Raw genomic sequence first — 461,373 nt, 5'->3', positions numbered from 1 at the left:
ATGGCGCTGGGCGCGCCGCGGGCGATGCCGCCCTGGGCCGTGAGCGCGCGACCGATGAGGCTGTTGATCTGGCCGTTCTCGGCGGCCTCATCGGCCTGCTCGCGGATCTTGTTTACTTCTTCCGGGAACGCTTCCGACACGGCCGTGCCCAGCCGCTGGAGCGCCCCGAAGGTGCGGCCCAGCCGGTCGATGACCAGGGCCTCGCCGTCGCTCTCGGTCCACACCAGTTCGCTCAGGCGGCGGGCGTTGCCGTCGACCACCATCTGGCGGGCCGAGTCGACCAGGGCCTCGGGGCTCTCCTGGCTGTAGTCCTGCTCGCAGCCGGTCAGCAGGGCCAGGGCAGGCAGGAGAACGATCAGAGCGATGCGATAGCCGGTGTTGGGGCTCATACGTATACCGTACGCGTCGGGGCAAGAGGGCGTAACCAGCCGCGTAGCATCAGCCATGGCACAGGCGACCGACACGATGCGGCTGGACGTCAACGGCGAGCCCCGAGAGGTGCCGCACGGCACGACCATCGCCGGGCTCTTGGAGCAACTGGAGCTGGCCAAGACGGCCTGCGCGGTGGAGGTCAACCGCGAGCTGGCCCCCAAGGCCACCCACCAGGAGCGGACGCTGGCCGATGGCGACCAGATCGAGATCGTGACGCTGGTGGGCGGTGGGTGAGTACCCGGTGCAACCAGGGCTGGCGCGGTCGGTACCAGCCCCGGGAGGATCATGCTCATGCGTGCATCAATCATCGTTGCGTGTGGCTTCGCCGCGTCGGCGTGCCATGCCCAGGTGTTACCGGATGTAATCTCGATGGAGGTCGAGGCGTCTTCGAGGGCCGCGGTCCAGAAGCCCTTCGACCCGCTCATTGCGTTCGAGTCCGACTTCGACGACCAGTTGCCATTTCCCAGCGCCGAAGCCGAAGCCGACGTGGGCGGCAGGCTGGGCGAGCCGCGTGTGCTGAGCACAGCGAACTGCTCGGGCCGCGGCGCGGGCTCGACGGTCCTCCGCCTCGACGCGGAGCTCTTCTTCCAGATCGAGGAACCCGCATTCGGGACACGCACCCGCGTGGCCGTCGGGTCGTGGCGGCACCACGTGGTATTCGATCTCGATCGACCCGCTCTACTCCACCTGAACGTGCAGCCAAACCTGTTCGACGACATCGGGCTCATGGCGTACGAGCCGGGCATGCTCACAGGTCCCGATGGCGTGATCGTGAGCGGCGCGCCCGAGCCCGGTCTGCCGAGTTGGATATGGCTCATCGACCTGGGACCCGGTCGTTATACGTTCGAGTCCTTCGGCGACTATCAGGTTTCGTTCGAAGCCGACGAGAGCCTGAGCGATCGGGCGAGCCACGACGTGTCGCTCCAGTTCCAACCCCCGCACTGCCAAGCCGACTTGGACGGCGACGGCTCGCTCACGATCTTCGACTTCCTCGCCTTCCAGAACCTCTTCAACGCGGGTGACGATCGTGCCGATTTCGACGGTGATGGCGAGTTCACGATCTTCGACTTGCTGGCGTTCCAGAATGCCTTCGATTCGGGCTGCGAGTAGGCGTCTGGCCAGCCCGCGGCGGGCTTTGCCTACACTGCTCCGATGCCCCAGACGACGGCCGCCAACCCGCTCGAAAGCCTGCCGCTGAGCGGCGATCCGCGATTCATCCCGGGCCAGCAGGCCGACCCGGGCGATACCTCCCAGGCGGTGAGCTACAACCCGACGACCGGCCAGCCGCTGGCTGGCGTCAGGCTCGAGGGTGCGACCCAGCTCGAGGCCGCCATCGTCCGGGCCCGGGCCGCCTTCCTCAAGTGGCGGCTCGTGCCGGCCCCCGAGCGTGGCGAGGTCGTCCGCCGCATCGGCCACGCCCTGCGAGAGCACAAGGACGTCCTGGGCGCGTTGGTGTCAATGGAGGTCGGCAAGATCGCCAGCGAGGGCCTGGGCGAGGTCCAGGAGACCATCGACATCGCCGATTACGCCGTGGGGCTCTCGCGCATGCTCGGCGGTCGGACCATGCCCAGCGAGCGGGCCGACCACCGCCTGTTCGAGCAGTGGCAGCCCATCGGCCCCATCGGCGTCATCACCGCCTTCAACTTCCCCAACGCCGTCTGGGGCTGGAACGCCATGGTCGCGGCCGTCTGCGGCGACACCGTAGTGTGGAAGCCCAGCCTCATGGCCCCGCTGACCGCGATGGCCACCAACGCCATCGCCGACAAGGTCGCAACGGAGATGGGCCACGAGGGGCTGTTCAACCTCGTCATCGGCAACGACGAGACCGTGGGCAAGCCCATGGTCGCCGACGCCCGATTGCCGCTCATCAGCGCGACTGGCTCGACGGCGATGGGGCGTGCGGTCGGGCAGGTCGTCGCCGGTCGCTTGGGCAAGTGCCTGCTCGAACTGGGCGGCAACAACGCCGTGATCGTCGAGCCCGACGCCGACCTCGATCTGGCGGTGCCCGCATTGCTGTTCGCCGCGGTTGGCACCGCCGGCCAGCGATGCACCAGCACCCGCCGGCTCATCGCCCACGAATCGATCGTCGAGCCGTTGCTCGAGAAGCTCGTGGATGCGTACGAGCGTGCCCCCATCGGCGATCCGCTCGACGACAAGACGCTCGTTGGTCCGCTGATCCACGATCAGGCCGGCGAAGCGTTTGATGCGGCGATCGTTGAGGCCAAGGCACAGGGCGGCACGGTTCTGGTGGGTGGCGAGCGGGCGGATGTCTCGCTGGGCGGGTGCTATGTGCGGCCCACGATCATCCGGGCACCATCGAACAACACCCTGCCCATAGCGCAGGAAGAGACCTTCGCGCCCATCATGTACGCGTTCGGCTATCGTGACCTCGACGAGGCTATCGCCATCAACAACGGCGTGGCCCATGGCCTGAGCAGCGCCATCATGACCGCTGGCGTGCGAGCGAGCGAGCGATTCCTTTCACCCGCGGGCAGCGACTGCGGCATCGCCAACGTCAACATCGGCACCAGCGGGGCCGAGATCGGCGGGGCCTTCGGCGGCGAGAAGGACACCGGTGGCGGCCGAGAGGCCGGCAGCGACTCGTGGAAGGCCTACATGCGCCGCCAGACCTGCACGATCAACTACGGGGCCTCGCTCCGCCTTGCCCAGGGGGTGCAATTTGGCTGAGTCGACGAATCCCCAATCTGGCCCCCAAGCGAGCCCGGCCGATGCCGCACGCCTTGCCGCCACGGAAACCAGCCACGACGCCCTCGCTCGCGCCGCAGTTGCCGACATCCAGCCGGGCATGATCGTGGGCATCGGCACGGGCCGTACGGCTCGCCGCGCCATCGCCGCGCTGGCCGGCCGCGTGGTCGCAGAAAACCTCGACATCACGTGCGTCTCGACCAGTGAGGCCAGCAGCGCGTATGCCATGGAGCTTGGCATCAAGGTCCGCGAGTTCGCGACCATCGAGCACGTCGACTACCTGTTCGACGGCGCCGACGAGATCGACGGCCACCTGCGCATGCTCAAGGGCGCGGGCGGCGCGATGACGCGCGAGCGGCTGGTCGCGACCGCTGCTGCCCGGCGGGTATATCTGGTCGAAGAAGAGAAGCTCGTCGACCACCTGGGCGAGCGCACGCCGCTGGCCGTCGCGGTCATGGCCTTCGGGCTGGCATCCATCCGTGCCAACCTGCGCACGCTTGGCCTCTCGGGCGTGCTCCGCCGCAGCATGGACGGCACGCTCTATGTCACCGACAACGGCAACCTGATCCTCGACGTCCAACTCCACGGCGGTCGCAGCGGCAGCGACGAGGACCACAACTACGAGCGCCTGGCCGCCGCGCTCGACCACACCCCGGGCGTCATCGAGCACGGCCTGTTCTTGACCGAGGCCACCGAGGCCCTGGTCCGCCGCGACGACGGCAGCATCGAGCGGTTGCTGAGGCCGGCCGAGGCGGAGTGATCTGATATCCAACCGAGCCGCGTGCGTGAGCACGCAGACCCACGCCAGCGTGCGAACAATGCTTCCGTGAAGCGGCTGCTGCAAGCGATGGTGACCGACGAACGCGGGCGCGACGTGCCGGTGGTGCGGGAACTGCGTTCGCTGCCGGGGCCCATCGCGGTGTGGCGCAAGCGGACCTCCACGCCACCGCGCGTTGCAGGTATCTATCAGTGCCTGTGGATTGGCACGGTCTACATTCTCGTGAAGGGATCGCTCTACACCGGATTCCTGGCTTATGCCACCATATCAACGATCGGCATCAGCGTGGGCGAAGCCGTCGAGCAGATGCTGTTCATACCACTGAGCATGCTCGGCATGGTGGCGGTGCTCGTGCTGACCATGCGATGCGTCTGGGCGTTCTGGGGTCGGAGTGTATCGGCGCGGCTCATGGCCTCGCGTGGTCGCTGCCCATCGTGCGGCTCGTCGCTGGTGGCAGGTGGATCGGATGACGGCGGTGTGACGACGTGCGAGTCATGTAGCGCCGCTTGGCATGTCGGTGCGCCCGAGGCGTGTCCGGGTTGTGGCTACGACTTGGGCGGGCTCCCGGGCGCGACAGGCGGGAACATGACCTGTCCGGAGTGCTCGGCGACTTGGCCGACCGCGACGGCCGCGCGTGTGCAAACCGAACGACTGATATTTCATGGGGCCATGCGCGATGATGCCGGTAGTCTGGTGGCCCGGCAATCAAAAGCAAAGATCCGACGCGCTGTCGTACGGAGCAGGGCCAAAGGCGAACAGGAGCGGGCGAGGCTGCCCGGCATTTTTCTATGGCTTGCTACCGTGGCCGCGGTGTTTCTGGTTATACCCGTCATCGGCATGTCGACAACATGGCTTGCCGGGCTTGTTCTTCCCGAGAGGGGCTCGGAGTTCGCTGGTGGTGTCATGGTTCTCGCGGGTGCTGCATTGTGCGTCGCCATCATGTTACGGTACAAAGCGTGGGCGCAACGGTACGAATGCCGCCGCCTGGCCATCTGCCCCGCCTGCGACGCCGACATGCGCGGCCTCGTGCCAAACGCCAATGGCCTCACTCCCTGCCCCAACTGCGACGCGGAGTGGAAGCTGCCGCCTCAATCCACCGACTGACTTAGCTCCCCATCCAGCCACTCGGCCGGGTGCACTGCTCGCACGCCGGCCCCATCGTGCATCTGGTGCCGGCAGCTCGTGCCCGCGGCCAGCACGGGGCGGCCCTCAGCCTGGGCGTCCCGTGCGTGCGGGAGCGCACCGAGCTCGCCGATCTTCATGGAGAGGTCGTAGCGGTCCTTCGTGAAGCCGAACGAGCCGGCCATGCCGCAGCAGGTGGTGTCGGCGGTGCGCACGTGGGCGAATCGGTCGAGGAGCTTGTGGGCGTCGCCCATGCCACGCAGGGCCTTCTCATGGCAGTGGCCGTGGAGGTAGACCTCGGGTTTGTCGGTGGTCTCGGGCCGCGTCGGGTGCTCGTCCCAGTTATTCTCCAGGAACGCTTCGAGCGAGTGTGTGCGTGCCGCCAGGGCCCTGCGCTCGGCGAGCGGGATGGCACTCTTGAGCTGCACCCAGTCGTCGATGATCGCCGAGAGGCAGCTCGGTTCGAGCACGACCATCGGGGCGCTCGCATCGATGCCAACCAGCCGCGTGTACGTTGCGGTGATCGTGCGAACCGCGTCGTCGAGCAGGCCGGTGGAGATCATCGATCGGCCGCAGCAGCCCGCGTCGACCAGCACCGGGGTGTAGCCGAAGGCCTCTAATACGCGTCCCGCCGCGAGGCCGATGGCCGGTTCGTTGTACATCGTGAAACAGTCGCAGAAGACCAGCACCTCCGGTCGATCCTCGTGCAGGCCCAGGCCCGCACGCTTCCACTGGCCCGCGAGCGACCGCGCGAATGGCGGAAGGCTGCGACGTTCGTCGAGGTCCAACAGCTTCCCGGTCGCCCACTTGGCGAGCGAAGTGCGGTTCATCGCGTTGGCCAGGCCCGGGGTCAGCGAGCCGAGCTTGTTCAATGTGCGCACATGCCCGAAAACCGCCGCTTGGAGCGTCGGCCTTCCCTTGGAAGCGAACCGCTGGGCGGTGTACTCGGCCTTGAGCCGCGCGATATCAACATTGCTGGGGCACTCGCTCTTGCACGCCTTGCAGCTCAGGCAGAGGTTGAGCGTCTCGATCGTGCCGGGGTCGTTCCACGGGTCCGACTCACCCGATTCAAGCTGCCCGGTCGTTGCTAGACGCAGGGCGTTGCCCCGGCCGCGCGTGCTGTGACGTTCGTCGAGTGTGGCCATGTAGCTCGGGCACATGACCCCGCCGCTGCGCTTGCGGCACACGCCCGCGCCGTTGCACATCTCGACCGCGCCGCGGAAGTCGTGCTGGTCGGCGTAGTCGAAGTACGTCGCCACGGGCAGGACATCGGTGTAGTCGCCTTCGGGTTTGATACGCGTCTTCTGCGTGATCGCCTTGATCGCGGTGGGGGTACCGACGATATTGCCCGGGTTCAGCAAGCCACTCGGATCGAACACCGCCTTCACGCGTGCGAATGCCGCCATGAGTTCGGGCCCGTAGAACCGCTCCAACAACGGCCCGCGCACACGCCCATCGCCGTGCTCACCGCTCATGACGCCGCCGAGTTCCTTGGCCAGGTCGGCGATCTCGATGGCGATGGCGTGCATCTTCTTCTCGTCCGCTGCACGACGGGGAGCGAGCATCGGCCGAACATGCAGCACGCCAACCGACGCGTGCGCATAGAACGCCGCGTATGTATCGTGCTTCTGGACAATCGCCCGGAACCTGCGGACGAACTCACCCAATCGATCGACTGGTACGGCGTTGTCTTCCACGAACGTTATGGGCTTGCGTTCGCTCACAATGCCATGCAGCAACGGCTCCCCGGCCTTTCGCAGCGCCCACGCGTCGCCCATCTCTCGCGGGTTGTCGATGGGCTGGACGCCCACCGTTGCGTCAATCGCTTCGGCGACACGCTGCCCTTTCTCCAGGCGTTCACGGATACCGTCGAGATCCTCGGCGAAATATTCGACGTAGAGCACGCCCCGCAGCTTCCCATCGCTGGGCATCGGCATCGCCCTAGCCGAGTCGCGATGCGTGCGGTTGGCCAGGGCGAGATCGATGATCATGTCATCGACCAGTTCGATCGCGGCGGGTTTGGTCTCCAGCAATGGCCCGACCGCCGCGATCGCCGCGTCCAGGCCGTTGAATCCCAACAGGAGCAGCCCCTTGGCCTTGGGCAACGGGTGCAAGACGAGCTGGGCGCTCAGCGTGATCGCAAGCGTGCCCTCACTGCCGCAGAGTAACTTGGCGAGGTTGACCACATCCAGTGGATCCAAGCCCTCGCGTTCGGCCAACTCGATGTCGTCCAGCACCATATCCAACGCGTACCCGGCGTTGCGCCGCAACGTCTTCGGATACCGCTCGCGGATGGCGTCCCGATGTTCCTGCACGATCTCGATCACGCCCGCCGCGATCCGGCGTGCGGCCGGATCGCGGGCCCCTGCCTCGAACCGCGTCACCGTTCCATCGGCCAGGCACGCCTCAATCGCCTCCACGCTCTCGGCCATGCGCCCGTATAGCACCGACCGCGATCCCGCTGCGTTGTTGCCGATGCTGCCGCCGATGTTTGCCTGGCGGGCTGTGGAGGGATCGGGCGCGAAGAACAGTCCCGTCTCCGCGAGCTTTGCGTTCAGATCGTCGATCGTGATCCCCGGCTCGACCGTGCATCGTCTCGCCTTCGCATCAATCGAGCGGATCGCCGTCATGTACGGGCTCGAGTCGATCACGAGGGCTCGGTTCACGCACTGCCCCGCCAGGCTGGTCCCCCCACCCCGCGGCAGCGTCGGTAGGCCGTGGTCGCTGGCCAGCCGGGCGGCCCGAACGACGTCGCGGGCGTTCTTTGGGATCACCACGCCCAATGGCTCCACCTGGTAGCTCGACGCGTCGGTGGCATAAAGCATGCGATCGTGGTATCCGCTGCGGACCTCGCCCTCGATGGCGTTTGCCAGGGCGCTGAGGATGTTCGCGGGCAAAGCACCTGCGGCGAGGGAAAGCTGTGGAAGGCTGAGGGGAGGCATCGGTGCAGGGTATGGGTCACGGGACTGTCACAAGCACGGTTCCGCTGGACGGGAACCCCCCGCTCGGTCGATCCAAAGGTGCCGGTGTCCGTACAGGCCCGTACGGAACCGTCGCACTGATTCCATGGAGGAAGACCCATGCCCGCCACCCGCACCTGCCTCAGCCTCGCCCTGTTCGCCGGCCTTGCCATGCCGGCCTCGCTGGCCCTCGGCCAGGACGAGGCCCAGGACCTGCCCATCACCGCCATTACGCTGTACCGATCGGGCGTGGGCAGCTTCGAGCGCGTGGGCGAGATCAACGGCGACGCCAACGTCTACCTCCGCGTCGATCAGGGCCAACTCAACGACCTGCTCAAGAGCTTGGTCGTCCTCGATGGCGGCGGCGGCACGGTTGGGGCCATCAGCTATGGCTCGCGCGAGCCCATCGAACGCCGCCTGGCCAGCTTCGGCGTGAACCTGGCCGACAACCCCTCGATGGCCGAACTGCTCGGCCGCCTGCGAGGCGCACGGGTCAAGGTCCAGACCGCTGACAGCACCGCCAGCGGCACCATCACCAGCGTCGAGACCGTGCAGCGGGCCGAGGGCGACAAGGCCGTACAGACCTACGCCGTCACGATCTTCACCGGCGCGGGCATCAAGCGCATCGACCTGGACGACATCATCAACCTCGAGTTCCTCGACGAGCGGCTCAAGGACGACATCGAGCGTGCGCTCGAGATCCTCGCCCAGGAGCGCGACGAGAACATCCGCACCGTCGAGGTCTCGACCACCGGCGATGGCGAGCGTGAGCTGCTGGTCAGCTACGTCCACGAGATGCCCGTGTGGAAACCGGCGTATCGCCTCGTGCTGAACCAACGCAACGAGCCGATCCTCCAGGCGTGGGCCATCGTCGAGAATACGACCGAGGAGGACTGGCGCGGCATCGACCTGTCGCTGGTCGCCAGCCAGCCGGTGGGTTTCACGATGGACCTGCAGACGCCACTGTTCGCGGAGCGGCCGGAGATTCCCGTGCCCGCCGGAGCAATGGCAAGGCCGAAGTTGTACGCTGGTGGCGAGATGTTGCGGTTGGAACAACGCGAGATGAGGGATTCGGTCAGAGGCCGTGGGCTGCCTACACCGTCGTCTCCAGCAGCCGAATCTCGACGGAGCGGGCAAAGCAGCCTGGGGCTCTCGATGGACACGGCGGAAGCCTTCTTCGCCTCCGCTTCCAGCATGGCCTCCGCCGTCCAGGTGGGCGAATCGGTCGTGCTCCGCATCGAGAACCCCATCGACCTCGACCGCCAGCAGAGCGCGATGATCCCGATGCTCACCGAGCGGGTCGACGCTCGCAAGATCAGCATCTACACCCCCAGCGAGGGCGGCCAGCCCATGCTGGGCGTCGAGCTGACCAACACCACCAGCGCCCCGCTTATCAGCGGGCCGGTGGCGGTATACGACGGTGCCTACGCCGGTGATGCGATGGTCGGTTTCGTGCCCATGAAGGCCGAGCGGATGCTGGCCTACGCGATCGATATGGATCTCAAGGCCCAGCAGGCCCAGAACTCCAGCAGCTCGCGCGCGACGTACCGCATCACCAACGGCTACCTCCACACCAGCTATGTCCGCACCATCACCAACACCTACACCCTGCGGAATGAAGCCCAGAAGCAGCGGACCGTCATCATCGAGCACCAGCCGATGGGTGGGTGGGATCTGGTCGAGCCGACCAACGGCGCCAAGAGCGACGACGGCAAGGTCCGCTTCGAGCGTACCGTCGACGCGGGCAAGAAGCTTGAGCTCAAGGTCGTCGAGCGGCGCACCGAATCATCACGCTACGGCCTGATCGACAGCGACCTGCCCAACCTCATCGAGCAGGTGACCCGCGGCGGCGGGCAGGCCAGCGACGCGTTGATCGAGGCGTTGCGCATGGGCGCGAAGCTCAACAAGAACGTGGCCGACCTACGCGGCAAGCTCAACCGCATCACCCAGCAGGTCAGCGCTATCCAGAGCGACCAGGGCCGCATCCGCCAGAACATGCAGGCCATCGACAAGACCACCGATCTCTACCGTCGCTACCTCAATACGCTGACCGAGCAGGAGGACCAACTGGCCTCGCTCAATACCGAAGCCGAGCAAACGCGCAAGGCCATCGAGCAGGCCGAAGCCGAGCGGCGGGCGTACTTCGAGAAGCTGAGTGTGGAGTAAGCCTGTGACGTCCCAACGAGTGGTCGGCTCGGGCTGCGGTATACTCGAGGTATGAAGAGAACTCGTACCCTACCGCTGCTCGCCGGCTTCCTTGTTTTAGGGATCCAGTCCGCGTCCGGGCGTGTCCAGGACCAAGAGCGACCGGCACCGGCCCAGTCTCAGGAGGTCGAGATCGCCGTCGAGGACCAGGACGTGGTGCTGGCCGGGACGATATTGCTCCCCGCGGGGGCCACGCCCGAGAGGCCCGTGGCCGGCGTGGTCCTGATTACCGGCTCGGGGCCGCAGGACCGCGACGAGTCGCTCATGGGCAAGAAGCCCTTCAAGGTGCTGGCCGAGGGCCTCGTCGAGCATGGCTACGCCGTGCTTCGATACGACGATCGCGGCACGCTGGGCATTGGTATCGGCAAGAGCACCGGATCGTTCGCGGGATCGACCACAGTCGACTTCGCCATCGATGCCGCAGCCGCAGTGGATTACCTGGCTGCGCATCCAGCCGTCGACGCGTCCAAGATCATCGTGTGCGGCCATAGCACTGGCGGCCTGGTGACGGCCAAACTGCTGGGCCAGAACAAGGTGCCCGCCGCTGCGGTGCTGCTCGCGTCGCCCTCTGTCATCGGCTGGGAGTTGCTTGCCTACCAGTCCGACAAGATCCTCCGCGTGACCGACGAGCACCAGCCAACCGGTCTAACGCCCGAACAGATCGACGAGATGGACCAACTCCAGACCGAGATGATCAGATCGGTCGCCGTAGGCACCGAAGCGCAACAACGTGACGCGGCTCGTGCCGCGATCGAGTTCAACGTGCGTCTATCAGGAACCGACCCCGCCGCACTGACGGACGAGATCATGGATACCGCCATTGCCCAAGCGCTCGCGCCCATGCAAGAGACATGGATGGCTTACTTCATGCGCTACGACCCGGCCGAGGATCTTGGTTCTGCCAGGGTTCCCGTACTCGCAATCTTCGGCGGGCGTGACCTGCAGGTTGCGCCTGAGCAGAACATGCAGCCGATGTCTGAGCACATCCGCGCGGCAAACGACAACCATTCAGCCGTGATGGTGTTGGAGACCTCGAATCACCTGTTCCAACACGCCGAGACTGGGTTGCTCACCGAATACGCCACAGCGGGAGATCCGATGGAGCCCTTGCTCATTGATCTCGTGGCGGCGTGGTTAAATCGAGTGCTTGCCGAGTAAGCCGGGGAGGCTTAGTTGCCACCCTCGGGCTTCTCTTCGGCCGGCTTGGCCGGGGCTGTGCCTTGCACAACCTCTGCCCGTTTCTGCAAGCGGCCAAAGTAGGCCTGCAGCGATTCCTGCCACTCGATGGGCACGACGTTATCTTCGATAGCCTCGGCCACGCCGGTGCTGGCGGCCTGCACGGCGCTGGAAAACTGGGCGACCGACTCGCCCTTGACCAGCTCACCATACACGAGGCGCTCGGCCACGATCGGGCCCTGCCCCAGGTGCGTGGGCGTGCGCTGGGCCTGGCGGTCGACCTCGACCGGAGCGGTCTCATCACCCGTGGCGTGGTTCGAGCCGACGCCGGCCATCGGCCCGGTGCCGGTCTTGCTGCCCTGCAACGCGGCGAGCGCGCCGCCCTGGCACATGGACTGCATCTGGCTCTGCGTCTGGGCGAGCATGGCCTGAGCGGCCATCTGCTCCATCTGCATCATTTCCATCTGGCTCAGCATGCCGGCCGAGGCCTCGCCCGCGCCGCCCTGGCCGGGCTGCATCGCGGCCTGGGCCATCTGGCCCATCTTGTCTCCCATGCCCTGGCAGGCCTGGCATGCCAGGGCCATCTGCTGGGCCTGCTGCATGAGTTGCTGCTTCTGGGCGGGCGTCAGGTTCTGCATGTTCTGCATCGCCTGCTGCATGGCTTGCTGCATCTGCTGGGGGTTGTTGGCGTTCTGGGCCATCTGCTGGGCGAGTTGCTGCGCCTGCTGCTTGTCCATGCCCGCCTGCTGGAGCGCCTGCTCGAGCGAAGACTTGTCCTTGGCGATCTGCTCGAGCTGGGCCTGCATGTTCTTGAGCTGCTCGGCCAACTGTTGTTGTGTGGCCTCGTCGAGTTCGCCGCTATCGATCTGCTTGGCGAGTTCGTCGAGCTCCTTCTGGGCGGCCTTGAAGTCGCCCTTGGCCAGCTCACGCGCCATGTTCTCGGCCGGGCCGGGGCCTGGCTGCTTCATGCGGCTGAGCTCGCGGCGCATGGCCTCAAGCTTCATGGCGGCATCGCCCTTCTCGACCTCGTCCTTCAGGGCCTTCTCGGCCTGGGTCAGCTTGTCGAGGGCCGCCATGCGCATGGCTTGGGGCGTTTGGAGCTCGGGGTTCTGCTCGGGGTTGAATTGGTCGAGGGGCTGGCCGGTCGCTTCGGCTACCTTCTGGGCGATCTCTTCGGCGACCTTGATGGCGACCTGGGCCTCTTCCATTTCCTGGTCGGCCTTGGCCTGCTGCTCTTCCTTCTCGAGCCAGCCGAAGATGTCGGGGCTGGTGGCTGGCAGCACGAACCAGATGATCGCAACGGCGACCGCAGCGATGGGCGGTGCCTTCCACAGCTTGGTGAGGGTGAGCGGCAGCGCGGCGCGCACGTCGACCCCGGTCGCGCGGCGGTCGGCATCGGTGCGGACGGCGGCCGACCAGGGATCGGTCTGGGTCTCGTAGAGCCACGCGGTGCTCAGGCTCTCGCGAAGACCGGCGGCTTCGTCGATGGCCCGGGCGACGGCAACGCCGCGTGGGCGGGTGATGAGCGACCAGATCGCGGCGGAAGCAACAGCGGCACCGGCGGCGATGGCAATCGTGGCCACCACGTCGAGCCCTATGCCGGCCATCCAGAAGCCGATCTTTGCGGCCAGCACGCCCAGCACGGCGAGGAAGGTCGTGACCGCCAGCCGCTGCAGGAACAGGCGGACGAACAGCCGGAGCGAGGCCTTGCGGACGACGCGGTGGACGGCTTGCATGATCGATGCCTCCTTCGCTGGGATGCGACCACAGCCCGACAGAACAGTCGGCCGGCGAGGATCCCCCGATGCACTATTGTACGAACAACGGCTGGGTTCGTTGCATTCCGGCAGGTTATGGCCCCGAGATGACGCGGCGGCGTGGTCAAATAAAGGAATACCCTTGGCGGCATCCATAAGTTTGACCGAACGCCTGGTTCTGGGGTTCTTCTCCAAGGACTACGCCCGCGATGCCCTGGAGCGTGCCCGGGGCGGGCCGCGGTGGTTGTGGTGGATCCACCTGCTCGGGGCGCTGGGGTGGATGGTCTGCGTGAGCGGGCGGACGACGTACGTTGAGGCCGGCGGCGCGTTGCTCTGGATTATGACCTTTGTGCGCTTGCCTTGGATCTGGCGGGCGGTCGTGATGGGGCTTGCCCACCCGCTATTCCTGGCATTGGTCGCGTGGACGGCGTGGCGGGCGCTCTCCCTCATCTGGTCGCCCGATCTTGCTGCCGGTGTGGATCGGATCGATAAGCTGCGGTTCATCTGGAACATCCCGTTCCTGCTGCCACTCGCGCCGATGGTCGGGACGCTCGCGGTCGGTGTCGTTGGTGGCTTCTTCGTGTACAACCTGTCACAAGTCAGCCACGGGCTGAGTCGGGCGGGGATGGAGTGGCTGCCGCAGTGGGACCGCATGCCAAACCGCAACGCGGGCTGGAACGAGCCGGTGGCCGGGGGCACGAATCTGTGCGCGGCCCTTGGACTACACCTTGCGGCGATGCTGTATGGTCGGCGCCATTGGGTGGTGATGGGGGCGGTCGGGACGCTCATTACCCTGGCGGCGATCCTGGCGACAGGCACGCGCGGGGCGTGGATCGCGGCGGCGGGGCTGGTGCTGCTGGCGTGCGCCGTAGGCGTGTGGAAAGTGCGATGGACGGCCAGGCGCGCGGTTGTGGCCTCGGTGGTTTCCGTCGTGGTGCTCGGAGCCGGTGCCGCAGCCGGCTGGAAGGTTGCGGCGCCGCGGGCGATGGAAGCCCGCGAGGAGTTGCGGCAGGTGTTCGAGGAGAAGGACTTCTCCTCGTTCACGGGCACGAGGCTCTTGCTCATGTGGTGGGCCGTGCAGGCGTTCGCGGACCATCCTGTTGGTGGCACGGGCGAGGGCGGCTACCAGCCCTGGGTGGAAGCGAACCTTGAGAAGCGCGGGATCGATCCGGCCGATCGGACCCATACCGGGCCGCACCCGCACAACACGCTGCTCCAGCCGCTGGCCAATACCGGCATCATCGGTTTCGGGTTGTACGCGGCGGTGCTGCTGATGCTGGCCCGAATCGCGTGGGTGATGCGGCGGCACCAGCACCCGTATGCCGCCGCCGTGCCGTGGGCGCTCCTGGGGTTGTTTGTGGCGTGCACGTTCGAGGTCATGCACATGAACACGCACGTGCTGGCGATGTGGATGCTGCTGATGGGGCTGGCCGTCGCGGGGTCAGTCGATTACGTCGTCCGGCATGATCGCACGATCGGCGGCGACGGGGAACTCGAGCGGCTTGCCGAGGAGTAGGTCGGCCTGCCAGGGTTCGAGGCCGCCGCCGGGGCGCTTAAAGGCGAGGTCGTCCAGCGTGAGGACGTGCCCGGCGGGCAGATCTCGCGCGGCAACGATGCTGCGGCGGGCGACCTGGCGGACGTCGGCCTCGATGGGCAGCAGGAATTTCGTGGGCGGGCCAAGGCGTTCGTCGTCGGGCTTGGCGTTCCATGAGCCATCGAATGCGGCTCGTGCGAGGCGGACGTACTCGGTGAGCCCATCGGGCTCGATCGAGGCGGCGTGGTCAGGGCCGGGCAACGTGCGGTCGAGGCTGAGGTGCTTTTCGAGAACGCGAGCGCCGAGCGAGACGGCCAGCGCGCCGGTGTCGATGGCCGTGGTGTGGTCGCTGTACCCAACCGGGCCCATGAAGATGTCGGCTATGTCTTGCACGGCGGCGACCGCGGCGTGCTCGGGTGGCGTGGGATAGCTGCTGACGCATTGGAGCAGGGCCGTGCGCTGCCGGACGGGGGCGAGCCAGCCGACGGCGCGCTGGACTTCTTCTCGTGAAGCAGCGCCCGTGCTGATGATGAGCGGCTTGTTCGTAGCGATCAGGGCCTCGAGTAGCGGCATATGGACGAGGTCCGGCGAGGCGGTCTTGTAGGCGTCGAGGGGGAGTCGGTCGGCGATCGGTACGAGTGGCAGATCGAAGACGGTGGCGATGGCGTGCAAGCCAAGGTCATGCGCGAGGTCGATGGCTTGGTTGGCAATCTCGATTGAAAGTTCGAGCCGGCGGAGCATCGCACGTGGGTCGTGTTCGCCGGCGTCTTTCTGGTATTCGGCCAGCGAGGCGGCATCGGAGAGCAGGTCGCCGGCGGTGAAGAGCTGGAGCTTGATGGCGTCCGCTTTGGCAGCCGCAGCGGCGTGTACGAGGGCCATAAGCTGGTCGGGTGAGCCGTCGTGGTTGACGCCCAGTTCGGCGATGACGTAGGGCGGGTGCTCCAGATCGATCGTGCGGTCGCCGATGCGCATCGATCAGGCGTCCTGCTCGTTCATCTCTGCCAGCGCGGCGGCGTGGGCCTTCTGCGTGGTGCGCATGAGCGTGGCAAACGTGCCCTGGCCGGTACGTTCGCGGCGCTGGTAGGTGCCGTCGGGCTGGAGGTCCCACGCGTACGCCTTGTCATCGAGATTGGCTCGCATGGCCTCGTGCAGGCGTTTGCGTGCCGTGGTGTCGTAGATCGGGCTGATCGCTTCGAGGCGGTTGTTGAGGTTGCGGTACATCCAGTCGGCGCTGCCGAAGTACCAGTGGCCCTTGAGCGGGTCGTCGTAGCCGCCAGCAAAGTAGAAGACGCGGGAGTGCTCGAGGAAGCGGCCCACAACCGAGACCACGCGGATGTTCTCGCTCAAGCCCGGCACGCCCGGCCGCAGGCAGCAGAAGCCGCGCACGCACAGGTCGACCTGGACGCCCGCCTGCGATGCCTCGTAGAGCTTCGTGGTGATCTTGCGATCTTCCATCGAGTTGAGCTTCGCGAAGATGCGCGCGGGCTTGCCGGCTTTGGCGTTCTCGATCTCTGCGTCGATGAGTTCCTCGAAGCGCGGCCGCATGGTGGTGGGGGCGATCAGAAGGTGCTCGTAGTCTGCCTTGAGCGAGTAGCCGGTCATGGCGTTGAAGAGTTCGAGGACCTCTCCGGTGATCCGCGGATCGCAGGTGAGCAGCGAGAGATCGGTGTAGAGCTGGGCGGTGTGGGGGTGGTAGTTGCCCGTGCCCACGTGGGCGTACGCGCGGAGGCCGTCCTTCTCGCGCCGCACGACCAGCGAGCACTTGGCGTGGGTCTTGAGCCCGACGATGCCGTAGGCGACATGGACGCCCGCGTGTTCGAGTCGGCGGGCGTAGCTCACGTTGCGATTCTCGTCGAAGCGGGCACGCAACTCGACCATGCAGGCGACCTGCTTGCCGTGCTCGGCGGCGCGGACGAGCGAGCGGACGAAGGGCGAGTCGCGGCTGGTGCGGTAGATGGTCTGCTTGATGGCCAGCACGTCGGGATCGCGCGAGGCGGCGCTCACGAATGCACGCACCGAGTCGTCGAAGCTCTCGTAGGGGTGGTGGGCCAGGATGTCTCGTTCGCGGATGGCCGCGAAGATGTCGCCCCGGCCGCTGCGCACGTCGACGCCCAGCAGGCGCGGGGGCGTGAGCGGCTTCCATCGCTTGTCCTTGAGGTGGGGCAGGTCGAGGGAGGCCAATTCCATCAGGTCGCCATACTCCAGCGGGCCCCGGCGGACGTAGATGTCGCCCTGTTGCAGGCCCAGGCTGGTGGCGAAGAACGACGTGAGTTCCTCGTGGGGTTCTTCGGCCATCTCCATGCGCACGGGCCGGGCGAAGCGGCGGCGGCGCAGCTCTTCCTGCACGCTCTCGAGCAGGTCGCCGGCCTCGTCCTCGACCTCGACGCTGGCCGATCGCGTGATGCGGAAGGCGTTGGTGGCCAGGATGGACACGCCGGGGAAGAGCATGCCCAGGTTGGCGCGCATGACCTGTTCGAGGGGCGTGACGCGGAGGTTGCCCGCGAGCGCCATCGCGGTAGCCGACTCGCCGATCCCCTGCGGGTCGTCGCAGCGGACCAGGCGGGTGACGCCGTCGGGGATCTTGAGGCGGCAGTAGCGGCCGTTCGAGGGGCTTTCCGACTCGGCTGGCCCGCCGTCGCTCGACAGCAGGATGCCCAGGCTCTCCGACAGGTTGCTGATGAAGGGGAAGCGGTGGCCCGGGTCGATCGACAGCGGCGTGAGGATGGGGAACACCTCGTCCTCGAACCACGCGTCGAGCCGGGCACGCTCGGCGTCTTCGAGCTTGTCGTAGTCGACGAGCGCGACGCCGTTGGCTTCGAGGGCGGGGCGGAGCGCGTCCTCCCAGCAGATCGCCTGGCGATCTTGCAAGCCCTCGACCATCTCGCGCACGGCGGCGAGCTGCTGGCGGGGGCTCAGGCCGTCTGGCGAGGGGGCCTCGATGCCCGCGTCGACCTGGCGGCGGATGAGCCCGACGCGCTTCATGAAGAACTCGTCAAGATTGCTCGCGAAGATGCCCAGGAACTTCACACGCTCCAGGAGCGGCGTCGATTCGTCCTCGGCCAGTTCCAGCACGCGCTGGTTGAAGGCCAGCCACGAGAGGTCGCGGTTGATGAAACGATTGGGCCCAGCGATGGATTCGCCCGCTTCCGGCGGGGCGGTCTGTGTCGGTCGATCGTTCATGGCGTCCTTGCCCCGGCCTTGGGATCCGCTGCGGTCGGGGGAATGTACGTCGCCACGCAATCGGGCGCCTCGGTCACGCTCACCCGGGCCACCCGCGCGTCCGTTGGCAGGGTCTCGCCGAGGGCCGAAGCGAGCTCGGTGGCGATGACCATCGCGACGTTCTCGGCGGTGGGCTCGATCTTCCGGCCCCGGAACGCCTCGCTGTGGTTGAGGTTGTCGTGGTTCCAGGGGTCGACGATGAGCCTCAACGCCGCCTCGACGGCGTGGAAGTCGCACAGCAGGCCCTCCCCATCCAGCGTGGGCCCGGCGATGGTCGCCCTGACGAGCCAATCGTGGCCGTGCAGGGGCTCCCGCTCACCCTTGATGAGGATGGCGTGCTGGGCGTTGAAGCGGGTCTGGGCGGTGATCTCGAACATGAATGGGAAGGGTAGTGGGCCCGCCTACGGCCTGGCGGCGACGGGGATGAGGGCCGCCCGCAGGGCCCGGACGAGGGTGTGGTACTGCACGGCCCAGGCCAACACGGCGATGCCAGCGAGCGTCCAGGCGATCGGCTCGAGCAGCCACCACCAGCCTTGGAGAGTGAACCAGCCGAACTGCACGGCCACGATGACGAGCCCGAAGGCCACCCAGCCCGTGGCCGTGAGCCCTCGCGAGCGGTCGGCCAGATCCCCCTCAAGCAACCGCCTGCCCAGCTTGGAGAACTCCGCGGCGATCGGGCCGGAGAGCGCCAGCATCGGCAGGCAAGCCAAGGCTGTCAACAGAATTGGGACTGGCGGCCCCGGCGGAGGCGTGCCCCGAGTGCGGGCGAGGCCGTCCAGCGCGAACCACAGCAGGGCCATGATGGGCCCAAGGTAGCCCAAGCCCCAGGCGTACAGCCGGAGCACGAACCGCTGCATCCATCGCCCGGTGCCATCGCCGATGCGATCGGGGTCGGCAGCGGTCAGCCGCAGCCACCCCTGCCCGCTGGCCAGCAGCGAGAGCGACACCACGAGTGCGACCGGACCGCCCACCGTCATGATGGCCAGGTCTGGGCCGAGCGACTGCACGAGCAGCGCGTACACGGGTAACAGTGCCACCGACACCCACCCCGCCCACACGCCGGTGAGCGCGAACCCCGCCCCGCTGGCCAGCTTCCGCCGGTGCGCCTTCGAGCTGGCAACCAGATGGTCCCCGCTGATCGACCGCCCGATCGGCACCCCGCACTCGGGGCAGGGGCCGTCCTCGGCCAGCCCCACCAAGTCGTAGCCGCAGCCCACGCAGGGGAGGGGGGCCGCGACGGTGGGGGTGGGGGTTGGGGTGGGGGTGCCGGGGGGCATGGGGCAGGGTAGAGGGAACAGGGCACCGGGCATCAGGCACCGGGCATCGGGAAGACGCGTGCCTTCAGGCGTCTTCCCGATGCCGGATGCCTAGTGCCCGATGCCTCCTCTTCCCTACGGGCACCCCGCGTCGAAGGCGTTCTGGAAGGCCAGGAAGTCGAAGATGGTGAAGTCGCCGTCGCCATCGAAGTCGGCGGCGGGGTCCATCGCGTCGAAGAGGTTCTGGAAGGCCAGGAAGTCGAAGATGGTCAACTCGCCGTCGCCGTCGAGGTCGGCGGGGCAGGCTGCGACATCGCGTCCGTAGACGATGTAGCTGGTACCTGACAACACGCTTCCGACCGTTGAAACCTGCGGCCCTCCCACAATGATGTCTTCCTGGCCGTCGCCATTGACGTCGCCGGCCGCCGCAACCGAGGCTCCAACATAGTCTGAACCATCAGTCCTGGAGAACCGAAACCCATTGGTCCCGTCCAGGTTCGTCAAGGAGATCGCCTCGGGGAACGGACCGGCGTCGCTCGTCTTGCGCCCGAAAATGATCGAGCACGATCCGGGCGAGCCAGGAGGAATCGCTCCGACCAGAACATCATCCACGCCATCGCCGTTGATGTCGCCGGCACCGGACACCGAGGTTCCGGAGTAGCGATCGTCCCCGCCAGCATCGAGACGGAACCCCGTCAGTCCATCCAAGTCGCTGAGCTGCTCGATGGCCGCGAACGGACCCGTAACCGCGGTATCCCTGCCAAAAACAACGAAGCTGGAACCGAACGACCGTCCATCGCGCTGGACGCCCGTGGCCCCGATGATGACGTCGTCGACGCCGTCGCCGTTGACGTCACCGGCATCCGCAACGGAGGTCCCGCTCAGATCGGCGTGATCCACGCCCTCGAAACGCACGCCATTGGCTCCATCGAGGTCGGCCAAGTTGAGGATGGCCGGAAAAGCGCCCGCAGCCGCGGTGTCCCGCCCGAACACGACGTAGCTCGCTCCGAAGTTGAACCCGTACCGCGTCGAGTGACCGGCGAAGATGGCTCCGATGATGACGTCGCCGATTCCATCACCGTTGAAGTCGCCCGCCGACGAAACGGAGTGGCCACTCCGCTCGGACTGCTCGACCCCGACGATGCCGAAGCCATCGGCGCCATCCAACTCGTCGAGCATCACCACGGCCGGGAACGAGCCGGAGACAGACGTATCGCGGCCAAGGACGACGTAAGAAATGCCGGTGTAATCGACGCCGCCGGGTGAGAGGTAGGCACGCGGAGCCCCAACGATCACGTCGTCGAACCCATCGCCGTTGATATCTCCGGCGCCGGCGACCGAAGCACCAGCAAAGTTAAAGCCATCGGCGCCCTGCAGGCGGAAGCCGACGTCGACGCCCAGCCCAGCCAGGTCGATGGACTCTGGGAACGTGGCGCCGGACAGCGAGTCCCGCCCGAAGATGACGTAGGCCGCGCCGGTGTGGGTGCTGGGTCGACCATACTTGGGGGCTCCAACGATGAGATCGGAGATACCATCGCCATTGAGGTCGCCGGCCGCCGCGACCGAGCTGCCGAGTTCGCCCTCGCTGTCCGCGCCAAGGATGCGGAATCCGTCGCTGCCATCGAGGTCGGCAAGCCGCACGCCGGCCGGAAACGGATTCCCCGCCGAGGCTTGCCTGCCAAAGATGACATAGGCATTGCCATCATCGCCAGCCGGGAACCGGCTGGCGCGCAGAGCACCGATGACGAAGTCGTCGATTCCGTCGCCGTTCAGGTCTCCGGCGGCGGCAACGGAAGATCCACTCAGATCGCCGGTGCTCACCCCTTCGACCCGAAAGCCGATCTGGCCGTCCAGGTCAAGGTGTGTCAGTACCGCCGGGAATGGTTCTAGAAGCGGGTCGCCCTGGGCCAGGGCGTGGGGCGTGGTTCCGGCGATGGCCAAACCGCAAGCGGCGATCGGCGCAACGGGGCGAGGTGTTGTGGGCATGGGATTGTCCTCCGATCCATAGCATACCAGGATCGGCCGCCCGACACAACCCCAATGTGCATTGCCGGGCATGCTCCGCCGCCCGGCCATCGCGATCGGGTGCTCGACCGCCGCGCACGGGTGACCGGGCCTTCCAACCGGCCGGTCAAACACGACCGCCGCCCGCCCGGTCACCACATCCGACGCGCCGGTGATGACCGCCGGCCGCTCGGTCGTGACCTCCGCCGTGCTTTTGGTGACCACCGGCGTCGGTTCTGGGACGGTTTGGCGCCGTTCTGGGACGAAGACGCGCCGTTCTGGGACCGGCAGTGTGGTTTTTCGCGTTCGTGATGGATCCGGCGCTCGATCCGGCTGGACGAACCGGCGATGCAAGAACCGGACGCGTCCGACCGTCGGCCGCGTGCACGGATGCATCGCAACCTATGGGGTTTGTCATGAATGCACGAATCGCAGTCGTTCTTTCTCCGTCCGCACCCAGCACGCCCATCTTCAGTGGGCCGTGCGCACTCGAAGGGGGTGCGTCATGAGCGTCATCCCAGACGGCCGCAGCGAGGCCATCGACTTCTTCACCAACCGCCTGGCGGCCTGGACCGCCGACCCCGCGTCGATCGGCCTCACGTTGGAGCTCGTCAACGAGCTGGCCGCCGCCACGAGCGCTGCCTCGACGGCGCGCCAGGACGCCCAGCAGGCCGCCGACGCCAAGCTGGCGGCCAGCCAGACCTTCCGCACGCAGACCGACGCCATGCGCACGATTGGTGTCGGCCTGGTGCAGAAGATCCGCGGCTACGCCAAGGCAACGGGCGACGAGTCGGTCTACGCCACCGCGCTGCTGCCCGACCCGGCCACGCCCGAGCCCACGCCGGCCCCGGGCACGCCCTACGAGTTCGCCATCGACCTGCGCCAGGACGGCTCGGTCGAGCTGGCCTTTAAGTGCGACAACCCCGGGGCCCAGGGCGGCTCGGCGGGGGGCGTGACCTACGACGTGTGGCGCCAGGACGAGGCCGAGGGCGGCTTCGTGTACCTGCTGAACACCGGCGAGCGCCGCTTCACCGACGCCAGCGTGCCCGCGGGCACGGCCGTGGCGACGTACCGCGTGGTCGCGCGGCGGTCGACTTTGGCCGGCGACCCGGCCCTGTTCGCCGTCCGCTTCGGTGTGGGCGGCAACGGGATGGCGATGGCCGAGGCGGCGTAGGCGCTGGCTCGATTCGGTATCTTGTGTGTGTTTGTGAAGGGGTTCGGCGGAGGCCGGGCCCCTTTGTTGTTTGGGGGTGCTGTTGGAGGGGTCTTGGGTGTTTGGGTTGTGGTGTTGGGTGGTTCTTGCACGCCCGACGCTCTGGCGGAGCCGAAGACCGCTGCGCCAGAGCTGCGCGAAGTTGGTTGTTCTTGGGCGCTCGCGTTGCTCGCTTGCGGCCGCATGAGCGGCCGGGCCCTTGCGGGCCGCGCCGGGGCATGCGCCCTGCGCCGAAGACGGCTGGTGCGGATGCCCCGGCGTTGTTGTGTCGCCTCGGCGGCGGGCCCAGGCGCCGGGGACATGCGCGGAAGACCGCGGATGCCCCGTCGCCGAGTGCCTTGTGTGGCCGCACGCGTTGGGCTCCTGACGCCGAAGCATCCGCCGAGCGAGTCTTCGAGCGAAAGCGCATGCGAGAGGCGCGGCCGCTGAGCGGCCCGGCCGATAGGCCGCAAGCGACCGAAGGGAGCGCTCAAGAACAACCAAACGGAGCGCAGCGCAGGCGCGGCCGTCCTCGGCCCCGCCGAGCGGCGAAGTGCCAAGAACGCCCGTTCAGCACAACACGGACACTCCGATGCGCCCGAACCCCCGGGCGCTGGTCCGCGTGCTCACGCACGCGGCTCGGAAGGAGGGATCACACCCGGATCGTCGTCCACGTCCCCTGCCCGAACCGCACGGCGAAGACCACGCCGCGGACGACCAGCTCGCCGCACATGCCGATCCACAGGCGGGTGAGGCTGGGCTCCCAGCCGAAGAGCTCGCCCATGGGGTTGGGCAGCTCGCCGCCGCCGAGGAAGTCGGGCAAGGGGATGCGCACGCCGCTGGCGAGGTATGCGGCGGGCAGGCGGACGCCGTAGGTCGTGATCCAGGTGAGGGCCATGACCACCCGCACGTCGCCCACGCCGCGCAACGCCTGGCGGAAGACGATGGCCATCGCGAAGGGGATCTGCACGACGCCGCAGATCATGAGCAGCTGCGGCACGATCTCGCGGTGCTCGGGCACGGGGGTCAGGGCGTTGGTGATCTGCGTGGGGAAGACGAACAGGAGGACACCGAGCGAGCCCATGAGGGCCGTGGCGAAGGCGGCGCAGATGAGCACGCCGCGGATGGCGTGGCGTGGGGCGCCGGCACCAAGGTACTGCCCCGCCAGCGTGGCGGCGGCGATGCCCATCGCGAAGCCCGGCAGGAAGCTGAGGGCCTCGATGCGGATGGCCCACATGTGCGAGCCGAGCAGGCCCGCCGACTGGCCGGGTGTTGTCTCGGCCAGGGCCTGCATCGCGTCCTTCGCGGCCAGGTGGGCGACGAAGAAGACGATGGCGAAGTTACCCACCCACATGCCCAGGGTCTCGAAGTAGTTGGGCAGGCCCAGGCGGACCAGGCGGCGGATGGTGTGCCAGTGGGGCTTGAGGCGGCGCAGGCGGAGCTTGACGCCCGACCGGCCGACCAGGCAGTAGAAGAGGATCATGGCCGCGCCGATGGCGTCGCCCGCGACCGTGCCGATGGCGATGCCGACGATGCCCATGTCGAAGGCGAAGGGGTTGGCCAGGAAGGGCAGGTCGACGCCGCTGAGGGCGAAGCTGACGGCGATGTTCACCACGTTGCGCGCGATCATGGCCCAGAGCGGGCGGACCGAGTCTCCCGCGCCGCGCAGGCACGCGATGCCGCCGAAGAGGACGCCGGCCACGGGCGTGGCGCTGGCGATGATGAGCATGTAGCTGCGGAAGGCGGTGGTGCCCGCATCGCTCAGGCCCATGAAACCGGGGATCCAGATGGTGCTGATGGCGACGAGCCCGCCGACGAGCGTTGCCAGCACAACCCCCAGCAGCAGGCACTGGCCCATCGCTGCCCCGGCCACGCCCATGCGGCCCTTGCCCACCGAGCGGCTGATGAGGCTGGTGGCCCCCATGCCCAGGGCCATGAAGGTGAGCCCGATGAACCACATGATGTAGCTGGCGGCGCTGATGGCGTCGACCGCGTCGACGGCGGACACGCCCAGCGGGCCCAAACCGTCGTCCGCCCCCGCGCCGATCTGGCTGGCCAGGACGGTGTCGGTCAGGCCCACGAAGGCGTTCAGGGCGCTCTCGACCAGGATGGGCCAGCTCAGCACCCAGATGGCCATGGCCATCGAGAGGCCCTTGAGGCGGCCCGAGCGGAGCCGGCCGCGGTCGTCCAGGCCCTGCGCGGGCCCCGGAGGCCCGCGCAGGATCTCCACCACGCCCATGGCGTTACGCCAGTCGAGGGCGCAGGCGATCCGAGCAAGAGTTTGGGAGCGATTGGTGGGCATGGGCGAACCGGCGACGGGGAACAGCGAAAGGGAACCCAGACGATAGGTTGCCTCGGAGGCCCGGCTGGCCCGTTGTGTGGGTGCGTCCGGGTATCTGGGGCGGGCACTGGGGAGTGCGATGAAACATCACACGGCGATGGCGTGGCTCCTGCTCGCGAGCGTGGGCCTGGGAAGCTGGGCAGGCCAGGCTCTGGCGACTGGAATCGATCAGGCGCCCCTTGAGCCACGCCAGCCGTTCGCCAAGGCCGACCTGCCCGCCCGGCCGGCCCACGAGCATCGGCTGACGGTCAAGTTCCACGACCGCGTGCGGGCCCGCGTGGGGGCCGATGAGCGGCTCGTCAGCGAGAACGGCGTCGATCTGACGGAACTCCAAGCCGAACTTGCTGGCGCTGCCCCCGGCGACGCGGCGGTCGGGTTCCGGCCCTTGATCGACATGCCCCGTGCCGACTTGGAGCAGATGCTGCAAGAGGCCGCCGGCCGGAGCGGCCGCGCCCAGCCAGACTTAGGCGGCATGATGGCCGTCGTGGTCGACGATGGGGCGATGGAGGCTGTCGCCCGTGTGCTCCACGCCAGCGACCTGGTCGAGGTGGTGTACTACGAGGCGTTGAGGCCGGCGTTGCCGGGCTGGTGGCAAGGCGGGCCGGACGGGTGCGTCGACATCGCGCCCATCACCGCCGAGTTCTTCGCACGCCAGGGCTACCACAATGCGAGCGTTGGTATCGGCATGGCCGCCGCGTGGGACCACCCCGGCGGTCGGGGCCAGGGCGTGAACGTGGCCGACTGCGAGTACTGGTTCGACGGCGACCACGAGGACATCTGCGGGGTGATCCCCGAGCCCGGGCAGACGCCCGCCCAGTGGATTATCGATGAACGCTGGTTCGAGCACGGCACGGCGGTGCTGGGCGAGATGATCGGCGGCGACAACGGGTACGGGGTGACCGGGCTCGTGCCCGACGCGCAGGCGTACTTCTTCCCCGAGTGGACCATCGAGGCCGGCGGCGGCCGCCGTGTCGCGGCGATCTCGCGGGCCGTTGGCACGATGGGCGAGGGCGACGTGATCCTGCTCGAGATGCAGGACTTCGGGCCCGGCGGCGACTACGCACCGGCCGAGATCAACCCGCTGGTGTGGCAGATCACCAGGGTGGGAACCGACCGCGGTGTCACGATCGTGGCCGCGGCCGGCAACGGCGACCAAGACCTGGATTCGGGTCCTTACGCCGAGTATCGCTCCCGGGGTGACAGCGGGGCCATCATCGTCGGTGCTGGGAGTTCATCGGGCAGCCGGAGCCGGCTTGGATTCAGTACGTATGGCAGCCGGGTGAACGTCCAGGCCTGGGGCCAGAATGTGTTTACGGCTGGTTACGGCGATTTCATCCGGGTGGGTGGGGACGAACTCCAGTCGTACACCCAATTCTTCAGCGGCACCAGTTCGGCATCGCCCATTGTGGCGTCGGCGGCGGTGAGCTTGCAGGGCATCCACCGGGCGGCCACCGGCCAGGCAATGGCTCCGGACGACCTGCGGCAGCTCCTGATCGACTCTGGGAGGCCCCAGGGCGGCGGTCAGCACATCGGTCCGTTGCCCGACATGGCGGCGGCCGTGGATGCCCTCCTCGGCGGCCTGTGCCCGGCGGACATCGATGGGGATGGCTCCCTGACGCTGTTCGACTTCCTGGCCTTCCAGACCGCATTTGACGCTGGAGAGCCCGTGGCCGACTTCGATGGGGACGGCTCTCTGACCATCTTCGACTTCCTGGCCTTCCAGACGGCATTCGATGCTGGGTGCGGCTGAGAGGGGTCTGGGCAAGATCTTGGTAATTATTTTTCGCCGATAGGCCCGAAATTGGCTTCCATCGGGCACGAGAATCTGGTATATCTATACCCATGAAGAGGTCGCACGCTGCCCCCAGGGGTGGGGCCGGTGTTGGCCGCTGTTTGGGATATTCGAGGCCGCCATCTGATCGGCTTGGGATATCTACTACCGAGGCTGTTTGCAGACAAGCCAAAGGAGAGGTGATATGAATCGCATCGCTTCGACCGTTTCCGTTGTTTCGGTACTCGCCGCGTGCGGCATGGCGTTCGGTCAGGCCAACGAGGGCGACTCGAACTCCACCACAATTTCCCAGCCGTCCACGCCAATCGGCGGGGTGGATGCCTTGGGCGACAGCATCGGATGTGCTGTGGACATCAACACGCTCACGGGTGATCCGGCTAACCTGGGCATCGAGTTCGCGTGGGGCTACTACTTTGTCAGCCGCCGTGCGGATGGCGTCACCGGTGGGCAGTTCATCTCGCAGTTTGACGAGGACTGGAACCTTGTCGAAGATTACGTCCAAGCGACCCTTGCGGTTCCGTGGGGTGGTCGCGATGGCGCGTCCATCGAGAGCGAGAACGCGTTGTTCTTCGGTGCGGACAACGGTGAACTGATCGAGTATCGTTGGGATCCGACCACCGAGCGGCTCGACCTGACCCAGACGACGATCATGAACGGCGCGATCAATACTGTTCGCGCGCTCGCTTGGGATCCGAACAACGAGGTGTTCTACACCAAGAGCTTTGGTGGCACGATCGAGATCATGGATCGCAATGGCAACACGCTGGACATTGTGGCTGCGGATAGCATCTCGGCGTATGGCGCGGCCTATGACCAGGTGAACCAGACGGTGTGGTTCCATGCCTATCGCACCGGCACCACCGGTTCATCGGACGCCCCCAAGACCCGCCTGGTCGAATGGGATCCGGCCACTCGTGACGTGACGGGTCGTGAGTTCGACACCGACGCCGTGGGCGGCGATCCCCTCATTGGCTACATCCCAGGCGGCGCGGACATCGAGTCGGACGGTACCAACGTGACCGCGATCGTGCTGGCGCAGGGAGACCCCTATGATTTCGTCCAGCGGTATGCCATCATCGGCGACGGCTCGCCTTGCGGCAGTGATTGCCGCGCCGACATCGACGGTGACGGCGCTCTGACGATCTTCGACTTCCTGGCCTTCCAGAACGCGTTTGATGCCGGCGACTTGCTTGCCGACTTCGACGGCGACGGCGCTCTGACGATCTTCGACTTCCTGGCCTTCCAGAACGAGTTCGACGCCGGTTGCCCGTAATCTGACAGTTTCGACTTGAATCCAATAACATCTGAAGCCCCCGAATCTCTTGCAGATTCGGGGGCTTCTGCTATCAGATAATAGTTTTATCTCTCAGCTTCCTGCTTGCAGGCTCGGTACGGCACCGATTCATGCAACCCATGGCTGCTTGTCGGCTAAGAACTGTATCGTCCGCGATGCCCCTGCCTCGGCATCGCACCGGGGAGTGACGTGGGAGGCTTATCTCGTATCCCATGAGGGAGGATTTTTAGATGAAGAAGCAGATTGCTAACGTTGCCGCGCTGTCCACCATCCTGGCAGCTGGCGTGGCCAGTGCCGACCCCGTGCGCCTGTCGCACAGCACCGAAGAGTTCCTCGTCACCACGGGTACCATCGCGTGCGCCTCGACCGGTGCGCCACAAACCACGGCTGAGAATGGTTTTTGGCGTTCGTTTACTCTGGCGGACTTCGGCGTGACCGAAGCTGTCACCATCTCGGACGTTGAAGTGGGTATCGAGAACCTCTTGCTGCCGACGTCGATCGAAACCGACATCACGGTCAACCTTTATCAGGCTCCGGCGGGTTCGGCTCCGGCTTTCGGTCTCGATCTCGTCGGTTCGGCCACTCTGACTTCGGGCGATCGGGCTCTTGAAGTGGTGACCATCGACGTCGACGGTACCGTTGACGCTGGCACCGCCCTGATCGTCGAAGTGTTCGCCCCTGATTTTACGATCGACGGCCTGACCGGCGATGTGTTCTTCCCGGGCTCCAACGCGTTCGGCCAGACCGGCCCGAGCTACATCGATGCCCCGACTTGTGGCGCTGTGGATCCGACCGATTACAACGACATCGGCTTCCCGGATGTCCACCTGATCATCATCGCCAACGGCGAGACCGGTGCGGTGGGCTGCCGTGCCGACATCGATGGCGATGGCACGCTGACGATCTTCGACTTCCTGGCATTCCAAAACGCGTTCGACGCCGGCGACCTCGCTGTTGCCGACTTTGACGATGATGGCGTGCTCACGATCTTCGATTTCCTCGAGTTCCAGAACCAGTTCGACGCTGGTTGCCCGTAATTTACTCGGGCCGATACTGGCCTGATTCAGATTCGTAGAACAAAGCCGTGGTCAGCCTCAAACCTCCCCGAGGTTGATCATCGAACGGGCCCATCACGATGGGCCCGTTCGGCTTTGTTGTTTCATGCCCCTCGACCGAGCCGGGAGATCAAGACCGCGAGCAGCTTGCATCGCTCGACGAGGCTCGAGAGTTCGATCCACTCTGTTGGCGTGTGCAAGCCGCCCCCGCGCACGCCCAGCGTGTCGATCGTGGGCAGCCCCGCGTCTTGCAGGATGTTGCCGTCGCACACGCCGCCGGTGCTTGCGAAGGGGAGCTGCTGCCCCAGAACTTCGGCGACCGCACGTGCGCTGAGCGCGAGACTCTCGGTCGCCGGCGTGAGCGGCTTGGCCGGACGATTGAATGACCTTCGAATAATCACCGCGGCCTTTGTCCCCTCGCAGGCTTGGTTTTTCGTCCCCAGGGCATCGAGGGCCTTGCCCATCTCTTCGGCGATGCCATTGTCCCTGTACCGAGCATTCCCCCACGCGGCGGCATGATCGGGTACGGCGTTGGTGGCGGTTCCACCCTGCAGCGGCCCGATGCTCATGATGTATGAGCCCTCTTTGGTGGGGTCGGCCATCTCCCCGATCGCGGCGATAGCGCGCGCAAGCGCGGTCACCGCGCTCACGCCACCGCGGAAGTCTCTCCCGACGTGCGAAGATCGGCCCAGAGACTCGATCATAAACTGCCCGCTTCCCATGCGTTCGACGGCGAGTTCACCACCGGGCAACGCGGGTTCGAGCGCAAGGCCGAAGTCGTGCAGCGTTGCCTGATCTCGCAGCGCGGCCTCGCTGTGGTAGCTTCCGGTCTCCTCGTCCGCGTTGAGCATGAACGTCCAACTCGCCGGCGCGCCCGCTTCTTCAAGGCATTCGAGTGCGCACGCCGCTATCACGAGCCCGCCCTTCATGTCGACGCAGCCAGGGCCGAGGGCTGTCTTGTTATCCTCGGAGATCGTCAATTCGCGGAACGGACTATCGATGGGATGCACGGTATCGAGGTGGCCGGCGATGAGCACCTTCTGCATGCCAGGACGCAGGCGTTCGAGTACGGCGGTGGGTGGAATGCCGTCCGCCGCTCCACCCTTGAGCCAGGCCGGCCTGGGCTGGCCCTCAACGATGGAGTCGTTCGCCCCCAGCTTCTTCATGCGTTCGGTGAAGATGGCGCGCGTGGCCTTGATTCCCTCTCCACCGCCCGGACCGGTAGGTGTCTCCACGTGGCGTTTGAGGTCTTCGAGCAAGAGGCTCGCGCGAGACTCGATGAGATCGCAGGTGCGGCGTTCTTCGTTGGTCAATTCGATCGTCAAGCCATGATCCTCTCGCGCGCTACGCTCCAATGCCCATCGAACACAAACTCCGCCGGTCCCGCCTGCCGGACGATGCCGTCGCCGCCGAGCGAAGATGGAGCCCAGGATACCAACAGATCGCCCCCGGGGAGCATCAGGGTTGCTTCAGGCTCGAGTCGCCCGGCGAGAACCGCGGCAACCAGCACCGCGCACGCGCCGGTGCCACACGCACGTGTCGGGCCCGCGCCGCGTTCCCAGGTATGAACAGTTGCGTGCGATGGCGTGTCGACACGGACAAGGTGGGCGTTCACTCGATTCGCGAACGCGGGATGCCGTTCGATCAAGGGCCCGAGCGTCGATGCTTCCATGGCCAGGTGCTCGCCCAACCACGGGTTGTCCGATGCGAACGCGACCGCGTGTGGGTTGCCCATCGAGACGGCGCTGAATCTGAGGTGATGCCCGGCAATCTCGATGCACATCGGATCGCCAGACACCAGCGCACGTGGGTTGATGTCGCAGTCATCGAGTGCCAATCCGGGCGCGCCCATGGAAACCCGTACGATGCCGCCTTCAAGTGGCTTGCACTCCAGCACACGGGTGCCGGACTCGATATGGAGTATCGAGGCTGATACCCCCAAGCGATCTCGGACAAACCGGGCTACACACCGTGTTCCGTTGCCGCACGCGTCTGCTTCGCTGCCATCGGCGTTGAAGGTGCGCATGAGGGCGTGGTTCGTCGTGTCGCGTGGCCGGCAGATCAGGATGACACCGTCACTGCCGATTCCGGTGTGCCGATCGCTCATGCGGGCGCTCAGCTCTTGCCAGTCCAAGCTCTCGAGGTTGGGCTCGGTCATGGCGTCGATGTAGACATAATCGTTGCCGAGCCCGTGCATCTTGGTGAATCGCATATCGCCCTCCCGGGCAAACGAGCTATCTACCACTGGAGCCAGCCAAGGCTGAGGCCAACGAGCAGGAATCCGCCCATGCCCGCGATCCCGAGAACCGTAGCCCATCGCAGAACCCGGATTCTTCGGTCGATTGGGAGCGAGGCAACGGGCAGCCCGGGCAGCTTGGCGAGTGCACGCTGACGCTGCGCGACCGAGCCGTGGCGGAAGCCCCATCGCTTAGGGTCGACGCCATTGAGCGCGCACACGCGGTCGAGTGCGGCGGCCATCGAGGCGGGGCCACCCGGATGGACGTGGGTGGTGCTCTCGTATTGGGTCGTCGCGATCTCTTGCCCGATCGCGACCGCCGCCCGCGCATCGGCGTGGCGTTCGATCGTGCGGCTGATGGCCCCGAAACCCAAGATCGCCACGGCCAGGACTGCCAGAAGCGACACGACCTCGGCAATACCGGGAAGCACTCCAACACGCATGATTCCGGCCGTGACTGCCGGTTGGCCGAAACTCAGGGCGGTAACCATCGCGAGCATCGAGAGCACGATCCACAGGACGTGGTGCTGGCGGACGTGGGCGAGCTCGTGGGCGACCACGGCGTCGAGTTCGTGCCTGGGCATGCCGCGAAGCAGTGGTTCGGTGACGAGCATGTAGCGAGCCCAGGGCAGAAGCCCAAGGATGGCGGCGTTCGCCGAGGGGTTAGTCCACAGGCGAACACCACGGATACGCGCCCCCATGTGTTGGCAGAGATCATCGATGCGTTCGCGGAATTCGCCCGAGTCCAGCGACTTCGTGCCCAGCACGCGCACGACGATGGCCGGGGCGATCGTGATGATGGCCACCGTGCCGCCGATGTCGATGGTTCGCGTGAGCCATTCGGGAAGGCCGGTCAATGTCTCGGTTGTCTCATGCCAGCAGACGAGCAGCAGGATCGGCGCGAGCGGCATCGCCAGCATGGCGCGGGCGTGGCCGACCGTGGCTTCGAACCGAGTTGGCGGCCGCTCCATGGCGACACCCTCGTCGAGCTGGCGCACCATCATGGCCTGACGCATGCGATCGTGCAACGGGTGCTCGGCCCAGGCGATGGCGAGCAAGGCCAGCAGCGGTGGCGTGGCCGCGAGAGCTTCGTCCAACCCGATCCAGGACCCGATGAGCGCCTCAACCGCGCCCACGCCATCCGATGTGATGCACCACGTCGCGAACGGGAGGACGGCGAGCCAGCGGAGCTTCTGGGCGAGGCCCAGCCCCCGGTTGAGCATCCGCCACGAGCCCCGGTGGGCCGCGGCGCGAGCGCACGCTGGCAGCGCGATCGTTGCGACCACGGCAATGAGCACGGTCCATCCGCTGGCGATCAGGAACTGTCCGGGCGTGCCGATGAACGCATCGCCGCGGGCCTTGGCCAGGTCTCGGCCAACCAGCAAGCCAACCAGGATGATAAGGACATGGATGCTGGGCACGTTCGCTCAGGGGCTGGTGTCGGTCAGTTGTCCATGAAGGCCGGCACGCGCGGGAGAGCGCCCAAGTCGACCGCTGCTGGCGCGTCGATGAATGCGTCAACGTTGAGCTCGTCTTCGTTGATCGAGGTGATCACGACGCCCATGCGGCCTTGCGTACTTGCCTGGACGAAGTCTTCGACGCTCGGGCCTGCGAACCTGCTGTTGCGTTCGCGCATGACGTGGAAATGGTACATCGCCAGGGCGCGGACGCTCTGCTCGACCATGTCCGAGGAGGCCACAAACGTGTCGTCGCCCTGGCGGTGCTGGGGACGCGGCGGGTAGAGCTGCGCGATGAAGCGGCCCGAGCTATCGACGAACAGCAGGCCGCCGTACTCGGTGGTCTCGTCCTCGCGGTCCATCTCGACCTGCTCGAAGATGCGCTTCATGACTTCGGGATCGTGCAGCGCCACATCGACGGCGAGCATGCCCATGAGGTCGCCCCAACTGAGGCGGCCCGAGGCCTCCTCAAGGAGTTGTGGCACGCCCTTGAGCTCGCTGCGGTCTGCCCGGCGGGGCGTCGTCTCGCGATCGCCAATGCGTGCCCGCAGGCGTCCTTCGAGTTGGGCCCGATCGTCGCGCATCCAGGCTTCGCGGTAGATCGAAGCCCAACGTACAGCTTCCAGGTTGCGGAGCTTGAGGCCGTGGGCCTGCCCATCGGACAATCCGGCGACGGCCGCGGCCGCCTGGTTCCACCACTGGCTGCCGCGATCCTCCGAGAGGGCGACCAGCCAGCGGAGTTCCTCGCCGTTGCGGGGGACGACGCCCAGCTCGCTCAGGCCGCGACGGATCGTGGTCAGCGTGCGCGCCCCCATCTGGTCGGTGGGCAGGTCGTCGCGTCGCAGGACTTCCCGGCGGGCCTCGCCGCTGGGGTCGAGCCTGGCCAACAGATCCCACGCGGCTTCCCGCGCTCGGGCGTCGAGGTCGATGGTGCCCAGCGTGCCCTGCTGGGGGTTCAGGAACACCCGGGTGGCGATGAGTTCCATGGATTGGTTGGGGTTCAGCGCTTCCAGGATGACCCTCTCAACGCGATCCTGGTCGCCGATCGCGGCGTCCTCGATGGCGTAGGAGCGAACGAAGGCGGGGGACAGATCGCTCCAGCCGCGGCTGACGGCCTGGCGGCCCATGCGACGGATGACCTCGTAGTCGCGCTCGGTGGGTACGCGGGCCCGGATGAAGCTCTGTGAGTCACGCAGGCCAGACCAGGAATCGTCGCTCATCAGCAGGTCGATGGCCGCGTGGCGGAGTTCCTGGGGGGTTAGGTCCGACCAGAGCATGGACTTCAGGGGCGGCCTGAGCTGGGAGCGATCGGCGCTGTTCGCTTCCCACGCGGCCCGCATGGCGGCGATGCGATCGGGCGTGCGGAGTTCGGGGTTCTGGAAGTCGGTCAGCGGGTCGCCGCTGGGCTTGTGGCCGCCGCCGGCGCAGCCCTGGATGGCCAGGGCCATCAGGGCGGCGAAAGCGAGCAGAAAGACGGTACGGTTCGCTGCGGGTCCATGCATAGGGCAATACTATCGGTAGACGAACCCAGATGTTCGCACATCGATCGCACGCCAGATGCCCCCCGAGGATCCCACCGTGGCCAAGGAACACAGCCTGCCCCAAGCCGACGAGACGGCCGCACGCGGCCCCCAGGGCGTCGCTGCGACCACCGGATCGGCGGAAGAGCGGCTCCAGCCAGCGGTGCGGGTCCAGGAGGTGATCGAGCAGCTCCGGCCCAGCATCCAGGCCGATGGTGGCGACGTGGAATTCCTGGAGTTTACCGAGCAGGGAGTCGTCCGCATCCGGCTCCACGGGGCCTGCGTGGGCTGCCCCAGCAGCAGCCTGACGCTGCAGGTCGGGCTCGAGCGGAACCTGCGGGAGCACGTGCCCGAGTTCACGTCTGTCGAGGCCGTCGAATAAGCCTCCAGCGGCCGGTCGCCAAGATGAAATCGGCTCCGCCGAAGATTCCCTATTTTGACTTGATCGCTGGTTGGACTCCGGCCAAGTGCCTTGGGGCCATAGATTTGCGCGTTATCGGTGGCCGTTTGGCTCCCGAGACTCAAATTTAGCGCCGGTTCGGGCCCCTGTCGGTTACACTCCTCGTGGTGGGCCCGTAGGGACATGAGAGTCGGTGAGAATCCGAGAAGAGAGGGGCGGCCCATGGTGGGGCCGCGAAGAGCGGGCACTCGGCGCCCGCGCGACACATGGTGGTGGCACATGCTGGTGATTACGAGGCGTGAGGGCGAAGAAGTAGTGGTCGGCGACCCCAAGAACCCCATCGGGGTGGTGCGGATCGCGTCGATCAAGGGCGATCGCATCCGGCTGGCGTTCGATTTTCCGAGGACGATCGACGTGCACCGTCGGGAGGTCGCCGAGCAGATCGCGGCCGAGGGTGAGACGCCCAATGGCAACGGCCAGGCCGAGAAGCCCGTGCCCGAGGTCGAGGTACGCGTGAAGGACGCGGCGGCGCCGGCGTAAGAGAAATAACGAAATAAGCAAATGGGCAGATGCGCAAATCCGGATTTGCGCATCTTCCCATTTGCTTATTTGCTTATTTGCTTATTTGCTTATTTGCCGATTTCATACTCTACGGGCACCCGGCGTCGAACGCGTTCTGAAACGTCAGGAAATCGAAGATCGTAAAGTCGCCGTCGCCGTCTAAGTCGGCGGCGGGGTCCATCAGGTCGAACAGGTTGCCGAACGCCAGGAAGTCGAAGATGGTCAGCGCGCCGTCGCCGTCCAGGTCGGCCGGGCAGCCGTAGGGCCCGCACCGGTTGAGCAGCACGCCCACGTTGGCATCCCCGGGAAGATCCCCTCTGTTTGCCGTGGCGAGATCGGGGTCTCCGTCGCCATCCAGATCGCCGATCGCCACAGACGTGGGGCGGGAGCCCGAAACGTAAAGCACCTCGGGTGCGAAGGTGCCATCGCTGTTGTTGATCAGCACGCTCAGGTTGCTGGCTTGGCCGTCTGCTACCGCGAGGTCGGCGTCGCCATCGCCGTCCAGGTCACCAATGACCACCGAGCTGCCGAACGCGCCCGCGACATAGCCCACCTGGGATGCGAAGGTGCCATCGCCATTGTTGAGCAGCACGCTCACGCCGCCCAGTGCCGTGGTCCCGGTGGTGCTCACGGCAAGGTCGGGGGCACCATCCCCGTCGAGGTCTCCGATCGCCACGGACTGGCCCCCGAACGGAAGGTCATAGAGGACATCGGAAGCGAAGGTGCCATCGCCATTGTTCATCAGCACGCTGGCGTCTTGGCTGAAGGTGTTCGCCACGGCGAGGTCCGCGTCGCCGTCGCCGTCCAGATCGCCGATTGCTACGGACCTTGGCCCATTGCCCGCGCCATAGGACACCTGGGGCCCAAACGTCCCATCGCCGTTGTTGAGCAGTACGCTGACATCACGGTCGAACCCGTTCGTTACAGCCAGATCGGCGTCGCCGTCGCCGTCCAAGTCGCCGATGGCCGCCGAACGCGGGCCGATACCCCCCGCGTAGCGCACCTGCGGCGCGAACGTGCCGTCGCCGCGGTTGAGCAGCACGCTGATGTCATTGCCATTCGTATTTGCAACAACAAGGTCAGCGTCTCCATCGCCGTCCACGTCGCCGATCGCGACCGCCCTGGGGTAGTCGCCAGCGGCATAAAGCACGTCGGAGGCGAAGGTGCCGTCGCCGTTGTTCAGCAGCACGCTGGCGTCGCCGCTCACCGCGTTCGCCACGGCCAGGTCCGCGTCGCCGTCGCCGTCCAGGTCGCCGATTGCGACGGCGTCGGCACGGTCGCCTACGCCGTAGGCCACCTGGGGCGCGAAGATCTCGGCGGGGTCGCAGTCCTGGGCCAGCACGGCCGGGGCCATCAGGGCGGCAGCGGCCGGCACGGCCACGAGGTCACGGATTCGGGGCATGGATGTTCTCCTCTGGGCCCAAGCATACCGAAATCCGGCCGCGCGTGCAAGAGCACAACGGCGGCATCGGTCGGCTGCCATCGGGCTATCGGGCGTGCGGGCCACGCGGGGCCGGTGGGGCGGGCGGGGTGGGCGGCTGGTGGCGCGGCGGCCGGGGCCGCGTGCCCGATGGTCGCACGCCGACGGCGGGCACTCGATGATCGATCGCGGGCACCCGACCGACCAGGATCGGCGTTCGAGCCCCGGGAGCGGCCGATCGATCGTGCGGTGCCGCGCCTCGATCCAGAGCGGCCCGCGTTCGATGTTCGGCGACGCGCACTCGACCATCAAGGACCGGCAGTCGATGATCAACGATCGATCATCGCGCTTCTCGGGCGTCGGCGTGCAACGCGATGGGGGAGCGTTGGGGGGGCGTCGAGCGTCCGTGCGGCCGCGCGACCGGTACGACCGGCACAACCGGACCGGTTTTCTGCGATTTCGAGCCTTGCGACCGTTGCGGCCCGCGCGATCGGGCGATCCAGGGGCATCGGCCCGGGCACGGTGCTCGGGCCGGACACGAAGACCCGCGGCGAGCGCCGCAAACCCAGACGCAGGCGGCGAGCGCCGCTGCATAGAAAGGAACCGATCATGGGTACCAACATGCCCCAGAACCGGCGCGAAGCGCTGCTCTGGGTCGAGAGCCACGCCGCCGCCTGGAACGACAACGCCGCGGCGATCGGGCTAGATCCGCAAACCGTCGCGACCGTGATCTCCGCCGCGGCTTCCGCCCGCCAGGATCTGACCACCTCGCTGGCCGTCCGCGACGCCAGCAAGGGGGCTACCCAGACCTGGTACGGCACCGCCGACGGCATGAAGGACCTGGCCAGCGACGCCGTGCTGGCCATCAAGGCCTTCGCCGAGGCCAGCGAGAACCCCCAGGCGGTCTACGACCTGGCCGACATCAGCGGGGCCAGCGCGCCCAGCCCGGCCGAGCCGCCCGCCGAGCCCACCGGCCTGAGCGCCACGCTCAACAACAACGGCCAGGTCGAGCTCAGCTGGAAGGGCAAGGGCCCCGCGGGCACCTTCTACTTGGTGACCCGCCAGCTCGCTGGGGAAACCTCCTTCGCGTTCCTCGGCGACACCACCAGCAAGGCCTTCACCGACACCACCGTGCCCGCGGGCACGGCGAGCGCGAGCTACCAGGTCACCGCGCGGCACACGGTCAACACCGTGCCGGGCGAGCCGATCCTGGTGCGCTTCGGTGTGGGCGGCCAGGGGCTGGCCAGCGTCGCGGCGTAGGCCCGGCCAATTCGATATGTTGATCTTGGTATGCGAGCGAGGGGGCGCGGCGGAGGCCGGGGCCCCTCGCTCTTTGTTTTGTGCTGTTGGGGCGGGCTTGGACGTTCGACGCTCAGGCGGAGCCGAAGACGGCTGCGCCTGAGCTGCGCGAACTTGGTTTGTTTTGAGCGCTCGCGTTGCTCGCTTGCGGCCGCATGAGCGGCCGGGCGGCCGGGGGCCGCCGCGCCGGGGCATGCGCCGAAGACGGCGGATGCCCCGGCGCGAAGTGCCTTGTGTGAACCTGCGCAGCGGGCTCTTGCGACGGAGCATCCGCCGAACGAGTCTTCGAGCGAGAGCGCATGCGGAGGCGCGGCCGCTTCTGCGGCCCGGCCGTCAGGCCGTCAAGGGAGCGAAGCGACCGCTCAAAAGCAACCCCGTTGGGCGAGCGAAGGCGCGGCGGTCTTCCGCCCCGCCGCAGCGGCGAACCGCCAGAAACGCGCGATCGACGCCCTACTCCGGCGACCCGCTCGAATAGTCGTACACCCACTGGCTCATGGCCCGCTCGTAGTCGAGGACCTCGCCGTCGTTGAAGAACAGGCCCAGTTCGCGCTGGGCGGCCTCGGGGCTGTCGCTGCCGTGGATGAGGTTGAAGCTGTTCGAGACGCCGAAGTCGCCCCGGATCGTCCCGGCGTCGGCCTTGGAGCCGAACGTCGCGCCCATCATCGAGCGGCTGATGGCGATGGCGCCGATGCCGCGGATGGCCATGACCAGCACCGGGGCGCCGGTCATGAAGCGGACGAGGCCGTCGTAGAACGGCTTGCCGGCGTGGTCCTTGTAGTGCTCGGCGGCCAGCTGCGGGCTGATCTTCATGAGCTTGCAGCCGACGACCTGGAGGCCCTTGTCCTCGAAGCGGCTGATGATGCGGCCCATGAGGCCCCGCTGGACGGCGTCGGGCTTGAGGATGATGAGGGTGGTTTCCATCTTGGGAAGGCTCCTTGGGGGCTTGTGGGGTTGGGCCGCAAGGGTAGGGGGGAGCAGGCCCAATGGGCAGACGGCAGGCAAGCAAATGGAGGGCGCGTCAGTGAGTAGAACAGGCCGCCAGGGGCCTTGCGGGGCCCCGGGCGGCGGATGATGGGAACAGGGTTCGTGTGTGTGGGGGGGAAGGGGCCTACTTGGCCGCCTTGCCCAGGAAGCCGGCGACGGTGGCCAGGCGGGCGGCGGTTGCGGCCCCCTTGATGATGGCTCCCGGGCCGACGACTAGGGCGACCACGCCGATGCCGGTGGCCAGGGCGGCGGGGTGGTCCTTGGCGAAGCGGATCGCGCTCGAGGCGAGATCGCCGGCGAGCGAGCCCGAGTCGCCCCCCGACGCGCTGCCGCTGCGGCTGGCGGCGGCAACCCGGAGGTTGAGCTTGGCTTCCTCGATCGTTTGCGGCCGGGGTCGATTGCCGAGCCGGGCCTGCGCGTCATCGTGCTTGGCGGGCGGGAGCGCGGCGGGATGGCGGCGGTGGCGGGTATGGGGGTGGCGGGGTGCTGGCGTGCTCATGGCGCGCTCCCTCCGGCGGCCCGCATGCGTTGCCGGCCATGGGCGGCGAGCCCGACCCCCAGCAGCGTCGCCGCCGCGCCCATGATCGCCAGCGACCCCGCCACGCCGACCGATTGTGCCAGAATCCACGCCAGGCCGACCAGCAAGGCCGTGACGCCGACCACCGAGATGGTCGCCGAGCCGACCACGACAACGCCCCAGAATGTGAGGTCGGCCCCGGTGCGGCGGAGTTGCCGGCCCTCGGCCTCCATGAGGTCGACGGCGGCGATAAAGGTGTCGGCGGCTTTCTCGAGCATCGATCGTTCCCCCCTTGGAAACTCTGTGCGTGGTGGTGGCCAGTACACTTGGATCGCCCCCCGCTGGCAGGGGGCGAACAAGAGAGACGAGCCGCTCGTTAGCGTCGCACACCGCGGGCGATGAGCGCACCAGCCACGGCGGCTCCAGCGAGCCACAGGAGTGGACGCTGGCTGACCTCGCTGGCCAAACGATCGTGAGCCTCGGTGGCTTGATCCCGGGCGGCGCTCCCGAGCTCTTGGGCCTTGTCGGTGGCTGTCTGAGCCATGCTGGATGCGCCATCGGCACCGCGATGGGCGATGTCGGTAATGAGCGAGGCAACGTCGGTCTTGAGCGAAGCAAGATCTTCGCGGATGGCCTCAACGTCGGCCGCGGGACTGTCGGTGGTTTTACTGGTCGCCATTGGATATCTCCTGCTTCGGTGATGGAACAGGAGTATCTTGCCGCGTGTGTCTGACAGCACCATGAATCATGCGTAAAAACACGTTCATATCACGCGAGGCCGGGCTACTGCAGGATGACGGCGGCTTCGATGGCGTCCTCGAGTTCTTCGGTCAGGCCGGGGCCGGCTCCCACTTTTCGCTTGATGATCATGCCATTGGGATCGACGATGACCATCGTCGGGATGCTGCCAACTTGGTAGTCGGCGGCGACCTGGTCGCCGTTGAGCAGGAGGAGGTAATCCCAGCCACGGGCGTCCATGAGGGCCTTGGGATCGCCGTTCTCCCAGGCGTTGACGCCCATGACGACGACGCCCTTGTCCTTGTGCTTCTGGTGGATGGCCTGGAGCTCGGGCATGACCTGGAGGCACGGGCCGCACCAGGTCGCCCAGAAGTCGATGATCACGGTCTTGCCCTGGTAATCGCTGAGTGTGTGCTCGTTGCCCTCAGGGTCGAGCAGGGTGAAGTCGGGGGCGGGGATGTTCAGCGGGGGCTCGGCGGGGGCTCGGGCCTGGCGTTGGTCCACGGGCGGCTCGTAGGCGACGGCTTCGAAGCCCTCCGGCATGGGCAGCGTGAAGGGGTTGGCCAGATCGATGAGGTCAGAGAGCGGCGTCTCGTCGTTCTCGCGCCAGTTGGTCTCGTCGAGGATCTTGGCGGCGTGTTTCACGGCCGCCGCGATGTCGGTGGGGTTGTCCAACGCCTCGACGTTGGAGATGGTCAGGCGTGAGATGCCATCGCCCATGCTCTCGTTGTCGTCGCCGCGAACGTCGTAGTAAACCAGTTCGAAGCCGCGGGGCAGGTTATCTTCGACACCAAGGTACCACCAGGCACCGAAGGCGTGCGTGTTTGGGAACTCGGCGAGGTCGACGTAGATCGCGTTGGTTGGGTTTTCGCCCAAGAGGACGTTGCCGTCGAAGCGGGGATGCTCGCGTGGGGTGTCATCGATAATCGGCTTACCAACGAGCGTCTCCCACTCGCTGAGCCAGTGCATGGCCGTCCACGCGCCCGAGTCGTCGATGAGATTCTGGGCGTGCTCGGGCTCGCTATCGACCAGTGCACCCTGGAACGCGTCGAGGTACCGCGCGTGTTCCTGGTCCATCGAAAAAGCGAACGGGATGGGATCGTCCTTGCCGTCGGCGCTGCTGATGATTCCGAAGGTGGCGACCTGCCACTGCGGGGCCAAGTCGGCATCGAGCAAGCCGGCACGGGTGGCTTCATTGCGGCGGGAAATGACCACGCGGGCCTTGGTATAGGGCTCGCGCGTCGCTTGGGCACCCGAACCGTCGCGGCGGATGGTGAAGGCCAAGCCCTGGGTGTTGCGGAGTTGTTCGTCGGCGGCGCGGAGGAGGTCGAGGCCGCTGGGGAGCTCGTCTTCCCGGGCTCGTTGGAGGCCATCTTGTGCCCGGGCGACCTGGCAGACTCCCGCGACCAGGGGGCCGCCGATCATGATGACAAGCGAAATCGTGGTAGCTATCGAACCGTGCGCCGGCATGATGCGATCCTCCATGATGCCCAGTTGGAGGCTACCGGGCACCAGATTCTACGTTCGATGACTCTTGGGCGTTCGGCGCGGCGAGACGGCCGCTCAGGATTGAATCCCTGAACGGCCGCCTACTGGGGGGTTTGTTGTGTTGAGACGGTGTTCGGCGTGTCAGGCCCGGGCGTCTCGCATATCACGGATCGTGTCGTGCGTTTCCTTCACCGCGGCGTACTGGTCGGTCAGCATGGCGTTGAGCGGGCTGCCCGCGGTGCTCTTGAGCACTTCCTCGTACTTGCCCTTGATGGCGTCCTCGCCTCGCTCGGCCTCGGCGAGCACGGCATGTTCATCACCGTTCTGAACGGTGCCACGAATGTTCACCCACCAGCGGTGGATTGCCCCCTTGGCGGTGCCCGAATCGGGCGAATCGACACCGTTGACGTCGACCACTCGGCTCAGTTGGTCGGCAAACTGGGCACGGCGAGCCGAACACTGGCGGAAATAGCCTGCGATGTCGGAATTCTCGATGTTCTCGGCGGCCGTCTCAAACCCCTTGCTCGCGTCGATGTTGATCTCGATAATTGACTTAACGCCGCTGAGGGTATTCTTGTCAAGATTGGTGATGGACTCCATGGTATATCCTCCTCGGATAGAGGGTGCAGTGGTTCGTGATTCGGGCGTGCGGGCCTAAGCGATGCTCAGCCGCCCATGTCGTCGACGGCATCGTCGACCGCATCGCCAGCGTCGTCGACGGCGTCATCAACCGCATCGCCGGTTTCTTCGAGTGCGTCGCCCGTCTCGTCGGCGGCATCCTCGCAGCCGGTGAGCGAGGCGGTCAGGGCAAACAGGGTAATGGCGCTGGCGGTGGTAAGGCTCTTAGCGAGATTGCGAGCGTTCATTCGAGTGGTCATGTGGGGACTCCTTTTCGGGTGTTCGAGCAGAAATAGAACAACGAAGTGTAGTCTATCGGTTGGATGGCTCAGACGCTGACATTGGTCTTGCCACGACGGACCAGCCCGAAGATCAGCGAGAGCACGAACAGGATGAGGAAAATGACGAATAGAATCTTGGCGATCGAGGCGGCGCCGGCGGCGATGCCGCCGAATCCAAAAACGGCCGCGATGATGGCGATGATAAAGAATGCGATTGCCCAACCCAACATATCAAGTCTCCCATGCGTACCCGTACTCGAATCTCGGCCCCCCCTCCCGTTCGTACGCTCCGGGCAAATGGGCCATTACTTCTCACGTATGTACTGTTGCCCCCGCGCATGAAACCCCCCTTGGAAGGCGATGAATCGGGATTCATATTGCATCGACCGTGTTCGGTCGATGGGGCCATCCCAAAACAGACTGGCTGACGAGGAACGGCATCCGGCGCGGTGATCGACGGCTTGGAACGGCTCGGCCGGTTCACACACGCCGGACGCCGGTTGATGGCGTGGCAGAGTGTGGACATGCCAGTGATACCGCAAAACACCTCTTGCCCAGATGAAAGCTGGATGAAATCCGTGTCATATTGGGACTTGAGCGTCGCTTGACCGGCATTGGAGGCTTGCTATCCTCCAAACGACATGCATCAAGAGTCCCGGGATGCCTCACAAGGTTCCGGGCGGCAACCGAGCGGGTCATCCAGACCATGCCACGGTGCCGAGGCCAGCCCCGGCGTGGGGAGCGATGCGGTCGAGGTCGTCTAGAAGACGACACTCGGCAAACCGGTGGCGATGTTCGCCGCGTCCACGCCAGCACTGGAAGCTCTCGATGCTGTGAAGGAGTTCACAGCATGGGACACGTTGCCAATTTCGAGATCACGGACGCGTCCGCCTTTTGCCCGGGCATTGGCCGGGGTGGAGGCGATGGCGAGCCGCTGACGGCGTCGATCACCCAGAGCACCACGTTCCGGCGTGATGGCGTGGGGAGCAACCCAACCCACCAGTATTCACGCGTCAGCAACCCCACCGTAGCCGTGCTGGAAGACGCTCTCGGCCAGCTCGAGAACGCCCTGCCGGCAGCGTGTTTTGGCTCCGGGCTGGCCGCCGAGACGGCGTTGTTCCTGGCGGTGCTGCGGGCGGGGGATCACGTCGTGTGCGGCCGGTCGGTGTACGGCGGGACCGTGCGGTTGCTCCGAGAGGTGCTCCCCGGGCTGGGCATCGAGGCGACGTTTGTCGACACAACGGACGTGGCAGACGTGCGACGGGCGGTTCGCGAGAACACCAAGCTGGTCTTTGTAGAGACGCCCAGCAACCCGGTGCTTGAGGTTAGTGATATCCGGGCGATCGCCGTCGTGGCACGTCAGGCTGGGGCATTGCTCGCGGTCGACAACACGTTCCAGACGGCGGTGCTCCAGCGGCCGTTGGACCTTGGTGCGGACATCTCGGTGTACTCCACGACGAAGTTCATCGATGGGCACTCGCTGGCGCTCGGCGGCGCGCTCGTTTCGCGTGATGCGAAGCTGCTCGAACGCATCCGATTCATCCGAAAGTGTACCGGAGCGATCCAGAGCCCGTTCAACGCGTGGGCCACCATCAACGGACTCAAGACGCTGCCGCTGCGGCTGGCGCGGCAGAGCGAGACTGCACTCACCATCGCGAGGTGGCTGCACGACCACCACGCCGTGGACGTCGTGAATTATGCCGGCTTAGCGACGGGGGCGACCCGGGAACTGGCCGAGAGCCAGCACCTGCCGGCGCTCGGCGGACGCACGCCCTGCCACGGGGCGGTGCTGAGCTTCGAGGTTCGCGGGGGCGTCGAAGCGGCGCGGCTGGTGGCCGAGACCCTCCAGCTTTGCACCCTGGTGGAGCACGTGGGCTCGGTCGAGACCCTGGTCACCCATCCGGCCACGATGACCCACGCGGATGTGCCAGCCGGACACAGGCGTTCGTGCGGTATCGCAGACGGATTGCTACGGCTGAGCGTGGGGCTCGAGCCATCCGAGGCGATCATCGCCGATCTCGAGCGGGCGATCTCGATCGCGACCAACAAGGCGGGCAGCGCCCAGGGGGTGGCCGAATGTGCCCGGGTGTGATTGTTCTGAAGTTTGGCGGATCGGTGCTCACCGATGAGGATCGGCTGCGGATCGCCGTGCATGAGATCTACCGCTGGCGCCGTGAGGGCTGGCAGGTCGTTGCTGTCGTGTCGGCGTTTGCTGGGCGCACCGACGAGTTGCTCGCCTCGTGTCAATGTGGTGGTCTGGAAGCCACCGGACACGCGACGGCAACGGTTCTGGCGTGCGGTGAGCGTGAAAGTGCTGCAAAGCTGGTCGGGTGCCTCGATAGGGTTGGCGTAGCGGCGGCGTTGCTCGATCCGGCTGCCATCGGCTTGCGAGCCCACGGGCCGGCGCTCGATGCGCAGCCTATGGGCCTTGATGCAAATCGTGTGCGATCGTCTCTGGATACAACTGGCGTAGTCGTCGTGCCCGGGTTCCTGGCCATCGACGACCAGGGGCGCACGGTCACGCTAGGACGGGGCGGGTCCGATCTGACCGCTCTTGTACTGGCCGATGGGCTGAAAGCCAAGAAGTGCCGGTTGCTGAAGGACGTGGACGGCCTGTACGAGCGTGATCCGGCCAGCAGCGGGCCGCCACCCGAGCGGTTCGAGCGGGCATCGTTCGACGATGCCTTGCGGCTGGATGGATCCATCCTGCAGCACAAGGCCGTACGTTTCGCTCGGGAGCGGAATCTGGCATTCGAGGTTGGCCGGGTCAACGCGACACGGGCCACTAGGGTGGGAACTCACCCGTCTGTGCTCGCAGGGTGCAACAGAAGCCCTCTCCCGCTGCGCGTCGCGTTGCTTGGCGTTGGTGTTGTCGGCGGGGGTGTGCTGGAACTGCTCACCCAGATGCCCGAGCGGTTCGAGGTGGTTGGGGCGGCGGTGCGGGATGCCGAGAAGCATGGCGACCTGCTGAGTCGGCTGGCGGCAGGCACGGTCTCGACCAACCCGCTCGAAGTAGCCCGGTGCGGGGCCGACATGGTGGTCGAGGCGATAGGCGGTGTCGAGCCGGCGCGTGAGGCTATTGCAACGGCGTTGCGGTCGGGGTCCCACGTTGTGACGGCGAACAAGGCGGTGCTGGCTAAGCATGGGAGAACGTTGTTCGATCTGGCCGAGGCGTGCGATCGGCGGCTGCTGTCTTCGGCTTCGGTGGGTGGGGGGGCGCCGGTGCTCGAAGCGGCAACCCGGCTCGGGGCTACGCGAGTGCGGGGAGTGCTCAACGGCACGGCGAACTTCGTGCTATCCAGGCTTGCCGAAGGCGTGCTCGTGGAAGACGCGATCGCCGAAGCTCGGCGCCTGGGGCTTGCCGAGGCCGATCCGTCGCGGGACTTGGATGGCCGCGACAGCCTTGACAAGTTGCGGGTGCTCGCGATGTGCTGCGGCATCGATGCCCCGGGATCGATCGACTTGGGTTGCGCCAACGTGCGTCTGGCCCCACGCGGCTGGTGCCAGCGTCAGGTCGCGACGGTTGGCGTCGACGGCACGATGTCGGTCGCTGTCGAGGCCGTCGAGACGGGGGATCCGTTGTTCGAGCTTCCGGGTGAGTGTAACGCCGCAGAGATCACCGGAGCCGATGGCGAGGTCACGGTCGTTCGTGGGCGAGGGGCTGGGCGGTGGCCGACGGCGGAGGCGGTGGTGGCGGATGTGCTGGCCTTGGAGCGTGAAGCCTTGTTCACGCGAGTGGCGGCGGGCGTACTGGTTTAGCAGCGCAACTCGGCTTCGGTCCTACCCTTGCCAACACACCAAGGAGGCTCCATGCTTACCCGCAAGATCGGCAAACTCGTCCGAGGCAAGGTCACCCCCGTCCAGGTTGGCATGGCGTGCGTGCTGGGGGCCATGATCGGCTTCGTGCCCAGCGTCAGCACGTCTCCCGCGTTGTTGTTGGCACTGCTCATGCTGCTGATGGTGCTCAATGCCAACCTGTTCGTGGCGACCATCATGGCGGCGGGCAGCAAGCTGTTGAGCCTGCTCATCATGCCGGTGCAGTTCGGTGTCGGGCGGGCGGTGCTCGACGGGCCTCTCGGCGGGCCTATGGGTGCGCTCATCAACGCGCCCGTGCTGGCGTGGTTCGGGTTCGAGTACTACGCAACCACCGGCGGCATCGTTCTGGGCGTGGTCGTGGGAGCCGTAGCGACCGCGTTGCTGGTGATCGCCATCGGCAAGCTCCGTCGCAAGCTGGCCGGCATGGAGGAGGGCTCGGAACGGTACAAGAAGGCCACGAGCAAGAAGTGGGTGCGGTCGCTCCTATGGATCTTCTTCGGCGGGCACAAGAAGAGCTATGCCGAGCTCTCAGCCAAGCGGGTTGGGCTGCCAATCCGGCCCTTAGGCGCGGTCGTTGCTTTGCTGATGGTCGCCCTGGTGTGGGTGGGCACGATGTTCCTGACCGAGCCGGTCGTGACATACGCGATGAAGGCGGGCCTGGAGCGGGCCAACGGCGCGACGGTCGACGTGGGCAGCGCCGACATCGACCTCTCCAGCGGCCAACTCGTGGTCACGTCGTTGGCGATGGCGGACCCCGAGGACCTTGGCACCGACATTTTCCGGGCTGGGAAGCTCGAGGGCAATGTCAGCAACGCCGACCTCCTGCGCAAGCGGTTCGCGATCGATCGGCTGGTGGCCAGCGAGGCATCGACCGGCGAGGCACGAAAGGTGCCCGGCGTGCTGGTCGGCCCGCGTCGGAAGCCACCCGAGCCGACGGGCGAGGGCAAGACACTCGAAGACTATCTCAAGGAAGCCGAGAAGTGGAAGGGCCGCCTGAAGCAGGCCCGCGAGTGGCTCGAAAGAGTCAACAACAAGAAGCCGGGCGAGGAGGAGACCGGCCCCGGTGCGCCACCGGAGGGCAAGAAGGAGACCCTGCGCGAGCGGCTCGCGCGGGAGGTCGCCGAAAAGGGCTACGCGTTCGTGGCGGCCGACCACTTGGTCGACGATGCACCCAAGGTGCTGGTGCGCGAGGTGATCGTTGAGGGCATGACCGCGGCCAACGCGCCGGGTGAAGTGTTCGACGCGCGGGGTGAGAACTTGTCGACCCAGCCGTGGCTGGTCGAGGGCGCGCCAAAAGTGACCGTGAGCAGCCGGTCGGGCTTGTACCAGGCCGACGTGACGCTGGGCTCGCTTGCTGCGGGAGATGGCAACTCGACGCTGCTGCTGGCGCGTCGCGGCATCCCGGCCGACCGTGTGTCGAGCGCTCTCAGTGCTGGAGGAGATCAGCCGCTGCTGGCCGGCGGCACGGTCGATGCCGTGATCGAGGGGGTGTTCCGGGCAGAGTGGATCGACCTGCCGCTGAACGTGCTGGTGAGGGACTCGACCGTCACACTGCCGGGCGCGGGGTCGGCCAAAGTGAGCGAACTACGGCTGCCCATCGGTGTGAAGGGGCCGATCGACGCGCCCGGGCTGAATATCGACGCCGAGGCTTGGGGGCAGGCGTTCGCGCAGGCCGGAGCAACGCAATTGGCCAATGAGTTGCGTGGCGAGGTGCATGAGGAGATCGATCGGGCCCGGGACAAGGTTCTCGATAAGATCGACGACGAGGTCGGCGACAAAGTACGCGAGGGACTCGGCGGGCTGCTGCCCGGCCGCAAGCCCAAGGAAGATGGTGGGGGCTGATGGCCGAAGAGTGTACGAGCCCGCTGGCCGGCGCGACGATCGCGGTCGTTGGCGCGTACGGCCTGGTCGGGCGTGAGGCTTTGTCGATCTTGGCCGATCGCGGCGTGCCGATTGAACGCGTGCGTGTATTCGGCTCGGCGCGATCGGCGGGGACAGTTGTCCCGTATCGTGGCGGCGAACTCACGATCACTGAGCTTCGAGACGACTCGTTGCCCGGCTGCGACGTGGCGCTCTTCTGTACCGATGCCGACACAGCCAAGGCGTACATCCCCCCGGCCAATGACGTGGGCGTGCGGGTGGTGGACAACTCATCGGCGTATCGGCTCGACCCAGAGACGCCCCTTGTCGTGCCGGAGGTCAACGGGGAGTTGCTCGACGACGGGCCGATGCTGGTGGCCAACCCCAACTGCTCGACAATCCTGCTGCTCCTTGCGATCGAGCCCGTCCGTCGAGCCTTTGGCGTGCGGTCGGTGATCGCCTCGACGTACCAGGCCATCTCCGGCGCGGGGCGGGCGGCGCTCGAAGAGTTGTTTACACAGACCCGCGACGTGCTCGACGGCAAGGCCGCCGAACCCTCGGTGTTCCCGGTGCCGTGCGCGCTCAACGTGTTCCCGCATGAGTCTGCGGTCGATGCAGAGACCGGGATGAACGCCGAAGAAGCCAAGATCGTCGCCGAGAGCAGGAAGATCCTGGCCGTTCCCGACCTGGACATATCTCCCACGTGCGTGCGGGTGCCGGTGGAGCGCTGCCACAGCCAGTCGTTGACGATCGAGTTCGAGCGCACGGCGACGCTGGGGGCGGTGGCCGGGGTGTTTGGTGCGTTCCCGGGCGTGGCATTCAATGCCGACCCGGAGGCGCTGATCACTCCGAGGGACATCTCGGGAAGTGACTTGATCTCGGTCTCGCGTCCCCGGCTATCGCGCAACGGCCAGCGTCTCTCGCTGTGGACGTGCGGCGATCAGCTCCGCAAGGGTGCCGCGCTCAACGCGGTGCAGATCGCCGAGCGGCTGGCCGCCGTCGCGGCCGGCTGAGGGTGAATGAAAAGCCCGACCTGATGGGCCGGGCTTGGTGATCCTGGGATTGCTGGAGCGAGCGCTAGTAGGGCTTGGGCTCACGGGTCAGGCGGCTGGGGCGGTCGACGTACCAGACGCGGCGCCAGTCGCCCCGCAGCATGCGAGTGTTCTCGGAGTTCATGATGGCATACTCGTTGTCGGTGTCGACCCAGCGCTGGTCAAGCGTCTCGAGCTCTGGGGCCACGTTCCAGCGGAGGTAGGTGTGGCGGCCCGCGCTGCCGCAGCCGGTCAGCATGGCACCGGTCATCGTCAGCAGGAGGGCCGGGACAAGGACGCGGCGGGTGGTCTGGCTGCGGGTCATGGTGGCCTTCCTTTGCGGTCTCGGGCGGTCTGTCATGGCGGCCAAACGGGCCGCTTGGAATTCTCAGACGATTCTATCGGCTCGCCAGCCCTGGGTTGCTCCCGGGGCGCGGGTTTCTGGCCGCTGTTGTACGGCTTTGGGACAGCCCGGTCAAGCGCGACGGGCAACGGTTCGCGGACCGGGGCCCGCCGGTTCTGGTGCCCCAAGGGCGATTTTCTTGATACGATGCCCGAATCGTTCGGAATATGATTGGATGGTTGGTGATATCGCTTCAGGTCGGGCCCGCAATGGCCGATGGAGGGAGCATGACGAGCCCAAGCCTGAGCAACGTGAACGTGGCCAACTCCGTGAGCATCGCGGTGGCCAGCAAGCAACTGGACCAGGCCCGGGCCGAGGGGCGGGCGATCAACAGCCTGATCGAGAACGCCGCCGACGTGGCCCAGTCGAGCCGCGGAGCCGTCTCGGCGAGCCCGGGAGCCGGCGAAGTCGGCGGTCGGGTTGACCTGAGCGGCTAAACCACGGCCCGTACACTGCGCCCGTGGAGGGTGCCCCCGAAAGTCAAAAGATGGTCGAGGCCTTCGTCCGGGGTCGGGACGTCGCGTGCCCTACGTGCAAGTACAACCTGCGTGATCTGACTTCTGGTGTGTGCCCCGAGTGCGGGGAGACTCCAGTGCTGAGGCTGCAAGCCGAGAAGCCGCAGGTCGGGTTGCTTGTGCTGGGGCTGCTTCCGCTGGCGATGGGGCTGGGGTTCTTTGGCATCGCCGGTGTGGTCTTTATCCTGCTCTCATTGTACTTTGGGGACTGGGCACCGGGGTTCTATTGGATCGCTCCACTCATTATCGCAAGCGTGTGCGGGCTGGGCACCCGGCTGTGGGTTGCCAGGTGGACTCGGGTAAGGCGGTGGGGCACCGGGAAGCGTGTGGCGTTGCTGGTGCCGCTTTGGCTCGGCTTGTTCGCGATGGTGGCCGCGTACTTGTACTTTGCGATCGCGATCAACTGGTAGCGACTGCCAGAGAGGCAGTGCGATCCGCTCTGGTGTCGTACTCGACGCCACCAACCCGGCTTCCAGACCCTCCCAGCCCGATTTCGAGCCCCGGCGCGCCCTTTGTAACTGGTTCTGCCGGATCACTCGGAGGACAAGACCATGACACCCGACAAACTCACCACCGCCGCCCAGCAGGTGCTCGCCGCCGCCCAGGCCTCGGCCATGGGGGCGGGGCACGCCGAGGTTGGCTCTTTGCACGTGCTCGCCGCCATGCTGGACGACCCCAGCGGGCCGGCCGGTTCGATTCTGGCCAAGGCCGGGGCGCGGGCCGATCGCGTGCTGCAGGTTGCTCAGGCCGAGATGAAGAGCCTGCCGACCACGTCGTCGGCCGTGGGGCAGACCGGCCGCGAGGTGATGGCCGTGCTGCAGAAGGCCGACGCGAAGGCCAAGGCGATGGGGGATTCGTACATCGCCACCGAGCACCTGCTGCTGGCGTGCGCCCAGGAGGGCGGGGCCAAGCGCGTGCTCGAGACGGTGGGCGCGAAGCCCAAGGACATCGAGGAAGCGGTCAAGCAGATCCGCGCGTCCAGCGGCGTGCAGAACGTGACCGATCAGAACGCCGAGACGACCTACGAGGCCCTCAAGAAGTACGCCGTCGACCTGACTGAGAAGGCCCAGCAGGGCAAGCTCGACCCGGTGATCGGCCGCGACGAGGAAATCCGCCGCACCATGCAGGTGCTCAGCCGGCGGACCAAGAACAACCCCGTGCTCATCGGCGAGCCGGGCGTGGGCAAGACCGCCATCGCCGAGGGGCTGGCGCTGCGGATCGTGAACGGCGACTGCCCCGAGGGCATGCGCGACAAGCGGATCATGGCGCTCGACGTCGGCCAGTTGCTGGCGGGCGCGAAGTACCGCGGCGAGTTCGAGGAGCGCCTGAAGGCCGTTCTGCGAGAAGTCACCGCGAGCGACGGCGAGGTGATCCTGTTCATCGACGAGCTGCACACCATCATCGGGGCCGGCGCGGCCGAAGGCGCGGTCAGCGCGGGCAACCTGCTCAAGCCCGCCCTGGCGCGCGGGGAGCTTCGGTGCATCGGCGCGACCACGCTGGACGAGTACCGCAAGCACATCGAGAAGGACGCGGCCTTTGAGCGTCGCTTCCAGCCCATACTCGTCGGCGAGCCGAGCGTGGAAGAGACCGTCGCCATCCTGCGCGGGCTCAAGGAACGCTACGAGGCGCACCACGGCGTACGCATCCAGGACGGCGCGATCCTGGCGGCGGCGCAGCTCAGCCAGCGGTATATCGCCGATCGCTTCCTGCCCGACAAGGCCATCGATCTGATCGACGAGGCCGCCAGCAGGCTGCGCATCGAGAACGATTCGATGCCCACCGAACTCGACGAGCTTCGGCGGCGGATCATGCAGTTGGAGATCGAGCGTGAAGCGTTGAAGCTGGAAGAGAAGAGCGATGGCAGTGCGAAGGAACTGGGTCGCATCGAGAAGGAACTGGCCGAGCTCCAGGAAAAGAACCGCGCACTAACAAGCGAGTGGGAGGCCGAGAAAGCCGAGCTCGACCAGGTGAAGTCGATCAAGGAGCAGATCGATGCGAAGCGGGTTGAGCAGGAGCAGGCCCAGCGGCGGGGCGAACTCGAGACCGTCGCACGCATCCAGTACGGCGAGATCCGCGAGCTTGAGAGCGAGCTTGCCCAGGCCGACGCGGCCCTGCGAGAGAAGGCCAAGCAGGGCGATCTGCTTGTGAAGGAAGAGGTCGACGCCGAGCAGGTGGCCGAGATCGTGGGCCGGTGGACGGGCATCCCTGTGTCGCGCCTCATCGAGAGCGAGCGAGACAAGCTGACGCGGATGGAAGACCACCTCCGCGAGCGCGTCATTGGCCAAGACGACTCGTTGCGGCTCGTGGCCGACGCCGTGCGGCGTAGCCGGGCTGGCCTCGGAGATCCCGATCGCCCCATCGGTAGCTTCCTGTTCCTTGGGCCCACCGGCGTGGGCAAGACCGAGACGTGCAAGGCGCTGGCACGGTTCTTGTTCGATACCGAGGACGCGCTCGTGCGCATCGACATGAGCGAGTACATGGAGAAGCACTCGGTGAGCCGGCTCATCGGCGCGCCCCCGGGCTACGTCGGTTACGACGAGGGCGGGGCGTTGACTGAGGCCGTACGGCGGCGGCCGTACTGCGTGATCCTGCTCGACGAGGTCGAGAAAGCGCACCCGGACGTGTTCAACGTTCTCTTGCAATTGCTCGATGATGGGCGGCTGACCGACGGCCAGGGGCGGACGGTCGACTTCCGCAACACGATCGTGGTGATGACCAGCAATCTGGGTAGCCAGAAGATCCAGCAGATGACCGAACAAGGCGCGGAAGACTGGGAGGTCGAGGCCGCCGTGCGCGATCTGATTCGTCATGGACCCGGCGTGGACGTCGCGGGCAAGGGTCTGAACCCCGACATGGAGAGCGGGGAGATGAACGCGCGCCTCAACGTCGACATGCGCGGCACGTTCTTCAAACCAGAGCTTCTCAACCGCATCGACGAGATCGCCGTGTTCCACCAGCTCAAGAAGGACCAGCTCGGCGCGATCGCCGAGATCCAGCTCGAGCGTCTGCACCAGCGGCTGGCCAATCGCGACATGAAGCTGAAGCTGACCGACGCGGCCAAGGCCCAGCTTGCGAGCGAGGGCTGGGATCCGGCGTACGGCGCCAGGCCCCTCAAGCGAGCGATCCAGCAACGGATCGAGAACCCCCTGGCGAGCCGGATCCTGGCGGGCGAGTTTGGGGCGGGTGACACCGTGCACGTGGATGTTCAGGGCACGACGTTCACCTTCACGAAGGCGGCTGCTGCGGTCTCCGCGGCTGAGCGTTGATCGCACGCACGACGGCGTCTCGCACAACGTCGGGACGCTGCCACGGGATGAAGTGGTTGCCATCCTCGATCGTGATCACTTCGATGCTGGCCGCGTTCGTGAAGGCGTGTCGCATGTATTCCACGTTGGCGTATGGCACGAGCCGGTCCCTGGTCCCGTGCACGATGACGACCGGGCAGCGGATGTGTTCGAGCACATCGGCGAGCAGCTCGGTCTGCTCACGAGCAGCGAAGATCTCCTTGTTACTCACACGCAGCGGCCGGGGCAATGCGGGGCTGAGCAAAACACCCGCGTAATTGAACCAGCGCGGGCCTTCCAGTTCTGGGTCGAGCGAGCCCGCGATGATCACGATGGCGGCGACACGATCGGGGTAGTCGGCAGCCGCTCTTGCAACGATCGGCCCGCCGAGCGAGTGTCCGACCAAGACGGGCCATCGTCCATCGCGTTCGACGAGCAGGGGCTCGAACGCCGCTGCTTGGGCCTCGAACGAGCGGACGATATCGCCGCCGGTCTGGCCGAAGCCTGGTCGATCAATACTGATGGATCCAACACCCTTGAGGCCGTCACGAACGTACATGGCGAACGCGCCAGCATCGCCAGGTGTGCCGTGGACGTAGATGACCCGGGTGGAAGTGTGATCTCCGCTGTGGACGTAAGACACGGCGTTGCCGCCTACGGGTTGCGTCAGGGCGCGGTCGAGATCGGCCGTCGACATGTTGGCATCACCGAACGGTGAGCAGGCAGCCAGGAACGGGAACAGGGCGAGCCATAGCAGCAGACGACTTAGGTCCAAAACACCAGAATTGGAACAGGGGCGAGTTGATTTATGTCGGTCGAGCATCATGGTGAGGCCAAGAATAGGGCCGAACCCGTTCCACCACACGTCGTACGCCATGAATGCCGACGACGCGAGATGCCTCGGAAACACGGTCTGACTCTAAGCTTCACCATAGCTGGCTAGGCGCAGGGCGGGCAGTGGCGACGGTATTGTGGGCGGCGGCGATCATCGTCCCAGTATCGTTGCTGGCAGCGCGAGTCGTGGAGTGGGTGGGGTCGGAGTCGTTGGCCTTCTCGTTCCTGGCTCTCATAGTCCAGACCTTCGCCTTCCATGCGGGGCTGGTGGCGGGAGGAATGCTGCTGATCGCCTTTGCGTTGCGGCGGTGGCGGCTGGGGCTGGTGTTGCTGGCGAGTGTGCTTGTGACGGTTGGCCCGCTCGGGCTGCGCGTAGCCCAGCGAGCGCCCGTGCGTGCTACCGATGATGACTCGACCCTAACGGTCCTGAGTTGCAATCTGCTGTATGGCACGGCCGATGCCGAGCCGTTGCTTGCCTGGATCACCGAAATCGACCCGGACGTCATCATGTTTCAAGAGTACGCCGATCCCTGGCCCGGGATTGTGGCGCGTAATCTGCAAGATCGCTACCCGCATGTCTGGCAAGAACCCGGGGGCGCCCATGGGCAGGCGACACTCAGCCGGATGCCATTTGTAGACGTGGTACCAGACATCTGGGAGCGGGTATGGAAGGTTCCATCGCCTCGCGTCGGGATCCGGCATGAGGGCAAGCGGGTCGATATCACGAACGTCCACGTATACCCGCCAATGCGTTTCGTGCTCTTGCAAGCGCAGCTGGACCAGATCCAACGCGTCGCCGATGACGCGTTCGAGCGATTGGGTGGAATGAGCGGTGAGCCGCGGGCCGACGGTGTACTCTACGTTGGCGACTTCAATGCACCGTGGAACTCTAACCATCTGCGACCGCTTGCGCGGGTCGGCTTGTGGGAGGCCCACGCCCGCGTCGGCACGGATCGCGGCGTGACCTGGGGACCGCCCGATGGCTTGCTGTCGTACGCCCCAGGTATCCGGATCGACAACGCGGTCTACGGAGGTGAGCTCAAGCCGGTGTGGTCGGTTGTTGGACCGGATGCGGGAAGCGATCATCGGCCGATCGCGGTGGGGTTTAGGTGGCGCGATGACGATTAGCCGTCGCCCAGAGGATCCATCTCGAACTCGGGTGCTCGCGTGATCACCGTGCCGCAGCTTTTACAAGTACGGCCTTCTTCCGGCCCGTTCCAGAAGTCATCCATCACCACGTGCAGGTCGCGGTCGATGTGCTTGAGCAGGAACTGGGCCTCATGAACGAACGTGTCGCACTTGGGGCAGTACCAGCGCAGGCCGTCCTTGTTGGGGTTCCCGTCCTTATCGAGCCCACGTGGGAATTCGACGATCAGGCCGATGGTGCCCTCGGGCCGCTGGGGGCGGTGGGGCACCCAGCGCGGGAGCAAGAACAACTCGCCCTCGCGCACGATCACGTTGTGCGGCTCGCCGCCATCGAGCGGCCGGACGCGGACGGCGATGTCGCCCTTGAGCTGGTAGAAGAGCTCCTCGGTCGCGTTGACGTGGTAGTCATTGCGTGTGTTGGGGCCCACCGACACAAAGATGATCGCGTCGTTGCTCTCGTGGAAGAACTGGTTGTTCATCACCGGCGGCGTGAACGCCTCGGGATGCTCGTCGATCCACTTGAGGAGGTTGATGGTGGGGAACGAGGTGGAAGTGGCTTGCGTCATGTGAACCTCCTGACCGACGAGTGATGCCACACTATTTTAGGCCCGATGGGTTTCGAGCCTCAACCGCACCAGCAGGCCATTGAGCTCCTGTCGCGCCGCTTCGGGCGGGGTCTCGGGCAGTCCGCACTTCTCCGCCGCCGATTCCAATCGTTCATTGAGCTGCTCGAATTGCTCGCGATGGAAGCCGAGGTCCGCCTGGCCCAGCAGTTGCGTCTCGGCACCACTCACCTTGCGCTCGATCAGATCGTCGATAAACGGCAGGCCGAACTTCTCGTTGAGCGTGCGCAGGTTGCTCTCCATCGCCTTCTCTTCGAGCAAGTAGATGCCAGCCATCAGCGGGCGATAGCTGTACAGCAGGCCCTTGACCGTGCCCCGGCTCGGCCCGGCGACGCGGTCCCACTGGTTGGTCGCGAAGCTGCGGAAGTGGTGGCGGTGGTGGCGGGTGAGGCAGCGCATGGCGATGTCGCGCAGCTCGGCGAAGCCCTCGCCGGCGTGCACCACCAAGGGCGAGCAGATCTGTTCGAGCACGTAGCCGTTGCGGCCCAGCAGCATCGTGAAGAATTTTCGTGCGTCGTGGGTCACCAGGTCCATCTCGACCTCCGCGTCCCGGTCGAGAATCTCGTACGTCTCGCGCGGGCGGTCGAGGCCGATCATGCTGGGCAGGTCGATCACGTGGGCCCCCCGCAAGTCGTAGTCGCTGTCGGGCGAGGCGAAGCCGTAGAGGTGGGCCCCGCTCACGGTGACGAACAGCACGCGATGGGGGTGGGCTTCAAGGTACGGATCGATGAGGTCCTGGCGGAGGGGGTGATCCGGGACGATGCGGTGCGGCTCGCTCGTGGGCATCCATGACACTATGGGACCGGACGAAATCCCGGCACCGGGCACGCCTGCGATAACCCGAACAATGACGGATTTCGTCGGTGCGACGCCGATTCTGTGCCGGGGGCGGACCAGGATAACGTCCGGCCAGAATCATTCTGGCAGCTGACAGAATGATTCTGGCTATCGCCCGAATGGCTCTGTCGATCGCCCGAGGCATCCTGGCCATCGCCCGAGGCATCCTGGCCATCGCCCGAATGGCTCTGTCTTTCGCCCGAGATCCCCGGGCGATAGACGCAACTCCTCGGGAAGCAGCCAGATCTCCTCGGTCGATGGCCAGGGCCGCTCGGGCCGGGTTCGGGAACGGCCCGCGAGCGGTCTCTACCCTGCCGCTCGGAGGAGGCCCCGCCCATGCCCGCGACCGACCCACGCTTCGATCCGGCCGCCATCGCCAGCCGCCTGCACACGTTCCCGGATCTGCTCGCGGCCATCCTCGCGGACCTGCCCGAGGCCGACTGGCGGTTCAAGCCCGGGCCCGACGACTGGGCCATCGCCGAGATCATGGGCCACCTGGCCCGCGAGGAGCGCGAGGACTTCCGGCCTCGGCTCGAGCGGACACTGCGTGACCCGACCGAGGCGTGGCCGACGATGGACCCACAGGGCGATGTCACGAAGTTCAAGGACCTCGACGGTGATCCGCGTCGCTTCCTGCATGAATTCACGAGGCTACGACACGAGAACCTGGCATGGCTTGCCTCGCTCGGCCCGCTCGATTCGATCGACTGGACCAGGGCGCACCACCACCCCAAGGGCTTCACGATCCGCGCCGGCGACCTGCTGGCGAGCTGGGCCGACCACGACACGCTGCACGCCCGCCAGCTCATCAAGCGGCGGCACCAACTCATCGAACTGGCGGCGGGGGAGTTCGGGTGTGAGTATGCGGGGGAGTGGTAGATGAACCCATACTTCATCGGCTGGATCGCAGGTGTCGCCACCGTGTTATTCCCGATGGTTGGAATCTGGTTTATCCTGCCGTGGATCCGTTGCTTCGTCAGCGACTGCCCGATGAACCCTGGGCGCGTCGTGGGCATGCGCCTGCGCCGGACACCGGTCATGCTGGTGTGCGATGCCTACATCGCGTTGCGAAAGAGCGGTGTGGATGTTGGCCCGTACACGTTGGACCAACTCGAAACGGTGTGGCTGGCTCACCCTGGGCTGTACACCACTCCCGAGGCATTGATTGCGGCCTATGAGCAACAGCACACCAGTGCGTAACCATAAAAAAGGGCGACCGATCGGCCGCCCTCGTGTGTTTTGCCTTCTTCAAGCTGGGGGCAAGCGTTATGCCTTCGCCGCCATCTTCTCGGCCTTCGCCCGCGCATCGTCGAGCGTACCCACATACATGAAGGCGCTCTCGGGCAGGTCGTCGCCCTCGCCGGCCACCAGACGCTCGAAGCTGTCGATGGTGTCCTCGAGGCTGGTGTAGATGCCCGGGAAGCCGGTGAACACCTCGGCCACGTAGAACGGCTGGCTGAGGAAGCGCTCCATCTTGCGGGCGCGGCCCACGATGAGCTTGTCCTCTTCGCTCAGCTCGTCGACGCCCAGAATCGCGATGATGTCCTGCAGGTCCTTGTACCGCTGCAGGATGCGCTGCACCTGGAGGCTGACGCTGTAGTGACGCTCGCCCAGCACGCTGGGGTCGAGGATCGTCGAGGTACTGGCCAGCGGATCCACGGCGGGGAAGATGCCCTTCTCGGCGATCGAACGTTCGAGCACGACAAACGCGTCCAAGTGGGCGAAGGCCGTCGCGGGGGCGGGGTCGGTGAGGTCGTCGGCCGGCACGTAGATGGCCTGCACACTGGTGATAGCGCCCTTGGCCGTCGAGGTGATGCGCTCCTGGAGCTGGCCCATCTCGGTGGACAGCGTCGGCTGGTAGCCCACGGCCGACGGCATGCGGCCCAGCAGGGCGGACACCTCGGAACCGGCCTGGGTAAATCGGAAGATGTTGTCCACGAACATCATCGTCTCCTTACCCGACGCGTCGCGGAACTCCTCGGCCATGGTCAGGCCGCTCAGCGCCACGCGGAGGCGGGCGCCGGGGGGCTCGTTCATCTGGCCGAACACCATGGCCACCTTGTCGATGACGTGGGCGGTCTGCCCGTCGGCGTCGGTGTACTCGGCCTCCTGCATTTCACGCCAGAGGTCGTTTCCTTCACGAGTTCTCTCGCCCACGCCGCAGAACACGCTGTAGCCGCCGAACTCGCGGGCCACGCGGGCGATCATCTCCTGGATGATGACCGTCTTGCCCACGCCCGCACCGCCGAACAAGCCGATCTTGCCACCACGCACGAAGGGGCACAGCAGGTCGACGACCTTGATGCCCGTGGGCAGGATCTCGGTGTTGGGGTTCAGGGCCGTGAACTCGGGGCTGTGGCGGTGGATCGGGCGGCGCTCTGTTGTGTTGGCCGGCCCGCGGTTGTCGATGGGCTCGCCCAGCAGGTTGAACACGCGGCCCAGCACGCCCTCGCCCACGGGCACGGTCACGGGCTCGCCAGTGTCGGTGCATTCCATCGAGCGGCGGAGGCCGTCGGTGGAGCCCAGTGCCACGCAGCGGACGCGGCCGCCGCCGAGGTGCTGCTGCACCTCGCCAACCAGCTTGAGCTTGCCGGCGGGCGTCTCGGCCTCGACGGTGACGGCGTTGTAGATCTCGGGCAGGTCGCTCTCGGCGAACTGCGCGTCGAAGGTGGAGCCGATGACCTGCGTGATGGTGCCCTGCGCCATGTGGTGCTGTTCCTCGAAATGGACCCCGCCAGAGCGCCGGCGGGCAGTGCGAACTTCAACCAAACATAGCCGGAGGCGGTGGGGGGCCACTCGGTCCTTCGGCGTGTGAGGCGGAGGGTAGGCTCACTCCGGCCAAATGGCAGCTATCTCTAAGATGCGATCAGACCCTCATGCTTGGCCGCGTGTATCCAGGCACGCAATTGCCCGCCGTGGTTGCCCTCGTGCCAGACGTTGTAGATCAGATTGTGCCCCACGGTGGGGAAGTACGCTCTGGCGGCCTCGCTGGGGTGGGGGGCCGCGAGCAACTCGGGCGACGCGGCGGCGATCGCCTCCAGCAGCGCCCGATGCGACATCTCGGCGGCTTCGATCGCGCCGGTCCAGGTGCCGAAATGCGTCCGCATTGCCTCGCCCGCCCGGGTGACGTCCGAGCCCGGCCCGACGCCCTCGAACAGCTTCTGCATGTCCCCGGGTACCACGCCGAGGTTCTGGCTCAGCAGGTTGTCGGCGAGATAGAAGTGGCAGACGATCCAGGCCGGAGACTGAGCCAGGCCGCCCGCTTGGGCCGCGCAGTGCTGTTCTGGGATGGATCGGGCGATCTTGATGGCCTCGGCCCGCTCATGTCGAAGCGTCTCGATGATGAGTTCGCGGAACGCAGGTGCTGCAGAATTTGCCATGCTCTTTCACCCTTTCAAGCCAGAATGTGGCGATGAGACAAGAAGTTCGGCTGTCAGTCCGTGAGTAACCCCCGACGGCAACGCTCAGTACCGTACGTAGTCCTCTCGCGCGACCGGAGTTTTCTGGGTCGGGCCGGGTGGCTCACCAAAGGAGACTGAGATCATGCAGCGCAGGACCCAACTTGCCTATCCCGCCATTATTTCGATCCTGGCCGTTGGAACTACCGCCACCCAGGCCCAGGAGTGCGGCTGGCAGGCCATGGGCGGCGGCATGGACGACCGCATCATCTGCCTGGCCACCCACGACGATGGCACCGGCGATTCGCTGTACGCGGGCGGGACATTCACCAGTGCTGGCGGCTGGGATGCCAACTACCTCGCCAGGTGGGACGGCTGCGGCTGGCAGCCCGTCGGCGGCGACCTGGACAGTTGGGTGGTCGCGATGGAAACGTTCAACGATGGTACCGGCGACGCGCTGTACGCCTGCGGGTTCTTCACGGCCGCCGACGGCAATCCGGTTGGCGGCATCGCGAAGTGGGACGGCTCGCAGTGGTCCGACCTCGACGGTGGCATGAACATCGGTGGCGTGCGCACGCTTACGGTGTTCGATGATGGCACTGGCCCGGCGCTCTACGCCGGCGGCGACTTCAGCACGGCTGGCGGTGTGGCTGCCAGCAACGTCGCGAAGTGGGATGGCTCGTCGTGGTCGCCGCTTGGCAGCGGAGTAGCAGGGGGGCCGGGAGGCGTGTACAACCTGCACGTTTACGACGATGGCTCTGGCCCCGCCCTGTACGCGGGCGGGTGGTTCGCGACCGCCGGGGGTATCCCAGCCAACGGCATCGCCAAGTGGGACGGTACGTCCTGGTCCACTGTTGGTACCGGTGTGGGCGTACTCGCCGACGAAGCTGTCATCTGGTTCGAGGTCTTCGATGATGGCTCGGGCCCAGCGCTGTACGCCGGCGGCGAGTTCGCCTCGATGAACGGCCAGCCGGCGACCGGCTTGGCGAAGTGGGATGGCTCCACCTGGACAAACTTCACCGGCCTCATCGACGACGAACGCCAGGTCGTGTGGGGCATGACGACGCTTGGCGACGATCTTTACGTATCCGGCAAGTTTCACACCGCTGGTGGGGTTTCAGTCGGCAACATCGCCCGATGGGACGGCACAACATGGTCTGCCGTGGGTGACGGCATGGACAGCTTCGTCGAGGTCGTGACGACGTTCATAGACGATGGACGCGAACGTCTTGCCGCCGCGGGCTGGTTTACACAAGCCGACGGCAAGCCGGCGAACCGGATCGCGTCCTGGGCTTGCGTCGGAGAGCCGGTGTTCGAGGTGCAACCACAGAACGTGCTGCTCGATGCCGGGCCCGCTGCCGTGGAATTCGAAGTTGTCGTCACCGGCGCAGCCACGATCGAGTACCAATGGCGCATGGATGGTGTCGCCCTCGTCGATGGGGGAGCTATCAACGGTGCCACGACACCAACACTCGAACTGACCGCTGAACTCGACCACGTCGGCGTGTACGACTGCGTAGCGACGAACGATCTTGGCGAAGCCACGAGCGACTCGGTCTTGCTCGCGTTCAGGACCAACCCCTGCGCCGCCGACTTCGACGGCGACGGCTCGCTCACGATCTTCGACTTCCTCGCCTTCCAGAACGCATTCGCGGCCGGCTGCCCCTAGTCGATCGCGCCGCGAATCTGGCTCGCCAGCGACTCGCCATCTTCGAGGTTACCCGATGGCCACACGATCCCAAGCCCGCTCCCCGGCGAGCCTTCGGCTTTGTCTGGATAGCGGGGGATCACATGGACGTGCAGGTGCATCACCGCTTGGTGCGCGTCGGCCCCGTTGTTCTGGAGCAGGTTATACGCCGTCGCGCCGGTCGCCTTGAGCACGGCCCGGCAAATCCGCGGCAGCACCCGCCCGAGCGCCGCCGCCGACTCGTCGCTGAGCTGGTCCATCTGGGCCGCCCGCTCCTTGGGGATCACCAGCGTGTGCCCCCGGCTGAGCGGCGCGACGTCAAGAAACGCCAGCACATGGTCGTCCTCGTACACCCTGTGGCACGGGATCTGGCCGGCGATGATCTTGTCGAAGATGGTGGGTTGGTGGCTCATGGTGCAAGATAGTCCGCGCCCCGGCGGACCGCCGCCAGCGAGCCAGCCAGCCGCCGATAGCATGCACCAGCAAGCACTGTCCGAGGTGAACCATGAATTTGAAGCAACTCGATCAACGCATCGCGTCCATCATGCATCGGTACGGACACACCGCCCTCCGATTCGCCCTGGCGACCATATTCATCTGGTTCGGCATTCTGAAGCCCCTTGGAATCTCGCCAGCCGAGGATCTGGTGCTCCAGACCGTCGATTGGATGCCGCTGTTGCCGGCCAAGACCTGGCTCTCGATCATCGGCTGGTGGGAGGTCGCCATCGGCGTGCTCTTCCTCTTCGGCCCCACACTCCGTTTTGCGATCGCCTTGCTTGCCTTGCAGATGGTCGGGACGTTCATGCCCCTGGTCATTCTGCCCTCCGAGACGTTCCAGGCTGGCCGGATCCCTTACGGCCTGACCCTGGAGGGGCAGTACATCGTCAAGAACATCCTGATCATCTCGGCTGCCATGGTCATCGGCGGCACTGTGAACCAACCCAATCACTAGGTGTCCGAGAGCCAGCGGCACCCAGGCCAGCATCGCTCCTGCCCCCGAACTCGCGCGGTTCGACGCCTTGAGCCCTAATTCAACATAACTAGTATTATCGGCTATTAACGAACGGCGGGGGGCCACAGGGATTTCGGCGGGTAGGACCTGCCAAGGGCCTGAAGCAGCCATCATTGTCCAGACATGGTACTCGATCCCACCCAACCCACGACGCCTCCCAGCCAGCCGGCCCCGATCGAGGCCAAGGTTCGTGAGCCCCAAACTCTCGGCCGCTTTGGCCGAACTTGGCTCTGGTTTGAGTTCATCACTCTCTACGCCTTCATCCCGGCCCTCGTCGCCGCTGTCATGGACCCCGACCAGCGGTTCGACCCGTTGTTCAACGCACTTGGCCTGACGGCACTGTCCAACCCGCCTTGGCCGCCCGGCAGCATCATCCTGCCGCTGGTGTTCGTGTTCGGCTTGCTGCTTGGGCTGTTCCTGCTGATCGATCCGACCTTCGACAACCGCCAACTCTGGAACTGGCGTGCTTTCAAGCGCGACCTACCGCGCGTGGCCCCGCTGTTCCTGTTCAACGCCGCCGCCATGCTGGGCATCGCGTGGCTGCTGCAGAATTTCACCGGCGTCATGACGATCACGAGCCGGGATGGCTCGGAAACCGAGGCACTCTTGCGTCTGCCGCGCGAGGCGCCTTGGCTGCTGGTCTTTATTGCCATCGGCTACCCCATCGCCAGCGCCTTCCCGCAAGAGGTGACCCACCGCGCGTTCTTCTTCCACCGCTACACGCGCATCATCCCGAACCCGCGCGTGCTGTTCACGCTCAACGTGCTCGCCTTCGTCTGGCTGCACGCGCCGTTCTGGGGGCTCATGGCCTTCGTCATCACGCTGCCCGGCGGCGTCCTCTTCGCGTGGACGTGGGTGCGAACGAGGTCGCTCCTGGCCGTCGGCGTCGAGCACTGGCTCTACGGCTGGTGGCTGTTCTTCACCGGGCTGGGCTGGTTCGTGTACGCGGGCAGCGTGGGCAGCTGACCCAGGGCTAGTCTCGCTCGAGTCGCTTGGCCAACGCACGCTTGAGCTTGCCCGCCGCATCGTTGACGGCGGGGTAAAAATCTCCCGCGTTGGCCTCCACCGTGATCGGATCGCGTCCGCGTGGCCGGGCCTCCATCGTGCACCGCTTGTCGTCGCTGCCCGATTTCTGAGCGCTGTTCTCGTCGGCAAAGTGGACTTCCACACGCGTCAGGCGGTCCTCGAATCGGCCGATCGCGGACTCGAGCTGCTGGTGGGTATGGCTTTCGAGCGCGTCCGAGGACTCGACGTTGGCGTAGCTGAATTCGACGTGCATGGGGCCTCCGTTGAAGTGTGATTATGGTCGAGGCACGTACGATGGTGGAGCCGCACGAGTTTGGTCGGGAGACCCCATCAATCCCTAAGCGAAAACCCATCCGAGTGTTCGTCGAGCCGCGCCTGGACCGGCTCGTGGTCGTGCGCACCGAGCCGCACGAGCCGCGGTTGGTTGGCAGGGGGGTTGGGTATTGGCGGATTGGTGGCGCACATCAGTGGAAGAACACGCTTGTCCGAAACATGCGCATCCGCAAGCGTCCGCAGATACTGCACGTCGTGTCCTTTGAGAATCGCCATGCGATGTGGGTCGCTTATCGCGCGTCGGAGAGATGGTGGAAGCACCATGTTGCTCGTCCAGGGTGGCAAGTCTGCTTCGATCACCGTACCACCTTCAGCAAGCGTTACCTTGAGGTAGACTGTGATCGCATAGTGATCGAGTTCAGGAACAATGTCAAAGAGTACATCACATGGAAGGATGTTCGGCGACTCACTGTGAGTCCGTCAGGCAATCAATGGGCGTTCGAGACGTATACTGGTGTTCGGCAAACTGTTCGCACCCCAACCGGTGCAATGAAAGCCGCACTGCGTCACGTTGCTGACCAGCACTTTCCGAATGCTGTGCAAGAACAACGTCGAAGAGCCAAGGCGACCGGCAATCGCATCACCATCGCCTGCCTCATTGGCTCGATCGCCCACACTGGCATTTTGTTGTGGTTCTTCGGCAATATCCCACTCGTCTGGTTCATGTCCTTCACGTTCCCGCCACTTCTCATCGCGGTGTTGCCGCTAACGTTCATCAAGGCTGTGTACTGGAAGCACAACTGGGTGGTCTCGTACCAGCGCAAGCATCGCCGCCGCGCCACCACCCCCCTACCCTCCCCCACCACTCCAAAGGACTCCCAAACATGACCCAAGCGACCACCGCGCCCAGCAGCACCGACACGCACGCCACGCTCCCCGCCGACACCAACCAGGCCCGCGGCATCGCTCGCTACGCCATCGAGTTCATGGCGTCTGGTGTGGGGGGGGGCGACCCCGCGCCCGACGTGCTCGAGCGCACCAACCTCTTCTACACCGACGCGTGCCTCTGCGGCGTGAGCGCCCTGGCCCTGCGGACCAACGCCCCGACTATCTTGAGGGAAGAGGCGTTGCAGTACGCGGTTCCGGAAGGGCACACGGGCAAGCCGCTCGGCAACTCCACGACCCACGGGGCCACCTGCTTCGGCTCGTCGCAACGCGTGAAGGCCGAGAAGGCGATCCTGGCCAACGCCAACGCCGTCCGCGAGTGGGACAGCAACGGCACCAACTTCGGCTACAACCCCGGCCTCGGCCACACCGCCGGCGAGTTCGGGCACAACGACTTCTACGCCGTGCCGGTGGCCGCCGCCCAGATGCTCGGCGCGGGCGGCGATGTGGCCCTCAAGGGCATGGTCTGCCTCGACGAGATCCGAGGACGCCTGGCCGAGGTCTTCAGCCTCAAGACCTACAAGGTCGACCACGTCGTCCACGGCGCCATCGCCAGCGCCGCGGTGTTCGGCGCGATGCTCGGCGCGACGGAGGACCAGATCGAGCGGGCCATCGGCATGGTCGTGGCCCACTACATCCCGTTCCGTGCGATCCGGGCCGGCAAGCAGCTCAGCGACAGCAAGGGCGCCAGCGCCGCCATCAGCACCGAGGTCGCCATCCTCAGCATGAAGCGCTGCATGGCCGGCTTCCTCGGCCCGCGCGACATCTTCCGCAACCCCGAGGCGATCTTCCGCATCTTCGAGGGGCCGGGCCAGATGTTCAAGGCCGTCAAGGCCACCGACGCGAACACGGAGCAAGCGGACGCGTCGCCGTTCGATCTTGTCCTCGCCAAATCCGGCAGCGACTTCGCCGTCATGGGCATGCACTTCAAGCTGGGCCTCTACGAGCACCAGAGCGCCGGCGCGCTCCAGGCCGTCCTCGACCTGTTCACCAAGAACCCGGGCCTGCTCGAGCAGGCCGACGGCGGCGCGATCAAGAATATCAATATCGTCGCGTACGAGCCCGCCTTCGGCATCATCGGCGACCCCGCCAAGCGCACCCCCACGACTCGTCAGTCTGCCGACCACAGCATGGTCTACATCGTGTCCACCTTGATCCGCAAGGCCCTGGAATCGAAGAAGGTCAATTGGAAGGACCTCATCCTCACCCCCTACGACTACGACCGCGCCTCGATCCACAACACCGTCACCCGCTCGCTCATGGACAAGATCACCTTCGAGCACGGCGGCCGCGAGTACGACGACAAGTACCCCGACGGCATCCCCACCAGCATGGCCATCACCGACACCAGCGGCAACACGCACGACTCCGGGCTGGTCATGTACCCCGCCGGCCACGCGCGCAACACCGAGGCCGACCTGCACGACATCCTGGCCAACAAGTTCCGCGTCATGGGCTCGCTCGCCGGCGACGCCGACGCGATCGTCTCGCGCTTCGAAAACTTCGGTGGCAAGAGCGCCGCCGAGGTCGCCGCCGTCCACGACTTCGAGATTCGCTACAAGGACGACTTCGACGACGCGGAGTGAGCCGCGGTCAAACGCCTCCAACCGAGCCGCGAGCGTGAGCTCGCGGCCTTCCCGTGCCCCCGCTCCCCCGCTCCCAGCGGGGGAGCTGCCGAGTCTTCGAGGCTGAGGGGGTCTCGCCTCCGACTCCGCGACCTCCGCATTCAAAACTCCCCCACGCCCCCCACCGCGACCGCCCCACACCCGAGCGTCCCGTCCCCGAGATCGCCACCCCGCACGGCGTGCCCGACCACGCCCGCGCCACGATCGATCAAGGTCCGCCCACGATCGATACCCGGCACGGCGTGCTCGATGGAGCCCACGCCACGAGCGCGAAGATCGACGATTCGATCGATCGAATCGTCGCCACGATCGATCATGACGACGATTTTCGCGGCCAGAACCGCGTTCACGGGCTATGAGGACGGTTCCTATATCCGGACCCGCACGTACCACGAACCGGTCACGGCCACCCCCAACGCCGCCCGAATCGGCCGCCGAAGAAAGAGTTATCGCGGCCCCGCGACGCTCGGCACAGTGGCCTCCGATTCCCTCCCCCGCCCCCGGCGGGGGAGGTGGCCGAGGTCTGCCGAGGTCGGAGGGGGGCTTGCCTCCCTCGCCCCGTCTTCGGGGAGAGGGCCGGGGTGAGGGGTCTTGCTTGCCTTCGCACCCTCCGCCGTGCGATTCCACCGCCCGCCCAATCCCAACGACACCATCGGCTGTTCGGGCTGCCTCCAGGTCGTCCTGCTCGCCGCCGCGGTATTGATCGTGGGGAGCGTGGTGGTGTTCCTGGTGGCGGCGGTGGTGTTCTGAGGAGGGACGTCAGGGGTCCACGCATGGGCCCGTATCGCCAGCCCCGAAGGGGCACCGGCGTGTAGCCACGGGTGCAGCCGCCCAGCGCCGCGGGCGGACACAACCCGTGGAAAGCAACCCCGCCGCGCGATCCGCCCCGGCGGGGCGGAGGAAGGGCGCGGGCGTCCAGCCGCCTCAGGCCGGCCCACCCTGCCCAATGGGGCCGCGGTGATGCGTCAGGTCGTCGGCGGTCGGGCCGCCGGGGGCGAGGCGTCGGCGCACTTTCCGCTGAGCACGGCGGTTCTCCCGCTATACTGGATTCCACATCGCATGGTCCACAGCCTTTGGATACACGGGATTACGTTCAGTCGACAGTTGGGCGGCACGGCCAAAAGGAAGATATAGCGAATGAATGATGATCGCATCAACGACGCCAAGAAGAAGCTCGGCGAGATCAACAAAGTCATCGCCGGATTCGACGACTCAATCCGAGCCGCCGCATTCGAAATCCTGGTCCCGCTCTACTTCGATGACTACGAATCCGATGAAGACACGCACCGATCGAAGAAGGATCCGGCGGCACGGGGCGCTACCTCGGTACCTGGAGATCCTGCGACGTTCTTCAACAAGCACGACCACGACAAGCCTAAGGACAACGTCCATCTCATCTGCGCTTGGATCTATTCGCAATATGGTGTGACTCCCATCACTCCGGTAGACATTCGTGAATACGCGAATGACGCTGGGCTCACCATTCCTGATCGGCCGGACAATTCGATGCGGACCGCCAAGAAGGACGGAAAGAATCTCTACAGGCAGAAGAACTCTGGTTGGCAGCTCACGGTCAAAGGTGAGGCCTATGCCAACGAAACTTACGGCGTCAAGAAGGGCAATAAGCCTCGGCCGACCGGGGATGACTGATGACGATCGTGGAGTTCCTCCATCCCTTGAAGGGTGGAACAATTCGCGACATCTGCCTTGCCGCTCTGTACTTCTCTGATCGGTACAACGGAAACTCCGAGGTCACGGTCGAAGAACTTCGCGCTCTCTTGAAACGCGCACGCGTACCCCGCGCCGCTAAGCTAAACCTCGCTGATATTCTTGCCAAGTCAGCGCCCCACGTTGACACTGCTGGCAAACGTAGCCGCAGTTTTCTCTGGACACTCACTACCGCCGGAAAGGAGCACGTCCGTTCGATTCTGGGTCTTCCTGAAGCAGAGCCAGAGATTGAACACGACGTTTCGTCGCTGGAATCCCTCGTGTTATCAGTATCCGATGCTGAGATCGCAGATTACTTGGCCGAGGCAATCAAGTGTCTTTCCGTAGGTGCTCTTCGTGCTGCGGTTGTTTTCTTGTGGGCTGGTTCCGTTCGCCAAATCCAGCAAAGCTGCATCGACTGCGGACCATCCAACGTGGACACAGCCGTGCGGAAGCACGATCCGAAGGCCCGTACTATCAAGAAACTCGATGATCTCGTCTACATTAAGGAAGCAGTCCTCCTTCTGGCGGCCCAGGATCTCGGGCTTTTCGACAAGAACGAGAGAAGTGCCCTCACAGACGCGCTTAATCTTCGGAACAAATCAGGGCATCCCGGCAAATACAAGCCTGGTCCGAAGAAGGTAAGCAGCTTCATTGAGGACGTAGTCTCTATCCTGTTCGCGGACTGAAAGGCGTACTTCCCAACGAAGTGTTGCGGCGGCTCATCTGTCTCAATTGGAAACGCGATCTCTATCTGCTGAAGGGACTCTTCATGCCACCCCATCGGACGCGCAGAACCCACTTGCCACGTGGAAACAAGTGCCACCAGAGCGCTCTTCTCGCCCTGGTTTTTCTCGCCGCGCTTCCCGCGTGTGGCGACGGGCAAGACAAGCATCCGGCCGCCGTGCCCGAGCGGCAGGCCAGCGGCAGCGACCACGGGGCGACCATCGCCCAAGGCCGGGTCGTGGTCGAGCTCGATCCGGCGATCTTTTACGTCTTCCAAGCTGCGGACGACACCTACTGGTTCGGCAGCAACGACCGGGGGGTGTACCGCTACGACGGGCACACACTCGTTAACTTCACCACCGACGATGGGCTGGCCAGCAACCGCATCCGGGGCATCCAGGAAGACACGCACGGGAACATCTACTTCACGACATACGAGGGCATCAGCAGGTTCGACGGGCAGGCGTTCGTGACGCTGGAGGCCCCGGCCGATGCCCAAGCCCAGACCGATGCCCAGCAATGGAAGCTACAACCGGACGACCTGTGGTTCGTGGGGCCGCCCGACGCCGGCGTGGTCTTCCGCTACGACGGGACAACACTCCATCGCTTGCGGTTCCCGACGACGAAGCTCGGCGACGAGCACTTCGAGAGGATGCCGCGTTCGGAGTTCCCACACGCGACCTACAGCCCCTACGACGTCTACTCCATCCTGAAAGATAGCCGGGGCAACCTCTGGTTCGGCTCGAGCAGCGTGGGCGTGTGCCGCTTCGACGGGACGAGCTTCCACTGGTTCACCGACAGCACGCTCGTGGAGGAGCCCGTGCGCTCCATCCTCGAAGACTCGAAGGGAAACTTCTGGTTCACGTACACCGGCCAGGCCTGGTTCGATGGTTTCCGATCGGTCAAGGACTTTGGCATCGTGCAGGATGGGGCCGAAGGCAGGATCGTCGAGGGCATGTCGGTCGTCGAGGACGATGCCGGCACGGTTTGGACGGCCGCCTTCGCCGGGGGCGCCTTCCGATACGATGGTGAGCAAGCGACCCAGTTCCCCATCAGGGACGGCGAGACCACGATCACCGTGTTCGCCATCTCCAAAGATAATCACGGCAACTTGTGGCTTGGCACGCACAATGGCGGGGCGTACACGTTCGATGGCGAGGCGTTCGAGCGGTTCAAGCCATGACGAGTGATGGCAAACATGCTCGCTTGCGCTCTTAGACCCACCGCACCCCTCCGACCTCGGTTCGGGTGGCCCCAATCCTGCATGGAATGCCCCCGCTGGGAGCGGGGGAGGGAGCGAGCCCGCCACGGAGTGGCCCGCGTGCTCACGCAGCGCGGCTCGGAAGGAGGAGAGCCAGGGCCGGGGGCTCACGCCGCCGGCTCGGAAGGAGAGCAAAGGGCCACCCCGCCTCACGGCGGGGGCTCGTCGAGCCAAAACCCACATGGGAGTGGCCTCCCATGAAATGCCCCCCGGAGTGGGCGAAGCGGCCAATAAGAACCGTCCCCACGCCCCGCCAGCCCCGATTCCATCCGATCCATGACCCCACTACCACGAAATTCATGAGATCCATCGCAACCGGACTCAAGCCCCCATCCGGCGCCGTCGATACATCCCTCAAACCCGCGACCGGCCGCACCGGGCGGCCGAGTGGTGGGACCGAAACCACCGGCGCGAGCGATTGGCGCAACCGATCGGTCGCGGCCGCCCGAAGGGAACGACCGACATGGCACGACTGCCCAGCAAGGACGCCGACCTCATCAACTGGAGCACCGAGCGTCTGGCCGCCTGGGCCGGGCAGGGCTCGCCGCCCGATATCGGCGTCACGGCCGATCAGGTCGCCGCCGCTTCGGCGCTGCTGAGCACAGCCGAAACCACCCTGGGCGACGCCATCACGCAGGATGCCCAAGCGAAGGCGGCCTTCGACGACAAGCGCACCGCCATCAAGGCCCTGCGCAAGAACCTCGGCGGGCTCATCGACACCATCGAGGCCTACGCCAAGACCAGCGAGGACCCCGGCGTCTACAGCCGCGCCCTGATCGACCCGCCCAAGCCGCCCGCCCCGCGCGAGGGGCCGCCCCAGCCCACCGAGCTGGCCACCGAGTCCACCAGCGACGGCTCGATCCTGTTCACCTTCAAGGTGACCGCCGGCGCGGGCGCGACGTTCGAGATCCAGCGTCGGGCCACGCCGCTGGAAGGCGAGGGCGCCGGCTGGCAGCACCTGGCCACCGTGGGCGACAAGAAGCACCTGGACGAGGCCGTGCCCGTGGGCCAGCGCCGCATGGAGTACCGCGTGCGCGCGACCCTCAGCAGCGGCGTGGCCAGCCCCTGGAGCATCCCGGCGCCGTTCGACTTCGGCAACCTGGGCAGCGAGGGCGGGCCGATGGCCGCCGCGGCGTAGCGACCCCGCGCCGCACGAACAGCAAGAACACTCGGGGAGGCCCGCCAGGCGGCGCCTCCCGTTTTCCTGCGCGCCGATCGGGTTTGCCCAGCACGCTCGCCACGCTCGCTTGACCGGGGTTCGATGCCGGCTAATCTTCGCACGACATGTTCCAGACCTGCTTCCATCACCACCATGGCCACGCGACGCATCCCCGCAGGGGCTGGCTATGACTCTGGACTGATGGACCGCACGTAGGTTCTCCAGATGCGAACGCCGGCTTCGAGCCGGCGTTCTTCGTTGTGGGGCGTACCCATTTACGAAGGCTCTGGCCCGAAGCCCGCACAGCGGAGCTTCTCCCGATGACGACCTCGATACAACCTGTCCCTTCGACGACACACGAGCCGACGACCGGGCCCGGGCGCGGCGCGGCGGCCATCCGCCTGGCGCTGCCCAAGGGACGCATGCACGTGGGCGTGGCGCAACTGCTCGCCGATGCGGGCATGCCGCTGCGAGCGGGCGCCCGCGACTACCGCCCGGCCCTCTCCAGCCCGGCCACGCCAAGCGAAGCCTTCGACGTGAAGCTGCTCAAGCCGCGGGCGATCGTCGAGATGCTGCGCACCGGCCGGCGTGATGCCGGTTTCGCCGGGGCCGACTGGGTCGAGGAGACCGGCGCCGAACTGGTCGAGGTGCTCGATACGAAGCTGGACACCGTGCGGCTCATCGCCGCCGCCCCGGCTGCGCTGCTGGTGGGCGGCGCGCTGCCGGATCGGCCGCTGGTCGTCGCCTCGGAGTACGAGGGCCTGGCCCGAAGGTGGATCGCCGACCGGGGGCTGGACGCCACGGTGCTGTGCTCGTACGGCGCGACCGAGGTGCTGCCGCCCGAGGACGCCGACTGCATCGTCGACAACACCGCGACGGGCGCGACGCTGGTGGCCAACGGCCTGACCATCATCGATGAGCTGATGGTGTCGTCCACGCGGCTGTACGCCTCTCGGGCGGCGATGGCCGAGCCGGCGGCGCGTGAACGCATCGAGCGGTTCGCCCTGCTGCTCGGCTCGGTCCTGGAGGCCCGGCAGCGCGCCATGCTGGAGGTGAACGTGCCGGCCGAACGCCTCGACGCCGTGGTGGGAGCGCTGCCGTGCATGCGTGAGCCCACCGTGTCACCGCTGCGCTCCAACTCGGGCTACGCCGTGAAGGCCGCCGTGCGGCGCGAGGAGCTGGCCGGGGTCATCCCCCTCATCAAGCAACTGGGCGGCACCGACATCGTGGTCTCGCGGCCCGAGCAGATCGTGCCATGAGCGGCGCGATGCCCCAACCCGCCGCCAGGCTCGAGGGCCTGGAGCCCTACGCCCCGCCCGGTCGCGGATCGGGCGACGAACTCCTGCTGGACGCCAACGAGGGCCCGCCCGTCGACGAGCGCGCCCTGTCGATCCTCCGCACGGTGCGAGCCGACGACCCGCGGCGTTACCCCGACGCGGGAACGCTCGAAACCCGGCTGGCCGACGACCTGGGCGTTTCGCCGCAGCGGGTCATTGTGACCGCCGGTGCCGACGATGCGATCGACCGCCTGTGCCGGGCGGTGCTCGAGCCGGGCCGCCGGCTGCTGGTGCACGCCCCGACGTTCGAGATGATCGAGCGCAGCGGCCGGCTCGCGGGCGCGGCCATCGATCGGTGCCCGTGGATGGGCGGCCCGTTCCCTGTTGGGGCGATGATCGAGCGCATCACGCCGGCGACGTCGCTCGCGGCGATCGTCTCGCCCAACAACCCAACCGGGGGCCTGGTGCAAATCGACGAAATCGAGGAGGTCGCCAGCGCCCTGCGTCGGGTGGGCGGGCTGCTGATGGTCGACCAGGCGTACATCGAGTTCGCCGACAAGGACCCCACCACCACGCTCATCGATATCGGCAACGTCGTCATCACACGGACCTTCTCCAAGGCCTTCGGCCTTGCGGCCCTGCGCGTGGGCTACGCGATCGCCCCGCCCGTTGTCGCCCGATGGCTGCGCACCGTTGGGGGCCCGTATCCGGTCGCCGGCCCCTCGCTGGCTGTGGCTGGTGCATCTCTCGCGGTGCCGCGTGCGGCCACCATCGATCGCGTGCGCCACGAACGCTCCACCTTGACCGCCGAGTTGCGATCGCGAGGCTGGGACGTTCTGGAATCCTCTGCCAACTTCGTGCTCACGCGCCTGCCGTCCGATGCCCTGGAGGCCTTGCGGCGCAGCGGCGTCCGTGTCCGCACCTTCAGCGGCCGACCCGATCTGGACGGCTGGACCCGCATCACCCTGCCCGGCGACGAAGCCGCCTTCGATCGCCTGCGACTCGCGTTGGAGACGACCCATGCCTGAGCGAACCGCCACATTCACGCGCAAGACCAACGAAACCTCGATCGAGGGGGGGCTCTCTCTCGACGGCTCGGGCGCGTGCGACGTGTCCACGGGCATCGGCTTTCTCGACCACATGCTCGGGGCGCTCGCCTGCCACGGCCGCATCGATCTGGAACTGCGGTGCGAGGGCGACCTCGTCGTCGATGACCACCACACCGCCGAGGACACGGCCATCGTGCTGGGCTCAGCCATCGACGAAGCCCTGGGCGACCGCCGCGGCATCACGCGGTTCGGGCACGCCTACGCGCCGCTCGACGAGGCGCTGGCCCGGGTCGTTATCGATTTCTCCGGCCGTCCCTGCGCCCGCATCGATCTGGGGTTGAAGCGCGACCGCCTCGGCGATCTGGCGTGCGAGAACATTGACCACTGGTTCATCCCGCTGGCGATGAGCGCCCGCTGCGCCCTGCACGTGGACGTGCTGCGCGGCGATAACGACCACCACCGCGCCGAGGCCGCCTTCAAGGCCCTCGCGCTGGCACTGCGTCAAGCGGTTGCCATCGACCCGACCGCACGAACGGTCCCCTCAACGAAAGGCACCCTGTGAGCCCCCCCACCGTCACCATCGTGATGACCGGCGTCGCGAATGTCGCCTCGGTCAGCGCCGCCGTGCGCCGCCGCGGGGGGCTTGTTCGTCTGGCGACCGGACCCGCAGAGGTCGAGTCTGCCGAGTTCCTCGTACTCCCCGGCGTTGGCGCGTTCGCCGAGGGCATGGCCGCCTTGCGTTCGCTCGGCCTGATCGACCCCATCCGCCGGCGTGTAGAAGCCGATCGGCCGACGCTGGCCATCTGCCTGGGAATGCAGTTGCTCTGCGTGAGCTCCGAAGAATCCCCGGGCGTCGAAGGCCTGGGCGTCATCGAAGCGCGCGTCATGGCCCTGGCCAATCCGCCCCGGCCGAGATTCGGCTGGAACATGGTTAGTCCAACGCCCCAGTGCCGGCAGCTAACCGCGGGGTACGCGTATTACGCCAATTCCTTCGGCCTGCGGAACACGCCCGCAGGCTGGAACGCCGCCACCTCCGAGCTTGGCGCGCCGTTTATCGCTGGGCTGGAGCGCGGCCGAGTGGTGGCCTGCCAGTTCCACCCCGAGCTCTCGGGGACATGGGGCGCGGGCCTGATCTCGAGATGGATGCAACAGGAGGCCGTGCCATGCTGACCAGCCGTGTCATTCCGTGCCTGGACGTCCGGGACGGCCGCATCGTGAAGGGCGTGCGATTCGCCGGCCTGCGCGACGCGGGCGATCCCGTGGAACGGGCGACGCTCTACGAACAACAGGCCGCCGACGAGATCGTGATCCTCGACGTCTCGGCCACGCCCGAGGGTCGTGCGACCGCCCTGGAGACGGTGGCCTTGGTTCGAGATGCGCTCTCCATCCCACTGACAGTCGGCGGCGGGGTACGAAGCGTTGCGCACGCTCTGGCCTTGCTCGGTGCCGGGGCCGACAAGGTGGCCGTGAACTCCGCCGCCGTTGAGCGACCAGCCCTGTTGACCGAGATCGCCGACAGAGCGGGGGCCCAGTGCGTGGTGCTGGCCATCGATGCGGCGCGGACCGTGTCGGGGTGGGAGGTCGTCACGCGTTCGGGCACGCATCGCACCGGGCTCGACGCATTGGATTGGGCACGCGCAGGCATGGACGCGGGTGCGGGCGAGATCCTGCTCACCAGCTTCGACGAGGACGGCCGAGGCGTGGGCTACGACCTCGACCTGATCTCGGGTGTTGCCCGCGCAACCAAGCTCTCGATCATCGCCTCAGGCGGCGCGGCGGGGGCATCGCACATGATCGATGCCCTCACGGCCGGGGCCGATGCGGTGCTGGCGGCCTCGATCTTCCATGATGGCGTCCTCACCGTGGGCCAGGCCAAAGACTCCCTGCGTCAAGCGGGGGTGGAGGTGCGATTGTGATCATCCCTTCGGTCGATATCCGGGCGGGCCACGCGGTCCAGCTCATCGGCGGGGCCGAACAGGCACTCGACGCGGGCGACCCACGCCCGATCGCCGGGCGGTTCGGGCTCGTGGGCGAGGTCGCGGTGATCGACCTCGACGCCGCGATGGGAACCGGCAGCAACTCGGACGCCATCGCCGACATCGTGCGCCGCAGCCCCTGCCGTGTGGGCGGCGGCATCCGCGACGCGGCTGCTGCGGTGCGTTGGCTCGACGCGGGTGCGCGCCAGGTCATCCTCGGGACGGCCGCCCGGCCCGAGATCCTGCGCGAGCTTCCCCGCGAGCGCGTGATCGCCGCGGTAGACGCGCGGGATGGCGAGGTTGTCAGCCACGGCTGGACCCAACGGACTGGCCACACCATCGAGGCTCGCATCGAGGCCCTGCGCGAGTATGTTGGCGGTTTTCTGATCACGTTCGTCGAGCACGAGGGTCGGATGGGCGGAGTCTCGCCGGAAACCCTGGCTCGCGTCGCGGATCTGGTCACCCTCGCCGCCCCCGCGCGCGTCACTGTCGCCGGCGGTGTGCGCACGCCCGCCGACATCGCCGCGCTCGACCGGCTGGGTGCCGATGTGCAGGTGGGAATGGCGCTCTATACGGGCGCGTTCGGGCTTGCCGAGGGCTTCTGCGCCCCGCTGCGGAGCGATCGGCCCGATGGGCTGTGGCCCACGGTAGTGTGCGATCCGGGTGGTCGCACGCTCGGGCTGGTGTACTCGAATCTCGAGTCGGTTCGGGCCGCCATCGAGCAAGAACGCGGCATCTACTACTCTCGCTCGCGCGGCGGGCTCTGGACCAAGGGCGAGGCCTCGGGCCACACCCAGGACCTGCTGGGTATTGCTGCCGATTGCGACCGCGACGCCCTGCGGTTCACCGTGCGCCAGCACGGGCCGGGCTTCTGCCACACCGGGACACGCACCTGCTTCGGCGATGCTTCGGGCCTTGCCGCTCTGGATCAGACCCTCGCCCAGCGCCTGCAATCCCCACCGCCGGACTCGTACACGGCACGGCTGCTGGGCGATCGCCGCTTGCTCGCGGCCAAGCTCGCCGAGGAGGCCGCCGAGCTTGCCGACGCTCGCGATCCCGGCCACGCCGCCCATGAGGCTGCCGATTTATTGTACTTCGCCATGGTGGCTGCTCGGGCGCAAGGTGCGTCACTCGAGACCATCGAAGGCGAACTCGACGCCCGATCCCAACGCGTGACCCGCCGGCCGGGCCACGCCAAGCCCGCGAGATAGACCCATGGAAACCACCACACGACTGCTGCCACTCAAGCACGCCCGGGACATCGCGCGCCGTCGCGGCGCGCTGGATCCCGATGTCCTGATCCGCGCCACCGAGATCGTGAGCGATGTGCGCCGCGATGGCGAGCCGGCCGTCCGGCGGTACGCCCAACGGTTTGATGGCGTCGCGCCCGACGCTCCCCTGCTGCTGGGGCCCGAACCGCTGCAGCGGGCGCTGGCGGGGCTCGACGCCGAAACTCGCGGCGTGCTGGACCGCACCGCCGAGCGCGTCATGACCTTCGCCCGAGCCCAGCGCGCGACCACCACCGATCTGGACACATCTATCACCGGCGGCCGCGCGGGGCACACGCTGGTACCGATCGAAGCGGCGGGGTGCTACGCGCCGGCGGGGCGGTACCCGCTGCCATCCTCGGTGCTGATGACGGCGGTCACGGCCCGCGCAGCCGGGTGCGAGCGCGTTGTCGTCGCCTCGCCCTCGACCGACCCGCTCATGCTCGCCGCGGCGGGCGTGTCGGGCGCCGACGCCTATCTGCCGCTGGGCGGGGCCCACGCCGTCGCCGCCCTGGCCTACGGCTTTGCCGGTTTCGATCCGGTAGACATCATCGCCGGACCCGGCAATGCCTGGGTCACCGCGGCCAAGCACGCCGTCAGCGCCGACGTGGCCATCGACATGCTGGCCGGGCCATCGGAACTCCTGGTCATCGCCGACGAGTCGGCGGATCCCGAGCTCATCGCCGCGGACCTGCTGGCCCAGGCCGAGCACGATCCCGACGCGTCGGCCATGCTCGTGACCACGGATCGATCGATGCCCGACGCCGTGGAGGCCGCGCTCGATCGCCAGCTCAGGGCGCTGCCGACCCGCGACACCGCCCTGCTAGCACTAGCCAATGGATTTACGTGCGTCGTGGGAAGCCTTGACGAGGCTCGAGACGCGGCCGACACGATCGCCGCCGAGCACGTTGAGGTCCTTGTGCGCGATGCGGAGGCCTTCGCCGCCGGAATGCGCCATGGCGGAGCGGTATTCCTTGGCCCGCACAGCGCCGAGGTGTTCGGCGATTACGGCGCCGGCCCCAACCACACGCTGCCCACCGGCGGTACCGCCCGGTCGAGCGCGGGCCTCTCCGTGCTCACATTCCTGCGGGCCCGCACGTGGCTCAGCCTGGAAGACCCCGGCGCGCTGGCTCCCGACGCCACGGCGATGGCGCGGCTCGAGGGGCTCGAGGCCCACGCCCGCGCGGCCGAACGGCGTGCCTGAGGCGAGTCGGTGGTTATCCCATGCGCGGCTTAACGAATCAACGGGGCGTTCGGCGATCGCGACCACCAGCCCAGGATCGGGACTGACGGCTACCGTGCCCCCGCCATGCCCGACCGACCCCACCACCTTCATGACTCTAAACGCCTGCTCATCACAGGCGTCGCCGGCTTCCTCGGCCGGCACCTCGCGTGCGTGGCGCACGATGCGGGCTACGAGATCACGGGTGTGCTGCGTTTTACGCCAGAGTGTTCCACGCCGAACATGACCGACTTTGTGCGCGCGGATCTGGCCGAGCCGCGGGCGGCTCAGGATGCCATCGATCGGCTCTCGCCCGACGCGATCATCCACTGCGCCGCCAACGCCCGAACGAACGAGTGTGAGCGTTTCCCCGAAGCCGCCCAGCGTGACAACGTGCTGGCGACGGAGTTGCTCGCGCTCGCGTGCGAGGGCATCCCGCTGGTGGTGTGCTCGACCGACCTCGTGTTCGATGGCCATAGGCCCGGTGGCATGTATCGCGAAGATGATGAGCCCCACCCGATTAACGCATACGGGCGCAGCAAGCTGGCGATGGAACGGCGGCTCCGCGAGATGGGATCGAACGCCGTTATCGCACGGCTGCCGTTGCTGTTTGGCCCCCCCGCTGCCGAGGGCGCGTCTGGATGCTTCCTATCGGCGTGGGTCGAGCACTTGCGCAAGCGTGAGGACTTGGTGCTTTTCACCGACGAATGGCGCACGCCCCTGAGCGCACGGGATGCGGCTCGCGGCTTGCTGGCCTGCTTGGAGCGGGGCGAACCGGGTGAGGTGTACCACGTGCCTGGAGGCGAGCGGGTCGATCGGCTGGAACTGGGGCGGCGGTTTGCCCGGTTCGCGGCCGAGCCGCTGCGTTTCGATGCGGGCCTGATGAGGCCGGGTGTGCAGGCCGACGTGCCAATGGCCGCGCCCCGAGCCAGGGATGTTTCGCTCGATGGTGCGCGCGCAGCGAGCACCCTGGGATTTGAACCCGGGACGCTCGACGAGGAATTGGAGTGGACGGCCGGCGTGATGGCCGACCGGTTGTGAGGATTAATCGCAACCCCTGCTGAACGCATTCTGGAAGGCCAGGAAGTCGAACAGGGTCAGTGAGCCATCGCCGTCGAAGTCGGCTTCGAGGCTGCCAGCATCGAACAGGTTCTGGAATCCGAGGAAGTCGAAGAGCGTCAGCTCGCAATCGCCGTCGATGTCGGCCAGGCATGTGTTGCGCAGGTCGACGCTCGTCCCCGTGTAGAAGAGTCGCCACTTGCGGTTGCTCGTGGCCACCGGCGGGATGAAAGTATCGAACTCGCCGGTCACGGATGTTCCCGAGATAATGACGAAGTTCTCGCAGACGCCCGCCTCAAAACCGTCGATGATCGAGGCTTCCAGTGTACCGTCGACGGTGATGGTGGCCGTTCCGGCGATGTGATCGAAGTCTCCAGCGTCGCGGCCGCCGATCTGAATCTCGACACGGGTCGTGTCTTCCATCGCCAGTTCGACGAATGCCGTAAGGATGCCCGTCTCGCCGACCGCCGATCCCGACCGGCCCGGAGCGATCGTCCCCTGCACGATGAAATCGCCATTGATCTGGCCGTTCCCCGTGATAGAAAAGTCCGGGCCAAACGTGTTCTGGACGCCACCGGAGGCGCGGATAAGTTGGGCCCGCCCCGGCGTGGCTCTAGGTGCGGTCCCGTTCAAGAACAATTCGCCATTGCCATTGACTGTGGAGCTGTTCGTCGTCAGGAGGCGTGATGCGGACGAGCCTCCGTTGCTGTTGATGACGATGGTGCCATCGATGGTGAGGCCATCTCCGATCCGTAAATCGCGTGTGTTCTCGACCTCGATGTCGCCCGTCACTTGATCGACGCCATTGAGAACACCGTTGCCGTTGGCGATCTCAAAGACACCACCGGTGCTGTCGATCTCACCGCCGTTGATGGTACTGCGAAGGTTCAGCCTGCCATCGTTCACAACAATGCGACCGGCGGGTCCCTGATTGATCACGGTGGACAAGCGAACCACACCACCGTCGTTGATCTCGATCAGGTTGTTGTTGGTCTTGGGGGTGCCAACGAATGCCATCTCCAGGCCGTCTCGGTCGGCGCGGATGACGCCGTTGTTGATCAGATTCGAGTTCATCTGGCCGGAACCGCGCACGAGCACGGTATCGGCCAGCGTGATCGTGAGGCCGCCAGCTGCATCTATGAACTGGGCTCGGCCGGCGGCCGTTGTTGACGTGTCGTTCATCACGATCGTTGCATCGCCGTCCAGCGTGCCGCTGGTCGTGAACAGGAGACGCGAGGCCGACGCACCCATTTCTCGATTCACAACGATGGTGCCGTCGATTGTCAGACCGCCGGCGACCTGAAGATCGCGTGTGTTCTCGATTGCGATGTCGCCGGTGACGCGTTCGATGTTGTCGAACACGCCGTTCCCGGTAGCGATCTCGAAGATACCGCCGGTGCTGTCGATCTCGCCGCCGGAGATGGTGCTGCGTAGATTCAGCCTGCCATCGTTCACAACAATGCGACCGGCGGGTCCCTGATTGATCACGGTGGACAAGCGAACCACACCACCGTCGTTGATCTCGATCAGGTTGTTGTTGGTCTTGGGGGTGCCAACGAATGCCATCTCCAGGCCGTCTCGGTCGGCGCGGATGACGCCGTTGTTGATCAGATTCGAGTTCATCTGGCCGGAACCGCGCACGAGCACGGTATCGGCCAGCGTGATCGTGAGGCCGCCAGCTGCATCTATGAACTGGGCTCGGCCGGCGGCCGTTGTTGACGTGTCGTTCATCACGATCGTTGCATCGCCGTCCAGCGTGCCGCTGGTCGTGAACAGGAGACGCGAGGCCGACGCACCCATTTCTCGATTCACAACGATGGTGCCGTCGATTGTCAGACCGCCGGCGACCTGAAGATCGCGTGTGTTCTCGATTGCGATGTCGCCGGTGACGCGTTCGATGTTGTCGAACACGCCGTTCCCGGTAGCGATCTCGAAGATACCGCCGGTGCTGTCGATCTCGCCGCCGGAGATGGTGCTGCGTAGGTTTAGCCGGCCGTCGACGACCTCAATTCGGCCCCCGGGGCCCTGGATGACTGGCACCGACAAACGCATGACTCCGTCGTTGTCGACACGGAACACACCGTTGTTGGTCTTTGGCGTACCGAGGATGGCCAGTTCAAAACCCGGCGCATCGGCCAGCAGCAGGCCGTTGATCGTCGCGTTCGTATTGAACTGGCCCGAGCCTCGCACGGTCAGATCCGAGCCGAAAATGGTTGACAAGCCCCCAAAGGCATCGAGGATCTGAGCACGACCCGCAGCCGTCGTTGTCGTGTCGTTCATGACAATTTCACCAGAGCCATCGAACGCTACCGTCGTGTTGCCGGGAAGGAGCCGGGCTGCACTAGCGCTGCCGGTGTCGTTGATCACGAGCGTTCCATCGATCGTTGCCGTTGGCCCACTAATACGAAGATCGCGGGTGCCCCCGATGCCAACCGTCGCGGTTGGGTTCGTGATGAAGAGCCCATCGATGTTGACATTGAGCGATCGGATAAGAGCCGCATAACTGCCCGGCAGGCCAATGATCGCCGATTCACCCGGCACGTTGGGCACCTCCATCGGGTTCCAGTTCGCGGTATCGTTCCAGAACCCGCCAGCGGCATTGTCCCAGTTGATATCTTGGGCTGAGGCGGTGGCGATGGTTCCGACGGCGGCAAGAATGGCTACCACGACGCTCGACGTGTTGTTCATCCTGATCTCTCCCGGTGTGATGCTTCCACGAGACCGGGGCTCTTGGCCAAGCCAACAGCAACCCTGGCTCATGTTACACGATCCGGTACAAAAGCGTCGCGAGTTGGCTCACTCAGTGTGAGGACAGACCTTATTTGGACCAGATTCTGATACGACCTGGCAAGATAGGAAGTATGCGCATTTGCCAAGCACGTCCTGAGCGGCGGTCACTAGCGCCCCAGGGTCCTTGCCGAAAGGAACCACTCGAGCGTCAGTACCACAAGCCCCGCCAGAAGGAACCAAGGCCAGAGTTCCTGCTCGCCGCCAGACCGGGCGTCGCGTGAGAAGCCACCCACGAGCCCACCAAATCCAGACGGTAGCTCGGGTCGCACGCTCGCCTCGCTCTCGAGTTCGCTCGTCACATTGACGGCGACGGCACGCTGGTCACCGGTTGAGGCCTCCTCGAGCAGGTAGACGCCCGCGCGTTCGATCGGTCCGATGGCAGGACGGGTCGTTGGTGACGAAGCGGAAAGCTCGAAATCACCATTCTGGCCGATCAGGCGGATCGTGCTACGCGCCTGTGCGAGCATGGGCGTCGCGAGATCACCCGCTCGGATGCTGTCGGCCGCGTCCCGCGCGCCGCGCATCGAGAGGTAATCGATGGCCTCGGCGATGAAGAGCGGAAAACTCACCAGCTTGGGCCAGTTGCTCATCGCCGGCTCGAAACCAACCCAGATCCGTCGCTGTTGCTGGTCCTCGAACCCGATGATGAGCGGCGCTCGCTCGCCGCTGGCCAGGATGGTGTGTTGCATCGCTCCCCCGCCATCCTGGAGGTCGGCGGCAATGATTGGTTCGGCAACCGAGAGCTGGCCGAGCGTGAGATCACGCATGACCGGGTGCGTGCGACGCCAGGCAATGACTCTTGTTCCTGGGAGGGTGCCGGGATCGGCGGTGGGCCATGCTGTTCCGTCGGGTGCCGGTGGTGGCGGCCCGAAGTGCAAGCTGGGCACGCGCGGCGGGACGCTGGGGCTGACACGATCGAACACGATCGCATCGAAGGGCAGGTCGCCCGCGGCGGCGAGTTGCTCGTAGCGGCTGAGTCGCACGATCCGCAGGGTGCCCAGGTCCATCGCTTCCAGCACGGCGGCGATGAGCAGCACCGGACCCGGGCGATCGGGATCGACGATCTCGGTCTCGGGGATCACCTGGAGCACGCGCGGGCGGCCGGCCGGCCGGAGCCAGAGCGAGGCGGAATCATCGGCGGATAGAACGTCCTGACCGGGCAAGAGCACGCTGAGAACGCCCCCGTCAACGGTCACCGTGGATAGCCCGACGGTTGCTTCTATCGGGCCATCGGTATCGTCCGTTGATGAGAGCTTCGCGATTCCCTCGGCGATAACCTGGCCATCCAAGGCCAGGCGCACGGGCAAATCGCGGCGCATCTCGCCCGTCGCGAGCACGCGGGCAAAGACGCGGACCATCGCGGGGTCCTCGTACGACCGCTGGGCGGCGATGGCCACGATGCCGGCGTTCCCCGGCGGGTCTTCGATCGCGCCCCCAACCGGTTCGAGGCGGAGTTCGATGTTGGCTGCAAGCGGTTCGCTCGGCGGAGCAAGCCCGCCGTCGGAAGCCAGGACGACCGTCAGGCCCATAAGCGACGGCGGTTCCATCTCGGTACCTGCTACGTCCGCTGCGTCGTCACCGGCCGCCGCGAGCCGGACGAGCCCGGCGAGCGCGTTGGCCGAGCCTTCCTCATCGGTTGGCTCGGCGGCATCGATGGCGCCAAGTAGAACGGATCGGTCGCTCGTCCACGGTGTCAGGGGGAGCGCCTCGGACCCGAGCGCGACCACCATGACGCGCGTGTTGTTCGCCGAGGCGAGATCGGACGCGAGCTCGCGCAGCCGTTCGCGTGCCTGCTCGAATCGTGTGATGCCCGCGGGGCCATCGGTCGAGTTCATCGAGGCCGAGCGGTCGAGCACGAGCATGACGCGGCCGCCCAGCTCGCTGGGGATCGCGGGGCGGCCGAAGGCCAGGAGCAGGAGCGCCAGGCCGAGCAGTTGCAGGAGCAGCTGGGTGTGCGGCCGCACCATGCGCCAGGGCGTGTTGCCCTGCGCATCGCGGACGGCCCGCTCCCAGAACATCACGCTGCCCACGCGCACCGGGCGGCGGCGGAGTTTTAATAAGTAGAACGCGATGATGGGCGGCACGGTCAGCCCCGCGGCGAAAAGCGCGGCCCAGGGCGCGAGAAGGGTCACGAGTCCCATCCCCCACCCCATCCCTTGCCCGGCTCTGGTGCGGGCGGCGCCACACCCTTGGGCCGCGTCACCTGCTTGAGCGCCGGCTCGTAGCCCGTCGCCATCACGTACATCTCGGTCGAGACCTCGCGCGTCGCCCGGGGCTTGAGGCCCCGGCACCACGCGAACATGTCGTGCGTCCGCTTCACCAGGTCGGGGTACACCTCGCCCTCGAACACCTTGTACACGAGTGCCCCGCCCGGCCGCAGCACGCCGGGCAGGATCTCGAGGATGGCCTCGCACAGGCGGACCGACCGGTAGTGGTCGCCCGCGCCGCTGGTGTTGGGGGCCATGTCGCTGATGACCGCGTCGTAGAGCGCGGGCTTGTCCGGATCATGGCCCCGCATCGCCACCACGGGCTCGAGCAGCGTCTGGGCGGGCAGCTTGGTCATGTCGCCGCGCATCGTGACCACGCAGGGCGGCATCGGGTGCCGCACGTCGCTCAGGTCGACGCCGGCGACCAGCCCGTCCTCACCGACAATCTCGGCGGCCACCTGCAGCCAGCTCCCCGGGGCGCACCCCAGGTCGAGCACGGCCATGCCGGGCTTGAGGATGCCCCGCCGCTCCTGGATCTCCAGCAGCTTGTACGCCGAGCGGGCGAGGTATCCCTCGGCCTTGGCCTTCTTGAAGTACTCATCGTGGAGGACGCGTCTTGGGCGGGTCGAGCGGGAGGGGCGGGGGGACATAGCCAGAGGATAGGAGCGGACCGCCGGGGACTGGGCACCGGGTACTGGTCCACACCCGCCTCACCCCACCCAGCACGCTGTCGTCTCCCGTCTTGTTTTCCCTACGCGCATCCAGAGTCGAAGGCGTTCTGGAACGCCAGGAAGTCGAAGATGGTTAGCTCGCCATCGCCGTCGAAGTCCGCAGCACAGCACTCGCCCGGATCGGCGGCCTGGTCGGTGACGAGCACGCTCCAAGAATAGAGCCTCGGGTCGGCGGCCTGCGCGAAGCCGCCGATGAACTCGACGGTCCAAACGCCCTCGCGCGGTAGGCCGTCGAAGGCGCTCAGCGGCTCGTGCGGCCGGTACGAGGGCGGTGAGACGATGGGGCCGAAGCGGCAGCACGTGTCACCCACCGTCTCGATGCCCGGGCCCGCGCCCTCGTCGTCGAGGGTGATGTCGTAGCCGAGGTTGACGAAGCCGTCGCGGCTGGCCGGGTGCCCGGGCTGGTCGATCAGCGTGACTGTGACGCCTGCGTGCGAGAGGCGCACCGTGGTCTGCCCGATCCGGAAGTCGTCGTGGATCGTGAAGTCGACGTCGGCGATCGTGCCCACCTCGGTGACGGTCAGCGAGTCGACGAAGTGGACGCCGTCGTACAGCCACAGGCCCGGGCCGTAGTCGAGGCGGCCTTCCACGGTGTTCGCGTCGTCGCACTCGTCGGGGATGCCGTTCTCGTTGCAATCCTCGCTGAATCCGCTGCGGATGTCACAGTCGTCGGGGATGCCGTTGCCATTGCAGTCCGACTCGCAGGAATCGGGGATGCCATCGCCGTCGCAGTCCGGCTCGCACTCGTCGGGGATGTCGTTGCCGTTGCAGTCGTTGCTGACGCCGCCGGTGATGTCGCAGTGGTCGTTCACGCCGTTGCCGTTGCAGTCGCGGTACTCGTATCCGAAGACTGCCAGGCGATCGATCAGCCACTGCTCGTCCTCGGGGCCTACCCGGCCGTCGCCGTCCAGGTCGATGGGGTTGGCGGTCCACGCGCAGTGGTCGTCGTGGTTCACGGCCACGTCGCCGTTGACGTCGCCGGGGATGATCATGGTCCCGATAGGCGTGAGCAGGACCGCGTGGTTAGAGGCAGCTGCGATCTGCAAGTTGTCGTTGATGCCGTACGCGACGTCGGTCGAGTAGCGGAACCGGATCGTCTCCGGCAGAAGGGTGTTGATCGCATACTCGTCGCGCTGACCATCGATGTAAATGCCGCCGTCCCAGCCGCGGCCGTAGCCGATCGTGAAGTCGCCGTTGTTGTTGATGGCAAAGCCAGTGTCCCACGGGCTCCCAGGGTCTGGCACCAGCCAACCCGCGTCGGTGAGGCGAACCCAGCTCGCCAGCGTTCGGCCGGCACCGTCAGAGTATGGCCGCCCCGCGCGACCCGCGAGCGAGCCGTCGTCGGAGATGCCTGTCAGCGTCAGGCTGATGCAGTCTGGCGGGAGGACCAGCTCAAAGAAGCCCCCAAAGAGATCGCCCTGGTAGCGGTCTCCGATGATCTGGTCGGCGTTGTTGATGTCGGTCGCGCGGACTGGGAAGCTCAATGGCTCGAGCACACCGGTCACGATGTCGTACTTGGTAGCCGCTTCGTGCACGTCCTGGCCCTGGTAGCCGACCGCCTTGCCGTTGTTGTTGACGGCAACTAGCTTGCCCTCGTTCATGCCGGGCAGGTTGCCCACGTTCCGCGTCTCAATGACTTCGCCGGTGACGGTCGAGAAGCGCCACACGGCCGCGTCGATCGCGTAGTCGTGCACGCCATGCACGCTGCCTCCGACGATGATGATGTCGCCGTTCTCGTCTCGGTCGGTCAGGTCCATGGCCTGCGTCGCGGGCGCACCGTCGAGCAACGGAAGAACCACCAGGCCGTACTCGAACGTGAAGATGAAGGAGTGCTGGAGGCCGCCCTCCACGCCCACTTCACCGATCAGGTCGCCGTTCTTGTTGATCGCCCGGCTCTGGCTGGTGAGGAACTCATAATCAAACAGCGCTTCGAGCGGGGCGGCCATGTCTGTAACGTGGTACACCGGCGGGTCGGCCTGTGCCACCGCCACAGCCGGGGTGAGCAGGGCTGCGAGTGCCAGATTGTGTAACCGAGTATGCATTGGTATCGTCCTCCGGGTAAGGTCGTGATCCTCACTTTACCGCGGATATGGCAAAACACGTGCCATTGTCACACGTTCATGACCGCGCCTCCGTGGAGCCAGCGGCTTGGTCAAGCCACAGCGAATCTAGCATTTGGCTCGTGCTGGCCATTCAAGTGGCCTGTCGTGGCCATATTGGAACAAGAGTATTGCTAAATATGTGATTGAACGAAAAGCCCGGGCTCACGCCCGGGCCACGTTCTGGATTCGGTTGTTACCTTTACGCGCAGCCCGCGTCGAACGCGTTCTGGAAGCACAGGAAGTCGAAGATGGTGAGGTCGCCGTCGCCGTCGCAGTCGGCTTCGGGATCGCCGGCATCAAAGAGGTTCTGGAATTCGAGGAAGTCGAAGATGGTCAGGTCGCCGTCGCCGTCCAGGTCGGCGTAGCAGGCCTCGCCGGTATAGAACATGATGGGCCGGCGGCCGGGGTCGCCGAAGAACGGGCCGTTCCAGCCGCCGCCGCTGTCGACCGGCTGCCAGAAGTAGGTCATCTGGACGGCGTCGGGATGGTCGACGGCGACGAAGTCACGGTAGTCGTTGGTGACGCTGGAGAAGGTCACGAAGTACTGCTCGCCCGCGGTCACGCCGTAGGGCACATCGAACAGATCGCCGCCCCAGCCGGTGGTCGTGGTCGAGAACGTGGCCTCGCGCAGGATGGCGCCGGGCTGGCCGCCGTCGTTCTCGCGCAGGCGGATGATGCCATCGGCGATCGCGCTGGTGTGCCAGAGCATCTGGGCCATGTTGAAGTCGTTCTGGGCGGTCCACAGGAAGGCCTGCTCGTGGCCGCGCGTGGCTGTCCAGGTGGTCTCCAGCGGGATCTCGTGGTTCACGCCCTCGACGAAGGTCTGGGCCATGGCGATCGGAGCAAGGCCGGCGACGGAGGCAAGAATGGCGAGGGAGGAAAGGGTTTGGTTTTGCATGTTCACTCTCCTTGGTAAGATCTCGTTCGTGGATCGCGGCAGAGCGCGCACCATCCAACGAAAACCGCTACGGGCGATCCCGTAGCGGCGTTACATGGGTCGGGTTCTCGGAGCGTCGCGCGTGGGGGCTACGCGCACCCGGCGACGAACTCGTTCTGGAAGGCCAGGAAGTCGAAGATGGTCAGGCGGCCGTCGCCGTCGAAGTCGGCCGCCAGGTCGCCCGAGGCGAACAGGTTCTGGAAGCACAGGAAGTCGAAGATGCTCAGGCGGCCGTCGCCGTCGCAGTCGGCGCGGCAGCCGGTCTCACCGACGAAGCCGGCGCCGGCGATGGTCATCGACCGAGCGCCACGGGACGCGATCTCGACGCGGTCCATCCCGCCTACGACGCCTGACCCCTGGCCCGGGTCGAACTCGATGGCGTCGACGGTGTAGCGGCGTCCGCCGATCTCGACGTCGAATGGCGAATCGCACTTGAGCACGAGCACGAGCTCATCGAACTGGTTGAGCACGTAGCACCAGGTCAGCTCGAAGCACGGGTTGAACAGGCTTAGCGAAGCGCCCGAGCCGAGGATGGGATCCCCGACTTCACGCCCCCCCAGCAGGAGGCGCGTGGGGATGCGCGGCACGCCCACGTCACCGAAGTCTGGCGTGACCTCGACGACGGGCGGGCCGCCCGGAATCGAGGTCTTGACCATCGTGGCCGATAGCGTCTCGCGGAAGAACCCCCCGCAGTTCCACCACGGGTACCACTCGAGATCGACCGGGGTGCCAGTTGGCAGGCTGTCGACGTCCATCGAGTGCTCGAACCGCGTGTCCGCCGCCCAGGCCGCATCTTCAACGGTCAGCGCTGCTCGGATCTCGGGCACCGCCGTGCTCTCGGCCTCGAGCACGAGGCTTTCGCCGCGGGGAATGCCCAGGGTGCCGTCGAAGGGCGTAGCGATCCAGTCTCCGATGACGATCGGACCGACAAACACGGTGCGGAACGCTTCCTTGGCGGTGCACTCGACGGTCGTCGATGTGCCCGCATCGTCGTAGTAGTTGTACTCGGCCGTGTCGGTCAGGATGCTGCGATACGGGAAGCCGCCCGAGGCCTCGAACTCGCCGCACCAGACACGGATCGGGTTGGCCGTGTCCGCGAAGATACCTCCGGGAGGAAAGTGGATCTGGCCGACAACGATGTTCTCGACGTCATCGCCGTTGATGTCGCCGGGGTCACTCAGGCCGGGACCGATGATGCACGCCCCGCCAATATCGATCCAATCGACTCCGCTGGTTAGCAGGTCGAGCTGTGCGCTGGCGAAGGCGTGGCCGTCATCGGGGAAGTGGGCCCACAGCTCCACCTCGAAGTTGTCCGACAGGATGGCCTTGCGCTTGACCTTCAGCTCCCACCGGCAACAGTCTTCGGCGACGGCGGTGGTGGCGATGCCCGCGAGTGTCGACAGGGCCAGAGCGCCACAGAGGATCTTGGTGTTCACGATGCGTTTCATTGGGATGCTCCTGCGTTGTGACGGCTCCGGTCGTGCCGGCGGCTACATGGCCGCCTTTGTCTTGAGCGGTTCGGAGTTCGTCTCCGATAGGAGCGCAGACCCGCGATCTGGATCACGCAAAATGTGTGAATCTTGGCCATCTACCCAACGGCAGACGCGATCGCGGCCCGTACGGATCGTTCGCTGGTCTCCGCGTTGAGCGTGGGCTCGTGGTCGCCCGCACCGCTCTGGCTGGGCAGCATCGGCACGTGAATGAAACCGGCCCGCTGGCCTGGAGCCGCGTGCAGCAGGGCGTGGAAGAGAACGGCGTTGCACAAGAACGTGCCCGCCTCGTGGCTGGACCCCGCCGGTGCATCTGCATCCTGCATTGCTTCCACCGTCGCGTCGACGTCGATGCTCGCTGCGAGAGCGAGCGGTGCCCCGTCGACGAGCGGCGAAGGCCCGCGTGACACGCCGTCGTTGTCGGGGATGCGGCCCTGGCCAAAATTGAGCGCGAACCGTTCCACGGTCACACGGGGTCGCTTACCGCTCTGGCCCATGAGCAGGACGAGGCTGGGGCGGTGCTGGTCTAAGAGGCCGCGGAGCGTTGGCCAGCTTCCCGACCAAGTGACCGGAAGGAGCCCCGTGAACAGGTTGATGCCCGACGGGGGATCGGCGGCCAATCGCTCGGCCACCACCTTTGATGGGTTGTCGTTGCTTCCGCCGAAGGGCATGAAGCCGGTTACGAGCACACGGGGTTTGGCCATGTCTCATCCTTGGCCGCTCGGACGCGCAATGATCGGGCCGTGAGCTTCCCCCTCGAAGACTGGCAGACCTACGCGAGCAGCGGACCAGCGCCCGAGCTGTTGGCCGTGCCCTTGCAGCCGACCGTGGCCGACCTCGCGGCGTTGCGCAAGACCTGGCCCCAGGGCGTGGTGGCCGTGGCTGTGGAGAACGCGCGGGCGCGGAACCGGGCGGCGAGCAAGTTCGACGCCACGTTTGCCCGCCGGCTGTTCGCGGACGAGCAGGGCGTCATGGTCGCGTCGTCCTTGCTCGCTGCCAAGCACAAGGCGGCACGATTCGCCCAGACCAACGCTCCGGCTTTCGACCTGTGCTGCGGCATCGGGGCTGACGCGTGCGAATTCGTACGTTCTGGCGTGGACACACTCGCTGTGGATCGGGACCCGGTGAGGGCGTGGATGGCTGAGGCCAACGCGGGCTGCCCATCGGAGGTTGGCGACGTGGGCTCGGCGGCATGGCTGGATCGCATCGCCGATGGCCTGGTCCATCTTGACCCCAGCCGCCGAGACAGTTCCAAGCGTCGCCACGACTACGAGGCATACCGCCCCGGGCCGGCGATCATCGAGGCGATCATCGGTGCGGCGGCCGGCACATGCGTGAAGCTCGGGCCGGGCGTCGATCTCTCGCTGTTGCCCGAGCCGGAGGGCTCGCACCTCGAGTTCGTCAGCGAGCACGGTCGATTGACGCAGGCGTTGCTGTGGACGGGCGTTCTTGCCGCGACCGCGGCTTTGCCCGAAGGCCACCGACGCGCCACGCTGCTGCCCTCGGGCGAGTCGTTCAGCGCCCAGCCAGGCCCGCTCATCGACGCCGACGAGTGGTACGACTCGAACGGCCCGGCGACCCCTGTGCTGGACTACCTCTACGAGGCCGATCCAACGCTCGAACGCCCCGGCCTGCTTGGCCCCTTCGCTGGCACGCTCGGCGTGCGCCCGATCCACCCGGCTGTTGGGCTGCTCACGAGCGAGAACAAGATCGAGAGCTCATGGCTAACCACATTCGAGGTGCTCGACACGATGCCGTGGCGAACCAAGGCCGTTCGCTCCCGGCTTCATGAATTGGGCGCGGGCGTGGTCGCGGTCAAGACCCGGGCCAAGCTGGTCGACCCCGACGCGTTGCAGAAGACCCTGCGTGGCAAGGGCGACGAGCCGCTGGTCGTGTTCATCTTAAAGCTGGGGCAGAAGGCGACGACGATCATCGCCCGGCGTCTTGGCTGATCGTCACCCATCCAGATGCCACGCCGCGCCGCATTCGGGGCAGATCGTCAGACCATCATCCCGCGGGGAGAGGCCGTCCATGTCGTAGCTGCACCCCGGGCAGCATCGCATCACGACGCACCAGCCCCGCTCGCCGCGCCAAAGTAATCGATAGGCGATCGGGCACAGCGCAACGACGAGCGACGCGATGACGGTCAGGCTCACCGGGGTGAACGACCAGTGCGGGATGTTTGGCTTGAGAAACCACGACATGCCCTGCATCACGACGATCACCGGAACGCTAACGACTCCCAAAGCCGCGTAGACTGCCAGCCCACGTCGAGTATCCGCGGCACGCCGCTGCGCCTTGGGCCGCGACCGCCACACAGCCTTTCGGCTCTGCTCGTCGCCCCGCCGCTGAACGCGGGCTCCCGAGTCGTCCCATACACGCCCATGGATCACGCCACGGCTCCGTTGGCCTTGGGGTCAAGGGTTCCGCACTCGGGGCACATGCCATTTCCGCCCGCCAAGTCATACCCGCAGGCGATGCACCGGTTCTGGTGGCGTCGCCTCGAGAATCTCAGCCCACGGATCGCCAACACGACACCAAGGAGGGTGGCCGCGTACACCACCGTGTTGCCGACGAGCCCGCTCCAACGCGGCAGCAACGGGATCCCCCACTCGCGACCGCGATACGTGACACGCTCGATGCCACGCCACGGTTGGACGACTCCGTGCGGGCCGGTGATGCGTTGGAAGGCCCACGTCGCGCGCAGCGGGAGACCCACAGCTATAACGGTCGCGACGGTCGTTTGGTCGCCGGTCGCCCGGCGGACCATCGCGTTGGGCGTTCGCCTGGGCATGTCGGAGAATCCATCGTCGAAGAAAAGCTCGTTGTCCAGAGACGAGCACGCCCATGCCCGCCACAGGATCGTCCGCGTCTGCATGACCTGATGCCCGCGGCCGCAACTCGCCCGCCCGGCTGGCCAGCGCGTGGCGTCGTAATAAGTCGTTGTCGAACCGTGGTTGGCTCGCCACGTCCCCATGCCGATGCTCGCCGCGTTGGCCGCTACCCCCACCACCACGCTCACCAGCACGAGCCGCCAGCCCAGGATGCGAGGGGGTCGCCGGGACATCGCGGGCATCCTAGTTGGGTGGCGGCGTCGTCCCACACTCGGGGCAACCGTGGCGACCTTCGGCCCGGGCTTCCAGTTCCACAATCGGATGGCCGCACGCCACGCCGTTGGCGCGCCGTGCCGATGGGGTCAGGCGGCCATCGCATGCTCTGGCGGTCGCAGCAGCATCGGGCCCTTCTCGCCCAGGGATTTAGCCGCGTCGCTCCGGTCGGCCTTGGCCAGGGACAGGGCCTCGGCCAGCTCGGCGTCGGTCGGTGCCAGCGGCGCGAGCGATTCGCTCAGCACGGGGCCGACCACGGCGCGGGCCATGGCACGCCCGCCCACGCACGCGCGGTGTATCGTCTTCACGACCAGGGCCGCGGCCGCCAGCGTGGCCAGCGGCCACCACCATTGCCCGCCCACGAATCCGCCCAGCGCGAACACCGTCGCGACGATGCCCGCCAGCACGAGCAGCGCGGTGCCCGCCTGCCCGGGGCCCTGGGCCCGCGCTTGCTCGGCGGCATAGTCGGCGAGCTGGACGCGGTCGACCAGCGCCGCCAGCCGCTCGTCGCATCCCGGCTGGAGCGCTCCGACCTCGGCATCCTCGGCTCGCATCGCCTCGGCGTCTTCCGGCGCTGTGGGGCACGTGGCCTCGATAAGCTCGTCGAGGGGCTTCCAACGCTTGACCATCTCCGGCGGCCTGTCGCCCAGCGCGTGCATCGGCCGGGGCGGGCGGGCGAACACTCGGGCCAGCACGCCCGGCTTGCGCTCGCGGGCATCGCGGAGGTCCAGCCCCACGCGCTGGCCGCGGCCGATGGGCAGGAACCACAACCTGGATTGCCGCCGGGCCTCCCAGACCTCGAAGGCCATGGCGCGCCGGCGCAGCGGGCAGGCCATGGCCGTGTGGCCGATCCGGCGGTGCATCAGGTGGGTATCGATGATGATGATGAACATACCCGTCTATCGGCCTGCCCAGCCGGGCTCTTGATGCGTTATCGGGATCGCACGCTCCCACGGCCGGGAGTGATTTGCCGGGCCCCAAATCGGACCGGGAGGCGGCCTCCGCGAGCATCCGCGGCCCGCCCTTTCGGCCTTGGAGCCACTTGCGACCTTCGTCCGACGCGAAGGTTGCGAGTGTCATGAAGAGGATCCCTCAACAGAGTCGTCAAGCCTCCACGCCGCGCCGCACTCGGGGCAGACTCGGCGGCCATCGTGCTCGAGTTCGATCTTGGAGAGGCGGTACACGCAGCCGGGCACAGACCCAGGCGCATCCAGCCACGGCGGTAGAGGCGGAGGGCCGTGGGCATGTGGCATTCGAGCGTGCCAATAACCGTTGTCAATACCCAGATTCCGATTAGGCCGCCAGGCGAACACGACGAACACTAGGGCGAACCAGACCGACATGAGCGTCTTGGAGATCCCAAGCAACCGCACACGCGGCCTGATCCAGTTCTCTTGGAATCACACACTCGAACCAGATCCCGGAGCGACCGCCCGCCCGGGGTCGATCGCCAATAGATCCGTGTTGAGCCCGTCGTACTCGATCGTAATCGAGCCGTCGGCCATGGCGGTCTCAAGAGTTTGGCCGAGAGCTTCGCTCGTTCTCCGACCGGCTTCGGCTGCGTCCAACACATGCAGGCCGGCCTGCGTCAGACTCACGAACGCCATACATGTTGCGATCACAGCCATGCGCTTCGTCCGGGCTCGATCGGTGTTGGCCACGAGCGCTCACTCCCGCCCGATCGGGGCGTAGATGTCCTCGGGCACGGGCTTGCCCTCCTTGGCGGCCAGGCCGCGCACCACGATGTCGTCGGCATCGTCGCCCATCAACTCGGCCATCTGCTCGGCCGAGGCGGCGCCGCGCTCGGTCAGGGTGGCCAGGTCGACCAGCCAGCGGCCGTCCTCGTAAAGCAATGGCATGGTCGTCGGGTTGGTGCGCCCGCCCAGGCTCATGGTGATCTCGGCTTGCTCTGGCTCGGCCAAGCCCTCGGGGAGCAACTCGACCGACTCGACCATCACGGCGGCGATCAATTCGCTCTCGATCCAACCATGATCGATGGCCATCTTGGCGAAGGCATGTGGCGTGATCGTGCGCAGAACCCCGGGCTCGACGCGCACGCGCACGGCGAAGACCATGAAGCGGTCGAAGAAGGGCAACGCCTCGATGGTGGCGCGATCGGCGTCCAGGGCCAGATCGATGTGGCGTTGGACCAGATCGAAGTACGACGGATGCACGTGCTCGAGCGCCTCCGCCCCCATGCCCGAACTGGCGTTGAGGCGGTAGGCGTTGAAGGCGTCCACCGCGGCCGTGTCGGTGCGCGGCTCGGCGGGGGTGGCTTCGGCTTCGGGCGCGGCGGGTTGGGCTTGCGGCGTCGTGGATTCGCCGCAGGCGGCCAGGGCCAGGGTCATAAAGATCGTGGTCAACGCCAAGGGGGCGAGTCTGAGAGTCTGCATATCGGTGTCCTCGTGTGGGCCAAGCCATTCGTGCCCGCGAGCGATCAGTTCCCCAGTTCCCCCGCCCGCCGCGCCGCCGCCAGCACGGCGTCTCGAACCGCGTCGCGCATTCCTCGGGCCTCAAGCACGCCGAGCGCCGCCGCCGTCGTGCCGCCCTTGCTCGTGACGGCGGCGCGGAGCTCGGCGGGGTCGGGGAGTTTTCCGTCCTCTTCAGTAAGGAGCATCTCGGACGCGCCGCGGAGGGTCTGGGCGACGATCGCGCGGATGCTGGCCCCGGTGAGTCCGGCTTCCTGACCCGCCTCGAGCCCGCCGGCCGCCATCGCCTCGGCCAGCAGGAACGCGTACGCCGGCCCGCTGCCCGCCACGCCCGTAAACGCGTCGATGGCGCTCTCGGGCACGTCGTAGACCTCGCCAGCGGCGCGGAAGAGCCGGTGGGCGCGATCCAGGTCTTCGCCGGTGGCGTTCTCGCTCCCGCTGATGGCCGTCGCGCCCATGCCCACCTTCGCCGGGAGGTTGGGCATGGCCCGGACGACCCGGCCCTTGAGTGCTCCTGACAGCCTGCTCGTGGTCACACCCGCCAGGATGCTGATGATGCAGCGATCCTCCAGCATCCGCTCGCCGACGGCCGCGTCGATCTCTTCGGCGACGCCCGGCAGCATCTGCGGCTTGACGGCCAGGAGTACCGAGGCGTCGTCGTAGGGCAAGGCCTCGAAGGCGGCGGCGATGGACTCCACCGCGTCGATCGAGGGGGCCATGGCGCTCAGGGCCTTCCGCTTGGTCTGATCTGGCTCGGCGACGATACAGGGTCCGTCCAGCAGGTCGGCCTTCGCCGCGCCCGCCAAGATGGCCCCAGCCATGGCCCCCCCGCCGATGACCAGGAGCGGGCAGACGTCGACATGTTTGGATGCTGGGCTCATGGCACACGGTACGGCCCGCCACTACGATTGGCCGAATAGTCACGGAGACCACATGGCCAGCTACTACACCCTCGACTTCGAGCAGCCCCTGCGCGCCCTGGACGACGAGATCGGCCAGCTCAAGAGCCGCGTCGACGCCCTGACCAGCGGGGCCAGCCCGTCGGGCTCGGGCGACCCTGCCGAGTTGGCCGAGGCCGAGCACGCGCTGGCCGATCGCCTGGCCCGCCACAGCCAGACCATGGCCGAGCTCTACAAGCAGCTCAGCCCGTGGAACACCGTCCGCGTCGCCCGCCATCCCGACCGTCCCCAGGGGCGCGATTACATCGAGGCATTCTGCCGTGACTTCGCCGAGCTCCACGGGGACCGGCGCAGCGGGGAAGATCCCGCCATCGTCACCGGCTTCGGCCGCATCGGCGACTTCAAGTGCATGATCGTGGCCCACCACAAGGGCCGCGACACGCAGGAGAAGCTCCGCTGCCACTTCGGCTGCCCGCACCCCGAGGGCTATCGCAAGGCCATCCAGAAGATGCAGATGGCCGCCAAGTTCGGCGTGCCGATCGTGACGTTCGTCGACACGCCCGGCGCGTTCCCGGGCCTGGAAGCCGAGCAGCGCGGCCAGGCCGAGGCCATCGCGTACAACCTCCGCGAGATGAGCCTGCTGCCCGTTCCCATCGTGTCGATCGTCATCGGCGAGGGCGGCTCGGGCGGCGCCCTGGGCATCGCCGTGGGCGACCGCGTGGCCATGCTCCAGCACGCGTGGTACTCGGTCATCAGCCCCGAGGGCTGCGCGGCGATCTTGTGGAAGCAGGCCAACGAGCGGACCAACAGCCAGGCGGCCACCGCCCTCAAGCTCACCGCCCGCGACAACCTGGAACTGGGCGTGGTCGACGCCGTGATCGACGAGCCCGCCGGCGGGGCCCACCGCGACACCGCCGACGCCGCCCGCCGGCTCGAGCAGTGGATCGTGGCCCAGCTCGAGGCCCTGACCGAATTGGGCACCGAGGACCTGCTCGAGCAGCGATACCAGCGGTACCGCAAGCTGGGCAGCTACGGCGTGGTCGAACGGGTCCCAGCGGGACCCGAGGAGGCCGATCAGGAGGCCTAGCGAGCCGCCAGCCCTACCCCCGCCACCCATTTTGACGCCGAGCGAGAGGCCTCCTACTGTTGGCGTCCTTCGGCCGGCGGGCCCGCGCGGGCTTGCGCCAGTTCCCTCTCCTCCGGCCCTTACCGGAGCCCAGGTGGCCAAGAAGAAGACCAGCACCTCCAAGTCCTCAACCGCGGCCAAGGCCAAGGGCGGTCGCGCCGCCACATCGAAGAAGACGAAGAAGAAGCCCTCCGCGAAGACCACAACGAAGAAGGCGACGGCCCCGAAGCCGAGCGCCGCGGCGGCCAAGAAGACCTCCAAGAAGACAACCAAGAAGCCCCCGGCAACGAAGACGACAAAGAAGACCACAACGAAGACCTCGAAGAAGACAACCAAGAAGGCGGCTCCGAAGAAGGCGCTCGCCAAGCCGGCATCGACGCCCACCCAATCGACGACCACCAAGAAGAAGGCCTCGTCGAACAAGCCCGCGTCCACCAAGGCCGCCTCGTCGAGCAAGCCCAAGAAGGCCGCCCCTCCGCCACCACCACCGCCTCCACCACCCCCGCCGGCGAACGCCAAGGGCAAGGACGCGCCCAGCCGTCCGAGCCGGCCCAAGCGGCCCAAGCCGCCGGCGGCCGTCATGCCCGAGGGCATCGGCGGGCTCCTGAGCCCGGGTGGCCCGGCGCCCAAGCCGCTGATCTCTTCGTCCGATCGCCGCGCGGTCGAAGCCAAGGCCGAAGCCGAGGCATACCCGACCAAGAGCCCCTTCGGCAAGCGGGAGCTCGACAAGTTCCGCCAGACGCTGCTGGCCAAGCGCGCCCAGGTGTTCGCCGAGGTCGCCGGCCTCGAGGGCGACGCGCTCACCGGCGGCGGATCGGGCAACCTCAGCCACACGCCCCAGCACATGGCCGACGCGGGCAGCGATGCCGCCGACCAGACGCTCTCGCTCGACCTGGCCGCCGCCGAGCGCAACCTCATCCGCGAGATCGACGCCGCGCTCAAGCGCATCGAGGACGGCGTCTTCGGCCTGTGCGTCCAGACCGGCAAGCCCATCCGCGAGGAACGCCTCGCCGAGCTGCCCTGGGCCCGCTACTCGATCGATGCGGCCCGCGAGATCGAGGGGCGGCGTTAGCCGTGACCCCCACGAAGAGAGCGTCGGCGAAGCAACAACCCGCCAAGGGCACGCCAAGCACACGACCCGCCCACAAACCGGGCCGAGCGGCGTGGCTCTTCCTCTTGATGGTCGTCGCCATCGGCACCGCCATCGATCTGGCCAGCAAGACCATCGCCTTCAACACGCTGGCCGAGGCGCCCGTGGCCATCGATCGCGAAGCGGTCGTCGGCGCCACCGAGCTCCAGGCCCTCATCCCCCGGCACGAACCCACGACGATCATCCCCCGCGTGCTCGAACTGCAGCTGGTCCTCAACCCCGGCGCCGTCTTCGGCATCGGCGCGGGCAAGCGGGTGTTCTTCATCGTCGCCACCACCGCCGCCATCGGCTTCGCGCTGTTCATGTTCGCCAAGTGGACCGGCCGCCGCGACCGCGTCGCGCACGCGGCCATCGGCCTGGTGATCGCCGGTGGCCTGGGCAACCTCTACGACCGCGTCCGCTTCGCCTGCGTGCGCGACTTCCTGCACCCGCTGCCGGGCATGGAGTATCCCTTTGGCATCAGCACCCCCTGGAGCGGCCGCGAGGTCTGGCCCTACGTCAGCAACCTTGCGGACCTGTGGCTGATCATCGGGGTGGCGATATTAGTTGTGTTCCTGTGGCGCGGGCCCCGCGACGGCGTGCCGGCGCGCGAGCCTGACACGGCCGAATAGCCGGCTCTTTCCGAGCCGCGGGCGTGAGCACGCGGACCAACGGCCGAGTATCCGTGCGCCTCGGGCTGTTCCATTGTGTCGAATAAACGTTTCTGGTTCTTCGCCGCTCGGCGGAGCGGAAGACCGCTGCGCCAGCGCTCGACCAACGGGGTTGCTCTTGGGCGCTCGCTTTGCTCGCTTGCGGCCTACCCGGCCGGGCCGCAGAAGCGGCCGCGCCTCTCGCATGCGCTGTCGCTCGAAGACTCGCTCGGCGGATGCTTCGGCGTGGGGCGCTCGTGGTGTTGGGCGGTCGCGGGGGTTCGGGAGGGTGCTCCGGCGCGTTCCGAACGCTCGACGCTGCGGCGGAGCCGAGGACGGCTGCGCCTGCGCTGCGCTCCGTTTGGTTGTTCTTGGGCGCTCGCGTTGCTCGCTTGCGGGCTACCGCCCGGGCTGCAGAAGCGGCCGCGCCTCCCGCATGCGCTTTCGCTCGAAGACTCGCTCGGCGGATGCTTCGGCGTCAAGAGCCCTTGGCGCACGATTGGGTCTTGGACGTTTGCGACGGGGCATCCGAACCAGCCCGTCTTCGGGCGCAGGGCGCATGTCCCCGGCGCGGCCCGCAAGGGCCCGGCCGCTCATGCGGCCGCCAAGGGAGCGAAGCGACCGCTCAAGAACAACCCCGTTGGGGCAGCTCTGGCGCAGCCGTCTTCGGCTCCGCCAGAGCGTCGAGCGTGCAAGAACCGTCGGTAGCGAAACAAAACAACAAGGGGGCCCGGCTCGCACCGGACCCCCTCGCCCAAACAAGGAGCATCAAACTGGGTACATCAAACAAGCACTGCGGCTACGCCGCCTGCCCACCGATCATTGGACCCTCGCTCAGGATCGCCGCCTGGTTGCCCGCGCCATAGCGCACGGTGAAGTACGTGGCGGCGCTGTCCTTGGTGGACGTCTGCGCCGTCACGCGGTACGTGATGGCGGTGCTGGTGTTGGGGAAGCTCTGGTCGACAAAGGCCTTCTCCTTCGCGTTGGTCACGAAGGTAAAGGCGCCCTGGGGAGGGGTGTCCTGCCGCTCGACGCGGTAGGTCACGCCGCTCACGCGGGCCGGGTTGGAGCACTTGAACGTGAAGCGCAGCGCCCCGCTCTCCTCGAGCGACACGCGGAAGTCCGAGGGCGTCGCCGGGGCGGGCGCCTCGGTAGGCGTAGCCGGCGCGGGGATCTCGGCCAGCGTGTACACGCTGGCGGGGTCCGCCGATCCGCGGGCGAAGGTGCGGATCTTGGACACGCGCAGCGACGTGTCCGAGCGCATGTCCTTGAGCTTGGTGTGGTAGTCGCTCGTGGCCGACTTGCTCTGGCTGCGCAGCGCGACCGTCTGGCCGCGCGCCGCGATCGCGGCGTCCAGAGCGGCCTGCATTTCCGTGATGTCCGCCTCGGCCAGGCCTACGGCCGCGGGGTCGGCGCCCCAGGTGGCCAGGTGGTCGGTGAGCCAGAGGATGGCGTCGTCGGGGTTCGGAGGGATGGTGCTCATGAGCGTTGTCCTGTCGCTTCGCCAGCGGGGCCATGCGCCGCGGGCGCGGCGCGGAAGGTATTCCGGGCCTTGGTCAAAGTACGTTTGGCGGGCAGAACGCGCCGAGCCGCCGACGGCTTCAGAAGAAGGACCTGCATCACGCAAGCCTCCGTGCGGCGGGCAGCGAAGCGAACGACGCCAGCGGCGGGCCACGGTTCGAGTCTTCCCGGGCCCGAGTGGCCCGGCACACCCCTGGCATCGGACGCATCGGGCCGGCGATCCAGCCCAATCCGAATGATCCGCAAAGTTTCTCTCTTGGTGGCACGGCGAGATGGGTCCGAGAGGCAAAAAAACGCCACTCAAAGCCCGTGAGGGGAGATCCGAGGTTCCCCACGATGGCAAGGAAGGAGCCCGCCGTGGCAGGTGAGGAGTTCACGGTGGCATGTGAGGAGTTCACGGTGGCAAGGAAGGAACTCGCCGTGGCAGGTTGGGAGTTTGCCGGAACCGATGGATGCGCTCGCGTCGCCCGCAGATCCGCCCCACGTTCTCGTCGATGAGGATCTGCTGGGGATCGTGATCGCAGCAATCCGTGTCAAGCGCGAAACAGCCTCAGGCCGATAGGCGTATGTTCGTATAGCCGCATGGATGCGTGCCGAGCGTCAAAAGGGAGGGAACGGACATGGCCCAGGGATCGACCATCGAGTGGACGAGCGCGACGTGGAACCCCATCGCCGGGTGTACGCCGGTCAGCCCGGGGTGCCTCAATTGCTATGCCGCCCGCATGGCATTGCGGTTGGAAAAGATGCAGAAGGGCACCGGCAAATATGTCGGCACGGCGGGCAAGGCGAGGGATGGCCGCCCCGTCTTCACCGGCCGGGTGAACCTGGACGAGGGCGCCCTCGACCTGCCGCGCTCGTGGAAGCTCGGCCGCACGATCTTCGTCAACTCCATGAGCGACCTGTTCCACGAGGCCGTGCCCGAGGCGTTCGTCGCGCGCGTGTTCCGAGTGATGGCCGAGTGCCCCCAGCACAGCTTCCAGGTCTTGACCAAACGCCCGCATCGCGCACTCGAACTGGCCGCCCGCCTCCCATGGCCGGAGAACATCTGGCTGGGCACGAGCGTGGAGAGCGCCCGGTACTACGAGCGCATCCGCCTCTTGCAGAAGACCCCCGCGCACGTCCGCTTCCTCTCGTGCGAGCCGCTTCTCGGCCCGCTCGCACGCATGCCCCTGAAGAACATCCACTGGGTCATCGTCGGCGGCGAGAGCGGCCCGGGTGCCCGCCCCATGCAGGGCTCGTGGGCGCTGCAGATCAAGAACCAGTGCGAGGAGAAGCGCGTGCCGTTCTTCTTCAAGCAATGGGGTGGGGTGAGGAAGAAGGAGACGGGAAGGGAATTGGAAGGGAGGACGTGGGATGGGATGCCGGCTACGTGAACGGGAGGTGATGAATTGACGCATCAAGCAGATGAGCAGTTCTTCGTCGCTAAGCGATCGTGGTCAAAGCAGAAAGATCGTATCCTCGAAGGCTATCTGTCCAATTATCTTCCCAAGGTCTCGCAAGCGATTGGCAGACCCATACTTGTTGTTGATGGCTTTGTCGGCCCAGGCAAGTTCAGCGACAACTCGGATGGCTCCCCATTATTGATCGCGAGATGTATCGCACGAAGTCGATTCAGTGCTAAACTCATAGCAATAGAAGCTAATGCATCCTTACACAAACAGCTATGCGACACTCTCGGCCCATTCTCGTTCGCCACGGCAAAGCACGGCAGCTTCGAAGAGCATTTGGGCGACATACTGCAAGCATCCAAAACGCATTCCGTCTTCTTGTTTCTTGATCCTTTCGCGTTGAAGGGTCTTGATTTAGCTTCATTGGACCATGTGTTTCGGCTACTTGAGGCCGGCAGCAGCATCGAGTTGCTACTGAACTTCAACGCGTTCGCATTCTGCCGATGCGCTAGGGCCTCACTTAAAGCGCCTCTAGAGATCGATGAGGAGGCGGCACCCGTACCAACGCTGAGCCCAGCCGTTCTCAATACCATTGCTGGTGGAGATTGGTGGCAGGAGTTTGTGGCACCAGATGTGAGCTTTGTAGATCAGGTTGACAACACCATCCTTGGTTTTCGCAAAACGCTTGAAACCCGGTTTAAACATGTACAGTTCTACAAAGTGTTCGCCTCTGATAGCCACCGTATTCCCAAGTACTTTTTAGTGTTTGCCTCACGCAGTGATACCGCACTTAGCCTGATGAATGACGAGGCAGTCAATGCTCGTCGAGAATTCTTGGCCAACGAATACCCAAGAGATTCTGGCTTATTTGATATTGTGCAACTGGAGAAGACAAGACATGGTGCCGACATTGATGCAACGATCCTCGCGGGTGCACGAGAATGGACCGAACGAGGCACACTGATCCAACATGTGATCGAATGCTGGTTTGGCTACTTGCTGCGGAAGGAAATTCGCAGTCGGATCCAGGAGTTGCTGCGAACTGGGCATCTCGCTTCGAAGGACGGACGCACAACCCTCAATGACAACGCTCTGATTCGGCAGTGCGAGCCTCCCCCGTTACTATTCGACTCGTAGCAAAACGAATGCAGCATACTGTCTGCTGGCTCACGCCAGCGGCTCGTTGAAGAATACCTCCGCGCCCTCTGCGACCTCTGCGTTCAATTCTCTTCTTGCGTCCATTCCCCTCGCTCGCGCGAGGGGCTCGTTGGGTCTTGCTTCGAGCCCTTCGCGGCCTTCCCGTTCAACGCTCTTGCTTGCATTCGTTGGTCCGCGTGCTCACGCACGCGGCTCGGACGGATCCCCTCCGAGCCCTCGGCGACCTCTGCGTTCATGCCTCTCCGCGATCACCGGCTGCGCTGATGGAACGCCAGGTCCACCCACGCGTCGATCCGCCCGGCCTCCTCGCGGATCAGCATCCAGCGGCGCGTGGCGGCGCGCTGGGCCTGGCGGACGAGCAGGCGGGTGAGGGTGCTCCGCACGGGGTCTGGGCTCACGCGGGTGAGCCAGCGCAGGGGCGGCAGGCCGTAGCGCACGACCATCTCGTCGTCGAGCGACACGAACGCGACGGCCTCGCCCACATCCCCCTGGCGGCCGCTGCGGCCGAAGAGCTGGCGGTCGACGCGCCGCTCGTGGTTGCGTTCGACGGCGAGGACGAGCAGGCCGCCCGCCTCGCGCGCGTCGTCGTCGAGCTTGATATCGGTGCCGCGGCCGGCCATGCTCGTGGCCACCGTGATCGCCCCGGCCCGCCCCGCGCCCTCGATGATCGCGGCCTCCTCGGCCTCGTGCCGGGCGTTCAGGACCTTGCATTCGAGGCCCTGTTCGGCGAGCAGGCCCGCCAGACGCTCGGAGTCGTGCACCGATCGCGAGCCCACGAGCACGGGCTGCGACTTGTCGTGGGCGCGACGCGTCGCTTTGGCGACGGCGGCGAACTTCTCGTCCTCTGTGGCGAACGTGCGGTCGGCCCGCTCCACCCTCGCGATCGGGCGGTGCGTTGGCACGCGGACGACGCGGAGGTTGTACGTCCGCCACAGCTCGGGCGCGACCTCCCAGCCGGTGCCCGTCATGCCGGCGAGTGACCTATACCGCGCGAAGTAGCGCTGGTAGCTCACGCGCGCGGCGGTGTGGCGGCGCTCGCTCGGGTCTAGGCCCTCCTTGACCTCGACGGCCTGGTGCAGCCCGAGCTGCCACTGGCGGCCCTCGAGCACGCGGCCGGTCGAGCGGTCGACGATCACGACCTCGCGCTTGCCTTCTTTGTTGGGTCGCACGATGTAGTCGTCGTCACGCCGGTGCAGCACGATGGCACTGAGGGCCTGGCTGACGAGTTCTTCGCGCCGACGCGGGCCGGCCCAGAACGCGGGCAGATTACGATTGGGGTCGGCCGCCAGTTCGCCGAGCTTCTCGTGCCCCGCGCGTGTGAGGCTGACGCGGTGGGTGCGGGCGTCGGCCTTGTAGTGGCGATCGGGCTCGAGTTCCCGGGCGAGCTCGATGCCCGCCGCGTACCGCTCGGCGGAATCGGCCCCGATGCCATCACCGGCGGGCAGCGCGATGATCGCCGGCGTGGCGGCTTCGTCGATGAGTACGCTGTCGGCCTCGTCGACGATCGCCGCGTGCAGGCCGCGCTGGACAACATCGTTCGTCCAGGCCTGGCGGTCGTCCTCGTGCGTCACGGCGTCGAGCACGCTGCCGGCGACGCTCGGCGAGAGCGGCTGGCTGAGCCGGTCGCGCAGAAAATCGAAGATGAACTGCTTGTCGGCCCCGTAGGTAATATCAAGATCGTACTGCGCGCGGCGGTCGGCCTTCTTCATGCCCTCTTCCAGCACGCCAACGCGCAAGCCGAGCCGGGCGTACGCGCTCTCGCACAACTGCGCGTCGCGTTTGGCCAGGTAATCGTTGACCGTGGCGACATGCACGCCGCGCCCGGTCCACCCCGCGAGCGCGGCGGGCAGGATGGCCGTCACCGTCTTGCCCTCGCCCGTTGCCATCTCGGCGACGGCCCCACCGCGGAGCACGAGCGCGCCCATCACCTGCTCGGGGTACAGCGTCAGCCCGGTCGTCCGCCGGACGGCCTCGACGCCCACGGCGTAGGCCTCGCGGAGCGCGTCGCTGTCCAGCTTCGAGTCCTGCCGCGCGATCCGGTGGGCGTGCTGGCGCACGGCATCGATCCGCTCGCCAAGGGACGCTTCGGTGAGGTCCTGGCAGGCCCGAGCCGTATCGAGGATCGCCCCGGCCAGGTCCCGCTCGTGCGTGCTCACGCGGCGGCGGATGACCCGTCCCTGGAGGTTCGCCGCCACGCGGTCGACACCCTCGAGCGGCTCCTCACGACGCTCCTCGCGCGACAGCGCGGGCCACAGCCGATCGGCTCCTGGTGCCGTCGTCACGCTCGGCGTGCCACCTACCACCACGCTCGCCCCTCGAAGAACTGGCTCGCCCGCCGCCACCAGCGCACGCCGAGCGGCCGGTTCGGGCCTTCGAGCCGCACCGACGCCCGCACGCCGGGAACTGTTCCGGGGGTCAACTTGGCGAGCCGAAGATCGACGACGAAGCTCGGTGTCAGCGCGATGGCTCGGTCCGTTGTCCGTGGATCGGTGGTGATGCCGCCGCCCGATTGGGACGCGAGCGACGGGCTGGTGAGCTCTTTCGATCCCAGCGGGGCGGTGCGCAGCACCCCCGCCTTGATCACGTCGCCGGGCGCGCTGGCCAGCCGCACCCTCGCGTTGATCTCGCTCTCGTCCTGGCCGCGGAATACGAACGCATGGTCGCGATCGGGCACCATCGCACGCACGACCAGATCGCCCTCGCTGACGACCATGCCCAGGGCCGTGCCGCGCGGCACCCATGCGCCGATGCGGGATCGGAGGTCCGCCGAGGTCTGCTCGCTGAGTGGCGAGACCACGCCGGAGACTGGGGCCAGCACGCGTAGGTTCGCAACGCGCCGCTCGGCACGGGCCAGTTGTTCTTCCACGACGCGCACCGCCTGGCGGAACTCTTCCTGCTCGGCCGCCGGACCCTTGAGCGAAGTCCGGTATTGCGTCTGCGCCTGGGCCAGCCGGGCGCGTGTGGCTTCCAACTCGGCCTGCAGTCCACGGTTTTCGAGCCGCGCGACGATCTGGCCTTCTTCGACCGCGTCACCGGGATCGACGAGGAGTTCGGCGAGGATGCCGCCCTCGAGCGTGCGAAGGCCGTCCATGCGCGCGGGCTCGATCGTGGCCACGGCGTACGTCGGCGTGGGTAGCGGCGCGAGCATGATGGGCCCGATCACCACGGCCAGCGCCGCGAGGGTCACGCTGAGAGCTCGCGCCCGGTGCCCCTCCAGCTTCGGGTCGCTCAACAGGAATCCAGCGGTCTTGAAGATCGGATACACCAGCCAGATCGCGCCCATCGCTACCGCGAGCGCGACGCCCAGCGTCAGATACTTGCTGGCGATAATGAGCAGGATCGCGATCGCGATGAACACGCGATAGGGTGTGGCGAGTAACCCATACACCGCGAGCAACCAGCCCTCACCGAGCGAACGCAGGCTGGGCCCGCGCGAGCCCTTGACGCCATACGCGTAGTACTGGATCAGGTACTTGAGCATCTCGCGTGAGCGTTGGGCCAGGTTAGGCGTACCGGTCAGGTCGCTCAGGATGTAGTATCCGTCATAACGCAGCAGCGGGTTGAGATTGAACACCAGCGTGCTCACGCCCGAGACGAGCATGACCTGGTAGGCGATGCTCGTCCACACCGGGTCGCTGCCGAAGGCCCAATAGACCACCGCGAGTGCCGCGAGCACCGTCTCGGCCAGTATCCCCGCCAGCGATACGCACACGCGCGGCCACACCCTCGCGAACCGCCACGCGCTGCTCGCGTCGCAGTAGGGCAGCGGCATGACGTACGCGATCAGGATCACGCCGATCTCGGTACTCCGGCCGCCGAACGCTTTACACGCCATCGCGTGGCCCAACTCGTGGACGACGCGCAAGACCAGGAAGATCACGCCGAGCGTGGCGATCGTCGAGGCCGAGAGCTGGGCGACCTTGTTGAGCTCGTCACCGAAGCGGTGGACGTTGGCAAAGACCAGGACCAACGCGATCGAGACCAGGATGATCCAGAGCACGCCGGCCGTGCGGCCGAACAATACCCGGCAGAGCTTCTCGTGCCGGCGAAGGAATGGCTCGGGATTCACGATCGGGACGTGCGGGAACATCCACTTGCCGGTGCGCTTCTGCGTGCGCTGGCGTTTGGCTTTGGTGAGCCGCTGCTCGAGCATCTCGGCGTCGAGCGCGCTCTCACCCAGCACGAGGCCAAAGAGCTGCAGCCGGCTGAGCAGGTCGATGACCTCGCGCTGCGTGGGGGCGGCGTCGCCGAGCTGGTCGTTGCAGGCCTCCCAGGCCTGGTCGACCGTGGTCCGCCCGTCGAGCATGCCCAGGAAGAAGTGGGCGCTCTCGCTCATGCGGTAGAACTGCCCGCTCGCGGGATCCTCGACGACGTAGGCGATCGTCGGCCCATAGTGCTGCCGCACCACGCGGGCGTGTGCGCTCAGCCTGGGCGTGGTCGGCCCGACGCGATACCACATGTCGCTGAAGGTCGAGGCGATGTCGCGGCCGCGCCGCTTGATCGGTGGCTGGGCCATCGCGGACTCCTACCACCACCAGGCCATCTGGGCCCGGTCGATCAGCGGTCGAGCAAGACGAACCAGCGGTGTTGTCCAGCCCGAGCGCACGCGGGCCCGGCCGGTCATGCCCGGCTTCAGCCACGAGGGCTCCTCACCGACCAACTCCGCCTCAACCAGATATACATTGCCGCCAGAGACCGCCTCGGCTTGCGGGTTCACGCGGACCAATCGCAACGGCAGGCGTTCCTCGGGACGGGCCCGCGGCGCGAACGTGCCGTCCGTTTCCTCGGCATCCTCATTTGTCAAACGCTTCTGGGCCGCCGCGATGTCACGCTCGGGCACGCGCAGCACGATCACGCTCTGGTCGCCCACGATGCGCACGAGCGGTGTGTCCGGTGCAACAGAGGCGTCGAGCCACGGCTCGAGATCGGCACCCGCCACACGGCCATCGATCGGCGCACGCATCTGCGCACGCTCGATCTCGTATCGCAGCAGACCGATCTGCGCGTCCAACTCGCCCAGCTGGAAGTCCAGCACATCGGCCTGCTCCATTCGGCCGCGAGACAGCTCCGCCTCGCGCTCCGAGCGTCTGGCCGCATACTGCGCTTCGAGCGATGTGAGGCGGGCCTCACGCTCGGTCGTGTCCATGCGTGCGATCACCTGGCCCGCGGTGACGGCATCGCCGGGCTTCACGCCCACCCACGCCAGATAGCCCTGGTACGGCGGCGTCAGCGCACGCTGGGCCGCCGGTTTGGTCTCGGCCTGGGCGCTGACAACATCAGGAATCGGCGTCGCGGCCAACGCCACGAACACCAGGAGCGCAAGCACACCCACGAGCTTCAGTAGCGTGTGCCGCGGACCGACGATGGCCGAACCGAAGTCGAGCACCCGATCCCGCGAGACGGCCAGGATGCCCCGGTCGGCCAGCCGCCGCGTCCACACCGCCGGCCCGATGAACTCGGCGACCAATCGCAACAAACCCAGCGAACCAGCCGGGAACGGATCGTCGGCATCGCGCTCAAGCACGGCGACCCCGACAAGATCACCATCCACACGTAGCGGCAGGCTCACGATGCTCGACGGCCCGAAGCTCCGCGACAACTCGCCATGCGCCCGGACGACACGACGCTCGGCCGGTGCCAACTCCTCGCTCTGAGGGAACACCACCTCGATATCCTGATCGGCACACTCCTCCATGGCCGCTTCGAGCGCTTCAACAGCCGGATTGCGGCGATCGATGATATCGGCACCGCTGATCGCGACGGCCTTGATGTCGTGGCCTTGGACCAGTCCGACCGAGACACGCGAACAGCCGAACCGTCGGCGGAGTTCATCGCAGAAGAGGCTGGCCATTGACGACGCTGACGCGCCGCGCTGGGCGGCGTCGAGCATCTCAAGAGTCTCGCGCAGCCGGGCCGTGCGCTCGGCCTCGGCCATCGCCCGCTGGCTCCAGAGAAATCCCTCGAAGCCCTCGGCGGCGACGAGCAGCGACCGCTCGGTCAGCTCGGTGCCCTTCTCGCCCATCGGCGTAAGCACCACGCACGCGCCCTCGGCCTGCCCCAGCGCGACGAGCGGCACGGCGGTCGCCCGATGCGTGGCCTGCGCGTGGTAGAGCGCTCCGCCGCCCAGTGTCACGCTCTCGCTGATGGTCCCCATCACGCCGTTCTGCTCGGCCTGCGCCGCAGCGCGATCCGCAAGTGTCGACAACCGCGACAACAATTGCGCGTCTGCACGCAGTTGCTCGGCGAGTTGTTCACCACCGGGGGCATGCAGCGCCGCGAGCCCGCCCGCACGCTGCTGACCGGGGCGGATGAACGCCAACCCAGCCTGAGCACGCGACAGCGCGCACAGCCGTTCGAGCAAGCCCTGGAGGTACTCACCCAGGGCCTGCTGCGCGCTGGGCGCACCCGACCCGGCGCCCTGGGCGGCGGGTGTGCCACCGGGAGAAGATCTGCCGGGCAGTGACGGGTTGGATGAAGCGGACGTTGAGGCGCTCATGCGGTCGCCGGGCCTCCGGGGCCCCCATCACCAATGGGTCGGGGGCCGCTCATAAGGGGAACGGGGTTCGCCCCGCTTACTCGCTCAGGCGGGGGCCATCGCCGCCCTCGGCACCGGGCTGGGGAGCCTGCTGGCCACGCTGGATCTCGATCTCGCCGTTGCGCTCCTCGTACTGGCGGACCATCTGGCCCATCGAGATCGCCAGGCGCTTGGCACCGGCCCAGTTGGTCACGATGCGGCTGCCGACGCTGAAGTTGAGCACGGGCTTGCCGTCGTTGCCCTGCATGGGCAGGTTCATGCCGAAGTCCAGCACGACCTCGTCCTGGGTGGTGCTGCTGCGGATGGTGTTGGCGTAGGTGGTCTGCATCTTGCTCTCGTCGATGCGGAGCTGGACCTGCTGTTGTTGATTCTCGGCCATGGAAGTCGTTTCCTTTCGAAAGGTCTCTCGTGCCGCGCTCCGGACGGAGCCGCCTCGTGGGCCAATGAGGCCCAACGGCTAAAATCGGGATCTGTCAGGCGTTCGGCCCGTGTGTGTCCCGGACGTTCCGGGCTCCCTCGGGCCGCAAGTCTATTGGTGCCGACCCGGATTGTCATGCCCACACCCCTTGAAGGTTGGTCAGGACAGGAGCCCCAATTGCTGGTGCCCGATCCGGATGGCCACCCGTTGGTGTCCGGCGGTCGGTACGGCCCGGCTCCCCGGGGGGTTCCAGGCAAGGATGGGGTTTCATACGGGTCGGGGGCGGGTTACGGCCCTGTCGCGTCGGATTCCGCCCGCGAGTTCTGATCGGGCACAACCACAACCTTCCGCGGGTCGGTCGCCGTCTGGGGGTTCTTCTTGCGCGACGCGGCCTCGCCGGCCGAGAGCACGCGCACGTTCGAGGCCCCCAGCAGCACCATCGCGAGATTCCTGAGCTGGATCATGTTCATGGCGAGCAACGTTAGTAGACGGCAGCCGGGGCGGTTTGGCCAAGAGCACGGAAAAGAGCTGGCACCCAATCTTTGTTTCGGCCAATCCCCTATACCGCCAATCGGTTGTTGTCTTCCACTATTCCGAGCAACGCGCCCTGCCACTCGAGCGCGCAAGAACGAGGCTTCTCGCACGCCGCTTCGGCGGCCGCCATCGGCCCGCCCTCCTGGCCCTCGGTGTCGGTAGTGATGCGCTGGATCTCGAAGATCGAGCCGGCAGCGGTGACCTTGAAGCCCAGCCGCAGCGTGCCATCGGGGAAGCTCACCAGGTCGAGCTCGACCGGCTTGGGCGGCGCGCTCTGGCGGGCGGCCTACACGGTGGCGTGCTGGCGCATTGTCAATTTGTTCAATAATCTCTCAAGATTTCGTGCAAATACTATGAAGATTGCGTTGCTCGCTCGCACGATCACAATTAGCGCTTCGCCAACAACTGCCATGTAGGAGTACAGTGGCGGCCGTCCATATTAAGCATGCTTAAAGAACGACAGGCATTCTGACAATCGGCCTGATTCCCGTCCTCATCGGCTTTATTGATCTCCCCATATTCCTGCGGACCATTGTCTTGAAGTTGTTCCGTGGCCAGAGTCGGCCAACGGAATCAGACAAAGACAGTAAACGCTGGGGGATTGACGCCCATGGATCGGACGACATTGCAAACCCGCCAAGGACTGGCGAGCAAGAGCGGGTTCACACTCATCGAACTGCTGGTAGTTATCGCCATCATCGCGCTTCTCATCGGCATTCTGCTACCCAGTTTGGGTAAGGCTCGTGCCGCAGCACAGCAGATCAAGGCCGCCGCCCAGCTCCGCTCCGTTGGCCAGGGCGTGACGACCTACACCGTCGACAATCTCGTGTTCCCACCGTCGTATGTCTACGGCAAGGACAGGGACGGGGAGCAATGGCGCGTTGGCGATCAACTCGACTCGAACCCCACTCCTGCCAATGGATACATCCATTGGTCGTGGGCGTTGTTCGAGGGTGGCAACGTCCCGCTGGATGCGTTCGCTTCGCCCGCCGCGCTCAACGGCGGTGCGCCCGCCACCAATCCGGGCCGCAATGAGGATCACTGGGAACTCGGCCAGGTGAACGACCTTGGGGGCTCGGCCGGCTCACCCGAGCCCGAGGACCGCCAGTTGAAGCGCATGGCGTTCACGGGCAACGCGGCGATCTTCCCGCGGAACAAGTTCGCGACGAGCACGCCCCGCAGGAATCGACTGGTGAATCCTGATTGGATCAACAGCCACAGCACGACCATCCTGGGGACCGAGTTCCAGGAGGGCAAGAACTGGGAAACGCTACGGGTTGGCCAGGTGATCAAGAGCCACAGGCCCATCACGCCCTTCCTGGGCCGCAGTGCGGGCCAGGACGTCTACCGCGAGGCCCCCGGTAGCAGCAGCGAACCCAGATTTGCCTACCCCGATCCGGACCGGGACATTGTCGACGAGAAGGAAGTCGGCCCGGGCGTGATCGAGGATCCCCGTACGAACCTGAATGCGGTCAGCCGCAAGCACGGGGGCAAGGCCAACTTCGTGTTCGCCGACGGGCATGTGGCGCTCTACGACGTTCGTGACACCATCCGCCAGCGGTTGTGGGGCGACCAGTTCTACAGCCTTACCGGCCGCAATATCAGCGTACTGATCGATGACTGAATGACTGCCACGGCCGCGGGAAACCGCGGCCGTTCGCATTGCTGGCCCACAACAGAATACGTCCCGCCACACGCGGGCGCAGGGGGAGACGAGGTCCATCCCCCCGTGAGAGAGGACGCCGGGCGGTTGGTGCCGACCGGCAGGACCACGAGCAAGCACGCTTCCCGAACACTTGCGGAGAAAGTTCCCATGAAGACGAGCAACCGGATTTCGACCTTGCTGGCCGCCTGCGGCCTGGCGGGCGTGGCGGCGAGCGCCAGCGCCCAGAGCATCGCTGTCACCGAGATTATGTACAACCCCGCGTTCGATTCGAACAACGAGTGGGAGTATGTCGAGATCATGAACACCGGCGGATCGGCCATCGACCTGACCGGTTGGGTCCTCGATGACGAGGGCGGAGCACCGATCACGGCCGCGAACATCCCCGGCGGCATGATCCCCGCCGGTGGTACCGCCGTGCTGTACAACAGCGCACTCACGCTGGCCACGGTCGAGGCCGCTTGGGGCACGGGCATCAACTTCATTGCCGTGGACGACTGGCAGGCCCTCAATAACGGCGGCGACACGTTCGGCCTGTGGGACAGCATCACCAGCCACGCCGGCCGTGACTTCGGCGCCGCAGTCGTCGCGATCACCTACGACGACGGCGGCGATTGGCCCGCCGATGACGGTGTCGCCTCGATCTACCTCGGCAACCCCTTCGTCGACGGCAACGTCGGCACGAACTGGGCCCTGAGCACAGATGGTGTCGACGGCGGCTACGTGAGCGCACCCGCCGGCGCTGGCCCGGACACGAGCGTTGGCAGCCCCGGCACCACGCCGGCCGACACGGCCCTCCAGGGCCCCTTCCTGATCAACATCTCGGGCGCCACGCTGTTCGCGAGCTTCTTTGAGGCCCCCGCCTCGACCAACGACTACCTTGATCCCGACCTGGACGGCTTTGCCCGTCGCATCGGCCCGGGCATCGACCAGCTCGCCCCCGGCGGCCAGCGCAAGTCCACCTACGACGCCGACGCCCACTGGATCGTGACCGATCGTTCGACGGGCTCGGTGCAAGGCTTCCGCGAGTTCGTGCTAACCAACGACCCCGATGGCCCGTTCGCGGCGACGGGCTTCTACGACACCACACGCGACGACGACAACCCCGCGATCGGTCTTGAGGGAAGCGTTGCCGAAAACGCCTTCGCCAACCGCGAGGTCTACATCGACGAGGTGAGCGGCCCGGTGGCGGGCGTCTTCAATGCCGGCAACCCCGGCGGCAGCCCCTTCCGCTCGCTGACCGACGGCACCTTCCGTGCCAGCCCGTTCACGTTCCCCAGCACGTCGGCTATCGGCGGCGTGCGGATCGACCTGGGCGTCCTCGACGTGCCCGCCAGCTGGGCCGTGACCATCTCGGGCACGGGCGCGCTCGACGCCAACCCCGGCACGGTTGGCTACGGCGATTCGGGCATCCTCGCTCGCGACAAGGACGGTAACATTATCTCGCAGGGCAACAGCCTGGCCGATCTTGGCGGCCTGAAGCTCTTCGACCCGGCCAACCCCCCGGCCGTGACCGCCAGCGACACCATCTTCGATACGCCCATCGCCTTCGTGCCGATCGCTCCGATCGTCAACTACGGCGTCGGCCTCGAGCAGATCGACCAGAGCGACCTGCGTTACGGCAACGCCACCGGCCGCCGCAGCAATGGCGAGAACCTGGTCTTCGTCACCCGCGATTCCGGCTCGGGCACCCGCAACGGCTTCCAGAACTCGATCGGCCTGGACCCCAGCTGGGGCCGCGGCGAGAACGTTGGCGAGCGCAACAACCGCGCCGAGTTCAACCTGCTCGGTCCCGACTTCCTGCCCGGCAACAAGGGCGGATCCGGCTCGCTTGATTCGACGGTCATCAACCACCGCCTGGCGATCGGCCACACCGGTGCCGAGCGTGCCAGCCGGTGGTTCTTCAACGGCCGCGCCGACGTGCTGGCCGTCCGCAACGACCTCCAGGGCGGCACGGCCTTCAGCCGTCCGACGATCGATAACGTGCTGGACAACAACGCCGATGGCTGGACCATCGGTGGTCCCGAGACATTCACGTCGATCGGAAGCCCCCGCGCGGTGAGCCCTTCGGTGGGTGGTCAGAACGGCACCGGCTTGCCCCCGATGGAGAACGAGCAGGCCGCGGCGTACCTCAACAACATCACGGCGAGCATCTCGGCATTCGAGGACGACCCCAGCGTCCCCGAGGTCGAGTTCACGCCCGCCGAGTTCCTGGCCCGCAACTTCACGCTGATCGCGGCGACGGACTTCATCCAGGACACCCTCGACCCGTTGAACCAGATCGCCAACCCCGACTTTAACCAGAGCCTCCAGGACTTCATCCGTGCCAACAGCATCGTCCTGGGCGACCCGCGCTTCGCGACCTTTGGCGGCTCGGGCTTCACCACCGGCCTCGTCCCCACCCGCACCACGGGCGTCACCTACAGCGATGGCGTGGCCGGTGGCGGCAACTACGTCGATCAGGCCGGGAACACGGTCTTCTACGGCGATCGAGTAACAGATCGCAACAGCCTGGCCGGCGATTTCAACAACGACGGCGTGCGCAACATCGGCGACACCGCCGCCATGATCGGTGCCCTGGAAGATCGCGCCTCCTTTGAGCCCGGCAGCGACGCCGTGCTCGAGATCATCGGCGACTTCAACGGTGATGGCAACTTCGATGCCGAGGACGCCCGCTACTTCGCCGACGGCCTGGCTCTGGACACCGGCACCGGCATGCTCGACCGCGTCGCCGGCTTCGAGATGGTCGACGTTGCGTCGACCACCGGCAACTTCTTCAACACCATGATCGGCGATGGTTCGATCTCGTACGAAGCCGGCTGGTCACGCTTTGATGTCTCGAACATCGATGGCCTGACCACCCCAGGCTGGAGCCCGAGCGCCGGTGCCGACGGCATCGTCGATGCCTTCGACCGGGCCTACATCGCCGCCCAGATCTCTGCCGTCGATGACGGCGAGGCCAACTGGGACGACATCTCCGAGGCGGTCCTCTTCGATCTCTCGGCCGACGTGACGGGCGACCTGATCGTCAACCAGGACGACCTGGACGCGATCGACGCCATCCTGGGTGGCACCGGCTGCCGGGCCGATCTTGATGGTGATGGCGTGCTGACGCTGTTCGACTTCCTGGCCTTCCAGAACGCCTTCGACTCGGGCGACCTGCTGGCCGACTTCGACGGCGATGGCAGCCTGACCCTGTTCGACTTCCTGGCCTTCCAGAACGAGTTCGACGCCGGCTGCTAAACCGATCGTAAAACTCAAGTCTCGAAAGAGCCGCATCCCATGGGATGCGGCTCGTCTGTTTTATGACTAGGTATTGCTCGGCTGCTAAGTTCATCCAAGCACACCCGTGTGCTCCATCGCGAGGTACTTCGAGTGATCTGCAAGATTGTCGCGACAGAGCCATCCTGCGCGGCACCGAGTTGATCACCATCTCGCTCGCCAACCCGGCTACATCACCGACTTTACCCTGATCCTGCATTTGAACGCACCCTGCATCGCGTAAATCTTGTTCCCACGACAGGAATCCCCTCGGCGTGCTCGCCGAAGGACTCAAAAAAAATGAGCCAGCAGGATTCGAACCGTCACCGCCTACGGATGGCCCTCTGGTCGTGCTTCCTCATTCGGATGGAGCCCTTCCGATCCCCACTCCCTTCGCGTTCAACCTCTCTCAACGCCAGTTGCTCTACCTCCGGCTCGAACGGAGGGATGCTCGGCTGGAGCACGCCGGCCGGTCGGGTGGCGATCACCCCGCGCTCGCGCCCACCGTAGACTCGCGTGATGGGATCGTGGTCCGTGCTCCTGGACGTCCTCCTCCTGCTGTCGACCGCTACGGCACTGGGTATCGCCTGCGCGTGCCTTAAGCAGAGCCCGATCATCGGATATCTCGCCGCGGGTACGCTGATGGGGCCCAACGTGCTCGGGTTCGTCGGCTCGGGGGATGAAGTAGAGATCCTCGCCGAGTTGGGCATCGCGCTCTTGCTCTTTACTATCGGCCTGGAATTCTCCTGGCGGCGGCTGATCGGGCTCGGACGCGTCGCCATCGGCGGCGGATTCTTGCAAGTGCTTGTGACCTTGTTGCTGGTGGCCTCAGTGTGCCTGCTCGTGGGCGTGCCCGTGCGTTCGGCCTGGGCGCTCGGCGCGATCATCGCCCTGAGCAGCACGGCGTGCGTGCTGCGACTGCTGGTCTCGCGCGCCGAGATCGAGTCGCACCACGGCCGGCACGCTCTGGGCATCCTGCTTGTGCAAGACGCAGCCGTGGTGCCGCTGGTGCTCCTGGTGGCTCTGCTTGGCGGCGAGGGCGGTCTGGTCGATGCCGGATGGGCCCTGGCCCGCGTGATCGGCGGCGCGGCGGTGCTGGTCGGGGGCCTGTACGTGATCCTGCGGTACGGCATGCCCTGGTTGCTCCGCCTGGACGCCATGCGACACAGCCGCGACCTTCCGATCCTGGTGGCGGTCGTTGTCGGCCTGGGCGCGGCATGGGCCTCGCACGAATTCGGCCTGTCGCCCGCGCTTGGGGCCTTCGTGGCGGGCATGCTCCTGGCCGCCTCCCCCTTCGCGACACAGGTCCGTGCCGATGTCGCCTCGCTCCAGACGCTCTTGGTGACGCTATTCTTCGGTTCCATCGGCATGCTCGGGGATCCCGCCTGGTTAATCGAAAACCTCGGCATGGTGGTCGGGGTCGTGGCGGCCATCATCGTGGGCAAGGCCGTCATCGTCTGGGCCGTCCTGCGGGGCTTGGGCCTCGCCCACGAGAGCGCACTGATGGCCGGACTCTGCCTGGCCCAGGTGGGCGAGTTCTCGTTCATACTGGCGATGTCGGCCCGCGGGACCCTGATTAGCGATGACACCTTGCGGCTGCTCGTGTCGGCGACGATCATCTCGCTCTTTCTGACGCCGTATCTCGTCTCGACCGCGCCGTGGCTGGCCCCTCGGATCATCGCCTCGCTGCGCCGCATCCGGTTGGTGTCCGCGCCCGCCCCGCCGGTGGGCACGCCCGCGACCGAGTCGGCCGGGCGCATCCTCGTGGTTGGCTTCGGCCCGGCGGGCCAGGCTGTGGGCCGCATGCTCGCCGGCCACGACCGCGAGGTGGTTGTGCTGGATTTGAACTTCCAGGCGATCAAGGCCGCCCAGGCGATGGGGCTCGTCGGCCACGTGGGCGATGCGACACACGAGGACGTGCTGCACCACGCCGGTGTGAGGGCCGCCGACACGGTCGTGGTGACCATTCCCGATCCGGCGATGGCAGAGCGGATCGTCCGCTTGGTTCGCGTGACCGCACCGGACGCATACATCATCGCTCGCGCGCGATACCATCGTTTCGTCGAGGAGATCCGTGCGAGTGGCGCACACGAGTTGGTTGATGAGGAAGCCATCACCGGTACTCGCTTGGCCGCGCACCTGCGGCGTCGGCTGGCAAACCCGAGTTGACTGTGAAACGCATCTCGACCACCACAACACGCCGGGCTTCGTGCTTGCGGCCCGATCGCCTCGGAGGCGAACCGGATATCGTATTGAACCAAAATACGGATCCCTCAGTACGGATGCTCACACTGCCTACCACTACGCTCCAGATCGCCCCACCCCCATGCCCACGCTCCTGACCGCCCGCAACCTGACCAAGATGTACCCCTCCAAGGCCCTGTTCGAGGGCGTGTCGGTGCATGTCGAAGACGGCGAGCGCATCGGGCTCATCGGGCCCAACGGCGGGGGCAAGTCGACGCTCATGAAGATCCTCGCGGGCGTGCTCGAGCCCGATGCGGGCGAGATCGTGCGGCGGCGCGGCCTGCGCGCGGCGTATGTCGATCAGGACGACCGCTTCGATGGCGACGCCACGCCGCTGTTGGTGGTGCGCGGCGGCCTTCAGGGCCACGACGATGACCAGGCAGATGATGGCGCGCACGAGACCGACGCGACCACGCGGGCGTCGATCGCGCTGACGAAGCTGGGCTTCGTGGACCTGAATCAACCAGTCGGTACGCTCTCGGGCGGGTGGCGCAAGCGGCTGTCTATTGCCAAGGCGCTCGCCGGCGACCCGGAAGTCCTCCTGCTTGACGAGCCAACGAACCACCTCGACCTCGAGGGCGTGCTGTGGCTCGAGGGCTTCGTGCGGCAGTCGCCCATCGCGATGGTCTTCGTGACCCACGACCGGCGCTTCCTCGAGAACACGGCCACGCGCATCGTCGAGCTCTCGGCCGCGTACCCGGGCGGGGCCTTCGAGGCCGCGGGCAACTACAGCGAGTTCGTGCGGCGCAAGGAAGCGTTCCTGGACGCACAGCGGGCGGCCCAGTCGGCCGTCGCGGGCAAAGTGCGGCGCGATACGGCCTGGCTGCACCAGGGCGTCAAGGGCCGCGGCACTCGCAACAAGAGCCAGGTTCAGGCTGCGGCGTCGCGCCGCGAAGAGCTCAAGGACACCACCGACCGGAATCTCGCGCCCACGAAGACCACGCAGATCGCCTTCCAGGCGACCGAGCGCAAGACCAACAAGCTCGTGGCCCTCCGCGGCGTCTCGAAATTCCTGGGAAGCAAGCGGCTGTTCGAGGGGCTCGATCTGACACTCACTCCCGGCCAGCGGATCGGGCTCATGGGCGTCAATGGCTCGGGCAAGACGACGCTGATGCGGCTCATGTCGGGCGACCTCGAACCCGACACCGGAACGATCCAGCGGGCCGACAACCTCAAGATCATCACCTTCAGCCAGCACCGCGATTCGCTGTCGCAGGACCACTCATTGCGTGAGGCCCTGGGCGCGATCGGCGATACGATCCACTACCGGGGCAACAAGGTCCACATCGCGGGGTGGGCGGCGCGGTTCCTGTTCGAGCCCGAGCAACTGCCGATGCGCATCGCCGACCTCTCGGGCGGCGAGCAGGCCCGGGTGCTGATTGCGAACTTGATGCTCTCGCCGGCCGAGGTGCTGCTGCTGGACGAGCCGACCAACGACCTGGACATCCCCTCGCTGGAAGTCCTCGAGCAGGCCCTCTTCGATTTTCCCGGTGCGATCGTCCTGGTCACCCACGACCGCTTCCTACTCGAGCGCGTCGCGACGGAGTACATCGCGCTCGATGGCCGGGGTGACGCGAAGTTGTTTGCGTCGATGGAGCAGTGGAAGTCGGCGGTTCTCAAGGCCGAGAAGCTCCAGACCGCCGAAGCCAAGCCAGAACCGGGCCAACCCGCCCAGAAGAAGTCGAACCAGCCCAAGCCCGGGAAGCTCTCGTACAAGCTGCAACGCGAATACGACAGCATGGAAGAGGCGATCCTCGAGGCCGAGGCCGACGTCGAGCGGCTCGAAGCCGACGCCGCCGACCCGGCGCTGACCGCCGACCACACGAAGGCCGCGACGGTGTATTCCAAGCTCAAGGATGGCCAGCAGCGCGTGACCGAGCTCTATGCGCGGTGGGCCGAGTTGGACGCGATGCGGGGCGGTGGCTGAGTGGCGGATGGAAGCGTGCTCACGACCCCGCGCTCTCGAACGCCGGCAGCAGCACCTCGAACTCGGCCCCGCCCTCCTCGCTGTTGCGAGCGATCAGCACCCCACCATGCTCGCGGACGATGCCATCGGCGACCGCTAGGCCCAGGCCGGTGCCCTTCGCGTCGAGCCTCGAGCTCACAAAGGGTTCTAATAAGCTCGGCAGCAGCTCGGCTGGGATGCCCGGGCCGTTGTCGGCAATGGTGATCGAAACCCAGCCCGATCCCTCGCGTGTCAGCGACTCGGCGGTGATCGTGATGGCCGCGTTCGTGGAGTCGCTCTCGACGAGCGCCTCGGCGGCGTTGCGCACGAGGTTGACGAGCACCTGCACCATGCGGTCGCCATCGCAGGGCACGCTCAGGCCATCGGCCACACGATCTTCCACACGCACGCGGCGGACGGGGTCGTCCAGGCTCAGCAGCTCGAGTGCCTGGCGCACGAGCGTGGACACCGCGACCGTCGCCACGCGCGGCGAGCGCACACGCGCGAAGTCGAGCAGGCCCTCGCCCAGGCGTTCCAGGCGATCAACCACCCGGCGCATGAGCTTGGCCTTGCTCCCGGCCACAGGCTCGCCGGGCGCGTCGTTGATTTCCGAGACTAGGCCCTTCAAGACCGCCAGCGGCGTGTTGATCTCGTGGGCGATGCCGGCGCTGAGCATGCCCAGCGACGCGAGCCGGTCGGCGTCGGCCAGGTTGCGGCGGGCGTTCTCTAAGAGGTGGTTCTTACGCTTCAGGTCGCCCGCGACGCGTTCGAGCTCCGCGAGCGTGCGCGCCAGCTCGGCCTCGTTGCGACGTAGGGCGGAAACAGACCGGTTGCGGCTGCGCATGATCTCGCCCAGCTCGTCTTGCGGCATGAATCGGGGGTCGATCAGCTCGCCCGTGCGGTCGCCCTGCTGCACCGCCAGGTCGGCGTGCAGCATCCGGCGGATGGGCTGGTAGACGTGCCGGGGCAGCACGAAGACCTCGAGCGCGGCGGCGATCAGGAAGTACACGCCCAGCATGCTCAGCAGCAGCACCAGGTCGAGCCGGGCGACCGAGGCACGCACGCCGTCAAGCTGGCGGTCGATGATGTAGTACCCCCCGCCCGCGGCGTGGGGCCTGTACAGCCCAGCAGAGCCAACGCGCGACCCGGAGGCGGTCTGGCCTCCGGCATCGTCGGGCAGCACGACCGGCGCGGTCGCGGCCCGCTGCATGGCGGCGATGGCACCCGGGCCCAGGCCGAGCGCCTCGGCACCCCCCCACCGCAGCGTGACGCCCGCCGCCAGGCGCTCCCGGCCCTGCGCCCGCCCGTCGGCCAGTTCGAGCACGTCGAGCGTGGCCAGCACATACGCGGCGTCCTCGGCCTCGGCCTGGCGGACCAGGGCCTGGATCTCGGGCCTCAGAATGAAGAACATGAGGGCCGCCAGCCCCGCCGAGAACGCCGTGTGCAAGAGGATGAGCTTCTTGCGGATGCGCATCGTGCCCAGCAGCTTGGGTGGCATGCGGCGGGGGCGTTCCGCGGGCGGGCTGTCGATGGCCGGGTCGGGCACGATCTGATCGTACGCCCTCCCTACCATCCCCCTTGGCACGCACAACCTCCCAAAGCCGCCGTCCGAACCGCTTCCCCGACGCCATCAGCGCCCGCTCGGTGGTCCACTTCCGCCTGCGCGAGGAGGCCCACCGCTACCCCGACCTGGGCCTCGAGCCGCTGGACACGAGCGAACTCCAGGGCCCCGGTGCCGGTCGGGAAGCCGCCCTCGCCCACGCGATCTACGACGCCGTCATGCGTCGATGGATCACCCTTGAGGCGATGTTCGCCCCCCACACCACCGGCCCCAAAGCCCGACCACTCCATGAAATGGACAGCACCGTGAGGGCCGCCCTGCTGGCCGGGGCCGCCCAGTTGCTGTTGCTCGACCGCATCCCGCCCCACGCGGCCATCAACGAGGCCGTCAACTGGACCCGCAGCGCGGGCAAGCCCAAGGCCACCGGCCTGGTCAACGCCCTGCTCCGCCGCGTCACCGAGAGCGTGGCCCGAGCGGAAGAAGGCTGGCCGGTTATCATCGACGGTCCCGCGACCGAGCACGTTGGCAAGGCCGACCGCCTGCCGCTGCACGACGGCCGGGCGATCCAGCTCACCACGGACATCTTCCCGACCGAGACCCTGCTCTGGCTCGAAGCCGCGACGGGTACTCCCCGCTGGCTCATCGAGCGCTGGCACTCGCGATTGGGAGATGCGGGCGTCGTCGAGCAGGCCTTGCACACGCTCGTGCAACCACCGGTGGTCATCAACCACGCCCACGCCGCGAGCGAGGCCGATGATCCCGACAACTGGTCCGTGAGCATGCGCGAGGGCCACACGCTCACGCCCCACGAGCGCGAGGGCCTGAGCGTGCTGGGCCCCCCCGGCGCCAGCCCGCGAGACATGCTCAAGGGGCGAAGGGACATCTGGGTGCAGGACGCGACCTCGGCCGCGGCGCTCGACGTGCTCGATGGCCTGGACCTGAAGCCGGGCCTGATTGTCGATCTTTGCGCCGGTTTGGGCACCAAGACCCGCCAGTTGCGCGCGATGTATCCCGAGGCGACCATCCTGGCCTGCGATACCAACGACGCGCGGGCCAAGGGCCTGCGCCGCGTGTTCGCCAAGGACGACCTAACCAAGGTTCTGGATATCGAGGACGTGCGCTACGAGGCGGCTGGCAAGGCCGACCTCGTGCTGCTCGACGTGCCCTGCTCGAATTCCGGTGTTCTCCCGCGGCGCCCCGAGGCCAGGTATCGCCTGGGCACCGAGAAGGCATCCGAGCAACTCGAGCGACTGGTGTCCATCCAACGAGACCTTCTGGCCCAGAGCCGCGCCATGCTCGCCCCTGGCGGCCACGTCGTCTACGCCACATGCAGCATGGACGAGGAAGAGAACCAGCACATCACTGCCTGGGCGTGCGAGTCGGCGAACTTCCGCGTCCTCAAGGAAGCGTCGACAACGCCCGCGGGCCTTCCAGGACAGCCGCCGACCGGCTATCGCGACGGCGGGTACGCCGCCTTGCTGGTCGCTGAGCCTTCGTAGAACCGATAGGCCGGCCGATAGGCGAGCGCCAGGGGGTCTACAGTGGCCCCACGATCGATGTTCGGGGCCGCGTGAGGGCCGCCGGGCGGGCAAGCGGCGGAGCGGGGCACCCATGAAGTTGCTGGAAATCCTGACCCCCGAGTGCGTGAAAGCGCCCCTGGAGTCGACCGACAAACGCGCGGTCATCGACGAGATGGTCGACCTCCTGGCCGGTCTCGACCGCGTGAATAACCCGCAGGCCCTCAAGGACGCCGTCTGGGCCCGCGAGCAGACCCGCACCACCGGCATCGGCCACGGCCTGGCCATCCCCCACGGCAAGTGCGAGGGTTTGTCCGGCCTGGCGATGGCCATCGGCAAGCCCGCCAGCCCCATCGAGTTCGAGGCCATCGACGGCCAGCCCGTCCGCCTAATCGTCCTGCTCGCCAGCCCGCCCGACCGAACCAGCGACCACATCCAGGCCCTGGCCCGCATCAGCCGCCTGATGACCATGGACGACTTCCGCGACCGCATCTACGCGGCCAGCACCTCGGAAGAAATCTACCAATTGCTGCAAGATCAGGAAAAGGCCGGCTGAGGCCAATCGCCCGCCGATCGTCTCATACGATTCCCAGTGCCAGTCCTCGCCGTAGCCAATCTCGACCTCTCGTACGGCGACGACGTGATCCTCCGGGGCTGCTCGCTGTCGGTCGAGGCCCGCGAGCGCGTGGCCATCGTGGGCGCGAACGGAACCGGCAAGAGCAGCCTGCTCAAGATCATGGCCGGCGTGCTCAAGCACGATGCGGGCGAGGTCTCGCTCCAGCGCGGCACCAAGATCGCCTACCTGGCCCAGGATCCGCAGGTCGAGCTGGGTGTCACCCTCCGCCAGCACGCCGCGAGCGCGTTCGAGGAGCTCAGCAACCTCCACGACAAGCTCGAAGCCGTCTTCCACAAGCTGGCCGACGCGAAGGACGATGACCTTAAGAAGGTGATGGACGAGCAGTCTCGCATCGAGGCCCAGATCCAGGCCGCGGGTGGGTACAACGTCGACCATCTCATCGATAGCGTGCTGCATGGGCTGGGCTTCACCGACGCCCAGTTCTCCCTGCCCGTCGAGAAGCTCAGTGGCGGGCAGAAGGCTCGCTTGGCCCTCGCGCGCGCGCTGCTCACCGAGCCCGATGTCCTACTCATGGACGAGCCGACCAACCACCTCGATGTGCATGGCCGGATCTGGCTCGAGGACTTCCTGGTCGATACCTTCAAGGGCGCCGTGGTGCTCATCGCGCACGACCGCTCGGTGCTCACCCGCGTGGCCCAGCGCGTGGTCGAGTTGGAGCGCGGCCGGGTGATCAGCTATCCCGGCGGCTATACCGCCTTCCGGACCCTGCGCGTCGACCGCCTGCGCACGCAGATGGAAGCCTGGGAACGCCAGCAGACCAAGTTCAAGCAGGAGCAGGCGTTCATCGACAAGTACCGGGCCGGCCAGCGCTCGAAACAGGCCAAGGGCCGCGAGAGCCGCCTCGACCGGGCCCGCGACACGTCGACCCTCGAACGGCCCGTCGAGATGGCGGTCTTCCAGCCCAGCCTGCCGCCCGCGCCACGCACGGGGGACATCGTGGCCAAGGCCACCGGCCTGACCATGCGATTCCCTCGCGATGATGGTTCGACGCTCACGCTCTTCGAGGGACTGGACATCGTAATCTCCCGCGGCGAGCGCTGGGGCGTCGTGGGCCCCAACGGCGCGGGCAAGAGCACGCTGGTCGAGTGCCTGCTCGGCAAGCGCGAGGCCACGGCCGGCCAGATCAAGCACGGCGCGGGGCTTAAGGTCGGCTACTTTAGCCAGAGCCGCGGCGACATGGACCCCATGACCACCGTGCCGCGCCACATCCAGCGCGTCGTCGCGCGTCTGGCCGACACGGAAGAAGGCCCCGACAAGCCCAAGACACTCAACGAGCAGGAGGCCCGCGATCTGGCCGGCGCGTTCCTGTTCTCGGGAGACCAGCAGGAGGCGCTGCTGGGCGACATGTCCGGTGGTGAGCGCGCCCGGGCGGCCCTCGCGGCGCTGCTCGCGTGTGCGCGCAACGTGCTCGTGCTCGACGAACCGACCAACCACTTGGACATCCCAAGTGCCGAACGGCTCGAAGCCATGCTCGAACGCGGTGAAACGAAGAAGTCCGGAACCTTCGACGGCACGCTCATCGTGGTCAGCCACGACCGAACGCTCATCGACGCGGTGTGCGACCACCTGATCGTCTTTGACGGCAAGGGCGGCGTGAGCCTGCACATGGGCGGCTGGAGCGATTGGCTGGCGGGCGGGGCGCGGTCGCCCGCGGTTCCGGAGCCCGTCAAGCGCGCCCCACCCCCTCCCCCACCGACAGCCGCAGCTCCAAAGCCCAAGGCGACCAAGAGCAAGTTCTCTTGGATGCCCGTCGAGGCCATCGAAGAGAAGATCCACGAACTCGAGGGCGAGGTCTCGCGCATCGATACCAAGCTCGACGATCCCGATGTCTGGAAGAACGCCATCAAGGCCGCCGAGATCAACGCCCGGCGGGATGAGTTGAAAGAGGAACTCGATGCCCTGGAAACGGAGTGGCTTGGCCGTGTCTGATACTCACACGCATTCCATCGATCCGGTACGCCGAAAACATACCCAGCGCATCAAGCTGGGCATCATCGTCACTTGCACGCCTTGGATGTTTCTCGGGTTTGTGGGCCTGATCTCGGCTGGCATCACCGCGGCCCGGGCGGCGCGTTTGCCTCTCGACGAGATCCGCCCGCTGGCGATCGTGACGCTATCCGTCTGCACGCTAGCGAGCGTCGTGGGGCTGGCCGTGCTGATCCTGGGCATCGCCGGCCTGCTGATGAGCGGCAAGCCGAAGGAAACCCAGTCATGAAGCGCAATCTGGGCCGCTTGCTCTTGCTCATCGGGTTGGTCGTCATGCTGATCGGTCTGGGCATGGCCTTCAAGACGTTCGCGGGGATTTACTACGACGCCACCAGCGACCCGCTGGGCGAGCATGCCACGAGCGCCGAGCCCGAGAAGGATGCGGCCAAGGCAATGCTCAAGTGGGCGATCGTGGGCATAGCAGGTGCCCCCATTGCCGCGGTCGGCGCGTTCCTCGCGATGAAGGCCCGGATCGACCGCATCAAGGCGAGGAACCAAGCCCGCCGCTAGGGGGGTGCTCCGGGGTACACTTGCCCATGCTTACCCGAGACCAGATCACCAAGCGGGCGGCCCAGGAACTGCGTGACGGCTACGTCGTGAACTTAGGCATCGGCATGCCGACCCTCGTGGCCAACCACATCCCCGACGGCATGGACGTGTGGCTCCAGTCCGAGAACGGGCTGCTGGGCATCGGCCCCTTCCCCACCGACGCCGAGGTCGACGCCGACCTCATCAACGCCGGCAAGCAGACCGTGACCGCCCGCACCGGCGCCAGCTTCTTCAGCAGCGCCGACAGCTTCGGCATGATCCGCGGCGGGCACATCGACATGTGCATCCTGGGCGCCATGGAGGTCAGCCAGGAGGGCGACATTGCCAACTGGATGATCCCCGGCAAGATGGTCAAGGGCATGGGCGGTGCCATGGACCTGGTCGCCGGCGTCCGCAAGGTCGTCGTGGCCATGGAGCACTGCAACAAGCACGGCCAGTCCAAGATCGTCAAGCAGTGTTCGCTGCCGCTGACCGGCCAGCGGTGCGTCAACATGGTCATCACCGACCTGTGCGTGCTGGTGATGGACGTCAACAAGCACCGCTTCGTGCTCACCGAGGTCGCCCCGGGCGTCACCGTCGACGAGGTGAAGCAAAAGACCGAGGCGGAGATCCTGATCGCCGACTCGGTGGCCGAGGTCGCGGCCTGAGCTTCGTCCAATTCGGCGGCATTCATTTCAAGCGGATAACCCATACAACCGATTCCTAGGAGCCGGCGGAGCGGCATCTTCGGATACCATCGCCCGGTTATCGAACCCTACGCCGCGATGGTCGCGTCTAAGGTCCGATAGAACGGAGCCCCGCCCGTGATCGTCGGCACCCTTGCTGCCATCTTCGCACTGGCCATGCTGGCCCCCTCCTTGCACCGCGTGCTGGGCAGGGCCACCGGGTACGTGCTGGCGCTCGGGCCGCTTGTCGGATTCATCTACTACCTGACCCAAATGACGGCGACCGCTTCCGGCGAGACCACATCTGTGGCCTGGACGTGGGCCGAATCGCTGGGCGTCGAGTTCTCGTTCCGCGTCGACTCGCTCAGCACGCTGTTTGCGTTGCTGGTGACCGGGGTGGGCACGGCCATCGTGCTGTACGCCAACAGCTACCTCGACGGTCATCCCAAGCGCGGCCGCTTCTTCGGCTACCTCATGGGGTTCATGGGCTCGATGCTGGGCTTGGTGCTGGCGGACGACCTGATCCTGCTGTTCATCTTCTGGGAGCTGACCAGCATCACGAGCTACCTGCTTATCGGCTTCGATCACGAGCGCGAGAAGGCCCGCAAGAGCGCGCTCCAGGCGTTGGTCGTGACAGGTTTGGGCGGGCTTTCGATGCTCGCGGGCATGATCCTGCTGGGGCAGATCGCCGGCACGTTCTCAGTCTCGGGCATCATCGAGAACCACCACACCCTGACCGAGAGCCCGCTCACGCTGGCGGCCATGATCCTGGTGCTGGGCGGCGCGTTCACCAAGAGCGCCCAGTTCCCGTTCCACTTCTGGCTGCCCAACGCGATGGAAGCCCCCTCGCCGGTCAGTGCCTACCTGCACTCGTCGACGATGGTCAAGGCCGGCGTCTATCTCGTCGCGCGCCTCAACCCCGCGTTCATGGACGCCCCCGCCTGGCAGTGGGCCCTGTCCTGTTTCGGCGGGGCGACCATGCTCATCGGTGCCTACCTGGCCACACGGCAAACGTACTTCAAGAAGGTCCTGGCCTACACGACCGTGAGTTCGCTGGGCATCATGGTCATGCTCATCGGCTTGGGCGCGCCCCAGGCCGCTGCGGCGTACATCCTGGCCCACGCCCTGTTTAAGGGGGCCCTGTTCCTGGTGGCCGGCATCGTCGACCACGAGGCCGGCGTCAAGGATACCGAGCAGATGGGCGGGCTCTTCGGCAAGATGCCTGTGACCGCGATGGTGGCGATCATCTCGGGCCTGTCGATGGCCGGCATGGTGCCGCTGCTGGGCTTTGTCGCGAAGGAACTGCTGCTCAAGGGCAGCCTGCACGCCCACGGCGGCCCGCACGAGATCGCGTGGCTCTGGCCGACGATCTCGACCATCGCCGGCGCCTTCATGGGCGTCGCGGGCTTGCAGGCCGGCCTGCGCCCGTTCTTCATGGCTCGCACGGCCGAGGGCAAATATCCGAAGACCCCGCACGAAGCACCGCCACCCATGCTGCTGGGCCCGGTCGTGCTGACGGGTCTGACGCTCGTCGGTGGTTTGTTCCCGGCTCTCTTCGCCAACCAGCTCATCAACGGCACGGCAGCGTCGATCGCTGGCGGCCATGATGTCGAACTCGTCAAGCTCAGCGCGATCTACTTGACCACGCACCCAAGCACGGCCTTGTTACTGAGCGGCGTAGCCCTTGTCGGCGCGGCGGCCCTGTTTGCGTTGCGTAGGCCATGGCGCGCCATAACCGCGCCCCTCGATCGTGTCACCACGGCCATTGGCTGCGAACGCATCTATCACCTGCTCTTCGGCGGCACGGTGGGTCCGGTCTCGCTGGCCACCGTGCAGACCAAGGTGCTCCAGAGTGGGTACCTGCGCGTGTACGTGCAAATCACCGTGCTTACTGCGCTCGCTCTCGCCGGCGGGCTGCTGCTGTGGCAGGGCGACCTGACCGATTCGGTCTCACAGGCCATACCACAATTTGGTGACATTCCTTGGACCGAATTGCTTTTTGAGGCCGTTCTCGTCGGCATGATCTGCGTGGCGGCAGTCGCTTCGACGCAGATGCGCGGCCGCCTGTCCACGATCGCCGTGCTCGGCGTAGTGGGCTATTGCTCTGCGATCATCTTCGTGCTCTTCGGCGCTCCCGACGTCGCCATGACCCAGTTCGCCGTCGAGACACTCACGGTCATCATCTTCGTCCTGGTCGTGTACCACCTGCCGCGGTTCGCCGTGTATAGCACACGGATGGGCAAGCTGCTCGACGCCAGCGTTGGCGCGGCCTTTGGCCTCATGATGGCCGCGTTCGTCGTCTCCTCGTTTGCGATCAGCGCCGATGACGGGATTTCGTGGTTCTACAACCACCACGCCATGCCCAATGCGCCCGGCGAGCACGCCGCGTATGGCCGCAACCTGATCAACGTCATCCTCGTTGACTTCCGTGCCCTGGACACGATGGGCGAGATTGCCGTGCTGGGGTTGGCCGCCGTAGGCGTGTACACGCTGCTGAAGCTGCGTCAAGAACGCCCAAGAACGGGAGAGGTGGCATGAACTCCATCATCCTCCGCACGGCCACCCGCTTCATGCTGCCGCTACTGATCCTGTTCAGCATCGTCGTGCTGCTTCGCGGGCATAACCAGCCAGGCGGCGGATTTGTCGGTGGGCTGTTGGCCACCTCGGCGTTCGCCCTGTACGCCATGGCCTTCGGGGTGCCGGCGATGCAACGGATCCTCCGCGTCCCGTTGACCACCTACATCGCCGTCGGCCTGGGTATTGCCCTGGCCAGCGGCATGCCGGGCCTAATTGAGGGCGAGCCGTTCCTGTACGGCATGTGGACCAGCTTCGATCTAGCGGGCTTCGGTACGCTCAAAGTGGGCACGCCGTTCTTGTTCGATATCGGCGTGTACATCACCGTGCTGGGTGTTTGTTTGCTCATGCTCCTGACATTGGCCGAAGAGTCTTAAGAGAAAGGAGGATCGCCACATGGAATTACTACTCGCCATCGCCGTTGGGTTCTTGTACGCCACGGGCATCTACATGATCCTCCGCCGCAGCTTCGTGAAGCTGATCATCGGGCTCGCGCTCATCAGCCACGGGGCCAACCTGCTCATCTTCGCCGCCGGTGGGCTTCGGCGGGGCAAGCCCTCGCTCATCCCCGAGGGCGAGGAGCAACTGGTTGGCGATTTCAGCGACCCGCTGCCCCCAGCGCTGATCCTGACGGCGGTCGTCATCAGCTTTGCCATCCTCGCGTTCACGATCGTGCTCGTGAAGCGGACCTACCAGGAGGTTGGCACCGACGACCTCGACGCGATGCGGACCACCGACCGATGAACCTGACCGTTGTGGCACCCATCCTGATCCCTCTTGCAACCACGGTGCTGTGCATCGGGCTGTGGAAGGATCGAACCATGCAGCGGTGGGCCAGTGTGGCCGGCTCGGTGAGCCTGTTGGCCGCCTCGATCTCCTTGCTCTACGCGACTAGCGATGGGCAACTGGTCACGTCCAACGCTGCCGGCTGGCCGGCACCCTTCGGTATCACCCTCGTGGCCGACACGCTCAGCGCCATGCTGGTGGTGCTCACGGGCGTGGTCGCGGTGGCGCTGACGATCTATAGCCTGGGTGCGATCGACAGCAAGCGCGAGAGCTTCGGCTACCACCCGCTCGTCCACGCCGTGCTGGCGGCCTGCTCTGGCGCGTTCCTGACCGGTGACATCTTCAACATGTACGTCTGGTTCGAGATCATGCTGCTGGCCAGCTTCGTGCTGCTCACCCTGGGCGGCGAGCGGGGGCAGCTCGAGGGAGCCATCAAGTACGTCACGCTCAACCTGCTCTCGAGCGGCATGTTCCTGGCCGCCATCGGCCTGCTCTATGGCATGACCGGCACGCTGAACATGGCCCACTTGTCGATCGTGCTGGACCGGGCCGAGAACCCGGGTGCCATCACGGCCCTGTCCATGTTGTTCCTGGTCGCCTTTGGCATCAAGGCGGCGGTGTTCCCGCTGTTCTTCTGGCTGCCGGCCAGCTACCACACGCCGCCCGTTGCCATCACCGCGCTCTTCGCGGGCCTGCTCACGAAGGTGGGCGTGTACTCCATCATGCGCACGTTCACGCTGTTGTTCGACCAACAATTGGACATCACGGCGTTCATCCTGATGTGGATCAGCGGATTGACGATGGTCACCGGCGTGCTCGGGGCGGCGTGCCAGTTCGAGATCCGCCGCATCCTGGCCTTCCACAGCGTCAGCCAGATCGGCTACATGCTCATGGGCCTGGCTGTCGCGCTGTACGCGCTCGCCAATGCCCAGCCCGACAGCATCGTTGCGCGCGAGACCGCCACCGTGGCGCTCGCCGGTTCGGCCATGTTCCTGCTGCATCACGGCATCGTGAAGGGCAACCTGTTCCTCATCAGCGGGCTCATCCAGCGTCTGGCTGGCACAAGCGAACTCAAGAACCTGGGCGGGCTCATCAAGACCCACCCGTGGACCGGCGTACTGTTCATGGCCTCGGCCCTGTCGCTGGCGGGCATCCCGATCTCGACCGGCTTCTGGGGCAAGTTCGTGCTCATCAAGAGCGGTCTGGCCGCCGGAGCGTTCGCGCTCGTGGCCGCCTCGCTGTGCGTGAGCATCCTGACGCTCTACTCGATGACCAAGATCTGGGCCGAGGCCTTCTGGAAGGAACCGCCCGAGAACATGCCCGAACCGCCACCTGTGGTGGGCAAGGACGATCGCGTCCGGATCGGCCTCATGGCTGCGCCGATCATCGCGCTCGCTGTGGCGACCATCGGCCTGGGCGTGTTCGTCGACCCGCTGTACCGCATGGCCGAGCGTGCGGGTGAACAGCTCCTCGATACCGAAAAGTACCAGCGGGCCGTGCTGGGCGAAAACTACCAGCGGGCCGTCGACGGGACCCTCCGCGAACTGGCTACCGTTCAAGATAGCGGTCACACTCCTGAGGAGGACCAGCCATAGGCGCGCTCGTTCTCAATCTTGTTCTCGCGCTCGTGTGGGCCATGGCCATCGGGCCATTCTCGCCGGCCAATTTCTTTGTAGGCTTCGTCATCGCGTTCGTGACGCTGCGGCTGTGCATCCCCAGAGAGATGCGCGGGTCGTACTACCACAAGGTCGGCCGCACCGCGTACTTCTGCTTCTATGTGGTTGTCGAACTGGTCATCGCCAATATCAAGATGGCCTACTACACCCTCAGCCCGCTGCGCAAGCTCAAGCCGGGTGTGCTGGCGGTCCCGCTGGTCGAAGATCTGACCGACACCGAGCTCACCATCCTGGCCAACCTCATCACGCTCACGCCCGGCACGCTGAGCCTCGACGTCTCGGCCGACCGCTCGATCCTGTTCATCCACTTCATGCACGTGACCGACCCCGACGAGATGCGGCGCGAGATCAAGGACGGCTTCGAGCGTCGCCTGCTGGAGGTGACGCGATGAACGCCGTGCTCCACGCCCTCCCGCTGGCCCAGACCATCGCCCCCGCGCTGAACGAAGGGCCCGACTTCATCGAGGGCGTTGTCCTCATCGTGCTGGGCATGATCGCGCTGGCCATGATCGGCTGCCTCGTCCGGCTGCTCATCGGTCCCACATTGCCCGACCGCGTCGTTGCCCTCGACCTGATGGGCATGTTTGCGGTCGCCGTGATCGCCATCTTCGCGATCCTCATCGGCAAGCCCGTGTTGCTCAGCGTGTGCCTGATCATGGGACTCATCCTGTTCCTGGGCACCGCCGCCTTCGCGCTGTACCTCGAGCGGAGGGCCCGGCCTTGAACGAGTTCGCCGCACAAGCCGTTGCCTGGCTCAATTACGCCCTCACCGTCGCCCTTGTGCTGACAGGCGGGTTCTTCTGCGTGCTGGCCGCCGTCGGGCTGCTTCGCATGCCCGATGTGTATTGCCGCATGCAGGCGGCCACCAAGGCGGGCACGCTCGGCGTGGGGTGCATGGTGCTGGCCGTTGCCACCCACTTTGCGAGCCTCCATGTCGTGCTCGAGTCGGTGCTGGTCATCGGCATGCTGTTCATTACCGCCCCCATTGCCAGCCACCTCATCGCCAGGGCCGCGTATTTTGTGGGCAGCCCGCTCTGGGACGGCACAGCCCACGACGAGATGCGCGGCTGCTACGACGCCGATTCCCACGTGCTCCATCACTGCCCGCTGGGGGCACCCAGCGGGAACGGCGACCCACGCCCGTCGATGCTCGCCGGCCGCACCTCGCGCGAGGTCATGGCCGACGAGGACGACGAGGACACCAGCCGGCCGGCGAAACGCCCCCAGTCACGATCCCAGGCCAGCTAAACCACGCCATCGAAGCCGCGACACCCTACCCTGCCCGATGCCAGACCCAGGCACCAACCGCCACCCGAAGTCCCCGCCCGGCCCGCCACTAGTTGGCGTCATCATGGGCTCGACGAGCGACTGGGACACCATGGCCCACGCCTCGGCCGCACTGACCGACCTGGGGGTGCCCCACGAGTGCAAGGTGGTCTCGGCCCATCGCACGCCAGACCTGCTCTTCGAGTATGCCGCGGCCGCCAGGGATCGTGGGATCCGCGTCATCATCGCGGGGGCCGGTGGTGCCGCCCACCTGCCCGGCATGTGCGCCAGCAAGACACCACTGCCGGTGTTGGGCGTGCCGGTACAGAGCAAAGCACTCAGCGGCATCGACTCGCTGCTCTCGATCGCCCAGATGCCCGCCGGTGTGCCGGTCGGCACGCTTGCTATCGGCGTCGCCGGCGCGCGCAACGCCGGCCTTCTCGCCGCCCAGATCGTCGCGCTCTCGGATCCCCAGGTCGCTGAATCGCTCGAACGCTTCCGCGAGAACCAGACCCAGACCGTGCTCGACGCGACCCTGCCCCAGGCCGAGGACGGCGCGTGAGGCTGGGGGTTCTCGGCGGCGGGCAACTCGCGCGAATGCTGGCCCTGGCCGCCGCACCGCTGGGCGTGCGCGTTCGTGCGTACGACCCGAGCCCCGACGCCTGCGCGGGCGACGTGTGCGAATTGGTGGTTGGCCGCTATGACGATCACGCCACGCTGCGCGAATTCGCCGATGGCCTCGACACCATGACCTACGAGTTCGAGAATGTGCCCACCGGCGCCGCGGACCTGCTTGCCTCACTCGCTCCGGTCCGTCCCGGCACCGAGAGCCTCCGCCTCTCGCAAGATCGCGTGCTCGAAAAGCGGGCCCTGACCGACGCCGGTTTCGAGGTCGCACCCTGGCGACAGATCGACACCGAAGACGATCTCCATGGCTCCATCCTCGCCATCGGGGCCCCCGCAATCCTCAAGACCCGCCGAGGCGGCTATGACGGCAAGGGCCAGGCCATCATCGCCGAGAACGCCGACGCAGCGCGCGCCTGGGCCTCGATCGAAGGCCGGCCGGCCATCCTTGAATCCATGCTGAAGTTCAACCGGGAACTCTCACTCGTCGCCGCTCGCGGCTTGGACGGCTCGATGGCCTTCTACCCACTGGTCGAGAACGAGCACCGCCAGGGCATCCTCCGTGTCACGATCGCCCCCGCCCCCGGCGTCGACGCCGGCCTGCAACGCCAGGCCGAAGCGATGGCCGAGCGACTCATGTCGAGCCTCGACCATGTTGGCATGCTCACCATCGAGTTCTTCGAGATCCAGGGCCAACTGATTGCCAACGAGTTCGCCCCGCGCGTCCATAACAGCGGCCACTGGACGATCGATGGCGCGCAAACCAGCCAGTTCGAAAACCACATTCGCGCCGTGCTGGGCATGCCCCTGGGCCCCACGACCGTGCGTACGCCGACGGTTATGTTGAATTGCGTGGGCGCGATGCCCGACCCAGCCGGACTCCTCGCCGAACCCTCGGCCAAGTTGCACGACTACCGCAAGCCCGCCCGCCCAGGCCGCAAGGTTGGCCACGTCAACCTGCTGGGCCTCGACCCGACCCACGCCCACGACGCCGCTAAGCGGCTTGGCATCGATCTGGGCTAGTGCCGCAGCGCGATCGACCACCCGCGCAAACCGGGTTCATCGGAGCGAGTTTCGGTGATGCCAACCATGCCGCGTGCGTCCGGCCCAGGTTGCCCGAGCACGAGCGATGCCACACAACCTTCCACGCATGGGCACCCGATCCAGAGCCGCTCACGCTCGCGCACCCATTCACCAGTTTCGGGTGGGTTTTTCGGCGTCTTGAGCGTGCGCACGTCGTCTGGCAACCCGGTGCCCAACGCCTTGGCGATCGCCTCCTTGCGAGTCCACAACGCCAGCAATCCTTGGGCGTCACCGGGCGATGACTCGCCGACCAGCGACGCCATGTCGGCAAGTTCATGCCAAGGCCTGAGCCGCTCGACATCGATACCGATCGCCGCGCACCGGGCCACCGCGCACATCGCCACGTCATCGGTTCGTGACAATGAAATTGCCAAGCCCTCGGCAACCGGTGCCCGGCCGGGCCGGTTCTCGACGTGGACCTCTTGCCCTGCGTAATCGGCCACGGCGCGTCTGAGCAGCCCACGCGCCAACTCTGGCGAGCGTCGCTGCCCCGTTGCCCGCAGCGACCAGACCGAGATGGGGCCTAATCGATCCAGAACTGGGTCTCGATCGTGCCGTTCTCGCCGGGCACGACCTTCGAGATCGGACGGAGATAGTTGTTCTTCTGGTCAAGAGCGCCCTTTCCGCCGGGCTTGCCGGTGGCCTTCAGCGATCCCCGGCCGTCGCTTCCGGCGACGAGCGCGATGTTCTCGTCGATGACCGTGCGATCGTGGTCATTCTCGGAGTGGAACACATTGTCGGGGTGCCTGCGGTTCAACTGGTCCTCGAGGCCGGGGAACACCCAGGTCAGGTGCATGGGATCAGGCCGATCCAGGAATTCGACGTGCTGATCGTTGAAGGCGATGTTGCCCTCCCACGTCTCGGGCGCGCCGTGGATTCGCAGCGTCGTCGACCCGTCGCCGAAGGAGCTGCCCGCCAGCGGCGTCCAGACGCCGCGGTCGAGCGTGTAGGCCGGGCCGCGGTTGCCCCAGCAGACTTCGGCCGACGAGAACGTGTTGCTCCACACCGCCTCGCGGGCACCGTGATAGGCCATCTGCGCATACGAGTTGTGGCTCGCGTCGCCCACGGCACCGGGCACCTTGCCGCCCCATTCGTCGAGCGGTGTGCCGCGGAAGGCGGGATCCCAGAAGGCGTCGCGCGGCCTCATCGCCGACTGTGGCGCGGCAGAGTTGAAATTCGCCATGACCTCGACGTTGCCCACTTCGTTGGGGCTCACCGCTAATTCGGGCGGCAAGAACCCGTTCCAAATCAGCAGGCAAAGCGTGTTACCGGTGGTGTCGAGACGCAGGTCACGGCCGACGAGGCCATCCGGCCTAGCGATGGTCGAGCCGTTGAGATCGATGCGGCTCGGCATCGGATATCGCTCCCGATTGTTCTGCGCCCAGATCGCGCACGCCTGGGTGATGCCGCGAAGCTGCGTCGAGTCCTTCAACTCGCGGGCCTGATCGCGGGCCTGCCCCAACTGCGGCACGGCCGCCACGTAGCCGATCACAAGGCTTGCGATGATCGCGACGAGTTCGAGAATGGTGAATCCACGATTGGTGTGGTTCGGACGCATTGGAGTGTCCTCCTTTACACGCGCGGCCCCTTGACACGTGAGCCAGATCCGGCAGGAAAATGGTAGGGTTTCTACCACCGAGGCATGCTATCGGCTCCGATTTGGCATGAACAGGGGAACAAAGACCTACGCACGACCCGTATACTGGGTCACCATGGCCAATGCCAATCACAAAACCGCCCGCGTCCTCCTCCTGATCCTCGCCCTGCCCGCAATTGCCGGGGCGGCCCTGCTGCCCTCGGCGAACGCCCAGCAGGGCACCGAGCAGTCGCGAAGCTACGCCTACGAGCCCTCGTGGGCGGCCGAGTTCGGGGGCATCTACCACTTTACCCAGCCCAGCAAGGATGCCCTGATGGGTTTCAACCAGCCCAGCGAGGTCCGTGCGGTGCTGGTCGACGTGGGCGACCACGTCAAGAAGGGCGACGTGCTCGTGCGGGCCCGCGACGGCGATATCCAAGCCGCCTACCGCCTCCAGCAACGCCGGGCCAAGAACCGCTTCGAGATTCTGGCCGCAGAGAACCGTGTGAAACTCGCCCAGATCGAGTTCGACAACCAGAATTCGGCCCGAGAGCAGGGCGGCGGGAGCAGCCTGGAGTTCGAGCGTGCCAAGGCTTCCCTGGAGAACGCGAAGATCGAACGCGACACGGCCGAAGAACGATTCATCGAGCAGGGCATCGTGTTAGAGCGTCAGAAGGCCGAACTCGAGCGTTTCGCGGTGACCGCCCAGTTCGACGGCACCGTGGCGGCCATCGAGGTCACGCCGGGCCAAGCCATGCAAGACAGCGAGCCCGCCGTGCGTCTGGTGTCGATCGACCCCCTCCAGGTCCGGGTGCCTACGCCCACCAGCACCGTGCTGAGCACCGGGGTGGAGCGCGGCGACAAGGCGTGGGTGGCCGTCAGCGTGGCGGGCCAACCCAAGCTCTTCGAGGCTACCGTGACCGAGGTGAGCCCCGTGGCCGACTTTGGCTCGGACAAGGTCTGGGTGAAGGTCGAGATGGATAACCCCGACCGGCTGCTGTCGGGCCTGCCCGCGTGGGTCCGATTTACCGAGCCGACCGAGGCGTTCATGCGCATCCTTGCGGAGCATGACGAGCGGGCACCCAATAACGATGGGGAGCACGAGGGCGAGCCCGCCCTGGCCGCCGACGCCGGCTAACCAGCCCGGCGGCCCAACCAGAACGAATCGAGCGTGCCCGGCCGTCGCGAGCCGGCGGGCTACGCGATTGGCCCGTTGCCCCACACAGGAGCGACCGTGACGGATATCTCGAATCTGAGAACACCAGCGTGGAAGCGCATCGTCGAGGAACTCTCGGCCGAATCGCCCAACGCAACCACCTTCCTCGCCCGCCTGTGCGGCGTGCTCACACGCGTGGCCAACGCCCGGCAGGGCTCGGTGGTCATCGTTTCGGCCGCCGACGCCGAGGGGCAGGGCACCGAAGAGCCGTCCATTGCCTACGCCGTTACCGCTGGCGAACCGCAATCGGGCAAGGCCGGCGAGCCGAGGCGCATCGACCCAAGCCAGATCGAGCACGGCTCGTGGGTGCGCTCGGCTGCCGCCGAAGCAACGCGCGAGGGCGAGGCCCGGGTGTTCGCGCTCAGCGCGTCCGAAACGCCCATGTACGGGGCAGGCAGTGAGGGCGGGGCGGTCATCGCCGGCCCAATCGACCTGCCGCTGGGCGGCGGGCACAAGGCCGCCATCTGCCTGACCATCGAGCAACGCTCGCGCGAAGCAACCCAAACCACCATGGCGCTCGTCGAGGTGCTCTGCGGCTACGCCAAGCTGCATGCGGCACGGCAAGAAGCCAAGGGCGCGTGGCAGGCCTCGGCCGCACTCGACCTGGCCGGCCGGCTTATCGCGTCAATCAACGAGGCCAGCGGCTTCAAGGGCGCATGCCTCCAGCTTGTCAACGATCTAGCCCGCGCCGCCACGGCCGACCGCGCGGCCATCGGCTGGATCAAGGGACTCGGCGACTCGGGTGTCGTCCGCGTCCAGGCGCTCAGCGATACCGAGCACGTCGACCGCCGCCTGCACATGGTGCGCATGCTGCAAGCCGCGATGGAAGAGTGCTACGACCAGGCCCACGCGGTGGTCTATCCGATCCCGCAGGTTGCCAGCGGAAATCCCGAGAGTGATCTGGAGCCCGCGGTCGATCCCACGCTCTCGGGAGCCGTCACGCACGCCCACCGGCAGCTCGCGTCGTCGGACGCCCGCCTCAAGGTCGCCTCGCTGCCCATCCGGGCGGGTGAGCGCGTCGTCGGTGTGGTCACCATCGAGCTTTCCGAAGAAGACCAGCTTGAACCCGCCAAGCTCGAACTGCTCCAGGCCACGCTCGACCTCGTGGGTCCGGTCATCGAACTGCGCCGCAGCGACGATCGGCCGATCCCCCAGCGCGCCTGGCACAGCGTGCTCAAGAGCGGCACCTGGCTCGTTGGCCCGCGGCACACGGCGTGGAAGGTTGCCGCGCTCGTCGCGCTCGTAACGCTATTAATTGTCACGTTTGTCAAGATTCCCTACCGCATCGACGCGCAGGCCGAGTTGTCGGCCGTCCACGAGCGTGCGGTGGCGGCGCCCTTCGCGGGCATCATCGCCAGCGTGCCCGAGCGCATCAGGCCGGGCGTCCAGGTGGCCAAGGGCGACGTTCTCATGATGCTGGACACGACCGAACTCCGCGAGAGCCGCATCGACTCGCAAGCCTCGGTTTCCGCGGCCAGGCGAGAAGCCGACGAGGCCCGCAAGGAGGGCGACCTCAACGCCGCGGACCAGGCGCTCGGCCGGCTCGAGCAGGAACAAGCGCGCCTGCGGTACATCGACGTGCAGATCGAACGCGCCGTGATGGTCGCGCCCATTGATGGCACCATCGTCTCGGGCGACCCCAGGCGCATGATCGGCTCGGCCATCAACGTGGGTGAGCCGGTGTTCCGCATCGCCAACCTCGACGAGCTCGAAGTCATCGCCCGCGTTCCGGACAACGACATCGGCTACGTCTCGCCCGAGAGCATCGGCGGCTTCGCGACCCGAGCCCGACCCGGCGAGCGGTTCGAGTTCAACGCCACCAGCCTCGTGCCCTTGGGCCAGCCCGACGAGGGCAGCAACGTCTTCGAGCTCCGCGGCACGCTGACCAACCCGCCTGGCTGGCTGCGCCCGGGCATGGAGGGCATCGCGTACATCGACACGGGCGACAAGCGCATCATCTGGGTGCTCAGCCGGCGCCTGCTCGATACCGCCCGCCTGTGGCTGTGGTACTAGGGGGCCCGCGAACATGAGCGAACGCCCGACCTTCAGCCCGATGTGGAGCCGCGTGCGTGCGATGAAGCCGCGCCTGCGCTCGCACACGCAGATCACCCGCCAGCACTACCGCGGCCGGCGATGGCACGTGGTGCACGACCCGGCCAGCAACCAGTTCTACCGCCTCACGCCCATGGCCTACGAGTTCGTGTGCCTGCTCGACGGCAAGCGCACGGTCGAAGAAACCTGGCACCTGTGCCTGGAAACCCACGGCGACGCGGCGCCGACGCAGGTGGAGACGGTCGAGCTCATCAGCCAGCTCTACAACGCCAACCTGCTGAAGGCCGACGACACGCCCGAGACCGACCAGCTCCTGCGCCGCGGCCGCGAGCGCGTGAAGAAGAAGGCCATCGGCCAGGCCATGGGCATCATGTACTTCCGCATCCGGCTGTTCAATCCGGATTCGATCTTCACGGCCCTCGAGCCCATCGTGCGGCCGCTGCTCAACCGCTGGGGCTTCATCGCCTGGTGCGTGCTGCTGTTCAGCGCCCTGCTCGCCCTGGCGAGCGAGGCGGGTGCGCTGTTCGACTCGACCCGCTTCCAGGGCGCCATCGCCCCGGCCAACTGGCCCTGGCTCATGGTCGTGTTCGTGATTAGCAAGATCATCCACGAGAGCGGCCACGGCCTGGTGTGCAAGCGATTCGGCGGCCAAGTGCCCGAACTCGGCATCATGATGCTCGTCATGTTCCCGGCACCATTTGTCGACGCGTCGAGCACCTGGGCCTTCGCCAGCAAGTGGCAGCGGATGTCCGTCGGCGCGGCGGGCATGATCTTCGAGCTGGCCGCGGCCTCCATCGCGGGGTTCGTGTGGCTGGCCACCCTCGACACCGGCGGCGTGGTCAACCAGTTCGCCTACAGCGCGATGCTGACAGCCAGCATCAGCACGATCCTCTTCAACGCCAACCCGCTCATGCGTTTCGATGGCTACTACATCCTTAGCGACCTGCTCGAGGCCCCGAACCTCATGCAGCGGGCCCAGAACCTCATCAAGTACCAGTTTCAGAAGCACATGTACCGCATCAAGAACGCCAAGCCCCCCACCATCCAGCCCGGCGAGAAGCCCTGGCTCATCACCTATGGCTGGGCAGCCATGGCCTACCGCGTGTTCCTGTTCTTCTCGATCACGCTGTTCGTGATGGGCCAGATGTTCGGGCTGGGGCTCGTGCTGGCGATCTGGACCGCCGCGGTGTGGTTCATCATGCCCTTCGGCAAGTGGACGCACTGGCTGGCGACCAGCCCGCAGATCGCCGACAAGCGCTCTCGCGCCGTGCTCACGAGTATCCTGGCTGTTGGTGCCGCTGGATTGCTGCTGGGGGCCGTGCCGATGCCCGACCACCGGCGCGCCAGCGCGGTCGTCGAGAGCGAGCGGTTCACCGGCGTGTTCGCGGGTGCCGACGGATTCGTGGCCGACGTGCTCGTGAGCCCGGGCGAATACGTCACGGCAGATCAGACCATCGCCATCGCCGAGAATCCCGAGTTGCTCGCACAGTTGGCGCAGACCTCGGGACAATTCCGTGAGCTCGAGGCCCGGTTCAAGGCGGCCATGGCCCAGGGCGTGCCCATCGCCGATCTCATGACCGAGCGGCGGGCCGTGCTGCTCGAACGCCTGGCGTTCCTTGAGGAACGAGTCGCGTCACTGACGATGCGCGCGCCGCACGACGGGTTCATCTCGGACGATCCCCGCAAGCTCGCGGGGCAGTACGTCCAGTTGGGCCAGCCCATCTGCACCGTGGTGGCCAGCAACGACATCCGCGTGGTCGCCTCCATGGACCAGCGCCAGGCCGACTGGCTCCAGACCATGAATTTCGAGGACGATTTCTCGGCCGAGATCCGCCGGCACACCCAGCCTGGGGTCGCGTTCGATGTCACCGAGTTTGTCCGTCGCGACGCGGGCGATCGCTCGCTGCCCCATCCCGCCCTGGCTGATATCGGCGGCGGCCAGGTGCAGACGGATCGTCGGGAGGGACAATCGCCCCAGGCCATGCGTCCACGATTCATCGTCGAGATGGAAGCCAATTTCGATGGGGCGACGACCACGCTCCCACCCATGCCGGGCGAGCGCGTGGCCGTCCGCTTCTCGCTCCCCCCCCGTCCGCTGCTGGGCCAATGGGTCGATCGCCTCCGCCAGCTCGTGCAGGGGCGCATCGACATCTAACCCATGACCGCCACGCCCTCCATGCCAGCGCCCAATCCCGGCCAGGCCGTCAGCGAGCTGACGCGCTACGAGGTCATGTTCCAGGCCCTCCGCGCCCGCCAGCGCAAGCCCGAGCACTACACCGGGCTCGATACGCTCGCCGTCAAGGCGCGCGCCCGCGTCGATCGTTTACGCACCACGCGCACCAACTTGCTGGCCGAGGCCAAGCGCGTCGACGCCCTGCGCTCGGGCGTGGTTGACCTGAGCGAATCGCAGCTCGACGAGGCCGTGCGAACCGCGCGTGAAGCGTTCGTGCGCGGCCGGGTCGATCCCGATCAACTCCGCAGCGCCATGGCCCTCATGCGCGAAGTCGCCCGTCGCGAGACCGCCCAGGAGCCCTACGTCGTCCAGCTCGCCGGCGCGCTGGGGCTCTACCACGGCCGCGTCGTCGAGATGGCCACCGGCGAGGGCAAGACCCTCACCGGCTCCATCGCCGCCCCGCTCATCGCGTGGAGCCGCAAGCGGCTGCATGTGCTCACGGTCAACGACTACCTGGCCGACCGCGACGCCACCAGCCGCAAGCCCATCTACACCCGCTGCGGCCTGACCGTCGGCGCCATCACGCAGGAGCTCTCGCCGCAGGAACGCTCGGGTATCTACGCCCGGCACATCGTGTACGGCACGCCTAAGCAGATCACCGCAGACTGGCTGCGAGACCAGCTCCGCATCGGCAAGCTCAAGACGCCGTGGACCGGCCGCCAGGCCCTGGCGCGCATGGGCAACCGCCCCGAGGCCGCCGGGCTCGCTCCGCTCGTGCCCGGGCTGCACGCCGCCTTGGTCGACGAGGCCGACGCCGTGCTTATCGACGAGGGCGTTGTCCCGCTCATCATCGCCCAAGCGCGCAAGGAGGACGAGATGGGCCCGGTCTACGCAACCGCCGCCAAGCTCGCCAACCGCCTGGACGAGGGCCCCGATTACACCGTCGAGCACGTCCGCCGCCGGGCGGAGCTCAAGCGTCGCGGTCGCGAACGACTCAAGGACCTCTTCGCCGAAGAAGAAGCCGCCATCTGGAAGGCGCCGCGCCGCGCCGAAGAACTCATCAAGCAAGCCCTTGCCGCTCGGCATTGCTACTTGCGAGGGCACCACTACCAGATCGTCGACGGCCGCGTGGTCATCGTTGATGAGTACACCGGCCGCTACCTGGCCGACCGATCCTGGGAGCACGGGCTGCACCAAGCCGTCGAGGCCAAGGAAGGCGTCGAGGTCACCGCCGACCGCGAGACCCTCGCGCGGGTCAGCTTCCAGAGGTTTTTTAGAAGTTACAGGTTCCTCGCCGGCATGAGCGGCACGGCCATCGATGCCCGCGGCGAGATCGAGACCGTCTACTCGCGTCCGGTCGTCGTCATGCCAACCAACGAGCCGCTCATCCGCGAGCAGATGCCCACGCGCATCTTCCGCTCGGCCAGCGCCAAGTTCGCGGCAATCGTCGACTCGGTCGTCGCCCAGCACGCCCAGGGGCGGCCGGTGCTCGTGGGCACGCGCTCCATCGAGGTCAGCGAGAGGATTAGTGAGCGGCTCGAAGCCCGCGGCCTGCCCCACCAGGTCCTCAACGCCAACTTCGACGCCACCGAGGCCGAGCTGATCGCCGACGCCGGCCAGAGCGGCTCGATCACGGTGGCCACCAACATGGCCGGCCGCGGCACCGACATTATTCTGGACAAGGCCGCGCGCGAAGCCGGCGGCCTGCACGTCATCCTGACCGAATTGCATGCCTCGAAACGCATCGATCGCCAGTTCATCGGCCGCGCCGGCCGCCAGGGCGACCCCGGCAGCGCCCAGATCTTCGCCAGCCTCGAGGACGAGCTGGTCGACCACAACGCCCCACAGCTGGCCGCCTTCATCCGCCGCCGGACGGCCAGAGAAGAACTCACCAGCGACCGCCTGGCTCGCATCGCGATCACGCGGGCCCAGAAGAAGGCCGAGCACCGCGACCGCGTGAACCGCGGGCACGTGTTGAGGCAGGACGACTGGATCGAGAAGCACCTGCCTGGCGGCTGATCACGGGCAGCCGAGATCGAAGGCGTTCTGGTACGCCAGGAAGTCGAAGATGGTGAGTTCTCCGTCGCCGTCGAAGTCGGCGGCGGGGTCGCCGGCGTCGAAGAGGGAGCCGAATTCAAGGTAGTCGAAGATGGTCAGGTCGCCGTCGCCGTCGAGGTCGGCCGGGCATTGGCGACGACCATATAGAACATAGACCCGCCCGACGTAGCTCTTGCTGCCCACCCGAGACCGTGGGCTCCCAAGTATGAGATCCTGTACACCGTCCCCGTTGATATCGCCTCCGCCGGACACTGTTCGAGTGTCACGAGTCAAGCTCCCTGCGTCCATGAGGATCACACCGGTGCGCTGGGTGATGTCTTCTGGTCGCAGTTCCGTTGGAAATGGATCAGCCCCGCTCCCGCCACGACCAAAGATGACGACGGACGTCCACTCTCTCGGGCAGGAAATGAGTACGTCGTCGTAACCATCGCCATTCACATCGCCAAGTGAACTCAAGCTCGAACCACAGTTTCCACGCTCTAGACCGCCGAACCGAAAACCATCGCCCGGAGCCAGCGTCTTCAGATCCCATTCGTCGGGAAACGGCGAAGGCCCGCCAAGGGTTTCGCGACCAAAAAGGACATGCGCCTCACCGTCCTGTCCACCAAATCCGCCCGGCGAGCCAGTAGCCAAATCGCCGACTCCGTCACCGTTGACATCACCCGCTGCGGCTACCGCCCAGCCAAGGTTCGCCCGAAACGTGCCGGTGTGCATCTCGAACCCCACGTCGCCGCGGACCGCATCGAGCAGGGAGGTAGTGATCGAATCATGGCCAAAGAGCACATAGGCCCGTCCCGATTCGACCGTGTAGCACGAACCGGGCATCGGGCACGTGAGTTCTGAGAGTTCACCCGGCGCGCCCACGAGCAGATCATCGAATCCGTCGCCATTCACGTCGCCTGCCGCCGAGACCGACCGACCCGCATCGTCGCGGGCCGAGCGGCCCAGGATCCTAAACCCATCGGATCCGTCGAGAGACTCCAGATCCATTGACACGGGGAAGGGCGCGGTCGACCCATCGCGGCCGAACACCACGCACGCCACTCCGGCATAGGGGCTGTCGTCGAGCACCGCCGCTGGCGCCCCGACCAGCAGGTCGTCGTACCCATCACCGTTAATGTCGCCCGCCCCGCTGACGCTCCAACCAGCCCCGCTCCCAAGTTCGTAGCCCGCGTACATCCCAACCCCGGGAACGTATGTGCTCCAGCCCGATAGCCGGAAGCCGTTGGAGCCGTCCAGATCAGCCAGATGCAACTCGGATGGGAACGCAGGGCTCACTGCCGTATCTCGGCCGAACACGACGTACGCGGCACCACTCCAGGGGCTTGTCACGCCGGTGAACTGATTCGCCCCGATGATTAAGTCGTCGAATCCGTCACCGTTGATGTCACCGACACCAGCCACACTGCGCGCAAACGCGCGATAGATCACGTCGCCAACTATGCGAAAACCAACGGCGGGATCGAGAGACCCCAGATCGATGAGCGCCGGCACGCCAGCACCGCTGGGACCAGATCGCCCAAAGATCACGTACACCGCGACACGAGCGACCCGATCAAGCGAGTACGCCGACACGACGACATCGTCGACGCCGTCGCCGTTCATGTCACCCGCCCTGCCGACAGCGATTCCGACATGTTCCGACTCGTGAGTTCCTTCGAGCACGAACCCCAGCGACCCATCCCCACCCTCGCTCGGCAGCAGGCTCGACAACTCGAACACATCCGGGAACGGCTCGGCCAGCGGATCCCCACCCCCCTGGGCAAGCACCCGGCCCGCGGCTAGGGCGAACCCAGCAGCGACGAGGAGTGCCGTGGCGGGGCGGGGCTTTCCGGCAGTCTGGGTCGGCATCTCGGGCTCCTTCTTGGGACAGATTACCACGAACACCCGCCGATGCAAGCCGATCCGCGGAGGGTGCTGCGTCAGGCGAACGCTCAGCGTCGCCGCCGCACCGCCAGCAGGCCCAGCAGCACGAGCGCACTCGCCGGTGCGGGCGTGACGGTGATGCGGCCCGAGCCCTCGGTCAGGCCGTCCAGGCGGCTCTCGCTGGCCGCCATGTCGCGGTCGATGTACACGTCGAACCGGCTGGTGACCGTCGAGAGGTTGAGCACCATGGGGCCGGCCCCAACGGGCACCGAGTAGGTGGCCTCCCAGAAGGCGATCGGGTTGGTCGGGTCGGCGAAGATACCCGCGGGCGGGAAGTTGAGTTGGCCCGCGAGGATGCCGTCCACGCCGGTGGCCGACGACGATCCCGCGCTCGTTCCGGGCCCGTCCATCGGCGAGACCAGCCGGAAGTCCGACCAGCCCGCTCCGCCCTGATCGCTGATCAGGCGCGTGGCGACGCCGGCGATCGCGTAGTCGCTCGCGTCGTCGAACTGGGCGAACAGGCGGACGGCGGTCGACCCGCCCACGGTCGCGATGTCGGGGTTCTCGATGTCGATGATGATCCGCGGATCGGTCTGCCCGAGGGCGGTGGCGGCGGCCATGGCGACCGCGGCGGCGGCGAGGATCGCGGTGGCACGGCGCTCACGGTCGGGGCGGGGTGTCGGCATGGCGTGCTCCTTATAGGAACAAGATACCGCGAATCCCCACCGATGCAAGGCGGTCGGCGCACACCGGCCACCACGGGGCGGGCGAGAACCGCCGGGCGGGGGACCCCGGCGGATCCCGTTCGCATCATGATCGGGATTTCGGCTCTGGGAGGCCGCTACGGCGGATGGGTGCCCGGCCAGCACGCGAGTTTGGATGGCCAATATCCGATGTTGACCGGTCAACACGCGAGTTTGCCTGGCCACTATTCGATGCTGGCCGGCCAACACGCGAGTTGGCCTGGCCCCCACGCGATCCGGACCGGGCACCACGGAGTGCGCTCCGGTGCGCGGGGCGTGGGCCGGGGCCACAACGCATGGCACCACGTCCGGACATGCGCGGGCGGCGGCCGATCATCGGCGGCGACGCGTGGCGGCCAGCCCCAGCGCGAGCACGGCGGCGCTGGCGGGAGCGGGAACGACGAGGATAGTGGCCGAGCCCTCGACCAGGATGTCCATGCGCGACTCGCTGGTCGACGACTCGCGGTCGATGTACACGTCGAAGCGGCTGGTCTCGGTCAGCAGGTCGACGCGGTAGCCCCCGCCGGCGTCGATCGGGGCCGTGAACGTCGCCTCGAAGAAGGGGGCTGGGTTGACCGGGTCGGCATAGATGCCCGCGGGCGGGAAGTTGAGCTGCCCGGCGATGATGCCGCCGATGCGGTCGGCTTCGAGCGTGGGCGGGAACTCGGGCCCGTCGAAGGGCGGCAGCAGCCGCAGGCGGCTTCACGAGTCGCGCGGCTCGCCGGCAAGGCCATCGAAGCGCAGGCTTGTGGCCACGCCCGCGAGGGCGTAGTCGGCCGGGTCGAAGCCGGCCACGAGGCGCACGCTTTGCTCTGGCCGGGCATCAGCACGGGCTGGTCGACCTCGATGGTGAGGCCGACGACCTGGGCGCAGGCGGTGCCGGCCAGGCACAACACGGCAGACGATCCGGACGCGTTCAGCATCGCGTTTTCCTTCATCTAGCGACGCCGACAGAGTGCCGCGCCAAGGCCCCCGAGCAGCACCAGCGCGCTCGCGGGCGCCGGGATGACCCAGATCTGGCCGCGCCCCTCGACCAGGCCGTCCAGGCGCGACTCGCTGAGGCTCGAACGGCGATCGGTGTACACGTCGAAGCGGCTGGTGCTGGTCGACAGATCGACTACGTAGCCGCCCGGCTGGTCGGCCGGCGCGGTGAACGTGGCCGACCAGAACGCGATGGGGTTGGTGGAATCGGCGTAGATGCCCGCCGGTGGGAAGTTGAGCTGGCCGGCGATAATGCCAGAGACCCCGCCCATGCCGCTGGGCGCGCCCGCGGCCGTGCCGGGCCCGTCCATCGGGGCGATGAGGGCCATGTCGCTCCAGGCACCCGTGAGGTCCCTGGGAGCGCTGGCCAGGACGTCAGTCAGCACGCCGGCGATGGCGTAGTCGGCCGGATCGAAGCCGGCCGAGAGGAAGACCATCGTGCTGTCGCCCGGGCTCAGCGGGCCGGGATCGATGACGTCGAAGTTCAGGCTGGCGGTCTGGGCACCCGCGGCGGTGGCCGTGGCGAGCGAAACGAGCGTGATGGCCTTGAGCATCGTGGAATCCTCCTAATTGCGAGTGCGGCGTCGCCCGAACGGTGCAAGCCCGAGTCCAAGCACGAGGGCACCCGCCGGCGCGGGCACCAGGAACAGCGACGCCTCACCCTCGACCACTAGGTCGAGCCGCGACTCGCTGAGGGACGAGTCGCGGCTGGGGTACATGTCCAGGCGGCTGGTGTCGGTTGTCAGGTCCACGCGGAAGCCACCGCTATCCAACGGAGCGGTAAAGGTGGCCTGCCAGAACGCGATGGGGTTGCTCGGGTCGCTGTAGATGCCCGCGGGCGGGAAATTGAGCTGGCCGGCCAGGATGCCCGTGAAGCTGCCCAGGCCGTCGGGTAAGCCCGCGGTGGTGCCCGGGCCGGACATGGGGGCCACCAGTTGCCAGTCACTCCAGGCACCCGAGATGTCGCTTCCCGGGAGCGTATCGGCCAGCAAGTCGGTGGCCACGCCCGCAACGGCGTAGTCGGCCGTGGTGAAGGCTACCTCGAGCATCACCGTCGTGCTGTCGCCCGGGGCGAGGACCGGCTCGTCGACCAGGATGTTGATGTCCACGGTCTGGGCAGTGGCGAGTCCGGCGGCAGATACGATAGCGGCGATCGCGAATGTTCGGGCCATGTCTTGTCTCCTGGTAAACAATCTCACTCCATGGAGCACAGAATACCAGAAACCGCCATCAATTCCAAACCAATCTTCATTGACGTAGCGCCAGGATCAGCTCGATCGTCCCCACCTGCTGATCCAACCGGCGGGCGATGTCCAGCGGCGTCCGGCCGCCGTCGGCCAGTTCGTACACCTCCTGGTGGAGCGGATCGTGGCCGTTGGCCGGCGTTGTGGGGGCGTCCTGATCGTCCGTCCACGGATCGCCCGCCCCGTTCTGGCTGAGCTGCATGGTCGGGGTCGGCCGATCCGACGCGGCGACACTGCCCGACACCGCCCCCGCCGCCAATCGGGCTTCGAGCTTCTCGATCCGCTCGTCGGCCTGGTCCAGCAACGCCTCGAGCCTCGCGGCCCGGGTCTCCAGCCGGGACGCAAGGTCTCGCACGATCTCCCCCACCTCGGCGGCCCGCTCCATATCGGCCTGGCGATCGACCAGCGTCTCTCGCATCTCGGCGACCGGTTCCTCGTCGGGTGAGCGTCGCTGCCGCCGCCATTGCAGCCGCATCATGACCCAGGTCAGCAGCACGATGGCCGCGGCGATGAGCACCCACGAGGCGGTCTGCTGGGCGGCGCTGCGGCCGCCGGTTCCCGCATCGGCGTCCGAGGGGGGCTCGGTCTGGGCAAGGATGATCGCGGCATACTCCATCGGGCAACAGTAGTGTCGGTCCGGCTGGTTCGGAACCATTCGATATCATCATCCGTGTCCGGAGATTGCGCAACAGCCCAACGCCGCATCGTCCGATCGTGGCGAGCCCTCACCGGTGGCTCGGCCGTGCGCGACGATGCCCGCCCCACGCTGCTGGCGGTCTCGGGTGGTGCCGACTCATCGGCGCTCGCGATCGCGCTCGCGGATAAGCCCGGCGTCGAGGCCATCGGCCACGTCGTCCACGACCTGCGGCCGCCCGAGCAAGCAGAGGCGGATCGTGAGCTCGTCGAGCAACTCGGCCAGATGCTCTCGCTGCCGGTCCACGTCGAGCGCGTCCACGTGCCGAAGGGCAACGCCGAGGGCAACGCCCGAACTGTCCGATACGAAGCGCTCGCCGCAATGGCCCAAGCCACCGGATGCCGGTACGTCGCCACAGGGCACCACGCCGACGACGTGCTCGAAACGATGCTGGCCAATCTCATCCGCGGCGCTGGGCCACGAGGGCTGCGAGGCCCGGCCCCCCGACGCCAGCTGAGCGATGCGGTCACGCTCGTGCGCCCCATGCTGCACACAACACGCACCCAGGCCGAAGCGATCTGCCAGGCCCACGACTGGTCGTGGGCACGGGATGCGACCAACGCGGACCCGGGCACAACCGACTCGCCCCTCCGCGCCGCCCTCCGCGCCCGCGTGCTACCGGTCCTCGAGGATCTCCGACCCGGCGCAGCCACGCGTGCGGCGCGGGCAGCCGATGCTATCCGTGAGGCCTCTCGCGTCGTCGAGCAATCCACGGATGCTCAGTGGGCAACGGTGGTGGCCGTGCGCGGGAGCGGTCTGGAGTTCGATCGGGCCGCCCTCGCCGCGTGCCCGCACGCGGTTCGCGAGGGCCTGCTGCGTCGCGCCATCGCCTACTTCGGCCATGAGGGCCACGATCGCCTCTCGGCGATCACGGCTCGCTCGCTCGCGGGCTGGATGGTCGCCGGCCGGGGCTCACGAACGGCTGCGGGCCTGCGCTTCGAGCATACCCATGATGGCGTCGGCGTGTCGCGGGCCTGACGCGCCGACTTCCCGGCGCGCCAATCATGGCCCATGGCTAAGAAACCACCCGCCGCTCCCGCTCAGCCCTACACGCCCATCGCCACCGCCGAGATCAAGAAGCGCCGCCAGAAGGTCGCCAAGCTGCTGAAGGATCGCGCCGCCGTGGTCTTCGCCGGCGAGCACTCGGCCTCGCTCCGCGGCGACTGGGAGCCGAGCGTCGAGTTCCTCTACCTCACCGGCATCACCGACGAGCCCGGGGCCGCCCTGCTGCTCGACCCCAGCCACCCCAACCCGCGCCGCCGCGAGGTGCTCATGTTCCGCACCCGTGACCCCGAGGACGAGGCCTGGCACGGCATCCGCGAGGGGCTGAGCCCCGAGCTGCGCGATCGCCTGAGCGTGGGCACCGTGTTTCGCACGAGCCGCCTGAATTGGCTCGTCACCGAGGCCGCCAGCCGCACGGGCAAGCTCGCCACCCTGCACGAGCCCCGCCCCGCGCCGGCGGGCATCAACCAGGATCTGGCCACCTTCCGCAAGGCCGCCGAGCGGGTGCCGGGAGTGTCGATCGAATCGATGTGGCAGCCGTTCTACCAGCTCATCGCCGCCAAGAGCCCCGCCGAACGGAAGCTCATCCAGGGCGCCGTCGACGCCACGATGGCCGGTGTTCGCGCCGCGGCCCAAGAGATCAAGCCCGGTGCCAACGAGGGCACCGTCATCCGCACGCTCGTCGCGACGTTCGCCGACAACGGCGGCGACGGCAACGCCTTCAACCCCATCGCCGGGTCGGGCGTCAACGCCACCGTGCTGCACTACGGCGCCAACAACCGCACCATGGAAGACGGCGACATGCTCGTGCTCGACAGCGGCACGAAAATGGGTGGTTACTGCGCCGACATCACCCGTACCTTCCCGGTCAACGGCACCTTCAGCAGCACCCAGGCCGACGCGTACGAGCTGGTGCTCAAGGCCATGAAGGCGTCGATCAAGGCGTGCAAACCCGGCACCTGGATGCACGACGTCGACATGGCAGCTCGCGAGATCATCGACAAGGCCGGCTACGGCCACGCCTTCTACCACGGCATCGGCCACCACATGGGCATCTCGGTCCACGACGTCGACCCCAAGACCCCGCTGGGCAAGGACTCGATCGTTACCATCGAGCCCGGCCTCTACCTGCCCGACGAGAACATCGGCATCCGCATCGAGGACGACATCCACGTCACCAGCGACGGCCCCAAGAACATGAGCGCCAAGCTTCCGCTCGATCGCAAGGGCGTGGAAGCGATGATGAAGGACAGTTAGACCATCGCGAGCGCGATCACGCCTCGTACGGTCCAGAGTGCGGTGCGCAGCCAGTTCGTGGCGACGAGCTTCCGAATGATGGCGGCGTCGTGGCCCTTGCCGAGTTGTCCATGCAAGGGGACCTGCACAAAAAACGTCGAAAGCCAGACGATCGCAAGCAAGACAGCGCCGGAGATGGTCATGGCACCGGGATCAAGCACAAGCAGCCATCCGGCTGCGGCAAGCTCGACGAGCATCATCGGCCCAACGATGAGCGTCGTGAGCGACTGGTGCCGGCGACTGTATTGGGCCCATCCGCGCTCGCCCACGCCAACAAACAGCGGATAGTGGACCACCTGCACGAACCAGATCAGGCCCACCATGAACCACGTGGCGGCCGCGTGGCCCAACGCGACGTGTTCGGTCATGCCGACCGCCCGGACCGCTTCCACGCGTCACGCAGCATGAGCGAGAATGGGATCCACCAGACCAGATCGTTCGTGAGGATGGTCGCACCAAAACCTACCGGAAGATCGCCGGCCAAGACGGCCTGCGCGAAACCGATGGGCCCGAACACCTTCCCCAGCAAACCCACCAGCACGATGGGCCAGTGTCGGCGATGGTCCCTCGCGGCGATGATGTAGCCCACGCCGTACACACCAACGATCATCCCGATGCACTGCCAAAGCTGGGGATAGACGGGGCGCTCCATCTCCACCAGATCAAAGAGCAGGCTGGGAAACAGGACGACCGCCGCGCCCCAGAGGATGTTGTACACGCCCGCGGCCCAGAGCCACCAGAACGCCCAGCCGCGAGAGTCACCAGAGTTGGTCATGGGCGATGATCCCCGCGCAGACTGTTTGAGGTATCCGACACTACTGGGAGCCGGGAAGTTCCTAGTGTTTTGGCGGTTGCCCCGCGGCCCTGCGCCCAGCGTGCCGGCGTGCCAACGCGAGCGCGTGGGCACCGAAGAAGACCGGCAGCAGCATCTCGAGTCCCTCTTCGATCGCCGAAAACATCACTCGCATTCGCGGCCCGAGCGTCAGGCCGAAGTCCTCGTCCATGATGGCCGGTGCCCGGTCAACCACCTTTGTGAACACCAGCATGAAGAACGCGAACCCGAGCGCGAACACCCACCACGCCCAGGGCCGCTTCCACGGCCGGAGGTGGATCAGCCTGGCGATCAGAATCACGATGCTGGCGATAACGGCGATCATGATGCCGCCGGCGATGATCCGCTCGGGCATGGTGCCCTCGCGGTAATAGAACGGCGGCTTGAGCATGCTGTATTCGGTGAACTTGATGTGCCAGTCCCACTCTCGGCCGGCCGCCGCGATCGCCACGATCATGCCCGCGGCCACTTCCAGCGTGGGCTTGCGGAACACCAGCGGGATCCACAGCGCAAAGGCCAGCCATAGCCAGGGCGAAGCCTGTTCGAACGGCCCGGTCTCCTCGAAGATCGGCCTGCTGTCCTCGATCGGCAGGGCCAGCGCCAAGACGCACACGATCGTTGCTGTCAGCACCGCCAGCAGCACGCTACCCAGGAACGCGAGACGGCCGGCCTTTGATCTTGTGCTGCTCACGGAACCATGCTAGGTTCTGCCCTGCCAACAACGGCTACTGTGGCCCGCACGGCCCGATCGGCCGGGGAGCCCGCCTGTGCTGCTGATCTCACGCGAATACCCACCATTCGTCGGCGGCGGCATCGGCACATACACCGTCCGCATGGCCCGGGCCCTGGCCGCTCAGGGCCACCAGCCCACAGTCGTCACGGTCGGTGACACCGATTCGCCAACCATCGAGCAAGCCGACGGCGTCCGCGTCGTCCGCCTGCCCTTCCTGGCTTATGTTGAACTCGAGCCAGACTGGGCCGGTCCGCGTCCGAGCATCCTGGCATCCCCATCAGGCCCGGCCTGCCATGCCGCGTTCTGGGCTTTCCACCGCGAGAGCGTGCTGGCGATGCAGCTCCGCGAGCATCTGCCGTGGCTGCTCGACACGTTCCGCCCCACCGCCATCGAAGCCCCCGACACCGGCGCTTTGCTCTGGTTCGTCCTCAACGAGCGCCGCCTGGGGCGCGGCCCGCTTGCCGAGCTCGGTAAGCAAGGCCCGCCCGTCATCGTGCATTTGCATTCGCCGACCGCCTGGATCGAGAAACTCCAGGGCGGCCCCCAGCCCGGACGGGCGATGGCCGAGCTGCGATCCATGGAGCGCGACGTGTTGCGCTGGGCCGACGGCGTCGCCTGCCCGAGCCGGGCACTGGCCGACTGGACGCGGGAGTGGGAACCATCGATCGCCGGCAAGGTGCGTGTGACGCCCTACCCACTGGGCAAAACCGTCGACCTGGAGTCGCCACACCCATCCGAACCTGCCGCACTCTTTGTCGGTCGCATGGAACGCCGCAAGGGCTTCGACACGCTCGCCGAGGCCTTGGGCATGCTCGATAATCGAGCACCGAGCCTGCGTGTCGCCGGACGAGACACGTTCGATTGGATCTCGAACGAGCAATTCGGTGCGGCCGCGCTCGCCAGGCATCTCGACCCTACAACACGCAAGGTGGAGTTGCTGGGCGAACTCGAGCCGGACGCCCTTGCCCAGCAGCGTCGCCACTGCTCCATCGCAATCGTTCCCAGCCCGAACGACAACTACCCGAACACCTGCATGGAAGCGATGTCCGCCGGCCAGATCACCATCGCCGCGCGCGCCGGGGGCATGGCCGAGATGGTCGAAGATGGCGCGAGCGGCCTGCTGTTCACGCCGAACGACACCAAGGATCTCGCCCGCGCGATCGAGCACGCTTCCACCATGACGGGTGAGCAACGCACGATCATGAGCCGCGCCGCCCGCCAGCGCATCGCCATGATCTGTGACGACGCCACTGTCGTTGCCCAACGCCTCGACCACGCCGGCTCGATCGTGCCCACGCTGCCGACACCAGATCCAGAACGCGAGGTCGCCGTCCTGGCCTTCCCGGGCATCTCCGATGAGCTCCGGGATATCCTCACCGCCGTGTTGCGCGCCAATCGAGCGTTCGACGCCGTCGCCCCCTGGTTCGCGCGCACCGGGCCGGACGGCCGCGAGGTGCTCCCCTTCTCCACGCCGTCGGCCGAGCACCCCGAATTGCTGGTCGAACACCCCGGCCCCATCGCGATCGATGCCCGGCGATGGCGTCAACTCGAGGCCAAGGGGGTTGGCCTTGATGCCACCAGCGTGCTGCGAGCCTTGGTCGAGCAGGGGGCCGAGGTCGCCGCGCTGCCCGAGGTCATCGCGGGACCGACCGGCGACGACAACCTCGCCCGCCCCGGCATCCCCACGCCACAGCGACTCACCGACGCCGAGCGGGCCCTGGCCATGCTCGCCGCCGCAGACGATCGGGCGAGGCAGGCCGAACGCGACCTCGAGCAGGCCCACGCCGAGCGGGCCGAGTTGCACACCAGCCGGGCCTATAAGCTCGCACAGAAGTTGTCCAACCTGCGCCGCCGCCTGCTCGGCTAGCCACTACAATCGACTAGTGCAAGACTCCACTCTCACACGCACGACCGAATCCGTCCCTGACGACAACTGGGCCGTGCGCTGCGATGGCATCGGCAAGCGATTCAAGCTCTACAACAACCCCTGGCACCGCATCGCCGAGTGGTCCACGCTCAACCGCCTGAATCTCCACCGCGACTTCTGGGCCGTCCGGGACGTGAGCTTCGGTCTCCGCAAGGGCGAGTGCCTGGGCGTTGTCGGCCGCAACGGCAGCGGCAAGAGCACCCTGCTGAAGATGGTCACGGGCGTCAGCATACCCACCGAGGGCACGGCCACCCTCAGCGGCAGGGTGCTGAGCCTCATCGAACTGGGTGCGGGCCTCAACAAGGACCTCACCGGCCGCCAGAACGTCCACAACATGGCGCGGCTGCTCAACTTTCCCCCGGGCTTTGCGAAGTCCAAGATGGAAGAAATCGAAGCGTTCGCCGACGTCGGCGCGTTCTTTGATCGGCCGGTCCGAAGCTACAGCAGCGGGATGACCGTCCGCGTCACCTTCAGCATCTTCGCCGCCTTCGAGCCCGAGGTGCTCATCGTTGACGAAGCGCTCAGCGTGGGCGATATCTTCTTTGTCCAGAAGTGCACGCGACGCATCCGCGAACTCCTCGAAAACGGCACCACCCTGCTGCTGGCCAGCCACGACGCCGGCGCGATCACCAATCTCTGCGACCGTGCGATCCTGCTCGAGCAGGGCACCGTCTCGTTTCAGGGCGAGCCGGTGGACGCCATCGCGCGCTACCACGCCGCGCTTCGTCAGGGTGGAGTGCAGAAGACCCACGGCAAGTGGGAACGCCCCGAAGAAACGCCCGAGCAAGCCCAGCAGGTCGCCACCCAACGCGGTACCCGCCTGGCCCAGCGCATTCTCGACGCCAACACTCTCGACGACAATGAGGATCAAGAACGCCGTTACGGCGAGGGCGGCCTCCGCATCATCGCCTGCCAGATCTGTGACGATCAGGAACGCGACGCAACCATCCTGGGCATTGGCGACACGCTCCACGTGCGTGTGTTGGTCGAGGCGACCCAGGCTGTCCAGAGCCCGCGCGTGGGCATCCGCCTCATCGACCGCTTCGGCACCCAGGTCTTCGGCCAGGGCACACTCCAGCAAGACACCGAGATGCCCGCCCTCGGCCCTGGCGATCGGCTCGTGGTCTCGTTCCAGCTCGAACTCCAGCTCAAACCCGGCGAATACACCCTGGGCCTCTCGGCGAGCGAGCCAGACGATTCCGGCGATCCAAACGGCGCCCTCTTCCACGACCACATCAACGGACTCGGACCCATCCGCATCAACCACCCCGCCCACCAGCCGCTCCCGTTCTTTGGGACCGCCCGCCTGCCGCTGTCCGTGTCGTGCGAGCCCGCCGGTCGTGAGACAACGACCACCGTTGAGGCCTCGTCGTGAGCGAGCCCATCGCATTCCTGACCGGCTGCGGCCGGTCGGGTACGAGCATCCTGGGCACCATGATCGGGGCCAGCCCGGATGTACGGTACCTGAACGACTTCTTCCCGATCTGGATCGAGCCCTTCCCGCAGTGCGACGCCTGGGGCCTGCGTGAAGGCACGCGCCGCCGGGACAACTGCATCGAGCTCACCGAGGACGACCTGACCGACGAGGGACAGGAACAGTTCTGGGAGATCACCCGCCAGCAACGCCAGAGCAAGCCCCTTCTCGTAGAGAAGGTCGCCCTCAACAACTTCCGCCTCCGCTTCCTAGCGACCCTGGCACCCGAAGCGAAGATGATCAACATCGTCCGCCACGGCGTCGAGGTCGCCCGCTCCATCGCCAAACGCGTCGAGGTCGGCCAGTGGTACGGCGAGGGCGACCGCAAATGGCACCTGCTCGAGGACCTCGCGCGCGGCCGCGGCCTCGACAACGAGCTGGCACTCTGCACCAACCATGTCGCCCGTGGCTTGCTCGAGTGGCGCATGAGCGTCGAGGTCGCCGGCGAGCACATCGAGGCCATCGGCGACGATCGCGTGCTCCAGGTGCGCTACGAGGACCTCATCGCCGACGCACCGCTCGTGGCAACCCGCATCGCCGATCATCTCGAGCTTTCCAGCGGCAGCGCCGCCATGCGAGCCTGGGCCCAGGGCCGCATCGAACGCAAGAATCCCACGTCGACCGACCTGCCGCCGCCGCCCGAAGCCGAGGCCATCGCTGGCGATGCCCTGCGTTCGATGGGCTACAACCCGTCCGGCGGCATGCTCCGGCGTCCTACCGTCGCCCCATGACCTCGGACGCCCCGCTGAACACCAAGCCGCCCATCATCATCCTGGGCGTCCCGCGCAGCGGCACCACGCTGCTGCGCACCATGCTCGATGCCCACCCGAGCATCGCCTGCGGCCCCGAGACGCCCTGGCTCGCCGAGCACCAGCCCGCCTCCCTCCTGGGCCTCGTCCGCGCCATGCGCGACCCCATGCACGGCTACTGCAAGAGCTACAACCAACCGCCCGAGATCGTGCATCGCGCCGCACGACACTTCCTCGACGAGGTCATGCTCGCCTACGCGACCGCACGCGGCAAGACCCGCTGGGCCGAGAAGACGCCCAACAACCTCCTCCACCTCGAAGCCCTGCACGAACTCCTCCCCGACGCCAGGTGGGTCTGGATCACACGCGACCCGCTCGACGTGGCCCACAGCACGACGACCGTCGCCGCCCACCGGCAGGGCATCGCCCCAGTCTACGAGAACACGCTGCGGCTGACCTCGAAGCAATCGGTTGCCTCGACGCCCCTGGCCGCCACCCTGCGATGGGTCAACTGGAACCGCCGCATCGACGGGTTTCTCAAGGACAAGCCCTTCCACCACCTCACCTACGAGGGCCTGGTCTGCGCGCCACACGCAGAACTGCGTCGGTTGTGCGACTTCATCGACGAGCCATTCGATCCCGCGATGCTCGCCTACGACACCGACAAGCACGACCTGCCCAAGTGGGAGTGGGGCAGCACCGACGTCGCCCAGCACGGCAGGGTCGTCACCGGCCGCATCGGTGCGGGGATCACGCACTTCGACGAGCCGCTGCGCGACGGGCTGGCGGCGGTCGCGTCGCTGTGGAGCCCGCCGGGGCGGCCCGGGCCGGTCGATGCGCGCCCGTGCCTGCCGGCGCACGCCATGGCGGCCCAGTTCATCGGCGAGCAGGCGGCCGAGCTGCTGCCCTCGCGCGAGGCCAGCAGCCCCGAACGGCACGCGAGGCTGGGCGAGGCGATCGTGGAGCGCGCCGCGCTCGGTCCGGCGGCCGATCACGGTGGCGCGCCACCCCTCCCAAGCCCGCTCGCGCCGGCGGCGCTCGCGTTGGCGTTCGCGGGGTTGCCGGCGGCGATCGCGCCCGCCAGCGGCGAGCACGCCGACGCTCTGCGCAAGCACGCCGCGCGCTGGGATGTTGAAGGCACGCTCACGATCGCGCCGAGCGGCACCGCCGAGCCGAAGCCCAAACCCATCACCACGTCGACCGGCGACCCCACCGGCCTGCGCACCCCAACCCCCGCGCCGCGCGCCATCCTCGCCAGGCTCGAAGAGCTCCAGAGCCCCCCCTTCACCGGCTTCATGGCCCAGCTCAACACCTTCGCCAGGCTCCACGGCCTGCGCGAGTTCGACTCATGGTCCAAGATCTGGGAGTACCCCTGGCTCTGGCTGCACGCCATCGAGTCGCTGCCCCTGGCCGGCCTGCGCATCATCGACATGGGCAGCGAGCTCAGCCCCATGCCCTGGTGGCTCGCCACCCTCGGTGCTCGCGTCACGCTCGTCGAAACAACACGAGGCATGGAGGGCACGTGGGCGAAGCTCCGCGAGAAACTCAACGTCCGGGTCGACTGGGCCTTCACCGACGACGAGACCATCCCCAGCCCCGACGGCCACGCCCACCTGCTGACCAGCCTCAGCGTCATCGAGCACCAACCAAACAAGCGCAAGGCCATGGACGAGATCGCCCGCGTGCTCGTCCCCGGCGGGGTGCTGGCCATGAGCTTCGATATCTGCGAAGAAGACATGGGCATGGCCTTCCCCGAATGGAACGGCCGCGCGCTCACGATGGCCGAGTTCGAGGCCGACCTCTGGAACCACCCCGCGTTCGCGGCGACCCGCCCGAGCGGCGCGATCCCGTGGAACACGCAGGACATCGGCCCCTACTTCGAGTGGCACAAGTCCACCGCCGAGCACCACACGTACGTGACCGGCGCGGCGGTGATGCGGCGGGATTAGCGTCTGCGTCTTGCCGTCAGCAGCAACCCGCCCAGCACGAGCGCCCCCGCCGGCGCCGGCACCACGCGGATTGTGGCTTCTGCCTCGGCAAAGTCGTCCAGGCGGGATTCGGACTCGGGCGAGGAGAGCTCGAAGTACACGTCGAACCTGATGGTCTCGGTCATCAGGCCGACGTCGAGCGGGGCGGCCACGTCGCTGGGAGCCGTGTACGTCGCCTCCCAGAAGGCGATCGGGTTGCTCCCGTCGGCATAGATGCCCGCTAGGCCGTTCAACTGCCCGGCGAGGATCAGATTCACGCCTCTGTCGTTGATAGTGCCCTCGCTCGTGCCCGGCCCGTCCATGGGCCGGACCAGACGCAGATCGCCCAGCCCCTGCGCCCCGGCCGACGATAGCAGCGAGGTCGCCACGCCCGCCATGGCGTAATCCCTCGGATCGAAATACGCCTCCATCCGGATCGTCGTCGACTCGCCCGGCATAAGCGTGTCGTCGTCCACGATGATCGTGATGCCGTTGCTGGCGATCTGGGCGCTCGCCGCGCCGGTGGCCAGCAGCAGGGCCGCGGTCGAGAGCGTGGTCGTTGCGGTGCGTTCCATGGGCTCGCCTCCTCCGAACACCATACCGGACGTTCCGCCCGCGTGCCAGCAAAGCGCGGCGATGGACGCGCGCGATCCCGGGCCCACGGGCAGCCTCTACGCGGCCGCCGTGCCCGCCTGCTTCGCCTCGCGGACCGAGCCCAGCCGCACCAACACGATGTCGCCGGGCACCCGGTGCCGGCCGTGCTGGGCGTCAATGGCGTACCAGGCCTCCCCAACCCCGACGTGCAAGGTCTCATCGCTGAACCGCTTGCTGGTCGTCGTGCCAAGGATCGTGTAGTCGTTCTCGCCGGGCAGCGACCGCTTGACGATGTAGAACGTCCCCTGCGGCCCGCCGCCGTCCCACGAGAGCTCGACGCTCCCGCCCTGGCGCACGACGAACCTGGGGCTGTTCGGCGTGTCCGGCGGCCCGGCGTCGCCGGCCTTGGCCCTGGGGCTGAGCCCCGCCAGCACGTACACGCTCTCGTCATCGGTGACGGCCGCGTGCGTCTTCATGGCGCTGATCGCCGCGCGCGTGCGCTTCATCGTGTGGCGGATGCTGATGCGCCACGCGAGGGTCGCGCTCCTGGCCCGATTGGCGGCGCTGTCGGCCTCGAGCCGCTTGATGCGGCTCTCCTCGGCCAGATCGCCGACTTCCTGGGCGAGGGCCTCGCTCAGCCCGATCGCCCCGGCGTGGTCGATCCACTGCTGGGTGTGGGCCTCGATCCAGTCGAGGGCGTCGGTCGGGTTGCGGGGCATGTTCTCGGGCATGGCGGCGGTCCTGTCTGGGTCCGGTCGGGGCCTCCGGCGGCCCCCGCGACCCCATCCATCGACCAGCATGGCCGCCCGCTTCACTCGAATACCCCACCGGCGGCCCGGCAAGCCCCAAACCGGCATGTTCTGCGCCCGTAAACGGGTTTCAATGGTCCCAGGACAGGTGTGAACGCTCCCATGACATGCGTCTACGCCCCATTCCCAAGCGTCAACGCCCCGTTGACGCTTCGCAATGGGGTGTTCACACCTGTTCATGAGCGGTTGCATCATGGCACGGGCCGGTCGACATCGCCCGCCCGACCCGCCCGGGCCCGCGGCCGTCCTGCCCAAGCCACGGGATGAATCGTCCAAGCCCCGGGCGGTCTCGCGTCGGCAACCGGCCGTCTCGCCCAAGCCCCGGGCCGGCTCGCTCAGCCACCGTCGGGGGCGGCGGCGTCTTGCGGCGATTCGCCACGGGCATCCCATTGGGCTTCGGCGGCTTCGAGGAGATCACAGATGCGCCGAACCTCGCTCGGCCGGGCCGCGCGATGCTCGGACGACACTCTTCGGAACGTGCCGAGATCAACGTCCTGACCATTGGCGAGCACCGTGCGGACCGTCAGGCCGTCGACCTCTTGCGCAGGGTCGGCCCCGGCGTCCAGGAGGATGCGCACGAGGTCGGCGTTCAGCAGGCACGCCGCGTACCAGAGCACCGACCGCCCCGACTCGTCGGGCGCTTCGACCGGGGCGCCCGCGTCGATCAGGCGCTGCAGGATGGCCGGCTCTTCCTCGCGCACGGCCTCGTACATCGTGTACGCCTCCGGGACGGCGCCGAATTCGAGCAGCGCGTCCAGGCACGGCAGGCAACCGCCCCGGATCGCCCGTGCAACCTCGTAGTCGTGGACCGCGCGCATCGGCTCGGCGTGCCGCTCAACCAGGGCTCGCGTCATGCCCAGATCGTGCGACGGTTCCCATGCCCAGGCCAGCGCGTCGGTGTCGATCGCCATCTGGAGCAGCGACGTGGACTCCCAGCTGTCCAGCGACAGCCCCGTCCGCAGCAGCAGGTCGAACAGGGCGATGTCGCCAGCCCGAACCGCGAACGTCGCGGCGTCATACAGGTCCCGCTGCGACCGAGGCTCGCCGTCAAGGACACGCTCGGCGATCGACAGACTCGTGCGAGAAATGAACTCGACCTCCGGCCAGGAGTTTCCGCCACCATGCGAGAATGGCAGCAACCTCTCGACGATGTCCTCGTGCCGGCCGAGCATCGCCTCGTGCAGCGGGGCGTCGAACGGGCTGTAGCCCCACGGGGACGCGCCCGCATCGAGCAGCGTCGCGACGACGTGTGCGTGCCCGCGGGCCGCCGCCCAATGCAGGGCGGTTGAGAACTCCACCGCCTCGTGCGAACCGACCATGGGGATGAACTGCCCCTCAATATCCGCGCCGCCCACGAGCAGCCGCTCGATCCGCTCCACATCCCCCACCGCCGCCGCATGATGGAGCGGGGGCAACCGATCGACCGCCATCCACCGGTGCATGAGCAGCCCGGCGCTCGCGCTAATCACCAGCACCAGCGCGAGCGAAGCGCCGAGCATCGGGGCGCGGGCGGTGAGCAGCTCGGCGATGGTCGTGCGATGTTGGAGGGAGCGTCCGCACTCCGTGCAAGGCGCTCCGTCCGGAAGACCCTGCACGGAGTGCCCGCACCGGACGCAGCGGTCCTTCTTCCGCCGCCGCCATCGACGCAGCACGCGCAGCGCAACCAGCGGCGACAGTGCCACGCCCCATGCCAGAGCGAACACGATCGTGTTCACGACCAGCCCGCCGAGCATCGGGCGCACGGGAACCACCGCCGCGAGCCCGCCGGCCGGCCAGGCATCGACACCGGGACGATCCGCCTCGGCGATGGCATCGTGCGAGATCGGCCATTCCACCGCCATCGCCGCCACGCCCCCACGCACGAACTCGCCCGGCAGCGCGAACTCTTCCGGCCCCGCCCCGCGTGTCGCCCGCACGCACCGCATCGGCCACCCGGCGCTGACGTCCCACGCCACGTCCCGCGTCCGCTCCCGCGCCGGAACGAACGGCCCGGGCTGGTCGGGAAGGTCGCGGCCCACGCTCCACGCCGGCAGCTCGGTGGGCGATTCGAGATCCGGCGGCCCGTCCCACAGGTCCAGCGCGTCGAAGGTCCGCCACGTCAGCGTGCGATCGCGCCCCTGCTCGACCAGCCACCCGCGCATCTCGGTCCGCGCGCCGGTTGGGTTGCTCGTGAGGGGCGTGTCGGGCCACCCATCGCGATCGACCAAGGCGCCGGCCCAGGCAACCAGCAGGCTCGTCGCCAGGCCGAGGACGAGCAGCAGGGCCAGCATGAACACATACCGCCTCACGGAGCACCCCCCGCCGCTTCGAGCAGCTCGCGGACTTCCTCGTAGCCCTCGGTGCCCCGGCGGGCGTGCCACCAGAGGTCCCGTGGCGTCCGGCCTTCGGCATCCACTGCCGCCGCGTCCGCGCCGGCGTCGAGCAGGACGCGGACGTTCTCGTCGTGTCCCTCGATCGCGGCCCGATGCAACGCCGTGCGCTGGTTGTTGTTGGTCGCTTCCAGGGGCACGCCCAGCTCGACCAGCCGCCGCACGACCGAGGGACGCTCGCCGTACGAGGCGACCGTGTGCAGCAGCGTGTTGCCGAGTCGGTCGGTGACCATCGGGTCGGCGCCGCGCGACACGAGGTCGTCGATCGACAGCGGCGAGTCGTCCGTCCGGACCACGCCCCAGAAGAGCCCGCCCGAGACGGGCGCGGGATCGAACCCCCGCGCGATCAGCGCATCGAGCAGGCCGAGGTCCCCCCACCGCGATGCGCCGATGGCGATGTCCGCGGTCGCCTGCTGCGAAGCCGAAGCGCGGCCGAGCACCATCCGCTGCACCGCGTCCGACCGGCCCGCCAGCACGATGTCGAACAGCCCCAGCGGCACCGGTCCCGCGCCCGCCGCGTCGGCCTCGTCGAACAGCCGCTCCAGGAGCGCCGCATCGTCGTGCCACGCCGCGATGGCAATCGGCGACGGCGTCGTCTTGGGTTGGTCGAACACGGACGCCCGCGCGGCCAGCAGGCGGTCCACGACGTCACCGTGCCCGCAGGCGATCGCCAGGGCCAGCGGCGAGCGATCATCGCCCACCATGCCCACCATGCTCGGGTCCGCTCCGGCGTTCAGCAACGCGTCGACCACGCCGGCGTGCCCGCGCATGGCCGCCCACTCGATCGCCCGGGCCCCCTGCATCGGGCTGGTATTCAGCGACCGAAGCTCCGGCGCGGGGTCGTCCACCGGCGTTCCCGCCGCGAGCAGGGATCGCACGAGATCGGCATCGCCGTCGGCGGCGGCCTGGTATAGCGGTGGCAGGTGTTCGGCCGTCACCACCCGCTGCGCGGCGACGCCAGCAGCCCACACCATAGCAAGCACCAGCGCGAGCGCCGGCAATGCCACCATGCCCCGCCACGCCCACCGGGGCCGGCACTCCATGGCCATGCCGCACTCAGGGCACGTTACGATCGGATCACGAGCGGCCCCCAGTACGTATCCGCACCCCGCACAGCGGCCCGTGCGCTCGCGTCGCTTCCATCGCCACCGCAACCACAGCCACACCGGCAGCATCACAAGTTGCAGCACGACAAACCAGATCGCCGCCCACGCGATGGTATTGATGAGCAAGCCGCCCCACATTGGCGTGAGCGGCAACGCGTGCTCTCCCTCGGTATCCCATCCGATCATGGAGTGATGCAATATGCCACCCCAGCGATAGGCCCAGTACGACGCCAGCATGCCGCCTCGGATGCGTTCGCCGGGCGTGTCGAGGCGGTCATCACCGGCCACCCACCACACGCGCAGGCATCGCGCCGGCCAGCCGGCCTCGCGTTCCTCGAAGCTCGGGAGAGCGTCTACATAAATCGCGTAATGCGGGGCCACTTCCTCGGGTGATTCCATCGCGCGGGTAAACGCGGGGAGCACCAGACCCTCAATCGTGCGACCGCCGTCCCACTTCCCACTCGACATCCGACGCAATTCAGAGATGCACGGATCGGCCATCCACTCGGGCCGCCAGCCCCAGCCCCACCGACGCGTCAGCGTCGCATCGGTCCACTGCGCGATGCGCCAGTCGTTCACCTCGCCCATCTCGACGGTCGGCTCGTTAAACCACGTGTTTGTAAGAACATTGTCGGGGACGCCACCGCGGAACATCGTCGCCCCGGCCCACGCCACGCCCACGCTCGAAACCAGGCCAAGCAGCAAGAGCAACACGACCATAGCCACAATCCGCCGCATCATCGATGCTAGGGAGCCCCCGCATACCATCCCCCATGCCCACCGATCGCGACTCCCGCCGCCGCCTGCGCTCGATCGAGCTGCGAAGCGAGGACCTCGTGCTCGTCCGCCTGGTGCTCGCCGTGGCGCTGCGCGTGATCGGAGCCCTGCTCTGCGTGATCGCTGTCGCCCAGATGGTCATGATTACGGGGTACGCCCTGCAACCGGGGTGGGGCGGGCCCTCGACGCTCGAGCTTCTCGCGCTCTTTGGCGAACCGGCGATCAAGATCGTCGCCGGCCTGGGCGCGATCATCATGGCCGGCACGCTCGCTCGCCACCTCGTGCCCACGCGCGTGCCCAGGCCGAAGTGCCCCGCCTGCGGCTACGAACTGACCACGCTCGACGACGGCCGCTGCACCGAGTGCGAGTACGAGCTGACGCCCGCGCGCGACGGCCCGATGGACTCGATCGATCGACTGCTGCTTACGCGCAGCTTCGTGGCCACCGCCGTGCGCATCGCCGGCATCGCCATCGGTTTCTACGGCATCGGCCGCTTCGCCCTGCTCGGCGTGAGCAAGTTCATGCTGTTCACGCCCTCGGTGACCGAGCAGTACCTGGCCGACCGCGACCTGCTCTGGGCGGTCGTCCTGATCGCCCTGGGCATCACCGCGTACGCCCTTGCCGACTGGCTCGCCCGCGTCGCGCTCCTCGGCATCGCGCGCAAAAATGGGGGACCCGCGCCAAGCGACGCGGATCCCCCGAACGACCAGGACCCGGATCTGTCCTGACCGCTTCCTTACTCGCAGCCCGCGTCGAACGCGTTCTGGAAGCAAAGGAAGTCGAAGATCGTCAGGTCGCCATCCCCATCGCAGTCCGCCGCGGCATCGCCCGCATCGAACGCGTTCTGGAAGCCCAGGAAGTCGAAGATGGTCAGCTCACCGTCGCTATCGAAGTCGGCGTAGCAATCGGCCTCGCCGCCGAGGAAGGCGATGCTGCGGAACGTGACCGTCGAAAACTCCAACGTAGCCGCTCCCGTTGCCGTATCGATGGTGTACAGGCCGCCACCCTGCTCGCGAGCGGCCCACAGGGTGCCGCTGCTATCGAAGGACAGATCGTTGAACCAGTTGCGCACCCCCGGAGAGGTGGCGTTGCCGATGAACTCGGCCCCCGCCGTCGCCAGATCGATCCTGAACAGCGAAGCGGCGTCGATGTCGGTCCCCCAGCCGACGCCGTCGGCATCGATGGCAAAGCCCGTGAGCTGGTCCAGATTGGGAGCCGAGAGGCTGCCGACGAGCGTTGCCACTCCGGTGCTGCGATCGAGCGTGAAGAGGATGCTGTCGCGAGCTCCATACAGCGTGTCGGTGGTCGGGTCATAGGCCACCATGCGGAAGTTCCAGTTGTCATCGGTGTCACCCACCACCGAGCCAGCGCCGGTGGTCTCGTCGATCAGGAACAGCCGGTCGGAGATGCCATCATTAAACCCGTCGATGGTGTACAAATCGCCGTTGTCGTCGAAGTCCATCCCGCTGAAGATCGCCTCGGCCCCGGTCAGGAAGGTCGAGCTGAGCTCCCCGCCTGTAGCCGGATCGAGCTCCATGAGGATGGGCGAAGTCGGGCTGCGCAGCGCATAGAGCTGCTCTTGCGCCAACGCACCAGAGACCACGGACAAGCCAAGACCAGCAGCGGCAGCCAGCAGGCCGGCGCGATTCGTTGTGTTGAACATCATCAATCTCCCTCGTATACGTTCGTTGGAACGAAGCAGGCAAGCTCCGGAGAATCCCAACCCCAAGCGCAAGCCGCCTACCGGGTCGCGTATGGCCAGAGCACGCCCCGCGTTACGGCTGAAACCCCATCGTGACGATGCCCGTACCATTGCCACGATGCCCCTCCCCGCACAAATCAAGCACACCGGCCACGCCCTGGCGCTCGGCGTCGCGCTCCTCGCCGGCTGCGCGGTGCCATCCGCGCGCCCGATCCTGAACGAAACCCCCACACCCCTCATCGCTGGTGCCACGCTGGTCTCGGCAACCGACCGTGCGGGCGCGGCTTGGTCAGAGACCAGCCCCATCGGTCCACCGCCCATCCTCCTGAGCGACGGCCAGAACATCCCGACCTCTGCCATCACGGTTGCTCGTCGCGAACCGCCGTCGGCCGGCTCCACATGGCTCCCCAATCCCGGCACATGGCAGCGCACGACCACGATCGACGACCGCTCGACCACCATGCTCGTTGCTTCTCTACCGATGAGCGCGATGGGCCAATCGATCTGGATGACCGGCCGCCGACTCCCCGCCTACTGGCTGCTCCCCGACCTCGACGCCACGCCACACCCCACAGCGAGTCCGACACGGTTCCCACCAACAGCCGACCCCACGCACGCGATCGGGTTGGTCCAGCCGGAACTCAACAATCCAACCATCCGCTGGCGTGCCGAGCTCGCGTTGGCCAGGCTCGGCCTCGATCCCCCTCCACCAAGCTGGTCGGACGCCGTCCTCGAAGCGTGGGAAGAGCAATCCCACGCCCGCTGGCACGCCGCCGAGCGTCGGCTGCGAGCCGCGGATCACCTCGCCGCCGACCGACTCATCGATGCGCTCACCCGATGGCTCATCACCGCGGATTCCGCGCTCCCTGCCTGGCCAACTCGTGCCAAAGACATCAACGACCTGATCCTCGCGATCCTCCGGCCCGGCGCGAGCGATGAGACCGTCCGCCGTACCGCGCTCGCGTTCCTCGAACGCCAGCCGCAGTGGCTCGCGTGGGTTGCCGACGACGCCGGCGGCATCATCGGCGGGTCGATTACGGTCGTGAACCTCTCCGCAACGCCCGCACTGCTCTCCGTGCGCGCGCCAACGGGCCCGTGGGAAGCCCACGGCATGCTCGGGCCGGGCCAACTCGCGCGCGTACCCACGCCATCCAGCCCGGCCGCGTCGCCGGCACCAACCGTCTGGGAGGTCCGCCTTGGCGGACGGACGCGCGCCCTGCCGATCACGACCAGCGCCATCCCGCTCACACCTCCCGGCATGACCATCGGCCCCTTCTGGTACGATTGGACACTCGGCGGCCTCATCGCGGGCACTGGCCAATCGCCAAGCCCGGGCCAGACCGGCTGGATCGGCGGCCTCATCCACAGGGATCCCCGGCTTGGCACACCCTCATCAACATCCAGCGGTTGGGTTGTCTACATCGAAGTGCGGCGCCCGCCCTGCGACCTCCCGGACCTTGGAAGGCCCGCTCCGGCCATTGATTCGGTCCGTCTCAGTTTCGGCCCCACCAACGCCAACCGGGCCGTGGCCACCGTCCGCTGCACGGGCCTCACAACGTTCAATCTTGGCACGCCGGGCCAAAGCGCCATCCTGAATACCGAGACCGACCGCTGGGCATTCACACTGCCCATCGACAGCGCCTGGCTCGAGCCGGATGGCACCCTCCTCATCGGTGTCGAATCGCTCCCCAATGACGGCCACCGCGCGACGTGGCCTCGACCGCGCCTGCCCGGGCAGCAGGCCGTCGGCCGCGTTCGAATCGATCCCGCGGCATGGCACTTGCAATCCGCCATCGACCGTCGAGCCGAGACCATCACCGCTCGCTAGCCAGCGGCAGGCTCAGCGTGAAACACGCCCCATGCTTCACCTCGTCGAGCACCAGGATTCCGCCCATCTGGCGTGCCAATCCGCGACCGAGCGCCAGCCCCAACCCCAATCCACTCTCGCGTAGCTCGTCACGCTGCGATCGATGGAACGCGTCGAAGATCCGCCGTTGATCCCGCCGCAGCACACCAGGGCCCCAATCGCGCACCGTGAAACGCGCCATGCCCCCATCACAACGGACCGAGATCTCGACCTCCGCCCGCTCGGCCGAGTGCGCGTACTTGCACGCGTTCTCGATCAGGTTCCCGAGAATCCTCACCGCGGCATCCCCATCCACATCAAGCGTCCGCGATGCGACCCCCTCTCCGACGCGGTTGCAAACCGAGAGCCCGGCATTCGCCAGGGCCAGAGCCTGCTCGTCCACGGCCTGCTCGACGAGTTCCCCGACAATCGGCCGTCGGGTATCGGCATGGCCGTTGTCAGTGGTACGCCCCAGCCTCGCATACGCCAGCACGTTCTCGATGATCCTCGCCAGCCGCGCCGATTCCTCACGCAGCGTTCCGATGAATCGATCGCGCCGCTCCCCGTCTCGCGCGGCGTCAGTCGCCAGCAGATCCGCGTACAACCGCACGCTCGTCATCGGCGTCCGCAGCTCGTGCGTCACCGCCGACACAAAACGCCCCCTCCGCTCGGCTAGCCCCGTCGCCAATCGAAGCACGACGCCGATCGCAATCACAGCCAGCAGCGCCGCACCCCACGTCAACACAAGCACCACGCCGAGCGGAGACGCCAGTTCCGCCCGGATCGTGCCAGCCTCGGGCACCTCGATCACCGCCGGGATCACCGCCAGAGAGCGAGCCTCCATGGCACCCGGCCGGAGCCGCGCCCCGGGCACCAGGTCGCTCACCTGCGATGACAACCACTGCTGCAACGAAGGCCAGTCCAACCACACACCTTGACGCAGCGGCGTCCCGCCGACACGCACGTCGCGCATCAGCACGAGTTCCTCGCCCGACAACCACGACGCCGACAACGGCCCGAGCACGACGTCCGGTTGCTCGAACGCCCTCCGATTGTCCGGCGCTTGCCGCGATCGAGCGGCCGGGACGCGATTCGCACGCTCGGTCGCCGGCTGTTGCATCGGCTCAGACTGTTTCGACTGCTCGGCCAGCAAGCCGAGCGACGCATCTCCCGGCGAATCGGAGCTTTCCAGTTCGACGCCGGCCTCAAATGCCCGAGGAGACTCGGCCAACTGAGCCGCGGCGGCCGTTTCCTGGCGTGCCAGGCGATCGGCATCGACCGTCGCACCCACCAACTCGCGGCCGATGACAGGATCGGGCGTGCCTGTCTCAAGAAGCTGCGCCAGCATCAGCCGCAGCGCCTCGGCCGCGATGACATCATCCGCCGCCACATACTCCGACTCTGCCAGGTCCCGCAGATTTCCATCGGGCGCCTGCGGGCTGGTGACCCGACCATCGGGCCCGATCTCAAAGTGCAGCCGCACGAACGGCGGCACCCGGGTCAGCAGCGGGCTCGGCACCAGTACCTCTCCGGGCTCGACCGGCCCGAGCATCGCGCTGTACGCCCGCTCGGCCGCATGGAACGGCCGGTAGTGGAAGTAAGGTCGGGCGCTCTCGGCCGCCAGCACCGCCATCAGCGCGCTATCCATCCGCCAGAGCGCCAGCCGCGCCGCCTCGTCCTCACGACGCTGGCGTTGCAGGTCGAGCGCCTTGTACCCGGCGTACCCCAACCCCTCGAGCACGGCCGCCGCACACACCACGTAGATGATCCACGGGATGATCCGGCGCGTACGCAACTACCCAGCCGCCTCCCCGGCCGCCACCGCGCCCGCGAGCATGTACCCCTTCCCGCGCACCGTCACGATCACCTTCGGATCCGTCGGATCATCACCAAGCTGCTCACGCAATCGCGCGACCGCCATGTCCACCGTCCGCGTCCGCATCCCGCGCGGGTCGAGCCCCCACACGCGACTGAGCAACTCATCTCGCGAGATCGCCCGGCCAGCACTACCCGCCAAGTACGCCAGCAGAGCCGCTTCCTTCTCGGTGATCCGCGTCGTCTCATGCCCCTCGCGCGTCACCTCGCGCCGTTCCAGGTTCACGCTCAACCCATCGAGCACGATCGCACCAACAGAGGTCGGCCGCTCCGGGCTCCGCCGCAACACCGCCTCGATGCGCGCCACCAGCTCCTCGGTCCCAAACGGCTTCACCACATAATCATCGGCCCCGCCCCGCAACCCCTTCACCCGCTCGGTGCTCTCGCCGCGAGCGGTCAGGAAGATCACCGGCAACCCAGGCCGCGCCCGCCGAAGCTCGGCCATCACCTCGTGCCCGTCCATGCGAGGCATCCGCACGTCGAGCAGCACAAGGTCGAAGGCCTCCCCCAGCGCGCGGGAGAGGCCCTCTTGACCGTCCTTCGCCACGGCCGCGTCGTACCCAAAAGCGTCGAGCGCATCAGCCACGGCCTTCCGCACACCGGCGTCGTCCTCGACGATGAGCACCCGCGCCCGGGCCATCAGGGCGTTTCCGCCACGGGCCGCTTCACCAGGATCACCCGGCCGCCACGGTTCAGCAGCACGTCTTGACCTAGCGCCAGCACGCCCTGCCGCTTCTCCGCCGCCAGCTCATCGGCCAACTCGAAGTACCGCTCACTGGCAAACTCGACGGTTTCGTCCACGTCGGCATTGTTGGCCTCCACCGCCTCGAGCAGCGAGGAATCGACCCACTGCCCGTTGCGGCTGAAGAGTGTCTGGTCGGCGACCTGACGCATGCCGGTGAGGATGACCTGGGCACCGCCGGCGGTCTGGACACTGTTCGTCATCACCGACATGCGTTGCCCGGCGTAAAAGTTGCTCGCCTCTTGCTGAACGCCACCCAGACCAGTACGCTCGCGCCCAGCACGTCTGAGGGCCAGCTGGAGGTTGGCTTCTGGCGTCCTTGCTGGTGCCGAAGCGGTTTCCGAGACTTGTGCGCCGAGTCGCACAGCACCAGCCACATCAGCGTCGCGTTGCCCGAAGGCCATCTGATCATCGAGATCGACGCCCGATTCGATCGCCAGGAACGACGTGTACTCCGTCAAGATACCCCAGCGTGTGCTGAGCGCAACGATTTCGTCGATCAGCTCCTTGCTGACCGCTTCGCCCTTGCCATCCGCCCCGGCCTGCCGCACGGCATCCACAAGCTGTGCAATCCTCCGCTGCGCCCATAGCCGTGGGACGAACGAATGCTCCACGCTCGCCCGCTTCGGATCGAAACTCATCCCGAACGTCCGCTCGCCTTCACCGCCCTGGCCACTGAGCGTGAACTTCAACGCCTTGTCCTGGTCGGTATACCGCCCAAGCACGATCAACTGATCGCCCTCGAAGATATCAGGCAACTCACCCGGCAGCATGTCCTTCACACGCGAGGCAGTCCCCGGCTTGAGCGTGGGCGACGCCAGCACCGGGCCGGTCAGCCGCCGGAACACCTGCCCCACCTTCACCTCAACGTCTTCCTGAGGCAGCACGAACGTCGGCGCGCCGCGCGTCTCGCGGCTCACCGCCGTCAGCAGCGGCGCGTTCACGTCATACCCGACACCAAACCCGAACACCCGCCGCTCGTGCGTGTTCCCCTTGGCCACCGCCTCACGGATCGCCGTCTCCTGCGTGATCCCCACCGTCGGCAGCCCGTCGGTCAGGAAGATCACCATCGGCAGCACGCCCTCGGCGGGCTCGGTCCGCATCGCCGACACCAGCGCGTCGTGGATGTTCGTCCCACCCACCGCGCTGATGTCGTTGATGAACGCGATCGCCTCGGCCTCGCTCTCGGTCGTCTTCACGACCGCCCTCTCGCTCAGCTTGTTGATCGTGTCCGAATACGCGATGACGTTGAAGTACTCACCCTCGTTCAGGCCGCTGATGACCTGGATCGCCGCCTCGCGAGCCTGCACGATTTTCTCGCCGCGCATCGAGCCGCTCTTGTCGATGACCAGCGTCACCTCACGCTTCACCACTTCACGCTCTCCCTCGAGCGCTGGAGGCCCGGCCACCAGCATGAAGTACCCACCGCCATCGGCGTCCGGATACGCCAAAAATGAACTGGCCAGCATCCCCGCCTCCAGCGGCTCGCGCAGCCAACCCACTCGCATCGACCCCGGCGTGCCACTGAACGCCTCGGGCCCCACCGACACCTTCACGCTCGTGGCGTTCAGCTTCTCGGTGCCAATGTCGTGCGTCGGCGAATACACCGTCGCGATCGGCCGCGACCCATCGATCGTCAACGCGAACGACCACGGCGCGCCCTGCAACATCAACTCCGCCGATCTTGGCAGCACGTACTCCACCCGATCGCCAACCGATTCCAGCGTGTGGTCGTACGTCAGGCTCACGGTCTGCTCGCCGCCCGCCGGCACCGGGAACACGCTCGACCGCACCAGGCTCGTGCCCACGAACTCCAGCAGCGCCGGGTCCTTCATCGACGCCACGATCTGGTTGTAGATCTTTCTCGCCTCGTCGGCCGGCATGATCTTCGCGATGCCATCCTCGCCCAACCCTTCAAGAACGAACTTCCCGACCGCCGCCCCATCGGGCACCGGCAGCAGCACCTGCGCCTCGGCCATCTGGTTGCCATGATTGAACACCGTCAGCCGGAGCGTCGTCGTCGCCGCCTGCTCGGCCGTGCTTGCCACGACCTCGACCTTGCGGATCTCGATCTGGGATCGCACCTCACCCTGGATCCACGCGCGCCGCTGCGGCACGACGATGTTGACCCCACTCCGAAGAGCATCATCCCCCGCCTGCCCCAGAGCCACCGATGCGGGCATGGCCGTCGCCACCGCCAGAGTCAGTCCCAGAATCCGTCCAGTGATCGCTTGTCGTGTTAGCCGCGGCATGAGTCACCTCCAATGGCGGGCGAGAAAGACCCCCGCACATACAGTGATACTTCCGAATCGGCATCTGGTGCGCAACAGGCCCGTAACGGATGAGAAAAACCGCCCTCACGCCTCCCTGCGGGCCGCCTGCTCCAGAATCGCGTCCGTCGCCGCCATCGAGGCCTCAAGCCCGTCGAACCGCCCCGCCACGTCCTCCAGGGCACGGATCTGCTCGGCCAACGCCCCCGGCTCGGTCATCAGCGTCCGCGCCGCCATCGCGATCGGCTCGGCCCCACCAAAGTGCGGCACCATCTCGGTGACCACACGCGTCCCCGCGATCAGGTTGGGCAGCGTGAAGTACCGCGTCGACACGATCCACCGCCCGATCAGGTTGTACAGGAACTCGTTGGACTTGTAGAACACCACCATCGGCCGCGCCTGCCGGGCGATCTGCAGCGTCACCGTGCCGCTCACCACCAGCGCAATCTCCGCCCACCGCACCGCCGAATCGGTATCACCAGCGATGAACGACACGCCCTCGGGCACGCCCCCATGCCGGTCGGCCAGCTGCCGCAGCCGCTGCTCGACCGCGTCGTTCACCGCGACCACCATCGCCACCGGCGCACGACCATCGCGCGTACAACTCCCGCACGCGGCCAGATCCCTGTACGCTTCGAGCAGCAACGGAAAGTTCTTCTCGAGCTCGCTCGGCCGGCTCCCGGGAAACAGCCCGATCCGCCACGGCCCCTTCGCCTCGCCTCCCGAGAAGTCCGGCAGTGTCTTCGCCTTCTCCAGCACCCGCTTGGGGTCCAGCTCGTGATCGAACAACGGGTGCCCGATGAACCGCGCCGGCACGCCCCGCGTGGTGAACCATCCCTCCTCGAACGGCAGCAGGCACAGCACCAGGTCGGTCAGCCGCCGCAGCTTGGCCACCCGCCAGCTCCCCCACGCCCACACCTGCGGCGCCACCAGATGCACCACCCCGGTGCCGTTCGCCTTGGCCATCGCCGCGATCGGGAAGTTCGCCGCCGGCGAGTCCACCGGCACGTGCAGCACCGGCTTGTGGGCCGCCATCCACCGCCGGATCCGAGCGTTGATCTGCTTGTGCTCGCGGATCTTGGCCAGCCCGGGCAGCCCCATGACGGCGTTCTCCCCCGTCCGCTCGACCACCACAGCCCCGGCGGCCTCCATCTTGGGCCCGCCCCACGCGTACACCGGCCGCCCCGGCTCGCGCTCGATGATCTCGGCGATCACCGGCGCGGCGTGGTCGTCGCCGCTGGGCTCGAACGCCGTAAAGAGGATCGGCCGCTTGGCGGCGGTCCGAGGAACCGCTGGAAGGTGGGCTGGGATGGCCGCCGTCGCGGCCGTTTGGCTGGCCGGGATGTCCGGCGGCTGGGTTGGGCTCTCGGCGTCCTGCACACGCCAGTGAAGCCCCCGGGCGGGGCCGGGTCAACCGCACGCAACCAGAACCGGTCTAAACGAGAACGGCCCGGGGCTTAGGAGTCCCGGGCCGCACACGAATGGAGTCCGATCCTGGTGAGCGCCGGCTCAGCCGGCCTTGGCGCTGCCCTTGGCCGTCTGGGCGTCCTTGAGCGCCTGGGCGTCCTCGATGGTCAGCGTCTCGCCGCCGTCGCTCTCCGCGGTGGCCTGCTGGGCACCGGTGGCCTCCGACTGCTGGCCGTTGCCGAAGTAGAACGGCGCCGGGTAGCTCCACTGGCTGAGCACGCCGGTGGTCAGCTGCGTCCGCACGCGGTAGCTGATCTGCGCCAGCCCGCTGGGCACGGCGGTATCGACGTACCGCTTCTCGCCGATGGTGGCCACGTAGCCCCAGGCCCCCGGCTGCTGGCCCACCTCGCGCAGCTGACGCTGGACCTCGAAGACCGCGCCGCCGGCCTTGGAGCCCTTGAAGCTCAGCTCGATGTCGCCGCTGGTGGTGTTCGTGGTCCGCAGGTCGGTGGGGATGGGCGCCTCGGTGCGCGGCGTCGCCGGCTTGGGCGGGTCGATCTGGGCGAGCTGGTAGAGCTGGTTGGTGCCGTCCTTCTTGGCGGCCACGCGGATCTGCTGGACCAGCAGCGAGCCGAACTCGTACAGGGCGCCGATGGCCTCGTCCTGCGCATCGACCTTGGCCCGGTACTCGTTCCAGCCTTCTTTGGCTTCGTCGAATTTGGTCTCGGCGTCGGCCAGCAGGGCCGCGAGCGCCGCGGTGTCTTCGGCGGTGAGGGTGAGCTCGGTCGCGCTGGCCGTCCACGCGGCGATGCGCTGGTTGAAGAAGTCGAGCGTGCCTTGCTGCGTTTGTTCGATGGTCGACATGGTGCTCCCTGCCCTTGTTGCGGTCCCGGGCGTCCGGCGGCGATCCACCTTCCCACCCCTGTGCGGCCCCACGTGCGAGCCGCTTTCGGGGTCATCGGGAAACATCTGGAGAACAACCAGCGCCGAGGGGATGTCGCCGCCGAAAAAGTCCGGTTGTACGGCCTGGGCCACTCCGTGGCGGGGTTTCGGGACGTGGACGGGGGGCCCACTCCGTGGGGGGCACTCTTACTTCCCTCCCCCGCTCCCAGCGGGGGAGGTGGCCGAGGTCTTCCGAGGTCGGAGGGGGGCGTGTGCAACGAGCCCACGTGGTGACACGTGGGACGGGCTACGACGATTCCGCGATGGCCAGCGTCGCCTTGCATTGCGGATAACTCGAACACCCGAAGAACGCCTTGCCCGTGTTGGGCCCACGCCTTGCGACGCGACGCTCCATCGCCGCCCCACAGCGCGGGCACGCTGGCACGGCTCCAACGGCCGGTGCCGTCGGCACGGACGGAGCGTCGGACGCTGGTACCTTCTGCACCGCGCGGATCATCGGCCACAGCGTCTTGCCGTCAATGAGTTCCACGCCCGACGCCGCGGCGAACGTGCGCGCTTCGCTCGTAAAGCTGCCCGAGGCGACGAGCATCCCGCGCTGCGCCCCTTCGGCAGCCACCACGCCGCGCAGCTCGCGCACCGGGCCCACGCCCACGCGCGTGGCCTTCCAGTGCTTGCACTGCACAAGGGTCTTTTCGCCGTGCCTGTCCAGTCGCAGATCAACCCCGCCATCGGGGCCGTGCCCACCGGAGCGTTCCACCGCGTACCCGCGCCGCCGCATCGCCTCTGCCAGCAGCAGCTCGAACTGCTGCCAGGTCAGATTGTCGATGGTCTCGGGCCCGCGCTGCCGGTCCAGGCGTTTGCGGTCGAACGGCTTGGCCACCATCGCGAAGCCCCAGACGATCAGGATGCCCATCGCGAAGACGGCCCCGATCATGGGCACGACCGACCGGATCAGCTTGGCCATCGGCCCGGCCATCTCGCTCGTGGTGCCGATGGCGGTGATCAGGAGCGGGATCACGCCGAAGAACAGGACGAGCACGCCCGCCGCGAAGGCGGGCCCGACCCACCACGGGGCGTGGCGGAAGAGCTGGAACATCTCTTCCCAGTCGATCCCCTCGTCGTCGCGGCGGTAGCGTGGCATGGAGCCAAAATAGGCCAAGGACAAGCATGACGTGTAGGTCGGCGCTAATGGCGAACGCCCGATGCAGGTAGTGAGGCCATCACCGAACACCCTACGAAATCCAGTGCAAACTCCTCGGTCAGTGCCAGCCGTCGGGCCGACACCCCTCTTGCTCAGCCAGTACCTGAACCGCCAGACCGATTTCTGGAATAGTCCGTTCGGGCTACAGTTGATCTATCGACAATAACTTAAGGAGATTGCCCATGCGTAGATCACTAGTAGGAATCGTATTGACGATCACGGCGGTTCTGCAGATTACAAGCCCTACTTTAGCCTCAGGTCCATTCGATAAACTACTTGATGATGTCAAGAAAACTACTGGGGATGTGCTTGAGACTGGTCTTCGGGTGACAACCGCTCCTGCTCGCACGATCATCAATGCGGGACGTGCGGCGTCTGGGAGCATGAACTCCAGCCAAATCTATCAACCGTTTCGACGACTTGGCAACTCCGCGTCACGGACAACGGATCATGTAACACGATATGCGACCGCTCCACAAGATGTGTTACTTGAAGCTGCGGCGAAACTCGCGAACGAATCAGGAAGCGACGAGGTACGGTTCATTGTTGATATTGGAACTCTCCAGCATCGCATCTCTAACGAGCTATTTCGTTCTACAGGAGGGGCGGTGTCAGGCAGTCTGCGTGGTCAAAATCCACTGCAAGTAACAGCCGCCCCACTTGCGGCGGCTATTCGAGCAGCACGTAATCAACACGCCCCAAGGGCACAGCCTCTTCCTGAAGACGTAAAAGATGGACTGCGCCCTTATCTACCATCCCATGTGCTCAATCGGGCTCAATATGCCGTGGGGACTGTTGAGATTACGTTGCCAAACTTCATCGGCAAAGGTCATAAGTTCTTTGACCAACACAAGGCGGTCGTTGTGGATGATATCATTGTCTTCCCAACTTCCCCTCCGAGCTTCGATGAGAGTCCATACTGGTGGGCACACGAGGTACTCCACGTTCAGCAGTATCATGACATGGGTGTGGAGATGTTTGCATATGAATACATTCGACACGCCGGAGCATCCATCGAGCGCCCAGCCGAAGCGTTTGGGGACCGCGTATCGACTGCTCTGAATGGGGAGAAAGAGGGTCATGTACATCGGTCACATTCTGGCTTTGCACAGTTGGGGGCCCAGACGCAACAGCCTGTTGTTGTCCATCAAGAATTCGGGCATGGAGAGCCAGCTCGAGCCCTCCAGCCAGCACCCGAATTGTATGTTGCCCAGTGCGTCTTCCCTGATGATCCCCCCGGCATCGCGAGGATGGTGACCAATACCGGGAAGATCATTGCCGTCGAGACGTTTACTGGTCGATACCTACATATTGGTTGGGCTGAGGCACCTTTGATGCCAAACGTAAGTTGGACTTATCGTACCAGAGATCGCCAGTGGGCAGTCATGCACGATGGCGCCATCACGATGCGACAGGATGAGATGACGCAAGTATGGGATCAATGGTCCCAGCAATGGGTACAACGTCCTACCGGAAGATGGCGGTGGACTAAAATCGGGCAAGTTATAAAATTGCAGTGAGGCTACGGAGTCTTTGGCAACCTCGTCGTGTTCCCGAAGAGATCGAGGAGCAGACAATCGGGCCGGTCATTGCGTAGGCGAAGCTGATGGCCTCAGCGTCGGACATGCTGCAATTGATGGATTGCTCGCTGGGCATACGTGTTCACCCTGTATTTCAAGATTGATTGTTGTGCCCTCCGGCCGTCAGGCCGCCCCAAAACACCCTCCCCCGATGCCACCGGACCGCCTCCAGATCCGGGTCGAACCCTCGGGCAGCCGCGATCCGGGTCCGGAGCTAACTTGGAGGGCCGCCGCGATGCCTGTCCGCCGGCTCACGCCGGTGGCTCGTTTGGAGGGCCATGTGCCGCGCGGGGCACGGCTTGCCGGAGACGGGCGAGCCGTGGCACGCCGGCCCCCCCTCAGCCCCGGCAGGGCCGGGACAGCTCCCCCGCCGGGGGCGGGGGAGCGGGCCACCCCCCACGGAGTGGGCCGGGGGCTCACGCCACCGGCTCGGTAAGAGGGGCATCGCGGTCGAATCGGACCCACCCCGCATGGAATGCCCCGCCACGGAGTGGCCCGTCCGAGAGCCGCCGAAAACCCCGGACAACCCCGCTCCAAACAGGGCACGAAGATTTTTTCTGGTCAATGTTCGAGTTAGCCGCCCTGGAGGGAGCGCCGGGAGGCCCCGAGCGCAGGACGTGCGCCTCAGATTGCCAGGACTCGCGCGAGGGCTGGCAATCGGCGCGAGGGTATTGGCAGCCCTCGCGCGAGTCTTGGCGGGCCGCGCGAGAGAACTGGCGGTCCGCGCGACGGGAGTGCCGGCCCGCGCGCACGGGCTGGCAATCGGCATGGCGCGGCCGCGGGCCCTCGCCCGAGGCCCGGCGATCGGCGCGAGGGGGCGGGCGGGGCTCGCGCGAGGGCTGGCGATCGGCGCGCACGGTGGGGCCGCGAGCTCACGCTCGCGGCTCGGGAGGATGCGTTCCCGCGCACGCGGGCTTGGGGGTGGGCGGTATCCTCTTGTTGGATGCCCCCCACCCCTAAGCCCACGCCAAGGCCCCCCATCACCACACCACCGCACCCCCACCACGATGGAGCACCCCACCACGGAGTACCCCCCCACGGAGTGGGCCCCTACGGAGTGGTCACCATCGCCACCGGCAACCCCGGCAAGGTCGCCGAGTTGCGGCCCATCTTCGCCGGGCTGGGCATCGGGGTCGTGGGCCTGGCCGACCTCGCCACCCCCACAACCGAGCCCGAAGAAACCGGCAACACCTTCGAGGCCAACGCGACCATCAAGGCCATCAGCTACGCGAAGCAGACCGGCACCGTGTGCCTGGCCGACGACTCGGGGCTCGAGGTCGATGCGCTGGGCGGGGCGCCGGGGGTGATCTCGAGCCATTACAGCACCGATGGCAACGAGGATGGTCGGCCACGGGCGCAGCGCGACGCGGCCAACAACGAGCGGCTGCTGCGCGAGCTTGCCGGTGTCCCGGCGGAACAGCGCACGGCGCGGTTCGTGTGCGTCATGGTGCTGGCCAATCCCGATGGTGAGATCCTGGCCACCAGCCGGGGTACGTTCGAGGGCCGCATCGGCACCGAGCCCCGGGGCGAGAGCGGCTTCGGCTACGACCCACTGTTTCTGGTGGCTCCGGGCCACGCGCGCACGAGCGCGGAGATGGCCGCCGATGAGAAGAACGCCATCAGCCACCGCGCCAAGGCCGCCCACGAGATGGCCCAGGCGATCGCCGGCCTGCCCCGCTAGGGTTCGTGCATGCCCGATCCGATCATCACCGGCGTCCACCACGTCACCGCGCTGGCCAAATCGCCGGCCGGCAACCTGGATTTTTATAACCGCGTGCTGGGCCTGCGTTTCATCAAGCGCACCGTCAACCACGACGACCCGCTGACCTACCACCTCTACTACGCCGACGCCGCCGGCTCGCCCGGCAGCGTGCTGACCCACTTCCCCCACCCCCACGCCGCGAAGGCCAGCCACGGCACCGGCGAGATCCGCCGGACACTGCTGGCCGTGCCCGACGGCTCGATGGGTTTTTGGTCCGATCGCCTGCGCGAGCTGGATATCGAAGCGACACCCAGCATCCACTTCGGACGACCACGCCTGAGCTTCGCCGACCCCGATGGCATGGAACTCGGCATCGTCGAGGGCGATGTCGGTGGTGTTGGCACGCCGTGGGAGGGCGATGGTGTTTCCGCAGAGAATGCGATCCGAACGGTGGACACCGTCACGCTGCGCGTGCCGAGTGCCGAGGCGACCGGAGAGTTTCTCGTCGAGGCTCTTGGGTTTGAGGCTGGCGAACGCGAGGACGATCGGCAGTTGTTCACACTGCTCGACGGCGGACCCGGGCGGCGGCTTGAACTGATCGACGACCCCGGGGCCGAGCAGCAGCCGATGGGAGCCGGCACGGTGCACCACGTCGCCTGGCGTGTGCCCGACGACGCGGCGCAGCTTCGGGTTGCGGATCGGCTCGCCGCCGCGAACACCGCCGCGACGCCGGTGATCGATCGCGTGTACTTCCACTCGATCTACTTCCGCGTGCCCGGGCGGGTGATCTTCGAGGTCGCGACCGATGGGCCGGGGTTCACGGCGGACGAGCCGATGGATGCGTTGGGCACGTCGCTGGTCTTGCCGCCACAGCACGAGCCGCGGCGGGATGAGATCGAGGCGCACCTGCTGCCTCTTGATGGCGGTGGGAAGTAACGCATGGACGTGCGAGTGGCGACGGAGTTTGATACGTCCCAATGCCCGCCGCCGCACGGGGGGCAGCGGATCCTGCACGCCGGGGCGGCGGTTGCCGATGCGAAGATCGTGATGATCCTGCTGCATGGTCGCGGGGCGGGGCCGCACGACATCATCTCGGTGGCCGAGGCGTACGACCTGCCCGGGGTGTGCTACCTCGCTCCGGGTGCCGCCGACGATTCGTGGTACCCGCAGCTCTTCACCTCGCCCCTGGAGGCGAACGCCGCGGCGGTGGAGAGCGCGCACGCGTTGATCGAGGCGTTGCTGGGCCTGCTGGCGGAAGAGGGCTTCCCGCCGGAGCGATGCGTTCTTGGCGGGTTCTCGCAGGGCGCGTGCCTGGCCAGCGACCACGCTTTTCGGTATCCCCGCCGGTACGGTCTGATCGTGGGCTACAGCGGCGGCCTGATCGGTGGCCTCGACCATGCGTTCGAGCCGCAGGGGGATCTGGAGGGGACGCCCGTCGAGCTCTCGTGCGGGGATGCGGACCCGTTCATCCCCTGGCCGCGCGTCGAGCAGACGGCCGAGGTGCTCACGGCGATGAGCGCCGAAGTTGAACTCGAGAAGTACCCGGGGCTGCCGCACTCGATCAGCCGGACGCAGGTGGACAAGACGACCGTGCGGCTGCAAGCACTGATCGATGGCGCGAATTGAGCAGGCCCACCCGATCGTTCGCGTAGGATGGACGATCACGGGCCTGTGGCGGAATTGGCAGACGCGGCGGACTTAAAATCCGCTTCCCCGGAAGGGGGGTGAGGGTTCGAGTCCCTCCGGGCCTACTTCTACTGACGAACCCCGACCACCGGCGACCGTAAGGGGCCCTCTACGGCCCCATGAACGCGGTTCGCCCGGGTGTCCGTGTGGTCGCTGACGGTCGGTGGCGGTCGCCTGCTGCGTAGGAATCTGCGCGCTCGGTAATCCGGTGGCCTTCCGGAAGTTCTCGTCTCGGGGCTTCAGGTAGTGCAGCCAGGCCACCAGCGGGCTGTGCCCGACCCAAGCCGAGGCATCCTTCTCGGGGTAATCGGTGTGCCAGTCGATGGCACAGCTCGCCCGGAGGTTCTGCAATAACCTGGGCCAGGGCTTGAGCCCGCCGCGGACCACCAGCTTGGCCACCGTCGTGGCGATGTTCGTCTTCGAGGTCATGCCGGGAAAGAGCTGGTCCTGGCCCGGCTCGGCGACTTCGTAGAGATCCTCAAGCATCTCGGCCAGCCTGGGCATGATCGGGACAAGCCGGATCTGCCCCCTCTCGTAATTGCGGGTCTTCGCGGGCCGAACGGTGAGGCGTCGGTTCACGAGGTCGACGTCGGCCCATGTCAGCCTGTGGAGCTCCGATGGGCACCGCAGGGCCGCGTACCGGCACAGCCCGATCTTGGCCCGCCACGAAGCGTCAGGGCACTGGTCGATGACGCGCTCGATGTGCTCGATCGGGACGTACTCGGTCCGGTCGGGGTTTCTCTGCGTTCCCGGCCGGATGTCTGCGAAGGGGCTGGCCTCGATGAGCCCCCAGTCTTCGGCCTGTTGGAACACCCGCTTGGCGACCTTGGTGCGCTTCGACTGGGTGGCCTTGGCGTAGCCGTCGTCGGCCAGTGCCCTGCACCACAGGGCGGCATCCTCGGCCGTCAGAGCCGAGATCTCGGTGTCGGCCCCGAAGAACCCGATCAGGCTCCCGGTTGTCTGCCGGTAGCTGTCCAGGGTGACCTCGCTGACGTTTGCCGCGTTGGCGAAACGATCGACCAGATCCCCCACCGTCGTTTGAGACTCTGGCTCGCGCGGCTCCACCAGCCCAGCCGCGGCGATCCGGCCGTGGAGCTTGTTGCTCAACTGGGAGAGCCAGATCATCGTCCCCCTATGGGGCGGTGTGCCGGTCACGGCCGCGGTGCAGAGGTGGTCGACGTGCCCAAAGACCGTGCGCGCGGTGCCCGCGTCCATCTTGCCCAGGTACACGGTCCGGCGCCTGCCTCGATCGTCGACAAACAAGACGCGCCAGGCTTGGGTCTTCTTGGATTGGGTCAGGCTGGCCATGGCATCACTCTCCCCCGACTTCGTCGCTCTCCTGCGACTCCATCGGGCAACCGTTGGCGATCCATGCCTTGAGTATGTCTGGTGAGTACCGCCGGAGCCGTCCCAGCTTGACCGAAGGCACCAGATCGTTGCTGGTCCACTTCTCGAGCTGGCTGGTGCTGACCCGAAGGGCCTTCGCGGCCTCCCACGGCTCCAGAAGCAGATCCTCTCCATCGTACTCTCGATCCTTCTCCTGGGTCATGCCCGCACGCGCTCCTCACGGCCGCGGTTGGCGCGGAGTGGCCGGTGGATCCCTGGCTGGCGCGGGTCATCAGGCGAATCGCCTGGCAGCGATTCTGCCTCACCGGCGTACGCCCCAGCGAATGCCGGGCTCGCCTGATTGATCGAATTGCCAGACAGGTCGAAACGGAAATTGGTCGGCCTGGTCGTCACGGTCGCCGCGTTGCCATCCGCCAGGGGCGTGTAGTCCTTGCCGGCGAAGTCGGTGAGACCCCAGTCGACCGGGTCGCTACCGGGCGCCAACAGCGAGCCGTCCAGTTCGGCCTCGTCGTTGTACGATCCATCGTCGAGAATCACATTTCCGCCCATGACCCGCTCGGGCATCCCGTCCAGCTTGTCGCGGAAACTGCCCACCGTTCCGACCAGGTTGTTTTGCAACAGGAAGCGGCGCCCAACCTCGTCGTCCGCTACCGCGTCGTTTCGGATCATCGCGACCGATGACCGCTCGACGTTGAACGCGACCTGGACGTTGTTGGTTTCGCTCTCGAGCTGGATTCCCGGCTGGTCGTCCGCGTCGTTGCGGATGTTGAAGGCCACGCCGAAGTCCACCTGGTCGCAGTTCACCAGAACCATGTTGTATGCATAGCCGCTGTCGCCACCGATCGGATCGCCGTTGTCTTCAGCAATGTTGGCGTACATGATCGTGCGGCGAAGGGAGACGGTCGAAATCGGCGTAGTGAAGTGGAGCCAATCAAAGTGCTGGTCTCCGGGATAGGTGGCATCCTGCGCGTTGCCGTGGCAATAGCACCTGCCGAACAGGCCACCGTCCGTGACGCCCTGAATGAACGTGCCGGAATTTGTCATCTCGTAGTCCCAGACGATCACGTCTCGAACAGCCCGATCACCGCTGCCGTCGTCGAAGCTGTTGATTGCGAATCCTCGGAACTTGCCCGTCTGGACAACCGACACCGCCCATAGGTCGTCGCCATCGATCCCGAGCCCGCGCTCACCCACACCCTTCGCCGCCCCGCCGTCCGTGTAGACGACGCCCTCCTGGCAACAACGCTCGTCGTCTTCGTCCGATCCGGTCGTCACCCATCCGTAGATGGTGCTGGACATGTCGAACGTGATGTTGCTTAGGTTGAAGTTGCCCCGCCGCAGGGCACTGGACGACAGCCCGACGTTGTTGTACGTGACGTCGCTGGCGCCCAGCCCATCGGCCGGGCGCAGTGTGATCAAGTGCGCGTGGGCGGTGCCCGTGCCACCGGGCCGGAAGTCCGCCGTACCAATCGTGTACGTGCCGGCCGCGTGGTGGACCTCGACCGGCTTGGTAGCGCCGCGAATGGCCGTGACCAGAGCAGAGGCCTGGAGCGTGGCATATGGGTTGCCGATAGAGCCGTCGCCGGTCGTGTCGTTGCCACTGTTGCTCAGGTGGATGATCAGGGGGTCGGTGTGGACCAGAATCGACTTCTGCGGCCAAGCCGTGCCATCACTGCACGCGGAGTGCCAGACACCCCAGTGGTCCTGGACCTCGAACTTCCACTTGATCTGGGTGCCGTCGCTCTCACCTGACACGTCCAGCACACCGCCCCAGAACTCGCCATATTCGGCCGATCCCATGTAGGCCAGGGGCTGGACCCAGGCGCTGGCACTCATCGTGTGGGTGGTGGCGGTCGAGGCGATGCCGCCGTGCGGCGTGAAGGGCACGGACTTGGGCGTGGTGCCATCGGCGGCGAACCACGAGAACCGCACGGCCTGCACACCACTCCACTCGTCCATGACCATGACGTTGACGGGTGTCGAACCGCTGGCGACTGGCCGGTTGTGCGGGGTCGCCGAGGCCACGATCGGGGCACCCATGAAGCGGGTCAGGTTGTTGCCGAGCGTCTGCGTACTGCTGTTGGTGGTCCCCGCCGTCAGGGCGGTCTGGGCCGCGTTTCGGTACGCGGGCACGCTGTCGTCGGCCCACAGGGCTCGCTCTTGGACCGTGAGGCTCAGGGTCTCGCCTGTGAGTACACGGCCGCCCAGCGGCCATGTCCCGGTGACTTCGCCCGAGACTTCGGCGATGCTGTCTGCACCGGCGGGATCGGCGTAGAGCCAATCGTACCTGCCGTCATCACCACAAGACAGATAGCCCTTGGCCGTCCAATCCGTGGTGTCGTTTACGGTTCCGAGCGTCTCGCCGGTATCCCACACGGCGGTGGCGGTCGTTCCCGCAGATGGAACGGTGATGCTCGTGACGTTCTTGAGCACGTCCGAGTCGAGTTCTGGGTCCGCGGGGTCCCACAGCGGCGCGATTGTCCCAGAGACGGTGAAGTGGTAGAAGTTGCCACTGGTATCGGCCAGGCCAGTGTCGCCATCGGTGACGGTGCCGGATGTCTGATTGAGCGGCACGTTCCACGAGATGCCCGTTGGCAGGTCACGGGCAGAGCTGTGCCGGTTGGCGAGCATGTTCTGCACGGCCGTTGCGTCGTTGGCCTGCTTCCACATGGTGAAGCCGTAAGCCTTGAGGTTGTGGACGCCGGAGTCGGTGCAGCCGAATCGCCAGGCCGTGCTATCGCTCGGTGTGCCGGCGAATGCGAGGGTGTCACTGTCGACGACCGTGACCGTGTCCGTGGACTCTCGCCACATGTAGACGGTCTGGACGCCATTGGTCACGCGGAGGTAGATGTCCACCCACTCGTCGCGGGGGATTGCGAAACCGCTGCCGACGTTCGTGAGTGAAGATCCGTTGTCGGTCGTGATGCGGAACTGGAAGTTGTCGCTCGAGGCCAGTCGGGTTAGCTCGAGTCGACTGTCGGAGCCGTCATCGAGGATCTTGCTGTCGCTGGCCGGAGCAGTGCCAGCACCCAGAATGAACATGGTTCGGTAAGCCATGCCGCTGGCACCCGCGACCGAACCCAAAGCCGTATTTGTGTCTTGGAGGCGGTCAAAGCCGTCACCGCCAAATTGGATGCTCATGGTCCTACTCCTGCGTGCTCAGCACGCGCTTGATGACTTCGATGAGGTGATCGCCTCCGAACGGGCCCGGGTGGGCACGCTCTCGGCACATCTCCAGAAACTCGTTATTGACTGGGTACCAATCGACGCGAGATCGGTCCTCGGCGTCGAAGCGCACGTCACAGATGTCCAGCCGGATCAGCTCGTCGAGGATCTTGCCGGCCTCGACCATGCCGCACGCCAGGAGTCCGCAGAGGCGCTGCTTGGTCACGCCGCCCCAGCCCGCGGCCTCGGCGGCGGCGCGGCAGAGCTGGTCATGCCGGCGCTCGGCGGCCTGGGCCTCCATGCGTTCGATAATGATCTGGGTCTTCATGACGCGGCCTCCGCACGCTCGAACGTGTAGACCCAAACCCAGTCGTTGTTGGCCCAGGGGTGGCCACGCCTGGCGTTGATGCCATCCCAGGTCATACCGAACCACGCCCGCGGCCGGATCCTGCACTCAGGCGGGATGCCCTCGGCACGGGAGTCGGCGTCGCTGATGTCCTGGACCCGCTCCACGCGCAGCGCCTTCACGTCGAGCCAGAGGCGACGGGCGTCCTTCGGCATGTGGATCGAGGGCTTCCACCGGACCGGGCCGACGAACCGCTCGCCGAGCCACCAGCCGTCACGCTCGCCGGAGTCGTCCGGGGCCACGTCAGCGCGGTAGATGAATCCGTCGCCGTCCGGGGCCCACTGCTCGCGGACGTAGAGTCGGTCGGAGGGCTGGCCGTAGGGGCATGGGGTGCCATCGGTCATCTCGAAGTCGCCGCTGGCGATCGTGAAGAACAGGCAGTGCTTGTCTCGCAGCCGAGAGGGTCCGCCCTCAACGATTCGGCCAAGCCGGTGGTTCACGCCGCTCGGCTGTGGCTTCACCACCCGCCGCGTCTGCGTCTTCGTCGGCAGCGACGAGTCGATCGCCGAGCCGTCCGGCCTGGTGTTGAGCAGGGCGCGGACCATCTCGGGCTTGAACAGGATCGGGTGCTCTTTCACTGGCCACCCCCCGGCATCTTGCGGACGCGTAGGTCCTCGGGCCATTCGGCCGGGTCGCCGCCCTTTGGGTCGTCCAGCTCCAGCCGCTCGACGTTGTCGTCGTCGGTTTCGTCCGTGCCTGTCTCGGCGAGTGTGGCCAACGGGTTGGAGCCGAGCTGCTTCACGAAGCAGGGCACCTTCGCCTCGCGGCACTGCTCGACCACGCCGCGGATCCAGGCCAGATCGCACGGCCGGGCGCCGCGGCCGCTCTCGCCGCCGACGATGACCCAGTCGATGCCGTAGTCACGCCCCTCGACCACGTGGAGCGTCCTGAGCGTGCCCGTCAATGAGTCCAGCGTTCGGTCGCTGGCAATGGGGACTCGCCGGAGAGTGAGGGGTCCGATCAGCGGCTCGCAACTCAGGAACCGGACCGCCAGCGGGCACCGACGCACCTCATCGACGCGATCGATCACTTCGTCGCTCTCGACGCTCGTGCCGCCCCAGAAGTTGGCTAGCGGGAACTGGATTCGGTTAGGTTGAGGAACCGCTCTCGAAGAGAGCGTGGACCAGTTGCCAGACTTCGGGTCACGCCAATCGTTCATCTGAGAAAGCCATTCCGGCGGTACCGAGCGGTCTGATTTCGTCGGCTTCCGGCTTTCGAGATATTCGCGCATCCGACCCGGACGCTTAGTCAGGACCAGGATGTCCATGTCCGTGCGCAGCGCGATGACGGCGAATATCGGGTCGAGCATCTCGAACGGGATGGGTGCGAAGGGCACGCCAGCGGCCTTGGCGGCCCGCTCATCGGCCTCGTCGCCATAGAACAGGTCCATCATGTCGCCCAGGAACACCGCCGGGCGCTCGCGGCCGTTCTTGAACGGGCCCCGCGGCCGCATGGTCAGCAGCTTGCGGAGCACGCCCTCGTCGAGCACCTGCTCGACCTGGCCCAGCCCCGCGGCGGTGTAGGGGTGTTTAGTTCCGAACCGCTTGTTGAGTGCCTCGGCGTAGCAGTTCGCGCAGCCGGCACTGACCTTGCGGCAGGCCCAGCCGACCTCGCCCGTGACGCGGTCGCGGGCCCGGATGGGGTTGGCCGAGTAGTCGGCCCACTCGATCTCGGTGCGATGGACGCCGCGGGACTTGTTGATGGTGAGGTCGACCTTCATGGGCGCACCTCCGTGGACTCGTCGAGTGCCTGGGCGGCCCACATGAACCCCCAGCCGATGGCGTAGAGCGCGCAGGCGAGCCATGAAGTGACGGTTCGGATCGGTTTCACGCTGACTCCCTCCCGCGCGGGGTGTTCTCGACGGTGTTGCCCGTCTGCTGCTCGATCGCCTCCAGGACCTCGGCGCGGCAGAGCTTGGACCTGGCCCACTCGTTTTTGGGCTTCTTCCGCAGGGCGCCGGGCGTGAACCCCTTGCCCTTGGCGAACTTTTCGGCGGTCGCCTGGGCGACGTCCTGGTGATCCCGGATCAGGGCGAGCTCGGCCAGGTCGCGTTCGTACTCGCGCTTTCGCCGGGCGACTTCGGCGGCCTGCTGCTCTCCGGCCAGGCGGTTGCGTTCCAGGCGGTGGGCCTCGAGCTCGGCGTGCGAACGCCACCCCTCGGGCGGCTGCTCACCCTCGCGGATGAGCTTGGCGGCCAGGGCGTGCGGCCTCTTCACGCCCGGCGACTTGGCCTGCTGGACCGCGTACAGCACGACACGCTCGCTGCCCGCCTGGCGGGCCAGGGCCTCGGCTCCGTTGACCCGAAGACCCTTCAGGGCCTTGAGCGCGATGGCGAAGTCTCCCACGAATTGCGCATCACCACCACCGCCACCAACCGGCGCAGCCGGATCGGGTTCGCTCGCGCGTGGTGGTGTTGATTCTGTCTCTGCCTCTGTGTCTGACTCTGACTCTGACTCTGTATGCTGGATTCCTCCCCGACTCAAAACGGATTCCCCAGGGCTTCCAGTTGGATTCCGGCTGGAATCCTCCAAGGCTCCCGACGTCTTCTTTGTGGGCGTCTTCGCGGGCTTCTTGGACACCTTCTTCGAGGTCTTCTTGCCGGCCTTCTTGCGCTCTCGATCGGCCTCTCGGCGGGCGTCGACCTGGGCCTTGGTCTCCTGGTGCCGGGCCCAACGCTCGGCACCCACGGTCCAGCCGTTCTCGGTGACGGTCCAGAGCTTTTCGTCGACGAGGCGTTGCGCGGCGGCCTCTGGATCGCTGATGCCGGCCCCCAGGATGGCCAGGGCGCCGCGGCGGACCTCGCCATCGGTCAGGTGTTCCTTCGACCAGCAGAGGCCCTTGACGTACATCCACGCCGCCTCAGGCCCAACAGCCGCGAGCTTGTCGTCTGTCAGGACCGTGGTCTTGATCTGGATGAAGATGCCGGGGGCCTTGCTGCTCATGCGGCGCCCTCGGTGTAGCTGGGCCCGTTGATGAGCAGGACCTCGGGCGACTTGGAGTCGCGCTCGCCGCGGCCGGTGCAGTTGCTCATGTTCTTGTTCTGCGCGCAGTCCTTCACCGTCCAGCCCGGGTAGAGCTCGGCAAGGCGTGGGTGGGCGTAGTAGCTGACAATCACCCGTGCGTGCTTGAATCGGCAGAGTGCGTCAGCGAGGCGGGTGTGGTCGTCGATATTGCCGAAGATCCCGGCGCCGCTGGCCTCGAACTCGTGCAGGTAGGCCGCCCGCGTGCCGGGCCCCTTGAGCCCGCTCCGCGTGTCGGGTAGATACGGCGGATCGAGGTACAGCACCAGCCCTTCCTCGTCATCGAGTTGGTCGATGATCTTGAAGGCGTCACGCTGGAGCACCATGACGCTTCGGAGGCGAAGGTGCCAGGCCGGGATGCTCTCGACCATCGACACCCAGCGGACGGTTGGCGAGCCGCCGGAGATGTTGAACCGCAGGGAGATCTCCGGGCCGGGCTTCTCGCCGCACTTGCGCATGTCCGTGCCGGCCATCCCGTTCCGCATCATCCACGACTGGGTGAGGTAGGCCGCGGCGCGGAATCGGTCGATGGGCTCGCCCATAGCCGGCGGTGGCCCAGAAGCCACGATCGCACGGGCGTCAAGCAAGATTCCCTCAGCCATGCAGGTTCGGGCGAGCTGGCCGTAGAGCCACAGCGCCGTGGCCTCATCCTGGAGGCAGCGGAGCAGGTGGGTCAGGTCGCCGTGGAGGTCGTTGACCGTCTCGTAGGCCACCTGAGGCTTGGCGAACAGCACGGCGCAGGAACCGCAGAACGGCTCGATGTAGTTGCGGTGCTCGCCCATCTCGGGCACGATGTATTTCGGGCCCATCTTGGCTTTGGCTCCGAACCACGGCACAGGCCTGGTGATCCCGCCGGCCGGCGGCGCATCCTCGGCGTCCAACGGCAGCGGCGTGTCCTGGAACGCCGCGGCGCCGGCGCGTGTTTCGGACCACCCCGTCATGACGCACCGCCTTCCACCGCGATCGGGTTGCCCTGGCCCTCGACGCGGTAGGGGCCCGATGCGGGCGCTGGGGCACGGTCGATGCGGAGCTGAGCCGGCCGGTACATCTCCGGCGGCTGGACGGCCTGGATCTTCCACTCCAGGATCTCGATCTCTTCGGCGAACGTGGGATCTGTCTGGAGCTTCGGCTCGGCCCGCCTGGCGGCCGTCAGGGCTGTCGAGTGGTTGTACTGCGCACCATCAGGCTTCATGGCACGGGCGACGTCGGGCCAACTGCCACGGGTGTGGCGGTACGCCACGATCACAAAGGCCTCGCGGGCGCGGACCACCCACTTGTGGCGCCCTCTGCCGCAAAACTCGGCCTCAGACACGCCGAAGTGCTCCAGCACGATGCTCCGAACGATCTCGATCTTGGCCTTGATCTCTTCACGGTGGTTCACGCCGCCACCACCTTTCGATCTCGAGTCGGTGTTCCCGCCCGCACGTTTGCGCGCACGAGCGCCTCGGCAACCTCAGGACACACGCTGTTTCCGATGCCAGCCACCTGGCGCCGCTTGGAACCGATGAGCTCGTACCCCTCGGCGAACCGGCCGAATTGGGCTCGGAGCAGCTCGTGCGGCTGGAGCATCCGCATGCACAGGTCGGCGATGGCGTAGACCTGGCCGGCCACCGTCACCAGGGCCATGCGGTCGGCGCACGTCACGCAGTGCATCGGATCGCCGCACGCCGCGTGCTGCCCGCCCGTGCCGTGGTATTTGGTCAGGAAGGCGGCGATTTGACATGCCTGGGTGGTGCAACCATAACGCCGGTTTTGGTCCGATTTGTCAAGCAAACTCGTCACGAGCGCGTGGTGGTCGGTCGCCGTCACCGTCGACGCGGGCCGATCGACGATCTGGCCGACGACCCCGCCGAAGTGCTTGGCCAGGAACGCCGCCACCAGGGCGTGCTTGCACCCGCCCGCGGGCACCACGCCCAGCGGCCGGGCGATGTCGAGCGACCGCGGGGCTTGGCCCGCACGCTCGCCGTAGCCGGTCTGCACAAGGCTCGGGGCGACGACCGCGTGGCTTCCGCCGCCGGACAGCACGGTGTTGAGCGGGTCAGCCAGATCCTTCGTACCGTTGCCCCATCGCTTCACGCCGCTGGGCGAGACCTCGCCGTGCGCGACCGACACGATGAACGGATCACCCTCGACAACGTACTTCTGCACGCCCCGCGCGATGCGGGCCATCGTCGCGTCGGCCAGCGGCCGCTTGGGCGCCGGCACGCCGTGGGCCTCGCCCCACGCCCTCGCCTCGTTCTTGGTCAGGAAGATCGACGGGCACGGGAGGCTCCAGTCGATGCACTCGGCCGCCGCCCGCCAGGGCTTGAGCCCCAGCGCCTCGCACTTCTCGCGCGGCGCGTGCGTGGGCTCGGGCCACACGATCGGCTCGCCATCGCACCGCGCCACCAGGAACATCCGCTTGCGGATCGTGGGCGTGCCGTAATCGGCCGCGACCAGCTCGCGCCACTGCACGTCGTAGCCCAGCTCGCGCAGCTTGCCGGTCCACGATCGGAACGTGTCGCCCTTGCGCTCCTGGCACGGCCGCCCGTCGCCATCGAGCGGACCCCACTCCTGGAACTCGGGCACGTTCTCGAGCATGATCACCGCCGGCCGCACGGCCCTCGCCCAGTCGATCACGACCCACGCCAGCCCGCGCCGCGTGTTGTCGCGCGGCTTGCCGCCCTTGGCGCGGCTGTGGTGCGTGCAGTCGGGGCTGAACCACGCCAGGTCGACCGGCCGCCCCGCGCACAGCTTTGCGGGATCCACCGCGAACACGTTCTCGACCAGGTGCTCGGTGCCCGGATGATTGACCGCGTGCGTCTCGATCGCCTCAGGATCGTGGTTGATGGCGTAGTCGACGGGCCGGCCCATGGCGGCCTCGATGCCCACGCTCGCGCCTCCAGCGCCCGCGAAGTTGTCAATGATGAGGCCGGTCATGGCGACACCTTGAACGCCTTGCGGATCTCGATCTGGGTCATGACCGATGGGCCGACGATCGACCAGTCCAGCATGGGCCGGCCGCCGGCGCGGGGGTTCTCGCGGAGCGGGCAGCAGGCCGCGGCGTCATCGACATAGAGGTGGGCGTATTGCTTGGGCGAGGCCGTCCAGGAGCCCTGCTCGGCGTTGCTGTTCACGCCCCAGAACTCGATGCCGCGCTCTCGGCACCACTCGACGGCCTCGGTGAGGTAGGGCTTGTCGGCGGGGTGGCCCTCGCAGCTCACGCCGTCCGAGATCATGTCCGACCGCATGGTCCAGAGCATGAGCCTGGCCCCGGCGTCTTGGAACTTGCGCAGCCACTCGAAGGCGCCCGGGTTCTCACGCCCGATGTCGGGGAATCGGTGGTCGCAAAGCGTGCCGTCGAAGTCGATGGCGATGATGATGCTCATGCTCTCTCCGACATCTGGAGCAACATCTGGCCCCCGCTGCGCGGCTCGTCGTGCCAGAGCACGGCCTTGCGCTTGAACTGCTGGTCGTCCTCGATCACCCGGGCGTGCTTGAGCGCGTCCCAGGTGCCCTTCCACAGGTTGTCCATGTCGCGCCGGCGTCGGTCGGGCGGCCAAAGCGCGGCGCGGAAGTTGAGCGGTCCCTCGAGTGGCTCGAAGCCCGGCTCTTGCTCGAGGACCGCCCCCTGCACGTGGGCGCGGAACGCCACCACGTTCGCCGAGAGGGCCTTACTTCCACGCCCAGTGTTGACGTAGTAGTGGTTGACCGTGGGCGGCCACCGCAGCAGCAGGCAGATCCGGCGCTTCATTGGGCGCCCTCCAGGATGACGACGACGCACCCCTCCGGGCGGTCCTCGCCACGCATGTACTCGACGTGGTCGAGCTGGCGCTCGGTCAGGAACGCCGTCGAGCTCGTCAGGGCGCTCATGAGCACGGCGTGCGTCTCGGGAAGCGAGATCCGCGGGCCCTTGGCCTGGTGCATGACAATGCTCACGCTGACCGGCTTGAAGGTCAGGCGCCCCTGCTCTCGCACGGCCTGCCTGACAGCGCGTCGGAACACCCTTCCCCGGGCCGTGAAGTTCGACTTACCCCGCTGGCGCTCGATGTACTCCGAGCGCGTCGGGGGCATGGGCACCTCGAATTCGAGACGGCCGGCACTCACGCTTCGACGTCCAGTTGCTGGCCGACACCGGCCTCATACGGCGTGCGACGCTGGTACTCGAGCTCTCGGGTCATCCGCTTGAGCTCAAAGCGTGCCAACACCTTGGCGAAGGAAGCCGAAGCGAAGACGCAGGCCACGAACAGCAGCACCCACCAGCCCAGTTCCAGCCACAGCAGCAGCGCCACGCCGCCCAAGGCTCCGCCAACAGCGGCGTATGCGAGTGTGTGAGATAACCCCGAGCTGGCAGTTGATGACTGCCGCTCGCCGACGCGAAGCGGTGTACGCATGTCGTTCTCCTGGGCAGCTCTCGCCGCCAATGACCGCTGAGGGATTGAACCTCACCCGCCTTGTGCTTCGTGGTGTGACGAAGCGGCGGAGCTACCAAGCGCGGTCGTGGCCCGTCTCTCCGGGCTGTCACGGGTGCCGACGAATCGGCGCTGAAACCTGCTGGGGGCTCCCGTCACCCCCTTCTCTGGGGGGGTAGATCAGCTACCGGCTGCTGTGGCCGCCACGGGCTTAGAAGTCGTGCCGGCAACGGCCGGCTTGGCGGCGCGGCCCGCCTGGCCATCGGCACCAACATCGCTGGCGCCGCCCTGGGGCGCGTCGGTCCCCAGGGCGGGTTCGCGCGGAGGGCACCACCACCGCTGGCCTTCACCATCCGGCTCGCCCTGAGGAACCTTCGACAGCACGACGTTCGTCTGGCCGCGGCCCTCGTAGATCGCCTTGTCGCACTGGGCGTTGAGCTCGAGCGTGCCGTCCGGGTTCACGCCGACGACGATGGCCGGGTACGGATCCTTCCGATGCACGGGCTGGACGTTGCCGAGGTTGCAGTGCACGACGCGGCCGATGGTTGGTGTGTTCTCTGGCATGGTCTTGGTCTCCTGTTGCCTGTTCGCTTCCGAAATCCAGCGCCGAGGCGCTCGCCCCGGGACACGCTGGCTTCTAAGAGACCCGGCCTTTCAGCCGGGGTGATTCCCGGCGTTGAGGCCGGAATAGCGGGGCCGGGACTCGAACCCGGGACCTCCTGGTTATGAGCCAGGCGAGCTACCAACTGCTCTACCCCACAAACTGCCTGGGCTCCCAGGCGGGACCGCGCGAGCAACCCGTTCGGGCACCCGGCCGCGCGGAGCCGGGCGAGATTTCGCGCCCTACGAAGACGCCGGGGTCGGAATGCGGCCGCCCCTGTTCCCATGCACGGGTTGCTCGCGGTGCCGTTGCTGGCGCTCTGGCGTTCTGGTGGCCACGCCGGAGACGGCGCGGGTGAGTCGTGCGGCGACGTCGGCGGCATCACGGGCGTCGAGGCCGAGTTGGATCGATTCGGGTTCGCGGATGGCGTTGGGGTCGATTACGCCCATGTCAGGCCTCCTGGGCCGCGGCGGCCCCGTTGGTGTCAAAAGAGCCCGCCGGCATCTCTGCCGATGCATCCCCCTCCTGGGGATCGGGCCCGGAGGAGTCCCCATGCGGTGCCTGCCCAGAGCTGCTGGTCTGGGGTTGCTGGGGGGAGTTCTTCAGCTTGAATGTGCGTACGGCGGACGTGGGAATCCGCCACTGGCCGCCAACCCTCCGCGTCCGGTATGCGCCCTCGAACGATCCGTCAGCGGCGCGTCGCAGCACCGTGTCGGGAGACACGTCCAGGAGATCAGCCACCTGCTTGACCCGGAGAACCGGGTCGGCGTCCGATATTTGCGATTCTTGCGTCATATCGGTCCAAGATATCGGGTCACAAACCGCACGTCAAGCATAAAACGCACAAATTTATCTCATTGGGTATACATGTTGCGTTTTTTGCGTGATCTGCGGCGATAATTCACTCGTGACACCATCGCCCGATGACAGAGCTATGGGCTTGGCAGTAAGGGAGTTGCGCGCCACGCGCAAGCTCAGCCAAGACGCTGTCGCCACGCTAATAGGCATTTCCCCTTCGACGCTGTCTCGAAAGGAATCTGGCGAGATCTCGATTGGTAAGCATGAGCTGCGCAAGTTCGCGCAGGTGCTAAAGGTGTCCGTTCACGACATCCACCGAATCCAGGCTGAGTATCTCCGCCAAGAAACCGAGCAAGAAGCAGTTCAATCGACCGAGCCCAGCGAGGGCAGTGTTGCGCGGCAGATGCAGTCTGCCCTTGAAGGGATTGGACAGTCGATCGTCGAGGTTTGTGAAACTTCACGCGGACGACGACGCCAGGCGATCCTTGAACACATAGTCGCTTACGCAAAATGGCTGGCCGAGACCTCCAAACACTCGGATGATGTTGGTGTTCAAGAGCCGATTATCGGCGAGCCATATACAGGACCCATGCTCAAGGCACCGGCTATTGTGCTCGGCGATGGCACGCTTGTTGAGCGATATGTGCCAGCTGTCTCTGTGGTAAGGCAGAAAATGGCTGTATCTCAAGTCGGGGGAAAACTAGATGGGAATGGAAATCAAACGCGTCGTAGCGGTTAGCTTCCTGATTGCCATTGGTCTAGCAGGCGCCTGCGCGCCGTCAACAAGCCAGATCGCCACGTTGGACAAAGAACAGCTATGGAAGGCTGCTCCGAAGATCTACGCGCCTGGGCCGTTTTCCGTGAACACGAAGGGCATCCAAGCAGCTCGTGAGCGTGCGATAGAACTCTACGAGTGGGATGATCAGGTAGACGCGCAAGTCCGCAAAGGTGCGTTCGGCACGGGCTCTCCAGCCGCGGCCGTCTATTACTCGCGCGGCCCACCGACCGATACGCGCGAGAGCAGCAGCAGCTTCGGATCCAGATATACCTGGCAGTACGGTACCCCAAGCCTCTACATTAGCGACGTCCTCTACGTCTACTTCGATGAGGACTGGATCGTCACGAGCTGGCACCGGTACAAAGACAAGTGAGAGGGTAAGCGATGGATCCGACACAAGGGCCGAGCACCGACCAACAGATCCTGGCCGAGCTCCAGGAGCTCAACGGGCGTATGGCCAAGATCCGGCGAAAGCCGTTCAAGATGCACATGACCGTCCAGGTCTTCGTAGCCGTCGTGGCCGCCAATCTGGCCACGCTGTTTATAATTGCGATCGGGCTGCCAATTCTCGGTGTTGCCATCCTCGGCGCTGGCGCGGCGGGCGCTGCCGCGTCAGGATCAGGCGACAGTGACGATGGCGGTTCCTCCAGCTCGTACCTAGGTGAGCAGCGCGAGCGGATGGATGATGAGCCATCCGAGCCTTCGGACGTTGATCCTCCCGCCTGATTTCCTTGACCTCGGCTAAGCGACAGGGAATCATTCCGCGCCTGCCCAGAGCTGCCGAAAGGCAGCGCCATGAGTCACAACCGAATCATCACCGTCGTCGGCCTCGCTGTCATTGCGCTGGCCTTGTTCGCGTCCGCCTGCGTCGATGAGCAGGGCGCCAAGGACATGGCCCAAGAGTCTCGGCAGGTCCTCGAGCCCGTTGTGTCCGACCTCACGATCCGAGAAGCCGACCTGACGGCCAGGATCGAGGATCCGGCGGCCACGCCCGAACAGATCGAAGAGGCCGAGGCCGAGCTGGACTCGGTCGAGCAGCAGCTCGAGGTCGCCACCCGGTCACTCGAAGCCGCGATAGAGATCGAGGCCGATCCGGCCGGCGGCATCGTCAGCCAGACCCTGGGCTTCGTGATGCCATTCGTGCCGGTCCCGTACCGGCTGCCGATGGTGCTGGGCGGGTCGCTGCTCGTCTCGGCGCTCAGGCAGTACCAGCTCCGTAAGGCCGGGCGCGAGATCGCCCGGGGCGTCGAGATCGCCGCCCAGTCGGACGCCGCGCTCAAGAAGGGCCTCCAGGACAACGCCGGCACGATCCGGATCCACCAGGGTGGCACCGCTCGCCGCCTCGTCGACGAGGCCCAGGGCAAGAAGCCAGCCCGCATCCTCTGAAAACGTCGTACCCCCAGCCCCGGGCCCGTTAACACGGGCGCTGGGGCTTTATGCCATCCGACGCATCAACCTGGGAGAGCGTGGCGATCGTTGGCGCCTTGTCGTCATTCGCGACCGGCTTGATCGTCGTCCTGCTCGTGCAGATCAGGAAGCTCCAGGCCCAGACCGCCCAGCAGTTCGAGAACACCCGACAGCACATGGACGTGCAGACGGTGAAGATGAACGGCATCCCGAACGCCCAGCTCGACAACCTCGAGTTCCCCACCTGGGCGAAGGGCATCGGCGGCCGCATGAAGATGCTGTCACCGGCCTACACGGCCCACTTCGGCAAGACCCCGCACGAGTATGTGGGCAAGGACGACCACCAGGTCTGGCCGAAGGACGTCGCCGACAAGTTCGTCGAGCACGACACCCTCGTCGTCCGATCCGGTGCGGCCCTGAGATGCCTCGAGCTGGTCCCCAGCGACCCCCGAGATCCAACCTCGGAACGCAAGGCCTGGGTCGTCGTGAAGTACCCCATCCGGAACGAGAGCCGTGAGATCGTGGGTGTTGGCGGCTACGCCATCCCCGAAGAAGTCATCACCACCACGCAAGCCCTGCTCGAGAGCACCATTCCCATCGAAGAGGTGCGTGGAACACCACCAGAGGAACCGAAGAAATGAGCTCCGCCCAGACTATTGCCTATCTCGCAACCGCCGCATCCGCTATCACGGTTGGCGGATCGGCACCCACCGTCGCCCCGATGTACGAGAGCGTGGAGGCGCTCCAGGCAGCTCTCGACACCCAAGCCGTGCTCATGGACTTCGAGAACGCGGGCAACAACAGCCGGGGTATCCGCGCGCTGCTGACCGCCGGCATCGAGGGCGCCGAGGACGAGACCGCCATCGAGGACCTCTATCTCGTCACCCCGGCGAGCACAGCCGCTGACGGCAAGAACCGCGTTATGGTCGAGCCCATTGGATCGCTGACCTGGACGGCCAGCGCCACGGCCGTCGACGGCGGGCGCTCTGGCGAGAAGGTGCCCAAGTCGGTGTCCACCAGTGGCACCGGCCGGCTGGCGAGCCGGACTGGAATCGAGATCGCGGTGGCCAGCGCCCTGCCCGCCGTTGCGACCATCTACGACATCGGTCCGGTCCGCTACCTGCTGCGCGTGCCGCGCGTTGGCACCGCCACGGGCATCTCGCCCATGGGAGCCACCTGGCGGTAACCCTGTGTGCCCCGCGAGACCTCAACCACGCAAGCGGCCAAGCAACTGGGCGTCACGCCCAGGGTGTTGCAGCAGTGGGTCAAGAACCGCAGAGCCCCGCACGGTCACAACCCAAATGGGACGCGGATCCGGTTCGACGTGGGCGAGGTCCGCGCGTGGGCCGTCCAGAAGGGTCTGCTCAGCGCCAGCGATCAGAAGGCTAAGGCTGGCAACTCCAAGTCCGGCAAGCGCGGGCGCAACACCCAGGGCGCTGACTCCAAGTCGAAGCCCAGCAAGTCCAAGCCGAAGGGTGGCAAGGGCAAGCCTGAGCCACCGGACCCGCCCGGGGACACGCCACAGGTCGATACCTCGCCCGAAGGCCGGCGCAAGACCGCCTTCGAGATCCTGGCCAAGATCCCCGGTCTGCTATCGGAACTCAACACCTCGGACGGCTCCCTGGCCGCCAGCCAGGTCGCCACGGCCATCAAGTCGGCTGAGGCGACGGCCGCGGCAATGCTCCGGCGACTGGACCTCGAGGCGGAGCGTGACGAGACACTCATCGATCGGAACAAGGCCGTTCGCGTGGCGGTCGAAATCGGCACCATCGTCTCGGCGGGCTCCAAGGCCGCTGTCGTTGACCTCTCGGATCGGCTGTACGACGACCTGGTCGCCGCTGGTATCAAGCCTGGGCCGCGGGAGGCGTTCGTGCGCGTCGTACGCGGCACGATCCGAGACAGCGAAGACAAGCGCATGCTCGAGGTCGGGGAGGCAGTCCGGCGCGCGGAGGTCGGGCTAAATGGTCGCTGAGCTCGACACCAGCTACCTGACCCGTGAGGACGCTCCAATCCTGGCGGCGTTCCGAAAGGCGATCACACCGCGCGTGCGCCGGCGCCCGAGTGAATGGGCCGAAGCGAACGTCCGCCTGAGTTCCCAGCAGGGCGCCGACCGCCCCGGGCCGTACGACTGCGGCTACTACCCCTGGCTCCAGGCCGTGCACGACGTCATGTACGACCACCCCCAGAAAAAGGGGGTGGTGATCATAAAGCCCAGCCAGAAGGGCATCACGCTGGCGGTGTTCAACATCATCGCCTGCACCGCGGCCACCGAGGATGTCTCAATCCTCTACCTGATCAGCCGGAAAGAAGAGACCCAGAGCCAGGTCGCCAAGCGGTGGGATCCGCTCGTGAAGAACATCCCCGAGCTGGCCGAGCGGTTCGAGGAAGCCAAAGCCGACGACCAGCGGCAAACGATGCTCGAGCGGCCCTATCGGGGCGGACAGATCGACTTCTCGGCGGCCGGCTCGGCCGCAGCCGTCAGCTCACGCACGTACGGCATCCTGATGGTCGACGAGTGGGACCAGTGCGTGGCCAACTTCCCCAGCCAGTTCGGCGGCCTGTTCAACTTCGTTCTTGGCCGCCAGCCCAGCCGGATGGTGAACACCCAGCTCTGCGCCTTCAGCCACCCGACCCTCGAGGGCCGTGGCATCCACCTGCTCTGGCGAGACTTCAGCGACAAGGGCGCCTGGGTCTTCGATTGCCCGCACTGCCGGCGTGTCGTCGTACCGAAGTACGCCCTGATCCATTTCCGTGAGCACAGCGACCGAGGCAAGCCCGTGCCCGAGTCGGCCGAGCTGCGCTGCGGGCGCTGTGGCAAGCCGATTACCGACGAGCAACGCTCGGCGCTGGTGTGGCCAGACGATCACCGAGAAGGCGGAACAGGTCGCGTCTGGACCGACATGAAGCCGGAGCAGGCCGCGCTCCGGGATTACACCGGGCTGGCGCTGCACGGGCTGTGCGATCCCTACGTCTCTGTCGTGTCGCTTGCGCGGGCCGTCGAGAACGCCCCGGATGAGCGTGAGCGGCAATCGGCCATGAACGTCCGTTGTGGCGAGGGGTACGCGCCAAAAGAGGCCGTCGTGGACGCCAGCAAGGTGCGAGAAGCGATCGCGGTCACCGACCGGATCGTGCTCCCCGCCCCACCCGAAGGCGTGCACTTCGTGACGGTGGGGACCGACGTCCAGAGCCCCAAGGACAATCCGACGCTGTACTCGACCGCGTCAGCCTGGACCGCGACAGGGCATCTGCTCGCGGTGGCCATGGAGCGAATCCGAGGATGGACAGCGTACTTCGACTGGCTGGCCAATCTCAGCTTCGCACGGTCCGATGGCGAAGTCATGGGCGTCAAGGCCGTGGGCATTGATGACCGCTATCTGACGGGCCAGGTCCTGGAGGCCTGCCGAAGGCCAATCTATTCGTCCGCCACCAGCAGGCGCATCGAGATGGTGGCCCTCGGATTCAGCCCCACGCGCTCGGCGGTCAACGACGACATGCCCTTCCGGCTGCGTTCTGAAGAGAAGAGGCGCAACCCAACACAGCCCGAGCTGGGGCTCGTCTGGGCATACGACCTGTTCCGGCACTCATGGGTCGATCGCACCATGAGCCGGCTCAGCGACTCACGCATCACTGTCGTCTGCCGGCCGCCTGCGGACCTCGAGGAACACCTGACGGCCAACCGGCTACGCCCAGTGGCGACCAAGCACAACATGGATCGCGAGAAGCTGGAGTGGCAACGCGTCGACAAGGACATCGACGACTGGGCCATGTCGGTGACCTACTCGGAAGCCGTGGCGGCGATTCGTTGTCGGCTGGATTCGATACACGACAAGCTGCGCCCCGTCTCCGCCGGACCGGGCGGTCGGAAGATCATGGCGCCCACACTCGGAGGCGCACGCCGTGGCCGATAGCGCAGACGACAGGCCTGCGCGCTGTGATCAGCACCAATGCCCGTGGTGTGGCGGTTGGCGCTGTCCCGCGTACCGAACGGTGACACACTCCGCCGCCAAGGTGCAGTACCGAAAGTGCGAGGGTTGCGGGTATAACTTTCATACCTATAAACCCTTGGATGCAAATATTGTTACCAACCTTGGTAAAGGCGATTTGACCAAACCATGATCCCCGCCATGGATCGGGGTTGATGGCGATCACCGGACCAATCACGGCAGAGGAATACCGGGCAGCGATCCGCGCGGTGTTGATTGGTGGTCAGTCGTACACGCTGACCGATGGCACGTCGGTCACCCAAGCCGACCTGGCGGATCTCGAAGCGCGGCTGGAAGCTGCAATCCGCCGAGAGGCAACTGCCAGCAGTGGCATGATGCGGCGCGTGTCGCTTGGGAGGCCCTCGTGAGCTACGAGCAGGATCCCAGATCCGGCCTCTTCGTGCCAGAGGGAACCGCACAGCGGCCCCAGACACAGCGCGTGTGGGGGCCCCGGTCGCTGCGCAGCATGTCCGGCCTCGAGGCCGGGCGTGTCTCGCGTACCGACCCCGACTTCGTACCGCACTCGACAGGGCCCAACCGCCTGGCAGACGAGTCGAACATCGAGCTGATCCGCGCCCGCATGCGGATGCTCATCGACCAGAATGAGCTGGTGGACGGCGCCCTCGAGACGCACCTGGACAACATCGTGGGCCAGAAGGGCATCCACGACGAGCCCGATACGGGCTGGCGCGACCTCGACGACCAGATCCGAGATCTCACCGACTACGCCTACCGCCGCGTCGACGTGGAACGCTCGAGGACGCTGCCCGAAGACCAGGAGCTGTTCTACCGCGAGCTCTTCGGCGGCGGCGAGTCCGGCGTCCACCAGGTCATGGCCCGGGAGTTCAAGGGCTACCCGGTCATGCCGGCGACCGAGCTGGTCGAGGCCGACCGCCTGGATATGAACCTCGAGGGCAAGGCGGGCAACAACCGTGTCCGCCAGTCGATCGAGCGGGATCGCTACGGCCGCGTGGTCGCGTACCACGTGTTGCGGGCCAACCCCAACGACGATCCGCTGTTCTTCTCGCCGGCCACGCTCAACAGCCCAAACGTGGTCCGCGTCCCGGTCGATCGCTTCGAGCTCGTGTTCTTCACCCGCCGGGTCGCCCAGCTCCGTGGGCTACCGCGGGGCGTGTCGGCGATGCGTGTGCTCCGCCTCGACGAGAACCTCACCCAGGACACCATGATCCTGGCCCAGATCGCCCTGGCGTTCGGTGCACTCATCGAGACGCCCGAGGGCTGGGGTGACGACCTCTTCCAGCAGGGAACCAACGAGCAGGCATTCGCGGTCGATTCCTCAGGCAATCCGGTAGACCGCATCGAGGCTGGTGGACTCGGGTTCATCCCGCCCGGCAGCAAGCCGCACTTCTCACAGCCACAGCACGGCGGCCCCAACTTCGACAGCACCACCGGCGTGCTGCAGCGCCGGGCCTCACGGAGCCTCCGTACCAGCTCGGCGTCGCTGACTGGCGACTACTCCAAGACCACCTTCAGCAGCGCCCGGGCCGAGAGCCTGGATATCCGGAAGTTCTACCAGCGGATGCACCAGGTCATCTGGTGCCACCACACCGAGCCCTACCGCCGTCGCCTCATCGATTGGGCGGTGGCCACCGGACGCATCGAGCTCAAGGTCAGGCAGCGCAAGGCGATCGAGCGGAACCCCGAGCGGCTGTACAAGTGCCGCGTCATCGCACCGGGTTGGTCGTACGTGAACCCCGCCCAGGAGTCGACGGCGAACCAGACCGACGTCGCCAACGGCGTCCGTTCCCGCATCCAGATCATCGGCGAGCAGGGCGGAAACTGGCGCCAGGTCGTCGACGACGAGGTCAAGTTCCACAAGTACCGCCAGGAGCGGTATGAGGAAGCCGGGCTTGAGGCGCCACCGATGGGTGCGAGCACAGCGCCCACCGAGACCAAGGACGACAACGACGACGGCGAGACCCCCGATGGTGCCCGCCGCGACACCGAGAATAAGACCAGCAGTCTGACCGTCGGCACGGACGCCGGCGCCAACGGGCATGGAGGCCCTTTCAATGGCCAAGTTGCGTGACCAGAAGATCTTCGATGCCGTGTTCAACACCCCCTGGTCTATCCAGGACAAGGTGTTTACCCAGATCCAGACGCTGGTCGTCGCCCACGCTCTGGGCAACACCATCGACCAGGATGAAGTCCGAGCCATCGTCGGAGCCCGTGACAACTCGGTGCAGGACCTCACCATCGAAGCTCGCCGTGGCCGCTCTCGTGACGACAGCGAGAGCGGGTACACCCTCCACGGCTCGGTGGCACGCATCCCGATCTCGGGCGTGCTGGTAGAGCACTCGAGCCTGGTCAACGGCATGAGCCAGGAGCGTGGCACCGGCTACGACTCGATCGTCGCCATGATCGATGAGGCTCTGGGTGACGATCGGGTCTCATCGATCCTGATGCACATCAACTCGCCCGGTGGCCATGCCCAGGTGGTCAAGTCTGTAGCCGACAGGATCTTCGAGGCTCGGTCGACCAAGCCGATCGAGACCATGTACGAATCGCTCGGAGCTTCGGCGGCCGTCTACCTGGGCGCCCAGGCCAATCGTTCCCACGCACGCCCCGACAGCATGGTCGGGTCGATCGGAACCTATATGGCGGTGGCCGACTGGAGCCGCTTCTACCAGAACGCCGGCGTGGATGTCGACGTCATCTCATCGGCACCCGACAAGGGTGCTGGCGTCCAGGGCGCCCCGATCAGCGATTCTGCCAAGCAGCAGTACCGCGACATCGTGAAGACGCTGGCGGATCAATTTATCGGGTCCGTTGCACGCGGGCGCGGCGTGAGCGACAGCGCAATCCGAGAGCAGGCCACGGGCCATGTCTGGATGGGCGAAGAGGCTGTCCGACGCGGCCTCGTGGATGAGATCCGAGCCGACGTCGGATCGCTCATCCGTGAGATGAACGACCGGCACGGATCGAGCAAGCAAACCAACAGCGCCCGGGCCACAGTGGCTACGGGCGATCGCACAGATGCGGCTCAGTCCGCAAAGGAGCTCGCCATGGAAGGCGACAAGGGCAAGACCGCCCAGACCGATGCGGCTGGGCAGGGTACCGCAGTAGCTGATGTTGACCAAGAGGCCTTGAAGGCCGCTGGCAAGCGTGAAGAGAAGGCGCGGGTCACCGCGATCACGGATCGGGCCTCAAGGTTCATGAGCACCGAGGGCGTGCAGAAGCTGAAGGACGAGGCCATCGACGGCGACATGACACCTCAGGCCTTCAGTGACAAGCTGATGGACCTGCTGGCCGAAGAGCAGGCCCCAACGGGGCATGACCGCGGCGCGCAGGTGTCTGTTGGAGCCGAGGGTGCCGTCCGTGAGCGTGATGCGACCTCGCTGATCCTGGCCGTCAAGGCCAGCCCAGTCATCGAGAGCTCGCTGGCAGGCGAGAGCCAGAAGGCCAAGCGTGTTGCATCGGCACTCGGGTTCGATTCCCCAGAGCTGGCATCGAGAGCCATTCGAGAAGCCGAATCCTCGGGGTTGCGCGGCATGCGCCTCGACCAGATCGCGCACCGTGCCGTGGCTCGGGCCGAGGGCATCAGCATCGATGATTCGATGCGGAAGTACTCCAACGCCCAGCAGCTCCTGTCCGCGGCCTCCCACGGCACGAGCGACTTCCCCCTGCTGCTCGACAATACGGCGAACAAGACTCTCCAGGCACGCTTCGAGGAAGAAGACTCCTGGTTCGAGAAGATCTGCCGTATCCGGAGCGCCAACGACTACAAGCTGGCCAAGGTGAATCGGATCTCCGAGGCCGCCGACTTCCAGAAGCTGCCCGAGGGCCAGGTCCCCGAGCAGGTGAGCTTCAACGAACGCCAGGAGGGCATCCAGGTCGAGCCCTGGGGTGTGGGCTTCTCGTTCACGTTCCAGATGATGGCCAACGACGACCTTCAGGCCTTCTCGGATTGGGCGGAGGCGGTCGGCATGGCCGGTGCCCGCGTTCCCAACATCAGCCTGGTCAAGGCCCTGGAGATGGGAAGCGGCCTTGGCCCCACGATGTCGGACGGCAAGACGCTGTTCCATGCCGACCACAACAACATCGCCACCGCCGCGGCGCTGAGCTTCTCGAGCGCGTGGGCGTCGATCAAGCTCATGGCCAAGCAGAAGGGCTTTGGTGAGGATGCCGCTCCGCTCGATCTTCGTCCCAGCCTGATCCTGACGCCCATCGACCTGATGGATACAGCGGAGGATCTCTTCTCGCAGGACAAGCAGGAGGGATCGGGTAAGCAGCAGCGTAACAACACGCTGAAGAACCGACTCCGCCCGGTTTCGACCGCGCGTCTGGCGAGTTCCAGCCGCTGGTGGACGTTCGCCGAGCCGAACCGTGTCCCGACCTTCGAGGCTCGGTTCTACCAGGGCCAGCGACGGCCGGTCATCTCGCGCGTTCCCAGCCCCACCAACATGGCGCAGCGGTACGAGGCCATCATGTACGGCTTCGGTCTCTCCGCCATCAACCACGAGGGTGCCACCACCAACGCTGGCACCTGAGCCGTCCGCACCTGACCCCGCCCGACTCGACATCGGGTAGGGAGCAACTGGGCGCACGGCGCCCGTGGAGCAGATCATGAAGAATCAGAAGCAAATCACGCCCGAAGAGCACATCATCACCTGGACCAACACAACTGGCAGCGCAGTCACGGCGGGCACGCCTGTCCTGACTCCTGCTGGCTGGGGTGTGGCCCACGGGGACATCGCGGCTGGTGCCGAGGGCACGCTTTACCGGCGCGGCCGTTTCGAGTTCACGAAGGCCGCTGGCACGGCTGTCGACCAGGGCGATCGTCTCTGGTGGGACGACGCCAACGACCGCGTGAGCTTCACGCCGACAGGCACGCCACCGCTTATGACCGCCAACAAGGCCGCGGCCGATGCCGACACCGTCGTGTCTGGCGATCTCAACTTTGTTGCCTCTCCCGCCGGAATCCGGCACACGGTCGACAGCACCGAAGCGGCTGCCAATAGCAACGACGGCCAGGTCGACATCGACACCGGTCTGGGCGTTGTGCCTACGGCCGTTACGGTCACTGTGCGCACGGCGAGCACCAACATCGTCAAGTCGGGGTACACGGTCCTCCCGCTGACTGGCAACGACGCCGGCAAGGTCCGCATCGGTGGTGTGGCCGCCGGAACCCAGATCGACGAGAACGACATCATCGAGCTCGTCGTCATCCCCTGATCGGTTCGTGAATCACACGCCCATCCATGGCTAACGCCATGGATGGGCTTTATGGGCAAGCTCATCGCTCTCGGCGGCACTCTCGCTACGGGCACCCCGCTGATGTTCGCGGGTAAGCGGTCCTATGTCCTGCCGGGGGTCTTCATCCAGAGCTTCGCCTCAGGCCTGAAAAAGGGCGGCGAGCCCACCAGCGGTGGTGAGTACCTCCCCGAAAAGCTGGAAACGACAGCATCGCCGACACCCCTGGGCGAGGGAGATACGCCCGTTCCGTATCCGAACCTCCCGGTGGTCGAGTTCGAGGGGACCACCTATCGGATGACCCAGGCGGCCGCGGTCGCATGGGAGGCCCAGATCACGGCGCGGATGAGCTCGCAAGCCATCGCCGAGGGCTGGTACATCCAGGACGACTTCGAGTGGCGTACGCCGCTGCTCCGCCTGGCCAGCACGTGGATTGGTGAGGGAACCGGCTCGATCTTCCCAGAGGAAGACTCCCCCGCGTACGACACGATGATGGCCGCATGGACACGCGGCAAGCAGCACGTCGCCAACACCAAGTACCCGAACAACCCATATGGAAACTACGCGCTCGGGTGGCCGAGGCCGTTGCTGAATCCGACAGGGCTCAGCCAGCGCCGTGGCTTGCCCACGGCGGCCGAGATCACGTTCATCAAGCAGCACTACTGGGATCCGCAGCAGACCCACTACGTGCACGGCCACTTCAAGCCTGGCGACGACCCCACGCTGGCAACCCCAGCCAAGTTCCGAGAGGCCCATCGGCTATGGGCAAGCAGCGAGAAGGCCCGGCTGACCGCCGAGGGCGTTCCGCAAGACCAGTGGACGATGTCGATATGGCTGCCGTTCTTCAGCCGCGACGATGATGCAGACTTCGATCCGGCTACGGGCATGTCGTTCATTCGGGCGGGCCTGGAGGGCATCGCCGAGGCGCAGTGGCCGAGCGTGGACATCGGCGGCTTGGAGAACACCGACACCGCCGCGATGGGCTTCAGCAGCACCGCAGAGTTCGTCGACCAGTTGCTCGTCGCGGCCGACGAGACGGTGTTCGTCGATGGGCTCCCGGGTCCGAGCTCGACGTTCCAGCCGACGGCGCCGGTGGCGGGCCAGCCAGAGCCTGGAATGCCAGGCGACCCCACGCCACTGAAGGCCGAGCAGACGGTCCAGTTGAAGCAGACCGCATCGTGGATCCTCAGGAAGGGCGTGTCGGCGAAGTACTTCCGAGGCGGCGAAGGGCCTGGCGTGGACATCGTCGTCTACGTCAGCGACTCGGCTCCGCGAACGACTGGCGGATCGCCAGAGCGTTCGCGTGACAGCCTCAACAGCCGCAAGCGCCAGTCCTGGCAGCTCATCTGCCTGGCGGGCACCCACCTGGTCGACCCGGGCCTTGGCGTTGCTGGCGATCCGGATCTCGAGGCCATCGAGCTGGACCCGCGCTCGGTTGTCAGGCTCCAGCATCAGGACACCTTCGAGATCCAGGGCGTCCACCTTGGTCGGGACGCCAACGAGACGATCAAGCTGCGCGTGCCGGAGAAGCCCATGCTCGTGAATCGGCTGTACTGGTCGGTCGAGGTGTCGGCATGACCCGTGCGGGCGCCATGGTGAGCGGATTCGTGGTGCAGCCGGACGTGCTCGACGCCGTCCGAACGCTCGCGCACACCAGCGCGTTGGTGCCGGTCGTCCTGTCGGAACGCCACATCGACGTGCTCAGCCACCACCGCCTCGGCGTGCTCAAGGACGCCAAGAAGAACTTTGAGCGCGGGCGCGGGGCCCAGAAGTTCCTGGCGCCCAGACTGAAGCGGTTCGGCCGAACCACGGGCTCCCAGCTCCCCACGAACATCAGCCAGGCTCGGGGCGAGAGCTTCGCCGTGGAGCGCGATGGCGTGCTCGAGGGGCTCGAAGAGGGCGGATCGCAGAACAGCAACGAGCCCATGGCCATCCCGATCGCACCGAGGTTCCGGCGGAACCCAAAGAAGTTCCGAGAGATGCTCGAGGCGAATCGATTCGTGGTCGTCGGCCGGCGCGGGCTGCTGATCGACCCCGACGACCGCAAGCAGGGTGAACGCACCGAGATCGCCGGCGTGCTGACCAAGCGGATTACCCGCCGGCCACGCCTGGGGTTCATGCGGCGCTGGGACCAGAACCGGCCCAAGGCCGAGGCGAAGTACGAGAGCGACCTCGAGAAGCTCACGACCGAGGCGGGCCGTGGCCAGCTCCGCTCCAACATCGCTCGGGGCCGCGTGACGCGGGCGCTGACGCCGCAGATCGCCAAGGCATCACTCGAGGCCGGTGAGCGCGAGTACCAGCGATTCTTCAACGCCAATCCGAACAACGTGCCAGGTGCCAGAGCGGCCAAGCGACAGGCCCAGCGTGCCGTACGGCGTGACCTCATGCAGCGCGCGCAGGGCGCCGCGGGCGGGCTGTCATGACCGCCGTGCGCACCCAGATCGTGCAGGCCATTGCCGCCGCCCTCGAGGATGTCTCGATCATCGGACACGTGGCCGAGCCCAGCAAGCGTGACCCGATCGAGGAAGAGAACATCATCAAGGTGATCTCCGAGGGCCAGGCCTACGTCGAGCTCGGTGTCGGTGGCGATGAACCGGGCCAGGAACACCAGGACATCGTCAAGAAGACGTTCCCGATCACCGCGATCTGCCACCTCCCCGACAACCCGCCGGATGGTGTGAGCCACCTGGAATTCGCGGGCCAGGTGTACGGCGCCATAGTTGCCCTGCTGGTGGATCCGAACGACCAGAGCGTGGGCCGGTGGGGCGACCTGGCCGAGCAGTCGATCGACCAGGGCGGGGGTGGTGTTGGCCTCGACCCCGGTGGTATGGACACCCTGGTCACGGTCGTCCACTTCGACGTCATCTACCGGCACACGCTCGGCGACGTGGAGGCCGTGCGATGAGCTCCATACAGATCGTTGATCCCGCGTCTCCCGCTGGCATGCCCGCATACACGGTGTCGGGCGCTGCCACGTTCTACGAGGCCTTGGCATCGATCGGAGACGTCTCGCAAGTGTCCACGCTCGTAAATGGCACGAGTGGCGACATCGGATTCGAGCCCTTCGACCCTCCCAACAGGGACGACGGCCACGAGATCCGTTGCCGCTACAAGGTCACCGAACTGGTCGTACCCGACGACTCCACGCCCACGCTGACCCTTCTGCTGTACGCGAGCGGGCAGCTCATCCACCAGTCCGCGCCAGTGGTGCCAACCGAGAGCGTTGCACAGACCGACTTCCTGATCCCTGAGACGGCGGCCGCCGGCATCACCGACTACTCGAACATCACGGTTCGGCTGAAGGTCGAGGGGATCGAACCCGACTACTCGCTCGAGGTGACCTACCTGGTGCTCGTTGTTCCGAACCCGTACGAGTTCGGGCCGGTGAACCCTCCGCCGCCTCCACCCCCGCCCCCTCCACCTCCGCCACCACCACCACCGGCTGAGTACCTCCTGGACACGATCCAGCCCCGCTGGCCGGTGACGCTGACGCCAGAGGCCCAGGTCCTGGCGACCGACGGCCCCCAGCGCCACACGCGATCGCCGAGTGACCTGGCACCGCGGACGTACGGCCTGCCGATCGACCTGGCCAGCGCCGCCGAGATGACCCAACTCGCCGAGGCGCTCACCGAGACCTCCAGCGGCACCCTGCCGCTGCGCTGGCAGCACCCCAAAGACGACGCCGCTGCGGTCAGGTACCTGATCCGCAACGTGGGCGAACTGAGAACCGCACGCACCCGGGCCGGCCAGCGAGGCTCGGTCACCATGATCCTCGAGGAGGTTCTGCCATGAGCCTGACCAGACTCCGCAAGATGGGCCGCAAGATCGAGTCCGTAGAGGGCACTCCCGAAACCCTCGGCGCCACCGACTACGCCGGCAACTTCAAGGGCCCGCCGACCCTCACGCGGTCGCCGAACCAGTACGAACGCGAACTCCAACGCGGTGACCTCAGCTCGGATGGAACGCTGCCCGGGCAGCGCATGGCCACCATGAGCATGCCCGAGGAAGAACTCGTCGGCGGTGCCGCTGACACCGCGGCGCCCTGGCACACCGACCTCCGGGCAATGGGCTTCTCGTCGTCGGCACTCCAGATGATCGAGATCAGCACGATCGCCCTGGCCGACATCGAACGGGGCGACCGGATCGGCAACAACGCGACCGAGGGCTCGGCCACCGCCACGGGCATCGTGGTCGCGTTCATTGACTCGACTGCGACACCGGACACCGTCGGCGAGATCGGCGAGGACGGCAAGCTGGTCTACCTGCCCGTCACGGGAACCCTGGCCAGCACCGACACGCTCCACAGCTACGCGTCGACGCAAGCGACAGCCGACATCGACACGAACCCCGTGGCGGCCGGATTCCGCTTCCAGCCCTTCAGCGAGAACGCGTCTGGTGCGCCGCCCTCGGTCACGCCAGCGTTCCGATACGTCGAGGCCGGCCAGTGGTACGAGGAGCGCCTGGGTGGCGCCCGGGCGCAGGGGTCGCTCAGCCTCAGGATGGGCGAGCCAGCCCTGCTCCAGTGCGAGTACATTGGTGCGCCGATCATGAGCAAGAGTGGTGGCGTGTTCATCCCCAGCTCGGTTTCGGCGCTGACCGGCATCCCGACGTATCCGAGCCCGCCGAAGGTCGCCAAGGGCATGCCGCTGAGGCTCAAGGAAGCCGGCGCCAGCGACCACACGCCCATCCTGACCGAGGTCACGATCGACTTCGGCATCGAGCTCACACCCCGTCCCACGATCACCGATGCGGACATCGGCGACACGGGGTACATGGCCACCCGTATCACCGACCGCAACATCCGGATCAGCATGGATCCCGAGAAGGTCGCCCCGGGCACCATGAACTACTGGGACAAGGTCTACCAGGCCAGGTTCTTCGAGTTCTACACCAGCCTGGGCATTCCCTCGGACGCCAACGGCATGCTGATCATCGACGCCCCGCAGTGCCAGCTCCAGAGCGACCTGTCCGAGGACGAGCGCGACAAGATCGACACGTTCTCGCTCGAGGCCGGATGCACACGTGGCGACAACGGCGACGACGAGCTCTTCATCGACCACGTCTTCGTGGCGTGAGCCTGACACCACCAGCGGGGCCAGGACGGCCCAGGAGAAACAGCGAATGACGACACGCATCCCGACGACCAGCAAGACCAAGGTCCGCACGATCCAGAGGGCCGACGGTCAGGAACCGCTCAAGGTCCGCGTGGCCAAGCGCAGTGAGATGGCCAAGCTGTGTGAAGCTGCCCCAATACAAGTCAGCGCAGCAAACCCGGAGGATATCAAGGCCACCATGGCCGAACAGCTCAGGTTCCAAGAGATGATCGTTCGTTGGGCAATCGTCGATTGGGGAGCGGACGGTGAGCCAGAGAACCACGACATACTCGGTGACATCGCACCCGTCGACGTGTACGACGACCTGACCGACGAGGAAGTCGTGCAGATCGCCGACATCGTGCAGGGTGGCCAGCTCACCGAGTCCCAATCGGGAAACTGAGGGAGGCCGCGCGATGGTGGCACGCCTGCGAGGTCGAGAAGCAACAGGAGCTCGACCCGGAGTACGACCCGAACACGGACGACAGCCGGGTGGAGTTCCTCCCGGACGGCTCTGTGGTCGAGAAGCCCAAGGCGAGCGACCTGGACGCGGCCAACCCACCAGAGTGGCTCGAGTGCTGCTCAGAGTTCCTGGCCGTTCGGCGGGCGATCGAGGACCACGGGGTCCAGGGCTGGATGGCCCTTCACGACGTCGAGCCGCATCCGGTGCTACCCGAGGCTCTGGACGTATTCGAGAACGAGTTGCAACGGCTCCGGCATGAGACCAGCGTGGAACGCATGAAGACGGAACGCGCGAAAGCGAAGCGGCAGAAACGCTAGAGGTAGGAGCCACGGATGGCCCGCAAAGAACTCGTCATCTCGATCAAGGCCGTTGACCAGATCAGTGGGCCGATCCGTTCCACCATGAACGCGATCGGCCGACTCGGCAGAAAAGCCATCCAGACCAGCGCCAGTGTGCTCCGCGGCATGGGCGGCCTGGCCAAGAGCTTGCTGAGCGTTAAGACGCTGCTGGCCGGTGTCGCCGCGGCCTTCGCAGTCAGAGGCCTCGTCCGCTCAATTACATCGGTAGCCACAGCATTGGATGAGACCGCCAAATCAGCTCGGGCGCTGGGCATCGAGGTCGAGGAATACTCCAAGCTCCAGTTCGTGGCCGAGCGGTCGGGCATCGCAGTCAAGCAACTGGCGACAGCGTTCCGTACGGCTCAGCGGAACGCCGCCCAGTACGTCCGTGGTGAGGGCGGAGCGGCCCAGCGGGCCTTTAGTGACCTGGGTGCAAGCCTGACCGATGCTAACGGACGCATCAGGCAGGGCACGGATCTGCTCAACGCCATCCTGGTGCCAATGAACAAGATCCAGGACGAAGCGGTCAAGACCCAGAAGCTCTACGACATCTTCGGGAGGACGGGCGCCCAGTTCAAGAACATCGGCGAGGACATGACCAAGCTGCTGAGCGATGCCGATCGCTACGGGCAGATCTCGGCCAGCCAAACGCGAGTAGCAGAGGTATTCCGAGACTCGCTGACAAACCTCAGCCGGGCGTGGACGTTCCTGCGCGCGTCAGTTCTCGAGGCCATAGGGCCGGCGCTGACGAGGACCATCAACACCGCGGCCGAGAAGATGGCTGACTTCGGCAGATTGGTTAGCGGTGTGTTCCAGGTGTTCGTGGATACCGCCAACGACCCAGACACACGGTTGGAGATTGGCAACGCTCTTAGCCGGATGCTCGGCGCTGCTACAGACATCGTCGTCGTCGGCATCCAAGCCATGGTGCGGACAGTGGGAGTGGTGATTCAGAATTCGATCGAGCCGCTCATGATCCTGATCCGGAACACGCTTGGACCAAGCCTGGGCAATGTCATTATCGAGACGGTCGGCGAGGCCCTGGCGAGCGTGTGGGATTGGCTGGGGCGTGCTGACAATCCAAACGCCTTCACCAAGTTCTTTGAGGGCCTTGCACAGGATACCCGCGAAGGGATCGCATTCCTGAAAGAAGAGCTGGCAGCCGGAGGCGATCTACGAAAAGAATTCGATGATTCCTTGTCGGCGGCATTTACGAAGTCTGGTTCTCAGGTTGTTCGGGATATTGATGGAATCCTAAATGATGCCTTTAGCCGGATCCATCAGATCTCCAGCAGGGACTTCGGTGGTGTCACGAGTGTGATTGATCAGTTGGTGAAGCGTCTCCGAGAAGTACGGGAACAAATCAGCAACGAAACCGACACCCCGGGCGAGAATTGGGGAGCTTCATTTGCTGCTGGTGTACGCCAGGCTGCGGAGGCAGTGGGCGAGGTCAATGCCCAATTCCAGAAGCTGGGCGCTGACGTCTTCAACACCGTTGGTAACCAGATCAGCGGCGGGCTCACCGACCTCGTGACGGGTGCCGCGAGTGCCAAAGACGCGTTCCGTGACATGGCCCAGGGCATCCTCAAGGACCTGGCCAGGCTGACCATCAGGATGGCCGTCTTCAATGCGCTGGCGGCGGCTGTTGGTGGATTCGGCAAAGCGCCCACTGGCAACCCAGCGGTGGGCGCGACAGGCCCAGCCCCGTTCGTGAAGTCAGGCGGCATCATGCGTGCGGGGGGCCATGTGCGTCGGTACGTCCGCGGCGGCATGGTCCCGGGACCAAACATCAACCGTGACATGGTGCCGGCGCTGCTGGCTCCGGGCGAGGGCGTGCTCAACCGCCGCGCCGTCCAGCGTGTCGGCCCCCGAGCGGTCCACGCGATGAATCGTGGCGAGTCCATCGGCGGCGGCATCACGATCCACCAACACAACCACTTCGATGGACAGGTGTCGAAGTCAACCGCACGGCAGTCCACCGAAATGCTGATGGCCGCGCTGTTAGATGCGATGCGTCGGCATCCAGCATTCCGCGACCAAGTGAGGTCGATGGTGACATGACCACTCCCGCCGTCAAGCTGCGCCAGTTCCTGGGCGGTCCCGAGACGCTCACGCTTACCGTGGGCCAGGACGGCCTCGAGCTGCTCATCCCGGGCGAGGAAACCATCTCGGGTGGCATCTGCCCCGTGGTGCCCAGCCTGGTCCAGGCCGTGGACCTCAACGAGCCTACGGCGTTCTCTCGCGTCCGTTCGGGCCAGCTCAAGACCCAGCGCCTGGCCACCAAACGACGCGGCGGTCTCGACGTCACTTGGACCGTCGACGAGACCGACCGGGACACGCTCGTGGCGTTCTTCGACGACGATGTCGGCCAACACCTGCGCCCGTTCCAATTCACCCCCGACATCGACGGCGAGCTCGTCAGCGTGCGCCCGCTCAGCCCACCCCAGTTCACCTGGGCCACCCAGACTGGCCACACCATCACCTGCCGCTGTGAGGAAATGTTCTAATGGCGATCTACACCACCACCAGCAGCGGTACGGTCATCAGCACGTTCATCGGTGCCATCGAAGGCCAGCACCAGGCCATCATGTCCCACCAGCGGGGCACGGCCGAGCCAACCGTGAAGCCCACGGGCACGATCTGGCACCGGACCAACTATCCGAGCCTCGGCGAGGCGTTTGTCATTTACGACGGTTCGACGTTCAATCTGCTGCTCGACCCGGATCACGCCCAGATCAACGCCGGCGGCACAGTGGCGTTCACGGCGAACCAGTCGATGGGCAACAAGAAACTGACGAACCTCCTGGCCGGCAGCGCCGCCGCGGACGCGACCCGCAAGGACCAGCAGCTCCTACTCGATGGCAGCCAGGCCATGACCGGTGCCCTCCAGATGGGCAACCAGAGGATCACCAGCCTCGGGGCGCCAACGGCCGGCACGGACGCGGCCAGGCTCCAGGACGCCACGGGCACCAACTTCTACCGCACCACCGGCGGGGCCCCAGGCAGCGTCATCTACTCGGGCTGGGAGCCAGGCACCACCACCCCGTTCCAGGTCATCAACGAGACCCCGTTCAACCCCGAGGCGTGCCAGATCCTCATCAAGGGCCAGATTCGTGATGCCGACTCGTTCAGCGAGAGCATCACATCGCTCGAGCTTGTGGCCGACATCCCACGCTGGCGCCACGAGACCGGCAACGGCGGGACCTTCGTGCATCCAGCGGGCTGGTACAAGACGACAGGCGGCTGGACCCAGCTCTTGGGCAGCTTCACCAACTCGACGTCGTCCTCGTACGACTGGCGGAGCGAGGACCTGGGCAACGGTGTCCGCCTCTACGTCAGATTCGTCATCTCGGGTGGCACCAAGGGCGTGGAGTGGTGGCTGCGCAAGGGTGACTCCGGCGACTACCAGGACATCGACGAGGTCGGCGGTCCAGCCGAGGGCATCAGCCAGATCTTCATCACCTACAACGAGTTCAGCGCATGAGGCCGCTGACCAACCCCCTCCAGATCGCAAGGCTGGCGCTGAGGGACCAGGGCGCCTGGCTGTTCTTCGTCGAGATCCCCACGACGTCGGGCGGCTTCTACCGCCTCGTGCGCAACAGCGAGCACCAGGATGGCAACGGCGTCCGCTGGCATGCCGCCAGCATCGGCGTCGATCTGCCCCCAGAGGACGACTCGGGCAGCCTGGGCGAGATGATCCTGAGCATCCCCAACGTCTCCCAGACGCCCATGGCCCTGGTCGAGACCGGCGGAGAGCTGCTCGGGCAGACGGTCACCTGCTGGGTGCAGACGACAACCGACCTGGACACGTTCGATGACGCGGCGAGCTGGCAACACTTCATCACGTGGGTCCAGGCCGATGAGCAGACGCTGCAATGCCGCGGGGGGCATCCCGCGCTCAGCCAGCCCGTACCCAGCCAGATCATCGACCGTGGCCGTTTCCCGGGCCTGCGCTCGGTCGGGAGCCTCTGATGGTCGACGTGCGCACGGACCTGGAACGCTACCGAGAGATCCCGTTCGCCGAGGGCGGGCGCGACCTCGAGCAGGACGAGGGCCTGGACTGCTGGGGCCTGGCCCGCATGGTGTGCCAGGAGATGACCAGCGTCGAGCTGCCCATCGACGACTCCGAGGCCATGGCCCGGATGGGTGAGCTGACCGAGGTCATTGATAAAGGCACGCCGAGGGCAGGAGATCTCGTGCTCATGCTCCGAGGCACGCACGTTGGCGCCTGCATCGGCGAGTACGTCGTCCACATCTCGAAGTCGGCTGGCGTCCAGATCATGAGCGTTGCCGCCATGGCTCGGCTCCGGATCATCGACAAGGTGCTCCGGCCGCGGAGGGCGAAATGAGCAACATCCAGACCGTCACGCTGCACCTGTACGACAACGCCCTCACCCGGTCCAACCAGCGTACCAAGCGGGTGAAGTTCTGCGATGTCTCGGACCTCCGAGAAGCCGTCAAGCTGGCCATCAGCCGCCGCATGGGCCCTGAGACCACCCGGATCGCCGTCATCGTCGATGGCAAGCCCGTGTCCATCAATGCCGACTGGGAGGTCGAAGACGGGGGGGTGGTCCACGCCGCCCCGATGCCAGGCGGTCTGGCGGTCGCCGGCACGATCGCCCTCAACATCGCCATCGCCGCCGCGGCGACCGCTGCCAGCTACGCCCTCACGAAGAGCCAGCTCAAGAAGCTCTCGAGCACCGATGACACCGACAGCAGGCGATACGGCTTCAACCGCCTGAGCTTCGATGCCCGCGTTGGTGATCCCATCCCGGTCGTCTTCGGGCGCCGGCGCTTTGGCCCGAAGATCGTGTCCGTGGTGCCAGACGACAGCGTCGAGGGGGACAGCAAGCTCAGGATGCTGCTACTCATCGGCTGGGGTCCCAATCACGCGATCGGCAACCAGGTGGCCGACTTCGAAGACGTCGCCAGCAGCGCCCTCGAGGGCATCTACCTCAACGACCAACCCATCAGCAACTTCACCGGGGTCAGGGCGTGGGGCCGCATGGGCAGCGACAGCCAGAACGCCATCCCGGGATTCGACAACCCAAGCGCCCTCAAGGACGTCGGCGTGGGTGGTGTGACGCTGGCGCCCAATACGCCCTTCCAGGTGACCACCAGCGGCCCCGTGCAGGCCGTGGTGCCCCGAATCCGCTTCCCGGCAGGCCTCTACGCCCTCAACGGCACCCAGATCGACGCTCGGAGTGTCCAGTACCGGGTCCGCTGGCGCGTCACCGCCGGCCCGGGCGCCTGGAGCGACTGGATCACCTACACGGTAGAGCGGGCCGAACAGAGCGAGTTCACCAGTGCCGGGCGCCTCGACTTCCTGGCCGATCCGGCGGCCCAGCTCGATGTCGAGGTAGAGCGTCTCACGGCCGTGGTGGGCGCGACCGAGGGCGCGGACGAGATGGTGTGGGACAGCATCATCGAAGAGACGTACGACAGCCAGCGGTACGCCGGGCTGGGGCTGCTGGCCCTTGAGCTCACCGCCGGGGAAGAGATCGCGGGTGTTCCACGTGTCTCAACCGACATGAACGGCCTGCGCGTGCGCGTCTGGGATGGGGTGAGCGACCCAACCAGCCCCACATTCATCATCGCCGCAACCGACAACCCCGCCTGGCATGCCCTGGAGCTGCTCACCAACACCACCTGGGGCCTGGGCGCCACCTACGGCGATTCTCGGATCGACATGCCCAGCCTCTTCGCATGGGCCCAGTACTGCGATGAGGTCGTCGAGAGGCCCGGCGGTGGCACGCGCCAGCGGTTCCGGCACCACTATGCCATGGACCGACAGCAGGACGGCTGGGATTGGCTCCGCCAGATCTGCCGTGCAGGGCGCTGCTCGCCGGCGACGGTGGGTGGCGTGGTCCGGTTCATCGTCGACAAGCCCCAGGCGCTGGCGGTAGAGACGTTCGGAGATGGCTCGATCGCCGTCGACGATAACGGGGTCGCCCAGTGGGCCTACACGCGGGAGGACGCCACTGGAGGCCGAAACAGGCCCAACCGGACGGTGGTGCAGTTCGAGAACGAGCAGGCGGATGGATTGCCCGATGCGGTGGCCAAGCCCGGCTATGGGGAGCTCTGGCTGGCATACGAGCCAGTGCGTGAGAACCAGGTGCGCCTCGACGGCGTCACCGATCCCGATCAGGCCGCCGCAGAGGCCGCCTACATCATGGACAAGACTCGGTTCCTCACCAGGAATGTCACGTTTATCACGGTGCGCCCGATGGTGATGCTCCAGCCTGGCGAACGCTTCGATAAGGCGTTCAACCTCACCGGATGGGGTACCGCGAGCGGGCGCCTGGCCGCGGACGCCGATGGCAACCGGATCACGCTCGACAGGACCGTGCAGCTCCAATCTGGCACCCAGTACGTGGTACAGGTCCACCACCAGGACAACTCGATCGAGATCCGCGACGTGGTGAGCCCAGCCGGCGTGTACGCCCGGGGTGAGTCGATCGAGCTGACGAGCGCCTTCACCACCGACGCCATGGCCGACGAGGAATACCAGCTTGGTGAGAGCGGCATCCACGTCAAGCCGTTCACATGCACCGCTGTCCGGCCGGTCGAGTTCAAGGAGGCCCTGGCCTGGGAGATCTCCGGCGTCGAGTACGACGAGGACGTCTACAACGAGGAAGTGGGCGACGTCACGTTGCCCCCGTACTCCACCCTAGACGACAAGCTGCGCACGCCCGGGCCCGTGCTCGACCTCAAGGCCTTCGAGCGCGTGATCAACGGCATCAGCGCGATCGAGCTCGCCTGGAGGCAGAAACCCGAGGACCAGCTCATCACGTCCAGCTTCAGGATCTTCCGCAGGCGCGTGGGCACGACGGCTTGGGTGCAGGTGCCCGATCCCAAGGTCAGCCGCCGCGGATCGATCATCGAGATCGACGACCGAGACGTGGCGTACGACTTCGCCGTGGTGGCCGTGAGCTACCAGGGCAAGTTCCTCCGGCCGGACGATCCCAGGGTGCCAAAGACGGGCATCGCGTTTGGCCTGGGCGAAGCCCCGCCTCCACCACCCGACACCGTCACAGCGACCCAGGATGCGGGCTCGACGTACGACCTGACCTGGGACGCTGTCGAGGGCGCCATCGGCTACCAAGTGATCTATGGCGGCCCACAGGCGGGGACGACGCTGCCGAACGAAGGCGCCGAGGATTGCTACGTCCTGGCCCGCACGACAGACCCCGAATTGACGGGCCTGGTGGTGCCGCCCAGCATCGACCACCGCTGGTGGGTGCGAAGCGTTGGCCCCAGCGGGCGTTTGTCCTGGACGGCGACCGATGAGACGCTGAATCATGCCAACCTGCCCGCTGGAACGAGCGTGCGTGGCACGTACACGCCCGATCTCTCCAGCGATGGCACGCTCACAAACCTCACCTGGAACGGCACCACCTCACGCCTCGAGCTGACAGACCCCGATTTGGACGGCGTTTGGGAGAGCCCTGAGGTCGTCCTTGGTGGCGGGGCGGCTCTCACGACGTTCATGCACCGCATCCTGACGGGCAACGACACCGACGATCCGACCATCGCCGCCTATCCAGAGCTCGTCCCCAGCATCGAGGCCGACCAGTGGGGTGTGGTCGACGACGACCCAGACCGCATCGTGGGCATGCTCATGCCACCATATCCAGACGCCCGCATCGGCTACAAGGTGGAGATCCGGACGGCCGTCAGCACTACGTTTGGGGCATGGACCGAGTGGGCACCGTTCACGTCCTTCGATGCCTCGGTCGGCAAGTACCAGGTCCGCGTCACGATCGAACGCCAGAGCGCACCGTACAGGCCATCGCTCGCCGCGTTCCACGCCACAATCGTCAGCTAGGAGTAGCCATGCCAGAGCCCAGGCAATGCAACGCACAGCACGTCCACGATCGCATCTGCCGCTGCCTCGAGCATGCCGCGATCGACACAGCCAACTTGCCCGAGATCCTCCAAGCGTTTGACCAGGCCGGCTTCGAGATGCGAGAGAAGGGCAAGCGAGATCCGGTGCCGATCGGTGATCAGATCCCGATCAAGCGCAGCCAGATCGGACACAGCGACGACTGGCTGCTCCAGGCCGACATCGGCGGCGGAAGCCGCGTTGTGTGCGTGGAGAGCATGGTGCGAGGCCAGCGCCAGCGATCAGCATGGACGGCCGTGCCGGCATTGACGGACCACGAGAAGCGGATGGCTGAGCTTCGGCGAGAGCTTGAACACAGGTCCGCACACCCCAATGGGGATGGGTAGGTACTACTGAACCCCCACCCCCTGCTATCAGGTCGCGAGGCGACGTGCGCACAAATGCCGGGGGTGGCCGTTTTGTGGATTCGCGTTTCGCGTTTCGCGTTTCGCGTTTTGAGCCCATGACCCAAAGGGTAAAAAGGCCAGTTTCCCCCGGGGATCTGGCCCATTCTGCCCGCTGGCGCTACACACGAAAACGCGAAACGCCCCCCATCCTCACGGGCGAGTTTCGCGTTTTTGGGATAAAGACAAGGCCAAGATCTTCCCAGGCCGAATCCTGTACACCTTCGTTTCACGGTCCTTGATCTCAACAACCCCGATTTGAACCAGCTCACGCAGGCCTGATGCCACGTCCGACTCGGTGATCTTCGCTGAGGTCGCGATTATACTGAGCTTGGAAATGACGGTAGTCCAATCCACCCTGAGGCTGGCCCATAGCACGAGAACATTCCCAACCGACCAAGCCTCGTGCGACATGTTGATGTCATCTAGTGCCAACAGGATTTGATGAGAATCGAAGGTTTGCGGGAGCTCAATAATGGTCTCGCTGAATTTGCGAGGCGCCAGTTCCTCTGGCGTCCGATGCACCGAGACATCCAGATCGTTGACCATCGAAGAGAGCGTCCTGGCGAACTCGCGCGCCTGTTTCATGACGTCGTCCACAGCCGCCTGCGGGTCGTACGACTCGGCCCAGACCTCGGTCGTGACCCGGCATCGATCGCCGGTAGCCTCCCTCCAGTCATAGATCATGCGGCACTGCCACTTCGACGGATCATCAAGGTCTTCATACCTCGTCAGCTCGATCGGTCCCATCTCCAGGGTGAAGAAGGGCCACTGCTTTTGGCCCTTGATCCGCCATGCCTTTGGGTTGCGGAGACAAGCCTTGGCGGCCATCGCCTGCTTCTTGACTTCCTGCGACAACGGCTGGCAGTCGAGAAGCTCAAGAATCATCTCCTTGATGGCCTTCGCAAAGTCGGCCGCGCTCATCCCGGCCGGGACTTCGATGTTGACAGTGTTCATGTCAATGTTGGCGTGGTCGGTCATGGTCGTTCTCCTGTTGATTTCAGCCCGCGCTACGGGAGTTGTTGAGTGATTCTGGATACAACAGATCCGTGCCCCGGATCGGCTGGCCCTTCTTGATCAGCCCTAGCTTCCGCAGCTCGGCCAGGGCGGCCCGGATGGTCGAGCTGCCCGGCGAGACTTCGGCACGCTGGGCGACCTCTTCGACGTCCAGGCCGTCCCGCTCGAGGACGACCTCGAACACGCGGAGCGAGGCGCCGCTGAGTTGCTGGCGGATCATGGCGTGCCAGTCGGCGATCGTGCCCACCTTGGGGAACTCGACGGCGCCGCGGCCCTGGGCGGTCAGGCTGGTGCCCTGGCCGTAGTACGCGATGAGCCCGGCCTTCTTGAGCTCGGACCTGGCCGCCCGGATCGTGCTCGATCGCGGGCTGATGCTGGCCACGAAGGCCACCTGCTCGGTCGTCGGTAGCTCGACGCCGGCCTTGAACCACCACGCCAGGGCGTGCAGGACGCGGTCTTGAGCCGAGCCGGTCGAGGCCGGTGCGACCATTTTGGTGGGCTCAACAGAGTGGTCCGGGGCTGGCGCGACCATCTTCCTGGGCTCGGGAGAATGGTCGGCCCCCTCCGCCTCGGCCGCGAAGTCCTGGATCTCATCGAGGATCCTGGCCGCTCGAGCAGAGAGCGTGCCGACCTTGGCGAGCTGGTCGGTGCGCAGCCGGCGCTCGTAGGCCAGGGCCTGATCGACAGCACGCTGCACCGCGGCGGGATCCGGCTCTGGGGCCATCTTCGACTTCTTTGCCAGCTCCCGCCGGAGCTGGGTGATCGTCTTCTCGGCGTCCTCGAGGGTGAGAGGACGACCCTCGCCAGCGATGTCCTTCACCGCTTCGGCCAGGGCCCGCATGACGGCCGAGTGCTTCACGGGCGGCACGGTGGCGGTGGCGCCGTCCGGCGGCGAGGTCTGGGGCCGGCTAGCGCGGAAGCGCGAGACGCCCGGCTCGCTCAGGGCCGGGCCGTGGGCGAACCACTCGCCCGGCTTCAGCTCGCGCAGGACCTGGGCGTCGGCCCTGCTCATGCCCAGCATGTCGGCCGCCCGCTTGATGTCGATGTCCAGGGTCGTCATGCCTAGGAACTGGTTGCCGGCCTCGGCGATCGCGTCCTTTCGCAGCTTCGAGATCCGCTGGCTGAGCAGGATGCCGCCGTACCCGCGCTTGCGGCCGCGGCTCATCAGGTCGATGACCTGGGCGGCCGAGTTCTCGGATCGCATGCCCTCTGGGCAGAAACGGTGGGCCTCGTCGATCGCGATGATCGTGGGCCGCCAGCAGGCCCGCGGGGCCCCCATGACGGCCTTGAGGAAGTCGGCCACGTACTGCTCGTGGTCGCGCGTGGGCAGCTCGGACAGGTCAATGATGGCGCTGCACGCGTGCTCCATCAGGGCGCGGGCCACCTGGCGGGCGCTCTTCAGCTCGCATGGGATCTCGCCGTGCGGGCCCACCAGCACCATGCTGGCGACCTCGCGGATGGTGAAGAACTCGCCCTCGGGGTCGATGACGATCACGGGCATCTGGTCGGCCGCCTGCTCCACGATCGAGCGCAGCAGGTAGCTCTTGCCCCCGCCCGAGCTGGCCTGGATGACCGCCCGGCTCTGGGCCAGACGGGCGGGGTCGAGGGTGATGGTTTCGGTCAGATGGACGGTCATGATGGCTCCCTACGAGGCGGCATGAACTCGCCGAAATGATGAACGTGGGCCGTCTCGAGCGCGTAGCGGATGAATCGCCAGTCTTTTTCGGGCAAGCAGGCAGTGAGAGCCTTTCCCGGCGGGAGGTCGGGCAACCTTCGATAGTCGACGGGTGGTGCGTCGATCAGGCCTCCGAAGAACGCATGGAGAGCCTGGAGCTTCTCCGCGAACTCGCGAGCCCTCTCGCCGGTGCTGAACTCGGGGTCATAGCTGTCGCTGACAGGGCCCGGCATCAGGCACCCCCTTTGATGGTCAGCAACGCGCGATGGGTGTAGATTCGGCCCATGCCTGGCTTGCCCGATGTGTCGCTGTCATCCGGCACGAATTTGATGAAACAGCCCGCCTCAAGCATGGCGGTGGTTTCACGGACCATGTAGGGCATTCGAGGATTCTCGATCTGATCCTTCCAGATGCCCCGCCGGTACCTGTGGCTGACGACAAGCTCGCGCCCAGATTTGATTTCGTCCAGTACCTCGCGCATCCGCTTGGTGAGATGCACCGTCTTACCCAGTTCGGATGGGCCGCAGCAGATCGGCACGTAGTCTTGCTTGATGGTCAAGCCTTCACCCCATCTGCCGCTGCGGCACGAATGGCGTTGATAAAGTCGATGGCCTCGGAGAGCGCCTCACCCTCAGGTTGGTTGTTCCCGACCTCCGGGTCAGCCTTCAACCGCTCGAGCAGGCTCCCAAGATGGTGGACTTGCAGCTCATCCGGAAGGCCGGCATCCTTGACAGCGTCGTCCAGTCGGTAGCCGAACTGGCGGTCCATGTGGTCGTCGGCCGCTTCCTTCATGCCCTTGGCGGTGTAACCACGCTCCGACAGGCCAGAGACGTGGTAGAGCAGCTCCGCCAGGCGCTCCTCGGTGTCCATGAGCTGGTCCATGAGCTTGCGGGCACCCTCGCCCGTGACGGCCAGGGGGACACCTGACGGCGGAGGCGTCAGGTACTCGAACTCATCTGGCTTGATGCCCAGCCAGCGGCCGGACACACCTGGCTTGACGGATACGGCACCATGTTGGTTGCACCATGCCTCGTGCTCGCCAGCATCGGCTGCTAGCAGAGATCCGGGTATTTCGGATCGAACTCGACGGAGCAGGCGAATCTTGAATGGTCCATGGTCCACTGTTTGGTCCTTTCCTAGTGGCACGCGACAGCTCACCGACCCAACGGATGGGTGGTGGCAGCCCACGCGAGTGCTGTTTGAATCACTGGGGAAACCGCGCGCGTCGGAATCTGCGCGCACGGGCCGAAGCCGGCGGTTTCGCTCGGCAATTCCAGAGGCGGTTCGAGTCCCTCCGGGCCCACTCCTTTTGACCAGCCCCCCTGGTCGCACAAACGACAGGGTCGGGCTCGGCGGTTTGGATGGTGACCGGCCAAACCCCGGAAGGATGGCCGGCAGCGCCCTATCGTGCGGCTGTTGACCCGTCCAGGCCGCGCTCGCGGCCGTTGCTTGCAGGGGGCCGCCGGCTATGAACAATCTCAAGGGCCATCTGGTGCTCGTTGGCGTCGCGGCGCTCGGCGTGTCGCTCATCCTGGTTGCGATCCTGATCCCGCCGGGCAATCCGCCGCTGCCGGGGGATGAGCAGGGCCAGGGCGAGACCGCCGGCACACCGGATGGTGAGGCGGCCGAAGGCGAGCGGTCACGCACGGTCGAGCCCATCGAGCCGATGGACGAGCCGGCGCACGTGCGGCTGCTGCGGGCGGCCTCGGCCGGTGACGTGGCGACGATGCGGAGCCTGATCGGCATGGGTGTGAGCCCCGATGCCGCGGCCAGCACGGCCGACGTGGCGTCGGTGAGCACGCCCCCGCTGGAAGCCGGAGCGACGGCCCTGATGCTGGCGGCCCGGGACAGCGATGCGGCGACGGTCAATGCCCTTCTGGAAGCCGGAGCCGACCCGAACGCGCAGGCGGACTCGGGGATGAACGCCCTGATGCAGGCGGCCCAGCGCGGGCAGACGGACATCGTGGTGTCGCTCCTGGGGGCCGGTGCCGACCCGACGCTGGAGACGGCCGAGGGGCGGACGGCGCTGATGCTTGCCGCCAGGAACGGGGCCCACCATTCGGTGGATCTGCTGCTGGAGGCCGGGGCCGATCCCGATGAGGCGGACGCCCAGGGCGTGACCGCCCTGATGCACGCGGCCGGCGGCCAGCACATGGAAGCGGTGATCGTGCTGCTGGGCGGGGGTGCCCGGGTGGACCTGGCGGACAGCAGCGGGCGCGGCGCCCTGGATCGGGCCGGCGAGAGCGGGCCCATCGCCGACGTGCTGCGCGAGGCCGCCGGGGGCTGAGTACGTCTGGAGTTGGCCCGTGCAAGCGGCCGATAGAGGGCGACCCGTCCGAGGAGTGTCATGGCTGACGTGAACGGTGTGAACGGCTCGAATCCGCTGGCAGCTCTGCAGGGTGCCGGGCGGTCGATCCGGATCACGCCGACACCTCCAAACACGACCCAAACCGGCCGCCCCGCGCCCACCGACGCGATCAGCTTCTCGAAGGCCGCCGAGCGGCTACGGTCGGCCCAGCCCGTGCAAGCGGCGCCCGCGACGTACGGGGTCAACGGGCTCCAGGCGACGACGACCGCCGCGGCGAAGCAGGCCATCGGGCAGATGGTGGCGGCGCGGGTCGAGACCCCGATGGACTACGTGTCGGGGCAGACGCCGACGCGGGGCGGGGCATTGCCGTTCTACACGAACCCGAGCCTGGCGAATAGCGCTGCGACGAGTGCCAGTGTGAACCGCAGCGCGGCGCGGCTGGGCGTTGGCCTGGATACCTCGGGCTAATCGTCCAGGCCACCGGCTTTTTCATCGGCGGGTCATCGAACCGCCGAAATCCATCGCATGACCTCATCCCAAGCCGTCGCCGAGAACGCGTACCCGGCCCGTGTCCAGCCGCTGCCCGACGCGGTGGACCACTGGCGGGCCGAGCGCGAGTACTGGCTCGGCCGGCTCGAGGCGTACTACCGCGAGGCGTTCGGGGTTGGGCTCGATCGGTTGCAGACCGATGATGCGGCAACGCCCGGTGCGCGGGTGAGCGTGATCCAGGACGTTGCCAAGAGCAACCCCGATGCGTTTTATGCGACTGGTGCTCGAGGGATTCTGTTCTACTTGCAGGAACTGCGAGACCACGGCGTGGACCCGGCTTCGCTGGGCGCGGTGCTGGAGTTCGGGCTTGGGTTCGGGCGGTTGCTGCGGCATTGGCTGCCCATCGGGCCGGAGCTGTTCGGGTGCGATGTGACGCCTGCGGCGGCCGAGTATTGCGCTGAGGTGTTCGGCGATCGCGCACGCATCTCTTGCAACGCCGAGGAGCCGCCGCTCGAGTATGAGGACGGCCAGTTCGATCACGTGTTTGCCAACTCGGTGTTTACGCACATCCGAGGCGAGGCGGCGGTTCGCTGGGCAGCGGAGATGGCCCGCATCATCCGACCGGGCGGTGTCGCGATCTTCAGCGCCCTGGACGACAACGTCCACCTGAACAACCTGACCGAACGGGAACTCGATCAAATCTTGCGCGAGAACGATGGCGTGCGGGAATGGGGACGGCCGGGTGTGCGTGAGAACTATCGCTACGCGACCGACGATGCCGAGCGGCGGTTGTGGTCGCCCTGGTTTGAGGTGCTCGAGATCCGCCGGCACTTCAAGGACCAGCGGCACGTGATCCTGCGGCGCAAGTCCTAGCCGCGCAACCGAATGTAGACCCCCATCGCCGCCGCGCCCACGAGGTTGCTGACCAGGTCCCAGCCGGTGTTGGTGTAGCCGCCGACGTTGGTGTCGGGCATGGTCAAGACGGCGACGAACTCGACGACCTCGTTGAGGGCGCCCAGGCCGATGCCCATGAGGATGCAGGCAAGGACTAAGCCGGTCGTTGGCTTGGGTGGTGCCCCATCGTCGCGCTTGAACGCGATTCGGAGGCACTCCCAGCAGACCAGCGTTGCGACCGCGAAGCCGAATGCGTGGAGGGCCTGGTCATACCTCGGTAGCCACTCGGCCGGACGATAGTTATACAGCACCGCATCGCCGCCGATGGGCACGTTGCCGCCGGCCAGGTGGAGGACGGCCCAGATAAGCAGGCCAGCGATGGCGGCGGTGGAGAAGTGGACGCTGCGGTCGATAGCGGCGACCACGCCCGCGAGGATGAGCAGGACGACGCCGTAGAAGATGAACTCGTTGTTGCCGTTCAGGAGGGCGTAGATTGAGAAGCCAACGAGGGCGATGGCGAAGAGGATGGTGGCGGTGAGGCGGGTGGGGTCTTTGAGGAAGGGGGGGGACGAGTCAGCCATGGCCTTGGTATCGGCGGATGGAGGATTCTGAGTTGATCGGTATGCGACGATCAAGAGCCGGCCCAGAGCCGGCCTGAAGCCCTGGCAACGACCCGGGCGGGATCGGAGTCTGACCGGTCGGGTTGGACAGGATCGCTCGATCGGGTAGCATCGCCCACCGATCCTCCGTTCCACATGCCAACCCCCACGCTTCCGGAGCCCGCCATGACCACCCGCGATATCGACGCATTGTTCGAGCACATGACCACGAAACTCGACCACCAGATGGAGGACGAGATGGAGTGGATCTTCTCGATGCTCCACGAGGACACGGACCGGCTCGAGAAGGTGGGCATGACGCTGGTGGACGAGTTCGACGTCGACCTGGTGACGTGCGAGCTGTGCGATGATAATGGCAAGGCGACCGGTGAGCGGGTGGACCTGCTGATCTCGATGGTGGCGGCGCTCAAGCCCGAGGAGGTGCGGGCGTTGTCGGATCGGTTCGCGGCCCTCGCGGAGTCAGAAGGCGTCGAGTATGAGGGCGTGGCCTGCACCGATCCGCTGCCCGAGGACTTCTTCGATTGGTTGGACCTCGAGGAAGCCAACTGGCGGCTGAAGCACCTGGCCGACAGCGGGTGGCCCGAGGGGCAGCCGATCCCGTTCATCTTCGCCGTCGAGTGCGAGGACGGTGCGCAGGCGAAGAAGGTGGGCGCGGCGTTCGAGGCCGACGGGCTGGATGGCAAGCTCGGGGGCGTCGAGGTGATCGACGACTCGGGAGACCATGAAGACGCCCAGGGCACGGGCGTAGCCGTGCAGATGGAGGGTCTGCACGACGAGGCCGTGCTGGCGTCGGCGTACGCGGCGGTCGAGGGGATCGTGAAGGAAGCCGGGGGGCGGTTGTTGGGGGTTCAGTTTTTTGGGGATGAGGATGAGGATGGGGACGACGAGGGCTGATTACTCGCGACCGTTGGCCGCCATGAAGCTCCGCCCCTAATTTCTCCCGTTCCCGGGGCGCATCATTGACAGGCCGTTTCCTCGAACAGCGTCCAAGCGCGTGAAGTTGGACCAAGTCTCAACTTCTGGTGGTTCATGAGGCCGGGAATCACTCGAACACGATCTCGAATCGTTCCGCGCTGTATCGTCGTCCGAGCACCGGCTGGATCGCGTTAGCGACCGGCTCGGAAAACAACGTCCAACCATTCATCGCCATCCACATAGGCGCGTCAGCCTGATCCTGTGTCACAATGAGCTTGTCCCCAGGTTCACCCCCCGGCCCGTACCTCGGCTGTCCACACGCCTCACAGCGAGACACTTCCTGATCGACATCGAATGCCCAACGCACCTTGGACTCCGCGGTGCAGAAGAACGCGTCAAAGTTGATCTTCTGGCACCAATCGGGCTCGCGCACGTACGTAGCCGGAGGCATGCTCACCCAGCACGGCACCCTGCCATGTCGCCATCGAGAGAAGTCGGCCGCGGTGAGGAGTTTGTGGTGAATCACCTCAAACGGGCCGAGCATGTCGGATACCAACTTTCGCTCGGGCTGCTCGATCAATAGTGCGGCTGTGCATTGGCGGACCATCTCTTGAGATGGCGATCGGCACCCTTTGCACAGCCAGCCTCGCTTGCGCAACGGTCTGGTCCATCGCTGATCGGGGATCGCCCAGCGTGCTGGAGTCAGGTTGAACAACACGGCTCGAGCCATTACGTCCCCTCCTCGAAGCAGCGCGCACTCAATTCGTCCATTGTTCCCACCCAAACCCCACCGGCATCCGATCCTCCCTTTCGTGCAACCACGCCACGAGCCACTCGAACGCGTCGACCAGCCTCGGCCCGGGCCGGTTGAAGTACTGGTTGCCGTCGACGAGGGCGACCTTGCCGTTCTGTACGGCCGGGAGTGAGCGGAACCAGTCCTGACGGGCGATCTCGCTCGTCGCGTGGCGGGTCTGTTCCAGGGTCAGGCCGCAGGGGGCGATGACGAGGGCCTCGGGTTTGGTTGCGGCGAAGATTTCGTTAGGAACGCTGATGGACTTGCCGGCGGTGCGTTCGCTGTGCATGGCGCCGGCGGCGGCTCCGGAGCCTTGTTTGGCGATGGTCTCGTTCAGGGGGTGGCGGCCGCCGGCGCGTTCGATGAGTTGCACGGTCCAGTGGCCGGCGATGAAGATGGGGTCGGTCCATTCAAGAAAACCGACGACCGGGGCGTGGGCGAAGCTGGGCACCATGTCGGCGGCGGCGTAGAAGCGCTCGCGCAGGGCGGCGACCTGGTGCATGGCGTGGTCTTCGTTGCCGATCGCTTTGCCGATCGTCAGGCAGTCGTCGTAGACCTGCTCGAGGGTGTGGGGGTCGAGGCTGATGATGGTGGGTTCGGTGCCCGACTTCTCGCCGATGCGTTGGGCGGCGGCTTGCACTTCCGGTAAGGCGATCGAGCATACGTCACACAGGTTTTGGGTGAGGATGATGTCGGGCTGGAGGGCTTCGAGCATCCCGGTGTCGAGCGAGTAGAGGGATGGTGCGGGGTCTTCCGCTCCGCGAGAGTCACCGGGGCCGAGGGCCTCGCGAACCTGCCGATCGATCTCGGCCGACGACCCTGGACTACCCGAATAGGTAGTCCGGGCGGCGGTGAGTGTGGGCAGGTGGGAGAGCTTGGATGGGAAGTCGCACTCGTGGCTGCGGCCGACCAGCAGGTGGTCGCCGCCGACGAGGCACAGGATCTCGGTGGCCGAGGGCAGGAGGCTGATGACACGCGGTGCCTTAGGGAGGTGGCTGGGGTGGGTCATGGGTCTTGGGATCACCTGGGCTTTGGTACACGGCTGGGCCCGATTGGGCCGATGAGCCCCGGACTTGGCTGGGTTATGGACCAACGTGGTCGGTGGCTGGCTGGGGCCGGTGAGGAGGGGCGGCGCGGGGCCTGGAGTGGCTTCCGCGGCGCGAGGCTGATAGAACCCTAGCCCCTGGCAGGCCTTGGCTTGCCGAGTGACCATGCCGTGGGGGCGAACGACCGGCAGGAGGGCGACGATGCCGCAGCGGATGAACGTGGAATTGGGCTCGAGGAAGTTGGCCATGCTGCCGCTGGCGGCGGGTTTGGCTGTTGGCCTGGCCACCAGCGCGGGGCTTGGCCAGAACCAGCCCCAGGGCGAGCCGCCAACCCAGCCCGAGGGCCGCTCGCCCGCCCTGGTGCCCGAGCCGGGTCAGGAGCAGGGTGCTCAGGCGCAGCCGCAGGCACCCCAGGATGGCCCGCCGATCATCATCGGGCCGTTCGCCGAGCCCGTGGAGCTCCGGACACTTCTGGACATCGCGGTGGCGCGCCTTGGGGTGCAGCTCGCGGTGGATACAAGCCTGACCGGCAGCGTGATGATCACCCAGGAGCTGCGCATCCCGCCGGACCAGTATCTGCTGCTGCTGAACTCGTTCCTTGAGCAGAACGGTTTCGCCATGGTGCCCGGGGCGATCGATGGGTTCTTCCAGATCGTGCCGAAAGCGTCCGTGCCTTCGAACCCCGGCAAGACATTGCCGACGACACTCGTGATCCGCACGCCAAATACGAAACCCAGCGTGTTGCAACAGGCGATCGTGAGCCAGGTGACCTCGGGTGGACGCATCGCGGCGCTCGACGAGCTCGGCGTGCTGATCGTGACGGCCTCGCCGGGCGAGGCTAATGAGGTCAAGCGGCTGGTGGATCGCATCTTGGCCGAACGTGACGAGCAGCGGTACATCCCGTTCGATCTAACGCACATCTCGGCGGTGGCGGCGCGCAGCCAGGTGCTGCTGCTGGCCGGTGTGCCCGAGGAGACCGGCTCTCCGGTCCAAAGCTTCCCTCGCCAGCAGGGCGGCGATCAGAGCGGAGCGGCGCTCACCAGCGCGTTGAGCAACCTCGGCCAGCGGCTGATCGTGGCGCCGTCGGGCAATCGGCTGCTCTTCCGCGGCACGTCGGACGAGGCCGATCGCGTGGCCGATCTGATCGATATGGTGGACATCGCCGACAATTTGCTTCCCAAACGGTATAGCACGGGGTCGTCGACGGCGAACGTAGCGGCGCTGGCAGAGCAACGTGGGCTGGGCACGATCATCCAGTTTTCGAGTGCCGATCAGCAGGGCGGGCTTGGCCAGTTCGGTGGTGCCCAGGGAGTCCGGGGGGTTCAGGCGGGCCAGAACCCGTTCGGCCAGCCGCAGTCGCCCCAGGGCGGATCGGCGATCGTGGTGGACGAGGTGCGACAGAGCATCGTGTTCTATGGCACGCCCGAGCAGCACGAGGGCTTCGCAGCCCTGGTGAACGAGTACGACCCGGGCGACGAGCAGGTGGTCATTCGGAACTACGAGCTTGACTGGGCCAAGGCCGAGGACGTGTCCAACCTGCTGACCGAGTTGATCGAGGGCGCAACGGCGGCGGCCAGCGGTGACCTGCTGCCCGGTGGCGGCCAGACGGGGCGGCAGGCCACGGCCAGGCAGCCGCGCACGCCGGATCAGCCACCCACTCCCGATGGTGCCTTCGGCGACGTGCAGAGCGAGGACGCGTTTGTCACCTTCGACGAGGCGACCAACCAGGTGCTCGTGCGAGCCCCGATGAATATGCAGCCGCAGTTCCGGCGGCTGATCGAGACCATCGACAAACGCCGGCCCCAGGTGTTCATCGAGGCGAAGATCCTGGCGGTCACGTGGACCGACGACATGCGGCTGGCGTTCGAGTCGCAGATCATCAACGCGGGCGGACGCGAGGGGTTGTTCCAGACGAACTTCGGATTGACCGACTCCGATATGGACGCGACGATCCCGAACACCGTGGATGACAGCCTGCTTGGTTTCACCTCGGCGGTGATCCGGAGTAATTATGTCCCGATTGTGATCAATGCCTTCCAACGCAACGTGAACGGGCGCATCCTGGCCACGCCGCAGCTCCTGGTTGACAACAACACCGAGGCGAGCATCGTGAGCGTGGAGGCGCAACCGTTCCAGACGACCTCGCAGGACGGCACCTCGACCCAGACCGGCTTCGGCGGATTCGAGGAGGCCGGTCCGCAGTTCACCGTCACTCCACGCATCAATCCGGGCGGGTTCGTCACGCTGAGCTACGACCTGACGCTGTCCAACTTCGTAGGCCAGGGGTCCGATGGTGTCCCCCCGCCGCGCCAGGACAGGACCGTGACGTCCGAGGAGGTCACGATCCCGAGTGATTCGACGATCATCGTCGGCGGCATCACACTCGAGAATGATGCCGACACGAAGGTCAGTGTCCCGCTGCTCGGTAAGATTCCCATCTTGGGGTATTTGTTCAGCGACACGAGTTGGAACGAGTCGAAGACAACGCTGTACGTGTTCATCACGCCCAAGATCCTCTACGAGCCGACGATCAGCGAATATGAATTGCTGACGGAGGGCCCGCGCCGGATCGCCGAGCTCGATGAGGACGTGCCGGAGCTCGAGACGTTCATGGTTCGGGTGATGGTGCCCCGGGACTTCACGCCCGATATCGGCTTCGGGGGCGGTGATGGCGAGCGTGAGCCCGATGGTGGTGACGAGTTCGGCATCGAACTCATCGAGCCCGGGTCCTGATCGCGTGGCCGCTACGGAGAGCCGACCATGAGCAAGCTATCCATCTTCGGGAAGGGCAAGCAGGACGGGGTGACCGAGGCCCGGGCGTCGGGTGATGCGCTGCCGGGTGTTGCCCGGGCGTTGCGAGTACCCCGGCTGACGGCCGATGCGTTGCTGGCATTCCGGGAGATGCCGGGCTCGGACACCGAACCCTGGGACATGCTCATCAGCGCGATGGCGACCGACGAGCAGAGCTCGCTGAAGCTGCTGGCCGAGCGGACGGGGCTGCCGTTCGTGGCCGAGCCCCGGCTGAGCGAGAGCGCGCTGCGGTTCTATGAGATGGTGCCCCCGAACGTGGCGCGCGAGCGGCACGTGGGCGGGGTCGCCAGCGATGGCCGCTGCATGACCATCGCCACGGCCCAGCCGATGCAGCCCGACTTCTTCACGCAGCTCGAAGAGCACCTGGGCATGCCTCTGCGGCTGGTGCTCACGCCCCGGGCGGTGGTGCAGAGCCTGGTGAACCGCGGCTACGAGCAGCGGCAGGACCTGGTTACTGAGATCATCGAGGAGATGCCCCTCGACGAGCGGGCGATCGCCAGCGCGGCGGGCTCGGTCGGTGCCGGGAACGACCTGCTCGCGCTCGCGCGCCAGGGGCCGGTCATCCGGCTGGTCAACATGATCCTCTTCGAGGCGCTGCGCCGGCGCGCGAGCGATGTTCACGTCCATCCCGAGGAAACGCGGCTGAACATACGGTTGCGTGTCGACGGCATGCTGGTGGATGCCTTCAGCCCCCCGCTGTCGCTGGCGTCGGCGATCAGCAGCCGCCTGAAGGTGATGACCGAGCTCGACATCGCCAACCGGCACAGCCCGCAGGACGGGCAGACGACCGTGCGCGTGGGTGCCCACAAGGTGGACATCCGCTTGAGCGTGATCCCCACGGTGCATGGCGAGCGGCTGGTCATGCGTCTGCTCGACCAGGGCCAGAACAAGCTGAGCCTGGACACGCTGGGCATGACCCAGGAGATGCAGGCGGAGCTCAAGAGCACGGTCGACCGGCCCAACGGCATGCTGCTCGTCACCGGGCCAACTGGGTCGGGCAAGACGACCACGCTGTACTCGGCCCTTGGCATGGTCGATCGCGATTCACGCAACGTGATGACGATCGAGGATCCGGTGGAGTATCGCCTCGAAGGCATCAGCCAGATGCAGGTGAACGCCAAGCGGGGCGTTACGTTTGCGGCCGGCTTGCGGAGCTTGTTGCGTCAGGACCCCGACGTGATCCTTGTTGGTGAGGTGCGTGACCACGAGACGGCCCAACTCGCGGTGCAGGCTTCGCTGACCGGTCACCTGGTGCTGGCGACCTTGCACACCAACGACGCCCCGAGCGCGATCCCGCGCTTGTTGGACATCGGCGTCGAGCCGTTCCTGGTCACGAGTTCCTTGCTGGGCGTGATGGCCCAGCGGCTGGTACGCCGATTGGCCACACCCGAGGAGCAGAATGAAAGCGGCCAGCGATATCGTGGCCGGATGGGTGTGTACGAGCTCATGCGCATGAACGACGAGTTGCGCACGCTGACGGCCCAGCGATCGGACGGCGTGCTGCTGATGGAGGCCGCCAAACGGGCGGGGTTCAAACCGATGATCGAGGACGCGAAGATGAAGGCCGCCAAGGGCATGACCGATGAGGCGGAGATCAAGCGGGTGTTGTCATAGGAGTGGCATCGAGATGGCTGACACGAAACCGACAACGATTGCAGCGTATCTCAAGGCTCTGCCCGCCGATCGCCGGGAGGCTCTAGAGGCGATCCGTGCGGTGGTGAACAAGAACATCGATACGAAGTTCGCCGAAGGCATGCAGTATGGCATGCCGGCGTGGTTCGTGCCGCACAGCGTGTATCCGGCGGGCTACCACTGCGACGCCAATCAGCCGTTGCCGTTCGCGAGCGTGGCCAGCCAGAAGAATCACATCGGGATCTACCTCTTCTGCATCTACCAGGACGACGAGCTACGCGAGTGGTTCGTCGACGCCTGGAAGGCGAGCGGCAAGAAGCTGGATATGGGCAAGAGCTGCATCCGCGTCAAGAAACTCGAGGACGTGCCGTTGGACGTGCTGGGCAAGGCGGTCAAGAAGATGAAGGCCAAGGGGTTCATCGAGCACTACGACAGTGTGCGGCCCGATGGTCCGAAGGGGATGAACGGGAAGGTCTCGAAGAACAGCAGCAAGACGACAGCTAAGAAGGTCGCCAAGAAAACTTCGAAGAAGACCACCAAGAAGGTGTCGAAGAAGGCTGCGAGCAAGAAAACTACGAAGCGTCGCTAAGCCAGGCCCTGGATCGTGTCGAGATCAACGTTCCCGCCGCTGAAGATAATTCCAACGCGACGGTCGGCCACCGAGCCCGGTTCCTCGTGAGCCAGCCGCAGCAGGCCGGCCAGGCCCAGTGCGCCCGAGGGCTCGACGACGAGCTTGAGGCGGTCCATCACCAATCGCATGGCGGCGATGATCTCGTCTTCTTCGACGGTCACGAAGCGATCGACGTGTTTGAGCACGAGCGGGAAGGTGTAGCGGCCCAGGCTTGGGGTGCGAGTGCCGTCGGCGATGGTGTCGGGGTTGCGCACGCTGTGGAGCACGCCGCTGCGGAAGCTGCGAGCCGCGTCGTCGGCGGCCGCGGGCTCGACGCCGATGACAACGCAGTGGGGGCACACGCTCTTGGCGGCGATGGCCGTTCCGCTGAGCAAGCCCCCACCGCCGCAAGGAGCCAGAATCATGTCAATCGGCCCGGAACGATCGAGTAATTCGAGGGCTGCCGTACCCTGGCCGGCGATGACGTGGGGGTGGTCGTACGGCGGGATGATGGTGAGGCCCTCGTCCTTGGCGATCGTGCCGCCGACGGTTTCGCGGACTTGGGTCTGCGCGTCATAGAGCACGATGCGGGAGCTATCGTGGCCGCGCTCTTGCCCCCGATGAATCTCGCGCTTCGTGGCGTCGAGCTTGATCTGCGGCGCGTTGGTCGGCATGACGATGACGGTGGGTACGCCGAGGTCGACACCGGCGCGGGCGATGGCCTGGGCGTGGTTGCCGCTGCTGTAGGTCAGGACGCCGCTCGTGCTCTTGTCGAGTTGCAAGAGCGCGTTGGTCGCGCCGCGGAGCTTGAAGGCGCCGGTGTGCTGGAGGTTCTCGCACTTGAAGACGACCTTCGGGCCGTGGCCGGCAAGTTGGCGGTCGAGCATGGCGTCGATGGGGGTGCCTTCGAGCACCGGCGTGTAGCGCACTTTGTCTTCGATCCGCCCTGCCGCCGCGCGCACGTCGTCAACGGTGACGGCGTTGGCCAGCGACATGTCCGGAGCCGGGGCGGGCATCCCCGAGCGTACGCGAGCGTGGTGTGGGGGCGCACGAAAAAGGCCGGCCCCGTGTGGGGGCCGGCCGTCGGGTCTTGCGTCCTGTGCTTCCGCAGGAGCCAAGCCCGCGCGACGCCGCGCGGAGCCGGACCTGCTCGACCACAAGGGCCTCCGGTCCGGCGTCAGCGACGCAGCGTCCTGTCGTTGGACCTCATGTTGAGATCCTGACTGAGATTCGACACTGGATCACCTCCTTTTCGCACGGGCCTCTTCGGGCCAAACCTGCCCGGCCGCCGCGCTCCCCAGTACGAAGCAGGGAACGCCGTCGGGCTCTTTCCCCGGGCGTGTTGAGAGCCCGGGCACACCGCCCGCCGGGAGTTGCCCGACGGTCGCCGCGGCCGCTTTCGCCGGGGGCGGGGTTTTGGTCCCGGCCTGGGGCGTGCGCTTCGCGGAAGCGATCAATTGTACGCCGAATAACGAGTAGAAGTTCCAGACCGTGGCAAGAGCCCTAACTCGTGCCAGGCCTCGTTGCCCTACTCCAATTCCTCAAACGCCCCCTTCGCCGCCTCCTCATCCAGATACTTCTGGAACTCTCCGGTCTTGTAGCTGATGAAGCAGAAGACGTGATGCAGGGTGGCCCACTCCAGGTCGGCGGGGTCCTTGTCGAGGTCTTGGCGAAGGCGGTTGAGTTCGGCGAGGAGTTTCTCGGCGCGGATGGTCTTTGGCGTGTCGGGTGTGTCGGGCATGGGGCCTCCTTGAGGGATGGACGATCGTGGCCCGACGCTACGATGATCGCGCCACGCCCGCCACCGACGCGGGAGGCCTCGATTCCGATCAATCCAAAACAAAACCGGGCCCAAACGGGCCCGGCTGTCGAGTGGAGGCGACCGGACTCGAACCGACGACCTCTTCCATGCCATGGAAGCGCTCTACCAAAGCTGAGCTACGCCCCCGACAGTTCCTGATTGTCCCACGGGCGTGGCCGCTGGGCCCCTCCCGTGCAAGGCCACGATAGTAGCCGGGGTCACCGGCCCGGGGCCAGCCCTCCCTCACCACCCCCATCGGCAGGTGCGTGGTTGGTGTTGAGCACCAAATCGACGGCCTGCTGCACGCGATCGAGGGTGATGCGGTCGACGCGGCTGCGCTGCGGGTCGTCGTTGGCGGTCTGGCCCTCGGGTAGGTCCGGATCGGCCAGCACGAGTTGCTCGCCGGCGGGCGTGGGGATGGTGGTCCAGCGGTGGTCGGTCGGCCCGAACAGGCTCACAACGGGTACGCTCAGGGCGGCGGCCATGTGGCGGGGGCCGGTGTCGTTGGTGACCATCAGGCTTGAACGCGCGAGCACCCCTTTGAGCGAGGCGAGCGAGCCGCCGTGATCGGCAAGGTTTGGGGGCCCGCAACGCGACGCGGCGCGCACGGCGGCGGCGATTTCCGCCTCGGCAGGCGAGGCGTTGATGACGCTGGTCAGGCCGTGGGCTTCGAGCAGCCAGTCGGCGAGCTGGCCAAAACGATCGGGCGGCCAGCGTTTGGCGGTGTTGTTGCCGCCGGGGTTGAGGACGGCGAGCTTGGTTTCGGGATCGATGCCGGCCTTGGTGAGCACGTCGGCGGCTTTGATAATGTCGGCGTCGGTGGCGACGAGTTCGAGCCTGGCGCGCGCGGGCAAGGGCTCGATGGGGGCCGTGGCGTTGACCTGGCGATCGGCGAGAACATCCAGCAAGGCGCGCGCGGCGTGGTGGTAGTACGCAACGGCGGGCACGATGGCCCAGCCGCCGCCCTCGCGCTTCGGAGCTGTAAGCCGGTGGGTTAGGAGCAAGCCCCGGCCGTCGCGCTCGTAGCCCAGGCGCATGGGGATGCCGGCGACGCGGGTGGCGAGCGCGGTGGAGAACGAGTTGGTGAGCAGGAGGGCGGCGGCGTAGCGACGGGGACGGAGCTGGGCGGCCACGCGCTTTGGCCCGAGCACGCCGGTGGTCGGCGCGATGTGGACCTCGTCGAGAGAATCCAGACCGGCGAGCACCTGGTCGATGCCGGGCCTACATATGGCACCGATGTACCAGCCGGGGAGCGTGTCTCGGATGAGGCGCAGGGCGGGCGTGGCCATGACGGCGTCGCCCACCCACGAGGGCAGGACGATCAGCAGCCGGCGGTCCCGATCCCCCACCGCCTCAGCCATGCGTGGGTGCTGGGGTTTGGGCGATGCGATCCATCACCTGGGTGAGATCGAGTGTATTGCCAACGAGGAGGCACTGGGTTTGGGGCAAACCCGCGGCCAGGCCTGCGTCGATGTCGCGCTGGGCGTCGCCGACCATCCAGGAGTGGGCGAGGTCGAGGTTAAAGAGTTCGGCGGCGGCGAGCAGCATGCCGGGCTGGGGCTTACGCCAATCGTGTTCGCGGCAGAATTCGGCAGGGCCGTTGGCCTGTGGGTGGAAGGGGCAGGCCAGGCCGGCCTCGATACCGGGGCCGAGCAAGTCGAGTGTGCGCTGGCAGGTGGCTTCGACTTGGGCGAGCGTCGCGCCGCCGCGGGCGACGACGCCCTGGTTGGTCACGATGATGACGGCGTAGCCCAGTTCCCGGGCGCGACGGCAGGCATCGGCGGCGCCGGGCAGCGGTCGAACCCACGCCGGATCGGCCAGGTCTCCCAGTTTCCCAGCCAGGGCTTCTGGAGGCAGGGTCGCGTTCTCGATGAGGGTGTCGTCGCGGTCGAAGAACACCGCCGACCGGGCGGGGCCGCTCTGGTGGCGCGTGGCCGGGTAGGGGCGGGTTTCGGGCGGGAAGATGACCACCGGGCCAGTTTAGCCGGCTGGCGTAGGGGGCTGGCTCAGACGGTGACGTCGATGATCGAGCCTGTGGGCAGGAGTTGCTGGATGGTGACCGGCGGGGTGAGGCGGATCGGTGGCGCGTAGGGCACGGGCACGGGGCTGACCTCGGCGAGCCTGGGTGTGCCGTCCTGCCGGGCGGCCGGGGCGTGGCACGTGTGGCGGCATTCCTCCCCGCCTGCCGCCGCCGCGCTGCGCCGCTCGGCCGCCCGCTGGATCTGCTCGCCCCGGTTGATCCGCTGGAGGTACTCCCCGAAGCGGAGGGGCTGGTGGGCCCCGTGATGGAGGCCGGCCGGGATGTCGGCAACGCCGGACATGCCCAATGCCTTGAAACCACTGTGCCACGGATCGGTGGACGTGCCAGAGCCGATAAGAGCCGCGATTTCGGGCTGCTAGCGGGGTGTTTCTGGGCCGATGGCACTGGGCCGGGGTGTCAATGATGCCCCCTCGCAACACTTGGGCGTTGCGTGAGGACCACATGCTGCGAACGCGAGACCTCGAGTATGACCTGCCCCGCGAGTTGATCGCGACAGTTCCCGCCGAGCCTCGCGATAGCGCCCGGCTGCTGGTGGTGCGAGGGGCGGCCGAGCCCGAGCACGCGGTGTTTCGGGATCTGCCGGGGTATCTCGATGCGGGGGATCGGCTGGTCGTGAACACCAGCCGGGTGATCCCGGCCCGGCTCCAGGGCGTCCGACGAGACACGGGCGGGAAGGTCGAGGGGCTATTCCTGGAGTTCGGCCCCGAGCCGGGGCTGTGGGTGTGCATGGTGAAGGCGCGGCGGTTCAGGCCCGGGGCCGAGATCGGGTTGTTGGATAGAGCCGGAGAGCCCTCGACTCACGCGATCGAGTTGGTGAAGCGGCATGACGACTTGCCGGGCGCGTGGCTGGTGCGGCTGGTTGGGTCCTGGGAGGGTGCCGAGGCGTTCGCGGCGCACAGCATGGCGGTGTTGGGTGAGGTCGGGCGGGTGCCCCTGCCGCCGTATATCAGGAGCGCCCGTCGCGCTGGCGGCGGCGAGGACCAGACCGAGGGGGATGTTGATCGCTATCAAACGGTGTACGCCGACCCGGCCGCTACGGGGTCGGTGGCGGCACCGACGGCTGGGCTGCACTTCACGCCGGGGGTTCTCGGGGCGTTGGCCGGCCGAGGCGTGGTGCGGCGGGACGTGACGCTGCACGTGGGGGCCGGCACGTTCCGCGAAGTCGAGACCGAGGTCGTGGAGGACCACCCGATGCATCGGGAGCTATGCCATGCTCCCGAAGCGGTCATGAGCGATCTGGCGGACGCGAATCGGGATGGGCATCGGGTCGTGGCGGTGGGCACCACCGCTGCGCGGACCGCGGAGGCCAGCGCTGGAGCAGGCGGGGGCTGGCTGGAGACCGACCTGCTCATCACCCCTGGGTACCAATGGCGGCTGGTGGACGCGTTGGTGACGAACTTCCACCTGCCACGCTCGACGCTCATGTCGATGGTGGCGGCGTTACTGCCCGGGGGTGTGGAGCAGTTGCAGGCGGTGTACGCCTGCGCGATCGAGGCGGAGTACCGGTTCTACTCGTATGGCGATGCGATGCTGGTGCTGCCTTGAGCGGTCCTTCGGAAATGTCCGCATTTCGAGCGGGCGTGGCCGATGGTTTGGGGTTCGTACCGTCGAGAGAACCGATGCTGCTCAGCGACCTCATCCGTGGCCTCCCGATCACCGTGCATGGCTCGGCGGATGTTCGTGTTTCGGGCGTGACCGAGGACAGCCGGAGGGTGGAGCCGGGGTGGCTGTTCGTGGCGCGTCCGGGGACGAAGCAAGATGGGTGCGCCTTTGTCGCCCAGGCCCTGGAGCGTGGGGCGGTGGCGGTGCTGGGTCGTGGGCGAGTCGATGCTGCCGTCTCGCTGGTGAGCGATGTGCCGGCGACAGTGGGCGCGGTGCTGGCCGAGCGGTGGTTTGGCTCGCCGAGTTCTCGGCTAGGGCTCGTCGGCATCACCGGCACCAATGGCAAGACAACGGTGGCCTGGCTGCTGCGGCACTTGATGAACGCCGGCGGGCGGAAGTGCGGGATGATCGGGACGATCGAGATCGACGAGGGGGCCGGGGCGAGGGCGGCCGAGTTGACCACGCCGGCGGCCGAGGACGTCAGCGCCTCGCTTGCTCGGATGGTCGGGCACGGGTGCGATGCGGCGGCGATCGAGGTTTCGAGCCACGCTCTGGACCAGGGGCGAACGGGTGGGCTGTCGTTCCGTGCCGGGGTCTTCACGAACCTGAGCGGCGATCACCTGGACTACCACGGGTCGATGGACGCGTACGCGGCGGCGAAGGCGCGGTTGTTCGAGGGCCTGTCGCCCGACGCGCTGGCGATCGTGAATGTCGATGACCCGGCGAGCGAACGGATGCTGCGTGATTGCCGGGCGCGGGTGCTGCGGTGCTCGATGGGCGGCGAGGGCGATGCGACAGCACGTGTGGTCGCCGAAGGGTTGCAGAGCCGGATCACCATGGTCGGGCCGTGGGGCGAAGTCGGTGCGCGGCTCTCGCTGGTTGGCAACCACAACGCGATGAACGCGTTGCAGGCCGTCACGGCGGCGCACGACCTTGGCTTGTCGCGCGAGGCGATCGAGGCGGCGCTGCCCTCGCTCATGCCGCCCCCGGGTAGGCTGGAGCACGTGCTGGTCGAGGGCGTCGATGGGCCGCGCGTGCTGGTGGACTACGCGCACACCGACGACGCGCTCGAGAAGGCGCTCACCGCGGTGGCGGGCCGTACGGGCGAGGGCAAGCTCTGGATCGTCTTTGGCTGTGGCGGCGATCGAGATCGCACGAAACGGCCGCGCATGGGCGCGGTCGCGGGAAGGCTGGCCGACCGGGTGGTGGTCACCAGCGACAACCCGCGGACGGAAGAGCCGCGGTCGATCCTGGATCAGGTGCTCTCGGGTGTGCAGGACGGCGTGTGGACGGCCAGCGACGTGCATCGGGAGGCGGCGATCCACCTGGCGATCTCGCAGGCCGACGCGCATGACGTGGTGGTGATCGCCGGCAAGGGTCACGAGGATTATCAGATCATTCCTGATGGTGCCGGGGGTTCGTGCAGGCGGGAGTTTGATGATCGGGTGATCGCACGAGCCGCGTTACGGAAGCGGTCGGCCGTGGCCGGGGGTGTGCGATGATCCCGCTGGAATTACTCCCCGGTTTGCTCGACGGCCAGTGGCTCTCCAAGGGTGCGGGCGCCGTGACCGGCGCGAGCATCGATACGCGATCGCTCGGGGCGGGGCAGGCGTTCTTCGCGATCCCGGGCACGCGGGTTGATGGTCACGATTTCCTGCCGCAAGCCGCCGAGCGTGGGGCGAGCGTCGCGATTGTGGAGCGTGAGGTTGAAGTGCCATCTGGATTGGCCGTGCTCCGAGTCGCCGACGTGCGCGCGGCGTTGTGGGGGGTGGCCAAGCACCATCGCACGTTGATCTCGGCGCGGGTCGTCGCGGTCATGGGCAGCAACGGCAAGACCACGACGGTGCGCATGCTGGAGGCGGTGCTCAAGCGGGCGATGGCGACGCACGCGTCGGCCCGGTCGTTCAACAACGCGCTGGGGCTGCCGCTGACGATCCTGAACTGCCCCCCTACCGCCGAGGCGCTGGTGTGCGAGCTTGGCGAGGGGGAACCCGGCGCTCTGGCAAGATATGTTGGGTTGGCACGGCCCGACGTGGCGATCGTGACCAGCGTGGGACGGGCACACGTGGGCGAGCTTGGTGGGATGGACGCCGTGCGGCGGGAGTTTTCCGAATCCCTCGCGGCGCTCGCGCCATCGGCGAAGAACATCGTGCCCGATGGTGAGGCCTGGCTCCACCGTGCGTGCAGTGTGGCGTTTGCGCCCGAGCGGGCGTGGCACGAGCTTGGTCGTGTGCGGTTTGAGTTGGCCGACGGGAGCCATTGGACGCTGCCCGTACCGGGGCTGCACAACGCTGACAACGCGGCTGCGGTCATCGCGGCGGCGCGAGAGCTTGGGATGCAGGATTCTGACATCGCCAATGGGCTGGAGCGATTCGAGCCGGCGGAGATGCGGCTGGCGGTGCGAGAGGTTGGCTGTACAACGGTGATCGTGGATTGCTACAACGCGAATCCTGACTCAATGGCGGCGGCGCTTCGCACGCTGGCGGATGTTGGCGAGGGGCGGCGCACCGTGGCGGTGGTCGGGGACATGCTCGAACTTGGATCCGACTCGGAGGCCTGGCACCGCCAGATGGGCGAGCTGGCCGCGAACGCGGCCGACGAGTGCGTGTTCATCGGCGAGCGTTCAACCGCTGCGTTTGAGGCGGCTGGCACCGGCGCGTGGTTCGCCGGGGTGGACGAGGCTCGGGAAGCGGTCGTGGAGTTGGCGATGCCGGGTTCGGTCGTCTTGTTGAAGGCGTCGCGCGGGATGGCCTTCGAGAAGCTGCTCGAGGGCCTGGATCGGACGGCGGTGGCGTAGGCGGTGCTGTACTGGCTAACCACGGTGCTCGACGGCAGGCTGCCGGAGTGGCTCATGGCCATCCCGCGGGTGCTATACCAGGTGCAGTTCCGGGCGCTCGCGGCGGCGGTGCTGGCGTTCGTGCTGGTGCTGTTCTTTGGCAAGCCCACGATCGCGCAGCTGGTGAAGTTCAAGATCGGAGATTCGGGATTGACCGACGCCGAGGCCCTGCGTCGTGGGGCGGCTTCGAAGAAAAACACACCCACGATGGGTGGGGCGCTCACCAGCGGGGCGGTGCTGGTGGCGACGATCCTGCTGGGCGATCTCGGCAATTTTTACGTGACGGCCGGCATCCTGCTCCTGCTGAGCCTGACGGCCGTCGGCGCGGCCGACGACGTGCTGAAGATTCTGGCGTCGCGTCGTGAGGGCGGGCGTCAGGGGCTGCATAGCTGGGAGAAACTCCTGTTCCAACTGGGCGTGGGGGCGTTGCTCTCGTACTTCGTGTTCCGGCACGGCGACTCGGGCTCGGGCCAGGACATGGCTCATGTGCTGAATCTGCCGTTCCAGCGGACGACTTTGCCTGGCGGCGGAGAGATCAGTTCCGGGGTCTGGTTCTTGCCTATCGGCGTATTTGTTACGATCGGCACGCTGATGATCGCCGGTCTGAGCAATGCCACGAACATGACCGACGGCATGGACGGGCTGGCGGGCGGGCTGAGCGCGATCGTGGCCGTGGGTGCCGTGCTGTTGGCGATGGTTGCGGGCTGGCAGGCGACCGCCCAGACGCTGCTGGTCCCCTACGTGCCCGGGGCCGAGGAGTTGAGCGTGCTGGGCGGGGCGTTGCTCGGGGCGTGCCTTGGGTTCCTATGGTGGAACGGTTATCCGGCCCAGGTGTTCATGGGCGACACGGGATCGCTGCCGATTGGTGGCCTGTTCGGGTATGTCGCGTTGGTGACGCGGCAGGAAGCCGTAATCTTGCTCATGTGCGGGGTGTTTCTGCTGGAGATCGCATCCGTTGTGCTCCAGGTCGGGTATTTCAAGTGGACGAAGCGTTCGGGGCAGGGCAAGCGGATCTTCCTGTGTGCCCCCTACCACCACCACCTGCACCTGAGCGGGCTGGCCGAGCCAAAGGTGGTTGTACGGCTGTGGATCGTTGGGGTGCTGCTCTTGGTACTGGCCCTGGCGTCGATCAAGCTTCGGTGAGGACCCTTGTCGCACGTACGTTCGCACACGAGTGCCCCACGATGTCGATCACGCCGGAGCCTGGCGTTGGCTCTGGCTATGGGCCTGGCGGCGATGTGCCCCACGCTCGTGGGCGTGCCCTTGCCCTCGCTGATTGGTGGTCTCTTCCAGCAAGCCGCCGATGACTTAGAAAGCTTGAGGCAGAAGGCCGAGAAACAGCTTGCCAGCACGCAAGGCACCAAGGCCCCGGTGCGGCTTGTGTTCCGCAACGGCGACTTTATTGATGGGGAGTTGGTCTCCGAAACGGTCGACGGCGTGACGCTTGAGATCGCCGGCATCGAGACGCGGTTCGGGCAATCGCGCATCGAGCGGCTCGTTCGGCTGCCCGACTTGGCTTCGAGATATCGCAACTGGCGCGCGGAGATCGATGACACCGACGTCGGCCACATCGAGCAGCTCGTCCTCTGGCTTGAGGGCGAGGAGTTGTACCACGTCGCCCATTACGAAGCCGCGAAACTGAACCAGAACCGACCGCGTGATCCTCGTGTCACGGCCATGGTCCGAAGGATGAGGGGCCAGGCCGAGCTGTTCGAGCAACGCGGCAAGGGTGTCCCACGGGAACGGGGGCCGAATGAGAAGCCCCTGCCGATGCTGTCTCCCGAGCAGGTGAACCTGATCCGGGTCTACGAAATCGACCTGCTCGACCCGCCGCGCATCCGGATCTCACGCCGAGACATCCAGGACTTTCTGCTGGCGTATCGAGAAGACCCGCGCGTGCCGCAAACACCCGAAGGGCGGCAGACGATGATCTCGGGCGACCCTCTCGCGGTGCTGCGGCTGATGTTCGAGCTCAAGGCGCGGGACTTTTACAGCACCGTCAAGGTCCTCAGCGATCCTCCCGTGCTCAAAGCGTTCCGTCGCGACGTCACCAATTGGCTGGTGGCGGGCTGCGCGATCTCCAACTGCCACGGCGGGGTGGAGGCGGGCTCCTTCAGGCTGGAAGATCGCAACCCGCGCGGCGAGGCGCAGGCGTACACGAACTTCCTGATCCTGACTCGGGCCACGATGGAAGACGGCACGCCGCTCGTCAACCTGGAGAAGCCCGACGAGAGCCCACTCCTGCATCTCGGATTGCGGCGCACAGGGTCGAGGTTCCCCCATCCCGAGGTGCCCACGGACCGCGGAAGCGGGGACGCGTGGCGCGAGACCTTCTCCAAGCCCGGAGACTCACGCTGGCGGGCCACGACGGCATGGATCCGATCGTTGTACCAGCCCAGACCGGAATATCCGATCGAGTACCCGCCCGATTCGGACGAGACCCAGGGCCCAGCATCCGAGCCCGAGGCCGAGTCTCCAGCCCCAACCGATCTGCCCGGCGATGCCGAATCTGGGCCGGGCGAGCGGAACAGGCCGCGCTAAAGGGCCCGCCCTAGACTGAGCCGCAGAGAACCGCTCGGGCCGTCCGGGCGAACAGGCATCGCAGAAGCGCGTCGGGCGGGTTGCCCGGGCGCTGTGATTCGCACCGCTGGAACGGGTATTGGAGGCGTTTGGATGGCAAATCGCGTGGCAGAGCGTTCCGGTGGAATGAAGATCGCGGCTCTGGCCGCTCAGGTCGGCTTAGTGGCCCTGGTGGCTTCGGGCTTGGCCGGCTGCGAAGAACAAGACCCGAGCGCAGCGGCATTGTCCGACGCGTCCGCGCAGCTCCGCACGATCTCCCCGGGCTCGGTGCCTCCGACCAACGACGCGTTCGCCACCGATGGGTATCGGGCGACCTCGGCCAAGCTGGCCCCTGCTGCCCGCGACGGCACGGACACGCAGCGGGCCATCGCGTCGATCCTGGCGTCCGAGATCGAGCTTGGCCAGGCCCGGCCGGCCATGACCAAGCTGGCCGAACTCGAGCACGAGATCGGTTCCAAGCTGACCCGAATCATGTCGCTCGAGACCGCTCGCGCGTCGGCCCAGCAGACCGCCGAGGTGCTCGGTGGATACGACCCGTCGGCCGAACGAACGGCGATCGATCAGCAGGCCTCCGCGTTGCAAGAAGACCTGGCCGCGGCTCAGGATCAGCAGCAGGATCTCCGGCAGCGTATCGAGAGCCTGGGCTCGCAGATCGAGAACCTCGAAGGCCAGGTGTCGACGATCCGCGCCGAAGAGAGCGCGCTGCGTGATCGTGCACTCACCGAGAACCCCATCGCCGCCGCCGAGACGATCGCCCAGGCCTGCGAGACCGGGAGGCGGGCCGATGGGCTCGAGGTCCGGGCGAGCACGCTCGACGCTCAGCGGTCGGTTCTGCGGCCGCAGGTCGAGGCGTTCGGGGTGCGGATCGACGCGATCAACGCCCAGTTGGGGATCTTGAGCGAGGCGCGCGAGAACGTGGCCCAGCAGGCACGGCGGTCGGCCGATGATGCTTCGCAGGCGCAGGCGCTCGCCCGGGAATATTCGGCGGAACTGGCGACGCGGGCGGCCGAGGTTGGTGCCCTCCACCAGAACGAGGCCCAGGCCGCCGTTTCCGAGGCGCGCCAGGCCCTTGAGAAGGCACGGTCCGCGGCGCGTGGAGCCCGATCCCCGGTGGCCGATGGTGCTCTCGTCGCGGCCGGAGCCTCTCGCTCGCTTGGTGACCTTCTGGCCCGCCGAGCCGGCAGCCTGATGCTCACGGCCGACACCTTCAGCGGCCTCTCGGGCCGGATTGGTGGCGAGCAGGGACGCCGGCTGTCGGCGATCGCGGATCAACTCTCGCAGCAGGCCGACGAGTTGAAGCGGGACGCGATCGAGGCGTACGGCGACGCCGCGAGCGGGTTCGGCCGCATCCGGGCCCAAGGCGAGACGCGCGACGCGCTGCAGGAGGCGGCCGATGACCTGGAACGGGCCATCGAGCGTCTCGGTGGTCGCGTTGAAGGGGCCGGCGACCCTATGGACCAGGACATGGGCGAGGAAACCCCGGACGACGATGCGATGGAAACGACCGGTGAAATCGGCGGCTGAGAGGCCGGTTTTCGCTCGGGCCGAGGACCGCGAACCTATCGTGTTCATCCATGACAGCCGTTAATACAGCAGGAAACGTGACCCACGCCGACCCCGGTCCAGATCTGGCAGAAGTGAAGATGCACATCGCCGGCCCGAGAGAGCCGGCGGTGGGTGTTGTCGTGAAGAACGAGCGATGCACCGCCGGTCGCCGAGCCGCCGGGTTTGTGCGGCATGTCGAGGTCGACGTGTCGGATACGCCGCTGGCCGGATCGTTCGTGCCCGGGCAGAGCTTCGGGGTCCATGCACCGGGGCAAGACCACCGTGGCCGGCCGCACGCGCTGCGGTTGTACTCGATCGCCTCGCCCTCCGCCGGTGAAGATGGCTCCGGGGGCGTGATCGCGACCACGGTGAAGCGGCTGATCGATGAGAACGCGGAGGGGCCCGGGCTGCACGTGGGCGTCACGAGCAACTACCTGTGCGACCTGAAGCCGGGTGATGAGCTGCGGCTGAGCGGCCCGAATGGGAAGCGCTTTGTGCTGCCAGCACGCCCCGACGAGCACGACTACGTGTTCTTCGCGACGGGCACCGGCATCGCACCGTTCCGCGGCATGGTGATGGACCTGCTGAAGGCTGCTCCGCAGAGGCGCATCGCGCTGGTCATGGGAGCGCCGTACGAGACGGACCTCATCTACGACCAGATGCTTACCGAGCTGGCAGACAAGCACGCGAACTTCACGTACCTGCCCACGGTGAGCCGCCACGCGCACCGGGATGCCTCGCCGGGCTGCTACGTGCAGGATCGGCTGGAGACCCACCTGGACACGCTGGGTGATGTGCTCTGCAACGAGCGCGGGCTCGTGTACGCCTGCGGACTGCTCGGCATGGACCTTGGAATAGTGCAGGGGCTGGCTCGGACACTGCCGCCGGAGTGGCTCGGGCGGTACCTGACCATCGACCCGGATGTTGCCGGCGACGTGAGCGCATGGACGCGGAAGATGGTGCATCGGCAGGTGAAGCCGACGCGGCGGGTGTTCCTTGAGGTCTACTAAGAAATTTTGAACGGTTTTTGATCGGAATGCTAGCCAGCGTGTTCCGCATCGCGTGAGATTGACGGTGCCGCCCAGTTCGACTAGGTTTGGGGCCCCCTGGAACCGTTGGGCCTGGGGTTGGCGTACCGGACAGCCTCTGACGGCTGTTCAGCCGATCGTTCCTGGGCCATCAAGGCCCTGATTTGTGGATTGCGTTTGGCGAAAAGGAGCCAGCCCTTGCGAGGAACCCTGCCGCGAATCTTGGCGGTCATGCTGGCGATCATGCCGGGCGCACTTGCGTTTGGCCAGAACGACCTTCCGGCCGACCTGCATTCCAAGTCGAGCCTGAGCCCTTCGGAAGAGCAAACCATCGCCAACTGGACGCTGGCCAATTGGGCGTTGGTCGACGGCGAGGCCCCCGACGACGCCCGCGATGCTCGGCGGCGCCTCGTCGAGCCACTGCTGCGTGCCGAGACGACGGCGAGCTTCCGCCTGGCGATGGATCGGGCCATCGGGGCGCAGCTCCAGGCTGCAATGAACGGGGACGACGTGTTCCGCGGCGTCAACGCGGCACTGCTGTCGGGCTGGCTCGGTACCGATCGATCCGTGCGGTCGCTGACGCTGGCGATCCAGGGCCAACAAGTCGCGATCAGGTTCTCGTCGGTGGCGGGGCTGGGCAACGCGTTTCGTGTCGCTGGGATTGCACCGGTGGCCTTTCAGGCCCAGGTTGGCGATCAGGCCGTGGTCGCGCTGGCCGCTGTGCTTGGCTCGTCGAACGATCGCAGCATGCTCGACGCGGCCGCCAAAGCACTGATCGAGGCGATTTCGGTGCCCGAGGCTGCGATCGCCGGCTTCGGCGCCAGGTCGGGCGAGCGGCTGACCGAGGCCGTTGGCGAGCGATTGAACACGCTCCCGATCGACGACCAACTCGGTGCGCGCGTGCCACCTCTCTTGCGTGCGATGGCCGAGATCCGCGGCGCGATCACGCAGCGGCGTGGGAATGTTTCGACCGCATGGCGGGACGAGATCCTGGAGATGTACGGCAGGGCCGGGGCTCTCGGCTTCCGCTACGTTCGAGCCGAGCGAGCCGGTACCCTGGACGGAGCCGATGCCGAAGGCACGCGGAACGCGGTGGAGACCGCCATTCGCGTTGCCGGCACGATGCCAACGCTGCTCACCTTGGATCCCGCCGTCCAGAGTAACCTGCGTGGTTTGGATCTCGCGGGCAACTTCGCCAACGCGCCCCAGGACGGCGGCAACGGCTTCCAGCGGGCAACCAACGACCTGATCCGCCTCTTGGGCAACCAATTCCGCATGCCGCGGGATCGCTTCAACACCGACGGCTAATTCCGTCTCGGCTCGATCCTGACGCGCCGGCTTGCTTTCAGCGTCGTACAGTCTGCCATGCTGAAGATCCTCGCGCCCGTGATCCTGCTGGTGCTGGTGGTGGCTGCCACGCTGGTCACCGATCGGCCCATGCCCCGCGCCGACTTTGCCTTCGTCAATCGCGGCGACGTGAACACGCTCGACCTCCAGAAGATGAGCTGGATGCAGGACCTTCGCGTGGCCCGGATCCTGTTCCAGGGGCTGGTGGCCAACGACGTGTTCACCCACGACTACGCGATCATCCCCGCGGCAGCCGAGCGGTGGGAGGTGAGCGACGATGGGCTCGAATACACCTTCCACATCCGAGAAGATGCGAAGTGGAGCAACGGTGAGCCGGTCATCGCCAGCGATTTCGTATATAGCTGGCGGCGCGCGCTGCTGCCCGATACTGCGGCCGATTACACGAAGCTGTTCCAGCTCATCCAAGGCGCCAGCGCGTACGCCGATTGGCGGCAGGCCCAGCTCGACGAGTTCGCCGAAAGCGAACTGAGGGGTGAGGATCGCAGGCTAGCGGCTGAGGCGCTGTGGGAAGAAGCACTCGTGAAGTTCGACGAGATGGTGAGCGTTCGCGCGATCGACGACCGAACGCTATGGGTGAAGCTGGAACTGCCCACGCCATACTTTCTCGATCTGCTGGCGTTCGCCGTGTTCTATCCAGTCTACCCGCCGCTCGTCCGGCAGTATGAGAGCGTGGACACCGAAACCGGGTTCATCCAGGCCAAGACCGGATGGACCAAGCCGCCGGAACTGGTAAGCAACGGCCCCTACATGCTCACGAGTTGGCGGTTCAAGCGCGACATGCGGTTCGAGCAGAACCCCCATTATTGGGATCTCGACTCGCTGAACCTCGACACGATCAGCACCCCTTCCATCAACGACCCCAACGCGGCGGTGCTGGCGTACTCCTCGGGCGTGGTCGATTGGGTGAGCGACGTGACGCCGGCGTACCGGGCCGACATGCTGGCCGACAAGATGCTGTTCTACGAGGAGAACCGGGCGGAGTACGACGCGCTGCGGGCCCAGGGCCTGGACGTCTTCGAGATCGATCGCCAATTGCCCGACGACCCCCGCAAGGACATCCACGCCGTCACCGCGTTCGGGACCTATTGGTACAACTTCAACTGCCTGCCGACGTTGCCCGGAGGGCAACCGAATCCGTTCGCGGATGCGCGCGTGCGGCGGGCCTTCGCGATGACGGTGGACAAGCAGAGCCTGGTGGAAGACGTGCAGCGGCTGGGCAACCCGGTCGCGCGGACGATCATCCCCAAGGGATCCATCGGTGGGTATACCAGCCCCGGTGGGCTTCGGTGCGTGAGCGATGCCACCAGCGAGGCCGAGAAGCAGGAGATCATCGCCGAGGCTCGCCAACTCCTGGTCGACGCGGGGTACGCCACGCCGGCCGACGTGCCGACGATCGAGATCCTGTTCAACAAGGACGGTGGGCACGACCTGATCGCCCAGGTGGTGCAGAAGAACTGGCAGGAGTATCTGGGCGTGAGCGTTCGGCTGGCACAGAAAGAAATCAAGGTCTTCCGCGACGACCTGAAGAAGCAGCGGTACATGGTCAGCCGGGCGGGCTGGTACGGAGACTACGGCGACCCGACGACGTTCCTGGACATCAACCGCATCGACGACGGCAACAACGACCGCAAGTACCACAATCCTCGCTACGAGGAGTTGCTCGACAAAGCAGCGGTGGAGCTCGATTCCGAGAAGCGGATGGCCATGCTGAGCGAGGCCGAGCGGATCACAATGGACGAGGATCTGCCGATGGTCCCATTGTTCCACTACATGAACGTGTACCTCTTCGATCCTGACACGCTGAGTGGGCTGAACTCTCACCCGAGAACAGAGCAGAACGTGTACCTCTTCGATATTCTGGGCGATGGGAAGGGGACCGACCGGGTGCTGACGATGCCGCCACTGCCCCCTTCGTCGGTCGGAGCGGGGATCGATCCGCGGGGCATCGAAACCGCGATCCTCGATCGGGACGAGTTGTTTGCGCTACGGACCAGGCCTGCCGAAGCCCAGCCTGCCAAAGAGAAGGGGAAGTAGGCGCATGCTCGGTCTCATCGTTCGCCGGCTGGTGCAACTGCCGATCATCGTACTGGTGATCTACACCCTCACGCTCAGCCTCGCGTGGGCGATCCCGGGTAACCCGCTCGAGAACCCCGAGGGCCGCCAGCCCAAGCCCGAGGTCATCGAGGCGATGAAGAAGCAGTACAACCTCGACAGCTTCGGCAACTTCTACTGGTCGTACCTTTCCAGCGCGACCGGCTTCAAGTACCTCACCGATTGGCAAAGCGGCGAGATCGAGCGCGAGCGCACGCGTGCCCAGGCCGAGGGCCAGGCGCCGCCCAAGCGATACGTGTTCGACTTCGGGCCCAGCCTGGAATACGAGGACTGGACGGTGAACGAGATCGTGCGCGACTCGCTGCCGGTATCGATCACGCTTGGGTCGATCGCGATCCTGATCGCCCTGGGCGTGGGCGTGATCGCTGGCATAGTCGGCGCGGTGAAACCCAACTCGATGGTGGATCTGGGGACTCTTGTAGTAGCGCTGATCGGGATTAGCTTGCCGAGCTTCGTGATCGGGACGGTGCTGCTGCTCGTGTTCCCGGTCTGGCTCGGCATCGGTGACGTGGGCTCCAGCTCTGGGCCACTGGACATGCTGCTGCCGGCCATCACGCTGAGCCTGCCGTTCGCGGCGTACATCGCCCGATTGACACGCATGGGCATGATCGACGCGCTGGCGACCGACTATGTCCGCACGGCGAGGGCCAAGGGCGTGAGCGAGCGCGTGGTATTGATCCGGCACGCACTGAAAAACGCGTTCCTGCCCGTGCTGAGCTATCTTGGCCCCGCGGCGGCCCTGGCGATGACCGGCTCGTTCATTGTCGAGCGCGTCTTCAACGTGCCGGGCATGGGCCAGCACTTCGTTAATGGCGTGCAGAACAAGGACCTGTTCCTGATCATCGGCGTGGTGCTGGTGTTCGCGACGATGCTGGTGCTCTTCAACCTGGCCGTCGACGTGCTATATCGGTGGGTCGATCCGAGGATCGCGTAAGCCGATGGATGCCACGGAACCCTACTTTGGTACGCCCACCCAAGGCTCACTCGTCAAGCGGCTTCGCAGCATCGCAGAGGCAGGGTGGTTCCAAGCGGTCATCGTCGGCGTCATCCTCGTCGCGGCGATCAACGTGGGACTCGAAACCTATCCGGCGATCACGAACCGAATCGGCACGCTGCTGCTTGCGCTCGACAAGCTGATCATCGGCATCTTCGTCGTGGAACTCGCCGTGCGGATCGGTGCCCACTGGCCCAGGCCCTGGCGTTTCTTCTTGAGCGGCTGGAACGTCTTTGACTTCGTGATCGTGGCTATCTGCCTCCTGCCGCTCGGTGGGCCATATGCGGCCGTGCTACGGCTTGCTCGCGTGCTCCGGGTGCTGCGGCTGATCACGGTTGTGCCGAGGCTGCGCATCCTCGTCATCGCGCTGCTGCACGCGATCCCGTCGATCATTTATGTCACACTGTTGCTCCTACTCCTGTTCTATGTGTATGGTGTCATGGGAACGGTGTTGTTTGGCGCGAACGATCCGGTCCACTTCGGGACACTCCAGCACAGCATGTTCAGCCTTCTGCGCACGGTAACGCTCGAAGACTGGACGGATTTGTACTACACGCAAAGCCTCGGTTCGGCCCAGTACCCACCCCCGGGCATCGAGCGGTATCCCGATGCGGAGCCCCAGGCGATGCCGATTGTTGCCGCACTGTACTTCGTTAGCTTCGTGATTTTCGGAACTATGATTGTGCTGAATCTGTTTATTGGCGTGGTCATCAGTTCGATGACCGAAGCTCAGACCGAGAACGCGAGGGCGATGCTCGAGCAGCGTGGTGAGGGAGAGGATCTTGGGGCAAAACTCGCTGCGATGGAACGTCGCATGCAAGAGATGTCCGAGCAGATGGCAGCAATGCGCATCGCGGTCGAGCGCGAGGATTCGCGGAAGTAGTACCGATCTAGTTTAGCTTGACCTTCTGCGGGAATTTACTTCGGACCTTCTCGATCTTGGGCGTGGCCACGTTACAAATGTACGGCTGATCGGGGTTCAACTCGGCGTAGTTCTGGTGGTAATCTTCGGCCACTTGGAATCCATTGAGGGGTTCGAGCGTGGTCACGATCGGTCTCTTGAATTCCTTGTCCGCGGTGAGCTTGTCGATAACCGCCTGCGCGGCCTTCTTCTCCTTGTCGTTGGCGAAGAAGATGGCGCTGCGGTAGTGTGTGCCGACGTCGGCGCCCTGGCGGTTAAGCGTGGTCGGGTCGTGCGTGGCGAAGTGGACCTCGAGCAGGGCCTCGTACGAGATCACCTTGGGGTCGTAGACGATGCGGACGGCCTCGGCGTGGCCGGTAGCACCGGTGTAGACCTGCTTGTAGGTGACGGGCAGGGTCTCTGGGTTCTCGTGGCCGCCGGTGTAGCCGCTGGTCACGTCGTACACACCCAAGAGCTGCTCGAACACACCCTCGACGCACCAGAAGCAGCCCCCGGCAAAGTATGCGACGGCGACTTCGCCAAGGCTTTCGAGCTTGTCACCCTCGGTAAACTCCAGGCTCTCGCTGTTCACACAGAAGCGCATGCCCGTGGGTTCGGGACCGTCGTTGAAGACGTGGCCCAGGTGGCCATCGCAGCGGGCGCACAAAATCTCGGTGCGGACCATGCCGTAGCTGGTGTCCTGCTCGATGCTGATGTTCTCGCTGGCGACGGGCTTGAAGAAGCTGGGCCAGCCCGTGCCGCTGGTAAACTTGGCGTCGCTGGCAAAGAGCGGCAGGGCGCAACCGGCGCAGGCGTACACGCCGTCCAGTTTGTTATCGAGGAGCGTGCCGCAGAAGGCGGCCTCAGTGCCAGCCTTGCGCAGGATGCGGAATGCCTCGGGACTCAGCCGCTCCTGCCACTGGGCCTCGGTGAGTTCGAGGCGCGGCAGGGGCATCGGGCCCACGAGGTTGCCGTTGAAGTCGAAGACCTTGAGCGGCGTCGTCGCGGCGTGGGTGGAATCGGTCGTGGTCATTTTGGAAGCCTCGGTGGCGGTCTGGCTGGCGGCTTGCTGGTTGACAAATGGTATCGGACGCAGCACGCTGGCGACCGCGACGGTGGCGGCCAGAAGGGCGATAGACGAGATCGAGACGAAACGGATGGCGATAGCTCGGGATTCCATAGATGTTGGTCCTCCACGGAGTTGGTCGCACAACGGCGGCGTTCCTTGCAACAAACGAACAGGCGATCCACAAGGAGTATTCGGGTCATTTACTCCCGTCAGGGCTTCTTCTGCTGTTCTGGACCCTTCAATCCAGAGACGGGTATGTGGTGTACCCCTCGGCTCCACCGCCATAGAACGTGTCGCGGTCCCACTCGTTCAGCGGGGCATCCCGGCGGAATCGCTCGGCCAGGTCGGGGTTGCTGATGAAGGGCTTGCCGAAGGCGATGGCGTCGGCCTCGTCTTGGGCGATGCGTTCGGCCGCGTCGCCGGCGGAGTACTCGCCATTAGCGATATAGGCGTGGCCGCCGGCATCGCGGAAGGCCTTACGAATCGCGGCGTACACCGGCTCGCTCTGCTCGTTGCGAGCGGTGTCGCGGAAGGCTTCGACGACGTGGATATAGGCCAAGCCCATCTTGCCAAGCTGGGTGGCCAAGTAGGAATACGTATCGATGGGCTGGTCTTGCGGGTCGTCGGCACCCTCGCCCATCGGGCTCACGCGGTAGCCGACGTTGCCCGGCTCCCAGACCGTGAGGACCGCCCTGGCGACTTCTAGGCCGAAGCGGGCGCGGTTCTGGAGCGAGCCGCCGTACCCGTCGGTGCGTTTGTTGGTCGAGCCTCTCAGGAACTGCTGGAGCAGGTAGCCGTTGGCACCGTGGATCTCGACGCCGTCGAAACCGGCGTCCTTGGCGTTCTGAGCTGCCTGGCGGAACTGGTCGACCACGCCGGGGATCTCGTCGATGTCCAACGCCCGGGGCTCGCTGGTGGGAACGAGCTGCTTGTCCTTGGTGGTGTACGTCTTGCTGTCGGCGCGGATGGCCGAGGGGGCGACTGGCTTGCCGCCATTGGGCTGCAGGTCGGTGTGGCTGATGCGGCCGACGTGCCAGAGCTGGGCCAGGATCAGGCCGCCCTTCTCGTGGACGGCGTTGGTCACGAGCTTCCAGCCTTCGACCTGCTCGGGCGAGTAGATGCCCGGCGTGAAGGCGTAGCCCTTGCCCTGCTGGCTGACCTGGGTGGCCTCGGAAATGATGACGGCGGCGCCCTCCTTCGGGTCGGCACGCTGGGCGTAGTACTCGGCATTGAGTTCCCAGGGAATGTCGCCTGGCTGCTTGCTGCGGCTGCGGGTGAGCGGGGCCATCCAGACGCGCGTGGCGGCGTTGATCTGGCCGGCGGTGATGGGCGAGAGGAGGTCGGCGAGCTTGGTGTCGAGGGTTGTCATGGTTAACCCATGATTCGCACCGGCAGGCCAAAGATTCCCCCCGACCGAGCGATATAGAGAAACTCCCCATCGGACGGCCGATATCCACAGAGCGGCGAATATTGCCTTGACGGGGAGCATCCCGCTTGGCATAATGGACATCATGAGTACCGCCGCCTCCAAATCAGCCCTGCCCGCCGGTCGCAAATGCGGCTGGCTGTGGCGTTGGCGTATGGGGCGTGGTGCTCTTGGTGCTCGGGCGGGCCGGCTTTCGGCCTAACCCGCAACGCAACCACACGCACGCCGCCCCGCAGAGACCTCTCCGTGGCGGCTTGGCTGAACCACCTCGGATGAGTCGATACACCTTCGACCAGCCCCCGAGGACGCCGTTCGGCCATGCAATCCCCATTTGACATCCCCGCCGACCTGGATACGCCGGTGTCGGCCTATCGCAAGCTTGGCGCGTTCAAGCCGTGCTTCCTGCTCGAGTCGGCCGAGAGCGGGACGCGCCTGGCGCGGTATTCGTTCATCGGGCTCGATCCGGCGTTTACGGCCAGGCTGCCCGCCGATGGATCGCCGCTGGCTATCCACTCGCACCAGGGTTCCGAGGAGTTTCCGGCCCCCGAGGGCTCGGCTGGATATCTGGCGATGCTGCGGGACCTTCGTGATCGGGCGCCGTCGCTGGGGCCGGTGCCGCCGGGGGTGCCGTTCGCGGGGGGCATCGTTGGGGTGAGCGGGTACGACGCGGTGCGATTCTTCGAGCCGTTGCCCGCACCCGAAGGCCGGGACACACGCACACCCGTCGCATTGTATTGTGCGCCGCGGAGCGTGCTGATCTTCGACCACCTGACCCGACGCATGGCCTTGCTGCATGCGGGTGAGGAGTGGGAACGCGAATCACTTAAGCGCGAGATGGTCCACGCGATGCGCGGGGCCCACCCGCCCGAGCCAGTCCGCAGCGGGCACTCGCCAGCGTCGCACAGCATGACGCAGGACGAGTTCATCGATCGCGTGGCGTCGGCCAAGGGCGATATCCACGAGGGCGAGGTGTTCCAGCTCGTGCTGAGCATCCAGAGCACGGGCGAGATTCACACCGATCCGTTCCAGGTGTACCGAGCCCTGCGAATGCTTAATCCCTCGGCGTACATGTATTTCCTCGACATCGAGGGCGTGCGTGTCGTGGGCGCATCGCCCGAGGCCCTCTTTCGCTGTCAGGACGGGCAGGCGATGCTCCGGCCGATCGCCGGCACCCGTAAGCGCGGCCTGAACGAGGATGAGGACCGCGCGCTCGAGGCCGAATTGAACGCGGATCCCAAGGAGGCCGCCGAGCATGTGATGCTGGTCGATCTGGCCCGCAACGACCTGGGCCGCGTGGCCAGGCCCGGCACGATCCGGGTCGATCCGTTCCGAGTGGTCGAGCGGTATTCGCACGTCATGCACCTGGTCAGCGGCGTGCGGGGTGTGCTCGATGACGGGGCCGACGCGATGGACCTGATGGCCGCGTCGTTCCCCGCGGGCACGCTGGTGGGCACGCCGAAGGTGCGGGCGATGCAGCTCATCGATGGGTACGAACCGGTGGGGCGTGGGTTTTACGCGGGCGCGGTGGGCTACTTCGCGAAACCCATCAATGGCGAAATGGCCAGCGCCGACAAGGCGATCTGCATCCGCACGCTGGTATTCGAGGATGGCCGGTACGCATACCAGGCCGGCGCGGGCATCGTGGCCGACTCGGTGCCCGAGGCCGAGTACCAGGAAGTCCGCTCGAAGGTCGCCGTGCTCGAGAAGGCGCTCGAACTCGCCGAAGGGGGATGGTGAGATGGCGCGTGTGCTGATGATCGACAACTACGATTCGTTCACGTTCAACCTCGTACAGTACATGCGCGAGCTCGGGGCCGAGGTGCTGACTTATCGCAACGATGCGATCACCATTGATGCCGCTCGGGCCCTCGAACCCACCCACCTGATGATCTCGCCCGGGCCCGGGCGGCCCCAGGACGCGGGCATGACGATGCCGATGGTCGAGGCGTTCGCCGAAGAGCTGCCGATACTGGGCGTGTGCTTGGGTTTCCAGGCGATCGCGGCCGTGTGGGGGGCGCCCATCCACCACGCCGCGTGCCTGATGCATGGCAAGCCCTCGGACATCGAGCACGACGACAAGGGCGTGTACGCGGGGGTGCCGCAGCGGACGGCGGTCGGGCGGTACCACTCGCTTGGTGTGCACGAGGACGAATTGCACGCCGACCTCGTGCCGACGTCCCACGATGTGGACGGTGGCGAGCTGATGGGCCTGCGCCATCGGACGCTGCCGATCGAGGCGGTGCAGTTCCATCCCGAGTCGGTGCTGACGCCGTGGGGCGGGCGGATGGTGGCGAACTTCCTGGGGATCACCGATCGGAACGTCAAGCCGCCCTACCCGGCACGCGTGTACGCACCGACGGCGGAGGCGAGATCATGACACTCGATCCACGAGAAGTGCTCGAGGCTTTGCTCGCCGGGCATTCGCTCGGCACCGCGGAGGCGCGGGGCTTGGCCCACGCGCTGGCGGACGACACGATCGAGCCGGCGATGGCCGGGGCGTTGCTGGCGGCGCTGCGGGGCAAGGGCGAGTCGGCAGAAGAAGTGCGCGGGTTGGCTCAGGGCCTTCGCGAACTCGCGACAACACCCGACTTCGACACGCCCCCGCACGCCTGCGACATTGTCGGCACGGGCGGGGACGGCAGCAACAGCTACAACATCTCGACCGGCGGCGCGCTGCTGGCCGCGGCGGCCGGGGCGACGATCGTCAAACATGGCAACCGCTCGATCAGTTCGAGGTCCGGGGCGGCCGACTTACTGGCGGCGTTGGGCGTCGGCGTGCCGATGGCCAACCCTGCTCAAGCCTTGCGTGAGACAGGCTTCGTGTACCTGCACGCCCCGGCGTACCACCCGGCGATGGCACGCATCGCGCCGATTCGCAAGGCCATGGGCGTGCGGACGGTGTTCAATATTCTGGGGCCGCTCACGAATCCGGGGCAACCGCGGTTCGCCGTCATTGGGGCGTATTCGCCCGAGATGGCCGAGCTCATGGCACGCGCGCTGTCGGGCATGACCATCGAGCGGGCGTTCGTGGTGCACGGCGAGCCGGGATGGGACGAGGCAACACCGGTCGGCCCGTTCTTGTTGTTCGACGTTCGCGAAGGCAGCGTGCAGCACACCCAGCGTGATCCGAGAGACGCGGGCATCGCCCGTTGCGATGCTGACGACCTGAGAGGTGGCACGCCCGCCGAGAACGCCGACGCGCTCCGCCGCGTTATGAAAGGAGAGGACCAGGGCCCCCACCGCGACGCGCTCGCGCTCACGGCCGGGTTGGCGATGGAGGTTACCGGGGCGGCGTCCGACTTGGCCTCAGGCATCGCGATGGCCCGATCGGCGATCGACGACGGACGGGCTTCGGAACAGCTTGCGACGTTGGCCAGGGTGGCCGGCACATGACACCGACGGGCACCAACTTCCTCGACGACATGGCCAAGAGGTCGGCCACCCGAGCACACGCCGCCATGGCGGCCGTGCCGCTGGACCCCATGCGTGCGCGTGCCCTGGCCGCCCCACCGCCGAAGCCGCTGGTCCTTGATCGCTTTGACCTGATCGCGGAGGTCAAGCGGTCGAGCCCCAGCCAGGGTTCGCTGGCGTCGGCGGATGTCGACGTCGTGGCGCAAGCCCGTTCTTATTCAGATGCCGGTGCGGCGATGATCTCGGTGCTGACCGAACCCGCACGATTTGGTGGGAGCCTCGAAGACCTGCGTGCGATCGCCGATGCGGTGGATGTGCCGGTCATGCGCAAGGACTTCCTCGTCGAGCCCTACCAGGTGTTCGAGGCTCGCGCCAATGGGGCGTCGGCGGTGCTGCTGATCGCACGGATCCTCGGTGATGAATCGCTGGCCCGGATGCTGGATGCCTGTGTGGAAGCTGGGCTCACCGTTCTGCTCGAAGCGTTTGATGCCGAGGATCTGGATCGGTCGGCCCAGGCCATCAGCAAACACCCGGGCGTGCTTCTTGGCTTGAACTGCCGTGATCTGGCTACATTACAAGAGGATGTTAATCGGTTCGCATCGCTGGCAGAGGCATTTCCTGACGGCGTCGTTCGCATCGCCGAATCGGGAATCGCGACCGCCGACAATGCGCAAGCCGTGGCCCGGTTGGGATATGGCGGCGCCCTGGTGGGTACGGCCTTGATGCGTTCGTCCGATTCGGGCAGGCTTGCCCGGGAGATGATCGAAGCCGGGAGGGTGGCTCGTGCCTGATCGCGTGCGCATCAAGGTGTGTGGGCTCACAGCGCCGGAGATGGTTGATTCGGCGGTCGATGCCGGCGTGGACGCTGTGGGTGTCGTGCTGAGCCCATCACCGCGGCAGGTGACGCCCAAGCGAGCGGCCCAGTTGCTCTCAAGTGTCCCGGGGTACGTCGCGACGATAGCGGTCTACCGGCACCCCGATGCTCAGCTCGTTGGAATGGCGACCGACGCGCTGCCGGGATGGGTGTTGCACCAATCCGATGCGTCCGATTTCGATGGTTCACTCCGCGCCGTACCGATGGATCGTCGGGTGCCGGTGGTCCGTCTTGGCAGTGGCTTCGACGCCGCGATGGCCGAGCATCAGGGCTCGATGGTGCTTGTGGAGGGCAAGGACTCGGGGACTGGCACGCCCGCACCCTGGCACGAAGCAAGGCCCTGGATCGATCGATGCCGCATCGTCATCGCTGGCGGGCTGGGCATCGAGAACGTATCGGCAGTCGTCCGCACGCTCCGGCCGTTCGCCGTGGACGTATCCTCGGGCGTGGAGACTGCGCCGGGAGTGAAGGATGCCGCGATGATACGTGATTTCGTACAAGCCGTGCGTGAGGGAGAAGAGCCATGACCGCGGACACGCTTCTCCGGCAGCTCATCGATGGTGAGTTGCCCGATGATGATGGCTTCTTCGGCCGCTTCGGCGGGCGGTTCGTGCCCGAAACATTGGTGCCTGCGCTCGAACGGTTCGAGGAAGGCGCCCGTGGGGCGCTCGACGACTCGGCGTTCAAGACCGAACTGAAACAACACCAGGAGACCTGGGTCGGCCGACCAACGCCGCTGATGTACGCCCCGCGGCTGAGCAGGGCATGGAACGCCCAGGTCTGGCTGAAACGTGAAGACCTGGCCCACACCGGTGCCCACAAGATCAACAACGCACTGGGGCAAGCGCTCATCGCCAAACGCATCGGTGCGAAGCGCGTCGTAGCGGAGACGGGTGCCGGCCAGCACGGTGTAGCCACGGCCGCCGCGTGTGCCCGGCTCGGGCTGCCATGCATCGTGTACATGGGCGCGATAGACGTTGAAAGGCAAGCCCCCAATGTCGTGCGGATGTGGCGGATGGGGGCCGAGGTCCGGCCGGTCACCACCGGCGACGCGACGCTGCGGGCGGCCGTCGACGAAGCGATCCGCCACTGGGTGGGCGACCCCGAGGGCACGCACTACATCCTCGGCTCGGCCGTCGGCCCCCACCCCTTCCCGTGGATCGTGCGCGAATTCCAGAAGGTCATCGGCGTCGAGTCGCACCGCCAGATGCTCGAACAAGCCAAGAAGCTCCCCGACATCGCCGTTGCGTGCGTGGGTGGCGGATCGAATGCCATTGGTTTCTTCCACGGTTTTCTGGGTGACGCGGATGTCGAGTTGCACGGTGCCGAGGCCGGCGGTGTTGGAGCGAACGTGGGCCAGCACGCGGCGACCATGAGCGGCGGCACCCCGGGCGTGCTGCATGGCTCGCGGTCGATGCTGCTGCAAGACGGCGACGGCCAGGTGAGCGACACCCAATCGATCTCGGCCGGCCTCGACTACCCGGCCATCGGCCCCGAGCATGCGCTGCTGGCGCACGTCGGGCGGGCGACGTACCACGCGGTGCGGGACGACGACGCGATCGCCGCGCTCGATGAGCTCTGCCGGCTCGAGGGCATCCTGCCCGCGGTCGAGCCCGCGCACGCCCTGGCGCTCGCCAAGCGATTATGTAGGAATCGCGACAACCCGACGGTGCTGGTCAACGTGTGCGGGCGGGGCGACAAGGACATGCCGATCCTTACGAAGCTCGCCGAGCAGCAAGGCGGTGCGTCGTGAAACCGCACCAGCGGATCGCTCAAGCCATCATCGCGGGACGCGAGCAGCACGGCATCGCGCTCGTTGCGTATGTCACGGCCGGCTATCCGACTCTGGACGCGTTTCCAGAGATCCTCAAAGAAGCCTGCGCGCACGCGGACGTGGTCGAGGTGGGCATCCCCTTCAGCAACCCCATCGCCGACGGCGGTACGCTGCAGGAGAGCGCCCGCGAAGCGCTCAAGCGGGGCGCGACCATGACCAAGATCATGCGGACCCTGCGCGACCTGGACGGCACGCTGGCCGCTCCACTGCTGCTGATGGGATACTTGAACCCGCTGCTGGCCTACGGGCTCGATCGGCTGGCTGACGACGCCATCGCCGCGGGCGTGCACGGCGTGATCGTGCCCGACCTGCCCCTCGAAGCGCTCGGCATGGCCAGGCCCCTGACCGACGCCAGCCTGGCAACGATCGGCATGGTCAGCCCCGTCACCAGCGACGAGCGCCTCGCGCGCATCGCCGAGCACGCGACGGGCTTCGTGTACGCCGTGACCAGCGTGGGCGTCACGGGGCAGAAGCGGTCCGATCAGGCGCAGATCATCGGCTACCTCACGAAGGTGAAGGCCGCCGCGACCATCCCCGTGTGCGCCGGCTTCGGCATCCGCTCGAAACAACACGCCGACGCCCTGCGCGGCGCGTGCGACGGCGTGATCGTGGGCTCGGCGCTCATGGAGGCCGTGGGCCAGGGGCGGGATGTCGGCTCGGTCCTCGCGGCGCTGCGGTGAGGCGTGGCAATTGGCAATGGGCAGTTGGCAATTGGGTGGAGGGGATCGGCAATCGATCAGAACAGAGCCGCGGGCGTGAGCACGCGGACCGACGCCCGCACGCCGAGCGCCGCGGACCGGGCCTGATACCATCGCTCCATGCGTTGCCGCCGGGCCATCCGCACCGTGCTCGTCTACGCCCTGCTCGGGGCGGGAGCGACGGTGCTCTCGTCGTGGGCGATCCACTCGGTGCAGTTCGCCCGTCTGCGGTCGAGCCCCTCGCCCCCGACGCTGGCCTTCGCGCCCATCTTCTGGCCCGTCGATCGCATCACGGCGCACGCCATGGAGATCGACACCGCCGTCGCTTCTGGAGAGCTGGGCGTCGACACGACCCGTGGGCTGTGGCAGATCGCCCCCGAGGCCGATCTCAATTCCCGCTACTGCATGGCCACCGCGATGGACATCAACGCCGACGCCGCGTGGCGGCGGCACCGCTGGCCGAGCGACCGGCTGCCCCCGCTGCCGGACTACCCGTTCCCCTACAAGCCCTTCGAGGTCTACCCCCGGCCCATCGGCGTGCGTCTCATGGGCAGCGAGACCGACGTCATGAGCGAGGCGTTCGAGCCCCCGCGCGGCCTGATCGACGAGCGGCTCTTCCTCGTACGCGCGGGCTGGCCGCTGCACGCGGTGTCAACCGGCGCTCACTATGCCCAGGCCATCGAGAACCATGCGCCCCCACCGCCCGGACACCCCGACAAGGTCGGCCATGCTCGCGTGGAGCAACTGGCCGCCCCGCCGGCCGTGTCGCTCCTGGGCGGCATCGAGCTCTGGCACGAACCGTACCCGCCCATCGCCACGGGCAACGCCAGCGCCATCGCCTACCGCCCTCTCGACCGCTTCGCCCTCCCCCTGCTCCCCCTCTGGCCCGGCTTCGCCATCAACACGGGCGTGTACGCCCTCCTCCTGTTCGCCCTGGTCCGCACCCCGCGCGTGCTGCGCCGGGCGCTGCGGCGGCGGGGTGGGCGGTGCGTCGGGTGCGGGTACGACCGGGCGGTGCTCGATCGTGGCGTGGCGTGCCCGGAGTGCGGGGTGCAGGTGGCGTGATCGGTCGGGCGCGGGGTGTTCGGGTTGGTGCTTTGGGGGGTTACGTATGCTCGACGCTGCGGCGGGGCCGAAGACGGCCGCGCCTCCGCTGCGCTCCGTTGGGTTGTTCTTGGGCGCTCGCTGCGCTCGCTTGCGGCCTACCGGCCGGGCGGCCGGGGGCCGCCGCGCCGGGACATGCGCCCTGCGCCCGAAGACGGGCTGGTGCGGATGCCCCGTCGCCGAAGAGCCAACTCGCGCCCGCACGCACTGGGTTCTTGACGCCGAAGCATCCGCCGAGCGAGTCTTCGAGCGACAGCGCATGCGAGAGGCGCGGCCGCTGAGCGGCCCGGGCGGTAGCCCGCAAGCGAGCGAAGCGAGCGCCCAAGAACAACCCCAGTTGGTGGAGCGGAGTCGCAGCGTCCCGCCGCCTTCGGCGGGTGCCCCGCCGCAGCGCCAAACGCCGGACATGGGCCCAAGCACGTTCATCCAAGAACCAGGCCCGCCCGGGACGCGCACGGGCCCGTGCCGCGGCGGCGCCTCGCGGCGCGGGTCCTGCGCACCGTCGTACGCAGCCCGGACGTCGCCGTGCACCGCCTGGGCGTCATCGTGACGCTCCTGCGCCTCGTCGTGCGGCTTCCGAACGCCGCCGTTCATCTTCTGAACGACGACGTTCGAGTGCGGTTTCGAGTTACACCGGCCGCCGTCGGCGACCAAGCCGGCCCAAAACCGCCGAGTTCCGGCGGGTTTTTCGATGTTATGTCCGAGAAGTGCCAGCGTCCGCCCGTTTGCCGGGGGGCACCGGCCCGGCCCGTCGGTGCGGATCGTGGCGATTGTACCGATTCTTCGGTTTTCTGATGAAGGCGGTGTGCCTCCCCGTCGATGCAAGTTCTGCGGCGCCCGCCCATGGTGGGCGGGGCCGCGTGGACCCGGCCGATGGGTGGCGCACCGAGGCACGCCCGCGTGGCCATACGAACGGAGTCGCCAATGCGTCTACCACAAAGTAAGTTCGGACAGTTGCAGTATCTCGAGGGCCGCGCCGACGGCTGGGAGACCAACCAGGCCGCCATCGGCGTGGAGCTGACCCTCGCCCAATCGACGGTCACCAAGACGACCAACGCCCGCGCGCTCTACGACGACTACCAGCAGAAGCGCCAGGACGCCAAGGACGCCCGAGTGGAATGGCTGAGCGCCATCGGCTCGGCGGTCGACGACGGGCGCGCGTGCATCCGCTCGATCGACAGCTTCGCCAAGAACAGCGCCAACCCCGACGCGGTCTACGCCCTGGCGTCCATCGCCCCGCCCAAGGAGCGCGAGCCCCTGGGCGCGCCCGACGTGCCGACCGATCTCTCGATCGGCCTGGACACGCAGGGCCGGGCGAGCGTGCGCTGGGCCGGCAGCCGCGTGGGCGGCACCGTGTTCGGCGTGCAGCGCCGCACGGCGAGCACCGGCGGGCAGCTCGGCCCGTGGACGACGCTGGCCACCGTGCCCGAGCGCGTGTTCCTCGACCAGACCACGCCCAGCGGCGTGGCGAGCGTGCAGTACCGCGTGCGGGGCGAGCGCGTGGGCGGCGTCAGCGCCTACTCGAGCCCCATCGTCCTGCCCCTGGGCGCGTCGGGCAACGGCGAAGAGTCGCTGGCCCTCCTTGGCGGCCAGGGCGCGCAAAGCGGCGCCGCCTAAGCCATTCCATGGCGGGGTCTTCCCACTCCGTGGGGGGGTCTTTGCCCCGGCGTGGATTGGACGGTTTCGTTCTTTCATCGGACCCCCACGAGACCCACCGCCGCGCGTTCTTCGGGACATGCGGCGGTGGTGTTTGCGCACCCGCTGGTTCTTTGTTAGAATGGACCGATGGACCAGACCAACCACGAGCATCGTGAGCCGCAGACTTCACCGTCCGACTCGGACCGACCCGAATCGCGCGGTCGGTGGTCCGTATGGGTGCCGCTCGCGCTGGGGTGTGGGGTGCTCGTGGCGGTTGGCGGGGCGCTGGTCGTGACCGTGCTGGTCGTCGCGCTGTCGATGGACGGGCCCCACGACGTGAGCGACCACCTCGGCCACATGGGCGGCACGATGCAGGACGCGGTGCTCGGGGGCGCCACGCTCCACGAGGCACTCGCCCGGGCCCAGGACGAAGGCATCGGGCTCACCGTGGCGGGCGCTGCCGTACTCATCAACCCCGATCCCAAAGCGTGGAGGAGCAGGCGGGGCCTCTTCAAGCCCCGCGACGCGCCGACGCTGCTCATCGCCGACGTCCGCTACGAAGACTGCTTCCTGCTGCCCGAGGGCGAGGGTCGCGCGGGCTACTACGGCTACACCGGCACGGGGGAGCTGCGGTTCATTCCCGCGGGCGAGCTTCCCGAGTGGGCGCGGCCGTAAGCGGAGGTGGAGCGTCTTCACCCTCCCGCGGAGCGGAAAAACCCCCAGGCGGAGCGGGTACGATGGCCCCCCATGATCGATCTGAAGCACCTGCGTGAGAACCCCGAGCACTACCAACGCGGCGCCGACCGCAAGCACGCCAAGGTCGACATCGGCCGCGTGGTCGAGCTGGACGCCCGCAAGCGGGACCTGATGACCCGCCGCGAGAGCCTCAAGGCCGAGCAGAACGCCGCGAGCAAGGCCATGGGGCCCAGGATGGGGCAGCTCGCCGGGCGCATCAAGAAGGCCGTGGGCGCCGAGGCATCCAGGCTGCAAGCCGAGATGGACGAATTGAAGGCCGGGCCGGCGAAGCTGAAGGGCGAGATCGAGCGGTTGGAAAGCGAGCTGGCCGGGCTGGAGCCCGAACTCGAGACGTTGCTGCTGATGATCCCCCAGCCGCCCGACCCCGACGTGCCCGATGGCCCCGGAGCGGAGGGCAACGTGGAGATCCGGCGGTGGTCGCCGCCGGGGTTCGATCCCGCGAAACCGTTCGCGGGGCAGAAGGGTTTCAACGCGAAGAGCCACGAGGCGCTGGCGGAGGTCCACGACCTGGTGGACTTCGAGCGGGGCGTGAAGCTGAGCGGCTCGCGCAGCTACGTGCTCACGGGCGACGGCTTCCGGCTGCACCAGGCCATCCTGCGGTACGCGTTCGACCAGATCGTGGCCCAGGGCTTCACGCCCGTGAGCGCCCCGAGCATCGTGCGCGAGAACGCGATGGTGGGCACCGGCTTCTTCCCCGGCGGGCGAGACCAGACCTACGAGGTGGGCATCCACGAGGCTGATGAAGCGGGCCAACGCCAATGGGAAGCGGACGGCTACCTCACCGGCACGGGCGAGGTCGGCCTGATGGGCTTCCACATGGATGAGATCGTCGACGAGGACGATCTGCCGATCAAGCTGTGCACCCTGTCGCCCTGCTACCGCCGCGAGGCCGGGGCCGCGGGCAAGGACACGGCGGGCCTGTACCGAGTGCACTACTTCGAGAAGGTCGAGCAGGTGGTCATCTGCAAGGCCGACGAGGCCGAGAGCCGCCAGTGGCACCGCAAGATGATCACGTACGTGGAGAGCCTGCTCCAGAGCCTTGAGCTGCCGTATCGCCTCTTGCAGTGCTGCGCGGGCGACCTGGGGCAGAAGAACGCCGACATGATCGACGTGGAGTGCTGGATGCCCAGCCGCGGCGAGGTGGACAAGGACGGCGTGCCCACCGGCGACTGGGGCGAGACCCACAGCGCCAGCCGGCTCTACGACTTCCAGTGCCGGCGCCTGAACCTGCGCTACCGCCCCGGCGGTGCGAACGGTAAGGGGGCCACGACGTTCTGCCACTCGCTGAACAACACTGTCTTAGCGAGCCCGCGGTTCCTGATCCCGCTGATCGAGATGAACCAGAACGCGGACGGGAGCGTCACGATCCCTGAAGTGCTCCGGCCGTACATGGGCGGTCAGGCAAGAATCGGCTAACCCAACCCAACGAGCCCCTCGCGCGAGCGAGGGGAATGGGCGCCCGATTCCCCTCGCTCGCGCGAGGGGCTCGTACCATCGCACTCGATGCCCACGACCCCCAACCAACTCCGCCGCGTCATCACCCTGCCCGGGGCGGTGGGCGTGGGGCTCGGCTCGATCATCGGCACCGGCGCGTTCGTCACGCTCGGGCTCGGGGCGGGGCTCGCGGGGCCGTGGCTGCTCCTCGCGATCGCCATCGCCGGCGGCCTGGCGATGTGCAACGGCCTGAGTAGTGCGCAGCTCGCCGCGGTGCACCCCGTCAGCGGCGGGACGTACGCCTATGGCTACCGCTTCATCCACCCGCTGGCGGGCTTCGCGGCTGGGTGGGTCTTCCTGATCGCCAAGACAGCTTCGTGCGCCACGGCGGCGCTCGGCCTGGGCGGGCTGGTGGCATGGATCACCGGCAAGCCGGGCGATGGCACGACCATGACCATCGCGGCGCTGGGCTCGCTCCTCGTCGTGACAGCCGCGGCACTCGCGGGCGTCACGCGCTCGGTGCGAATCAACTACGGGCTCGTCATCATCACCGTGCTGGCCCTGCTGACGATGGCCATCGCCGCCGCGCCCGCGGCATACAAGGGTTGGGGCGGCGTTTTGTGGTCCAGCATCGCAGATCGGCCGATTTCCGCACCGGGCGTGCTCGAAGCCGCCGCCCTCGCGTTCGTGGCGTTCGCTGGTTTCGCGCGCATCGCGACGATGGGTGAAGAAGTGGTCGAGCCCCGCAAGACCATTCCGCGCGCGGTCGTCATCACGCTTGGAATCGCAGTGCTGCTCTACGCGCTGGTCGCATTCGTCGGGCTTGGCGTGCTGGGCCCCGCGGAATTCGGCGCACGAGCGGGCCAGGACGCCGCCCCACTGCTGGCCATCGCCAGCGCGGTCGAAGCACCAACGCTGGCCGTGCTGCTCGGCACGGGAGCGGCAGCGGCGCTGCTCGCGGTGCAACTCAATCTCATCATGGGCCTCTCGCGCGTGGCCCTTGCGGCCGGACGAGAGCGTGACCTGCCCACGCCGCTCGCCCGCGTCGACGCCAACGGCGTGCCCGCCATCGCGACCGTCGCGGCGGCGGCAGGCATCGGCCTCGTGATCCTGATCGGCAGCGTGCCCCACGCCTGGTCGCTGGCCGCCGCAGCGGTGCTCGTATATTACGCCCTGACCAACCTGGCCGCCATGCGGGTGTCGAATTCGAAGAGCGACCGGTTCATCCATCGCTGGGTCCACACAATCGGCCTGGCCGGGTGCGTGACGCTGGCGGTATTCATCGAACCGGCGATGCTTGGTGTGACGGCCGCGCTACTCGCTTTCGGCGTTGGTGTGCGATGGGCATGCCAAAAATGGCAACCCTTCGCACTCCCTCCGGCTCAACCGCCACCGGTTTCGGTGTCCGGTGTCTCGGGCTCGGGATCCGGCACGGGATCGGGGTCCTCGATCTCGGGCTGATCACCATCGGCTGGCGGGAGCGACGCAGCACCGGCCGCGGGCGCACTCACCACTTCGCGCCCCAGCGTGTCGTTGATCAGCCGCTCGATCTGCTCGGCCAGATCGACGTCGTACGGCTCGTTCGGGACACCCAATTCGTCGGCTTTCTTCTCGGCAGCCGCGATGTAGAGCCTTACCTGCGGCGCGGTGGGGTTCTGGAGTGGCTCCAGATTGCCGTCGGCGCTGCGTTGGGAAACCGGCTCGAGCACGGGCTCAAGATCTTCCATGACCATGAGCTCATCGATCAAAGCCCGCTGGAGGCGCTGGGTCGCCAAGGTGCCCGCGGCCCGTTCCTCATCGGTCAGGCCCTCGGCCTTCAGACTGTTGTACTCGATGAACTCGAGAACACCAATCGGCAGGATGGGGTGATTCTCCATCGCCTGAACGACCTCGGCGAGGTCTTCGAAGGTCACATCCCCGGCCTCAAAAGCCGACGTGAGCTGATCGATCTGGGTGTTGATGCGGCCCACTTGCTCGGCGGGTAAGTCGGCTTCCGTCACGGCTGCCTTCATCCCGGCGTTCATGGCACCGGCAGTCCAGCCCTTCCAATTCATCCAGACGATGACACCCCCGACAACAACCAGGACGGCAATCACACCCAAGACCGCCAGGCAACCGACGAGAAGGTTGCCCCTGCGGGCGGCGAGCGTCTGGCGACGACGGCACGTTCGGACGATACTTGGCACTGGGTAATCCCCCATGTTAGCTGACACCACGAACCGCGAATCTTTGGCCCGAGCGGGCCCCCTGTCTCTTGACGCTGGGAAAAGTGGGGTTACGCTTTCGCCTCGACATCTCGCCGATCCCCGGTAGCTCAATGGTAGAGCGAGCGGCTGTTAACCGCTAGGTTGCAGGTTCGAGTCCTGCCCGGGGAGCTTCCCAGGCCCGCGTCCGTTGGATGCGGGCCTGTTTGTTTACTGATTGGGTGCCGGATCGAGGCCGTTGGGGCACCAGGGCTGGGGGTTAGGGCCTCTCGCATTTGGGCGAGGGTTGGTGGGTGGTTGGGCGGAACCTCGGACAGGGCGGGTCAGCGGCGACACAACTCTCACGCTCTCTTTGGCTTGGTTGACGGTGGGAGAGCCCGCTGAGTTGCTTCGCCTTGCGAGGCCTGGGCTTAGCCGGCTTCCTGGTTGCAGCGATGACGGCGTTGGGTGAAGGCCGCTTTGCGGCGGGCTTGGCAGGTGCCTTCCTCGCCGTGGCATTCTTGGCGTGGCGGTTCGAGCCAGTCTTCTTCGTTTTCTTCGTGTTCTTCATCATGGTCATGGTCGTGTCCTCCGGCTTGGTCACATGCCACGCATTAGTAAACATGACGCTCTCGCATTCGGCACGAGGCAAGGCGAACCTCCGATCAATCGCACACCGCAGGGGAAAGCAATGACGCACGGGTCGCCTACTTTCCCCCCGGTTGGGTACTAATCAGCCCCTATGAGAAACGAAGGTTGTCCTTGGTTCGCATTTCGTGTGCGAATGGACCGCAAAATCTTGATATCGCCACTCAGCTAGAACGACCGCGTGACGTGTCTGGCCTCTTCTCAACCTCGCAGCTTGCCGCCCACCTCGGGCTGGCCGCGTCAACGGTGCGCAAGTACGCCCAGGATGGCATGCCGCCGGCCGGCCACACACCTGATGGGGGCCGGCTGTGGGACGAGGCCACCTGCCGCGTGTGGCTGGACGACCACGTGCTCGACACCGGCCACGGTGGACGCCGCGAGGGCGCTGGCCGCAAGCCGGGGAGTTCCTCGGCCAAGCCGTGGCACACGCGATCGACCGGAGCCCCCAGCATGACCCAGCAGGAGTACAACAAGGCACGCGCCATCAAGGAGACCGCCATCGCCAACATGAAGGTGCTCGAACTGCGGAAGATGCAGGGGGAGTTGCTGCCGGTCGACGAGGTGCAGTCAAGCTGGAACGAGGCGCTCGGCGTTGTATGCCAGGCCCTGGACGAGCTGCCGCGGTCCATCGCGCAGCAGGCGGCGATGGAGTTGGGGCTGGACAAGAAGAGGTGGGATGCGGTGCGGAGGGTTGTTGAGGAGCAGGTGGGGGCGGCGAGGGAGAGGATCCGCCGGGAAGCACAGCGATGAATCTGGCCGACCCGGTCAAAATGCTCTTGTGAAGTTAGGCGTTATCGAATATGCTGAGCGTGATGCGAGCAGTTCTATGTTTGGTCTTAATCTGGTGTGCCGCCCTGGATGCTCTCGCCCAGGAGCGGGTCCACCTGCCCGCCGAGGTCGAGCTGGCTAGGCTGGTCGACCTGTCGGCCGAGCGGCTGGGGTTGCGGATCGTCTACGAGCCACGTCAGCTAGCGGGCAGCTTCATGGTGCGCAGCGGCGAGGGACTGGACAACGAAGCGCTGTGGTCGCTGACCAACGAATTGCTGGTCCAGAAGAACCTGACCATCATCTCAACTGGTGACGGGCTGGCCATCGTGCAGTTCAACGGCGCCGGGCGGCTGGCCACTCCAATCGAGCAATGGACCATCGAGGACACGGACTCGGGCCCGAGACTGCGCACGGGCGGCCGTGCCGGGTATGTGGCGATCCTGTATGACATCCAGGAGGCCGACGCCGAGGCGCTGATGTCGGCCGTGCAGCCGTTGCTCAGTGCTGGCGGGTCTATGACCCGGTTAGGCGAGAGCAATCGCGTGATCGTGGCCGACCTGCGTGACCGGGTTGGTCGCGTGGCGTCGCTCATGCGGACGCTCGATGTGCGGACGACGGTGACGCGCTCGTACGAACCACGGGTGTTCTCGCCGGGCGAGGTGGGCGAGGCGGTGCAAAGGCTCATCGGCGAGGAGGTCCGCGTCGTCGCCGACGAATTGACGGGGACACTGCTGGTCGAAGCGACCGTGACGCAGCACGAGGCCATCGCGGCGCTGGTGGAGCGGCTGGACGCCGAGACATCAGCCGCCCGGCTCTCGACACGAACCATAACGGTGCGGCACCGGCCGGTCGAAGAGATCGTGTCGCTGGTGAATCGATTGCTCGGCGCGGGCGCTGCGGGCCAGCCCGATCAAGTGGCCGAAACCACATCAACCACGACGCGACTACCGCCCGAGGCCCCCACGGCCGCCGAGCGTGCGCGTCAGCGGGGCGGTGAGCAAACGAGCGGCGGCGGGGTCATCCAGATCGATGGCCTGACCGTCTCGCTCGTGGCCGACGAGGCGACCAGCCGGATCCTGGCGATCGGTCCGCCGGGCGTGCTCGACAAGGTACAGGATCTCGTCCGCGAACTCGACGTGCGTCAGCCGCAGGTGATGCTCGACGTGACCATGGTCAGCCTGACCGAGGGCGAGACGTTCGATCTTGGCGTCGAACTCGAGAAGATCGAGATTGCTGGTGATATCCGCATCCGGCTCGCTTCGCTGTTCGGGCTTTCGAGTGGTTCGGCCGATGGCGGGCGCGACGCGGGCAATGGCGCGGGCTTCACGGGCGTGGTGCTCGACCCGGGCGACTTCGCCGTCGTGGTCCGGGCGCTGGAGACGGTCAACCAGGGCCGCTCGCTGAGCCTGCCGCGCGTGCTGGTCGACAACGCCGCCACGGCCACGCTCGACGCTGTCAGAGAAGAACCGTTCGTGTCGACCAACGCCAGCGATACCGTCGCGACCACCAGCTTCGGAGGCTCCGCATCGGCAGGCACGCAGATCACGGTCACGCCGCGGATCGCCGAGGGCGACCACCTGCTGCTCGAGTACGCGATCAGCCTCAGCCAGTTCGTGGGCGAGTCTTCGAGCAGCGCCGTGCCGCCGCCGAGGCAGGAGAACAGCATCACGTCCATCGCGACGATCCCAGATGGGCACGCCATCGTGCTGGGTGGGCTCGAGACCATGAACGAGGGCGAAGCGACGAGCCAGGTGCCGCTGCTCGGCGACATCCCGTGGCTTGGCGAGCTGTTTAAGAATCGTTCGCGTTCGCGGGGTCGCACGAAGTTCTATGTGTTTATTCGCCCGACCATCACGCGCGGCGACGGCTTCGAGTACCTCAAGTACGTCAGCCAGGACATGGCCGAGGCCCTCGGCGTCGATGACGGCTTCCCGGTGGTCAAGCCTCGGGTGATCCGGTGAGTGTGGCGACGCGGCCGTGCGAGAAGTTTCTGCGGCTGATCAGCCGCGACTTCGCGCGCGAGCATCTCGTGCTTGCTGAACGTGACAGCGCACGGCTGGTCCTGCGGCATGCCGAGGCGACGCCGCTCACGGTGCTGCACAACGTAGGCGTACGGATGGGCGAGCACGGCGATCGCGAGGTTACTGATGCGCAGGCACTCGCTGAGCGGATCGACGCGGCGTATACACAAGTCGAGCGAGACACGTCGGCGGACCGGGAGTCCGGCCTGATCATCGAAACCCCGGACGACGACCTGGAACGCGCTCTGGTCGAGGCGGATCGTGATTTGTTAACGACCTCGGGCAAGGCGCCTGTAGTTCGATTGGTCGATTGGATGCTGTTCACCGCAGCAACTCGCGGCGCGAGCGATGTGCATGTGCAGCCGCTGGAGGATCGTGTTCTCATCAGGATGCGCGTCGATGGTGCCCTGCGCGACGTGAAGGACCTGCCCGCGTCCCTGGGCGGCCCGATCGCCAGCCGGCTGAAAGTCATGGGGCGCATGGACGTGGCCGAGCGGCGCGTGCCGCAGGATGGGCGGGCCACGGTGACTATCGGCGGCGGAGACACGGCGCGGACGATCGATCTTCGATTGAGCAGCCTGCCCACGGCCTTCGGTGAGCGTGTGGTGGTCCGCCTGTTGGAACCCGAAGGCACGCTCGACCTGGACGACTTCTCGGCCCTCGGCATGCCCGAGGACGTGCAGCGGCGCTGGCTCGCGGCGTGCTCGCGTTCCAGTGGCATCGTGCTGTCGACAGGCCCGACCGGCAGCGGCAAGACGACGACCTTGTATGCAACCCTGCGATGGACCGCCAAGCGTTCGGCCCGCGATCTGAACGTCATGACCATCGAGGACCCAATCGAGTACGACCTCTCGGGCCCGCATGTAGCGATCAGCCAGGCCCAGATCAATACCAAGAAGGGCGTCACCTTCGCCAGCGGCTTGCGGCACATCCTCCGGCAAGACCCCGACATGGTCATGGTTGGTGAGATCCGCGACCTGGAGACGGCGGCGGTCGCCATCCAGGCCAGTCTGACCGGTCACCTCGTGCTCTCGACACTGCACACGTCGGACGCGGCGACGGCCGTCACGCGATTGATAGACCTCGGTGTCGAGCCGTACCTCGTGTCGGCGTCGCTCTCGGCCGCGCTGGCGCAGCGGCTAGTGCGTCGCGTGCATGCCGAGTGCGAAGGCAAGGGCTGCGAGGCGTGCTACGACAGCGGGCTGCTGGGACGCGTGGGGCTGTTTGAACTGCTGGTCGTTGGCGAGACCATGCGAGAGCGGATCGCGGCGGGCATCACGGCGAGTGCCCTGCGGAGCCAAGCCAAGCAAGCTGGCATGCGCACGCTCCAGGACGATGGGCGGTGCCTTGTCGAGGCCGGGATCACCACGCCTCTGGAAGTCGCGCGCGTCGCGTCGGTGGGCGACGAGGCGTTCGACGCGGTCGATAGGGTGGGGGCCGTGTCATGACGCTCTGGCGCTACAAGGCCGTGACCGTCGGTGGGCTGGCGCGCAAGGGCGAGCTGACCGCCGATACGGCCATCAGCGCCCGGGCCTCGCTTCGTCGCATTGGGCTGACGGTCCTCGACGTGCGACCGGTCGCAAGCGAGCGTGTGCGCATGCCGGCGTCGTTCGCGTCGAGCCTGCACGGCGTGCTCCGTGGCCGACGTCGCGACGCCAAGGCCGAAGTGCTCGACGCGCTCGCCACGCTGCTGGCCTCGGGCGTGCCGCTGGCCGAGGGGCTCGGCACGCTCGCGGGCTCGCGCTCCAAGCGTTCGGGTATGCGGCGGATGCTGCTGCAGGTCGCGGACGCCGTGCGTTCGGGCACGCCGCTGGCCGATGCGTTCGAGGCCCAATCCGGCTGGTACGACACGTCGGAGGTCGCGGTCGTGCGGGCCGGGCAAGCGCGAGGCGAGCTCGCGCACGCGCTGCGTTCGCTTGCCGACCGACACACTCGCACCGGCGAGCTGGCGGGCAAGCTGGCCTCGGCGCTGGCCTACCCAGCGATCGTCGCGGTCGCGGGCGTGGCGGTGGTCGTGTTTCTCTCGCTCGGGCCGCTGCCGCGGCTGGTGGGCATCCTGGATCAGGCCGGCGTGCAACCGCCAGCGTTGACCGCGGGCGTGATCGCACTGGGCGAGGCGATCGCGCAATGGTGGGCGGTGATGCTCGCCGGGGTCGCCTCCGCGCTCCTGCTCGCGGCCTGGGCGGTGCGGGCGATCTCGACGAGCGAGCAAGGCTGGCCGAACACGATACGCCAATTGGTCCCCCAGGCCCTTCGCGGCATGGCATTGGCCCGGCTCGCCGGTGAACTGCAATCGATGACGCGCCTGGGCGTGCCACTGACCGAGGCCCTCCGCGCCGCGGCACGGACCTTCCACGGACCGATCAACCTGAGCCTGCGCGCGAACCTCGAACGTGCCGCCACGCGAGTCGAGGCGGGCGAGAGGTTATCGCAGGCCCTGGACGATTCGCACTGGTTCGCCGACGACATGCGCCGCCTCATCGAGGCCGGGGAGACGGCGGGCGAGCTGCCCGACCTGCTCGAACGGCTGGCCGATCGGCTCGAACGCAGGGCCAAACGCCTGACCGATCACCTGGCCGGGCTCATCGAGCCGGCCGCCATCATCATGCTCGCGGCCATGATCGGCGTGGTCGTGCTCTCGGCCGTTCTCCCACTCCTGAAGCTACGAGAGGTGCTCTGATGCATCGGAACTTCCATCGAGCCCACCACGGCATGACCCTCGTCGAGGTGCTCGCGGTCGTCGTGCTGCTCGGCATCTTGGCTGCGACGCTCACGGTCGGCCTGACCGCCGCCTTCGGCCAGGGCAAGCGCGAACTGGCGCGCACTTCAATCGCCGGGGCCAAGGCCAAGGTCGAGATGTACCACGTCGCCGAGGGCGGCTGGCCAGAGAGCTTGCAGGATCTCGTCGATGCCCCGCCGTCGGCCAGCTACCACCTGCCGATGGACGCCGCCCGCGACCCGTGGGGCACCATGATGCAACTCGTCGTGCCCGGACCCGATGGCCACCCCTTCGAGATCATCAGCCTCGGCGCTGATGGCCGCGTCGGTGGCGACGGCGAAGGCGCGGACCTGAGCTCGCTTTACTTGCGCGAGGGCGGCGAATGATGTCGCGCCACGCCCATCGCGGCTTCACGCTCGTGGAGACACTGGCGACATGCGCGATCGCCGCACTCGCGATGGCGATGGGCGCCGCCCTGCTCGCCGGAGCCGGAGACCCGCTTCCGCGTGCCGAGCAGACATACCTAGAAGCTCGGGCGATGGCGAGGCTGATAGCGATAAGCGATGGCCCTGCCACGATGCAACTCGAAGGCGGTCGACTTGTGGTCCGCGACGGCCAGGGCAATTCGATCGTAGAGCGCGAATGGCCAACCGGGGTGCGGGCGGCGGCCCTCGCCGAAGGTGTGCGCATGGATCGACTGGGCAGGCTCAAAACGAACGCAGTCGCGCTGATGCACGGCGGACGCCGCGTGGAGATCGAGCCATGACCCGTCGTGGTCTCACGCTCCTGGAAGTGGTGCTCGCCACGGCGTTGCTCGCTCTGGCAGCGACGGGTATGGCGTCGATCGTGTCTTCGATCACTCGACCTACCGCCCAGCCGGAGGCTGAGATCTACGAACTCGCGGCCATTGTTGACGAGGTCCTGCAAAGTCCTGCTCGGCACGATTTCGATACCAGCGCCGTTGCCGCCAGCGGCCAAGGCTCGCTCAACATCGATGGCTCAACGATCCAGATCACTCTGAAAACCCGAAGCGGCCGCGGAGCTTGGCTGGAGTTTCGCCAAGGCGAGCAGCGAATCGCTCGGTGGGTCCGCCTGCCGGAGGCCCGACTATGAGGCGCGGCTTCACGCTGTTGGAGGTGCTCCTCGCCCTCGCGTTGACCGCGCTGGCCGCTGGTGCCGCTGTGACCGTGCTAGTGCCGATGATGGCCGACGCCCCCGCCGCGGCGGCCGATCTCGAGGCCCGCTCACGCGCAACGCGAGTCCTGGACCGCATCGGCCACGACCTGCTCATCGAGCACGAGTCGATGCCACGCAGAAGGGTAAGCGTCGGCGAAGGCTGGTTCACGATCGAGACTCGTGCCAATGGCAAGCGCATCACAAACCACTACGGCGCGGAATCACTGGGCGTGGAGTGGGTCGAGGCCGAGCTCCTGGAGAACGACCGACGTCTGTTGGTTCACATCACCGACCGCGGGGAGACGCTGGAGCGGGAGTACCGCGTGCCATGACGTACACAACGTCATCTCGTCGAGCCGTGGCCCTGCTGCTCGTGCTGGCTCTGGTCGCCGGCGCATTGCCCATCATCGCGATCGCGGCATCGCGGGCAACTGCCGCGGTGCAACTCGACCGATCGCAAACGGACGGTGCCCTGGCCGACGACCTCATGCAAGCAGCGTCCATACCGATCCATGATTGGCTCCGCCGGGACGCCCCACTGATCGGGTTGCCCCCCGGGGCAGAGCAACCGATGGTGCGGATTCTGGATGACCGGTTCGAGTTGGACGGCCGGCCTGTGGAGATCACTGCGACCGCATGGGACCTGCATGGCATGCTCCCCGCCGACGCCGTTCGCGGCGGATCGCCGTTGAGGCTGCTCCTGCCCGAGGACGCCAGACAGCGCCTCGATGATCTCGATGTCGATCCAGACGGACTGGACGTATTCAAGCCGCGTGCCAGCGAGCGATCGGTCTTTCCATCACCATCGGGCCAACTGCCGTCGTTGGGCGCGCTCGTCAGCACATCCGAACGACCCTCCGCCCAGCCCACAGTCCGCCTGAACGTGAACACCACGCCCGCGCCGCTACTCGCCCGAGCACTCCGCCTGGCCGGCCAAGGTGGCTACGAACAGATCATGGAACGCCGGGCGATGGGACAGCGAAGCGGGCCACCGCCAATTCCCGGGGGTGATCGCACCGGATCGCCGCGGGTAGTTTTAGCGGCATCGAGCAGCAGTTGGGGCGTACGCATCGACGTCCGCGTTGGCTCGGTCCGTCGTTCGTGGTGGACCGTGTGGACACGCGTCAGCGGCGATTGGATGCTCCAACGCCGCACGCCCATCCTGTGGGAGCCCCACCCGGAGGCTTCACGATGAACCGGCTGAACCGAGAGCGTGCGGTCACCACCATCGCGCTCGCAAGCGTGATGGTCGCATCGGGCACGGCCGTGTGGTGGGCCTTGCAACCGGTGCCACCACTTGTGATCGAGAACGCACCGGAACTTCATTCCGCCGAAGGCCAACTCATCGCTGCTCAACCGCTCAACGCGTCAGTCTTCGACATTGAACTGTGGCCCGAGCCAGTGCAAGCCGCAACGGCCCAAGCCACCCCCACAACCGTAACAACACCATCGCCTCCCCCGCCACCGCCAGCCCCGATCAACCTCTCCCTCATCGCGATCGTGGAGACCGACACCGGCTGGCAGGTGGCCCTGTACGACCCGAGCCAGCAACGCATCGTTCTCGCCGGCGAGGGCGACGTGGTCGGCGCCGTCCGCGTGCGCGAGGTGACGGCCACGACGGTCCTCCTCGAACTCGCCGGCCGCACGCGGCAGTTGGCCTTGGAAGGAGGTACGCCATGACCAAGCCGGCGGACGCGATCGAGGTCCCCGCGGACGAGTGCTACGTCGCGGTCACGCCCAAGCCGCCCGGTCGCATCACCGATCGCGTGGCGGCGTATGCCGTCGAGGGCCAATTGCCACGCCCGATCGATGAGCTGTGCATCGCGTGGCGAGTTGCGGGCGCCCAACTGGTCGTTGTCGCGGTCGATCAGGAACGAGCAGACCGATGGCTCGCTGATGGACTCCTGACCGCTCGCGTCGCTTCGGTCCCGGCCGAACTAGGGATCAACTACGCTCCGATCGAGCTACTACATCGTGACTACCTGCCTTCGAAGATTCGCAAGCACAGACACCGCCGATTCGCAGGTCTTGCTACCGTGATCGCCATCGGGTGCTTGGCCATCGCGTACGGCTTGCACAAGAAGACAGGCACGCTTCAAAATCAGGCAGGCGAATCCGATACCGCAACTATCGAGCAGGCTCGAGTCGCCATACCAGAATGGCGCGAGAGTCTTTCGCCTCAGCTCGCTCTCACCGGCGAGCTTCGCAGGCTGCGTGGCCTCGCCAGCGGCGATCGCGACGACGAGCCGATCGATAGCCGGGACGCCCTCGCCACGCTCTTCGCGGCTTGGCCTACGGGCGAGGGTTTCCGGGTCGAATCGATCGAGGCCGCAGGTGACCGGCTGACGCTCCGCAGCATCGCACTATCTCGTGACGCCGCGATCTCGCTGGCGAGCTCGCTCGCCGAGGACGGCCCGTTCGAATCCGGCCTCCCACGGGTGCAGACCGAACCACAACGCGATGGCGAAGTCACGCGGCTCGAACTCTCGCTCACGCATTCGGAAGGTGGCCTATGACCGGCCGAGCCTCGATCATGGCCAGCCTCGCGTTGCTCATTGCGTCGGCATGCATCCTGGGCGTCGCCCTCGCTCGGTGGCACTCCGCGTCCGATGACCTCGACCGAGCGAAAGCAGAGCTCGTGGCGGTCCAGCAGCAGACAATAGAGATCCGATCGCTGCAAGCAACCCTCGACACCCAACGCATCGCCACCACGGGCAGCCGCGCCGACGCGCTCGCCGAGATCGCGGACACCATCGCATCCGCAGGCCTACCGGATTCCGCCATGCGATCGCTCGACGAGCAGAGCGACACCGAATTGGGCGACGCGGGCCTGCGCCGGCAGACCCTGCGTCTCGCACTCACTACCATCACGCCCGGCGAGCTCGGCCGCTTCCTCGCTCGCCTCGAAGCCGACCACCCCGAATGGGGGGTGACGCGGATCGAACTCACCCGCCCACGCCGCGGCGACGGCAACCAGTATGATGCAGGACTGACACTAAGCCGGACGTACGATGCGTCCGCACGCCAGCAGGGGGACTCGCGGCCATGACACAAACCTCCCCGGCCCTCTTGCTCGCGTTGTGCATCGCCGCGGCACTGCCCCTCGGCTGCCGCTCGAGCTCGCCGAGCCCGTACGTCAATCAGCCGCCCATCCGCCGCGACACTGACCGGGCCCAGAAGCTCGCCGCCGAGGCCGTCGACCTGATGGAGAAGGACTCGCAGCAAGCCGAAAAACTGCTGCGCGACGCTTTGGCCGCCGACCTCTACCACGGCCCCTCGCACAACAACCTAGGCGTGCTCCTGCTCGAACGCGGCGACCTATACGAAGCCGCCAACGAGTTCGAGTGGGCCCGCCGCCTCATGCCCGGCCACCCCGACCCGCGGATGAACCTCGCCCTGACCCTCGAAAAGGCCGGCCGCGTCGACGAGGCCCTCGCCCAGTATCGCCGGGCGCTCGAAGTGCACCCGGGGCATCGGCCGACGGTGCAGGCGTTGACGCGGCTGGAGGTGCGGGCGGGGCAAGCGGATGATCAGACGTTTGCACGGCTGAACACGCTAAGGCTTGAGGGCGAGGACGATGCGTGGCGTAGCTGGGCTCGCGAGACGCTGATCAAGCTCAACTCTGTTGACGACAACAGTGCCCAAAAGCCTCCCGCTAACGCTCTCAAGTAATCAACACTTGCATGATAGCTGGTCGCCGCCTTTATCCATGATGGCCCACCACGCGTTGCCCGAGCCGTCGTACTGGACCAGCAGTTCGTCGAAGCCCTTGGCGGCCGCCCCCCACACATGCTCACGCGCCAGATACGGCGTCGCCGTCCCCCCGCCAACCTGGTACTGCTCCTGCTGCGATTGCGAACCCTGGTTGCTGTTGCCCAGCACCGGATCGACGACCACCTCCTGGATCCGGCGGATGCCGTCGTAGTACAGACGCTCGGTGCGAAAGTCGTCGTCAGGAATCGCCCCGGGCTGGGGATACGGCGACTGGATACGGATCAGGCGGCCATGCCCGTCATAGGTGTAGTGCTTGACGATGTCGCCGATATCGACTTGCCCAAGAACCGAATCCCACGACGCCTCGTTGACTTGGATCAGCCGGTTCCAAGCGTCGTACTGGTAGGAGTAGTCGCCGTCGAACTCGAGGTTGCCTGTACCGTCGATGGCTACCAGTGCCAGACACAACAACAGTGCTAACCAGCCACTCCTACGCATTGGACTACTCTGGCATCCTATCTGGACCTTGCTGGTCTCGGACTTCGATCTCCTTAACCTTTAACTCGTTCACAATTGATGGACGGATCAGACCTAATCTCTTGTCGGTCACATACAGAGTTCCGCCAATCTCGTCGGAGAAGACATCCTTGTCCTCAATGGTCGATGCCTCGAACCACAATGGTTCATTGAAGTCGAGACCTCGCCCCGGGCGACCGCAAACCGAGCATGTGCCTCGATAAGTGATGTGATCACTCTGGATCATGACGCGTGCAGCCCTGCCAGCTACTACTGATGAGAAGTCCTGCTGCTTAATCCCATCAACTGAGACGCTGCCAAGTGAGAAGCCGCGCTTATTAAGTTCGAGATCTTCTACCAAGTCGTTGCGTAAGACCATCAGTTGCGCGCCAATGACAGTTACACGGGGACCGGAAAGACCACGCTTGCCGGAGCCCCATAAGGCCTGCGACCACAACTCCAAGCCCCGGGCGAAGCGGCCACCCGGACTATCGCCACGCGAATACGAACCATCAAGGTCAACGTCAATAGGCTGCTCCCAAAAACGCCGGAGGATGCCATTGCATCGATTGCAGGCAACCGTCGGATAGACAGCGTCCTGCCACTCGGGACTGGTATGTACAGCCATGTCGGCAGCAGGTCTCAGATCGTGAACCTTCACGGGATGATACCTAGCCTACGCATCTCTGCTGTGTAATCGGTTAGGAGCGATGTTCCATGCTTAAGGTCAAAACGGAAGTATGCCTCCATCAGCGACTCGTGGATCATCTGCGTTGGAACTTGTGGATCATCGAATCGATCAAACCAGCTCTTGACCTCGTCCCTGCCAGCCTGTTTCGTAGGCATACCTCTAGCCTTACCCGCATCGTTGATGAATACGTGTAATTCGGAGTGGTCTGCACTGGACAGCGCATCATGAGTTCGGCCTCCGCGACGTGGTCCTCCCAGATACATCGGGATAAGATGATGGCGACCGGCACCACAATTGTGCACCCATAGTCCTTCGTCACCGATGAGGTAGCTCGGGTCAGATGTAACCGTCAGGTTATAGACGGTGGTACGTTCGTTCAGGAAACGCAGGCGCTCGACGATCGCCCACCCCGACAGGGTTCGCACTCGATCGCATGGAGCGAGGCCATCGGCACGGGTCCATCCATCTGCACTACTGCCATCGAGCTCGCGCCAGAACGGATGCTCGTCCGTTGTGTCAATGACCTCGAGGCGGCCCGAGTGGTGTCGCACGGTCAACTCGAGCAGCGCAGCGCCCTCGGTGACGATCCGATCGGTGACGGTGCCTAAGACTGTGGCACTCGTTTCCTCATCAAGTGTCAGGACGATATCGCCGACGCGAACATCTTCAATAGGCACGATACCCATCAGAGTCCAAACGACCGTGCCCGCCGTAAAGCAGCAAGTGTTGGGTGGCTTACGCCTCTGGAACTGCCCCGCTCGATCCGCAAGCCCACCCGCCGCTCTTCCAAGCGCGCTGCCGCCCTTCGATGCATAGTGCTTGGCCGACTTCCACGCCGACGCGCCGATCTTGCCGATGAACGATCCCAGCCCGCTCTTGGCGAACATGTGCGCCAGCTTGCCTCCCGGCACCACGCCCAGCGCAAGGCCCATCGCCAACTGCGAATCGCTCGACTCGCCCAGCGCGTACAGCGCCACCTCACCGAGATTCCCCACAAACGGGAACGGCAAATAGCTCGCAATCGTCGCCGCGACGAGGGCGGCCGCCTTCGTATTCTGGCCCAGCGACGACAGCAGCGCCGCGCGATTGCCCGCCGTCTCGGCCAAGTAATCGTCCACGATGCTGAACGGATCCCACGAGAGCCCGAGCGGATCGCTCCGCTGCCACGGGTTCGACCCGAGGTACTCATACAGGTTCATCCCGTCGCCGTACAGATCCTCCATGCTGAACGCCAGCGACAACGCCGCGAAGCCGCGGCCTGTCGACGAAGACGCGAGCAACGCCTGCGCCGTCGCGTTCGGGTCGCGCTGCATGAACCGGCCCAACGCCGGCGCGTACACGCGATTCCGGTTGTGGTACAACGAGTGCGCATACGGCACCAGCCGCGGGCTCTCGGCACCGCCGTACCCAGTCACGATGCCGACGTCGAGCCGATCGAGGAACAGCCCCTTGTGACCAAGGTGCGGCAACGCCATCGAGTGCAGGTGATCCGCGCTCAGCACCGCGCCATACGCGTCGTACGTCCACTGGCCGACCACGCGCGCCTCGCCGCTGGGCCCGCCGAAGTCGCACAGGGCGACCAGGTCGCCACCCTCGTCCATGATGGCCCACCACGCGTCGCCTGAGCCGTCGTACTGCACGAGCAATTCGTCGAAGCCGTTATCACCCGGCCCCCATACATACTCACGCGCAAGGTACGGCATCGCCGTCCCGCCACCAACCTGGTTCTGCTCGTTCTGTGACTGCGACCCCTGGTTGCTGTTGCCCAGCACAGGGTCGATCACCACTTCCTGGATGCGGCGGATGCCGTCGTAGTACAAACGTTCGGTGCGGAAGTCGTCGGGATCCGGCGGATTCGGATTCGGATACGGCGACTGAATGCGGATGAGGCGGCCGTGCCCGTCGTAGGTGTAGTGCTTGACAATATCGTTGATGTCGACTTGTTCGGTGACCGAGTTCCACACCGCCTCGTTCACCTGGATCAACCGGTTCCAGGCGTCGTACTGGTAGTAGTAATCCCCGTCAAATTCGAGGTTGCCCGCTAAGTCGTACTGCGTCGGTACCGGACTCAGGGTTCCGGCGTCAAAATCGATCTGCAGGTCTTCGATCTCGTTGCGGGTGTTGATAGCCTGCAGCATGCTGAAGGTGTCGGTCCCAGCGTCGGGCGTAACACCACCGAGCGCCACGCCTCGTGGCGGCGAATAGGCGTACCAATCCAAGTCGCCCGTGATCGAACGACCATCCGGCGGCCCGGTGATCCCCGCCGCGGCACCACCCACCCAGTTGCCCAGCAGGTCCAGCGCCCACTCGTCGGTGCGGACTGATGTGCTGATCACCGGCGTCGACGGCAAGCCAGTCAGCGTGCCGTACTCAGTCTTGACAAGCCGGTTTAACTCGTCATAGCTGTTGAGCTGCGAGAAGAGGTTATCCTGGCTCACTGCCCCAACGGGCGCCTGTGTCAGGCGCGAGGTCACGCGATTGCCGAGGATGTCGTAGGTATACTCACCCCGGTACATCGTCTCTGGCGTTGAGGCGGCGTTCTCGAAGTGCAGGTCTGCCACGCGCCCAAATCGATCAAGCCCTTCCAAGCCAGCGACCGTGGAATCGGTATCAAACGACTGAACCACACCTCCGCCCGCGGAAGATCCGCCCAGAGTCAACGACTTCCGCCGCGATGCCCCGAAGTAGGCGAACTCCGCAATCGTCGGCTCACCCAGGTTGCACGTCATCTTCTCAAGCCGCGAGAGCACGTCACCATCGCCTCCGGCCGAGCCATAATCCATGGTGATCCGCCGCACCGGGCTGCCGGGGACTTGCGGATACTCCATCTCTGTCAGCCGCAGATGTCCCACCTGCGGTGGCGTGCCCCCGCCACTGGCGGTCGCGATATCGGTGTGCTCGTACTCCCATGAGTACGCGATGTGCGGCGTCGAGCCTGTGACGGCAGCTCCGATCGCTTGCCACTCGGTGAGCAGCGAGCCTCGGGCGTCGTAGTCGTACTCATTCTGAGAGATGAGTTGCAGCACTCCAAGCTCATCGGGGCCCCAGTTGGTGACCAATTCCAGATTCCCGGCGTCGTCGTACTCGTACTCGATTTTCTCTATACGGTCGACCGGATCGCCGCTCGACGGGGTCATCGCCGCCGGGTATCCGGCGGTGAAGACGCTTCCAACGCGATGGCCAACCTCGATGGTGACGAGCCGACCGAGATCGTCGTAGTCGTATTGGAACACGACCCCGCGCTCGTCCTCGCGCTCGGCGATCTGCCCCTGGAACGTATACCGAAGGATGAATGCCTCGATGCTTGTGGGATCTGTCGGTCCACTCCCAGCATACGGAACGAACAGCTTCCCGATCAGCGCGTTGCTGCTCGACATGACGGTGCCCGAATCATCCACGATCTCGGCGCCATACGACACGCTCGTGCGCTGTTCCACCCCAACCCCGGAGACATTCGTGTCTTGCGTCACCATGGCAGTCAGCCTGCCGTACTGGTGCTCGTAGTCCATGGTCCGAATCATGTTCGGGTTCGTCGCCCACGCGTTCTCGGTCTTGCTCAGAAGACGTCCAGCAGGGGAGTAAACATACCGAGTGACGCGCTGGTCAGGATCAATCAAGTGGCTCTGGTTGCCCCTGCCGTCGTACACGTACAGCCACAACGGGGCTTCGTCGGGCAGCCCTTGACGATTGAAGTCATCAAAGTCGTTGTTCTCCCAGTCGATGCCGGTAGGAGCATCGGGATGGGCAATGCGGTCATACTCAGTGACCGTCGTCGGGACGAACCCTCCGGCCTCTTCGGTCCCCAGCTCTGCCGTAGCGATTAACCGCTTCTCGACATCGTACCAGTTCACTGTGCGTGTGCGAACCGCATTTGGGGAGGGGCTTTTGTAAGTAAGCTCGTCGTTTGAGTCGTTGACGACGCGGGTCAACACAACAACATCTCTGGCGTTGCCATCCGCGTCATAGTCGTAGTCCGTCCGCGACAATTCGTATCCGTCGGAAGTTGTTGAGCCGGTGCCCGGCAGCACTGTCAGCGATTGAGCGACCCGACCGACGCCATCCAGTTTCGTGACCTGGATGGGTTGTCCAGGCTGCTGGCTGTACACCCGCTGACCACCCTTGCCGCTATACGAGAACTCCGCGAGATAGGGCGGCGTTGAACCGCCAGCAGACTCCATGTCGTATGTTCGGCGCTCGGTCAGGGAGCTATCTGGTCCGTAGAACATCTGAGTGATGGAAGTGGGTTTGAGAGAGAGCAGATAGAAGTCCGCCGGATCGGGAATCGCCGTGCCCGCCTCTTCTTCCTCCGGCGTGACCGTCGTCGGGTCGGGGGTGGCGGCGTCCAGCGTGCCGGCGCCAAAGGTAACCACCAACCCAGGCCGATCGGCGTGATCGAGCCAGGTCAGGGTTGACGAGAGCCGGGCGGCCGTCGCTGGGTCGCCCTTCTCGTACGAATCCACACGCACGGGGCGCATCCGCCAGTCGTAGGCGGTAATGGTCGCCGTTCCATCTGGATCGATGGCCGGTGGAACTTCGTAGTATCCGATGGAACCACTCGTGGAGCCCGTCGCTGGGTGAGCACCGAGTGGAACGTGCCAGCTTGGCATGCTGTCGTACGTGCGCATCGAGGTCGGCTGCCAAGCGTCATTGATGCCCGTGCCGTACTCGAAGCGCTCGGTCAGGATCATGTTGAACCCGGTCCCCACCGGGGCAATGGGCCAGTCCAGATCGTCCGTGCCAATATACGTGCGCAGCACCTGCCCTACCGAGTCCTTGGTTAGCCGCGTAATCGACCCATCAATCTCTCGCTCGCGATACACCTCGCCGAGGTCGTTGACCTCCTTGCTGCCGACCGCGAGTAACGCTCCGGTCGCATCGCGCTCCAGCAATGTCGCGTTCTGCAACCTTCCGTTGGCGTCCGGCGCGATCTCGAGCTGCCACATTTCTTGCCAGCTCGGCTCGTTGCCTTCGCCCATGGCGTCAAGAAAATCAAACGGTGTACCCTCGCTGTACAGATACTCAACGCGCCGCTTGACGTTTGGGTTGCCCCTCATCTCCACGGTTGCGTAGTCGCGCACCTCGCCTGGCGACAGAGCCACAAACTCATCCGAGCTCGTCCCGACCGTCTCTAGGTTGTTAAAGATGTACTCCCGTGCGATCTCCCACCCCGGGCTCCACGGACTTTCAATCGTGATCACCCGCCGCGCCCATCGGCGACCGTTGGGATAGAAGATATCCGAGAGGCCATTCCCATCGTACTTGAACGCGGTGATGTAATTCAGCGCCCCCGAAGCAGGAATTCGAACCCAATCGGACACCGCCGGAGGATCCTCGACCTGCGGGATTCCCACGGTCTCACCGTCTGGCGCCCCCACGCTGGCACCCGGCTCCGCGTCCACCACCGTGTATTCGGACCGGCCCTTCGAGTCGCGCTTGTAATACGTCAGCGTGATGGATGCGTGCAGATCGGTCGCCGAGCCGCTTGGGTTATCCGGGTCGATCACCTGGCCGACCGCTGACCATTTGCTGTTGCCGTCCTCGTCGAGGCTTTCCCACTCCACCGGGTAGTACCAGGAGGATCCCGGCCGTACCTGGCGCGGCGGGCCAACCACCATGTGGCTGAGGGCCGGCTGTTCGGTGGTCGCCGCCACCAGCGAGACGTCCCAATCGGACACGAAGTGTGTGGCTCGCATGCCTGGATAGTCAAGGTCTGGTGTCTGGGTGGTATAGCTTGGGGGTTCGTCAAGCAACTCATCAGTAGGTGCCGTGAACTCGACCTCGCACAAGACCTCCGTGGGTCGGTTGTCTTTGCGGAAGATCTGCCGCGTGTACAGTTCCAGTGAGGGTGACATGGTCGTGCCTACCCCCTTCTTCACACCCTGGGCGACGAGCTGCACGCGGGCGTTGGCCGGCACGGTCTCAAAATCCGGCTCGTTCCCGGGACCGGGGAGCACAACACCTTGGGCGAGCACGTCGTACTCGTAGAAGTGGATTAGGCCATTCTCCTCAGCGGTCTGGCCGGGCCACGGATCCGAATGTCCTGCTTCCCGATCTTCAAGATCCGCCGCCGACCACCCCACGCTCCGCTGTTCGACAAGCAGGAGGTCATCGCGTATGGACTTCCAGGGGTCGAGTTGCTCGGGGTGAACCGGGTTGTCAGGATCCGAGGGATCCGTTATGGTCGGGGGATCGGGGATCTCGGATCCCGTGAAGTAATCGTCAACGGTCTGGTAGATGAATTCTTCACCAAGCCCGCCTCCGTAAACAGAAATTCCATCGTCGGTGTATTCCCACCGGCGCTCCTTGAGGAGATATCCGGTTGGGCTAATCTCCACAACTCGCCGACCAAGTTGTCCCAACTTGACAGCGGCGTCGCCTTCGTAGTCTTCGTCATCGTAATCGCCGATCGATAGCATAGAATCGCGGCTGTTGAATTCGTCCACCACCGAGATCCACAAAGGATCCTTCAGGTCCATCGCGTCCGTGAGATCATCGTCAACGCCCTGAAACTGGGTATAACCATGCCACTGGTATGGATGCGCAAATACGCTTCGCATGGGATGTGTCAGGCTGTAAGGTGATCCGGATCCGCCAATGTCACTCGCCTGGGGCCAGAAAGAGGTCCCGGAGGCCGACCTTCCACCGATTGCCAGTGTCGGCGCGTGTAGCACCCGAGCAATTCGGTAAAACCTCTTCACGCCATCTTCGTCCCTGATCGCGGCAGAACCGACGACGGCTTGCTTCAGATCGCCAACGAGTCGATCCTTTACGCGTGTGAAATACTGCCCGTGCCCGGTAAAATCGCTCGCGAGCATCTTCGAGGCCTGCGGCACCCACGGATTTATCGTGTCTCCCCAGGAATTCTCCACCGGCGGCGAGAGCTCGACCGACGCGTGACGCCTAAGCGCGTCTTGTTGGTCCGAGTCGAGCAGGTCGAAACCTTCTGATGTCTCTTGTCGCCAGTGCGCGAGCTCATCGATATCGAGTTCTGTGTACAACGGATCGCTCGCCGACTCTTCCAGTGCGCGTTGTACGTCCTCGTCGGAGAAGATCAGATGCAGCCATGGGAGCTTATTCTGGTCACCGCCATCAAGATGCACGGTCTGGGTCTCGGTCAGCATCGGGCCGCCGGTATTGTATATGTACACGGTCGAATGCGAACTGTCCGACGTCGGCCCATCCGGGCGGCTCGTCACGGACGTTCGGATGAGGAGCGGAACAGATGCGACGTCGTCTGGTAGGGGTGCTTGGTCTTCTTCGAGATAGTGATACCGAACGAGATACCGCCAGTCTTCTTCGTCAGCATCGAGCGACGAGCCGACGATTGGATCCGGGCCGCCCTCGTAGTATCCCCCCTCGGTGTGTGGGAGTGACAACTGCGCCGTATCAAGATTGCCTGTCGGCTCGCCTTCAAAGACGTAGATCCGATCGAGCGCGGTATGGCTGAACATCTCGTACTTGCGCTCGTTGCCCGCGACGGTGACGTCATGCTGTCCGTGGATCCAGGAGATGCCGGTCGGCGGATCCGGGAGGGCCGGTGGCTGCGGGATCTGCAATGTGAGGAATCGACGATGGGAATAGACGAGCGTCCACTCCACCTCGTCATTGCCCATCTCGTCACGAGATTTGAGCTGGATGTAGTTGATCTGCCCCTTCCGGTTCGTCTCCTGACCCCGCTCATCACACAGCGGTGTTCCCGAATCGTCGAGTTCGAACTGCTCGACCTCGCAGTAATTGATCTCGACCTTGTGACCGTGCTTGTCCTCGATCTTCACGCACAGCCCGTAGTACGGGATGCCAAAACCGGGGTTGATCCCTGAATTAGTCGGATCGACTGAGTAGCCACTCCAAGGATCACCCCCCGCATCGATCACTTGGTTGGTTGTGTATGGGCGGTCGTGATAACTGGATTGAACGGGTCTCGTACCTCCGATGAGGTAGTCTGCGTTGTATTCATTCTCCGGCACGTCTTCACGTATCGCCACGAACGTGTACTTCACCGCGCCGTCGTACAGGCTGACTTCGTACTGGGTGGGCGGGTGCTCCCCAACGGCGTCAGACCAAGTCCTGTTTGTTGCGTCCCAGTCGCCGTTGTGTGTCATACGGGCACGAAAGCGAGGCGGCGCCTCATAAGTCCCATTGCTCTCAATCTGCTGGAACGGAATCGAGTGGTGGGCGTCGAGGATCAGCCAGCAGGTCCTTGGATTGTCGCCGGTCACGTCCGCAAGGGCCGAGTCGATCATCAAGATCGGATTCTCTCCGATCATCCAGCCGGCACCGGCCCAATCCCACCACTCGTCCATGGCGGGGACATTGCATGTGTTCAGCCGGTTGTCCTCACGGCGGCCGGAGCGGGTGCGATTCAGGCGAAAGCTCGCGCCGCCAAAGGGAAGCTCCAGATCGGTCGTCTGGATGAGCGGCAGGCCCGTCACCAAGTCCACCTGCCCGTGCAGCGTCGGGCGGCCGATGTCACGCCACGCCGTCGGCGCGCCGCTCGCGCCAGGCGGCAGCAGCGCCAGCGAGCTGCCCCCGAGCGTGGGCGACGGGGGCAGGTAGTTCCCCGGCGATAGGCTGGCCATCAAATTGATGCCCAGCCGAAATCCCCTCGGGTCCTCGGAGCGCAGGGTCACCCCAGAACCAAAAGGACTGTCACAGGCATCCCAAACCATCCCGAGCCAGCCCACCGACTCGAAACCGCTGCTCCAGGAGTACTCTCCCTCCGTAGTGCTAAACACGACCTGCGAGGTGGCAAGCGGACCGTCTAGCGGCAGGAGATCGCCGTTCAATTCGCAGGGGGTTTGTCCGTGGGCCCCAGCAGCCGCCGATATGCACACCGTGGCTGCGATCAGACGGCTCACGACGTTCCCACGCATGCTCTCAATCACTCGCATCACTGTCCCCTGCATCATCCACCCTGAATCCTGCCGGCCCAGACATCTTCTGCCTAGGTATTTCGCATCTTGTACCCGACCTGCTGCATCCGGTAAACACATTATTGGTCACTTTTACTGAGCTACTCGACGCTATCACATCGCAACTCTCGCGTTGATAGCACCTTGCGCTCGCAAAATTGAAAACCCGCAGATCTGGTTCCCGGTTAATTAATCCGGGTTCTCCAGTGGACATGTTGTCGGTTGCGCTCGGTACGAACACGATTTCATACACAACGGGTCGGCTCCGTCATCACTTCAGGTCAAGGCGACCATTGGCGATCGTGGGCTCGCCAGCAACTCCCAGTCCCGGGGCAGTAAAGCCCAGACTCAGCCCGACACTGCTGTTAACACGCTCCCTGTGCCCCGGAGGCCGCCATCGCGGCGTAGTGCAGTTTGAAACGGTTCCGATCGGGGAGCTTCCCAGGCCCGCGTCCAATATGGTCGCGGGCTAGTTGATTCTAAAGTTTGCCGATCCACGCGAACAGAGGAAGAGCTTCTGCGGCTGTCTGAATCACGCTCCATTCATGGCCGGAAGAACAAAAAGCGAGCCGTATTGCGAGAAGTGGCAGGCCGAACACACTCGTTTGGCGGAATGACGAGAACTTTCGTGATCCAGGCTTGATTGACGAATCCCTTCGTGTAAAATTGACGAAGAGACTCGTGAGGGGGCCGCGTGGCGAAGTCATCACCCGATCGAAAACCGACCGATTCCGAGCTGGCCATCCTCGCAGTGGTATGGGAGCACGGACCGGCCACGGTTCGCGAGGTCTTCGACATCATCAGCGAGCGACAGGACGTGGGCTACACCACCGTCCTGAAGTTCATGCAAATCATGACCGAGAAGGGCTTGCTCGAGAAGGACGCGACCGTCCGCCCGCAGGTGTTCAAGGCCACGCGGCCGCAAAAGCAGACGCAATCAATGCTCCTGGGCGACCTAGTCGACCGTGCGTTCAGCGGATCGCCGGGCAGTCTCGTTCTGCGCGCGCTCTCGATGCGCAAGTCGACACCCGAAGAACTCCGCGAGATCCGCGAGATGCTCGATAAGCTCGAAGGTGGCCAGCGATGATGGGCCTGGATCTATCACTGAGTGCCCTGGCAACCGCGCTCGGCTCTGCGGTGCTGCACTTCCTCTGGCAAGGCGCGGCCATTGGTGTTGTTGCGGCGTTCGCGCTAGCTCTGGCCGACAAGTCCAGGGCTTCTGCCCGATATTGGATCTCCTGCATCGCGTTGGCATCGTGCGCGTTGGCGTTTGTTTCTACGCTGGGGTATGCACTCGTGCCGGCGAGCATCACGGCCGGTTCATCGGTTCCACTCCCTGCGACCCCTACTCCAGAGTTGCTTGCGACGGTCTCGTCCGGGGGCTCATCTATTCCCCATCAACTGATTCACGGCATCGCCTGGCTCTGGATAGCCGGCGTTGCCGTGCTGCAGGCGCGCCTCTTCGCCCAGTGCCTCATGGCTCGACGCCTCACCCGGCATGCGGTCTCGAGCCCCTCCACCAGTTGGATCGAGACCTTCGGAGCGCTCAAGCACGAGTTGCGCATCAGTCCCAAGGTCCGGCTGCTCCGCAGCGCGACCGCAGAAGTGCCGATGGTCGTCGGCTGGCTCACGCCCGTGGTGCTGGTGCCGATGTCCGCCTTCGCCTCGCTCACCCCCGAGCAACTCCGAGCGGTTCTGGTCCACGAGCTCGCCCACATCCGCCGGCACGACCACGTGCTGAACGCCATCCAGATCTTCATCGAGACGGCCCTGTTCTTCCACCCGGTCACGTGGTGGCTGTCGAATCAGATCCGCACCGAACGCGAGAACTGCTGCGACGACGCGGCCGTCCGCTCATCACCCCATCCCAAAGTCTTCGCCGAGGCGCTCGCCCGGCTTGAAACGATCCGAAGTGCATCTCCCCAGGCCGCCCTGGCCGCAACCGGAGGACCGCTCATGTCACGCATCGCACGCATCGTCGGAACCAACCACCCCACGGCCCAACGCGCCACGGCATGGCGGGCCACGCTGGCCATCGCGGCCGGCACCATCGTCGCCGCCACGGGCATCGCGCACGCCCTGAGCGCCGATGATGGAGCCCAGGATCAGCGAGCCCTCGAAATCGTCCGCCAGTACGCCGAAATCGCCGGCGCCGAAGACCAGCGGGTCCGCGACCTCTACGACGCGCTCATCTTCAACGGCTCGGAGACCCAGCACGCCTTTGATGAGCACCTGGCCAAGATCAACGCCGAACTCGACGCGGCCATCGACGCGGGCAAGATCTCGCACGATGAAGCCGCACGACACCTCCAAGCCGCACAACACGAACTCGAAGCGAAGCATCACGCCTTGTTCACCGCTTCGGTGCTCGGGCAGACCGCCGACGAAGCCCGGCTCGCCATGCTCCGCCAGCAGGTCGCCGACGCCGTCGCCGCGGGCCGCCTCTCACGCGAGCAAGCCCAAGCCAAGATGGCCGAAGCAAGGGAACATCAGGGCCTCCACGCGAAGTTCATGGCCAAGACCGCCGAGATCCGCACCAAGATCCACGCGGCCATCGACGCCGGCGAGATCAGCCCCGAAGAAGGCCAGCAGAAGATGGCCGAGTTCGAGCGAGATCTCAAGATTCAATTCGAGCACTACGAGACCAAGAAGAGGCTGGCCGCGCTCGTCGCGACGGGCGAAGTGTCGCAACAGCAAGCCGATGAGCACCTGATCGCACTCCACCATCGTGCTCAGGCCGAGCACCAGAAGCAGGCCGCCGAACTGGCAGCAGTCAAGGCCGGCCTCGAGACCCTCGCCAAGCACGACGATCGGGCCAACGCAACCATTGCCAGGACTCGCGATGCCCTCCAGTGGTATTACCAGGGCCTCGCCGTTCAAGCCACCGAGCCCAAGCAGCAGCACGAGCACCACCTGGCCGTGATCCACGAGCACATCGCGCACGCCATCGATCACGGTGCCATGACCCCGGCCGAGGCCGTCAAGATGATCGACCAACTCAAGCAGCGCGTCGAGAAGTTGGCTCGCGTCAAAGCCGAGATCGCCGACCAGAAGAGGGCCAACGAGTTGGCCAAGGTCGAGGCGCTCACCCTGCGTGGCGATCTGGCTCGCGCCGAGCAGCTATACGCAGAGCTGCTCCACCGCACAACCCAAGAAGAGGCCGAGGCACGCGAGCGGGCCGAGGTCGAAGCCCGCGATCGGGCCGAAGCCGAGCGTCGTTCCGTCGAGCAGCAGCAGCGTTTGGCCGCTTACCTGATCGAGGCGGGCATCCCACGCGAGAAGGTCCCTTCGGCTCTTGGTGCCCTCGAGCGCATCGCCTACGAAATGAAGGAAGAAGGCAAGGACTTCGAACTCAACGCCCGCCTGCGTGGATGGCTTGAAGACAAAGGCTTGACCGATGAGAACATCGACACGCTGATCGACGTTGCCCGTCGCCGCGTTGGTGGGACCCGGTAGTCACGAGCCGGACACGCTGGAACACGAACGGCCCGGGCACTCGCCCGGGACGGTTTCGTTGCAGCTCCGAAGGGCTGGAACCTCACTCGGGCCAGATATCCGCGTCCATCACTTCGACCGAGTTTCCCGCCGGGTCTCGGAAGTAGATCGACCGACCGGCGCGGAAGAAACCCTCGGGCCAGGTAACCTCTTTCTCGATCTCGACGCCGTGCTGCGCCAGCCGCGCGGGCCAGGCGTCCAGGTCATCAACCAGGAACGCCACGTGCCCCGGCCCGGTCGCCCCGTGGCTGGGCACATCCCGCCCCGGCCGGCCCGACCAGTTAGGCTCGAACAGCAACAGCACCGACGCCTCGTCCACCCGCAGCACGGCCATCCGCTCGCTGGGCTCTTCCAGCAGGCGCAGGCCGAGGACCTCCGCGTAGAAGCGGGCGGCGGCGACGGGGTCGGGGGTGTAGAGGATGGTTTCGAGGAGGGTGGGCATGAGCGGTACCGGTTGATTGGTATCAGGTTTTAAGAGCTAATGTAGGAGATCTGCATCTTTATTCTACTACGCCGGGACTATCTGAGGCGTCATCGGGCTCCCACCATTCAAGCATCGCTACTCCCTCAAGCTGTACCGGATAATAAGTAGAGCCAGACAAATTAGATCGCTTCCTCATAGCTGATGCCACAGTCTTCAGCATCTTGTGAGCCAGTTTGCGCAGCTGGTGAATGTGAGCACCAATTTCATCCTCGGTAATCTCAAGGGAATCTACATGTAAGCGATCAGAAATCTCTCGGCGTCTCAACTTTGACGCATGGTACCTACTTGTGATCATGCCTCCATGATGTACGAGCAGGTGTCGTTCTTCCAATAGACGGGCCAGGTACTTCATATCATCCTTGGCCAATGGAGAAACACCAAGGCTTGAGAAAAAAGCTGCATTCACCTTCTTCGGTTCATTTAGTTTCAATCGTTCGCCCAAAAAGAAACCGAAACAGTGTGGAGTAGGCACATCCAAGATCAAAAGAGAAGTCAAGTCAACCGAAATATCAAACTTGGCACTCTTCAGTTCGCGCACTAACGTGGGATCGATATTGATGGTTGCGGCAAAGAGGTCTTTGCAAAACGCCTCAAACGAGGCTACTAAGCCGATTATCGCAAGTCTCGACACGCCAGTCCACAACGATTCGCTAGTCCGGGAACGGACGATCGTGATCAAGTCGTCGGTTTCAAGTTGAAATACTGGCCCAGGAGGAACCGCGCCGGAAAAGAAATCAAACGCCTCAATCAGTACAGCATCTGACAAATCTGTTCGCTTAGCCTCATTGTTCGCATGATTCGTCACGATCCTAATCCTCACTCGTATCCAAAACCGCCATAAACGCCTTCTGCGGGATGCTCACACTCCCCACGCTCTTCATCCGCTCCTTGCCCTTCTTCTGGGCTTCGAGCAGCTTGCGTTTGCGGCTGACGTCGCCGCCGTAGCACTTGGCGGTCACGTCCTTGCGGAAGCCCTTGATGGTCTCGCGGGCGATGATCTTGCCGCCGATGGCCGCCTGCAGCGGGATCTCGAACTGGTGCCGCGGGATCTGCTTGCGCAGCTTGACCAAAAGCTGGCGGCCGCGGGCCTCGGAGCGTTCCTTGTGGGCGATGAGGGCGAGCGCCTCGACCGGCTCGCCGTTGATGAGGATGTCGACCTTGACCAGCCGGTCCTCGTGGTAGCGGTCGACCTCGTAGTCCATCGTCGCGTAGCCGCTGGTCATGCTCTTGAGCTTGTCGTAGAAGTCGTAGATGATCTCTGCCAGCGGCACCTCGAAGGTCAGCAGCTCGCGCGTGTCGCTGATGAACTGCTGGTTCTTGTACACGCCACGGCGGCCCAGGCACAGGGTCATGATGTCGCCGATGAACTTCTTGGGCGTCATGATCTCGACCTTGCAGATGGGCTCCTGGATGGTCAGGATCACCGAGGGGTCGGGCAGGTCGGCCGGGTTGTGGACCTCGATGGTCTCGCGGACGTCGCCCTTGCCACGGATGTCGACCAGGTAGCTCACCGTGGGCGCGGTCTGCACGATCTCGACACCGCCCTCGCGCTCGAGGCGCTCCTGGATGATGTCCATGTGCAGCAGGCCCAGGAAGCCGCAGCGGTAGCCGAAGCCCAGGGCCTCGCTGTGCACGGGCGCGAAGGTGAAGCTGGCGTCGTTGAGGCTCAGCTTCTCGATGGCCTCGCGCAGGCTCTCGAAGTCGTTGCCCTTCTTCTCGCTGGTGGCGGGGTAGAAGTCGCAGAACACCATCTGGGCGGGCGGCTCGTAGCCCTCGAGCGCCTCGGCCGCGGGGTCGAGGTCGAGCGTGATGGTGTCGCCCACGCGCACGTCGCCCAGCGTCTTGATGGCGGCGATGAGGTACCCCGTCTCGCCCGCCTTGAGCGTGCCGGTCTTGGTCTGCTTGGGCGTGTACTTGCCAAGCTCGGTGACGGCGAAGGTGCGACCGAGCCCCATCATGCGGATCTTGTCGCCGGTCTTGAGCGAGCCGTCGAACAAGCGGATGTACACGATGACGCCCCGATAGTCGTCGTAGACCGCGTCGAAGATCAAGGCCCGCGTCTGCTTGATCTTGGGCGGCTTGGGCGGGGGCAGCCGGTCGCAGATGGCGTCGAGCAATTCGGGGATGCCGATGCCGCTCTTGGCGCTCACGCGCAGGCAGTCCTCGGCCGGGAAGCCCAGCGCCTGCTCGACCTCCATCGCGATCTCGTCCGGACGCGCCCCGGGAAGATCGATCTTGTTGAGCACCGGCACGATCTCGAGATCCTGGGCGACGGCCAGGTACGCGTTGACGATGGTCTGGGCCTCGACGCCCTGACTCGAATCGACCACCAAGATGGCCCCCTCGCACGCCTTGAGCGCCCGGCTGACCTCGTAGCCGAAATCGACGTGGCCCGGCGTGTCGATGAAGTTGAGCATGTAGGGCTTGCCGTTGTGCTCGTGCATGACCGTCACGGCCGAGGCCTTGATGGTGATGCCCCGCTCTCGCTCCAGGTCCATGTTGTCGAGGGTCTGGGCACGGGCCTCGCGCGCGCTGACAGCGTTGGTCGCCTGGAGCAGCCGGTCGGCCAGCGTGCTCTTGCCGTGGTCGATGTGGGCGATGATGGAAAAGTTGCGGATCTCTGGGTCCATGCTCTCGTCGGGTCTCTCTGGCAGCGGGTCTTGGGATGGGTGGCAGGCGGGGAAGTGCCGCCAAGCTGCCATTGTAGTTCGCACGCCCGCTCGAACCCGGTAATCGGCACGAGAAAGGCCGCCCATCGGCACGGGTCGACCCGTGCCGGGCTTGCCTCAGGCAGTTTCGCGTCAACGATATCTGGTGAGCCCCCCACCACCGAACAGCCCCGAAGCGCAGCCCGACCGCCGGGCCTCGCGCTCGGTGGCGATGCGGGTGCTGTGGAGCTTCCTGCCCGACTCGGTACCTCTCATGGCGAGGGCCAACTACCGGCGCGAGGCCCTGGCGGCGGTGTTCATGCCCTTCGCGTTGGCCGCCACCGAGGGCGCGATCATCAGCGTGCTGGTCCGCGTGGCCTACGAGGGCCGCGTCGATCCCATCCTGCTGAACCTGGCCGTGGGCGTGCTGGCGGCCGCGCCGGCGATGGCCAACATCACCAGCTTCGTGTGGGTCAAGCTGAGCCACGGCTCGCCCAAGATCCGCTTCATGAACCTGCTCCAGCTCGCGCTGCTGGCGATGGTGCTGGTCATCGCCTTCAGTCCGAGGTCGGGGCTGGGCCTGGTCACGACCACACTCGCGGTGGTGGCTGGCCGCATGTTCTGGGCCGGGCTCGTCACCATCCGCTCGACCGTCTGGAGCTACAACTACCGCCGTGATACCCGGGCCCAGATTACCGGCAAATTCGCGACCATCCAGGTTCTCAGCCTGGCACTGCTGGGCCTCGGCCTGGGCCAGGCGATGGACTACGACGATCGGGCGTTCCGGGTCATGCTGCCGGCCGGGGCCCTGCTAGCCGGCATTGGCGTGTGGCATTACTCCAAGATCCGCGTCCGCCACGAAGCCGCCCTACTAGCCGGCGAAAGCAAGGGCGAATCGAAGCGGGCGGTCTCGCTCAACCCATGGTCGGTCGTGCGCACGCTGCGAAACGACCGTCCGTTCGCGCGATTCATGTCTGCCCAGTTCATGCTGGGCATGGGCAACATGATGGCCGGCGCCCCGCTCGTGCTGGTGCTCCGCGAGCAGTTCGAGCTGGAGTACCTCGCGGGCATCGTCATCGCCAGCTCGATCCCATTAGGGCTCATGCCGCTGTTTATTCCCCTGTGGGCCCGGCTGCTCGACCACACGCACATCGTGCGGTTTCGCACCATCCATAGCTGGGCGTTCCTGATCAACCTCTCGCTCATGATCGTCGGCGTGTGGACCGACCAGCTCTGGCTCGTCGTGCTCGCGACCATCGCCAAAGGCATCGCCTTCGCCGGCGGCGTGCTCGCCTGGAACCTGGGCCACCTCGACTTTGCCCCGCCCGGCCGCGAGTCGCAGTACATGGGCGTCCACGTGACGCTCACCGGCGTCCGCGGGGCGTTGGCACCCATGATCGGCGTGGCCATCTATACGATCGCCGCCAGCTCGGGCTTCGGCTTCAACCCAGGAGCATGGACGTACGCTCTATGCCTGCTCATCGCGTGCTGCGGGACGGCGGCGTTCTTCGTGCTGGCCAAGGATCCGACCATCCGAAGCCGCATCCGCGAGGAGCCCTTCGAGACCGCCCCGCCCAGCCGCACGAGTGCCTGAGCAAGTCCACGACCATTTGGAGACCCCATGGGCACCCCCACCGCCGAACTCGCCGTCGACCTCCGCAGTGACACCGTCACGCGCCCCACCGACGCCATGCGCGAGGCCATGGCCCGGGCCGAGGTTGGCGATGACGTGCAGGAGGGCGACCCGACCGTTCGCAAACTCGAAGCACGCGTCGCGCAGATGCTCGGCAAAGAAGCGGCCATCTTCGTCCCCAGCGGCACCATGGCCAACCTGCTGGCCATCAAGACCCAGACCCAGCCCGGCGACGAGATCGTCACGCACGAACAGTCCCATATCTACCACTGGGAGACCGGTGGCTACGCGGCGGTCGCGGGCTGCTCCATCCGGCTTGTGCCGGGCGAGCGCGGCCAATTCACGCCCCAGACCCTCCGCCGAAACATCCGCTTCGAGGACCAGCACTGCCCGCCCACGCGGATGGTGGCCATCGAGAACACGCACAACAAGGGTGGCGGGCATGTGTGGGACATTGACGCGATCGATACCATCGCCGAAGAAGCCAAAACGCTGAACCTGCGCTTCCATGTCGATGGTGCCCGGATGTGGAACGCAAGCGTCGCCACCGGCCAGCCGCTTTCACGGCTCGTCCGCGACGCCAACAGCGTGAGCGTGTGCTTCTCGAAGGGCCTCGGCGCCCCAGTCGGCTCGGCCCTGGCCGGCGATGCAAAGACCATCGCCCTCGCCCGCCGCTGGCGGAAGCTGCTGGGCGGTGCCATGCGTCAGTCCGGCATCCTCGCCGCGGCCGCATTGCACGCCTTGGATCATCACATCGAGCGGTTGGCCGACGACCACGCCCACGCACGGCTGCTGGCCGACGCCATCACCGATTGCCCCGGCATGGCCCTCGACCCCCAGGACGTGCGCACGAACATCGTCTTCGCGCGCGTCGCACCAGACGAACCGTTGGAAACCCAACAGACGCTCGCCGACGAACTGTGTGCTTTGCTTGCTCGTGAGGGTATTGGTGTGCTATCAGAAGGCGATGGGCGCGTGCGCGCCGTCTTCCACCTTGGAATCACGACAGAAGAAGCCGAGAAGGCGGCCCAAGCCTGGAAGGCCTGCGCCGCTCATCTCGCGAATTTCAGCTCGCGCGCTGCCACTCGGTGATCTGGCCGCTCGCGGCGAGCATCGACGCCTTCGACAACGCCTTGCGTCGTTCTGGCGTGATGTTCTCGAACTTGATGCCCACGATCCATCCAAAGAAACGGCGCCGATCAAGACGCGTGATCACACCCTCGAACTCGAGCTTGCCAAGGCCCCAGTCGAGCTGGAGCATGACCTTCTCGCCCTCTTCACCGGGTCTTGGCCCACGCCCTGACAGCCGCACGCCACCCGCCGAGAGATCGATTACAGTGCCGAGGTCGCAGTCGACACCCTCGGGCGTGATTCGCCCCGTGCGACGCCTCTGGTTGGGATCGGGTGCAGAAGGAATTGGGATCATGTAGGGCCACCGTATCATGATTTGGATCTCCGTGTCTGGGAATAGCAGACCACGAAAACCCGGGACGGGCCAGAACAACCCGCCCGCGATCTACATCGGACGCGGGCGGCGGAATCTCCAAACGAAACCCCCTCACTGTCTTACCAGTTATCGTGACGTGCTCGCCCTATGCCGCCTTGGCGGTCCCGCTGAGCGCGGGGCTCTCAAGCCAACGGCGGAGTTCGTCCAAGTCGGCACTCCCCGGTGCGGGGTGGAGCTTGGCCTTGGTCGCCATTGGCGTCGTGGTGCCCGATTGACGCATCACGAGCGTTCCCTGCTCGTCTCTGGAGATCAGCACAAGGCCTCGGATCGGTTCCCGGACCGTCGCCGCCTGGCCGCCGATGGCGATCGTTACACCCGGCATGATCGCCTTCTCGACGGCCAGCGTGGCCCCCTCGAGCTTCTTGTATGCCGCAAGCACGCGCTCAATGGCCGCGCGGATCGACGGGAAACGCGCCTGCTCGCTCACGATCTCGAACTCGAGCCGGGTGATCTCTCTCGCTTGCGAGGGTGTTGGCTTGCCCGATCCCTGCTGGATCTCAGCCAGTTCTTGCCGTGCCCGCTCGATACGCCCGACGGTCTGCGGCAGCAGATCCTCGAGCATCCGGGCACAAGCGTCCATCTCGGCGTCAACCCCGAGCCGGATGAGCGTCTCCGTCTCAGCCTCGCCACCCAGCGTGCGGACCTCGCCGCCGAACCGGGCCCAGAGCTCACCACCGACCACGGTGCAAGACGGCGATCGAACACAACGCCCGACATGTGTAGTGCAATTCGTGATCTCCCGCTGCACTCGCAGGTCGTACTTGACGGTCACGAGCGCCCCATCGAGGTACTTCGCTTCCAGGTCACCTCCGACCGAAAGCTCGCCCTTGCCACGCCCGGCCATGCCACGAAGCAGCACCACCGAGCCCTTGGCCGTGACTTCGGCCGCCTCGACTAATTCGACGATCTCCAGGTTGCCCCCAACCTCCACCTCGAAGCAGTCCCGCACGCCCTTGCCGATCAGCACGTCGCCCGGGAATTTGACGTTGCCCGTGCTGAAGTCAACAGATTCGGCGATCTCAAGCACAGGATCGACACTCAGCTTCGTGGGCGACAACTCGACCCGGCCCTTACGCAGGGACACCACCGAGCCATCATCCTTCAACTCCACCGTGTCGTCAATCTCCAACTGGCAGGGCTTGCCGGGCGTTGCCTTGATAACCTCGCCACGCACGTCCAACCCGTCTTCGGCCTCGGAGTGCTGGTGCAGCGTGCCGACAACCTGGCCCTGCTCAACGATGATGAAGGCCGATCGGCCGTAATGATCGAACGCGGGCTCTTCGCCATCGGCGGGCGGTTTCGGCTCGGGGGGGGCCAATTCCGCGCTCAGCTCGAAGCGGCCATCCACACCCTCGACGGATGCCTTGCCCTCGGCAACGACCGCCTCGGCCGTGGCTTCCGCGTCCGCCGTGAGTTGGTTCGAGAGCTCGGCCGCAGCCTCAGCAATGACGGCCGAGGGCTCGATGCCACGGGCGGCCAGGATCGCCTCGACCGACTCGGCCGTGACGGCCTGGGGATCAAAGCCCGGATCGATCTGGAGCGTGGCCCGCAACCCATCGGCGGAGATCGAGATACGGCAGGCTTTGTCAAGCGCATCGGTGCTCACAGAGAGTCCTCATGCCGAGAGGGCGTGGCCTCAGGCGGCTTCACACTTGGCGAGCGTTTCTTGGATGCGCTGGCTGAGCAGGTCGGGTGTGAACGGCTTGACCACGTAGTTGTCCACGCCGGCCTTGATGGCCTCGGCCACGTGGGCCTTCTCGGCCTCGGTCGTCACCATGATGATCGGCGTCGTCGAATCGCTCCGGCGGAACGCCTTCACGAAGCCCAAGCCATCCATGTGGGGCATGTCACAATCCACGAGCAACAGATCTGGAGCCGAGGTTTCCAGAAGGCCCAAGGCTTCCTCGCCATCACTAGCTTCTTCGATGTCCGAGTACCCCAGTTGGGTCAGCACGGACTTCTGGATGTTGCGCATGGTCTTCGAATCGTCAACGAGCATGATCTTCATCGTGTGCCTCCCAGCACTGGGCTATCACGCCCCCGCACAAACGGCCCTGCCCCCTCGATCGGCGGCTTCGGCCGGTTCTTCGAGCGACAGCGAGATAAGGAACTGGCCGTAGTCCGTGGCACATGGAAGCACGATCACCGGGGCGCCGTTCCGCGCCGGAGCCGCCATGGGAGTCGTTCCAAATTCCACGGTCGGGATCGAAATCGATAATGCGCGACCCGGCAGCCACGCCTTGGCTCCGCCGCAGATCATGCAAAACAACTCGCTTACTGCGTCGGCGAACACGGGCGAGTGGCAAGCCGCTTCCGTGCCCGTGAACAGGGCGATGACCCGCTCGGCGGTCTCGCGATCAAGACCCAGGGCGACCGAGCCCTCGCAATCCCCAGACATTCCGGCCACGACCGAAACGTCCGAGGGCGTCGCGTCGGGTCCCATCCACTGCGGCTCACCAACCTCGACTGGGAGTTGCAGCATCGTCTCGAACACGTGATGCACACTCTGAATGAACGGCGTGACCCGCGTGATGTCCATTTTGCCTCCAGGAATGGGACGATTCGAGCCTCCCCAGACTTCGACCATTCCCGGACCGCCCTTGAGCGAGGACCAGTAAAAAACCGCCCCGTACAACAGGGACGGCTAGGTCAGCAATGACGAACTTTATTGGACGTGACCCGAACCACCGAGCCCGGGTCGGAAACGGTGCTTACTCGCAGCCCAAGTCGAATGCGTTCTGGAAGCACAGGAAGTCGAACAGGGTCAGGTCGCCGTCGCCATCGCAGTCGGCGATGCTATCGCCGGCGTCGAAGGCGTTCTGGAAGGCCAGGAAGTCGAACAGGGTCAACTCGCCATCACCATCCAGATCGGCGTAGCAGTCGTCCTCAAGACGATCGGCGACCTGGTAATCGGCAGCCTGAGCGCCACCCACGGTACCAGCGATGGTGCTGAAGAGCAATTCACCCTGAGCCAGATCGGCCGAAGAGGTACCCTTCCAGGTCAACTCCTCTGAGCCATCGGCCGGGATCCAGTAATCCAGCACACCGGAGAACGTCGGACCATTGTGGCCACCACTCGAGGAGCTGTACCCAGTCCAGGGACCGACAGGGAGCGACCCGGGATCGCCGACCCAGTCCGTCAACGGCGAGGTGCATGGGCCAACGCAATCGCCCCAGATGAACCAACGCCAGCCCATGCCGGACGCCCAGCCGCCGTCGGTGTTCAGGAAGAACTCGTACTCGAACGTACCGCCGAGATCCTCGACGGTGTACTCGAGCGTGAGGCCCTGGGCCAGGGATGCGGCAGGAACCGCGAGCATCGAAGCAAGAATCATCTTCTTCATACCAAATACCCCTCTGTCTCTTCAAGTGGGGATCACCCCAACGATTACGAACAGGGAAGGCAGCGCAACACAGCTGCCCCCACGCCTTCGCATATGCCTCTTCATGGCTGATCGTTTCAGGCTCATGGTCTGTCAGATCCAAGAAAAATAGGATTTTGTTTGGATATTTGCTGAAATTACCAGCGATCCGAAACCTGATTCGGGAGCATCCCTAGAACCTGGACAGGCCCTTCCCGGTAGGATCCGGTGAAATACTCATTTCTGGTTGCCTGCTCCAAGAACCAAGGCCACAGACACCAATGCTCCATCGGTTACCGAGCGCCATCCGAACATCGACAGGCGCCATGGTGCCGGGAGGCCGACGGTGCTGAACCTCCTGGCCGTCCTTCGGGTGGGACCGATCGAGTTCGCTCAGCCCCAGTGGTTCTGGCTGCTGGCCATCCTCGTCCCGCTGGCAATCCTCATCGGCCGCAAGAGCCTATCGGGCATGGCAACCACCAGCCGTCGGGTTGCACTTGTGGTACGGCTGCTTGTTCTTGCCACGCTGGTGGGCGCTCTCGCTCGGCCTTCGACCCGTGATACCGCCGAGGACATGGCCGTCACGGTCGTGGTCGACCTCAGCCGGTCGGTTCCCACGACGGTGCAGGAACGTGCCCGCAGCTTCGTGCGTGAGTCGGCCGAGCAAGGCAAGGAACCGGCCGACCTGATTGGCACCGTCGCCGTCGCGGGCGAGGCGATCATCGAGAACCTGCCGCGCACGATGCTGCCCGAGGCCGACCGCGCGTTCACCGGCCGGACCGATCAGACCAACCTGGCCGAGGCCTTGCGTCTTGCGCTCGCCGTTCGCCCCACCGATGCCGCGTACCGCGTCGTGCTGATGAGCGACGGCAACGAGACGACCGGCGACCTGCTCGCCGAGGCCCGCTCGGCCCGCGCCCAGGGCGTGCCCATCGACGTGCTTCCGCTGCGGTACAGTTACCAGAACGAGGTGATCGTCGAGCAGTTGCTCGCGCCCGCGACGGCCCGCATGGGTGAGAACGCCAATCTGCGCGTCGCGCTGCGATCCAACGACGCCGCACAAGGCACGCTCACGATCACCGCGAACGGGTCGGCCATCAACATCGACCCCGAGGGGCCGGGCCCGGGCGTGGCGATCTCGCTCGATCCCGGGCTCAACACGTTCGTGGTGCCCATTCGCATCCCGAGCACCGAGGTCCTCCGCTTCGAGGCTGTTTTCGAGCCCGACTCGGCGGTCGCCAACGACACCATCCTCGAGAACAACCGCGCGCTGGCGACCACGTTCGTCGCCGGCGAAGGCCGCGTGCTCGTGCTGGTGGAAGACCCGCCCACGGCCCAGCCGTTCATCCAGGCGCTGTTGCAAGCGGGCGTGATGGCCGAGGCGCGCCCCGCGGCGACGATGCCCGACAACCTCGTCGAGCTGGGCTCCTACGACGCCATCGTGCTCATGAACCAACCCGCGGCCAACTTCAGCCGCATGGCGATGGACCAGCTCCGCCAGTACGTCCACGACGCCGGCGGGGGACTCGTGATGCTCGGCGGGCCGAACTCGTTTGGCGCGGGCGGCTGGATCAACAGCCCGCTCGAGGATGCGCTGCCCATCCGCCTGGACCCGCCCCAGAAACGCCAGCTCCCGCGCGGCGCGATCGCGATCGTGATCGATACCTCGGGCTCGATGGGTGGCAGCGTCGGCGGGTTGGGCCAGAGCCAGCTCGACATCGCCAAGGAGGGCGCGCTCGCGGGCATCAACACGCTGTCGGCGCGCGACCTGGCTTCGGTCATCCGCTTCGACAGCAACGCCGGGCTCGTGATGCCGCTGGCCGAGGTGACCGATCGCGGCGCGTTCGCCAGCGCCATACGCAAGATGCAGATCGGCGGCGGCACGAACATGGCCCCGGGCCTGGTCATGGCGCTCGAACAACTCGAGGACGCGCCGGCGGCCGTCAAGCACATCATCGTGCTCAGCGACGGCCAGACCATGGGCAGCGGCCGCGAGTTCCAGACCATCATCCGCCGCGCTCTGCGGACCAATATCTCGATCTCGACAGTCACCATCGGGGATTTCTCGAACGACGCCCTGATGCAGGAGATCGCCAACGCAACGAAGGGCCGGTACTACCCGGTCACCATCGCCAACAGCAAGGCCCAACTCCCCGAGATCTTCATCCGCGAGGCCCAGACCATCAGCCGACCGCTGGTGTGGGAGGGCACGCCCTTCGTGCCCGCCTTCACGCCCGGGCTGACCGAAGCATCCCGCGGCATCCGCGGCGTGCCCCCGATCAGCGGCTACGTCGTCGCCGGCGATCGCGAGGGCATGTCGGTCGTCACGATGCGCGGCCAAGAGAACGACCCGGTCATGGCCCAGTGGCAGCACGGGCTGGGCCGCGTGATTACCTATACCAGCGACGCCCTCAGCCGCTGGAACCCCATGTGGCTCGCGTGGGGCGACTACAAGCAGTTCTGGGAGCAGCACGTCCGCTGGACCATGCGCGCCAGCGGCGACGCGAACATCCGCGTCGTCACCACGCGCGAGGGCGACCGCACCCGCGTGGTCGTTGAGGCCACCGACGCCAGCGGCCAGCGCATGAACTTCGCGACCTTCAACGGCCGCCTCGCAGCCCCCGACGGCACCGGCATCGACGTCGCTCTCCAGCAGACCGGCCCGGGCATCTACGAAGGCACATACGAAACCGAACAGTCGGGCTCGTACCTGCTCAGCATGAACTACGACGCGCCGGGCGAGGGCGGACAGCGTTTGCGTGGCACGGCCCGCGCGGCCATCGATCGCCCCTTCGCCGACGAGTTCCGAGCGACCCAGACCAACGAGGCCTTGCTCCGCCGCGTCGCCGAACTCACCGGCGGGTCGGTGCTGGCGTCCGACACCATCGACGAGTCCACCAACCCCTGGCGCCGCGAGGGCGTCGAGATGCCGGTGGCCCTGAGTAGCATCTGGCTCGTCGTCGCGATGATCGGAATCGGGCTCTTCCTGGTCGACGTGGGTATCCGCCGGGTCCGTGTGGATGTCCGGGGCATCGCGCGGTTCTTGCAGAAGAGCCTCAACGCGAAACAGGAAACCAAGACCCAGCAGATCGACGCCCTGCGCGCCGCGCGAGCCAAGGCCCAGGACCGCCTCAAGCGCCCCGACGATGGGCCAAGCGAGAAGGTCCGCGCCGCCATGCGTGCCAGCGAGCAGCAATCGACCGCCAAGGCCCGCTTCGAGATCTCCGACGACGACCTCAAGGGCAAGAACGGCAGCGTCGTCGAGGGCGATGGCAAGGCCCCACCCCCACCCACCAGCAGGACCCAAGACCAAGGCACACCCGACGAGGAAGAGCAGGGCATGTCGCGCCTGCTCAAGGCCAAGAAGCGCACGCGCGACGAGTTCGAGGATCGATAAGCGGTTCAGACCCCGCAGGAGTGAATCACCATGGCAGCAGAGCAGGACATGCAGACACCAGAGGCCGTGAAGGAAGCCTGCAAGCGCTTCGGCGAGCAGTTCCAACAGCTCCGCGCCGAGGTTGGAAAGGCCGTCGTTGGCCACACCGACGTCGTCGACGCCGTGCTCATCTCGCTCTTCGCCGGCGGCAACGTGCTGCTCGAGGGCGTGCCGGGGCTCGGCAAGACGCTGCTGGTGCGTTCCTTGAGCGAAGCCCTGCACCTGCACTTCAGCCGCGTCCAGTTCACGCCCGACCTCATGCCCGCCGACGTCATCGGCACCACGCTGGTGAGCGAGGACCAGGACTCGGGCCGCCGCAGCTTCGTGTTCCAGAAGGGCCCGATCTTCGCCCAGATCGTCCTGGCTGACGAGATCAACCGGGCCACGCCGAAGACCCAGAGCGCCCTGCTCGAAGCCATGCAGGAACGCAGCGTCACCGTCGGCGGCGTGACCCACGCGCTCGAGAAGCCCTTCATCGTGCTGGCCACGCAGAACCCCATCGAGCAAGAAGGCACCTACCCCCTGCCCGAGGCCCAGCTCGACCGCTTCATGTTCAAGGTCACCGTGGGCTACAGCCAACTCACCGACCTCATGACCATCCTCGACCGCACCACCGGCCAGCAGGCCCCCGACGTGCAGCCGGTCATGGACGGGCCGAGCATCATCGAGATCCAACAGTTGGTTCGCGGTGCGATCATCGCCCCGCACGTGAAGGAATACGCCGCCCGCCTCGTGCTGGCGACCCACCCCGGCGGCAAGTTCGCCGCCGGCGGAGAAACCGGCCCGGTCGCCAAGTACATCCGCTGCGGCGCCAGCCCCCGCGCGGCCCAGGCCCTGCTGCTGGGCGGCAAGGTCCGGGCCCTCATCGACGGCCGCTACCACGTCAGCTACGCCGACATCCGCGAGACGGCCATCCTCGCGCTCCGCCACCGCGTGCTGCTGAACTTCGAAGCCGAGGCGGATCGCGTGGATCCCGACGACGTGGTCAAGAAGATCATCGAGCTGACGCCGACCGAGCCGGTGGCGACGAGGGTGGCTTAAGCGGAAGATATTGAACGCAGAGGTCGCTGAGGTCTCAGAGAGGGGGTACCGCTTTCATGACTGAGCCAGCACGACATCGAGAGTGCCCGCCAGAGATCAATGACCTTGCTCGCCGAACCATCGGAGCCGCGATGGAAGTGCATACCCATCTGGGACCGGGTTTGCTGGAGTCGTTGTACGAAGATGCGTTGTGCGTCGAATTAGCGTCTATCGGAATTCCATTCGAGCGCCAGGTGGAGACCGTCGTCGATTACAAGGGAGTTCCGCTCCGCAGTCAGAGGCTTGATGTTGTCGTCGATCGCCAGATCATCGTCGAACTCAAATCAGTAGAGCGAGTCCATGAGGTTCACAAAGCCCAACTCCTGTCCTACCTGCGAATGTCCAAGCTACCCTTAGGCCTCCTCATCAACTTCAACACCCAACACCTCCGTGACGGCTTGAACCGGGTCATCAACGAGCGCGCCCTCCCCACTCCTCCGAGCCCTCTGCGACCTCTGCGTTCAAAACTTCCGAGTTAGAAATGCTCAAAGACGCCTCCCCAAAACGCCCCCAGACCGTCGATGACCTCCTCGACGCCAACCTCATTGCGCAGCTCTCGCGCGTCGACCTCCAGAGCCGCAAGATCTTCCGCGGCCGCGTCCAGGGCGAGCGGCGCAGCAAGAAGCGGGGCGAATCCGTCGAATTCGCCGACCACCGGCCATATGTATCGGGTGACGATTTACGCCACGTCGACTGGAACATCTACGGCCGGCTCGACCGCCTGTTCCTCAAGCTGTTCATGGAGGAGGAGGACCTCTCGCTGCACATTGTTCTCGATTGCAGCGGATCCGCCGACTGCGGCTCGCCGAACAAATTTACGTTCATGCAGCGTGCCGCGATGGCACTGGGGTACATCGGTCTGGTGAACCTCAACCGCGTTTCTGCGACGGCCATCGCGCGAGCGGAGGACGGAACAGGCGTGCTGACCAGCGTGCGCAATCTCAGAGGCCGGCGTCGTGTCCATGAGATGGGCCGGTGGATGTGCAGCCTCGAGCCGGGCGGCGACCTGCCCTTCACCGACGCCTGCAAGCGCATCGCCCTCTCGCGCACCGGCAAGGGCGTCATGGTCGTCCTCAGCGACATGCTCATCAAGGAGGGCTACCAGGACGGCCTGCGCCTGCTCGCCGGCCGTGGCTACGACCTGATCGTGCTGCAGGTCATGAGCCCCCAAGAGCTCGACCCGACCGTCGGTGGCGACCTCCGCCTGCGTGACGTCGAGGACCGTGACCACGCCGAGGTCACCATCTCGGCTCCATTGCTCAAGCGGTACAAGAAGGTCGTCGAGGCCTACATGCGCGAGGTCCAGGGCTTCTGCGCCGCCCGAGAGATCACGCACATGACCGTCCGCAGCGATACGCCCATCGACACGCTGCTGATGGACTACCTGCGCAAGCGGGGGGTGCTGCGTTGACCTGGCTCACCCCCGCCATCGCCGGCATCGCCGCGGCCGTCGCCGTGCCGACGCTGCTGCTGCTCTACTTCCTCAAGCTCCGGCGGCAGGACGTCGAGATCAGCTCGACACTCCTATGGAAGAAGGCCGTCCAGGACCTGCAGGCCAACGCCCCGTTCCAGCGGCTGCGGAAGAACATCCTGCTGCTGCTGCAACTGCTCGCGATCGCCGCCGTGCTGCTCGCACTGGGCCAGCCGCAGATCGAAGGCGATCGCGCCACCAGCGGCCGCCACGCCATCGTCATCGACCGTGGCGCATCCATGCGCGCCCTCGACGGCACCGACGAGAACGGCAACCCCGTCAGCCGCCTCGACGAGGCCAAACGCCGCGCCCTCGCCTTCGTCGACACCCTCCGCGAGCCCGGCGTCTTCGGCGTGTCCGAGGCCGACCGCGCGATGGTCGTGACGTTCGACAGCACGGCCGAGATGCTCCAGCCCTTCACCAGCGACAAGCGGCTGCTGCGTGAGGCGATCGAGTCGATCGAGCCCACCGACGCGCCCAGCCGCCTCGACGAACCGCTCCGCCTCGTGCGCGCCCAAGCCCCGCTGCAGGCCCCACCCGCCGAAGCAGAAGGCGAAGCCGCCGAGCCGCTGCCCGGAGCCGTCGGCACCATCCACATCTACAGCGACGGCCGCACCGAGGGCGGCGACGCCGTCGACCTGCACGCGGGCGACGAGATCGAGTTCGTGTCCCTCGGCCAAACCGAGACCGGCAACGTCGGCATCACCGCCCTCGACGCCCGCCGCCAGCTCCGCGAGCCCGAAGAGGTCTCGGTGCTCGTCGGCCTGCAATCGACCGAGCGCGAGCAGACCGGCGTGGCCGTCGAGTTGCTCATCGACGGCAACACCGTGGCCGCACGCCGGCTCATGCTGCCACCCGCCACCATTGAGCAGCGTTCCAACGAGTTCGGCGAGCCCGTCGAACTCGTCACCCCCACCACCAGCGGCGTGGAGTTCCAGGTCCGCCGCCCGGGCTCGGCGGTCATCGAGGCTCGCATCCTCGACGCCGCGACCGGCGGCACCCCCGACCTGTTCGACCGCGACGACCGCGCGTGGGTCGTGCTGCCCGGTGCCAAACGCCTCCGCCTCGCCCTGGTCACCTACGGCAGCCTCGTGCTCAGCGAGGCGCTCTCCGCACTCCCCGTCGAGCGCGTCGAGGTCTTCACGCCCGACACGTTCCAGGACATCGACGACCCGTTCTCGCTGTTCGACGTCGTCGTCCTCGACGGCTGGCTGCCCGACGCGCCAGAAGGCAGCGAACTCGGCCTGCCCCCCGGCAGTTGGCTGGTGTTCGACGCCGTCCCCACTGGCCCGTCATCGCTCATCGACAAGGGCGTAGGCCCGCCAACCGAGATCGTCGACTGGCGGCGCGACCACCCGACGCTGCGCGGGCTGGCCCTCTCGGCGGTCCGCCTCTCCGCCAGCCGCACAGTAGAAACCAGCGAAGACGGCACGGCCACCGTCATCGCCTCGACGGGCACCGGGCCGGCGATCGTCTCGCTCACCTCTGCACGCACCCGCGCGGTCGTCGTGCCGTGGGACCTCGACGAGAGCAACTGGTGGCTCGAACCCAGCTTCATCGTGTTCCTGGGCCAGTCGGTGCGCCACGTGACCGACGGCGGCCCGGGCGACGCCCGCCAGGCAAGCCGCCCCGGTGTGTCCCGCGGTGAGACCCTGCCCGTTGGTGTCGACTCGGCCAAACTCACACCCCCGCAAGGCGATCCGCTCACCGTGCCCGTCGATAACTCGGGCCAGGCCGTCGCTGGCCCCCTGAACGAGATAGGTTTGTACGCTTTGTCGTGGAGCGGCGTGCCCGGCCCGAGCGACACAAGGGACGGCAACCGCAGCATCCGCCAGTTCGCCGTCAACCTGGCCGACAGCCGGGCGTCGGACATCACCCCGCAACGCGAACTCGTGATCCGAGCCGAGCGCGTTGGCGCGGCCGGAACCGAGGCCGGCAGCTTGCAAGCACCGCAACCGCTGTGGCCTTGGCTGATCTTGGTGTGCCTGGCGATCATCACGCTCGAGTGGTACGTGTACAACCGCAAGGTGCAGGTTTGACCCGCGTGCTGGTCGCATGGGCGTTCGCCATCGTGCTGGGGTTCGGCCCGTTGCGGCACGCCCCGGCCCAAGGCTCCGGCGACGACGCCCCCACCACGGTCTTGCTCGACCTGGGGTTCGGCGGGAATCTACCAAGCGGGCGATGGGCTCCGGTCCGCATCGTCGTCAGCCCGATGGACGAGGCGGCCGAGGCCATCGCACGCATCGCCATCAAGACGCCAAACAGCGATGGCATCACCACGGTCGTGCCCGTCGACACCACGCCCGGCAAGGAGACGATCGTCTCGACCACGATCTGGGTGCCGCCATCAATCGCGAGCATCACCGTCGAGTTGTCGCGGCGAGACGGGGGCCGGCTGGCATCCACCGCGTACGGTGCGGTCGCCGGCGCGCAGTCCATCAATCTGGCGCCCCCGACACGCATGCCCATCATCCTGGGCATCGGCTCGCCCTCGCTGCGGCTGGCCTTCGGCAACGACAACTACCAACGCAGCTTCTTTGGCCACGATGAAGAACTGCTCCGCAATCGCCTCGCCGTCGCCAAGGTCGCGTCGGCAACGCCGCAGCGGGTCGGCGGCCCGCCCTGGCTCCCGACCACACCCATTGCCTACCAGGGCCTCGCCGCGGTCGTCATCGACGGCCAGCTCGCATACCGGCTCGAACCCGAGGGCGTCCGCGCACTGCGCGAAGTCCTGATCTCCGGCGGCCGCGTCGTGGTCGTCAATGCCGACAACCAAACGCTGCGCGCCATCCTGGGCGAGCACGTGCCATCGGGGCTCACGATCCGGCCCGGCCGACGCACCGATCTCCCGCGTGCTCTCGGCGGCCCGGGCGAGATCGCGTCAGGCTCGTTCGATGACTCATCCCTGCCTCTCGGGTGGAGCCTGGTACCACAATCCGAAGGGCTCGCCGCCCAGGGGCCCGTTGGCCTCGGATGGCTGATGGTCATGGGCTTCGATCCCGATGATCTTGCCGACGCCGAACTGGTCGCTTCGACCGAGATGGCCTGGCATGGCTCGCTCGCGGTCGTGATCCAGGAGCAACTCGAACAAGGCCGCCAATCGCTCCTTCGTGATGAGCTCTCGCTCGGCACGATCTCCACGATCAACGCGCTCAATTGGGTTTCACGTGCGCCGTCCGTCGGCCTGGGCGCGTTCATGGCTATCTTCGCCATGATGGTTGGCCTGGCCATCGCCCTCGGCCCGATCGATCGCATCGTCCTCAAACGCCTACGTGCTTTGCAACGCTGGTGGCTGGCCGCGCTGGCGTGGATCATCCTGGCCACAATCGGGGCGTGGATCCTGCCCGCACGCGTGCGCTCGGGGCCGACCAGCGTGAGCAGCGTGCGCGTGATCGACACGTGGCGGCCGGCCGACGGCCCGGCGCGGGCCTGGCAGGCTTCGGTCGACGGCATCTTCATGAACCGCTCAGCCACCATCGGGCTGGACGACCTCGACGAAGACTCGTGGCTCTCGCCGATCGTCCACCCCTGGCAGGGGTCGGGCGTGGGCTCGCTCGTGATGGCCCAAACGGGAAGCGTCATGAAGCCCGGCCCGACCACGGCGCGCCTCTGGACCGTGCGCACGTTCCAGCAGCATGGGGCGGCAACGCCGCTCGTTGGCGCCCGCCTCGAACTCGATGGTGACCGCTACACACTCCGATTGGGCGGCCCGATGGCAGACAAGGTAGACCTCGCGGCCGTCCGCACCAGCGGGCAGTGGCTGCACGTGCTCCCCGGCGCGTCACCACACCGCCAGGGACAAACACTGGTATTCGATGCCACCCTCCGCGACCTCACGCTCCACGCCCCTCGCCACTTCGATCTGCGAGCCATCACCGAGAATCCGTACGAGTACATGTACTCAGAGTCTGGGAGCGCGCTCGAGCCGCCACCGGCCCTCATGTTCCGCCTGCCTGGCCCCGACGCACGCGGTCCGGCGCTCGAAGCGTTGAGCGACACCGAACGCTGGGCCGTGGTCTGCCTCTCGTGGAGCGACGAGCAGCCGCTGGTGGGCAGCGATGTCGGCGAGACCTTCAGCACCATGTGGGTCTGCCGCCTGGCGGTACCGGTCGAGATCGCGGGGAGCACAACGCCCATCGGAGGCACGCCATGATCGAGGCACGAAGCCTGACCAAACGCTACGGCAAGCTGCTCGCGCTCGACGAACTCTCGCTCGACATCGGGCCCGGCGAGGTCTTCGGCTTCATCGGCCCCAACGGCGCTGGCAAGAGCACCACGATGAAGATCCTCGCCTGCCTCATGAAGGCCGACTCGGGCAAGGCCACCGTCGACGGCCACGACGTGCGCACCGAGGGCGCCACCATCCGCCGCCTCATCGGCTACATGCCCGACTTCCTGGGCGTCTACGAGGACCTCACCGTCGACGAGTACCTCCAGTTCTTCGCCTCGGCCTTCGAGATCCCCCGCAAAGAGCGCAAGACCGTGGTCGACGGCGTGCTCGACCTGACCGACCTGACCGACAAACGCCGCAGCCCCGTCGATGGGCTCAGCCGCGGCATGACCCAGCGGCTCGGCGTCGCCCGCGTGCTGATCCATGATCCCAAGGTCCTGCTGCTCGACGAGCCGGCCAGCGGTCTCGACCCGCGCGCGCGCATCGAGATGCGCACCCTGCTGGCCGAACTCGGCCGCATGGGCAAGTCGATCATGATCTCCAGCCACATCCTGACCGAACTGGCCGAACTGTGCAACACCATCGGCATCATCGAGAAGGGCAAGCTGCTGTTCTCGGGCAGCCTCGACGACGCTTACCGCAAGGCCGCCCTTGGCGACCGCGTCACGATCACGATCGAGGGTGGCGTGCCCGCCGAAGCCGCGGCCGCGGCGATCGAGAACGATGGCCGGGTGCTGCGCGTCACCACGAATGGACCCTCCATCACCATCGACCTCGGGCCAGAGGTCCACTCCCGGCACTTCATCATCGAGAAGCTCGTGGCCGCCGGGGCCCACATCGGGGCGATGCGCCCAGAAGAGGCAAGGCTCGAAGACGCGTTCATGCGTCTGACCAAGGGCAGCGTGCAGTGATCGCGGCGATCTCGAAGATCACACGATTCCCCAGGGCGTTGCGGCGCACGTTCTTCGGATCGATCTTCCAGCGCGAGGTCCGCGCCCTGGGACGCCGCCGGATGCCCTACTGGGTCCGAAGCGGCTACACACTCCTGCTCATCGGCATCGTGACCATCGTGTTCCTGTCGCTCTGGAACCCCGAGTACGTGGCCGGTGCCGGGCAGGCGACCGTCCTGGAAGAACTCGCCCCGTACATCCTCAGAACGGTCGCGGTCGTGCAGATGGTGGCGCTCGCGCTCATCGCGCCCGTGCTGACGGCCGGTGCCATCTCCGACGAGAAACGCCAGCGCACACTCGCCACGCTGCTGGCCACCCCGCTCACCAGCCGCGACATCATCCTCGGCAAGCTCGGCGCGCGAACGGTGCAATTGGGCATCCTCGCGCTGGTGCCCATGCCCCTGCTGCTCGCCTTGCGTGTCTTCGGCGGCGTCGAAGCCGAGGCCATCTTCGCCTCGACCGCCCTGAGCCTCGCACTCGGCATGCTCGGCGCATCGCTCGCGCTCATGTTCAGCATCTGGCACCGACGCACGCCGTCGGTCGTGTTCTTCGCGTTGTGCTCGACGGCCGTGCTCGCCTTCCTGCCCTGGCTTGGCATGATGGCCACCGAATTGAGCACGGATCCCGATCCGGACAACTTCTTCTTCAAGTGCATCGCGCCCGCCGCGATGGTGGTCGTGCTCGCCCCCGAGGACGTCGGGAGCCCGACGGTCGCCGACGTGCGGCAGTACTGGCTCTCGTCGGTGGGCTACCTCACCCTCGCCAGCATCGGCGTCGTGCTGTTCTCGGTATTTATTCTCCGCGGCGTACTCAAGCGAGAGGCCGCCGGCACGGCTTCCAACACGGTCTTCACACGCCTGGTGGCCCCGGGCGTCGAGGCCCCGAAGGTCGAGCAGGAGGGCCCGCCCCGCGACGCCCGCAAGATCGGCGACCGCCCCGTGCTCTGGCGCGAGCTCCGCCAGAACGCCATCGGCGGCGGCAAGCGGACCGTCATGGCCTTCGCCCTGGGCATCGCCATCCTCCTCTTGCTCTACGCCACCGCGGGCCTGGACCATCCCGGCATCACCGCCACTATGTTGTTCATCGCCGCCCTGGGCCTCACCGCCCAGGCCGCCCTCTCCACGCCCGCGGCCATCACCGCCGAGCGAGACGCAGGGAGTTGGAGCGTGCTGCTCACCACGCCGGTCAGGCCGTGGCAGATCGTTCTGGGCAAGACGCTGGGCTCGATGCGTCGGCTCTGGTTGCTGCCGGCGATCGTCGGCTTCCACCTGGCCATCGTCATGGCCGCGGGCTGGTTCCACCCCATCGGCGCCCTGCACGGGGCACTGCTCATCGGCGCACTCGTGTTCATGCTCGCCAGCACGGGCGTGTGCCTGGGGCTCGTCTGCCGCCGCGGCGTAACGGCATCCGTACTCAACATGGGCTACCCGCTGATCCTCTTCCTGGCATTCCCGATCATCGCGCAGTTCTACTCCGAGTACTCGTACTACAACTATTACAACGAACGCAGCGATTGGCTCAGCATGGTCGTCATGGTCTCCAACCCGTTCGTGATGCTCCAAGAAGCCGCGATCACGGCCACCGCGGAATGGGAGCGATTCAGCTACTTCTTGCGCTACGAGATGCTCAATAGCGACGACACCGTCCGCCCGCTCCGTTTCACCGGCATGGTCCTGCTCTGCTCGGGCGGCATGGCCGCCATCGGCGGCCTCGCCCTGGCCATCGCCGCGGCCGGTTTCAATCGCTGGAACGGCCGGCCAAGCTGACCCGCGTCACTCGTGCCAAGCGCTGATCTCGTCCAGCCCCTTGCGTTCGAGCTTCGGCACCACCGCGTCCTCAGCCGGATAGCCCACCGGAATCAGCAGGAACGGCCGCTCGTGGTCGGGCCGACCAAGAACCTCCTTGAGGAACCCCATCGGGCTGGGCGTGTGCGTCAGCGTTGCCAGACCAGCATTGTGGAGCGCCGCCAGCAAAAAGCCCGTGGCGATGCCGACCGACTCATTGGTGTAGTACACCTGCCCGCCGTCGTCGGTCTTCATCATCTTGAAAACCACGATCAGCCACGGCGCGATCTCGAGGAACGGCTTGCTGTCGTCGGTGCCGAACGGCCGCAGGTCCTCGAGCCACTGCTCGGGCGCACGGCGGCCGTAGAACTCCCGCTCCTCCTCCTCGGCCGCCTCGCGGATCTTGCTCTTGAGCCCGGCCTCGCCCACCACCACGAAGCGCCACGGCTGCTTGTGTGCGCCGCTCGGCGAAGTGCCCGCCGCGAGGACGCACTGCTCGATCACCTCCCGCGGCACGGCGCGATCGCTGAACATCCGCACCGTCCGGCGGCGGTCCATGACCCCATAGAAACGGCTGGCCGCCTCGAGCGCGGTGCCCTCGGGCTCGAACGGTCGCAGCGGCACGAAGCCCTCGGGAACGGGTGTGGCGTGGCTCATGGGCCATTGTTCCCATGCCAACGCCCCCAGCCCCTGCAAGCCCATAGGATGATTCCCGAATAATGCTGTGAGGGGCCAAACGGCCCGGAAACGAGCATCCGAAAGAGGGGTAGAGCGTCCATGTTGTGGATTATTCTGATTGTTGTGGGCATCGTCGCGTTCGTGGGCCTGGGCGGCATCGCCTGGCTCATTGGTATCTACAACAAGCTGGTCCAGCTCAAGGAGCAGTTCAAGAACGCCTTCGCCCAGATCGAGGTCCAGCTCAAGCGCCGCCACGATCTCATCCCCAACCTCGTCGAGGTCGCCAAGGGCTACATGAGCCACGAACGCGAGACCCTCGAGGCCGTCATCGCCGCCAGAAATCAAGCCGTCAGCGGGCTCAGCAACGCCGCCAGCAACCCGGGCGACCCCGCCGCCATGCAGAACCTGGGCGCCACCGAGGGCGCCCTGACCGGCGCGATGGGCCGGCTCATGGCCGTCATGGAGGCCTACCCCGACCTGAAGGCCAACGACCAGATGATGAACCTCCAGGAGGAGATCACGACCACCGAGAACAAGGTCGCCTTCGCCCGCCAGGCCTTCAACGACGCCGTCACCCGCTACAACATCGCCAAGAAGAACTTCCCCGCCGTCGCCGTCGCCCCGCTCTTCGGCCACGGCCAGGACGCCAGCCTGCTCGAATTCGAAGACTCCGCCGAGATCCAGGACGCCCCCAAGGTCGCCTTTAGCTAAGTCAGCATGGCCGACCTCCAGACCACCGACTTCTTCGGCCGCCAGGACCGTGCGCGCAAGCACACGACCCTGCTGGTCGTCTTGTACACCCTCGCCGTCGTGCTTACCTGCGCGGCGGTCGCGGGGCTGGCCGTCCTCATCGCGCTCATCACGCACCAGAGCGAGGCCAGCCGCGGCCCCGACCCGGCGATGCTGGCCCTCTTCGCCGGCGGCGGCGCGGCCGGCGCGGCCCTGCTCATCGCCGGCGGCACCGCCTACCGCATCAGCGAGCTCCGCGGCGGCGGCATGAGCGTCGCGCTTGCGCTCGGTGGGCGGCCCATCGACCAATCCACCACCGACGCCGACGAGCGCATGGTCCTCAACGTCGTCGAGGAGATGTCCATCGCCAGCGGCGTGCCCGTGCCGCCGGTCTTCATGCTCGAGCAGGAGACAGGCATCAACGCCTTCGCGGCCGGCTATTCCCCGGGCGACGCCGTCATCGGCGTCACCCGTGGCTGCGTGCACGGGCTCACGCGCGACGAGTTCCAGGGCGTCATGGCCCACGAGTTCAGCCACATCCTCAACGGCGACATGCGCCTGAACATCCGCCTGGTGGGCATCCTCGGCGGCATCGTGCTGCTCAGCCTGGCCGGCTACACGCTCATGCGAGCGACGTACTACCGCTCGATGGCGCGCAGCAAGGACAACAAGGGCGTCGTCGTCATCCTCGTCCTGGGCGTGGGGCTCATCGTCATCGGCGGCATCGGGTCCCTGTTCGCCCGCATGATCCAGGCCGCCGTCAGCCGCCAGCGCGAGTTCCTGGCCGACGCCAGCGCCGTGCAGTTCACGCGCAACCCCGAGGGCATCGCGGGCGCCCTGCGCCGCATCGGCGGTGCGCCCAAGCGGGCCGCCATCATGAACGCCCACTCGCGCGAGATGAGCCACCTGTTCTTCGGCAACGCCGTGGGCGCCAGCAGCTTCCTGGGTGCTTCGCTGGCCAGCCACCCGCCCCTCAAGAAGCGCATCCGCGCCGTTTTGCCCACCTGGGACGGCACGTTCCTCACGCCAAAGCCCCCCAAGCCGCTGCCGCAGGACACCGCCACAAAGAAAAAACCCGGCCCCCGCCAGCAGCTCGAAGACATCATGCAAGAGCGCATGGCCCCCCACGGCGGCGCACCAACGGGCGCCGCCGCGGCCCTGCCCCTGCTCGCCCTCATCGGCACCGCCGGCCTTGAGCACGCCGGCCACGCCCGCACGCTGCTCGACCGCATGCCCCGTGCCCTCAAGGACGCCGCCCGCGACCCGTACGGGTGCCGCGCCGTCGTCTACGCCCTGCTCATGCACTGGGACGGCGACGACGCCAGCCTGCGGACGCAACTGGATATCCTCGACGCCCAGAGCGACACCGGCGTGGCCGCCCTCGTCCGCTCGCTCGCCAAGGACGTGGCCCCGCTCGATGGCGACCTCCGCCTGCCGCTCATCGACCTGTGCCTCGGCTCCCTCTCGCGCCTCAGTGAGACCCAGCACACCACCTTCCGCGCCGTCATCCACACGCTCGCCATGGCCGACAACGAGCTCACGCCCACCGAGTGGGCCCTGCTGCGCATCGTCGAAACCCACCTCGACGAACGCTTCAACAACGCCCGGCCCACAAGCGTCAAGTACTACGCGCTCGGGCAACTCGGCCCGCAGGTCTCAGTGATGCTCGGCGCGATCGCGCGATCCGACTCCGACGAGCCCGGCGTGGCCCAGAAGGCCTTCGACGCCGGCGCTGCGATCCTCCAACGCGGCTCGGGCATGGCCCCCGACCTCTCGCTCCCCACCGCCGCGGAGCGCACCCCGGAGAAGCTCGACGCCGCCCTCGAAGAACTCCGCGCCGTCGCCCCGCGCATGAAGGCCAGGCTCCTCGAAGCCGCCGCCGTCGTCGTCGCCCACGACCACGCCGTCACCCCAAGCGAGGCCGACCTGCTCCGCGCCTTCGCCGACCTGCTCGGCGTGCCCATGCCGCCGCTGCTGCCCGGTCAGAAGCTGGTCTAACGCCGCCGGCTCGCGCTCAACGCGTCTCTCACCCTATCCCGCGCGCTTCCCGACGCTTTCCGCCGGCGCGATCGCGCCGGCGGTTTCGTTGCGCACCGAGCGCACGCCCATCGGCAGCGTCGCCGGCGCCGAGTACGCGCTCACGCCGCTGTGCCGCTGCGCCCGCACGCGGTAGCCCACGCTCCCCACGCCCGCGGGCGTGGTCCCGTCGACGAACTCCCGGCGGATCACCGTCGCGACGTTCTCCCAGTCGCTCTGGTGGCCGTCCACGCTCGTCGTCCGGCGCTGGATGGCCCACACCGTGCCGCCGTGGCGGCAGCCCTCAAACCTCAGCACGGCCCGGCCCTGCGAATCCAATGTGAGATCGAGATCCTCGGGCACCCCCGGCTCGGGCAGCTCGCGCCGGCCGCTGGGCGGGTCGATGCGGGCGGCGGCATAGACCGCGTCGGGATCCGCGCCGCTCGTCGCGGTGTAGCGGATCGTGCGCACCAGCTCCTGTGCCAGCGCGCGGTTCCTCGCCGCCGCGGCGTGCCACGCGATCGTCGCGGCCTCGGCCGCCTCGGCCGCGGCAATGCGCGCCCGGAGCGCGACGGCGGCCGCGTCGCTGCTGGCGATCAGCTCGGCCGCCCGCGCATCGCCGATGCCCAAGAGCGCGGCGTTGTCGCTCCACACCTGCGCCCGTGCCTCGGTGAACGCCAGCGACGCGCGGTCGCCGCTGGGGACGGTTGCCTTCTTCGCGGCCATGGTCGTGCCTTCCTCGGAATCCATGTGCGGGCCGCCGCCGCACGCGCGCCGGCGTCGCGTCCGCGGGCCCAAGCCACGCGGGTGCGCACCCCCAACGTCGGCACGACCACGGCCCGACTCCACCCCATCGCGCCCCCTTTCCGCACGCGCCGGACCCGCGCCCACCCCGCCACACCGCCCGACACCGCCGCAAGAGCCCCAGAAACCCCCGTGGCGGCACATGAGCGGCCCTGGGTCCGGATAACGAGCGTGCCCAGGTCATCCGGGCACGCTCCCAGATCGTCCGGGCAGGCCATCGGACGCCCCGATCATGCCCCCAGGCCCTCCGGGCACGCGCTCACGCGGCCCGATCGGGCGGCCGGGCTCTCCGCGGACGCCGCGGCGTGGCCCGGGGAGGCGGCCGGGCGCGATGGCCGGGCCGCCGCATCACGCGGGCACGCGGCCCGGCACCGCGCGGACGCGACCGAATCAAGCCACCGCCCCGCCATCCCACCCGCTCGCCCACGACATCGGCTTGCATGGCCGGACGGTTTCTGGTATGCTGCCTTCATAAGGAGCCGCGCCATGCCCGAGCCATCCATCCGCCCAGCCAGCACCGCCATCGGCCCGGATCGCGCCGCCCTCGTGCTGCTCATCGGGGCCCTCGCCACGCTGGCCAGCCACGCCCACGCCCAGACCTGCGACCCCGCCACGCTGTTCGGCGCCGAGCAGCGCTCCGCCGCGGGCGCGTCCCCGGCCAACGTCGCTCTCGGCGACGTGAACGGCGATGGCGCGGCCGACCTGGTCGTGGTCAACATCGGCGGCGACGACGTCAGCGTGATGCTCGGACGCGGCGACGGGAGCTTCGAACCCCAGCAACGATTCCAGGTGGGCGACCGCCCCACGAGCGCTGCGCTGGGCGATCTCAACGGCGACGGAGCGTTGGACATCGCCGTGTCCAACGAGGTCGACGACAACATCAGCGTGCTGCTCGGCCGCGGTGACGGGACGTTCGGGCCACAGCAGCGGTTCGACGCGGGCGAGCAGCCCGTGGGCGTGGCGCTGGGCGACCTCAACGGCGACGGCGATCTGGACATCGCCGTGGCGAATCTCGCGGGCTTCAGCGTCGGCGTATTGCTCGGCCGCGGCGACGGAACGTTCGGGCCCCAGCATGCGTTCGGCGCGGGCTGGTTCCCCACGGCCATCGCGCTGGGCGACCTCGACGGCGACGGCGCACTCGACGTCGCCGTCGCAAACAGCGGCACCGACGACGCCAGCGTGCTGCTCGGCCGTAGCGACGGGAGCTTCGAGCCCCAGCGGCGCTTCGACGCGGGCACGCAGCCCCGGAGCGTGGCGCTGGGCGACCTCGACGGCGACGGAACGCCCGACCTGGCCGTCGCGAACCTGAACACCCGCGACGTGAGCGTGCTGCTGGGCATGGGCGATGGAACCTATCAGCCCCAGCAGCGCTTCGAGGCCGGTGAGGGCCCATTCGCAGTGGCAGTCGGCGACCTTGATGGCGACGGCGCACTCGACATCGCCGTGGCAAACCTGGGCGAGAGCGTGGCCGTGCTGCTAGGTCGCGGCGACGGGACGTTCGAGCCCGGGGAGGCGTTCGATGCCGGCCAGAGCCCGGCGGCCGTGGCGATCGCCGATCTCAACAGCGATCGGGCTTTGGACCTGGTCGTGGCGAACAACGGCAGCGACGACGCCAGCGTGCTGCTGAACCGGTGCGCTCCATGCCCCGCCGACCTCGACGGCGACGGCGCGCTGACCCTCTTCGACTTCCTCGCCTTCCAGAACCTCTTCGACGCGATGGACCCCATCGCCGACTTCGACGGTGACGGCGACTTCACGCTTCTCGACTTCCTGGCGTTCCAGAACGCGTTCGACCTCGGGTGCTGAGGGCGCGGCCGGACGCTCCCGCGACCGCCCTCAGCCTCCGTCCCCCGCACCACCAAGCCACCGCACCTCGACCGCCGCATTGGTCAGTTCCAGCAACGACGCGGGCCACGACGCGACCGCCCCCCGCTCGCCCCGGATCGCCAGGTGGACCCGGCCATCCTCCACGGTGAACCCGCCGGGCAGCCACGCGATCGGGCCGTCCTTGCCCTTGAGCGCCTGGTCGACCACCAGCACGCCAAGATCGCTCCAGGGCCCGGCGACCCCGGCGGCCGCCATCAGCACCGGGTCGGCCGTGTCGCTCAGGCCGGTGAAGACCCAGTGCGATCCCGTGTACGCGATGGCGTCGATCCGTGCCACCCCCTCGGGCAGCGGGGCGCGCGTGACAACGTTGTAGCTGCGATCGGGATAGACCAGCTCGAGCACCTCCTTGTCGGTCGCCAGCGCGAGCGTCCGGGGGCCGACGGCCATGGCCCGGGGCTCGTCGGCGTTGCCGTCCTCGTCGCGAATGAAGTCGAGGAACCGCGCGTGGTCCACGTACGCGGGATCATCGACCTCGCCCCCGTCGATCACGTCGCGATCGTGGATGCGGATGCCGAAGATCTCGGTCGTGCCCGCCGAGAGCAGGAGCACCCGCCCGACATCGGCCGCCGCCGCGATCGATCGCGCGTCCCGCCCCAAACCCTCGAGCCTCTGGACCAGCGCGGGCACGCCGTCGGTCTCGGGATCCGGCAGCTCGTACACCAGCACCTCGCCGCCCCGCCGCGCGACGAACAGGTAGTTCTCCATCACGGTCGCGTCGGTTACGCTGCTCGCCTCGGCCAGGCTGGCGCCGTCGAAGCTCATCGTCCGTGTGCTGGCATCGATGACCACCCGCCGGCCGGCGGCCTCGAACACCCGCAGCGGTTCGTTGGTCTCGGGGTTCGCAGCCGCCGCCCCCAAGCCCACAACGGCGACCAGTGCCAAGACGAACGCACGCCCAATCCAAGTCCGATTCATGCTCACGGTCTCCTCTTGCGAACCGGCGACCTAGCCTCGCCGGTGATCGCCGAGGGATTCTACGACGAGCCCATGCTCTACGACGTGCTGCACGGCAAAGGCACCGCCGACGAGATCCGCGGCCTGCGACACCTCAGCGATCGGCTCGGGCTCGACCCGACCGGCCCCTGGCTCGAGCCCGCCTGCGGCAGTGGCAGGTACGTGCGCGCGGCGGTGGCCCAGGGCGTTCGCGTCGCGGCGTTCGACCTATCCCCGGCCATGATCGACTACGCACGATCGCGTATGGACGCCGCGGATCCCGGTATGTACCGCCTGGGCGTGGCCGACATGCGCACGTTCGATGCCGCGAGCCTCGCTCCCGGCTGGAGATTCGATCTGGTCTTCAACCCGATCAACACGATCCGCCACCTCGAGAACGACGCCGACCTTCTCGCGCACATGCAGCGCGTCCACGACGCGCTGCGTCCGGGCGGCGTCTATGTCATCGGCCTCAGCCTGAGCGTCTATGGCTTCGAGCAACCAAGCGAGGACACCTGGCAGGGCTCGCGCGGGTCCCTGAAGGTGAACCAGGTCGTCCAGTACACCCCCGCCCACGGTGGCCGCGACCGCACGGAGCAGGTCCACAACGTGCTCGCCGTCACCCGCCCGAGCGGCACGCAAGTCATCCCCTCGGCGTATGGCCTGCGCAGCTATGACCGATCGCAATGGGAAACCGTGCTCACGCGATCTCCCCTCTCGGTGTGGGGGTGCGTCAACGAGCAAGGGCGTGACATCGAACCGGCGTCGCCAGGCTATGCGCTCTGGGTTCTACGGCGCGAGCGGTAGCGATCAGGGAGCATCAACCTGATAATTCAGCCTGGCGCCGACATCGACATCTTCGACCGCCAACAGGATGCGCCCCGCATCGGCCGAGTACACGCCGCGCAACAGCAACTCACGCCGGGCGGTCGAACCCGGCGCGAGCTGGGCAATCACCGCCCGCTGCCGGCCCACGCCCGGTGCAATAGCCGTAGCTTCGAGGGTGACCGGACGCTGGCCCAGATTCCGTATCTCGGCGAGCACGAGCACGCCGTCACCGGTCCGCCGGGCCGACGCCGTGACATCAAGGTAGTCCAGCCCGATGCGGAACGGCACGTCGACACGCACACGCCGGGCGGAGTTCTCGCCGCGGATGTCCAGTTCGAGCCCAAGGCTCTTCCGGCCCGCGGGTTCGCTGCGTCGGAATCGGATGTTGACGGGCGCGCGGCGTTCCTGCCCGCCTTCGAGCAACAGGTCGGTCAGGCGGGGAGAGATCTCCCAGGAACGCTCGCTGACGGGGAGACCTCCAAACCCGCCCGGCGACACGATCCGGGCGCGGACCGAGGTAACCCCGGGCCACGGGTTATACATGACAAGCGCCGCCTCGTGATCGACATCGATCGCGGGCAGCAAGGCGGGCTCGAGACGCAGCGAGGCGATGAACATCAGCAGGTCGGTATCAATCCCCTCGACAAACACCGGCATATCGCCCAGTGGGATCCGATGGACCAGCCGGGGGGTGGGTGTGTGCGGCTCGGGAACCTCCGTGGCGTTGATCACGGTCATGTTCCCAAAGACGTCGTACACTCGTACGGGCAGTTCACCCAGATAGAGCTCGAAATGATCGACGCTCCTTGTTGCAGACGGCCGCAGCACGAGCAGCCCGCCGCTCCCATCAACGCGGTCAACCGCGGGCTCATAAACGCTCGCCTCGATGCCGTCGGCGTTGTCGAAGCCGTAAATCCGCCTCAGCCCCACCAAGCGGTCGCCGATGCCACGCCATGCGGCCAGGCGCGCGTCCATCTCGACCCGACCGGTGCTCGGTTCCCACTCGAACGCCCCGGCCAGTCCAAGGCGCATGGGTGCTGCCGGCACCTCGGCACCGGATGTCTTTGGGATCGCGGGCAGAGCATCCCAAAACGCGAGCATCTGCTCCGCAAGGCGTGCCACGGAGCCTCGCCGGCTGTGCAATGTGGGCGCCAGCGGACCAAGCACGATCACGCCCTCGGCGGTCTTGTTCGATCCGATCATGCCTTGCAAGCGATCGGAGACCTCGCCAACCCATCCGGCATCGGCATCCGGCGGTGCACCAACCGTGACGGCCCATCGGCGGCCGTTATCCGAATCAACAGCCGGCAGCGTGGCACCAGCGGGATCGAACCTCCCCCACCACGGAATGCCAACGGTGGGCTCAGGCGCCAAGCGGGCGAGGCGCGTCGAAATGGCATCCAAGCGCGCAACAGTACCGGGAGATGCCGCGAGTGCATCGTTGCCAAGCGGCCCAATATGCCAACGGTCCACGCCCACGGCGAGCCTATCGATCAGACCCACCAGGAAATCGTCCCACAGTTGCGCGTCCTCGAGGGCCATGAACGCCCGATCGCCCCCACTGGTGTGGCCCTGGTCGCCCGACTCATCACCGGCTTCGAGCACGATGGTCGTTTCAACGCCGAGCCGCGTCCGCATCGCGGTAATCTGTCGCGCCAGTCCAGACCAGGCCTGATTCGCAGGATTGGCCAGCCCCGCTGGTTCGGCAGGAATCTCGACGGTTGCCATCAGCGAGCGTGAACCGCTGCGCTCGAGGATCTCACCGGCGACAGCGGGCATACCTTCGCCGGGTGAGTCCGGGAAGACCAGGCCGAGCCGCCGGCGATCGGCGAGCATCGCCAGGGACACCCGATCGGGCACGGCACCGTCACTGGTCGAGCCAACGGCGTTCGCCACCCGCGCAACATCGGGCAGCCACACGAAACGCTCGCTCAGCCGCAGCATGGGTGTCTTACCGACGCGGACCACGAGTTCGGCTTCGTACCAGCCCAGAGCGGGAAGCTCTGGCTGCCAGCGATACTCGCGATGGCCCATCTCGAATTGCTCGCTCCGGTGCGCCACGACGACACCATCGATGTCACGCACGAACAGGTCGATCACGACGTGGTCGCCCGAGAGGTCTCGGACGGCTGCCAGGAGTTCGGGCCGCTCGCCCGCGACAAAGGTATTGCTCTCTCGCACGCTCGCAAGCGAGGCGGTTGGTAATTGCACGACCACGACATCATCAAACCAAACCGATCCGGCGTAGTCCTCTTGCCAGAGCTTGTACGCATCCGCGCCGCCGCCACGTTGTCGTGGTTGGGCCAACTCGAGATCGATCTGCACCGACACCGCCGCCGAGGGCGCAGGAGGGAGCTTCAACAACACAGGCACATAGCCGGGATCCCATCCACCCGATGTGGGCCAGATGACTTGCGAAGTTTCGGTCCCGGCGATCGGCTGGCCCGCCTCGTCCAGCAGCCTCGCGATCAATCGCGGGTGGGCGTGTTCGAGCCCATCGACGCGGACCATCGCACCAACGGCGTACTGCACAGAGGGGAACACCGGCACGACGCCAGGATCAAGCCTCAGGCTCGTACTCCCGCCGGCGGTGTCGAGCCGCACACTGCCGAACCCGCTCGAGGCCTGGGAGGTGTAGTCGAGCCGTCCGAGGTTGGAGATCGGGAATCCCGGCCGCTCACGGACCTCGGGATCGTGCTGGGCACGGATCCAATACAGCGGGATGTCCAGCGAGTTGAACCCCCGCTCCTCGAAGTCGAAGTGGCGGACCACACGGCCGATGGAGGCAGGACGGATGACCTGCTGCGATTGGTCGGCGGCCTCCTCGGGGATCTGGCCCGCGGCAGAACTCACACACAGCAGTGAGAGTGCCAAAGCCTGAAACCACGATCGAAGGACGAACAGGGACATCCCAAGCACTATCGGTCCACGGCCGGGGGTCGCTTCATGAAGCGGGCAGCGAGAGCCCCGTCAATTCGCGCTCGCGGAGGCGGTACATGGTCGAATCGTCCCGATGAACACGACGAGGGCTCGCCGGCACAGCGGGCCACGCCTCATCCAATCCGGACATCCGCAGCGCCAGAACCGAGCCACTCGCGAACCGCACGCCCGTGGCGGGCTCGCTATTGGCAGAGTTGTCCACCACCGGCCCCGGCTGGGTGTGCGGTGCGGACGCCGGAGGCCCCCACAACGCCACGATCAACCCGAAGAGCGCGATACAACCCGCAATGGCACCCCCCCGGCGGACCCGAACCACCATCCGCCTCCGAGCGACAGCGTCACCGACCGACCCGGGCATAGGGCCAGACTCGGTTGTCGCCAGTTCCTTGAACATGCGATCGTCATCCAACATGCTGGTGTCCTCCTGAGCGTACCGGAGATTCGTTCGATTCGCGTGCCAGAGCGATGCCGCGGGCGTACCGATCCGCCGCGACCGACCTCGACACACCCAGCGCCTCGGCGAGCCTCTCCAGCGTGAAGCCATAGGCATGCCGCAACACCACCGCCTCGCGCAGCCGTGCGGGCATGCGTTCCAGCAGCGCGCTCAGGTCATCGCGGCTCCGATCGGGATCTGGCTCCCTGACCCGCGCATCCCGATCTCGTGCCGTGGCCCTCCCCGCGGCGCGCCGCGAGTTCAATGCGGCGTTCCGCGTCAGCGTACACAACCAGGCCGCAGGATCACGAACACCCCTGATCTGCGACCGCTTCACCCTCAACGCCCCGAGAAACACCGCCTGCACCACGTCGTCCGCGGCCGCATCCCCAACCAACGATCCGGCATACGCGCGGAGCGCTCCGGCGTGACGCGCCCACAACTCCCGGGCGGCCGCGTCGTCCCCGCGATGGAACGCGGCGAGCAACGCCCGATCTTCCACGATCCGGGCGCTGCTCGCTTCCTCGCTGTTCGCGGTGTCAGCCATCACCGTCCACGTGATCCCTGAACGCCCGCAGCTTCGCACGAGCCTCCGCGTCTCGGTTCTGGGCGTTGCTCAGGGAGGGAACGATCAGACTCGTCAGCGGCCCGTGTTGCCCCTCGACACACGCCCGCTCGATCTCGTGGAGCGCCGCCTGCGGATCATCCTCACGCCAGGCCTCCAGCACCAGGTCGAAGACGTCCACGACCCGCTCCGTCGCCCGCTTGAACGCGGCCCCATCCATCGCGCGAACCTCGTTGGCGTGCGTGTTGTCTTCTCCCGAGAACGAGAAGTCCATCGCTGCCAGAAAGTCCCGCCCCGCGTTCGGGCCATGGAACTGCCGCGCGAGCGAAGCGGCCATGTCCTGCTCGATACGCAAAGCGCCCTCGACGTTGTACGGATCATCAAGCGGGAACCGCTCGAGCGCCTCACCAATGACCCGGCGAATCGCAGCCGGATCCCCCGCACGATCAAGAAGCCACTCGGACTCCTCGATCACGATCCACATGATCGCCACGCTCACCAGCGAGTTGATGAGCGTCCGGTCCCCCACGACGTGACGAGACAGGCGGATCGTCGACGCCAGGCGCTCGGCCGCGCCGGCCTCATCGCCCGCCAGCGCCAACCGCCGCGCGTCGGCCACCATCAGGAACGCAATACCCCGCATCGGCCCAAGGTGCGAGATCAGCATCGCATAGCCGTCCTCGTACCGAATCTGAAAATCGCACACCGGCGTCCGCGTCGCCCGCTCGGCATCATCCAGATACCCGGCCAACTCGACCAGTTCCAACGCCAGTGCACCACCGGGCTCCAGCGTCGCCGGCGAGTCAACCGCCACCTCGCCAGAGTCCGGCCGCGGGTGCATTTGCAGGTTTACCGCCCCCTTGGCCCGATCGATCACCTCAGAGTGGCCGCTGGCGGTATGGATCAGCCGCCAATACTCCAGCGCGGCGTTCCGATCGGTCGCCCGACCCACCTGGGCCGTCTGGGCCATTCCATCGCCAAGGGGCATCGCCTGGGCCACGGGCCCCAGCGCCAGCCCACACGCGGCGAGCATGAGTGTCATTCGAGTACGCATCGCTGGCTCCTTTGCCATTGGGGGGCCGTCGTAGCAAGCCCCGGTTCTCTATACCACTCGACACCGCCCAAGGCCGCACCGTCCGGGCCTAACCTCGACTCCATGCCCAAAAACTCCAAAAACTCTGAACAGACCGAAAACCAGCCCCAAGCCCCACTCATGCTCGGCGTCAGCGGCATGCGGGGCATTACCGGCCGCAGCCTCACCCCAGAGGTCGCCCTCCGATACGCCGCCGCTTACGGAACATTCCTCAAGGGCCAGAACCCCGCCCCCCACGTCCTCATCGCCCGCGATGGCCGGCGGGGAGGCGAGGCCGTGTATGAGGCGGCCGTGGCGGGCCTGCTCGGATCCGGCTGCTCGGTCACCCGCCTGGGCGTCGCAAGCACCCCCACCATCGGCTTCGCGGCCATGGGCGAGGTCGGCGGCGCCGTCATCGTCACCGCAAGCCACAACCCCCAGGAATGGAACGGCCTGAAGCTCCTCATAGCCGGAACCGCCGGCAACGGCGAGACCGAGTTCGACTTCGCGTGCGCCCCACCTGCCGATCTCGCCCACCAGATCATCGAGCAATACCAGGCAGGGCCCGAATGGGTGGACGCGAGTTGTTTCACCTCGCTCCAAGATGAGTCGGACGCTGCAACCCAGCACTGGGTGAACGTCTCTATCCTCGTCTTGCACCAGATGCCCGACGAAGTGTTCCAGCAGCACGATAGAGAGGGCACCATCGGCCTCCGCTGCGTCCTCGACGCCGTCAACAGCTCCGGCGCCCTCGTCGGCATGCCCTTCCTCGACTACCTCGCCGACGTCATCCCACTCAATTGCTCACCTTCGGGCGTCTTCCCCCACACCCCCGAACCCACCAGAGAAAACCTCTCGGGCAAGGGCGGCCTCTGCACCGTCGTGCCCGGCGTCGAAGCCGACGTCGGGTTCGCCCAAGACCCCGACGCCGATCGCCTGGCCATCGTCGACGAAACCGGCCGCTACATCGGCGAAGAATACACCCTCGTGCTCTCCGCACTCGCGTTGCTCGAAGCCGAAGAAGACACCAACGATGCCATCCTCGTCACCAACCTCTCCACCAGTCGCATGATCGACGACCTCGCCGAACGCTTCGGCGCCCGCGTCGAGCGCACCCCCGTGGGCGAAGCCCACGTCGTCGGCCGCATGCTCGAACTGCTCGCCGATGACAAGAACGTCGTGCTCGGCGGCGAGGGCAACGGCGGCGTCATCTGGCCCGCCGTCTCGTTCGTGCGAGACTCGGTCGTCGCCATGGGCCTCACCCTCGCCCTCATGGCCCGCCACGGCAAGCCGCTGAGCGAGATCGTCGACAGCCTGCCCAGCTACGCCATCGTCAAGCGCAAGCAGGACATCCCAAACAAGGAAGCCGCCAAGCCCGCCATCGACGCGGTCACCAAAGCCTTCGAGGGCCCCGGCCGCGTCGACCTCCAGGACGGCGTGCGCATCGACCTCGACGACCAGAAGGCCTGGCTCAGCGTGCGTGCCAGCAACACCGAACCCATCGTGCGGCTCATCGCCGAAGCGCCCGACGAAGAGGCCGCCAACGCCCTTCTCGACGAGGTCCAGAAGCTGCTGGCTTAGAGCTTGCCGAGCCGCTCGATGGCTTGCTCGATCGTCGCCCGCTTCTTGCAGAACGCGAACCGCACGAATCGTGTACCCTGCGAGCGATCGATATAGAACGAACTCGGCGGGATCGCCGCGATGCCCACGTTCTCGACCAGGTGCCTGCAGAACGCCACGTCACCCTCGATGCCCAACCGCTTCGAAACACCGGAGTGGTCGCACAACACGAAGTAGCCCGAGGCCGGACGAAACACGCACAGCCCCGCCCGTTCGAGCGCCTCGCACAGCAGGTCGCGGTTCGCGCGCATGTTCTCGCAGAGTTGAACAGTGCTGTCCAGGTGCTCGAGCAACGCCTTCGCGGCCGCGGCCTGCGCGGGCGCATTGGCGCAGAACGTCAGGAACTGGTGCGCGCTGCGCACCGCCTGGCCCAGAACCGGCGCCGCCACCGTCCAACCAACCTTCCACCCCGTCGCGCTAAACAGCTTGCCGATGCTGCCCATCGTGATCGTCCGCTCGGCCATGCCGGGATAGCCCGCCAGCCGCCGGTGCTCGCCCTCGTACACCAGGTGGTCGTACACCTCGTCGGTGATCGCGATGGCGTCGTGCGTCACGCACAACTCGGCGATGAGCGACAACTCCTCGTGCGAGAACACCTTGCCCGTGGGGTTGTGCGGCGTGTTCAGCAGGATCGCCTTGGGCTCCTGCGCGAACGCCTCGCGCAGCTTACTTTCATCGAACACGAACTCGCCACGTTCGTCCGGAGCCAGCGTGACGGGGATGACCTTGGCCCCGGCCATCGACGCCGTCGCCTGATAGCTGTCATAGCACGGCTCGAACAGGATCAACCCATCGCCCGGATTGATGAGCCCCAGCATGGTGGCGGCGATGGCCTCGGTGCAGCCGCAGGTCGTCGTCACCCAAGCATCGGGATCAACGTCGAGCCCACCGAGTTGAGCGAACCAATGGGCGATCCCACGACGCAGCTCGGGGAGGCCCGTAAGAGGCGCATACTGGTTCATGCCACCGCCAGCGGCCCGACCCATGGCCTCCAGCATCGCCGCCGGGCCGTCAAAGTCGGGAAAGCCCTGCGACAGATTTACCGCCTTGTGGCGCATCGCCAGAGCCGTCATCTCCGCGAAGATGGTCGATCCATAGGGCCGCAAGCGGTCGGCGACAGCATTCGACTTGATCATGACCAGCAGGGTACGTCCCTAGGCTCCACCATGCTGCCAGAAGGTTCGCCAATCCCTGATGTCACGATTCCCGCAACGCCGGGCCTGTGCGAAGAGCCCACGACGCTGCGCGATTTGGTCGCCGAAGGACCAATCGTCTTGTATAGCTACCCCGCCGATGGATCACCGATGTGTACCCGGCAGGCCTGCATGATGCGTGACGAGATGTCCAAGAAGGCCGAAGAGTTTACCAGCGCCGGGCTGCGCGTTGTCGGGGTGAGCCCACAAGACCGCAAGAGCCATGACAAGTTCGCCTCGAGGCACGACCTGCCGTTCCCGATTATCGCCGATGAAAAGAAAATTATCTTGCGAGCCATTGGCGGCCTGGGTATTCTGGGCATGCCCCGCCGCGTGACGTATCTGCTCTTGCCCGATGGCACTGTGGGGCAAGCGATCACCGCAGATCTGCGCCTCTCCCGGCACAAACAGTTCATCAGAGCCGCGCTCGCCGCCGTAGAGACGTAGTCCGCATCTTCCGTTCGCCACATGTTCATGGGCACAACTGCTCATGAATACACCTTCACGATGGCAGTAGCACCTCAAGCTTGGGTTTAGTATCGGGAACAACCCGATGCGATACGTATTGGACTTGCGTTCCCCGAAAGTTACTTGTAGTTTCTCCGATGATAACACACCCGCCACCAGCCCAAATTTGTTGAGAATCCACCATGCCCAAAACTGTGTTCCTTCTTCGTTGGTTGCCACTCACCGTTGCACTGGCGCCCGCTGCCGCCCTCGCGCAGAGCGCATTCATTCCACTCGGCGACCTGCCGGGCGGCGACGCGTTCTCGTCGGCCAACGGGGTCAGTTCCTTTGACGCGGCCTTGGGAGGAGTCGATAGCCTCGTGGTGGTGGGCAATGCCGCAAGCGCCAATGGCCGTGAGGCGTTCCGCTGGACCCAAGCCGGCGGAATGGTTGGCTTGGGCGATCTCGGCGGTTCGTTCTTCTTCAGCTTTGCCTCGGGGGTCAATGCCGATGGGTCGCTGGTGACCGGTGCCGCCGCGGCCGCACCGGGCATTCTGGCTTATCGCTGGCGGCAGGATTCGGGCATGGCTTCCCTGGGCGACCTACCGGGTGGCCCGGTGCAGAGCGAGGCGAACGCGATTTCCGCCGACGGCGATTCGATCGTCGGTGCGAGCCGTTCGGCGTCGGGTCCGCTGGGCGACGAGGCGTTTCTTTGGACTCCCGCACTCGGCATGATCGGGCTCGGCCGGCTCGGGGGGGGCGGCTCCTCGACAGCCACAGCGGTCAGCGGAGATGGCTCGATCATCGCCGGCACGGCGGACGCCGATGGCGCGACCACGCAGCCATTCCGTTGGACGGCGCCCGGTGGCATGGTCGCGCTCGAGTTGCTCCCCGGGCCATCGCCCGTCGGAGAGGCCGCGGGCATCAGCCAAGACGGGGCGACCATCGTTGGCTGGTCGACCGGATCCGGCGACCAGCGGAATGCCGTGCGGTGGACCGATTCCGGCATCGAGAGCCTCGGCGCTCCGCCCCCGTTCGAAGACAGCGACCTGATTGCCCAGGCTGCCAGCGAGGACGGTTCCGTGATCGTCGGCTGGGGCCAAGCGGGCGCTTCGCTCACGGCCATGTACTGGACCCAGGACGATGGCGTGCGATCGTTGCAAGACACGCTGACGAGCGACTTCGGCCTGGACCTCACCGGCTGGACGCTGACACTCGCCCTGGACGTGACCGTCCACACCGACAGCGGCCAGACGGCCATCGTTGGCGCGGGCACGAACCCGAGCGGCCAGACCGAGGCCTTCCTGGCGGTCCTTGACCCCGCACCGCCGTGCCGTGTCGACCTCGACGGCGACGGCGTGCCGACCATCTTCGACTTTCTCGCGTTCCAGACGCTGTTCGACGCGGGCGACCTCCGGGCCGACTTCGACGGCGACGGTGTGCTGACCATCTTCGACTTTCTTCGATACATCGACGAGTTCGACGACGGCTGCCCGTGACGGTTGCCGGTACCACCGCCGCCTCGCTTCGGCGCGGGCCCGCTTTTCGGCTTCGGCCTTCGCGCGGGCCTTCATGCGGGTACGGATGGGAACGCGGATCGGGTTGAGTTTCTCGTCGAGCATGATCACACGTTACAGGAACGGCTTGCGGCGTCAAGCCGTTTTTCGTGCAGCGCCGCCGGGTTGCGCGCTTCGGTGGTGATCCGGTCCAGATTGTGACGGCCGCTTGGGGTCGGGCCGGCTTTGGGACCTGCCAGAACCACTTTCCTGCCTATTTCCACAAGGGTCGGCGGCCGAGGCTGCAAAATGGCCGCGAATCTGCAACGGATGCTCGCGAGATCGGGTATATTCACCGTCTGCACGGGGTGCTTGTGCGGGGTGATCCCGGACCGCCTCCCGGCTTTGGGAGTTCTGGTATGTGATGCGAAAGGGGAATCGCGATGATGCATGGAGCGGGGCGTCGGGCGTTTACGGTTTGTGGGGTCGTTGGAGCACTGTGGGTCTCTTCGAGTGCCTATGGCCAGTCGATTTGCGGCGAATGGGCTCCCTTGGTAGAAGGGATCACGCCTGGGTTTCCAACTCCGGGCCAAGATCGCATCTCACAGATGGCGGTCTTCGACGCGGGCGATGGGCCGATGCTCTATGTCGTCGGAAACTTCCAGGCGATCATCGACCCGGTCTTTGGCGAGGTGCGTTCGCCGGCGATCGCCCGATGGGACGGCGAACGCTGGCTCGCCGTCCCTGGGCTCGATGGTGCGGAGTTCGAGCCCGACGCCCGGGCGATCACGCTGACGGTTTGGGATGATGGTACCGGGCCGGCGCTCTACGTCGGCGGCGAGTTTACCACGATCGCTGGCCTTGAGGCCGAAGGCATCGCGCGATTCGACGCGTCGGGCTGGTCCACGCTCGGTGAGCCCACGCTTGGAGGCGTCCGGGGTCGCGTGCTGGCTATTCACGCGCACGATTTCGGCGATGGCGAGGCGCTGTATGTGGGCGGCGAGTTCGTCGACCGCGGCACGACCGAATCGGCGGGCGGTGTCCAGCGCTGGAGCGGTTCCACATGGTCGCCGGTTGGGGATGACGCGCCGCCGAAGGGCGGTGCCGTGTATGGGCTGGCGAGCTTCGGAGGCGACCTGTTTGCATCGGGAAATTACTACTTGATTGGCGATGAGATCGGCGGCAGGATTGCCCGCTTTGATGGTGTGGCGTGGACCCGCCCCGTGGGCCCCGATCAGGAGTTGTTCGCTGCGGACTTTTGGCCGATGCTGCCGTGGACGTACGAGGGACGCCCGGTGCTGGCTGCCGGCGGTCGGCTCACGTTGCTGCAGGGCGGTGAGGAGATCGCGCGGGACGGCGTAATCGTGTGGGACGGCCAGGCGTGGCGGCCGCTGTCGGCGGTCTGGGAGACCTTTCACGCCACGGACTTGGTCGTGTTCGACGACGGCGGCGGCGAGGCCTTGTTCGCCGGCGGCAACTTCATCCTGTCATCCAATGGCGTGGCTAAGTACCAAGACGGTCGCTTCGTCCCGATCCGCACGAGCGACATGGGCGTACTTGACTTGCTGGTGTTCGACGCTGGCTCGGGGCCCGACTTGCACTCTGCGGGCTCGTTCATCAACCCATCGCGCCGAGCCGGTTCGGTGGCGCGTTGGGCGGCCGAGCCCCTGTGTCGGGTCGACGTGAATAACGATTGCACGGTGGATGCCGACGACTTCGCCGCGTTTCTGGTCTTGTTCTCGCGAGAGAACCCGCGTGCCGACATGGATCGGGACGGGGCGTTCACGCTGTTCGATTACCTTGAGTTCCAGAACCAGTTCGTGGCCGGCTGCCCCTAACTCCCTCTTGGGTCGTCGATCGGGAAGGCCGGGCGGGCGAGGGGGCGCAGGGCGAGGGCGAGGAGGGATCGCTCGTCGTCGTCGCCCGCGATGCGGTTGACCTTGAGCACCGAGCAGCGGGCGCACCGGTGGACGAGCACCCATTCGCCCGCGTCGTCGCTGCTTGAGCGAACGGCCACGGCGATGGGCTCCATCGTGCCGCCGCAGGGGCTGGCGCGATCGCCGGGGGTGTCGTCAACGTGCTTGCTGTGCAGGCAGGCGGGGCAGTGGTTGCGTTGCTTTGTGCCCCAGGCGCTGCCGGTGACGTGCGCGCGGCAGTTGATGCAGGTGAAGCCCTCGGACTCGTCGCGCCGGCCGTGGCGTGGGCGGGGCTGGTGGTCGGGTTGGTCGGAGTTGGCACGGTGGTCGCGCCCGGAACGGTTGCGGTTCTTTGGTGGCATGTGGGAGATGGCCCATCGCGTCGGGCGGAAGATCGCCGCGACGCGGATTCAAGAGATCACTGGCTGAACGGCGCCCGGGGCCGGCCTCATCCCCACGCGCGGGCCTCGCGCAACGACAGCCGAGCCGGCTCGTCAAACGCGAGCGGCAGGGCCCCTGGGATGGGCAACGCAACCTGTTCAGGCAATCACGGTCATCAGTGGCAAGCGTAGCCACCGCCTCCAGCCGCCGCCCTACGCTGGCCCAATGCGAATCCTGCTCACTAACGACGACGGCATCCGGGCCCCGGGCATCGTGGCCCTGTACGACGCCCTGATGGACACCATCCCGGGCCACGAGGGGACGCTGGGCGGGCCGATCATGGTCGCTGGCACGCCGATCGAGCTGATCTACACCGTTGCCCCCGCCACCGTGCAGAGCGCCACGAGCCACGGGGTGACGTTTCATGAGCCGTTGATGGTCGAGCCGGCGCGGATTCGGGGCCGGATGAATGGTGCCGCGGTTGATGGGCGGCCGGCTGACTGTGTGAAGCTGGCGCTCAGTGAGATCTGGCCGGGCGAGTTTGGCCCGGGACCCGACGGGAAGCCCTCGAGGCCGGATCTGGTCATCAGCGGCATGAACGCCGGGGCGAACTGCGGGATTAACGTGATCTACTCCGGGACCGTGGCGGCTGCGATCGAGGCGGCGTTCTTGGGGATCCCGTCGATCGCGGTGAGTTTGCATCTGGGCAAGGCGTCGACGCGGTTCGATGTTGGCGCGATCCACGCGCGGCGGGCGATCGAGACGCTTCTGGCCGACGGGCTGCCGAGGCCGCACGAGGTGCTGAACCTGAACGTGCCTCGGTGCGAGGATCCGATCGATGACACCCCCGAGGCGCGGGCCGAAGCCAACCAGCAGCGCACCAGCGCGGGCTTGCCCACCAACTTCGACCAGAGCGACACACGCGTGACCCGGCAGGGCAACGAGGCGGTGCATCCGGCCGATCCCGACGAGCGGCTGCCGATCGTCGTGTGCCCGATGAACACGCACGGCCACGTGGACCGGTTCGAGGGCCGGGTGAGCCCCGGCGGGCGGAGCTATTACTGGGCGGCGGCCGGGGGCATGGACTTCCAGGACACCGAGAGCGGCACCGACGTCGATTGGTTGTTCCGCCGGGCGGTGACGGTGACGCCACTGCGGTATGACCTGACCAACGAGGCGTCGATCGACCGCTGGGCTAAGTCGGCTGGTCCGATACCCACCTCGGCGACCAAGGGGGCCTGAAACGCGCCGGCTTCCTACAATAGTGGGCTGCGATCGGAGTACGCCCGCCCCATGTTGATGCGACTGATCTACGACGAGAAGCTGGCCCAGGGAGCCTATCTCATCGGCTGCCAGAAGAGCGGCGAGGCCATCGTCGTCGATCCGCAGCGTGATGTGGATCGCTACATCGAGATCGCCGAAGCGAACGAACTGAGGATCGTGGCCGTCGCCGAGACGCACATCCACGCCGACTTCGTCAGCGGTGCGCGGGAGATGGCCGAGCGGACGGGTGCCCGCGTGTATGTTTCGGGTGAGGGCGGGGACGACTGGCAGAGCCGATGGGTTGGCGGGTATGACCACACCATCCTGAAAGACGGCGACACGTTCGGCATCGGCAACATCGAGTTCAAGGCTGTCCACACACCTGGGCACACGCCCGAGCACATGGTGTACGTCGTGACCGACCACGGCTCGGGAGCCAGCGAGCCCATCGGCGTGTGCAGCGGCGACTTCCTGTTCGTGGGCGACCTGGGCAGGCCCGACCTGCTGGAAACCGCGGCCGGTCAGGTCGGCGAGCGCGAGCCCGGCGCACGCCGGTTGTTTTCCAGCGCCCAGTGGCTGAACTCGCTGCCCGAGTACGTCCAGGTGTGGCCCGGGCACGGCTCGGGGAGTGCGTGCGGCAAGGCGCTGGGTGCCGTGCCCATGAGCACCATCGGGTACGAGAAGCGGTACAACGGCACGCTTAGGGCGGCCGTCGGTCCGGACGCCAGCGAACGCTCGTTCGTCGATTCGATTCTGGAAGGCCAGCCCGAACCCCCGCTGTATTTTGCGCGCATGAAGCGGGTGAACAGGGACGGCCCAGAGGTGATGGGGAAGCTCCCCCAGCCCCGGCAGCTCTCGATCTCGGACATTGTCGGGCTCGATGCCGAGCAGGTTGCGATCCTTGACACGCGGTCCTGGCCGCAGTTTCGCGACGGCCACCTGCCCGGGGCCATGAGCTTCCCGTTGCTCACGACATTTAACACCGACGTGGGCTCGATGGTGCGCGAGGACGAGGACATCTACCTCATCATCGAACCGGATCGCGTCGAAGAAGCCGTCCGGGACCTTGTCCGGATCGGCTTGGATCGCATCAAAGGATGGATCGATCCAGCGGAACTCGCCGGGGCACCTCCCCACCCGGATACCCCGCTGGTCACCACGCCCGAAGTCGAGCCGGCCCAAGCGGCGAAGCTCATCGATCAGGGCATCGTGGGTGTTTTGGATGTGCGGCGTGCGACGGAGTTCGCCGCCGGCCACCTCCAGAATGCCCGGAACATAGCTCACACGCGGCTGGCGTCTCGTCTCGACGAGTTGCCGACCGATGGGAAGCTGCTGGTACACTGCCTGGGCGGGATCCGTTCCGCCCGTGCCTGCGGCTTCCTCCAGCGTCTGGGCTACGACGTTATCAACATGAAGGACGGCTACGAGGCCTGGCTTAAGGAGCACGCCAGCGCCGCCGTCTAATAGGGACCGATCTCGAGGGGAGTCAGAAAAAATGGACGGCAGCGACCGCACGGTTGATGCCAGCACCCTGCAGGCGTGGCTCCAGACGGGCCAGGCCGTGCTGGTGGATGTACGCGAGCCATTCGAGCACGCAACCGAGCGCATTGAGGGCGCTCGGCATGTGCCATTGGGACAGATCGAGCCCGACACGCTCAAAGCCCAACACATGGGCGAGCGGCTGGTATTCCATTGCCGCAGCGGGGCGCGCTCTGGCAAGGCGCTCGAACGTTGCGAGATCGTCTTTCGACAAGCCGGCATCGAGACGTTCCACCTCAGGGGCGGCATCGAGGCCTGGAAGGCAGCCGGGAAGCCGGTGGCGCACACCACCGGAGCACCCCGGCTGGAGATCATGCGGCAGGTGCAGATCGCCGCGGGCTCGCTCGTGGCCATCGGCATGCTGCTCGGTGTCACGCTCACACCCTGGCTGCTGGTTGTGCCAGCTTTTGTCGGTTGCGGGCTGCTCTTCGCCGGCCTGAGCGGTTGGTGCGGCATGGCCAAACTGCTCGCCGCCATGCCTTGGAATCGGAACGGCCCGACGTAAGCCGAAAAAACGCTCCCCCAGATCCCAATCAGCCGGGCAAGCGGCCGGCTGCACCTACAGTTGCCGCCACAGTACTTCCCCCAAGGAGGCGCGCTCGTGCAAGACGCCGTCGTGATGGACAACCTGCGCAAGACCTTCGGGCCCAAGGTGGCCGTCGAAGGGCTCGACCTGCGTGTCAAGGCCGGCAGCCTGACCGGGCTCATCGGGCCCAACGGCGCGGGCAAGAGCACGACCATCCGCATGCTGATGTCCATCCTCTTCCCAGACTCGGGCACGCTGCAGGTGCTGGGCAAGAAGAGTGCGCTCGAGAGCAAGGACCGCATCGGCTACCTGCCCGAGGAACGCGGCGTGTACCGCAAGATGAAGGTCACCCAGTTCCTCAAGTACATCGGCAAGTTGAAGGGCCTGAGCGACCCCGAACTGGGCAACCGCGTCCACCACTGGCTCGAGCGCGTCGAGCTCGCCGATGCCGCTAGCAAGCGGTGCGAGGAGCTGTCCAAGGGCATGCAGCAGAAGGTTCAGTTTGTCGCCGCCGTGCTGCACGAGCCCGAGTTGCTCATCCTCGACGAGCCGTTCAGCGGCCTCGACCCGGTCAACCTGCGCCTGCTGCAGCAGCTCATGACCGAGCAGCACCAGCAGGGCCGCACCGTGATCTTGTGCACGCACGTCATGTTCCAGGCCGAGCAGATGTGCCAGGGCATCGTGATGATCAACAATGGGCAGAAGGTGCTCGACGCGAGCATCGACGAGATCCGCGCTGCCCATGAGTCGAGCGTGGTGCTGTTCGATCCCATCGAAGGGGAAGATCCCCAACAGGTCGCGGGCATCGAGGGCATCCGCCGCATCGAGCGCACGCTTGAAGGTTGGGCCGCCCATATCGATCCCCTGCGGTTGCCCGCTCCCCAGGCCGTGCGTGCGATCGCCAGCGCCCTGGAGGTCCGCAGCGTGGCCGCCAAGCGTGTCACGCTCGAGGATGTGTTCGTCGAGCAGGTCGCCGGCGGGAATGCCGAGAAGCAGGCCGAGGTTCGCGACGCTCTGCATGGGGCGGCCGACGAGAGCGAAGCCCTGGAAGGAGCGTCGGCATGACCCGAATCCTGCACATCGCCGGCCGGGAATTCGCCTCGACGGTTCTCACGAAGGGCTTCATCATCGGCGCGGTCGTCGTGCCGGCGGTGCTGGCCATCGCCATCCCGGTGGTCATCTTCATTGTCAGCCAGCAGAAGGCGCCCGCCATTGTGGGCACGGTCGCGGTGATCGACCCGACGGGCGAGGTTGCGCCGCGGCTTGTGGAGTACCTCAAGCCCGAGGCGATCGCCGAGCGCCGGGGGGACCTTGCGAAGCAGGCCGGCGAGGCCATGCCGTCGATGCCCGGAGCCTCCCCCGATGCCACGGGCCAGGCGATGGACATGGTGCTTGGCACGGCCCCGAACCTCTCCGTGCAGATCCTGGAGCCCGATGCGGATCTCGACGAGGCCAAAGAGCGGATCCGTGCGGCCGTCAAGGACGATCCTGACTCAACCATCGCCGTCGCGATCATCGATCCCAGCGCGGTCGTGAAAGATGAATCGGCGGAACGGTTCGGTGCGTTCAATCTGACGGTCATGCCCAGGCTCGACGATCGGATCATCGACGAGATCCGCGGCGGGTTACGCCGTAGTGTGCGCGAGGCTCGGTACGAGGCGAATGGTTTTGAGATCGAGGACATTGAGGCCTTGACCAGCGTGGATGCGCCGCGCACCACCGAGGTCACCGAGGAGGGTGAGCGCGACTCCACGAGCGCGATGAGCTTCATCCTGCCCATGGTGATGATGATGCTCGTGCTTGGCGCGGTGTTCACGGGCGGCCAGTACCTGCTGACCACGACCATCGAGGAGAAGTCCAACCGCGTGGTCGAGGTGCTGCTGAGCGCCGTCTCGCCCACGCAGCTCATGGCGGGCAAGATTCTGGGGCAGATGCTCGTGGGGTTGTCGATGCTCACGATCTACTCGGGAGTGGGTATCAGTGCCTTGGTTGCGTTTGCGTTGGGCGACCTCATCAACCCCATGGACGTGGTGTGGATGTTCCTATTTTTCCTGACCGGCTACGGCATGATCGCCTCGCTCATGGCGGCCGCGGGGGCGGCCGTCAACGACCTTCGCGAGGCGCAGGCGTTCATGACGCCCATCATGATGTTCATGATGATCCCGTACTTCATGATGATCGTGGTGCCGCGGGCGCCGAACTCGACGCTGGCAGTGACGCTGAGCTTCGTACCGCCGATCAATCCGTTCATCATGATGCTCAGAATCGCTAGTAATAATCCGCCGCCTACGTGGCAGATCCTGCTGAGCCTGGGCGTCGCCGCGCTCGGGGCCGTGGTCGCGGTGTGGCTGGCGGGCAAGATCTTCCGCGTGGGCATGCTCATGTTTGGCAAGCCGCCGAACTTCCGGACGCTGGTTCGCTGGGTGCGGATGGCGTGACCGAGGCCGCATCCCAGACCCCTGGTGCGCAAGATCTCTACGAGCTCTGTGTGCAGAGCCCCAGGCACGTGGTGGATCTGGTCCGAGCCATCCACGGTGATGAGCCCACGCTGCTCGGCGAGGACTTCGCCGGTAGCGGTGCGGTGAGCCGGGCGTGGGTTGGGCAGAGCGGGCGTCATCGAGCCTGGTGTGTTGATCGGGACGCCGAGACGCTCTCGCGTTGTGATGGTGCGGACCGCATCGAGACCCGTGTCGGCGACGTGATGGACGAGCCGGCGAGTGTCGATGCGATCTGGGTGGGCAACTTTTCCGTTGGTTACCACCATGATCGGGCGAGCTTGCTCGCTTACCTCAAGCACGTTCGGGCACGGTTGAAGCCGGGTGGGGTCTTCGTGTGCGATACCTATGGCGGCGAGACGGCCTACACCATCGGCGAGGTCCACCGCTTCCATCCCCTACCTGCAGAGCACGCACCCGACGGCAAGGGCGGCTGGCGCGTGCGGTATACGTGGGAGCAGCGTGAGGCCAACCCGCTCACGGGCATGGTGACCAACGCGCTGCACTTCCGCATCGAGCGGGCGGGCTTTATCGACGCCGAACACATTGATGCGTTCGTCTACCACTGGCGACTTTGGTCGGTGCCGGAATTACGCGACGCCTTGCTCGAAGCGGGGTTTGCCTCGTCCGCGGTCTATGGCCAGCTCCCCGACGCGGTCGACGGCGACGGCCGGCCGTACATCCAGCCGATGGACGACACGGAGGAGGCCGACGACAGTTTTATCGTGTGCGTCGCGGCTCGGGCCTGACAGGTTCCTGCTGCTCCCTGGATACACCCGGAATATTGCCGATCGGGTTTCACTTGATTGGTCTACAGGGTTTTGTCCGCACATACGGGGTATCAGCATGACCGAACAAGCCGAGCACGCCGCCACGACGCAGGCCTCCGGCCTGCCCACCGTCCACACCAGCAAGCCCTACACCATCACGTCGTGGATGGGCCAGGTCATCGTCGCGATCGTCCTTGCGCAGACTTTGTTCTTCAAGTTCACCAACGCCCCCGAGACGCAGGTGATCTTCGAGAAGCTCGGCGGCCGGCCGGCGGCCATCGCCTCGGGCGTCGTCGAACTCGTCATTGTCGTGCTGATCCTGATCCCCAAGACCGCCGCCTGGGGTGCCCTGCTTGGCATCCTGATGATGATCGGGGCGATCGGCTCGCACTTGGCAGTCATTGGCATCAAGGTGCCCACCCCCGATGGCACGGGCGACGACGGCGGGATGCTCTTCGGCATGGCCATCGGCGTCTTGCTGCTCTCCCTCATGGTGGCGTTCCTGCGGCGAGACACCATCCTGGGATTGCTGGCCAAGGGCTGATTCCGGCTCTTTGGGCCGCTCCTACACTATTGAGACACTGTCTCAAGGAGCGACCCGACCCATGACCAAGTTCATCTCCGCCGCAGCGGCTCTGGCTCTTGCGTGCCTGCCAACTCTCGCCCAAGACTGCCCCATCGCCGAGGCGCTCGCCGCCAGCGACGCCGAGGTCCGGCTGTTCGACACGCACGTGACCACGCTCTCCAGCCCTGCCATGGGCGGCCGCCTGCCGGGCAGCAAGGGCATGGCGATGGCCAAGGACTACGTGCAGCGATCGCTCGAGCTGGCTGGGCTCGAGCCGGCGTTCGGATCCGGTGAGAGCGCTTCGTGGCGGCAGTCGTTCTCGATCGAGAACACCAATGCGGAGAATGTCGCCGGCTTGATCCGAGGCAGCGGAGACCTCGCGAGCCAGTACATCGTCATTGGCGCTCACTTGGATCATCTCGGCGACGGCCAATTCGGGTCTCGTGGAGAGACGGGCTCGTTGCACCCCGGGGCCGACGACAACGCTTCGGGTGTGGCCGGCATGCTGCTGATGGCCCGGGGCCTGGCCGGCGACTACGCCAAGCTCGACGGCGATCGACGGAGCGTGCTGTTCATTGCCTTCAGCGGCGAGGAATCGGGCCTCAATGGCGCGACGTTCTACGTCAACAACCCCGTCTCCCCGATCACCACGCACACGCTCATGATCAACTTCGACATGATCGGCCGCATCAAGGATGGCCGGCTGAGCGTTTCCGGCGTTGGTACCGGTGTCGGCCTTGAGGATGTCGTCGAACCGATCTTCGATGCTTCGCCGCTCATCGAGCAGGTTGAATCTGGCTTGAGTGGTCGCAGCGACCACTGGGCGTTCTACGAGGCGGGCGTGCCGGGGCTGTTCGTCACCGCGACGGACCAGCACGATGACTACCACACGCAGAATGACGAGTCGTGGAAGATCAACCGGACGCAGGGGGCCGAGACCGCGGCGGTGTTCGCCCAGGTCGTCCACGCCCTGGCCACCACAACGAGCAACATGGCATTCGTCGGCGGGCAGCGCCCCGCCGCCGGTCCGAGCATGGGCGACATCCGCGTCCGCTTTGGCATCCGTCCGGGCAGCTATGTCGAGGGCGTGTCGGGCGTGGCCGTGGGCGGCGTGACGCCAGACTCTCCCGCCGACCACGCGGGCCTCGAGTCGGGTGACCGGCTCGTGGGCTGGAACGGCCAGGCGGTCGGTGACGTTCGCGACTGGATGGGCCAGCTCATGCGACACGACCCCGGCGACGTGGTGACCGTGACCGTCGAACGCGACGGCGAGCGGATCGACTTCAAGGTCACGCTGCAGGACCGCGGAGGTGTTTGAGTAGAAATATGGGTAATTCCGTATTTACATTACCTGTGAATTTGGGTAATTTGGGTCATGCGGTGGGTGTTGCTGTTCTCGCACCCTCTCTCTCAATATGCCCATCGCGTACGAAGACAGCGAGCCCGGTGGCCTTTGCCGCCGGGCTCGTTGCGTTCTTGACGGGGACCGAAAAGAGCCACCTATCGGACTCGAACCGATGACCTAAGCTTTACGAAAGCTTCGCTCTACCAACTGAGCTAAGGTGGCAACCGAACACAATCCGATCTTTTCTCGAGCCGGTGAGGCCCTGGAGCCGAGCGGACAGGCCCCAAGTATTCGGCGGCCGGGGGCGTCAGTCCAGTGCTGATGCTTTTGGTGGGCTGCGAATGCGACTCTGTCTCACTTTTGGAATGAGACGCATTCTCACTTCCAATTTGGGCGTTCTATGTCATACTGACGGTGCGGGCCCGAGATGGGTTGGGCCCTTCTTGACAGGAGGCACGACATGCTCCAGATTACCGAAGGCCAGTGCGGCAAGTGCGCCCACTTCGGCGAAGACCACGCCGCCGACCAGAAGCTCGTCCAGATCCGCATCAGCGGTCAGGCACCCGAGAACTTCCAAGAGCACTGCGGCCATCCGCAGCTCAAGCCGCTGAACCTGACCGTCACCGCGACCAGCGGCTGCGCGGGCTTCGCGCCCGCGAAGGCGAGCTGAACAGCGACCGTTGTTCTCGGTACGAGGCAGCACGGCTGGGTGATGTGGCCGATAGCGGGCTACAGCGTTCGAGCAGCCCGATCTCGCGCGAGAACGCCCAGTGCAGGCGCGCGGCCTTGCTTGTGTTGCGGCGGATCGGTGCCACGTTGGTACGCGCGGCCCTCTTGGTGATTGTGGACCAGCCGCTTCCGCGCATCGGCCTTGGTCGCGCGTCATGCCGCCGATCATCTCGATCGCCAGCGTGGTGGGTCTCATCACGCTCCTGGAGCATGGCTGTGGGCAACGGCATCCTGGCTCCGTGATTACTACAACTACCTCATGCGGCACGAGGCTGTCGTGCCGGGCCAGACGATCGTTTAGGGTTCCGTGGATCGCGTCTCGCCCATTCATACCCCGGGCCGTAGCGGCATTCGGGTTGCAACAACTGGCACTTGCTGGCGGCGAGCTGGGAAGCGGGTTGTTGTTGGCCTTGCTGGCAATCGTGGCTTTCGGCGGCGTGTTGATATCGGCCCTGTGGGAGCTCTTTGTCGTGCCAGCAGAGCAATCCCTAGTGTTCGGGCACACGGCCGAGCAACGCACTGCCATCGAGCCCCGGGAGGCCCCACCATGACTGCACTCGCACGGATGCTCCTCGTTGCCGGGCTCGCCACGGCGCTTTCGATTGCGGCCTGCGAGGAGCCTGGCCCGAGCACGGGAACCTCCGGCGGCGAGTACGGCCAGGCCGAGGCCGGTGGGGATGACGGTGCGGACCACGACGGCGGCGAGAGCGCCGGCCATGATCCTGATGATGGCGACCGTGATGGCCACGAATTGGAACCGCTGGGTGCCGTGGCCGTCGGCGAAATGCAGATCCAGGCGTTCCAGGGCGATGGGGCCGCCACCCCCGGCAAGGAGCTCCACCTCGTTGTCAGGCTTCCCGAAGACGACAGCGGCACCTCCACCGTCCGTGGCTGGATCGGCACCAACGATCGGTATGCCTCTGTGGTCGCGCTGGCCCGATACTCTGCCGAAGCGGGCGGCTACGAGCTTCGCACCGTCGCGCCCGATCCATTGCCCGATAGTGCGTCTTGGTGGATCGAGGTGGAACTGGCCGACGGCATCACCCATGTCGGTTCGGTGGCGATGAAGTGATCCGTTTGCAGGTACGCTGCCAATGACGACGATCATCGCCACGTGGTCGGGCCCGCGCAACATCTCGACAGCGATGATGCGATCCTGGGAAGCGCGCGGCGACACGCTCGTCGTCGATGAGCCGCTGTATGCGCACTATCTGGAGCGGACCGGCCTGGAGCACCCGGGCGCGGCAGAAGTCATCGCGGCGGGGGAAACGGACCTTGGCACCGTTGTCGCAGCGTTGACCTCTCCACCAAGCGAACCCTACCAGTATGTGTACCAGAAGCACATGGCGCACCACCTCCTTGGTGGGATGGATCTTGGATGGGTCGATGGCCTGTCGAACGCGCTGCTCGTCCGCGAGCCGCGAGACATGCTGGCGTCGCTGATCGAAGTGTTGCCCAACCCGGACTTGGATGCGACCGGGCTCCCGGCTCAGATGAAGCTGCAAGAACGGTTTGGATGGTCGTTGCCCGTGCTTGACGCGCGTACGGTGCTCGAGCAGCCCGAGGGTTCGCTCCGGGCGCTGTGCGTGGCGCTCGGCGTGCCGTATACCGATCGCATGCTGTCATGGGAGCCCGGGCCGCGTGCGACCGATGGCATCTGGGCCGAGTATTGGTACGCGAACGTTGAACGCTCGACCGGTTTTGCGCCCTACAAGCCAAAAGATGCCGAGATCCCGAGCAGGCATTTTCCCTTGCTCAAGGAATGCGAGACGCTTTACGAGCGACTCATCGAGCACGCTCTGCGCCCGATTGACGAGGACTAGATGCTCCAGCAAGCCAACCCACTCAACCAGAACCTCATCGTGAACATCAACGGCACGCTCACGCCGCGATCGGAGGCAGGCGTGAGCCCCTTCGACTCTTCGGTGCAGAACGGCGACGCGGTCTGGGAGGGTCTGCGGCTCTACGACGGGCGGATCTTCAGGCTCGAGCAGCATTTGGCTCGGCTGCGGCACTCCGCGATGGCCCTGGCATACGCGAGCATCCCAAGCGACGAGGAGATCATCCATGAGCTCTCGCGCACCCTTGAAGCGAACGCGATGCGGGACGGTGTGCATGTCCGGCTTACGCTGACGCGGGGCGAGAAGTACACGTCGGGGCTCGATCCCAGGATCAACACGCTTGGCCACACGCTCATCATCCTGGCCGAGCACAAGCCGCCGGTGTATGACAAGTCGGGCATCACGCTCAAGACCTCCGCGCATCGCCGGCCACCGGCCGACGTGCTCGACCAGAAGATTCATTCCTGCAACCAGCTCACGTCGATCCTCGCGAAGCTCGAAGCAAACGCGGCGGGTGCCGACGACGCGCTCATGCTCGACACGCGGGGTTTTGTGGCCGAAACCAACGCCACGCACTTGTTCTTCGTTGAGGACGGCGTGATCCGCACGCCGACGACCGCCGCGTGCCCGGAGGGCGTTACACGGGCGGCCATACTCGAACTCTGCAATGAGAACGACATCGACTGCCGGGAGGCCGACATCACGCTGGCCGAAGCCTACCGGGCGTCGGAGGTCTTCTGCACCGGCACGATGGGGGAAATCGCACCGGTCGTCGAGATCGATGGCAGGCGCATCGGCGGTGCGGCGGGTGGGCCGATCACCGCGAGGCTGTCGGGTCTGTTTAGCGCGTTGACGTCGACCGAGGGTGAACGCGTGGTCGGCTGAGTTCCCCCTGGAGGGCGTGGCTGGACGACATGTCCGTGCAGACGACGACTTTCCATTGAACCCGGGGCACGGATGTGGTATAACCGCATGTGGAGATGGATCGGGACAGGTCCGAAAACCACCTGCCGCCCGTTCTCGTCCAGGGAGGTTCGAATGCGAATTGCGATGCTTGTCCTCGGCTTGTTCCTCTTCTGTCCCGCGTGGGCATCCCAGGATGAGCCGCGGCCCCCGGTCACCGTTGCCGAGCAGACCGGCTTCAGCAAGACCGGAACGTCCGAGCAGGTCGAGGCTTTCCTTCGCACGCTCGACGAGCAGAGCGAGCGGACCTGGCTGGGCTCGATCGGCGAGTCGAACGAGGGCAAGAGCCTGCCGTTGCTGGTCGTGGCCGATCCGCCGGTGGCCAGTGCCGAAGCGGCCCGCAAGAGCGGCAAGCTGGTCGTTCTCCTGTTTGGCAACATCCATTCGGGCGAAACGTGTGGGAAGGAAGCCCTCCAGATGCTGGCGCGCGAGCTGGCGCTCGGCGAGCGATCGGAGTTGCTCGACGACCTGATCGTGTGCTTCGTGCCCAATTACAACCCGGACTCGAACGACAAGATGGGACCCGACAACCGCCGGAACCAGAACGGCCCCGACGAGATGGGCCTGCGGCACAACGCCCAGGACCTGGACCTCAACCGCGATTGGATCAAGTTGGAAGCGCCCGAGACGCGAGCGCTCGTGCGGTTCATGCGTCATTGGGATCCGGCCGTCATCGTCGACAGCCACACGACGAACGGCTCGCACCACCGCTACACCATCACCCACCAGGGGCCGAAGCACCCCGCGAGCGACCCGACCCTCATCGCATTCGCCCGCGATACGTTCATCCCGCAGGTTGGCGAGCGATTCGAGGAACAGTCCGAGTACAAGACGTTCGTGTACGGCAACTTTGCCGACAAGCACACGAAGTGGACGACGTACCCGGCCTCACCGCGCTATGGCACGCCCTACCGCGGCCTGCGCAATCGCATCGGGCTGCTCTCCGAGGCGTACGCCTATGACGCGTTCGAGGACCGCGTGCTGGGCACGCTGGAGTTCTGCCGGGCCGTATTGCAAGAGTCGGCCGAGCATAAGGAGGCCATTCAGAAAGCGACCCGGACCGCCGACGCGTTCAACAACACCGACGACGCGCGCCAGATATCCCTACGCGAGCGGGCCATCGCGCTCGAGGGCGATTTCACCGCCCTGGGATATCAGGAGTACGACGGCGAGGGCAACAAGATCGAGGCGACCGACGAGCATCGCGACTACGAGGTCGAGATGCTCAACGGCTTCGAGCCCACGCTGAGCGTGGAGCGGCCATGGGCGTACCTGATTCCCGCTGATCTCGAGCACGTTACGCAGCACCTGCAACGCCACGGCATCGACGTGCTCGAGGTGCGTGAGGGCATGGAACTCGACGCGGAGGCCTATCGCATTGACGAGATGGCGCGGGCCGAGCGGGCGTTCCAGGGCCACCACCTCGTCAACATCTCGCGGGTCACGCCGGTCGTGCGCGGCGTGCGTGTCGAACCGGGGTGGTACATGGTGCGCACCAAGCAGGACTTGGGCAACCTCGCGTCGTACATGCTCGAGCCGCAGGCGACCGATGGCCTTGCGAGTTGGAACTTTCTCGACGATCATCTTGAGCGGGGCGGGGACTATCCGATCTATCGATTGCCGGAGCCCGCACCGATCCTCACCCGTAGCGCGAAGACGCTCGCCGAAGATCGCGAGCCACCCAAGCGGATCACCGCCGAGATGATCATCGATCGGCGTGGCTCGCCCCGCCTGAGCGGCGCGGGCCGGGCACGGCTGGGTTGGCTTGACGATGAGCACCTCAGCAAGTCGGTGCCGGGTGTCGAGGGCAGCTTCAGGGTCAACGCGATGACCGGCCGCCCGGTGGAGGACGTGGAAGAGACCGATTGGGAAGCGGTCGCGGCTGTCATCGAAGAACTACCGACGATCAACAAAGACCGGGCCCGCCAGGTCGCTCGATCGAGCTACCGCTTCGAGCGGGATAGTGGCCTCGTGTTCAACCACGAGAACGACCTGTACTTCGTCTCGGCCGAGGGTGATACGGCCGTGCGTTTGACCGCGACGCCGCAGCGGGAGGAGGCGTGGTCGTCGAGCCCGAATGGCGAGTTCGTTGCGTACGTCCAGGATAACGACCTCTGGGTCGTCGACGTTGCAACACAGACACCGCGAGCCCTCACGATCGGCGGCACGGACACCATCCGCCACGGCAAGGCGAGCTGGCTGTACTACGAAGAGCTCTTTGGCCGGAGCTGGCGAGCGTTCTGGTGGAGCCCCGACTCCCAGCACATCGCCTTTTTGATGTCGGATTGCTCGGCCGTCCCCGAGTACACGATCGTGGATAACCAGAGACGCGAGCAGACCGTCGAGGTCGAGCGCTACGCACGCCCGGGCGAACGCAACCCCGACGTCGAGCTTGGGATTGTCAGCCGCGACGGGGGCGGCATCAGTATGGCCGACCTGTCGGGCTACGACGATGGGCTCTTCCTGATCAGCCATGTGTCGTGGACGCCCGACGGCAAGAATTGCGTCGTCCACGTGCAGGATCGGATCCAGACCTGGCTCGACGTGCTGCACGTCCCGACGCGTGGGGGCTCGCCGACCAAGCTCATGCGCGACTCGACCGAGGCGTGGATCCAATCACCCGGTTCGTTCCGCTATCTCGAAGACGGCAGCTTCCTGATGTCTTCCGAGCGGGACGGCTTCGAGCACTTGTATCACTATTCCAGCAAGGGAAAGATCATTCGGCAGATCACGAGCGGCGAGTGGGAGTGCCGTCGCGTGCTCCGTGTCGATGAGGAGAATGATTGGATCTACTTCACGGGCACCGTCGACTCGCCCATCGGCAGCAACCTCTACAAGATTCGCCTTGATAGCAGCGAGCTGACCCGCCTGACCCACGAACCGGGCTCGCACTCGGTGGACCTGAACCCGGCCGGCACGATGTTCATCGACTCCTGGTCGGCCGTCAACCAACCGGGACGGACAGCGCTGCGCTCGACCGTCGATGGTGCGCTCATCCGGTGGCTCGACACCAACCCGGTGTACGAATTGGAAGACTACCGGGTCGCAACCCTCGAGCACGTCAAGATTCCCACCCGTCACGAAGGCATCGAACTCGAGGGCATCCTGCACTATCCGCCGGACTTCGATCCGACCAAGAAGTACCCGCTCTGGGTCATGACGTACGCTGGCCCGCATGCGCCGACGGTCCGTGATTCATGGCAGGGCGGCCGCACGTGGGAGCAGTTGCTCTGCTCGGCGGGCATTGTCGTGCTTCGGACCGACCCCTACGCCGCCAGCGGCAAGGGTGCGAAGAGCGCATGGACGAGTTATCTGAATCTGGGCGTGCGCGAACTCCAAGACCTTGAGGACGCCGTGGAGTGGGTGCTTGGGAACGACTGGGCCGACGGCTCGCGCGTGGGCATCAACGGCCATTCGTTCGGCGGGTACATCACCGCGTATGCACTCACGCACAGCGACCTCTTTACCGCTGGCATCGCCGGCGCGCCCGTCACCGACTGGCGCGACTACGACACGATCTACACCGAGCGGTACATGTCGACGCCGCAGGCAAACCCGGAGGGTTATAAACGCACTAGCGCCGTCGAGGGTGCCAAGAACCTGGCCGGCCGCCTGCTCATCGCTCACGGCACCATCGACGACAACGTCCACATGCACAACTCGATCCGGCTGATTGCCGCCCTCCAGCGGGCCAATAAGCTCTTCGAGACCGCCATCTACCCTGGCAGCCGCCACGGTATCCGCTCGGGCCAGTATCGCCGGCTCCAATGGGACTTCATCAAGCGGACGATGGGGGTCGAGGATCCGAGCGATGAAGCAGAGAACCAAGCGGTGGAAACCGAGGCCGATCGATATGAGGTTGCCGATGGCGACTGATCGCACCCACCGGTAGCGTGGCTTTCATGTCCACAACAAGTACCGTGGTGTTGGTGCTTGTCGGAACCGATTGTTGAAGCCTGATTCGACCAGAAGCCGTAGTACCTTGATCCATTCCCCAGCGATCGGCTTCCTTCAAACGGATCTCCGAAGTTTCTCGGATCGAATCTGTCCGGAGATCGATAGGCTCACACCCAGCGGCCATGTCGAAAGGGATGCGCGTGCGACCGACAGGCCGGCGTACCCGATTCGGCGGCTCCATAATGAAGCAACCCCCTCCGGCTTCGGAGAGGGTTGATCAATAGCGGGGGCTGGATTTGAACCAACGACCTCCGGGTTATGAGCCCGACGAGCTACCAGACTGCTCTACCCCGCAATCTGTGGTCGAGAGTTTACGCCCCGCTTTGCTCGGAATCCAGCCTCTCGGCATGTCCGTCGGGGAAGGTCAGCTGCCAGAAGCCCACGTCGTGCCACTGGTCGAACTTGCGGCCGACCTGCTCGAAGTGGGCGACCTTGCGGAAGCCGGCACGCTCGTGCAGGGCCGCCGAGGCGGGGTTGGGCAGGGTCATGCCGCCGATGACGGTGCGGAAGCCGGCGGCCCGGAGCCTGGGTAGAAGCTCGTTGTACAGCGCCAGGCCGACGCCCTTGCCCTCCATGCCTCGCTCGACGTAGATGCCTGTTTCGCAGGTCCGCTCATAGGCCTTGCGGTCTCGCCAGACGCCCGCCTTGGCGTAGCCGGAGAACCGCCCGTCGACCTGCGCCGCAAGCCAGGGGTGCGTTCGGCTGCCTTCGCGCCAAGCCGTCTCGAATTCCGCATCGTCGTGGGGCTCGAACGCGAAGTGGACGGCGGTATGCTCGATGTACCAATTGGTCAGCGCGTTGGCCGGAGCCACGTCCTGCTGCGCGAAATCACGCACGGTGGTCATCCCCATAGCGTACGCCCGGCACTACACTGGCCCGTGACCATTCCCAACGACTCAGATCACAAGAAGCTCAACGTCCTGCTCGTCGGCGGCGGCGGCCGCGAGCACGCCCTGGCCGAGGCGATCGCGGCCTCGCCACGCCTGGGCACGCTCTACGCCACCAACTGCGAGAACCCAGGCATCGCCGCCCTGGCCACCCCCGCGGGCGTGCCCATCGACGCCGGGACGGCCTACCGAGCCCAGTTCTTCTGCCGCGATAAGGGCATCGACCTGGTAGTCATCGGGCCCGAGGGGCCGCTTGCGGCTGGACTTGCCGACTGCCTCCGCGAGAAGGGCGTGGCGGTGTTTGGCCCCAACAAGGACGGGGCCCAGCTGGAGGCCGACAAGCACTGGGCCAAGGACCTCATGCGTGGGGCCGCTGTGCCGACGGCCGAGAGTCGCAGCTTCACCGACGCCGAGAACGCGGTGGCCTATTCGCTCAGCCGCACCCAGCCGCCGGTCATTAAGGCCTGCGGCCTGGCCGCGGGCAAGGGCGTGGTCTTGCCCAAGAGCCACAAGGAGGCGGCCGACGCCATCCGCTGGATGCTCAACGACAAGGCCTTCGGCGAGGCTGGCTCGCGCGTGCTGGTCGAGGAACGGCTGGAGGGCCCCGAGGTCTCGGTCTTCGCGCTCACCGACGGCAAGGGCGTGTACATCCTCGACGCCTGCCAGGACCACAAACGCCTGAAGGACGGCGACGAGGGCCCCAACACCGGCGGCATGGGCGCGTTCTGCCCGAGCACGCTCATCGACGACGCCACGATGGAGCGCGTCGAGCGTGAGATCCTGCTGCCGGTCATCGACAGCATGCGCCGTGACGACATCGACTACCGCGGCGTCATCTACGCGGGCCTCATGCTGACGTCCGCGGGCCCCAAGGTGCTCGAGTTCAACGCGCGTTTTGGTGACCCCGAATGCCAAGTGCTCATGCCACGCCTGGCCAGCGACGTGCTCGAGATGCTCTACGCCACGGCCACAGGCACCGTGGAAGACCTCGAACTCGCCTGGCACCCGGGCGCGGCGGTGTGCGTGGTCCTCGCCAGCGAAGGCTACCCCGAGAAGCCGATCACGGGCATGCCCATCACCGGCATCGACGAGGCCCAGGCGATGGAGGGCGTGTTCGTCTATCACGCGGGTACGAAGGTCGATAAGACGGGCCAGCTCGTCACCGCCGGCGGCCGCGTGCTGGGCGTCACGGGCCTGGGCGCCACCGTCGAGGACGCTCGCGAGCGGGCCTACGCCGCCGCGGACAAGATCCACTTCAAGGGCGTGCAACTCCGCCGGGACATCGCCCTGGGGGCCCTAGAAGCCCCCCGGGTTGTCTCCAATCGGCAGGGATAGCCCCCAGTTCGACTGGGCTCTCCCGCGCATACACTCTTCCCTCGCCCGGGCGGCGACCTCCTCGAACCCCGATCGCCCGGGCCAACAGGGAGAATGAACATGCAACGCATCAGCACACTGCTTTCCTCGTGCGGCCGTGGTCCCGTGGTCGCTGTCGCGATCGCCGCCGGCATCGCCCTCGGCTTCGGCATCGCCGCCGGCACGCACGGAGGTAGCGGGAGCGCCACCATCCAACCCGTCCAGAACGGCCAGGAAGGCCAAGAGGGCTGGGGCGAGATGGATCCTGAGGCCATGATGGAGATGATGGCCCAGTTGAACGAGCCCGGCAATGAGCACAAGGAACTGGCCGTCTTCGTCGGCTCGTGGGACACCAAGATGGAGGCCCTCAGCCCCGGCATGGAGGCCTTCAACAGCACCGGCTCAGCCACGTTTGAGTCGACCATGGGCGGCCGCTTCATCAAGCAGCACTACAACGGCACCATGATGGGCTCCCCGATGACCGGCATCGGCCTGAGTGGCTACAACAAGGCCTCGAAGAAATACGAGGGCGTGTGGCACGACAGCATGAGCACCGCGCTCTACGTGGTCAAGGGCGACAAGACCGGCACCGGCTGGGTCTACGAGGGCGAGGAGACCGACCCGATGAGCGGCGAGACCTTCGGCTACCGCCACGTCATCACCATGGACGGCAAGGACACGTTCAGCTTCGTCATGCAGTACCCGCCGGAGATCGCCGCCGGGATGGGCGTGCAGGCAGAGGAGGGCCAGGACTGGGTCGACAGCTTCCGCATCACCTACACCCGCAAGGGCGCGGGCAACGGCATGGTCGGCAACGGTGGTAACAACAACCAGGGCAACAACAGGCGATAAACCGCCACACACAGCCCTGACTCGCACCGCACCCCCGCCCACGCGGGGGTGTTTCATTCCTCGTCCCGCCCGCTTAGCATGCCCCCTCGGCTGGACCACGCCGAACGGGCCGCAACCCACCATACCTCCACGAGGATCCCCACGATGCCGACCATCCGCTCGACCACCCCGCTGCTCCTCGCCCTGGCCGGCCTGGCCACCGCCGCCACGCTCACGGCCTGCACCATCGACCGCCCTGATCGCGCCGCCTACCACGGCCCGCTGGCCGCCGCCGCCAAGGGCGGCCTGCCGCTGCTGCGTTGGGAGGAGGCGTATCAGGAGGGCTTCGAGCCCTGGCAGGTGCTCGACTATCCCGAGGCACCCGCCGACGACGTGGTCGACACGATCCACGGCGTCGAGGTCGCCGACCCGTACCGCTACATGGAGGATCCCGATGATGCGCGGCTCGCCGACTGGGCCGAGCGGCAGGACGTGCTGTTCGACCACATCATCGAGCACGCGGGCAACCGCGGGGCCTACCTCGAACGCCTGACGGCGCTGTACGACTCGCCGCGCTACGGCACGCCCCGCGAGCGGGGCGGGCGGTACTTCTTCACCTACAACGACGGGTTGCAGAACCAGAGCGAGCTGCGCGTCTCGACCACGGAGAAGGGTGACGGCCGCCTGCTGCTCGACCCCAACACCTGGAGCGACGAGGGCACCATCAGCCTGGGCGGCTGGACCCCAAGCGAGGACGGCACGATGCTAGCCTACCTGGTGCAGGAGGGCGGCAGCGACTGGCGCACGATCAAGGCGATGGACGTCGCCACCGGTGAGGACCTGGGCGTCGAGATCGAGGAGGCCAAGTTCAGCGGAATCACCTGGGCCAAGGACGGCAGCGGCTTTTATTACAGCCGCTACCCCGAGAAGCCCACCGGCAGCGCCGAACTCACGAGCCTGAACCAGGACCAGAAGGTCTACTTCCACCGCATGACCGAGACCGAAGGCGGCTCGATCGCTTGGGAAGACGAGCTGGTCTGGGAGACGCCAGACCACCCCAACCGCGGCTGGGGCGCGAGCCTCACCGATGACGGCCGGTTCCTGATGGTGTACGGCAGCGAGACGACCGCGCCGCAGAACCTGCTGTATGTGAAGGACCTGACGGGTACCACGCCGGGCATGGAAGACTTCCGCCCGATCATTAGCGAGTTCGAGGCACGCTATAGCGTGCTGGGCAGCGTGCCCGTGATGGCCGGCACGCAGGAGGGCCACGAGCCGGCCCGCCTGATCGTCTACACCACCGACGATGCGCCCTTCGGCCGCGTCATCTCGATCGACCCGGCCAACCCCGGCCGCGAGAACTGGACCGAGGTCATCCCCGAGGGCGACGTCGCTATGCAGGGCGCGTCGATGGTCGGCGGGCACATCATCACCCGGGCCCTGCGTGACGTGCTGCCCGAGGTCAACGTCTACACGCCAAGCGGCGAGCTCGTGCGCACCGTCGAGCTGCCGGGCGTGGGCAGCGCTTTCGGTTTTGGCGGCCGCCAGAGCGACACGTACACCTATTACGGCTTCTCCAGCTTCGCCCAGCCCAGCACCACGTACCGCTACGACATCGCGTCGGGCGAGAGCACGGTCTTCCGGGAGTCCGAGGTCGACTTCGATTCCGAGCCGTACGTGACCAGGCAGGTCTTCTACTCGTCCAAGGACGGCACCCGCGTGCCCATGTTCATTACCCACAAGAAGGACGCCAAGCTCGACGGCAGCAACAAGACGCTGCTGTACGGCTACGGCGGCTTCGGCATCCCGCTGACCCCCGGCTTCAGCACGAGCCGGGCGGCGTGGCTCGAGAGCGGGGGCATCTACGCCGTCGCGAACCTACGCGGCGGCGCCGAGTACGGCCTGCCCTGGCGCGAGGCCGGCAGCCGGCTGGTCAAGCAGAACACGTTCGACGACTTCATCGCCGCGGCCGAGTTCCTGCAGGCCAACGGCTACACCAGCCCGGAAAAGACCGCCATCATGGGCGGAAGTAATGGTGGTTTGTTGGTTGGCGCGTGCCTCACGCAGCGGCCCGAGCTGTTCGGCGCGGCCATCCCCCAGGTGGGCGTGCTCGACATGCTCCGCTTCCACCTGTTCAGCGCCGGCCGCTTCTGGGTGAGCGACTACGGCAGCGCCGACGATCCCGAGCAGTTCGAGGCGCTGTACGCCTACAGCCCCTACCACAACGTGCGCAAGGGCGTGAGCTACCCGCCCACGATGATCACGACGGCCTACCGCGACGACCGCGTCGTGCCCATGCACAGCTTCAAGTTCGCCGCGGCTTTGCAGAAGGCCACCGGCAGCCCTGACCCCATCCTGATCCGCATCGAGCGCGACGCCGGCCACGGCGCCGGCACGAGCGTGACCAAGCAGCTCGAGGCATACGCCGACATCTGGGCGTTCGTTGACATGGTGATGGGGGAAGAGGGGGAGGAGTAGGCGCAGGGATCTGGCGTGAGAGTGTAACTTCCACCTCCTACGCTGCGGCATGTCGCTCTCGCGCCGCTACCTCGTTGACCTGGCCACGAGCCGCCGGATCGACCTTGGCAAGGACGATCTGCGCGCCCTCGAGGAGCGTGTGAACGGCATTGTGTCGCACGACACCAGGCTCAAGGCGTACACGGCCATCGGCGTCGCCTCGATAATCGCTGGCGGCTGGGCGCTGGGCCTATCGCTGATGTGGGTGGGCCGCACGGCCGGCCTGCCGCGGCCCGCGTCGATCACGGCCGCCGGGATACTGACACCGCTGCTGCTCATCGGTGGCTGGTTCGTGCTGTTCACCCCGCTGCTCCGTGGAGCGGTCCGCCGCGCATTGCGAGACCTCGGGCACGACGTGTGCGCCTCGTGCGGCTACGTGCTGGAGGGCCTGCCCAGGAAGGTGGGTCAGGCGGTGTGCCCCGAGTGCGGCCGCCGCACGCAACCGCCCCTCGGTGCGACCGCCGCACACAAGAACGATCCTTGATCGCGGGCGTAGGCTTCCGGATCGGAACCGATGCCTCCGAAGGAACCGTGCATGTCGCAATCCCCGCACCTGAAACCTCCCAAAAACGCCCCCGACGCCCACCCCAGCCCGTCGGTCGGCTTGCCCCCCACCGCCGAGGAGTACGGCGACCGGGGCACGTACAAAGGAACTTGGTGGCAGGGCGGCATTCCCTGGGGCCGGGGCGTCGTGATCGTGATCGCGTTCCTCGTGGTCCTGTGGCTGCTGCGCGGTGTCGTGGGCCCGATGCTGTCGCCCGCGACGCCGTGAGCGGCGAGTCGCGGCCTTCGGACTGTCGTCCCGAGCCCCGGAAACGCCCAACCGCGATGGTTGCGGTCGTGGCTGGCTCGGCAAGCGCTGGAAAGATGCTGGGGCATGGCCCATGGGCGAAGTGTTAGGTTCGATGCCTGAGTGACAAGTCCCAGGCGGAGGGGGAGCGCAACGTCTTGCGTCTCCGCTCCCTTGAACGCATGGGAGGCATCGAATGCTTACGAATTCGTTACCGTTGGCTCGGATTCGGGCCGGGTCCGTCACCGCACTGCTCGCCGCTGTGGGCTCCGTTGGGGGCTCGCTCGGGGCTTCCGCTGTGGGCCTGGGCGGCTTGCCCGCACTGGGCGTGCTGGCACTGGGCACCACCGCCCACTGTGCCATGGTCCAATGCGGACCGCTGGACGTGACCCAGTCGATCGATCCGGACACCATCCAGCCTGCGCGGGCGGTGTGGTGCGGCTCGCTCGAAACAAACGCCGAGACGCAGATCGGCCGCGAATTTACCGCGCCCTACGACATGACGATCTCGTGCGTGACCTTTGGCGTGACGAGCAACACCGGGGCGGCGTGGCCATGCCACGTGCGCATCCTGGGTGGGCCGATTACGGCCCCCCACGCCACGCGACCGGTGCTATCCGAAACGACGGTGATGGTGCCCGCCGGGACGACGGGCGAATTCTTCACCGCGACGCTGCCGGCAGCCTTCCTGCCCGCGGGCGCTCCATTCATCGTCGAACTCGACACACCCTCGCGCAGGCCGTCAGATGGCGGCGACGGGGCGCTGCTGTCGCTTGGATTCAACGGGTTGGGGCAGTCGTCGCCGACGTATCTGCGGGCGCCCGCCTGCGGGGCACACGAGTTCATCGACACCGCCGTCGTAGGTTTTCCTAACAGCCATGCGGCGATCTCGGTCGGCGTGATCGATGCGTTTGAGTTGCCGACGCTTGGTGGATTCCCCATCACGCCGATCGGCCCGGTCGTCGTTGGCACGGCGGGCGGTGAGGTGGCCGCGTTTGGCGACGGCGGCCTGTCCATCGCGCTTGGCGACCTGACGATGGGCGCCGACCTCTCATTCCGCGTGATGTCCACTGGCGACGAGACCGATCCGATCGTCGACATCGGCTTCCACGGGGCGACCACGAGCGATCGGCTCGTCTTCCATGCCAACCCGGCCGACCCGGACCAGGCCGTGCTGGACGTGCTCTCGGACAACCCGGCGTTCGATCGCTTCCGCGTACGTGTGTTTCGTGACGGCGTAGAGGTGGGCACACTGGAAGACCAGGCGTCGGGCTCGGTTCGCTTCGCCGACGCGGGCGAAGGGCCGATCTGGGACTTCATCAAGGGGCTCTTTGGCGGTGGCTTCAAGGCCGAGTGCAAGATCCATAAGGAATACTTCGAGAGCGGCGCGCTGAAGAGTTCGACGCAGACGTACGGCGCGTCGTTCGGAACAGCCGTTGTGGTGCCACCGGACGGCGGCGTCCGGTTGATCGGCGACGAGGTCTGGATCGAGCCGATGATGCCAACCCTCGCTGGAGAGCCGCCCCTGGACCTGAGTGTGACCATTAGCGGGCTGGTGGGCGTGGCGGTCGACGTGGACTCGAGCGCACCTGGCGTTGTGATCGGTGAGGCCGAGTCGAAACCGCGCCCCGTCGACGGCGGCGTTGCGACGCAGGTGGGCGTGTCAATTCGTACAAAGAACGCCGATGAGAGTTCGCCGGAGTTGATCGCAGCTCAAATGATCGGTGATGGGGCGCCAGATCTTCGTGTGCTGCCCAGCCTCGATCCAGAGGCTGACAACGGCTTCCACATGGAACTCGGCGGCGTCGTGTCAGCCACAGTCGGCCTCGATGTGCAGGCACCAGACCCGTCGGCCGCGTGCATGACGGTGTGCTCGTTCGAGGTAGGGCCGGTCAGCATCCCGACGGGCAAGACGATCTTCGATCCCTGGCCTATCGAGCCGTCGCTGACAGCCATCGCGCCCGACTTCAGCAGCGTTGGCGATGAGACGTACACGCTCCAGATCTTTGATGATTCGGGCACGATGGTGCACACGGAGTCGGGGCTCCAGGGGATCGCCGGCGGTACGAGTCAGTGGCCGTCGAAGGTCGGCAAGTTGGGCGGCCCCACGCCGTGCTTCACGATCTGCTACCCGACCGACACGCTCATGCGCCTGCCCGACGGCCGCGAGTTCCTTGTACACGAGGTCCGTGCGCTCGCGGAGGGTGCGCCGCCGGCGGGGCCGCTGGCATCGCTGGACTTCACCGTGCAGAACATGTCCGAGCTGGTGCTGTTCGATCCGGAGACGGTGCTGCCGGAGATCAACGAGCCGTGCTACGCCGACCTGGACGGTGATGGGGCGCTGACGCTGTTCGACTTCCTGGCGTTCCAGAACCTGTTCGCGACCGGCGATCCGGTGGCGGACTGCGATAGCGACGGTGCATTGACGCTGTTCGACTTCTTGTGCTTCCAGAACGAATTCGCGGTTGGCTGTCCATAAGCCATGCGGTTGGGCGGACTATTCGCCCCTCGCCTTGCCCCCGCGAAGTGCGGGGGTGAGGCCTTCTCTGCCCGGCACGATCCCGGAGAGCGGCATGAGACCCATGGTCACGTTTGCAACAGCATTCGCGGTGCAGGTGATACTGGCGGCCATCGCGATTGGCGCGATGGTGAGCATCGGCGCCGGCCGGACGAGTTGGCTGCTCATCGGTGTGTTCGTGATCGACTCGATCGCATTGCTCGTGGTCGCCGGGCTTTCGGTCCATCGATGGTACAGCGGCACCCGCCAGTGATCTTCTCAATCGGGTGTCGTCACTTCGTCTTGGCTTCCCTGTGAGCGCCAGTACGCTTCGTTCCCACGGATGTATCGCAGCAGATGGTGGAGGTCGGTGACGCCGATCCAAGAATCTTCGCCAGACGTGTAAAGCGTGGCCCCGTCGGGTCCAATCACGATTGAGAAGACGTGACGCTCGTGGATGGGCAGCGTGGCCAGCTCGACGCCGGCCAACGGATCGGCCACGATGACCGAGCCGCCCGGTCCCACGGCGAAGAGCACAGAGCCCTCGGGATGGAACGCGATGCCATAAGGTCCCCACGGCAGGCCGGTGATGGCCTGCAGTTCGAGACCGTCGGCAGCGCTCCAGATGCGCACGGTGCGGTCGTCTCCTGCGGTTGCGAACATGGTTCCGTCGACCGACCACGCGACGGCGCGAATCGCGATGCCATGCCCGCCGAGTTCGTAGCGCTTGGTTCCCGTTGTCAGGTCGAAGATGCTGGCCATGGCCGCGTCCGGATTGACGACCGCGCACAGCAGCAAGCGGCCGTCGGGGCTGAAGGCGACCATGGGCACGCGATAGGCGTTCACCAGCAGTTCGAGGGCTGGCTGGCCATCGCGCCACACGTGGACGGTGCCGCTGGTCTGGCCCGAGGCGATCGATCGGCCATCAGGCGAGTACCGCGCCGACGAAATCGGCGTGAGCCCGGCGGCGATCTCGCGGATCGGCTCGCCGTCAATGCTCCACTCTCGGATCGCTCCGTCGAAGCTCGCGGTGACGATCCGCTCTCCATTGGGTGAGAACGCCACGGAGGTCACGACGCGATCGTGCGCGTCGACGACCAGCGGTTCGTCCCCAATCCGCGGCAGGATGTGCAGTTTGCCGGCGTCGTCGCCCCAAGCCAGGGCACCACTCATCGAGACATCGACCGATGCGTGGGTGTACGGCGTAGATTCTATCGTCGTCACCCACGGATGCTTCGACGCCGCATACACGGCCACACCGCCGTCCATCATCGCCAGAGCAGCCAGCGGCGGCGTCTCCGCCGAAGCGAGCGCGAATGGCAAGTTTCCGGTGTGGAGGAGCGCCCGCTGCTCCAACCCCGGCACCGCAAACCGCGCCAGCAGCCCGTCGCGCCCGGCCACGATGATGGATCCCTCCCGCTCGTCGAACGCGAGGCGGTCGATGCCCTTGGTGGGCACCTCAGCGTGGCCGACGAGCGTTGGTTCGGGCGATCGTTCGAAGAGGTAGAGGTGGCAGTCGACCGATAGGGCGATGAGGCGGCCGTCCCGGTTGGGCGTGACGTTGCGGATACCGCCGATGACGCTGGCGTCCATCATCTCGCCAATGCCCGGCAACGGCTCGAATCTCCAGTCGGGCGAGCGTCCCGCGAGCAACTGGGGGACCGGCATGGTCCTGGTGCCCGCCAGCACCTCGACTTCGCCGGCAGCACTGGTACGCACCACGTACCCAGAGATCATGGGATCAAGTTGGGCCAGCACCGCGCCACTGCGCGCATCGGCCACGAGGAGGGCTCCCGTCTCGGGGATATTGCCATAGGCGATTACGTTGGCCTCGTCGTCGATCCGCGCGTAGTACGCGGGCTGGCTGCACGCAAACGGCGGGGCGATGGCAACGCGCTCTTTGGCGTCCCACACCTGGGCCTGACCCTCTCCCTGCAGAACGACGAAGCGCCCGTTCGGGCTGGCCGTCGCAGTCTCGGCCCACGGTGTTAGCGCGGACGTGTGCTCGATGAACTGCCCGTCGAGCGACCACGTCGAGCGCGAACCGTCGCCGTGCAGGGCCCAGAGCTCCTGGCGCTCGATGTCGAAGCCGACGCTTGAGCAGAGGCCATCCGTCCGCGCATGCATCATCCTGGGCAGCCGGGCGTAGAACTCGGCCAGCGACCAGATGGAGCGGCGCCGCTCGGGCGTGCCGCTCCAGAGCGCCTCGTCGCCCGTGGTCACGCCAGCCCGCTTGGCCTCGACCCAGAGCAATGTCTCGGCGCGCTTCGGATCGCCGGAGATGGCCATCATGCGGGCTCGCTGCACGGTGCTGTCGGCCAGCGCCGCCTCGGCATCTCGTCGCGAGCGGTCCATGTCGGCGGCCAGCAGGGCGAACCCGACCGCCGCGAGCAGCACCGTTATCGCGACGACCGCCGCCGCCGCGGATATGGCGCGGTTCCGAAGGATGAGCTTGCAGAGCACATACGTCGCGCTATCTCGCCGGGCCGAGATGGGTTGGCCGGCCAGGTAGTCCTCGAGGTCTTCGGCGAGCGCCGAGGCGCTGGCGTACCGACGCTCGGGGTCCTTGGCCAGGCAACGCAGCACGATAGTCTGCAGGTCGGCGGGCAGGCGCGGGACGTGGCGAGAGGGTGGCGTGGGCGGCGTCTCGGCCACGTGCCGCACCACCACCGCCAGCGGACCATCGCACGGATAGGGCGCGGTGCCGGTCCACAATCGGTACAGCACGACGCCCAGCGTGTACACGTCGCCGCGCGCGTCGGTGGTCTCGTGATCGGCGCTCAGCTGCTCGGGCGCGGCGTAGGCGGGCGTGCCGGCGAAGTCCTGGGTCACAAGGGTCTGCGTTGCGCCGGCAGTCGCGATCGTGCGTGCGAGCCCGAAGTCGAGCACCCGCGGCACGCCCTGCGGATCGATGAGGATGTTGCCCGGCTTGATGTCGCGGTGGATGACACCCGCCGTGTGCGCATGCCCCACGCCCCGGGCGACCTGGAGCATGAGCCGCACGATCGCGTCTGCCCTGTCCCTGCCGGTGCCCGCCGCCGGACCGAGCGTCTCGGCGACGAACTGGTCGAGCGGCACGCCCCGGACAAACTCCATCGCGACGTAGCGGCCGCCATCGGCGGCGACGCCCGACTGGAACACCGTCACGATGTTTGGGTGCCGCAGGCCGGCGGCCAGCTCGATCTCGCGCTCGAAGCGGTGGAGCTGCCGGCTGGTGGCGAACGCGCCGGCCAGGAGCATCTTGATGGCCGCGGGCCGGCGCGTGTCGATCTGCACGGCCCGGTACACCACGCCCTGCCCGCCGTGGCCGATCTCCTCGATGATCTGGAAGCCCGGCACGGTGCCCGGTTCGGGGAGCGGTCTGGTCACCGGCGTGCTGGTCGCTCGGGCTGGCGTGCTGTTGAGCGCTTCGGCGAGATCGCCGCCCGCGTGCGCGAGGAAGCGGTTGTTGGCGCGGACGGTCTCGAGCCTCGCGCTGCAGGACGAGCACCGCTCGACGTGACGCAGGAGGCTTCGATCGGCGCGATCGGTCGAATTCCCACCGATCGACGCCAGCCGCTCGAGCTCAGCCTCGCCCGGGCAGGCGCGCACTCAGTCGCCCTCGTCGTAGGCGATGGTCAGCTCGGCCACGATCTCGCGCAGCCGGCCGGTCAGCCGGTTCTTGATGACGTACACCGCGTCGACCGAGATGCGGCACTGGATCGCCACCTCCTCGGCCGGCACGCCGCGGATGGCGAACAGCTCGAAGGCCCGCATGGTCTGGGGCTTCACGCGGCTATTGTCTCGGAGGACGGTTAGCGCCTCGGCGATGGCGGCTCGGTCGCGTTCGCGGTCCCACGCGGCCCGGAGCTCGCGCTCGTCGTCGCACGCAACCCCATCGCCATCGATCTGCGAATCGAACTCGGCCGCCCCACCATGGCGCGCGCTCTTGCGCCGCAGCTGCGAGCCGACGTTGCTAGCGATGCCGATAAGCCACGAGCTTAGCCGGCCCTGCCCGCGCTGGTAGCGACCCTGCGCGTACGCGCGCGAGAACTCGGCGAGGGTCTGCTGCGCCAGTTCGGCCGCATCGTCGCCCGCGAAGCCCAGGCGGTGCGCGAAGGCCGTCAGGATCGGCCGATAGCGGGCGTCGAAGGCCTCCCACGCCGGGGCGTTGGCCCGGTCGCGGAGGTCGTCGAGCAGTTGGGTTGTGGTTTGCGTGCCGAGGCTGACGCGGCTAAGAGGGTCGCGTGCGGCGGTCTTCTCTGCGATGGGATCGCGAGCGGGCATCCCCGATGGTATCCGGCATTGATCTGGTGATTCCCTGACCCGGTCTCGGCGCGGGCGATAGGAGTTGCCATGGCCGATCCCTCTTCAGCCCGCCAGGAGGGCCCACCCCGCCCGGAGGGCCCGCGCCCGGAGCGCGTCGTCGAGGCTCACCCGAGCCCATCGGTCGGCCCGCCCCCCACCGTCGCAGAGTGCGGCGACCGGGGCACATACAACGGGGTCTGCTGGCAGGGCGGCATCTCCTGTCGCCGGGAGGTTGTGATCGTGATCGCGGTCCTCGTAGGCCTGTGGCTTTTGCGTTGTGTTAGGCCGAAGCTGTCGCCCGCGACGCCCTAAGCACCCCGGTGCGGGCCTCTTGGGGCATAGTGGCGGCTCGCGGTGTTGGCGTCTGGGAGGTTGGTACCTCCCGACCGAGCCCCGGGATTGATTTCGGAGGCTTTGCCAGCCCATGATGCCCGCCCATCGGCTTTCGACCGACCTCCATCAATACCCGATGGACGCCGACCAGCTCTTGATGGAGCTCCATGAACTCCTGATGGACGTTCATCAACTTCCGATGAGCCTCAATCAACTTTTGACGCTTGACGATCAACTCTTCCTGAGGGCGTCAGGGCGGTTTTTCTATAGGCCGAGGGGATGGCCCGGGGGTGAGCGGTACCAAGACCCGCTCCGCTAAGCAACTCCGTTGGGACACTTTCGCGGAGGACCCACTCCGTGTCGGGCCGCTCCGTGGTGATCTCCTTCCGAGCCGCGTCGCGTGAGCACGCGGACCACTCCCTCGCGGCGCACTCGCTCCCCCGCACCCAGCGGAGGAACTGTCGGAGTCTTCGCCGGCTAAGTGGGCTTTGGGATACACCAAGCGAAGATCGTAGAACACATACAAGTTGGCACTGGTGGCGAAGCCTGGTGCGGGTAGTGGTCCGTCTGCCGCTCGGCCTGCACGCCCGCGCGGAGGCGGGGTCGGTGGGTGGGGAGCGGAGTGTTGGACGTGGGCTTGAGGGTCATGTGGGCCATCCGAGCAGCAAGAGTCCCCATAATTTGGCACCAACTACCCACGCCCCATGCGTGCCCGACACGCCATATCTTCACATTGAGTACTTCAATTTCAGGTACACTTATGGCTAACATCGGATGCAGCTGGGCGTCGGCCAGGGACGGCCGAGTGAGCAACTACGGTGGCCAGCGTATTGCTTTGCAGCACGAGCAGTTCCGACCGGCGTGCACGCTTCAAGGCCATTTTGCGTAGCCATGATGTGCGAGTGGTCGAAGCAGCGGACCCCGATGTCACGCTCGCGGTCTCGCTTGTCGAACGGCCCGAAGATATTCGTCAGTCCGGGCCCTCAGATCCAGTACCACACCTCATCGTGTGCCAAGATCATGTTGCACCGAAGAGCGCATGGGATTGCATGGATGCGGGCGCACTCGATGTGATCGAAGGATTAGACGAGGAGGCGGCCGCCGCGGCGGTGGTCGAACGGGCCCAACGGCTTTCGGATATCGACTCGCTCGTGGCCTCAGACGCGGTACAACGGACCGTGCTCGGCACCAGCCACGCGTGGGTGGCGTGCCTTCGGCGGCTCGTCGAGATTGCGCGGTTCAGCAGCGCGAATGTTCTGATTACCGGAGAAAGCGGCACCGGCAAGGAACTCGCCGCGCGGCTCATCCATGCGCTTGACGGCCGAGACAAGCGTGGCTCGTTCGTCGTGCTCGATTGCGGCACCGTGTCGCCCGAGCTCGCCGGCAGCGAACTGTTTGGCCACGTCCGCGGAGCCTACACGGGGGCGATCGCCGAGCGCGAGGGCGCCGTCGCGCTCGCCCACGGCGGCACGCTGTTCCTGGACGAGTTCGGCGAGCTGCCCATGTCGATCCAGGCCCAGTTGCTCCGTTCGCTCGAGGACGGGGCGTACAAGCCCGTTGGCGCCGTGCAGTGGAAGCGGGCGAACTTCCGGCTCGTCTGCGCGACCAACCGCGATCTGGATGAGGACGTCGGGCAGGGACGATTCCGCCTGGACCTGTATCACCGGGCCATCGGCTGGCACGTCCAACTGCCCAGCCTGCGTGAACGCACCGAGGACATCCCCCTGCTGGCACGCCACTTCGCCGCGATGGTCTCGGGCGGCTCTGCCCCCATCGAGATGTGCCCGGCGGTCGATCGATACCTCATGCAACGCGCGTATCCGGGCAACCTCCGCGAGCTGCGCCAGCTCATGGTCCGCGTCATGACGCGGCACGGCGGGGCTGGGCCGATCACGCCGGGGGACATTCCTCCAGAGGATCGATCAAGTACGAGCCAAGCCGGCTGGCCCGACGAGCAATTCAAGGACTCCGTTCGCCGCGGCCTGGCCCAGGGCCACGGCATGAAGGCGATCGGGCGAGACGCGGAGGCGTTGGCCCTCCGCGTTGCGCTCGAGGACGCCGATGGGAACTCTCGGCGTGCGGCGGAGGTGCTGGGGGTGAGCGAGCGGGCGGTGCAGATGAGGAAGGCCACCTCCGACTAGCGTCTGATTTTCTCAACACGCTTGTACGATTCACCAGAATACCGCTCGTATTTCTGCCTCCAAAGGCGCTGGATCTGCTCCACCATGCCTTTGTACTTTGCTACAGCATCGATTTCTGCGAGTTGATCTGGCGCAGCAATAATCAGTGCAAGGATTGGATCACTTCGGAAGTTACCGGTTGCCATCCTGATGGCATTGTCCTCCCATGCATCTTTGCTCATGCTGTTCGTGCCGCCATGTGTCGCAGATTGATTCCAAGCTCGTATCCCGATTTTCTCCGACTCTTTCATAAAACGCTTCACTTGGCGTTCCTTGTCCTTCAGATCCGCATCGGCTGACAAGTATTGCCCTGCATAGATTGCAGCACCCGTTGAAATGTTTCCGCCTGACCGAGTATAATGAGCGACCAGCCTTTCAATGCGCTCCGCGATTACGCCCATTCGCACATATCGCAGACTCATAAGCCGGTGATTCTCACGCTCAACATGCCTAAGGCTTGACGTTGTCTTAACTTTACCTGCCCAACTTCGGAGTTGCTGATCCGCATACTTTACAAACGAGGGCTCGGAAGTCTCCGAGTCCTGATTCTCCATTGCGCTGTCGTACTCTGACTCCATGCTCTGCATGTCTTCGAATCCATGTTTCCAAGGATTATTGCGTGCCCTCTTGGTGGGACTGCTGGACTTGCTTGCCTGCCGCTTCTTTCCAGATGCTTTGCGTTTGTTCTTCTTACCAAAGCCTAGAAAGGCCTCTTCTTCATAGTTCACCAACGCCTGCTGACGCGGAATGACCAGCTCGAACACTTCCTCTTCATTTGCCAGAGGTTGATCGCCAATACCGTTGGAAGGCGCACAAGTACAAGTCATGTTTTACTCCTTGCTGTCCACTTGGGCTTAAGCCCGGGGTTTCCAATCTAGCTGCGAGTTGACGACAGCAGCTCCTGCGGCGGCGTCACGATCCGCCGCAGCGTCGCCGGGTCCGCCTTCGTGTCCGACAGGTCCACGCCCGTGACAACGCGATACGAGTGCACGTACGCCTGGATCTCCTCGCGCCAGTAGTTCGCCCAGTTCGCGGCGCTCGCGGCGCTGGAGGTCGCGCTCCAGTCGCCGAAGCGGATCGAGAGCAGGAGGCGCTCGCCGAAGGTCGCCAGCTCGTAGAAGTAGCGGAACGAGGTGTCGCCCCAGCCCTGGAGCTTGCGCATCGTGTCGACGCGGCCCATGAAGGCGGCGGGGTAGGGCACCATCACGCGGCCGCGCAGGAACTCGCGCATCTCTTCGCGTCCCAATATCCACTGCTCCACGAGCATTTCGATGCGCGACTGGTGGGGCAGGTCGCCGAACTGGTTGCCGGCGCCCTCGGCCAGCAGCAGGTGGACCTCCTTCAAGCTGTTGAGCATCGGGAAGGTATCGGGGATGACCTGCGTGTCCTCGGCGGCCTTGTAGTACGCCAGGGCCATGCGGAGCAGGTTGTGGAAGCCGGCGATAAACTTCGAGCGGCTGTCGGCGGTGCACATCCGGGGGATGGCCTTGCCACGCAAACTCATGCCATAATGGTGGTCGTACTCGTACACGCGGCGGAGCACGCTGAGCTGGTTGCTCTCGTCCTGCACGTAGCCCCACAGGATGTTGCCCAGGGGGCGCAGCGGATCGATGTCCAGGTCGGCCAGCGGGTCGTTCGCGTCGCACGCCCGGCGGTTCTGGAACCGCCGCGTGATGGCCTTCATGGTCTGAATCTGGCCACCGGCCTCGTGCCAGTAGTTCCAGATGAGCTCGATCATGAGGGGGCAATGCACGCGGCGTGCGAGCAGCGGCGCGCACAAGGCGTTGCCGCCGTCATCGATGCTGAGGTTGAGTGCGTTCACGATGCGATCGAGGTAGGGCAGGATGGCGTGCGTATCCGTAAGATACTTCTCGAGCAACTCCTGGACAGCCTTGAGATCGAGGCTCTCGTGGTTGGCCATGCGCGTCGCCTCACTGTCTTCGTTATGGAGCGGCCCCGATGCTCCTAGGTTGGCGGCATCGGCGCACGGATTCTCGGCGCACGGTGCCGCTGGCACGTAGACCGTCCCGCCCGGGGTCGTGTCTTCCGAGCGGGCATACGTGCTCGTAGCGCCACCCTCATGGATGTACATGCCGGTATTCAGCAACAAAAACACTTCGGTGGCGGCCTTGAGCGTCTGATACGCCTTCGTGCCATGGCCGATGTTCTTGAGTTCGTCCTTCTGATTCAACAGGCCATCGTCGCCCCGTGCGATCGACGAGCATGTCGTCGTTGGCTCCTGTTCATCGCAGAACACCGCCTGCAGGAACGCCGCGTACCGGTCGAACGAGATTGCTTCACTGCGGTTGCGGATGGCACTCCAGAGCCCTTGGTCGTCGGTCGTTGGCGGCAATGTTTGAGACTGGGTCACGTTCAGTTGTGTCATGATAGGACTCCTTCGATCTACGCCGCGGGGGCAGCGCAGGTGTTCACTTCGTTGCGGGTGCGCGTCAGCGCCCAGTGTGTCAGCAGCCTCTCGAGGATGCGAGTCTCTTGCGCAGCGCTAAGCTGCTTGTCGAACTTCGCCTGGCCGAGCACCGCGAGGGCACGGCAGGGCGATCGGTCGTCCAGCCTTGCGCTGCCTCTTCGCATCTCGACAATGGTTCTTCGCAGCCGTTCGGGGCCCTTGCACGGGCAGGCGAGAACGAGCCGAAGGCTGCGTCCGCCGAGCTTGGGTGGGCGGTGCTCGGCGATGAGCCGGGCGAGCGCTGGCATGGTTGCCGACAGATCGGCAATGATGCGGCGGCTGCGTCCATCCAGCCCTTCGAGCGGGTACAGCCGCTGCCAGACGCCATCGAGGTGGCGCCATTGCGGATGCGGGTAGAGTTCCTGGGCCATCGCGCACGCCAGCCGGACGCGGATGTAGGGGAACGGATGCGGATCGTCCACGCCGATGCGGAAGACGAAGGCCCGCGGCAGGCTGACCACGGACATCACGCCGAGCACCGACGCGGGGCCCACCCGCGCGACCGACCAGAAGTCCGCCAGGATCTCGCTGATCCAGGTCCGCCACAGGGACCACACCTGCGGGCGATGGGCCTCGAAGCCCGCGATGGTCGGGCGGATCGAGGGGACGAGGTCGAGCAGGGCCATGCCCTGGTGGCCGACCTCGTGGATGAGCGAGGAAGACACCCCGCTGCCGATCATGCGCTCTCGCGGGATGCGCACGAGCGCGACCGGGTTGAACTCGCCGCCGGGCAGCCGGGTGCGGGCCCGGCGGATCGCGGCGCCGCCCCCTCGATCGAGATAGCAGACCACCGGCGGCGATGCCACGCCCTCGATGCCCAGGCCATCCTCGGCGGCGGCCTCGAGACCGGCCAGCCAGATGCCCACGCGGTGCTCGCTTCGTTGCGTCAAGACGTCCGCGTACAGATCGAATCGTGAGAGCATCGTTCCCGTGCGCAGTCGGATAAAGGTCAGGCGCCGCTGGGCCTCGGCGTCGTCCGCGCGTGGCTCCTGTTGCAGCCAGTTGCAGTACTCCGCGAGACGGTCCAGAACGTCACGCCGCCCGTGTTCGATGAAGTCGTCGATGAGCTGGCGGGCCGGGGCCGAGATGCTCGCCGCGGGGAGGGCAGCCATGTGCAGATCGAACGGCATCAGGTTGCGAACCCGCTCGTGGAGCGTGGCGGCTTCCTGCAGGAGGTGGGCTCGGACTGGTGGGGACAGTGGCACGCGAAGGCTCCCCTATTCACAGACCTAAGAGGACGATGCGGCCGTTTCGGCGCACCCAGCGGCCGGACTGGCCATCACCGGTGTTCGCGGCCTGGCCTTGGGATCGACGCCGACGGCGCCCGCCCCCCGCCCCCCGACCCATCGAGCCAGGACGCGGCATGACGCCCGGGGCGTGCTTGCCGGCGGCACGGATCATGCCCACCTTGGCCGCCGTCTCGTCGTCGACCGCCTCGTCGATGTCGTCGGCCTCGGCGGCCGCTTCGGCCCCGAGTCGCACGATGCGTCGGGCGACTTCGAATTCCTGGTCCTCGGGGCTCAGGCCCTCCAGCTCGAGGCCGAAGGCCTTCCCGGCGCCGCTGGCCAGCGCGGCGCCGGCTGCCGTGCCGACCACCGGAATCGCCGATCCGATGGCGCCGCCGACGATTGGCAGCGCCTTCTTGGCGATGCCCTTTAACGCCTTGCCCAGGAAGCCACGCCGCCGGCGGCCGCGTCGGCGCCGCCTTCTGCGCCGTCGGCGTCGACGCTCGTCGTCCTCGCCATCGTCCATGTCGAGATCGTCGAACTCGTCGTCATCCGCATCGATGGCAAGCCTCGGTGGACGACGCCGGTGGGTTCGCGCGTGGACGATCCGGTGCATGGTGCGCTCGAGCTGCTCGTCGTCGGTCGCGGCGAGGAGCTCGGACGCCAGCTCCATCTCCATGTCTTCGTCCAGCGGAAGGTCGTCGTCGTCCACCGAGGCCGGATCGGACCCATTCTCGTCATACGAATCATCAAACTCGTCCGCCATTTCGAGGTCGTCGTCATCGTCCTCGTCATACAAATCACTATCATCAGCGCTCTCGCGAGAAGCGTGATCAAATATCTGGTCATCGTCGAGGTCGTCCGCCTCGAACTCATCCTCGAACGGATCGCGAGCATCGAATCCCGTGTCGTCTTCAAATTCCGCCTGGATGCGATCAAGGTCGTGCATAGCTGTCTCCTGCGTGTGCTTGAGGAACGACGATGCAAGGAGCGTGCCAACGCCCGTACCCTCTCTTGGGCTGTGAGAATGAGGGCGTACGAAGCGAGATTCGCTTTCGGCAGGTTGATGCGCAAGGTTGTTCGCGGGCGGAACGCAGATCACCCCACAATTGGCCTGCGGCAAGTAGCATGTGTAGCAGACAGGTCGACGGAGATGGCCTGCTACCAGATCCGGCTCAAGCCGCGCGGGCAGCCGCGATCCGGGTCCAGGGCTCATTGGAGGGCCATAGGCCGCCGCGTTAGCTCGCTTGGAACCTCCGCCTACACTGCGGTCCATGCGTTCCCGGCTCATGCACATGATGGCGGTGGCTCTGCTGGCGATGGTCGCAGGAGCCATGCTGGGTGCGCCGGCCGCGTCGAGGGCGATGCTTGTCGGGCACGGCCACGGCCCGGCAGCCCATGGTCACGGGCACGTGCATGGGCACGCCCATCACGCGGATGATGGATCCGCGCCGCGGAACGAATTGGTGCCAGCGGAGCCCAACGACGCTTCGCATTGCTGCTGCCATCACCACCATCACGAGCCTTCGGTTGATTCCGACACCCTGCGTGGCCGTGATCGCGAGCGATTGCCATCGCCGCAGCCGATCGCGATTGCCGACTGTGCGCCTCGATGGGCGCATTGGGCCCGTGCCTTCGAGCGGGTGCGGCCACATGCCCGCGGGCGACCGCCGGACCACATCGTCCACCTCCGAACCGTCGTGCTGCTGACCTAGATCCGGCTGGCCCCTTCCAGCCGTGCTGTTGCGTGCGCCCGCTGCGAGCGGGCACGCCCGGCACCCCGATCCGGTCTCAACGCACACGTTCGGAGTACGACCCTTGCCCACGCATCCATCCCGATCCGCCGGCCTGGCCGGCGCGCTGCTCTCGTTCGCGGGCGTCGCGGCGATCCTGCCCGGCTGCCAGAGCTACCAGCCCAGGCCGCTGGACCTGCCCGCCCACGGAGACGCCTGGCGCCAGCGCACCGCCGGCGACGAGCCGGTCCGAGCGTTCGCCCGCCGCCTGGCCCAGGCCGGCCAGCCCACGGCCTTCGATCCCGCCGACGGGCTGGAGCTGGCCGAGGCCGAACTGGTCGCCCTTGTGTTTAACCCGGACTTGCGTTTGGCCCGGCTGCGAGCCGGCGTCGCACTGGCCACGGCCGAGCACGCGGGCCTGTGGGAGGATCCCCAGTTCGGCCTCGACGTGCTGACCGTCACCGAGAGCGCGGCCAACCCGTGGCAGGTCACCCCCGGGCTGGCCTTCACGATCCCCATCTCGGGCCGGCTGGGCGCCGAGAAGGACCGGGCCGACGCGGAGTTGTCCGCCGAGCTGGCCCGCGTGGCCGAGCTCGAATGGGCGACGCGCACCCGTGTTCGGCAAGCGTGGTTGCGTTGGTCGGCAGTCCGGCTCAAGGACGAGCAGGCCGCCGCGCTGCTCGGGTCGATCGACGCCCTGGTGGACTCGACGGCCAGCCTGGCCGACGCGGGCGAGATGCCGCGGACCGAGGCGGCGCTGTTCGTCATCGAGCGGGCAAGCCTGCGGCAAGCCCGGCTCCGATCGCGTCGTGAGGCCGTGGCGCTCGAGCACGAGCTCCGCGGCCTGCTGGGCCTCTCGCCCGGGGCCCCCTTCGAGCTGACGCCCTCGCTCGTGCTGGACGCTGACCCCGATGGTCTGACCGCCGAAGCGCTGGCAGAGCGAAGCCCGACGCTCGGGCGGCTGCGCGAGGAGTACGAGGTCGCCGAGCAGACGCTCCGGCGCGAGGTGCGCGAGCAGTACCCGGACCTGACCATCGGCCCGCTGGCGGAATTCGATCGCGGCGACACGCTGCTCGGGCTGTCGCTCTCGCTGCCCATCCCCATCCTGAACGCCAACAAGCAGGGCATCGCCGAGGCGCACGCGCAGCGCGAGCTGGCGCGGGCCGAGTTCGAGACGGCCTACGAGCGTCTTGCCGGATCGGTTGCCGCCCAGGCCGAGTATCTCTTCGCCGCAACCGAGCAGCGCCGGGCCATCGAAGCCGAATTCATCCCGATCGTCGATCGGCAGATGGCCGACGCACGCGCCCTGCTGGAACTGGGCGAGGGCGGTGGCCTGGTCTTGCTCGAGAGCCTGTCGCGGTCGGCCGAGACCCGCCTGGCCCTGATCGACGCACGGCTGGACGAGTCGCTCGCGCTGGCCGAACTGGTCGGCCTGGTCGGCCCGCCGCCCGATCCCCCGCACCAACCCGAGCCCGCCCCACCCACGCCGCACACCAATGGCCCGACCCCGACCACCGACGAGGTGACACCTTGACCACGACGAACACCCCCACAATCGCCGCAACGAACACCGCGACCACGACGCGCAGCCGGCACGTCCTCGCGATGCTCCTGGCGAGCCTCGTGCTCGCGACGATGGGCTGCTCCAACCGCGGCGCCGAGCCCGCCGAGCCGGCCCAGGAGTCCACGGCGGCGACCAACCGCATCGACATCCCCTCGACCGTGCGCAGCAACCTGGGCATCACCTTCGCCAAGGTCGAGCGGAGGCGCGTGGACGGCACCATCCGCGTGCCGGGGGCCTTCGAGCTCCAGCCGCTCGCGCGGCACGAGTACCGCCTGACGCTGCCCGGCACCGTGCAACTCGAAGTCGATCAGTACCAACGCGTCGAAACGGGCGACGTGCTCTACCGCTTCCGCTCGCCGGCGTGGCCCGAGCTGCAGCACGAGATCATCATGGGCGAACAGGACATCGAGTCGGCCCGGGCCGCGATCGACGTGGCCGGGGCGCGGATCGACGAGGCCGAGCGCCGCCTGGCCATCATGCGCGAGCGGCTGTCGTCGCTGGCGCAGGCCGAGACGCGAAACGCCGAGTTGGAAGGCCAGACGGCCGAACTCGAGGCCAGCCTGCCCCGCCTGCGCGCCGAGCGGCGCCAGGCCGAGACCGCGCTGGCCAACGCGCAGCGCACCCGCGAGCACGCCCTGCACCGGGCGTCGGTCGCCACCGGCATCCCCGAGGCGCAGCTCGCCGCCGAGGCCCGGCACGAGGGCCAGGCCGTGCCCGCTTACCGGTTGATCGACTGGATCGAGGTGCGCGCGACCGGGGCCGGCGTGGTGGAGGCGCTCGCCCTGACCGACGGCTCGTTCGCCCAGGCACCCTCGCTCGTGCTCTCGACGATCGACCCTGAGAAGGTGCGCTTCCGCGCGATGGCTCTGCAGTCGGACCTGGCCCGCCTGGGCGCCACGCCCGAGGCGAGCATCGTGCCGCCGACCACGCCGGGCATCCCGTTAAGCGATGGCGTCCAGGCCACCGTGACCATCGGCCTCGAGGCGCACCCCCAGCAGCGCACCGTAACGCTGCTGGCCACGCCCGCCGAGGGGCGGACCTGGATCCGGCCGGGCGTGTCGGCGTTCCTGGAGGTCGTGGCCGAGACGACGGGCGGCCCGGCGCTGGCCATCCCGCGCACCGCCGTGGTCAAGGACGGCATCACGCACGTCTTCTTCCGCCGCGACCCCAGCGACCCCAACAAGGCCATCCGCGTCGAGGCCGACCTGGGCGTGGACGACGGCCGATGGGTGGCGATCAACAGCGGCCTGTCCCTGGGCGACGAGGTCGTCCTCGACGGCGCGTACGAGCTCAAGCTGGCCAGCGAGCAGAGCGGGGTCAGCCAGCAGGGCGGCCACTTCCACGCCGACGGCACCTTCCACGGCGAGCACTAAGTGAAAGCGAGACTCCACCCATGCTGAAACGACTGATCCGCTTCTCGCTCGACCACGCCGCCCTGGTGCTGGTGCTCGCCGGCGTGCTCCTGGCGTTGGCGGCCTACCGCCTGCCCACCACGCCTGTGGACGTGTTCCCCGAGCTCAACGCGCCCACCGTGGTCATCATGACCGAGGCCCCGGGCTTGGCCGCCGACGAGGTCGAGCAGTACGTCACCTTCCCCATCGAAACCTCGGTCAACGGCATCCCCGGCGTGCACCGCGTGCGCACGAGCAGCGCCATCGGCCTGTCCATCGCCTACGTCGAGTTCGACTGGGGCACGGACATCTATCGGGCCCGCCAGCTCGTATCCGAACGCCTGGACACGATCCGCGAGGACCTGCCGCCGGACGCCCACGCCGAGATGACTCCAATCACGAGCATCACCGGCGAGATCATGCTGCTGGCGGTGTCGTCGCCCGAGGGCACGGTCCCGCCGCTGGAGCTGCGCGCCTACGCCGAGTACGACCTGCGCAACAAGCTGCTGGCAATCCCCGGCGTGGCCCAGGTCTCGGTCATCGGCGGCGAGCTGCCCGAGTACCAGGTGCTGGTGCGCCAGGAGAAGCTGCGGCTGTACGACCTGGCCGTCGAGGACGTCATCGCCGCGGCCGATGAGTCGCACAGCACGCTGAGCGCCGGATATCTGCCGGACGTCGACAGCCTGGAGCTGCCGATCCGCCAGAGCGGGCGGGTCCGGTCGGTGGCCGACATCGCGGGCACGGTGATCAAGTACCACGACAGCGCGCCGGTGACCATCGGCCAGGTCGCCGACGTTCGGCTGGGGCCCGCGCCCAAGCGCGGCACCGGCGCCGACGGCGGCCGGCCGGCCGTGGTCATGACCATCCAGAAGGCCCCGGGCACCAACACGCTAGTCATCACCGACCAGGTCGACGCCATGCTCGACGCGCTGGAGCCCTCGCTGCCCGCGGGGGTGCGGATCAACCGCCAGATCTTCCGCCAGGGCGACTTCATCGACCGCTCGGTGACGAACGTCTTCCACGCCCTGCGTGACGCGGCGATCATCGTGTCGATCATCCTGATCCTGTTCCTGCTGAACATCCGCACGACGCTGATCACGCTGACGGCGCTGCCGCTCTCGCTGGCCGCCGCCCTGCTGGTGCTCGACTGGATGGGCGAGACCATCAACGTCATGACCCTGGGCGGGCTGGCCATCGCCGTGGGCAGCCTGGTCGACGACGCCATCATCGACGTCGAGAACGTGTTCCGACGCCTCAAGCAGAACGCGGCCAGATCCGAGGCCGAGCGCCGGCCCAAGCTCGCGGTGATCTTCGACGCCAGCAACGAGATCCGCCCGGCGATGGTCTTCGCGACCATCATCATCGCGCTGGTCTTCTTGCCGCTGATGTTCCTCGAGGGCATCGAGGGGCGGTTCTTCCGACCGCTGGGCATCGCCTTCGTAGTCTCGATCATAGCCTCGCTGCTGGTGGCCCTCACGGTGACCCCGGCCATGTGCCGCTACATGCTGCACGCCAGGCCCACCAAGCGCGAGTCGTCCGATGGCTTCCTGGTGCGGTTCCTCAAGAAGGCCTACGAGCCCGCCGTCCGCCTGGCGATCCGCCTGCGGCTGGTGGTGCTCTCGCTGGCCGGCCTGGCGACGGTGCTGGCCCTCTGGCTCGCGTCGACCTTCGGCACCTCGTTCCTGCCCGAGTTCAACGAGGGCACGTTCACCGTTGGGCTGTTCGCCCCGCCGGGCACCTCGCTGGTGGCCAGCGACCGCATGGCCTCGGCCATCGAGCGGCAGCTCCTGGCGGTCGACGGCGTCAAGAGCGTCACTCGGCGCACCGGCCGGGCCGAGCGCGACGAGCACGCCGAGCCGGTGAGCAACTCGGAGATCGACGTGACGGTCCTGCCCGGGTACGACAACGAGGCGGTGCGCGAGCAGATCTCGCGGATCCTCGAGCGCGTGCCGGGCATCACCACCAACATCGGCCAGCCCATCGAGCACCGGCTCAGCCACATCCTCTCGGGCACGCCCGCGGCCATCGCCATCAGCGTGTACGGCGACGACCTGGACGTGCTGCGCGCCATCGCCAAGGAGATCGAGGCCGCCCTCAAGCCGCTGCCGGGCGCCCGCGACGTGGCGGCCAACCGCGAGGTCATGATCCAGTCGCTGCCCGTCGACTACCAGCCCGCCGAGCTCGCGGCGTACGGGCTGACGCCCCGGGCCGCCGCCGAGCAGGTCCGCAACGCCATCTTCGGCGTCCAGGTCGCCGAGGTGAACGAGGGCGTGCGTCGATATTCGCTGGTGGTGCGCCTCGAGGACGAGCAGCGCGACACCGTGGGCGACCTGAAGAACCTGGTGCTTCGCGGCAAGGGCGGGGCCCTGGTGCGCCTCGACGAGGTCGCGGTTATCGGCCCCGAGATGGCCTCGAACCTCATCGCCCGCGAGAACGCCCAGCGCAAGGCCGTCGTCTCGCTGAACGTGGCCAAGGGCTCGAACCTGGGCCACCTCGTCGGACAGGTGCGCGAGCGCGTCGACCCGATCGTGCAACGCCACGGCTACACGGTCAAGTACGGCGGCCAGTTCGAGGCCCAGCAGTCGGCCAGCCGCACGATCACGCTGTTCAGCGGCGTGGTCGTGCTCATCATGGTGCTGCTCTTGAACCTGGCTATCGGGTCGCTCCGCGTCTCGCTGCTGGTGCTGGTGAACCTGCCGCTGGCGCTGATCGGCGGCATCCTGGCGATCTTCATCACCGAGTCGCCCAACGTGTTCACCAACGCGGCGGCCCTGTTCGGCGCGGGGACCTATACCGCCCCGGTCATCTCCATCGCCAGCCTGGTGGGCTTCATCACGCTGTTCGGCATCGCCGTGCGCAACGGCATCCTGCTGGTCAACCACTACAAGCACCTGATGACCGAGGAGGGCGTGCCGATGCACGCGGCCATCGTGCAGGGCTCGATGGAACGGCTCGTGCCGATCCTCATGACCGCCCTCACGGCCGCCCTCGCCCTGATCCCCATCATCCTCAAGGGCGATAAGCCGGGCAACGAGATCCTGGCCCCGCTCTCGGTGGTCATCCTGGGCGGCCTGCTGACCTCGACGTTCCTGAACCTGGTGGTGGTGCCCGCGGGGTACGCCGCCATCCATCGGCTGAAGAGCCCGGCGGGTGCCGGGCGAAAGCACGCACGACCGGCTCGTACCATACAGACAAGGAGAAAACCATGAAACCGACAACACCACTCGTCCTCCCCGTCGTTGCCGCGGCACTCGGCCTCGCGCTTGCGGGCTGCAACGAGTCCCACGATCAGGACGGGGCCGCGCATTCCCACGAAGACGGCTCGACCCACGAAGACCACGGCCCGGGGGACAGCGATCCGGGGCACGACAACGACGGCGACGCGGGCCATGGCGATTCGGACACCCACACCCACGCCGACGGCTCGACCCACGACGCCCACGACACCGACCCGCAGGGCCACACCGATCCCCAGGGCGAGCACGCCCACCACGACGACGAGGTGGACCTCGACCCGGCCACCATCGGCGGTATGACGGTGGCACTCGCCCAGGGCCACGGCGCCGTCGAAGCGGGCAAGGAAGGCCACCTGATCGTCAAGCTGCCATACAACGACAACGGCGCCACCGTTGTGCGCGCGTGGATCGGCACCGACGACCGCACGCTGTCATTCGTTGGCAAGGGTGACTATGCGCCCAGCCACGACGACTACGACATCCACGCCATGGCCCCCGATCCGTTGCCCGAGAACACGATGTGGTGGATCGAGATCGAGAAGCCCGACGGCACGAAGGTCGTGGGCTCGGCAACGCCCATCCTGGAGTAGCGACGAGTACTGAATGCCCCCCGCGTCACCGCGGGGGTTCGTCGGAGCTGGGCCGCGGAGCGGAACAACGGCCCCCACCGAGTGGGCCCGCACGCCGGCAGCCTGCCGCCCACGCCCGAGAATCCGGTCCTCGCCGGCCGGAACCCCGGGCCGAACCGAATCCTGACTTTTTTTCTGGTCCATGTTCGCGTTAGCCATCCTGGAGGCAGCGCCAGAGGGGGCTTGGTCCGGATTCGCGCGGTGCGATTGCCAATCGCAGGGCTGCAGCTGGCAATCGCAGCCCTGCGGGAGCAAGCCGCAGCGGTAGGCCCGGCGATCGCCGGGGTGGTGGTGGCGGCCGCATCGCTGCGACCGCTCATCGCCGCGGTGCTGGCGGGATCCGAGGCCGTGCGAGCGCGATCCACAGCGGTGCTGGCGCCTGCCGCGGGACCGATAGTGGCGGCCGCACCCCCGCCGTAGGCTCCGCGATGCCCCCCCGGAGTGGGATCCCGGCGTCACCGCCGGGATCCGTCAGTCCGTTGGGACTTGGAACCGCTCGCTCCTGCCCTCGCGGCCGCTCACCTCCCTCCACCTTACCCAGCCCGCACAACCCCACCGGCCCGGCCGCAAGCCTGCTCAACGACGGGACCGTCGATGTCGGCCAGGCCGACGAGAACAATGGGTTTTTCGACGCGAGCGTGCCCACCGGCGTGCGATCGATCGACTTTCGCGCCCGCATGCGGCTGAGCAACGGCCAGACCAGCGACTGGTCGGAGACGGCCACCATCCGCTTCGACACCGCCTGAGAGAGCGGTTCGATGGGCGTGGCTGCGTGAGCCCGATGCCAGCCCGAGCCTGATCGCGAGGGCCTGTGCGGGCCCTCGTTTTCGTTTCGCAGGGTTTCATCGGCTGTGTGCTAGGACGACGCGGCCGCCCCCTCGGCCAGCCACGCGAGCGCGGCCTCGGTGGCCCGATCGATGTCCATCGACGCGCCCTCGCGTTCGTGGCGATCCCACGCGGCCCGGGCTTCGCCGGACAGGCCATCGCGAGCGGTTGCGATCAGCGTGTCCACGCCCTGGTGCGATGCGTCGCGCGGCATCTCCCAACTCGATCGCAACGACGCCATCGCGCCGCTGAGCCGGGCCGCCGTCTCGAAGGCGTCCAGCGAGGCCGCGAGCCCGATCGCGTGCTCGATCGCATCGGCCAGGCCGCGGCGGTCGCCGATCTCGTTGAAGAGCGAGACCGCCTGGGCAACCAGCGGGCCGGCTTCATCGGGCCGCCCTTCCGCCTGGAAGACGGCGCTCAGGTTGGTGCTCGCCAGCGCGATGCCCTGCTGATCGCCGACGGCCTCGAAGCATGTTCGCGCTTCTTGGAACCCTCGGTGCGCCACCACGAGATCGCCGGTCTTGAGCGCAGCCTCTGCCATGTTGATGAGCGACCGCGCCATCCCCCTGTGGTCGCCCAGCGAGCGCAGGATCTCGGCCGACTCTGCGTAGTGGGCCTTCGCCTCGACAAGCCGGTCCGCCAAGCGGGCGGTCATGCCGAGGTTGTTCAGCGACATGGCGATGCCGCGCTCATCGCCCTGCTCGCGTTTGATGTCCAACGACTCGGCAAACATCTGGTCGGCCGCGGCCAGATCACCCCTGTCCTTGGCGATGAGCCCGAGGCTGTTGAGCGAACCGGCCATGCCCCGATGGTTGCCACGTTGCTTCTGGATGGCGAGCGACTCGTTCTGATGCGTCCACGCCAAATCCAACTCTCCGAGCGCCCACGCTAGAGCACCGGCGGCATAGAGCGCGTCGCCACGCGAGGCCGTCGGTGCTGCGTCGGCGTCGCAGGCACGCTGGCACGCGATCAGCCCGACACGCATGCGACCCCGGATCCACCAGAAGCGCCAGACGTCGGCGCAGATTCGCTGGGCGACGCCGGGGTCTTGTGTGGCCGCCTGATCGATGGCATCGAGCAGATCCTCACCGCACGCTTCCAGTCTCTCGAGCCAGGCCACCTGCTCCGGGCCGACAAGGCCTTCACGCGCGTTTCCGGCCAACTCGGCGTAGTAGCTCGTCCGTTTGGCCAGCGTTCCAGCGAGCTCGCCGTCGTTTTCGAGCCTCTCCAACGCGTACTCGCGGACGGTTTCCAGCAATCGATATCGCACGGCGGACTCCGCGTGCTCGGTGTTGAGCAGCGACTTGTCCGACAGGATCGTGAGCACGTCGAGCGTCTCGAACATGTCCGCGTCGGGCCCGAGCACGGCGCACGCCCCCTCTAAGCTGCTCCCTTCCTTGAAGACCGCGAGGCGCTGGAGCACGACGCGGGTGCGCTGGTCGAGCATGTTGAATGACCAATCGATGGCCGCACGCAACGTCTGATGCCGCTCGGGGCGACCCGATGCGGAACGGAGCAGGCGGAAGCGATCGTCCAAGTGCTGCTCGATCTGCTCGGCCGACAGCACGCCGATGCGGGCGGCGGCGAGCTCGATGGCCAGTGGGATGCCGTCGAGGCGCCGGCAGATGCTCGCGATCGGCGCGGCGTTGGCCTGGTTCAGCGTGAAGCCCGGGCGGACCTCGCGGGCGCGGTCGATGAACAGCACGACCGATTCGCACGCGAGCAGATCGTCCATGGCCCAGCCCCCGGTCGGCGTCCGAGAGGGCGTGGCCGTTGGGGGCGTCGATCTCGCGGAACCCGGAGTCACCGCGGCAGGCCCAGCGGTCCTCACCTTGCCGGGCACACCGAGGCTGGGCACCCGCCACGCGAGTTCGCCCGGAGCGCCCAACGGCTCGCGGCTGGTGGCTAGCACGCGCAGCGCGGGGCAACGATCGAGAAGCACAGACACGAACTCACGCGCCTCGTCGCGCACGTGCTCGCCGTTATCAAGCACCAGCAAGACTGGCGACGCTCCGATGCTCGACGCGATGCTCTCGGCCGCCGACTTCCCCGGTTCGTCTTGGATACCCAACGCCGCGGCCACCACGCTGGGCACTCGTGCCGCGTCGCTGGTGGCAAGCTCGGCCATCCAGACGCCGCCCTCGAAACGCTGCAGCACGCGGCGGGCCACCTCGATCGCCAATCGCGTCTTGCCACAACCTCCCGGCCCGACCAGCGTCGCCATCGACCGGTCGTCCAGCACCTGGATGAGCTGGGCTACTTCCTCGCGCCGGCCAATGAAATGGTCAAGTTGCCGTGGTAGGTTGTTGCGGGTGGGCGTCTCGGCAGCCTTCTGGGCATCCGGTGCCGAACGACCACCTTGGCCATCGCCAATGGCTTCCCGCAGCACCACCCGGGCGTCGTGGATCGCACCGAGGCGGTCGTCCACCCGGCGAGCCAGGCACGAACGGACCAACGCTCCAATGCCGTCCGGGAGGCCCGCCGGCAAGCGTCCAAAGTCGGGGTCGGTCGTCAGTGTCGAGGCGATGCGATCGGCGACGGTGTGCCCGCTGACCGCCGGTTGCCCGCACAGGCATTCGTACAGCACACAACCAAAACTGAAGATGTCCGCGCGAACGTCGGCTGTCTCGCCACGGCACTGCTCGGGGCTCATGTAGCCGGGCGTCCCGAGCATCCCCGGCTCACCCCTGGGCCCACCCATGATGGTCGGTGCCTCGGTATCGGTAGCCTTCGGTGCGACGTACGCGATCCCAAAGTCGAGTACTTTTGCAACGTCATCGTGGGTCACGAGGATGTTGTCTGGTTTCAGGTCTCGATGGATGATGCCGTGCGCGTGCGCCGACTCCATGGCGTCGGCCACCTGGGCCATCAGACTCAGAATAGCTCCGACATCGGCCCGCCCACCCTTGACTACTTCGGTCAGCGACCCGCCGGCCACATACTCGAGCACGAGGTACGTCCGGCCATCCACTTCCAGCATCTGGTGGATCTGAGCGATGTGCGGGTGGTTGAGCTGCGCGATGATCCGGGCCTCGTCGCGGAATCGCGCCATCTTGGCGTCGTCGGACGCGATGCCGGCCGCGACCGCCTTGATGGCGACGAGCCGATCGAGACGCTCGTCCCGCGCCCGGTAGACCACGCCGTGGCCCCCACGGCCCAGCTCCGCTTCGATCTGGAAGGGCCCGATCCGCCCCGGCATGCTCATCTCGGCGGGAGTGTACGCTCCGCAAAACCCATATCGAGAATTTACTCCTCACACTGCTTCGCCCGGACTTCCGTCCTATGGCGGTGTGGGAAGGGCTGCCAGTGGGATCGGCTTGAGCCCCGCGGCCGCGCGGTCGGCGTTGAGTTGCTGGACGGTCGCGGGCCACGCACCCCAGGAGTAGTACTCCACGTGCATGTCGGCGAAGCCGACCGAGGTGCCGGGGAGCTTCTGCGCTGGTGCGGCAATGATGACGGCGGTCACACCGCTCGAAGGGTTGCTCAGCGCGAGCCACGATGGCTCGTTCCAGTCGATGCGGAACATGCCGATCTCGATCCAGCCGCCCTGGAGTTGGGTCCAGGTGAGTTGCGTGGGGGCCGGAGCGTTGGGTTCGTAGAACATCTCGGCGGGGATGTAACCCTGATCGACGAGGGGCTGGGGGTTGCTGGGGAATGATCCGTTGTTCTGGCGGTAGATCTCGACGGCTTGGATGAGGCTTCGGGCCATCGTCGAGTACCTGAACGAGCGCGTCCGCTGGCGATGTCGCGTGTTGCCGATATCGGTCGCGATGATCGAGGCCACGCACATTGAGATCAGCAAGAAGAACACGAGAACGGCGCGGCGGCGTTCGACCTTTGGCCAGAATCCGGCGAAACCCGCCATCGTGCCGATGATCGCGAAGAACAACAGCATGCCCGCGCCATGGCCGCCGTTCCTTCCCATGCCAAGAAGCACGAGCCCGCCGAAGCACACCGACAATACCATCACCCCGGTGCAGAACACGCCGCCGATGACCGTCAGCCGGTCGGGATCCGCAACCCGCGGCACGTCTTTGCATGATTCGCCCGGCACGACCATGGCCGCCGTGGCATTGACCGCCTCGCCGCACGCCGGGCACGCCCATGGCAGCTCTCGGGGCGTCGTGCCGGGTAATCGTTCGCCGCACGAGGCACACGCGAACCGAGCGTCGCTGCTGGAAAAATCCCACTCGCCCAGCTCGAAGTCGCGCCCGCACTCGGGGCAGACCGGGGTGTTCAGGTTCCAGAGCTCGTACTGGCAATCGGGGCATTGCACAAGCAGCTGTACGCGAGCCGGTGTGCTGGGTTTCGACCGCCCTCGCGCCCGGACCGCGGGACAGCTCTCGGTCAGGCCTCACGGGCATTCCCGCCCGGCGCTGGGGCTGCTCCCCCCCGCGTGACGTGATTGCCCCGAACAATCGAAGTTTGGCCTCGCGGCGGGCCGAGGCCGCCCCAATCGTTGCCAGAATCCCGATTAACCCTAATCTCTGGAGATCCACCATGTCCCAAACGAACGACGCAGACCACACGACCACCTGGCCCGACCTGGCCATCGGCCTCTACGACCGCCTCACCGGCCGGGGTGCCGAGATCGCGTACGAGTTCGACAAGCTCAACGTCCGCGTGCCGAGCGGCACCGGCGATCGGGCCAACCATGCGTCTTGGATGCTCGATGGCACCGTTCGCATCCGCACGCGCGACGGCGCAACGGGCGCATCCGACCCAAAATCCTGATCGCCGGCGAGCTCATGGCGCATGCCGGCGATGGACCACGCCCGACGCGGTTCACCATCCGCTTCGAAGATGGGGCGGCCCACGTGTACGGCGCCCTCGGGCTCTCGTCGGTACTCAACCTGTGGCGTGCCCGCCGGGCGACCAAGCGGCTCCCGGTGCCGCGCCTTGGTGTGCCCGTGCGTGTCCACCTAGGCTGGCTGCCGAGCTTCCGGGTTCGAGTCTGAGCCCCAGCCGGTATTGATCTGACTTCTTACCCTACTTGGGGCCGCGGTACCGCCATGAACGCCTTACCCCAGGAACACTTGCCCCCCGCGGAAGCCACGGACGAACCTGCCCGCGTCTTGCTGACGGGATCGACCGGGTACATTGGTGGTCGGCTTGCGCCGCGCCTTCTCGAGGCGGGATACGCTATTCGTTGCGTCGCACGCGATCCGAGAAAACTCGACAATCGTGAGTGGGCCCGCCACGAGCGATGTGAAGTCGTCCGGGGTGACGTGGAAGACACGAACGCCCTCGCAGAGCAATTGCGAGGCTGCTGTGCCGCTTTCTATCTTGTCCATTCCATGGTTTCCGCTGGTTCGGAGTACGCCGAGCGAGATCGTGACCTGGCGCGGTCCTTCGCCGCCGCTGCCGAGAGTGCAGGCATCGATCGCATCGTGTACCTCGGCGGTCTCGGCGAGATGGGCGATGGTCTTAGCGACCACCTTCGTTCTCGCCGAGAGGTCGAAGAGGTTCTGGCCGATGGATCCACACCCGTCACCGTGTTTCGCGCGGCGATGATCATCGGTTCGGGCTCGGCTTCTTATGAGATCCTGCGATATCTCGTCGAGCGGTTGCCCATCATGATCACACCCCGCTGGGTCAGTACGCGATGCCAACCAGTCGCGATTGCCGACATCCTGCACTGGCTCGTGCGATGTCTAAGCGAGCCCGAAACCACTGGCCAGACTTACGATGTGGGCGGGGACGGTGTGCGCACCTACAAGCAGCTCATGTATGCAATGGCACGCGAACTCGGCCTTCCGCGTCGGATTATCATCCCCGTGCCCGTGCTCACGCCCGAGTTGAGCAGCCGCTGGATTGGCTTGGTCACGCCGGTAAACACACGCATCGCCAGGCCGCTGGCCGAGGGGCTTCGCAATCCTGTCGTGGTTGGCGACTCGTCCGTGCAAGAGGCCATGCCACACAAGGCCAAGACGCCCGAGGAGGCGATCGCTCTCGCTCTGGAACGCACGAGCCTGGCCGAAGTCGAGACCTCTTGGTCGGCCGCGGGCACCGTTCCGGGCGATCCCGACTGGGCGGGCGGTCGAGTGTTCACCGATGCGCGTACCACCACGATCAAGGCATCGCCCGAATCGGTCTTCAAGGCCGTGTGCAGGGTGGGCGGCGGCCACGGGTGGTACGCCGCCGACGTGCTCTGGCGCCTTCGCGGCTGGATGGACACCATCGCCGGCGGCCCCGGTCTGCGTCGGGGGCGCCGCCATCCGCAACAGGTGGCGTATGGCGAGGCCCTCGACTTCTGGCGTGTCATCGGCGTCGAGCACGCACGCCACCTGCACCTGCTCGCCGAGATGCGCCTACCGGGCCAGGCCACCCTGGAGTTCTGCATCGATCCGAACGACACGCGCGACGCGTGCACGCTGCACATGACGGCCCGCTTCAAACCCAGAGGCCTGCTGGGCCTGGCCTATTGGTACGCCGTACTCCCGCTCCACCACTTTGTGTTCAACGGCATGCTCAACGGCATGAAGCGTGCCGCGGAGCAGGCCGACTAGAGCCCTTCGGACGCCGCGGCCGCCGCTCGTGCTCGGCCGCGCAGCGCGGCCATCTTCTCGTCTTCGTAGTACAGGTAGATACCCAACACCTGTCGCTCGGGTCCGACCAGGATCAGGTGCGAAGGGTGGCTCACGTTTGCCATCGTGCTGCCGTCCTCGAGGGGGATCTCGCGGCTATCGTCCTGCCCGACATGGAAGTTCAGGCTGTCGCGCACGATCGAGCGCACCGTCTCGAATGGCCCGGTCAGCATCGCCCACCGCTCGAAGTCCACGCCGCGGCTGTCGCCGTACTCCCGCAGCACCGCCGGCGTGTCGCGCTCGGGGTCGACGCTGATGCTCAAGAACCGCACCCCGGTACCCTCGAGAACGCTTTGCAGCTCGAGCATCTCGGCGGTCATGCCGGGGCAGGCGAACGGGCAATTGGTAAAGATGAAGTCCAGAATGGTGATCTCGCCGTCGAGGATCGATTGGTCGACGGGGCGGCCATCCTGATCGGTGAGCTCGAATTCTGGGATGGTGTAGCCGACGAGCATCTCGTCTGGTTGGAGCGGGTCGCTCGCATCCACCATCTCGGCAGGCGAAGACAACCGCGGCATCATCATCACCAGCGTGCCGAGCAACCCCAGCAAGGCCAACCCGACAATCACGATCGCCATGAACTGCTTCTTTTGAGCCAACTCAGCCTCCTCGCGCTCTTCCCCAGCCCATTGTCAGCATAGCCAGTGTGACCCCCATCGCCGCGAACACCAGCGACAGCAACAGCGCCGCCGCGTCAGTCTGACCCTGCAATCCGGCCCCCACCACGCGCTGGCACCACGCCATGGGGTTCACCATGACGAGCGCCCGCAACCACCCGCTCGCGCCCTCGACGGGAAAGATCGCCCCACTCAGCAGCCACATGGGCATAAAGACCAGGTTCATCACGCCGTGGAAGCCCGAGGACGAATCGACCTTCCACGCCGTTGCCAGGCCAAGCCCGGTGATGCCCAGCGACAAGCACGCCAGTGCAACGATCGCAGAGAGCAGGCCCTCGGCACTCAGGGTTGCCCCAACAAGTGGCGAGAACACGAGCAGCACCATCGCCTGCGCGAATCCCAGCAGCCCGCCGCCGAGGAGTTTGCCAACAGCCATCGACCATCGCGGCGCGGGGCTGACGAGTACCGCCTGCAGGAAGCCCTCGTGGCGATCTTCGATCAACGAGATCGACGCGAAGATCGCGTTGAACAGGACAACGAGCGAGGCCATGCCCGGCAGCAGGTAGATCGTGAGCGATGTCCCGCTCTCATCCCCGAGCGACTCGGGCCGGATGCTGCTCGCAAAACCGCTCGCGATGAAGAGCCACATCATCGCCGGCGTGGCGATCGCCACCGCGATGCGGAGCGGCTGGCGTACGAGCCGCCTCACTTCTCGGTACGCCAGGGCGAGGGCCGCGCGCATCGCATTCATGACGGCACCTCGGCTTCCAGCGGCGACTGGGCCCGGTGCAGGTAGGCATCGGCGAGCGTTGGCTTCCGTACAAAGAACGGCGCGCCAACAGCCACGAGTTCGGCAGACCACTCGGCAAGCTGGGCCTCATCGGCGGGCTTGGCCAAACGCGACCCATCGGCCTGCATCTCCCAAGGCACGGCTCCACCCTCGATCGACGCTTCCGCTGGCACACCCAGCAATACCGTCCCGAGTTCGTCGACGAGTTCTCGCGGCGAGCCCTCGCAGACGAACCGGCCCGCCGACATCATCGCCACGCGATCGAACCGTTCCGCATCGGTCATCAGGTGCGTGCTCATCACGACCGCGACATCGGGCCGCTGGGCGCGCAGCGAGTCGAGGGCTCCCAGCAAGGCCGCGCGCGAGGGCAGATCGAGCCCCACCGTCGGCTCATCCAGCAGCAACAGGTCGGGCTCGGCCAGGATGGCCCGGACAAACTCGACTCGCCGGGCCAGCCCGCCCGAGAGCGTTCGCACCCGATCACCAAGGCGGTCATCGATCGCCTGGTCGGCGCACAGCCGCTCGATACGCTCGTCGGTATCTGCAATACCAAACAGCGCCGCCTGTAACCGCAAGTTCTCGCGCACCGTGAGCAGCGGATCGAGGGCCGGGCTCTGGAACACGACGCCCAGGCGCAGGTGGTCGTCTCGTTCGATCGACCCGGACGCCAGGCGTTGCACGCCCATGATGGCTCTCAGCAGCGTGGACTTGCCCGAGCCGTTGGGCCCAAGCAGCGCCACAGAGTCGCCCGGCGCGACTGTAAACTCGACGTTGTCGAGAGCTCGGATGGTCTTTGATCGGCGGGCACGGTGCTCGACCACGCCGCCGCTGATGCGCACGAGCCAGTCGCAGTTGCCTACCACCCCAGCGCGGCCCCGATGCCCGCGTCGGCGACCAGGGCCGCCAGCAGGATCGGCAGGTAGATCACCGAGCCGATCAGCACCCGGCGCGCGTCGGTCCGGGTGCGCGAGCGGGTGACCTTGATGGTCAGCCACAGGAACCACGCCCCGGCGACCACGGCCACGGGGACCGCCACGAAGCCCGGCGTCACGTCCATCACCAGCGGCGGCAGCACGGTCACGGGCAGCAGGATCGCCGCCCACAGCACCATCATGGCCCACGTCCAGCGGCCGGTGGTGTCAACGACGGGCAGCACGCGATAACCGCCGGCCGCGTAGTCGTCCTTGTACATCCACGCGATGGCCAGGAAGTGCGGGATCTGCCACACGAACATGATCGTGAACAGCGCCCAGGGGCCGATCTCGGCCATGGATGCCCAGGACCCCTCGACGCACGCCCAGCCGATGACCGGCGGCAGCGCGCCCGGCACGGCACCAATCCACGTGCTGCTCCACAGCCCAGGCTTGCTGGGCGTGTAGAGGAAGAGATAACTGAGCACCGTCGCCGCGATCAGCACCGCCGGCACGACGCCAACAAGCGCCCACGCGAGGACGATGCCGAGCAGGCACAACTCGATGCCCAGCATCAGCACCGCCGTGGGCGTAGCGCGGCCGGTGGGCAGCGGTCGCGTCATTGTTCGGGGCATGCGCGCGTCGCGCGAGCGTTCCATCCATTGGTTGAGCGTGTTGGCGCCGGCCGCCGCCAGCCCTGATCCCAGAATCGCCGCAATGAAACCGGACACGAGATCGATCGCCGCCGGCCGGTATGCCAGAGCCGCCAGCCCGAACCCCATTGCGCTCGTGATGGTCACGAGCCGCGTGATACGGGGCTTGGTGGTCTCGTACAGCGCAGCGAAGCTGATGCCCTGCGCTCGCGGCACGGCCATGGCTGCCGAAGCGGCCGCCGACTCGATACGGGTCATCTGCAACTCGGACTCCGGATGAGGGGGAACGCTCGATTCTGTCCTACAAGAATCTTTGCGGTGTGGCCGCAACGAATCCACCCCGGCCTCACCCGCCGCCACGCTCACCGGCCGGGCACCGACAGTTCAACCCACACCGGGAAATGATCGCTCGGAAACCCGGTGCTCCCGCCAATCGATGCCGGCTCCAGGGTCCACACGCCGCTCCGCAACACGTCCATACGCTTCCCCGGAAGCACATAATCGACCCTGAGACCGAAACTCGCGGTGTCGGGGGGCTCGAGCCCCTCCAGGGGGGGTTCCTGGGCGGGTGCCGCCACGCTCTGGAGGCGGGGATTCTTCATGAGCCGGCCGATCGGGTCGCCGACATCGCCGCCCTTGTTCGGGTCGGCGTTCAGGTCGCCGAGGATCACGAACGCCTCGCCCCGCTGGATACCCCCGGGCGTGCCGTTGTCGTCGGCGATCCAGCCACGGTTGTTGAGGTAGTCGCCCCAGAACCGGATCTCATCGTGGTTGCGCGCCTTGTTGCGGCCCTCGGGGCCATCGAACGCCGGAGGTGTCGGATGGCTGCACAGGAAGTGGACGATCGCGCCGTTGGGCAGCTTGACCGGGATGTCCCAGTGGCTCTTGGAGCTCAGCCGCATGGCGGCCCACTCCTCGTCGTTGTACCAGGGCGTGCCGTCCTCGTTCGTGGGCTGGCGGGCGTCGGGCATGGCGCTCCACGGCAGCAGCCGGAACGTGCGGATCTGGTCATCGAGCACGTCGAGCCGCTCATCGACGAGCAAGGCCATGCCGTACTGACCGGGGTAGGTCCCGAAACCCCAGGAATCGTTGCCGAACTCGCGTCCCTGGTCGGTCTGTGGTGGCGCTTGGCCATCGAGGCTCGCCCGAGCCGGTCGGGGGTAGGTTGTCACTGCATCGCCGCTGTTGTCCAGATCAAACCCGCTGGCCCGGCCAGTGTTCGTGGGCAGCATCACGGCCCTGTAACGGAGGGGTTCGAGGCCCTCGCCCTGGCTGATTTCAAGGTAGTGATTCGCAAAACGCTGGCCGTTGGAGCCCTCGGGCTCGTCCGTGGGCACGCCCGGCACGCCGTGTTGGTCGTAGGCGATCTCGTTGACCAGCAGCACCGTGGGCCTGAGCCGCTGGATGACTCTGGCCAGCCGCTGGACGCGGGGCTGGTCGTTCACGAGCAGGTCGGTCGTGGAGACGTCCTGGATGTTGAAGGTGGCCACGCGGATGGGCATGGCGCCCGGGGGAGGCTCGGCCTCCTGCGCCCACGCGGCCGCCGTTCCCAGGGCCAGGACCGCCAGGATCATGATGGGGATGGGACCGGTACGCATCATGGCCCTCAGGATAGAACCGGCTTGGAGCCGTGTCGGCCTGGGTGCTATCATCCCCCTCGTTCAGCGGCAGGACGGGAGCCGGCTGCGATGAGCCAAGGTGGTCCCTTCGGGATTTCCAGCGGCGAGGCGCAGGCAGGGGTTGCCGGCGGGCCTGATGGCCCCGATCGGTGATCCAGCTCTAAGAGCCAGCGTGTGAGCGGGATGGCAGCGGCCCCGGGCCGGTTGTGTCCCATTGCCACGCCCCGTGCCACCGCCGCGTCGGGAGGGTCCCGGCGTGAGTCCGGCATGGGTCGAGTGCGATTCGCACGTTTTGGATCAGGAGCCCGCTGGTCGCAGGCGCACCGAGCAGACATTCACTGCCCGATGGTGTAATGGTAGCACTTCAGTTTTTGGTACTGAAAGTCCAGGTTCGAATCCTGGTCGGGTAGTTTCCCGGTGCCCCGCCTGCTGCCACGTTGGTTCCTTCCCTTTCCCTGGAGCAGCGTGAACGACACCCTTCCTCAGTCGGACCCCCGCCCCTGCGCGATCATCCTCGCCGCCGGGAAGGGCACGCGCATGGGCAGCGACCTGCCCAAGGTGGTCCACCCCGTGGGCGGCCGGCCGATGGTGTCGATCGTGGCCGAGGCGTGCCATGCGGTCGGGTGCACGCCGATTGTCGCGGTCGTGGGCCATGGGCGAGAGCACGTCGAGCGAGCCCTTGTCGATGCTTCTGGTGACATCCGATACGCGCTGCAGGCCGAGCAACTCGGCACCGGCCACGCCGTGCTGGCCGCCGAGTCGGAATTGAACGACGCCTCGCCGGATTCCGATGTCCTGGTGCTTTGTGGCGACGGCCCTTTGATCCGCGATGACACGATCCGCACGCTTCTCGACACGCACCGTAAGGCCAATGCCGCCGCCACGCTGGCCACCGCGGCCGTCGACGACCCCACCGGCTACGGCCGCGTCGTGCGAGACGCCAAGGGCCGATTCGCCCGCATCGTCGAGCAGAAGAACGCGACCGCCGACGAGCTAGCCATCCGCGAGATCAACCCCAGTTACTACTGCTTCAAGCTTGGCCCGCTGATGGACGCCCTGCGGAACGTCGAGCGCAATCCTAAGACCGGCGAGTACTACCTGACCGATGTGCCGGCGCTGCTGCTGGCGGGCGGAGCCCGGGTGGAAGTGGTCGAGGCCGTGCCCGCCGAAGACGTGCTGAGCATCAACACGCCCGAGCAATTGGCCGTCGTGGACCGGATCTATCGCCAGCGGCAGAACGCCGCGCAAGGGGCCCGAGCATGAAGATCGATCCGAACCAGCTCAAGATCTTCAGCGGCCGGCATAGCAAGGAACTGGCCGAGCGTGTGTGCGACCACCTCGACCTGCCGCTTGGCAAGGCGCGCACGATGGCCTTCCCCGACGACGAGCTTCTGGTCAAGCTCGACGAGGACGTGCGGGGCCGCGATTGCTACGTCATCTTGTCGACGTGCCACCCGGTGAACGACAACCTGATGGAGCTGTTCATCTTCATTGACTGCCTGCGTCGGGCTTCGGCCAAGCGCATCACGCTCGTGGTTCCCTACTTCGGCTACGGCCGCCAGGATCGCAAGGACGAGGGCCGCGTGCCCATCACAGCTAAGCTGGTGGCCAACCTCATCACTGCTGCCGGAGCCGACCGCGTGCTGGCGATCGACCTGCACGCCGCCCAGATCCAGGGCTTTTTTGACCTGCCGACCGACCACATCTCGGCGACGCCGGTGTTCCTCGATTACTTCCGCGAGCGGCGCGAACGTCTGGGCGACCTGTGCCTGGTGAGCCCCGACGTGGGCAACGTGAAGATGGCCGAGGCCATGCAGAACCTGCTGAGTGCCGACCTGGCGATCATCAACAAGAAGCGCGTCAGCGGCAGCGAGGTTGTCACCGACTCGCTCATCGGCAACGTCAAGGGCAAGACCGTGCTCATGTTCGACGACATGATCTCGACCGCCGGCACCGTGTGCGAGGCGGCCCGCTTCGTGATGGAAGAGGGCGCGACCGAGGTGCTGGTGGCCGCGACGCACCCGGTACTCGTGGGCCCGGCCATCGACCGGCTCATCGAGAGCCCCATCAGCCAGGTCATCGTTACGAACACGATTCCGTTGAGCGATCGCGCCAAGCGGCTGGACGGCAAGCTCGTCGAGCTGTGCCTGGGCGAGTTGCTGGGCGACGCCATCCACAACATCCACCACGATCAATCGGTCAGCGCGCTGTTGCGCGATGCCGCCGGCGCCAAGCGATAACCGAGAAATGAAGCGATGCGACGCATCGCGTAGGAGAGTCCGCCATGCATGAAGATTCACCAACCCTGACCGCCCGTACACGAGACCGTGTCGGCACGCGCTACGCCAAGCGGCTACGCGAGAGCGGTCACCTGCCCGCCATCGTCTACGGCCACGGCCAGGACCCGCTGTCGGTCGAGTTCAATGCCCACGAGGCCAACCTTCACTTTGCCAAGGGCGAGCGGGTGTTCGTGCTGGCCATGGAGGGTGCCAAGGACGAGTTGGTGCTGCTCCAGGACCTGCAATTCGACCACCTGGGCACCGACATCATCCACGCCGACTTCCGCCGCGTGGACCTGTCCGAGCGTGTCGAGGTGACGGTGCCGCTGGAGTTCGTGGGCAACGCCAAGGGCCTCAAGACCGCGGGCGCGGTGCTCACCCACCCGGTGACCGAACTCGAGCTTGAGTGTGCCGTGACCAACCTGCCCGACGTGCTGGAGGTGGACATCTCCGACCTGGGCGTCGACGAGATGATCACCGCGGGCCAGATCCCCCTGCCCAAGGAGACGATGAAGCTGCTGACGCCCGCCGACACCCGGGTGGTGAGCATCTTTGTCAAGGCGGAGATCGAGGAAGAAACTTCCGAGAGCAGCGAGGTCGACGCCGCCGCCTCGCCCGAGGTCATCACCGAGAAGAAGGACGACGGCGATAAGGACAAGGACTAACCAGCACCATGAAGCTCATTGTCGGTCTTGGCAATCCAGGAAGCGAGTACGAGAACACCCGCCACAACGCGGGGTTCATGGTGCTCGACGAACTCGCCCGGCGGCACGCCGGGGGGGCGGTGGCGCGCGGGCGGTTCCACGCGGCCACCCTGGAATGCATGATCGGCAACGAGAAGGTGATGCTGGCCAAGCCCACGACGTTCATGAACAAGAGCGGTCTGAGTGTTGGAGAAGCCCTTCGCTTCTACAAGCTCGAGCCAGCCGAGGACATGCTCGTCGTCGTCGATGACCTGTACCTGCCACTTGGTGCCCTCCGGCTGAAACCTAAGGGCGGCGACGGCGGGCACAATGGCCTGGCCGATGTGGCCCGGGCGGCCGGGGGCGATGCCTACGCGCGGTTGCGCCTGGGCGTCGACAGCAAGCCGCAGGGCGCGAGCCAGTCGGGCTACGTGCTCGGCCGGTTCACGCTGGAGCAGAGCGACGCGCTCCAGCCCGCGCTCAAGAAGGCCGCCGACGCGGCCGAGTGCTGGGTCAAGAGCGGCATCACCGAAGCGATGAACCGCTTCAACACGCCCGAAGAAAAGAAGGCCAAGGGCACCAAGCCCAAGGCCGACCAGAATTCCGAGACCAACGGTTCTCAAACCAACACCAATACCACGAATCGTCCCGGGGATGCCTCGCGCGAGGCCCCCAGTGATCAACCCCATGGCCCGGGCGACACCGCACCGGCCGGTCACCAACCGCCGAACGCATCGGCAAAGGACATCTGACCATGCCCCCAGAGCGTACTTTCAACTACGAAGCCATGTTCCTCATCGGCCAGTCGACCGCGGCCGACTTGGCGTCGGTCATCACCCACATCGACGAGCTGCTCGCTCGCTCGGAGGCCAAGCTCATCTCCATGGCCAAGTGGGACGAGCGACGTCTGGCCTACGAGATCGACAAGCAGAAGCGCGGCCTGTACATCATCGCGTATATCGAGGCCCCCGCGCAGAAGATCTCACAGCTCGATCGCGATTGCCAGCTCAGCGAGACGATCATGCGCCTGCTGCTGACCCGGGCCGACCACCTGACCCTCGAAGAGATGCAGGCCGCCGACGGCCGCGAGGCCCTCATGGGTGAGGCCAAGCTCCGCGCCGACAAGGCCAACGAGGCCGAGGAAGAGGGCAAGGACACCGGCGTCCGCATGGGCCGCCCCGTCGAGGACACGCCCTCGGACCACTCCGAGAGCCGGTCGACCGGTGATAGCGACAGCGACACCGATGGTGATGGTGATGGTGATGGCGGCTCAGACGACGGCGACACGACCGAGAAGAGCGACTCGACCGAGCCCGCCAACGCCTGAGCCCCTAGCCTCGCCCGATTCCAGATCCGCCTTCTCCCGGGAGACCCGCCATGGCCGGCAACTTCAACCGTGTGTTCCTCATGGGCAACCTGACGCGCGACATTGAGATGCGGCACACGCCGCAGAACATGGCGATCGCCAAGATCGGCCTGGCGGTGAATCGCAAGTTCAAGACCCAGAGCGGAGAGCAGCGTGAAGAGACGACCTTCGTGGACTGCGACGCCTTCGGCCGGACCGCGGAGGTCATGGCCCAGTACCTCCGCAAGGGCCGCCCGGTGTTCATCGAGGGCCGCCTGAAGCTGGACCAGTGGCAGGACCAGCAGGGCAACAACCGCTCCAAGCTCAAGGTCGTCATCGAGAGCTTCCAGTTCATCGACAGCGGCCAAGGTGGCCAAGGCGGTCAGGGTGGCGGCGGAGGCGGAGGCGGGGGCGGGGGCTACTCGTCCGGGAACCAGGGCGGGGGCGGCGGAGGTGGCGGCTACGACAGCGACCCGGTGCCGCCGGATGACGACATCCCGTTCTGAGCCGGCGGCCATGGCAAGGTACACTTAGCCTCGCGTATCTTGATCGCTCTTGAGCGAAATGACGGAGCGGAGTAAGGGGAGTATCCCGTGAACAACCTCAAGAAGACTCTTGCCACGTTATTGCTTTCCACCGGGGCGGCCATTGGACAGGGCCTGGACTTGGAGTACGCGGTTTCCGACATCGGCGGCGGGATCTACGAGTACCGGTTCTTTTTAAGCCCGGACGATGGCTGGGAACCGGGGATGGGATGGGCCCATGTAGTCTTCGGTATTGGGGCTCCGTGGCCCACGCTGACGGACTGGTTCGGCGACCCGGACTCGTTGCCTGTCGGGCCGTGGGACGACTATGCCTCGTCGGCCGGCGCCGATTGGGCCGCATACTCGTTCTGGCCAGTCACAACGCACTGGATCCCCGCCAGCGGGGACGAAACCCTGGTGTGGAAGGGCACGGCCGCGGTGGATCTGGAACAAGGCGAACTGCTGTTCGGCACACGGTTCGTCACCGTGGGCGGGGCCGCCGCGATTGATCGCGCGGTGGCCGATCGGATCGACTTTGTTTGCGATCCCGACCTTGATGGCGACGGGGAATTGAACGTCTTTGACTTCCTGGCGTTCATCAATTTGTTCGAGGTCCAAGATCCACTCGCCGACTTCGACGGCGACGGTGAGTTTACCGTTCTTGACTTCTTGGCCTTCCAAAATGCGTTCGATACCGGCTGCCCCTGAACTAGAGGCCGCCTAAACTCTCTGCTCGCCCCGCAGGCTTTCTGCCGGGCACCACATACGCTGGGGCCACCGCTGATCGAACCTGGATCGGCTGGCTCCTCAACTCTCCGGCCCAACCCATGGGCGGAAAGGACAGCGACCATGGCTCGTGATATCAACCTGCTGCTGCTTGAGAACGTGGACAACCTCGGCATCGTCGGCGACGTTGTCAAGGTGAAGGCCGGCTACGCCCGCAACTTCCTGCTGCCGCGCGAGCTGGCAACGACGCCCGACGACGAGCTTATCAAGCAGCTCTCGGCCAAGCGGGCCCAGGCCGAGAAGGACGTGGCCGCCCATCGCTCCGAGCGCGAGGAGATGGCCGGCAAGCTCGACGGCCAGGAGATCACCATGGTGCGCGCCTGCAACGACCAGGGTGTGCTCTACGGTGCTGTTACCCAGCAGGACATCGCCAGCGCGTTGCAGACCCTCGGCTTCGAGGTCAAGCCCCGCGAAGTGCGCCTGCCTTATGCCATGAAGCGGCTGGACAACTACGAGGTGCTGCTCAAGTTCGCCACCGATCTGGAGAGCCACATCCGCGTGTTCGTCGAGCCCGACCGCACGATGGACAGCGACGATCGCGACGAGATGGAGTTCGACAACGAGGGCAACCTGATCGAGCCGGGCAGCAAGAAGAGCGAGCGCCAGCCCAAGGGCGAAGAAGCGCCTGCCGAAGCCGCCAAGACCCCCGCCGAGTAACTAAGACAAATCGATAGCCCTACGCGTAGCCTCGCGGCGAGTGCATAATCTCGCCGCGGAGGCGTCGCATGTGCTTGTTGCGGACGGGATACCGCTGCTCGATCGTGCGACCGAACTTCGTGGACATGCCGACGAAGTATCGAATCGGGAAGACCAGGATCTTGAGCGGCTTGCCCTTGATCTCGTTGACCTGGAGCTCGGCCTGCTCGATGGCAACGTCCAGCAGCGGGCGTCGGATGACCAGTGGCTCGCAGTAGCCCTCGCGCTGCATATACCCGACGGCGTGCTCGTGCCAACGCTCGAGTTCGGCCAGCGATTCGGTCCGGAACACCTCGGTAAAGACGCCCAGCGCCGGATACCCGTTGGCGAGATCGCCGTTGTTCGAAGTGAGGATGAAAACGCGTTCGCCGGTCGCTCGAGCTCGGAGCGCAGTCGTGAAATTCGCGCGAGGGGTGCCGCTTGGCCGTTCGGTTGCTGAGAAGTAGCTGTGGTCGGGGGCGATCTCCCAGGTCGCCTCACGGACCTCGAATCCGGGCGCCTTGGCCTGGATCGCGATCACCAACGGCAGACCCCTCGCGCCGGCATAGTCGGAGATCGACGGCATTTTCTCGACGAGTTCGTCCGAGGCCTCGTCGTCAAGCAGCGAGATCGCGCTCGATGGCTCGAGCCGGGAAACCTTGATGGTCATCCAGACCAGGACCGCATAGACCAGCACCAACAGTCCGCCGACGATGCCCAGGATCCAGAACAGCACGATCATGGATTGCGGGCCTCAGCCTTCGCGCGTGGTCCGCTGCTCGATCCGCTTCTCACTTTTGCTGAGCACGACACGATCCACGAAGCTGCCCGGCGTGTGGATCTGGTCGGCGTCCATCTCACCCAACTCGACCACCTTGTCGACCTCGGCGATCGTGTATGCGGCGGCCGTCGCCATCATGGGGTTGAAGTTGCGGGCGGTCTTGTTGTAGATCAGATTGCCAAACGGATCGGCCGTCTCGGCCTTCACGAGCGCGAGGTCGGCGTAGATGCCGGTCTCGAGCACGAACTCGCGCTCCTGGAACACGTCCTTGTTCACACGTGCCTGGGCGGGCGTTGGCATGAGGGTGCGTGTCTCCTTGCCCTCGGCAATCTGCGTGCCCGCGCCTGTCGCGGTAAAGAACGCCGGGATGCCCGCGCCACCGGCTCGGATCCGCTCGGCCAGCGTGCCCTGCGGGTTGAACTCGACTTCCAGTTCACCCGAGAGAAACTGCTTGGCGAAGGTGTCGTTCTCGCCCACGTAGCTGGAGACCATCTTCTTGATCTGCCGCGTCTGGAGCAGCAGGCCCAGGCCCCAGTCGTCCACGCCCGCGTTGTTGCTGACGCAGGTCAGGTCCTTCACGCCCGTGTCACGCAGTGCGATGATGAGCTGCTCGGGGATGCCGCAGAGGCCGAAGCCGCCAACGTGAATGGTGCAGCCGTCGTAGAGGATGCCCTTGTCCTTGAGGTCCCGGAAGGCCTCGGCGGCAGTGGGGACTTGCTTGCTGGTGACGGCGGATGGCATGGTCAAGATCTCCAACTTCGGGTCGAGCCCAAGGGTAGCCGCCGGGTTTACTGGCCGCCTCGATCGATTGCTTCGAGAAACTGCCGCCCGAAAGCCTCCAGCTTGGCGTGGCCAACGCCCTTGATCGACAGCATCTCGCGGTCGGTCGAGGGCCTTCGCTTGGCCATCTCGCGCAGGGTCGCGTCGTTGAAGACCATGTAGGGCGGGATTGAATCCTCACGCGAGATCTCGAGGCGCACGGCCCGCAGCTTCTCGAACAATTCCTTCTCGTCGGCGTCCAGGATGACGACCTCGGCGGGGCGTCTTGAGGACTTTCGTGTCCTCTCCTGACGCACCGTGCCCGAGCCCATCGGGCGGGCCAGCGTGATGGGCTGCTCGGCCTTCATCACGGCGTTGCCGAGTTCGCCGAAGCGGAGGGTCTCGAACCCGCCGTCGCTCAGGTGTCGCATCAGTGCGCCGGTTGCGACGAGCTGCTCGATATACATCTGCACCTCGCCCTTGGCGTGCTCGCGGAGCATGCCGTGGACGCTGAGTTGGTCGTGGCCGTTGCTCTTGATCTTCTCGGTGTTCGCGCCCCGCAGCACGTCGGCTACGTGGGCCGCCCCCCACCGCTGGTCAAGCCGGGCGACGGCGCTCATGATGATCTGGGCGACGCGGGCCGAGTCCTGCTCGACTTCGGTTTCGCCCAGGCACACGTCGCACGCGCCGCAGTTGTGGCGGCCGGGCGGGGGTTCGTATTCCTGGCCGAAGTGGGTGCTCAGCGCCTTGTGCCGGCACTCCATCAGCGCAACAAATCGGGTTGCCTCGCGGATGAGTTCGAGTTGGGCACGTGTCGACTCGGCAACCTGTTCGTCGAAGGACTGGTCCCTCATGATCAGCCGCGTCCATCGACCGGCATCCCCCGGGCCATAGAGCAGCAGGCACTCGGCGGGCTCGCCATCCCGGCCCGCGCGGCCGGCTTCCTGCTGGTATGCCTCGACGCTCTTGGGGCACGCCGCGTGGACGACCAGCCGCACGTTGCTACGGTCGATGCCCATGCCGAATGCGACCGTGGCGCAAACCACGTCGAGCTGCTCGTTCGTGAACGCGCGCTCGACGTTGTCGCGCTGGTTGGGCTTCAAGCCCGCGTGGTAGGCCTGGGCATCCAGCCCCATGCCGCGGAGACCGTCGGCGAACTCCTCGGTCTCCTTGCGGCTGATGCAGTAGACGATCGCCCCGCCCTCGCCGGCGTCCTTGTGCCGAGCGATGGCCTCGGCGGCCTGCTGGATGGCCCGAGCGCCGGGCTGCCGCGCGCGGACGTGGTAGGTCAGGTTCGGGCGATCGAACGTGCCGACGAGCACCTCGGGCTCCTTCAGCCCCAATTGCTCGATGATGTCCTGCCGCACGCGCGGCGTGGCGGTCGCGGTGAAGGCCTGCATTGGGGTGCCGGGCACGACGTCGCGCAGCTCGGCCAGCCGGCGGTACTCGGGGCGGAAGTCGTGCCCCCACTGGCTGATGCAGTGGGCCTCGTCGACGGCGATCGCGCCGAGCCGCCCGGCGTCGGCCAGCCGGGCCAGCAGCGTGCGGAAGCCCGTGGTCACCATCCGCTCGGGTGCGGCCAGCAGCAGATTGATCTCACCCGAGACCAGCTGGCTCTCGATCGCCCGGACGTCGTCGAAGTCCACCGCCGAGTGCAACGCGGCGGCGGCATAGCCGTTGAGTTCCAGTCCTCGTACCTGATCCCGCATCAACGCAATCAACGGGCTGACCACGACGGTGGCGTTGCCGCTGACCAATGGCGGGAGTTGGTAGCACAGGCTCTTGCCGCCGCCCGTGGGCAGGACGACCAGGGCGTCGCGGCCATCCAAAGCGGCCCGGACCGCCGCCGCCTGCATAGGGCGGAGGCTGTCGAAACCCCAGACCTCTCGCAGGGCGTCCATCGCCTTCTCGGGGAGTTCTGGCTGGGTCGTTGTACAGGTTCCGTCAGGCACGCCCAGAGGCTATGCGAGTGGTCAGGGGGGGGCTTGGGACGTTGACGGGACGGGGCTTGGCGCTTATCGTGTGGGTCTGGATTCTCATCCGGGCAGGCGGGGTGGTTGTACGCCCCGTGTCCGGTTCTGGATTGGGCTCGCTTCCACCGGTCGCGGACGCCCTCGAAAGGGTTTATTGCCATGCTTCCTACGCATCGCCAGTCGCACGGTCGGACGCGTCGCCGCCGGGCCCACGACTCGCTGAAGGGGCTCACCGTTACGCTGTGCCCGGTCACGAGCATGCCCAAGAACCACCACCGAGCCTGCCGTCAGTCCGGGTATTACCGCCCGGGCCTGACCATCGTCGTTCCCAAGCTCGGGATCGGCGTCGAGCGTGATTGAGCGTCCGCTCCTCTTCCCAGACACATTTGTGGCTCGGCTGACGCGTAGCGCCCGAGGGACCAACTGATGCGCTTGGCGGTCGACGTGATGGGCGGCGACCACGCGCCCGACGCCATCCTGGCGGGGTGCTTTCGCGCCCTTGATCCGGAATCGGGAGCGATCCCCGAGGGCGGTCGCCTCGTGCTCGTGGGCGACCGGGCCACCATCCTCGACATCGCCAAAGAACACGGGGTCGATCCCTCGACCTTCGACCTTGTGGCAACCACCGAGGTCATCGCCATGGGCGAGAGCCCGGCCAAGGCGGTCCGCTCCAAGGCCGATTCATCGATCGTGCGCTCGGCCCGGCTCGGATCGCCCAAGACCAAGGGCACGCCCGAGCACGTCGACGCCATCCTGAGCGCGGGCAACACCGGCGCGTGCGTGTCGGCGGCCATCATGCACCTCAAGCGTCTGCCCCGCGTGCATCGTCCGGGCATCGCCGTTACCATCCCGGGCTTCCAGGGCCCCATTGTGTTGTGCGATGCCGGGGCCAACCCCGAGCCCCAGCCCACGCACCTGTGGCAGTACGGCGTGATGGCCGAGGCCTACGCCCGCACCATGCTGCACATCGATAAGCCTCGCGTGGCGCTAATGAACATTGGTGCCGAAGAGGGCAAGGGCACCGAACTCATTCAGAAGACGCGCGACCTGATCGCCGCGACTCCGGGCATCAACTTCACCGGCTTCATCGAGGGCCGGGACTTCTTCGACGGCGCCGCCGACGTCGTCGTGACCGATGGCTTTGTGGGCAACACCGTGCTGAAGATGGCCGAGGGCCTGGCCCGCAGCCTGTTCAGCGCGATCGCCCAGGCAATCTTCGCCGAGGATCCTGAGCTCGCTCTGCGGATCGAGCCGGCCATTAAAGCGTTGTACAGCAAGAGCGACTACGAGGAACTCGGCGGCGCGCCGCTGCTGGGCGTGAATGGCACCTACATCATCGCCCACGGCTCGAGCAAGGCCAAGACCATTTGCGCGAGCATCCGGAATGGTTTCGAGTACCTGAGGCTTGGCCTGAACGACGTGCTGCTGCAGCGTATCGTTGAGGTCGAGGCCAGCATCGATGCCGGCGTCATGCGCGAGTCGATCAAAGCATGAGCGATACCAACATGTCTAATCGAGTCGACAAGGACACGGTGCACACCGCCGGCGGGGCCCGCGTGGGTGCCACCATCTTGGGTGCGGGCATGGCCCTGCCCAAGACCACGCTGACCAATACCGACCTTGAGCGGATGATCGACACCACCGACGAGTGGATCCGCCAGCGCACCGGCATCACCGAGCGGCGCGTGGCCAAGCGAGAACTCGGCGAGACGACCGCGAGCCTGGGTACCCGCGCCTTGCAAGCAGCCCTCGACGACGCGGGCCTCAAGGCTACCGACCTCGACCAGATCGTCGTGGCCACCACCACCCCGGACATGCCCACGCCAGCCACGGCCTGCCAGGTCGCCGCCAACCTTGGCGCGGGCCAGATCGCCGGATTCGACCTCAACGCGGCGTGCTCGGGCTTCGTGTTCGCCCTCAACACGGTCGACGCGCTCATCCGCTCGGGCGTCTCCCGCACCGTGGGCGTGATCGGCGCCGACGTCATCACCCGCCACGTCGATTACTCCAACCGCGGCCGCGGCACGAGTATCCTCTTTGGTGACGCCGCAGGCGCGTTCGTCATCGCCGGCAGCGACGACCCCGACCACGGCGTGCTCGCCCGCGCCATGCACACCGACGGCGGCCGCTGGCCCGACCTGTTCATCCCGCGCATCGACGAGGACTACCCCGCGGACTTCGACCACGAGGGCCACGGCGTCGACATCAACTGCCTGCACATGAACGGCCGAGCCGTCTTCAAGTTCGCCGTCAGCACCTTCGGCGACCTCATCCAGGAAACGCTCGACAAGGTCGGCCTCAAGCCCGAGGACGTGGACCACTACGTCTGCCACCAGTCGAACAAACGCATCCTCGACGCCGCCCGCGAACGCTTCGGCCTGCCCGAAGAAAAGTTGCACATCAACATCGACCGCTACGGCAACACGGTGGCCGCCTCGGTGTGCCTGTGCTTTGCCGAACTCAAGGCCGCCAACCGCATCAAGCCCGGCCAGCTCGTTATGTTCCTGGGCTTCGGCGCGGGGCTGACATGGGGCAGCAGTCTCTGGCGGCTGTAAACAACCCTCGACTTCTTTTTCTGGAGCCTTGCGTATGAGCGAGCCCGCCATTGTTCTTTGTCCCGGCCAGGGCTCGCAAGCCGTCGGCATGGGACGCGCCTGGGCCGATGCCAGCGGCAACGCCCGCGCCACGTTCGAGAGGGCTGACAAGCTCTTGGCCGGCGAACTCGGCGCGCCACTCAGCGCCCTGTGCTTCGACGGCCCGCCCGAGACGCTCAATCGCACCGACGTCAGCCAGCCGGCGATCTACGTCTGCTCGATCGCGGCATGGACCGGCATGGCCGAACTCGCCGGCGGCGATGCGCTCGCCCTGAAAGCGACCGCCGGCCTGAGCCTGGGCGAGTACACCGCTTTGCACCTGGCCGGCGTGCTCTCGTTCGAGGACGGCCTCAAGCTCGTCACGCTGCGAGGCCGCGCCATGCAAGACGCCGCCGAGGCCGCGCCCGGCGGCATGCTCGCGCTCATCGGTTGTGACGAGGACCAGGCCAACGAGGTCTGCGAGAAGGCGCGCCAGGGCGGCGTCCTTGTGTGCGCCAACTTCAACGCCCCGGGCCAGGTCGTCCTGAGCGGCAACGCCGAAGCCATCGCCCGCGCCGAAGCCGTCGCGAAGGAGTCGGGCGTGCGGGCCACGCCGCTGCCAGTCGCCGGCGCGTTCCACTCCCCGCTCATGGAGCCGGCCGCCGACCGCCTCGCCGAGGCCCTGGCCGCCGCGCCCATCGACGCCGGAGCCCTCGCGGCGTGCCCGGTGTACTCCAACGTCACGGCCGAGCCCCACGAGCAGGATGCCGACAGCATCCGCCGCCGCCTGGCCGAGCAGCTTACCCATCCCGTCCGCTGGGCCCAGGGCTGCCAGAATATGGTCAGTGCCGGGCTGGGCGAGGGCGCTTCGTGGCACGAGTTGGCCCCCGGCAAGAGCCTGGCGGGCATGATGAAACGGATCGATCGCTCGGTCGCCGTCACCATCCACGACACGCCCTGACGCCCGTTCCGGCACGCCCGGCTGGGTAACGTGCGGGTCACGCCCGCCCTAAGCTGCCTGTGGGCCGCCCGAACCGACCGCGGCTCCCATACGAACCATTGATCAGGGCATTCGGCCCGTATCAAGACCTGGGATTCCACCAAGACGGAGCTCCACATGAAGACCCGCACGATCGCGCGACAGGCACTCAAGGTGTCGCTCCTGGCCATCCCGGTTGTTCTCACGGCCTGCAAGGAGCCCGCACCGCCGCCACCCCCACCGCCGCCCCCACCGCCGCCACCGCCGCCCGCGCGCGTCGACGTCGAATCGGTGCTGGCCAGGATGGACGGCGTGGACGCCCGCGTGCAGGCCACCGGCGGGCTGAGCGTGCTCGAGGAGCACGAGCCGATGGTCCGGGCGGCCATCCAGTTCGCCGACGCGTTCGCCAGGGGCAATGACGCCGCGCTCGAGGGCATGCTGAGCGCCGACGCCCGCACGATCCTCGACGACCTCCGCTTCGGCGGGCAGTGGTACGACGCGGTGGGCAACATCGAGCAGGTGCGCGTGGTGTACATGACCGCCGATGCGCGGAGCGAGGGCATCGAGCTCATGGCGCCCGGCGCGAGCCCTGCCTCAGACTTCGGCTCCATGAACGACATGATGAGCGCGATGGCCGAGCACGAGGACGCGCTCATGAGCATCGGCGTCAAGGTGATGGAAGCCGCCAACGAGCTGAACATCCCACTCGACGCCAGCATGGCCGAGAACCTCAGCCCCGAACGCATCGCATCGGGCAACGTGCCCGAAGAACTCGAGCCGCTCATCGAGAAGCTTCGCGAAGATGGCACCATGGATGAGATCGAGGCCCTCAACCAGAAGATCACCGCCGACGCGGGTTTGGTATCCGATGCGATGGCTCCCGGTGGTGATGACGCGTTCGGCGCCGTCGCCCTGGCCATCCAGACGCCCGGCGAGGCCTACGTCCTGGGCTGGTCGGTCACACCGGTTGGCGGCTCGTACGTCTTTGGTGGCGCACCCACCAACGCCCCGGCCGTCGCCCGCGCTTCGGAGCTCGACGGCACCGTCGGCGCGCACACCTTCGCCATCGACTTCTCCGCCCTCAGCCGTTCGGGCGACGCACGCCCCGCCGCCCTGGGCGTGCCCGAACCCGAGCCCGAGGAGGAAGCGGAAGAAGAAGAGAAGCCCAAGGAGACGGTCCGCCGCACGCCCCGCGGGCCCATCACCATCCCGGGTGGTGGCTAAGGCCGCACGCCGCTTCCTAAACTCATGACTCCCACGGGGCGCGGCGAGCGCCCCGCTTTCTTTCTCGCTCTGGAGACTCCTCGCATGTCCGACCTTCCGACCCGAGTCGCCCTCGTCACGGGCGCCAGCCGCGGCATCGGCCGCGCCATCGCCACCCGCCTGGCCGCCGATGGCCGCCACGTCGTCCTGGCCGCCCGCTCGCAGGGGCCACTGGATGAACTCAAGGGCGAGATCGAGGGCAACGGCGGCCAAGCCACCGCGCTGGCCGTCGACGTGGGCGATCGCGCCGCCTTCGGCAGCGCCATCGAGGGCGTCATCAAGGAACTCGGCCGCCTGGACGTCCTGGTCAACAACGCCGGCATCACCCGCGACGGCCTGCTGATGCGCATGACCGACGAGCAGTGGGACGAGGTGATCAATGTCAACCTCACCAGCGCCTTCGCCGCCTGCCGCGCGGCCGCCCGCCCGATGATGAAGAACCGCTTCGGCCGCATCGTCAACATCGCCAGCACCAGCGGCGTCGTCGGCAACGCCGGCCAAGCCAACTACGCCGCCGCCAAGGCCGGCCTCATCGGCTTCACGCGAACGCTGGCCAGGGAACTCGGCTCCAAGGGCGTCACCGCCAACGTCGTCGCCCCGGGCTTCATCGAGACCGACATGACGTCCGGGCTTCCGGAGGAAGTCGGCCAGACGGTGCTGAAGGCCATGAGCGTGCCCCGCCTGGGCGCCCCCGAGGACATCGCCGCCGCCGTCGCGTACGCGAGCAGCGATGAGGCGGGGTTCCTGACCGGGCAGGTGATCTGTGTGGATGGTGGCCTGACCATGTGCTAGTCCGCTCCGCGGCGAGGTTTTCTCAAGCCTCTCTGTGGCCGCGAGACCTATGAATCCAGCTTCGTCGCCACCATCATCCGGTGCCCGTCGCACGTCCGCAGCGCCATCTCGCGCATGGCCCAGGGCTCATCGCGTGGGGCCTTGAGGATCTCGGCGCCCTCGCGGCGGGCCCGCTCGTGCCAGGCGTCGACGTCGTCGACCACCAGGTACGCGAAGTACGCGTGGTCGCCGGCCTCGATCGGGCTGATCGAGTCGGGGCATCGCCCGCACATGAACGTGACGCCGTCGCGGGCCAGGAACACCCAGTTGCCCGGGTCGACCTCCTCGGCCGTGCAGCCCAGCACCCGCTCGTACCAGTCGCGGGTGCGGTCGAGGTCGTGGACGGCGAGGACGTAGTGGTTGCGGAGGATGGTCATGGGGGATTGTTCGCCGGCGGGGCCGCCCTGTGGCTGCGTGCGTGGATCCCAGGCAACAACACGAAAGCCGCCTTGAGCGTTCTAATAGACCTAGGGACCGCACGCCACGAAACCAGGAGCCGAGCTTGTTCGGTCGAACGCCACCCCCCACGAGCCCCTCGCGCGAGCGAGGGGAATGGACGCCCGGCGATCAGGACGGGTCGAACAACACCTGGATCTTGGACGCGCATTCCCCTCGCTCGCGCGAGGGGCTCGTGGGGGGTGGCGCTGGCTCGTTTCCGAGCACCCGACACGGCCTCCGGCCGATGGCGTCGGCGTGCTAGGCTCCTTGCATGACCGCGACGCGAGACCGATCGTTCGACGCCTTCCACCTGGCGATCGGCGCGGTCGCGTTGGTGTTCGTGTGCCAGCTCATCATCATGGCGATGCACTTCTTCGGGTGGCTGCCGCTGGCGTGGCATCGCAGCAGCGTCCCGTACTTCGTGTGGGGCGCGGTGATGGTGGCCGCCGCCGTGTGGTCCATCATCAGGTTGCTCAGTCGCAAGCCACCGCCGCTGGCCGCGGTGCTGATGATCGGATTCGCCATGGCGGGCGCAACGATCTGGGGAGGGTACAGCCACTTCGTTTCCTTTGTCGAAGCGGTCTGACGCGACGCACCCTTCGGGCGGCCAAGGCTTGCCGCCGCTATCCTGACAGCCATGCCGCCCCCGAACACCCCCACACGGAGTGTGCCCACCCCCACGCGAAGCGTGCTCAAGGCCCTCGGCCCGGGCATCCTCTGCGCCGGCGCGGCCATCGGCGTGAGCCACCTGGTCCAGTCCACGCGCGCGGGGGCGCTCTATGGGTTGTCGCTGGTGCTGCTCGTTGTCCTGGCCCACGCCATGAAGCTGCCCGCCATGCTCTTCGGGCCCCGCTACGCCGCGGCGACCGGGCGGAGCCTCCTGCACGCGTACAAGCGGCAGGGGCCGATCACGCTCGGGGCCTTCGCCGCCATCCAGGTGGGCACGATGTTCACCATCCAGGCGGCGATCACCGCCGTGACGGCGGCGCTGGTGGGGCCGTTGGTCTTCGACCCCATACTCTTCTGGGCCGGCGCCCTGGAGGAAGGCGAGAGCGCGCCGATGTGGATGGTGGCCGCGGGCATCCTCGCGGTGTGCGTCGCGCTGCTGGCCGCTGGCGGCTTCAAGTGGCTCGATCGGGTGGTGAAGGGGCTCATGCTCGTCATGGCCATCGGCACCGTCGTCGCGGCGGCGATGCAGCTGCCGAATCTCGATCTTTCGGCGACGCCGCTGTGGCCGACCGAGTGGAATCTGCCCCTGCTGCTGTTCGCCGTCGCCCTGGTCGGCTGGATGCCCGCGCCGCTGGACATCACCGTGTGGCACAGCCTGTGGAGCCTCGCCAAGAACAAGCAGACCGGCCACGCCGCCAGCAAGCGCGAGTGCGAGCTTGACTTCTACGTCGGCTTCGCGCTGTGCGTCGTACTGGCGCTCGCGTTCGTCGTACTCGGGGCCTCGCTCCTCTACGGCAGCGGCACCGAGCCGGCCGCGACGGCGGGCGCCTTCGCGAACCAGCTCGTGGGCCTCTACACAGACTCACTGGGCGAATGGGCCCGCCCCCTCATCGCCACCTGCGCCATCGCTGTCATGTTCAGCACGACGATCACCGTGCTCGACGCGATCCCCCGGACCATGTCGGCGTTGGTGAGCGAAGCGGTGGGGAAAGAAGAAGCCGGCTTGCCGGGGTACTGGCTTTGGCTTGGCGTGCTGGCGACCGGAGCCGTGGTCATCCTCGCCGTGTTCGTGACGTCGCTGAAGGACATGATCGACCTGGCCACCACGCTGAGCTTCCTGGGTACGCCCCTGCTGGCATTCTTCAACCACCGGGCGATGACGTCGAGGGACATTCCGGTAGAGCACAGGCCGGCGCGGTGGCTGGTGGTCTTGAGTTGGACGGGCGTGGCGTTCTGGGCGGTGTTTGCGGTGGTGTTCGTGGTGACGTGGTTCGTCAATTAACTTGGGAGTACCGCTCAGGCCCACGTCGCCCGCCACCGCGCCGCACGGTAGGCCCAGACCACCGCGACCACGAGAACCACCCACGCGATCAGGCCGCCAACGAGGGCCTCGACGATCCACGAGGCCGAGTCGGCCAGCGTCTGGCCACCGCGAGTGAACGCGTCGCCGAGGTCGTGCAGGAAGCCGCTGGCGTCGGGCTCGGGCTGTTCTTCCTCGTCGATCTGAACGATGCTGACACGAAGCGTGGCCAGCGCGACCCGCTCGTTCAGCGTCGAGCGCTGGGCATCGAGGCGCTCGATGTTCAGCCGGACCTCGCTGAGGGCCTCACGCACCCGCAGCACGTCGGCCAGCGGGGCATCCGGCCGCTTGTCGATGAGTTCGAGCAACTCGACCTCGATGCGTCGCTCGTTGGCCAGCCGCGCCGTGAGGTCGGCCTGCCGATCGGTCGCGTCGACCGCAGACAGCTCCTCGCGGACCACCTCGGCCACGCCGTCCAACTCGCGGATGGACCGCATCACGGCGTTGAGCCGCTGGGCAGAGACGCGGAGTGTCGCTTCGGCACGGTCCCCGTAGGCCGAGGCGTTCTCGACAAACTCGCCCAGGCCCGCATCGACCAGCGCGGTCACGCGATCGAAGAGCGGGCGGATGGAATCGGTGGTGCATTCCATCGCGGCGGAGCGTTGGATGGCGCGGGGTTCGATCTCGAATGCTCGGATGTCCTGGCCCGTTATGAATGCATGTCCGCTGGCTTGGAATGGATGCGCCACGGCGTGTTCCATCTCACTCGAGGCGCCCGACCGATCGTACGACATCACGGGGGCTGCCGACCTGGCTTGACCGAGCATCCCCATCGACACCCAGACCCCCACCGCCGCGATCGTCACCGTGGCCGCGATGCCCGCCATGTGCTTCGGTGCGATGCGCAGCGTCCACGGCTCGCCCGTCCGTGGCTGCTTGGATTGCTGGAGCGCGCTCTCCCAGAGCGTCGGATCGTGCTCGGCGGGCCACGTGGTCAGCGACTCGAGCCGTGATTCCAGTTCGTTCGGTAGCTCGTTCACGCGTCGCCTCCCATCGTCTCCCGCAGCCGCTTCATTGCCCTGGTCATCCGCGTCTTGAGCGTGCCCGGCGGGATGCCCAGCACCGCCGCCGCCTGCTCGTGCGTCATACCACGCATGTGGCACAGCAGCACGACCTCGCGTTCACGCTGGGGCAGGCCACCAACAACGCCCCGCGCCCAATCCAGGTCGGTAGCAGAACCACCACCCGGCAACCCCTCGCTCGCACGCCTCGCCCGCCGGGCTACCGCCCGTTCCTTGGCCATCACGTCCCGGCACCGATGCACCGCGATCCGATACACCCACGTCGCGAAGCTGCTCTTGCCCCTGAACGTCCCCGCGTGCCGGATCACACGCACCCAGGTCTCCTGCACGGCTTCGCGGGCCAGGTCCTCACGCCCGTTGCACAGGCCAAGAGCCAAGCCAAGCAGCCGGTGCTCGTGGCGGCCGGCGAGTTCTTCCAGTGCCGGCCGAGCACCAGACCGAGCGAATCGTGACAACAAGGCCTCATCGGAGGCGGACTCGATCGCGGGTTGGCGTTGTGCTGCTTCCACATCGGATCTCAACGTGCAACAAGGACCGTCTCCACGATTAGACCGCTCGCGAACGCCCTCGGTTTGCCGCCGGGAAAGAAAATCATTCTGCGAAGCATCGGATTCGGGATGACCCGACGCCCCGGCCGCCATATGTTTGGCGTGGTCCTTGTGGGAGGCGATCCATGGCAAACGGTTCCAACGGCGGCAGTGGCGGCGATACGAACGATCCGCGGAACCCGGGCCCGAGCGAGCCGAGCCGGCCGCCCGCCGGCCAGACGACCGCGGGCGTGAACCCCGACGCCATGGCCGACCCGCCCGGGCCGGGCACCTCAACGCCGGCCGACCGCCCGCCGGCCAACCCGCCCGAGCACTCCAGCGGCCTGTTCGACCCCCGCTACCGCGAGGTCACGATCTCGGCCATCATCTTCGGCCTGATCGTCGGCGCGATCATGAACGCCGCCATCACCTACGCGGGCCTCAAGATCGGCTTCACCATCGTCGGCAGCGCCATCGCCGCCGTGCTGGGCTTCGGCGTGCTCCGCGGCATCCTGCGCAAGGGCACCATCCTCGAGACCAACATCGGCCAGACGATCGCCAGCGCGGTCAACACGCCCAACTCGGGCGTCATCTTCACCGTGCCGGTGCTCTTCCTGCTTGGCTACGACCTGTCGGTCAAGGGCCTGGACTTCTGGCTCATCACCCTCGCGTGCGTGGCGGGTGCCATCCTGGGCTGCGCGTTCATCATCCCGCTGCGCAAGCAGATGATCGACATCGATCGCCTCCGCTTCCCGAGCCCCACGGGCGTAGCGGTCATCCTCAAGAGCCCCGGCGCGGGAGCGAAGAAGGCGGTCGTGCTCGTGGCCGGCATCGTCCTCGGGGCGCTGATCTACCTGCCCGCCGGCCTGCCCTCGTTGGCGTTCAACGCGTCGGCGGATAATCTCGACGCCCTGGTCGAGCGTGAGCGCGTCTCCGAGGCTACGGCCGAGCACACCGGCATGATCGCCGGGTGGATCGAGAACGAATCCGCACCCCAGGACGTGCTCGCCCGTGGCGCGATTTTGGCCGAGCGGGCACAAGCCGAGGATGATGAAGCGGCCGAGGAGCAGATCGAGGCCATCGAGGCGCGGCTGGCCGACGCGCCATCACCCGAAGGCATCAGCGATGGTCTCGCCGAGGCGGCCTATCTCGCGTCGACGGGCGACAGGCCGTGGGCCTCACTGCGCTCCAAGGAATTCGGCTGGGCCCAGGCCCCCCTGCCCGGCTACGCCGACATCGGCTGGCGGCTGCCCGAAGAACAGATCGAGGGCAGCGACCACCTGGCCCTGCGTGTCGACCGCGACCGCAACGACCGGCCCGACCTGCTCTTGACCGACAGCAGCGTCGACGTGGGCCGGTTCCTCGGCTTGCCGGGCGAGTACCAACTCGTCTTCGCCATCGCACCGTTCGCCATCGGCGCGGGCTTCATTACGGGCCGGGCGGGGCTGATGGTGCTGGCCGGCGGCATCCTGGCCTACTTCATCATCAACCCGCTGGTGTTCGCGATGGGCTGGGCACCCGAGACCATCCGCGCCCACGAGGCCCCCGGGTACGCGTTCGGGGCCTTCAACCGGCCCCTGGGCATCGGCCTGCTCCTCGGCGGAGCGCTCATGGGCGTGTTCTTCGCCCTGCCGGCCATCAAGGAGGCCATGAAGAGCATCGCCAGCGCGAGCTTCGGAAGAAAGAAGGGCGGCTCGGACGAACTGGGACTGAAGGTGCTAGTGGTCTCGGTCCTGGCCGCCCTGTTGCTGCTGTTCCTCGCGGCCGATTTCGTGGGCAACAAGCCCGTAAACATGGCCGACCCCGTCAGCCAGGTGGAACTCAACGGCGAAGACGCACCCGCCGACCAGCAGACGACCAGCTACAAGGGCTACACCCTCGCCTTTGAGAACCAGGGCACCCTGGACACCTGGAGTAGCGACTGGACCACCGACCAACGCGACCAGTACATGGCCAACAACTCGCTGAAACCCGGCTGGCTGAGCTGGATGAACCCGCACCTGCGGGCCCTGGTCATCGCGCTGGTCGGCGCGGCGTGGATCTGGTTCGCCGGCATCATCATCGCCCAGTGCACCGGCATGACCGATTGGTCGCCCATCTCGGGCATGGCGTTGCTCACCGTGGTGCTCGTCCTCTTGATGGCCGGCAGCGGAGCCGTCGTTGGCGCGGTGCTGCTCGGCGCGGCCCTGTGCGTGGCCATCACGTGTGCGGCCGACATGATGGGCGACCTCAAGACCGGCTACCTCGTCGGCAGCCAGCCCAAGCGCCAGCAGATCGTCGAACTCGTCTCTACCGGCCTGGGACCGATCGTGTGCATGCTCGTGCTGGCCACCATCGTCGCCGTGAACATGAAATCGACCGGCATCCCCATCGGCCCGGGCACGCCCACGGTCGCGCCCCAGGCACAGGCGCTGCAAGCCGTCATCACCGGCGTGCAGGGTGGCGAGATGCCCTACGCCCTCTACGGCTTCGGGGCGCTGCTTGGCGCGTTGCTTGGCCTGGGCGCTTTCCCGGGGCTCGGCGTGCTCGTCGGCCTGAGCATGTACCTGCCGTTCATCTATATCAGCACGTACGGCATCGGCTGCGTCATCAACATGATCGTCGTGAAGATCAAGGGCAAGCGCTGGAGCGAGGATTGGGGCGTGCCGTTCGCCGCCGGGCTCGTCGTGGGCGAGGCCATCCTCGCGCTGATCATCAACCTCACCGTCCTGGCGATCGGCTAAGGGAGCAGAACCATGAAGTTACTCGGCTTCCTGATCATGACCGCCGCACTCGTCTTAGGCGTCGCCATCGCGCCCACGGCCTACCTGCCGCGGCTCGACCTGCCCGATGAGCAACTCATCGGCCTCACGCTCAACGCGCCCGCCGGCAAGACGACGCCCGAAGAACCACCAGAAGACCCCGCCGCGCCCGGCGAACCCATCGCCGCACCCGACACCGAACTCACACCCGAGCTGCTGGCCGAGCTACGCGCCGCGAACGTCGATCGTGTCCGCGTCAAGGAGTTCTCTTTCGCACGCTGGAGTGGCAGGTGGTGGTTCCTGCTGGCCGCCGCCGGCCTGCTCGTGGGTGCGGCGCTGGTCCGCGTGGACACACGCAAGCGCCTGGCTGCCTCGCGCGAGGACGCCACCGCCGATGAGAGCTCGCCCGAGGGCGCGCTGGCGGCCATCATCGATACCATCGAGGGCCTCCGCCGCGACCTGCCACACATGACTACCGAGCAAGACCGAGAAGCGGCCATCATCGAACGCTTTGGCGAGACCCAGTCGGTCCACGTGCCCGCCTTCGTCGACGGTCGCGAGCGGCTCGTCTCCAAGCACGGCCTGTCGGGCTACGCCGCCATTATGGACCGCTTTGCCGCGATGGAACGCCAGATCAACCGCGCCTGGTCGGCCGCCGCCGATGCCGTCGACGATGAGGCCATCGACTGCATCGAGCGGGCCTCGGCGCTCGCGCAGGAGACCCTCGCGGCGATGGATCGTGGGTAATACGAACCACCACGCACGAGGAACCGCGCACGAGTCCGCCACCGAGTCCAAGGGAGCCGGCGAAGCACGGCTTGATGCAAATGGCCCGCGAGCGGGGACACGTGGAGTAGAGATTCCAATATCGAGACGCGTGCGGGCTCGCTGAACGCTGTCACCCTTCCCTACACCCTACCGCCCATTGCCTCTACCTAACCAACCAGCACCGCACCGCTCGCGTCGTAGGCCAGCTTCACCTTCGCCGGAGCAGCCCCGTGCTCGTCGAACAGCGCCAACTCATTCTGCTTGCCCTTCTTCAGCCAGCTCGCGGGCACCACCATCGTGTGCTCGTTACCAGTCGGCTTCTTGTCGGCAGTGGCCACGAAGTACCGGCCCAGGTGCTGGCCGTTGATGTAAGCCTGGCCCTTGGTCATGCCGGTCAGGTCGAGCATCAGCGGCAGGTCCGTGCCGCCCGGTCCGACCGACTCGAATGCGCTCTTCCACCACGTGGGGCCGGCCTGGGCCTTCATGTTGGCCTTGGCCACCGGCTCGTACGCGCTCGGGGCGGGCTTCTCCCACTTGGCGAAGGCCCAATCGGCCTTGCCGCTCACCTCGTTGGTGCCCTCGTCGATGTGCATCGCCGCAGCGATGGTCGCGAGCATCTCTTCGCCCTGCTCGGCGGTCTGCGGGCCGACGACGCCGTCGTCGTGCAGCGCCAGGTGCATCACGTTCACGCCGCGCTTGATCTCCTCGGGCTCGAGCCTCAGGCCCGTAAAGCCCGCGTCGTCGAAGCACGCGATGGGCTCGTCGTTAATGAGCAGCAGCCCGCGCCCCAGACCGCCGTTGATCGACAAGAACAGCGGGCTCTTGCGTCGGTGCGTGAACGTCCACACGAAGCGGAAGGGCGCGGTGTGGTCGTTCTGGTGAACCAGCCACATCGGGCTGCGGAACGCCAGCAAATCGGTGGGCGTGTGCTGCTCGACCACCGGGCCATCGAGCTCGAGCGGCTCGACCTCGAACACGTGCCCGAACACACCCTTGCGCTCGCCGAAGAGGATGCCCGCCGCCGCCCGGCCCAGATTCTCGGCCAGGATGACCATCGACGTGTCGGCCTTGGGCAGCTTCGCGTCGACGCGGTCGCTGGCGCCCGGGCCGAAGCCGGCCAGCCCGAGCGGCTTGCCCTCAAGGAACACGTGCTGGCGATCGGCCGCCTCGGGAAAGGCCAGCTTGGCCTTGTCGCCGCTCAGCTTGCCCGTCACGCGGTACCAGCCATAGCCCGAGGGCGCACCGAGCGTCGCCAGGTCGGCGGGCCCGTCGATGCTGGCGTACTTGGCGCTCTCGCCCGTGCAATAGTCCTCGGTGTCGGCGCTCGACCAGTCGAGCGCGATGCGCTTGGGTGCCTTCTTTGGAGCTTCGAGCGTGTGCGTCTTGATCGTGCCGTCGGTCTCGACGCTCATGTAGGTCTTCAAGCCGGGCAGCGCGATGGGCGAGCCGTCGGCCTTCACGCCCGCCAGGCCGAAGTACGCCTTACCATCATGCACGAAGCACTCGTCAACCTGCTGCTCGTTGCACACGATGACCAGCACGCCCTCGTGCTCGAGCGCCTGCGGGCTCTTGCCGCGCGGCACGGTGACGTGCAGCGGCGAACCGTTGACGCACACGATGCCCTCGCTGGCTGCGGGCCCGAAGGCCACCAGCATCGAGCCGGAGCTCGTCAAGACGCTCAGGTTGGTGTAATCGAGCGTGTGCTTGCTGGTCAGCTTGATGTTGTGCAGCAGCCATGCCACGCCCTGCTCACCCAGGCTCACCGGCAGCGTCGTGCCATCGGCCAGCAGCAGCGTGCAGGATGCCTTGGTCTTGCTCGACGAGCCACCGACACGGCCGAGATCGAACACCAGCGCCACGCCGCCCTGCGAGCCGTTGAGCTGCACGATCGAGACCTGACCCTTGGCATCGCGCGGCGGCTCGCCCGGATGCACGACCATGGGCCGAAGCTCGGGGTTCAGGTGGGCCAGCACCCGCGCGAACGAACTGGCAAACTGGCACGCCCGCCGCGCCACGAGCATCGCCGGCGTCGCGCGCCCGGCGGCGTCGACCAGCCCGCCACGGTCGGTCGCCGCGTACGAGTCCACTCGGTTGGCCAAACGCCCGGCCGAGAAGCCCAGGTGGTTGCCCGGCGCGAACCGCGCCAGCGTGAACTGCCCCGCACCCGCGAGGATCTCGACGATCCGATGCAGCAGCGCCGGGCCGTCCTGCGGCTCGGGCTTCTGCCCCCATGTGGGCGGATCTCCAACGGCCAGGTCGAGCACCATGCGCGGCCGATCGGGCCGGATCTCGGAGAGCTGGCGGAGCGAGGCGAGCAGGTCCTCGCTGCCCACCCAGCAGTCGATCTCGGCCTCCTCGCCGGCCCACAAGTTATTCGCGTTGATGATCGGCACGCTCAGGCCGGCCTCGCGGATGTAGCGGTAAAGCTCGCCCAGATACTTCGGAGCCAGATCGCCGTCGCCGCACGTCCACTGGTGCTCGTTCTGCACCAGCAAGATGGGGCCGCCCTTGCCTGCCGCGTTGATCTGCAGATCTCGAATCTGGTCGGCTACCGCGCTGACGTACCGAGAGCACGCCTCGAGGAACGGCCCGCTGTTCGACCGCAGCTCGTGCGCCGGCAACTGGGTCAGCCACGTCGGCAGCCCGCCGAAGTCGTGGTCGTCGCCCAGCACCGGGCCCATCCGCAAGATCACGTACAGCCCGGCCTCGTGCGCCAGCTCCACGAACGCTCGGAGGTCGGCGTCGCCGGTGAAGTCGAACTGCCCGGGCAGCGGCTCGTGGCGAGACCACAGCAGCGGAACCATCACCGTGTTCAGCCCGGCCAGCTTGGCCGCGTGCAGCCGGTCGGCCCACTGCGCCCGCGGCGTGTGGGCGTACGAGACCGTCCCACCGACGATCCAGATCCGCCGGCCATCGAGCATGAAACTGCGGCTATCGAAGGTGACTGTGGGCATATCGGCTGGGCTCCTGTGGGACGACCGGCGGCTGGCTCTTGCTGGCTTCCTGGCACATTGGCCATGCAAATACCAAACAAAACTCCAAAAATCGGATGAACCGAGATATTAGACCGCACGAACGCGAATGGCCAGCAAACCGCGCGCATCCTCGCGTCTTTCACCGAGGCATTCCGCGTCGGACTTCCGCCATCCCTACTCGTTCGCAACCTCGCCCGCCCTTGGCCGTACCATCGCCGCACATGCCACAACGCCGCCACGGACGAACTCGGTTTCTCGCACTGCCCAGCGCCGCCGCGCTCGTGCTCCTGGCCGGCTGCGGGGGCATGGATCGGATCGATCGGCATATCGACAGGCTCGTGCTCGACCAGTCGGCCGTCCTGGGTGCCGACGCCGCGCCGGCCGACCGTCGCTTCCGCACGGGACCTGTCGACGACGAGGCCCGCAGCGCCCAACTCGACAAGTCTCCCGACACGCGCAACCCCGACGCTGGCGAGTTGTTCTACGTGAAGGCCGAGGCCGCCGGGCTGGAAGCGGCCTCGGTCGAGGAACGCCTCAACGCCTACTACGCCGACTACTCGAGCATACTCGGCTCGCCCGCGGGATACTCCAATGAGCAAGGCGACGGCGAGGAATCGACCGCCCCGCCACCAATCCCCGACGACGTCGTCGTGCTCGACCTGGCCGCCGTCCTCGCCCAGAGCCAGGCCACGGGCCGCGAGTTCCTCGACGCCCAGGAGGACTACATCCTCTCGGCCATCGCGCTGCTGCGCGAGCGCCACCTCTGGGGCCCGCGGTTCTTCAACGACACCACGCTCCAGGTCGCCGGCCAGGGCGACGACGGCGCGTTCGACAGCGCCGCCACGCTCATCAACGAGCTCCGCCTCACCCAGCGCCTGCCCAGCGGCGGCGACGTCGCGGCCCGATGGATCGTCAACGCCACCGAACAGCTCCGATCGAGCGCCACCGAGGACTACCGCCAGTCGTCCCAGCTCGTATTAGAAGGCAACATCCCCCTGCTCCGCGGCGCGGGCTCGGTGGCGCGCGAGAGCCTCATCCAGGCCGAACGCGACCTCGTGTACGCCGCCCGAGAGTTCGAGGCCTTCCGCCGCAGCTACATGGTCGACATCGCCTCGCAGTACTTCAATCTGCTGCAAACCGCCGCGAGCATCCGCAACCAGCAGCAACAGCTCGAGAGCCTCCGCAAGACGCTCGAACGCCAGATCGAACGCCAGAAGGCCGGCGAGATCGCGCTCTTCGAGCTCTCCATCACCGAGAGCAGCGTGCTGAGCGCCAACAACCGCCTCCAGGGCGCTTTCGAGAACTACGTCGTCTCGCTCGACAGCTTCAAGATCCGCCTCGGGCTCGACCCGACGACGCCCGTGGCCCTCGCGCCGCTCACGCTGGAACTCAACGACCCGGTCGCCACGCCCGTGGAGGCTGCCCAACTCGCACTGCTCTATCGCCTCGACCTCCAGACCACCCGAGACCGCGTGCTCGACGCCCGCCGGAGCGTGTCGAACAGCCGCAACGACCTGCTGCCCGACCTCGACGCCTTCGCCGAAGTCGGCCTGCCCACCGATCCGGACGAACGCGAGGGTGGCCTGGCCTTCGACCCCGACAGCATGCGCTATCTGGCGGGCATGCGTTTCAGCCTGCCGCTCGACCGCGAGATCGAACGCCTCGGCCTGCGCTCCAGCCAGATCGCCCTCGAGCGCTCGGTCCGAAACTTCGAGCGGTCACGCGATCAGGTCGTCGTCGATGCGCGAAGCCGCCTGCGCAGCATCGAGGTCGCCCGCTTCCAGCTCATCCTGTCCGAGCGCCAGGTCCGCATCAACGAGTTGCGACTCGAAGAGCAGGAAATCCGCAAGGACGAGATCACCCCCCAGGAATTCGTTGACACGCAGGCCGAGCTTCTCGACGCCCGCAACGCACGCGACGCGGCACTCACCGACCTGCGCGTGGCCATCCTGCGATACCTCCGCGACACGGGCCAGCTCCGCGTCGGCCGCAACGGCCAACTCCTGCCCCTTCCCGGCATGGGCAACATCACCGAGCCTTGACCACGACAGCGCCACATCGGTCGGGCGATAGCTTCCACGACGGCGGCATGGTCATCATCGGCGGCGGGCTCGGGGGGCTCGCCGCCGCCATCGAACTCGCCTACAAGGACATCCCGGTCACCATCGTCGAAGCCAACCCCTACCTCGGCGGCATGGCAGCCGCGATCGAAGCCGATGGCTACACCTTCGATACGGTCCCGACCACCATCACGATGCCCCATGTGCTCAAAGGCATCATCGAACGCACCGGTCGCGATGCCTCGGACTATCTCGACCTGGTTGAACTCGATCCCCAATCGCGTTGCTTCTTCGACGACGGCGCCCGCATCGATCTGCACCGCGATCCCCACCAGTTCGCACGCGAGATCGACACCCAGTTCCCCAATACGAAGCCCGGCCAGAACTTCCTCGACTTCTACCAGTTCAGCCAGCGCGCTCACGAACTTAACGAGCAGCACGCCTTCGGCCCCGGCACGAACATCAAGCACTTGCTGGCCCTACGCCTCTATTCCACCGCTGGCGCAACGATCCGCAAGATGATCCCCGAGCCGCACATCGGCCGGGTGTGCGAATGCTTCCTGCATGCCACCGGCTCAGATCACTCCATCGCCCCCGCCACCTTATGCCACCTGGCTGCGGCCCAGCTCGACCACGGCTGCTGGTACCCCATGGGCGGCACGCACATGGTCGCCCGCGCGCTCGGACGCATCGCTGATGAACTTGGCGTCCAGCGCGTCATGGGCCGCCGCGTGACCAGGATCCTCGCCGAAGGTGGTCGCGCCACCGCCGTCAAGCTCGACGACGGCCGCGAGATCATGGCCGCGGGTGTCGTTTCAAACTGTGACGTGCGGCGGACCTACGGCGAGTTGCTCAAGGGCACCGATGGTGCCGCACTCGAACACCGCCGCATCGCGGCAAACTTCCAACCATCCTGCAGCGCATTCGTGCTCCACCTGGGGTTGCGCACGCAATACGACCAGCTCGCCCACCACAATTTCGTGCTCTCCCGAGACAGTCGCGAGGAGTATGACGACATCTATCGCACGGGCATCCCTGCTCGCGATCCGACGCTCCACATCACCGCCCCCTCGCGCACGGACGCCTCACAGGCTCCCGATGGCTGCGAGTCGCTCTCGATCCTCGTCCACACTCCAGCCCTTTCTGACGAGCATCGGTGGCTGCAACGCGGTGGCAAGCCCGGCTCGACGCTCACCAACTACCGGCAGATCGTCATCGAGAAGCTCAAGCGCCTGGGCATGGAAGATATCGAAAGCCATATCGCCGTAGAGCGATACCTCACCCCACCCCAGATCGAGCACACATACAACGCCACCGGCGGCGCGATCTACGGCCACGCATCCCACGGCCGCCTCAAGGGCCTCACCAAGCCGGGCAACCGTTCCAAGGTCCTTCCAAACCTGTATCTTGCTGGCAGTAGTGTCCATCCTGGTGCTGGCGTGCCCAAGGTGCTTCTCAGCGGCATTGCCGCAGCCCGGTTCGCGTGCGAAGATGCCGGGGTCGGCAATGCCGTGGACGGAACATGATTCGATAGTTATCGGACAATTTTCGGGCGAGCGATCCCGCACGGCCCAGGACCACCCGAACCCGGACGCCCGGCCATTGGTACCAAGGCCAACCGCCATTCCGCTGGGCGCTCCCTAGCCGTATGGTCGATGTCAGGACAAGGCCTGAGCAGGCCCCAGCCGGCACCAACCACCCACCGCTTTATCGGTACAATGCCAACGAGATGAAGCCCGATCCCGCTCCAAGACGCGTCCGCCCGTACTCGCTGGGGGAAGCCTTCCGCCTCACGCACGAGCGGTGGCTCAACCGAGCGGTCAACCACCCCCGCCGCTACCCGACCATCCCGTCGATCCGTGTTGACGCCGGCGGCTTCGATCAACTCACCGACTCACCCCTCGGCCGCTCGTGGGCCGAGCAATGGTGGCACGACACCTTCCACACGCTGGACACCAACCAAACCGACGCTGGCACCCACTGATTACCCACCCGCTCCACCGTTCGACGGAGTCTTCATGGCCGAAACTCAGAACGCTTCGCTCAGCCCGCGCTACTGGATCAAGCAGGTTGTCATCATCGTTGTCGTGGCGGCCCTGGGCGCCTGGGGCTTCATGGACGGGTTCGTCTGGTACCCCGCTGATGCCGTCAGGTTCGCCCAGTGGAGCGAGTGGGAGTACCTCGACTTCCTCGACAGCCCGCCGCCGGGTGCCTCGGCCGGTGCCAACCTCGGTGTCGCGAGCATTCCCGACCCGGTCGACGAGTACGAACGCCTGGGCAATCCCGACTACAACCGCAACCCCGCGACGCTCGCCGACGTCCGCGGCAACTGGCTCGACGCGCTGGGCATTGCCGGGATGCTCGACTCGAAGTACACGGAGTACCCGCGCAAGAACGAGAAGGAAGGCACCGTGGGCTCGGCCTTCGAGCACCTGGCCACCCTTCGAGAAACCTGGGGCGACGTCGACCGCAGCAACGCCCCCAAGCGCCGCAGCCGCTTCGACATCATGGCCCAGTATCCGATCTTCCTGATCGGCACGGGGCTCGCTCTTTACTTTGGGTACGGCCTGTTCCGTGCCGTCGGCACGCGATACGCTTGGGATCCCGGCACCAAGCGCATCACCCTGCCCGGCGGCATCGAGGTCAAGCCCGACCAGGTCGACGAGTTCGACAAGAGCCAGTGGCATAAGTTCTACGTCGTGCTCAACCTGGCCGAGGACCACCCCACCCACGCCGGCAAGGGCATCAAGGTCGACCTCTACCGCCACCGGGGCGTCGAAGACTGGATCCTGGAAATGGAACGAGAACGCTTCCCCGAGCAGGCCGAAGCAACCCCGGACGACACCACGACCTCGGTGGAAGACGAACCGAACGGCGACGCGAGCGAATCCGAACAAGAAAGCAAGCCCTGACCAGCTCTCGGACAGGCTGCCCACCGCACACGCCGGAGCGCACGCATCTGGATCGCCTTTGCCATCGTGCTGACCCTGGCCGCCCTCATCGGGCCGGCCATCGTTTTAGTCAGCCTGCCGGGGTTGTGGCTGCTCACGCTGGCCACGCTGCTGGTCAACGTGTCTGGCGCACTGCTCGGCTACTGGGTGCTGGGCGATCCGATCGTGTCCTGGTGGATCTTCGGCATCATCCTGGGCAGCACGCTCATCTCCGACGTGGTCGACTGGTCGGCCGGTGTCGTGGGTGCCAAACGCATGGGTGGCACGCGTCGGGCGATGATCGCCGCGTTCCTTGGCGGCATCGTCGGGGCGATCGCCGGCACGATGGTCCTGCCCATCGTCGGCACGCTGCTCGGCGGAGCCGTGGGCGCGGGATTGTGCGCCACACTGGTCCACCGGACTGGGCCGGAAGAGACCTGGAAGCAATCGGCCAAGGTCGGGGCCGGCGCCTCTGCCGGCTGGTTCGCGGCCATCCTCGTCAAGCTCACCCTGGCCATCATCTGCGCAACGCTGCTCATCATCGCCGCATGGTCTACGTGGTAATCTAGAGAGAATTCGGAGAGAGATTTATGGCAAGCACCGCAACTACCAAAACAACCGGCGTCAAGCAGTTCGTACTCGACACCAACGTCCTGCTGCACAACCCCAATGCCCTGTTCGTCTTCCAAGACAACAACGTCATCATCCCCTTCGCCGTCATCGAAGAGCTTGATAAGCTCAAGCGGCAGGAGGACGACATCGGCCGCAACGCACGCGAGGTCATCCGCCGCCTCGACCGCCTGCGTGCCAAGGGCACACTCATTGAGGGCGTCCGCTGGGGGGACACCAGCCCGCAGGCCGGCGCGGCCGCCTCGACGGCCAACGGCGCAACGGGTCTCATCAAGGTGGTCATCTCCGACCGCGACCGCCCGCACGCCATCGCCGAAGACACCAAGGACAACCGCATCATCGCCGTCGCGTGGGAGCTGCACGACAAGGGCAACCGAACCGTGTTCGTGTCCAAGGATCTCAACGCGCGCATCAAGAGCGACGCGATGGGCATCCCCACCGAAGACTTCCAGAACCAGAAGATCGACGCCGATCGCCTCTACATGGGCTACGTCACAGTCTCGGTCGAGGGCAACCTCATCGACCAGCTCTACGACGAGCGCATGCTCCCACTCGAACCCATTGAGGACGCGCTCTCGGCCCAGCACGACACCGACGATCCGACGCTGCCCGCGCTGCCCGAGGAAGTCCAACCCAACGCCTTCGTGCTGCTCAAGGACGAACGCGACGAGAACCACACGGGCCTCGCCCGCCGCCTGGCCGACACCGAGCACCTCATCCCAATCACCCCACCGCGCAAGCCCATCTTCGGCCTGCTCGCACGCAACGTGCAGCAGACGATGGCCCTCGACCTGCTCATGGACGACGAGATCCAGATGATCACCCTGCTGGGCAGCGCGGGCACGGGCAAGACGCTCCTGGCACTCGCCGCTGGCATGGCCAAGGTCTTCCAAGAGGGCCGATTCGACAAGCTCCTGGTCGCGCGCCCCATCATGCCCATGGGCCGCGACATCGGCTTTTTGCCTGGCGACAAGGACGAGAAGCTGTTCGCCTGGATGCAACCGATCTTCGACAACCTGGAGTACCTGCTCAGCACCCGTGGTGCCCACGGCCAGACCGCCGACAGCCACACCAACGAGCAACGCATCGACAAGATGATCGCCGACGGCAAGCTCGTGCTCGAGCCGCTCACCTACATCCGCGGCCGCTCGATTCCCCACCAGTTCATGATCGTCGACGAGGCCCAGAACCTCACGCCCCACGAGGTCAAGACCATCGCCTCACGCGTCGGCGAGGGTACCAAGCTCGTGCTCACCGGCGACATCGGCCAGATCGACAACCCGTACCTCGACAGCTCGTCCAACGGCCTGTCCTACGCCGTCGAGAAGATGAAGGGCCTTGGGCTCGTCGGCCACGTCATGCTGCAGCGCAGCGAGCGGTCACACCTAGCCAGCCTCGCCGCCGAACGGTTGTGATTCAACGGCTACTCAGGGCGTTTCGGGCGCCAACTCGCTCGCGTCAACCTCAACGCTATCGGCCGTGATACGCAGTACCATCACCCCACCCGGCTCGAGCGTCTGGTCGATCTCGTGCGTCACGGGTTGCCCGTCTTCACCAGCTGTGAACGTAACCGACTCGATCTCAACGGGCCCCATCCCCTCGTACGCCGTAACCAGGAATCCCGCTGAGATCACCGACCGCAACGCCCCGACAGTCTGGTCGGCGGGTACGCGGAGCGATACCGAAGGATCGATCATCGATGCCTCGCTGGCGTTCAGGATGTCCAGCCGCACGGGCCCCTCGGTCCGAGACTGGAATTTGGGATAGATGACCACCGCCGCGGCGATGAGGATTCCCATGGCAACCAGCAATGTGACGGCCTGTCTCACGGCCCCGGGCTTCTTCTTGGCATCAGTCATTCGTACTCAGCCCATGTCCAGTTGGCGTTCCTGACGGATGATCTCGCGATCGATGATGTGCCGCCACTCCTCGTCGGGCTCACGCAGTTGTGAACGCTTGAGCACCTCGAGAGTCGTGTCGTTCGCGTAATGGATGCTCCGGCAGGCCAGCGTCAACCCCCGCACCGCCCGTACATCCGCTTGATCGATCTGGATCGCCATCAGGTACGAATCGACTGCCGCTTTGGCGTGCCCCATCTTGTAATACGCCACACCAAGGAAGTAACTAGGCCGAGAATCGCTTGGCAAGAGCCGCTGCGCGTCCCGCAGCATTACGACCGCCGTTGGCAGGTTGTCCTGCTCCAGGTGCAGCACGCCCAGGTTCATGTGAGCCGTGGCAAAACCGGGATCGAGCCGGACGGCTTCTTCAAGCATCCTCGCGGCCTCTCGCACGCGCTTTTCTTCGCTGCGATCGTTGTCGTGGTAGACCTCGTACGCACGATTCACCAGCATGACGGCCTCACGCTTCTGTGCCGTGTCGTCCGGCGTCATCTGCTGGAGATCGATCACAAACTGATCGGTATTGTTCTTGGTGCACCCGAAGGCGAACACAACAAACGAAAGGGCGACAACAGCCAACACACGGTTGGTCATGGGGCGAGCTCCGGCTTTACAAACGTGATAGACAGTTGCCACTGGGTCCGCTGGGGAGTCAGGTCCAATCGGGAAATCTCAACCCCGGGGATCATTTCTTCCACCTGCGCAACCCAACCAATCAAGGCCTCAAGATCCCGGCTGGTCACGCGATCGTACCAGTACATCCGCTCAATCAAGCCCGGCTGGGTCGGGGGCGTTTCCTGCGTCTGACGCGAGAGTGTCGGCACCGGCGTCAACCCGATCGATTGCGCCGCCGAATCGGCCAGGCTGGTGAAGTTCGGCACCGGCTTGAATCGTTGGGCCCCGCTCGTCTCGGACTCCAGGCGGTGGCGCTCCAGTCGCGCAGCCTGCATCTTCACGTTACGTGCGGTGTTGAGTTCGCTACGACGCTGGGCTTCGGCGCTGGCCAGCGAGGAACGCCCCACCATCAGGTAGATCAGCCCGGCCACCAGCACCAAGGCGCCAATGTACAACACACCTCGCGGCTTGTTGCGCTGCTCCTGCGCCGCTGCACGCCCGGCCAACTCGGCCCGGCTGGCAACGATGCCCCTGTCGCCCTGCTCGCTCACCGCTCGCCCTCCTGCGATTGCCAGGTGCCGATCATCCGAACGGTGTACCGCGAACCGGTGCCCGTCGAATTCGTCCGCCACCGGAGCGCGCCACCGTTGAGATCCAACTCGATCAGTTTTGCGTTGATCTCACCGACCACCGAAGCATCGTCGGTCGCCATCGTGACCGTCACCGCAGCCGCACCCATCTTGATGTCTTGTAATTCAACGCGGTCCCCGAGCTCGCTCAGGAGGAACGAGAGCCCCTCCAACTCGGTGAGCATCGGCTTGCCCTCGGGCCGATCGATCTCGCTCCCACGCGTCGCCTGGTCGACCTCGCTATTGAGCTTCAGGATCGGCACCATCGCCCCGGTGATCTCGCCGGGCTTACCCAACTCGTTCTCGACATTGGTGATGTCGGCCAGGTACGCCTGCTCCACCCGGGCGGCGTCTTCACGCACGCCCTCCACCTGGCTCTGCCATCGCCAGCCTATCGCCGCCAGTGCGAAACCGAGGGCGGCAAACGCGAGCCCCATCAACTGATACCCACGCCGGAGCGACCGGCCGGGGCGGGTCGCCAGCGAGGCCATCGCGTGCCCGGGTTCCAGGGTGTCCCCGGCCAGCGTTTCGGCCCGGCGCAGCAGGGCCAATACCGGGTCGTCTTGCACGTCGATGTCGAGGACCGCGTCGGGCCACAGGTCCGAGATCGACGACGCCATCGAGGGGGCCGTGAGCGACTCAGGATCGCCGGTCGATTTCTCCCACGCCAAGGGGCATGCAACCACCAGGATGCGGCCCGGCGCGACGCCTACCTGCGCACTCCACGACACCCAGTCGTTCACCAGCCGCGCGACGTCATGCCGCGTCACGATCGGGCCATCGTCGTGCAGCGCCACGCGTTGCGAGCCGGCGGCAAGCACCGCGCCATCGCGGCACCACGACCAGATCAGCCGGCCATCGGGCTGCACCAACACGCCACCGATCACCGTCGGGCTGTCGGCCACCACGCGAGACGACGCGGCCGAATCGAGCGCATCGGGGCTCGCCGTCCACCCGAGCACGTGCCACAGGCTGGTGACCCCGGTGAAGTCCACGCCCTGCTCGTCCAGCGCGTCAATCAAAAGGCGAACGATCGCGTCGGGCGCGACCATCACGCCCACCCGTAGCCCGGTGTCGGAGTCATACGCCGGCCCCAGCGGCTCGATGGCCGCCTCGATAGGCGTCGGCCGGCTGCCCAGCACGTCCGTATCTTCGTGCTCGTCGTCCAACCCAAGGTCGGCCTCGAACTCATCGAGCGGGGCATCGCCCCCATGGCCGAACGCGCTGCGCACTGCGCCAGCGTCGGCCGTCGCCGCCTGCACCCAGGCGCAGTGCGCGCCCACCGTGTCGACCACCAGCATGCCGAGCTTGTCGCCGTCGACCGAGAGCCGGTTGGCGATCCACTCGGCCGCCGCCTGCGCGTCCTCGGCCGCGTCGGAGGCGTAGCGACCATCGACGCGTGGACTCGTCCATGCGGCCTCAGCGTGCTGGCCGATCAGCCGGACCGCGCGAACGCGATCACCGCGCTCGTCGCGCTCGATGAGGCAGACGCGTTCGCTCACCGGTCTTCCTCGGGCTGCTTCGGACCACCCGGCACCGGTTGGCCGTTGCCATTCCCGTTGCCGTTCCCATTCCCAAGACCTCGGTTGCCACGATTCCCAGGATTGCCGCTGCTTCCGCCACGGTCGCCCGGGCCCCCGGGCCCGCCTGAGTTCCCGCCCGACTGAGCACGCTGCATGGCCGTTGGCGTGCGTGTCCGGGTTATGCCGCGTTCTTCCGCGGTCTCGATCATGCTTCCTTGACCCGGGGATTGGATGATCTGGCTGCCCATCGGGGCCGCACCACCCGCGCCCATGTCGCTCACCAGCAGCGTGGGCTTGCCAATGGTCAGCTCGCGTTCCACGCCGCGGTGCCGAACACGCGCCCAACCGGGCTTGACCTCGAGCACGTCTACCGAGCCGGCCCGCTGGCCCTCGGCGATGGCCGTCTGCGCCGCGCCCTCGCGGATGACCGCCATCATCGAGCCCGGCTGGCCGATCGCCGCCACCAGCACGATGTCCTGCGGTGGAAGCTCGGGGTCTCCATCTCCCGTATCGGGCTTCACCGGCTCGGTCACCGGATCCAACTCGAACACCGATGACAACCCCGTCGCGATCAACGGCGGGGACGGCGGGAAGCCGCCACCCGATCCACCCGATGTGGCGGGCGGCGGCGCGGGCGGAATGACCGGATCCGGCGCGGGGGCCACCGATCGGTCGACGACCACCGCGCCCACCGCCATGCCCACGAACGCGACGCACGCGGCGGCGGTCCCGATCTGGATCAGGCGCCGCTGCTGGAGTGTGCTGGTCCGGCTGTGCTTCGTTGCCATGAGCAATATCCCCTATCTGCCGCCGGAGCGGCCCAGAGTTTAGCGTCCGCCGGCCGCCTGCGCGACCATCTCGGCCTCGTCGAGCCGCCGCCACAGCAAGAACGGCCCCAAAGGAGTAAACGCCCCGCTATCGGCGCGCTGGCGGATCTCCCGCCCGTCCACATGGACCACCGCCTCGTACATCGACCCAACGCGACCACGGCCGTCAAGCACGGTGATCCGCAGACGCCACAGGTCCGGCTCGGCCACCAGCAAGCGCTGCATGATCCGCCGGTCTTCCATCTCGGTCATGTATTCGGCGATCACCTGCCGCAGCCACTGCGTGCCGACCGAGTCGGCGGCGCCCTCCCGCGCAAGCACGATGTCGCGGGCCATGGCCGAGGCCTGCCCATCGCCGATCATCGGTGACGCCGCGGCCGCGAGAACCTCTTCGGGGGCGGTCACGGCGCTGATGGCCGCCGGCCCAACGGTGCGGGTCCAGCGGTCGAGTGTTTCCTGATCGCCCGCGCGGAGCTGGATGGTGTCGTACGCGCCCTGAGCGAATGGCAGTTCATTCTCGGACACACCGTCGAACACCGACAGCACCGAGCCCTGAGCATCTTCGATGTCCAGCCGGATGGTCCGCCCGTCTTCCATGTTGAGGTCGAGCGCGTGCCCGCCCTCCTTGGCGATCTCGTTCAGCCGCCGGCTGGCACCGGTAAGCCACGAGCCTGCGATCTCACGGACGCCACGTTCGAGGTGCCGGTCCTGCGTCCATCGCATCTGCCGGACGGTCGCCCTGGTCTGCTGGCCCTGGCGTTCGAGCATGACGGCGATCGCCATCGTGGCCACCATCGACAGCAGCACCACAAGGGGCAGCGCGAACGCCCTCGCCCGGTGAGCGTGATGTTGCGGCGCGCGGGCCATCAGTTCACGCTCCCCTGGCGTGTCGAGCCATCGCCCGAACTGGTTGTCCCGCCGCCCGATTCGGGATCGAGGTCGAGTTCTTCCTCGCCTTCGGCGTCACCATCGCCCTCGTCGTCGGAGTCGGTGCCGATGGTCCAGGCCAGTTCGAAGAGCCAGGACACCGTGACATTCTGGGACGTGGTCATTTCGAGCTCGCCGTACGCAGCAAGGTCGAGCTCGCCGAGTACCTGAAACTCGTCGCGCCACTGCGCTTCCTTGAAGAATCGCCAGCGGGCCCACACCACGCTGTCCATGAGCATAACCGCGCCATCGATGATCGCTGGGTCGAGCTGCTCGGCCTCGATCGCTTCGGCATCGTCGGCATCGCCCGCGATGGGCAGCCACCAGAAGCTGAACACACGCAGGCCGAGCTGGTTCACGCGGCGTTCGTCCCGAAAAACGAACGCCCCCCGAACCGCGCCCTCCTCGTCGACCGACGAGCCGATCTCGATCGGCCGCAAGCCGAGTCTGGCGATCGCCAGCCGCCGCTGCTCGTCGGCGTACGACGGGATCACGCAGGGCGCGCTGAGCGCCAGTTCGAGGCGCTGGGGGGTCGTGCTCTCGGGGGCGCCCAGGCCCTCGTCGCCGATGCGCACACGACGCACCATCTGCACGCCCTGCAAACGCGGGTCGGGTTCGAGGAGCACGCGAGGCCTGAATTGGCGGACCGTGTCCGCGAGCCCATCGAGCGTTTCCTGCTCGCTGGCCTCGTCCTGCCCACCCCCCAATCCGCGGCCATCGGCGACCGCCTGCTCGGCCTGCTCCTGGGCCGTACGCGCGGCCGAGGCGGTCTGCTGGTCCTGGCGAGACATGACCAAGAGCGAGCCCATCGCCCGGCTCGCCACACGCTGTGTGCGCTGGAGCTGGGAGTTCTCTTCGGCCCTCACGTCGGCGATCGAATCGGCACGCTCCATGGTCTGGAACATGCCCATCGCGGCGAACAGGATGATCGAGCCGATGACGATGGCCATCGTGAGCTCGATGAGCGTGAAGCCCTGGCGCATCGGGGAAGACATCAGTTGCCCCCCGAGAGGCCGCCGCCGGGCGTCTGCGAGCCGCCCGATCGCGCCGCGCCGTCACCGCCGGTGAGCCCCCGAATAAGTGTCCCGTCCTCAACCGCTCGGGAGAACGAGTCTGGGTTTCGGCTGGCCAGCGGGTCGAGCATGCGCCGCACGAGGATGCCCGGCGTTCCGGGATTCGGCGAATACGCCCCACCGCTGTCCTCATGCAGCCACACGCTCACGCTTAGTTCACTCAAGCGGGTCAGCGAGAGCGGGGTTGCCTCATCAGTGGCGTTGGGATCGTACACCTCGATCGGTGAGGCCTCGTACGTCCAGCGGTAGAGGTTGCGCCCGTAGGGGATGGGCCGCCCACCAGGAGGCATCGCATCGGGGCTGTCCAGGTACATGAGCACGACGCGGTTGGCGACTTCGCTCGCGCCGGCGATCTGCTCGGCACGCTTCTGCTGGAGCACCAGATAGTTGAGCGCGCCGAAGATGCCGAAGGCCACGATACCCAGCAGGGCCGAGGCCAGCACGACCTCAAGGAAGGTCATGCCCCGTCGGCTGGAACCAGGATGGACGCGGCGGGTGCTCATGGCTCTTTATTGATTGGTCGGCTGGTTCATGGTCCAGATGTTGATGTTGTCGTTGAGCGTGGAATAGTCGCCGTCCTCACCCGCGCTGATGAGGTCGAACGGCTGGCCGTTCTGGCCCGGCACAGCGTAGTAGAAGGGGTTGTCCCAACCATCCAGGGACACGCTCTCGATGAAGTTGGGCGACAGGTCGGCCAACTGGGACGGGTACTGGTTGTTGACGCCCTGGTACTCAAGGATGGCGCGCTTGATGGTGGTCATGCTCGCCTCGGTGCCTGTGGTCCGGCCGCGCAAGAGCGCGGGTGCGAACGCGACTGCGGCCACGCCCATAAGCACGCCGATGATGAGGATCACCAGCGTGAGCTCGAGCAGCGAGAAGCCGCGTCGGGCCTTGCGTTGGTGCGTATACGTGTTGTTGTTCATGGCTATTTCCTCGTACTCTCTCGCGTGCATCACCCAGATGCGCGGTTGTTGCTTCGTCGTCGGTCGTGGCCGAATTTCCGTGGTTAGAAGTCCATATTGGCCGTTGCCGTGAACAGTGGCAGCATGATCGCCAGCACCATCGACCCGATCATCAGGAACATGAAGATGATCAGCCCCGGTTCGAGTACGGCAAGAGCGCGTGTGCTGCGGCGGGAGACCTCTTCGGCCATGTCGTCGGCCAGGCCGTCGAACGCGTCTTCGAGGTCGCCCGAACGCTCTGCGGCGATGAGCAGCTTGCGCACGGGCAGCGGCAACGCGGTCACGTCTTCGATCAGCCGTGCGAGTTGGCCGCCCTCGACCAGCTTTCGCTGGAGGGTTTGCAGTTCCTTGCGTAATTTCGCGTGGCTGACCGTGCGGTAGCTCACCACCAGCGCGTCGGCCAGCGTGACACCCGACCGCGTCATGGCGGCCATGACCGAGAAGAAGCGGGTGGTTTCCTGGGCCAGCACCAGCTCGCGCATGCCCGGCAGGCGGCGGACCACGTTCCAGATGATCGCGATGACGGCCTTGCGCAGGATGATCGCGACGACGAGCAACGCCAGCACGATCAGGAAGAACACGCCCAGGTTGTTTCGGATGGTCTGGCCGGCGGTCATGAGCGCGACGGTAAACCAGGGCAGTTCGCTCCCCATGCTCGACAGGCTCTTGCCGATCATGGGCACGATGAATGTCAGCATGCCCCATCCGGCCAGGACGCTCACGCCCAGCACGATGATGGGGTAGAACATGAGCGTGATGGCCTGGCTGCGGACCTTGACCTGCCGCTCGGCGGTCTTTGCGATCTGCGCACAGGCACCGCCGAGGTCGCCGGTGCGTTCGGCCGCGCGATACACGGCCGAGGTGACCGGATCGACGATGCCCACGCGGGCGCAGGCGTCGGCGAACATGGCCCCGCCGGCCACCTGGGCCCGGACACGGCGGATGCGGTCCTTATGGGCGGCGTCGACCGCCGAGGCGGTGACTTCCAGGGCCTCCACCAGCGGCACGCCTCGCGAGACGAGCTGGCCCAGCACGGCGTTGAACTGGGCCTGGTCCTTCAGGCCCATCTGCCCCGTGCTGCCCAGCCAGCCCGGCAGGCGTCGCGACCAGACAAGGACTCGCCGCTCGCGGCCCAGGACGGATGCCAAGGCCCGCTCGCTGGCGGCGCTGCGGACACCGAGACGCTTGCCGCCCTTGGGGCCCGACGCCAGGAAGAGGTATGGGTTTGGTCCTTTGGCTGCTCTGGACATTCGTATTCCGTTCGTTCCCCTGATCGACCAACGCGGGGGCATGACGACAGCCCCAGCCGGTATCGGGCGACCTCCACAAGAGTCTAGTGCGTTCTGGCCACACCGCAAGCCCTGGGCGCGAGAGCGCCGGCTGATTGCGCGAGGCCATGGTCTTTGGTGTCAGATTCCCCCCGGTTTAAGGGCAGCCGGGGGAGAACCTCGATTCTCGATCCACCCACCGGGATGCCTGGAATCGGGGCGTCCGTCAGGAAGGCGTGCCGGGTCGTGGTCCGGTTGTCTGGCTTGGCATGCCTTTGAGGGATGCGGAGATGGCCGCCTCGTGCAGGGGGACGCTGGCCTCGTCCATCGCCTGCTTGGCTTTGGCGAAGGCCTCGGGGTCGACCGATCGCCAGTCTTCCTTTGCCTTGGTGGCCATGTCCCGGACCGTTTCGACCGAGGTGCGGATCTGGTCGCGCAGGTCGGCTGGGAGTTGGTCGGCCACGCGGTCCATGGCTTCGGTAATCCACTTGGTGTCGAGGCTGGCGTGGGCGACGAGGTCCACGATGCGGTGGCGGGTCATGTCGTCGCGGGCGTGCTCGATGGCGGATGCCTCGATGGCGTCGACCTCGTCCTTGGTCAGGCCGTGGTTGGGGATGACCTGGAGTGTGGCCGTCTGGCCCGAGCGTTTCTCGACGGCCGAGACGTTCAGCACGCCGTTGGCGTCGACGAGGAACTCGACTTCCAGTTGCGGCACTCCCGCGGGCATCGGCGGGATGCCGCGCAGGTGGAAGGTGCCCAGCTCGCGGCAGTCCTCGGCCATCTCGCGCTCGCCCTGGAGGACCTTGAGTTCGATGGCGGTCTGGTTGTCGACGCTGGTGGAGAAGGTCTCCTTGGCGCGCGCGGGGACGGTGGCGCCGGCGACGACGAGCTTGGCGACCGCGCCGCCCACCGTTTCGATGCCCAGGCTCAACGGGATAGCGTCGAGCAGCAGGCTGTTGCGGCTGCGGCCGGCGAGGGTGGACGCCTGGACGGCAGCACCGAGAGCAACAACACGATCGGGGTCGAGGGCGGTGTAGGGGTCGAGATTGAAGAACTCAGCAACGGCGTGGCGCACGGCGGGCACGCGGGTAGAGCCGCCGACGAGGACGACGGCGTCGATGGCGTCGCCGCCGGGCTGCTTGGCGGCGGCGCGTTTGGCGCGATCGCAGGCGGCGATGGAGCGGTCGATCCAGGGTTTTACCAGGGCCTCGAACTCTTCGCGCGTGATCGTGCGGTCGTAGGTGCGGCCCTCGCCCAGGTCGATGGAGATGGCGGCTGTGGGCTCGTCGCTGAGGCGGTGTTTGACGTTCTGAGCGAAGGTGAGCAGGGCGCGGCGGGTTTGGGGCGGGAGCGTACCAAGGGCGTCGGCGAGTTGGTCGGGCAGGCCGAGATTGAACCGCTCGTTCGCCTCGGTCAGGAACATCGCGACGAGGGCGTGGTCGGCGTCGTCTCCACCGAGGCGGGTGTCCCCGTCGGTGGCCAGGACCTGGAAGATGGCGGGTGTTTCCGGGTTTGGGCCGGGCGTGATCCTCAAGATCGAGATGTCGAAGGTGCCCCCGCCCAGGTCGTAGACGGCCACGGTCGTGGGCTCGGCCTTGGCGCGTTGGGCAGAGCCCAGGCCGTAGGCGAGGGCGGCCGCCGTTGGCTCGCTGACGATACGGACGACCTGGAGCCCCGCGAGGCGGCCGGCGTCGCGGGTGGCCTGGCGCTGGGCGTCGTCGAAGTAGGCGGGGACGGTGACGACGGCCTTGTGGACGGGCGTGCCGAGGGCCTGCTCGGCCTTGTCCTTGATGGCTCTCAGGATCTGGGCGGAGACTTCCTGGGGGGTGAGCAACGTCGCCGAGCCATCGGGGGTCGGGATGGCGACGGCGGCCATGTCGCGCGGGCCCTGGACGATGCTGTAGGGCAGGTACGGCGCATCGCCCGCCGCGTCGGCCAGGCCGCGGCCCATCAGCCGCTTGACGCTGGCGATCGTGGTCAGCGGGAACTCGACGGCCCGCTCGCGGGCGTCCAGGCCGACGATGGTGGCCAGCGTGCCATCGGGCCGGGGCTCGTAGCGGACGACGCTGGGGACCAGCCCCGAGCCCTGGGCGTTGTCGCCCAGGATGCGCGGGCCCGCGTCGCCGGCGTAGGCGGCCAGGGAATTCGTTGTGCCCAGGTCGATGCCGATGACCGGAGAGATGGTGTCGGGAGTGTTCGAGTCGTGCTGGGGCATTGGGAGAGGTTAGGGGTTGGCTCACGCTCCTTGGGGCCGGGCCGGGAACGTCCTCTACTCGCAGCCCGCGTCGAAGGCGTCCTGGAAGGCGAGGAAATCGAAGAGTGTGAAGTCGCCGTCACCGTCGAAGTCGGCGATGGGATCCATCGCGTCAAAGCGATTCTGGAAGGCGAGGAAGTCGAAGAGCGTGAGCGTGCCGTCGCCGTCGAGATTGGCCGGGCAGGCCTCCAGCCGCCGGCCCTCGGCCACGATGACCCAGTTGCACTCGCCAACAAAACCACAATCGGCATAGATCGGCTCGGGGAAGCCGCACCCATCGGTGGCAATATAGCTGCGACCGGTGATGCCCAGGAAGTTGCCGCCGATGAAGAACTGGTCGCCGAACAGCCCCCCCGCCAGGACGGCGAAATCCTGGACGGACACCTCGACCATCAGCGCCGTGCCCGCCTCGACGGTGGCGTCCACGGCCACCGCGACGATCTCGAGCCGGGGCAGGTCGGGCGGGCGGAACGTCACGACCGTCGAGCCGATGCGGTCGGCGCCCGAGACCGGCGGGCTGCCCGCGGGGAGCTGGTACAGGTTGATGGTGACGTCGATCGCGTCCAGGGCTTCGAGCGCCACGAACTCCACGCCGAACTCGACGGTGTGGACGGCCAGGCCCGTATCGACGCCGAAGTCGGCCAGCGTGAAGGACTTGGACCAGCGGTTGTCGGTGGTGGTCTGCTGGCCGCCTTCAATGTAATAGCACGCGACACCACCGCCCGCGTGGACCACGTCCTCCACGCTGTGCGACAGCCGCACCTGGGCCCGCGCGGCGGCGGGAGCGAGGCCGAGGGCGGCGGCGGCGAGCAGAACGAGCGTGGCGGCGGGCGTGGGCATGGTGGGTGCCTCCTGCGGCCAGCATACCGGAAACCTGGCGGCAATGCAAGGGGGTCTGGTGGGCGCGGGCCGACGTTCGGGCCGCCCGCCGCGTGGGTGCCCGTCCCACCGCGTCGGGAACGCTTCCGAGCGCGTCGGGCGGGCCTGCCATCGCGTCAGGGGGGCCGCCCATCGCGTCGGCCGGCCCTTCCATCGCGTCCGCAAGGCCCGCCACCGCGTCGGGAACCCCTCCCACCGCGTCGGGAACCCTTCCCACCGCGTCAGGAACGCCTCCCATCGCGGTCGGAAGCCTTCCCGCATCGCGTTTTCGGACGGCGGGCGTGGGTTGGGGCGGCCCGGGCGTGGTTTTTTGGAGGAACGTAAGTTTCTGCCTGGACAAAACTTATAAAAATGTTCCGAAACCATTCGAATTGGACAAAAGCCGCCCCGGCGGCCCGTCGATCAACCGGTTGGGTCGGGCGGGTGCCCGGCCGATGGAAAACCGGGGCGGTGCGGCCAAGGCCGGGTTGCCCACGCAGAACAGGAGCCCGACCATGGGACGCAATCTGCCCTCCGACCGGGGGGACGCACTGGACTGGATCACCGACCGCCTCAGCCTCTGGACCGACAACGCCGCGGCCATCGGCGTGCAGGCCGCCGACGTGGCGGCCGTGGCGAGCGCGACGAATACGGCCTCCAACGCACGCTCGGCCGCTGGCGCGGCGCGCGCGGCGAGTAAGAACGCGACGCTGGACTACTACGACAAGGCCCTGCTCGCCATCGACGGCGCGCGGGATCTTATCTTACAAATCAAGGCCTTCGCCGCCAGCAGCGACGACCCCCAGGTGTACGTGCTCAGCGGCATCAGCCCGGCGGACAGCCCGAGCGAGACGCCCGCGCCCGATGCCCCCGGCGACGTGCGCACGACGCTGCAGCCCGGCGGCAGCCTGGAGCTGCGCTGGAAGGGCAAGGGGCCGCAGGGGACGTTCTACATCGTCACGCGGCAGCTCACCGGCGAGAGCGGCTTCACGACGATCGCCACCGTGACCGACAAGGTTTTTACCGACAGCACGCTGCCCTTCGGCACCGACCAGGTGCTCTACCAGATCAAGGCCCAGCAGACCGACAAGGTCGCCGAGGGGCCGATCGTGACGGTGCGCCTGGGCGTGGGAAATGGGCAACTGGGCGTCGCGGCGGCGTAGGGGATCGGGCGTTGGCAATCGGGAGTTGGCAACCGGCAATCGGGGGGGAGGCCCCCGATTGCCGGTTGTCTATGGGCCGGCCACCGGCGGCGGCGTCCGCCACGCCAACGCCTGTAGGCGCTCGACCAGGGCGCGGGCGTCGATGGCGGCGGGCGTGGCGCCGGTAAGGGAGACGGCGAACCGGCGGGCGCCGTTGTGGTCGTGGATGTCGATGAGGGCGACGCTGCGGTTGGTCCGTGGGGGGGGGGGCGACCAGTCCTCGGTGGGGCGGATGGCCTCGGGGTTGCCCGGGTCGGCCAGGGTGGTCGGGCCGATGAGGCGCCAGAGGCGATCGACCTCCGAGGGCGGCAGGCGGCGGAGGATGGGCGGGTAGCCGGGCATCGGGGGCATGGGCTGGCCGTCGGTCCTGGCCTGCCCCGCCCCGACGCGGAGCGTCCCGTCGGGCTCGAGGAGGTAGACGCCGGGGGTGAAGCGGGCGGCGGCGGAGGCGCTCCACACGTAGACCTCGGCCCGGACGCTCAGGCCGGCGGGGGCGGCGGTGGAGGCCGTGGGCTCGACGGTGCGCTGGGGGCGGCCCGAGCCGCAGGCGGTGAGAAAGGCGAGAAGGGTCAGCAAGAGGGCCCGATGGAGCATGGCGGAGCGTACGCGGGCGGGGGAATGGTGGGCGTGGGGGTTGGGGCCATACCCTTGGCCCCTATGGACGCAAGCCTCACATGGCTCGCCTCCCTTCTCGACAGAGGTATGGGGGGTGAGGGTGCCGATTCGCCTTTGACGGTCGAGGAGGTGGACGCCGCGCTGACGGCGGCTGGCTTCCCGTTGGACGGCATCGAGCCCAAGGGGGCCGACGCGCTGCTGGACGTCGAGGTGACGAGCAACCGGGGGGACTGCCTGAGCCACCTGGGGCTGGCGCGCGAGATCGCGGCGATGACCGGGCGGGTGGTGACGCCGCGTGAGATCGGCGAGGTCGCCCGGGGGCCGGCGGTTGGCGAGCACCTGAAGCTGGAGAACCGGTGCAGCGGCGGGGATCGGCCGGCGTGCCCAACCTTTACGGCCCACGTCATCCTGGGGGCGACCATCGGCCCGAGCCCGGCGTGGCTGCGGGAGTTGCTCGAGAGCGTGGGGCAGCGGTCGATCAACAGCGCGGTGGACGTGACGAACTGGCTGAACCTGGAGCACGGCAACCCGAGCCACGTGTTCGACCTGGACACGCTGGAAGGCCGGACGCTGGTCATCCGCGAGGCGTCCGAGGGCGAGCCGCTGGCGACGCTGGATGGGGTCTCTCGGAAGCTGAAGTCGGGCGAGATCGTGGTGGCCGATGGGGCGAAGGCGACCTCGCTGGCGGGCGTGATTGGCGGAGCCAACTCTCAAGTGAACGAGGGCACGACGAACATCGTGCTGGAGGTCGCCACCTGGGACCCCGAGCGCGTGCGGCAGGCCAGCCGGGGGCACGCGGTGCGGACGGACGCGAGCCACCGGTTCGAGCGGGTGGTCGATGCGCGGACGTGTCTGCCGGCGGCGGAGGTGGCAGCGCGGTTGATCGCGGAGTTGACGGGCGGCACGCTGTGCGAGGGGGCGCTCGTTGAGGGCGCTCCGCTGCCCGAGGGCAAGGCGATCACGCTGCGGCCCCAGCGGTGCGCGAAGGTGCTGGGCATCGAGACGCCGGCGGACGAGATCGTGCGGCTGCTGCGTTCGGTGGACGTCGAGGTGCGCGTGCAGGACGACGCGTTGGCATGCACCCCCCCACCACAACGCTCGCACGATGTGACGCGTGAGGCCGATCTGATCGAAGAAGTGGCTCGACTGCGCGGGTTCGACGCGGTGCCGTTGGCGAGGCGGCTAGCGATCAAGGCGCAGCCGCCCCAGCCCGAGGAGCGAGCGATGGAGGGCATCGCCCGCGCGCTGACGGCCCTTGGGTTCTTCGAGACCGTGACCTTCAGCTTCACGAGCCCGGACAAGGCCACGCCGTTCTTACCAAAAAATGCTTCGCTGGTGAACGTCGACGACGATCGACGCGGGGCCGAGCCGACGCTGCGGCCCAGCGTGCTGCCGAGTTTGCTGACGTGCCGGCGGGTGAATCGCGATGCGCAGGTGCATCAGGACGGCGGCATCCGGCTGTTCGAGGTGTCGGCCACGTTCTGGTCGATGCGCGAGGGGACGAACGAGGAATCTCGGAAGATCGCGATGGTGGTTGATGCCGGGGGCGAGGGGCCCAAGGCGAAGGCCGAGGACGTGCAGCACGGGGTTCGCGTCGCGCGGGCGGGTATCGAGGCGATGGTGGCGTTGTGCTTTGGGCACGAGGCCAAGGTTCGCGTGGAGGCGGGCGGCGACCTGCCGGCGGCGATGGACTCGGCCAATGCCGGGCGGGTGTTCGTGGATGGTGCGGGTGGCTCGGTCGAGCTGGGCTACTTCGGATTGCCGACGAGCGAGACGCTGGCGTTGTTCGATCTTCAGCGGCCAGTGATTGTCGCGGAGTTGGAGTTGGAGCCGTTGCTCGAAGCGTACCCGCCGACACCGAAGGTGAGCGCGCTGCCGGCGTTCCCGGGGATCGAGCGGGATCTGTCGGTGGTGGTGGCGAGCGCGACACCGTGGGCGACGATCGAGAAGGCGGTCGAGGGGCTCGGGCTTGAACGCCTGCAGGGCGTGGCGTTCGTGGGCACCTACAGCGGCAAGCAGGTGGGTGAGGGCAAGAAGAGCGTCACGCTCCGGCTGGGCTTCCGCGATGCGGAGCGGACGCTGCGGCACGAGGAGGTCGACCCGCAGATGGAGCGGACGATCGCGGCGTTGCGTGACGCGGTGAGCGCGGAAGTGCGCTCGTAGTCAGTTCGCGACGATGTTCACGAGCCGGCCTGGGACGGCGATGACCTTGCGGACGGTCTTGCCCTCCAGCAGGGGCTTGATCTCCGGGTGGTCGAGCGCGATGGCCTCGAGCTTCTTCGCGTCGGCGTCGGCGGGCACCATGATGCGTGCCTTGACCTTGCCCAGCAACTGCACGGCGATCTCGACCTCGTCGTCGACGAGCTGGCTCTCGTCGTACTTGGGCCACACGCTGTTGTAGAGCGTCTGGACCTGCTGGCCGGCGTGGTCGACGCCGCCCAGGCGTTCGTGCAGCTCGTCGGCGGTGTGGGGCGCGAAGGGCGCGAGCATGGCGGCGACGCGGCGGGCCTGCTGCTGGGTGAAGACGCCCCCACTCGTGCCGGCCTTGCTCGTGCCGAGGTTCACCAGCTCGATCATCGCGGCGATGGCGGTGTTGAAGCTCAGGCGTTCGATATCGCCCTCGACCTTGGCGATGGTACGGTGGAGCTGCTTGTCGACCTCGGTGTCAGCCGAATCGGCGATGCGCGGCTGACCGGTTTCTTCGTCGATGATCAGACGCCACAGGCGTTGCAGGAAGCGGTGCAGGCCCATGATGTCGCGGGTGTTCCAGGGTTTGCTGGCTTCCAGCGGGCCCATGTACATCTCGTACAGGCGAAACGTGTCGGCCCCGTACTCAGCGATTATGTCGTCGGGGTTAACAACGTTCTTGAGAGCCTTGGACATCTTGGCAACAATCTGGACAACAGATTCACCAGTCGCGCTTTCGACATGCTTGGGTGCGTCTTCCGTACCGGTGTTCTCGACCTGGTCGATGGGCACCAAGGTTTTGTCCTTGCGCTGATACGCGAAGGACGTGATCATGCCCTGGTGGTAGAGCTTGCGGAACGGCTCGGGCGAGTCGACGTGGCCCAGGTCGTACAGCACCATGTGCCAGAACCGGGCGTAGAGCAGGTGCAGCACGGCGTGCTCGGAGCCGCCGATGTACAAATCAACACCACGCTCGCCCAACCAGTAGGCCTGGGCTTGCTTGGACACCAGCGCGTCGTCGTTGTGCGGGTCGGCGTAGCGCAGGTAGTACCAGCAGCTTCCGGCCCAGCCGGGCATGGTGTTGGTCTCGCGATAGACAATCGTGTCGGAATCGAGGGCCGAGCAGCCGGCGTCACCCGCGGTGGTGCGGACCCAGTCGGCCGCCTTGGCCAGTAGGGGCTGGGGTGTCTCGCTCTCGGCGGGCTCGTAGTCGGCGATGTCGGGCAGCTTGACGGGCAGCGCGTCGGCGTCGACGGGGTAGTGGTCGCCGTCCTCGGTGAAGACGATGGGGAAGGGCTCGCCCCAGTAGCGCTGGCGGCTGAACAGCCAGTCGCGCAGCTTGAAGTTCGTGCGGCGGCGGCCGATGCCGGTCTGGTCGAGCCAGTTGGTGATGGTCGCCTTGGCCTTGCCCGTGGGCATGCCGTCGAGTGAGACCGTGGACCCCTCGACGGTTGCCGTGGAGTTGGCAGCATAGCCGTTGCCGTCGTAGGGCTGGCCCTGGCTGGCGTAGTACCCGCCATTGGCGAAGGTCTCACGCAGCTTGTCGAAGCTCTGGCCGAAGAGGCTCTCGAGCGTATCCATCCATTGGTGCCGCACGGCCCCGCGCCATCGTTCGGTATCGGCGAGGTCTGCCGGGCTTGCTTCGACGAGTTGCTTGCGTTCGATTGGCACGGGCTGATCGCCCCGTCGATTCATGCGCACATGGGAGAGGGCGTGACCAAAGTCCTTTGGGGTAAGGTCGTTGCTGGTGACATAGCCCAGCATGTCCGCCAGGGTCGAAAGCCAATATGCGTCGCCCGTTTCGGCCGGAGCGGCGTGAGTGACGTAATAGGCCATCGCCGAGATAGCTACCGGGTACACCACGTCGCGGATGGTCAGCCCGAACTTCTCGGCAAACGCGAAGTCGCGCTCGTCGTGGGCGGGGACGGCCATGATCGCGCCGTAGCCGTAACCCATCAGGACGTAGTCGGCGACGTAGACCGGGACGCGGTCGCCGGTTACAGGATTGATGGCGTGCAGGCCGGTGAAGACGCCGGTCTTGTCCTTGGCGGCCTGGCGATCAACGTCGGCAGTGTTACGGGCCTTCTGGGCGTAAGCACGGAGCTCATCTGTTGGTGTTTCGGGGCGGGGCGTGCGGAGCACGGCATCGACCACCGGGTGCTCGGGGGCGATGACCATGAAGGTCGCGCCGAAGATAGTGTCGGGCCTGGTTGTAAAGACGCGCATGGCCGGCGGCAGGTCGGCGTCGATGTCGGGATCGTCCGTGTCGATATCGAGAGCGAAGTCGACCTCGGCACCCTCGCTCTTGCCGATCCAGTGGCGCTGCTTGCTGCGGGTATCGTCGGGCCAATCGACGGTATCGAGGCCTTCGAGCAGGCGGTCGGCGTACGACGTGATGCGCAGCATCCACTGCTTGAGTGGCTTGCGGTAGACCGGGTGGCTGCCACGCTCGCTGCGGCCGTCGATGACCTCCTCGTTGGCCAGCACGGTGCCCAGCTTGGGGCACCAGTTGACGGTCTGCTCTCCGACGTAGGCCAGGCGCTGGTCGTCGATGGCGGCGCGTTGGTCTTGGGGGCTCAGCTCGTGCCAGCGGCGCTGGGTGCCGGGCTCGCCGCCGATGGCCATGAGCGTCTTGCTCGTGCGGCCGACGTGCATGAGCGAGCCATCGCCGGCGATGCGCAGGTCGCCGTTTTCCAACTCACTGCGTAATTCGGCGATGGGCCGGGCCTTCTTTAGCCAGGGGTCGAACCACGAGTTGTAGAGCTTCAGGAAGATCCACTGCGTCCAGCGGTAGAAATCTTCGTCGATGGTCGCGACCTCGCGCGACCAGTCGTAGGCGAAGCCGAAGCGTTGGAGCTGGCGGCGGAACGTGTCGATCGTGCCGCGGGTGAATCGGGCGGGGTGCTCGCCCGTATTGATGGCGTGCTGCTCGGCGGGCAATCCAAAGGCGTCCCAACCCATGACGTGCAGGACGTTGTGACCAGCCATCTTCTTGTAGCGGCCCAGGATGTCGGTGGCGGTATAGCCCTCGGGGTGGCCCACGTGCAGACCCGCTCCCGAAGGGTAGGGGAACATGTCGAGCACGTAGTACTTGGGCTTGGAGGCATCGAAGCCGCGCTCGCCCGGATTGGGGCGATGGTGGACGCCCCCGTCGAGCCAGAGCTTCTGCCACTTGGGCTCGATGGCGTTGGCCAGGCCCGCGTTGTAGCGGTGGGCGGGCGTGGTAGAGCTCGGTGCAGGATTAGGGGACGCGGTCTCGGTCATGGGTGGCCTCTTTCGGGCCGGGATGGTAGGGAGGCGACGGGCGTGAGCGGCCCGAATTAGAAGCGGAACTGGAGGCCCGCGTGGAGGCCCTGGTAGGAGCCCGCCCACTCGAACTCGTTCACGCCGCTGCCCTCATTGAGGCGGAAGATGGTGCTGCGATAGCCGATCTGGACGCCGAAATAGTCAACCGGCCGCCACTGGAATCCGACGCCGATGTCCCAACTGAAGGCCTGTGTGTCGAAAGGCCAGGCTCCGAAGTTGGTGTACAGATCGACGGTGATGTCCTCGTAGATGTTGAAAGCCGCCTTGAAGCCCGCGTGGGGCTCGAAGAAGGTGCGATCGTCGGTAAAGGTCGCCCCGCCGGTGTCGAGGTTGGCCACCTCGAACTCGAAGTCATAAATGCGTAGACCCACCTCGGCGTCGAGGCGGAAGCGGACCTTGTGGCCGTGGCGGTCGGTGATCGGGCTGATGGGCGTGTCGAGGATCGTCCGGGCGAGGCGGAAGTCGAGCTGGGCGTAGGTGTGCGAGACGCTCGACCGCTGGCCATCGGCGATGAAGACCCGGCCGAGTTGGAAGTCCTCCTCGGCCGTCGCGACGCGATCATTGATGTCGTAGAACAGGCCAATCGCGTTGATGCGCCACTCGTCCTTACGCAGGCTGATATCGAACCCCGGCATCAGTCGTGGGCCGTTGACGTCGAGGTCTTCGAGGTCGACCAGCGAGCCTCGTGCCGAGCCGCCGGGCAAGCGGATCTCGCCGGCCGGGGCGGTGTAGCGGGCCATGACCTCGACCTGCACGTGCCAGTTGGTACGGTGGTCGCGGCGTTGCTGGGGGCCTTCTTCGGTTTGGGTGGCTTGGAGATCCTGGAACGCGAGCGACCCGTGGACGAACCGGAGCGGGGGCTGCTGCTGGGCTTGGGCGGGCAGTCCAGCGAGCACCACGGTCGCACTCAGGATGATGGTTCGGAGTTGCCAGATCACGCCGGCTCCTTGGCGTTGGTGGTTGCCTCTGGGTCGGATCGCCCAAGCCGCAGGGTACCATCTCCTCGGACAGCCCGCAGCCTTGCCTGTCGAGCGCCGCCGAAACACCATGAGCACCCGACCACCGGACCAACCCCAGCCCGACCACTCCGGCGACGCCGCCGGCGAGGTGGTCCTGGCGCCCGGAGCGAGCGTGCCCGAGTCGGCCTTGCGGTTCCGCCAGAGCCCGGCCTCGGGCCCCGGCGGGCAGAACGTCAACCGGAGGCACACCCGGGCGGAACTCCGGGTTGGGCTGCTGGACATCCGGATGCCCGTCCGGGCCCGCAAGCGGCTGCGGGAACTGGGCGGCGAGCGGATGACCGCCGACGGCGTTCTGATCATGGTGTGCGAACGGACGCGGTCGGCCAGGCGGAACCAAGAGGAGGTTCTCGATCGGCTGAAGGAGTTGGTCCGCCAGGCGATGGTCGAGCCCAAGCGGCGGATCCCGACGAGGCCGTCCCGGCGATCGAACGAGCGGCGGCTGGAGGCCAAGCGGCGGACCGGCCAGCGGAAACGCCGTCGCGGCGGGCCCGACCCCGAGGGGTGATCTACCCTCGCCCGTGCTGACCCTGGCCATTGAAGCAACTAACCCGAACGTGCCCTCGCCGGGCGTGCTGTTGGCGCGTACTGGCGACGATGCTTCCCCAGGGAAGGCTGTTGTGCTGGCTACACGGTCCTTGCGACAGCAGGGGCGGCACGATGACCTCCTGCTCCCGGCGATCGCCGAACTGTTTGAGGAGGTAGGTGCCAAGCCTTCCGAACTGGACGAGGTGCTGGTTTCGATCGGACCCGGCGGATTTACCGCCACGCGGCTGGTGTGCGTGGCCGCGGCGGTGCTGGCCGAGGTGAGCGGCGCGAGCGTGCTGGCCGTGCCCACGGTCAATGTTGCGATTGAGACTGCGTTGCAAGTTCGCGATATTCGTGGCGGGGTGGTTGTGGCGATGGCATGCAAACTAGATTCGGCCTATGTTGCGAGGTTCGATACCACGCGGTTGGAGTTTTCCGCACCAGGCCGTTCTATCGGTCCAAGAGATTTCGACGCGCTGTTGTTACCGGGCGACGTGCTCATCCACGAGGGGCACGTGCCCGAGCAGATGCTCGAAGTCGCATCGAAACGAGGCGCTGAGTGCTTCCCGATGAAACTTACAGCAGAGGGACTTTTAGCGTACCGATCGGCGGCCGAAGCTGTTCCTGTCGAAGCGTTACGCCCGATCTACCCGCGCGAACCCGACGCGGTGACGCAGTGGCGCCGCCGATATGGCAAGGCTCCAGGCGACGATTCGTAGGTTCTGGGCTTGTAATTCGGACCGTCCGGATCGGACTTATATGTGGATTGCCGGGATCCCATGCGTACACGGGTCGTATTGCTGTGAAGTTGGGCAAAGTGTGCGTCGATAGGCAACTCGACCGGTCATAGGTGCGGTCGGGAGAATTACTGTGGCATCCCAAGAACAACAGCCAGACTGGACCGATAAAAAGGTCTTTACCACCGGCGAGGCCGCCTCGGTCTGTCGCGTGAGCCAGCAGACGATCATCCGTTGCTTCGATAACGGGCGTTTGCAGGGCTTCCGCGTTCCGGGCTCGAAGTTCCGGAGGATTCCAAGAGACGAACTGCTGCGTTTCATGCGCGAGAACAACATTCCCACCGACGCGCTGGAGGGATCGCGCCGGCGGGTGCTCATCGTGGACGACGATCCGCAGATCGTGGATTTGCTGCAGGAGATGCTGCGCCGCGATACCCGCTTCGAGATCGAAACGGCCTCGAACGGGTATGACGCTGGGCTGTTGACCGAACGCTTCCGCCCGCACCTGATCGTGCTGGACTACATGCTACCCGACCTCAACGGCGACGTGGTGTGCGAGCGCGTGCGCGAGAATCCCAACACGCAGGACACCAAGATCCTGTTCGTGTCGGGCGTGATCGAACGGGACCGCATCGATCGATTGCTTCGCGCGGGTGGCAACGCCTTCCTCAAGAAGCCTTTCACGGTCGGCGCATTGCTCGACGAGATCTCACGACTGCTGGACCTGAGCCCGGCCAAGCGATAATCGCGACAAGCGGGAGGTGTGGCATGAGCTCATCAGCCGGCAACTGTCCCGACCAGCGTGCGCAGCAGGTCGAGTTGGTGCTCCAACAGATCGACCACCTGCCAACGCTGTCGCCGGTTGCCCAGCGTGTCTTGCGCATGGGCAGCGCGGCCGAAACCGAACTCGAGGACATCGTGCGGATCATCCAGAGCGATCCGGCTCTGACCGGGCGTGTGCTCTCGATGTGCCAGCGGGCCGAGCACGGGCTGGGCGATCGCGTGACCACGGTGGAGCGGGCGGTCGTCATGCTGGGATTCGAGGCCGTACGGGCCGCGATCCTGAGCGTTGCCGTGTACGACACGATGGCCGGGCACACGGCACAATTGGAGGAGCGCGAGGGCGCGGAGGGGTTCCGGCACGAGGCGTTCTGGCGGCATTGCGTGTCCACCGCGTGCGCCGCGGACGAGATCGCCCGGGCGCACAAAGAACTCCGGGTATCGCCCGACGAGGCGTTCGTCTCGGGGCTGTTGCACGACTTAGGCAAGCTGGCGCTCGACCTGGTCCTCCCCCGCACGTATGGCAAGGTGATGCAGTTAGCAGAAGACCGCGGGTTGACGGCCGCCGCCGCGGCGCAACGCATCATCGGCATCGACCACCATACCGCGGGCAAGCGGCTGGCCGAGCACTGGGACCTGCCGCTGACGATCCAAGACTCGATGTGGCTCAATGGACAGCCGCCCGAGGGCATGGCCGAGCTACGCAACAAGTCGCTCGTGGGTGTCGTGAGCGCGGGGCACAAACTCGCGCGGGCGCTGCACCTTGGGTGGTGCGGAGAGTGCGACCCACTGCCGGATATTGCACGAACGGCCAAGCAGTACGGCCTCAACGCGGACAAGATGCAACACATCGGCATCGGGCTGCACGAGGTCGTGTCGCAGCGGTGTACGGACCTTGGGCTCGATACCCCGCACAGCCCGGTGATGCTGCTGGATTCGATCTCGCAGGCCAACGCCTGGCTGGGGCGGGCCCACGGCCGGCTCGAGAAACAGGCCGAGGTAGCCTGGCGGTGCGAGGGCACGCTGAAAGCGGTTGCCACATTCCACGCAGATCCCGGCAGCGGCCGGGGTCTGGTGAGCGCGATCGGGGCCGCGGGACGTTCGGCGGCATCGGCATTCTCAGCCGGGCGGCTGGCGGTGCTGATGAAGCAGAACGCGGGCGATCCGTGGCGGCTGAGCTGGCTCTCGCCGGGTGGAGAGACCGTGAACGCGGCGACGCTGACCGAGCCCGAGGGGACCGATCGTGTCAGCCGCGCTCTTGCTGAGATAGTCCACGGCCTGGATGCTCCGCTCTCGCTCACCCCGCTGGAAGGCTGGCTCGGGAGCACGGTGACTGAGAAGCTCGGCAGTGCCGAGTCGGTCCGCGTCGTGCCGCTCACACCGGGGCGGATCGATGATGCGCCCGCCGTCGCGTTGCTGCACAACGGCGATGATGCCCACGACAATCTCGGAGCGCTCATTGGCGCGTGGGCCTCGGCCGTGGCCGCGGCGGCCCGGCATGACTCGGCGCGTCGGCTCGGTGAACGGCTCGCCGAGGCGAATCGTGCGCTCAGTGCCGCACAAGACAGGCTGGCCGAATCCGATGCGATGGTTCGGCTGGGTCAGATGGCCGCAGGCGCGGCCCACGAGATGAACAACCCGCTGACGGTCATCAGTGGTCGCGCACAACTGCTGCTCGATGGTGCTGCCGAGGAATCGGCACGCAGCGCAGCAGGGGCGATCGTCGAATCATCGCATCGGCTGTCAGACCTGATCACGGCGTTGCATGTGTTCGCCGACCCACCCACGCCCGAGGCCGAGACGGTGCGGATCGAGACTCTGATCCGTGGCGTAGGACAAGCAATTCGAGACCGGCTGTGCTCGGGTGTTGACCTGGCAACGGCGCTCTCGGGTGCCCCCAATGAGGCCAGGATCGACGGCGGGCTCGTCTCGCGCATCCTGGTAGAGCTAGTGAGCAATGCCGTAGAAACCGGCTCGCCGGTGACGGTGGGCGTACGGGTTGACGCGCTCGACGATTGCTTGGTCTTCGAAGTCATCGATCGCGGGCCCGGATTGAGTGATCGGGCGCTGCGGCACGCGTTCGATCCGTTCTATTCGGAGAAGCCCGCCGGCCGGCAGCCGGGGCTTGGGTTGACCCGTGCGCGGCGGCTGGCCGAGCTCCTCGGTGGGACGCTGTCGCTGGCCAACGCCCGGGATATCGGGGCCGTGGCAACGCTTTCGATTCCGGTGTGGCGAGTAGCTAACTCGATGCCTGCCAGCGACTTGTCGATCAGCCAGCATCCCGAGGCCGTTGGCTGAGGTCCGGTGGGTTGAATTACGACTGGATTGGCCTTGGAAACACGCCGATCGAAGGGCCAGCAGAGGACCGAGCCCCCGGATGGGCCGAGCGAATTCACCAAGTGCACGGAGAGCACTTCTCATGGCCCACCCCACACCCGATCCCAAAAAGAAGCGCCGTTCGACCGCCACCGGTATGTCCGGCCCATCGGCCTCGGTCGAGGGTCGGGGCGTGGTCGTCATCGCCGACCAGCGCGACGTGGGCCGGCTGCTGTCAAGCCAAGCCAAAGCGGCGCTGGGCGCGGCCCCAGCCGTGCTGACGTTCGACGAGGCCGACGATCTGTTTGCGTTGCGTCCTGACTTGGTGCTCGTGGCCGCCGACGACGACAACATGCGATGGCGTTCGCTCGCTCGCGAGTTCGAGGGCGAGTTTCGGATGGTGCTGGCGAGCTTCACTCCCACGATCGAGGATGCCGCAGAAGCGATGCGGCTTGGCATGGCCGACCTGCTCATGCTCGACCGCACCAAGCGCGAGATCTCACAACGCATCGGTGCAATGGCCGGTGAGGCCCGCCGCAAGCGTGCCGGCGAAACGCCTCAACCGCTGGCCCTCGTGCCAACCAAGGCGGATGTGACGGCTGACAACGACGTCGATCTAGTGACCGTTCGCGCCGAATTCGGCGTGCTGGCCCGGCTCGAACTGGATGTCGAGAGCCTGCTGCGGACCACCCTCGAATACGTGCTGCACAAGATCGGCCCGACCAACGCGGCGGTGTTTCTGCCAACGGCCGGAGAGGACTTCACCCTTGGGGCGTACGTGAATTACGACTGCCCGAAGGACTGCGTCGACCTGCTGCTGGACCATGTCGCGGCTTCGGTTGCCCCGGCCATCGAGGCCGACCCGAGCATGCGGCTGCACCGCGGCGAGGACGCGCTGGACGAACTCATGGGCGACCACGCGGCCTGGCTGACCGGCTGCGAGGCGGTGACCTTCGCAGCCGAGCACGACGGGGAGATGCTCGCCGCCGTGGCGTTGTTCCGCGATGATCGGGATCCGTTTGATGCTCGGACGCTAAAGCGGCTGGGGGCGATCGGGGAGATCCTGGCCCAGCAGTTGGCCCGGATCATCCGGGTGCACCACCGCCACCTGCCCATGGACCAGTGGGACGGGCCCGAAGAGCAGAGCGAGGATCCACCGATGGCCGCGTGATTCGGCTCCGCCGGGCCGTTTACGGCGGTAGACTTGTCCATTGGAGGACCGACCCGGACATGACCGTCCAGCTTGACCACGAATCTCCTGCGGGCAACGACGAACCCGAGCCGGCGAGTAGTGCCGAGGAGCCCCCTGAACGCGCGAGCGAAGCCGGGGGTTTGGTTGTTGATCTCACCCTCAGTCGCGAAGCCTCGGCCGCTATCGATGGCTCGGCCGAGGCGTGGCTCGTTGAGAACGCCCGCCGGGCAAGCGAGCACCTTAATCTTGAGGGTGAGTTGCGCGTCCGGGTCGTGTGCGATACCGAGATGGCGAAGGCCCACGAGAAACACCTGGGCGAGCCGGACACGACCGACGTGATGACCTTTGATCTTGCCGACGGGGCCGCAGTTCGCGGGGCACCCGTGGACGCCGATCTGCTGGTGTGCGTTGATGAAGCCGCCCGCAAGGCGAGCGAGCACGGCTATTCGGTCGAGCGTGAGTTGCTGCTCTACGTCGTGCATGGGCTGCTGCACTGCCTGGGCCACGACGACTATGACGAGAATTCGTACCAGCGCATGCACGCCCTTGAAGACGAACTCCTCGAAGCGATTGGCGTCGGGGCGACCTTCTCCCCGGATCCCAACTCGCGGGGAGCCTCGGCATGACCGCGATGGTGTGGTTCTGGATTGCTGTTGTCTCGGCGATCGTTGGATGCGTTTTCGCCGTACTACACCAGACGCTGCGGCACGCCCACCGCGTGGCGGGTGAGGATTGGCTTCGAAGCATCGCCGACGATGCCAAGCGGGATCGCATCCGCTCGATCCTGGACACGGCCGACGTGTCGGCCGGCGCGATCGCGCTGCCGCGTATCGCCTTTAGCCTATTGGTGCCCGTGGCGGTGGTTCTGCTTCTGGCGATCGTGCTGAACGAGCCCGACGCCAGTGGCGGTATCGACGTGAGCTGGGTCTCGCTAGTGCTGGGTGTGGCGATCGCCGCCCCGATCCTCTGGTTGACCAACATGGCCCTGCCAGCGGCAATCGCGCGACACGCCTGGGGTCCGACGCTGCGGTGTTTCGCACCCCTGATCCGGGGATTGATGATCCCGCTGAAGCCGTTCGCCGGGCTGTACCTGTTCTTCGATGAGGTTGTGCGCCGGCTGGCCGGCGCTGATGGCGACGAGGGAGATCGGGCCGAGGCGGAGATCCTGAGCGCGGTCGAGCAGGCCGAGCGCTTCGGAGGCGTCGACGAGACCGAGCGCGACATGATCGAGGCGGTGGTCGAGTTCCGCTCGACGAGCGTGGACGAGATCATGACACCGCGCACCACGATCGAGGCGCTGAGCTACACCGACGATCTGTCCCAGGTGAAGCAGTACGTGCGCGACAGCCACCACAGCCGCATACCGGTGTACCGCGAGAACCTCGACGAGATTACCGGCTTCCTGTACGCCAAGGACTTGCTCAAGTGGCTGGCCGAGCCCGACAACGGGCATGCCGAGCATTTCAATTTGCAGAGCATCCTCCGAACGGCCCTGTTCATCCCAGAGACCAAGACGGTGCGCGAATTGCTCCGTGAGATGATCCAGAGCCGCGTGCATATCGCGATGGTGGCCGACGAGTACGGCGGGACGGCCGGGCTGGTGACCATCGAGGACATCGTCGAGGAGGTCTTCGGCGAGATCCACGACGAGTACGAGGACGCGCCCGAGGACGAGCCCGAGGTCAAGCTCGACCTTGAGAAACGCAACGCCGAGATCGACGCCCAGATGCACATCGACGACGCGAATGACGCGCTACGGCCGCTGAACGTTGAGCTGCCCGAAGAAGACGACTACGACACCGTGGGCGGCTACGTCTCGACCCGGCTGGGCCGGATCCCGGACATCGGCGACGAGTGGGTTGAGGGCGACATCCGCTTGATCGTGACCAGCGCCGAGCAGACGCGCGTGCGGCGGGTGCGGCTCGAGCTCGTCAGCGAGCCTGCAACGCTGGGCTCGAATAACACCGATGGGCAGAGTGCCATCTAGGCCTTGACTCTGGCCGCCCGCGGCGCTTTGCTGGGCCATGCGCATCATCGGCGGGCAATACAAGCGGACCATCCTGACAGGCCCCCCGGACGCCAAGACGACGCGGCCGCTGCCCGATCGGGTGCGCGAGTCGATCTTCAACATGCTCCAGGGGCACCTGGTCGAGGGCCCCACCGTCATGGACGTGTTCGCCGGCACGGGCTCGTTCGGGCTCGAAGCCATCAGCCGCGGCGCGACGCGAGCGGTGTTCGTCGAGCGTGATCGGAAGATCCGCGAGATCCTCCGGGACAACATCGCCAAGCTTGACGCGACGGCCGCGAGCGAGATCGTCGAGGGCGATGCGCTCGGGCCGCTGGCGTTCGCTCGATGCCCGAGCCCGGTGACCATCGTCATGATGGACCCGCCCTACCCGCTGGCCCGCGACCCGCAGAGCTGGCAGCGCGTGCTGGCGCAGGCGGGCAGGCTCGTGCAGAAGCTCACCGACGACGGCTACCTGCTGCTGCGCACGCCGTGGCCCTTCCTGCAGATGCCAAAGACCGAAGAACCCGAGCCGGAACCGCGATACAAGAAGCATCGCAAGCCGCGTGAGGAAGTCGTATCACTGAGCCTCGACGACGGTTCGCTCGACACTCAGGACATCGACGAGATCGAGGCGATGTTCGAGGCCATTGCGGCGGGTGAGGCGATCGAGGACGAAGAACCCAAGTTCATCGAGGGGCCGCTGGAGATCGAGGGGGCGGTCGGGCCGGAGACGCACGAGTATGGGTCGACGGCGGTGCATTGGTATCAAAGAGTAGCCAGATGAACTCCAACATTCATTGAACAACCGCTAGTGAGCAATCTTCATCACCCAGTGAACAGCGTAGTTCGCCGGGCGTGTTTCTTTCTTGGCCTCGTCCTCGTCATCCATGTTGGTTTTAAATACCTTCAAACTAGCAATGACAGGTGGAGTCTTACTGTTGTCTGATTTGCCACTTATCGGTTGAAAATGATGCCCATCCGTTTCCCACGCCGACAAGTCGAGTTCATGAACATGATTCTCCAGCGAGGCTGACTGGGATTCTCCGAGAACCCGTCGCTCGAGATCTACACGCCTCGTTTGATCCAGGCCCCGAAGAAAGTACCCTCGGAAATCAGGAAGCTTCAAGAACTCCGACTCTTCCGTCAAGCCATCCTCTTGATAGGGTTGAAGCACAAACCAGAGTTCCTTGGAATTCTTAACTGTGGATCCATCACACACTTGCCACCGCAGCTTCCACTCTTCGTCTTGTGGAATAGGACCTGGCCAAGCAACAACTGAACCAATGGGAATCACGTGCGCAAGATGAGTACCGCTTCCGGGTGCCTCATCGCTACCTGTACTTACGGCATGGTCGATCGAAAGCACTCTTTGAAATTGACTAAATTGTTCCGGCGTTAACTCCACATGGGAGCTGTGCGAATTCTTCCAGTTTTCTAAAATAGAGAGACGACTCTCTAATCCAAAGGTATACCTTGATAAGGAAACGATTGCTACCACAATCGCGATGATGCTTGCAACAACCCCAAAGACGCTAAGACCTCGTTGGCTTTCCATAAGTTTTCTCCGAACTCTCGTCGATTCCAGCCAGGAGAATTTGCTCGCTACCCCAGCGCCGCGGCACCCGACACGATCTCCGTCAGTTCGGTCGTGATCTGGGCCTGGCGCGCACGGTTGAACTTGCGCTTCAGGGCCTTGCCCATCTTGCCGGCGTTGTCCGTCGCCGACTTCATCGCCACCATGCGGGCGATGTTCTCGCTCACCACGGCGTCGTTGAAGGCCTGGAACAGCGTGGTCTTCACCGTCTCGGGCAGCAGCTCGGCCAGCAGGCCCTCGGCGTCGGGGCTGAACTCGTACTGGGCGGTCATCGCGCCGGCTTCCGCCTCGACGGCGGGCGGCTTGAGGGGCAGCAGCTGCACGCTCGCGGGGGTCTGCTTGGCCACGCTCTCGTACCGCATGTAGACGAGGTTGACGCCGGTGATGCGGCCGGCCTCGAACAGCTCGATGTAGTTCTGGGCGAGTTCCTGGACGTCCTCGAACTCGGGGCGGTCGCTGAACTGCGTGTGGTGCTTGGTCACCTGCACGCCGTTGAATTTCATGAAGGCCACGCCCTTCTTGCCCACGACCTCGACGGGGCCACCAATGGCAGCCTTGTCGGCCCGCAGCTTCTTGATGGCCGTGCGCAGGATCGAGCCGTTGTAGGGGCCGCACAGGCCGCGGTCGCTGGTGATGACCAGGGTCAGCGGCTTGGCGTCGTCCTTGAATCCGCCCTCGGGGCCCTCGATGAGCGGGTGGTTGACGTTGCCGGCGGTGGCGGCCAGCTCCTGGACCAGCTCGAAGATGCCCTCGGTGTACGGCTTGGTCGCCTCGGCCCGGCTCTGGCTCTTGGCGAACTTGCTGGTGGCGATCATCTGCATCGTGCGGGTGATCCGCTGGATGTTCTTGACCGCCTTGATGCGCTTCTTGATTTCACGGGTCTTGGCCATAGGCGGCAAGCATAGGTGCCTTCCAGGCGGGGTTCTTTGCCACGAAACGCTCGCGCCATGGCCCCCGACCGTGGGGCTTCCAGCCGGGCGGGCCTCCGGTCGGGTGCCTTCCAGGCAGGGTCCTTGGGGGCCCGGCTCGCCGTCCCGGCGGGCATGGGCCAAGGGGCATGGGTGAGGGGTGAGGGGGACCACCACCTACATCCCTGCCAGCGCCCGGCCCCTGCCATCGAAGGCCAGCGGCCCCCCAGGCCGTGGCGGCCATTCCAGAACGTGTGGCAGCGATTCCTCATCGAAGGGGGGCGGTTCCGCATGTGCTCGGAACGATCCCCCATGTGTCGGGAACCGTTTTCCATGTGTGTGGAGCGATCCCCCATGTGTTGGGAACGATCCAAATTGTGTTGGGAATCGTTCCCAACACAATTCGGATCGTTTTTCATCGATCTCCCAACGTCCGGATTCTGAGAAAACCGGCCTTCGACGCTGGGAATCCTGGTGTTTGGGTTATCCATGGGCCGAGAACGCGGGCTGGTCCACTCCGTGGCAGGGTTCTGTCCAAACGCCAGCGCGGGCCCACTCCGTGGGGGCGATCCCTCCGTCCGAGCCGCGCTGCGTAAGCACGCGGCCACCGATCGCAGGCCAACACGCGAGAAGAGATCGAACGCGAAGGGCTCGAAGGGGGAATGAAAACGGGCCCGCGTTGGCGGGCCCGTGGGGGTGCTTGCAGGATTCTCGGGCTCGCTCGTTAGGGCACGCCGGCGGTGTAGGCGTCTAGGAAGATCGCCATGTCGTTGATGTCCACATCACCGTTCGCGTCGGCGTCGGCGCGGTCGTCCTGCGTCGCGTAGTAGTTGTTGAACAGCAGGGCATCGCCGGACTCGACCATGCTGTTGCCGTTCATGTCGGGACTGAAGCAGAAGGGCGTGTGCGGTTCTCGAAAAGCCAGATGTCGCGCTTGTCCATGTCGACCGGCGAGGTCGGATCGGGCTCGTTGGTGAGCTCATGCACCAGCGTATGGACCGACCAGAGCTTGCACAGGAACGGATCGTGTTGCATGTCGGAGAAGTCGGCCCACGCGTCGTTCGGATCACCACTTGGTGTTGTCACACCGTCCTCATAACTCCGATTGATCGGTCCCGCTTTCAGGAGCACGCTGGTATCGACGGCGGAGTAGTCGCTTGTCAGCTTGACGCGGCGGATCTCGGGCCACGTATCACCATTCGAGAACGTGTACTCGATGTACGCCACGCCCTGCCGGGTGACGCCGATGGACGGATAATAGCAATCGCCATCGTCCGTACCATCGGACTCGATGCGGCCACCCGTGATGATCGTCGGATTCCACACGGGCGGGTTCTGGATCACGCGGAAGTTGTCGAGGTTCGCATCGATAACGTACCACTGCACGACGACCCGGTCCTCGGCCCCGCTCATTCCGGCAGGCCGCGCGTAGTGCGTGACGAAGAGCCGGACATCACCCTCGGCGTCCTTGGCGAGCACCGCCGAAGAGATAAAGCCCCCGGGTGCCCTTGGATTGAAGCTGCTGTCGGGCGTCGAAACTTGATATGTTCCGCCGTAGTGGAACTCCAATGGGGCGCCGACGCCGACGTCGAGAAGGGGGTAATTCTTGGCCGCGTTATTCTCGATGTGCTGGGTATAACGCCAACGGTGTTCGAGCGGGTCTGGGTCGCTGTCATCGAACCAGAGCCCCGCGACCCGGATCCGGTCTTGTTTCAGGCTCGAAACGTCCGAGATGGACACGAATAATTGCGCGTTCTCGACCTCCTCGTACAGGAATGGCTCCTGGACGGCGTACTGGCGGATGTACGGGTCGGGCTCGTACTCGATGATCGCGGGAGCGGGCGGCAGGTCGCGGGGCGCAGCACGAGCAGGTCGTCGCCCTTGCATCAGGCCCCGGAATCGCGCACAATAGCAGTATGATACACGCCACTTTGTCTGCCCTAGCCGGCTTCGCCCTCGCCACCGTCCAGACGCCCACGACTCACGCCCAGTGCGAGCCTCAACGATTCTTCCCGGATTTCGAGCCCAGGCTGCTTGAGTTCGGGCAGGATGTGGCCATCAGCGATGAGCACCTGTTGGTGAACGATCGGTTCGCCGACAAGATCTACGCCTATGAACGTGACGGCGGGGGCAACTGGGTGTTTACACACACGGTCCCCGGGGCGAGCGGTGGAGACATTGAGCTTGACGGTAACAAGTTCATCACGGGCAGCCTGGGTGTGGAACGCTATGGCGGGGCTGTGATCTACGACTTCGATGGGGCACGCTGGATCGAGTCGGGCCGCTTGGGGTCACCAGATATCGCTTCACGATCGCCGTGGGGGGAGACCGTTGCCATCTTTGGCCAAAAGGCCGCGGTAGCGAACTGGGGTACGACTGTTCTTGCCTTTACTCAGATCACGGGCCAGTGGCAGCAAGTAGGCGAACTGAGGCCGAGTGAAGGCGTAACAGGGAGAGTCTATTTCGGTAACGCGATTGTCGTCAACGATGAGTTCATCCTTGTTGGCGCACCGGGTGAAGATACACGCGGCATACCGAACGAACATGGTGCCGTGTATGTGTACCGCTGGGATAACGCCGGCTCACCCGAACTCGTGCAAAAGCTCGAGCCCGGCCCCGTCGATTACGGCCCAAACTTCGGTTTCTCGTTGGCGATCGAGGGCGACACGCTCGTGGTGGGCGCCATCGCCCGCCGCTGGGTGGCCGATCGCTCGATCGGCGCGGCGTACGTCTACCACTACGATGGCGATCAATGGGTGCTGCACCAGGAGTTGCTGGCACCCCAGCCCCAGGACGGCGCGCGCTTCGGCTGGGACGTCTCGCTCCAGGGCGATCTGCTGGCCATCGGCGCGAGGGGCGAGGTAGGGACCACCGGCGTCGGCGCGGCCCACCTGTTCCAACGCGAAGCCGACGGGCAGTGGCGGCACGCCGCACGGATCGTCTCGACCGTCGGCGGTATTGACTATGCCGAATCGGTCGACCTCGGCGGTGGCCAGCTCGCCATCGGCTGCAGCGAGTTCTTGCACATCGGCGAAGACCAGGGCATGGCCGAGGTGTACGACCTCGCCTGCCTGCTGTGCGCGCCAGACCTTGACGCCGACGGCGCCCTCACCATCTTCGACTTCCTCACCTTCCTCAACCTCTTCCAGGCCGGCGACCCCATCGCCGACTTCGACGGTGACGGCGAGCTGACCATCTTCGACTTCCTGGCGTTCCAAACGGCGTTCGATGCGGGGTGTTCGTAAGAAGGCAGTAGGCACTAGGCATTGGGCATTGGGCAATGGGGCGGAACGGATCAAGACCGCCCACCTTAGACCCACTGCCTATTGCCCAATGCCCAATGCCCTATAACAGAAAAGGTCGCGTGCTCACGCAGCACGGCTCGGGCGGGGCGGCTGTTCGGGTCGGGCCCTTCCCTCTCGTCCGATCACGGTGCATGGCCGCGCGATGATCGGACCGGCGGCGGCGGGCTTCCCGATCGAGCGGGGCCGGGCTTCTCGGCCCGTGCGGGCGGCCCGATGCACGATGTGCGGCCTGAGAGGCCCGAAATCGACACGCGAACGCCGCATCGCGCGGGCTCTGCGGCACCGCGTGCTGGCCCGCGCCCATCGCTGGAACGCTCGAGTGCGTATCCAACGGATCCGCACCAATGTCCGGGTGGCCCGCGAGCGTGGTGCGTGGCCCCGCACGCGATCCCAGAGTGGCCGCACACGTCTTCTGAGGGCCCGCGGACATGTCCGGAGGGGCCGCAAACATCTTGGGATTCCCTGCAAACATTTCGGGACGGGCCGCAAAGGTGTCCGGTGGAGGTCCGAGAGTGTGCGTGTGGGAGCAAGGTTGTTCGGGACCGAGAACGCGGGGGGACGGGCGGTCGCGGTCGTTCGTGGGGGTGCTCTCGGGCGTTCTTGGTTCTTCACCGCTCGGCGGAGCCGAAGACGGCTGCGCCAGCGCTCGCCCAACGGGTTGCTTTTGAGCGCTCGCTTCGCTCGCTTGCGGCCTCACGGCCGGGCCGCTCAGCGGCCGCGCCTCTCGCATGCGCTTTCGCTCGAAGACTCGCTCGGCGGATGCTTCGGCGTGAAGAGCCCTTGGCGCACGAGCGCGCCCTAGACGTTTGCGCCGGGGCATCCGCCCGTTCTCGGGCGCATGCCCCCGGCGCAAGGGCGCAAGCCCGAGGCCCCGCCGGCGAGGCGTCTACTAGAGTTCCCGGTATTTGTCGATCGTCTCCCGCACGCCGTGCGGGTCGCGGATGTTCTTCATCGTGATCTCGATGCCCGATTGGCCCGAGCTGGAGATCTCGATGACGCCCACGTTGAAGACGCGGTCGATGAAGCTCTGCTTGACGGCGATGTTGCGGATGTTGTCGTGCAGCACCTCGCTGGTCGCGCGGCTGAACAGGCCGTGGTTCTCGGTGGTGCGCTTGGTCGTGACGTCGAGGCACGCACTCATGGTCTTGAGGAACCACGCGCCCATCACGATGGCGCCGGCCATGAACATGATCAG

406 protein-coding genes, 7 tRNA genes and 1 pseudogene (2 of these 414 running past the window's edge) are annotated in these 461,373 nt (G+C 66.5%); 243 read left to right on the top strand and 171 right to left on the bottom strand.

Annotation, left to right across the window (positions count from 1 at the left end; translation table 11 throughout):
- Positions 1–389: the start of a hypothetical protein gene (locus NCW75_06510; GenBank protein ID UYV13936.1), read on the bottom strand. It extends 448 nt beyond the left edge of the window; the window shows 389 of its 837 coding nt (coding positions 1–389); its start codon is at positions 387–389; the stop codon falls past the left edge of the window.
- 55 nt (positions 390–444) lie between these two features.
- On the opposite strand from NCW75_06510, the gene thiS reads away from it, so the two are divergent.
- From thiS to NCW75_06485, 5 genes are all read left to right on the top strand, one after another.
- On the top strand, positions 445–666 hold the full coding sequence (gene thiS / locus NCW75_06505) for a sulfur carrier protein ThiS (GenBank protein UYV13935.1): 222 nt from the start codon (positions 445–447) through the stop codon (positions 664–666).
- Between the two features lie 57 nt (positions 667–723).
- The gene (locus tag NCW75_06500) at positions 724–1,542 is read left to right on the top strand and encodes a hypothetical protein (GenBank protein ID UYV13934.1); all 819 of its coding nucleotides are present in this window, start codon (positions 724–726) and stop codon (positions 1,540–1,542) included.
- A 42-nt stretch (positions 1,543–1,584) separates the two neighbouring features.
- Positions 1,585–3,120, top strand: coding sequence for an aldehyde dehydrogenase family protein (locus tag NCW75_06495; protein UYV13933.1), 1,536 nt, complete (start codon positions 1,585–1,587; stop codon positions 3,118–3,120).
- Positions 3,113–3,898 carry a ribose-5-phosphate isomerase RpiA gene (gene rpiA / locus NCW75_06490; protein UYV13932.1) on the top strand — a complete coding sequence of 262 codons (786 nt, stop codon included), beginning with the start codon at positions 3,113–3,115 and terminating at the stop codon, positions 3,896–3,898. Before NCW75_06495 ends, rpiA begins: the two co-directional genes overlap by 8 nt.
- Before the next feature lie 66 nt (positions 3,899–3,964).
- Positions 3,965–5,020, top strand: a complete 1,056-nt coding sequence (locus NCW75_06485; GenBank protein UYV13931.1) for a hypothetical protein — start codon at positions 3,965–3,967, stop codon at positions 5,018–5,020.
- Here NCW75_06485 and NCW75_06480 read toward each other — a convergent pair.
- A complete protein-coding gene (locus NCW75_06480; GenBank protein UYV13930.1) occupies positions 5,005–7,980 on the bottom strand; it encodes an FAD-binding protein in 2,976 nt (991 codons plus the stop codon). The two genes, NCW75_06485 and NCW75_06480, sit on opposite strands and share 16 nt — an antisense overlap.
- A gap of 138 nt (positions 7,981–8,118) precedes the next feature.
- Between NCW75_06480 and NCW75_06475 the strand changes: the two genes are divergently transcribed.
- Positions 8,119–10,164: a hypothetical protein gene (locus NCW75_06475; protein ID UYV13929.1), complete on the top strand. Its 2,046-nt coding sequence runs from the start codon at positions 8,119–8,121 to the stop codon at positions 10,162–10,164.
- A gap of 51 nt (positions 10,165–10,215) precedes the next feature.
- The gene (locus NCW75_06470; protein UYV13928.1) at positions 10,216–11,361 is read left to right on the top strand and encodes an alpha/beta fold hydrolase; all 1,146 of its coding nucleotides are present in this window, start codon (positions 10,216–10,218) and stop codon (positions 11,359–11,361) included.
- Between the two features lie 11 nt (positions 11,362–11,372).
- On the opposite strand, the gene NCW75_06465 is transcribed toward NCW75_06470, so the two are convergent.
- A complete protein-coding gene (locus NCW75_06465; protein UYV13927.1) occupies positions 11,373–13,115 on the bottom strand; it encodes a hypothetical protein in 1,743 nt (580 codons plus the stop codon).
- A gap of 163 nt (positions 13,116–13,278) precedes the next feature.
- On the opposite strand from NCW75_06465, the gene NCW75_06460 reads away from it, so the two are divergent.
- Complete coding sequence (locus tag NCW75_06460) at positions 13,279–14,652, top strand: O-antigen ligase family protein (GenBank protein UYV13926.1); 1,374 nt, start codon at positions 13,279–13,281, stop codon at positions 14,650–14,652.
- Here the strand turns inward: NCW75_06460 and NCW75_06455 are convergent.
- The 5 genes from NCW75_06455 to NCW75_06435 all read right to left on the bottom strand — a co-directional run bounded on the left by NCW75_06455 (position 14,578) and on the right by NCW75_06435 (position 21,131).
- Entirely contained in the window at positions 14,578–15,642 is a 1,065-nt protein-coding gene (locus NCW75_06455) for an N-acetylneuraminate synthase family protein (protein ID UYV13925.1), read from the bottom strand. The two genes, NCW75_06460 and NCW75_06455, sit on opposite strands and share 75 nt — an antisense overlap.
- Before the next feature lie 3 nt (positions 15,643–15,645).
- Positions 15,646–17,850 (bottom strand): polyphosphate kinase 1, encoded by a 2,205-nt coding sequence (gene ppk1, locus NCW75_06450; protein UYV13924.1) that lies wholly within the window; start codon positions 17,848–17,850, stop codon positions 15,646–15,648.
- On the bottom strand, positions 17,847–18,266 hold the full coding sequence (locus tag NCW75_06445; protein UYV13923.1) for a 6-pyruvoyl tetrahydropterin synthase family protein: 420 nt from the start codon (positions 18,264–18,266) through the stop codon (positions 17,847–17,849). Before NCW75_06445 ends, ppk1 begins: the two co-directional genes overlap by 4 nt.
- Before the next feature lie 24 nt (positions 18,267–18,290).
- Positions 18,291–19,166: a hypothetical protein gene (locus NCW75_06440; GenBank protein UYV13922.1), complete on the bottom strand. Its 876-nt coding sequence runs from the start codon at positions 19,164–19,166 to the stop codon at positions 18,291–18,293.
- Positions 19,167–19,280: 114 nt separating this feature from the next.
- On the bottom strand, positions 19,281–21,131 hold the full coding sequence (locus tag NCW75_06435) for an integrin alpha (GenBank protein ID UYV13921.1): 1,851 nt from the start codon (positions 21,129–21,131) through the stop codon (positions 19,281–19,283).
- Positions 21,132–21,654: 523 nt separating this feature from the next.
- Here NCW75_06435 and NCW75_06430 point away from each other — a divergent pair.
- Positions 21,655–22,323, top strand: coding sequence for a hypothetical protein (locus NCW75_06430; GenBank protein UYV13920.1), 669 nt, complete (start codon positions 21,655–21,657; stop codon positions 22,321–22,323).
- 670 nt (positions 22,324–22,993) lie between these two features.
- Here the strand turns inward: NCW75_06430 and NCW75_06425 are convergent.
- Positions 22,994–24,643, bottom strand: a complete 1,650-nt coding sequence (locus tag NCW75_06425) for an MATE family efflux transporter (GenBank protein ID UYV13919.1) — start codon at positions 24,641–24,643, stop codon at positions 22,994–22,996.
- Between the two features lie 118 nt (positions 24,644–24,761).
- On the opposite strand from NCW75_06425, the gene NCW75_06420 reads away from it, so the two are divergent.
- The 3 genes from NCW75_06420 (at position 24,762) to NCW75_06410 (ending at position 28,805) form a co-directional block, all read left to right on the top strand.
- On the top strand, positions 24,762–26,432 hold the full coding sequence (locus tag NCW75_06420) for a S8 family serine peptidase (GenBank protein UYV13918.1): 1,671 nt from the start codon (positions 24,762–24,764) through the stop codon (positions 26,430–26,432).
- Positions 26,433–26,658: 226 nt separating this feature from the next.
- Positions 26,659–27,747, top strand: coding sequence for a hypothetical protein (locus NCW75_06415; protein UYV13917.1), 1,089 nt, complete (start codon positions 26,659–26,661; stop codon positions 27,745–27,747).
- Between the two features lie 251 nt (positions 27,748–27,998).
- Positions 27,999–28,805, top strand: coding sequence for a hypothetical protein (locus tag NCW75_06410; protein ID UYV13916.1), 807 nt, complete (start codon positions 27,999–28,001; stop codon positions 28,803–28,805).
- 122 nt (positions 28,806–28,927) lie between these two features.
- Here the strand turns inward: NCW75_06410 and NCW75_06405 are convergent, their stop codons facing one another.
- The 4 genes from NCW75_06405 to NCW75_06390 are packed head-to-tail and all read right to left on the bottom strand — an operon-like array spanning position 28,928 to position 34,018.
- Positions 28,928–30,148 (bottom strand): M20/M25/M40 family metallo-hydrolase, encoded by a 1,221-nt coding sequence (locus NCW75_06405; protein UYV13915.1) that lies wholly within the window; start codon positions 30,146–30,148, stop codon positions 28,928–28,930.
- Entirely contained in the window at positions 30,145–31,035 is an 891-nt protein-coding gene (dapF, locus tag NCW75_06400; protein UYV13914.1) for a diaminopimelate epimerase, read from the bottom strand. The genes NCW75_06405 and dapF overlap by 4 nt, the downstream gene beginning before the upstream one ends.
- 26 nt (positions 31,036–31,061) lie before the next feature.
- Entirely contained in the window at positions 31,062–32,480 is a 1,419-nt protein-coding gene (locus NCW75_06395) for a M48 family metalloprotease (GenBank protein ID UYV13913.1), read from the bottom strand.
- A gap of 23 nt (positions 32,481–32,503) precedes the next feature.
- Complete coding sequence (locus tag NCW75_06390) at positions 32,504–34,018, bottom strand: hypothetical protein (protein ID UYV13912.1); 1,515 nt, start codon at positions 34,016–34,018, stop codon at positions 32,504–32,506.
- A 181-nt stretch (positions 34,019–34,199) separates the two neighbouring features.
- Between NCW75_06390 and NCW75_06385 the strand changes: the two genes are divergently transcribed.
- Together NCW75_06385 and NCW75_06380 are read left to right on the top strand one after the other, a co-directional pair.
- Entirely contained in the window at positions 34,200–34,418 is a 219-nt protein-coding gene (locus NCW75_06385) for a NifU family protein (protein ID UYV14229.1), read from the top strand.
- A 297-nt stretch (positions 34,419–34,715) separates the two neighbouring features.
- Complete coding sequence (locus NCW75_06380; GenBank protein UYV13911.1) at positions 34,716–34,976, top strand: carbon storage regulator; 261 nt, start codon at positions 34,716–34,718, stop codon at positions 34,974–34,976.
- A gap of 109 nt (positions 34,977–35,085) precedes the next feature.
- Here the strand turns inward: NCW75_06380 and NCW75_06375 are convergent, their stop codons facing one another.
- Entirely contained in the window at positions 35,086–36,399 is a 1,314-nt protein-coding gene (locus NCW75_06375) for a VCBS repeat-containing protein (GenBank protein ID UYV13910.1), read from the bottom strand.
- 44 nt (positions 36,400–36,443) lie between these two features.
- On the opposite strand from NCW75_06375, the gene NCW75_06370 reads away from it, so the two are divergent.
- Both NCW75_06370 and NCW75_06365 read left to right on the top strand, forming a co-directional pair.
- Positions 36,444–36,599, top strand: coding sequence for a hypothetical protein (locus NCW75_06370; GenBank protein UYV13909.1), 156 nt, complete (start codon positions 36,444–36,446; stop codon positions 36,597–36,599).
- A gap of 427 nt (positions 36,600–37,026) precedes the next feature.
- Positions 37,027–37,677 (top strand): hypothetical protein, encoded by a 651-nt coding sequence (locus NCW75_06365; protein ID UYV13908.1) that lies wholly within the window; start codon positions 37,027–37,029, stop codon positions 37,675–37,677.
- A 489-nt stretch (positions 37,678–38,166) separates the two neighbouring features.
- On the opposite strand, the gene ndk is transcribed toward NCW75_06365, so the two are convergent.
- The 8 genes from ndk to NCW75_06325 form a co-directional block, all read right to left on the bottom strand.
- Positions 38,167–38,637, bottom strand: a complete 471-nt coding sequence (gene ndk, locus NCW75_06360; protein ID UYV13907.1) for a nucleoside-diphosphate kinase — start codon at positions 38,635–38,637, stop codon at positions 38,167–38,169.
- Between the two features lie 187 nt (positions 38,638–38,824).
- On the bottom strand, positions 38,825–39,199 hold the full coding sequence (locus tag NCW75_06355) for a hypothetical protein (GenBank protein ID UYV13906.1): 375 nt from the start codon (positions 39,197–39,199) through the stop codon (positions 38,825–38,827).
- A complete protein-coding gene (locus NCW75_06350; protein UYV13905.1) occupies positions 39,196–39,495 on the bottom strand; it encodes a hypothetical protein in 300 nt (99 codons plus the stop codon). The genes NCW75_06355 and NCW75_06350 overlap by 4 nt, the downstream gene beginning before the upstream one ends.
- A gap of 98 nt (positions 39,496–39,593) precedes the next feature.
- Positions 39,594–39,896 carry a hypothetical protein gene (locus tag NCW75_06345; protein ID UYV13904.1) on the bottom strand — a complete coding sequence of 101 codons (303 nt, stop codon included), beginning with the start codon at positions 39,894–39,896 and terminating at the stop codon, positions 39,594–39,596.
- A 104-nt stretch (positions 39,897–40,000) separates the two neighbouring features.
- A complete protein-coding gene (locus NCW75_06340; GenBank protein UYV13903.1) occupies positions 40,001–41,467 on the bottom strand; it encodes a TlpA family protein disulfide reductase in 1,467 nt (488 codons plus the stop codon).
- A gap of 117 nt (positions 41,468–41,584) precedes the next feature.
- On the bottom strand, positions 41,585–42,043 hold the full coding sequence (locus NCW75_06335) for a PA2169 family four-helix-bundle protein (GenBank protein ID UYV13902.1): 459 nt from the start codon (positions 42,041–42,043) through the stop codon (positions 41,585–41,587).
- A gap of 65 nt (positions 42,044–42,108) precedes the next feature.
- The gene (locus NCW75_06330) at positions 42,109–42,321 is read right to left on the bottom strand and encodes a hypothetical protein (protein ID UYV13901.1); all 213 of its coding nucleotides are present in this window, start codon (positions 42,319–42,321) and stop codon (positions 42,109–42,111) included.
- Between the two features lie 68 nt (positions 42,322–42,389).
- Complete coding sequence (locus tag NCW75_06325) at positions 42,390–42,572, bottom strand: DUF1328 domain-containing protein (protein UYV13900.1); 183 nt, start codon at positions 42,570–42,572, stop codon at positions 42,390–42,392.
- 620 nt (positions 42,573–43,192) lie between these two features.
- On the opposite strand from NCW75_06325, the gene NCW75_06320 reads away from it, so the two are divergent.
- From NCW75_06320 to NCW75_06305, 4 genes are read left to right on the top strand one after another with little or no spacing between them, the layout of a single operon-like run.
- Positions 43,193–44,434 carry an aminotransferase class I/II-fold pyridoxal phosphate-dependent enzyme gene (locus tag NCW75_06320; protein ID UYV13899.1) on the top strand — a complete coding sequence of 414 codons (1,242 nt, stop codon included), beginning with the start codon at positions 43,193–43,195 and terminating at the stop codon, positions 44,432–44,434.
- Positions 44,431–46,101, top strand: a complete 1,671-nt coding sequence (locus NCW75_06315) for a hypothetical protein (protein ID UYV13898.1) — start codon at positions 44,431–44,433, stop codon at positions 46,099–46,101. The genes NCW75_06320 and NCW75_06315 overlap by 4 nt, the downstream gene beginning before the upstream one ends.
- A 51-nt stretch (positions 46,102–46,152) precedes the next feature.
- Positions 46,153–48,000, top strand: a complete 1,848-nt coding sequence (locus NCW75_06310; protein UYV13897.1) for a hypothetical protein — start codon at positions 46,153–46,155, stop codon at positions 47,998–48,000.
- Entirely contained in the window at positions 48,000–49,031 is a 1,032-nt protein-coding gene (locus tag NCW75_06305; protein ID UYV13896.1) for an aspartate-semialdehyde dehydrogenase, read from the top strand. The genes NCW75_06310 and NCW75_06305 overlap by 1 nt, the downstream gene beginning before the upstream one ends.
- 64 nt (positions 49,032–49,095) lie before the next feature.
- On the opposite strand, the gene NCW75_06300 is transcribed toward NCW75_06305, so the two are convergent.
- Positions 49,096–49,374, bottom strand: coding sequence for a hypothetical protein (locus tag NCW75_06300; GenBank protein UYV13895.1), 279 nt, complete (start codon positions 49,372–49,374; stop codon positions 49,096–49,098).
- A 305-nt stretch (positions 49,375–49,679) separates the two neighbouring features.
- Between NCW75_06300 and NCW75_06295 the strand changes: the two genes are divergently transcribed.
- The 3 genes from NCW75_06295 (at position 49,680) to NCW75_06285 (ending at position 53,233) form a co-directional block, all read left to right on the top strand.
- A complete protein-coding gene (locus NCW75_06295) occupies positions 49,680–49,889 on the top strand; it encodes a hypothetical protein (protein ID UYV13894.1) in 210 nt (69 codons plus the stop codon).
- Positions 49,890–49,912: 23 nt separating this feature from the next.
- Positions 49,913–50,377, top strand: a complete 465-nt coding sequence (locus NCW75_06290) for a hypothetical protein (GenBank protein ID UYV13893.1) — start codon at positions 49,913–49,915, stop codon at positions 50,375–50,377.
- A gap of 204 nt (positions 50,378–50,581) precedes the next feature.
- Complete coding sequence (locus tag NCW75_06285; protein ID UYV14228.1) at positions 50,582–53,233, top strand: AAA family ATPase; 2,652 nt, start codon at positions 50,582–50,584, stop codon at positions 53,231–53,233.
- Here NCW75_06285 and NCW75_06280 read toward each other — a convergent pair.
- Complete coding sequence (locus NCW75_06280; GenBank protein ID UYV13892.1) at positions 53,193–54,026, bottom strand: alpha/beta hydrolase; 834 nt, start codon at positions 54,024–54,026, stop codon at positions 53,193–53,195. The genes NCW75_06285 and NCW75_06280 overlap by 41 nt on opposite strands.
- Positions 54,027–54,364: 338 nt before the next feature.
- Here NCW75_06280 and NCW75_06275 point away from each other — a divergent pair, with 338 nt between their 5' ends.
- The gene (locus NCW75_06275) at positions 54,365–55,213 is read left to right on the top strand and encodes an endonuclease/exonuclease/phosphatase family protein (GenBank protein ID UYV13891.1); all 849 of its coding nucleotides are present in this window, start codon (positions 54,365–54,367) and stop codon (positions 55,211–55,213) included.
- On the opposite strand, the gene nbaC is transcribed toward NCW75_06275, so the two are convergent.
- Both nbaC and NCW75_06265 read right to left on the bottom strand, forming a co-directional pair.
- Positions 55,210–55,797, bottom strand: coding sequence for a 3-hydroxyanthranilate 3,4-dioxygenase (nbaC, locus tag NCW75_06270; GenBank protein ID UYV13890.1), 588 nt, complete (start codon positions 55,795–55,797; stop codon positions 55,210–55,212). The two genes, NCW75_06275 and nbaC, sit on opposite strands and share 4 nt — an antisense overlap.
- 36 nt (positions 55,798–55,833) lie before the next feature.
- Positions 55,834–56,640, bottom strand: coding sequence for a nucleotidyltransferase domain-containing protein (locus tag NCW75_06265; protein UYV13889.1), 807 nt, complete (start codon positions 56,638–56,640; stop codon positions 55,834–55,836).
- 387 nt (positions 56,641–57,027) lie between these two features.
- Here NCW75_06265 and NCW75_06260 point away from each other — a divergent pair, with 387 nt between their 5' ends.
- A complete protein-coding gene (locus tag NCW75_06260; protein ID UYV13888.1) occupies positions 57,028–57,570 on the top strand; it encodes a DinB family protein in 543 nt (180 codons plus the stop codon).
- Positions 57,571–57,891 (top strand): flotillin-like FloA family protein, encoded by a 321-nt coding sequence (locus tag NCW75_06255; GenBank protein UYV13887.1) that lies wholly within the window; start codon positions 57,571–57,573, stop codon positions 57,889–57,891.
- A gap of 66 nt (positions 57,892–57,957) precedes the next feature.
- On the opposite strand, the gene atpD is transcribed toward NCW75_06255, so the two are convergent.
- Complete coding sequence (gene atpD / locus NCW75_06250; GenBank protein UYV13886.1) at positions 57,958–59,397, bottom strand: F0F1 ATP synthase subunit beta; 1,440 nt, start codon at positions 59,395–59,397, stop codon at positions 57,958–57,960.
- Between the two features lie 149 nt (positions 59,398–59,546).
- Positions 59,547–60,071 (bottom strand): DinB family protein, encoded by a 525-nt coding sequence (locus NCW75_06245; GenBank protein UYV13885.1) that lies wholly within the window; start codon positions 60,069–60,071, stop codon positions 59,547–59,549.
- A gap of 163 nt (positions 60,072–60,234) precedes the next feature.
- On the opposite strand from NCW75_06245, the gene NCW75_06240 reads away from it, so the two are divergent.
- Positions 60,235–61,758, top strand: a complete 1,524-nt coding sequence (locus tag NCW75_06240) for an immunoglobulin domain-containing protein (protein ID UYV13884.1) — start codon at positions 60,235–60,237, stop codon at positions 61,756–61,758.
- On the opposite strand, the gene NCW75_06235 is transcribed toward NCW75_06240, so the two are convergent.
- Complete coding sequence (locus tag NCW75_06235) at positions 61,755–62,189, bottom strand: HIT family protein (GenBank protein ID UYV13883.1); 435 nt, start codon at positions 62,187–62,189, stop codon at positions 61,755–61,757. The two genes, NCW75_06240 and NCW75_06235, sit on opposite strands and share 4 nt — an antisense overlap.
- A gap of 92 nt (positions 62,190–62,281) precedes the next feature.
- Between NCW75_06235 and NCW75_06230 the strand changes: the two genes are divergently transcribed.
- Together NCW75_06230 and NCW75_06225 are read left to right on the top strand one after the other, a co-directional pair.
- Positions 62,282–62,728 (top strand): hypothetical protein, encoded by a 447-nt coding sequence (locus NCW75_06230; protein UYV13882.1) that lies wholly within the window; start codon positions 62,282–62,284, stop codon positions 62,726–62,728.
- A gap of 183 nt (positions 62,729–62,911) precedes the next feature.
- Positions 62,912–63,754 (top strand): CPBP family intramembrane metalloprotease, encoded by an 843-nt coding sequence (locus NCW75_06225; protein ID UYV13881.1) that lies wholly within the window; start codon positions 62,912–62,914, stop codon positions 63,752–63,754.
- Between the two features lie 7 nt (positions 63,755–63,761).
- On the opposite strand, the gene NCW75_06220 is transcribed toward NCW75_06225, so the two are convergent.
- Positions 63,762–64,067 (bottom strand): HPF/RaiA family ribosome-associated protein, encoded by a 306-nt coding sequence (locus tag NCW75_06220; protein ID UYV13880.1) that lies wholly within the window; start codon positions 64,065–64,067, stop codon positions 63,762–63,764.
- Positions 64,068–64,090: 23 nt separating this feature from the next.
- On the opposite strand from NCW75_06220, the gene NCW75_06215 reads away from it, so the two are divergent.
- Positions 64,091–64,975, top strand: coding sequence for a hypothetical protein (locus NCW75_06215; protein UYV13879.1), 885 nt, complete (start codon positions 64,091–64,093; stop codon positions 64,973–64,975).
- Positions 64,972–66,618: an MmgE/PrpD family protein gene (locus NCW75_06210; protein UYV13878.1), complete on the top strand. Its 1,647-nt coding sequence runs from the start codon at positions 64,972–64,974 to the stop codon at positions 66,616–66,618. The genes NCW75_06215 and NCW75_06210 overlap by 4 nt, the downstream gene beginning before the upstream one ends.
- 140 nt (positions 66,619–66,758) lie before the next feature.
- On the opposite strand, the gene NCW75_06205 is transcribed toward NCW75_06210, so the two are convergent.
- Complete coding sequence (locus NCW75_06205; GenBank protein ID UYV13877.1) at positions 66,759–66,974, bottom strand: hypothetical protein; 216 nt, start codon at positions 66,972–66,974, stop codon at positions 66,759–66,761.
- An 820-nt stretch (positions 66,975–67,794) separates the two neighbouring features.
- On the opposite strand from NCW75_06205, the gene NCW75_06200 reads away from it, so the two are divergent.
- From NCW75_06200 to NCW75_06145, 12 genes are all read left to right on the top strand, one after another.
- Positions 67,795–68,307, top strand: coding sequence for a hypothetical protein (locus tag NCW75_06200; GenBank protein UYV13876.1), 513 nt, complete (start codon positions 67,795–67,797; stop codon positions 68,305–68,307).
- Positions 68,307–69,053, top strand: coding sequence for a hypothetical protein (locus tag NCW75_06195; protein ID UYV13875.1), 747 nt, complete (start codon positions 68,307–68,309; stop codon positions 69,051–69,053). Before NCW75_06200 ends, NCW75_06195 begins: the two co-directional genes overlap by 1 nt.
- A gap of 215 nt (positions 69,054–69,268) precedes the next feature.
- Positions 69,269–70,273: a hypothetical protein gene (locus tag NCW75_06190; protein ID UYV13874.1), complete on the top strand. Its 1,005-nt coding sequence runs from the start codon at positions 69,269–69,271 to the stop codon at positions 70,271–70,273.
- A 541-nt stretch (positions 70,274–70,814) separates the two neighbouring features.
- Positions 70,815–71,489 (top strand): hypothetical protein, encoded by a 675-nt coding sequence (locus NCW75_06185; GenBank protein UYV13873.1) that lies wholly within the window; start codon positions 70,815–70,817, stop codon positions 71,487–71,489.
- A 341-nt stretch (positions 71,490–71,830) separates the two neighbouring features.
- Positions 71,831–72,769 carry an ATP phosphoribosyltransferase gene (gene hisG, locus NCW75_06180; protein ID UYV13872.1) on the top strand — a complete coding sequence of 313 codons (939 nt, stop codon included), beginning with the start codon at positions 71,831–71,833 and terminating at the stop codon, positions 72,767–72,769.
- An 8-nt stretch (positions 72,770–72,777) separates the two neighbouring features.
- Entirely contained in the window at positions 72,778–73,815 is a 1,038-nt protein-coding gene (locus NCW75_06175) for a histidinol-phosphate aminotransferase family protein (GenBank protein UYV13871.1), read from the top strand.
- Positions 73,808–74,398, top strand: coding sequence for an imidazoleglycerol-phosphate dehydratase HisB (hisB, locus tag NCW75_06170; GenBank protein UYV13870.1), 591 nt, complete (start codon positions 73,808–73,810; stop codon positions 74,396–74,398). Before NCW75_06175 ends, hisB begins: the two co-directional genes overlap by 8 nt.
- Entirely contained in the window at positions 74,395–75,006 is a 612-nt protein-coding gene (gene hisH / locus NCW75_06165) for an imidazole glycerol phosphate synthase subunit HisH (protein UYV13869.1), read from the top strand. The genes hisB and hisH overlap by 4 nt, the downstream gene beginning before the upstream one ends.
- Positions 75,000–75,752 (top strand): imidazole glycerol phosphate synthase cyclase subunit, encoded by a 753-nt coding sequence (locus NCW75_06160; GenBank protein ID UYV13868.1) that lies wholly within the window; start codon positions 75,000–75,002, stop codon positions 75,750–75,752. Before hisH ends, NCW75_06160 begins: the two co-directional genes overlap by 7 nt.
- Complete coding sequence (hisE, locus tag NCW75_06155) at positions 75,749–77,023, top strand: phosphoribosyl-ATP diphosphatase (protein UYV13867.1); 1,275 nt, start codon at positions 75,749–75,751, stop codon at positions 77,021–77,023. Before NCW75_06160 ends, hisE begins: the two co-directional genes overlap by 4 nt.
- 4 nt (positions 77,024–77,027) lie before the next feature.
- Entirely contained in the window at positions 77,028–78,284 is a 1,257-nt protein-coding gene (hisD, locus tag NCW75_06150; GenBank protein ID UYV13866.1) for a histidinol dehydrogenase, read from the top strand.
- A gap of 105 nt (positions 78,285–78,389) precedes the next feature.
- Positions 78,390–79,343 carry an SDR family oxidoreductase gene (locus NCW75_06145; GenBank protein UYV13865.1) on the top strand — a complete coding sequence of 318 codons (954 nt, stop codon included), beginning with the start codon at positions 78,390–78,392 and terminating at the stop codon, positions 79,341–79,343.
- A 3-nt stretch (positions 79,344–79,346) separates the two neighbouring features.
- Here NCW75_06145 and NCW75_06140 read toward each other — a convergent pair whose 3' ends face one another.
- The 7 genes from NCW75_06140 to NCW75_06110 all read right to left on the bottom strand — a co-directional run bounded on the left by NCW75_06140 (position 79,347) and on the right by NCW75_06110 (position 90,322).
- The gene (locus NCW75_06140) at positions 79,347–82,049 is read right to left on the bottom strand and encodes a hypothetical protein (GenBank protein ID UYV13864.1); all 2,703 of its coding nucleotides are present in this window, start codon (positions 82,047–82,049) and stop codon (positions 79,347–79,349) included.
- Between the two features lie 209 nt (positions 82,050–82,258).
- A complete protein-coding gene (locus NCW75_06135; protein ID UYV13863.1) occupies positions 82,259–84,292 on the bottom strand; it encodes a BatA and WFA domain-containing protein in 2,034 nt (677 codons plus the stop codon).
- Positions 84,280–85,008, bottom strand: a complete 729-nt coding sequence (locus NCW75_06130) for an RlmE family RNA methyltransferase (protein ID UYV13862.1) — start codon at positions 85,006–85,008, stop codon at positions 84,280–84,282. Before NCW75_06130 ends, NCW75_06135 begins: the two co-directional genes overlap by 13 nt.
- 101 nt (positions 85,009–85,109) lie before the next feature.
- Positions 85,110–87,131, bottom strand: coding sequence for a DUF3466 family protein (locus NCW75_06125; GenBank protein ID UYV13861.1), 2,022 nt, complete (start codon positions 87,129–87,131; stop codon positions 85,110–85,112).
- Between the two features lie 259 nt (positions 87,132–87,390).
- A complete protein-coding gene (locus NCW75_06120) occupies positions 87,391–88,089 on the bottom strand; it encodes a hypothetical protein (GenBank protein UYV13860.1) in 699 nt (232 codons plus the stop codon).
- A gap of 128 nt (positions 88,090–88,217) precedes the next feature.
- Complete coding sequence (locus NCW75_06115) at positions 88,218–89,576, bottom strand: hypothetical protein (protein UYV13859.1); 1,359 nt, start codon at positions 89,574–89,576, stop codon at positions 88,218–88,220.
- A gap of 140 nt (positions 89,577–89,716) precedes the next feature.
- Positions 89,717–90,322 carry a pyroglutamyl-peptidase I gene (locus tag NCW75_06110; protein ID UYV13858.1) on the bottom strand — a complete coding sequence of 202 codons (606 nt, stop codon included), beginning with the start codon at positions 90,320–90,322 and terminating at the stop codon, positions 89,717–89,719.
- Positions 90,323–90,361: 39 nt separating this feature from the next.
- On the opposite strand from NCW75_06110, the gene NCW75_06105 reads away from it, so the two are divergent.
- Positions 90,362–91,570, top strand: coding sequence for a hypothetical protein (locus tag NCW75_06105; GenBank protein ID UYV13857.1), 1,209 nt, complete (start codon positions 90,362–90,364; stop codon positions 91,568–91,570).
- Between the two features lie 3 nt (positions 91,571–91,573).
- On the opposite strand, the gene NCW75_06100 is transcribed toward NCW75_06105, so the two are convergent.
- The 6 genes from NCW75_06100 to proC all read right to left on the bottom strand — a co-directional run bounded on the left by NCW75_06100 (position 91,574) and on the right by proC (position 96,035).
- Positions 91,574–91,843, bottom strand: coding sequence for a hypothetical protein (locus NCW75_06100; protein UYV13856.1), 270 nt, complete (start codon positions 91,841–91,843; stop codon positions 91,574–91,576).
- Between the two features lie 164 nt (positions 91,844–92,007).
- Positions 92,008–92,685, bottom strand: a complete 678-nt coding sequence (locus NCW75_06095; GenBank protein UYV13855.1) for a hypothetical protein — start codon at positions 92,683–92,685, stop codon at positions 92,008–92,010.
- Between the two features lie 129 nt (positions 92,686–92,814).
- Positions 92,815–93,618 carry a hypothetical protein gene (locus tag NCW75_06090; protein ID UYV13854.1) on the bottom strand — a complete coding sequence of 268 codons (804 nt, stop codon included), beginning with the start codon at positions 93,616–93,618 and terminating at the stop codon, positions 92,815–92,817.
- Between the two features lie 507 nt (positions 93,619–94,125).
- The gene (locus NCW75_06085) at positions 94,126–94,353 is read right to left on the bottom strand and encodes a hypothetical protein (GenBank protein ID UYV13853.1); all 228 of its coding nucleotides are present in this window, start codon (positions 94,351–94,353) and stop codon (positions 94,126–94,128) included.
- A gap of 39 nt (positions 94,354–94,392) precedes the next feature.
- Positions 94,393–95,118 carry a hypothetical protein gene (locus NCW75_06080; GenBank protein UYV13852.1) on the bottom strand — a complete coding sequence of 242 codons (726 nt, stop codon included), beginning with the start codon at positions 95,116–95,118 and terminating at the stop codon, positions 94,393–94,395.
- A 44-nt stretch (positions 95,119–95,162) separates the two neighbouring features.
- Positions 95,163–96,035: a pyrroline-5-carboxylate reductase gene (proC, locus tag NCW75_06075; protein UYV13851.1), complete on the bottom strand. Its 873-nt coding sequence runs from the start codon at positions 96,033–96,035 to the stop codon at positions 95,163–95,165.
- 52 nt (positions 96,036–96,087) lie between these two features.
- On the opposite strand from proC, the gene NCW75_06070 reads away from it, so the two are divergent.
- The 3 genes from NCW75_06070 to NCW75_06060 all read left to right on the top strand — a co-directional run bounded on the left by NCW75_06070 (position 96,088) and on the right by NCW75_06060 (position 98,940).
- Positions 96,088–97,140, top strand: a complete 1,053-nt coding sequence (locus NCW75_06070) for an acetyl-CoA carboxylase carboxyltransferase subunit alpha (GenBank protein UYV13850.1) — start codon at positions 96,088–96,090, stop codon at positions 97,138–97,140.
- A 133-nt stretch (positions 97,141–97,273) separates the two neighbouring features.
- A complete protein-coding gene (locus NCW75_06065; protein ID UYV13849.1) occupies positions 97,274–98,251 on the top strand; it encodes a TraR/DksA C4-type zinc finger protein in 978 nt (325 codons plus the stop codon).
- Positions 98,252–98,253: 2 nt separating this feature from the next.
- Positions 98,254–98,940, top strand: coding sequence for a signal peptidase II (locus tag NCW75_06060; GenBank protein UYV13848.1), 687 nt, complete (start codon positions 98,254–98,256; stop codon positions 98,938–98,940).
- 817 nt (positions 98,941–99,757) lie between these two features.
- Here the strand turns inward: NCW75_06060 and NCW75_06055 are convergent.
- A complete protein-coding gene (locus NCW75_06055; protein ID UYV13847.1) occupies positions 99,758–100,441 on the bottom strand; it encodes a hypothetical protein in 684 nt (227 codons plus the stop codon).
- A gap of 658 nt (positions 100,442–101,099) precedes the next feature.
- Between NCW75_06055 and NCW75_06050 the strand changes: the two genes are divergently transcribed.
- Positions 101,100–101,852 (top strand): phage Gp37/Gp68 family protein, encoded by a 753-nt coding sequence (locus NCW75_06050; GenBank protein ID UYV13846.1) that lies wholly within the window; start codon positions 101,100–101,102, stop codon positions 101,850–101,852.
- Positions 101,853–101,867: 15 nt separating this feature from the next.
- Complete coding sequence (gene tcmP / locus NCW75_06045) at positions 101,868–103,004, top strand: three-Cys-motif partner protein TcmP (GenBank protein ID UYV13845.1); 1,137 nt, start codon at positions 101,868–101,870, stop codon at positions 103,002–103,004.
- A 269-nt stretch (positions 103,005–103,273) separates the two neighbouring features.
- On the opposite strand, the gene NCW75_06040 is transcribed toward tcmP, so the two are convergent.
- The 6 genes from NCW75_06040 to NCW75_06015 all read right to left on the bottom strand — a co-directional run bounded on the left by NCW75_06040 (position 103,274) and on the right by NCW75_06015 (position 110,753).
- Entirely contained in the window at positions 103,274–105,307 is a 2,034-nt protein-coding gene (locus tag NCW75_06040; GenBank protein UYV13844.1) for a hypothetical protein, read from the bottom strand.
- Positions 105,308–105,321: 14 nt separating this feature from the next.
- Positions 105,322–107,541, bottom strand: a complete 2,220-nt coding sequence (locus NCW75_06035) for a PqqD family peptide modification chaperone (GenBank protein UYV13843.1) — start codon at positions 107,539–107,541, stop codon at positions 105,322–105,324.
- A 9-nt stretch (positions 107,542–107,550) separates the two neighbouring features.
- Positions 107,551–109,521 carry a GAF domain-containing protein gene (locus NCW75_06030; protein ID UYV13842.1) on the bottom strand — a complete coding sequence of 657 codons (1,971 nt, stop codon included), beginning with the start codon at positions 109,519–109,521 and terminating at the stop codon, positions 107,551–107,553.
- 76 nt (positions 109,522–109,597) lie between these two features.
- Positions 109,598–109,939 carry a DUF3467 domain-containing protein gene (locus tag NCW75_06025; GenBank protein UYV13841.1) on the bottom strand — a complete coding sequence of 114 codons (342 nt, stop codon included), beginning with the start codon at positions 109,937–109,939 and terminating at the stop codon, positions 109,598–109,600.
- A gap of 326 nt (positions 109,940–110,265) precedes the next feature.
- Positions 110,266–110,448, bottom strand: a complete 183-nt coding sequence (locus NCW75_06020) for a hypothetical protein (GenBank protein UYV13840.1) — start codon at positions 110,446–110,448, stop codon at positions 110,266–110,268.
- A gap of 89 nt (positions 110,449–110,537) precedes the next feature.
- Complete coding sequence (locus NCW75_06015; GenBank protein ID UYV13839.1) at positions 110,538–110,753, bottom strand: hypothetical protein; 216 nt, start codon at positions 110,751–110,753, stop codon at positions 110,538–110,540.
- A gap of 369 nt (positions 110,754–111,122) precedes the next feature.
- Here NCW75_06015 and NCW75_06010 point away from each other — a divergent pair, with 369 nt between their 5' ends.
- The 4 genes from NCW75_06010 (at position 111,123) to NCW75_05995 (ending at position 119,607) form a co-directional block, all read left to right on the top strand.
- Positions 111,123–112,136 carry a prepilin-type N-terminal cleavage/methylation domain-containing protein gene (locus NCW75_06010; GenBank protein ID UYV13838.1) on the top strand — a complete coding sequence of 338 codons (1,014 nt, stop codon included), beginning with the start codon at positions 111,123–111,125 and terminating at the stop codon, positions 112,134–112,136.
- 189 nt (positions 112,137–112,325) lie between these two features.
- Positions 112,326–115,418: a lamin tail domain-containing protein gene (locus NCW75_06005; GenBank protein UYV13837.1), complete on the top strand. Its 3,093-nt coding sequence runs from the start codon at positions 112,326–112,328 to the stop codon at positions 115,416–115,418.
- A 537-nt stretch (positions 115,419–115,955) separates the two neighbouring features.
- Entirely contained in the window at positions 115,956–117,605 is a 1,650-nt protein-coding gene (locus tag NCW75_06000) for a cation:proton antiporter (protein ID UYV13836.1), read from the top strand.
- A gap of 157 nt (positions 117,606–117,762) precedes the next feature.
- Positions 117,763–119,607, top strand: a complete 1,845-nt coding sequence (locus NCW75_05995) for an ABC-F family ATP-binding cassette domain-containing protein (protein UYV13835.1) — start codon at positions 117,763–117,765, stop codon at positions 119,605–119,607.
- A gap of 19 nt (positions 119,608–119,626) precedes the next feature.
- Here NCW75_05995 and NCW75_05990 read toward each other — a convergent pair whose 3' ends face one another.
- Complete coding sequence (locus NCW75_05990) at positions 119,627–121,171, bottom strand: ATP-binding protein (protein ID UYV13834.1); 1,545 nt, start codon at positions 121,169–121,171, stop codon at positions 119,627–119,629.
- A 32-nt stretch (positions 121,172–121,203) separates the two neighbouring features.
- Between NCW75_05990 and NCW75_05985 the strand changes: the two genes are divergently transcribed.
- The 15 genes from NCW75_05985 to NCW75_05915 all read left to right on the top strand — a co-directional run bounded on the left by NCW75_05985 (position 121,204) and on the right by NCW75_05915 (position 134,489).
- Positions 121,204–122,685, top strand: coding sequence for a hypothetical protein (locus tag NCW75_05985; GenBank protein ID UYV13833.1), 1,482 nt, complete (start codon positions 121,204–121,206; stop codon positions 122,683–122,685).
- Positions 122,686–122,797: 112 nt separating this feature from the next.
- Positions 122,798–123,259 (top strand): PTS sugar transporter subunit IIA, encoded by a 462-nt coding sequence (locus NCW75_05980; GenBank protein ID UYV13832.1) that lies wholly within the window; start codon positions 122,798–122,800, stop codon positions 123,257–123,259.
- A gap of 36 nt (positions 123,260–123,295) precedes the next feature.
- Positions 123,296–125,269: an ABC-F family ATP-binding cassette domain-containing protein gene (locus NCW75_05975; GenBank protein ID UYV13831.1), complete on the top strand. Its 1,974-nt coding sequence runs from the start codon at positions 123,296–123,298 to the stop codon at positions 125,267–125,269.
- Positions 125,262–125,555 (top strand): hypothetical protein, encoded by a 294-nt coding sequence (locus tag NCW75_05970; protein ID UYV13830.1) that lies wholly within the window; start codon positions 125,262–125,264, stop codon positions 125,553–125,555. Before NCW75_05975 ends, NCW75_05970 begins: the two co-directional genes overlap by 8 nt.
- Entirely contained in the window at positions 125,552–125,836 is a 285-nt protein-coding gene (locus tag NCW75_05965; protein ID UYV13829.1) for a hypothetical protein, read from the top strand. The genes NCW75_05970 and NCW75_05965 overlap by 4 nt, the downstream gene beginning before the upstream one ends.
- 26 nt (positions 125,837–125,862) lie before the next feature.
- On the top strand, positions 125,863–126,522 hold the full coding sequence (locus NCW75_05960) for a CoA transferase subunit B (protein UYV13828.1): 660 nt from the start codon (positions 125,863–125,865) through the stop codon (positions 126,520–126,522).
- A gap of 156 nt (positions 126,523–126,678) precedes the next feature.
- A complete protein-coding gene (locus NCW75_05955; GenBank protein UYV13827.1) occupies positions 126,679–129,078 on the top strand; it encodes a DUF4040 domain-containing protein in 2,400 nt (799 codons plus the stop codon).
- A complete protein-coding gene (locus tag NCW75_05950; GenBank protein UYV13826.1) occupies positions 129,075–129,491 on the top strand; it encodes a Na+/H+ antiporter subunit B in 417 nt (138 codons plus the stop codon). The genes NCW75_05955 and NCW75_05950 overlap by 4 nt, the downstream gene beginning before the upstream one ends.
- 19 nt (positions 129,492–129,510) lie before the next feature.
- Entirely contained in the window at positions 129,511–129,858 is a 348-nt protein-coding gene (locus NCW75_05945) for a Na+/H+ antiporter subunit C (protein ID UYV13825.1), read from the top strand.
- The gene (locus NCW75_05940; protein UYV13824.1) at positions 129,855–131,495 is read left to right on the top strand and encodes a Na+/H+ antiporter subunit D; all 1,641 of its coding nucleotides are present in this window, start codon (positions 129,855–129,857) and stop codon (positions 131,493–131,495) included. The genes NCW75_05945 and NCW75_05940 overlap by 4 nt, the downstream gene beginning before the upstream one ends.
- A 41-nt stretch (positions 131,496–131,536) precedes the next feature.
- Positions 131,537–131,968 carry a Na+/H+ antiporter subunit E gene (locus NCW75_05935; protein UYV13823.1) on the top strand — a complete coding sequence of 144 codons (432 nt, stop codon included), beginning with the start codon at positions 131,537–131,539 and terminating at the stop codon, positions 131,966–131,968.
- The gene (locus NCW75_05930) at positions 131,965–132,300 is read left to right on the top strand and encodes a monovalent cation/H+ antiporter complex subunit F (protein ID UYV13822.1); all 336 of its coding nucleotides are present in this window, start codon (positions 131,965–131,967) and stop codon (positions 132,298–132,300) included. The genes NCW75_05935 and NCW75_05930 overlap by 4 nt, the downstream gene beginning before the upstream one ends.
- Positions 132,297–132,824, top strand: a complete 528-nt coding sequence (mnhG, locus tag NCW75_05925) for a monovalent cation/H(+) antiporter subunit G (protein ID UYV13821.1) — start codon at positions 132,297–132,299, stop codon at positions 132,822–132,824. Before NCW75_05930 ends, mnhG begins: the two co-directional genes overlap by 4 nt.
- Before the next feature lie 37 nt (positions 132,825–132,861).
- Positions 132,862–133,404: a 5-(carboxyamino)imidazole ribonucleotide mutase gene (gene purE, locus NCW75_05920; GenBank protein UYV13820.1), complete on the top strand. Its 543-nt coding sequence runs from the start codon at positions 132,862–132,864 to the stop codon at positions 133,402–133,404.
- A complete protein-coding gene (locus NCW75_05915) occupies positions 133,401–134,489 on the top strand; it encodes a 5-(carboxyamino)imidazole ribonucleotide synthase (protein UYV13819.1) in 1,089 nt (362 codons plus the stop codon). The genes purE and NCW75_05915 overlap by 4 nt, the downstream gene beginning before the upstream one ends.
- Here the strand turns inward: NCW75_05915 and NCW75_05910 are convergent.
- Positions 134,486–134,992, bottom strand: a complete 507-nt coding sequence (locus tag NCW75_05910) for a 4'-phosphopantetheinyl transferase superfamily protein (GenBank protein ID UYV13818.1) — start codon at positions 134,990–134,992, stop codon at positions 134,486–134,488. The genes NCW75_05915 and NCW75_05910 overlap by 4 nt on opposite strands.
- Positions 134,993–135,072: 80 nt before the next feature.
- Complete coding sequence (locus NCW75_05905) at positions 135,073–136,107, bottom strand: type II secretion system GspH family protein (GenBank protein ID UYV13817.1); 1,035 nt, start codon at positions 136,105–136,107, stop codon at positions 135,073–135,075.
- A gap of 154 nt (positions 136,108–136,261) precedes the next feature.
- Here NCW75_05905 and NCW75_05900 point away from each other — a divergent pair, with 154 nt between their 5' ends.
- The 4 genes from NCW75_05900 to NCW75_05885 all read left to right on the top strand — a co-directional run bounded on the left by NCW75_05900 (position 136,262) and on the right by NCW75_05885 (position 143,585).
- Entirely contained in the window at positions 136,262–137,263 is a 1,002-nt protein-coding gene (locus tag NCW75_05900) for an efflux RND transporter periplasmic adaptor subunit (protein ID UYV13816.1), read from the top strand.
- A gap of 96 nt (positions 137,264–137,359) precedes the next feature.
- Complete coding sequence (locus NCW75_05895; GenBank protein ID UYV13815.1) at positions 137,360–139,354, top strand: efflux RND transporter periplasmic adaptor subunit; 1,995 nt, start codon at positions 137,360–137,362, stop codon at positions 139,352–139,354.
- 13 nt (positions 139,355–139,367) lie between these two features.
- Positions 139,368–141,548 (top strand): HlyD family efflux transporter periplasmic adaptor subunit, encoded by a 2,181-nt coding sequence (locus tag NCW75_05890; protein ID UYV13814.1) that lies wholly within the window; start codon positions 139,368–139,370, stop codon positions 141,546–141,548.
- A gap of 3 nt (positions 141,549–141,551) precedes the next feature.
- Entirely contained in the window at positions 141,552–143,585 is a 2,034-nt protein-coding gene (locus NCW75_05885; protein ID UYV13813.1) for a hypothetical protein, read from the top strand.
- Here the strand turns inward: NCW75_05885 and NCW75_05880 are convergent, their stop codons facing one another.
- Together NCW75_05880 and NCW75_05875 are read right to left on the bottom strand one after the other, a co-directional pair.
- On the bottom strand, positions 143,586–145,475 hold the full coding sequence (locus NCW75_05880; protein ID UYV13812.1) for a hypothetical protein: 1,890 nt from the start codon (positions 145,473–145,475) through the stop codon (positions 143,586–143,588).
- Between the two features lie 83 nt (positions 145,476–145,558).
- Entirely contained in the window at positions 145,559–146,176 is a 618-nt protein-coding gene (locus NCW75_05875) for a hypothetical protein (protein ID UYV13811.1), read from the bottom strand.
- A gap of 333 nt (positions 146,177–146,509) precedes the next feature.
- On the opposite strand from NCW75_05875, the gene NCW75_05870 reads away from it, so the two are divergent.
- The gene (locus NCW75_05870) at positions 146,510–147,175 is read left to right on the top strand and encodes a hypothetical protein (protein UYV13810.1); all 666 of its coding nucleotides are present in this window, start codon (positions 146,510–146,512) and stop codon (positions 147,173–147,175) included.
- Here NCW75_05870 and NCW75_05865 read toward each other — a convergent pair.
- From NCW75_05865 to NCW75_05855, 3 genes are all read right to left on the bottom strand, one after another.
- On the bottom strand, positions 147,172–147,768 hold the full coding sequence (locus NCW75_05865; GenBank protein ID UYV13809.1) for a hypothetical protein: 597 nt from the start codon (positions 147,766–147,768) through the stop codon (positions 147,172–147,174). The genes NCW75_05870 and NCW75_05865 overlap by 4 nt on opposite strands.
- Positions 147,769–147,780: 12 nt before the next feature.
- Positions 147,781–148,386 carry a hypothetical protein gene (locus NCW75_05860; protein ID UYV13808.1) on the bottom strand — a complete coding sequence of 202 codons (606 nt, stop codon included), beginning with the start codon at positions 148,384–148,386 and terminating at the stop codon, positions 147,781–147,783.
- 76 nt (positions 148,387–148,462) lie between these two features.
- Positions 148,463–149,074, bottom strand: coding sequence for a hypothetical protein (locus NCW75_05855; protein ID UYV13807.1), 612 nt, complete (start codon positions 149,072–149,074; stop codon positions 148,463–148,465).
- A gap of 54 nt (positions 149,075–149,128) precedes the next feature.
- On the opposite strand from NCW75_05855, the gene tilS reads away from it, so the two are divergent.
- A complete protein-coding gene (gene tilS / locus NCW75_05850) occupies positions 149,129–150,130 on the top strand; it encodes a tRNA lysidine(34) synthetase TilS (protein ID UYV13806.1) in 1,002 nt (333 codons plus the stop codon).
- 33 nt (positions 150,131–150,163) lie between these two features.
- Positions 150,164–151,411, top strand: coding sequence for a Xaa-Pro peptidase family protein (locus NCW75_05845; protein UYV13805.1), 1,248 nt, complete (start codon positions 150,164–150,166; stop codon positions 151,409–151,411).
- Here NCW75_05845 and NCW75_05840 read toward each other — a convergent pair.
- From NCW75_05840 to NCW75_05830, 3 genes are all read right to left on the bottom strand, one after another.
- Positions 151,408–151,818: a hypothetical protein gene (locus NCW75_05840; GenBank protein UYV13804.1), complete on the bottom strand. Its 411-nt coding sequence runs from the start codon at positions 151,816–151,818 to the stop codon at positions 151,408–151,410. The two genes, NCW75_05845 and NCW75_05840, sit on opposite strands and share 4 nt — an antisense overlap.
- Positions 151,815–152,225, bottom strand: a complete 411-nt coding sequence (locus NCW75_05835) for an alkyl hydroperoxide reductase (GenBank protein ID UYV13803.1) — start codon at positions 152,223–152,225, stop codon at positions 151,815–151,817. The genes NCW75_05840 and NCW75_05835 overlap by 4 nt, the downstream gene beginning before the upstream one ends.
- A 61-nt stretch (positions 152,226–152,286) precedes the next feature.
- A complete protein-coding gene (locus NCW75_05830) occupies positions 152,287–152,973 on the bottom strand; it encodes a hypothetical protein (GenBank protein ID UYV13802.1) in 687 nt (228 codons plus the stop codon).
- Positions 152,974–153,049: 76 nt separating this feature from the next.
- On the opposite strand from NCW75_05830, the gene NCW75_05825 reads away from it, so the two are divergent.
- The 4 genes from NCW75_05825 to NCW75_05810 are packed head-to-tail and all read left to right on the top strand — an operon-like array spanning position 153,050 to position 159,114.
- Positions 153,050–154,882: a glycosyltransferase family 4 protein gene (locus NCW75_05825; GenBank protein ID UYV13801.1), complete on the top strand. Its 1,833-nt coding sequence runs from the start codon at positions 153,050–153,052 to the stop codon at positions 154,880–154,882.
- A 16-nt stretch (positions 154,883–154,898) separates the two neighbouring features.
- Positions 154,899–156,317, top strand: coding sequence for an ABC transporter ATP-binding protein (locus tag NCW75_05820; GenBank protein UYV13800.1), 1,419 nt, complete (start codon positions 154,899–154,901; stop codon positions 156,315–156,317).
- Positions 156,314–157,147, top strand: a complete 834-nt coding sequence (locus NCW75_05815) for a sulfotransferase (GenBank protein UYV13799.1) — start codon at positions 156,314–156,316, stop codon at positions 157,145–157,147. Before NCW75_05820 ends, NCW75_05815 begins: the two co-directional genes overlap by 4 nt.
- Positions 157,144–159,114, top strand: a complete 1,971-nt coding sequence (locus NCW75_05810; GenBank protein ID UYV13798.1) for a sulfotransferase — start codon at positions 157,144–157,146, stop codon at positions 159,112–159,114. The genes NCW75_05815 and NCW75_05810 overlap by 4 nt, the downstream gene beginning before the upstream one ends.
- On the opposite strand, the gene NCW75_05805 is transcribed toward NCW75_05810, so the two are convergent.
- The 4 genes from NCW75_05805 to NCW75_05790 all read right to left on the bottom strand — a co-directional run bounded on the left by NCW75_05805 (position 159,111) and on the right by NCW75_05790 (position 164,748).
- Positions 159,111–159,707 carry a hypothetical protein gene (locus NCW75_05805; GenBank protein UYV13797.1) on the bottom strand — a complete coding sequence of 199 codons (597 nt, stop codon included), beginning with the start codon at positions 159,705–159,707 and terminating at the stop codon, positions 159,111–159,113. The two genes, NCW75_05810 and NCW75_05805, sit on opposite strands and share 4 nt — an antisense overlap.
- Positions 159,708–159,803: 96 nt before the next feature.
- Positions 159,804–160,457, bottom strand: coding sequence for a hypothetical protein (locus tag NCW75_05800; GenBank protein ID UYV13796.1), 654 nt, complete (start codon positions 160,455–160,457; stop codon positions 159,804–159,806).
- A gap of 413 nt (positions 160,458–160,870) precedes the next feature.
- The gene (locus NCW75_05795) at positions 160,871–162,823 is read right to left on the bottom strand and encodes an ankyrin repeat domain-containing protein (GenBank protein UYV13795.1); all 1,953 of its coding nucleotides are present in this window, start codon (positions 162,821–162,823) and stop codon (positions 160,871–160,873) included.
- Positions 162,820–164,748 (bottom strand): ankyrin repeat domain-containing protein, encoded by a 1,929-nt coding sequence (locus tag NCW75_05790; GenBank protein UYV13794.1) that lies wholly within the window; start codon positions 164,746–164,748, stop codon positions 162,820–162,822. The genes NCW75_05795 and NCW75_05790 overlap by 4 nt, the downstream gene beginning before the upstream one ends.
- Positions 164,749–164,783: 35 nt before the next feature.
- Between NCW75_05790 and NCW75_05785 the strand changes: the two genes are divergently transcribed.
- Positions 164,784–165,515 (top strand): hypothetical protein, encoded by a 732-nt coding sequence (locus NCW75_05785; GenBank protein UYV13793.1) that lies wholly within the window; start codon positions 164,784–164,786, stop codon positions 165,513–165,515.
- Positions 165,516–165,523: 8 nt separating this feature from the next.
- Here NCW75_05785 and NCW75_05780 read toward each other — a convergent pair whose 3' ends face one another.
- Positions 165,524–166,450 (bottom strand): hypothetical protein, encoded by a 927-nt coding sequence (locus NCW75_05780; GenBank protein UYV13792.1) that lies wholly within the window; start codon positions 166,448–166,450, stop codon positions 165,524–165,526.
- 157 nt (positions 166,451–166,607) lie between these two features.
- Here NCW75_05780 and NCW75_05775 point away from each other — a divergent pair, with 157 nt between their 5' ends.
- Positions 166,608–168,317 carry a hypothetical protein gene (locus NCW75_05775; protein ID UYV13791.1) on the top strand — a complete coding sequence of 570 codons (1,710 nt, stop codon included), beginning with the start codon at positions 166,608–166,610 and terminating at the stop codon, positions 168,315–168,317.
- Here NCW75_05775 and NCW75_05770 read toward each other — a convergent pair.
- The 6 genes from NCW75_05770 to NCW75_05745 form a co-directional block, all read right to left on the bottom strand.
- The gene (locus tag NCW75_05770; GenBank protein ID UYV13790.1) at positions 168,304–170,130 is read right to left on the bottom strand and encodes a HAMP domain-containing histidine kinase; all 1,827 of its coding nucleotides are present in this window, start codon (positions 170,128–170,130) and stop codon (positions 168,304–168,306) included. The genes NCW75_05775 and NCW75_05770 overlap by 14 nt on opposite strands.
- Positions 170,131–170,850: a response regulator transcription factor gene (locus tag NCW75_05765; GenBank protein ID UYV13789.1), complete on the bottom strand. Its 720-nt coding sequence runs from the start codon at positions 170,848–170,850 to the stop codon at positions 170,131–170,133. It lies immediately after the preceding gene.
- Positions 170,850–173,204, bottom strand: coding sequence for a VIT and VWA domain-containing protein (locus NCW75_05760; GenBank protein ID UYV13788.1), 2,355 nt, complete (start codon positions 173,202–173,204; stop codon positions 170,850–170,852). The genes NCW75_05765 and NCW75_05760 overlap by 1 nt, the downstream gene beginning before the upstream one ends.
- 105 nt (positions 173,205–173,309) lie before the next feature.
- Complete coding sequence (locus NCW75_05755) at positions 173,310–174,602, bottom strand: hypothetical protein (GenBank protein UYV13787.1); 1,293 nt, start codon at positions 174,600–174,602, stop codon at positions 173,310–173,312.
- 129 nt (positions 174,603–174,731) lie between these two features.
- Entirely contained in the window at positions 174,732–175,493 is a 762-nt protein-coding gene (locus NCW75_05750; protein UYV13786.1) for a hypothetical protein, read from the bottom strand.
- Positions 175,494–175,818: 325 nt separating this feature from the next.
- On the bottom strand, positions 175,819–176,673 hold the full coding sequence (locus NCW75_05745) for a restriction endonuclease (GenBank protein ID UYV13785.1): 855 nt from the start codon (positions 176,671–176,673) through the stop codon (positions 175,819–175,821).
- Between the two features lie 242 nt (positions 176,674–176,915).
- Between NCW75_05745 and NCW75_05740 the strand changes: the two genes are divergently transcribed.
- The 6 genes from NCW75_05740 (at position 176,916) to NCW75_05715 (ending at position 182,173) form a co-directional block, all read left to right on the top strand.
- A complete protein-coding gene (locus tag NCW75_05740; protein UYV13784.1) occupies positions 176,916–178,253 on the top strand; it encodes a hypothetical protein in 1,338 nt (445 codons plus the stop codon).
- Positions 178,254–179,355: 1,102 nt separating this feature from the next.
- Positions 179,356–179,994, top strand: a complete 639-nt coding sequence (rdgB, locus tag NCW75_05735; GenBank protein ID UYV13783.1) for an RdgB/HAM1 family non-canonical purine NTP pyrophosphatase — start codon at positions 179,356–179,358, stop codon at positions 179,992–179,994.
- 9 nt (positions 179,995–180,003) lie between these two features.
- Positions 180,004–180,951, top strand: coding sequence for a ring-cleaving dioxygenase (locus NCW75_05730; GenBank protein UYV13782.1), 948 nt, complete (start codon positions 180,004–180,006; stop codon positions 180,949–180,951).
- Positions 180,952–180,954: 3 nt separating this feature from the next.
- A complete protein-coding gene (locus NCW75_05725; protein ID UYV13781.1) occupies positions 180,955–181,641 on the top strand; it encodes a dienelactone hydrolase family protein in 687 nt (228 codons plus the stop codon).
- A 39-nt stretch (positions 181,642–181,680) separates the two neighbouring features.
- Positions 181,681–181,766, top strand: a tRNA-Leu gene (locus NCW75_05720).
- 257 nt (positions 181,767–182,023) lie between these two features.
- On the top strand, positions 182,024–182,173 hold the full coding sequence (locus tag NCW75_05715) for a hypothetical protein (protein UYV13780.1): 150 nt from the start codon (positions 182,024–182,026) through the stop codon (positions 182,171–182,173).
- 840 nt (positions 182,174–183,013) lie between these two features.
- Here the strand turns inward: NCW75_05715 and NCW75_05710 are convergent.
- From NCW75_05710 to NCW75_05630, 17 genes are all read right to left on the bottom strand, one after another.
- The gene (locus NCW75_05710) at positions 183,014–183,250 is read right to left on the bottom strand and encodes a helix-turn-helix domain-containing protein (protein ID UYV13779.1); all 237 of its coding nucleotides are present in this window, start codon (positions 183,248–183,250) and stop codon (positions 183,014–183,016) included.
- Positions 183,247–186,189, bottom strand: coding sequence for a hypothetical protein (locus NCW75_05705; protein UYV13778.1), 2,943 nt, complete (start codon positions 186,187–186,189; stop codon positions 183,247–183,249). Before NCW75_05705 ends, NCW75_05710 begins: the two co-directional genes overlap by 4 nt.
- A 4-nt stretch (positions 186,190–186,193) precedes the next feature.
- Positions 186,194–186,541 (bottom strand): hypothetical protein, encoded by a 348-nt coding sequence (locus NCW75_05700; protein UYV13777.1) that lies wholly within the window; start codon positions 186,539–186,541, stop codon positions 186,194–186,196.
- Positions 186,538–187,197: a hypothetical protein gene (locus NCW75_05695; protein ID UYV13776.1), complete on the bottom strand. Its 660-nt coding sequence runs from the start codon at positions 187,195–187,197 to the stop codon at positions 186,538–186,540. The genes NCW75_05700 and NCW75_05695 overlap by 4 nt, the downstream gene beginning before the upstream one ends.
- On the bottom strand, positions 187,194–188,339 hold the full coding sequence (locus NCW75_05690; GenBank protein ID UYV13775.1) for a phage Gp37/Gp68 family protein: 1,146 nt from the start codon (positions 188,337–188,339) through the stop codon (positions 187,194–187,196). Before NCW75_05690 ends, NCW75_05695 begins: the two co-directional genes overlap by 4 nt.
- A 106-nt stretch (positions 188,340–188,445) precedes the next feature.
- Entirely contained in the window at positions 188,446–189,561 is a 1,116-nt protein-coding gene (locus NCW75_05685) for a hypothetical protein (GenBank protein ID UYV13774.1), read from the bottom strand.
- The gene (locus NCW75_05680; protein UYV13773.1) at positions 189,558–190,580 is read right to left on the bottom strand and encodes a DNA adenine methylase; all 1,023 of its coding nucleotides are present in this window, start codon (positions 190,578–190,580) and stop codon (positions 189,558–189,560) included. The genes NCW75_05685 and NCW75_05680 overlap by 4 nt, the downstream gene beginning before the upstream one ends.
- Complete coding sequence (locus NCW75_05675; GenBank protein UYV13772.1) at positions 190,577–191,020, bottom strand: hypothetical protein; 444 nt, start codon at positions 191,018–191,020, stop codon at positions 190,577–190,579. The genes NCW75_05680 and NCW75_05675 overlap by 4 nt, the downstream gene beginning before the upstream one ends.
- A complete protein-coding gene (locus tag NCW75_05670) occupies positions 191,017–192,558 on the bottom strand; it encodes a DNA cytosine methyltransferase (protein UYV13771.1) in 1,542 nt (513 codons plus the stop codon). The genes NCW75_05675 and NCW75_05670 overlap by 4 nt, the downstream gene beginning before the upstream one ends.
- On the bottom strand, positions 192,555–193,007 hold the full coding sequence (locus NCW75_05665; protein ID UYV13770.1) for a hypothetical protein: 453 nt from the start codon (positions 193,005–193,007) through the stop codon (positions 192,555–192,557). The genes NCW75_05670 and NCW75_05665 overlap by 4 nt, the downstream gene beginning before the upstream one ends.
- Positions 193,004–193,372 (bottom strand): RusA family crossover junction endodeoxyribonuclease, encoded by a 369-nt coding sequence (locus NCW75_05660; GenBank protein ID UYV13769.1) that lies wholly within the window; start codon positions 193,370–193,372, stop codon positions 193,004–193,006. The genes NCW75_05665 and NCW75_05660 overlap by 4 nt, the downstream gene beginning before the upstream one ends.
- Complete coding sequence (locus NCW75_05655) at positions 193,369–193,725, bottom strand: hypothetical protein (protein UYV13768.1); 357 nt, start codon at positions 193,723–193,725, stop codon at positions 193,369–193,371. The genes NCW75_05660 and NCW75_05655 overlap by 4 nt, the downstream gene beginning before the upstream one ends.
- On the bottom strand, positions 193,722–194,012 hold the full coding sequence (locus tag NCW75_05650) for a hypothetical protein (GenBank protein ID UYV13767.1): 291 nt from the start codon (positions 194,010–194,012) through the stop codon (positions 193,722–193,724). Before NCW75_05650 ends, NCW75_05655 begins: the two co-directional genes overlap by 4 nt.
- Positions 194,013–194,210: 198 nt before the next feature.
- A complete protein-coding gene (locus NCW75_05645; GenBank protein UYV13766.1) occupies positions 194,211–194,594 on the bottom strand; it encodes a hypothetical protein in 384 nt (127 codons plus the stop codon).
- A gap of 124 nt (positions 194,595–194,718) precedes the next feature.
- Positions 194,719–194,791: transfer RNA gene (locus NCW75_05640), tRNA-Met, on the bottom strand.
- Positions 194,792–194,873: 82 nt separating this feature from the next.
- Positions 194,874–195,080, bottom strand: coding sequence for a hypothetical protein (locus tag NCW75_05635; protein UYV13765.1), 207 nt, complete (start codon positions 195,078–195,080; stop codon positions 194,874–194,876).
- 1 nt (position 195,081) lies between these two features.
- Complete coding sequence (locus NCW75_05630; protein ID UYV13764.1) at positions 195,082–195,426, bottom strand: helix-turn-helix domain-containing protein; 345 nt, start codon at positions 195,424–195,426, stop codon at positions 195,082–195,084.
- A 112-nt stretch (positions 195,427–195,538) separates the two neighbouring features.
- Between NCW75_05630 and NCW75_05625 the strand changes: the two genes are divergently transcribed.
- The 26 genes from NCW75_05625 (at position 195,539) to NCW75_05500 (ending at position 220,937) form a co-directional block, all read left to right on the top strand.
- Positions 195,539–196,168 carry a helix-turn-helix transcriptional regulator gene (locus NCW75_05625; protein UYV13763.1) on the top strand — a complete coding sequence of 210 codons (630 nt, stop codon included), beginning with the start codon at positions 195,539–195,541 and terminating at the stop codon, positions 196,166–196,168.
- Positions 196,140–196,580, top strand: coding sequence for a hypothetical protein (locus tag NCW75_05620; GenBank protein ID UYV13762.1), 441 nt, complete (start codon positions 196,140–196,142; stop codon positions 196,578–196,580). The genes NCW75_05625 and NCW75_05620 overlap by 29 nt, the downstream gene beginning before the upstream one ends.
- An 11-nt stretch (positions 196,581–196,591) precedes the next feature.
- Complete coding sequence (locus NCW75_05615) at positions 196,592–196,933, top strand: hypothetical protein (protein ID UYV13761.1); 342 nt, start codon at positions 196,592–196,594, stop codon at positions 196,931–196,933.
- 69 nt (positions 196,934–197,002) lie between these two features.
- Positions 197,003–197,593, top strand: coding sequence for a hypothetical protein (locus tag NCW75_05610; GenBank protein UYV13760.1), 591 nt, complete (start codon positions 197,003–197,005; stop codon positions 197,591–197,593).
- 50 nt (positions 197,594–197,643) lie between these two features.
- Positions 197,644–198,255, top strand: coding sequence for a PAS domain-containing protein (locus NCW75_05605; protein ID UYV13759.1), 612 nt, complete (start codon positions 197,644–197,646; stop codon positions 198,253–198,255).
- Positions 198,252–198,800 (top strand): hypothetical protein, encoded by a 549-nt coding sequence (locus NCW75_05600; protein UYV13758.1) that lies wholly within the window; start codon positions 198,252–198,254, stop codon positions 198,798–198,800. The genes NCW75_05605 and NCW75_05600 overlap by 4 nt, the downstream gene beginning before the upstream one ends.
- 6 nt (positions 198,801–198,806) lie before the next feature.
- The gene (locus tag NCW75_05595; GenBank protein UYV13757.1) at positions 198,807–199,586 is read left to right on the top strand and encodes a helix-turn-helix domain-containing protein; all 780 of its coding nucleotides are present in this window, start codon (positions 198,807–198,809) and stop codon (positions 199,584–199,586) included.
- Entirely contained in the window at positions 199,576–201,522 is a 1,947-nt protein-coding gene (locus NCW75_05590; GenBank protein ID UYV13756.1) for a phage terminase large subunit family protein, read from the top strand. The genes NCW75_05595 and NCW75_05590 overlap by 11 nt, the downstream gene beginning before the upstream one ends.
- Positions 201,523–201,752: 230 nt before the next feature.
- A complete protein-coding gene (locus NCW75_05585) occupies positions 201,753–201,965 on the top strand; it encodes a hypothetical protein (GenBank protein UYV13755.1) in 213 nt (70 codons plus the stop codon).
- Positions 201,966–202,063: 98 nt separating this feature from the next.
- Positions 202,064–203,647, top strand: a complete 1,584-nt coding sequence (locus NCW75_05580) for a phage portal protein (GenBank protein UYV13754.1) — start codon at positions 202,064–202,066, stop codon at positions 203,645–203,647.
- Entirely contained in the window at positions 203,631–206,108 is a 2,478-nt protein-coding gene (locus NCW75_05575; protein ID UYV13753.1) for a S49 family peptidase, read from the top strand. Before NCW75_05580 ends, NCW75_05575 begins: the two co-directional genes overlap by 17 nt.
- Before the next feature lie 76 nt (positions 206,109–206,184).
- Positions 206,185–206,793 (top strand): DUF2190 family protein, encoded by a 609-nt coding sequence (locus NCW75_05570; protein ID UYV13752.1) that lies wholly within the window; start codon positions 206,185–206,187, stop codon positions 206,791–206,793.
- 51 nt (positions 206,794–206,844) lie between these two features.
- Positions 206,845–208,389: a hypothetical protein gene (locus NCW75_05565; GenBank protein ID UYV13751.1), complete on the top strand. Its 1,545-nt coding sequence runs from the start codon at positions 206,845–206,847 to the stop codon at positions 208,387–208,389.
- The gene (locus tag NCW75_05560; GenBank protein UYV13750.1) at positions 208,386–209,234 is read left to right on the top strand and encodes a hypothetical protein; all 849 of its coding nucleotides are present in this window, start codon (positions 208,386–208,388) and stop codon (positions 209,232–209,234) included. Before NCW75_05565 ends, NCW75_05560 begins: the two co-directional genes overlap by 4 nt.
- Positions 209,231–209,716: a hypothetical protein gene (locus NCW75_05555; GenBank protein ID UYV13749.1), complete on the top strand. Its 486-nt coding sequence runs from the start codon at positions 209,231–209,233 to the stop codon at positions 209,714–209,716. The genes NCW75_05560 and NCW75_05555 overlap by 4 nt, the downstream gene beginning before the upstream one ends.
- Positions 209,713–210,603, top strand: a complete 891-nt coding sequence (locus NCW75_05550) for a hypothetical protein (protein ID UYV13748.1) — start codon at positions 209,713–209,715, stop codon at positions 210,601–210,603. Before NCW75_05555 ends, NCW75_05550 begins: the two co-directional genes overlap by 4 nt.
- Positions 210,600–211,886, top strand: a complete 1,287-nt coding sequence (locus NCW75_05545) for a hypothetical protein (GenBank protein ID UYV13747.1) — start codon at positions 210,600–210,602, stop codon at positions 211,884–211,886. The genes NCW75_05550 and NCW75_05545 overlap by 4 nt, the downstream gene beginning before the upstream one ends.
- 46 nt (positions 211,887–211,932) lie before the next feature.
- Positions 211,933–212,307, top strand: a complete 375-nt coding sequence (locus tag NCW75_05540; protein UYV13746.1) for a hypothetical protein — start codon at positions 211,933–211,935, stop codon at positions 212,305–212,307.
- 89 nt (positions 212,308–212,396) lie between these two features.
- On the top strand, positions 212,397–212,684 hold the full coding sequence (locus tag NCW75_05535) for a hypothetical protein (GenBank protein UYV13745.1): 288 nt from the start codon (positions 212,397–212,399) through the stop codon (positions 212,682–212,684).
- Between the two features lie 15 nt (positions 212,685–212,699).
- A complete protein-coding gene (locus tag NCW75_05530; GenBank protein UYV13744.1) occupies positions 212,700–214,766 on the top strand; it encodes a hypothetical protein in 2,067 nt (688 codons plus the stop codon).
- Entirely contained in the window at positions 214,763–215,212 is a 450-nt protein-coding gene (locus NCW75_05525; protein ID UYV13743.1) for a hypothetical protein, read from the top strand. Before NCW75_05530 ends, NCW75_05525 begins: the two co-directional genes overlap by 4 nt.
- A complete protein-coding gene (locus NCW75_05520; protein UYV13742.1) occupies positions 215,212–216,189 on the top strand; it encodes a hypothetical protein in 978 nt (325 codons plus the stop codon). The genes NCW75_05525 and NCW75_05520 overlap by 1 nt, the downstream gene beginning before the upstream one ends.
- Positions 216,186–216,677 carry a hypothetical protein gene (locus NCW75_05515; protein UYV13741.1) on the top strand — a complete coding sequence of 164 codons (492 nt, stop codon included), beginning with the start codon at positions 216,186–216,188 and terminating at the stop codon, positions 216,675–216,677. The genes NCW75_05520 and NCW75_05515 overlap by 4 nt, the downstream gene beginning before the upstream one ends.
- A complete protein-coding gene (locus NCW75_05510; protein UYV13740.1) occupies positions 216,677–217,054 on the top strand; it encodes a C40 family peptidase in 378 nt (125 codons plus the stop codon). The genes NCW75_05515 and NCW75_05510 overlap by 1 nt, the downstream gene beginning before the upstream one ends.
- A complete protein-coding gene (locus NCW75_05505; protein ID UYV13739.1) occupies positions 217,051–220,533 on the top strand; it encodes a phage tail protein in 3,483 nt (1,160 codons plus the stop codon). The genes NCW75_05510 and NCW75_05505 overlap by 4 nt, the downstream gene beginning before the upstream one ends.
- Positions 220,534–220,541: 8 nt before the next feature.
- Positions 220,542–220,937, top strand: a complete 396-nt coding sequence (locus NCW75_05500; protein ID UYV13738.1) for a hypothetical protein — start codon at positions 220,542–220,544, stop codon at positions 220,935–220,937.
- Positions 220,938–221,147: 210 nt separating this feature from the next.
- Here the strand turns inward: NCW75_05500 and NCW75_05495 are convergent, their stop codons facing one another.
- Genes NCW75_05495 through NCW75_05475 form a run of 5 tightly spaced genes read right to left on the bottom strand, consistent with a single transcriptional unit; the run spans position 221,148 to position 224,673 of the window.
- Complete coding sequence (locus NCW75_05495) at positions 221,148–221,975, bottom strand: hypothetical protein (protein UYV13737.1); 828 nt, start codon at positions 221,973–221,975, stop codon at positions 221,148–221,150.
- 19 nt (positions 221,976–221,994) lie between these two features.
- A complete protein-coding gene (locus NCW75_05490; GenBank protein UYV13736.1) occupies positions 221,995–223,647 on the bottom strand; it encodes a DUF87 domain-containing protein in 1,653 nt (550 codons plus the stop codon).
- Positions 223,644–223,919: a hypothetical protein gene (locus NCW75_05485; protein UYV13735.1), complete on the bottom strand. Its 276-nt coding sequence runs from the start codon at positions 223,917–223,919 to the stop codon at positions 223,644–223,646. Before NCW75_05485 ends, NCW75_05490 begins: the two co-directional genes overlap by 4 nt.
- The gene (locus NCW75_05480; protein UYV13734.1) at positions 223,919–224,245 is read right to left on the bottom strand and encodes a hypothetical protein; all 327 of its coding nucleotides are present in this window, start codon (positions 224,243–224,245) and stop codon (positions 223,919–223,921) included. Before NCW75_05480 ends, NCW75_05485 begins: the two co-directional genes overlap by 1 nt.
- Positions 224,242–224,673, bottom strand: a complete 432-nt coding sequence (locus NCW75_05475; GenBank protein ID UYV13733.1) for a hypothetical protein — start codon at positions 224,671–224,673, stop codon at positions 224,242–224,244. Before NCW75_05475 ends, NCW75_05480 begins: the two co-directional genes overlap by 4 nt.
- 481 nt (positions 224,674–225,154) lie before the next feature.
- On the opposite strand from NCW75_05475, the gene NCW75_05470 reads away from it, so the two are divergent.
- From NCW75_05470 to NCW75_05460, 3 genes are read left to right on the top strand one after another with little or no spacing between them, the layout of a single operon-like run.
- Positions 225,155–225,973: an ankyrin repeat domain-containing protein gene (locus NCW75_05470; GenBank protein ID UYV13732.1), complete on the top strand. Its 819-nt coding sequence runs from the start codon at positions 225,155–225,157 to the stop codon at positions 225,971–225,973.
- Positions 225,974–226,033: 60 nt separating this feature from the next.
- Positions 226,034–226,462, top strand: coding sequence for a hypothetical protein (locus NCW75_05465; protein UYV13731.1), 429 nt, complete (start codon positions 226,034–226,036; stop codon positions 226,460–226,462).
- 57 nt (positions 226,463–226,519) lie between these two features.
- Complete coding sequence (locus NCW75_05460) at positions 226,520–227,356, top strand: class I SAM-dependent methyltransferase (protein UYV13730.1); 837 nt, start codon at positions 226,520–226,522, stop codon at positions 227,354–227,356.
- Here NCW75_05460 and NCW75_05455 read toward each other — a convergent pair.
- Entirely contained in the window at positions 227,353–227,802 is a 450-nt protein-coding gene (locus NCW75_05455; protein ID UYV14227.1) for a DUF2238 domain-containing protein, read from the bottom strand. The two genes, NCW75_05460 and NCW75_05455, sit on opposite strands and share 4 nt — an antisense overlap.
- A gap of 360 nt (positions 227,803–228,162) precedes the next feature.
- Between NCW75_05455 and NCW75_05450 the strand changes: the two genes are divergently transcribed.
- Positions 228,163–228,891, top strand: coding sequence for a hypothetical protein (locus tag NCW75_05450; GenBank protein UYV13729.1), 729 nt, complete (start codon positions 228,163–228,165; stop codon positions 228,889–228,891).
- A 148-nt stretch (positions 228,892–229,039) separates the two neighbouring features.
- Here NCW75_05450 and NCW75_05445 read toward each other — a convergent pair whose 3' ends face one another.
- Positions 229,040–229,642 (bottom strand): hypothetical protein, encoded by a 603-nt coding sequence (locus NCW75_05445; GenBank protein ID UYV13728.1) that lies wholly within the window; start codon positions 229,640–229,642, stop codon positions 229,040–229,042.
- 28 nt (positions 229,643–229,670) lie between these two features.
- Positions 229,671–230,714, bottom strand: coding sequence for an ABC transporter substrate-binding protein (locus NCW75_05440; protein ID UYV13727.1), 1,044 nt, complete (start codon positions 230,712–230,714; stop codon positions 229,671–229,673).
- Between the two features lie 238 nt (positions 230,715–230,952).
- On the opposite strand from NCW75_05440, the gene NCW75_05435 reads away from it, so the two are divergent.
- The 3 genes from NCW75_05435 to NCW75_05425 are packed head-to-tail and all read left to right on the top strand — an operon-like array spanning position 230,953 to position 235,783.
- Positions 230,953–233,484: a hypothetical protein gene (locus NCW75_05435; GenBank protein ID UYV13726.1), complete on the top strand. Its 2,532-nt coding sequence runs from the start codon at positions 230,953–230,955 to the stop codon at positions 233,482–233,484.
- 27 nt (positions 233,485–233,511) lie between these two features.
- Positions 233,512–235,176 (top strand): Flp pilus assembly complex ATPase component TadA, encoded by a 1,665-nt coding sequence (gene tadA / locus NCW75_05430; protein UYV13725.1) that lies wholly within the window; start codon positions 233,512–233,514, stop codon positions 235,174–235,176.
- A 13-nt stretch (positions 235,177–235,189) separates the two neighbouring features.
- Positions 235,190–235,783, top strand: a complete 594-nt coding sequence (locus NCW75_05425; GenBank protein ID UYV13724.1) for a DUF1801 domain-containing protein — start codon at positions 235,190–235,192, stop codon at positions 235,781–235,783.
- Here NCW75_05425 and NCW75_05420 read toward each other — a convergent pair.
- The 6 genes from NCW75_05420 to NCW75_05395 all read right to left on the bottom strand — a co-directional run bounded on the left by NCW75_05420 (position 235,780) and on the right by NCW75_05395 (position 239,926).
- Complete coding sequence (locus tag NCW75_05420) at positions 235,780–236,820, bottom strand: pyridoxal-phosphate dependent enzyme (protein UYV13723.1); 1,041 nt, start codon at positions 236,818–236,820, stop codon at positions 235,780–235,782. The two genes, NCW75_05425 and NCW75_05420, sit on opposite strands and share 4 nt — an antisense overlap.
- 512 nt (positions 236,821–237,332) lie before the next feature.
- Positions 237,333–237,545 (bottom strand): hypothetical protein, encoded by a 213-nt coding sequence (locus NCW75_05415; protein ID UYV13722.1) that lies wholly within the window; start codon positions 237,543–237,545, stop codon positions 237,333–237,335.
- 132 nt (positions 237,546–237,677) lie between these two features.
- A tRNA-Ala gene (locus tag NCW75_05410) sits at positions 237,678–237,752 on the bottom strand.
- A gap of 71 nt (positions 237,753–237,823) precedes the next feature.
- Complete coding sequence (locus tag NCW75_05405) at positions 237,824–238,966, bottom strand: glycosyltransferase family 9 protein (protein UYV13721.1); 1,143 nt, start codon at positions 238,964–238,966, stop codon at positions 237,824–237,826.
- Positions 238,959–239,576: an HAD-IIIA family hydrolase gene (locus tag NCW75_05400; GenBank protein ID UYV13720.1), complete on the bottom strand. Its 618-nt coding sequence runs from the start codon at positions 239,574–239,576 to the stop codon at positions 238,959–238,961. The genes NCW75_05405 and NCW75_05400 overlap by 8 nt, the downstream gene beginning before the upstream one ends.
- A gap of 35 nt (positions 239,577–239,611) precedes the next feature.
- Entirely contained in the window at positions 239,612–239,926 is a 315-nt protein-coding gene (locus NCW75_05395; protein UYV13719.1) for a hypothetical protein, read from the bottom strand.
- A 161-nt stretch (positions 239,927–240,087) separates the two neighbouring features.
- Here NCW75_05395 and queA point away from each other — a divergent pair, with 161 nt between their 5' ends.
- From queA to NCW75_05340, 11 genes are all read left to right on the top strand, one after another.
- A complete protein-coding gene (gene queA / locus NCW75_05390; protein UYV13718.1) occupies positions 240,088–241,191 on the top strand; it encodes a tRNA preQ1(34) S-adenosylmethionine ribosyltransferase-isomerase QueA in 1,104 nt (367 codons plus the stop codon).
- Between the two features lie 74 nt (positions 241,192–241,265).
- Entirely contained in the window at positions 241,266–242,750 is a 1,485-nt protein-coding gene (locus NCW75_05385; GenBank protein UYV13717.1) for a UDP-N-acetylmuramoyl-L-alanyl-D-glutamate--2,6-diaminopimelate ligase, read from the top strand.
- Positions 242,747–244,045, top strand: a complete 1,299-nt coding sequence (gene murF / locus NCW75_05380) for a UDP-N-acetylmuramoyl-tripeptide--D-alanyl-D-alanine ligase (protein ID UYV13716.1) — start codon at positions 242,747–242,749, stop codon at positions 244,043–244,045. Before NCW75_05385 ends, murF begins: the two co-directional genes overlap by 4 nt.
- A gap of 3 nt (positions 244,046–244,048) precedes the next feature.
- A complete protein-coding gene (gene mraY / locus NCW75_05375; protein ID UYV13715.1) occupies positions 244,049–245,227 on the top strand; it encodes a phospho-N-acetylmuramoyl-pentapeptide-transferase in 1,179 nt (392 codons plus the stop codon).
- A 66-nt stretch (positions 245,228–245,293) separates the two neighbouring features.
- Positions 245,294–246,625 (top strand): hypothetical protein, encoded by a 1,332-nt coding sequence (locus NCW75_05370; protein UYV13714.1) that lies wholly within the window; start codon positions 245,294–245,296, stop codon positions 246,623–246,625.
- A gap of 132 nt (positions 246,626–246,757) precedes the next feature.
- Complete coding sequence (locus NCW75_05365; GenBank protein UYV13713.1) at positions 246,758–248,188, top strand: hypothetical protein; 1,431 nt, start codon at positions 246,758–246,760, stop codon at positions 248,186–248,188.
- Between the two features lie 50 nt (positions 248,189–248,238).
- Positions 248,239–249,219 (top strand): hypothetical protein, encoded by a 981-nt coding sequence (locus tag NCW75_05360; GenBank protein ID UYV13712.1) that lies wholly within the window; start codon positions 248,239–248,241, stop codon positions 249,217–249,219.
- A 216-nt stretch (positions 249,220–249,435) separates the two neighbouring features.
- Entirely contained in the window at positions 249,436–250,545 is a 1,110-nt protein-coding gene (locus NCW75_05355; GenBank protein UYV13711.1) for a hypothetical protein, read from the top strand.
- A gap of 57 nt (positions 250,546–250,602) precedes the next feature.
- Entirely contained in the window at positions 250,603–252,639 is a 2,037-nt protein-coding gene (locus tag NCW75_05350) for a peptide ABC transporter substrate-binding protein (protein UYV13710.1), read from the top strand.
- 4 nt (positions 252,640–252,643) lie between these two features.
- Entirely contained in the window at positions 252,644–253,651 is a 1,008-nt protein-coding gene (locus tag NCW75_05345) for an ABC transporter permease (GenBank protein ID UYV13709.1), read from the top strand.
- 4 nt (positions 253,652–253,655) lie between these two features.
- On the top strand, positions 253,656–254,594 hold the full coding sequence (locus NCW75_05340; GenBank protein UYV13708.1) for an ion transporter: 939 nt from the start codon (positions 253,656–253,658) through the stop codon (positions 254,592–254,594).
- A 7-nt stretch (positions 254,595–254,601) separates the two neighbouring features.
- On the opposite strand, the gene NCW75_05335 is transcribed toward NCW75_05340, so the two are convergent.
- Both NCW75_05335 and NCW75_05330 read right to left on the bottom strand, forming a co-directional pair.
- The gene (locus tag NCW75_05335; protein ID UYV13707.1) at positions 254,602–255,792 is read right to left on the bottom strand and encodes a bifunctional methionine sulfoxide reductase B/A protein; all 1,191 of its coding nucleotides are present in this window, start codon (positions 255,790–255,792) and stop codon (positions 254,602–254,604) included.
- Between the two features lie 127 nt (positions 255,793–255,919).
- On the bottom strand, positions 255,920–257,050 hold the full coding sequence (locus NCW75_05330) for an alkene reductase (GenBank protein UYV13706.1): 1,131 nt from the start codon (positions 257,048–257,050) through the stop codon (positions 255,920–255,922).
- 375 nt (positions 257,051–257,425) lie between these two features.
- Here NCW75_05330 and NCW75_05325 point away from each other — a divergent pair, with 375 nt between their 5' ends.
- The 12 genes from NCW75_05325 (at position 257,426) to NCW75_05270 (ending at position 270,317) form a co-directional block, all read left to right on the top strand.
- Entirely contained in the window at positions 257,426–258,844 is a 1,419-nt protein-coding gene (locus tag NCW75_05325) for an anthranilate synthase component I family protein (GenBank protein ID UYV13705.1), read from the top strand.
- A 1-nt stretch (position 258,845) separates the two neighbouring features.
- Positions 258,846–259,484 (top strand): aminodeoxychorismate/anthranilate synthase component II, encoded by a 639-nt coding sequence (locus NCW75_05320; GenBank protein ID UYV13704.1) that lies wholly within the window; start codon positions 258,846–258,848, stop codon positions 259,482–259,484.
- Positions 259,481–260,500 carry an anthranilate phosphoribosyltransferase gene (gene trpD, locus NCW75_05315; protein ID UYV13703.1) on the top strand — a complete coding sequence of 340 codons (1,020 nt, stop codon included), beginning with the start codon at positions 259,481–259,483 and terminating at the stop codon, positions 260,498–260,500. The genes NCW75_05320 and trpD overlap by 4 nt, the downstream gene beginning before the upstream one ends.
- Positions 260,497–261,309, top strand: coding sequence for an indole-3-glycerol phosphate synthase TrpC (locus NCW75_05310; GenBank protein UYV13702.1), 813 nt, complete (start codon positions 260,497–260,499; stop codon positions 261,307–261,309). The genes trpD and NCW75_05310 overlap by 4 nt, the downstream gene beginning before the upstream one ends.
- Complete coding sequence (locus NCW75_05305) at positions 261,302–261,919, top strand: phosphoribosylanthranilate isomerase (GenBank protein UYV13701.1); 618 nt, start codon at positions 261,302–261,304, stop codon at positions 261,917–261,919. Before NCW75_05310 ends, NCW75_05305 begins: the two co-directional genes overlap by 8 nt.
- Positions 261,916–263,145, top strand: coding sequence for a tryptophan synthase subunit beta (trpB, locus tag NCW75_05300; GenBank protein UYV13700.1), 1,230 nt, complete (start codon positions 261,916–261,918; stop codon positions 263,143–263,145). The genes NCW75_05305 and trpB overlap by 4 nt, the downstream gene beginning before the upstream one ends.
- Positions 263,142–263,906 carry a tryptophan synthase subunit alpha gene (gene trpA / locus NCW75_05295; protein ID UYV13699.1) on the top strand — a complete coding sequence of 255 codons (765 nt, stop codon included), beginning with the start codon at positions 263,142–263,144 and terminating at the stop codon, positions 263,904–263,906. The genes trpB and trpA overlap by 4 nt, the downstream gene beginning before the upstream one ends.
- A 138-nt stretch (positions 263,907–264,044) precedes the next feature.
- Positions 264,045–264,989, top strand: coding sequence for a hypothetical protein (locus tag NCW75_05290; GenBank protein ID UYV13698.1), 945 nt, complete (start codon positions 264,045–264,047; stop codon positions 264,987–264,989).
- 963 nt (positions 264,990–265,952) lie between these two features.
- Entirely contained in the window at positions 265,953–266,645 is a 693-nt protein-coding gene (locus NCW75_05285) for a hypothetical protein (protein ID UYV13697.1), read from the top strand.
- Between the two features lie 168 nt (positions 266,646–266,813).
- On the top strand, positions 266,814–267,341 hold the full coding sequence (locus tag NCW75_05280; protein ID UYV13696.1) for a hypothetical protein: 528 nt from the start codon (positions 266,814–266,816) through the stop codon (positions 267,339–267,341).
- Positions 267,342–267,413: 72 nt separating this feature from the next.
- The gene (serS, locus tag NCW75_05275) at positions 267,414–268,838 is read left to right on the top strand and encodes a serine--tRNA ligase (protein UYV13695.1); all 1,425 of its coding nucleotides are present in this window, start codon (positions 267,414–267,416) and stop codon (positions 268,836–268,838) included.
- Positions 268,839–268,925: 87 nt separating this feature from the next.
- On the top strand, positions 268,926–270,317 hold the full coding sequence (locus NCW75_05270; protein ID UYV13694.1) for an APC family permease: 1,392 nt from the start codon (positions 268,926–268,928) through the stop codon (positions 270,315–270,317).
- Here NCW75_05270 and NCW75_05265 read toward each other — a convergent pair.
- The gene (locus NCW75_05265) at positions 270,239–271,042 is read right to left on the bottom strand and encodes a hypothetical protein (GenBank protein UYV13693.1); all 804 of its coding nucleotides are present in this window, start codon (positions 271,040–271,042) and stop codon (positions 270,239–270,241) included. The genes NCW75_05270 and NCW75_05265 overlap by 79 nt on opposite strands.
- Positions 271,043–271,159: 117 nt before the next feature.
- Between NCW75_05265 and NCW75_05260 the strand changes: the two genes are divergently transcribed.
- The 14 genes from NCW75_05260 to NCW75_05195 all read left to right on the top strand — a co-directional run bounded on the left by NCW75_05260 (position 271,160) and on the right by NCW75_05195 (position 282,043).
- Positions 271,160–271,231: transfer RNA gene (locus tag NCW75_05260), tRNA-Asn, on the top strand.
- Positions 271,232–271,873: 642 nt separating this feature from the next.
- On the top strand, positions 271,874–272,437 hold the full coding sequence (locus NCW75_05255) for a hypothetical protein (protein ID UYV13692.1): 564 nt from the start codon (positions 271,874–271,876) through the stop codon (positions 272,435–272,437).
- 62 nt (positions 272,438–272,499) lie between these two features.
- Positions 272,500–274,416, top strand: a complete 1,917-nt coding sequence (locus tag NCW75_05250) for a hypothetical protein (protein UYV13691.1) — start codon at positions 272,500–272,502, stop codon at positions 274,414–274,416.
- On the top strand, positions 274,413–275,924 hold the full coding sequence (locus tag NCW75_05245; protein ID UYV13690.1) for a GspE/PulE family protein: 1,512 nt from the start codon (positions 274,413–274,415) through the stop codon (positions 275,922–275,924). Before NCW75_05250 ends, NCW75_05245 begins: the two co-directional genes overlap by 4 nt.
- Entirely contained in the window at positions 275,921–277,156 is a 1,236-nt protein-coding gene (locus NCW75_05240; GenBank protein ID UYV13689.1) for a type II secretion system F family protein, read from the top strand. The genes NCW75_05245 and NCW75_05240 overlap by 4 nt, the downstream gene beginning before the upstream one ends.
- Positions 277,156–277,581, top strand: a complete 426-nt coding sequence (locus NCW75_05235; GenBank protein ID UYV13688.1) for a type II secretion system protein GspG — start codon at positions 277,156–277,158, stop codon at positions 277,579–277,581. Before NCW75_05240 ends, NCW75_05235 begins: the two co-directional genes overlap by 1 nt.
- Entirely contained in the window at positions 277,581–277,961 is a 381-nt protein-coding gene (locus NCW75_05230; protein UYV13687.1) for a prepilin-type N-terminal cleavage/methylation domain-containing protein, read from the top strand. The genes NCW75_05235 and NCW75_05230 overlap by 1 nt, the downstream gene beginning before the upstream one ends.
- Complete coding sequence (locus NCW75_05225; protein ID UYV13686.1) at positions 277,958–278,308, top strand: prepilin-type N-terminal cleavage/methylation domain-containing protein; 351 nt, start codon at positions 277,958–277,960, stop codon at positions 278,306–278,308. The genes NCW75_05230 and NCW75_05225 overlap by 4 nt, the downstream gene beginning before the upstream one ends.
- Complete coding sequence (locus NCW75_05220) at positions 278,305–278,703, top strand: prepilin-type N-terminal cleavage/methylation domain-containing protein (protein UYV13685.1); 399 nt, start codon at positions 278,305–278,307, stop codon at positions 278,701–278,703. Before NCW75_05225 ends, NCW75_05220 begins: the two co-directional genes overlap by 4 nt.
- Positions 278,700–279,566: a hypothetical protein gene (locus NCW75_05215; protein UYV13684.1), complete on the top strand. Its 867-nt coding sequence runs from the start codon at positions 278,700–278,702 to the stop codon at positions 279,564–279,566. The genes NCW75_05220 and NCW75_05215 overlap by 4 nt, the downstream gene beginning before the upstream one ends.
- The gene (locus NCW75_05210) at positions 279,563–280,051 is read left to right on the top strand and encodes a hypothetical protein (GenBank protein UYV13683.1); all 489 of its coding nucleotides are present in this window, start codon (positions 279,563–279,565) and stop codon (positions 280,049–280,051) included. The genes NCW75_05215 and NCW75_05210 overlap by 4 nt, the downstream gene beginning before the upstream one ends.
- Positions 280,048–280,887, top strand: coding sequence for a hypothetical protein (locus tag NCW75_05205; GenBank protein ID UYV13682.1), 840 nt, complete (start codon positions 280,048–280,050; stop codon positions 280,885–280,887). Before NCW75_05210 ends, NCW75_05205 begins: the two co-directional genes overlap by 4 nt.
- Positions 280,884–281,420: a hypothetical protein gene (locus tag NCW75_05200; protein ID UYV13681.1), complete on the top strand. Its 537-nt coding sequence runs from the start codon at positions 280,884–280,886 to the stop codon at positions 281,418–281,420. The genes NCW75_05205 and NCW75_05200 overlap by 4 nt, the downstream gene beginning before the upstream one ends.
- Positions 281,417–282,043, top strand: coding sequence for a tetratricopeptide repeat protein (locus NCW75_05195; protein ID UYV13680.1), 627 nt, complete (start codon positions 281,417–281,419; stop codon positions 282,041–282,043). Before NCW75_05200 ends, NCW75_05195 begins: the two co-directional genes overlap by 4 nt.
- On the opposite strand, the gene NCW75_05190 is transcribed toward NCW75_05195, so the two are convergent.
- The 3 genes from NCW75_05190 to NCW75_05180 are packed head-to-tail and all read right to left on the bottom strand — an operon-like array spanning position 282,044 to position 292,201.
- A complete protein-coding gene (locus tag NCW75_05190; GenBank protein ID UYV13679.1) occupies positions 282,044–282,583 on the bottom strand; it encodes a hypothetical protein in 540 nt (179 codons plus the stop codon). It abuts the gene before it with no gap.
- A 4-nt stretch (positions 282,584–282,587) separates the two neighbouring features.
- Positions 282,588–283,262, bottom strand: coding sequence for a hypothetical protein (locus NCW75_05185; GenBank protein ID UYV13678.1), 675 nt, complete (start codon positions 283,260–283,262; stop codon positions 282,588–282,590).
- The gene (locus NCW75_05180) at positions 283,259–292,201 is read right to left on the bottom strand and encodes a polymorphic toxin-type HINT domain-containing protein (protein ID UYV13677.1); all 8,943 of its coding nucleotides are present in this window, start codon (positions 292,199–292,201) and stop codon (positions 283,259–283,261) included. The genes NCW75_05185 and NCW75_05180 overlap by 4 nt, the downstream gene beginning before the upstream one ends.
- Before the next feature lie 697 nt (positions 292,202–292,898).
- Between NCW75_05180 and NCW75_05175 the strand changes: the two genes are divergently transcribed.
- Both NCW75_05175 and NCW75_05170 read left to right on the top strand, forming a co-directional pair.
- Positions 292,899–293,291 (top strand): BlaI/MecI/CopY family transcriptional regulator, encoded by a 393-nt coding sequence (locus NCW75_05175; protein ID UYV13676.1) that lies wholly within the window; start codon positions 292,899–292,901, stop codon positions 293,289–293,291.
- Positions 293,288–295,660, top strand: a complete 2,373-nt coding sequence (locus tag NCW75_05170) for a hypothetical protein (GenBank protein UYV13675.1) — start codon at positions 293,288–293,290, stop codon at positions 295,658–295,660. The genes NCW75_05175 and NCW75_05170 overlap by 4 nt, the downstream gene beginning before the upstream one ends.
- A gap of 82 nt (positions 295,661–295,742) precedes the next feature.
- On the opposite strand, the gene NCW75_05165 is transcribed toward NCW75_05170, so the two are convergent.
- The 3 genes from NCW75_05165 to lepA are packed head-to-tail and all read right to left on the bottom strand — an operon-like array spanning position 295,743 to position 298,813.
- Positions 295,743–296,141 (bottom strand): VOC family protein, encoded by a 399-nt coding sequence (locus NCW75_05165; protein ID UYV13674.1) that lies wholly within the window; start codon positions 296,139–296,141, stop codon positions 295,743–295,745.
- A gap of 58 nt (positions 296,142–296,199) precedes the next feature.
- Complete coding sequence (locus tag NCW75_05160; GenBank protein ID UYV13673.1) at positions 296,200–296,988, bottom strand: hypothetical protein; 789 nt, start codon at positions 296,986–296,988, stop codon at positions 296,200–296,202.
- A 4-nt stretch (positions 296,989–296,992) separates the two neighbouring features.
- Positions 296,993–298,813 carry a translation elongation factor 4 gene (lepA, locus tag NCW75_05155; GenBank protein ID UYV13672.1) on the bottom strand — a complete coding sequence of 607 codons (1,821 nt, stop codon included), beginning with the start codon at positions 298,811–298,813 and terminating at the stop codon, positions 296,993–296,995.
- Positions 298,814–298,997: 184 nt separating this feature from the next.
- Between lepA and NCW75_05150 the strand changes: the two genes are divergently transcribed.
- Both NCW75_05150 and NCW75_05145 read left to right on the top strand, forming a co-directional pair.
- Positions 298,998–300,425: a hypothetical protein gene (locus NCW75_05150; protein ID UYV13671.1), complete on the top strand. Its 1,428-nt coding sequence runs from the start codon at positions 298,998–299,000 to the stop codon at positions 300,423–300,425.
- A 27-nt stretch (positions 300,426–300,452) separates the two neighbouring features.
- Complete coding sequence (locus tag NCW75_05145) at positions 300,453–301,556, top strand: aminotransferase class I/II-fold pyridoxal phosphate-dependent enzyme (GenBank protein ID UYV13670.1); 1,104 nt, start codon at positions 300,453–300,455, stop codon at positions 301,554–301,556.
- Here NCW75_05145 and NCW75_05140 read toward each other — a convergent pair.
- From NCW75_05140 to NCW75_05120, 5 genes are all read right to left on the bottom strand, one after another.
- Positions 301,531–301,908 carry a PilZ domain-containing protein gene (locus NCW75_05140; protein ID UYV13669.1) on the bottom strand — a complete coding sequence of 126 codons (378 nt, stop codon included), beginning with the start codon at positions 301,906–301,908 and terminating at the stop codon, positions 301,531–301,533. The two genes, NCW75_05145 and NCW75_05140, sit on opposite strands and share 26 nt — an antisense overlap.
- A gap of 148 nt (positions 301,909–302,056) precedes the next feature.
- Positions 302,057–303,577 (bottom strand): FapA family protein, encoded by a 1,521-nt coding sequence (locus NCW75_05135; protein UYV13668.1) that lies wholly within the window; start codon positions 303,575–303,577, stop codon positions 302,057–302,059.
- A 30-nt stretch (positions 303,578–303,607) separates the two neighbouring features.
- Entirely contained in the window at positions 303,608–303,979 is a 372-nt protein-coding gene (locus NCW75_05130; GenBank protein UYV13667.1) for a response regulator, read from the bottom strand.
- 24 nt (positions 303,980–304,003) lie between these two features.
- Positions 304,004–304,510, bottom strand: a complete 507-nt coding sequence (locus tag NCW75_05125; protein ID UYV13666.1) for a chemotaxis protein CheX — start codon at positions 304,508–304,510, stop codon at positions 304,004–304,006.
- Between the two features lie 172 nt (positions 304,511–304,682).
- A complete protein-coding gene (locus NCW75_05120) occupies positions 304,683–305,315 on the bottom strand; it encodes a hypothetical protein (protein ID UYV13665.1) in 633 nt (210 codons plus the stop codon).
- 364 nt (positions 305,316–305,679) lie between these two features.
- Between NCW75_05120 and NCW75_05115 the strand changes: the two genes are divergently transcribed.
- The 8 genes from NCW75_05115 (at position 305,680) to NCW75_05080 (ending at position 318,207) form a co-directional block, all read left to right on the top strand.
- The gene (locus NCW75_05115; GenBank protein UYV13664.1) at positions 305,680–308,730 is read left to right on the top strand and encodes a VWA domain-containing protein; all 3,051 of its coding nucleotides are present in this window, start codon (positions 305,680–305,682) and stop codon (positions 308,728–308,730) included.
- A gap of 30 nt (positions 308,731–308,760) precedes the next feature.
- The gene (locus NCW75_05110; protein UYV13663.1) at positions 308,761–309,810 is read left to right on the top strand and encodes an AAA family ATPase; all 1,050 of its coding nucleotides are present in this window, start codon (positions 308,761–308,763) and stop codon (positions 309,808–309,810) included.
- Positions 309,811–309,941: 131 nt separating this feature from the next.
- On the top strand, positions 309,942–310,328 hold the full coding sequence (locus tag NCW75_05105; protein ID UYV13662.1) for a GxxExxY protein: 387 nt from the start codon (positions 309,942–309,944) through the stop codon (positions 310,326–310,328).
- Between the two features lie 2 nt (positions 310,329–310,330).
- Positions 310,331–311,260, top strand: coding sequence for a DUF58 domain-containing protein (locus tag NCW75_05100; GenBank protein UYV13661.1), 930 nt, complete (start codon positions 310,331–310,333; stop codon positions 311,258–311,260).
- Positions 311,257–313,359, top strand: coding sequence for a VWA domain-containing protein (locus tag NCW75_05095; protein ID UYV13660.1), 2,103 nt, complete (start codon positions 311,257–311,259; stop codon positions 313,357–313,359). Before NCW75_05100 ends, NCW75_05095 begins: the two co-directional genes overlap by 4 nt.
- Positions 313,356–315,473, top strand: coding sequence for a hypothetical protein (locus NCW75_05090; GenBank protein ID UYV13659.1), 2,118 nt, complete (start codon positions 313,356–313,358; stop codon positions 315,471–315,473). The genes NCW75_05095 and NCW75_05090 overlap by 4 nt, the downstream gene beginning before the upstream one ends.
- Positions 315,470–316,402 carry an ABC transporter ATP-binding protein gene (locus tag NCW75_05085; protein UYV13658.1) on the top strand — a complete coding sequence of 311 codons (933 nt, stop codon included), beginning with the start codon at positions 315,470–315,472 and terminating at the stop codon, positions 316,400–316,402. Before NCW75_05090 ends, NCW75_05085 begins: the two co-directional genes overlap by 4 nt.
- A complete protein-coding gene (locus NCW75_05080) occupies positions 316,399–318,207 on the top strand; it encodes an ABC transporter permease subunit (protein UYV13657.1) in 1,809 nt (602 codons plus the stop codon). Before NCW75_05085 ends, NCW75_05080 begins: the two co-directional genes overlap by 4 nt.
- A 6-nt stretch (positions 318,208–318,213) precedes the next feature.
- Here the strand turns inward: NCW75_05080 and NCW75_05075 are convergent, their stop codons facing one another.
- Positions 318,214–318,882: a nitroreductase family protein gene (locus NCW75_05075; GenBank protein UYV13656.1), complete on the bottom strand. Its 669-nt coding sequence runs from the start codon at positions 318,880–318,882 to the stop codon at positions 318,214–318,216.
- 120 nt (positions 318,883–319,002) lie between these two features.
- On the opposite strand from NCW75_05075, the gene NCW75_05070 reads away from it, so the two are divergent.
- Both NCW75_05070 and NCW75_05065 read left to right on the top strand, forming a co-directional pair.
- Positions 319,003–319,614 carry a LemA family protein gene (locus tag NCW75_05070; protein ID UYV13655.1) on the top strand — a complete coding sequence of 204 codons (612 nt, stop codon included), beginning with the start codon at positions 319,003–319,005 and terminating at the stop codon, positions 319,612–319,614.
- A 6-nt stretch (positions 319,615–319,620) separates the two neighbouring features.
- Entirely contained in the window at positions 319,621–321,630 is a 2,010-nt protein-coding gene (locus NCW75_05065; protein UYV13654.1) for a M48 family metallopeptidase, read from the top strand.
- A 33-nt stretch (positions 321,631–321,663) separates the two neighbouring features.
- Here the strand turns inward: NCW75_05065 and NCW75_05060 are convergent, their stop codons facing one another.
- Positions 321,664–322,374 carry a hypothetical protein gene (locus NCW75_05060; GenBank protein UYV13653.1) on the bottom strand — a complete coding sequence of 237 codons (711 nt, stop codon included), beginning with the start codon at positions 322,372–322,374 and terminating at the stop codon, positions 321,664–321,666.
- A 564-nt stretch (positions 322,375–322,938) separates the two neighbouring features.
- Here NCW75_05060 and NCW75_05055 point away from each other — a divergent pair.
- A complete protein-coding gene (locus tag NCW75_05055) occupies positions 322,939–324,258 on the top strand; it encodes a VCBS repeat-containing protein (GenBank protein ID UYV13652.1) in 1,320 nt (439 codons plus the stop codon).
- 30 nt (positions 324,259–324,288) lie between these two features.
- Here the strand turns inward: NCW75_05055 and NCW75_05050 are convergent, their stop codons facing one another.
- Positions 324,289–325,254 (bottom strand): hypothetical protein, encoded by a 966-nt coding sequence (locus tag NCW75_05050; GenBank protein UYV13651.1) that lies wholly within the window; start codon positions 325,252–325,254, stop codon positions 324,289–324,291.
- Positions 325,255–325,296: 42 nt separating this feature from the next.
- Between NCW75_05050 and NCW75_05045 the strand changes: the two genes are divergently transcribed.
- Positions 325,297–326,079 carry a class I SAM-dependent methyltransferase gene (locus NCW75_05045; GenBank protein ID UYV13650.1) on the top strand — a complete coding sequence of 261 codons (783 nt, stop codon included), beginning with the start codon at positions 325,297–325,299 and terminating at the stop codon, positions 326,077–326,079.
- 3 nt (positions 326,080–326,082) lie between these two features.
- Here the strand turns inward: NCW75_05045 and NCW75_05040 are convergent, their stop codons facing one another.
- From NCW75_05040 to NCW75_05025, 4 genes are read right to left on the bottom strand one after another with little or no spacing between them, the layout of a single operon-like run.
- On the bottom strand, positions 326,083–329,010 hold the full coding sequence (locus tag NCW75_05040; GenBank protein UYV13649.1) for a hypothetical protein: 2,928 nt from the start codon (positions 329,008–329,010) through the stop codon (positions 326,083–326,085).
- 34 nt (positions 329,011–329,044) lie between these two features.
- Positions 329,045–329,452, bottom strand: coding sequence for a hypothetical protein (locus tag NCW75_05035; GenBank protein ID UYV13648.1), 408 nt, complete (start codon positions 329,450–329,452; stop codon positions 329,045–329,047).
- Complete coding sequence (locus NCW75_05030) at positions 329,442–330,020, bottom strand: sigma-70 family RNA polymerase sigma factor (protein ID UYV13647.1); 579 nt, start codon at positions 330,018–330,020, stop codon at positions 329,442–329,444. The genes NCW75_05035 and NCW75_05030 overlap by 11 nt, the downstream gene beginning before the upstream one ends.
- Positions 330,013–331,092 (bottom strand): hypothetical protein, encoded by a 1,080-nt coding sequence (locus tag NCW75_05025; protein ID UYV13646.1) that lies wholly within the window; start codon positions 331,090–331,092, stop codon positions 330,013–330,015. The genes NCW75_05030 and NCW75_05025 overlap by 8 nt, the downstream gene beginning before the upstream one ends.
- A 102-nt stretch (positions 331,093–331,194) precedes the next feature.
- Here NCW75_05025 and NCW75_05020 point away from each other — a divergent pair, with 102 nt between their 5' ends.
- Positions 331,195–332,691: a hypothetical protein gene (locus NCW75_05020; GenBank protein ID UYV13645.1), complete on the top strand. Its 1,497-nt coding sequence runs from the start codon at positions 331,195–331,197 to the stop codon at positions 332,689–332,691.
- Here NCW75_05020 and NCW75_05015 read toward each other — a convergent pair.
- On the bottom strand, positions 332,688–333,866 hold the full coding sequence (locus NCW75_05015; protein ID UYV13644.1) for an aminotransferase class I/II-fold pyridoxal phosphate-dependent enzyme: 1,179 nt from the start codon (positions 333,864–333,866) through the stop codon (positions 332,688–332,690). The genes NCW75_05020 and NCW75_05015 overlap by 4 nt on opposite strands.
- A gap of 30 nt (positions 333,867–333,896) precedes the next feature.
- On the opposite strand from NCW75_05015, the gene NCW75_05010 reads away from it, so the two are divergent.
- The 3 genes from NCW75_05010 (at position 333,897) to NCW75_05000 (ending at position 337,704) form a co-directional block, all read left to right on the top strand.
- Complete coding sequence (locus NCW75_05010; GenBank protein UYV13643.1) at positions 333,897–334,370, top strand: peroxiredoxin; 474 nt, start codon at positions 333,897–333,899, stop codon at positions 334,368–334,370.
- Between the two features lie 203 nt (positions 334,371–334,573).
- Positions 334,574–335,869, top strand: a complete 1,296-nt coding sequence (locus NCW75_05005) for a hypothetical protein (GenBank protein ID UYV13642.1) — start codon at positions 334,574–334,576, stop codon at positions 335,867–335,869.
- 605 nt (positions 335,870–336,474) lie between these two features.
- Positions 336,475–337,704: a hypothetical protein gene (locus NCW75_05000; GenBank protein ID UYV13641.1), complete on the top strand. Its 1,230-nt coding sequence runs from the start codon at positions 336,475–336,477 to the stop codon at positions 337,702–337,704.
- Here the strand turns inward: NCW75_05000 and NCW75_04995 are convergent.
- Positions 337,701–338,144, bottom strand: coding sequence for an RNHCP domain-containing protein (locus NCW75_04995; protein UYV13640.1), 444 nt, complete (start codon positions 338,142–338,144; stop codon positions 337,701–337,703). The two genes, NCW75_05000 and NCW75_04995, sit on opposite strands and share 4 nt — an antisense overlap.
- A gap of 244 nt (positions 338,145–338,388) precedes the next feature.
- Here NCW75_04995 and surE point away from each other — a divergent pair, with 244 nt between their 5' ends.
- The 8 genes from surE to NCW75_04955 all read left to right on the top strand — a co-directional run bounded on the left by surE (position 338,389) and on the right by NCW75_04955 (position 346,639).
- Entirely contained in the window at positions 338,389–339,405 is a 1,017-nt protein-coding gene (gene surE / locus NCW75_04990; GenBank protein ID UYV13639.1) for a 5'/3'-nucleotidase SurE, read from the top strand.
- A gap of 51 nt (positions 339,406–339,456) precedes the next feature.
- Complete coding sequence (locus NCW75_04985) at positions 339,457–340,890, top strand: MBL fold metallo-hydrolase (protein UYV13638.1); 1,434 nt, start codon at positions 339,457–339,459, stop codon at positions 340,888–340,890.
- A 31-nt stretch (positions 340,891–340,921) separates the two neighbouring features.
- Positions 340,922–341,470 (top strand): rhodanese-like domain-containing protein, encoded by a 549-nt coding sequence (locus NCW75_04980; protein UYV13637.1) that lies wholly within the window; start codon positions 340,922–340,924, stop codon positions 341,468–341,470.
- A 96-nt stretch (positions 341,471–341,566) separates the two neighbouring features.
- Positions 341,567–342,556 carry an ATP-binding cassette domain-containing protein gene (locus tag NCW75_04975; GenBank protein ID UYV13636.1) on the top strand — a complete coding sequence of 330 codons (990 nt, stop codon included), beginning with the start codon at positions 341,567–341,569 and terminating at the stop codon, positions 342,554–342,556.
- Positions 342,553–343,929 carry an ABC transporter permease gene (locus tag NCW75_04970; protein ID UYV13635.1) on the top strand — a complete coding sequence of 459 codons (1,377 nt, stop codon included), beginning with the start codon at positions 342,553–342,555 and terminating at the stop codon, positions 343,927–343,929. The genes NCW75_04975 and NCW75_04970 overlap by 4 nt, the downstream gene beginning before the upstream one ends.
- Positions 343,926–344,735, top strand: a complete 810-nt coding sequence (locus NCW75_04965; GenBank protein UYV13634.1) for a class I SAM-dependent methyltransferase — start codon at positions 343,926–343,928, stop codon at positions 344,733–344,735. Before NCW75_04970 ends, NCW75_04965 begins: the two co-directional genes overlap by 4 nt.
- A gap of 97 nt (positions 344,736–344,832) precedes the next feature.
- Entirely contained in the window at positions 344,833–345,300 is a 468-nt protein-coding gene (locus tag NCW75_04960; protein ID UYV13633.1) for a hypothetical protein, read from the top strand.
- Between the two features lie 61 nt (positions 345,301–345,361).
- A complete protein-coding gene (locus tag NCW75_04955; GenBank protein ID UYV13632.1) occupies positions 345,362–346,639 on the top strand; it encodes a M28 family peptidase in 1,278 nt (425 codons plus the stop codon).
- 176 nt (positions 346,640–346,815) lie between these two features.
- Here the strand turns inward: NCW75_04955 and NCW75_04950 are convergent.
- A tRNA-Thr gene (locus NCW75_04950) sits at positions 346,816–346,888 on the bottom strand.
- 238 nt (positions 346,889–347,126) lie between these two features.
- On the opposite strand from NCW75_04950, the gene NCW75_04945 reads away from it, so the two are divergent.
- From NCW75_04945 to NCW75_04925, 5 genes are all read left to right on the top strand, one after another.
- Positions 347,127–347,336 (top strand): hypothetical protein, encoded by a 210-nt coding sequence (locus tag NCW75_04945; GenBank protein ID UYV13631.1) that lies wholly within the window; start codon positions 347,127–347,129, stop codon positions 347,334–347,336.
- Positions 347,337–347,942: 606 nt separating this feature from the next.
- The gene (locus NCW75_04940; GenBank protein ID UYV13630.1) at positions 347,943–348,467 is read left to right on the top strand and encodes a hypothetical protein; all 525 of its coding nucleotides are present in this window, start codon (positions 347,943–347,945) and stop codon (positions 348,465–348,467) included.
- Positions 348,468–348,489: 22 nt separating this feature from the next.
- Complete coding sequence (locus NCW75_04935; protein UYV13629.1) at positions 348,490–349,218, top strand: hypothetical protein; 729 nt, start codon at positions 348,490–348,492, stop codon at positions 349,216–349,218.
- Positions 349,219–350,121 (top strand): aminotransferase class IV, encoded by a 903-nt coding sequence (locus tag NCW75_04930; protein ID UYV13628.1) that lies wholly within the window; start codon positions 349,219–349,221, stop codon positions 350,119–350,121.
- A gap of 153 nt (positions 350,122–350,274) precedes the next feature.
- Positions 350,275–354,075, top strand: coding sequence for a DPP IV N-terminal domain-containing protein (locus NCW75_04925; protein UYV13627.1), 3,801 nt, complete (start codon positions 350,275–350,277; stop codon positions 354,073–354,075).
- 302 nt (positions 354,076–354,377) lie between these two features.
- Here the strand turns inward: NCW75_04925 and NCW75_04920 are convergent.
- Positions 354,378–354,451: transfer RNA gene (locus NCW75_04920), tRNA-Met, on the bottom strand.
- 16 nt (positions 354,452–354,467) lie between these two features.
- On the bottom strand, positions 354,468–355,001 hold the full coding sequence (locus NCW75_04915; GenBank protein ID UYV13626.1) for a GNAT family N-acetyltransferase: 534 nt from the start codon (positions 354,999–355,001) through the stop codon (positions 354,468–354,470).
- 33 nt (positions 355,002–355,034) lie between these two features.
- Here NCW75_04915 and purD point away from each other — a divergent pair, with 33 nt between their 5' ends.
- The 7 genes from purD (at position 355,035) to NCW75_04880 (ending at position 363,305) form a co-directional block, all read left to right on the top strand.
- On the top strand, positions 355,035–356,378 hold the full coding sequence (gene purD, locus NCW75_04910; protein UYV13625.1) for a phosphoribosylamine--glycine ligase: 1,344 nt from the start codon (positions 355,035–355,037) through the stop codon (positions 356,376–356,378).
- A gap of 99 nt (positions 356,379–356,477) precedes the next feature.
- On the top strand, positions 356,478–357,248 hold the full coding sequence (locus tag NCW75_04905) for a DUF1579 domain-containing protein (protein ID UYV13624.1): 771 nt from the start codon (positions 356,478–356,480) through the stop codon (positions 357,246–357,248).
- Between the two features lie 144 nt (positions 357,249–357,392).
- A complete protein-coding gene (locus tag NCW75_04900; GenBank protein UYV13623.1) occupies positions 357,393–359,705 on the top strand; it encodes a prolyl oligopeptidase family serine peptidase in 2,313 nt (770 codons plus the stop codon).
- Positions 359,706–359,754: 49 nt separating this feature from the next.
- Positions 359,755–360,228: a hypothetical protein gene (locus NCW75_04895; protein UYV13622.1), complete on the top strand. Its 474-nt coding sequence runs from the start codon at positions 359,755–359,757 to the stop codon at positions 360,226–360,228.
- Between the two features lie 51 nt (positions 360,229–360,279).
- A complete protein-coding gene (locus NCW75_04890) occupies positions 360,280–360,516 on the top strand; it encodes a hypothetical protein (protein ID UYV13621.1) in 237 nt (78 codons plus the stop codon).
- 214 nt (positions 360,517–360,730) lie between these two features.
- Positions 360,731–363,013 carry a hypothetical protein gene (locus NCW75_04885; GenBank protein UYV13620.1) on the top strand — a complete coding sequence of 761 codons (2,283 nt, stop codon included), beginning with the start codon at positions 360,731–360,733 and terminating at the stop codon, positions 363,011–363,013.
- Positions 363,014–363,107: 94 nt separating this feature from the next.
- Positions 363,108–363,305 carry a hypothetical protein gene (locus NCW75_04880; GenBank protein UYV13619.1) on the top strand — a complete coding sequence of 66 codons (198 nt, stop codon included), beginning with the start codon at positions 363,108–363,110 and terminating at the stop codon, positions 363,303–363,305.
- A gap of 5 nt (positions 363,306–363,310) precedes the next feature.
- Here the strand turns inward: NCW75_04880 and NCW75_04875 are convergent, their stop codons facing one another.
- Both NCW75_04875 and NCW75_04870 read right to left on the bottom strand, forming a co-directional pair.
- Positions 363,311–366,622: a protein kinase gene (locus tag NCW75_04875; GenBank protein ID UYV13618.1), complete on the bottom strand. Its 3,312-nt coding sequence runs from the start codon at positions 366,620–366,622 to the stop codon at positions 363,311–363,313.
- Positions 366,623–367,297, bottom strand: coding sequence for a sigma-70 family RNA polymerase sigma factor (locus tag NCW75_04870; protein ID UYV13617.1), 675 nt, complete (start codon positions 367,295–367,297; stop codon positions 366,623–366,625).
- 1,424 nt (positions 367,298–368,721) lie between these two features.
- Between NCW75_04870 and NCW75_04865 the strand changes: the two genes are divergently transcribed.
- Positions 368,722–369,792 carry a sigma 54-interacting transcriptional regulator gene (locus NCW75_04865; GenBank protein ID UYV13616.1) on the top strand — a complete coding sequence of 357 codons (1,071 nt, stop codon included), beginning with the start codon at positions 368,722–368,724 and terminating at the stop codon, positions 369,790–369,792.
- On the opposite strand, the gene NCW75_04860 is transcribed toward NCW75_04865, so the two are convergent.
- The 4 genes from NCW75_04860 to NCW75_04845 are packed head-to-tail and all read right to left on the bottom strand — an operon-like array spanning position 369,789 to position 374,473.
- Positions 369,789–370,658, bottom strand: a complete 870-nt coding sequence (locus NCW75_04860) for a hypothetical protein (protein ID UYV13615.1) — start codon at positions 370,656–370,658, stop codon at positions 369,789–369,791. The genes NCW75_04865 and NCW75_04860 overlap by 4 nt on opposite strands.
- 47 nt (positions 370,659–370,705) lie before the next feature.
- The gene (locus NCW75_04855; GenBank protein UYV13614.1) at positions 370,706–372,217 is read right to left on the bottom strand and encodes a hypothetical protein; all 1,512 of its coding nucleotides are present in this window, start codon (positions 372,215–372,217) and stop codon (positions 370,706–370,708) included.
- 17 nt (positions 372,218–372,234) lie between these two features.
- Positions 372,235–373,503 (bottom strand): hypothetical protein, encoded by a 1,269-nt coding sequence (locus NCW75_04850; GenBank protein UYV13613.1) that lies wholly within the window; start codon positions 373,501–373,503, stop codon positions 372,235–372,237.
- A gap of 16 nt (positions 373,504–373,519) precedes the next feature.
- A complete protein-coding gene (locus tag NCW75_04845; protein ID UYV13612.1) occupies positions 373,520–374,473 on the bottom strand; it encodes a hypothetical protein in 954 nt (317 codons plus the stop codon).
- A 325-nt stretch (positions 374,474–374,798) separates the two neighbouring features.
- Here NCW75_04845 and NCW75_04840 point away from each other — a divergent pair, with 325 nt between their 5' ends.
- The 6 genes from NCW75_04840 (at position 374,799) to NCW75_04815 (ending at position 382,823) form a co-directional block, all read left to right on the top strand.
- Positions 374,799–375,239 (top strand): hypothetical protein, encoded by a 441-nt coding sequence (locus tag NCW75_04840; protein UYV13611.1) that lies wholly within the window; start codon positions 374,799–374,801, stop codon positions 375,237–375,239.
- A gap of 103 nt (positions 375,240–375,342) precedes the next feature.
- Positions 375,343–376,791 carry a TolC family protein gene (locus tag NCW75_04835; GenBank protein ID UYV13610.1) on the top strand — a complete coding sequence of 483 codons (1,449 nt, stop codon included), beginning with the start codon at positions 375,343–375,345 and terminating at the stop codon, positions 376,789–376,791.
- Positions 376,788–378,194 carry a hypothetical protein gene (locus NCW75_04830; GenBank protein ID UYV13609.1) on the top strand — a complete coding sequence of 469 codons (1,407 nt, stop codon included), beginning with the start codon at positions 376,788–376,790 and terminating at the stop codon, positions 378,192–378,194. The genes NCW75_04835 and NCW75_04830 overlap by 4 nt, the downstream gene beginning before the upstream one ends.
- 20 nt (positions 378,195–378,214) lie before the next feature.
- Positions 378,215–381,421 carry an efflux RND transporter permease subunit gene (locus NCW75_04825; GenBank protein UYV13608.1) on the top strand — a complete coding sequence of 1,069 codons (3,207 nt, stop codon included), beginning with the start codon at positions 378,215–378,217 and terminating at the stop codon, positions 381,419–381,421.
- On the top strand, positions 381,418–382,038 hold the full coding sequence (locus NCW75_04820) for a hypothetical protein (GenBank protein ID UYV13607.1): 621 nt from the start codon (positions 381,418–381,420) through the stop codon (positions 382,036–382,038). Before NCW75_04825 ends, NCW75_04820 begins: the two co-directional genes overlap by 4 nt.
- 518 nt (positions 382,039–382,556) lie before the next feature.
- The gene (locus tag NCW75_04815; protein ID UYV13606.1) at positions 382,557–382,823 is read left to right on the top strand and encodes a hypothetical protein; all 267 of its coding nucleotides are present in this window, start codon (positions 382,557–382,559) and stop codon (positions 382,821–382,823) included.
- 110 nt (positions 382,824–382,933) lie between these two features.
- Here the strand turns inward: NCW75_04815 and NCW75_04810 are convergent, their stop codons facing one another.
- Entirely contained in the window at positions 382,934–386,107 is a 3,174-nt protein-coding gene (locus NCW75_04810) for a protein kinase (protein UYV13605.1), read from the bottom strand.
- A gap of 75 nt (positions 386,108–386,182) precedes the next feature.
- Positions 386,183–387,178 (bottom strand): hypothetical protein, encoded by a 996-nt coding sequence (locus NCW75_04805; protein UYV13604.1) that lies wholly within the window; start codon positions 387,176–387,178, stop codon positions 386,183–386,185.
- Positions 387,179–387,402: 224 nt separating this feature from the next.
- On the opposite strand from NCW75_04805, the gene NCW75_04800 reads away from it, so the two are divergent.
- Genes NCW75_04800 through NCW75_04790 form a run of 3 tightly spaced genes read left to right on the top strand, consistent with a single transcriptional unit; the run spans position 387,403 to position 389,411 of the window.
- Positions 387,403–387,636 carry a hypothetical protein gene (locus tag NCW75_04800; GenBank protein UYV13603.1) on the top strand — a complete coding sequence of 78 codons (234 nt, stop codon included), beginning with the start codon at positions 387,403–387,405 and terminating at the stop codon, positions 387,634–387,636.
- 14 nt (positions 387,637–387,650) lie between these two features.
- The gene (locus NCW75_04795; protein ID UYV13602.1) at positions 387,651–387,860 is read left to right on the top strand and encodes a hypothetical protein; all 210 of its coding nucleotides are present in this window, start codon (positions 387,651–387,653) and stop codon (positions 387,858–387,860) included.
- A 54-nt stretch (positions 387,861–387,914) separates the two neighbouring features.
- A complete protein-coding gene (locus NCW75_04790; protein UYV13601.1) occupies positions 387,915–389,411 on the top strand; it encodes an SDR family oxidoreductase in 1,497 nt (498 codons plus the stop codon).
- Here NCW75_04790 and NCW75_04785 read toward each other — a convergent pair.
- The 5 genes from NCW75_04785 to NCW75_04765 all read right to left on the bottom strand — a co-directional run bounded on the left by NCW75_04785 (position 389,408) and on the right by NCW75_04765 (position 394,061).
- Entirely contained in the window at positions 389,408–390,088 is a 681-nt protein-coding gene (locus NCW75_04785; GenBank protein UYV13600.1) for an SCO family protein, read from the bottom strand. The genes NCW75_04790 and NCW75_04785 overlap by 4 nt on opposite strands.
- Before the next feature lies 1 nt (position 390,089).
- Entirely contained in the window at positions 390,090–390,857 is a 768-nt protein-coding gene (locus NCW75_04780; protein UYV13599.1) for an ABC transporter permease, read from the bottom strand.
- Positions 390,854–391,759, bottom strand: coding sequence for an ABC transporter ATP-binding protein (locus tag NCW75_04775; protein ID UYV13598.1), 906 nt, complete (start codon positions 391,757–391,759; stop codon positions 390,854–390,856). Before NCW75_04775 ends, NCW75_04780 begins: the two co-directional genes overlap by 4 nt.
- Complete coding sequence (cyoE, locus tag NCW75_04770; GenBank protein UYV14226.1) at positions 391,753–392,718, bottom strand: heme o synthase; 966 nt, start codon at positions 392,716–392,718, stop codon at positions 391,753–391,755. The genes NCW75_04775 and cyoE overlap by 7 nt, the downstream gene beginning before the upstream one ends.
- Before the next feature lie 104 nt (positions 392,719–392,822).
- Positions 392,823–394,061: an endonuclease/exonuclease/phosphatase family protein gene (locus tag NCW75_04765; GenBank protein UYV13597.1), complete on the bottom strand. Its 1,239-nt coding sequence runs from the start codon at positions 394,059–394,061 to the stop codon at positions 392,823–392,825.
- A gap of 357 nt (positions 394,062–394,418) precedes the next feature.
- Here NCW75_04765 and NCW75_04760 point away from each other — a divergent pair.
- The 9 genes from NCW75_04760 to rplI all read left to right on the top strand — a co-directional run bounded on the left by NCW75_04760 (position 394,419) and on the right by rplI (position 400,353).
- Positions 394,419–394,489 (top strand) — tRNA-Gln (locus tag NCW75_04760).
- A 55-nt stretch (positions 394,490–394,544) separates the two neighbouring features.
- Positions 394,545–395,342, top strand: coding sequence for an NTP transferase domain-containing protein (locus tag NCW75_04755; GenBank protein ID UYV13596.1), 798 nt, complete (start codon positions 394,545–394,547; stop codon positions 395,340–395,342).
- Positions 395,339–396,319: a ribose-phosphate pyrophosphokinase gene (locus NCW75_04750; GenBank protein ID UYV13595.1), complete on the top strand. Its 981-nt coding sequence runs from the start codon at positions 395,339–395,341 to the stop codon at positions 396,317–396,319. Before NCW75_04755 ends, NCW75_04750 begins: the two co-directional genes overlap by 4 nt.
- A gap of 44 nt (positions 396,320–396,363) precedes the next feature.
- Positions 396,364–397,023, top strand: a complete 660-nt coding sequence (locus NCW75_04745) for a 50S ribosomal protein L25 (protein UYV13594.1) — start codon at positions 396,364–396,366, stop codon at positions 397,021–397,023.
- 8 nt (positions 397,024–397,031) lie between these two features.
- Positions 397,032–397,793: an aminoacyl-tRNA hydrolase gene (gene pth / locus NCW75_04740; GenBank protein ID UYV13593.1), complete on the top strand. Its 762-nt coding sequence runs from the start codon at positions 397,032–397,034 to the stop codon at positions 397,791–397,793.
- A 2-nt stretch (positions 397,794–397,795) separates the two neighbouring features.
- Complete coding sequence (gene rpsF, locus NCW75_04735; protein ID UYV13592.1) at positions 397,796–398,368, top strand: 30S ribosomal protein S6; 573 nt, start codon at positions 397,796–397,798, stop codon at positions 398,366–398,368.
- A gap of 50 nt (positions 398,369–398,418) precedes the next feature.
- The gene (gene ssb / locus NCW75_04730) at positions 398,419–398,892 is read left to right on the top strand and encodes a single-stranded DNA-binding protein (GenBank protein UYV13591.1); all 474 of its coding nucleotides are present in this window, start codon (positions 398,419–398,421) and stop codon (positions 398,890–398,892) included.
- A gap of 87 nt (positions 398,893–398,979) precedes the next feature.
- On the top strand, positions 398,980–399,618 hold the full coding sequence (locus NCW75_04725) for a hypothetical protein (protein ID UYV13590.1): 639 nt from the start codon (positions 398,980–398,982) through the stop codon (positions 399,616–399,618).
- Positions 399,619–399,759: 141 nt separating this feature from the next.
- Positions 399,760–400,353, top strand: coding sequence for a 50S ribosomal protein L9 (rplI, locus tag NCW75_04720; GenBank protein ID UYV13589.1), 594 nt, complete (start codon positions 399,760–399,762; stop codon positions 400,351–400,353).
- A gap of 19 nt (positions 400,354–400,372) precedes the next feature.
- Here rplI and NCW75_04715 read toward each other — a convergent pair whose 3' ends face one another.
- The 3 genes from NCW75_04715 to NCW75_04705 are packed head-to-tail and all read right to left on the bottom strand — an operon-like array spanning position 400,373 to position 403,863.
- Positions 400,373–401,113, bottom strand: a complete 741-nt coding sequence (locus NCW75_04715; GenBank protein UYV13588.1) for a hypothetical protein — start codon at positions 401,111–401,113, stop codon at positions 400,373–400,375.
- Positions 401,114–401,125: 12 nt separating this feature from the next.
- Positions 401,126–401,893: a CoA transferase subunit A gene (locus tag NCW75_04710; GenBank protein UYV13587.1), complete on the bottom strand. Its 768-nt coding sequence runs from the start codon at positions 401,891–401,893 to the stop codon at positions 401,126–401,128.
- 47 nt (positions 401,894–401,940) lie between these two features.
- Positions 401,941–403,863, bottom strand: a complete 1,923-nt coding sequence (locus NCW75_04705) for an ATP-dependent DNA helicase (protein ID UYV13586.1) — start codon at positions 403,861–403,863, stop codon at positions 401,941–401,943.
- 180 nt (positions 403,864–404,043) lie between these two features.
- Here NCW75_04705 and rpmF point away from each other — a divergent pair, with 180 nt between their 5' ends.
- From rpmF to fabG, 6 genes are all read left to right on the top strand, one after another.
- Positions 404,044–404,244 (top strand): 50S ribosomal protein L32, encoded by a 201-nt coding sequence (gene rpmF, locus NCW75_04700; GenBank protein ID UYV13585.1) that lies wholly within the window; start codon positions 404,044–404,046, stop codon positions 404,242–404,244.
- A gap of 66 nt (positions 404,245–404,310) precedes the next feature.
- On the top strand, positions 404,311–405,378 hold the full coding sequence (plsX, locus tag NCW75_04695; protein ID UYV13584.1) for a phosphate acyltransferase PlsX: 1,068 nt from the start codon (positions 404,311–404,313) through the stop codon (positions 405,376–405,378).
- Between the two features lie 11 nt (positions 405,379–405,389).
- The gene (locus NCW75_04690; GenBank protein ID UYV13583.1) at positions 405,390–406,439 is read left to right on the top strand and encodes a ketoacyl-ACP synthase III; all 1,050 of its coding nucleotides are present in this window, start codon (positions 405,390–405,392) and stop codon (positions 406,437–406,439) included.
- A gap of 34 nt (positions 406,440–406,473) precedes the next feature.
- Entirely contained in the window at positions 406,474–407,418 is a 945-nt protein-coding gene (locus NCW75_04685) for an ACP S-malonyltransferase (GenBank protein UYV13582.1), read from the top strand.
- Between the two features lie 156 nt (positions 407,419–407,574).
- Complete coding sequence (locus tag NCW75_04680) at positions 407,575–408,660, top strand: hypothetical protein (protein UYV13581.1); 1,086 nt, start codon at positions 407,575–407,577, stop codon at positions 408,658–408,660.
- Between the two features lie 84 nt (positions 408,661–408,744).
- Complete coding sequence (gene fabG / locus NCW75_04675) at positions 408,745–409,491, top strand: 3-oxoacyl-[acyl-carrier-protein] reductase (protein ID UYV13580.1); 747 nt, start codon at positions 408,745–408,747, stop codon at positions 409,489–409,491.
- 47 nt (positions 409,492–409,538) lie between these two features.
- On the opposite strand, the gene NCW75_04670 is transcribed toward fabG, so the two are convergent.
- The gene (locus NCW75_04670; GenBank protein ID UYV13579.1) at positions 409,539–409,907 is read right to left on the bottom strand and encodes a VOC family protein; all 369 of its coding nucleotides are present in this window, start codon (positions 409,905–409,907) and stop codon (positions 409,539–409,541) included.
- A gap of 332 nt (positions 409,908–410,239) precedes the next feature.
- Between NCW75_04670 and NCW75_04665 the strand changes: the two genes are divergently transcribed.
- Positions 410,240–410,554, top strand: a complete 315-nt coding sequence (locus NCW75_04665; protein UYV13578.1) for a hypothetical protein — start codon at positions 410,240–410,242, stop codon at positions 410,552–410,554.
- Between the two features lie 51 nt (positions 410,555–410,605).
- Positions 410,606–411,919: a divalent metal cation transporter gene (locus NCW75_04660; protein UYV13577.1), complete on the top strand. Its 1,314-nt coding sequence runs from the start codon at positions 410,606–410,608 to the stop codon at positions 411,917–411,919.
- 14 nt (positions 411,920–411,933) lie between these two features.
- Here NCW75_04660 and NCW75_04655 read toward each other — a convergent pair whose 3' ends face one another.
- Positions 411,934–412,977: a DUF4349 domain-containing protein gene (locus NCW75_04655; GenBank protein UYV13576.1), complete on the bottom strand. Its 1,044-nt coding sequence runs from the start codon at positions 412,975–412,977 to the stop codon at positions 411,934–411,936.
- Positions 412,974–413,528: an RNA polymerase sigma factor gene (locus NCW75_04650; GenBank protein ID UYV13575.1), complete on the bottom strand. Its 555-nt coding sequence runs from the start codon at positions 413,526–413,528 to the stop codon at positions 412,974–412,976. Before NCW75_04650 ends, NCW75_04655 begins: the two co-directional genes overlap by 4 nt.
- A 164-nt stretch (positions 413,529–413,692) precedes the next feature.
- On the opposite strand from NCW75_04650, the gene NCW75_04645 reads away from it, so the two are divergent.
- On the top strand, positions 413,693–416,269 hold the full coding sequence (locus tag NCW75_04645) for an OPT/YSL family transporter (GenBank protein UYV13574.1): 2,577 nt from the start codon (positions 413,693–413,695) through the stop codon (positions 416,267–416,269).
- Between the two features lie 12 nt (positions 416,270–416,281).
- Entirely contained in the window at positions 416,282–417,034 is a 753-nt protein-coding gene (locus NCW75_04640; protein ID UYV13573.1) for a hypothetical protein, read from the top strand.
- Positions 417,035–417,222: 188 nt separating this feature from the next.
- Here NCW75_04640 and NCW75_04635 read toward each other — a convergent pair whose 3' ends face one another.
- Positions 417,223–420,009 carry a beta-galactosidase gene (locus NCW75_04635; protein ID UYV13572.1) on the bottom strand — a complete coding sequence of 929 codons (2,787 nt, stop codon included), beginning with the start codon at positions 420,007–420,009 and terminating at the stop codon, positions 417,223–417,225.
- Between the two features lie 242 nt (positions 420,010–420,251).
- Here NCW75_04635 and NCW75_04630 point away from each other — a divergent pair, with 242 nt between their 5' ends.
- The 6 genes from NCW75_04630 (at position 420,252) to NCW75_04605 (ending at position 427,065) form a co-directional block, all read left to right on the top strand.
- Entirely contained in the window at positions 420,252–422,072 is a 1,821-nt protein-coding gene (locus NCW75_04630) for a TolC family protein (protein ID UYV13571.1), read from the top strand.
- Positions 422,069–423,616: a phytoene desaturase family protein gene (gene crtI, locus NCW75_04625; GenBank protein UYV13570.1), complete on the top strand. Its 1,548-nt coding sequence runs from the start codon at positions 422,069–422,071 to the stop codon at positions 423,614–423,616. Before NCW75_04630 ends, crtI begins: the two co-directional genes overlap by 4 nt.
- A gap of 203 nt (positions 423,617–423,819) precedes the next feature.
- Complete coding sequence (locus tag NCW75_04620) at positions 423,820–424,074, top strand: hypothetical protein (protein ID UYV13569.1); 255 nt, start codon at positions 423,820–423,822, stop codon at positions 424,072–424,074.
- Positions 424,075–424,108: 34 nt separating this feature from the next.
- Positions 424,109–425,002: a hypothetical protein gene (locus NCW75_04615; GenBank protein ID UYV13568.1), complete on the top strand. Its 894-nt coding sequence runs from the start codon at positions 424,109–424,111 to the stop codon at positions 425,000–425,002.
- A 66-nt stretch (positions 425,003–425,068) separates the two neighbouring features.
- Positions 425,069–425,584 (top strand): DUF456 domain-containing protein, encoded by a 516-nt coding sequence (locus NCW75_04610; protein ID UYV13567.1) that lies wholly within the window; start codon positions 425,069–425,071, stop codon positions 425,582–425,584.
- Between the two features lie 26 nt (positions 425,585–425,610).
- On the top strand, positions 425,611–427,065 hold the full coding sequence (locus NCW75_04605; protein ID UYV13566.1) for a PhoH family protein: 1,455 nt from the start codon (positions 425,611–425,613) through the stop codon (positions 427,063–427,065).
- Positions 427,066–427,077: 12 nt separating this feature from the next.
- Here NCW75_04605 and NCW75_04600 read toward each other — a convergent pair whose 3' ends face one another.
- The 12 genes from NCW75_04600 to NCW75_04545 form a co-directional block, all read right to left on the bottom strand.
- Positions 427,078–427,509, bottom strand: a complete 432-nt coding sequence (locus NCW75_04600; GenBank protein ID UYV13565.1) for a hypothetical protein — start codon at positions 427,507–427,509, stop codon at positions 427,078–427,080.
- Positions 427,510–427,515: 6 nt separating this feature from the next.
- On the bottom strand, positions 427,516–428,142 hold the full coding sequence (locus tag NCW75_04595; GenBank protein UYV13564.1) for a tetratricopeptide repeat protein: 627 nt from the start codon (positions 428,140–428,142) through the stop codon (positions 427,516–427,518).
- Positions 428,139–428,714, bottom strand: coding sequence for a hypothetical protein (locus NCW75_04590; GenBank protein UYV13563.1), 576 nt, complete (start codon positions 428,712–428,714; stop codon positions 428,139–428,141). The genes NCW75_04595 and NCW75_04590 overlap by 4 nt, the downstream gene beginning before the upstream one ends.
- Positions 428,711–430,294 (bottom strand): hypothetical protein, encoded by a 1,584-nt coding sequence (locus NCW75_04585; GenBank protein ID UYV13562.1) that lies wholly within the window; start codon positions 430,292–430,294, stop codon positions 428,711–428,713. The genes NCW75_04590 and NCW75_04585 overlap by 4 nt, the downstream gene beginning before the upstream one ends.
- The gene (locus NCW75_04580) at positions 430,291–431,103 is read right to left on the bottom strand and encodes a hypothetical protein (GenBank protein ID UYV13561.1); all 813 of its coding nucleotides are present in this window, start codon (positions 431,101–431,103) and stop codon (positions 430,291–430,293) included. The genes NCW75_04585 and NCW75_04580 overlap by 4 nt, the downstream gene beginning before the upstream one ends.
- A 39-nt stretch (positions 431,104–431,142) precedes the next feature.
- Positions 431,143–432,009 carry a hypothetical protein gene (locus tag NCW75_04575; GenBank protein UYV13560.1) on the bottom strand — a complete coding sequence of 289 codons (867 nt, stop codon included), beginning with the start codon at positions 432,007–432,009 and terminating at the stop codon, positions 431,143–431,145.
- Positions 432,009–433,064 (bottom strand): prepilin-type N-terminal cleavage/methylation domain-containing protein, encoded by a 1,056-nt coding sequence (locus NCW75_04570; GenBank protein ID UYV13559.1) that lies wholly within the window; start codon positions 433,062–433,064, stop codon positions 432,009–432,011. Before NCW75_04570 ends, NCW75_04575 begins: the two co-directional genes overlap by 1 nt.
- Complete coding sequence (locus NCW75_04565) at positions 433,064–433,645, bottom strand: prepilin-type N-terminal cleavage/methylation domain-containing protein (protein ID UYV13558.1); 582 nt, start codon at positions 433,643–433,645, stop codon at positions 433,064–433,066. The genes NCW75_04570 and NCW75_04565 overlap by 1 nt, the downstream gene beginning before the upstream one ends.
- Positions 433,646–433,651: 6 nt before the next feature.
- Positions 433,652–434,065 carry a type II secretion system protein GspG gene (locus NCW75_04560; protein UYV13557.1) on the bottom strand — a complete coding sequence of 138 codons (414 nt, stop codon included), beginning with the start codon at positions 434,063–434,065 and terminating at the stop codon, positions 433,652–433,654.
- An 83-nt stretch (positions 434,066–434,148) separates the two neighbouring features.
- Complete coding sequence (locus tag NCW75_04555; protein ID UYV13556.1) at positions 434,149–435,354, bottom strand: type II secretion system F family protein; 1,206 nt, start codon at positions 435,352–435,354, stop codon at positions 434,149–434,151.
- 244 nt (positions 435,355–435,598) lie between these two features.
- Positions 435,599–437,587: an Hsp70 family protein gene (locus tag NCW75_04550; GenBank protein ID UYV13555.1), complete on the bottom strand. Its 1,989-nt coding sequence runs from the start codon at positions 437,585–437,587 to the stop codon at positions 435,599–435,601.
- 54 nt (positions 437,588–437,641) lie between these two features.
- Positions 437,642–438,466, bottom strand: coding sequence for a hypothetical protein (locus NCW75_04545; GenBank protein UYV13554.1), 825 nt, complete (start codon positions 438,464–438,466; stop codon positions 437,642–437,644).
- A gap of 533 nt (positions 438,467–438,999) precedes the next feature.
- Between NCW75_04545 and NCW75_04540 the strand changes: the two genes are divergently transcribed.
- Entirely contained in the window at positions 439,000–439,647 is a 648-nt protein-coding gene (locus NCW75_04540; protein ID UYV13553.1) for a hypothetical protein, read from the top strand.
- A 69-nt stretch (positions 439,648–439,716) separates the two neighbouring features.
- Here the strand turns inward: NCW75_04540 and NCW75_04535 are convergent, their stop codons facing one another.
- On the bottom strand, positions 439,717–440,280 hold the full coding sequence (locus tag NCW75_04535; GenBank protein UYV13552.1) for a hypothetical protein: 564 nt from the start codon (positions 440,278–440,280) through the stop codon (positions 439,717–439,719).
- A 63-nt stretch (positions 440,281–440,343) separates the two neighbouring features.
- Here NCW75_04535 and pheT point away from each other — a divergent pair, with 63 nt between their 5' ends.
- Positions 440,344–442,464 carry a phenylalanine--tRNA ligase subunit beta gene (gene pheT / locus NCW75_04530; GenBank protein UYV13551.1) on the top strand — a complete coding sequence of 707 codons (2,121 nt, stop codon included), beginning with the start codon at positions 440,344–440,346 and terminating at the stop codon, positions 442,462–442,464.
- Here pheT and NCW75_04525 read toward each other — a convergent pair whose 3' ends face one another.
- The 3 genes and pseudogenes from NCW75_04525 to NCW75_04515 all read right to left on the bottom strand — a co-directional run bounded on the left by NCW75_04525 (position 442,465) and on the right by NCW75_04515 (position 446,732).
- Positions 442,465–445,113: a leucine--tRNA ligase gene (locus NCW75_04525; protein ID UYV14225.1), complete on the bottom strand. Its 2,649-nt coding sequence runs from the start codon at positions 445,111–445,113 to the stop codon at positions 442,465–442,467.
- Positions 445,114–445,167: 54 nt separating this feature from the next.
- Positions 445,168–445,752: pseudogene (locus NCW75_04520) on the bottom strand (class I tRNA ligase family protein).
- A 56-nt stretch (positions 445,753–445,808) separates the two neighbouring features.
- Entirely contained in the window at positions 445,809–446,732 is a 924-nt protein-coding gene (locus NCW75_04515; protein ID UYV13550.1) for a hypothetical protein, read from the bottom strand.
- Positions 446,733–446,841: 109 nt separating this feature from the next.
- Between NCW75_04515 and arfB the strand changes: the two genes are divergently transcribed.
- The 8 genes from arfB (at position 446,842) to NCW75_04475 (ending at position 455,155) form a co-directional block, all read left to right on the top strand.
- Entirely contained in the window at positions 446,842–447,318 is a 477-nt protein-coding gene (gene arfB, locus NCW75_04510; GenBank protein ID UYV13549.1) for an aminoacyl-tRNA hydrolase, read from the top strand.
- 13 nt (positions 447,319–447,331) lie between these two features.
- Positions 447,332–448,057, top strand: coding sequence for a tRNA (adenosine(37)-N6)-threonylcarbamoyltransferase complex dimerization subunit type 1 TsaB (tsaB, locus tag NCW75_04505; protein ID UYV13548.1), 726 nt, complete (start codon positions 447,332–447,334; stop codon positions 448,055–448,057).
- A gap of 151 nt (positions 448,058–448,208) precedes the next feature.
- On the top strand, positions 448,209–448,820 hold the full coding sequence (locus tag NCW75_04500; GenBank protein UYV13547.1) for a response regulator: 612 nt from the start codon (positions 448,209–448,211) through the stop codon (positions 448,818–448,820).
- 23 nt (positions 448,821–448,843) lie between these two features.
- A complete protein-coding gene (locus tag NCW75_04495; protein ID UYV13546.1) occupies positions 448,844–451,153 on the top strand; it encodes an HDOD domain-containing protein in 2,310 nt (769 codons plus the stop codon).
- A gap of 121 nt (positions 451,154–451,274) precedes the next feature.
- A complete protein-coding gene (locus NCW75_04490; protein UYV13545.1) occupies positions 451,275–452,342 on the top strand; it encodes a hypothetical protein in 1,068 nt (355 codons plus the stop codon).
- Between the two features lie 59 nt (positions 452,343–452,401).
- Positions 452,402–452,989, top strand: a complete 588-nt coding sequence (gene ybeY / locus NCW75_04485; GenBank protein ID UYV13544.1) for an rRNA maturation RNase YbeY — start codon at positions 452,402–452,404, stop codon at positions 452,987–452,989.
- Entirely contained in the window at positions 452,986–454,350 is a 1,365-nt protein-coding gene (locus NCW75_04480; GenBank protein UYV13543.1) for a hemolysin family protein, read from the top strand. The genes ybeY and NCW75_04480 overlap by 4 nt, the downstream gene beginning before the upstream one ends.
- Before the next feature lie 37 nt (positions 454,351–454,387).
- Complete coding sequence (locus NCW75_04475) at positions 454,388–455,155, top strand: RsmD family RNA methyltransferase (GenBank protein ID UYV13542.1); 768 nt, start codon at positions 454,388–454,390, stop codon at positions 455,153–455,155.
- Between the two features lie 24 nt (positions 455,156–455,179).
- Here the strand turns inward: NCW75_04475 and NCW75_04470 are convergent, their stop codons facing one another.
- The 4 genes from NCW75_04470 to NCW75_04455 form a co-directional block, all read right to left on the bottom strand.
- On the bottom strand, positions 455,180–455,926 hold the full coding sequence (locus NCW75_04470) for a hypothetical protein (GenBank protein UYV13541.1): 747 nt from the start codon (positions 455,924–455,926) through the stop codon (positions 455,180–455,182).
- 47 nt (positions 455,927–455,973) lie between these two features.
- Positions 455,974–456,855, bottom strand: a complete 882-nt coding sequence (gene atpG / locus NCW75_04465) for an ATP synthase F1 subunit gamma (GenBank protein ID UYV13540.1) — start codon at positions 456,853–456,855, stop codon at positions 455,974–455,976.
- A 742-nt stretch (positions 456,856–457,597) separates the two neighbouring features.
- Positions 457,598–457,753 (bottom strand): hypothetical protein, encoded by a 156-nt coding sequence (locus NCW75_04460; protein UYV13539.1) that lies wholly within the window; start codon positions 457,751–457,753, stop codon positions 457,598–457,600.
- The gene (locus NCW75_04455) at positions 457,750–458,760 is read right to left on the bottom strand and encodes a hypothetical protein (GenBank protein UYV13538.1); all 1,011 of its coding nucleotides are present in this window, start codon (positions 458,758–458,760) and stop codon (positions 457,750–457,752) included. The genes NCW75_04460 and NCW75_04455 overlap by 4 nt, the downstream gene beginning before the upstream one ends.
- A gap of 29 nt (positions 458,761–458,789) precedes the next feature.
- Here NCW75_04455 and NCW75_04450 point away from each other — a divergent pair, with 29 nt between their 5' ends.
- Complete coding sequence (locus tag NCW75_04450) at positions 458,790–460,118, top strand: FG-GAP repeat protein (protein UYV13537.1); 1,329 nt, start codon at positions 458,790–458,792, stop codon at positions 460,116–460,118.
- 949 nt (positions 460,119–461,067) lie between these two features.
- Here the strand turns inward: NCW75_04450 and NCW75_04445 are convergent.
- On the bottom strand, positions 461,068–461,373 hold the 3' portion of the coding sequence (locus NCW75_04445; protein ID UYV13536.1) for a PH domain-containing protein. Its footprint extends 327 nt past the window's final position; only the last 306 of its 633 coding nucleotides appear in the window; its start codon lies beyond the right edge, outside the window; the stop codon is at positions 461,068–461,070.

This window comes from Phycisphaera sp., assembly GCA_025916675.1.
Classification (GTDB): domain Bacteria; phylum Planctomycetota; class Phycisphaerae; order Phycisphaerales; family UBA1924; genus JAHCJI01.
The sequence above is the reverse complement of the archived record's forward strand: the minus strand, read 5'-3'. Positions and strand labels throughout refer to the sequence as shown.

Bases quoted from the DNA above. Each gene is read 5' to 3' on its own strand.
- thiS (UYV13935.1), top strand. From the start codon at position 445: ATGGCACAGGCGACCGACACGATGCGGCTGGACGTCAACGGCGAGCCC.
- NCW75_06500 (UYV13934.1), top strand. From the start codon at position 724: ATGCGTGCATCAATCATCGTTGCGTGTGGCTTCGCCGCGTCGGCGTGC.
- NCW75_06495 (UYV13933.1), top strand. From the start codon at position 1,585: ATGCCCCAGACGACGGCCGCCAACCCGCTCGAAAGCCTGCCGCTGAGC.
- NCW75_06480 (UYV13930.1), bottom strand. From the start codon at position 7,980: ATGCCTCCCCTCAGCCTTCCACAGCTTTCCCTCGCCGCAGGTGCTTTG.
- NCW75_06475 (UYV13929.1), top strand. From the start codon at position 8,119: ATGCCCGCCACCCGCACCTGCCTCAGCCTCGCCCTGTTCGCCGGCCTT.
- NCW75_06470 (UYV13928.1), top strand. From the start codon at position 10,216: ATGAAGAGAACTCGTACCCTACCGCTGCTCGCCGGCTTCCTTGTTTTA.
- NCW75_06465 (UYV13927.1), bottom strand. From the start codon at position 13,115: ATGCAAGCCGTCCACCGCGTCGTCCGCAAGGCCTCGCTCCGGCTGTTC.
- NCW75_06455 (UYV13925.1), bottom strand. From the start codon at position 15,642: ATGCGCATCGGCGACCGCACGATCGATCTGGAGCACCCGCCCTACGTC.
- ppk1 (UYV13924.1), bottom strand. From the start codon at position 17,850: ATGAACGATCGACCGACACAGACCGCCCCGCCGGAAGCGGGCGAATCC.
- NCW75_06445 (UYV13923.1), bottom strand. From the start codon at position 18,266: ATGTTCGAGATCACCGCCCAGACCCGCTTCAACGCCCAGCACGCCATC.
- NCW75_06440 (UYV13922.1), bottom strand. From the start codon at position 19,166: ATGCCCCCCGGCACCCCCACCCCAACCCCCACCCCCACCGTCGCGGCC.
- NCW75_06435 (UYV13921.1), bottom strand. From the start codon at position 21,131: ATGCCCACAACACCTCGCCCCGTTGCGCCGATCGCCGCTTGCGGTTTG.
- NCW75_06430 (UYV13920.1), top strand. From the start codon at position 21,655: ATGAGCGTCATCCCAGACGGCCGCAGCGAGGCCATCGACTTCTTCACC.
- NCW75_06425 (UYV13919.1), bottom strand. From the start codon at position 24,643: ATGCCCACCAATCGCTCCCAAACTCTTGCTCGGATCGCCTGCGCCCTC.
- NCW75_06420 (UYV13918.1), top strand. From the start codon at position 24,762: ATGAAACATCACACGGCGATGGCGTGGCTCCTGCTCGCGAGCGTGGGC.
- NCW75_06415 (UYV13917.1), top strand. From the start codon at position 26,659: ATGAATCGCATCGCTTCGACCGTTTCCGTTGTTTCGGTACTCGCCGCG.
- NCW75_06410 (UYV13916.1), top strand. From the start codon at position 27,999: ATGAAGAAGCAGATTGCTAACGTTGCCGCGCTGTCCACCATCCTGGCA.
- dapF (UYV13914.1), bottom strand. From the start codon at position 31,035: ATGCGATTCACCAAGATGCACGGGCTCGGCAACGATTATGTCTACATC.
- NCW75_06390 (UYV13912.1), bottom strand. From the start codon at position 34,018: ATGCATGGACCCGCAGCGAACCGTACCGTCTTTCTGCTCGCTTTCGCC.
- NCW75_06380 (UYV13911.1), top strand. From the start codon at position 34,716: ATGCTGGTGATTACGAGGCGTGAGGGCGAAGAAGTAGTGGTCGGCGAC.
- NCW75_06375 (UYV13910.1), bottom strand. From the start codon at position 36,399: ATGCCCCGAATCCGTGACCTCGTGGCCGTGCCGGCCGCTGCCGCCCTG.
- NCW75_06365 (UYV13908.1), top strand. From the start codon at position 37,027: ATGGGTACCAACATGCCCCAGAACCGGCGCGAAGCGCTGCTCTGGGTC.
- ndk (UYV13907.1), bottom strand. From the start codon at position 38,637: ATGGAAACCACCCTCATCATCCTCAAGCCCGACGCCGTCCAGCGGGGC.
- NCW75_06355 (UYV13906.1), bottom strand. From the start codon at position 39,199: ATGAGCACGCCAGCACCCCGCCACCCCCATACCCGCCACCGCCGCCAT.
- NCW75_06350 (UYV13905.1), bottom strand. From the start codon at position 39,495: ATGCTCGAGAAAGCCGCCGACACCTTTATCGCCGCCGTCGACCTCATG.
- NCW75_06345 (UYV13904.1), bottom strand. From the start codon at position 39,896: ATGGCGACCAGTAAAACCACCGACAGTCCCGCGGCCGACGTTGAGGCC.
- NCW75_06335 (UYV13902.1), bottom strand. From the start codon at position 42,043: ATGGAGTCCATCACCAATCTTGACAAGAATACCCTCAGCGGCGTTAAG.
- NCW75_06330 (UYV13901.1), bottom strand. From the start codon at position 42,321: ATGACCACTCGAATGAACGCTCGCAATCTCGCTAAGAGCCTTACCACC.
- NCW75_06325 (UYV13900.1), bottom strand. From the start codon at position 42,572: ATGTTGGGTTGGGCAATCGCATTCTTTATCATCGCCATCATCGCGGCC.
- NCW75_06320 (UYV13899.1), top strand. From the start codon at position 43,193: ATGGGACACGTTGCCAATTTCGAGATCACGGACGCGTCCGCCTTTTGC.
- NCW75_06310 (UYV13897.1), top strand. From the start codon at position 46,153: ATGCTTACCCGCAAGATCGGCAAACTCGTCCGAGGCAAGGTCACCCCC.
- NCW75_06305 (UYV13896.1), top strand. From the start codon at position 48,000: ATGGCCGAAGAGTGTACGAGCCCGCTGGCCGGCGCGACGATCGCGGTC.
- NCW75_06300 (UYV13895.1), bottom strand. From the start codon at position 49,374: ATGACCCGCAGCCAGACCACCCGCCGCGTCCTTGTCCCGGCCCTCCTG.
- NCW75_06295 (UYV13894.1), top strand. From the start codon at position 49,680: ATGACGAGCCCAAGCCTGAGCAACGTGAACGTGGCCAACTCCGTGAGC.
- NCW75_06285 (UYV14228.1), top strand. From the start codon at position 50,582: ATGGGGGCGGGGCACGCCGAGGTTGGCTCTTTGCACGTGCTCGCCGCC.
- NCW75_06275 (UYV13891.1), top strand. From the start codon at position 54,365: ATGCTGCTGATCGCCTTTGCGTTGCGGCGGTGGCGGCTGGGGCTGGTG.
- nbaC (UYV13890.1), bottom strand. From the start codon at position 55,797: ATGACGCAAGCCACTTCCACCTCGTTCCCCACCATCAACCTCCTCAAG.
- NCW75_06265 (UYV13889.1), bottom strand. From the start codon at position 56,640: ATGCCCACGAGCGAGCCGCACCGCATCGTCCCGGATCACCCCCTCCGC.
- NCW75_06260 (UYV13888.1), top strand. From the start codon at position 57,028: ATGCCCGCGACCGACCCACGCTTCGATCCGGCCGCCATCGCCAGCCGC.
- NCW75_06255 (UYV13887.1), top strand. From the start codon at position 57,571: ATGAACCCATACTTCATCGGCTGGATCGCAGGTGTCGCCACCGTGTTA.
- atpD (UYV13886.1), bottom strand. From the start codon at position 59,397: ATGGCGCAGGGCACCATCACGCAGGTCATCGGCTCCACCTTCGACGCG.
- NCW75_06245 (UYV13885.1), bottom strand. From the start codon at position 60,071: ATGGCAAATTCTGCAGCACCTGCGTTCCGCGAACTCATCATCGAGACG.
- NCW75_06240 (UYV13884.1), top strand. From the start codon at position 60,235: ATGCAGCGCAGGACCCAACTTGCCTATCCCGCCATTATTTCGATCCTG.
- NCW75_06235 (UYV13883.1), bottom strand. From the start codon at position 62,189: ATGAGCCACCAACCCACCATCTTCGACAAGATCATCGCCGGCCAGATC.
- NCW75_06230 (UYV13882.1), top strand. From the start codon at position 62,282: ATGAATTTGAAGCAACTCGATCAACGCATCGCGTCCATCATGCATCGG.
- NCW75_06225 (UYV13881.1), top strand. From the start codon at position 62,912: ATGGTACTCGATCCCACCCAACCCACGACGCCTCCCAGCCAGCCGGCC.
- NCW75_06220 (UYV13880.1), bottom strand. From the start codon at position 64,067: ATGCACGTCGAATTCAGCTACGCCAACGTCGAGTCCTCGGACGCGCTC.
- NCW75_06215 (UYV13879.1), top strand. From the start codon at position 64,091: ATGGTCGAGGCACGTACGATGGTGGAGCCGCACGAGTTTGGTCGGGAG.
- NCW75_06210 (UYV13878.1), top strand. From the start codon at position 64,972: ATGACCCAAGCGACCACCGCGCCCAGCAGCACCGACACGCACGCCACG.
- NCW75_06205 (UYV13877.1), bottom strand. From the start codon at position 66,974: ATGATCGATCGTGGCGACGATTCGATCGATCGAATCGTCGATCTTCGC.
- NCW75_06200 (UYV13876.1), top strand. From the start codon at position 67,795: ATGAATGATGATCGCATCAACGACGCCAAGAAGAAGCTCGGCGAGATC.
- NCW75_06195 (UYV13875.1), top strand. From the start codon at position 68,307: ATGACGATCGTGGAGTTCCTCCATCCCTTGAAGGGTGGAACAATTCGC.
- NCW75_06185 (UYV13873.1), top strand. From the start codon at position 70,815: ATGGCACGACTGCCCAGCAAGGACGCCGACCTCATCAACTGGAGCACC.
- hisG (UYV13872.1), top strand. From the start codon at position 71,831: ATGACGACCTCGATACAACCTGTCCCTTCGACGACACACGAGCCGACG.
- NCW75_06175 (UYV13871.1), top strand. From the start codon at position 72,778: ATGCCCCAACCCGCCGCCAGGCTCGAGGGCCTGGAGCCCTACGCCCCG.
- hisB (UYV13870.1), top strand. From the start codon at position 73,808: ATGCCTGAGCGAACCGCCACATTCACGCGCAAGACCAACGAAACCTCG.
- NCW75_06160 (UYV13868.1), top strand. From the start codon at position 75,000: ATGCTGACCAGCCGTGTCATTCCGTGCCTGGACGTCCGGGACGGCCGC.
- hisD (UYV13866.1), top strand. From the start codon at position 77,028: ATGGAAACCACCACACGACTGCTGCCACTCAAGCACGCCCGGGACATC.
- NCW75_06145 (UYV13865.1), top strand. From the start codon at position 78,390: ATGCCCGACCGACCCCACCACCTTCATGACTCTAAACGCCTGCTCATC.
- NCW75_06140 (UYV13864.1), bottom strand. From the start codon at position 82,049: ATGAACAACACGTCGAGCGTCGTGGTAGCCATTCTTGCCGCCGTCGGA.
- NCW75_06135 (UYV13863.1), bottom strand. From the start codon at position 84,292: ATGGGACTCGTGACCCTTCTCGCGCCCTGGGCCGCGCTTTTCGCCGCG.
- NCW75_06130 (UYV13862.1), bottom strand. From the start codon at position 85,008: ATGTCCCCCCGCCCCTCCCGCTCGACCCGCCCAAGACGCGTCCTCCAC.
- NCW75_06125 (UYV13861.1), bottom strand. From the start codon at position 87,131: ATGCATACTCGGTTACACAATCTGGCACTCGCAGCCCTGCTCACCCCG.
- NCW75_06120 (UYV13860.1), bottom strand. From the start codon at position 88,089: ATGCAAAACCAAACCCTTTCCTCCCTCGCCATTCTTGCCTCCGTCGCC.
- NCW75_06115 (UYV13859.1), bottom strand. From the start codon at position 89,576: ATGAAACGCATCGTGAACACCAAGATCCTCTGTGGCGCTCTGGCCCTG.
- NCW75_06110 (UYV13858.1), bottom strand. From the start codon at position 90,322: ATGGCCAAACCCCGTGTGCTCGTAACCGGCTTCATGCCCTTCGGCGGA.
- NCW75_06095 (UYV13855.1), bottom strand. From the start codon at position 92,685: ATGTCCCGGCGACCCCCTCGCATCCTGGGCTGGCGGCTCGTGCTGGTG.
- NCW75_06090 (UYV13854.1), bottom strand. From the start codon at position 93,618: ATGTTCATCATCATCATCGATACCCACCTGATGCACCGCCGGATCGGC.
- NCW75_06085 (UYV13853.1), bottom strand. From the start codon at position 94,353: ATGGCTGTGATCGCAACATGTATGGCGTTCGTGAGTCTGACGCAGGCC.
- NCW75_06080 (UYV13852.1), bottom strand. From the start codon at position 95,118: ATGCAGACTCTCAGACTCGCCCCCTTGGCGTTGACCACGATCTTTATG.
- proC (UYV13851.1), bottom strand. From the start codon at position 96,035: ATGAGCCCAGCATCCAAACATGTCGACGTCTGCCCGCTCCTGGTCATC.
- NCW75_06070 (UYV13850.1), top strand. From the start codon at position 96,088: ATGGCCAGCTACTACACCCTCGACTTCGAGCAGCCCCTGCGCGCCCTG.
- NCW75_06055 (UYV13847.1), bottom strand. From the start codon at position 100,441: ATGAGCACCATCCCTCCGAACCCCGACGACGCCATCCTCTGGCTCACC.
- NCW75_06050 (UYV13846.1), top strand. From the start codon at position 101,100: ATGGCCCAGGGATCGACCATCGAGTGGACGAGCGCGACGTGGAACCCC.
- NCW75_06035 (UYV13843.1), bottom strand. From the start codon at position 107,541: ATGGCCCAGCCACCGATCAAGCGGCGCGGCCGCGACATCGCCTCGACC.
- NCW75_06030 (UYV13842.1), bottom strand. From the start codon at position 109,521: ATGAGCGCCTCAACGTCCGCTTCATCCAACCCGTCACTGCCCGGCAGA.
- NCW75_06025 (UYV13841.1), bottom strand. From the start codon at position 109,939: ATGGCCGAGAATCAACAACAGCAGGTCCAGCTCCGCATCGACGAGAGC.
- NCW75_06020 (UYV13840.1), bottom strand. From the start codon at position 110,448: ATGAACATGATCCAGCTCAGGAATCTCGCGATGGTGCTGCTGGGGGCC.
- NCW75_06010 (UYV13838.1), top strand. From the start codon at position 111,123: ATGGATCGGACGACATTGCAAACCCGCCAAGGACTGGCGAGCAAGAGC.
- NCW75_06005 (UYV13837.1), top strand. From the start codon at position 112,326: ATGAAGACGAGCAACCGGATTTCGACCTTGCTGGCCGCCTGCGGCCTG.
- NCW75_06000 (UYV13836.1), top strand. From the start codon at position 115,956: ATGGGATCGTGGTCCGTGCTCCTGGACGTCCTCCTCCTGCTGTCGACC.
- NCW75_05995 (UYV13835.1), top strand. From the start codon at position 117,763: ATGCCCACGCTCCTGACCGCCCGCAACCTGACCAAGATGTACCCCTCC.
- NCW75_05980 (UYV13832.1), top strand. From the start codon at position 122,798: ATGAAGTTGCTGGAAATCCTGACCCCCGAGTGCGTGAAAGCGCCCCTG.
- NCW75_05965 (UYV13829.1), top strand. From the start codon at position 125,552: ATGAAGCGCAATCTGGGCCGCTTGCTCTTGCTCATCGGGTTGGTCGTC.
- NCW75_05960 (UYV13828.1), top strand. From the start codon at position 125,863: ATGCTTACCCGAGACCAGATCACCAAGCGGGCGGCCCAGGAACTGCGT.
- NCW75_05950 (UYV13826.1), top strand. From the start codon at position 129,075: ATGAACTCCATCATCCTCCGCACGGCCACCCGCTTCATGCTGCCGCTA.
- NCW75_05945 (UYV13825.1), top strand. From the start codon at position 129,511: ATGGAATTACTACTCGCCATCGCCGTTGGGTTCTTGTACGCCACGGGC.
- NCW75_05940 (UYV13824.1), top strand. From the start codon at position 129,855: ATGAACCTGACCGTTGTGGCACCCATCCTGATCCCTCTTGCAACCACG.
- NCW75_05935 (UYV13823.1), top strand. From the start codon at position 131,537: ATGGCCATCGGGCCATTCTCGCCGGCCAATTTCTTTGTAGGCTTCGTC.
- NCW75_05930 (UYV13822.1), top strand. From the start codon at position 131,965: ATGAACGCCGTGCTCCACGCCCTCCCGCTGGCCCAGACCATCGCCCCC.
- purE (UYV13820.1), top strand. From the start codon at position 132,862: ATGCCAGACCCAGGCACCAACCGCCACCCGAAGTCCCCGCCCGGCCCG.
- NCW75_05905 (UYV13817.1), bottom strand. From the start codon at position 136,107: ATGCGTCCGAACCACACCAATCGTGGATTCACCATTCTCGAACTCGTC.
- NCW75_05900 (UYV13816.1), top strand. From the start codon at position 136,262: ATGGCCAATGCCAATCACAAAACCGCCCGCGTCCTCCTCCTGATCCTC.
- NCW75_05890 (UYV13814.1), top strand. From the start codon at position 139,368: ATGAGCGAACGCCCGACCTTCAGCCCGATGTGGAGCCGCGTGCGTGCG.
- NCW75_05885 (UYV13813.1), top strand. From the start codon at position 141,552: ATGACCGCCACGCCCTCCATGCCAGCGCCCAATCCCGGCCAGGCCGTC.
- NCW75_05880 (UYV13812.1), bottom strand. From the start codon at position 145,475: ATGCCGACCCAGACTGCCGGAAAGCCCCGCCCCGCCACGGCACTCCTC.
- NCW75_05875 (UYV13811.1), bottom strand. From the start codon at position 146,176: ATGCCGACACCCCGCCCCGACCGTGAGCGCCGTGCCACCGCGATCCTC.
- NCW75_05865 (UYV13809.1), bottom strand. From the start codon at position 147,768: ATGCTCAAGGCCATCACGCTCGTTTCGCTCGCCACGGCCACCGCCGCG.
- NCW75_05860 (UYV13808.1), bottom strand. From the start codon at position 148,386: ATGGCCCGAACATTCGCGATCGCCGCTATCGTATCTGCCGCCGGACTC.
- NCW75_05855 (UYV13807.1), bottom strand. From the start codon at position 149,074: ATGGAGTATGCCGCGATCATCCTTGCCCAGACCGAGCCCCCCTCGGAC.
- NCW75_05845 (UYV13805.1), top strand. From the start codon at position 150,164: ATGGCTAAGAAACCACCCGCCGCTCCCGCTCAGCCCTACACGCCCATC.
- NCW75_05840 (UYV13804.1), bottom strand. From the start codon at position 151,818: ATGACCGAACACGTCGCGTTGGGCCACGCGGCCGCCACGTGGTTCATG.
- NCW75_05835 (UYV13803.1), bottom strand. From the start codon at position 152,225: ATGACCAACTCTGGTGACTCTCGCGGCTGGGCGTTCTGGTGGCTCTGG.
- NCW75_05810 (UYV13798.1), top strand. From the start codon at position 157,144: ATGACCTCGGACGCCCCGCTGAACACCAAGCCGCCCATCATCATCCTG.
- NCW75_05805 (UYV13797.1), bottom strand. From the start codon at position 159,707: ATGGAACGCACCGCAACGACCACGCTCTCGACCGCGGCCCTGCTGCTG.
- NCW75_05800 (UYV13796.1), bottom strand. From the start codon at position 160,457: ATGCCCGAGAACATGCCCCGCAACCCGACCGACGCCCTCGACTGGATC.
- NCW75_05790 (UYV13794.1), bottom strand. From the start codon at position 164,748: ATGCGGCGGATTGTGGCTATGGTCGTGTTGCTCTTGCTGCTTGGCCTG.
- NCW75_05785 (UYV13793.1), top strand. From the start codon at position 164,784: ATGCCCACCGATCGCGACTCCCGCCGCCGCCTGCGCTCGATCGAGCTG.
- NCW75_05780 (UYV13792.1), bottom strand. From the start codon at position 166,450: ATGTTCAACACAACGAATCGCGCCGGCCTGCTGGCTGCCGCTGCTGGT.
- NCW75_05775 (UYV13791.1), top strand. From the start codon at position 166,608: ATGCCCCTCCCCGCACAAATCAAGCACACCGGCCACGCCCTGGCGCTC.
- NCW75_05765 (UYV13789.1), bottom strand. From the start codon at position 170,850: ATGGCCCGGGCGCGGGTGCTCATCGTCGAGGACGACGCCGGTGTGCGG.
- NCW75_05760 (UYV13788.1), bottom strand. From the start codon at position 173,204: ATGCCGCGGCTAACACGACAAGCGATCACTGGACGGATTCTGGGACTG.
- NCW75_05750 (UYV13786.1), bottom strand. From the start codon at position 175,493: ATGTCGACCATCGAACAAACGCAGCAAGGCACGCTCGACTTCTTCAAC.
- NCW75_05745 (UYV13785.1), bottom strand. From the start codon at position 176,673: ATGCCACGCTACCGCCGCGACGACGAGGGGATCGACTGGGAAGAGATG.
- NCW75_05740 (UYV13784.1), top strand. From the start codon at position 176,916: ATGCGTAGATCACTAGTAGGAATCGTATTGACGATCACGGCGGTTCTG.
- NCW75_05730 (UYV13782.1), top strand. From the start codon at position 180,004: ATGCCCGATCCGATCATCACCGGCGTCCACCACGTCACCGCGCTGGCC.
- NCW75_05725 (UYV13781.1), top strand. From the start codon at position 180,955: ATGGACGTGCGAGTGGCGACGGAGTTTGATACGTCCCAATGCCCGCCG.
- NCW75_05715 (UYV13780.1), top strand. From the start codon at position 182,024: ATGGCACAGCTCGCCCGGAGGTTCTGCAATAACCTGGGCCAGGGCTTG.
- NCW75_05710 (UYV13779.1), bottom strand. From the start codon at position 183,250: ATGACCCAGGAGAAGGATCGAGAGTACGATGGAGAGGATCTGCTTCTG.
- NCW75_05705 (UYV13778.1), bottom strand. From the start codon at position 186,189: ATGAGCATCCAATTTGGCGGTGACGGCTTTGACCGCCTCCAAGACACA.
- NCW75_05700 (UYV13777.1), bottom strand. From the start codon at position 186,541: ATGAAGACCCAGATCATTATCGAACGCATGGAGGCCCAGGCCGCCGAG.
- NCW75_05690 (UYV13775.1), bottom strand. From the start codon at position 188,339: ATGAAGGTCGACCTCACCATCAACAAGTCCCGCGGCGTCCATCGCACC.
- NCW75_05685 (UYV13774.1), bottom strand. From the start codon at position 189,561: ATGAGCAGCAAGGCCCCCGGCATCTTCATCCAGATCAAGACCACGGTC.
- NCW75_05680 (UYV13773.1), bottom strand. From the start codon at position 190,580: ATGACGGGGTGGTCCGAAACACGCGCCGGCGCCGCGGCGTTCCAGGAC.
- NCW75_05670 (UYV13771.1), bottom strand. From the start codon at position 192,558: ATGACCGGCCTCATCATTGACAACTTCGCGGGCGCTGGAGGCGCGAGC.
- NCW75_05665 (UYV13770.1), bottom strand. From the start codon at position 193,007: ATGAGCATCATCATCGCCATCGACTTCGACGGCACGCTTTGCGACCAC.
- NCW75_05660 (UYV13769.1), bottom strand. From the start codon at position 193,372: ATGAAGCGCCGGATCTGCCTGCTGCTGCGGTGGCCGCCCACGGTCAAC.
- NCW75_05650 (UYV13767.1), bottom strand. From the start codon at position 194,012: ATGCGTACACCGCTTCGCGTCGGCGAGCGGCAGTCATCAACTGCCAGC.
- NCW75_05645 (UYV13766.1), bottom strand. From the start codon at position 194,594: ATGCCAGAGAACACACCAACCATCGGCCGCGTCGTGCACTGCAACCTC.
- NCW75_05635 (UYV13765.1), bottom strand. From the start codon at position 195,080: ATGGGCGTAATCGACCCCAACGCCATCCGCGAACCCGAATCGATCCAA.
- NCW75_05630 (UYV13764.1), bottom strand. From the start codon at position 195,426: ATGACGCAAGAATCGCAAATATCGGACGCCGACCCGGTTCTCCGGGTC.
- NCW75_05620 (UYV13762.1), top strand. From the start codon at position 196,140: ATGGAAATCAAACGCGTCGTAGCGGTTAGCTTCCTGATTGCCATTGGT.
- NCW75_05615 (UYV13761.1), top strand. From the start codon at position 196,592: ATGGATCCGACACAAGGGCCGAGCACCGACCAACAGATCCTGGCCGAG.
- NCW75_05610 (UYV13760.1), top strand. From the start codon at position 197,003: ATGAGTCACAACCGAATCATCACCGTCGTCGGCCTCGCTGTCATTGCG.
- NCW75_05605 (UYV13759.1), top strand. From the start codon at position 197,644: ATGCCATCCGACGCATCAACCTGGGAGAGCGTGGCGATCGTTGGCGCC.
- NCW75_05600 (UYV13758.1), top strand. From the start codon at position 198,252: ATGAGCTCCGCCCAGACTATTGCCTATCTCGCAACCGCCGCATCCGCT.
- NCW75_05590 (UYV13756.1), top strand. From the start codon at position 199,576: ATGGTCGCTGAGCTCGACACCAGCTACCTGACCCGTGAGGACGCTCCA.
- NCW75_05585 (UYV13755.1), top strand. From the start codon at position 201,753: ATGGCGATCACCGGACCAATCACGGCAGAGGAATACCGGGCAGCGATC.
- NCW75_05580 (UYV13754.1), top strand. From the start codon at position 202,064: ATGTCCGGCCTCGAGGCCGGGCGTGTCTCGCGTACCGACCCCGACTTC.
- NCW75_05575 (UYV13753.1), top strand. From the start codon at position 203,631: ATGGCCAAGTTGCGTGACCAGAAGATCTTCGATGCCGTGTTCAACACC.
- NCW75_05570 (UYV13752.1), top strand. From the start codon at position 206,185: ATGAAGAATCAGAAGCAAATCACGCCCGAAGAGCACATCATCACCTGG.
- NCW75_05565 (UYV13751.1), top strand. From the start codon at position 206,845: ATGGGCAAGCTCATCGCTCTCGGCGGCACTCTCGCTACGGGCACCCCG.
- NCW75_05560 (UYV13750.1), top strand. From the start codon at position 208,386: ATGACCCGTGCGGGCGCCATGGTGAGCGGATTCGTGGTGCAGCCGGAC.
- NCW75_05555 (UYV13749.1), top strand. From the start codon at position 209,231: ATGACCGCCGTGCGCACCCAGATCGTGCAGGCCATTGCCGCCGCCCTC.
- NCW75_05550 (UYV13748.1), top strand. From the start codon at position 209,713: ATGAGCTCCATACAGATCGTTGATCCCGCGTCTCCCGCTGGCATGCCC.
- NCW75_05545 (UYV13747.1), top strand. From the start codon at position 210,600: ATGAGCCTGACCAGACTCCGCAAGATGGGCCGCAAGATCGAGTCCGTA.
- NCW75_05540 (UYV13746.1), top strand. From the start codon at position 211,933: ATGACGACACGCATCCCGACGACCAGCAAGACCAAGGTCCGCACGATC.
- NCW75_05530 (UYV13744.1), top strand. From the start codon at position 212,700: ATGGCCCGCAAAGAACTCGTCATCTCGATCAAGGCCGTTGACCAGATC.
- NCW75_05525 (UYV13743.1), top strand. From the start codon at position 214,763: ATGACCACTCCCGCCGTCAAGCTGCGCCAGTTCCTGGGCGGTCCCGAG.
- NCW75_05520 (UYV13742.1), top strand. From the start codon at position 215,212: ATGGCGATCTACACCACCACCAGCAGCGGTACGGTCATCAGCACGTTC.
- NCW75_05515 (UYV13741.1), top strand. From the start codon at position 216,186: ATGAGGCCGCTGACCAACCCCCTCCAGATCGCAAGGCTGGCGCTGAGG.
- NCW75_05510 (UYV13740.1), top strand. From the start codon at position 216,677: ATGGTCGACGTGCGCACGGACCTGGAACGCTACCGAGAGATCCCGTTC.
- NCW75_05505 (UYV13739.1), top strand. From the start codon at position 217,051: ATGAGCAACATCCAGACCGTCACGCTGCACCTGTACGACAACGCCCTC.
- NCW75_05500 (UYV13738.1), top strand. From the start codon at position 220,542: ATGCCAGAGCCCAGGCAATGCAACGCACAGCACGTCCACGATCGCATC.
- NCW75_05495 (UYV13737.1), bottom strand. From the start codon at position 221,975: ATGACCGACCACGCCAACATTGACATGAACACTGTCAACATCGAAGTC.
- NCW75_05490 (UYV13736.1), bottom strand. From the start codon at position 223,647: ATGACCGTCCATCTGACCGAAACCATCACCCTCGACCCCGCCCGTCTG.
- NCW75_05485 (UYV13735.1), bottom strand. From the start codon at position 223,919: ATGCCGGGCCCTGTCAGCGACAGCTATGACCCCGAGTTCAGCACCGGC.
- NCW75_05470 (UYV13732.1), top strand. From the start codon at position 225,155: ATGAACAATCTCAAGGGCCATCTGGTGCTCGTTGGCGTCGCGGCGCTC.
- NCW75_05465 (UYV13731.1), top strand. From the start codon at position 226,034: ATGGCTGACGTGAACGGTGTGAACGGCTCGAATCCGCTGGCAGCTCTG.
- NCW75_05460 (UYV13730.1), top strand. From the start codon at position 226,520: ATGACCTCATCCCAAGCCGTCGCCGAGAACGCGTACCCGGCCCGTGTC.
- NCW75_05450 (UYV13729.1), top strand. From the start codon at position 228,163: ATGACCACCCGCGATATCGACGCATTGTTCGAGCACATGACCACGAAA.
- NCW75_05445 (UYV13728.1), bottom strand. From the start codon at position 229,642: ATGGCTCGAGCCGTGTTGTTCAACCTGACTCCAGCACGCTGGGCGATC.
- NCW75_05440 (UYV13727.1), bottom strand. From the start codon at position 230,714: ATGACCCACCCCAGCCACCTCCCTAAGGCACCGCGTGTCATCAGCCTC.
- NCW75_05435 (UYV13726.1), top strand. From the start codon at position 230,953: ATGCCGCAGCGGATGAACGTGGAATTGGGCTCGAGGAAGTTGGCCATG.
- tadA (UYV13725.1), top strand. From the start codon at position 233,512: ATGAGCAAGCTATCCATCTTCGGGAAGGGCAAGCAGGACGGGGTGACC.
- NCW75_05425 (UYV13724.1), top strand. From the start codon at position 235,190: ATGGCTGACACGAAACCGACAACGATTGCAGCGTATCTCAAGGCTCTG.
- NCW75_05420 (UYV13723.1), bottom strand. From the start codon at position 236,820: ATGCCCGCCCCGGCTCCGGACATGTCGCTGGCCAACGCCGTCACCGTT.
- NCW75_05415 (UYV13722.1), bottom strand. From the start codon at position 237,545: ATGCCCGACACACCCGACACGCCAAAGACCATCCGCGCCGAGAAACTC.
- NCW75_05405 (UYV13721.1), bottom strand. From the start codon at position 238,966: ATGGCTGAGGCGGTGGGGGATCGGGACCGCCGGCTGCTGATCGTCCTG.
- NCW75_05395 (UYV13719.1), bottom strand. From the start codon at position 239,926: ATGTCCGGCGTTGCCGACATCCCGGCCGGCCTCCATCACGGGGCCCAC.
- queA (UYV13718.1), top strand. From the start codon at position 240,088: ATGCTGCGAACGCGAGACCTCGAGTATGACCTGCCCCGCGAGTTGATC.
- NCW75_05385 (UYV13717.1), top strand. From the start codon at position 241,266: ATGCTGCTCAGCGACCTCATCCGTGGCCTCCCGATCACCGTGCATGGC.
- murF (UYV13716.1), top strand. From the start codon at position 242,747: ATGATCCCGCTGGAATTACTCCCCGGTTTGCTCGACGGCCAGTGGCTC.
- NCW75_05365 (UYV13713.1), top strand. From the start codon at position 246,758: ATGGCAAATCGCGTGGCAGAGCGTTCCGGTGGAATGAAGATCGCGGCT.
- NCW75_05360 (UYV13712.1), top strand. From the start codon at position 248,239: ATGACAGCCGTTAATACAGCAGGAAACGTGACCCACGCCGACCCCGGT.
- NCW75_05350 (UYV13710.1), top strand. From the start codon at position 250,603: ATGCTGAAGATCCTCGCGCCCGTGATCCTGCTGGTGCTGGTGGTGGCT.
- NCW75_05345 (UYV13709.1), top strand. From the start codon at position 252,644: ATGCTCGGTCTCATCGTTCGCCGGCTGGTGCAACTGCCGATCATCGTA.
- NCW75_05340 (UYV13708.1), top strand. From the start codon at position 253,656: ATGGATGCCACGGAACCCTACTTTGGTACGCCCACCCAAGGCTCACTC.
- NCW75_05335 (UYV13707.1), bottom strand. From the start codon at position 255,792: ATGGAATCCCGAGCTATCGCCATCCGTTTCGTCTCGATCTCGTCTATC.
- NCW75_05330 (UYV13706.1), bottom strand. From the start codon at position 257,050: ATGACAACCCTCGACACCAAGCTCGCCGACCTCCTCTCGCCCATCACC.
- NCW75_05325 (UYV13705.1), top strand. From the start codon at position 257,426: ATGCAATCCCCATTTGACATCCCCGCCGACCTGGATACGCCGGTGTCG.
- NCW75_05320 (UYV13704.1), top strand. From the start codon at position 258,846: ATGGCGCGTGTGCTGATGATCGACAACTACGATTCGTTCACGTTCAAC.
- trpD (UYV13703.1), top strand. From the start codon at position 259,481: ATGACACTCGATCCACGAGAAGTGCTCGAGGCTTTGCTCGCCGGGCAT.
- NCW75_05310 (UYV13702.1), top strand. From the start codon at position 260,497: ATGACACCGACGGGCACCAACTTCCTCGACGACATGGCCAAGAGGTCG.
- trpB (UYV13700.1), top strand. From the start codon at position 261,916: ATGACCGCGGACACGCTTCTCCGGCAGCTCATCGATGGTGAGTTGCCC.
- NCW75_05290 (UYV13698.1), top strand. From the start codon at position 264,045: ATGCGTTGCCGCCGGGCCATCCGCACCGTGCTCGTCTACGCCCTGCTC.
- NCW75_05285 (UYV13697.1), top strand. From the start codon at position 265,953: ATGCGTCTACCACAAAGTAAGTTCGGACAGTTGCAGTATCTCGAGGGC.
- NCW75_05280 (UYV13696.1), top strand. From the start codon at position 266,814: ATGGACCAGACCAACCACGAGCATCGTGAGCCGCAGACTTCACCGTCC.
- serS (UYV13695.1), top strand. From the start codon at position 267,414: ATGATCGATCTGAAGCACCTGCGTGAGAACCCCGAGCACTACCAACGC.
- NCW75_05270 (UYV13694.1), top strand. From the start codon at position 268,926: ATGCCCACGACCCCCAACCAACTCCGCCGCGTCATCACCCTGCCCGGG.
- NCW75_05250 (UYV13691.1), top strand. From the start codon at position 272,500: ATGCGAGCAGTTCTATGTTTGGTCTTAATCTGGTGTGCCGCCCTGGAT.
- NCW75_05240 (UYV13689.1), top strand. From the start codon at position 275,921: ATGACGCTCTGGCGCTACAAGGCCGTGACCGTCGGTGGGCTGGCGCGC.
- NCW75_05235 (UYV13688.1), top strand. From the start codon at position 277,156: ATGCATCGGAACTTCCATCGAGCCCACCACGGCATGACCCTCGTCGAG.
- NCW75_05230 (UYV13687.1), top strand. From the start codon at position 277,581: ATGTCGCGCCACGCCCATCGCGGCTTCACGCTCGTGGAGACACTGGCG.
- NCW75_05225 (UYV13686.1), top strand. From the start codon at position 277,958: ATGACCCGTCGTGGTCTCACGCTCCTGGAAGTGGTGCTCGCCACGGCG.
- NCW75_05220 (UYV13685.1), top strand. From the start codon at position 278,305: ATGAGGCGCGGCTTCACGCTGTTGGAGGTGCTCCTCGCCCTCGCGTTG.
- NCW75_05215 (UYV13684.1), top strand. From the start codon at position 278,700: ATGACGTACACAACGTCATCTCGTCGAGCCGTGGCCCTGCTGCTCGTG.
- NCW75_05210 (UYV13683.1), top strand. From the start codon at position 279,563: ATGAACCGGCTGAACCGAGAGCGTGCGGTCACCACCATCGCGCTCGCA.
- NCW75_05205 (UYV13682.1), top strand. From the start codon at position 280,048: ATGACCAAGCCGGCGGACGCGATCGAGGTCCCCGCGGACGAGTGCTAC.
- NCW75_05200 (UYV13681.1), top strand. From the start codon at position 280,884: ATGACCGGCCGAGCCTCGATCATGGCCAGCCTCGCGTTGCTCATTGCG.
- NCW75_05195 (UYV13680.1), top strand. From the start codon at position 281,417: ATGACACAAACCTCCCCGGCCCTCTTGCTCGCGTTGTGCATCGCCGCG.
- NCW75_05190 (UYV13679.1), bottom strand. From the start codon at position 282,583: ATGCGTAGGAGTGGCTGGTTAGCACTGTTGTTGTGTCTGGCACTGGTA.
- NCW75_05180 (UYV13677.1), bottom strand. From the start codon at position 292,201: ATGATGCAGGGGACAGTGATGCGAGTGATTGAGAGCATGCGTGGGAAC.
- NCW75_05170 (UYV13675.1), top strand. From the start codon at position 293,288: ATGATGGGCCTGGATCTATCACTGAGTGCCCTGGCAACCGCGCTCGGC.
- NCW75_05165 (UYV13674.1), bottom strand. From the start codon at position 296,141: ATGCCCACCCTCCTCGAAACCATCCTCTACACCCCCGACCCCGTCGCC.
- lepA (UYV13672.1), bottom strand. From the start codon at position 298,813: ATGGACCCAGAGATCCGCAACTTTTCCATCATCGCCCACATCGACCAC.
- NCW75_05145 (UYV13670.1), top strand. From the start codon at position 300,453: ATGGGCACCCCCACCGCCGAACTCGCCGTCGACCTCCGCAGTGACACC.
- NCW75_05140 (UYV13669.1), bottom strand. From the start codon at position 301,908: ATGATACGGTGGCCCTACATGATCCCAATTCCTTCTGCACCCGATCCC.
- NCW75_05130 (UYV13667.1), bottom strand. From the start codon at position 303,979: ATGAAGATCATGCTCGTTGACGATTCGAAGACCATGCGCAACATCCAG.
- NCW75_05125 (UYV13666.1), bottom strand. From the start codon at position 304,510: ATGGACATCACGCGGGTCACGCCGTTCATTCAGAGTGTGCATCACGTG.
- NCW75_05120 (UYV13665.1), bottom strand. From the start codon at position 305,315: ATGAAGAAGATGATTCTTGCTTCGATGCTCGCGGTTCCTGCCGCATCC.
- NCW75_05110 (UYV13663.1), top strand. From the start codon at position 308,761: ATGGCAGCAGAGCAGGACATGCAGACACCAGAGGCCGTGAAGGAAGCC.
- NCW75_05105 (UYV13662.1), top strand. From the start codon at position 309,942: ATGGAAGTGCATACCCATCTGGGACCGGGTTTGCTGGAGTCGTTGTAC.
- NCW75_05100 (UYV13661.1), top strand. From the start codon at position 310,331: ATGCTCAAAGACGCCTCCCCAAAACGCCCCCAGACCGTCGATGACCTC.
- NCW75_05085 (UYV13658.1), top strand. From the start codon at position 315,470: ATGATCGAGGCACGAAGCCTGACCAAACGCTACGGCAAGCTGCTCGCG.
- NCW75_05075 (UYV13656.1), bottom strand. From the start codon at position 318,882: ATGAGCCACGCCACACCCGTTCCCGAGGGCTTCGTGCCGCTGCGACCG.
- NCW75_05070 (UYV13655.1), top strand. From the start codon at position 319,003: ATGTTGTGGATTATTCTGATTGTTGTGGGCATCGTCGCGTTCGTGGGC.
- NCW75_05065 (UYV13654.1), top strand. From the start codon at position 319,621: ATGGCCGACCTCCAGACCACCGACTTCTTCGGCCGCCAGGACCGTGCG.
- NCW75_05060 (UYV13653.1), bottom strand. From the start codon at position 322,374: ATGGCCGCGAAGAAGGCAACCGTCCCCAGCGGCGACCGCGCGTCGCTG.
- NCW75_05055 (UYV13652.1), top strand. From the start codon at position 322,939: ATGCCCGAGCCATCCATCCGCCCAGCCAGCACCGCCATCGGCCCGGAT.
- NCW75_05050 (UYV13651.1), bottom strand. From the start codon at position 325,254: ATGAATCGGACTTGGATTGGGCGTGCGTTCGTCTTGGCACTGGTCGCC.
- NCW75_05040 (UYV13649.1), bottom strand. From the start codon at position 329,010: ATGTCCCTGTTCGTCCTTCGATCGTGGTTTCAGGCTTTGGCACTCTCA.
- NCW75_05035 (UYV13648.1), bottom strand. From the start codon at position 329,452: ATGTTGGATGACGATCGCATGTTCAAGGAACTGGCGACAACCGAGTCT.
- NCW75_05030 (UYV13647.1), bottom strand. From the start codon at position 330,020: ATGGCTGACACCGCGAACAGCGAGGAAGCGAGCAGCGCCCGGATCGTG.
- NCW75_05025 (UYV13646.1), bottom strand. From the start codon at position 331,092: ATGCGTACTCGAATGACACTCATGCTCGCCGCGTGTGGGCTGGCGCTG.
- NCW75_05020 (UYV13645.1), top strand. From the start codon at position 331,195: ATGCCCAAAAACTCCAAAAACTCTGAACAGACCGAAAACCAGCCCCAA.
- NCW75_05015 (UYV13644.1), bottom strand. From the start codon at position 333,866: ATGATCAAGTCGAATGCTGTCGCCGACCGCTTGCGGCCCTATGGATCG.
- NCW75_05010 (UYV13643.1), top strand. From the start codon at position 333,897: ATGCTGCCAGAAGGTTCGCCAATCCCTGATGTCACGATTCCCGCAACG.
- NCW75_05005 (UYV13642.1), top strand. From the start codon at position 334,574: ATGCCCAAAACTGTGTTCCTTCTTCGTTGGTTGCCACTCACCGTTGCA.
- NCW75_05000 (UYV13641.1), top strand. From the start codon at position 336,475: ATGGCGGTCTTCGACGCGGGCGATGGGCCGATGCTCTATGTCGTCGGA.
- NCW75_04995 (UYV13640.1), bottom strand. From the start codon at position 338,144: ATGCCACCAAAGAACCGCAACCGTTCCGGGCGCGACCACCGTGCCAAC.
- surE (UYV13639.1), top strand. From the start codon at position 338,389: ATGCGAATCCTGCTCACTAACGACGACGGCATCCGGGCCCCGGGCATC.
- NCW75_04985 (UYV13638.1), top strand. From the start codon at position 339,457: ATGTTGATGCGACTGATCTACGACGAGAAGCTGGCCCAGGGAGCCTAT.
- NCW75_04980 (UYV13637.1), top strand. From the start codon at position 340,922: ATGGACGGCAGCGACCGCACGGTTGATGCCAGCACCCTGCAGGCGTGG.
- NCW75_04970 (UYV13635.1), top strand. From the start codon at position 342,553: ATGACCCGAATCCTGCACATCGCCGGCCGGGAATTCGCCTCGACGGTT.
- NCW75_04960 (UYV13633.1), top strand. From the start codon at position 344,833: ATGACCGAACAAGCCGAGCACGCCGCCACGACGCAGGCCTCCGGCCTG.
- NCW75_04955 (UYV13632.1), top strand. From the start codon at position 345,362: ATGACCAAGTTCATCTCCGCCGCAGCGGCTCTGGCTCTTGCGTGCCTG.
- NCW75_04945 (UYV13631.1), top strand. From the start codon at position 347,127: ATGCTCCAGATTACCGAAGGCCAGTGCGGCAAGTGCGCCCACTTCGGC.
- NCW75_04940 (UYV13630.1), top strand. From the start codon at position 347,943: ATGACTGCACTCGCACGGATGCTCCTCGTTGCCGGGCTCGCCACGGCG.
- NCW75_04935 (UYV13629.1), top strand. From the start codon at position 348,490: ATGACGACGATCATCGCCACGTGGTCGGGCCCGCGCAACATCTCGACA.
- NCW75_04930 (UYV13628.1), top strand. From the start codon at position 349,219: ATGCTCCAGCAAGCCAACCCACTCAACCAGAACCTCATCGTGAACATC.
- NCW75_04925 (UYV13627.1), top strand. From the start codon at position 350,275: ATGCGAATTGCGATGCTTGTCCTCGGCTTGTTCCTCTTCTGTCCCGCG.
- NCW75_04915 (UYV13626.1), bottom strand. From the start codon at position 355,001: ATGACCACCGTGCGTGATTTCGCGCAGCAGGACGTGGCTCCGGCCAAC.
- NCW75_04905 (UYV13624.1), top strand. From the start codon at position 356,478: ATGCAACGCATCAGCACACTGCTTTCCTCGTGCGGCCGTGGTCCCGTG.
- NCW75_04900 (UYV13623.1), top strand. From the start codon at position 357,393: ATGCCGACCATCCGCTCGACCACCCCGCTGCTCCTCGCCCTGGCCGGC.
- NCW75_04895 (UYV13622.1), top strand. From the start codon at position 359,755: ATGTCGCTCTCGCGCCGCTACCTCGTTGACCTGGCCACGAGCCGCCGG.
- NCW75_04890 (UYV13621.1), top strand. From the start codon at position 360,280: ATGTCGCAATCCCCGCACCTGAAACCTCCCAAAAACGCCCCCGACGCC.
- NCW75_04885 (UYV13620.1), top strand. From the start codon at position 360,731: ATGCTTACGAATTCGTTACCGTTGGCTCGGATTCGGGCCGGGTCCGTC.
- NCW75_04880 (UYV13619.1), top strand. From the start codon at position 363,108: ATGAGACCCATGGTCACGTTTGCAACAGCATTCGCGGTGCAGGTGATA.
- NCW75_04870 (UYV13617.1), bottom strand. From the start codon at position 367,297: ATGCCCGCTCGCGATCCCATCGCAGAGAAGACCGCCGCACGCGACCCT.
- NCW75_04860 (UYV13615.1), bottom strand. From the start codon at position 370,658: ATGACTTGTACTTGTGCGCCTTCCAACGGTATTGGCGATCAACCTCTG.
- NCW75_04855 (UYV13614.1), bottom strand. From the start codon at position 372,217: ATGACACAACTGAACGTGACCCAGTCTCAAACATTGCCGCCAACGACC.
- NCW75_04845 (UYV13612.1), bottom strand. From the start codon at position 374,473: ATGCACGACCTTGATCGCATCCAGGCGGAATTTGAAGACGACACGGGA.
- NCW75_04840 (UYV13611.1), top strand. From the start codon at position 374,799: ATGCGTTCCCGGCTCATGCACATGATGGCGGTGGCTCTGCTGGCGATG.
- NCW75_04825 (UYV13608.1), top strand. From the start codon at position 378,215: ATGCTGAAACGACTGATCCGCTTCTCGCTCGACCACGCCGCCCTGGTG.
- NCW75_04820 (UYV13607.1), top strand. From the start codon at position 381,418: ATGAAACCGACAACACCACTCGTCCTCCCCGTCGTTGCCGCGGCACTC.
- NCW75_04810 (UYV13605.1), bottom strand. From the start codon at position 386,107: ATGAGCATGCCGGGGCGGATCGGGCCCTTCCAGATCGAAGCGGAGCTG.
- NCW75_04800 (UYV13603.1), top strand. From the start codon at position 387,403: ATGTCCCAAACGAACGACGCAGACCACACGACCACCTGGCCCGACCTG.
- NCW75_04795 (UYV13602.1), top strand. From the start codon at position 387,651: ATGGCGCATGCCGGCGATGGACCACGCCCGACGCGGTTCACCATCCGC.
- NCW75_04790 (UYV13601.1), top strand. From the start codon at position 387,915: ATGAACGCCTTACCCCAGGAACACTTGCCCCCCGCGGAAGCCACGGAC.
- NCW75_04780 (UYV13599.1), bottom strand. From the start codon at position 390,857: ATGAATGCGATGCGCGCGGCCCTCGCCCTGGCGTACCGAGAAGTGAGG.
- cyoE (UYV14226.1), bottom strand. From the start codon at position 392,718: ATGACCCGTATCGAGTCGGCGGCCGCTTCGGCAGCCATGGCCGTGCCG.
- NCW75_04765 (UYV13597.1), bottom strand. From the start codon at position 394,061: ATGATGCGTACCGGTCCCATCCCCATCATGATCCTGGCGGTCCTGGCC.
- NCW75_04750 (UYV13595.1), top strand. From the start codon at position 395,339: ATGAAGATCGATCCGAACCAGCTCAAGATCTTCAGCGGCCGGCATAGC.
- NCW75_04745 (UYV13594.1), top strand. From the start codon at position 396,364: ATGCATGAAGATTCACCAACCCTGACCGCCCGTACACGAGACCGTGTC.
- pth (UYV13593.1), top strand. From the start codon at position 397,032: ATGAAGCTCATTGTCGGTCTTGGCAATCCAGGAAGCGAGTACGAGAAC.
- rpsF (UYV13592.1), top strand. From the start codon at position 397,796: ATGCCCCCAGAGCGTACTTTCAACTACGAAGCCATGTTCCTCATCGGC.
- ssb (UYV13591.1), top strand. From the start codon at position 398,419: ATGGCCGGCAACTTCAACCGTGTGTTCCTCATGGGCAACCTGACGCGC.
- rplI (UYV13589.1), top strand. From the start codon at position 399,760: ATGGCTCGTGATATCAACCTGCTGCTGCTTGAGAACGTGGACAACCTC.
- NCW75_04715 (UYV13588.1), bottom strand. From the start codon at position 401,113: ATGATCGTGCTGTTCTGGATCCTGGGCATCGTCGGCGGACTGTTGGTG.
- NCW75_04710 (UYV13587.1), bottom strand. From the start codon at position 401,893: ATGCCATCCGCCGTCACCAGCAAGCAAGTCCCCACTGCCGCCGAGGCC.
- rpmF (UYV13585.1), top strand. From the start codon at position 404,044: ATGCTTCCTACGCATCGCCAGTCGCACGGTCGGACGCGTCGCCGCCGG.
- plsX (UYV13584.1), top strand. From the start codon at position 404,311: ATGCGCTTGGCGGTCGACGTGATGGGCGGCGACCACGCGCCCGACGCC.
- NCW75_04690 (UYV13583.1), top strand. From the start codon at position 405,390: ATGTCTAATCGAGTCGACAAGGACACGGTGCACACCGCCGGCGGGGCC.
- NCW75_04685 (UYV13582.1), top strand. From the start codon at position 406,474: ATGAGCGAGCCCGCCATTGTTCTTTGTCCCGGCCAGGGCTCGCAAGCC.
- NCW75_04680 (UYV13581.1), top strand. From the start codon at position 407,575: ATGAAGACCCGCACGATCGCGCGACAGGCACTCAAGGTGTCGCTCCTG.
- fabG (UYV13580.1), top strand. From the start codon at position 408,745: ATGTCCGACCTTCCGACCCGAGTCGCCCTCGTCACGGGCGCCAGCCGC.
- NCW75_04670 (UYV13579.1), bottom strand. From the start codon at position 409,907: ATGACCATCCTCCGCAACCACTACGTCCTCGCCGTCCACGACCTCGAC.
- NCW75_04665 (UYV13578.1), top strand. From the start codon at position 410,240: ATGACCGCGACGCGAGACCGATCGTTCGACGCCTTCCACCTGGCGATC.
- NCW75_04660 (UYV13577.1), top strand. From the start codon at position 410,606: ATGCCGCCCCCGAACACCCCCACACGGAGTGTGCCCACCCCCACGCGA.
- NCW75_04645 (UYV13574.1), top strand. From the start codon at position 413,693: ATGGCAAACGGTTCCAACGGCGGCAGTGGCGGCGATACGAACGATCCG.
- NCW75_04640 (UYV13573.1), top strand. From the start codon at position 416,282: ATGAAGTTACTCGGCTTCCTGATCATGACCGCCGCACTCGTCTTAGGC.
- NCW75_04635 (UYV13572.1), bottom strand. From the start codon at position 420,009: ATGCCCACAGTCACCTTCGATAGCCGCAGTTTCATGCTCGATGGCCGG.
- NCW75_04630 (UYV13571.1), top strand. From the start codon at position 420,252: ATGCCACAACGCCGCCACGGACGAACTCGGTTTCTCGCACTGCCCAGC.
- NCW75_04620 (UYV13569.1), top strand. From the start codon at position 423,820: ATGAAGCCCGATCCCGCTCCAAGACGCGTCCGCCCGTACTCGCTGGGG.
- NCW75_04615 (UYV13568.1), top strand. From the start codon at position 424,109: ATGGCCGAAACTCAGAACGCTTCGCTCAGCCCGCGCTACTGGATCAAG.
- NCW75_04605 (UYV13566.1), top strand. From the start codon at position 425,611: ATGGCAAGCACCGCAACTACCAAAACAACCGGCGTCAAGCAGTTCGTA.
- NCW75_04600 (UYV13565.1), bottom strand. From the start codon at position 427,509: ATGACTGATGCCAAGAAGAAGCCCGGGGCCGTGAGACAGGCCGTCACA.
- NCW75_04595 (UYV13564.1), bottom strand. From the start codon at position 428,142: ATGACCAACCGTGTGTTGGCTGTTGTCGCCCTTTCGTTTGTTGTGTTC.
- NCW75_04580 (UYV13561.1), bottom strand. From the start codon at position 431,103: ATGGCAACGAAGCACAGCCGGACCAGCACACTCCAGCAGCGGCGCCTG.
- NCW75_04575 (UYV13560.1), bottom strand. From the start codon at position 432,009: ATGGCCCGCGCGCCGCAACATCACGCTCACCGGGCGAGGGCGTTCGCG.
- NCW75_04570 (UYV13559.1), bottom strand. From the start codon at position 433,064: ATGTCTTCCCCGATGCGCCAGGGCTTCACGCTCATCGAGCTCACGATG.
- NCW75_04565 (UYV13558.1), bottom strand. From the start codon at position 433,645: ATGAGCACCCGCCGCGTCCATCCTGGTTCCAGCCGACGGGGCATGACC.
- NCW75_04560 (UYV13557.1), bottom strand. From the start codon at position 434,065: ATGAACAACAACACGTATACGCACCAACGCAAGGCCCGACGCGGCTTC.
- NCW75_04555 (UYV13556.1), bottom strand. From the start codon at position 435,354: ATGTCCAGAGCAGCCAAAGGACCAAACCCATACCTCTTCCTGGCGTCG.
- NCW75_04550 (UYV13555.1), bottom strand. From the start codon at position 437,587: ATGCCCCAGCACGACTCGAACACTCCCGACACCATCTCTCCGGTCATC.
- NCW75_04545 (UYV13554.1), bottom strand. From the start codon at position 438,466: ATGCCCACGCCCGCCGCCACGCTCGTTCTGCTCGCCGCCGCCGCCCTC.
- NCW75_04540 (UYV13553.1), top strand. From the start codon at position 439,000: ATGGGACGCAATCTGCCCTCCGACCGGGGGGACGCACTGGACTGGATC.
- NCW75_04535 (UYV13552.1), bottom strand. From the start codon at position 440,280: ATGCTCCATCGGGCCCTCTTGCTGACCCTTCTCGCCTTTCTCACCGCC.
- pheT (UYV13551.1), top strand. From the start codon at position 440,344: ATGGACGCAAGCCTCACATGGCTCGCCTCCCTTCTCGACAGAGGTATG.
- NCW75_04525 (UYV14225.1), bottom strand. From the start codon at position 445,113: ATGGCCATCGGCGGCGAGCCCGGCACCCAGCGCCGCTGGCACGAGCTG.
- arfB (UYV13549.1), top strand. From the start codon at position 446,842: ATGAGCACCCGACCACCGGACCAACCCCAGCCCGACCACTCCGGCGAC.
- NCW75_04495 (UYV13546.1), top strand. From the start codon at position 448,844: ATGAGCTCATCAGCCGGCAACTGTCCCGACCAGCGTGCGCAGCAGGTC.
- NCW75_04490 (UYV13545.1), top strand. From the start codon at position 451,275: ATGGCCCACCCCACACCCGATCCCAAAAAGAAGCGCCGTTCGACCGCC.
- ybeY (UYV13544.1), top strand. From the start codon at position 452,402: ATGACCGTCCAGCTTGACCACGAATCTCCTGCGGGCAACGACGAACCC.
- NCW75_04480 (UYV13543.1), top strand. From the start codon at position 452,986: ATGACCGCGATGGTGTGGTTCTGGATTGCTGTTGTCTCGGCGATCGTT.
- NCW75_04475 (UYV13542.1), top strand. From the start codon at position 454,388: ATGCGCATCATCGGCGGGCAATACAAGCGGACCATCCTGACAGGCCCC.
- NCW75_04470 (UYV13541.1), bottom strand. From the start codon at position 455,926: ATGGAAAGCCAACGAGGTCTTAGCGTCTTTGGGGTTGTTGCAAGCATC.
- atpG (UYV13540.1), bottom strand. From the start codon at position 456,855: ATGGCCAAGACCCGTGAAATCAAGAAGCGCATCAAGGCGGTCAAGAAC.
- NCW75_04460 (UYV13539.1), bottom strand. From the start codon at position 457,753: ATGAACGGCAACAGCATGGTCGAGTCCGGCGATGCCCTGCTGTTCAAC.
- NCW75_04455 (UYV13538.1), bottom strand. From the start codon at position 458,760: ATGCAAGGGCGACGACCTGCTCGTGCTGCGCCCCGCGACCTGCCGCCC.
- NCW75_04450 (UYV13537.1), top strand. From the start codon at position 458,790: ATGATACACGCCACTTTGTCTGCCCTAGCCGGCTTCGCCCTCGCCACC.